Consider the following 461,373-nt stretch of genomic DNA (forward strand, 5'->3'; position numbering starts at 1 on the left):
GTTTAAATTCCTCATTGTACCTTTGCCGTTGTTCACCCATTGTGAACACCTCCTCGTTATTTCTATTATCTTATTCTGTTAACGAGGTGTCCACATATTATACTAGCTGCAGGCGTAACGCTAAAGTGTTCAATTCCTGAGGAACCATCCATTTATGGAGTTAATAGCGTTATGGCTGACCTTAATTTGCAGCTGTGGCGGCTTTAGAGCGGAATAGCGTTGTACGATAACGTTATATGTAGTGCTGCATGGCCTTGTCGCCTAAACGGTAGGTACGAATGCGATTGGAGCCTGATGCAGGAAGCAGCAACTCAGATTGGACCAATTCGTGAAGCAATTTCCGAGCATGCTGTTCCCTAATGGCAAGGAGCTCGCATACCTCTTGAGGCATGAAAGGTCTCTGTATTTGTGTGGCGAAACGAAGAATTTCCCGCTGTTTTAATGAAAGATTCACATTGGTAGTCGCACCACCACCATATAACTTGCCTAACACTTGCTGGATGAGTTGCTGACAGCGTCGCGGCTTTTCTTTGATGGTGTCCAGTGGTAAACGATATATCTGCCAACCATCTAGCATCAATTGATTTTGTCTTTCGCGCTCGTATTCAAAGCTTCGACGAGTCACCTGTTTGCCATGCGAGCTGAAATCGTCCACTTCCCAATTGATTAAATAGGGAGGTCTGATATAGGCGAAGTCTAAATAGAAGAATCCGTCCCGAAAATTTGGTAACCTCATACTCTGCATGCAAAAAGTCTAAGTTGCCTACGGCAGGCAGCCATAAATCATGTACAAATAACGCATGTCCTTCATTTAATCGACGGAGAGCTTCACCAGTAAGACTTTTCCTCTGTTTGTCCAACCATGCCTCGTATATGTCCATGAACATTCCCCCCAGATAAGAGCAAAAAACACCGCGCCTTCCCGTTAGGGAGGGAGCGGTGTGCTTCACGCGCGTTGATATGTAACTCCTACTATAGATGGAAAGCAGCACGTTGTCACTAACTTTGAACAAAAATGTTGTTTCACTCTATGAAAATGGTATAACCACTCATCCCCTTAAATTTGTAAGGGGTGAACCCCACATGTTTCTTAAAGAGTTGGCAGAAGTACGAGAAGTTACCTAATCCGACGGACTCCCCGATATCTTGAACGGACATATCCGTCGTGCGCAGCAGCCAACAGGCTTGTCGGATCCGGCGGGCCGTCAAGTACTCGGTTATCGTGCTGCCAATAGATTGATGAAAGGTGGCAGATACATGGTTTGGTGTCAGGTGAACCGCTGAGGCTAGCTCATCGAGTTTGAAAGGCTCCATGTAATGGGCCTCGATCCACGCAAGCATTCGCTCGGCGGTTGAAGAGTTTTTGGGCGTAGGCAGGGGAACAGAATCAGACTGTGAGAAAGCAGCTTTATCTGAGTCCGTGCGCAGCTGATGCACGAAAGCTGTTAGGAACAGCAACTGTTCTTCCAACAGTCGCTCTGGACCTCGATCTTTGGCTGCATCAAGCCGTGGCATATAGCTGCGAAACATCGCTTCAAGCGCCGAAAGATCATCGCTTCGGAACGCTTGCGGCACGAGGGGCTCCTTCCAAAGCTTTCGGAGAAAATCGCGAAGAGCTGGGAAGGCAGAGAGTGCTGCCTCAAGCACAACAGGTTCAAGTACGAATAGCGATCGGATGTAGCTATCCTGAGGCAAATTATGAATTCGAATGCGATGCAGCTGAAACGGTCTGAAGCAGAAAATCGTGCCAGGCTGCAGCTCGACAATTTGTTGTTCTATTACGACAAACCCAGTGCCTTCGTGGACGACGAGAAGCTCCATACCCTGATGGGCATGAAACACTTCCTCGAATGAGTTTGTCCGATCTTTAAAAAACGATAATTGCACAGGATGCACATTTAAGTTTAAGTAATTCATCAGCTTCAAGGGGGAATCACCTCATCGTATTCTAACAACATTTTATCATAAGAGGGCTAAACTTTTTCAGCCATTTTTTTGATACGATGAAGACAAGTGAAAGCGCAACTAGGAGGAGTCATTTTACATGTTGAAGCAACGTTTAATAGAGCAATGGGAGCACTATCGCGGATCTTTAGGCGGGGTTTGGGAGGTATGGCGTTCAGACAAGCTGCAAAATCATTATAATGTGCCGTGGGAATCGGTTACGCTTCCACACACGTATAACGGATATGATGTGATGGATCCCGATCATAAATATTATCAAGGACAAGGTTGGTACCGGAACAAGCTGGAGGTAAATAATCCTTATCCGAAGGGCAGAACACTGCTGCATTTTGAAGGGGCAGGGCAGCGCACAGATGTGTATGTCTACACGGAAAAGGTGGATTCCCATCTAGGCGGGTATGACGAGTTTACGGTTGATATTTCTGAAGCGGTTGAGCGAGCCCAAGGCATAGAACGTTATGCAGGACTTGTGCCTGTCGCAATCGGTTGTGATAACAGCCGTGAGTTGGAGACGATTCCTTCGGATGCGAGTGATTTTAATCTATATGGCGGTGTGTATCGTTATCTGAATCTCGTCTATGTACCGCAGATTTCCTTGGCTCAAGTGCATGTGGAATCACAACTAGAAGACGTTTCTGAGCAAACTTCAAGAAGTGGGAAAGTCAGTGTACGTGCGAAGTTGTACAATCCGGATCAGCTGGCTGAGACGATCAAACTCTCCATTGTGCTGAAGCAGCAGGATGGGACGATTGTTGGGCAAACAGAGCTATCGTTGCCAACTTGGCAGGATGAGCAGGAGATCGCGGTCTTCTATGTGCAGGATCCACATTTGTGGTCAGTTTCAGATCCTTATTTATTCGACTGCTCCGTCGTCCTCCAATGTGAGGATGGCGAAACGACAAGTCAAGAACGGTTCGGCTTCCGGACATTTGAATTTGTGAAACAAGGTCCGTTTAAGCTCAACGGCGAGCGTCTCTTGCTGCGCGGTACACACCGTCATGAAGATCATGCAGCAGTTGGGGCAGCCATGACGGAAGCGATGATTCGTGAAGAAATGCAGCTCATTAAAGCCATGGGGGCTAATTTCATTCGCCTTGGACATTATCAGCAGTCGCGTATTGTCCTAGACCTGTGTGACGAGTTAGGGATTCTCGTTTGGGAAGAAATCCCTTGGTGCCGTGGCGGTCTAGGCGGCCCAGAGTACCGCGAGCAATGTATAGATATGCTTACGGACATGATTGCACAGCATTATAACCATCCATCCGTTATTTTATGGGGATTGGGCAATGAGAACGACTGGGAGTGCGATTTTGATCATTTCGATCAGCAAGAAATTCGCACTTTTATGAAAGCGTTGCATGATCTGTCGCATCAACTGGACCCAAGTCGCTTAACGGCGATTCGTCGATGTGAATTTTGTAAGGATATTATCGATGTGTACTCCCCTTCTATTTGGGCAGGATGGTATCGTGGCGTCTATACCGACTATGAATCAAGCTGTCAGACCGCGTTTGAGAATGTAGACTCATTCTTCCATATGGAGTGGGGCGCGGACAATTTGCCAACTCGGCATGTGGAGAAACCGTTCACGGGCTTTGCTTTTATGACAAATTCGGATGGCGTCACGGATGAGCGTGATGGGGATTACTTGTTGACGGGTGGCGAACCTCGCGTATCACGTGATGGCGATTGGTCGGAAACGTATTTCTGTGACATGATCGATTGGTACTTGAAATCACAGGAGAAGATGGATTGGCTGACAGGTGCAGCGCAGTGGTCATTCAAAGATTTCGCAACACCAGTTCGGCCGGATTCCCCAATTCCCTATTTGAATATGAAAGGGATCGTCGAGCGCGATCTGACACCGAAAGAAGCCTTCTATGTGTTCCAATCCTATTGGTCTGACAAGCCGATGGTTCGTATCTACGGGCATACAATGCCGACTCGCTGGGGCATAGAGGGCGAACGTAAGCTTATCAAGGTGTACTCGAACGCGTCAGAGGTTGAGCTTTTCCTAAACGGAGTGAGCTTGGGCGTGAAGAAGCGTGATTCACAAGACTTCCCTTGCGCAGGTCTTCGTTGGGAAACAGCGTTGACCGCTGGTGTATATCATCTGCGTGCTGAGGCCATCGTGGAAGGCGAGGGCCTCAGCGACGAGCTGCAATTCACCTATCAATCGGACGCATGGGGTGAGCCTACCGAGATCCAACTAACGACGGAAACCTTAGCGGATGGACGTGTGTATGCAGAAGTCCGGGCTTATGATGCGAAAGGCATCTTCTGCCCCGATTCAGCTTTATTTGTTCGATTTGGATTAGCTGGAGATGGGAAACTCCTTGATAATCTTGGTACAATTCGTGGTTCAAGACAGGTTCAGCTCGCCAGTGGTCGTGCAGGAATTTTCTTAGACCCTACGGGAGGCTTACCTGCTGGCATAACGGTCACGGATTTCGTGAGTGCAGGTGGCCCAGCATCCTCTTTGGCCACCAAATCCAAAGGTGATCGTGTAGCACAGCGGAGTTACACATCTGTTATTAGTGCTGCATGCGAAGGGATGTCTACAGTAACAGCAATCATAGAAGTTGTGAAGTAAACCCACTTAGAGGAGGATGTTAAGATGAGTGAACTTAAACACGCCGTAAACTGGCAGAACGCACAGAAGCTTGGGGATATTTTGCCTGATGTATGGAAAGAGCTTCAAGTGAAGGTTGATCGCATGATCGAACAAATTGGGGACAAATCCCCCCACGTAGCCAAAGAAGACGGTATCTATGATGATATGCGGGTCGATTGGTGGACTTCAGGCTTCTGGCCAGGAATTCTATGGATTATGCATGAGATGACAGGCAAAGACCACTACAAAGAAGCAGCTTGGGAGTGGGATGGTAAGTTCGAGCAAAAAAGTATTCAAGATCATAATTTCCATCATGACGTGGGTTTCCAATACTTGCCGACAGCGGTGATTAAACATAAGCTGACTGGGGATACAGATGGCTTGCGTCGCGGCCTTCAAGCAGCTAATTTCCTGGCAGGTCGTTTCAATATGGCAGGTAACTTCCTTCGCGCTTGGAACCAAGATAAGCATGGGTGGGCGATTGTTGATTCCACGATGAATTTGTCTATTTTATTTTGGGCAGCAGAAACGATAGGAGATCCGCGCTTTGAACATATTGGAAGAGCACATGCCGATACGGTTGTGGAGAAGTTCATCCGGGAAGACGGCTCCGTTAATCATATCCTAAGTTTCGATCCGCAGACTGGTGAGCTTATCGAATCGCTTGGCGGACAAGGATTCGGGCCACAATCGGCTTGGAGCCGAGGAGCATCGTGGGCTCTGCATGGCTTAGCCAATGTATACCGCTTTACAGGAGACGCTAAGTATTTAAAAGCTGCACAGCGCGTAGCGAACTACTTCTTGGCTTGTCTGCCAGAGGATGGCGTAGCACATTGGGACTTCCGCGCAGACGAGTCGCTGGATAACGAGCCAAGAGATACCTCTGCCGCTACCTGTGCTGCTTCCGGATTAATTGAATTAGCTGCCTTCCTGCCGCCATCCGAAGGTGCCGTCTACCGTAATGCGGCTGAACGTACGCTATTGTCACTTACGCAGAAGTATGCGACATGGGATAAGCCAGAGCATCAAGCTATTCTACTAGAGGGTACAGGGCATAAGCCGGCTGGTCAGAACGTAAACGTTTCGCTCATCTATGGAGATTACTATTATGTTGAGGCTTTAGCTAAATTACAGGGCTGGAAGCATCGGATATTCTAATTGAGCAGTAAGTTAGTACAACACCACTTTTCTTTTTCAATAAGGGAAAGCGGTGTTTCTTTTTGCTTTTCGTGTATAATGAATTGAAATCAATTCCATGCGAACACGGGGGACTAGCTGTGACAATGAAAAACTTACGATTTAGCAAACGGAGTGTCATGGTGAATTGGCTCATTTCCTACATGTCTGTACTGCTCGTTCCAATCCTGATCAGCGGGATTATTTATACGGCAACTTGGCATGTGATTGAATCGGAAGTTAATCGCGCCAATGAATCGCTGCTCAAACAGATTGAGCAAGCGATTGACAGTAATTTGGCTGGTATCGAACGCTTAAGTGTTGAGATGGCGCTAAGCAAACGCCTTGCAGGATTCATTACGGTATCCAAACCGTTGAAAGATGAGCAATATTATGACGTCGTTGAAATCGTTGACGATCTGCGCAAATACAAAGTGGCCAATGATTATATCGATCAAATTTATGTGTATTACAAAAATAGTGATACGGTCGTCTCCACACGCGATCATATTAACAGCCGCCAATTATATGAAAGAGTTCGGACTCGCGAAGACATGAGCTATGAGGAATGGCAAGCTACTTTTGATAAAAGATATATTCAAGAGTACTCACCAGTGACGATTCGCGAAGATGGACAGGCGGTGAAAGCCGTGATGTATGCCAAATCAATTATTCTCGATACACCAGAACAGCCTGGTGCAATTATCTTATTTACGATTAAAGATTCGAAACTGCTTGAGAATATCATGCCAGCGAATCATTCGTCTATCGCGGTACTCGACCGCCAGAATCGCTTAATTGCTTCAACAGGATTAGATAAAGATCCAGATTTTCTATCTCTCGATAAGCTCACAAGTGAGAACGGTTTCTTTTATGATAAATTGATAGACAAACAGTATGCGGTTTCGTATACAACTTCCAATAGAGCTGGCTGGAAATACATTTCGATGATGCCTGCGGACCTTTTTGATGAAAAAATGAAGTATGTCAAAAACCTGATCTCGATCAGTATCGCGCTCAGTCTCCTGATTGGTGGTATTGTCACATTTTTGATGCTCAAACGTAATTATGATCCGATAAGCAAGCTGATTAGAAGTTTATCTACGCGATCTAGCATTTCTTTCAAGGAAGGCTCTAATGAGTATGGTTATCTGCAAGCAGCGCTGAATGATACCTTCACGGAGAAGGAGCAAATCGGTCAACGTCTGGAGCAGCATCGGGACACGATTCGTTCCCATTTCCTCCAAGGCTTACTAAAAGGCTCACTAGAGCGTAATGTACCTGTGCATGAATCACTTGCGGTTCATAATATGGAGCTGGCGACTTCCCATTTTGCTGTATTACTGTTTCAAGTTGATCATTATGGCAAATTGGAGTCCACCGAGTTTGCTTTCGCCGAGAAGATCAAGCATGTTCAGTTTATTATTATGAATGTCGCAGAGGAAGTTGTTGGCATTCAGCACCAAGCCTTTTCAACGGAGTTAGACAATTTACAAGCGTGTATCATTAATTTTAAAAAGAACCCTGAATCGGATGAGGTACAAGATATCGCTGAGCAAGTGAAAGCGTTCATGTTGGAGCATTTTCATGTGCATTTGACCATCGCTATTAGCCGCATTCATCAAGAATTGGCTGGCATCCCAGTTGCTTATCAAGAAGCACTTTCGGCACTTGAATATCGAATGGTGATGGGAAGCGGCGAAATCATTCGTTATAATGATTTGCCGGATGCGGAAACGGAACGGGAATCGAGCTATTATTATCCCTTGCATGTGGAACAGCAGCTCATCAATTTTGTGAAAACGGGTGACTACGATCAGTCGAAAGCGATGATTGATGAGATTATCGAAATCAACGTATCCAGTGCATCCTTATCGGTACCTCTGGCGAAATGCTTGATGTTCGATCTTATTTCTACCATGCTCAAAACCATTGATGAAATCGGCGCAAGCAATAAGCGGGAATTCATGAATCAGGTTAACCCCATTGACCGTTTAACGGCGTGTACAACAATTAAAGATATGAGAGTACAGATCAGCGATGTGTTGAAGCAAGTATGTCAATCTATTCAAGAAGAACGCAAGCAGGATCATAATCAACTCAGTCAACAAATCATTGCCTATGTGAAAGAGAACTTCAGTTCTACGGATTTAAATATTACGATGATCGGGGATGTGTTCAACTTAACCCCTTCCTATTTATCAAAGCAATTTAAAGCTCAGACAGGTGAAGCCTTGCTCGAACACATCAACAAGACGCGGATTGAAGAAGCGAAAAAGCTTTTAGCCGTACAATCCACCTCCATCGTGGACATTGCTAGACGAGTGGGCTATGAGGATATCAATACGTTCAATCGTATTTTCAAGAAATATGAAGGAATTACACCTGGGAAATACAAAGACTTTGTATAGCCTAGCTGGGGAAGTTGCCACCATTTGTGTGGCTTTTTCTCTTTTTACACGTGAGTTCCAATTTTAATGATGTGAAAATACAGATTTTGATGATGGTTTTCTGTTTTTGATGATACCCAAACAGCGCTTTACTTCGCATAATAACGTTATCGGTGCACCACACCAGACAGTGTGAGCTGCATGAGCAAGTAGGAATACGCATTCACGAGGGGGATATCTATGAAAAAGCAGATGAAGACAATTGGAACGACACTCTCCATTATCTTGGCAACAACAAGCTTATTAGCCGCATGTTCGAAAGAAGAAGCGAGCAGCACACCGAAAGCATCGTCGTCATCCGCACCAGCGGTTCAAGCAGCGAAGTATCCAATTGCAAGCGCAGGAACGATCAGCTCGTGGGAAGAAATTAATCCGAACATCACCTCCATTGTTCCTAATTTAGGAGAATCAGCCTTTGGGAAACAACTAGAAAAGGATACAGGTGTTAAGGTTAAATATACGCATCCTGCCGACGGTCAGAAGAAGGAGCAATTCAATCTTTTAGTCGCTTCCAACAATTTAACCGATGTTATTGAATATGATTGGAGCAAAGAATATCCAGGCGGTCCTGAGAAGGCAATCGCGGATAAGATGATCATTCCTTTGAACGATCTGATTGATAAGTTCGCACCGAATTTGAAAAAGCTCTTACAAACAGATAAAGAGTTGGACAAAATGCTGAAGACGGACAGCGGCAAATACTACGTATTCCCGATGATTCGTCCGGATAACGGCCTCGTATTCCGTGGTCCGATTCTTCGAAAAGACTGGTTGGATGAACTCAGCTTGCCTGTACCAACTACGATTGATGAATGGTACACCGTGTTGAAAGCGTTTAAAGAAAAGAAAGGCGCAATCGCTCCTTTCACTGCGCAATACAACACAGGCGACCAGATCAATATTCAGGATGCCTTCATTGGTGCGTTCAAAACAGCGAATCGTTACTACATTGACGATCAAGGCAAAGTGAAGTATGGTCCGATTGATCCACAGTTCAAGGAAGTTCTGACTCTTTTCCGCAAATGGTATGCAGAGGGTCTAATTGATAAAGATTTTGCTTTGAATACGGACTCCAAATCGCTGGATAACAGAATGCTTAGCAACCAATCAGGTGCGACTGTAGGTCTGCTTAGTGTAATCGGCCGCTGGATGGATACGGCGAAGAAGAAAGAGGCGAGCTACCATCTCGTCGCAGCACCTTATCCAACGTTGAAGAAAGGTGAGCGTGCTTTTATCGGACAACGTGATTTCAAATACAATCCATTAGCGAGTAAAGCTGTAACGACAGCTGCTAAGGATCCGGAACTCGCAGTGAAGTGGATGGATTATGCTTATAGTGAGAAAGGGGCTTCGCTGTTTAACTTCGGTATCGAAGGCGAAAGCTTCAACCTCGTGAGTGGCGTGCCGACGTGGTCTGACAAAATTACAAAGGATCCTAAGTTGAACCTACAGCAAATGGTTTCGCAATATACAAAGCCAAATGGGCCGTTCTTGGGTGATTCCAGAAAGAATTTCAACACGTATCCTGAGCAAAACGATGCTATGAAAGTTTGGGCTGAAACAGATGCCGTTAAGCACGTGATGCCGACTTTCATTACGCCAACGGTTGAGGAAAGTAAGGAAATTGCTAAGCTGAACACCGCGATCAGCTCCTATAAAGAAGAAATGTTTATTAAGTTTGTCATGGGCAAGGAGCCAATTGAAAAATTCGACGAGTATGTGAAGCGCATTCAAGAGATGGGCAGTGACAAAGTGCTCAAAATTTATCAAGACGCTTTCGATCGTTACAACAAACGCTAAGTATTGGACAGAGGACGTGTCGGCCAGTGGCTGGCACGTTTATCTTTAAGAAGACTGTTGAAGGGTGGACTATGATATGGAAGCTATCAAACATGAATCGACACCTGTTTTCTTAGCCAATAAGGGGAAGAAAGCGGGCACCAAACTCGGTCTGATTCTCGATATACGTAAAAATAAATACTTGTATGTGATGCTGTTGCCTGTTTTGCTGTATTACTGTGTGTTTCATTATGCACCGATGTACGGGGCTATCATCGCGTTTAAAGATTTCTCGCCAAGACTTGGCATCCTCGGGAGCGAGTGGGTGGGCTTTGACAATTTTCAAACGTTTTTTTCCGGACCTTATTTTTGGCGAACGATTAAAAATACGCTGCTTATCTCCTTAAATGAGCTTATTTTCGGCTTTCCAGCTCCGATTATTTTAGCGCTGCTGCTCAATGAAGTGAAGAATGCTTTGTTTAAACGCAGCGTTCAAACATTGACTTATATGCCTCACTTTATTTCACTCGTTGTTATTTGCGGCATTTTGAAAGATTTTACGTCCAGCGAAGGCGTTATCAATGATTTGATCGCTTGGATGGGTGGAGAACGTACAACGTTTTTGCTTGAAGCAGATATGTTTCGTCCGATCTATGTATCTTCCGGTGTCTGGCAGCATATCGGTTGGGGCACGATTATTTACCTAGCGGCTTTAACGGGCATTGATCAAGAACAGTATGAAGCAGCACGCATTGACGGCGCAGGTCGCTGGAAGCAGGCGATTCACGTGACGATCCCGGGCATTATGCCGACGATTATTATTTTGCTCATCCTTGAAATGGGGAAAATGATGAACGTAGGCTTTGAAAAAATTATTTTACTGTACAATCCAGGCACGTATGAAACAGCGGATGTCATATCCTCTTATGTATACAGAGTAGGGTTGCAAGAGTTCAATTACAGCTTCAGCTCCGCCGTTGGTTTATTTAATTCCGTCATCAATTTCACGCTGCTTATTTGTTCCAATTGGATAAGTCGGAAATTAAATAATACGAGTCTATGGTAGACAGGGAGGAGGATGGACATGGAAATTAATATGAAAGCTAAAATAAAAAAGAACAGACCTTCGTTGGGTGAACGAAGTTTTGATTGGAGTAATACGCTGTTTTTGACCATTCTCATGATCGTGACGATTTATCCAATTATTTATGTTGCGCTGGCTTCGATTAGTGATCCTAGTGAGCTCATGGCGTACAGTGGCATGCTTTGGAAACCGCTTGGCTTCTCACTGGAAGCGTATAAGAGTGTTTTTGAGAATCCGATGATTTTAAAAGGTTATGGCAATACGTTTTTTGTTGTTATCGTAGGGCTTGTATTCAACATCTTGCTGACTTCATTAGGGGCCTATGCCCTTTCACGCAAAAGTTTGCAATATCGCAAGCAAATCATGCTGTTTATCGTGTTTACGATGTTTTTCAGCGGTGGACTGATCCCTTTTTATTTGACGGTAAAAGGGGTTGGGCTGAATAACTCATTATGGGCAATTATTATTCCGCATGCGATTAATACATTTAATTTGATCCTGATGAAAACCGCGTTTGAAGCGATCCCAGATGCCTTAGAGGAATCCGCAAAGATTGACGGTGCGAACGACTTTGTTATTTTGTTCCGCATTATTTTACCGCTATCGATGCCTGTCATTGCGGTTATGCTGCTCTATTATGGTGTAAGCCATTGGAACTCCTGGTTCCATGCGATGATCTTTTTGCAGGACCGCAGCTTGTACCCGCTCCAGCTCATATTACGAGAAATATTGTTGAAGGGTGAAGCTAGCTCGATGACAGGTGGGGCTTCAGCAGACGATGTAGCGATGCTCTCTGCGACTTTGAAATATGCGACGATCATTGTTGCTACCGTGCCAATTCTTCTGGTGTATCCGTTCCTGCAGAAATATTTTGTCAAAGGTGCACTGATCGGAGCTATTAAGGGATAGGAGGTACGCTGGCATGGCAAGCAGTCAGATTAACGAGATTGAATTAGATGTAGATTGGCAAAAGTTTCTGGCACCGAACGACATGGAATGGGTTGTCAAGCCGGTTAGCTGGGATGAAGGTGCGTTCATCGGGAATGGGCTTATCGGTGCCATGATTTACGGTGAAGAGCATGCGAAGAAACGAAATGTGCTTCGTTTCGTGACGGGACGCACAGATGTCATCGCGACGCGGACGGATCGTCCAGGATTTCCACCTCGTGTACCGATCGGTGAGCTGGACTTGGAGCTGGAAGGGATGATCTATCATCCGACGCAGCTGCGGTTGAATTTGTGGAACGCGGAAGTCAGTGGCCGGATCACAACAACGAAAGGCGAAGTGAAGCTTCGTGCTTTTGTTCATAGTGAAGAACCTGTCCTCTGTGTGGAGATTGAAACGCTGCGTGGAGAGACAGGGGTAGAATTACAGTGGTATCCGCATGCGGAGGTTGACCCTATATTGGTGAATGCGGATGGCATCAACTTAAACCAGTTCATTCCTGATGTTCAAGTTGAGAAGACGTTCCAGAATGAGGCAGCTGTCACTGTTCAAACGTATACGACGAATGAAGGCTGTGTAACGGCGCTCAAAGAAGTGCGATTGTCCGAGACGCGAAGAGTGTGGTATTTGTCAGTCGCCAAGGGCTGTGATGATCAAGCACGGGAAGAGGCTGTTCATGCGGTTATGAAAGCAGCCTCTACGACGTATGAGGAATGGATGGCTTCTCATCGTGCTTGGTGGCATCAGTATTATCAGCTAAGCTTTATCTCCATTCCGGATGGCCAACTAGAAAGTTTCTATTGGATTCAAATGTACAAACTGGCATCGGCAACAAGGGCTGATAAGCCGTTAATCGATAATCAAGGGCCATGGCTTGCGCCGACCCCTTGGGCAGGCGTCTGGTTTAACATGAATGTGCAAATGAGTTATTCACCTGTCTACACGTCTGGACGTTTAGCCATCGGAGAATCGCTTGTGCGCGCGTTTGAGGATCATTTTGAGCAATTAATACGCAATGTGCCTGAAGAGTTCCAACATGATTCCGCTGGACTTGGACGCAGCTGCAGTTTTGATCTAGATAGTCCCGTCGATGACGAAGTCGGGAATTTGACTTGGATATGCCATAGCTTGTGGAGGCACTATCGTTATACGATGGATGAACGCTTGCTCAAGGATACTCTTTATCCAATCCTGCGTAGAAGTATCAATTACTATATTCATCTGCTTGAGGAAGGAGAAGATGGGCGATTACATCTGCCTCCGACGATTTCTCCGGAATATGGTTCTTTTATGAAAACGAAAGTGAGTGATTGCCATTACGATTTGGCTCTCCTGCGTTGGGGCTGCGAAACGCTGTTGAGCATTTGTGATCGCGTGCAGACGGAAGATTGTAGTGATAATGACAATGACAATGACAATGACAATCCGCTTCGAGAAAAATGGCGCAACGTATTGGAGAGATTAACACCGCTGCCAGTAGATGAGACGGGCTTTATGGTGGGGAAAGATACGCCGCTTGCGTACGGTCATAGACATTTTAGTCATTTACTAGCTGTATTCCCGCTTCATTTAATTGGATGTGATCGTGAAGAGGATCGAGAGCTCATTGCCAAGTCGCTGCATCATTGGATTCAAAAGGAAGGCGATCTCCGTGGGTTCAGCTTAACAGGCGCTGCCTCCATAGCAGCAACCTTAGGCAGAGGAAGCGAGGCCCTGCGGTATTTGAAAGCGCTGATGCCGATCTTGAAGCCGAACACGATGTATAAAGAAGCTGGTCCCGTCATAGAGACGCCGCTAGCAGGAGCAGAAGCGATTCAAGACATGCTGCTCCAAAGCTGGGGTGGAACCTTACGCGTGTTCCCGGCAGTGCCGGAGGAATGGCGCGAAGCTGCTTTTCATGACTTACGTGCAGAGGGCTCGTTCTTGGTAAGCGCTGTGCGGAAGGAAGGACGTACCACATGGATTCGCGTGAAAAGCTTGGCAGGTGAGCCCTGCCTGATTAAGACGGGATGGCATGGTATCATTCGATGTCAAATCACTGGCAGCGAGGATGCTTACGTTACGGTATTAGATGATACCGAGGAGCTCATTGAAATTCATTTGGCGATGGGGGAAGAAGTTATTCTCTACCCAAGTGTTGAAAGACCGGAGCTAACGATTCAAGAGGTCCGTGAGGTTGGAAGAGCGATCCGCCCGTTTGGCGGATTGAAGCCTTGGCGATTGTTTGGGTTTCCGGCGATAGATGATGGTGACGGCGAGGGTATGGTGAGATGAAGCGCGACGTCTAGGGCAAGGCGAGATAAAGCGCGACGCCAAGGATATGGTGCTGTCAGCTGCCTGCTTGCGCACAAGAATTGTGCTCAAGGGTGTCGTAGCAGCTGTCAGCTGCCTGCTTGCGCACAAAAATTGTGCTCAAGAGCGTCGCCGCAGCTGTCAGCTGCCTGCTTGCGCACAAAAATTGTGCTCAAGGGCCCCGTAGCAGCTGTCAGCTACTTGCTTGCGCACAAAAATTGTGCTCAAGAGCGTCGACGGAGCTGTCAGCTGCCTGCTAGCGCACAAAAATTGTGCTCAAGAGCGTCGACGCAGCTGTCAGCTGCTTGCTAGAGCACAAAAATTGTACTCAAGGACGCCGTAGCAGCTGTCAGCTGCCTGCTTGCGCACAAAAATTGTGCTCAAGGGCCCCGTAGCAGCTGCCAGCTACGTGCTTGCGCACAAGAATTGTGCTCAAGAGCGTCGTAGCAGCTGTCAGCTGCCTGCTTGCGCACAAGAATTGTGCTCAAGAGCGTCGTAGCAGCTGTCAGCTACTTGCTTGCGCACAAAAATTGTGCTCAAGAGCGTCGACGCAGCTGTCAGCTGCCTGCTTGCGCACAAAAATTGTGCTCAAGGACGCCGTAGCAGCTGTCAGCTGCTTGCTAGCGCACAAAAATTGTGCTCAAGAGCGTCGACGCAGCTGTCAGCTGCTTGCTTGCGCACAATAATAGTGCTCAAGCACGTCAACGTGGATTAATCCGGTGTTCACATGAATGTCCCACGCATCGTACACCAAAAAAGATCCACCCTGCCACTTACCGCAGAGGTGGATCTTTCATTTCCGACTTGTGAAATTTACGCCATGCTTTTTCGCGAGCACATAGAATCCATATACCCCAGAAACAGCGATGAAGTAACTGAGCAAGGTCCAACCGATCGTCCAGCCGTGACCATATTCAACTTTACCGAGGAGATAAGCGATATATTCAAGGAAAGTCAATAGGATAGAAAGTGAAAGTAGGATCATGAACGGATGCTTTTTTTTGAAATCTATCCAGTAGATCCCGACACAGGCAGCCAAGGGATAGAGACCAATGTCAAAAGGGAGCGCAGAAATCGTTTCATCATCCTCAATTTTAGGTGTGAAATCCCAAAATTCAACGTGATAGCCAAAAGCGTTAATCAGGGAAGAAATGATGGCAGAGACCGGAAAAATAACTATCGCAATGGTCGGTGCTTTCTTGTACCACGCGAGAGCAAATAACCACGGAATAATAAAACCTATAAGGATATTTACAAGTATACGTCCCACTCCTCTTGATCGTAGTTACTATCAAGTATGACCCGTACTTTTCAACTTAAACCCTTATAGCTTATACTTCTAATAGACGCTTGGCTTTGTTTCACCTTGTTGTGAGCACCCTAGTCCTGAATAACGGAGATCGTTTTTTCCCCTCCGACATAAATATGATTCGTACGCGGGTTCAAAAGCAAAGACCCTGAGCCTTTGCCGACACGGAGTTGTGTAAGCGGATTCAGACTGCTGCCATTATACACCTTTAACGGAACTGTTCCTGTCTCTGTAGATGCTGAAACGAACAAATGGTTCGTCCTCGGATTAATCAGCACATCCGAAAAAGTTGGCACCGTTAACGTGTTAATGATCTTGTTGGTCTTGCTGCAAAGGACAAAGAGTCGGCCTTTTATAGAAATTTGTGCGCTTGAGATATAGATTCGGTTTGTAAGGGGATTTATCGTGATATCCCTTTGAAGTCGGCCAAGTTGAATTCTACGAACTTTCATCGTGCGAAGGTCTACAACTGAACAGTACCGGCTTAAGTTATTTGCCACATATAGTTGTTGGGTTTTCCTATCCAGCACGGGTGTGATGACGGGGTTTCTTCCGACTTTTACGGTACTAACAATTTTATTAGTAAATCCATTAATGACGGACAAAGAATCCGTAGTTGTATTTGTTACATAGATGCGGTTGGCCCATTCATTGACAAGAAGCTGAGAGGGACGTCCGATAAATGAAATGCGTCTGTAGACTCCATTGGTCTGTCCATTTATGACGACGACATCGGCCTTCTTTGAGCTTAAAGAGATCGTCGATACATAAACAAGATTCGTATGTGTGTTAACTGCGATATGGTCACAGCGTTCACCAACTTTGATTGTGGATATAACACGATTGGTCCGACCGTTAATGACAGATACGGTACCATCGAAGAAGTTGGATGTATAGATGCGATTCGTCCGCGTATTAACAACCAAATGAGAAGCCATCTCACCTATTGGGATAGTGGTTATGATTTTATTAGTAATCGTGTTCAGAACAGCTAGCTGATTGTCACCTTGAATAAAATAGACCCGATTCGTGATGGGATTGATTGCGAAGTGAACAGCAGGGCTGCTGACAGGAATCGTTGCAATCAGGCGTGGCAAGGATGCTTTGATTTTTTGCGTAGTTACACGGACTGCTTTACGGATAAGCATGCTGAATCCCCTCCCCCAAGACATGTGGTTCCTAAATCATATTCATGACCTTGCGGAAGGGGAACTGTTGATACAGAAGGAAGTTACCATCTTGCACAACTTTCATTGCATTGGCGCGTCAAAAAAGCAGGAAGATAACCAGCTACGAACAATATAGGAGGCGTTCATATGGAGCAGCAGTATACAGAATTAGCATTGATCTGGGATGGGAAGGCACAGCTAGGCGAAGGTCCTGTTTGGGATCACCGTACAGGTCAAATCATATGGGTTGATATCAATGGACAGTCCGTTCACTTGCTAACCCCTGCTACCGAAGCCCATCGGACCATTCAGTTGGATCAAAAGGTTGGAGCAGCTGTACCACGTAAACAAGGTGGCTTGGTACTTGCCATGGAGCGAGGCTTCCATTTGCTTGATTTGGCCTCAGAAGCATTGACCCCACTGTACGATCCAGAGAGCCATTTACCTAACAATCGATTTAATGATGGTAAATGCGACCGGGCAGGGCGCTTCTGGGCGGGAACGATGGCTCAAAGTGAGTCGGGCGTAACAGGTTCACTATATTGTTTGGACGTTGACGGTACTGTCCGTACCATCGAGGATGGCTGTATTACCGTATCTAATGGGTTAGGCTGGAGCCCGGATAACAAGACGATGTATTACATAGATTCCCCGACGCGAAAGGTAGTGGCTTATGCGTATGATGGGGAATCAGGGCATGTCTCAGATCCTCGCACCGTTATATCGATACCCGAGGGAGAAGGTTTTCCAGATGGAATGGCTGTGGATAACCGAGGGATGCTATGGATCGCGCAGTGGGGAGGATGGCAAGTAGGTTGCTACAACCCTCTAAATGGTGAAAAAATAGGTTCAATTCCTGTCCCCGTGGAGCGAACAAGCTCTTGTGCATTTGGCGGAGAACATATGGATGAATTGTATATCACAACGGCCAGTGTTGGTGTCAGCGATGAGGATAGAGAGAAGCAACCCCATGCGGGAGGACTGTTTCGAATAAAGCTAGATGTAACGGGAGCACATGCGAATTTCTATGGTGGCTAACAGCGAATATAAGGAGTCTTCCAAATGGGAGGCTTCTTTTTCCGTGTGGCAAACAGCTAGTGTGCTGGCCTAAGCAAGCTAAGGCGAATACTGCTTACGGAACCGGAGTGGGGACATCCCGATGGCTGCTTTAAAGCAATTTGAGAAGTAAGGCGCGTTGAGGAACCCAATATGCTCAGCAATTCGCGCAATGGACCATTCCGTTTTGATTAGCAGCAGCTTCGCTTGTTCAATTCGGTATTCGTGCAGATAGGCCATCGGCGTGCAGTCATAGATTTCTTTCATGCATCGGACGATATAGTTGGGATGAAAATGAAACTCTTCGGCGAGTGAGGTATTCGTCACATCGGATTGATAATGTTGGCGCAAGTATGCTTCGATCTTATCGGCGAGCTTCAAGGCAGGTGACGCATCGGTTCGGACTTGTTCAGCGTCAAGCAGTCGAAGCAATTCTATGAAAAGCTGCTGCTCGCTCCAATACGTTTCTAAGCGCTGGGAAGCGGAATCGGTCAACAGTTTGCGGAGATGCCGCTCTGCAAGGGCGAACTCCGGTGGAGAGCTATATTGTGGGATGCGAATCCGATATGGATTTTCCCATGACTTGCGAACTTGTGGGTAAACCATGCTTAGATCTTGCTCCGACGTTTGCTCCCACACACCATGGAAGTCAAAGTGAATCCAATAGAAAATCGTCTCTGTGTCACAAGCTTTGACAGGATAATGGTAGCGGTCAGGGAGCAATAACAATGTCTGGCCTTCCTTTACTTCCCACTCATGCTCATCTTCACCCATATACAGAGCCCCTTTGGTCACCCAAAGAAGATCAAACATGCCTAAATTACGACGGCTTGGATGCATTTCACCTGGATGGTAGGTGGACAAGCCAATCATGAGGTAATAAGGCAATGGAGGCAGTTCCATCCAGATATGGCCACTTTCACTCATCGTTTCTCCTCGCAGTTTCTGTGTTAAATTTTATATAAAATAGGTTGGTATTGTTCATAGTTTCTCTTTATTTATAAGGATAAACTGTAAGTAGTTGATAATCAAATGTTATATAAAAGTAACTGACAAGAGGAGAATCGACATATGGTGAATTCGACAAGAACACAGGCTGTTAGTAATAGGGTACGCATCCAAGATTCTTTTTGGGATCCGTTTATGGAACTTGTAAGAGGGACAGTTATTCCCTATCAATGGGATGCTTTAAATGATGCGATTGCTGATGCGGAGCCTAGTTATGCGATTCGAAATTTCCGTATCGCAGCAGGGCTGGAAGAAGGCGAGTTTGGCGGTTTCGTGTTTCAAGATAGTGACCTTGCCAAGTGGCTCGAAGCGGTCGGTTATTCGCTCGCGATTACGGCGGATCCTCATTTAGAACAACTTGCAGATGATCTCATTGATGTAATTGGCAAAGCACAGCAAGAGAATGGGTACATAAATACCTACTTTACGATCAAAGAGCCTGGTCAAGCTTGGACGAATTTGTATGAAGCGCATGAATTGTACTGTGCTGGTCATATGATGGAAGCGGCTGTTGCTTATTATGAAGCGACGGGTAAACGAAAACTGTTAGATATCATGTGCAAATTTGCGGACTATATCGAAACGGTGTTTGGCCGTGAGCCAGGTCAATTACGCGGTTATGATGGACATCAAGAAATCGAGCTGGCACTCGTTAAGCTTTCCATGGCAACAGGGGAAGAACGCTATGTGAAGTTAGCTCAGTATTTTATTGATGAGCGGGGCGCAGAGCCGAACTTTTTCGTGGAAGAGTGTAAACAAAGAGATGGGATTAGCCATTGGACGAAAAAGAAGCAACCGATACCGACAACAGCACAAGTGGCATACAATCAGGCACATAAGCCGGTTCGCGAGCAGGAAGTGGCCATCGGGCATTCAGTGCGTGCTGTTTACATGTATACGGCTATGGCCGATCTTGCCAGATTGACGGGAGATCAAGAACTGCTCGCTGCTTGCCGCCGTTTGTGGGACAACACGACCAAGAAACAAATGTACATCACGGGTGGTATCGGTTCAACGCATCATGGCGAAGCATTCACATTCGATTATGAGTTGCCCAACGATACGGTTTATGCAGAAACTTGTGCGTCAATTGGCCTCATCTTCTTTGCGCAGCGCATGCTTCAGCTAGAAGCAAAGAGTGACTATGCGGACGCCATGGAGCGGGCGTTGTATAACAATGTCATTGGCAGCATGTCACAGGATGGCAAGCATTATTTCTATGTGAATCCGCTAGAAGTTTGGCCGAAAGCCTCTGAATTGAATCCAGGTCGCTATCATGTCAAAGCAGAACGGCAGAAATGGTTTGGCTGCTCTTGCTGCCCACCGAATGTGGCACGACTGCTTAGTTCTTTAAATAGATACATTTATACATCTTCTTCTGAGAAAAATACGGTCTACACGCATCTATTCATCGGCAGCAAGGCGCGCTTTGAACTCGCTGTTGGGGAAGTTGAATTTATTCAACAATCGAAACTTCCTTGGGAAGGTTATGTGCATATAGAGCTGATAGAAGCTCCACAGGATAAGTGGACACTTGCGCTGCGTATCCCGGCGTGGAGTCAAGGGCGAGCGGTGTTGAAGATTAACGGCACGCTGACAACGTATGACACGATAAATGGTTATGCTTCGATTGAGCGGCAATGGGCAGTTGGAGACATTGTGGAGTGGGAGCCTGCGCTGGAAGCGCAGTTGACCTCCGCGCACCCACAGATTCGGGCGAACGCGGGCAAGGTTGCCATCGAACGTGGCCCCCTCGTGTATTGCTTGGAAGAAGTAGATAACAAGGCACAATTAGCCTCGGTTTCGCTAGTAACAGCAGAGAAGCTGAAAGCTGCTTACGAGGGTGGATTATTAGGTGGAGCCGTCAGTGTTGAGGCAGAAGGCCTCGTCGATGAGGCGGCATCTTGGTCGGATGACACCCCGTATCGTCCGATGGGATTGCAAAAAGCTGCCGAGCGAGTGAAACTCAAGGCGGTGCCGTATTATCTTTGGGGCAATCGAGGCGTAGGCGAGATGACCGTTTGGATTCGCAAGGGAAGCGTGTAAATGCTGGCATACAAAAACAAGCTAAAGCGAGCGCTTTAGCTTGTTTTTTGTACGTCCATTTATCACAATTCTGTGTGCTCAGGCCTATCTGCAAGCCAATCTTCTAGTGTAGCAACACGCGCGGGGAATTGATGACTCCTAGCTAGAAATCCTATACCGTGTTTCAACATGGGATCTTGATCTGTCGGCTGATAACGCAGGTCCACGCTCCAGCGAACTTCATTGGACATGTTCGGAGTGGACATATGGAGGCAGCGATCATTGAAAAGAATGGCACTTCCAGCAGGTACCGGGAGGGCGACGGTTTCTGTTTTGCCGAGCTGACTATCCTTCAACGCGGTGTAACCTGTTCCTGTGTGGGTTTCCCGATGCCACTTGAGCACACGTTTCCGATGGGTCTGTGGTTTAATGTGGAGGCACCCATTCACCTCATTGGCATCGACCAAAGGGATCCATACGGTTATGACGGGATTGGCATTCGCATCGGGCCAGTATGATTTATCTTGATGCCAAGGGACGGCGCCAGCAGCAACTTTGGGGACCTTTGGACGCACATTGTACACGGGATTCGCGAAAAGCTCTCCACCGATTAACGATTCGACAGCGTCCAAAATTTTGGGATTGCTCATCAGCGTGAAATAACCTGGGATGCGATCTCGCCAGCTGCGACCGTATTTCAGGAAATTTTCAGCGGATAGATTTTGAAATAACTCAGCTAAGCGATATTGAAAGGGGCGGTGCTCAAGTTTATCGGGTATAAGACCATCTGCGAACAGCTCATCAGCAATCATCGAAACCTTCTGTGTCATCGCTTCTCGAGCAGAGGCTAAATCTACTTCTGACAATAAATGGGGGATGATAAGATATCCTTGTTCCTCGTAAAATTGTGTTTGTTCGGTAGTTAAACTTCCGCTTGAATGTGATTTGATCACGCTACTCACCCTCCAACAAGTGTTGTAATATAGAAAATAATAACATTGGCTGCGGCTGTTGTATTTGCTCGTATGTTCATCTATTGATCAATTCTTCCGATCATTATTTTCTAAATTCAATAGGATAGTGAGGTTTAATTATGTCAACCTTATCTGCCATTAATCCAAATGTAAGAGTGGGCCACTATTACAAATTTCCAGTTGAACGTAATCAGGCTGAGGTCGGCAGGATTGGATACTGCTATGCCTTTCATTATGTTATCGGAGGGAAAGGAACGGTTTCCGTAGATGGGAAAACGTATCCTGTGAAGAAAGGCGACCTCATTTATTTTCCGCCGGAGGTGAAGCACTCTTTTTATGCGAATCCAGAGCAACCGTTAACTACGTACAACCTCTATTGTGATCTTTGGGATTATAAAATGGCAAGCAGTCAGCATCTCGTATGGCTCGAGAATGACTTCAATCGCGACTTCCTTACAAAGATAGTTCCTTGTTCAGAGCTGGATTTGCTGCCGATCGTTACGCCAATCCAGCATGAGGCCTCACTCGGGCAACTTTTTATGCATGCTGTTACTCAAGTTCGGAAAAATGACCGCTACTCGGAATTCATTGTAAGCAATCTAGTTAAAGCCTTACTGCTTGAGCTCGTTCAAATTGCGTCTACAACCTCATTTATCGATTACCGCATCGTGACTATTATCGAACGAATGGATCGGGAGGCGACGGCGAGCCGAGGATATGACGTATGGATGAAGCAATGTGGGCTTCGCAAAACCCAATTTCATGCGTTATTCAAGCAAGCTACTGGCTTTTCGCCAAAAGCATATTGGACCAAAGCCATTATGAGGCAAGTGGAAGCCGCTCTGTGGGAGAGCAACCGTTCAATTACGGCCATAGCCGAGGATTTTGGGTATTCGTCAGTGCACCATTTTACCAAACAATTCACGCAATTTCATGGCGTATCGCCAACTGAGTTTCGCAGAAGAAAAAGTTGATTGAAAGCAGACTCTTGCCTGCAGGGTCAAGTTGTCATAGAAATTATTTTAGAGAAGTAAATTTATATAGAACGGAAGGTGGTGGAAAGATGCGTTGGCATTTAGGTGAAAAAGCCGGCATCGTTTGGGATATTCAACTCAGTGACCTTGCTCACCAAGATCATGTAGAAATGAGTGGTAAAGCGGTTTCTCTCATTGTGACGTACGGTGTAGATACTAGTGGCGGTGTAATACTCACTCGCAAAGTGGTATGGCCTGGTCTGCGAACAATTCCAAATGATACGCATGCCAGCTTAATGGAGGAGTTCGGCCAGGAGCAATTACCTGCTATGCGCGTAGAAGGGCAGCTCGTCCAAGAGAAACTATACCGAGTTACTTTCGATGGCATGCTGCAGTTAGCATCGGTCTCGGATCAAGGCGTACTCGTACGCAGAACCCTATTTCCTGCGCTAAATTTACCTCATGCGTTAGAACGTGTAGAAGTTCAGAATATGACCGAAAGCGCGTTGCGGCTTGAGATTGCAGGGGTCGCATCGACAACGTATCGTAGAGGGACCAAGGGGATTTATGCTGTGGAAGCGGGTCATGATGCGCCAGAAGATGTGGTTCTGGAAGCAGGAGAATCGTTGGTTTACAAGGGTTGGATTTGTGCGGCTACGTTACATAACCCAAAGCAAATCGTGGACATTGCAGGTGAAGAAGGCGAACGGCGGCACTTCTTGGAGGAACTCGATGCATCTCTGAGGCTTGAAACACCTGAGCCGCACCTCAATCGTATGTTTGATTTGGCCAAAATTCGCGCTGCGGAAAGTGTTTTTCGCACCAATGGCGGTTTAATGCACTGTCCAGGTGGCGGCTCTTACTACGCGGCGGTATGGACCAACGATCAGGCGGAATATGCTGGGCCCTTTTTCCCTTTCCTCGGAGAGGCAGACGCGATGGAAGCTTCGTTGAACGCCTATCGATTATATAGGCCGTTCATGGGTCCTGGGTTCCAACCGATTCCTTCTTCGATCATTGCGGAAGGCATCGACATCTGGGAAGGAGCGGGTGATCGTGGCGACGCGGCTATGTATGCCTATGGTGCAGCACGATTCGCGCTGGCGAGCGGCGTACTAGGAATAGCCGAGGAGCTGTGGCCGGCGATCGAATGGTGTTTGGCTTTTTGCAGGCAAAAGCTCACCAAGAATGGTGTAATTGCATCGGATTCGGATGAACTCGAGAATCGGTTTCCAAGCGGTGATGCCAATCTATTCACCTCATCTCTCGCTTATGGCGCCTTGATTTCCTCGGCACAGCTTGCTCGGGAATTAGCCAAAGAGGATACTGCTTCTCGATATGAGGAGGAAGCGGCTGCACTTCGGCAAGCAATTGAATCCCATTTTGGTGCGACCATTGAGGGGTATGAGACATATCGGTACTATGAAGGGAACGACGTTCTGCGATCTTGGATCTGCGTGCCGCTGACAATGAATATCTTGGAACGCAAGGAGCAAACCATCGCGGCATTATTGTCATCTCGGTTGTGGGTAAATGGCGGACTGGTCACCCAGGCAGGCGAAATGACGTATTGGGATCGTTCAACCTTGTATGCGCTGCGAGGCATTCTCTACTCCGGTGAAACCGAGCTAGGCATCACGCGATTACTCGAATATTCTCGTAACAGACTGCTTGGTGAACACGTTCCATATGCGGTTGAAGCTTATCCAGAGGGGAATCAACGCCATCTATCTGCGGAGAGTGCTCTTTACGCGCGAGTCATTATAGAAGGATTATTTGGCATCGTACCCACGGGACTTCGCTCATTTACTTGTGCTCCTCGGCTGCCTGAAGCCTGGAACTCCATGGCGCTTCGTTCGATTCGCGCGTTCGACATTTGTTTCGATCTTGTCGTTACTCGTTGTGACGAAGGGGTGTTTGTGGCTTGTTTAACGGAAGATACGCATGAAACCTATCTCTGGAATTTAGAAGGCTCGCTGGCCATTCATCTTGGTGTATGCCAATAAATCCTCAAAATATCCTTAAAAAATACTCCCCACGTCGCTAGAAGTTTGATATTATCTATTATGATGAAATCTACAAGACCTGTGGAAACATTTTAATTTCGTGTGAAAATAGGTTATGATAGGTAAAGAAATCATAATAGAAAGTGGGATCCATAGTGGGACGTAAGTGGAATAACATAAAAGAGAAGAAAGCTTCTAATGATGCAAGTACGAGTCGAGTTTATGCGAAATTCGGACTTGAGATTTATGTAGCAGCACGTAAAGGCGAGCCGGACCCTGAATCGAATCGCGCGTTGAAAGTCGTTCTTGAACGTGCCAAAACGTATAATGTACCGAAAGCGATCATTGATCGTGCCATCAATAAAGCCAAAGGCAGCTCCGATGAAATTTATGAAGAGCTTCGTTATGAAGGCTTCGGACCGAACGGTTCCATGGTTATTGTGGACACGCTAACGAATAATGTAAACCGTACCGCGTCAAGCGTGCGTGCCGCTTTTAGTAAAAATGGCGGTAACATGGGTGTAACAGGTTCTGTTGCGTACATGTTCGATGCAACAGCAGCGATCGGTATTGAAGATAAGAGTATCGACGAGGTTATGGAGATTCTAATGGAAGCAGACGTAAATGTGCGTGATCTTCTTGAAGAAGAAGACATGGTCATGGTGTATGCAGAGCCCGAGGAATTCCACGCGGTTCAAGAGGCGCTCAAGAAGGCTGGTATCACGGAGTTTGCCGTTGCTGAGTTGACGATGATTGCTCAAAACAACGTCACGCTTTCCGATGATGCACAAGCTCAATTCGATAAAATGATTGATGCTTTAGAAGATTTGGAAGATGTTCAACAAGTGTATCATAACGTGGAATAGGTATAACGTAATGAATAGAGGACGCAGCGAAGATCGGATGATCGTAGCTGCGTCTTTTTCTCATTTTCAGCTGGTCACAAGTGATATATAATAAAATGTAAGCGAATTCATAGATGAGACAGGGGATGCATATGAGGCTAAAAGGGAACCGAATTATTATGAAATTTCTGGTGCCTTATTTGTTTATCCTACTCATTCCTATCCTGATTGGGCTGTTGACTTATCAGAAAACGATCCGTGTGATCGAGAATGAATTGGCGAACTCCAATATGATTCTGCTTAATCAAAGTAAAGAGATTATTGATCGCAGGTTGGCAGAAGTAGATGTTATCACACAACAAATTATGCTGGATCCCAATCTCATATCTTTCCAATATATTGAGAATCCGTTTGACGGGGCTAACACCTATCGCACGATAGAAATGAAGAAGAGTTTAATTAATTATAAGGTGCTGAACACCTTCATCTCCCAGTTTTATGTGTTCTTTAATAGCAGTAAATTGGTTGTTAACCCTACTTTTGTCTATGATTTTCCGACGTTTTATCAAAATGTGCTGCAACGTGAAAATTTGAACGAAACGCAGTGGTATAAGCATATTATGGGCACCTATCACGCCAAAAAGGTCGAGTCTGCCAGCATCTATACCCTAGATGGAAAGCCTTCACGCATGGTGACCTATATTCAATCCTTGGGTTTTGCTTTAAATTCGTATGCAACGATCGTCGTACTTATTGATAACCAAGAGTTTGTCAACTTGTTGAATGGACTTGATATGTCTGACGGTGGATTTGCGTACATTTTGGATCGAAACGGTCAGATCATTAGTTACGCATCAGGTGGCGCTGGGCCCATACAACCTGAGCCAATTACCTTCCAATCTGCTAGCGGAACGATTTTCCCCTCAGCTGCTTCCCATAACCAAATGATTACTTATACGACCTCACAATCCAATGGCTGGACGTATGTCGTTTCACAGCCTGCCCATATTGCACTTGAAAAAGCGACTTATATCAAAAATATCATGCTCACTATATTCATACTTTCTTTAGTTGTGGGCATTGTTGTTGCGCTATTCATGGCCTATCGCAGTTCTAAGCCGATTCAATTCCTTGTGAATGCGATTGATCCACTCGGGGAGGATTCAAGTAAGCATGGTAAATCACGAGATGCCTTTCAGATGATTCAAGCGGGGATTTTTCGATTGAAGAATAACAACGCGGATCTAAGGCAAGAAATGGAGCGGCAGCGACCGATGCTGCGTATTGCTTTTTTTGAACGGCTTCTGAAGGGCGAATTCTCCGTTTCTGCAGACATCCCCATGATGATGGAACGGCTTCATATTCACATGAACGGTCAAACGTTCGCCGTTGCCATCCTTTCCTTACATGACCATGCTCCCATTCTGGAGCAGGAGATTTTTCAGGATTTGGATAGGAAAAGCCTCTTTATGAAGGAACTGATTTTACGAATGAATGAGCACGTCTATGTGCATGAATTGAATGGTAATAAAATGGCACTTATTTTTTCTTGCGAATCTCCTCAGGCGGACGATTGTAAGACGATGCTTGAACATTTTGTACACCAACTGAATCATGAAATGCTGGATGTTCCTTTTCATCCGTCCATTGGAGCAGGACATATTTATGCGAGTTATGAGGAGATTTCACGTTCTTATCAGGAAGCGGAGCAAGCGTTAGATTATAAAATGTGGAAAAGATTACACGGTCTGGTGTGGTTCAGTGAACTGCCCCAAATGAGCGGGAGTTATTACTATCCTTCAGATCTGGAAGGGAAGCTGATGAATTTCGTCAAAGCAGGCATTCATACGGAAGTACGGAAATTATTCCAAGAGTTAGACAGTGAAAACTTTGATAAACGAGAACTCTCTTCCTCGATGATGAAGCTACTTATGTCTGATTTGAAAGGAAGTGTGGCTAAACTGGCCGAGCAGATCCCGATGGATGAGGATGGACGTAAAGCAAAGCCAATCCAGGCTTTGTTCACACTTGCTGAACATTCCGAAGATGTGCAGGACACCTTTCGTGCTATTGAGGCTGCCTGTTTGCATCTGTGCGATATCGTGAATAGTCGTAAGAAAAGCCATAATGATCACTTAATCGAAGGGATCTTGGCGATGATTCAGTCCCACTTCAGCTCTTCGAGCTTCACGTTGCTCGCGATAGCGGAACAATTTCACATTTCGGAAGTGTATCTTTCTTATTTTATCAAAGAGCAGACAGGGGTTACGTTTAGTGAATATTTGGAGGAACTGCGTATGAAGCAGGCCAAAGTTTACCTGCAAGACGATCATTTTACGGTTAAAGATGTTGCTGAAATGGTTGGATATAATTCTTCGAATACCTTTTGCCGCGCATTCAAACGAATGAATGGCATAAGTACGACGGAGTACAAGAAAATAGTTAATATTATTTCAGACTAAAGTTGTCGGAATAATGTTGACAACTTTAGTCGGAATTGATATGATCTGCTCATAAGAGCATACGGAAATCGACTGGACAGCCAGAGATTTAATGCAAGGAGGGACACCTACGGGATTCCTTGCGTTGGATCTCTTTTTTCATCCCATCCACTAATATCTGGCATCATTGTCAATTGCACACGTGATTCTTGTGTGGTGTATATGAAGCTTGAAAGTGTGTATAGCGATTTATTGTCTGATGCATATGTGATCACGCATTTCATATTGCTCCCATGAACAGTGAAATCTATACTTGCCATTGAGGAGGTGTACTTACATGAAAGCGCTTAACACAAAGGTGGAAGCAGGAATTTATCACAGGACGAAAGTGGTAAAGAAGAAAACTTGGAAGCAGATCTGGAAAGGTCGCCAGCTGTTTCTGATGATGCTATTGCCTACCTTGTATATTGTTATTTTCAAGTACATTCCCATGGTTGAAGCGCAGATCGCCTTCCGTGATTATGTATTTACGAAAGGAATATGGGGGAGTGATTGGGTCGGACTAGAGAATTTTACACGTTTTTTTCGTTCCAATGAATTCTGGCGAGTACTGAAAAACACGCTTAGTCTTAGTGCATACCAGCTTATTGCAGGGTTTCCATTCCCGATCATCCTTGCGATTTGTTTGAATTACGTACGAAATCAAACGTTTAAGAAGTGGGTACAAATGGTTTCCTACGCTCCTCACTTTATTTCGATCGTAGTTATCGTAGGTATCATTTCCCAATTGCTGGATCCGCGAACAGGGCTAGTGAATGGCTTCCTGCAATTACTTGGATTTGATCCAATTAACTTTATGGGGAAAGCGGATTACTTTCAATCCATCGTTGTCTGGTCAGGACTTTGGCAGAACCTGGGTTTCTCTTGCATCATTTATATCGCGGCGCTTGCCAGTATTGATCCCATGCTGCACGAAGCGGCAGTTGTCGATGGTGCATCGAAGTTGCGTAGAGCTTGGCATATCGATTTACCTGGTATTATGCCGCTTGCGATTATTTTACTCATTTTGAACACAGGAAATATCTTAGATACGGGATTTGAAAAAGTGCTATTGATGCAAAATTCACTGAACATTCGTTCTTCTGAAGTTATTGATACGTTCGTTTATAAAGTGGGGCTTGCGTCGCCAGCGGCAGATTTCTCGTATTCAGCGGCAATTGGGTTGTTCAAGTCTGTTGTCGGATTGATTTTACTTGTTTCGGTGAATCAACTGGCAAAGAAATTAAAACAGGAGAGTTTATGGTAGCAGGTAAGGAGATGAAGCATGAGGCAGAAAGCGATCAAAGAAACCGATACGGACCGGATCTTTACGATCTTTAATTATGTAATACTTACCCTTTTCACACTTACCGTACTCTACCCGCTTCTCGTTGTGTTGAGTAATTCGATTAGCTCTCCCGTGGCTGTTGGAGCTGGAAAAGTATGGTTATGGCCGGTGGAACCTAGTTTTGCCGGATACAGACAGGTTTTTAGCTACAGTAAGGTTTGGGTGGGCTTCGGGAATGTTCTCTTCTATACAATCGTTGGGACGGCCGTAAACATAATACTTACGATTTTAGCGGGCTATCCGCTTTCGAGGACAGATTTTGTAGGCAGACATATCTTTATGGGATTATTCGTGTTCACGATGATTTTCCATGGGGGATTAATCCCCACTTACATGGTTGTGAAAGGGCTTGGCATGGTCAATACGCGATGGGCAATGATTATTCCTGGCGCACTCGCGGTGTGGAATGTGATTATAACGAGAACATACTTTAAGACTACACTTCCACAAGAAATGCTGGAATCCGCACAAATGGATGGGTGTAGTGACTTCCGTTTTCTATGGCGGATGGTGATACCGCTCTCGATGCCGATCATTGCTGTGAACGCATTATTCTATGCGATCCATCATTGGAATGCGTATTTCAGTGCTTTGATTTACCTATCCAAGCCGAGTCTTTTTCCATTACAGCTGATCTTACGTGAAATTTTAATTCTCAGCCATGTCACACCCGATATGTTAGATCAAGTTTCAGAAGCAGCTAGGCTGGAAGGGATGACCGATGTTCTGAAATATGCACTTATCGTTGTTTCCTCATTACCGTTGTTGATTTTGTATCCATTTGTTCAAAAGCATTTCGTTAAAGGTTTGATGATTGGTTCTTTAAAAGGGTAGTTCCGGTAGAGACAAAATGGGAGGTTATGTAGATGAAAAGAATGATTTATAGCGGCTTGGCGATATCGATGCTGACAGCGACGGTGCTTAGTGCATGTTCTACATCAGACACAGCAACATCAACAGCGACGGCAGAGGCGACGAAAGCAGCAGACAAGGTAGTCCCATCCGTCGTTACGCCAGCGGGGACATTGCCCATTACGAAAGAAAAATCGACACTGAAAGTCCTTGTAGCGGGACGCCCGAACATTGATTTTCCAACGAGCTCCGCGACCAAATGGTTGGAAGAGCAAACGAATGTACACATCGAATGGCAAGTGGCTCCTGAAGGAAAAGAAGCGCAGACGAAGCTGAATGTTGTGCTGGCGAGCGGCGATTATCCGGATGTCATCATGAATTTTGACGTAACGAGTACACAGCAATTGAACTATGGGAAACAGGGGATATTCATCCCACTGAACAAATTGATTGAGCAGTATGGCGTTGAAACGAAGCGAGTATTTCAGCAATTCCCGACAGTCAAAGATGATATTACTGCAACCGATGGCAATATTTATTCCTTACCGGTCGTTTCGGAGTGCTACCAATGTGCTTTAGGGCAAAAACTATGGCTCTATAAGCCATGGCTAGATAAATTACAGCTCAAAGTTCCGACGACGACTGAGGAGTATTATCAAGTTCTGAAAGCTTTTAAAGAGAAAGATCCGAATGGCAATGGCAAAGCCGATGAAATACCACTGTCCGGCTCGATTGAGGGCGATCACACGGGAATTGATGAGTTCCTGATGAACGCTTTCGTTCTGAATAGTGCCAAAAACATTGCCTCTGGCTCAGGCTTCTCCATTGATGATGGACGGCATATGTACCTCAATCAAGGCAAGATTGAAGCTGCTTTTACACAGCAGGGGTGGAAAGACGGTTTGAAATATCTGCACAAACTCTATGCGGAGAAACTGCTGGATCCACAGGCTCTAACGCAGAATAAGAAGCAACTCAAAGCCATCGGCGAGAACAAAGATGCCATTCTAGGATCAACCTCTGCACTGGCGATGGGAACATTTACGCAATACGGCGGACCTAGCGGCAGATGGGCTGAGTATGTAGCAGTTCCTCCATTAAAAGGGCCGACAGGCCTACAAGTTGCACCTTACAATCCTGATGTAACCATGACAGGTGAGTTTATTATTACAAGTGCGGCCAAACATCCAGAAATTGCGCTGCGATTAGCAGATTATTTGTACAACGAAGATGTCACGTGGAAGCTGCAAAAAGGGACTGAAGGACTGAATTGGCGTAAAGCAACGCCAGGGGAATTAGGAGCGAATGGAAAGCAAGCTGTGTTCGCACAATTAAGCCCTATCTCGGATGAAAAGAGCAATAACAACTGGTATCAAAGAGGTTTATTTGCAACAGGGGATGCTCAGCGTTACACCCAAACAGTAGATCCGAAAGCACCGAAGGCACAAGCGATCGTACTCTTTGAAGCAACTAAGAATCTGTATGAGCCTTACCAACAAAAAGCAGACACCATGATTCCAACCTTGTTCTTCGATGTCGCTCAAAGCAAGCAAGTCGTTGACTATTCCAAAACGATTGGCACCTATGTGGAAGAGATGATGGCTCGTTTCATCACGGGAGATCTGAATATCGATAAAGATTGGGATTCCTATATCAGCCAATTGAAATCGATGAATTTGCCGAAGTTACTCGAGATTTATCAAGCTGCTTATGATTCGAAAAAGAAAAAATAAGATTGATTTTACCGAGACCCATGCAAATCATTCAGAGCCATAACAGGAGGTCTACGCAAATGACGCGACCGAATATCATTTTTATTTTGGCAGATGACCTTGGCTTTGGGGAATTAGGCTGTTACGGGCAGACGCTTATTCAAACACCTCATCTGGATCGCATGGCAGAAGAAGGTTTGCGATTCACCAGACATTACTCGGGAGGCCCGGTATGCGGGCCTTCCCGGGCGTGTTTGATGACAGGACAGCATCAGGGGAATGGGTATATCAAAGGGAATCCGCCGCAGGGCAATGATGTGGCCTTACGTCCAGAAGATCGAATTATTGCTGAAGTCTTGCAGGATGCAGGCTATGAAACGGCTTGTATCGGTAAGTGGGGATTGGGAAAAAGTGGCAGCACGGGATTCCCGAACCGGAAAGGCTTCGATCTGTTCTATGGCTACGATTCCCATCGGGCAGCGCACGAGTATTATCCCGACTATTTGTGGCGCAATGAAGAGAAAGAGGCATTGCAAGCTGGCACGTATAGCCATGATGCGTTTACGGAGGAAGCTGTGAGCTGGATCCAGCAAAAGCGAGAGCAGCCATTTTTTCTTTATTTAGCCTATACATTGCCACATTCACCCTACAACCCTCCGGATCAAGGGCCCTATGGCGAGAAGGAATGGCCAGAATCGTATCGCAATTATGCGGCTATGATTACGCGGATGGATCGCGATGTGGGACGAATTATGCACTTACTGCAAGAGATGGGAATTGACGAACAGACACTGGTTATTTTTACGAGTGACAACGGCCCTGGCAGTGAATATAAACGTGAAATCTTAGATATGGTACGGTTCTTTCGAAGTGCGGGTCCGTATCGCGGGATGAAGCGGGATGTGTACGATGGCGGCATTCATGTACCGCTGGTCGTTAGATGGCCTGGAACCATTCAATCTGGGGTGAGCGACCATGTATGTGCCTTTCAGGATTTCATGCCGACGTTCGCTGAACTAGCGGAGACGACTGCGCCCGAAGGGATTGATGGATTGACGCTTGTGCCTACACTCATGGGTAAGTCGGGGCAACTGGCTCACGATACCTTGTATTGGGAGTTTATTTTCATGGGACCAGAGCGCAAGGGGCGGCAGTCGGTGTTGGATGTGAAAGAGAATTTGAAGGGTGTACGTTATGGCAGCCTTGGAAAGCTGGAACTGTACCGCATCGATGAAGATGAATCGGAAGCGAATAATATCGCCGATTCGCATCCTGACATTGCCGCTCGGATCGAGCAACGAATGAATGACATGCGCGGGCATAGTGACATCTGGCCCATGCCTGAGATGGGTGAACCGCCTTTAGCATAACTCTTATTCGGCAGCATTGTGCAGAAGAAAGGAAGGATCGGAGTGGCTCAACGACCGAATGTTCTGTATATCATGGCGGATCAGTTTCACGCCGATTGTCTTGGCATCATGGGGAGACAGGTGAGGACGCCAAATCTCGATCAACTTGCTAGAGAAGGCGTCAGGTTTGACAAAGCGTACTGCAATAATCCGATTTGTGCGCCATCTCGAGTTACGTTTATAACAGGGCAATATCCACATACACATGGCATTGTGGGGAACGACATTCATGAAATGAATGATCGCAACGGGGATACGTTATCTGCCGTATTTCGTCGCACAGGTTATCAAACGGCACTAATCGGCAAATCGCATATGATCGGCGAGTGGGATCGGGAAGGGTTTGAGCATCTTCGATACTGTGACTTATGTGATTGCGATCGGAATGATCCGCTTCAAAATCATTATTACAACTATTTGATTGAGCAAGGTTTAGCCGATGCTTATGATTTGGGGAAATTGAAACCGAATCATCCAGGCAGCTCCATTCGGGGCTTCGATTCGTTGATTCCGGAGGCCCATTCCTTGGAAACGTGGACCGGTGATGAGACGCTGCATTTTTTGAAAAATAGGGATGAACGTCGGCCATTTTTGGTCCATATGAGCTTCCAAAGACCTCATGAACCCTATACCGTACCGTTCGATACGGGACTGCTTTATGAACCTGATGAGATTGTTCTTCCCTCGGGGATCAAGGATTTGTTTGAGAATCAATTTGCGGGGAAGCCGGAGCAGATGCGCAAATTGGTCGATACGGTTGGGGGTATGCCCTATATTCCTGAGAATCAGGCTGATTTACAACGGCAGCTTGCCTTCTATTACAGTCTGATCACGCGGATCGATGAGCAAATTGGCAGAGTGCTGCACTATTTGGAAGAAACAGGTCAAGCAGATAATACCGTTGTCATTTTCACCTCGGACCATGGTGACTTTGCCGGTGATCATGGCATGATGAACAAAAATATTGGCATCTATGAATCCATTCATCGGATTCCATTTCTCATGAAATATCCTGGCGTTGAGGCAGGCGTCGTACTGGATGGCATCATAGAGAGTGTGGATATGTTCCCAACACTTTGTGAGCTATGTGAGGTTGAGTTGCCCAAAGGGGTGGAAGGTAGAAGTTTACTGCCCGTCATCACGGAGAAAATGGCAGGCAAACCGTTCACGGTATGTGAATGGTCGTTCCCGGCCTATCGGTCCATGGTCAATGCGATCCGTACCGACCGATATCGGCTTGTTTATTTCGGCCAAGGAGAAGGCGAACTCTACGATCATGAGAATGATCACGACGAGTTGCATAATCGCTGGAAGGATCCAGCGTATACTTCCGTGAGATTACTGCTGTTGGAGCAGCTAATCGATCATATTAACAACTATCGGGTGAAATCGTCATCTGCGATTTCGAAGGAAACGAGTCATCGCACTCGGAATACCCTGACGCGATTAATTCATACGGGACAGAAGAGTTGGGCAGATGTAGAACCGTTTTATCGTCGATGACGGTGGGAACGATGAACGCGGATTGGAGGAAGAGGAATGGCACTTCGCATCAAACAGGATGGGGAAGCGCATTGTTCAGCGCATCGGCAGTTTGCTTATGAGTTGACATGGCTTCCTGAGAAAAACTATATTCCCGGCACGGAAGTCGAAATTCGTGCTGGTTTATTTCGCCAGTATTATGAGTGGACCGTGCACCGGATAGATATGGAGGGAGCTGAAATATTGTTTAGCCCCCATATCACGAAATCGGGACCTGATGTGTTTCAGAATAAGAAGCTGCGGCTGCTGATGAAAGCCAAGCTGCTCAGAATGATTCGCAAAGGCGAGCCCATCAGCATCAAGCTGCTAACGACACCATCCATGTTCGCTGGGATGGATTTGGAGTTGTTCGTTTGGGTACGCGAACCTGTTGGTGCTGCTTTGATCGACAAAGACACGGAGCCAAAGCCGAGTGTACGTGAGTCAGAAGAGGGCTGTTGCTTACATGTGAAAGCTGGCCCCGTGGAGAGATTCTCCGTCTACGCGCATCCGATGCAGGGCGTGGATGGGAAAATCCGGACGTGTCTCGTCCCAGAGGACCGTTATGGTAATCCGTCCTCGTTCGCGAAACAAGTCCCCCTCATTTACGCTTGGAACGATAGCGAAGCGACAATACCCATGCAAGATGCTCAAATACTTGCACTAGCCGCATCAGAGCACACGGATGTCGTCACCGTACGCATTCCCATGGATGCCTTATCCCTGCATGAGAATATCATGAACGGCCTCGTTGATGGGGAATACCTCGTCGTGAGAGGTAATCCAATCCTTGCAGGGCTGAAGCAAGGCCTGCAGCCTGCCTTCGGCGATATTCATTGGCATACGCAGGAAGCGAGTGGAGCTGATGGCGGCCGTTCCATGCAAGAGGCTTATAGCAGCGCACGGGATGCGTTGAATATGAATTTTGCAGCGCCAAGTGATCATGATCCAGCAGGCGTGGAGTGGGAGCGAACCGTGCAGTTGACGGATTCTTTTAATGAATCCGATGCGTTCGCTACCCTCTATGGCTGGGAGAACTCAACCAATCGCGGACATGAGAATTACTACTTTTTGGAACCTGATCATGCAGCCGTATGCAGGGGAAAAGCGGATTTCCAGCCCAAGGATCTGGCATTAGCAACAAGCCGTTTAGATACGTTCCAGGATTTCATCGCTGTACCTCATCATACGAATAGTACGGCTACGCTCAAAAAGGACGGAATACCAGCCTGGCATCAATATGACTGGATGGCGCCACGTGACTATCGACGATTGGTGGAAATTGTACAAAATCGCGGCAATCAAGAAAAAAATGACTACGCCGACGCTTGGCGGGGGTTGGTTCAGAACCATTACGCTTCTGCGCAAGATGCCTTACAGGATGGCCACAAACTAGGTTTTACCGGAGGAACCGATAACCATGTAGGTTGGCCAGGGCGAGTGATCTATGAGAATCGCAAAAGCGTCATTCTCACAGGCGTCTGGACGGATCGAGTAGAACGGCGCAGCTTGTTTCAAGCACTGTGGAACCGTCACACATGGGCAGTCTGTGATACCAGGGCCATTGTCTGGTACACGATCAATGATGTGCTGATGGGAGGCGAACTTCAACTTGCGGCAGGCTCAGAACTGAACGCTCATCTCCAAATCGAAGCAGAGGCTCCTTTACAATCCATTGAAATCGTTTCAGAAGGGGAAGTCGTGTGGTCATCCTCTTCGACTACAACACACCTTGATATTCAAGTCTCGCTGGAGCGAGTTAGCAGGTCAACCTATTTCTATCTCCGGGCACTGCAGCGTGACGGTGGATTTATGTATGGGAGTCCGATCTTTGTGGAAGTTAAGGCGGAATCAAGTCTGACGAGTGGGTGAGTGCAATGAGCAATATGATCATTGTTATGTCCGATCAGCATAATCCGTTCTATTCATCGGTGTATGGTCATCCCCTAGTTCAAACACCGAATGTGGAACGCCTTGCACGAAAAGGTGTCTTATATACGAACGCGTACTGTCCTTCGCCCTTATGTATGCCGAGCCGCTCAGCGTTTATGTCAGGACAACGTGTACATCAGTTGCAAGCATACTCCAATTGTACGGTGAATGTGCCATCGCATGCAGCCACATACGGGGCGGTACTCCGAGAGCAAGGCATTCATACAACTTACATTGGCAAAACCGATGTTTACGACAAAGGTGAAAATCTAGGCTTTTCTGAGATGCTTTTGTGCAAGGACAGAAAACCGATCGGAGATACTCATTTCCAGCGCAAACCGCTCGCCATCCGACATGGTGCAGCAGAGAAGGCTGATGCCTATGGTGTCAAAGACACGGCGTTCGACCAAGATTCGCAAGTCGTACATGCGGGGATTACGTGGTTACAGGAGAATGCGACTAAGCTAGATCAACCGTGGTGCTTGACCATCAACATCATTAATCCACATCCACCGCACTGGAACACTAGCGAGTTCTGGGAGCTGTATCCAGATGGTGCGGGTCTACCTAAGTTTGATCGTATGCATCAGTCCGAATCTGCGCAGCACCCTTATTCTCGGGATTTACGCGATCATTTTGAGTTTGCTCATTATCGCGAAGATCAAATAAAAGGCTTGCGTAGAGGATATCTCGCTAATATTAGCTTCGTTGATCAGCAACTAGGACTTATCTTGGATGTTCTTCATGCATTGAACCTAGAGGAGTCGACAAACCTTGTCTATACATCAGATCATGGCGAGATGATGGGGAAGTTTGGAATCTGGGGGAAATGTGCGTTGTTTGAGGATTCGGTGAGGGTGCCGTGTTTGGCAGCAGGTCCTGACTTTCCTATGGACACCATTGTGCATACACCTGTAGATCTTCATGATGTGCAGGCAACGATTTTCGCGTCTGTGGGTGCCAAGCGCCCTTCGAATTGGATCGGTACTCCTCTTCAACTAATGGCTAAAGATGACACCAATCGGGTGATTTTCTCCGAATATCACGGTCATGGTACACGTTCTGGCTCCTATCTGATTCGCAAAGGTGATTGGAAGCTCATTTATTGCATGGAGGCGCCGCATCTTATGTTTAATCTGGCTGCTGATCCTCAGGAATTGCTCAATCTGTATACGCATTTTCCAGGAAAAGCGCATGAGCTAGAAGGGGAGTTATTTGGCATTTGCTCACCAGCCCTTGAGAATGAGAAAGCACACCAATTTCAAGAAGCACAGTCTTTCTATTTAGACAACCGTACATAGGGAGGGAATTAAAGTGAAAAAAATCGCAATTATGATGGTTATCACGTTTATCGTTACGTTGATTTTATCTTTGGAGGTATCTGCAACAACGCCAGGCAGGCCAATTATTCAAAACAATACGTTAAAAACGAGCACGGGTGATTTGTTGCGCATCGGTGTCGCTTATTACGGCAAAAGCTATACGAAACCTACTGGTGAGGTCGAGGACCCCAAATATTGGCGTCGCGCAAGTGCTGCTGGCTTGAATGCCATTCGCGTGACCAACTGGGATGAGATGGCTTACTTGGAAGCGGGTCTTGAAACGTGGACGATTGCAGAGAATATGACGCATCTAGACACCATAGTTCAGAATGCCAAGGATGCTGGTATCTATGTGGTCCTAACACCTGGTGATGACCCCGGTTCCTTCAGCAAGCCCTATTTAACCGACTTTTGGAGTGTGGCTGCTGATCGATATAAAGATGACACGAATGTGATTTATGAAATTACCAATGAGCCTGTGGCATGGTCGCCGAATGATTATTCAAATGCGAAAATGGACAATTTGGCAGATATTTATCAAATCATGCGAGCGGCAGCGCCGAATACACCGATTCTGAGTCTTGCTTTTTCTCATGCGAATGAAGATATGACGAGTAAGGTTAATTATTTTGCCAACAAAGCAGGTATTGTTTGGGCGAATAATGTGGACGTCATCTCCTATCACACTTATGGCACGTCGAATATGACAAAGATTAACCAGCTGCGCAATCAACATCCTGTCATTAATACGGAATGGAATTATCCAAAATTCAACGATGGTGCTGTCTCTTTGGAAGGTAATAAATATCAAGGGCAAGCGCATGAAGAAGCCGGTATTAGCTCTATGAATTTCCGTGCGGGTCGAAGTGACGGTCGATTCACCGAGTATTATGACTATGTGAATGATGCCAAATATAAAGGGTATTATTGGATTCCTGGGACGGTTACGACGGATACGTTGGATGATTGGAGCAAGGTGTATGCGTATTCCGCTAATCTTCAGTTTGCATCAGGCAATCCTTCGTATTTCAACGGGGACACGTCACGAGTATCTCGTACAGATACCAATGCGGGGTATATCGTGTACAAAGCGCCGGATATTGGTAAATTCAAAGCCCACATCTATTCCAATGATAGTTTTGCAGGAATCAAATTTTATGTATCCAACAATGGATCAGATTGGGAGAAGCTGACGAGTAAAAAATCGACACCAGTGGGCACCTCGAATGGCTGGCAAGGGGCTAACTTCAGCAGTGATGAGCCCATTCCAAGCGGAACGCAGTATCTGAAAATCGAGATTTCCTCGAATACAGCGAGTCATATCACGCAGATTGCTGACCTGGAATTTACCAATTGGTCTGAAGGATTGAGCGTACAAGATAATTTGAATGCTTGGTCTGTCGCTTATTCTCATACGGCTAATATGCAATTCAATTCAGCCAACGCAGCGTACTTTAATGGCGATGTTTCCCGTGCAGGACGCTCGGACACGAATCCGGGGAATATCGTGTATAAACTTGATAATCTCGGTGGTTTCTACGCGCATATATACTACAAGGATGCATTAAGCGGTCTGAATTTTTATACCTCTGTTGATGGTACGAATTGGACCACTGCGACGACATTGAGTTATGATCCCGAACCGACGGATAATGGCTGGAAATCTATTTATTTTGAAAATGATGGCTCACTCCCAAGCGGTACGAAGTATGTAAAAGTCGAATTGAACTCTACCGTAGGTGCGAATGTGACGCAGCTCGCGGATATGCGCTTCTATGTGAATTATTAGAGAGGACGAAGCGGGATGAGCGAATCATTTATTCATAAGCTGTTGCCAGCCCCGGTAGGTGGTGGCTTCGCAATGGAAGGGTACTGGATTTGGTGCGGCTCAGTCATCCAAGGTGAGGATGGCAGGTATCATATGTTTGCTTCAAGATGGTCGAAGGAAGTGAGCTTTTGGCCCTACTGGGTAACGAACTCAGAAATTGTTAGAGCCGTATCCGATACACCGGAAGGTCCGTTTCACTTCGAAGAAGTTGTGCTCCCTGCGAGGGGAGCCTCCTTCTGGGACGGCATGATGACGCATAATCCAACGATCCATGCCTACAACGGTAAGTTCCTCCTGTACTACACAGGAACGACGTATGAAGGGGAGCGGCCCAATAGCTCTCACCATGAGGTATGGGGAAACACGAAGACCGCAGAAGCTAGACGCAATCAGCGTATCGGATTGGCTGTTGCGTCAAGTGTGTATGGGCCATGGGAGCGACCTGATGCGCCTATTCTTCAACCACGACCTGGGTGCTGGGATGGGTTGATGACGACGAACCCAGCTGCTTGCATACTGCCTAACGGGCAAGTTCAGCTGGCTTATAAATCAACAGCGAATCAGACCGATCGACTGCGGCTGGGGATTGCAAAAGCGGAACGCTACGATCAGCCTTATGAACGCTTGCGGGAAGAACCGATTTTTACGTTTAATGGCCATGAGGATCATATTGAAGACCCGTATTTGTGGTTTCATGACAATGCGTATGAGTTGATTATGAAAGACATGGAAGGCGGCATCTGCGGAGAAAAGCATGCTGGGATTCACGCGACCTCGCAGGATGGTACTCATTGGTCCGTTTCTCGCACACCGCTGGCGTATTCACGAACGATACGCTGGAACGATGGGACGATTACGGAGTTAGGCTCCTTAGAAAGACCCCAGCTGCTGATTCAAAATGGTGTGCCTACGCATTTTTATGCAGCGGCTGCAAATCGTGGAGGTGTCTATGATACCGCCAATCCTGCTGATCACACATGGACAATCGCCATACCGTTGAAGTAGTACTTTGTATTGGTTTTGGCTAAGGAGGAGTTAAATGAGAGCAATACTTGTCATGATGGATACCTTAAATCGCCATTCCCTGACCGCGTACAATCGAGAGACGTGGGTGAAGACGCCGAATATCGAACGTTTTGCCGAGAAAAGTGCTGTATTTACCAATCATTGGTCGGGGTCACTTCCTTGTATGCCTGCAAGACGCGATTTGTTTACAGGCAGATTGAGTTTTCTGGAACGAGGCTGGGGAGGTCTAGAGCCTTTCGATGTGACGTTACAGGAGCAATTTGCTCAGAACGGGATCTTCTCACATATGGTGACAGATCATTATCATTATTTCGCGACTGGCGGGGAGAACTATTGTCAACAGTTTACGACTTGGGACTTCCATCGGGGGCAGGAGTTCGATCCGTGGGTCTCGCGAGTAGAACCACCTGAATATCCAGAGTCGTATCTCGGACGTGTTCATCCACAATTCGAGCGCAATCGTGAGAAGCTGACTAGTGAAGAAGCGTATTCAACGCCGAGAACCATGCAAGCAGCTTGTGAGTGGTTGGATCATAACCATGCAGGGGATGACTTTTTTCTCATGGTAGAACCGTTTGATCCACATGAGCCCTTTGATTGTCCCGATGAATATCTCGCGCTTTACGACGATACGTATGAGGGTCCCCGATATAATTGGCCATATTATGGCATGAATCCCGAGTCTCCTGAAGCTAGTGAGCACTTGCGAAAGCGGTATGCGGCTTCCTTAACGATGGTGGATCATTGGTTCGGCAAGTTGCTGGATAAAATAGATGCCTATGGGATGTGGGAAGACACCTTGATCATCTTGACGACGGATCATGGTTTTCTGCTAGGAGAGCACAACCATCTAGGCAAAAATGTCATGAGCGTCTATAACGAATTGGCTCATTTGCCATTGATGATCCATCTGCCTGGCGGTGCGAGGGCTGGAGAGCGAATCGATGCGCTAACGCAAAATATCGATATGATGCCTACGCTGCTAGAGCATTTCGACATAGCAATTCCTCCCGAGGTTCGCGGTCAATCCCTGTTGACGTTGTTAGATTATCGAACCGAACAGATTCGGGAAGCTGCCTTGTACGGCTATTTTGGCATGGACGTCAATGTGACGGACGGCACTTACACGTATATGCGGACTGCAGCGAGTAAGGAGAATCAACCTTGCCATCTGTATACAGCGATGCCCACGGCATTCCGCAGTTTTGTCAGGCGAACGGACATGAGTGAGGTCGAAGTGGGCAGGTTCCTCGCTCACACGAACTATCCTGTGTTCAAGTTCAGGGTGAAGGGCAGCGGGCCGGAGTTAGGTCATGCACCGCTTACACGGGAAACCCTTCTCTTTGATATTGAGCACGATTATCATCAGCAGAATCCCATTCGTGATCCCGAGCTCGAAGAGAAGATGATGCACTTGATGGTGAAGGCCATGAAGGAAATACAAGCGCCAGAGGAGCAATTCGAACGACTTGGCTTACCAAATGAAGAGGATATTTAGGAGGGCTGGCTATGACGAAGCCGAATTTGCTTGTGATTCAAACCGATCAGCAAAGCTGTTGGACGTTAGGCATTTATGGCGGGCGTGAAATTGAGACACCTTATACGGATTCCATTGGAAAGGACGGGGCTGTGTTTCACCAATTTTTCACCAATTCTGCGTTATGTACACCTTCGAGGGGATGTTTTGTAACAGGACGGTACCCGCATGCAAATGGTGCTTATGCGAATGATTTGCGTCTCGGGCGGGACGAAATCACGTTAGCGCAGCTTTTGACAGAGGAAGGGTATGACACAGGCTATGTTGGGAAATGGCATTTGGACGGTACACCTCGTCCTGGTTGGATGGAGCCGGAGGATGCGATGGGCTTTGCAGATACTCGTTATATGTTTAATCGAGGACATTGGAAGAGCTTGATTGATGTACCTGGGGGAAAGCCGCTTCATAGTATCGATATTGGCGATGCGAAGACGTATACGACCGATTGGCTGACGGATAAAGCGATTGCTTTTATTGAAGAGGAGAGAGAGCGTCCCTTCTATCTCATGCTCAGCATACCAGATCCGCATACCCCATATTCGGTGAGAGCCCCGTATGACACGATGTATGATTTGAATGCGATGGAAGTGCCGGAGACGTTCCATAACAGTGTTCGCCCTGCTGGCATTGGCGGTGGCAAGGTGGATGTGAGAGGCAATTGGAACGAGGGCATGCTAAGAGCGGCGAAAGTGCAATATTGCGGTGAAGTGAAGTGCATCGACGACAATGTTGGGAAGCTACTGCATACGTTAGCTGAACGCGGACTAACTGAGAACACGATTGTGGTGTTTACGTCAGACCATGGAGAATATATGGGTGAGCATGGACTTGTCCATAAAAATAACCTCTACGAGACCGCTTATCGTGTGCCAATGCTGATGCGTTGGCCGGCAAGTATTCCACAAGGGGTGCATGTGGATAAGTTGGTAAGTGTCGTCGATTTCCAGCAAACGATGGCTGGATTAATGGGAGTTGCAGCGAGCGGTCAAGAGCAAGGAAGAGATGCGTCTCCGTTCTTGCGTGGAGAGCATCCAGCATGGAAGGATGAAGTGTTCATTTATCATAATACGCAAGAGAAAATCGGTATTTTTACGAATCTATATGAGCTTGTTTACGTTAAAGAAGGCGATCATATTTTGTTCGATCGTGTGAATGATCCGCTGCAGAAGAACAATGTATTCGGTCAAGAGGCGTATCGTGAGCAGGTGGAGGAGTTGACAGCCGCCATCATTGGTCATTGTGAAGAAGTGGCGAGTCCGGAGCTTGCGTGGTTGCGGGAGCGGTTGATAAACAGATGGATTTTGTCCAGTTAAACTGGGGGATTAAGGTTGCGGTCATCAAAGATTCCAAATAAGGTTCTGCCATAACGTTATTTACTCTACATTCATGTTCTATGAAAAATTAGCGTTACGGAATATCGCTATTTCGATTAAAATGAGCGGAATTCGCCCGTTTATTGAAAATAACGCTGTGTGATAACGTTATTCTCCTGAATTCTCTGCCAATCTAGCAAATAAGATGTTTTCATAACGCTATTTTTACGAACTAGCCTCTGCTCCCAGTCATGTTAATCAAAAAAGCCCTCAACCTGAAGCAAACGCTTCATGCTGGGGGCTTTATGCTAGACTAACTAAACCACCAATACACCGGAATGAACAAAATCGATGTCATGATCCCAGCAGCGCCCATGGCGAAGCCGCTCATACTGCCTTCCTCCTCGGAATCCTTGAGGAGCCGTGCGGTACCAATGCCGTGTGCCGCAGTTCCGACGGCGATGCCGATTGATAGCGCGTCTCGGATACCGAGCCATGACAGCAGCTTGCGGCCAATCATGCTCCCGAACAATCCGGTGAGCACGGTCAGCACAGCTGTTAACTCCGGCAAGCCGCCGAGATGTCGCGATATTTCCAAGGCGATCGGTGAGCTCACCGACTTCGGCAGCATGCTGAGGAGAATTTCGCGGCTTCCGCCGAGCAGTCCTACCAGCATAGCGGCACCAAGGATGCCGGTTAGCGAACCAATGGTCACCGCGATCAAGATGCTGGTGATATGCTTTTTGATCAATCCCGCATGCTTATACAGCGGTACACCTAGCGCAACAGTTGCTGGGCCAAGCAGCACGGTAATCATGTCGGCGCCGACCTTGTAGGCAGCATAGGGGATATGGAAACTAAGCAGGATGCAAATGATGAAGCCTGAACATACAAAAAGCGGATGCAGCCAACGCCACCGCTGATGAATGTACTGAGCGGCCGTGTAGGCTGCGATACTGAGTGCAATGCCGAAGATCGGGTTCATGAGCCAAGCGGAAGTTGTCATTTCATCCCGCCTTCGATGGTCTTTTGCCCGCTGGAACCGATTGGCATGCGTTGACCTTGATCTTCACGCCGTTGCCATTTAGACGTAATAAATCCAGTAACAAGTAGGACAGCTATCGAACTCCCAATGACGCCAACCCCGATGGATAGCCAATTTTGGCCGATCAGAGGGAAGAACGCCATTGTCCCCACAACAAAAGGCAGAAAAAACAGCATCATATGTCCAGTTAGCCAATTGGCCGTCGTTTCCACCCACTCCAGCTTAATGAGCTTCGTAAAGAGTGCGATTGTAAAGAGAATAAGTCCAATAACGTTCCCCGGAAGCGGGACGTGAAAGCTGGTTTGAAGCCAAATACCTATCATGTTAAAAGCAAGTAATATTGCGAGTCCTCGCATAAGGTCCCCCTGTCTGTTAGTCGCAAGTTGTCGATGATGAGCCATCCCCCTACCGTGCAGGAATTCGTATGCTTACCATTGTACCTTCGCCAGGCCGACTTTCCAACTCAATTCCGTAAGAATCACCGAAGTAGAAAACGATGCGATCATGCACATTTTTGATGCCAATATGTGTTTCATCGAGTGTGTCTGATGGTTGAGCTAGTCGATTTCGCAGTTGTAGCAGTTTCATTTCATCCATGCCAACTCCATTATCCTTCACCTGAATGAGTAAGTCATCCCCCGAAATGTGGGAAGATACCTCGAGCAGTCCTGCTTGACTACTCCGTTCCAGTCCATGTACGAAAGCATTTTCGATCAGCGGCTGTAACGAAAAGTGCAGCACTTGCAACGTCTCGCTATTCGCTTCCAGTTGTTCACGATACTGAATTTTTTCCCCGAAACGCAGCTGTTGGATTTTCACATACAGTCGAATGTGGATCAATTCCTCCTGCAGGGTAACCGTTTCCTTGCCAGTTTGAATATGGATGCGGAACAGGCGCCCAAGAATGCCAACCATTTCACCGACATCGCGCTGTCCGCTCATAATGGCCTTCATTTGAATCGTTTCCAAGACATTGGCAAGAAAATGCGGATTAATTTGGCTTTTCAAAGCGCCATATTGCGCGACTTTTTGTTGGGCTTTGGCCATGGAGGAAAATTCAATATAGTTTTGCAGATCTTCTAACATTTTGCGAATCCCTTGGTACAGCACGCCGAACTCGTCTTGCCGATCTGAGCGAATATCGACATCGAAATTACCTAAGCCCACCATTTTTACCTTGCGGCTCAAGAGAATAATCGGTTTCGTCACGCGCGCGGATAGAATGAACATGAAGAGCACGGCAGTTCCTAGGGATAAGAAGGCTAACGCCAAAATAATTTTGATCAAAACCGTCGCTTGCTTCGTCATCTCTTTCTCATCGATGGATTGAATGACCTTCCACCCCGAATAGGGCGAGGTCACGAAGTTAATGAACGAATTGGCACCGGCGAAATAAGCGTAAAAACTGCCATTTTCATCGTGAAGAACCGTTTGAAGTTTCTGAGGATCTAACGTAATGGGAACATTTGCAGTCGCCGGCGTACTTTCGGAGTTGTAAATGCTAGCTCCTTGGCTATCGATAATTGAGAAGTTACGTTTACTGGTCTCCGACAGTGTCAAAATTTCACGTAACGAATCCAAGCGAATATCAATGAGCATAACCCCTAGCGGCTGCTTACTTCCGACCTTATTAATAACCCTCGCAATGGAAATAACAGGATCCTTGGCATTGACACGATGAAAGGGAAAGTGGGTCCCGAACAGTACGATACCGCCTTTACTTTGCTGTGTCTGTAAGTACCAGGCCTCCTTCGTGAAGTCCTTCACATCATAATCCGAACGATTAAAGTTGGCCGAGTAGAAGACACGAGAACCTGCATAAATTTGCACGCTATCCACGTTTTTAATCGTCATTTCAATAGAACTGACAAAGTTCTCGATCGTGTTGCCGTATTGAATAAGTTGATCATTGTTGTTCTCATCCCCGTCCGCGATCCAATGCGCTAATGCGTTCTGCAGCTGTCCATCCATTTGTGCGTTGAGCGTGCCCTTTTCAATACTTTGCAAATATTGGTCAATATTGAAGGACAGGTTGGTGAGAATCAGGTTTGAGGAGCTTTGGTACTCATTTTTAACAGCTTGGATCGAAAAGAAATAAATAATGACCGAGATGATCAATAAGGGGACCGTGATAATCCCAATCATGAGTACGAAAATCTGGTGATTCACATGTTTCATTCGATAGGTTTGCAAGAGCCGCCGCCATGCGTTCAAAGGTTACCACCCCCACTTTTTTCGATAGTCGGTAGGGGTCATATGCGTGATACTGCGGAAGGTTTTGACGAAATGTTTGTAGCTTTTGTACCCGCACATCGTGCATACATCCGTAACCAAGTATTCGGGCTTCTTCAAGCATTCTTGTGCATAATGGATGCGAATTTCGGTCACAAACCGCATGTAATTCTTATCTAGCTTTCTTTTAAAAATACGACTTAAATACGATGGGTTATAGAAGAAACGATCAGCAACCATTTGCAACGTAATATCTTGGTCAATATGCTCTTTAATGTAAGCTTCAATATGTTCAAAAATAAGCACATCCGGGTGATTAGATAGCGTGGACTCATTCCGATATACTTCGCTGACTTGCACCATCCATGCAGCAAGCCAGCTGAAGAGCGCTTCAAGCGTTCGGAAATCATCTACACATGTCAGTTTAAGCAGTTTCTCGCTGTAAACGCCTTCCACCGGAATTCCGTTTCGATGAGCGAATCGAAGGGTGATAGCGATGATTTCTTGGATAAAAGCGAATCCGCGGTCCATCGATGTGTGGGGCAAATGAGTGATTAAATCTTGGGCAAATCGGTGCATGAGCTGCTCAATATCAGTTTTATTTCCAACTTCAAGACTAGAGATCACACGGTTCTTATCCCCTTCATCCAGAAGCAATCGTACATCTTTGGCACGCGCAGGTACCTCACTCACTTCCAACGGAAAGAGGACCTGTTGATTCACTTGAAAATAGCGTTGGTACAGTGCTTGATCCGTTAGTCGGAGCCGTTGCGTTAATTGGGAACTGTCCGTTGTTGATCTGCCAATGGCCATAAATAAGCTGGAGTCATTGGTTGAAAGAGAGAGATTATGAATCTCCTGTAGGTTCTTTTGATCTTCCATGACGGCGATTGCATAGCATTTTGCTCGATCTATATATACGAATAGGTGCATGGGAATACTTGAGCCATACATGGTTTCTAGAGCTGTCTGAATGTTAAGCTCAGCTTTTAGGCGAAACGCTTTTCTTTCATAAGTTGGAGTCGTAGCCATAGGTAGCCAAGTTACAACAAAGGGTTGATACGTAAACGCCATGCTTCCGAAGTCACGCAGATGAAGAGAAATACCTTCCTCCCAAGCGGCATGCTCATCTTCCAAAAGGAATTTAACCAATTGATTGTTCTTAAAGCTAGTGGTTTCTCTGGCCTGTTGTTCCAACTCTGTACGCAGAATCTTGTCGTTACGTCTTTGTTTAAGTGTTGCCATACAGCTTTGAATGGTTGACAAGCTTTCCTCGTATTCCATAGGCTTAAGTAGGAAGGCATGCACGCCGCCAAGACGAATTGCTTTTTGAGCATATTCAAAGTCATTGAATCCAGTCAATATGATAAAGAGGGTATCCGGGAGTGCCGCTCGAATGTGTTCAATCATCTGAAGACCGTCCATCTCTGGCATACGAATATCGGTAATGATTAGGTCGGGTTCCTCGCGTAGCGCAGTGAGCATGCCCTCCCTGCCATTATCAGCTTCAACAATCGTAGTGACACCAAGCTCTGACCAGTCAAAATAGTGCTGTAAACCAGCTCGGATCAGAGGTTCATCCTCGACAATTAGCAGTTTATACATGAAGTTCCCCCAGATTGTTAGGACTTGAAACCGTTCTATTTATAAAGTATACCATTAAAATTATTGAAAAAGAGGCTGTCCTTTGCTAGAAACCGAACAAGTCAGAATACGACCATGAATGTAAAGATACAGGGATTCTTCTTGTTTTCAATATGATTTATGCTTAGCGCAAGGAATGAAACGAAAGCGATTTTATTCCACAAATGATAACGGGGGTGCTCAAATGAGGGCTATGAAAAAAGGGCTTATGACACTGATCGGCGTTGCTCTTGTCGGGTCACAGTTAGTTGCATGTACGAACACATCGACGAATACACCAGCGAACACAGCCACGAGTACGGAGGTCGGTAAGACGACTTCACCAAGTCCGGTGACTGCGAAGCCCGTCGAGATTACGTGGTGGAATTTCCCGAACTTTCAACCGCTTGATGGGGAAGTTGGGAAATATGAGAAGGGGATCATTGCTGCTTTTAACAAGAAACATCCAGAGATTAAAGTTAACCTAGAGATGATTACCTTTGAAGGTGGTCCGCAAAAGCTGAACGTTGCCATTGCTTCGAACTCGGCGCCAGATGTGATCTACGATGCTCCGGGACGTATCATTGACTGGGGGAAGAAGAAGCTTCTCGCTCCGCTGAATGACATCGTGACAGAGGATGTGAAGAAAGATATTACGCCAGCTCTATGGAAGCAATCCATGGTTGGCGATCAGATCTACATGTATCCGATCAACACAGCGCCGTTCATGATGGCTGTAAATAAGAGCGTTTTCGAGAAAATCGGTGCCCTTGATTTGCTTCCGCTAAGCCGTCCTGATCGCACTTGGACAGTGGCTGAATATGAGAAAGCGCTGCAAGCCGTGAAGGATAAAGCGCCGGAAATTATCCCAACTGGCTTCTTTGCTAAAAGCACCGCAGGTGACCAAGGAACACGCGCATACATTGCCAACTTAGGTGTTTCAAGATTTCTAAGCGAGGATAATTCCAAAGTAGCCATCAACACCGACAATGCTGCTAAGGCGCTGGATTGGGTAGTCAAAGCGACGAAGGATAAGCTCAGTGTCGCTGGCTCAGCTTCGCTTGCAGCTGCAGATGTAAATGATTTATTCCTACAGGGGAAATTAGCTTTTACACTCAACTACTCCGCTGTGCTAAAAGCGCAAAACGTACCGAACAAAAAGGTACAATTCGAAGATATTCTCCTGCCGTTCCCTACGATGGACGGATCCAAGCCAAAGCTTGAGCCGTATTTGGGTGGTATGGCGGTGTTCAATAATGGGAATGCCGACAAGATTGCAGCTTCCAAAAAACTTATCGACTTCATTGCAAACGATCCTGAATACGCCAAGAAGAACTTGATTCAAACAGGTGGACTCTCTGTTCGTACGTCCATTACTGGTCTCTATAACGATCCCGAATACAAATACGCAGAAATCGCGCGTGAATTCATTACCGATGCACCAACAATCGCTGATGGTTATGCAGAAATTCGTACTTTCTGGTTCCCAGAGCTGCAACGTGCACTAACTGGCGGAGCAACAGGGAAAGAAGCGCTCGACGCCTTTGCTGTGAAAGCGAACGAGGCCATTGCCAAAGCTAAAAAAGATCAAGCAGCTACCAAATAAACGAGAGGCATGTCCTCTGGGAGTAGAGTGCGTGAGTGCTCTACTCTTTTTAAACTCACATGAGAAGGGGAGGGAAGCATCATGGAGGTAACGGTTCGTAAACCGAAGGGATACATACGTCGAGACTGGCTTATGAGCTATCTATTCTTACTGCCTGCACTAGGATTCTTTCTACTATTTGTTGCATATCCGATGTTAAAAGGGATATATATTAGCTTTTTTGATTACTCCTTGCGTACATTTTCTTTTATTGGATTCGATAATTATGTGTCACTCATTCATAACGAAACTTTTCTAAAATCGATGCGAAACACCTTGCTGCTTGTTGTCATTACGGTTCCTATCGTCATCATTTTTTCGCTTTTCGTAGCCGTATCCATCTATAAGAAAAAGGAATTTGCACGCTCTTTCTTCAGAGGTGTCTTCTATTTACCAGCTGTATCTTCCGTTGTAAGTATCACGGTTGTTTGGGGCTGGATTTACCATCCGAATTACGGGATTCTCAATTATTTGGGCAGTTTAATCGGTCTTGATCCGGTTTCTTGGCTGGGTGACCAGCGAACAGCATTACTAGCGATTATCGCTGTGCTTATCACAACTTCTGTCGGCCAGCCGATCATCTTGTATGTAGCATCCCTAGGTAACATCCCAACTTCGTATATTGAAGCAGCAGAGATTGACCGAGCGACGCCTTGGCAAATTTTTATCAAAATTATCTGGCCCATGCTCATGCCAACCAATCTGTATATTATCGTCATCACGACGATTAATACGTTCCAGTGTTTTGCTTTAATCCAGTTACTTACATCGGGTGGACCTGTTTATAGTACGTCAACGGTGATGTACGGTGTGTACGAGCAAGCTTTCGTACTTGGTCATTTCGGCAGCGCATCAGCTATGGGTGTCTTTTTGGCAATCATTATCGGCATTATTTCACTCATTCAATTCAAATTTTTTGGCAGCGATGTTGAGTACTAGGAGGGGACATCATGAGTTCATACGCTAGTCAAAGGGTATTTAAAGGCTTTTCTACCTTGTTATTGATCCTTTCTACGTTGTTTTTTATTTTTCCATTTTACTGGATTGTGACCGGTGCTTTTAAAATACAAACCGTTGCCACTCAGATTCCGCCTGAATGGTTTCCACTAAAGCCAACCTTGCAGAATTGGACGGATTTGTTCAAAAACCCCGTGTGGCGCTGGACATTTAACAGCTTTGTCATCGCTTTGCTCGAAATGTTCGCGATATGTCTCGTCTCTGCTTCTGCAGGTTATGTGTTGGCGAAAAAGGTATTCCCTGGCCGTGTATTCATCTTTACGATGTTCATAGCTGCCATGGCGTTGCCTAAACAAGTGATTCTAGTCCCGCTGTTCACGATGTTAGCTGACTTTGGTTGGGTCAATACGTATCATGGCCTCATACTCCCGGCAATCGGTTGGCCATTCGGCGTCTTCCTGATGAAACAATTTTCACAGACGATCCCCGGTGAATTAATTGAAGCTGCTAAGATCGACGGTTGCTCGGAGTTTCGACTATTCGGAACGATCATCCTGCCGCTCTTGAAACCTGCTTTAGGAGCGTTAGCTATCTTTACCTTTATCGCATCTTGGAATGACTATTTCAGTCAGCTAATTATGACGAGATCCACGTCAATGATGACTTTGCCACTTGGTGTGGCGACGATGCAGGGCGAATTTACAACCAATTACGGAATTATGATGGCAGGAGCGGCACTCGCGTCTGTTCCCATGATTGCGATCTTTCTCGTGTTCCAAAAAGCCTTTACACAGGGCATTACGATGGGCGCTGTAAAAGGATAACGAGACTAATCATCAGGAAATTAAACACTCGGAGGCTATCTACCTATGAAAACTTATGACTTAGACGCATTTCGGGGCATCATCATTGCCCTCTATTCCAGTTATGACGAACACGGCGAAATCAACACGAAAGCGGTGCGCGAAATCGCCCGTCTCTATGCAAGCGTTGGTGTAAAAGGGTTATACGTTGGCGGCAGTTCAGGCGAAGGGATGCTGCAGTCTGTGGAAGAACGCAAGCTTGTTCTTGCTGCAGTTATGGCAGAAGTCGGCGATGAGTTGACGATCATTGCTCATGTTGGTGCGCCAGCTACACGAGATAGTGTTGAGCTTGCAAAGCATGCTGCGGAAGTTGGCGCACACGCCGTATCGGCGGTGCCAGCCATTTATTATCGCTTATCCCCGCAAAGCGTGGAAAGCCATTGGCAAGCGATTATTGATAGCACATCATTGCCTTTTATTATTTATCATATTCCGCAAACGACCGGCTTCAACTTATCTAAGCAGCTGTTGACCACGATGGCGGCACAAGACAAAGTCATTGGCGTGAAAATATCCGCAGAAAGTACGTTTGAACTGCAACAATTTAAAGCAGCTGGAGGCCGTGATTTTCTTGTTCTCAATGGTCCTGATGAGCAGTATTTGGCAGGGAGAAGCATTGGCGCAGATGGCGGAATTGGTGGAACGTATGGCGTGATGCCGGAGCTTTTTCTGAAAATAGAGCGATGCTATGTGCAAGGGGATCTGGCTGAAGCACAGCGTTGGCAGTTCATCGTCAATGAACTGATTGTTGAATTGTTATCGTTCCCATCCCTATACGGGGCATGCAAAGCGATTTTGAAATTGCGAGGCTTTGATCTAGGGGAGCCGAGAATGCCGTTGTTGCCAGTGGTGACGGAGGCAGATCATGCGCGAATTGAGCAATTGAATGCGAGAATACTGTCTTATATCGAGCAGGCGAACGCCTGAAGAGAGGGGGGATTCGGATGAAGCGCAGTGATATTTTTCCTGTGAGTGGTCTGATCGTTTCCTGCCAGGCGCTGGAAGATGAACCTCTGTATGGTGGAGACACGATGGCGAAGATGGCGAGAGCCGCTGTTCAATCCGGGGCTATTGGCATTCGGACGAATGGGATTTCGGATATTTTGATGATAAAAAATGAAGTGAATGTCCCTGTGATTGGTCTTATAAAGAGAGTGATTCAAGGCTCGGAGGTGTTTATTACACCGACTTTGGAGGAAGTAAAAGCGATTGTGATGGCGGGGGCTGACGTCGTGGCGTTGGATGTCACGGACCGGGAGGGGCGATTGGAAGCGGTGAAGCCGCTTATTGCTTGGGCGCAGGCGATGGGCACTGCGGTTATGGCGGATATTTCTACCTTCGAAGAAGGGTTGGCAGCTGAAGCGCTTGGCGTTGATTTCATCGGGACGACACTTTCGGGGTATACGTCTTACAGCACACAGCAGGAAGGGCCTGACTTCGCGCTACTTCGTGCGCTGAGTGATAGCGTTAAGGTACCCGTCATTGCGGAAGGTCGGATCTGGACACCCGAGGAAGCTGTGAAAGCCATGGCATGCGGAGTGTCGCATGTGGTGGTAGGGAGTGCGATCACACGACCGCAGTTGATTACGGAGCGGTATGTCAAAGCGTTGCGTCAGCCAGTCTAGGGGGATTGTTATGAAAACGTATGTAGGAAATCCCTCTGCGTCTTATGCCATCGGCGTTGATATTGGCGGCACCAAAATCAATGCTGGCCTCGTGAGTGCGCAAGGTGAAGTGATCCATTCCGTCAGCGTAACGACATTGGCTGGGGAAGCGGATACGGTAGATCGTATTTTACTTGCAATTGGAAAAATTATGGAAGAAATACCTTCCGCTCAGCGTGAGCTCAGTTTGAGGGGGATTGGCGTAGGGAGTGCAGGCCAAATCGAGTGGGATACGGGCACGGTTCGTTCTGCATCCGAGCTGATTCCTGGCTATGCAGGTACGCCGCTCAAAAGCATCCTGCAAGCTCATTATGGGCTGCCTGTTATCGTCGATAACGATGTGAATGTGCTAGCCCTAACGGAGAAATATGTGGGAGCTGGGCAAGGTGTAGATCATTTTCTATGCCTTGCATTAGGCACAGGCGTAGGTGGCGCACTCGTCGTGGAGGGGCGACTTGTTCACGGTGCATGGGGCGGAGGAGGAGAACTCGGCCACATGTCCGTTGATTTTGGCGGTATCCCCTGCGTGTGCGGCGGAATCGGCTGCTTGGAGCAGTACGCGTCAGGAACTTCCATTGCGAAGCGAATGCGCGACAAGCTTGCCACTCTTGGCTTAGCGGAGGAAATGGTAGACTCCCGTGAAGTATTTGCCCGCTGGCAGCTCGGTGATCCTGTGGCGACAGAGCTGATGAATGAAACCTTGGCGGCGCTTAGCGCAGCCATTGCTTCTTTGATTCATATGTGTAATCCTTCGTTGATCGTTATTGGCGGCGGTGTTTCGGAAGCGGGAGAGCGATTGTTTGTGGAGTTAAGGCAAGAGGTATCGCGTAGAGTAATGCCTGCGATGTGGGAAGGTGTTCGGATTGTGCCGGCCTACCAGGGCAATTCGAGCGGTATGATCGGGGCTGCGTTGCAGTTGTGGGAATGATGGTAGGGCAGGAAAGAGTCTCGCTGGTGAAGCGAGGCTTTTTTGTTGTTCTGAAGCGATACAGATGGCATATTGTGTTAGTTAAAATAATAATTGATGTTATATATCTTGACATTAACTATAGTGGTGCTTAATATAAGGACTTAAATAAGTTCGGAATAGGGAGAGGTGAGGAGATGATGAATACTTTTGAGAAGGAATCGACCCAAAGTTATATCCCTTTGCAGCCAGAAATGGCGTGGTGTAACGCAGGTTATCAAGAATATAAAGCACCTGGCGACGCTCATCATACCCCTGCACTTTTTTATCAATTTCGCTCCAAAGATATCGATTCGCCAGAGTTTGTAGCCATTCCTGACGGTCATGTGGACATGTTATTTTGCTGTGACGCTAGTCAGCCTGACATCCAAGTATATGGATCTGTGCTCTTCAGACACACGATTTTACTGAAAAGAAATACCGACTACTTTGGTGTTCGGTTCCTTTCTCTTCATATGACTGGTAAATCAAACATTGAGATGAAAGACTTGATAAGTCACTCTTGTAGCTTATTAGACTTTATCAAAATGAGTCCAAGAAGCATCGAACCTATTTATACAGCGGCAACGTTTACTGAAAAGATACGCTTCTTTCAGGAAATACTCGGTGAAGTGCTAACTATTCAGCAGGATTCACGACTCATACGTTTTGCTTTAAATCAAATGATCATATCCAAAGGGAATATGAGTGTAAAGGATCTGGCGAGCGAAACTGCTTATTCAGAGCGTTATCTTCGTAAGCAATTTGAGCATTTTGTCGGCTTATCCCCAAAAGTGTTTGGCCAAATTACTAGATTCCAGCACGCATTGAATGGGTTAATGACTGTGCCACAAGCCTCTGCGATTTGGGAAACCATTTCGGAACATGCTGATTATTATGATCAAGCTCATTTTATTAATGAGTTCAAGAAGTTCTATCAAGAAACGCCACATGCATGGATGAAGCTTCACTCCTCTCATATTAGTAACTTTTCCAATATAGATGTCACATAAACTAACATAAGGACCGTTTTTTCCAATATTTCCACAATCCCTTCTAGTATACTAACGTCATCAAGATGAACTAAACGCTAGAACAGAAGGGGACTACACGGATGAAAATGATGAACTCTTTGAAAAAGACGGTAATTCTGGGCACGATGTTAACAATGGCAATCACGCCATTGGCGCCATTTGGTTCGCATCAAGCTTATGCACATGGCGGCAGCTTTGAAGATGAATACATGGCATTACGACCAACACTTGAGGAATTTGGAGCTGCGGTGTACTGGGATGAAACATCAAAGACAATTCAAGTCGTGAAGGATGGTAAAGTTGCTCAACTTCATCTAGATAGTGCCAGTGTCAACGTGAACGGTACGCTTCGAACACTTGCAGGGCCTGTTGTGATGAGGAATGGTATCACGTATGTATATCATGATTTTATCAATGAGATCTTCCAATCTGATGTAGTCTCAAGTGTCCAAATTTCAAAAGATACGAACCCACTTAATCCGTTAAGCGCTGGAGAGATTGAGAAGGCTGTCAGCATTGTCAAAGAATCTGAAAACTATAAAGAGACGATTCTTTTTACAGAAATCTCTCTGAAACCCCCTGCGAAAAGCGATGTGTGGAACTATGTCCTAACTGGAGAAAGGAGTAAAGTTCTTCCTAGAGTGGCTGAATTCGTAGCATTAGAAGGTAAACATGTTATTGAAGGTGAAGTAAATCTCGCCGATGGCAAGCTGACCAAATGGGAAACAAAGGAAGGCGCTCATGGCATGGTTACACTGGACGATATGATAACAGTTCAAAGTGTGATTGAAGGGGATGCTGCGTATGCCAAGGCTATTGCGAAGCGTGGTATTTCGGATAGTAAGAAAGTTGTAACGACACCTTTGACGGTTGGTTATTTTGGGGGCGAGGATGATCTGATTGAAGATGCCCGTCTATTGAAAGTAGTGTCTTATCTGGATACAGGAGATGGGAACTTCTGGGCACACCCGATTGAAAATCTTGTTGCCGTTGTCGATTTGGAAAAGAAACAAATTATTAAAATCGAGGATAACGGGGTCATTCCTGTTCCGATGCAAGCGAATCCCTATGATGGTCGTAATTTTGCGGATAAACTAGCACAGAAGCCTCTTTCAATTGAAGAAACAGCGGGTGAAAATTACAATTTAACAGGTAATATGATTTCTTGGGGGAACTGGGATTTCCATTTGCGATTGGATAGTCGTGTGGGACCTATTCTTTCGACAATGACGTATAACGATCAGGGAGAGAAGCGGAAGATTATGTACGAAGGCTCGCTCGGCGGTATGGTCGTACCTTATGGGGATCCGGATATTGGTTGGTACTTTAAAACGTATTTTGATTCTGGAGAGTATGGTATGGGGACGCTGACTTCTTCTCTGGTCAAAGGGAAAGATGTTCCGGACAACGCGGTGTTGCTAGATGCTGTTACGGCCGATACACAAGGGAATCCTCGTACGATACCGAATGCGATGGCTATTTTCGAACAATATGCAGGTCCTGAATATCGGCATGATACGATGTCCCCGCAAGGTACTGATAGTAAAGAGCGTAGAGAATTAGTCGTGCGCTGGATCTCTACCGTGGGTAATTATGATTATATTTTTGACTGGGTGCTGCAACCAAATGGTACGATCAAAATCGATGTAGGGGCCTCTGGGATTGAAGCGGTAAAAGGTGTCGTAACCAGCAATATGCACGATGCAACGGCAGTAGAGGATACGAAATATGGCACATTGATTGATAAAAATATTGTTGGCACCACACATCAGCATATTTATAATTTTAGACTCGATATGGATGTGGATGGAGAGGGCAATTCTTTTACGGAGATTGATCCGAAAGTCGCTGAGAATATGGATGGCGGGCCGCGTAAAAGTGTAATCATTACAGAGCATAAATCGATAAAAACGGAACAAGAAGCTACACAGAAATTCGATCCATCTACAATCCGAATTCTAAGTAACCCGAATAAAGAAAATAAAGTAGGTAATCCGGTCTCTTATCAAATCATTCCTTTTGCTGGTGGTACGCATCCAATTGCCAAGGGAGCACTATTCAGTGCGGATGATTGGCTGTTCCAACGTGCGGGCTTTATGGATAAGCAAATTTGGGTAACGACTTACCATCCGGATGAACGTTATCCTGAAGGCAAATATCCAAATCGCACTGCGAAGGATACAGGTTTAGGACAATTTACAGCTGACAATGCCTCGATTGAGAACACGGATAACGTGGTGTGGATCACGACAGGTGCTACACACGTGGCTCGTGCGGAAGAGTGGCCAATAATGCCAACGGAGTGGGTACACGCGATGTTGAAACCGTGGAACTTCTTCGATAATACACCAACGTTGAATCTGCCATAAAATAGTTTATTTAGGTAATCAATCATTAGGCAGGTTATAGCAAGACAAGAAGCTGTTCGCGCGTAGGAGTTAGTTACGCTGAGAACAGCTTCTTTGTTATTCTCCTCGCCAGTTGCCATGCCGATAGTCGGATGGTGTGGTGCCGGTTGAAGATTTGAACAAGCGAGCAAAGTGAAATGAGTTTTTGAAGCCGCAGCGCAAAGCGATTTCGCCAATGGATAAGCCTGTTTGTGTTAATAATTCGTTGGCACGCAGAATGCGATAGTTCCATACGAATTTGATCGGAGTGATCTCTTCGTGCTTACGGAATAACCGAACGAGATGTTCAGGAGAAAGTCCGACTGCATCGGCAATGCCTTCCAGCGAAAGATGGTCATGGAAATGCTGTTCGATATATTTCTTCGCGTGTAGTACCGAAGGATGTGTAAGTTGCATATGGTTGCTAGTTGTTTCAGCAATAAATAACTGAAGGGCTGCTAATCCTAAGCTGCATAGCGTATCTGAGCCTGCGTCATAGCGTAATCGTAAGGATATCAGAATATCAGTTAAACGATTCATTTCCTCACTTATGGATTGTGTAGCTGGTAATTGCTCCAACTGCTGACGCTGATGGACCGAGAGCTCATCTACATGGACGGCAATCCAGCGATGCCAGGTTTCATGTTCCTTAGAGAAAGTGAAGTGTTCATGGTGGCCTGGCGTTAAAAGGATGACTTGACCAGGCTGGACGACATGAGGAACTTCATCAATGTACACCGTCATTGAGCCAGTATGCAGCAAGACGAGCTGAAGATCCGTTTGTATACGGGGGCCAAAGCGGCTCCCTGGCGGGTACACGACAGTTCCGCCAAACGCAGACTTGACTTTAGGTATAAGAATAACGGGTTCTGAAATCATAGAAGGGTCCTTTTCAATTCATATCGATATCAATTACAGATATATTTCAATCAATCACAGCCATGTTCGAAATGCGAGTTCGTCTGTATGCTAAGTATATAGCTGGAGCTTACAATTTGAAAGGGGAAATGGATGTGCAAAGTCAGGTTAAGGAACGATTGACACCTATCGGTGAAGAGGAATTAGCATTTTTTCATGAGCATGGGTATTATTTGTTGAAAAAAGGTTGCAGTGCAGATCTAGTTGATGCCTTTAATGGACATATTCACACGATCCGATCAGCGGATGAGATTGCCGAGTGGGCGCTCCCCAAAAAAGGCGGTCAAGAAATCTCAGAAAAGGACCGCTTTTCTGTGCGATTATTTAATCCACATAAGCAAGACGGCTTCTCACAGCAAATTATGAAGCTCCCGGTTATACGAGGTGCTCTCGCTCAAATGATGGGTGAAGAGGCTGTATGTGTGCAAAGTATGTACTTCTACAAGGAACCAGGTTCACCGGGACAAGCGCCTCATCAGGACTATTACTATATTAAAGATGACCCGAAGTCCATGATCGCGGCTTGGATCGCTTTGGAGGATGTCGTGGATGAAGAAAACGGCTGTTTGTGGGTCATTCCAGGCACGCACAAGCTGGGTTTACTGCCACATGGGAAAGTAACGAATCTGGAGGAGCATGAGAGCTGGACAGATGAAACCGAAGGTGTTGATTTGAATCAAGAGATTCCAGTTGTCATGGAAAAAGGGGACATTCTATTTTTCCATGAGCTGCTCATTCATTCGTCCTACAAAAATCGCAGCAAAGACCGCTGGCGCCGTTCGTATGTGTGTCATTATATTCGTAATGATTCCGTTGTTCTGTTCCGGGAAGAGCTCCGCGTTAAATATCCGCTATACTAAATGAAAAAGCAGTATCTTCAAGAGGTTAGCCCTCATGGAGATGCTGCTTTTTTTCAACGCTTCGTTCTATGATTCGCAATGAACAGTAACCCGAAGGAGATTAATATTATGGCTCCTGCCCAGTACCAGGCAAGTGTTTGATTTCCAGATTCCACAGCGATGTAAATAGCCGTTGGCAAGGTCTGTGTCTTATGCGGGATGTTCCCCGCGATCATGAGCGTTGCTCCGAATTCGCCAAGCCCTCTGGCGAAGCCAAGGATGTACGCGGCGATGATGGAGCGCCATGCTAAAGGCAACGTAATATACCAAAGGACCTGCCACTCGCCAGCTCCGATGGATCTTGCTGCGTCCTCTAGGTCTTTGCTGACCATGGAGAAGCCAGTTTTCATCGATTGGTACACGAGAGGGAAGGCCACCACGACCGAAGCGATCACAGCGGCGCCCCATGTGAAAATGATGGATTGATGGAACAGATAGTCCATTAGGTGCCCGATCCAACTCCTTTTGCCTAGAAGCATGAGCAAAATGAAGCCGACGACGGTCGGAGGCAGCACCAAAGGCAAGAGAAAAGTAGTCTCGACGACGATTTTCCCGGGGAAGTTCCGACGTGTCATTTTCCAAGCAGCTAAACCACCGAAGATAAGAACGAACACGCTGGATACAATGGCAACTTTTAACGATAAAAGGATCGGATCAAGAAATTCAGTCCAGTTGATCTGTTCCATGCTTATTTAGGAACCGAGAAACCGAATTTAACGAATACATCTTGTGCTTCTTTGCTTTGCAGATAGGTGAAAAAGTCGGACGTTTCTTTGCTATGTTTGGTTGCTTTTACGATGCCGGCAGGGTATTCAATCGGTGTGTATGTTTTTGGATCCACGCAGAAAGCAACTTTTACACTTTTGGAAGTGAGTGCATCCGTTTTATATACAAAACCAGCTTCTGCATTGCCTGATTCTACGTATGTAAGGACTTGGCGTACATCTTTGCCTTGCACGATTTTTGCTTGCAGGGAGTCCCAAAGCTTCACATTCGTTAACGCTTCTTTCGCATAGCTGCCAGCTGGGACAGTTGCAGGCTCACCAACCGCTAAATGTTTGATGCTATCGCTGGAGAGATCCTCTGATTTCGTAACGACTACTTTGCCATCCGCAGGAACGACAGCAACGAGTTCATTGATTAACAAGTTTTTTTGCTGTGCAGTATCGATCAATTGTTTGTCTACCAGAGTCTTCATATTTTTAGTTGCTGCCGAGAAGAATAGATCCGCAGGAGCACCTTGTTCGATTTGTTGTTGCAAGGCGCCTGAAGCACCGAAGTTGAAGTTAAGTTTGATTTGTTTGTTTTTGGTTTCGTAGTTCGTTTGAATTTCTTTCAATGCATCGGTTAAGCTGGCTGCGGCAGAAATCGTTAATTCTACTTTCTCCGTAGGTACTGGCGTTGCAGTTGGTGCTGTGCTCACTGCTGGTTGCGCTTTTTCACTTGAGCATCCCGTGATGATCATCGTTGCAATTGCGAAACATGATAAAACCACACTAAACTTCTTTGAAATTAACATAATTCACCCTCCGATAACGATTAATCTATCTATTTAGATATAAATGACGATATCTAATTATGTTTAATTATATATAACCATATTTAATACGTCTATATCAGGATTGAAATACACCTTATATCCGCTTATGATAGGAAAGAATGGTTTCGAAAGATACCTAATGGAGGTTCCTATGACAACAGACGTTTCCTATACAACGGAAGAAATAGCTAAACTTTTGAAAATCTCCAAATTAACCGTCTACGATCTGATTAAAAAAGGGGATCTAGCCGCCTACCGTGTCGGTAAGCAGATGCGTGTAGATGCAGCGGATCTTGAAGCCTATAAAACGCGTGCCAAAGGTGGCAAGGCTCCCGTTGTTTACCACGAAGCATCTGAGTCTAATGCTCAGCAAGCGGTGTATGCCGGGCAGTCGCCCAAACAGTCCATTGTCATTACTGGACAAGATGTAAGCTTGGACATTCTGGCCAAACATATTGAAAGACAAATCGTCCCCTACAGACCGCTTCGTGCCTATGTCGGAAGTCTGGACAGTCTGATCGCCATGTACAAGGGCGAATCGGATATTGTGAGTACGCATCTGCTCGATGGGGATACAGGAGAATATAATTTGCCCTATATACGGAAATTGCTGATTGGTTCTTCCTATGTGGTTGTGAATCTGGTCTCGCGTTCGGCGGGGTTATTCGTTCAAGAAGGCAATCCGAAGCAACTCCATGGCTGGGCAGATCTTAAAAGAACCGATCTTCGCATGGTGAACCGTGAAAAAGGATCTGGAGCACGCGTTCTTCTTGATGAGCAGCTCCGTCTTCAAGGTATCTCACCGCAGTTGCTCCGCGGTTATGAGCACGAAGAATCGAATCATATGGGCGTTGCAGGTAAGGTTGCGATCGGCGAGGTGGACTTCGGTATTGGTATCGAAAAAGCTGCATCGATGGTTGGCGGCGTTGATTTCATCCCGCTTATTCAGGAACGTTATGATCTTGTGATGTTAAAAAAGCCAGAAAACCTCGCTTGGATCGATCGGGTTCTGCGCATTTTACAATCGGAAGCTTTTCAGAATGAATTACGTCCTATCCGCGGCTATGACCTATCATTGACAGGACGAGTGTTATACGAGACGTAGGATTGTAAACGTATATAGAACGTTAATCATGGCTGTCCTTTCGTAGAAGAATCTACATAGGGACAGTCTCTTTGTATTTATTTACAAATAGTTGCGAAAAAGGAGTATCAACCCATTGGAAAACCTTGGTATAATGGATGGGATTCTTTTCAGACAATCGTAAAACAGAAGGAGAGAGTGCTTTGTCGTTAATTGAGGTTAAACATTTACGTAAAACGTTCGAAACCGACGTGAGACGTACGGGGCGATTTGCAACGATAAGGAGCTTAATCAAGCCCGAGAAGCGCGAGATGGTCGCGGTGGAGGATATTTCTTTTTCTATTGAAAAGGGGGAAAGCGTTGCCTACTTAGGGCCGAATGGCGCGGGCAAATCGACCACGATCAAAATGCTGACAGGTATCCTCGAGCCAAGTGGAGGCACCATTGAGGTAGCGGGGTTGGTCCCGCACAAAAGTCGCAAGCAAAGTTCCTATCAGATTGGTGTCGTATTCGGACAACGGAGTCAGTTACTATTCGATCTTCCTGTAAAGGATTCCTTTGATCTGCTCCGCTATATGTACAGTATCTCCTGGGACAATTATCACAGGAATTTACGTGAGTTTGCTGAGGTTTTGGAAGTGGAACATTTATTAAATCGTCCAGTGAGAACGCTTTCACTTGGGCAGCGGATGCGATGTGAAATCCTCGCTTCTTTATTGCACGAGCCGGATATTCTCTTCTTGGATGAGCCAACGATCGGGCTTGATGTTGTCGCGAAGGAGCGCATTCGTGCTTTTATTCAGAAGATTAATCAAGAAAAAGGAGTAACGCTGCTGCTCACGACACATGACATGCATGATATCGAGCGGTTATGTCATCGGACGATGATTATTGATAAAGGCCGCTTAATCTATGATGGCACCCTGCAACATATTCGTGATCATTATGCGACGGAGCGGCAAATCAAAGCAACGTTCGAAGAGACATGGCTCGCTGAAGCAGCAGCCTTGTTGTTCAAGGGCTATGAGGTCATCACTCAAGTGGAAGAACGGATGCTCAAAATCTCTTATGATCAGCATCAAATCGATACGTCTACTTTGCTTAAACATTTATTAGAGAAGACACAACCGCGGGACCTTACGATGCAAGATGAGAACATCGATGCCTTAATATCTCGGATTTATCGCGAGGGAATTTCCGGTCCATCACTTGGGTCTCATCCTAAGTCGGAAGGTGTGGTCATTCGCTAATGGATACCTTGAGACGGCTTGGCGGCATGTCCCGCATTGCGGTTCGACAACGGATGCAGTTTCGATTTGATTTTATCATGACACTGGTGTCAACGCTGATGTTCTGCGTCCTTTATTACATGCTTTGGAAAGCGATTTATACCTACGGTACAGGGCAAGTGTTACCTTGGGAGCAATTGATTACTTATATTATGGTTGGGCAGACGATTAACTTCGCACGGTGGTCACCCGCGGAGCGAGCTCCTACGTATGCGATGGCATTACGCGTTCGTTCGGGGGACATCGCACTTGATCTTATTCGACCGGTGGATTTCCAAGTTCAGCGATTTGTAGAAGCTGCAGGCTTTTTTATCGTTGAAATGGTGTGGGTCAATATACCTGCTTTACTCTTATTAATCTTCGGTCTTGGGATATTATCACCACCGAGCTTGGGGGCAGGGGTTGGCTTTGTGCTAAGTCTTTTCATAGGCTTCTTAGTGGCATTTAGTATTAATTCCATTATTATGATGATTTCGTTTATGACCACGAATACGTTCGGCGTACAGCTGGCGAAGCGGGCCATTATGGATATTTTCGCAGGTACGTTGATCCCATTCGATTTCTTTCCAAGTGGTCTGCAGACGGTCCTTACCTATTTACCTTTTCAAGCTATGGCCTATATTCCACTTTCGATTTATACAGGCAGATTGACGGGGATACATATTGGCTATGCACTGTTGGAGCAGCTTGCGTGGGCACTAGTAATGATTGTGATTAGTCGATTATTGTGGATGAAAGCGGCGAAACGACTCGCAATAAACGGGGGGTGAAAGGATGCTTGCACCGAAGAGAAGCTGGATACAGCAAGTAGTGTATCTCATTGGCATGTATGGTCAATTTTTAAAAGTGTACGTCAAAACGTTGGTTGAATATAGGGCGGATACACTCATCGCGGTCATTGCGGGGATTGTTGCACAGGGGAGCACATTGATTTTTTTGACGGTGATATTCCATCGAATTCCGACGCTGGCAGGGTGGGACTTTCATGAATTAGTCTTTATGTTCGGACTTGCCGCAACGGGGCGAGCGCTGAATCAGACCTTCTTTAACGCGCCATTCCTGTTAACAGGATACATTCGGAACGGACGCATGGATATGATGATGGTGAGGCCAGTAGGCGTGCTTTTTCAAGCGATAGGGTATTCGCAAGAGTTGAATGGCGTCGGTCAACTAATCACAGGGTTTGCGATAATGGGATATGCGGCTTCGCACCTGGATATGGCGTGGACATTCTGGAGCGTTCTTTACGTATGGATTGCTTTGCTATGCAGCGCGTTCATACAATTCTCAATCTTGCTGACCATCAGTGTACTTACCTTCTGGATTCAAGAGGTACGCTCACTGATCTATCCAATCACATGGCTTTATGATTTTACAAGATATCCTTTGCAAATTTTTCATCCGCTGCTTCGTGGACTGTTAACTTACATCATTCCGTATTCATTAGCCAGCTTTTATCCGGCCGCTTACTTATTGCGACCAGAGCAATACGGCTGGGCCGTTTGGGGCGTTCCAGCCGCTGCTATGGGGATCGTGATGATGGCCTATTTTATATGGTCACAGGGGTTAAAGCGTTATTCGAGTGTTGCGGGATAAATTGTTCGTTGCGACTACAGTCAATATACATCGGATACACGGTTTCCTGAGTGGGAAGGGCTACCTTGGTGAGCACTTTTGGAACCGTTGGGGTCAGGGGTTCTTGTAGGTTCGCAGCAGTCTGTCTGAGGCGTTTACTCTTCTCGAAAACATCGATGACGAGATAATACATAATACATAGCACGATAAAACCCAATCCGCAGATTTGTAAGTTTTGCATCCTAGTACGCCTCCTATGAATCATTTTTCATAGATTAACGCACTTTGATTGCAATGTCGCTCGAAAATCGGTGTCGTTTTGTGACATTTTGTCAAGGAGCTTCTAAATGTGCTCGTTTTTCTTGACAATATAAGTGAGAACCATTATCATTCGATGTAGTAAGTAAATGAAAATGATTATCAATCGCTGACGAGAATGAACGACATCATGAGGGGGCTAGTCGAGATGAATCATAGCGAGAACGGTATTGGCGTCGGGACCTTGCAGGTCATAGCAGATTATCAATTAGAGCGCTGGCTGCATACCCTCACTCATGAGGATCGTGGTACGGATTCCGAAGATCTGAATTGGCAGCAGCTAACGCAATACGCGGCTTATCATGCCATTAACGCCTGGTACACCATGCCCGTAGCAGCTCGAACGCATCGTGTGCTAACGCAGGAGTTCGAAAAGAAATGGACGAATAAAGTCCAAAAATTCGGCTCAGATACCTTTTATAGCACAGTTAAGCATAATGTCATTGAGCAGTTGTATGGCATTCTGTCAGGTGAGGGCCGGATGGAATGGCCGATCCTTTTATTTGAAAGCATGGATGTGTGGGTTGATGAGCTTGATATGGGCTTATCGATGATCGTGCAAGCGATGGACTCGTCGCAGCAATCCATTGTCATACATAAATTTATCATGGAAGACAGCGCGGCATCGCTTGCCCTGTTTACACATATGTCGGTTGTTTTTTGCAATAAAGCTTTCGGAGGGATTCCTGTGCAGCTGCAACTTGTCAATTTGATGAGCGGCAAGCAGCATCGTATAGAGACGAACCATTTCACTATGGAACAATCGTTGGATTATCTCAGACTTGTGAAAGATGTGTATTTGGAAAGTCGCAGATGTACGTGCTGCAGAGAGGATGAACTTCATGGAAACAAATTCGACATGGCAATCCACCAATGATTTGCTATCCTTACGATTTACGACATTGACTGCCTCCCCAGACGGAGTTTTATATGCGGGGACTGAAGGGCACGGTGTGGTTCAGTTCTCGCCATTACGATCATGGGAAAGCGCCTCAGAAGGCTTGCCGGCGCAGGTTCATGTCTATCGCTTAGATTGGGTGGAGACGCAATTATTCGCTTCCACAAGCCACGGATTATATCACCTAGAGGAAGAGGTATGGCAGCAAACAACGGTTACGGATCCCTGTTATCGGGCAGTTGGCTGGGGTGATCGATTCGTGCTCACGGAAAATGGTCTGCTTTGCGGGAATCAGGAGGAATGGCTGCCACTTGCCTTTCGAGGGAAGAAAACCTACGATTTGATGGTGACTCCTCATTTCATATTCTTAGGCTATGAAGATGGCATCACCTATTACGATTTATTTACGGGGGATTGGTGCAGCATGCCGCTCACGCAAGCGGTGACTAGTTTAGCTGTGTTCAACACGCTGCTTGTAGGAACAACGGAGCGCGGAGGCTTAGTCGTAGGCAATAAGCAAGGCGGTTTGCATCAGCACCGGTTTGAGGGCATGTTCTTGAACCGATTGGTCGCGCATCGCGGTGACGTCTATGTATGTGCCGATACGGGGCTGTATAAACTGATCGAGTTCAGAGGCAACATCATGCTTCATGCATTGAATGCGCAAGCCGAGGTGACGGATCTGCTGATTTGGCGAGATATGATGGTCATCTCAACACGTGGTTCAGGTATTAAATATAAACATGCCGATAAGACAGGCTTTCAAACGGTTCTATAAAAAGAAAGAAGCTCCCTGAGATGGGAGCTTTTTTGATGTATATTCAGCATCTTGATAGGAGCTGAGAACTGCAAAAATACATCCTTTTTAAGGAGAATAGACCGTTTATCGAGGAATTGCTGCGAAAATACATCTTTTTTTAGCGATATTCCTTAAAAAGGATAAATGTGGTGGAAAAAGATGCAGATTCGCATCTTTTCTATAAATCACGACTTCTCCAGTAGAAAAGGATGTATATTCGCATCTTTTTTTGATTCTGATTTGCCAAGGACGTAGGCAGCCGTGGTTTTTCTTGACGTATATACCTTTTGCCTAGGCGCCCCAAATTCGCGGCATCGCCACCGGCTCTTTCCCCAACTCCGCCCAAATATAAGCCAACAACAGATCGGCTTTCAATTCTTTGAACGCAGGCTCATCCCATAAATTTCTGATCTCACCGGGATCCTCTTGGAGATCAAAAAGCTCGCCATACGTTTGATTATAGTAGACGGTTAGTTTATAGCGATCATTTACATATGTCTTCTGATGAATGGTCGTCTTCTCGTGCCGGAATTCACAGATGGCATGATCGCGTACACGCTCTGCCTGACCTGTCCATACGCTGCTTTGATCTACGCCCGTCATGAAGCATGGAATTGGCAGTCCTGCCATGGAAAGAAAGGTAGGAGCCAAGTCGACGAGGGACTGGATGGCATTCGAAGTTGTGCCAGCAGGCACATGACCTGGATATCGGACAATAAAGGGGAGCTTAATCAAATCCTCATAATGGAAGCCACCTTTATACTGCAGACCATGCTGCCCAAAGAAGTGACCATGATCCGTTGTAAAAACGACAATAGTATTCTCGGCAAGTCCTAGCTCTTCTAATCGGTCTAGAATACGGCCGATATGTGCGTCCATACAGCTAATCATCCCATAATAAGTCGCAACGAGCTGTTTGCGCTCGCTTTCCGGCAGGCGGGAATGCGATTGATAACCATGGATGCCAAAGCCGCTTTCTTTTAAATGGGAAAAATCGGGATTCTCTTCTTGTGTTAAACGGAAATGAGGTGGGTTCTTGTCATGCTCACCAGGTGTGACCGTCGGGATCGTTAGCTTCTCCGGATCATACATGGTATCCCATGGCGAAGGGACTAAATAGTCAGGATGCGGATCAAAGAAGCTCGACCACAGGAAGAAGCCTTCATCGGATTGTTGGTATTGTTCCAGCAGGGCATTCGTTCTTTCAGCTATCCAGGTATTATAGTGAAACTCTTCGGGAATGTCCCAATGATGCAGCTGATTAGGGTCCATCGTTCCTGTTGGAGCTAAGAAATAATCGCGCCAGTTGGTGAGCCCTTTCTCTTCCATCCATAGGGCATAATGTTGTCCTACGTGTGCTTCATTCGTATGATTGCGGGCTAGTTCAACATGGTCAAAACCATAGAATGGCTGATCAAAGGTTTTCCAGAAGTCGAGGTCCTGAAGAATCGGATACGATTCAAGAGAAGGGTATTCTTCTGTGCCTTTAAGCGGTTGGAAATGTGCTTTCCCGACTAAGGCGGTTCGATAATCCGCTTTCTTGAAATCTTCACCAACCGTATGTCGATCTTCCAGCAGCTTGGTACCTAGTGTCCATGCGCCGTGCTGACTCGGATATTGTCCTGTAATGATGGAAGATCTAGTCGGGGTACAGGTAGGGTTTGGGCAATAGGCTCTGGTAAAGGTCGTACCTTCGTTGACAAGGCGATCTAAGTTAGGGGTGGATAGCTCAGGGTTAAAAGCTCCAATCGTATTCCAATGCTGTTGATCACTTGTGATGAGTAGAATATTAGGTTTCTTCATAAGGCTGCTGCCACCTTTCATCTGCATGTTATTTCCTATGATTAGTATAAAAATAGGAGGAACATATCAACATGATCGAATGTTAGAAGTTGTCATTATGTTGGGTTTTAATTATGCTAGGTAGATCAGGCATATAAGAGGAGCTGTGTCCCCATGCAAGAGTTAGAGATGGAATATGCAAATGTTTGGCTGGCGATTCCCCGTCCTTTTCAGAGTGCAAGCGGATGTTGGGTTGTACGTGCGGGTCAGAATCTGGCTAAGCCTAGCTACCACATTGGTCCCAGAGTGATTGAACAAACAAGCTTTCATTGGGTCATGCAAGGCAAAGTGAGAGTGACTTCGCTTGATCTTACTGTTGAATTAAGTGAGGGAGATTTATTCTGCTTATTTCCCGGACGTTCCTATGTGTATGAAACCATGCAATCAGATGACGGCATACCGCCTTTGAAAATGATTTGGCTCGCGATGGAAGGGGAGCAATTGCCACTATTAATAGCGGAGTTCGGTCTTAGAGCAAGTAAGTATTGGTTGCATGACATTGTGAGCAATGAAGTCGGCGAATCGCTGCGAAGTGTGATAGGGGCAATTTCGGGGGCAAAGAAAGACATGTTTCTCGAACAACGAGCACTCAGTGATCTTTTTTATAAAATGAATCTGCAAATCAACCGTTCTTCCTCGAAAGAGAAAGAAAACTGGTTGGCCCAAGTCAAAGATTTCTTCGATCTACACTTTACCGAGCATATTCGCGTTGAGGATGCAGCTCAGCATTTTGGCTATCATCGATCCCATTTATATACCGCATTTTTGAATAAATATGGGATCTCACCACAGCGTTATTTGGCCCGAAAACGGTTGGAAAAAGGGGCAGAGCTCCTCAAGACAACGACGCTGTCTGTGACAGAAATCGCCTACTCATTAGGCTATTCTGAGCTGTACGCCTTCACACGTGCATTCACGTCGTATATGGGGGTCTCGCCGCGGGCCTATCGGGGGTAATCTGACTACGACACAGAGGGCTTGCCAGTATCAGACCGTTGACCATTGGCCTTATGGATGCCATAATCGATAACAAAACGAAATAGGGAGTCGGCCAGCCATGGGTTTACGTTCCGTCCTAGATACTTACCGGCACATGAAGATCAAGAACAAATTATCCATTTTGATAACGATGATTATCGCTGTTTCGTTGACGTTTACTATTTTGATACAGCAATATGTCTTCTCAATCTACGATGGGCAAATCTATGAGAAGTCCTCTCGCGTGCTTAATTTATCGTCGACCGCCATTGAAACTGAGCTCAAGCGATTGCAGCAGCTTTCTTATCGGATTTTGGCAGAGGAGCAAGTGCAGGAATGGTTGACATCACTTAAAAGGAATCCTTCGGATTATGACCGTCTGATCATTAGTCAATACTTGGTCGATCGGCTGATCAGTTATTCGGGTGAAGAGCCCTATCTCTATTCGATTCAAATTATGGATGCCAAAGGAAACGAGCATGAGGGCGGTAATATCATGCGAATGGATGCGGAGCGGAAAAAGCATATCCTGGATATGGCCGCTGAAGGCATGGGGGAGAACCGTTGGCTGTATCCCGACAGTAAAGATTCGGCGTTGATTGCGACGCGTGAAATTCGCTCGTTTCATAAAACAAACTTTGATTTGGACTATTTAGGTACGCTAGTCATTCGGATTAATATTGATAAAATTGTCCGTGATATTGCACCCGAAGAGGGGGATGTGATGATCGTTTCAAATGGAAACGTTATCTTCCCAAGTAATCCCTCTTTTGATTGGACGCGGATCGCCGCTCCGATGAACAATGGGAAGGGCTATGAAATCCAGAAAATTGATGGTGAAGAGTATTTCATTGCCCAAATACAGTCATTGAATACAGGTTGGACATATTTGAATATTACGCCGTTTAATCAGATTTTTGATCGGATTATTTTTATTAAAGAAATGGTTGTTTTCGTGTTTATTACCATCTTTGTGGTTGTCATTCTTATAGGCATCCGATTCTCGTACAGCTTAACGCGGCCGATCGACGAATTGATGGTACGCATGAAGCTTGCAGAGAAAGGAAACTTCGAGGAAGCGAATTTATTCCCCCCTGGCGGACAGGTCGCCATGAATGAAATTGGCCTCTTGCAGCGAAGCTTCCGATTCATGATCGAGCGTATTAACACCTTAATTCAAGAAAATTATGCCAATCGTCTGTTGATTAAAGAAACGGAATTTAAAGCGTTGCAGTCTCAAATCAATCCTCATTTTCTCTATAACACGCTGGAGTCGATCAACTGGATGGCAAAGGTGAATCGCCAAGCGAAAATTTCGGAGATGGTGGAAGCGCTAGCGTATTTGCTGAGGCACTCCGTCGATTTGAAGGAACCAATTATTACACTCGGGGAAGAAATCGATATTGTCCGAAGTTATGTGACCATTCAGAAAATTCGCTTCGAGGAGCGACTGGTATTCAAGCTGGACGTACCTGAACACTTAATGAATCGCCCCATTCCCAAGCTGACACTCCAACCTTTGATGGAGAACGCGATTCATTATGCGCTAGAGTCAACGATTGAACCTTGTGAAATCTCGATTCGAGGCTGGAGCACCGAAGAGGGGATCTTCCTTGCCGTTGAGGATACGGGACCAGGCATCCCGAAAGGGATGATTGACAGATTACGTAGTGGTGAAGTGACGACGAAAGGCAAGGGGATTGGACTTTTGAATATCGATGATCGGATAAAGCTTGCCTTCGGGGAAGATTACGGGATTCGTGTAGATGAGGCAGTGAAGCATGGGGCTTCGATCATACTTAGTTTACCAAATGGTCAGGAGGAATAAGAGATGTACAAAGTATTATTAGTTGACGATGAGAGAATCATTCTAGATGGCATTTCACGTATGATGGATTGGTCCTCCTTACAAACAGAGCTAATCGGGACTGCGCGGAACGGGGTGGAAGCCTTCGATTTCATCCAGGTGCAGATGCCGGATATTATTATCAGTGATATTCGCATGCCTGGCATGGACGGACTCGAGCTTGTGGCTCGGGTACATGAGGCTTATCCTCAGATTCGCTTCGTTTTGCTGTCAGGCTTCGGTGAGTTTGATTATGCGAGTAGAGCCATGCAGTACGGGGTTAAGCATTATTTGTTAAAGCCAACGAACGAAGGTAAAATTGGCGAAGCGCTGCAGGAAATTGTAGCTGAGCTTGAACAAGAGACGAATAAAGAGTCGTTCGTTCTGAACATGAAAGCTGAACTTGAGAAAGTGATGCCGCATGTGAAGGAACAATTCTTAAAGGAATTCGTGACGAATAAAACGTATGGCCATTGGGATTGGGACTATTTCCGCAGTTTATTCAAACTTGATTTTGACTATCAAATCCGTCTTCTTTTGTTTCAGTTGGAAGGCAGCTTTGAGTTCGAGCATCTGTTTGCGATCAAGAATATTGCCCAGGAAATCCTTGAGAGCCCATTGCTCAGTACGACAATCGGAAATCATGTCTTAATTCTCCTGGAAGAATCCGACCATATCGATCAGCTCCATGAGCGGATCTATCATATACGAGATACGTTTCAGACGTATTACAAAATGGACACAACGATTGCGCTTAGTGAACCTAGCCATATTACCAAAGCTAGACATTTGTATAAGCAATGCTTGCATCTGTTGAATTATCGCTTTTATTTGGGAGAGGGCAGCTTAATTACCCGCAAAGATACCGAAGTCTCGCAAGAAGCATCACCGAGAGAGCTAGGCTGGGATGAGGAGCGGCTTAATATGTCCGTGAGATCCGGTCACCGTGAGGAAGCGGAGGCAGCTCTGCACGCCTTTATTGCAGGATTGAAGGAAGCGCAGCTGGACATTGATGTAACGAAGTCTTATGTCATTCAACAATTCGTTTCCCTAGTTCGACAATGCGCACCTGAAGAAATGAATCATTATTTTACGCAAATCCCCTTGATTGTGGACATGCATACGCTTCAGAATATTCAGACTTTCATGGAAAATGTGGTACTCAGCATGACGGAACGCTTCTATGGCCTTAACAAAGTGAAGCATAGTGCGATTGTTCAGAAGGTGATGGATGTGATTAACTCCCAGCTTGGGAATACGGAGCTCAGCTTGAATTGGGTTGCACATGACATGTTGTATATGAATGCGGATTATCTCGGAAAACTATTCAAGAAGGAAACGGGAGAGAAGTTTTCCAATTATGTCATGAAAGCAAGAATTAATCGTGCGACGGAAATGATTGCGGCAGACACGGATATCAAAATTTTTGAACTTGCGGAGCGACTTGGCTTCGGAGACAATCCTCAATATTTTAGTCAAGTTTTCAAAAAATACCGGGGTTCGACACCTTCTGAGTATATGAAATCGACAGACACCTCTGCATTTTAAACAAATAGGTCTGTATTTTGGATTAACCTTTCCTCCTTCCAGCGCGATAATACGAATAGAAAGAAAACGATTACAACTTTGGGGAGGAAATTACAGATGAAAAAAGTCATGTTTACGGTTATCTCGGCGGCGCTATTACTTGCAGGTTGTGGGACGAGCGGTTCAAGTAGTTCAACAAGCACACCAAACACAGGCGCTAGTCCAGCTGCAAGTAAAGCGCCTACGACAACTGCTAAAGCAGATCCAGTTACATTGCGTGTTTCTTGGTGGGGCGGTCAAGCGCGTCATGACTATACGCTGAAAGTGATTGAATTGTATCAACAGAAGCATCCGAACGTGAAAATCGAGTCTGAGTACGCCGCGTTCGACGATTATTGGAAGAAGCTTGCTCCACAAGCTGCTGCTAACGGATTGCCGGACGTATTCCAAATGGACGTTTCCTACCTCACACAATATGGAACTAGAGGGCAATTGGAAGATTTGACACCATTTACAACTAGCGGTGTGCTGAACGTGAAAGATATTGCTGAGAACAGTCTTTCCGGCGGTAAAATTGAAGGTAAACTGGTTGCGATGAACGCAGGATCCAATGCACTTGGTGGCACGATCGATCCGCAAATGTTGAAAGATAATGGCATTACTTTGAAAGATGATTGGTCATTTGGAGACTTAGATGCTGTCGGCGCGACACTGAAAGCCAAAGGCAAATTGCTTGCCGGCGATCTTCGTCATGACGTGTACTTCCCGTTCTATCTGAGAAGCGTTGGACAAAAGCTATACGCGGCTGATGGCGCTGGACTTGGCTATGCGGATGACAAAGCGTTCGTAGACTACTACACGATGTACAAAAAATGGTATGATTCCGGTTACTTGCTGCCGCTAGATAAATTAGCACAGAAAAAGGGAACAGCGGAAGACGATGAAATGGTACTAGGCAATGCAGCTGCTACATTCGCTTGGTCTAACCAGTTCATTGGGTTCAATACAGCTGCGAAACGTTCACTTGACATCATGAAGACACCGAGCTGGAGTCAAAACAAAGCGCTATTCTTGAAACCTAGTATGTTCTGGTCTGTTTCCAAAAACTCCAAGAACAAAGAAGAAGCAGCGAAATTCGTCGACTTCTTGATCAATGATATCGACGCGAACAAAATTATTATGGGTGAGCGCGGTGTACCGGTTTCCTCTAAAGTGAAAGAAGCTTTAATGCCGCTCTTGACGCCTGAACAAAAGAAAGTATTTGAGTACGTAGCTTGGGCAGAGAAAAATGCTTCCCCGATGGATCCGCCAAGTCCGATTGGTTCTGTTGAAGTAGAGAAACTGCTGAAAGATACCGCTGAACAAATCATGTACAAAAAGTTGACAGTTGAAGAGGGCGCTGCGAAATTCCGTAAGGATGCGACAGCAATCTTGGCTAAAAACAAAAAATAAGCTCGGCAAGAAAGCCTCCGCATGTTCCTTATGCGGAGGCTTTCTTCGTGTTCGAAAAGCGTGTTGTTAGAACCGTGTAAACGCTATTATCACTCTGTTATTTATACAAACAGAACGGTTTTTTGCCTTCTGGCAGTGAATCAACTCTTTTATAATAAAGGTAGAGAAGAGAGGAAGCGAGGCTTCCACTTCATAAATCAAGGTTAGGGGTTGATCACCAATGAACAAGCTGCGTTATAACGATAACCTGGTGGGGTACATATTTGCTTCCCCTTTCATTCTGGGGTTTCTCATTTTTACGCTGTATCCGATTATTTCTTCACTCTTTTATTCATTTACGGATTACAATTTGTTTGATGCACCGAATTTTATCGGCTTTGACAACTATGAAAAAATGTTTACAGCGGACGACAAGTATTGGAAATCAGTCAGTGTAACCTTTACGTATGTATTCGCCAGCGTGCCATTGCGACTTGCCTTCGCCTTAATGGTGGCGGTGATACTGAATAAAGCAGTCTCAGGTATCGGCATTTATCGCTCCTCGTTTTACTTGCCTTCGTTGATCGGCGGAAGCGTGGCGGTTTCCATCATGTGGACGCAAGTGTTCGGGGATAAAGGCTTGGTGAACTCCGCTTTAGGCGTTATCGGAATTCATACAGATACGTCATGGATCGGAAATCCATCGACGGCCTTATGGACACTGATTGCGTTGTCCGTGTGGCAGTTCGGGTCTTCCATGCTCATCTTCTTAGCAGGTCTCAAAAACATTCCAGCTTCTTATTATGAAGCGGCTAGCGTCGACGGCGCGAATAAAGTACGCCAATTTTTCAAAATCACGCTTCCGTTGCTCAGCCCAATTATCTTGTTCAACCTGATTATGCAGACCATCTCTGCGTTTATGACCTTTACGCCAGCCTACATTATTTCCCGCGGCGAAGGCGGACCGCTAGACAATACATTGCTTTACTCGTTGTACTTATACCGCCGAGCGTTCCAATTCTACGAAATGGGTTATGCTTCCGCAATGGCGTGGGTGATGCTCATTCTTGTCGGTATCATTGCACTCGTTATTTTCCAAACTTCGAAATACTGGGTTTACTACGAAAACAAAGGAGAGAAATAACATGGCATATTCCAACAACTACAAACGCTTTGGCTATCATCTCCTTCTAGTGCTATTGTCACTCATGATGATGTATCCTATCATTTGGTTGCTTGCAAGCTCGTTGAAGCCCAATAGTGAAATATTTTCAACCGCGTACAGCTTAATTCCGAGCAAGATTGCTTGGGAGAATTTTCAGACGGGCTGGAGAGGTTTCGCAGGCAATTCATTCGGTCGCTTTTTCATGAATTCGTTCTATATCGTAATCCTGTCGACGATTGGCGCGGTAGTCAGCTCAGCCCTCGTTGCTTATGCTTTTGGCCGCATCCCATTCTTCGGGAGAAACTTCTGGTTCGGTTGCATGATGCTAACGATGATGCTTCCGCATGACGTTACAATCATTCCCCAATATGTTCTTTTTGCGAAGTTAGCGTGGATTGGTTCCTTTAAACCAATTATCGTGCCGCAATTCTTTGCGATTCCATTCTTTATTTTCCTGATTATGCAGTTCATTCGGACCATTCCGATCGAGCTCGATGAAGCTGCTAAGATGGATGGCTGTAGTAAATACAGCATCTTTTTCCGGATTTTGGTGCCACTTATCGTTCCAGCGCTTATTACATCAACGATCTTCTCCTTTTACTGGCGCTGGGAAGATTTCATTAACCCGCTGCTTTACTTGAACAAACCGAGTATGTACCCCGTGTCTCTAGCCTTGAAGCTTTTCTTGGACGGAGAATCCGTGAATAACTGGGGAGGCATGTTCGCCATGGCATCCGCGTCACTTGTACCGATTGTTGTTGTATTCTTCATTTTCCAACGGTACATTGTTGAAGGGATTAGTACGAGTGGTTTGAAAGGATAGAGGATGAGAGGAGAACTTGAAGATATGCCTAAATTAGTATTTGACGAAAATGAAATCAGATCAGCAATTGACCGCGTGGTAGATCGTACATTTCGAATGGATTTCGGCTGGGATTGGCCCGGAGGTGTCGCATTCTATGGTGTTAGTGAGGCCTATGCAGCGACAGGGAATGAAAGCTATCTAACCCGTTTGAAAGCTTGGGTGGATGAAAATATGGAAGATGGCTTGCCGAAGCTTTCGGTTAATGCGGTGTCCATCGGACATTCCTTACTCACCTTGTATGACGTGACGAAAGAAGAGAAATATTTGGACACGGTAAAGGAAATGGCGAATTTCCTAACGACAGAAGCGGAGCGCTTTGGGGATGATATTCTCCAGCACACCGTTAATTCCGAAACGTATAATTTCCCCGAACAGGCTTGGGTAGATACCATGTTTATGGCTGGTTACTTCCTGCTGCGTGTAGGTAAATTGCTGAATAACGATGATTATTTCGAGTTAGGTTTGAAACAGTATCATGGACATGAAAATGTCCTGCAGGATGCGAGAACGAACTTGTACTATCATGGATGGGACAATATTGCTCAAAATAATATGTCCGCCATGTTCTGGGCACGCGGTAACTCATGGGCAGCGCTCACGATGGCACGCGCACTCCATCTCGTAGAAGTCACTCATCCTTCATTTATGATTATTGATGGCTCCTTGCGAGATCAACTAAGTGCACTTGTTCGACTGCAGGATGAGTCAGGCTTGTGGCACACCATTCTGGATGATGTAACAGCTCCGCTGGAAACGTCCGGATCATCAGGGATTGCGACAGCTTTACTCACGCGAGGAAGACTGTACAATAAGTATTCACAGAAGTCGATCGACGGTATCTTGGCACGAATTACCGAGGATGGCACAGTAACAGGCGTATCGGCTGGTACAGCTGTCATGAAAAATGCGGAAGGCTACAAAGGCGTACCTGACAAGCGCATCCAAGGCTGGGGACAAGGATTAACGTTGACTTTCTTAGCTGAGGTGTTGAATTCTAAGAAAAACAGTTTTGGGAACGGGTGTTAGTGGTAGCAGCAAACCCACGGCAACTTGAAAATTTGGTTTAAATGGAAAACCTCCAGTTAAAAATGGTCATTCTCTGCGAAACGCACAGAAACGCCAAACTTAACTGGAGGTTTTTCTTTGAGTCATGAATCTAGCTATTTACTTCTTCCGCCCATACTGCTTACCTGTGTTCACCATTCGCTGATACAACTTGCGATTAGACATGTTCTTCAGCGGATAAAACTGTGGGCGTGTATTCACTTCCAAGATCCATGGATTACCCTTGGAATCGATTGCGACATCGAGACCTAGTTCACGGAAACCTCGCTTGTGATAATCAAAGGTATTGCCGACAGTTACACCCATCTGTTTCAAATGCGTTTCCCGCTCTTGGATATCGGCCTTCGAATAGCCTGCACCTTGCATCGTCGGTTTGAAATACCCAATCGTTCCGCCTTGATTATAATTGGTGGCTACTTTGCCTGGTCTTCCAATTTTGGTGAAGAGTCCCGTGGTGATCCAATTTCCTTGATTCGTTTTTTGCACCATAACACGGATGTCGAAAGGTCTTCCTTTTGTTTTTGCAAGTGAAATCCCTTTCTGCAGTAAATAGGACCGCTTACCAGCGTGATTGGACAGTCTGATATGCAGTTTCTTCTGCGTTGAATAGAAATTTTTCTTGCGATTCAATTGGGTCTGGAAGCCTTTCGTTCTCCGCTTGATACGGATAATATTTGAACCGCCTGAGCCGCCTGTAGGCTTAAAGAAGACAGTTTTATACGAATCAATCATAGTATCCAAATTCGTCTTCGTAAAAAGCAAGGTCCGAGGGACATATTGGCGTAATTCATGATGTTGAAGCAGCCATTTCGTTTTAACCCACTTACTCTTTATCGAACTGCTTTTATAAGCTGCCATAAGGTGTGCACCTCTTTTTAGACAGCGTATGTGAGGCGAATGCTGCTTGTCAGTGCGTTTACCCAGTGGATAGCTTCAAAAAGGTACATTCGTTGATAAAATGGAACGGTTTCTACAAGAGGCCGGCAAATTGAATGACCTTATGCTCGTATCGACCTAACGTTAGTTTCCCTTCACGGTATTTCATACCTGTGACAGGGTCGATGCCATCTTGTGGGAGTGTCACACTGCCGCCATTACCGTCCATGTTAACGACGATCCACACATCATACCCATCTCCTCGTCTCGGAGCGACAATTGTACCTGCGGTCACATTAGTGCGGAGGGTAACGCCAGCATCATCCGCATAATGCGTAATGAGTTTGTTCAATAGTCTCTCGCCTTCCTCGCCAGTTGGCATGGAGCCCAGCATGACGATTTTACCTTGGCCATAGGTCCGTTCGGTAAGGAAAGCTAATCCAGGTGTTAATCCTGCTTCCACGGTTCCGATAGCAACGGCTTCCTTTAGTTCGAAGACTGCACTCCACAGCGATAATGGAGCCGCGATATCAAAGGCACTGCCGATCGATCCACTGCCGTCCATAGGGAACGTGTAGATCGTCTCTACACCAGCGAGCTGCTCCAAATTTCCTAAGGCTGCATGCGTATGCAAGGTGTGTTCCTCCGTTCGTCCACCAGTGAGTGGGCCAACAACCCATACTCCGCCTTCGGCAACGAATGCTGTAGCACGCTCCATGAAATCCGATGAAATATAAGGGAGGAAGGGTGTGAATAGCAGCTTGTAACCCGCTAGTTCCGAACCTTCCGGCACGATATCTCGGTGAAGCCCTAGGTGTAGTATCCGCTCATAGAACGAGGTTACAAGCCCGCGATGATTCAGCTTCTGATGCGGTTCAGTTTTCAAGAACGCTTTGGAGCGATCCGAATAGGTCATGGCAACCTCAGCTTGTGTAGGACGAGTAGCTAAGATCGTAGCTTCAATCTCTTTTCGAGCCTGCTCAACCTCTAACACATTCGGGAAACCAATCGTAGGCTTGCCCCAAGTGCTGATTACAGAACCATGAGGCTGCTCACAGCCTGCACGCTGCTGTCTCCACAGCCAATAACAGAAAGCTTCTGCGCCCAAAGCATAGGCAGCGACAGCTTCGACTTTGAGATACCCATTCGGATGTGGCTTCGCATAACTCGCCAATGAAGCAGCATGGGAGGGGCTTGTCTCCATGATCCAATAATCCCGTCCGCGCTTAAAGTTCCGCCACAGATCATTATTTAATAAATAGTTGGCAGGGTGATCATAGGTCGCGTACGTATCGAAAGAGGCGAAATCCAGCTCGCGGAATAAACGTTCATTATCCACACTGAATGCAACGCTGCTGTTATGCGTGATGGGCGCGTCAGAGAATTGGCGGATGATAGCCGCTTGTTCATCGGAGAACTGGGCTATTTTTTCCATGGAGAATTGTTGATACATCGTACTCAGGGAGGAGTTGTGCAAGAACGGTACAGGACCAGGCTGCGGCACTTGCTCAAAGCTGTGGTAGTATTCACTCCAAATTTGCGTGCCCCATGCTTCATTCAGCTTTTCAACGGTTTCATAACGTTCTTCCAGCCAGTCATGCCACTGCGTAAGGCAAGTTCCACACATACATTCCGAGACATGTGCTTTAAATTCATTGTCGATCTGCCAACCGATAAGACCTGGTAAGCGTCCAATGGCCTGAGCAATGTGCTTGGTGATGGTGGCAGCCTTTTCCCGGAAGTAAGGATGATTTGTACAGGCATGCTGACGGGAGCCATGGCCCATGACTTGCAGCTGCTCATTCACATACATCCGCTCAGGATGTCCGTGCGTGAACCAAATTGGCGGTGTAGGCGTCGGCGTGCACATCACGGTATCAATGCCATTTTCATGCAAGAGATTGACCATGCGCACAAAAAAAGTAAGATCAATATTTCCTTCTGTTGGTTCCATATTGGACCAGGCGAACTCGCCAATTCTTACGACATTCATGCCTGCTTGCTTCATAAGTTCAATATCTTGGGCAATGACTGTTTCATTCCAAAGCTCTGGATACCAGGCAGCGCCGTGGTACAATTTGTTTCCCATGTCCATCAACCATCCTCTACATCTAAAAGTTAGTTTCTACTATAAGTGCTACCATGCCCAAGGGCAATAACACATTCTTGCTGGAAATATTAGGGTGTTTCAACTGTTTTGAACGGTTTGCACTTTCTTGATAGAGGTTGAAAAAACGTGTGTGGAAGGGCTTACAAAAATGTCTGATAGGCGGTAAATGTCACGTGTTGCATAATAGGGCTACAAACGCTCACAAGGCGATCATGACATGGAGGTGAAAAGGATGAAGCAGGCAACTGCTCCTAATAACAGAGAGCTGGTACAAGTGAGCGAGGCGAAAGGGCTTCGCAGATCGCAGGTGTGGGCAAGGTTGCGCAAGGATAAATGGATCTACGCGTTGCTGACACCGGGATTGTTATATTTCCTTATTTTTAAATATGTGCCCATGTGGGGTGTGCTGCTTGCCTTTAAGAATTATCAGCCTTTTCTTGGCTTTTGGAAGAGTGAATGGGTTGGCTTGGAACATTTTCGTGTCTTTTTTCAAAATCCAGAGTTCTTCATGCTCCTCCGTAATACACTGTTGCTTTCCTTATATAACTTGCTGTTCTATTTCCCGGCACCGATTATACTGGCACTCTTATTGAATGAAATCAAGGTCAGTATGTATAAACGTACCATTCAAACGCTAATTTATGTGCCGCACTTTATCTCCTTAGTCATCGTGGCCAGCTTAACTTATGTTTTTCTTACGACGCAAGGCGGACTGGTTAATGAGCTTTTGCAGCAACATTTCGGTTATAAAATTGACTTCTTAGCTAGTCCTGAATGGTTCCGGCCGATGATCATTATGCAAACGATGTGGAAGGAATGCGGGTTTGGCACGATTATCTTCCTTGCAGCGCTTGCTGGGGTTGATGTGGAACAATATGAAGCATCTATTGTAGATGGAGCCAATCGCTTGAGACAGTTATGGCACATTACACTGCCATCCATACGGAGCACAATCGTTATTCTACTAATCCTGCGTATGGGCGATGTGTTGGATAACGGCTTTGAGCAAATTTTCCTCATGCTGAATCCACTGAACAGGGAAGTAGCCGAAGTATTTGATACCTATGTCTATATGATGGGGATCACGCAGGGGGCATTTAGTTACAGTACAGCAGTTGGTTTATTTAAAGCAGTTATCGGTGTCATTTTGGTACTTGGTGCGAACTGGACAGCGAAGAGATTTGGACAATCTGGCATTTATTAATACGAAACTTATAGGTAAAGGAGGAGAGCGGTTTTGGCAAAGCAATATAAGAGCGTTCCCGGAACCATCTTCGATATAAGTAATTATCTTGTACTAGGTATTATTGGTATCGTTTCTATACTGCCATTTCTGTATGTTATCGCAGGGTCGTTCGCATCTGATGCCGAATTGACACAACGTGCGGTGTTCCTTATTCCGGAGACGTTTACTTTAGCGGCTTATCGCTTTATTTTCTCAACAAGCACGATTATCAAAAGTATTGGGGTATCCCTCTATGTCATGGTTGTTGGGACTTTCGTGAACTTGTTCTTCACCGTTACGATGGCCTATGCCTTGTCGAAGCGAGGACTTATGGGAAGGAATACTGTTCTGAATCTCATTATTTTCTCGATGTTGTTTGGCGGCGGTTTAATTCCGACATTTTTAGTTGTACGTGAACTTCACATGTTGGACACCTACTGGGCATTAATGATTCCAGGTGCGATTAGCGCTTTTAACTTGATTATTGTCAAAAATTTCTTCCAAGAGATTCCTCCCGAGTTAGAGGAAGCTGCGAAAATCGACGGTTGTACAGAGATCGGTCTTCTCTGGCGAATCGTACTCCCGTTATCCATGCCGGTATTGGCTACTTTTACACTATTTTATGCCGTCGGTCATTGGAACAACTTTTTCTCAGCTTTGCTATATATCAACGATCCTGCCAAATGGCCGCTGCAAGTCATGCTGAGACAGATTGTTTTATTGTCCCAGGCTGCTGCGGGGGATATCAACTCCATGGATCCGAATTTCGTCAAACCACCCGAGCAATCCATTAAAATGGCCGTGATCGTCGTGGGCACCATACCGATTTTGCTTGTCTATCCGTTCCTGCAAAAACATTTTGCCAAAGGGGTCTTGATCGGCTCGGTCAAGGGGTAACGGAATACGATAGAGGCAAGTCCATAACCTAGAGGAGGCATGTTTAGATGAAGAAAAATGCGAAAAAATGGGTTACCGTAGCAACCGTAGGCACAGCCGTCATGACAACAGTCGTTGGTTGCAGTAGTGACAAAGAGAGTACGGCAACACCAGCAGCATCCGCTTCCGCCACACAAGCAGCAACACAGACCAAAGCACCAGAGAATCTGGCACCACTTGATCTGAGCATCATGCTTCCGATTTTCAAAACAAATTTTCCGAAAGATGATGGGCCGGTTACAACTGAAATTGAGAAGAAAACGAACACGAATATTCATCTGGAGTGGGTGCCGAATGCCTCCTACACTGATAAATTTAATATCACGCTGGCCTCAGGCAAGCTGCCTCAAATCATCTATGTGGGTGATGTGAAGAACCCAAGCTTCGTTAACGCGGCGAAATCGGGCGCTTTCTGGGAAATTGGGAAATACCTGAAAGATTACCCGAACCTGAGTAAAGCCAACCAAGTCATTATGAACAACTCGTCCATCGAGGGGAAAAACTATGGCATTTATCGTGGTCGTGCATTAGGCCGTAACGGGATCAACTACCGCAAAGACTGGCTGGAAGCTGTCGGTTTGCAGCAGCCCAAAACGATTGATGATTTCTACGCGATGCTGAAAGCATTCAAAGAGAAAGATCCTGATAAGAACGGTAAAGACGACACGTATGGCATGGTTTTGGTCAAATGGACAGGACAATGGGCAAGCGGGTTTGATACGATGAAGCTTTGGTTCGGAGCACCGAACAAATGGGGCGTTGTAGATGGGAAGCTTGTGCCTGAGCATCAAACAGCGGAGTATATGGAAGCGCTTAAATTCATGAAAAAGCTCTACGATGAGAAGCTGATTAATCAAGACTTTGCCGTCTTTGATTCAGCGAAGTGGAACGATCCGGTTGTTAACAATCAAGCAGGTGTTATTGTTGACGTGACCGATACAGCTGCACGTATCGATGATCGTATTCATGCGGCATTAGCGAAGGATGGTAAAGATAATCCAAACATTCACTATGTGGATAATATGATTGGAGTCACTGGTAAAAATGGCTTAAAAGCACTGCCTACTTCCGGATTTGCCGGGATCTTGGCGGTTTCCAAATCAGGTGTGAAGACGGAAGAGGAACTGAAACGCGTTCTGAAATTCTTGGATCAAATGAACGAACCTGATCTTCAAACCCTAGCTGGCTATGGCATTGAAGGGAAGCATTACACGAAAGACGGCGATGCACTAGTGCCAAGCAAGGAAACAGCGCTGTTGGAATCCGAAGTAGAAGGCTTGAACCAAATGCTGCCGTTTATTCCGGAAGATCGCGGTTTGAAAGTGAAGCAAACACCGCTTCGTCTACAAACGGCTAAGATTCAAAAAGAAGCAGAAGCCAACATCGTTGCCAACCCTGCAGAGCCGTTTATCTCAACGGTTTACTCACAAAAAGGTCAACAATTGGATAACATTATCAATGATGCACGTATTAAATTCATCGTCGGTCAAAGTGACGAAGCAGCGTTGAAAACAGCGTTCGAAACTTGGAAGAAATCAGGCGGAGATGACTTGGTGAAGGAAATGAACGATCTTTATACAGCTGCAAAGAAATAAGATGGAAAAGCACCCGTGAGGGTGCTTTTTTAACATAGTAAGCATCTCGTTATGAGCAGAGAACTGCAAAAATACATCTTTTTTAAGGAGAATAGACCCTTTATCGAAGAATTGCTGCGAAAATACATCCTTTTTTACCGATATTTCACAAAAAGGATAAATCTGGTGGGGAAAGATGTATATTTGCATCTTTCCTAATAGATCGTGACTTCTCTAGTAGAAAAGGATGCGTATTCGCATCTTTCTTACGTGATGACTTCCCTATATGCCTCTAACATTATTCCGCGCTATCCCACTGTGGATTCCAGACAACTTCCCAAACATGACCATCCGGGTCTTGGAAATATCCTGAATAACCTCCCCAAAAAGTGTCATGAGCGGAGACGGTTATGGTTGCGCCAGCTATTCTCGCCTGTTCCATGACCTGATCTACTTCTTCTTTGCTAGTGACATTGTGTCCAAGTGTGAATTCAGTTGCACTAGGTTTTGTCTGTGTTAACTTCGTATCATAAGCGATACTGGCACGATGCCATATTGCGAGTTTCAAACCAGCTTGTAAGTCGAAAAAAGCAACAGCACCATGTTCAAATTCTTTTCCAATAATGCCATCTGTGGACCAACCTAATCCATCTCGATAGAAATGTAATGATTTTTCTAGATCATCTACACCTAATGTTAACACCGTAATTCTTGGTTTCACAATACAACCTCCCCTGAAGACACGTAATTAACTTACTTGTCTTATTCGGCGTTGCAATCGCAAGTTCCTCGCTGTGTTTAAGAAAACGCTGAAGGCAATAAAGCTTGAGAGACGAATAATATTGTTCTTAAAGCGCAATCCATTCTTGTCTGCTCAACATAAGATAGCAAGACTAAGTATGTCTACTAAAGGATGCGTGAGCAGCATGAAGACCCAATATCAGAGCAAAAGGCAACAAAGACGTGGTTATCACGGGCAAAAATCGGCCTATGACGCGACAGTCAAAATTGCTGCACAAGCCAAAGCTAATTTAGGAACTCCTGTCTGTGTCGTGCTTAAAGATGGATCCTATTACTATGGCGTGTTGAAAGACATTCAAGCCAATCAAGTTATCCTGCAAGGTTTTAAAGGAAAGCAGAAACTCCCTCGCAAAAAAGGGAATTCGAAAGCACGGATTTCCAGTTTAGGCAGTTTAGGTGGTTTGGGTAACATGTTAGGGATGTTTGGCGGCGGTGGACTCGGCGGATTGCTTGGTGGCGGAGGATCCGGCGGAGGTCTTGGTGGGCTACTTGGCGGCGGAGGTTCTGCCGGCGGATTGTTAGGTGGACTCGGTCAAGGTGCAGCTGGTAAAGCAGCGGGCGCAGGAGCTGGTGCAGGTGCAGGGGGCCTCTTTGGCAACATCGGCAGTTTTATGAAGCTGGGTATGGGCGTTATTTCCTTCATTATGCCACTGATGAAAAATTTCTCGATATAAGCAATAGGCAGCAGCTCCTTGATTTTGGGGGCTGCTTTTTTTATGGCGTGCATCCTGCTGTGGGACGCAGAGTTGGTTACCACTGCATTTTAAACACAAAAAGTCGGAAAAGTCATGTATTTCCTCTGGAAATTAACTTCCATGCCAGCGCCAATCGTTATACGCTCTAAGTTGAAGTCTTCGCTCCAAACAAAACTTTCGAACGGTTGGTGAGGGCATGTTACGAGCCATTAAAGAAGGACTAGCAAAAAATTTAAATAAGGTGATCGGCGGTCAAGGACGCTTTTACAAAAAGAGCCTGATCACGATATTCATTGTCTCCGGCATACCAGGGCTATTAATGGGGGTGCTCGTGTATTGGATGGCAGGCGGGCGCGTGGAAAGCGAGTTGCTGCAACTGCATTACAGACAAATTGAACAACGTTCGCAAAATATCGATGACCAATTAGCCAATTTAGAGCTGCTGCTATCCCATTGGGCGTTCGATAATAAATTTGACTATAGCTTAAATGGGTATGATTTTGTGCGGAATTTTGAACGGACACAGGATATTACTAGAACGCTAGTTGCGATGCAAGGCTCGAATGCCATGGTGAAGCATGCCGAACTTTACGTTGGTGGAACAAGCTCGGTGCTGTTCAATCCCGAGTACATGAAGATTGATGATCGTACAGCAGCGACCGCAACCAGATATGAACCGCTCATCCATGGTCAAAATACAACCTACTGGACGCAGTGGTCGTTTGATGCGAATCGTCCCGATAACAAGGATTTAACGCTCGTTCATCAAATTCCCGGTGGCAGTCTGAATCCGTTCGGGGTATTGGTTTTCCGTTTTGACAGCCAGAAGATGGCCAATATGCTCAATACGTTGACGCCTTATGATGGCGGGGAGACGTTTCTGATTCAAAATGCTGGAGAGTTGTTCGTATCAGCTAACGGAAATACGTCCACATCGCCTTTTGTAAGCGCTCTTCGTGAGAAAGTTGGCGCACTGGCAGGTAAAAAGGGTTCCTTCTTTATGGATTGGAAAGGCTCTACGTACACCGTTTCATACGGCAGCTTAGCCAGAATAGCAGAGGATTGGACCTATGTATCCGCGTCACCGATTTCGAGTATCACTTCACCGGTCGTTTTTATTTCCAAGTTGATTATTACAGTAAGTCTCGCGGTATTGCTGCTTGCGGCTTTGCTGGCCTGGCTGGCATCTAGACGTATTTATGTGCCTGTCAAAAGGCTTGTTACAATGCTGGGGGGCAGCTCATCGAACCCACCGCAGTGTGAGTTCACCTTGCTCGAAACCCAATGGATGCAACTGCATAATGAGAGCTTGGCACTGAATACGAAGCTGACAGAACAGCTTCCCCACCTGCAGGACAGTTTTATGCACCAGTTGCTTCAAGGTTATTTGAATGCGTATTCAGAGGACGATCTGCGCCATCGAATGGAGCGGTTTAAGTGGGATGTGAAGAATAAGCAGTTCGTTGTTCTCTACGTCCAATTAATTGGGATGTCCAGCGTGGAAGGAAACTTCCGGCTTGGGGAAGAGGGTCTTGTGACCTTCGCGGCCGTGAATATGATCGAAGAGCTGGCTGCACCTTATTTTGATCAAAGTCATACACTCAATTTTCATGATCTAACAGCGGGTATTCTACTTATCTTGCCAGAGGATCAATCCTATACAGATGCTTGCCAAGCCTTTAGTGATGAATTGAAGCAGTCGATTAATCGTATTTTGAAAATGCGCATGACCTTGGCCATTAGTCGGCCTGTCCCGTTAATTTCGGATGTCCCTATCGCATTTGAACGAGCCAAGCAAGCGGTAAGCTATCGATACTTCGAGAATGTGAACCAGATTATCGATATGGAGCAAGACAATGATGCAGGAGATGAAGACATGGAATTGCAATATCCATTTACACAAGAGCGGGAGCTCATACAAGCCTTACGGACAGGAAAAGAAGGGGAAGCTAGCGAATTGCTGGTCTCCTTCCTGGACGTTTTAACCTGCAAAGGGGCCAAGGAAATTGAGGTTCAGCAAGGGATGCTGCATCTGCTTGGGAATGTTCAGCATGCGATTATGGTCTCTGGGATTAATCCGAATCGTCTCTTCAAGGGTGCGAACTTGTATGAACAACTTTCACAGATTCGGGAGTCCACGCGTATTCTTGCGTGGTTTCAAGAAAAAGTGCTTAAACCTTTTATGAAGGAGATGTCGGGTCGTTCAGATGCCCAAGTGAAACGTATTATTGAACAGGCGATGATTTATTTGCAAAATAATTATAGACAGGATATTTCGCTGGATAATTGTGCGGAGCATACGGGGACAAATCCTTTTTTCCTTAGCAGATCGTTTAAGCAAGTGACTGGCAAAAACTTTATTGATTACTTGACAGAGCTGCGTATGGACAAAGCCAAAGAGTTGCTGCGGGAATCAGAAATGCGGATTAACGATGTTGCCGATCAAGTGGGCTACCAGCATACGTATTTCAATCGGATTTTCAAAAAGCTGGAAGGCATGACGCCCACACGCTATCGCGAGCTCAGTCGAACTTCCTAAGCAACAATGTATTAGTTCGGTAAAAAAGTGCAAACACCGGGATCACCTCCTAGCAATAATGTCCGCTTGTTCGCAAGATCTTCACTTTTTACAATGAGGTTACATGTGAAAAGGAGATGATCGCTTGGCTTCGGATCTAGCAATTAAGCTGCGTTGGTTAAACAAAGAAGCATCTAACCCTGTAGGGTTAACATGGGGAATTCCTTGGCGCGAAGGTGAGCTGGGGCGTGAGGAGTCATTGCGGTTGGAAACTGCCGACGGTCAAGGAGCTGTACCGGTGCAAAGCTGGCCTACGGCTTATTGGCCGGATGGCAGTGTGAAATGGTCCGCGCATTCGGCAACCGTACTCCCAGAATCAACAAATGACTTAACAATTCGTAAAGGGAAAGGTCCCGATTCCGATCATCGTATTCTCGTAACGGAAACGGATGAGACCATTACGTTGGATACAGGCGTTATGCAATGCACGATAGGTAAGCTGGGAAAACAGTGGCTTCGCCGTATTGTTCGTGAGGGCAACGTGATTTGCAGCGGTGGCGAGCTCATTGGCCTGACTGAAAGTGTGAGCGAAGCATCCGGTGTTCGCATTCGTCGTGAGGAGACTTTTGAAAGCCGAGTCGTACGCACGGTTATTGAACAAGACGGACCCATTCGGGCAGTCGTTAAGCTAGACGGCAGACTCCGCTCGACGACGGGAACCAGAGAGTGGCTGCCTTTTACACTGCGCATGTATGTGTATGCGGGGCAGGAAACGATTAAACTTGTGCATACGTTTCATTATGATGGGAATCCGCACGAGGATTTCATCCAAGGCTTAGGTATTCGCTTCACGGTGCCGATGAGAGGTGCCCAATACAATCGGCATATCCGTTTGGCGGGAGATCGTGGGTATTTTAGCGAATCGCCCAAAACCTTACATACCCGTCGAACGAAAGGGAAGTACAGGGAGTTATTTGAGCGTCAAACAGCAGGTGAGCTGACCTCTTTTGACCCTGCAGAAGATGCTTATTTTCTTGGACTGCTGGATGATTCAGCCACTTGGGATAGCTTTAAGCTCGTGCAAGATTCGTCGGAGCATTATCGTATTTGGAAGCGAACCCAAGCAGGCTGTAGTTGGGTTAAAGTAACTGACGGCGCGCGAGCTGGTGGTCTGGGCTATGTCGGTGGTGAAGGCGGTGGCTTAGCGGTGGGGCTGCGTCATTTTTGGGAGAAGCATCCTTCAAGCTTAGAGGTACAAGGTTCAGCCGGGGCGGAGGCTGCGTTTACGATCTGGTTGTGGTCACCAGACGGGGCAGCGATGGACCTTCGTCATTATGATACAGAAACGCATGTAGAATCCTCGTACGAAGGAGCGGAAGAGCTCCGTGCTACACCATATGGTATAGCGAATACGAGTGAGTTGATGCTGTGGTGTACCAAGGAAACGCCGGATGAGGAGCTTCTTGTGCATATGCAGGAGGAGACGCAGAATCCTTCGCTTCTTGTGTGCGAACCAGCGTACTATCACGCTTCAGGGGCTTTTGGCTATTGGAGTTTACCAGACCGCAATCATCCTGTGAAAGTACAGTTGGAGAATCGGCTGGATGGGATTATTTCTTTTTATCAAAATGAAGTTGAGCAGCGAAAGTGGTATGGTTTCTGGGATTATGGCGATTACATGCATAGTTATGATCCTGTTAGACATGTTTGGAATTATGATTTAGGCGGCTGTGCATGGCAAAATACAGAGCTCGCGCCTAACATGTGGCTGTGGGTGATGTTCCTCCGCACGGGTCAAGCGGATATTTTTCGAATGGCAGAAGCCATGACTCGTCACACCAGTGAAGTGGATTTGTATCATTTTGGTGAATATGCAGGACTTGGTTCCAGGCATAATGTGGTTCACTGGGGCTGCGGTTGCAAGGAAGCTCGCATTGGGATGGCGGGCTTGCATCGGTATTTTTATTATTTAACCGCTGATGAGCGAATCGGGGATATCATGGATGAAGTGCGTGATTCGGATTTCACGACAGTGAATTTGGATCCGATGCGAGCTTATTTTCCGAAGGATGAACATCCCACGCATATCCGAGTAGGTCCAGATTGGGCGGCTTTCAGCTCGAACTGGATGACGCGTTGGGAGCGCTATGAGGATACTTCCTATCGGGACAAAATCTTAGTAGGCATCAATTGTATTAAAAACGCTAACTATGGGCTCATTTCGGGCCCCACCTATGGGTATGATCCTAAGACTGGCGTGCTCTCGCCGCTTGGTGATGATAATTGGGGCAGGCATTTGGCCATTTGTATGGGAGGACCGCAAGTGTGGTTCGAGCTGGCTGGTATGTTAAAGGACCCTGAGTGGGAAAACATGATGGCAGAGCTCGGCGTGTATTATAACCAAACACAGGAGCAAAAGGATAAGCTGACGCATGGTCAGATCTCGACGAAACATTTTGAGCATCCTGTGCTCAGTGCAGCGATTACTGCGTATGGCGCATTTTATAAGCGGGACGATGAGACTGCGGAGAAGTGTTGGTCCATTTTGCTGGGGAACGAGTTTGCCAAAGTAGACCTTCAGAAGGACGCCACCATCGTTACTCACGTGGACACCTTGCATGAGATCGATTGGATGAACACGAATGAAGCTGCTCAATGGTCATTAAATACGATTATCGCGCTTGAGCTTATCTCGGAATGGCTGCCCCAATAATGGAATGTGAGGAGAGATGTGCTGTGGAAGTTAGAACGAAAGAAGCTTATTTGGTTGGCAAAATAGATATCCGTGCCGCTGGTCCGCGCTGCAAAATGCTCCTAGGCGACCTGAACGGTGACGGTCGCATGGAGATGCTGCTTGTGCATCCCGACAACCGGCAGGATGTTCGATATATTCCCCATCAGGTGCAATGCCTGACGGCAATTGATCTGGAGGGCAATGTGCTATGGCAAACAGGCAAGCCAGATGCAGGAGCTGGCAGTGCGGGATCGGACTATCCCGCACAGATCGCTGACATCGATGGCGATGGTCAGTTAGAGGTTCTATGCGTGATGGATGGGCGTTTTCTCATCCTGAACGGGGGGACTGGTGAGGTGAAAGCTTCGTACGAGCTGCCGAGTGAGCATGCGCATGATTGCATTATCGTGGCGAACTTGACGGGCGGGGCTTATGCCAGTGATATTATTTTGAAGGATCGTTATCACACAATGTGGGCGTTCGATCTTCATTTTAATCTACTATGGACACACGAAGGTAATCCAGGGCATTTCCCATGGGTGTATGATTTGGATGGCGATGGCAAAGACGAGGTCATGGCTGGTTATGATTTGCTGGACCATGACGGTCAGAAGCTGTGGAGCTGTCGGGATCTTGATGATCATGCAGACTGTATATGGGTCGGAGATGTGAATGGGGATGGACATCCGGAGCTTGTAATTGGCGGAAGTGTTACAGTGATGTATGATCGTTTTGGCAAAGAACTCTGGCGTTACGAAGGTTCTATTGAATCGCAGCATATCGCTCTGGGCAGATTCTGCAGTGATAAACCAGGGTTACAGATTGCTGGACTGGATCGTCTCGTTCGTGAGGATGATGGGAAAGGTTTTAAAGGGAAAGATGCGCTGTTTCTTCTCGACAGCGAAGGTGTTGAGATATGGAAGGAAGACCGTCAAACGGACGGTTGGTTAACCATTATCGAGCCACTCCGCGGATGGGAAGCGGGTTCTGCCGATCTGATACTTGCCTACCGTAGAGGAGGCGGGGTTTGGCCATCTTTGTATGATGGTGAGATGAACGTTGTTGTTGAATTTCCGCTAAATGGATATGCCGTACATGCCGATGTATGTGGTAGTGGGACGGAGCAAGTCATTATTTATAATGATGACACGGCAGCTATTTATGCAAGTGGACCGCTTGCATTGGTTGAAGGACTATCCGGCACACAACTGCCGCAGCCCAAACGCTTGTCCAGCTCAACCTTATATCCAGGCGGTGAAATTCCGTTGTAACGTTAGAAGAGGAAGGGAATCTACGATGACACACGCATTAAAGTTCGATTTCGGGGTGGGGAACCCGGAGGCGGGCTACACCAAGATTACGCCGTATAGCGAGTATGGAGTATCGACTGGCTATGGTTTTAGCAATGTGAAGAATGTTCATGCCAAGGATCGAGACGAGCCTGGTGCATTGCGTAGAGATTTCTGTATTCCGTTGGATACGTCGTTTCTGGTAGATGTTCCTGACGGGACGTATCGCGTTTCGATCCTGTTAGGCGATGAAATCGCTGAAACAGAAACGACGGTCACCACGGGCGAAGGAAGGATGTTGCTTCATAAGCAGCGTACATCTGCGGGACATTTTGCGCGTGCGAGCTTCTCGATTTGGGTCACGGATTCGCAACTGAAGTTCACATTCACAGGTAGAGCACCGCGCATCAATGCGTTGGAAATTGAGCCGATGCCTACAGCTTGTACGTTGTTTCTAGCAGGAGATTCAACCGTGACCGATCAGCCGTCAGATGGCTATCCGTATGCGGGCTGGGGTCAAATGCTGCCACTGTTCATCAAAGCCGATGCAGCGGTAGCTAATTATGCTTTGTCGGGTCGGAGCTCATTGAGTTTTATCGGTGAAGGTGTATTGGATACGATTTGGAGCAAAATTAAACCCCATGATTACCTGCTTATCCAATTCGGTCATAATGACCAGAAGCCGGACGAAGCGCGATATACGGAGCCATTTTCCTCTTACAAGGAAACGCTGAAAATCTACATCGACGGTGCCCGGGCGCGTGGCGCATACCCGATTCTGGTCACATCCGTGCAGCGTCGGTTCTTCGAAGAAGATGGCACATTGCGTGATACACATGGTGACTATCTGATTGCGATGCGCGAGTTGGCAGCGGCGGAAGAAGTACCTTTGATCGATCTGGCTGCAAGCAGCAAGGCATTGTTTGAAGCGCTAGGACCCGAAGGAACGAAACGGCTATTCATGTGGCTTGCGCCAGGTGAGTTCATGAATTTCCCGGATGGCGTAGAAGACAACACGCATTTTCAGCAGTTGGGCGGGATTGAAGTTGCGAAGCTGGTTCATGCTGGCTTGAAGGACTTGAAGCTGCAGCCGCTGAGCTTGTATTTGCGGTGAGGCTGTGCCGTAAGAGCGGGGAAGGCTAAGGCAGAGTGAGAGCGAAAAAGGAGCTAAGCGCGTATGCGCTTGGCTCCTTTTTTGGTAGTGTCGCGGCCACCAAGCAGCGCCAGAATCTTCGCGGCCACCAAGCAGCGCCAGAATCTTCGCGGCCACCAAGCAGCGCCAGAATCTTCGCGGCCACCAAGCAGCGTCCGATTCATTGCTGCCACCAAGCAGCGCCAGAATCTTCGCGGCCACCAAGCAGCGTCCGATTCATTGCTGCCACCAAGCAGCGCTAGATTCATCGCGGCCACCAAGCAGCGTCCGATTCTTCGCTGCCACCAAGCAGCACCAGAATCTTCGCCGCCTAGCTGCGCTCGAACACCTCCTCCACCCCCGCGCCTCTCGCACTGAAATCCAGCGTCAAAGATGCAAAAATACATCTATTTTAAGCGAAAAAGCTTAAATTTGGTGAATTAATGCAAATGTGCAGGCTTTTGCACCAAAAAGAGCCAAAAAGATCTAGAACCCCAGAAATACCTGCATATTCGCAGGCATTTCAAATAGAAAGGATACATACATCCCAAAAGGATGTACTTTTGCATCTTTGATGCTTCCACAGCGACACGACCTACACGAACACGAACATGAGCACAGCAATCTGTTTGTAATTTGAGTGGCAGGTACACGTGCCAATTCAAAAAAGAAGGCCTCCCGCCAAATTATGGCTTATGGGAGACCTTCTTTTGATTATTGAATGTTGATTTTCGTAATTGTGGCTCCTGTGCCTTGTAGGGTAATAGGACGGTTTTGTACCAAATTTGAAATGTTGCCTGTAATCGTTACACTGGATGATACGTTGTAGGTCGTCGTCACGTTGCTGCCGTTCGTACCGGTTTGATTGATTGTGATGGTTGCCATTTTGCCTTGATTCGTAAAGGTTACACTGTTAAATGTCCCAGAAACACTGAAGTTCTGATTGTTGCCATTGGTAAGCTGTGTGACCTCGGCATAAATGGCTGAGTTATTGTAGGAGCGGAGTTTGACGACATCGCCGGACTGAAGTGCTGAACCACTTACCTGAACGCCGCTTCGATAGACGAAAGCTTTGTCATTCAAGGGAATCGCTTGAGCTTGATTGCCACTTACAACAACTAGGAGGCTGTTTGTCGCCGAAATGATGGTCCCGGTGAGTTGGTTAATAGTAGGCTGTGTAACAGCTGTGCCATCTGCGCGATTTAGTACTTCGGCATGCAGGATAACGCCGTTATAGTAATGCGCTTTGATGACTTGGCCTGGCTGTAATACGCCGCTCGTTGTTTGCGTGCCATCCAAGTAAATGGAGGTGTTCGCATGAAGTTGCAGGCTGTAAGATTGGCCGCCGCTCGTTAGTGTAATGGCATTATTGTTGAGCGTCCCCGTAACAGTTCCAGTCAACTCGCCTGTCGTCGTCAATGGTGACACACTCTTGGTAACTTCAATGACGGCTGCCGCACTATTGTAGGCATAGGTTGTCAGGACATCGCCAACCTGCAGTGCGGATACGGTCGTAAATGCACCGTTTTTGTATACAATCGTCTGACTGCCAAGTGGAATGCCTTGAAGTTGAGTAGAAGTAGTTACCAGCATGGTGTTATCGCTAATCGGATAAGACAACGTACCTGTAATCGTCGAAGCATAATTGGTTGGCGTGCCGCTGGTGCCCACTGGCTGTGTTACTTCCACATAGCTGACGCCATAGTTATAGGAACGCGTGCTCACGATGTCACCGACTTGTATGCCAGAGGCTGTGGTTTGCGATCCGTTCCGGAAGTAAAGCACGTTGCTGTTCACGGGTAGTGAAATGGTTTGCCCATTCGTTAACAGGGTAAGTGTATTCCCTGTAATCGCGCTGGTCACCATGCCAGTCTTCACGCCAATGGCCTGTGTAGGCGTTGAGGGATTACTACCGCTTGGCTGTGTGACTTCAATATAAATGATGTAGCCATCATTGGATCGAATCTTCAGGACATCACCTGTTTGCAAAGCAGATGGGCTGACTTTAGCGCCGTTCCGATAAATAAACACATTAGGATCCAAGGTCAGATTAAGGTTCTGGCCGTTCGTACGTACGGTCAAAATATTGCTATTGACTGGTGCTAAGACGGTTCCTGTTACAAGACCGTCAATATTATTTGGTAATTGATTACCTGCCCGATCCAGCAAAGCAGCAATTTGTGCGCGAGTTACAAGCTGTTTGGGACGGAATGTGTTATCTTCGAAACCATTCACAAGCCCTTTGTCGACAGCAACTTTGACATAGCCAACGGATCCAGCAGGAACGCTCGCTGCGTCCGAGAATGAAAGCCTTGCATTCATATTAGCTTCAGCTTCGTCCTGAAGTTTCAATGCTTTGACTAGGAGCGTCGTGGCCCACAACCGATCTGCTGGCTGATTTGGATTGACATTCGTATCGGACTCGGCGAATAGGTCATTCTCTAGCGCTACCGCAACATATCCGACAGCCCAGGAAGGCACACTCGCTGCGTCGTTGAAATTCAACTTGGTTGCTTTCTCTTCGGCTGATTCAGCTTGATCGCGAAGCCCCATTAGTCGAACCGCTGCCGTAATTGCTTCTATGCGAGAGACCGTTTCTTGCGGTTTAAAGGTACCGTCAGGATACCCATCGAAAATGCGTCTAGAGACTAGACTCATGATGTAGTTTAAAGCCCATTCGAATTCTTTACCTTTGATATCTTTGAAGTCGAACTTGATTGCCGCAGAAGGGCGTTTGTCAAAGGATTGGCGTGAGTTGTTGGAACGATCATCGTCTTTGTGGTCGCGACCATTCTGTGCGAAGGCCGTAGTTCCCGTAGCCATCACAAGTGTAAGGGCTAACGTGGGTACAAGCAGTTTTTTCATGCGCGAATGCTTCATCTTTTTCTTCTCTCCTTAATAAAATAAATGAGTAGAAAATTGCGAATATGCTGATCTTGCTTACGATGTTAAGCTAGTTACAGTATACGGAAATTGTTGGGTTTTTCTGGGTGTAGATTTGTAAATAAAGGAAATTAATTTTCGTCGCTTCATATCATTAGCTTGGTTGCGCTTACGTGATCTACCGGCTATATAGAAGTGGATTTTCAAAGATTCTGACGATAACCTCGGTCTTATTTTCAAAAATAAGTAATATATTTTTCTTAAAACCTCATTGAACGAGAAGGAAAATAAAGCTAAATGAAGTAAGTATTAAATTGGGAAACATTTTGGTCTCAACAGGTAGTGCCCACGCCTTTCTCACCTGACACTATTCCTAGCATAGTATGTAGGAAGGTGGTGATGAAAAGTGACTAATACACTGGATGGGTGGATAATTTACACATTTTGGGGCATTTTTGGGTTTATGCTGATTGATTTTATTATCGCGTTCTTCAAATCCTTCTGGGAAGGCTCCTTTGGTCCTACACTCGTGTTAGGTTATTTGAAAGATGTCCTCTACTACGTGCTGCCACTGACTGTACTATTGTCTATGACTGCCTTTGATCCTACAGGTTGGATTATCGTGATTTTTTACTTCCTATGCGGTCTCGCTGTGATGATCAAGTACGTGCTAGATATCGTTAAAAGATTCCAATAGTGTCTTTGCTGAGGTCCTGCTTAAGCAGGGCCTAGATATGAGTTTTTCATAGGGATATTCAAACTTTATCATATGAAGGAAGTGTAGCCATGAGGAGATATCAATGGATTAGATGGCGAAAGTTAATCCTCTGGCTTATAGCCATTGCCATGCTTTTTGGTGTGTTATGGGCAGGTGGGCCAACCGCTTGGGGGATTGCGATTAGTATTGCGACATTATTAATGCAACTGGTTTTCGCAATGGCCTTTATGATTATTCAGTTTGTTGCACTCTTCTGGTTCCTAGCGAGAGGGCGAACGTACTGGATTCTGCCTGGAGAGACGGGATCGACATGGGATGATTATCGTGGAAATCCCGAGATTGTGGAGAATGCGAAACGAATCGTTACCTTGTTAAAAGGAGTCAAGGAGTTCAAGGAGATGGGCGGCGAAGCAATTCGCGGATTGCTGCTCTGCGGACCGCCGGGGACCGGTAAATCCTACTTGGCTCAGGTTATTGCGAATGAGGCACAAGTGCCGTTTGCCTATGCTTCAGCGCCAAGTTTCCAAAACATGTTCTTCGGTGTTGGTAACTTAAAGGTTATGGGTATTTACAAAAAAGCACGCAAGCTCGCTCGCGTCTACGGGGCATGTATCATCTTTATTGACGAGATTGATGCCATTGGGATGAGTCGTCAAGGCGGTGCTGGCGGTGGAATGATGGGCATGATGGGGATGGGCGGCGGTTCAGGCTTACTGAACGAGCTGCTCCTTCAGATGGACCCTCCTAACATTGACACGTCCAAGATTGTAAAGATGCTTCGTTCACTCGGTCTACGCCGTAAAAAAGCAGAAAGACCTCCCGTACTAACCGTAGCAGCAACCAACCTGCCTGATGTACTGGATTCAGCTTTATTGCGACCAGGTCGGTTCGATCGGCAACTGTGGGTAGATGTTCCTGACTATGACGGTCGGGTTGATATTTTCCAATACTATTTGAAAAAAGTCAAGCTTGATGAAACCTTAACCGCAGAGAAAGCTGGTCTTGATTCCATTGGATACAGCCCTGCGCAAATTAAACATATCGTCAACGAAGCTGTCGTTATTGCCCATCAACGTGGGGCGCAAGCTGCCAGTTATGAGGATTTCCGTGCCGCTATGGAAACGTATGAGTGGGGGCTCAAACAACCACTCCGCTCGATGCGTGATGATGAGAAGCGGAATGTCGCGTATCACGAAGCAGGTCATGCCGTGGCACAGTTCCTGCTTAAGCCTCACGAACGTGTTTGGAAAGTGACCATCGTTCGGCGTGGCGGCGCTCTTGGACTTTCGGCTACGAAGGAGACGCATGAGCGTTATAATCGAAGTGATTCTGAGATGCTGGCAGAGATTCAGGTTTGTCTAGCAGCTCGTGCGGTAGAAGATGAATTTTTGCACAAGAAATTAAATGGGGTCACTTCTGACCTTCAACATGCAACTCAAATTGCAGGTGCATATCTCGGAATGCTCGGGATGGGCGATGAGCTGTTCAGCTTCTTGGCGGTCGGTTCGCGAACGGATGGACTCAAAGCGCTGCGCCCACAAATCAATGAGCTTCTCAAAGAACAAATGCTCGAAGTGAAAAAACTCGTACTCGATTATACGGATTTCGTTCATAAGATTGCGGAAGAGCTGTTGAAACGGGAAGATTTGACCGGTGATGAAATTGAAGAGATTTTCACGGAACTGTATGGGGATTCGCGTCCTAGAGCAATTGAAGTGAAACCTGTGGCATTGAAAAAGCTAGCCATGGAGAAATCGTTAGTTGTCATCGATGACATGGAAGAGGATCTCAAGGATTCTTAATTTTCTAATTGATATGGAAAAAACTTGGCGTTGCCTCCTTTTTGGCTATTGTGGTCGGAAGGGGGCAATTTGCCATTGGTAGGGTAAGAGATCGATAGCAGCTATCTAGAGACGAGAACAAAGGAGAATTCGATCATGGATTATGATGCAATTGTAGTTGGAGCGGGACTTGCGGGCTTAGTGGCGACAGTGGAAATCGCGGATGCGGGCAAAAAGGTGCTGCTGCTGGATCAGGAACCAGAAGCTTCCTTTGGCGGACAAGCCTGGTGGTCATTTGGCGGTTTATTTTTAGTGAATTCCCCCGAACAGCGTCGGCTTGGAATTAAGGACTCTTTGGATCTAGCTTGGCAAGATTGGCAGGGTGCTGCTGGCTTTGATCGTGTAGACGACGAGGACTATTGGGGCCGCAAATGGGCGGAGGCCTATGTCGAGTTCGCTGCTGGGGAAAAACGGGAATGGCTGAATGCCATGGGGATCCGTTTCTTCCCAGTTGTCGGATGGGCGGAACGTGGCGGCTACTTAGCGGAGGGGCATGGCAACTCGGTACCTCGTTTCCACATTGTGTGGGGGACAGGCCCTGGCATCATTGCCCCTTTTGAACAACGGATAAGGGAACATAGGAAGCAGGGGCGCGTCGACTATATGCCCCGGCATCGTGTGAACGAGCTTATTCAAAGCGGCGGGGCCATTACTGGTGTTCGCGGTTCCGTACTTGTGGCTAGTACAGCCGCACGCGGGGAAGCGAGTTCGCGTGAGGTGCTGGGGGAATTCGAATACCATTCGCATGCGGTGATTGTCAGCAGTGGAGGTATTGGCGCTAATCACGAATTAGTCCGCCAATATTGGCCGAGTCGGCTGGGTGAAGCTCCCAAGCGGATGCTCTCAGGCGTGCCAGCCCATGTCGATGGTCGCATGCTCGCCATTACAGAGCAATCCGGAGGTCGAATTGTGAATCGGGACCGGATGTGGCATTACACGGAAGGAATCAAGAATTGGAATCCCGTGTGGCATAAGCATGGCATTCGTATTCTCCCAGGTCCGTCGTCATTATGGTTGGATGCGCGAGGTCAGCGCTTTCCTGCACCTAACTTTCCGGGGTTTGATACTTTAGGCACGTTAGAGACGATCCAGAAGTCTGGTTACGACTATTCGTGGTTTATTTTGACGCAAAAAATAATTGAAAAAGAATTCGCCTTGTCAGGCTCCGAACAGAATCCCGATTTAACGGGAAAAAGCATACGCAAAGTGTTGTCCAGAGCACTGCCAGGAGCAATGGCTCCGGTGCAAGCTTTTATGGATAAGGGAGAGGATTTTGTCGTTGCTCCGACATTGGCAGAGCTAGTCGCTGGTATGAATGCAGTGACAGGGGAGACATTGCTTGATTTTGAGCATATTGAACGGCAAATGAAGGCAAGGGATCGCGAAATCGCGAACACCTTCACGAAGGATCTGCAAATCACTGCCATTCGAGGCGCGCGTAACTATATTGGTGATAAATTAATTCGTGTTGCGAAGCCGCATCGTATGCTGGACCCTGCGAATGGACCGCTTATCGCGGTGCGATTGAATATTGTTAGTCGCAAAACCTTGGGAGGCTTACAAACGGACTTATCCGGTCGTGTTCTGAATCAGGCGGGTGAGGCGATTCCTGGCCTGTATGCTGCTGGAGAGGCAAGCGGCTTCGGTGGCGGCGGGCTACACGGGTATCGTGCGTTGGAGGGGACGTTTCTCGGAGGCTGCTTGTTTACGGGGCGCGTTGCTGGGAGAGCTGTTGTGAAGGAGCTGGAGTAAGGAGCTGTGAATGTAGGTTTATAAAAATATCTAAATGAAGTCCGCGTAAATCGCGGACTTTTTTGACTTATAAGAATTTAAATGTTTTGGGTTTTGGGTTCCCATTCAGCATCTCGCTATGAGCAGAGAACTGCAAAAATACATCTTTTTTAAGGAAAATAGACCGTTTATCGAGGAATTGCTGCGAAAATACATCCTTTTTTACCGATATTATATAAAATGGGTAAATATGGTGGAAAAAGATGCATAATTGCATCTTTGCTATTAGAATACGACTATTCTAGTGGAAAAAGATGTATATTCGCATCCTTTTTTCAATTGGATACTGCGGTTAGCCAGTTAAATACAGCGGTGCAAGTCTTTCACGCCGCTGTTATCCAAGCTGGCATCCCGACTGCACTGGGCGCGGCAATCACTGCGGCGCAGCAGATACTTGATAATGCGAGCAATTACACGCAGGATCAATTGGATAATGCAATACGTGCATTTATCGGATGAATAAAAACAGCGGTAGAGGAAGACTTTATTTTCAAGTCTTGGTCTGCCGCTGTTTCTTTTACTAGTTAGCGTTCATTGCACTCACACGCAACTTACTCAAATCAACGCGGTTCCCAGTCGGGTCACTAATATACACCGTCACTTGCTCGCCCGCGCGTAGATCGAAGAAGTTGTCGCTGAAGCGGAGATTACCCTGAGGGAGATCCAGCTTCACCATTCGCGCATGTGCACCAATAGCTGTGATTTGCACAGCTTGCGTATCGGCATCAACTTTTACGCTGAGTGAAGTCGTAGGGAATTGCAGGTCCTTCTGATCGCGCAGGTAGTGGAGATTAGTAGGCGCAGCCCAGTCGGTCGTATGCACACGGACAACAACTTGCTCGGGAAGTGCCCCGTTTAAGATGGCAGCTTCTGGCAAACGTCCTAATTGGATCGCCGTGTTTGCCCCGACAGCAGCTTCGAACGCGTGCGTGAACAATTGCTCACCGGAGAAGTTATACACAGTTACGTGCACCTGTCCTTTTAGGGCTAACAATGTATCGTTGACGGCCCAAATCGCTAAGTCCTGCCCAGGCTCATGATCGATCGAGAGCAGCAGCGGGTGATAGAACTTGGTCGCATAGTAGAAGGAAGCCTTCGGCAACAATTCATAATCAATGAGCGACCAGCTTGTACCTGGCCAGCTATCATTTAATTGCCAGATGAGTGACCCGCTCGTACGATGCTTGTTCCGACGGTAATGCTCAATGCCATACTTCAGGCCTTCCGCTTGTGTCAGCATGGAGAAGTTCATATACTCCTCAATGTTGGTCGGAATACCGGTATATCCTTCCATCAGGAGAATACCCTTTTGATGATTCGTGTCTTTATTGCGATAAGCCATTTCCACACTGTTCCAGTAGAATTGGCCATTTGGTATGTTTTTCTCTAACGTGTACCGATTAGCTGAGGCATGCATACCGAATTCGCTGCTGAAAAGCGTGAAGTCTTTTTTGTAGTTTTTAAAAGTGACACCTTGAATACTGTAATCAAGCAAAGGCACATCACCAAATTGACGCGGATAAACGGAACCATGCCATACCTGCCAGTTGTGGCGGTCGCCTACCTCAGGATCGTTGGCATCATTGCCCCCAAATGGGGAAGATGGCCAGTAAGCGCGACTGTCATCAAGCAGCTCAAGTGCATCAGGAATTAGCTCATGGTAAATGATTTCCCCGTAGAACGGACAGTTGATGTCACCGCCAGCGGATTTCATATCGTAGAGCCAGTCAATTTCATTATTCCCGCACCACAGTGCAAGGGAGGTATAATTGCGCAAGCGCTTGATGTTGTAGATGACCTCACTGCGGACATTCTCCATGAAATCACGGTTAAAATCAGGGAATAACGCATTCGCGAAGGCAAAATCCTGCCAAACCAGAACACCACGCTTGTCGCACTCCTCATAGAAGACATCCTTCTCATAAATGCCGCCAGCCCACACGCGCAGCATATTTTGATTGGAAGTAACAGATAGATCGATGAGATCTCTGTAGCGTTGATCTGGAATGCTTCCGATGAAGTGATCCGCTGGGATCCAATTCGTGCCCTTCGCGAATAGTTTGACACCATTTAGCACAAAAGCAAAGGCATTCTGGCCCTTATTATCAAGTAATTGCAGTTCGATTGTCCGGATACCAAACGGTTTGCGATACGAATCTACTTGTTCGCCGCCGGCATACAGAATCACTTCAAGCTCGTACAAATATGGATTGCCAAGGTCATGTGTCCACCAAAGTTGTGGATCAGTGACCTGTAAAGTAAATGAGCCAGATGTCTGCACATTCCCTTGCGCAGCAGCAACCACTTGACCAGCTGCGTCAAGTAAACGAATGTCACACGACTTCTGTACACCTTTGCGAAGTGTCGTCACATCGACATCGACTTGAACTTCCGCCCCAGTCCCACTAATCGTGCGCGTTCTTGCAAAAACGCTGTCCAACTTAGCGCGGCGGTAACGTTCAATAAATACTTTGCCCCAGATCCCCACTGTGACCATGCGCGGTCCCCAGTCCCAGCCGAAATTCATCGCTGCTTTGCGCAACCAAGGGCGCTCTTTCGTATAAGAGGACCATTGGAACAATTCTTTGTCCTTATTATGCAGATGTAAAGGATCAAATTTAACAGCAATTGAATTCTTACCATCCTGAATGACGCGTGTAACATCAAAGGTATGGGCCATGAGCATGTTGCTGGTTGTCCCGATTTCCTTCCCATTTACATAGATCGTGGCAAACGTATCAAGACCCTCAAAGGTGAGTTCATGCTTCTCTTTCTCGTCTTTCGCATCCCCTAAGGAATAATGGAAAGAGTGTCGGTACCACCACTCTTTTTGCTCGATCCATCGGCTTTTCGCATCATTATGACCGAAGTACGGATTCTCAATAAGCTCTCGTTCAATTAGTGCCGAATGAACATCCCCTGGTACTTTAGCTGTAATCCAAAAACGATCGTCTAACCATGCTGCCGCGACATCAAGTGGTCTAGCTTGACCTACTTCGAACTGTTGCAAACGCCATAAGCCTGATAATTCCATCTGTCATTTCTCCTCTTACACCATGTTTGTTTTAAAATTTAGGAGGCGGAGCAGCAGGATGAAGAACTGCTTCCTCTCTGAACTCACTTGGCGTTTTGCCAGTAAATTTTTTGAATACTTGACTGAAATATTTAATATCTTCGAATCCCACTGAGCTTGCGACATCAGCTATTTTGGCAGGAGAGACGGTCAGGATTTCCATGGCACGATTAATCTTTTGCCGTGTCACATAGTCACCAAACGTAATCCCAGCTTCCTTTTTAAAAACTTCGCTCAAATGATTCGGATGCAGATGCACATGCTTAGCAACTTGCTGTAAACCAACATCCCTCCCCAAATTCTCATGGATGAAGGCCATTGCTTTCTGCGTATGTGTGACTTGTCCCTCACCTAACCGATGATGGTACAACTCCATAATGGTCAATAGATACTGAAACAACGCATCTTTCAGCACGATATCCCGCTTAACGACGAAGCCGGTATTTATATTATCGAGCGCTCGGAGACGACCCGTTGCTGTTAAGACACGTTCTAACCAACGATGTGCGGAGAGGGCAGCAGAGCGAACCAAGGATTCAAGGGATTCAATGGTCATGTGCGGGTCGCTCAGTTCCGATTGCAAATAGCGCCCAACCCAGCTCTTCAATGCGACGGAATCATCTTCCAGCAAAATCGAAGAGAGCTCTAGCTCTTCCTCGTGGGTACAGACCGTTTTACCGCCTTTACGCCCAACGATGTCCGAATAAATAAGAATAGATTCATCAAGGTGATGTTTGTAGCTAAATGCATAGTCTGCCGTGAGATAGGATTTATATAAATCTGACTGCTGATGGACGACCTCGCCGACAGATATACTAACTTTGCATTTGAGCAGGCGTTCGATCTTTTGTTTGGCCGAATCGGGATGATCGAAGAAGTCGGAAGCACTTGTTTTCGGAAGCGCCACGACAATTCTCTGCCTGTAGATCAAGGTTTCACATTGCAAGATATCGTGCAGCATATTATCTACAGCGAACAGGAGCAAGGAGGTTTCGGAGGAGGTTTCTCCCCAGCCTTCCGCAGTGACCACGTAAGTTTGAAATTTAGATTGAACATGGTCATGTGTGAGGAACAAAAGGGGGAGATAAGCGGTCAGCATCTCTTCATCGACAGCCGCGGATTCCCCTTCAATGATCCAACGCTCAAACAAACGATTACGAACTTCTTTGTTCTTATACAGATCTTGGTTGAGATGCTTCCATTTATCCTCAATGCGCTGTTTGACTTGGAGGACAGTTTTCATAATCTCTTCCGGTCGACTGGATTTCAAGAGATAGTCACTGACACCTTGTCGAATCGCTTGCTGTGTATACATAAAATCATCGTAGCCAGATAAAATAATCGTCTCGATGTCCGGCAGGAATTCTTTCGCCTTTTGCGCTAGTTCTAAACCAGTCATTTGCTTCATTCGGATATCGGTCAAAAGAATATGAGGACGCTCCTCTGGTATACGGCGAATTGCCTCTTCAGCAGATACAGCTGGTTTCAGCAGTTCAATTCCAATTTCCTTCCAATTAATGACTTTCGCCAAGCCCGTTCGGATGATGACTTCATCATCAACGATCAAGATTTTCATGGTTATCCTCCAAAACTGGAATCGAAAATGACACACAGGTTCCTTCATGCAATCGACTCTCGATTTTAATCCCCGAATCAAGCCCATAATGCAGCTGTAAGCGCTCATGCACATTTCGCAATCCGTAACTGGCATCGCTTCCCATCGTTCCCTCAGCAGGGTATAAACTGTTCAAAACCTCATTCAACCGCTCTGCTGTCATCCCCATGCCATCATCCATCACTTTGACATACATCATTTGACCCTTCTGTTCGACGTAGATGGAGATGGTGCCAGGCTGTTCTTTCATTTGTATGCCGTGTATCATCGCATTTTCAACTAAGGGTTGAAGCAGCAATTTTAACATGAAAGAATCATTCAAACGGGTATCAACGACATAATCGACCGTAAACTCATCGGGAAAACGGATGGATTGCACTTGAACATAATTACGAATATGAGCTAGCTCCTGCGAGACTTTGCAATATTCTTTGCCTTTATTCAAGCTGAAGCGTAAAAAGTCGCTTAATGCGCCTACCATCTCAGCAATGCGGTTTTCTTCATTGAGCAATGCGATCCAATGGATCGAAGACAGGGTGTTATATAGAAAATGCGGATTAATTTGTGCTTGCAGTGCACGCATATCGGCTTCTTTTTTACGCGTTTCATTATGGATGAGCTGCTTTTTTAAGACTTCGATATGGGTGCTTAACAGATTGTAACTGCCAGCGAGGCGACCAATTTCATCGGTTGAATAGACGGGATAGTACGGCAAAGGTTCATTTGGATTGACGGTCGAAAGTAAGCGAGTCAAGGATCCAAGAGGCGTCGTGACCTTGCGAATAACGAAAATCGTAAGTAAGACATTCGTAATGACCGAAAGTGCAACAGCTACGGCTGTTAATTGCAAAATATACCGATTCTGAGCGCTATACAGCTTCGATGGAATAATCCCAACGATTGTCCAGCTAAGCATAGGTTCTCGATAAAATAAAATACTCTGTTGGGATGTGCCCATCCCTGAAGTCCAAACGCCGGATGTAGGACCTTGAATCCGCTCATTTAAGCCAGGAAACAAGGTGTCTGCCGCTTGCGAGAGCCAGCCTTTGGAAGTCGAAGAGATGATTTCATTGTGTTCATTCAGCAAAGCGACTTGACCATAACCATCTGCCAGCTGGGGTGTGGACCAAATGCGCGACAAGACTTGTTCATCCACACTGATCGATAGCCACCCGAGCGTTTCGTAGGTATTCAAAGCACGGATGGGACGTACGAAGGAGAATACTTGTCGATCCCCCAAATAATTTTCGATGTGATATAAGCCCGTCCACAGTTTGTCCGTAACCTGTTTCATCGTGATCTCTTGATTCAAACTCGATTTGTAAATCGTGGTTGTAGAAAGAGGCGTCGTGGTCTTGTTGGGATATAGGGTGATATTGGAAATATAATCTTTGGTGTACACCAGATTCGTCATTAGGCCTAGGATTTGTGCTTGTGCATCCAAGTTCTCATCCGTGCGCTTCAAATACGATTGAATATCACGCTGGCCGATGAGGAAAATGGATATGTTCTCAACATCCTTCAAGATGAACTTAAATTTGGCGTCCATTTGCGCGAGCGAATTCAAGCCTGTTTGTTGTGTTTTATCCTGGGTAATATCCGATGACGTTGTGAAAGCAAAGGTGCCCAGAAACAAGAGAGGGATTAATGTTGTTACAAGCATAATGAAGGATAGCTTACGCTGTAAGGAATAGCCAAACCACTTGCGTAACATAGGTCATCTCCTTACTCGTTGTCTGGCGGCTAGAAGCCAATTAACCTTTTACTGCTCCCGCGGTCATCCCTTTCATAACCTGCTCTTGGAAAGCCAAGTACACAGCGATTGTAGGAACAACAGCGATTGTCATAGCGGCGAGTGTTAAGCCGTAATCCGTTTGGTAGCCGTCTGCGAAATTTGCAATACTTAATGGTAACGTTTTGAGGCTGCTTTTGCTAATAAAAACAAGTGCGAACGAGAAGTCATTCCAGAAATGCAGGAAACTTAAGATGACAACTGTCGATAGTGCTGGTAAGGAGATAGGCAGCATGATACGCCAAAATACGCCCCAGAGTTTTGTACCATCGATATAGGCTGCTTCTTCGATTTCTTTGGGTACCGAAGCCAGATAAGCGGTAAGTACGAAGATAGCTGTTGGCAATGCGAAAGCGGTGTAAGGCAGTATGAGTGCCCAATACGTATTTAGCAGTCCAATTTGCTTCATGAGAATAAACAAAGGAACTAGCGTACTATGAATAGGAATCAGCATCCCTACAACGAAGAACGCAAGGATAATGCCTTTGAAACGAAATTTGAGACGAGCGAGAACATAGGCAGCTAGAGAACTCAAAAACAGCGTAAGTGCAAGTGATACTAGCGATATAATGACGGAATTGACAAAAGCGGTGCTCATTTTGGACGCTTGCCATGCCGTTACATAGTTAGAAAACTTCCACGCTTGGGGCAAGCCAAACGGATGGTTAAAGAATTCGCTATTCGTTTTAAATGAGGAAATAACGAGCCAAAACAAGGGATATAACGTGAGGACCGCATAGAGGGTCAGGAACGTCCAGAGTGCACCTTGTTTCCATAAACGAAACGAGAACTTACGGGTTGTCGCGGTTGAATTTACTTGAATTGGAACAGAAGACATTGTCAGCTTCCTCCTTTCACTATACTTTGGATTTACGACTTGTTGCCCATTGGCTAATACCAATGAAAATAAGGCTGATTAAGACAATTGTTGTCGAAATGGCACTACCAAACCCATAACGGTACGAGGAAAATGTTGAATTATACATATACGTAGCGAGAAGTTCGGTCGCATGCGCAGGTCCACCCTTCGTCATCACATACACGAGATCAAAGGATTTCAAGCTCCCAGAAATACATAGGATAATAGCAATTTGTACAGTACTCCACATCATTGGCAGGGTAACTGAAAATAATTTGCGAGCGCCTTCTGCGCCATCGATCTGCGTAGCATCATGGATTTCACCAGGAATATTTTGAAAAGCGGAGATGAAAATAATGAGATAGAGACCGACAAAACTCCAAATGAGAGGAGGGGCTAATGCAAAAATGGCGATCTTAGAATCGGATAACCATTGCAGCTTCCAGGATGCTAAACCTAGCTTATCAAGCAGCAGATTCAAAATACCGATTTGTGGATGATAAATATATTGCCAAATCATACCGATGACGACGGAAGACATAACCATCGGAACGAAGACGGCAGAACGAATGAATCGTTGCAGCGCGTTGCTTTTGTGAAGCAGAATGGCAAGGATAAGTGCTACTGGAAGCTGGCCGAAGACAGCAACAACTAGAAAAATAAGGTTGTTCTTTAAGGATGTCCAAAAAATAGGATCATGAATAATTTCTACATAGTTTTTCAAACCGATAAACTTGGCCGCACCAATTCCTTTCCAGTCGAAAAAGCTATAGTATCCTGACCAGAGGACGGGGACAAACACAAATAAGGCATAAACTAAAATCGCAGGGGCAAGGCTCATAATGACAAACCTGCGTACGTAAGCTGCATTCATCAATCTCACTTCCTTCATGTATGAAATTAGCCAGCCCTGCCACAGATGTGGAGGGCTGGTTGTACGATAACCTATTATTTACCTAGTGAAGCAGCTTGTGAATCTTGAATTTTCTTAGCGATTGCTTCGGCGTTTCCACCCATTAGCAATTCTTGTAGTCCGTTGTTGATAACTTCAACTGCAGCAGAGCTTAATTTAGCATCGTAGACCGGCGTGATTTTGGTCTTTTTCATCAAATCGTTAAGTTCTACGAATAACGGATTTGCTTTGGAAGGATCAAGCTCGATTTTGTAACTAACAAGAGTGGAGCTGTTCAATGTTGCTTGCTGTCCATCAGGACCAGACAGTGCGTAGAATAATTTCTGAGCTGCTTCTTTTTTAGCGCCAGTTAATTTTTTGCTCACACCTAGACCCGTACCAACAACACCGGAAGTGGCTTGCGCTTCACCTTTACCACCTGCAACAGTAGGCATTAGTGCGATGTGCGTGTTAGCAAGCAAATCTTTAGGTGCGTTCTGAACGACGTCAGCCATTGCCCAACCACCATCAATGAACATTGCTGCTTTACCTTGGTAGTACAGCTGTCTCATTTGATTTTGATCGATACTGTTGAAGCCATCTTGGAACGCTTTCGCATTGCTTAGCTCTTGCAATTTTTTCAACGCTTGAACAAATTCTGGATCTGTAAACTTGACGCCTTCTTGCTTAGCAGCTTTAAGGAACCAATCGGAACCCGTCATACGGTCAGCAAGTCCGCTGAAGATCGTCGATTGTACAGCCCAGTTCGCTTTGTTACCCAGTGCGATTGGAATGATTTTGTTATCGTTGAACGTTTTCACAGCAGCCATAAGCTCATCCCATGTTTTCGGAACAGCGACTTTGTACTGATCTAACAACGCTTTGTTGTAGTAGATAAAAGAAGTTGGGGACAAGTTCATCGGCACGGAGTAGATTTTGTTATCTACCGTATAGCCATCTAGCGCACCTGGAATGAAATTGTTTTTCCATTCTGGTTTGCTATCCAAGAACTCGTTGATCGGTTGAAGCAGGTTACCACTTACGAATTCTTTCGTCATAGCGTCTGGCCACATCACGAACAAGTCTGGCATTTCATTCGCTGCTGCAACGGTTTTCAAACGAGTTTTCAAACCGTCTGTAGGCAGACCTTCGATTTCCAATTCAATATCTTTGTTTTGAGCTTGGAAATCATCAAGAATTTTACGCATAGCAACAGCTTTCGCATCTTGACCAGACCAGTTGTGCCAAATGGTCAGCTTTACTTTTCCACCGGATGTACCTTTATCTGTAGTAGCAGCTTCTTCCCCGTTTCCGCATGCGGATACAAGCACTGTTGTCGCAAGTAAAGCTGTAGAGATTAGAGTTAGTTTTTTCATGTTCGACCTCCTGATTGATTGACTCTACCTCATTCTAAAGATTTTCTTTGGATTCGTAAGGTGAACAGGATAAGGACCAGGGTAGAAAATGATCGGATGTGATCATCTATTTATAAGCATATCCATAAGTAGGGTAGAATAAGGCAAGGTGGCAGCTCTAAGTAAAAATATCCCAATACCTTAAATAACTCTCCTAATCTCCTTAAGTTTACCGCTTTCATTGAATGCGGTATTTTTCTATGATTAAGGTATCAACTACGAGACAGCATCCTACTTTGCAAGATGAGAGGGTGATCGGAGAAATTATGTAATCGCTTACCAAATGCATTTGAATCAGGGTTGATCGGTTCTAATCCAAGGGAGGTATACAATGCGTAGTTTCAAGAAAATGGTTTCATCCGTATCCATGATGGCAATCGTTCTTAGTTTGTGGAGTCCTAGCGTTTCGAATGCAGCAACACCAATTGCTGATGCCAATTCATCCATTTTTGGTCCCAATGTGTACGTATTCGACCCCGATATGCCTGCAGCTGACATTCAGAGTGCTGTAAATGCGGTATTCACAAGACAAGAGTCCAATGAATTTGGGACGGAAAGAGATGCCTTTCTTTTTAAACCAGGAACGTATAATGGGAATTACTTTATTGGGTTTAACACACAAGCGTCAGGATTGGGACGGAATCCAGATGATGTGTTGATCAATGGTGGATTGAATGTGAATGCGGATTGGGATAATGGCAATGCCACACGTAACTTTTGGCGAGGTATTGAAAATTTGAGCATTAATCCAACCTTTAATTACACACCACCTGCGCCGGCTCATTTCTCAGCAGGTACAACGCAAATCGCTGTTTCACAAGCGGCACCACTCCGGCGATTACATATCAAAGGGAAATTAAATTTGTTCGATTTTGATGCGGGTTGGGGTGCTGGATGGGCAAGTGGCGGATTCCTCGCGGATTCCATCGTAGATGGTCAAGTAACACCGGCTTCACAGCAACAATGGTTTTCGCGAAATAGTCAGTGGTCCAGTTGGTCGAATGGGGTTTGGAACATGGTCTTTGTCGGTGACAAGAATACGCCGACAGGCAACTTCCCGGATCCGCCTTATACGGTTGTGGAGAACACACCAGTCATTAGAGAGAAGCCGTATCTCTACATCAACAACGCAAATGAGTATCAGGTATTCGTTCCTTCGCTGACTCAGAATACCCAAGGTGCAAGCTGGGCCAATGGTCCAACACCCGGAGATTCCATTGGGATCGATCAATTCTATATTGTTCGCGCCGACGTTCCTGCAACAACAAGTGCTGCGAATATCAATGCTGCTTTGGCGGATGGCAAGAATTTGCTATTCACGCCGGGAATTTATCACATTGATGATACGATTCGTATCAATCGTGCAAATACAGTTGTGCTGGGCATCGGGATGCCAACACTTATTCCAACAACAGATAAGCCAGCGATGACCATTGCCGATGTCGATGGCGTGAAGGTTGCTGGGCTGTTGTATGAAGCGGGGCCCAATGCAACCTCATCCTTATTAGAAGTTGGGCCAGCTGGCAGTTCAACGGATCACTCGGCAAATCCAACTTCGTTGCACGATTTATTTTTCCGCACAGGTGGAGCAGTCGTTGGTGAAAATAAAGCGCAGATGACCATTAACAGTGATGATATTATTGGTGATCATTTCTGGATGTGGCGTGCAGACCATGGTGCTGGTGCAGGCTGGACGGAGAACGTTTCAACTAATGGACTTATCGTAAATGGCGATGATGTTACCCTCTACGGCTTATTCAATGAGCATCACAATGAGTATCAAACTCTATGGAACGGGAACGGCGGTCGCGTTTACTTTTATCAGTCTGAGATTCCGTATGATGTTCCGAATCAAGCCGCATGGATGGACGGAAGCAAGAATGGTTATGCCTCGTATAAAGTCGCTGACACCGTCACGACACATGAAGCTTGGGGCTTAGGTGTGTACTCCTATTTCCGAGATGCAGCGGTGAAGCTGGACAATGCCATTGAGGTACCAGATGCACCAGGGGTGAAAATCCATCATGCAACAACCATTTGGTTGAATGGTACGGCAGGAAGCGAAATTACACACATTATTAATGGTATTGGCGGTCGCGTGTATGGTACATCGGGCAGTTCTCAAAGGCAAACGCTTAACTTCTATGGTACGGATGCTGGTGATACAGTTGCGCCAAGTGTGCCTACGAATCTGGTTCTTAAAGAAACAGCAGCGTATGATCGTGTCAAAATAGGATGGACTGCATCGACAGATAATCTCAATGTGACGGGCTATGAGGTGTATCGAGATGGTACGCGCATTGGTCAAACTACAACGACGGAATATTTGGATACGACGGTAAAACCACTAACGACTTACAGCTACACAGTGAAAGCCAAAGACGGCGGAAACAACTTCTCCGCACTCAGTTCAGCGTTAAGTGTAACTACGCCAAAAAGAGCCCTGGACCGCTCGACATGGACAGTGACATCAACATCTGCAGATCCAGCTGCCCATCTCATTGATGGTGATTTGGGAACGCGTTGGAGCGCAGGCAAGCCGATGTCGCCTTCGCCTGAGCAATCATTCACCATTGATATGAAGGTGGCAACAACGATTAATAGTATTGAGATGGACTCCTCGGGCAGCAATAATGATTTTGCGCGCGGATATGCGATTTACGTATCCAATGATGGTGTCACATGGGGAAGTCCAATTGCAACGGGAGCTGGTACGAATAAACTTGTGACGGCTGACTTTGCACCACAGCGTGTTCGTTATTTCAAAGTTGTGCAGACGGCTGCGAATGCTAGCTGGTGGTCTGTCCATGAAGTGAGAGTGTATGGCGCTATTCCACCTTCAGCAGTCATTGAAGGCCCACCTACGGTTACAAGCGGGCAATCCTTTGATACGACAATAAGTTTGACTGATGTGGTTTCCAGCGTGTATGCACAAGATATTCAATTGACTTATGACGCCAGTCTGCTTGTTTTTGACTCGGTAGAATCTTTAAACCCTGCAATTACGATTATTGGGCAAAAGAATGAAGGTGGACATTTGCGCATTCTGACTGCGAATTTGTTGAATGGGGATGTCAACGGACCTTTGATGACCCTGCATTGGCGAGCATTAGCACCAGCAGACAATGTGAGCACAACCATCTCGTTGGACAGTTTAGCCCTAGCAGATCTTCAAACAGCAACGAATCTTGCCCCAGATTCTCAATTGATTCTGGTCAAAGCGATCATTGATCTGACGATTCTGAACAGTAAGATCGCAACCGCTCAAGCCATCTATGATGGCGCTGTGGAAGGATCAGCGAGTGGTCAGTATGCGGTAGGGTCGAAAGCCGTCTTGTTAACGGCGATTGATGCTGCACGAAGTGTGGCGGCGAATCCAAGTGTGACGAAGGCGCAAGTCACACAAGCTATAGCTAATCTTCAACAGGCATTGGATGACTTTGACGATAAGAAATTCAGTGGTATGGAAGGCGATCTAAATAATGATGGCATCTTCGATATCATTGATTTGGCAAATGTAGCTGCAGCTTACGGTAAGACATCTGCAGACACGGATTGGGCACAGTTTAAGAAAGCGGACTTTAACAAAGATGGCAAAGTGGATCTGGTTGATTTGGCAGCAGTAGCACAACGTATTTTGCAATAAAAGTCGTTAATCAAGCTTAAACACGCCCGTTATGATACGTTTCGTATAGTTTCATGGCGGGCGTTGCTTTCTTTTATAAGATTGAATTGCTCGGAATGCTGAAAGGGGAAATCAAACATGGCTTTGCGAAAATGGATGACCTGCAGCTTCGTTCTCATACTTGGAATAAGTCTTATTCTCCCCACATGGATTTGGGCCTCTGAGGCCGAACAGTCAGGCACATTTACAATGAAGATTTCTTCACAGATGCCAAATCAAGGTGACACCATTGAGGTTGTCATTGATGCACATGAATTAATAGATGTGTATGCTTTTGAAATTAATATGGCGTATGATCCTACAAGGTTAACATTTATAGATGCGAAGTCTGATGTCCCTGGCTTCTCGGTTCCACCGCTTATCAAAGGGACAAACATCCAAATCGCGCATACAAAGATCGGTCAAGGGAAAGGATTAGAAGGAGAGCAGTCCTTATTTAAGATGCATTTTAAAGCGATTAAAAACGGGGAAAGCGATCTCACACTAAGTAGTGTGAAACTTGTACACTCCAAATTGATCAGTACCACGAAGCTTACGCATAATCAAACAACACTGACGATTCACGATCCATACCATTTTGATGATCTAGATTCCTTCGATTGGGCTGTGGAGGCGATTGAAGCGCTGGCAGTAGCAGGAATTGTCAATGGCACTGGGGATAGACAGTTTAGTCCGGGAGCTGACGTAACTCGAGCCGATTATCTTGTGCTGTTAATGAGGGCGCTTGGCCTTCAAGGCACAGATCTTGGTGAACCCTTCGACGATATAGAGGAGGGAGTCTACTACGCGCAGCCTGTATCTATGGCAAGGGCTTTGGGTATTGTGCAAGGTGATGAATCGAATCGCTTCCATCCGAAAGCTTCAATTACAAGAGAAGATATGATGGTACTTACGGATCGGGCGTTGCGCGTTTCAAAACATCTGACTGTTGAGGGGGATCAAGGAGATCTCACAGCTTTCGAAGATAACGCCATGATTTCAGCGTATGCTCAGAAGCCTGTTGCTACTTTAGTAAAAATAGGACTGGTGCATGGCTATGAGAATGGTATGTTCCCACAGGAGACGACGAATCGCGCTCAGGCTGCTGTTCTCATCTATAATCTCCAAACTTTTATTAAGGTGAAAAACTGAGGTAACCCATTAAATGTTGTGAAATGGCTTGTTGAAAGAGCCTTGAGACGCGTTGTCTCGAGGTTTTTTAATCTGATGAACAGTCCCATGCACAGTTGCTTGTCGCTATATTGCAATAATTGTAAGCAACTTGAGACAAGAACTTGTGTTAAAATGGGAAAATCGGCTTGAAATCAACAGGTATGAGGTGAAACGTTTTTGCTGCAATTATCATCCTATAAAAGAAGGGGCATCCGCTCCACGCTTCAAAGTTTTTCGCGCATCCTCGTCAGCAACGACAAGCTGTCGCTGTATACGTTCATTGCTATTCTGTGGAAGTCTCAACTTCTACTAGCAGCATTGCATGCACCAGATAATACGGGAATCAATATTGGGGATATGTATTTTACAATTCCACCTGTACTTTCACATTTAATGTTTATTTTGTTTGTGGTTAGTATAGGGCTTTTCTTTAAAAAGAAAGGTCGTCGCTATTATTTGGTAGGGATTCAAGTCCTGTTTAGTCTACTTTTGATCTGCGATCTCGTTTATTACAGAGCCTATGGTGCGTTCTTATCACTTCGCTTCATCGTTCACCCGAATGGATTTAACCCGCTTGATTATAATCTTTGGACATTTCTGCGTCCATTTGATTTGTGGTTTGTCTTTGATCTCGTCGTTATTGGTGGCATTGCACTTTTTCGATATAACAATACACCAATCATGTCGCGTCGATCAGAACGAAAAAGACAGCCAGTCATAGCCATTACGCTGATGCTGCTAGCTGCTGGAGTTGTGTCATATGAGCATTACCGAATTGATGTTAAGGATACGACAGATGGGCAAATGATGTTTTTTAATCTGAGTTGGGCACCTTTTCAATCTATGTCAGATATGTCACCTATTGGTTATCATTTGTATGACGGATTACGGTTATTCGGTGGTGCCAAAAACATCAAGCTTGCCGATCAAGAACGTACACAAGTACAAAACTGGCTTGCAAGTAATGCAGAGGGTTTACCTGATAATAGCTATAAAGGGATGTTTCAAGGGAAGAATCTTATTGTTATTCAGGTAGAATCACTTGAAAACTTCGTTATTGGTGAGAAGGTGAACGGGCAAGAAATTACGCCGAACATAAACCGCTTGCTAGGTAACAGTTTGTATTTTAACCATTTTTATGAACAGGTTAACAATGGGACGAGCTCGGATAGTGATTTGTTGACGACGACATCCGTATTTCCAGTGCGATCTGGAGCGAATTTTTTCCGTTATCCAACGAACACTTACAATTCCTTACCTAAGCTGATGGAGGGGATGGGGTATCAAACCATTTCCACCCATTCAGAACCTGCGGGCAGCTGGAACTGGGTCGAGGCGCATCATAATATCGGGTACCAAACGAGCTGGGATCTTCGTAGGTATAAGGTAGATGATATCGTTGGACTGGGATTGTCCGATGAATCCTATCTTAGACAATTAGGCGATAAATTGACGGATGTTCAGTCTCCTTTTATGCTCCACGTCATTACGTTGTCTAGTCATGGTCCTTTCGATTTACCGGAGAAAACGAGGAAGCTCCAGTTGGATCCAAGTTTGGACAAAACGATTATGGGTGCCTACTTCCAATCCATCAACTATACCGACAAACAGATCGGTGCCTTCCTAGACAAATTGGATCAGATAGGCCTGTTAGACCAATCGGTAGTTGCCATTTATGGCGATCATACGGGCGTGCATAAGTACTATCAAGATCAAGTAGACGCGATTCCATCCTTGGAAAATGAATCCTGGAGAACGCATTCGCTGCAGCTACCTTTTATCATTTATAGTAAAGGCACACAAGGGGAGCAGATCCCAACGATAGGTGGTCAAATCGACACCTTACCTACGCTTGCTTACCTTATGGGCGTTGATAAAGCGAAATTTGAACCAACGGCAATGGGGAAAATCCTCGTGAACACGAATCGTAATTTCACGATTCTAAATAATGGGACTCTGGTTGGCGAGCCGCGGGATGCGGAAAGAGAGCATATCATGCAATCGTTCCAGATCGCGGATTGGCTGCATGAGAGTAATTATTTTGCGGAGTGAGCGATATGTGGGAGAGAGTTAGGGGAGAGAGCTGAGGGGAAGAGATAAGGGGAAGAGCTAAGCGGATGCTTAGCTCTTTTTCATCCCGTAACTCGATTTTATCGAGTTAGAGCAGCAACATCGCCTCATTCTGTTGCTGTAACTCGAATTTTTCGACTTCCAGCAGCAACATCGCCTCATTCTGTTGCTGTAACTCGAATTTTTCGAGTTACAGCAGCTAACTCGGCTCTTTCTGTCTCCGTAACTCGAATTTTTCGACTTACAGCAGTTACATCGCCTCATTCTCATTCCGGAACTCGAATTTTTCGAGTTACAGCAGCAACTTGGCCTCATTCTGTTTCCGGAACTCGAATTTTTCGAGTTACAGCAGCAACTTGGCCTCATTCTGTTGCTGTAACTCGAATTTTTCGAGTTACAGCAGCAACTTGGCCTCATTCTGTTTCCGTAAGTCGAATTTTTCGAGTTACAGCAGCAACTTGGCCTCATTCTGTTTCCGTAACTCGAATTTTTCGAGTTACTGCAGCTTCTTGGCCTCATTCTGTTGCTGTAACTCGAATTTTTCGAGTTAGAGCAGCAACTTGGCCTTATTCTGTCTCCGGAACTCGAATTTATCGAGTTACAGCAAACCAGCGTCGACTTACATCCCTCATCCAGTTCCCGCTCCCCAAAGCTAGCCTGCGGGGATCGCAACGCGAAAAAGGCTGTTTACAAGTAGTCAAACTACGTGTAAACAGCCTTTTCATCTAATACCTATTTCACTTCTGCAAGAAGGAATTTATCGTTCACTTTTTTCGTTGTATACGTTGCGCCATCTTTTGTCGTGAATTTCACGAGATCAGCGGTGTTGGCTGCGTCAAACGTAATGTCTCCTTTTTGGGTCGACAAGATATTGGAAGTGAAGTACGACTTCGTGTTCGTAAGGAATGCTGCACCAGCTTTTGCATCTGTTACATAATGATTCACTAACGTATCGAGCATAGCGGCATCGACGTAGCTAGATAGAAATTTCTTTGCTGTCTCTTTATCTGTCGCAGCAATTGGATTTACAACGAAAGCGCCATCTGCTGATTTGGCTTCAGCGAACAAGTAATCAACTTTCTCGCGAGCAATTCTAGCTGCGATATAGCCTTTCATATTCGTTGTATCTTGCGATACGGCTGCCGTAGCTTGTGGCGTTGCTGTTGCTGTAGCAGCAGGGCTTGGAGAAGTTGTAGAATCTTTGGAAGAACAAGCAGCACCCGTGATTGCCATAGTAAGTATAAGAAGCCCTGCAGCTGTTTTTTTCAATGTCATTTCGGTACACCTCATCATGATTTATCTACTGACTGAAATTGTTAAATTATCCGAATTCTATGTGAATAGGATAGCCAGCAAGATAAAAATATAAACGATGATGTTCAGAATTGCAAACCAATGCGACCGATTTTGGCTTTATAAATGACAAAACATCTGCATGTTAGCTATGGAAACGCTTGTAATTGTGACGGTTTGTCTGAGACCAAACGGTAATGTTTTCATTTTACGGAATAACAAGGTGTGAAAACGGCACTTTCCAGCTATAAATTACAAGATAATGGATAATATATGGTTAAATGGGTCAATTCTTTGTCTAAATTACGAATATATTCCGAACGTAAGTTTCAATTGGAGTTAAAATCAGTTTTTCGTCCTATGTAGCCCCTCTATAAATAGGGGGTCTGTGATAAATCTAAGATTTCTGCTTGAAGTCCAGTGCGCAAATCAGTTTTGGGCTGATAGCCAAGCAAGGTTTGTGCTTTCTGAATATCTGCCCATGTATGGCGAGGCTCTCCAGATGCTTTCCCCAGTAATTGCATGTCTACTTTCTTACCAAAAAGATCTTCAAGAATAGCTATGCAATCCAGTACGGATGCACGTTCTTTGCCTCCGATATTAATGGTCTCACCTATGATATTGGCTGCGTACGCCGTTGCGGCGATGGCTTCTACGCAATCACCGACATACGTAAAGTCACGCGTTTGTAGACCATCACCGTTGATGGGGATTGGTTTGTTTTGTCGGATGTGTTGGATAAACCGATGAAAGGCCATATCCGGACGCTGTCTAGGACCGTACACAGTGAAGAATCGTAAGATAACAAGAGGTAACTCATCTGTTGTCGCGTAAACCTTACAGAGCTGCTCTCCAGTCAGTTTGGTGACACCGTAGGGCGAGAGAGGCTCTGTCTTAGCATCTTCATTCACTTGATTCGTTTTTTCGCCGTAAACCGAGGAGGTCGATGCATATACAAATTTGCTAACGGGATACTTCCGACACCCTTCGAGTAGTCGTTGCGTAGCTTCGATGTTATTCGTGACATAGGTTTTGAAATCTTCGCCCCAACTTGAACGCACGCCAGGCATCCCAGCCAAGTGGTAGATGATATCGACACCTGGAAGAATCTCTGACAACGGAACCTGCAATAGATCTTGGTTAATAAAAGTAAATCGATCGTGCGCTAGCAAATACCGAAGGTTATATTCCCTAACATGAATAGGCGTTGGTGATTTAAAAACTAACGCATCCAATCCAATGACTTCGTGGTTTGGGTTTTGAAGAAGCTTTTCACACAGATGTGAGCCTATAAAACCTGCTGCTCCTGTTACGAGTATTTTCATTCCAAGTAACTTCCTTTCTTTCAGCTTAGTTATCTATTTCCGATGCCGAAATAGGAATAGCCTAGCTTGGTCATTTCTTTGCCGTCGAGCATGTTTCGTCCATCGAAAATCACTTGTTTGTTCATAACCGTTCGTAATTGCTGCCAATTGGCCTGGCGATAGTCTTTCCATTCCGAACATAAGATGACGGCATCGCATTGCTGCAAGGTGATTTCGATGGCATCAAACTGTTGAACCGATGCAGAACGCAGATGTTCTGGCAGCTTAGCAATGGGATCATGCACACGGAGGTTCGCTTGCTTATCGATTAATTGTTGAATGATGGCTAGTGCAGGAGCTTCTCTTAAATCATCGGTATTGGGTTTGAAGGAGATTCCGAGTATCCCAATGGTTTTATCTCTGAATCCGCACAACTGCTGCTCCCACAGGTTCAAGAAATGGGTAGTTTGTGAGTTGTTGACCGCAACTACTTTATCAAGAATACTTAGATCTACTTGGTTTTCTTTTGCTGTATATAAAAGCGCCATGCTGTCTTTTGGGAAGCATGATCCGCCATAACCGATTCCTGCTTTTAAAAACTGAGGGCCTATCCGTTGATCCATCCCCATGCCTGTCGTGACTTCGGAGATATTAACGCCTAAAGCTTCACAAAGTCTTGATAGTTCATTGACATATGAAATTTTCGTAGCTAAGAACGCATTGGAGGCATATTTAATCATTTCCGCAGTTCGAGGTGTCGTAACAAAAATGGGGGCTTTGATTTGATCATATAAGGATTGAATGACTGTTGATGCATGCTCAGAAGTACTTCCAATTACAATTCGATCGGGATGAAAGGAATCATATAAAGCACTGCCTTCCCGTAGGAACTCAGGGTTTGAAACAACATCAAAAGAGTGGGGATAGCTTTGTGATTCTTGAACCCATTGCACCAATTTACGGTTTGTGTCTATAGGAACTGTGCTTTTCACAGTAATGATTTTATATTCGTTCATGAATGCACCAATACTTTGGGCAACCCCTCGTACAGCCTGGAGATCGGCGCTTCCATCTTTATCAGAAGGAGTGCCAACACAGATAAAAATAATGGCGTTTTCACGAATACCTTTCTCCGGAGAAGAAATAAAGTTAATATTCCCGGATTCAATGTGTTTTTTTAATAAAAGATCTAGCCCTGGTTCATAAAAGGAGAGTTTTCCCTCAGATAAAGCCTGTATTTTTGTCGTATCCGTATCTAACCCCGTAACTTGCCAGCCAAGCTCAGCAAATAACAAACCCGTTGTCACGCCTACATATCCCATACCCATAATTAAAATGTTCATTTGCCTGTCCCTCCATCTTTTTGAACAAAAACTGACTGTGGACTGATAATGGAGTTCGTCATTGGATAGTGGTTAGGATTCAAAATGGCGTACTCTAACAAAATACTGTTCTCTAATGTACAGCTTTCGAGTCTAACATTGGGGCCGATCGTAACATAAGGTCCGATAACACAGTTGATTAATTCCGCACTAGGATCAATACATACTGGCGGGATAAACGTGTTCCCCGGATGGTGTTCAATCGGACTTGGAAGTAAACCCTCATCATCCATGAGCTGTAGCATCCACCTGTTCGCTTCGAGCCAACCTTCCATCGTTCCGACATCGGAAAAATTCTTTGCCGTCATTTGATAGGTGACTGAATATTGTTGATGAATGAGCCACTGAATGGCATCTGTGATCTCATATTCGCCTCTGGCCGAGGGTTGGATGGCATGTACGGCTTTGAAAATGCTTGATGTAAACGCATAACTCCCCAGAACCGCAAGATCTGACTTGGGCTCTGAAGGTTTTTCTTCTAGACCAATGATTCTATCTTTATTCACTTCAGCAATTCCAAAAGCTTTGGGATTCGCTACTTTTCTTAATAGAATAGCAGCATCGTGATTGTCTTGGGTGATGGCATGACATAATTCATGGAGATCTTGTGTAATCAAATTATCCCCCAGAAGTAGAATGAAGGGCTCATTATCTATGAAAGATTCAGAGAATTTCACAGCGTCAGAGATGCCTAGCGGATTCACTTGGAAAATATATGTGATATTTACATCCCACCTTTCTCCATTACCTACTTCTTCCATAAACATGGTGTAGAGATTGGGCCGGATGACGATACCGATCTCGTTGATGCCTAATTCAACTAGTTTTTCGATTCCATAAAAAATTAAGGGTTTATTCGCCACAGGAAGCAGGCCTTTAGGTTTAATATTTGAAAATGGTTGGAGTCTAGTACCCTTGCCTGCACAGAGAATTAATCCTTTCATAAGCTTTACCTCCCTGTCTATATGAAGACATTATTAATTTATGATGAAACTTATGAAAGGTAAGGGCTTTTAACAGGGAAAATACGCTGATATGTAGAGTTTTAGTATAATTTGAGTGAATCGGACAAACATAATCCGCGAATCTACTCTATCAACAGCCTAAGCAGGCGATACAGAATATCATAGTATACAGGGGGAGACAATAAAGTTTCTAATTTAGGCTGAGAGGAATGGTTATTTTGCAAAATCTAGACAAATTAATCAGCTATTTGAAAAGCCATCCAGAAATCACAGAAATTTCTTTGGAGTACGTTGATGGGGGCAAAGCTGACGTGGAATTGGCGGAAATCAAAGATTTAATGAAAGACATTGATTGGGATACTGTTGATGAAGCTGAGGTGGAATTAGCTGACGGATCCAAAATGGAGTTTGGTGAAGATGATGATGATGATGAAGATGAAGACGAATCAGGCGACGAAGAATCAGATAACGAAGATGAAGAAGACGAAGAAGAATCTGATGATGAAGAATCAGACGATGAGGATGAAGATTCAGACGAAGACGATGACGAAGAAGAAGTAAGAGTATCAGCTGCTGATGAAGACGAAGACGAAGATGAAGACGAAGACGAAGACGAAGACGAAGATGAAGATGAAGACGAAGACGAAGACGAAGACGAAGATGAAGATGAAGATGAAGATGAAGATGAAGACGAAGACGAAGATGAAGACGAAGACGAAGATGAAGATGAAGACGAAGATGAAGATGAAGACGAAGACGAAGATGAAGATGAAGATGAAGATGAAAACGAAGACGAAGACGGCGATGATGACAACGAAGCCGAAGAGATAGTTGCTGCTCCTGTCGATGAAGACGACGAAGATGATGAAGACGAAGACGAAGACGAAGACAATGATGATGACAACGACAACGATGATGAAGCATAAGTTGTAGTCGATATATATTCTATTGAATTTTATATATAAAATAAATGTTACTGCTCGTATTCGTTACGGAAAACCTCTAACTCTTGTAAGGACTTCTGCATGTGTTTGCAGAGGTTACCTACTCGTAGTTAGGGGTTTTTCATTTATATAGGGATGAAAAATAGGCTGACCTCAAGTAGAGTTAACTACTTATTGGACAGCCTTGATATGAAATCTCTGTTTGAAAAGATACTAAACCTACTTATCTTTGTTCCCAGACGGCAAGGATTTCCTGAGCAACACGTTCCCAAGGATAATTTTGTTCGGCCAATCGTCGACCGTTAAGTCCCATATGACGCGCATGGTTCATATCAGATAATAACGAGTTTAGTTTTTGTGCATATTCACTCGGGTTTTCAGGATTATCGATGAGTAATCCGTTGTTATTTTTTACAATTTCCGGATTACCGCCTCGAGCTGTTGTGAGGAAAGGTAAACCAGCGGCCATGGCTTCATAATGCACACGTGCTAACGGCTCCTGCCAAATCGATGTACAAACAAAGACATCTCCTGCGCAGAACCAGCGGTGAACATCTTGAGCTTGAACATAGCCTGTCGTAATGACAGGAAGAGGCGAGCGTACGGCAAGTGCTCTAACGTATGCGATATAGTCACTGATGGAGTTATCACTGAACCAGGCACCGCCAACGACAACGAGAACAGCATCTGAATGTTTAATTTCAGACATCGCACGCACTAAGACGTGTGGCCCCTTATTACGGGTCAGCCTTCCGACAAATAGGATGACTTTCTTATCAGTCAGATTGTTTTCAGCTCTCAGGCTATCTCGAACGCTTCTTGCCTGTTCGGACTCTTGCCATGGCGCAAAGCGATTCAAGTCAACGCCTGAATAAATCGGTCTTATTTTGCCTGCTGCTTGGGGATAGTAGTCACAAATGGCCGTTCCAATATATTGACTAATGGTGATAATACGCTCCGTGTGTTCGATAACGTTAGTCGCCTCGGTACGCTCGATCTTATAAGGATTGAACATATCATTATGCATACTTAGAATAATCCTGGAAGTAGGCGCAACGTTCTTAACAGGTAGAACAAGTAAAGGGCGGTTGTAGATTTGAATAATATCATAGTGTTCCGACGAATTTTGTAGAAATTGGACAACTCCTGAAGCATATGCGTCAAGTAACCCATAGGATTCCACACGAACATAGCGGATACCATTGCTGACTTCATCGTTTGGCAAAGCAGGGTCCGTTCTTCCTAAAATGGTAATTCTGTGGTGTCTGCTTAGCAGTGTAGCTACACCATCAATATAAGTTTGGATAGCTCCTCCTCGAATGTTAGGGACAGGCAGCTTTTCCGTACAAATCATCAGAATGTTCACAAGTTAACAGCTTCCTTTCTCAAGCAGTCCGTCTTTTGGGTTGAATCTGCCGTTTTTTAAGCGGTGGTGCGGCTTTTTGGTTTCTTAACGGTTTTATCGCCTTTTTCAGATATGGCCTAATTACTTGTTTTAAAGGCTTCTTAGCTTTAATATTTCGTTTCATTAGTTTCTTCTTCGGCTTTAGAAGAGGCTTAACTTTTCTCTTAAGACGCCATTTTTTGCTGCCTCTGATAACCTTTGCCCCAGAAGCGTACTTCCATTTTGCAAGCCGCTTGCGTTTTCTGCGATATAAATAGCGTGTTTTCTTGATGAATCTCGTTTTTCCCCGTGCACGTCTCTTTCTCGGAACACGAAGCGTAAATCTGTTCTGTCCTTGCGTCGGTAATGGAATCGGTGCAAGACCAGGGTCTGTCAAGAAAGGGATAACGGCTGGCATCTGAGGAATATCATGAGCAGATTGAAGTGGTTGATCACCTGTAGGCTCATCTGAATAGATAGGGTATTGGATCGATGAATCCTCAATCGGAATTTGCTCAACAGGCATATCGGAATAAATCGGCTCCATGACCGGATCGCTGGCAACCACATCTGGCATATCGGAATAAATGGGTTCCATGATTGGCGTGGCAGCAACTAAATCTGGCATATCGGAGTAAATTGGCGTCAGCAACTCGCCTGGAACAACAACCGGACGTTGGACAATTGGTTTGACGTAATCGGATGAGTACTCGCCAGCAGGGTAGTTGGCTTTATCCTTTTCAAGCTCGCTTAATGCTTGCCATTTGCTGGCTTCTGTTGTCATCACTCGTTGAAGAATTGGTGCGAGCTCTGTATCAAGAAATACTTGAGGATTGAACACGATTTCTTTGACATGCTTATAGAATTCATTAGGGAATGCCATATCGATCCATAAAATTTCGAACGTTTCTTGGTCGATTGGATTAGCCTGATGGTAAGCTTCAATCATGCCGCGAATCCAGGTTATATCCCACACACCCATATCATCCATGGTGCTGGTAATTAATTTCCGTAGATCTCGAATCGGCAGATCGTAAGAAACGCCGTCTAAGTCGATAACCCAGATCCCGCCGGGTCCCATTTGGCCATTTGACCACCCGAAATCTTGATGGGCAAGCCCCCAGTGAGGTTCACCTTTGGCTAACATCTGGTTGTATGGGGAGTTTTGAAAACGGAGATACATCTCGTTAGCTTGCCGCTTGAATTCCTCAATGACAGCTAATAAATCTGCGCTTGCGGGAGAATCCGAATAGGCATTCGCAATATCCTGGAACCAGTTGATTTTGGCAATGATTTTCTCGTAGTATTTGCCCCAACCGAAGATACGAGATGACTTTTCGGATCCGCTTGGAGGAACATAACCTTTGGAGTTTTTGTGGAACTCGCCGAGACCGAAGCACAGCTGAGAAGCGCCTTCCAGGTCGACTTTTGATACAGGCACCAGAGGTTCGATCCAGTCTGTAACGATCCACAGCTTACCGCCAGCTTCGACATACATATGTCCTTCCTTGGTAGGAATGAAAGAAGGAACCCGGTAACCTAATCCGGACATGTAAGCTTGAGCGCCCACACTGAACAGACTTCTTCTTGGCCGTCTATGCAAACATTTGATACTCAGGTTGCCCTTGCTTGTGCCGATTTTCCAAATTGCGCCGCCCTTATCCGGTTTAGAGGTAATCAACAGCATATCGTGCAGCTGCAGGTCATAATGACCAAGGACTTCTCGCGCCAGATTTTCTAAGCCAGGAGGAACATACATGTTTGCTACGATTCCTGGATCTAAGACGTCATTGATCCACGGAACGACTTGATAATTGTCCACCACCATCACTCCATCACGTATTTTAAAGTGAATTGTACGTTCTAATACTTTACAAATGCTGCGGTACTACGCTTGTTCTTTCTGTTGCACGACAACGCACTTCATGCAAAACAAATAATCACCTCACATAAACCAAATTAGGTTTATCTAATTCTATGCATATGTCATTAGGTGAAAGGTTGATATGTACAAGAGTGGAACTTCATGAAAAACGAATAGACTTTTGCATACGTAAGGACTGAAACCATGCATTGACGTGAAACCAAAAGGTTGTATATAATATAAAACGAAACCAAATGGTTTCGTAAAATTAGAGGACAAGAATAGGGGAATTGCAATGTTGTTGAGTTCGATTAATTATTGGGCAGTTTTGGTTACAGGGATACTATCGTTAGTGTTAGGCTTTCTGTGGATGGCAGTCATATGGGCGAAACCTTATCAGCGACGCATGTATGGCAACATGAATCAAACAGATTCAACTGTGAGTACTTCTGTCAAAATCCAATCTTTTGTCCTGTACATTCTGGTATCCTTCGTCACCTCAATCGCATTTGCTGTCTGTTTAGAGCTGTGGAAAGCAGGTGGGCAAGCATTTGCGTACGATGGAGAGCGATTGTCGAATGCGTTCTGGTTTACTATGTTACTAGCAGCAGGCTACACACTTCCATTTACAATTGGCAAAAAAGTATGGCAGTTTAAAAGCTGGATCGTGGTAGCCGTAGACACTTCCTATGAGGTTGTTCGTTTCACGATGCTCCTGCTTATTTTCTGGTACTGGGTGTAATACGATAAACGTGTTATCACCAACTAATCTGAAGATAAGCTAACTTCTTCTAAGCTTACGATAAGCCTTCTAATCCTCCAGCAGGGTATAGTTAGTGTGTAGATAAGATCACACTTTCGGGAGGAATTACGATGAGTAAATTAACACAAGAAGAAGTCGCATTTTACAAGAAAAATGGGTATTTTCTGTATGATAAGCAGTTATTCTCCGCTGAGAAATTAGCCGAGTTAACGGACGTATTCGAAGATCAGTTGAAGCAAAAAGGCAGCAAACTGTCTGATGAGTTAGACACGCCGCATTTCCGTGAGGATCGCTTGTTGAACTTCTTATTATCCGATGATGTGTTGGATCTCGTAGAGCCCATTATCGGGCCAAACATTGGTCTGTGGTCATCCCATTTTATTTGCAAGGATCCGTTTGTTGGCAGAGCAACGCCTTGGCACGAAGATTCCGCTTATTGGAAAGGCCGTGTCAGCAGCTTCGATAACATTATTACGGTATGGTTAGCTATTGATAATAGCACGAAGGAAAACGGCTGTATGCAAGTCATTCCTGGCACGCACAACAATGGGTTCTCGGAATATGAGAATGTAGATGGCGCCAAGAATCTCTTCAGTACACAAATTAAAAATATGGATACCTCCACAGCTGTTCATTTTGAACTGCAAAGAGGTCAATGCTCTCTACATGATTCACGTATCATTCACGGTGCTGACCCCAACAAGAGTGAATTCCGTCGCTGCGGTTATACCATGCGTTATTTCTCAACAGACACCAAAGTCTTTCTAGATAAAAATCCCAATCACAAAGTATGGCTCGCTCGCGGCAAAGATCTAGCTGGAAATAAATATGCGAATGTAGAGTAGAAGGGATTTTTACTGTCATTAGCGAAATCTTATGATATACAAAATGAGAGATGAGGAGGAAGCGGATGAAGAAGCAACCGGTGAGACTAACGAATGAACAATTTATTCAACCTGCATCCTCCTTTCAAATTTACTTTCAATATATCAATGAGCGTCATGAACTTCATTGGCATGAATTCTATGAGCTTTGCTTTGTAGTTCGAGGCAGAGGTATGAATATAGTGAATGGAACAGAGCATGAGCTGCGCAGTGGCAGCTTATTTCTGTTGACTCCTGCTGATTTCCACGAAATCTATTCGTATCCGAATGAGCCCATGGAGCTGTATAATCTAGTGTTCGATGAGGATTTGCTGGACCAAGAACTACGAGAGTTCATGTTTGGGCAAGTGGCGGAATATATGGTAAATCTGAACGAAACACATCATGAGATTATAGAGTCTGAGTTTCAACTAATTCGTGATGAGGTTCAAATGAAGAAGCCAGGACATGCTATTTTGATCAAAGGAGCTTTTGAGCGAATCCTTTTGTATTTATTTCGCAATTACCATGATCAGAAAGAACAGCTAGAGTTACCGGTCACCTCGTCTCCGTCCTCGACGCTTCAGCGAGCGCTTGTCTATATGCATCATCATTTTCGGGAAGAACTCCGATTGGAGGATGCTGCCAAGCAAGCTGGATTGGCGCCGAATTATTTCAGCCTTGTTTTTCATAAGATGACAGGGATTTCGTTCCAAATCTACTTGCAAGGGTTACGGTTGCAATTTGCCAAATCACTGCTGCAAGCCTCGGATATTCCGATTACGGAAATTTGTTTCGCTTCAGGGTTTAATACATTAACGCATTTTGAACGAGCATTTAAGATGAAGTATGGAAGTTCTCCGCGAACCTTCCGTTCGCATTAAGGTGTGAGCGGCTCTCCAAATGTGTATAATAGAAGTATCTTATGTATACAAAGGGGACAACTTCTCATGATTACTTGCAAATCGTGTTCCAAACCAACAGAACTCCAGATGCAACGTTGTTCACACTGCGGAGCAATGCTATCGTACACGGTTGCTGAGAAATTCGATTTGATGGCTGAGATGGTGGAACAGGCGTTGAAGCAGGAGCTCGAAGCGAGAAGAAGATTGAAGCATTAATCGAGATTGCAAAGCATAGAAGAGACTGGGGCTACCCAGTGCGAGACACCTGACGTGGTCTGGTGTTTTTTTGTCATTCATAGATTCCAGTTTAAGGTCAAGTTTTTGATGCTGAGTCCAATTCAATCTGGGATTGAACCGCGTATACTTATTTTGTAGGCGCTTACAGTGTCTTCAAAATATGGTGACTGGGGTGATAGTGATGGACACAGGTTTAAGAAGCTTCAGGAGCAGGATGAAAATCTTAGCATGGATTATGCCACTCTTGCTGCTGTGGGGAATTATGTATACACCGCCAGCGGCAGAAGCGGCCGTGACGGGCTATGTAACGCGATCAGGCAATCAGCTGCAGTTGGATGGACAGCCGTTTCGGTTTAGCTCGGCCAATATTTATTGGCTAGGCTTGGATGAGAATGTACCGACCAATGGTACGATCGATTTCCCAACAAACTTCCGAGTAGATGATGCACTCGCAACGGCCAAAGAAATGGGAGCAACCGTTGTGCGGTCACACTTGGTAAACTCATTTGGTTGTGCCAAATGTATTATGCCAACACTCGGCAATTACAACGAAGCCGCTTGGCAGAAGGTAGATTATGCCATTAAAGCCGCAGGAGATCAAGGCATCCGTCTCATTTTACCAGTTATTGATATGTATAATTACTACCATGGCGGCAAGAAAACGTGGACCAAATGGTACGGGTATCCGGATGATGGCGTTATTTACACCGGCTACGAGTTTTTCAGTGATGCGAATATTATTACAGCGTTCAAACAACATCTGAGTGTCATGTTAAATCGGGTGAACACCTATACGGGAGTTGCCTACAAGAATGACCCGACAATTCTGGCATGGGAGACAGGAAACGAGCTAGGCTGGTTCGACAATCCGACGCAATTGAAGAATTGGACGCAGCAAATTGCCGATTACTTGAAACAGCAGGACGCTAATCACTTAGTAGCTGATGGGAATTACGGGATTGCCGATGCCCATTTGACGATTTCAAGTATTGATATGTATTCGGATCATTTCTATACATGGGGGAATAAAGGATTATCCGTCCCAGTTCTCCAGACCCAAGCCAATAAAGTTAGAAATGCTGGCAAAGTCATGTTCGTCGGCGAGTATGATTGGAAAAGCGAGCAATTCGGCACTTTGGCCGCTTTCCATACGGCTATCGAGAATGACAGTGTAATCGCAGGTGACATGTACTGGGCATTATTTGGCCATAACGACAATTATGGCTATGTACAGCATCCAGATGGCTATACGGTCCACTATCCAGGTGATACCACTTTCATGCGCACACAAGCACAGCAAATGAGGAATCATGCTTACAAAATGCGAGGCATCACAACGCCTCCTGCACATGGCATTCCTGGTGCACCTACCATTACAGGTTCCACAACCTCTGGTGGTAAATATGTGCTGAGCTGGCGCGGTTCTGTGCCTTCTGATAAATATACCGTCGAACGCTCCACAGCAGGCAGCAGTGGCCCTTGGACTGTCGCATGCAATCAGTGCGTCACCGATAATCAAACACCTTGGACCGATACAGGTTCAACGGCAGGTGCAGCAACCTGGTATAGAGTCAAAGGACACAACTTATCTGGCACAGCTGGCGCTTATTCAACCGTGTATGCCATATCGGGTACACAGCTCCAAGCACCTGGAAGCTTTACGCAATCTGCTCCAGCCAGCGGAGCAACAAGTGTGAATGTGACACCATCGTTTACATGGGGCACCGCCACTAATGCGGCTACCTATACACTTGTTGTTGCCGATAATACGTCGTATTCAAATCCGGTTATCAATGTGAGCGGGCTTACGAACACAAGCTACACGCCTTCCAATGTGCTAACGAACAACAAAACGTACTATTGGAAGGTAACCGCTGTGAATAGTACCGGCTCAACGAATGCCTCCAACTCGGGCATTGCGTTCACAACAGTGGCACTTCCAGCGCCAACATCGACGGTTGATAATTTCGATGGCTATGCCTCCGATGCAGCATTGCAGGCCGCCTATGTGAAAAACGCTAGTGGCAACACCTTCACGATGACCCGTGAAGCAACGACGAAGGATGCAGGCGCGTATGGCGCCAAAATCGTCTACACCGTCAATGCAACGACTAGTTATGCAGGTGCTGTACACACGCTCAGCAATGCCAATTGGACGGGTAACACAAGCTTCAATCTATGGGTGAAACCAGATGGATCCAATCGTACGTTAACCATCCAGTTCAAGGAATCCAATGGTGAATTATGGGAAACCTATTATACCCTTGCCGGTACGACGGCAACGACGTTGTCCATTCCATTCACGAGCTTCCAGCATCCAGGTTGGTATAGTGGAGGCAATGGTGTCATTGATTTGGGCTCCATCGCAGAAAGCAATCTCTATATCAATAAAGGTTCAGGTGCAGATGGCAGCGGCACCATCTATGTAGATTCCATTAGCCTAGGCAATGGTTCAACACCTCCACCGCCAACGACAGTTATCATCGATAACTATGAAGGCTACGGTGGTTCTAATCCGAGCGTGCTTGCGGCTTATGTGCGTAACACGGATGGAAATGCGATTACGCCAACTTTAGACGGAACGAATAAATCGCAGGGCTCCTATGGCTTGAAGTTAGCGTACACCATGGGGACTCCTAATTTTGCAGGCGTTGTGCATAGCATTAGTCAGAACTGGTCAGGTAAAACAGGTATTCAGTTGTGGTTGAAGCCAGATGGGTCAAACCGTACCTTAACCATTCAGTTCAAAGAACCGAACGGCGAGCCGTGGGAAACCACGTATACGCTATCTAGTACAACAAGCGGAACAATTCAATTCCCGTTCACAGCTTTCCAACATCCACCTTGGTACTCGGGAGGCAATGGGACGAAAGATTTGGGTTCCATATCTGAATTTAACTTATATGTGAATCAAGGCTCAGGTGGAACAGGCAGCTCCACGATTTATGTGGATGATATCCAAGCTTATTAAGCAGGAGTAATCGTGATCACAACTGAAGCCGTCATACGGAAAATCCGTATGATGGCTTTTGCCTATATGATAGAATGAAGGGGACCAGAGTTGTATGCTGGAATGCCCTCAAGGGTGGGATGAACATGATCCGCATCGTGGTTGTTGAAGATGAGAAGGCAATTCGATTGGGTATCGTAAGCATGATTGAGCATATGGAGCTTCATGTTAGCGTGATGGGTTCGTTCGCAAATGGCTTAGAGGCGGTTCAATTTCTGAGCAAACAAGCCGTAGATGTCATCCTTACAGATATCTCAATGCCAAGGATGAATGGGTTCGAACTTGCAGAGCATGTCCGACTCATGTATCCGGAAACCAACATCATTATCTTGAGTGGTTACAATCAATTTGATGATGTACGTCATGCGCTGCGTTCAGGAGTCAGTGATTATTTAGTTAAACCCGTGAATAAGAAGGAGCTTCACCAAGTACTACAGAAGCTGATAATTCAAAGACAGCAAGAGAGAATACGCAAGGGGCAAACGACAGATTTGTTGTTAAAAAGCTATTTAGCAGGCGAGATGAAGATCGATCAACTAGAAGTGCTCTGGGAATCGTTCTCGACCTTTAGCGGATGTGCCATACCTTGTGTATTTGTCGTGTGCAAAGCGAAGCAAACCATACCCTCAACCCATTCACAGAGGTCACTTATGGGCACATCCCTGCCTGACATGATGGCATGCACACTAACACCTAATCTGCATCTGTACATCGTATTTGGCGTAGGAGATATCCAGGCGTTAGCACAAAATATCGGAGGAGATGAAACGGATGTACGAGGCGTATCCTCCGTCATTTCGCGCTTCGAAGACTGGCCAAGAGGATACTCGGAAGCGATTTCGGCTTATTGCTTGCAGTGGCATAACGGAGATAAACTTCGTATCATTCCTTATTTAGAAGCTAATTACCATCGCTCTGAAATTACCATAATGGTATCTCAGATCGATTCTTTATTGCAGAATTCCACGAAGTGGATGGACCGACAGGAACTGAATAAATTAAAAGACCAGCTTTATCTAAGAGCGAGACGCATTCAGATTCATTGGTCTGATTTGTGTCGTGTACTCGGCTACTTATTGTATCAGCTGCGAATGCGTATTTCGGATGCGACCCATCGGTCTCTTCATCCTCAACCCGATGTGAACGAGCTTGAACTGCAGTTATGCGAGCATACGGTTTTGCAGGATATCTTTCATGATATTTTTGACAGGATGGATCGGATGTTAGGGGACATGGAACTGGAGCCCGGCGCCTATGAACGTAAAGTGGTGAGCACAGTCAAAAAGATCATTGAACAAACCTACAATCGTGAGATTGAATTGTCAGAATTGGCGAGTCAAGTGTATTTAACAGCTAACTATGTTAGTTTTCTTTTCCGCAAAGAAACAGGAATGACGATTACCGAATACATGATTGATCTTCGAGTTACGAAAGCCAAGGAGCTGCTCCTTAACCAGTTGGAAATGAAAACCTATGAAGTGGGGCAAGCCGTTGGCTATCCCGATGCTGCTTACTTCAATCGTCTATTCAAAAAGGTTGTAGGAACCACGCCTCGCATGTACAGGGAACAAACGCAGATTACACCAATACCCAATTAACCATAATGGACGGGAGGACAATAGAGTCCAATAAAATGCCAAGCCAGTACATTTCAACTGCCCAATATCCCTCCTATAATTAAAATGATACAACATGTAGGATGCGAGGGGGATAACGTTATGCAGTTGAAAAGCATGTGTGCGAAGCTTGTAGTTGCCATGCTGGTGGTGTCCATGCTCATGAGCGGATTTGTAGGCACGCCAGAAATGAAAGCGGAAACAAACTCCGTGCTGAACCACTTTATTACCCGATCTGGTGATAAATTGATGGATGGCGCCAATGATTTTCGCTTTATAGGGGCGAATGTACCCACATTGACGATGGTTGAAGATGGCTATTGGCAAGTACCCACAGAATGGGAGCAGCGAGATGCGTTTGAGGCTTTGAAGCAAATGGGAGCGACTGCAACGAGAACGTATGTTCTTTCGGTTAAAAAGGATACCGATTACCCAGGCATGATACGCCATGTGATGGGGCCAGGACAATTCAATGAGGAGGCCTTCGTTGCGTTAGACCGTGCCCTTGCCCTTGCCAACGAGTATGGGATACGTCTTATCATCCCATTTGTTGATCAATATGAGTGGTGGGGTGGAATCGGCGAGTATGCGAGGTTCAACGACAAGAACAAGAACAAGGAAGCATTCTGGACGGATCCGACGATTAAACAAGATTTTAAAGACACAATCTCGTATGTATTGAATCGTAGAAATACGATAACAAACGTACTGTACAAGGATGATCCTGCCATCCTCGCTTGGGAAACAGGTAATGAATTAACACCGCCAACTTCGGCATGGACGACAGAAATGGGGAATCACATTAAGGGTATTGATTCGAATCACCTGCTCATTGATGGCAAATATGGGATTGACCCTGCCTCATTAGAAGAAAGTTCGCCGATTGATATTGTAAGTAATCACTATTATCCAAACCATTATGCCAGCTTTGCTGATCAAGTCAATATCGATAAGAATTTGTCCAGAGGGAAAAAACCATTCTATGTAGGAGAATTTGGTTTCATTCCAAAATCAGAATTAACCCAATTCTTGAACAATGTGATTGAAAAGGGTACAAGTGGTGCTTTGATATGGAGTCTACGGTATCACAGTGAGGATGGCGGCTTCTTCCGACATACGGAAGGCACGTATGGCGGGACATTTTATGAAGCCTACAAGTGGCCAGGATTTCCGGCAGGAGAGCAAGGCTTTGAAGAAATGTCAGTGCTAAATATTCTTCGGGATAAAGCGTATGAAATTCGCGGAATTGCAACGAAGCCAACGCTACCAGTGCCGAATGCACCTGAAATGCTTCCGATTGATACCGTTTCTCGTATCGGTTGGAAAGGCTCAACAGGGGCAACATCTTATACGGTTCAGCGGTCTGTGTACGAGAATGGACCTTGGGACATTGTCGGCGCTCAAGTCTACGACGCTTACAGAACTGATTTATTTGACGATATGACCTCTGTGACAGGTGCGACCTACTTCTATCGAACGAAAGCTCGAAATACCGTGGGTGAATCCACGTACTCACCAGTCGTAGGTCCAGTCATTGCCAAACATGCCATTCAGGATGAACTCATCGATTATAGCAAAATGTATCAATTCTCAACCGATTTGAAATTTACGACAGATGATCTGGATCCAGCTTTATTCGGTGGAGATCATTATCGACTAAAATTGCAACCGAATGCGGCTGATCAATTCGTAGCGTACGCGCTTCCTTCGACACCAACGAATTCGAGTGAATTGCGAGCTTTATCATTTAAGACGACTGCATTCCGGAAGTCGAATCATCCGAATACTGAATTCAAGTTCTGGATTTCTGCGGATGGTACTAATTACACGGAGTTTCAGGTAGAGAAATCGGATGTTGGCGGTGGTGAGTGGCGTCGAATTGTGTATAGCACGAATGCGCTGCCAGTGTCGGCGAAGTATTTTAAAGTAACCTTCCCGCAAGGGGATGGAGAGTCTCAGCTAGGCGATATTGAAATCGTATACAATCACACAAGTGGCGAAGAGCTCCTCTATAAAGAAGCAATTTCTAGCGTTGCAATCACGAATGGCGTTCTGGCAGACGAAATGAATAATATGCTGAAAATGGCAGATCACTCGCCTAATCTAGGCTTCGAGTCTGGTGGCGCGTATTTTGGCAACGATTTGAAACGACTCGTACGAACAGCTAATACGGCAGAATCATTCGTGTACAAAACGGCAGGGGATATGAATTATTTCGTCATGACGAGCTTTGCTAGACAAGAACCAAGTAAGTACCGACTTCCCAATTTCACCTTTTTAACATCGCCAGATGGTGAGCACTACACGAATGTTAGCCAAGTTCAAGTAGATGAAGTGCCAGGCGAGGGTTGGTGGAGCCGTATGGTATACACCGCATACACGTTGCCAACTGGAACGAAATATTTGAAAATCGTGTTCCCTGTTATTCCAGCGAACTTCGCTTCCGAGTATTGGAGTCCACAAGTAGGGCGTATTCAAATTGGTGTAGGTTCAGAAAAGTTAGAGCCGCCTTCGAATGTGAAAAGTGATAGTATTGAAAACTTTGAAAGCTATACAGGCTCGGATACTATGCTCAAAACTGCTTATGCCGTGAATACATCCGGTTCACCACTCCAATTAAGTTTGGATAACGTTCATAAATCCGAAGGGAATTACGGTTTGAACTTGACCTCATCGCTCAATAAAGGCTGGGGGGGCATGGAAAAGCAAATTACCAATTCGGATTGGTCGGGCAGCAGCGGTATCTCTTTCTGGGTACAGCCTGCAGAAGTCTACACTGGCATATCTATTCAGTTCAATGAAGGAAGCGCTACGAAAGGTGAGGTTTGGAAAAAAGATATTGGGGTATCTGGCAGTGAACCGCAGCTCATTCAGTTACCTTTTAACCAATTTTATGTGCCTGACTGGTGGAAAAACTCGCATCAAGGTGTAGGGAATAATGTGGTAGATCTTTCGTCTATTACGACATTTAGTATTAATATCGATGGAGTAGCCGATGTTCCACGCTCCATCTACTTGGATGATTTCCGGTTGTATAAATCACCTGTTGTAGACAATTACGAGGACTATGGTTCGGATCATACGAAGCTGCAAGCTCAATATCAACGCAATACGAGTGGAGATCCGATAACGGCAACTCTCGATGCGGAGACGAAGCAATCAGGGGCATATGGGCTGAAGCTTGCCTTTGATTTGACTGCTGCGAAAGGATACGCGGGTGTAACCAAAACCATCGGAGGAGCGGATTGGTCGGCCAACAACGGTGTCCAGCTATGGTTGAAAGCAGGGGAGGCCGGGCGCGGTGTTACGATTCAATTGAAAGACGCCAGTGGCGAGTATTGGGAAGCCAAATTGTTTCTAGAAAATACGGTAGGATCCCTTATTCAAATACCATTAAGCGCTTTTCATTTGGCTGGTTATCAGAATGTACCCATGAATGGCATACTTGAACTTGCATCCATGAAGGAGTTCTCCATTTATGTAGACAAAGGTTCGAATGGCAATGGGGCTGGTACGCTGTACGTAGATGATATTCAAGCTGTTTCACTACGTGAGATTGATAACTTTGACTTCTATTCAAGTGATGCACAGGTATTGAAAGATTATGTGAAAGATCCGTGGGGAGACGAAATTACGGCTTCACTCGAGGATGGAACGAAGCAAGCGGGGAAACATGCGCTGAAACTTGCCTATACGTTGACAGATGAGAAAGGCTATGCGGGAGTCAAGCGCACACTCGGTGATCTCAACATATCCAACGGTGGTAATGCTCTTTCCTTTTGGCTGCAATCAAATAAAGCAGGGCATGGTCTGACGTTCCAACTGACCGAAAATGATGGCGACATTTGGGAAGCGCAAACGACGATGACTTCTAAGAGTGGAAGTGTTGTCCAAATTCCTTTTGGTGGATTTGCTCGAAATAAACAATGGTCAAAAGGTGATGGCAAACTCAATCGTGCAGCAATTGCATCCTATGCCATTTTTGTTAATAAAGGAGCAGGGCAAGCCGGAGCGAATACCATTTACATCGATTCAATTGCCGTTGATCAAGTCCCAACGATTGATGATTTTGATTATTATGGCGGCGGTGAACTCGTTTCAGGCGGTACTTACACGACGAACCCTTGGGGGGGAGACGTCAAGTTGACACCCGTTAGTGATTATAAGGAAGGGGGTCCAGCTGGAGGTAAGTATGTCTATGACTTCAAATCGTCTAATTTTGCCGGCGTAAACAAACAACTAGGTAGTTTGGATTGGCGCGAGTACGAAGGTATATCGCTATGGTTGAAGAAGGATGCCTCCAATAACCGATTGGTTATTCAATTCTTAGAGTCAGATGGTACTGGATGGGAATCCAATATTATGTTAGATAATAATAATTCAGGTGTATGGAAGTTGCCATTTAATCTGTTTACGAAAGCATCTTGGAGTAGTGGTGATGATGTTATTGATCTTGACGCGGTAAAAGAGTTTTCGATTTATGTGAATCAAGAAACAAAAAGCACGCCTACACAAGGTACACTGTACTTCGATTCCATTAAGGTTTATAAGGCAGGGGAGGAACCGAATCCTGTAGATCCAGTTGACCCAGTAGATCAACCATCATCCGGTGGTTCTATGCCTGCACCAAGTATAGTTGAGAAGGAAGATCAAGTGGAATTTACGAATGAGGCATTCAAACGCCAAACAATTACAAGCTCCGAAGGTAAAGATGTGCGTCAAGCCATCATCCAAGAAGAGGATATGAAGAAGGCCTTGGAGCTTCTATTGAAGAAAGACAAAGGGACCCCATTAGTCTTCACTTACAGCGCTGCGGACATTGATGAAGTCGTGATCCCAAGTGCAGTTTTGTCGAAGGCATTCGCAGCAAATCCAGAGTCGTTAAATAACACAGTATTCATTTTGAAAAGTGATATAGGCTCGTATGAAATTCCTTTACGCATCCTTTTGAATCCAGCAGTGCTTAAAGCTTTGGGTACAGACACGGAGGGAGCTCTGCACATTGCCATCACACCTGTGTCCCCAGAGCAAACTGAGGAAGTTCGCAAAGATGCTGAGAAGCAGGGAGTAACCCTTATCGGTACGCCAGTTTCTTTCCGCCTTCAGGTGTCTAATGGAGGCAAACAAATTGAGATTGATGATTTTGGCTCTTTGTTCGTCAATCGAAGCATCATCCTGGATGGCACTGTCGATCAGCGTACAGCTACAGTTGTTGTCTACGACGAAGGAACGGGCACGCTGATGTTTGTTCCAGCGTCATTCCAAACACAGGATGGTGTTCAAGAAGCAAACATCCGTCGAAATGGCAATAGCGTGTACGCAATTGTCTCCCATCAAGCTCATTTCTCAGATGTTCCGCTTACACATTGGGCTCAGTCTGCGATTGAAACCTTAGCATCCAAGCTGCTGTTGACTGGCGTGACGGATACGACGTTCGCACCAGACCGAGCGGTCACACGTGCCGAGTTTACCACGATGCTAGTAAAAGCCTTGGGCATCGTACCGTCAAAAGCCGCACAAGCTAAATTCAGTGATGTAACCGCACAAGACTGGTATGCCTCCGTGATCCATGCTGCAAGTGAGTTAGGTCTCGTAGATGGCTTCGAAGACCATAGCTTCAAGCCGAATGCGACCATCACAAGAGAGCAGATGGCTGTCATGCTTAACCGAGCGCTGGCCTTAACGAAGCTGTCTCAAACGGTGAAACCAACTGCAACACTTTCGTTCACAGATGCTGCAACGATATCCTCTTGGGCAGAGGAATCCATTCGTCTAGCAGCAGCCGCAGGCTTGTTAAGCGGTAATCCAGACGGATCCTACCGACCTCAAGCTGTTGCAACGCGTGCGGAATCTGCCATTGTCTTTTATAACTTGCTGCATAAGCTCGAGATTGTAAAATGAGTGAAATGGGGGCTTCGGCCCCCATATTTTACCTCTAATCCACTGAAAAGTGGAAATACAGTACAAGGAAAAACAAATGCGTGCCATTTTACTCGAGACAAGGACGTTTTATAATTTAAATGTAAGCGCTACACAAACTAGTTCATTGGGGGAAATAGGATGAAGAAGACATTAGTAGCCACAACATCGATTTGTTTACTTGCCACTTTACTCGCAGCATGTGGATCTGAATCAACAACGACAACAGCTAGCCCATCACCTGAAGCTAAAGCTACGACGGCAGCGGCTACTCCAGCTGCAGCGACAGAAGCTCCCAAAGCAGCAAATCCGAATGATGATATTAAAGGTAAAATCGTGTTCGCAACGAACCGTACAGACTTAATTGATACGAAGCTGAAAGAATATAAAGCAGCGTTCAAGAAGAAATACCCGAATGCTGACGTGGAATTTGAAGCGCTGAAGGATTATGAAGCCGCTATCAAACTACGCTTAGCTACGGCGGAAGTTCCTGATGTTGTCATGATTCCGAACATTCCGAATACACAGCTCCCTGATTATTTTGCCCCGCTGGATGATCTTGGTCTGAATGATAAAATTCGGTTTAAAGACTACAAGACAGCTAACGGCGGTACCTATGGTCTCGTAACGGGCGGTTCCACAACAGGGATTGTTTATAATAAAAAAGCATTCGCTGACGCTGGTATTACAGCGCTTCCGAAGACATTGGATGAATTCTATGCGGCCTCTGAGAAGTTGAAAGCGAAGGGAATTGTTCCGCTTGCAACTAACTACAAGGACAAATGGCCACTCTACACATGGCAGCACGTAGCAGTAGCGATGTCTGGTAATCCGAACTTCTGGAATGATCGCATCAAGCAAGAGAATGCTTTTGACCCGAATGGTGCTTTCGCCAAGTCCTTAGGCATCCTCAAAACGATGATCAGCAAGGGCTACGTTGAGAAAGATATCAACTCCTCTAACTGGGAGCAGTCCAAGAAAGATGTAGCCTCTGGTAAAATGGCGATGTACCTGCTGCCGAACTGGGTTATCCCGCAAGTTATTGAAAATGGCACAGAAAGCGCGAACGTAGGCTTCTTCCCGATGCCATTCGATAACTCTGGTAAGTTGACTACACTAATGACACCTGATTATTTCTATGCCGTAAGCAAAAATAGCAAAAATCTGAAAACAGCAAAAGCCTTCGTTAAATGGCTCATTGAGGAATCCGGCTATGATGATTTCGCTGGCTTCATTCCAGCTTTAAAGGATAAGAAGTCCTCTGTGACACAATTGTCAGACTTCCTAGCAACAAAAGATTTGAATTTCGTTGAAATCGCAGCGGATAACAGTGACGCAATGGCGATTCAAAACAAAGCCCAAATCGATCTGAACGATATTGCACAAGAGGTTGCAGTAACGGATGTGGCCAAAGTATTTGATAAATACAATAAGAAATGGGTAGAAGCGAAGAAAGCGCTAGGCAAATAGGCGAAAACATAGGAGGGCTGAATGGGACTTGGGAAGCATTCGGCCTTTCTTTTCAAATTAACAAGCAATGAGGTATGGAGATGAGCTACCAACAACAAAAAATCACATTGATCGTATCCTTCCTAATCGTGCCACTCGTGCTGTTGCTGACTTTTACCTACTATCCGGCCTTGAGGCTCATTTATTTAAGTTTTACGTCATGGGATGGGTTAACTCCGGTCAAAACATGGGTTGGATTCCGTAATTATCAAGAAATCATGGGGAATATGGAGGTTTTCTATATTTTCCTCCATAATGTTGCTTACTTCGTAGGCGGCATTTTGCAGAATGTAGTTGCCTTTTTCTTCGCGGTTCTGTTAAACAGTAAGCTCAAAGGACGTAACGTGTTTCGGACCGTGTTATTCCTGCCCTACATTATGAATGGGGTCGCTGTAGCGTTCATGTTTGGCTATGTTTTTGATACCAACACGGGTTCCTTAAATTATTTCTTAAGTTTGTTTGGTATGGAACCTATTTCTTGGTTAGGTAAGCCCGGTCTAGTCAATATTTCTCTGGCTTCGATCAGTGCATGGAAGTTTATGGGGTTTAATATGGTAGTCTACTTAGGGGCTCTGCAGTCATTGCCTGAAGATCTCTATGAAGCAGCTAAAATAGACGGTGCACGAAGATGGCAAGTACTTCGCTACATTACATTACCTGGTATGAGGAAAATTATCGAGCTTAATCTGTTTCTGACTGTGATTGGGGCTTTGGAGGTATTTGACCTTCCTTTCGTCCTAACCAAAGGTGGCCCGTTGGCCGCAAGCAAAACGTATGTTCAGCAAACAGTGGAGACCGCGTTCCAATATAACAACTTTGGACTCGCTTCAGCGATGAGTGTCCTGTTGATGATCGTTGTCATCGTCGTAGTATCTGCACAACGGAGAATTGTTGGAGGAAAGGAGGAGTGACAGCATGAAAGCCAGACCGATGACAACGACATTGAAATATACGCTTTTGTCGTTCGCAAGCTTAATTATCTTTTTCCCATTGTATATATTGTGTGTCAATGCGTTTAAAGGAAGTAAGGAATACGGCTTGTCCAGCGCGTTTTCACTGCCGAACTCCTTTCTTTATTTCGAGAATTTCCGCATCGTATTTGAACGAGGGAATCTAGAGCAAGCATTTTTGAATACGAGCATTGTAATTAGCTTATCCTTGATCGGGAATATCGTCATGGGGACGATGGTTGCCTACGTGCTCGGGCGATTCAAATTTCCAGGCCGATTTCTTATTCTTGGACTTTATACCGGAGCAGCGATTATTCCTGTCATTACGACACAGGTAGCGATTTTCTCAATTATCAAATGGTTGGGTTTATTCAATACACATTTCGCCCCTGTGCTCCTGTACATTGGTGCGGACGTCGTTCAAATTTATATTCTTCTTCAGTTTATTCGGAATATCCCGTATGAACTTGATGAGAATGCCATGATTGAAGGATTATCCTTGTACGGCATCTTCTATCGAATCATCATTCCGCTGCTAACACCGGCAATTTCAACGGTCATTATTTTAAAAACGATCTCTATTTACAACGATATGTATACGCCATATTTGTATATGCCTTCGCAAAAATTAGGCGTAGTTTCCACGACTTTGATGAAATTCACAGGAACGAATAGCGCGGAGTGGCAATTAATATGTGCGGCAATTCTGATCATTTTACTCCCAACCGTCGTTCTGTATTTATTCTTACAACGGTATATCTTCTCGGGGATTACGAACGGTTCTGTGAAATAATACGTTTGCAGGACACGGTAACATGTAAGTCGAAATAGTAACCCAAGGCCCTTGCTAAGGAGCCATGGGTTTTCTTGGCTTTACAAAAGAAAGGGCTTACATTTCTGTTAGATAGCTGGGGGGAACCTGTTGTGTTAAGCGATATATGGCATTGGATTATCAGGCTATCACTTACTCAAAAGCTGATTACGGTTTTTGTTATTTTGATCACGGTGCCGATTGTTGCGATCTCGATGATCTCCTATTCTAGTTATTCTAAGTCTATAGAGACGAACACGGCTCTCTACGTGAACCAAATATCACAGAAAATTTTGGAGCGGGTTGACCAGTACGTATCTGATATTAAGCGTGTGACGGGTAGTCAAATTTATATGCAGGATATTCAGGAGTCGCTCGCCAATCCCAATAAAACGGTCGAAGAGAATAACCGCCTCCAGAACTTCGTCAAAGGTTTAAATAGTTTAAAGAATGATACGGAGTCCGTTTACATCTTTGATAATTATGGCAACATGTACGACAGTACCAAAAATGATACGATTCGGGCCGATATTCGGCAGCAGGCCGTAGATTTACGGCAGCAGGTGCGTAATGCCCAAGGGTCCTCTATTGTGATCTCTACCCAAAAAATGAGGATGGGTCAAACCGATAAATATTACTTTTCGATCGCGCGAGAATTGAAGAATACGAATTCCCTGGAAGGAATTGGAATGATTATCTTTGATTCTAGAATTCAGGTTATTGCAGATGCCGTGCGTGAACTAGATGCGGTAACCAAAGGCCGAACGATGGTAATCGATGATCAGAATACAGTCATTTACGATAGTGAGCAGAAATGGATTTCAACGAACGTAGCAGGCAATGATCTCGTACAGAAAGCTGTTGGTGCACAAGGAAGTTTTAAGGTAACGATCGAAGGGAAGACGTATTTGACCTCTTATACGACTTCTGAAGTGACGGGCTGGAAACAAATCGTTCTTATTCCTGTGGATCATCTAACAGAGGAAACAAGGGTGACACGGGATTTCACGATGATTCTCGTGTTACTCTCGATCACCGTCGCCTTAGTGACATCCGCCATTATTGCAATTGCGTTGACGCGGCCGCTAAGGACGCTGATGAGGACGATGAAGCAGGTGAATAAGGAAAATTTGGATGTCCAAATCTCCGTGAAGTACTCGGACGAATTTGGCATACTAGCGAAGCATTTTAATAATATGATTAGAAGAATTAATGAGTTGGTGGAAGAAGTCTATCAGACACAGAATCGCAAACGTGAGGCAGAACTGAGGTCGCTGCAACATCAAATTAATCCTCATTTCATCTATAATACGCTGGAAGTCATACGCATGACGGCGGAAGTAAAGCGAGATTATGAGATCTCAGAAATGACCTACAATTTAGGCGAATTGCTGCGATATGGCATATTGCGAGGAACGGATCAGGTGACGATAAAAAAGGAGCTTGATCATTTAGATCAATATCTTGCGCTCCAAAACTTTCGTTTCTCAAAGGACATACAGCTTGCTATGAACATCAGTCAGGCGCATCTCAATTACCCCGTTATTAAGCTCTTATTTCAGCCGATTGTGGAAAATGCGATTTTGCATGGGTTTGAAATGAAAGAAGAGGATTGCCTCATCACGATTAGTTCCTACGAAGATAAACAGGCGATCTATTTCACGGTTAGGGATAATGGGTGCGGAATGGAAGAGGGGCAACTGCGAATTATTCGAAACGCAATGCTAGGTGTGCAGCAAGAAAATCGTTCAAACATCGGGATTGCCAACGTGAATGAGCGTATCATTTTGCAATATGGTGCCCCTTTCGGTTTACGCGTGGACAGTGAAATCGAAGTTGGCACAACGGTGACGATTGTCTTGCCCATACTAGAGGCATGGAAGGAGAGTGCATGAGATGACGATGAAAATGTTGATTGTCGATGACGAACAGCGGATTCGCCTTGGTCTGCAGGCCATGATTGAAGGAATGGGTTTACCAATAGAAATCATTGGATTATGTGCACATGGCATTCAAGCTTTAGATAAAATGAGCGCCTGGGAAGCGGGGGATTGCAAGGTTCTCCTCACCGATATCAAAATGCCCATGATGGACGGGATGAAGCTGATTGAGAAAACGAGAGCGGAGTATCCGGATGCGCATATTATTCTATTAAGTGGTTTTAATGAGTTTGAGTATGCCCGTCAAGCGATTCGGTTCGGTGTGGAAGAATATTTGTCGAAGCCAGTGAACAAGAAGGAATTATTTCAAGTGTTGAAAAGGGTTGGGGAGCGCTTGAGTGTGCCTGTTCAGGATGAACAGGAAAGCACTAATCACATGCCTGCTGAGCCTAAGGTGCACAAGAAGCAAATAATTGCGGATGTCATTCGCATGCTGGAGTCAGATCTCAATCAGGCTTTTGAGTTGAATGAGCTCTCTGCGAAAGTAGGGCTGAATCCTAGTTATTTGTGTAAATTGTTTAAAAGAGAAACGAACAAGACGATCACGGACTATGTCACGGACTTGCGAATGGTGAAAGCGAAGCATATTTTAGAGGATCACCCAGATGTGAAAATGTATGAAGTCGGCTCCCTTGTGGGCTATTCGGATCCAGTTTATTTTACGAAGTTGTTTAAAAAGTCAGTCGGCATGACACCAAAGGAATATCAAAGTGGACAGTGTGCTTTTGGCAACCATAATGCCTGTTTAGACTAAAGATTTTCTCTGATTCTTGCAGTAAAGTAAAGGTATGAAAGATTTCTGAGGAGGTTGTATAAATGAGCCAACAAGAGATTCAAATACCGGAAGCTGATGCTTTATTGCAAGAGGAGATCACGAGTGAACAAGCCCAATTTTTCCTGGATAATGGCTTTCTTGTCATTCGTAATGTAGTGGTTGGAGAAGAGCTTCGACGTTTACAGGAACAAACGATGGAGGCTGTAGAGATTGGGATGGCTGGAAGCGGTGATGAGGATTATTACTACCGTGTGAGGAAAAATGGTGAACGCAAATATTGGCGGACCGAGTATATTATCGACAAGCAAGAGGCGAATAAGGTGTTGCTTGCACATCCATTCATCTTGCGTTCTGTCGCGAAAATTCAAGGGATTAACTTCATTCCTACTTGGGATTCTTTAGTTGTCAAAATCCCGAATCAAGCGGCCAGCGTGCCTTGGCATCGCGATGCTTCAGTACCTGTGGGCTGTTCAGATCCACGACCGATTTTCAATGTTGATTTTTATATGGATGAAGCTGATCTGAAGTCCTGTTTGTGGGTAATACCTGGTTCGAATCATTGGGTGGCTGAGGTTGCCGAGGAGCGTATTGGGCGCCCGGGCTTCGATGTCAGCGATGCGGTACCCGTACCGATGAATCCAGGGGATGTGATTTTCCACAATATTCAATTGCTCCATGGTTCACCTGAAGGAGATGGCAATGCGCTTCGCCGTACAGTCTATTACGAGTTCCGTCCAGGTGAGATTGAAGCGGACTTTGGGCCGCATACGCTAGAGTATCTATCGTTGAAGCAGCATATGCTCGTTGATTGCATCGAAAAGCGCAAAGCAGCGCCCTATACGTCCGGAGAAACACCATATGACTATCAGCCAACAGGCGCATTTGCGATAGGGAAGAAGCAAGCGCCGAAGACTTACCGATATGCACATTCAGATTATTGGCGTGCTTAAATAAAGATGAGGCCGTTCCTCCGAACTAGTTAAGAATAGATCAAATTCGAACAAAACTGGGTTAAACTTTGCCCCGTTTTTTTCTTAAACATACGGCCGAATGTATGGACATCCGAATAGCCGACACGATCGGCGATTTCACTGAAGGATAAGCTGCTGTGTATAGCCAACTCCTTCGCCTTGTTGATGCGAATCCATGTCAGGTACTGCATGGGTGACATGCCGACATGTTGGCGGAATAAGGTCAAAATATAGTTTTTGCTCAGACCAGAAACGTCTTCCAATTCTTTAATTTGGATTTCTCGGCTGTAGTGCTCGGTGAGATAGTTCTTGATTAAGACGAGTTTGGGCATGGTGAGGGAGTCAGTCTTGGTGCGAGTCGTGTTGGATTCGATGGCTTGAGCGGCTTCAGCAAGAATCCGCATGAGTAAGCTTTGGCAATGCATCTGATGCAGGAGTCCTGGCTGGCGATAATGCGAAACAAGCTGAGACAACATCGTTTCCACCGGATGGTCCGCGAAATTCCCGAGCAGATGCTTATGTTTGAATAATTCCTCGTAGGGGAAAGATGACGTCCCAAAATGAAACACCAGTGAAATACACACATAAGGACTATGGTCCTCTTTAATAATCGAGTGGCGTTCATTCGGACGATGAAATAAGAGATCACCGCGGCGCGTCTCATAGGGAATATCGTTAACGGGATAGTGAGCAAAACCATCGACGACATATTGGAGAATGAACTGCGACATCTCTCGATTGCGTATCGCCCATCCCTGCGGGGCATGGAACATATGCGCTAACGTTATGTAGGGTGGAAAATGATAATCGGCAAGCATACCGATCGTTTCTGCCGGCTGCATGGTTGTCAGGTTGGGAGCCATGGGATCAGCACCTTTCTCAATGCTTATTATAGCATGTGAGGTTGAGTTTGCGGAGTGCCTTTGGCAACAGGAGGTGGGTGAGGGGAGAAAAATAAGGCCCTTCTGGGGCGTTAAAGCGTCCGAAGCGGCCGAAAAGCGAGCGCGGCGAACGGAATAGCGCCCTTTTAGGGCGCTAAAGTGAGTTAGCAGCTGCCGCGTGAAGAAATAAGGCCCTTCTGGGGCGCTAAAGCGCCTGAAGCGGCCGAAAAGCGAGCGCGGCGAAGGGAATAGCGCCCTTTTGGGGCGCTAAAGTGAGTTAGCAGCTGCCGCGTGAAGAAATAAGGCCCTTCTGGGGCGTTAAAGTGCTCGAAGCGGCTGAAAAGCGAGCGCGGCGAAGGGAATAGCGCCCTTTTAGGGCGCTAAAGTGAGTTAGCAGCCGCCGCGTGAAGAAATAAGGCCCTTCTGGGGCGTTAAAGCGCCCGAAGCGGCTGAAAAGCGAGCGCAGCGAAGGGAATAGCGCCATCGTGCTAGCCGCGCAGTCCGCCATGCAAACCAAAAAGCTTCAGCCCCCTTGGAGGCTGAAGCTCAAATTACTCCGCTACCTTCTGCATCTTCCCCGGATTGTTGATCTTATACGGCACGGGATGCTTGCTTAGTTTCTTAGCAACGATTTTGCACTCGAAGGTAACGGTGTCACCGACGGCGAGTTCAAGCTTTTTCAGCGTTGCGCTGTGGCTCGACCAAGCAGTGCCGATGTCCAAAGCTGGGTCTAAGATGGATACCGCTTCGTAGATAATCACTTCATCATCGGTATCCGAAAAATTGTTCGGTACAGTCGTAAACTCCGTAACCGTTGCTTTCATTTTCACTTTCTCTTCAGGAAGCTCCAGTTTAGGTGCTTTCTCTTTTTTTGTTTTTTCCTTAGCGGGTGCTTTTTCTACAGGAGCTGCTTGTCCGTCTTCGGAACTTACTTCAGCTTTAGCAGCTTTTGTTGCTTTGGCCGGTTTGGCTTCCGGCTCAGCAGCTTCAAGCTCGTCCGTGGCGGAAGCGTCTTCTGCTAACGCTGCTCCACGCTGGCTGTAATTCGCAGCCTGCATTTCCTTCAAATAAGAGGGGTGAATACAATGCAGCTGCTTTGTATCCAATTCAATGACTGCCGTCATGGGATCTACGAGACCCACAATATGGCATGCCACATTAAGGCTATTCCCTTTATAAAAGAAGGCTTTCGCTTTTGTTGCTTTTTCAGAAACTAATCCCCATTCTTTGCATTGTTCGATCAGCTCGGACTCTTCGTCAAAACGAGTAAACGCAGCTGGTTGAATCGCGAACGCATAATCCATATGTAATCAACCTTTCTATGTCAGCTAGAGGGAAGGCCTACTTCACTTCTTCTTCCGTATTTTCATCTTCCTCTTCCGATTCTTCGTCCTCGTCTTCTTCTAAGCGAAAATCATCGGTTTTTTCCCCATCTTCCCAGATTTCCACGAATAGTGCATCGCAATTTTCAAAATCGGCAGGCTTGAACGCAAGCGCTTTTTCCTCATCGGGACCGACATAAACATTCTCAAGTGTTTCCCCATCAAAAGAGAGGATGACATAAATTTTCATAATAAGGATGCCTCCAATAAGGTGATAAGCATTATTATAACATACCGAGTGAATTGTTCGCATGAAGAGCGATTGATCTTTCATATACATCTATATAGCCTGTATGTCTCGAGCGATCACAGGGATCGTTCAGGATTCGTCGACACTGGGATGTGAAGGAGGAGTTCGAAGGATGGCATTTCTAATCTTATGTGTCATAGGATGTCTGTCTGGTTTCTTGATTTTTAGAAGACATGTGATACCTCGCAAAACCGATCAAGCTCTCCATAAGGTTAAGCTATCTATTATTATTCCGGCTAGGAATGAAGCGGACAATCTACCCCACCTTCTTCACGCCTTGAAGATTCAAACTTTAGTGCCCTATGAAATTATTGTCGTAGACGATTTTTCGGATGATCATACGAAGGAAATTGCTGAACAATATGGTGTTACTGTAATCTCCAATCCGAGGCTGCCAGACGGGTGGACGGGCAAAAACTGGGCAGTCTGGAATGGTTATTCCCACGCGACGGGTGATCTCATTGCTTTTTTAGATGCGGATATCCGATTTGCACCTCGAGCGTTAGAATGTCTGGTTCATGCGCGAAATCAATTAGGCGGCGTGCTGTCCGTCGTTCCCTACCATTATACGGAGAATATTAGAGAGAGGCTGGCGCTCATTTTCAATGTGCTCGGCGTATTCGCATTTACTTCACCTTTTGAGAAAAAGAATACACAGAAGGGCCTCTATGGGTCCTGTATTTTGACGACTAGGGAAGATTATGAATCGATCAAAGGCCATGAAGGCATTAAGGCGGAAATGTTGGATGATCTGAATCTCGGCGCAACATATGCAAGTGCAGGTATCCCGGTCAATAATTTTATTGGCTATGGACTCGTTTCATTTCGGATGTACCCTCAAGGGATGAAAAGCCAGATCCAAGGCTTCGGCAAAGGCGCCGTTTTAGGAACGTCTAAGCTCAAAGCAGGCACACTTACACTAACGGCCATTTGGGCCGTCGGGCTGATTGTCTCTTCAGCATTTCCCTTTTTCCTAGCAACTTCATGGGGCATTCCGCTGTTGATTGGCTACTTCATGTACATGGTACAGCTCTTTTATTTTGTAAAATACGTTGGTATTTTTGGCGTTGTCACACCTGTTTTGCACGTTGTATCGACGTTGTTTTTCATTGTAGTCATGCTGTATTCGATGTATCAGGTCGTGTTTCTCGGGCATGTAGCCTGGAAAGGGCGGCAAGTTAAAGTAGGAAGCAGGCGAGAGCAATGATCATCTTGTGGACGCTTTGTGCTTTTGTATCAGGTGCGTTGATGTTTAGCTATTGGCTGGGTCGCTTGGCTCGGAAAAACCTCCAAACCGTTGGAGACGGCAACCCCGGAGCGCTCAATTTGTGGAAAGCAGCAGGGTATAGGCTGGGGATTGTCGGGATCTTACTCGATTTTGCAAAGGGATATGTAGTCATCTTACTGGCCGTTGAGGCTGGCGGGATGTCTGGGTACGGATTGATCCCCATCGCGCTTGCGCCGATTTTTGGGCATGCGTTTTCTCCATTCTTACGTGGAAAAGGGGGCAAAGCCATCGCTGTCACCTTCGGCGTCTGGAGTGGGTTGACACAGTTTGAGGTGTCCCTTGCATTGGCTGTTATTTTGGCAGTCATGCTGGGTGGAATGAAGGTCATCAACAAATGGAAACCCATTTCCTCGGAAGTGGATGGTCAGCAGGTTGTGATCGGGATGCTGCTCTTAGGCGTGTATCTTTATGTGAGGGATGCAGCGGCTGATCTGTTATGGGTTTGGGGCGGGAATACGCTTCTGATTATGTTGAAGCATCATAAGGAATTAAGGGCTTTGCTTCGTCGAAAGCGTAAGCAGGGGGAAGGGACTGGAGATTGACGTTTCACAGAATATCAACCTTTTGATAGGATTGCTTTGCTAATTATCAAGGAATTTGATATGTTGAAGATATCAATCGTGTAAAGCGTGAAGCACACGCCGTTAGCTCCCTTTGTTGGAGCTGGCGGCGTTTTTATTTTCGGAGGAGGTGGTTAGTATGTTTGAGAACGTGTATGAAGACTTTTGGTTGGAGCAAATTCGGCATGCAGAAGGTCAGAGACTGGAGATGCTGCGACGAGATTTAACGGGAACGAAAAAGCTGTTGGAGGCGGTGCTGCTACCTGTTCTCAAGACATTCGAAAGTTTGGAACTTGAATTTGAGATGTTAAGTTTGTCTGGCGTGAAGATATATGGGGGACGTGTGCCATCCCAAGCTGCGAATCGTGTTCGAGGAGGAAAATTTCATTACCCATGCCGAGAAAATCACGAGAGAGCGGTTCTCATTCGAAAGGGCGCGAGCACGTTCCGTTGCAATGCTGGGGTACACATACTTCCCGTACAGCCGAGATGAATTAGAGAAAAGACCAGAATTCTGCCAGCGGAATTTGTTCGAATGGATTGGCCGATTCGGCAGTATGGAGGGTGGCGTGTTGCACCAGTTGCCGGTGTACGAGCGGGAAGTGTTGAGACTTTCTTTGTTTAGCAATAAACCATTTGGATTAGCAGAAGTATGTGGCTGGCTCCAGCTAACGAAAGAGTCGTGCAGGAAAGTATTACGTGATCTGGAATCAAAACAGTTCATTTGCTCAGTTGGCGGGAGTGCGAGTAGATGCCATAAATTTATGATCACGGAAAAGGCGGTGGCACTTTTGCATCAACAAATGTGAGATACACGAAAAATTCGAGTAGCTCGGCCGTGCCAGCGCGAAAAGCAGCGAGATACACGAAAAATTCGAGTAACTCGGCCGTGCCAGCGCGAAAAGCACTGAGATACACGAAAAATTCGAGTATCTCTGCCGTGCCAGCGCGAAAAGCACTGAGATACACGAAAAATTCGAGTAGCTCAGCCCCGCTAGCATAGCGCCTACACGAAATGAAACAATCATACATACGCGCTCCCCCCCTTGGGAAAAACTAGGACATACATGTGAAAGGGGTGTCCCGGCTCATGGAGGATCCAATTGTACGCAGAGAAGAACGCTTAAACACGGTCAGTCATGGGATTGGCGTGTGTTTGAGCGTCTACGGGCTGATACTGTTGCTGCAGAGGTCTGCGCTTTTTGAAAATGGGTTGTACACAGCAAGCAACGTGGTTTTCGGTGCTTCCTTTTGTCTACTCTATGTCGCCTCGACACTGCTGCATGGCGTTCGCTCGCCCAAGTGGGCTAGACGCTTCGAAAAGCTGGACCACGCCGCGATTTTCATCGCTATGGCAGGCTCCTATACGCCATTCCTGCTGATCACCATCCAAAGCCGACTAGCGATAGAACTGCTCATCGTCATTTGGGCGCTAGCCTTCGGCGGTGTACGATATGTACATGTCATTATTTCAAAATTTATGCCATGGGGGCTGCTGGTCTATATGGTTATGGCCGCATTCATGGTACTGGTCATCATACCTTTATATGTGCGACTGCCTCACTTGGCCTTCACCTGGCTTGCACTCGGATTGGTGAGCTATATGGCAGGATTACCTTTTTTTCTTTGGCACAAATTACGCTATCACCATACGATCTGGCATCTCTTTGTCCTGGCTGGAAGTGCTAGCCACTTCATAGCTGTATATAGTTACGTTATGCCCGCACTTCTATAAGAGGATAATAATACCTTAATTTTGTGCTAGCACGGATTAAGATTGTTTATTTAATGTCCGATTCAACATTCATATAATAAAAGCATGATCCACTTATTCCTTACATGCCAAGGAGGCAGCGACCATGCAAAGCCATACACCATTATTACTTACCGATGAGCAAATGAGAACATTTATTACGAACGGTTGTCTAATTCTCAAAACAGATTTCCCTCGTGAATTCCATGAAAGTCTAGTGGAGCAATTGAACACCGTGTATACCGAAGAAGGCAATCCAGGTAACAACCTTTTACCTCGTATACGTGAATTGGGAAAAGTATTTGATCATCCCGTTGTAACAGGTGCGTTAACGAGTGTGCTTGGACCTAACTATATGATGCATGCACATCGCCATGGACATTTCAATGCATCTAGCGTAGCTGGTGGTTGGCATAAAGATAGTTATTGGGGGTATAAAAGGATGCGCAACCATCACCCGCAATGGGCGATGATTATGTATTTCCCACAAGATACACCTGTGGAATTAGGACCGACTGGCATCCTGCCAGGCACACAAAACTATGAATCTCGTACTTTTGAAGGCAATGAACAAGAGGCTGAGGTGTTGGCTAATGGGGAAGCGGGGACTTTCGCGTTGATCCATTATGATATATGGCACCGCTCCACGCCAAACGTGTTAGGCCAACCTCGCTATATGCTGAAGTTCGAATTCATGCGCACGGAGCTGCCACTTTCCCCTAGCTGGAACAATCAAGAGCGTGAATGGCGCAATCCGGAAGGCTTGCAACTGCCGATTGCAGAGCATGATCTAATGTGGGAAGAGACGTGGAATTGGTTGTCCGGACAAGTCGGCAGTATCGCCAATACAATTGATTCTACTCCAGATCGGATCAAAGAATTGGCAGCGGCGTTGCGTAACTTTGAGCCAGATGCAATTAATGCTGCCTATGAGCTTGCGGCAAGCGGTCAGCAAGGTGTAGATGCATTGCTTCAAGCACTTCGTAGCGACGATAAAAATGTATCTCGCATTGCCGCATATGGTTTATCCGTTGCGGGAAGCGAAGCTGTGAGCGGCTTGGTTGCAGCTTTAACGGAAGCGAGTTCTGAAGAGATCATCGCGCACGCCGTGTTCGCTCTCGGTGAGCTGAGAGGATTTGCTAGCGAGGCTGTATCTGCACTTGTTAACTTAATGCAGCACCCTTCAGAGACGATTCGCTGCGCAGTTGTGGATGCTCTTGGACTAATGGAAGAAGGACACGCTCAAGTCGTGGACTGTTTAGCTAACTCGCTGCAAGATGAAAGCGCGCAGGTACGATTTATGTCCAGCTTAGCTTTGTCCCGTCTAGGAGCTCATGCAGAGGCAGCCATTCCTCAATTGGCAGTCGCGCTGGATGACGAAAACCGCTATGTTCGTGCACATGCCGCGGAATCCTTGCGCTACGTTGGAACGGAGCGAGCGAAGGATACACTCATTAAGTTCTTGCTAGACGCGCGTTGGTGCCCGACAACGACAGCAAAGAATGCTTTTTATCCTTAAGCTAACCGTCTATTAATAAAAAGAGACCCATTCGCCGATCGCTGCGCTTGGATCTCTTTTTGCTATTACGGGGCCGTGCTAACGAACCCGAACATTATCGCGGCCGCAAATCGCGGAACGCCGTTGGCTTAAACCCCGTTTGTTCCTTAAACATACGGGAAAAATAAGATAATTCCATGCCGAATGAATCGGCAATTTGGGAGACATTCAGCTCCGTCGTGAGGAGCAGATCTTTTGCTTTTTCCGAGCGAAGGTGGTTCATATATTGAATTGGAGAGTACCCTGTAAATTGTTTGAACGCGTTAATAAAATAATTCGGATGATAGTGAGCGAGTTGGGCCAACGTTTCGATTGAAACCTGATCTGCCATATGCTGCTCCATGTAACGCAGAACGCCATTCATTTTCTCATGCGTAGGTGTCGTTGCTAGATTCAACTTTACGGAAGTGTTGCTCTCGATAAATTCAGCGATCAGCTCATGGATGATGCCGGTGACTCGGAATTCGGCTGATAAAGCATCACTTCGCCGATACGCGATCAGCTTCTCGAACGTTTGTTGGAGCGCTGCTGGATCCTTGACGACGATGAAGGGGTTCGTATGCACGATCTGAAAAAGATCCAAATCCCCAATTTTCGCTGTGAAATGGAACCAATACTTGCCGAACGTATGATCACTAATCGTCCCATAGGCTTGGTCGCTGCCAGCAGGAAGGATGTAAAGCTCACCGGGCCGCGGGTAGTAGGTTTGATCACCTATTTTAAGAAACCCTTCACCTTCCATAATAAAATATAGCCGATTGACCGGACATGCAGGGATCTCATCATTCCAACTGCGTGATACTTTCGTGTAAGAAGGGTAATCGACATCGATTCTAGCTTTCGCAATATATTTGTTCCAAAAGGTGCGCTGGCTAGCATTCATATCTGATTTCATAAATTTATATTCCCTTTACAAAGAGTCGACATATGCCATCCGTAAATTCCTCTTTCGTATAGCCAAGAACGTCTTTATGGTACAAATATTGTTCTGGAAAAAGTGAAATGAGGATCGTATTGACAGTCAGAGTGACATCAATTGCTTCGATCTCACCTTGCTGAACCGCATGGTGTAGGAGTGGAGCTAGGATATTGTTGAGCCTGATAAAGAATGGCTTTTTGTGAATGCTGACGCTTCGTTTGTCCGCATGCATGGATGAGATGACGGACAGAAGCGTGACGTTCTCATCGACGAAATCGATGGCATCATGAATACAGGCGGACACTTGAGCCATGCCAGATTCGGTGGATTCTGTCAGTGTATACTTCGCCTCAAGCGAGTCGATAAATCGTGTGGTTGTGGACTTTATAAGGTCACTACATACATCGCCAATATGCGTATAACGACGGTACAACGTGCCTTGACCCACGCCGGATTCCTTCGCAATTTGATGCATCGTTACATGATCTATATCATTCGTTTCCAGAAGTGAACGAGCGGCAGAAAGGATGCGGCGACGGTATTCCGTATCTCGTTCTCCACGTCGGGTGATAGGAGGTGTGGCTTCCTTATCGGGTTCACAAATTTCGGGATGATGCTCATCTGGATGTTTCATTGTTTCGTTCCTCCTGGTCGAGAGATCGTCCATGAAAAATTAATTTGACTTTGCGGACAATTGTCCGTAATATGAGATAGCGGACAATTGTCCCGTAACTATTGTAACACGTGAAGAGAGAGATTGTCTAAGGAGGAGTTAGGAATGAGTCAAAGCGCTGTATCCGGTGGAACAGAGCCGGAGTTTAAGATTACGAGCATTCTCGTGCCGCTAATCGCAATTATTTCAGGCATATTCATGGTTATCCTCGACACGACAGCAATGAACGTTGCTTTGTCGAAGTTGGTCATTGACTTTAAAACAGATTTACCTACGATTCAATGGGCGGTTACAGGCTACATGCTGGCATCCGCTGCGGTAATTCCCTTAGCAGGTTGGTTATCAGATAGGTTCGGAGCCAAAAATGTCTTTTTGACATCCGTACTGCTGTTCACAATTGCTTCCCTTTTATGTGCGACGCCAAACACAGCCGAAATGCTAATCTTTTTCCGCATCTTGCAAGGTTTAGGCGGAGGATTTGTTATGCCTGTCGCAATGGCTTACGTATATAGACTTAGTCCTCCTAGCAAAATCGGGCAAGTCATGGGTATGCTAGGCGTACCTATTCTATTAGCTCCAGCAGTGGGGCCGATCTTGGCAGGCTGGTTAGTTGAATACCACTCCTGGCACTGGATTTTCCTTATTAACTTACCCGTTGGTATTTTTAGTTTGATATTCGGTTATTGGAAATTGCCTGTTGTTGCTCGTAAAAAGGTAGCTGGCTTCGATCTGCCAGGGATGATCTTGGGTCCGATTGCATTCGCATCGCTATCTTACGGCATCTCACAAGGCGCTTCAGGCTGGACGTCCGATAAAGCGCTTGGTGGTATCATCGTTGGGGCACTTGCCCTGATTGCCTTCGTTATTGTTGAGCTCAAAACGAAAATTCCATTGCTTGAGCTTCGCGTGTTCAAATCATTTGATTTTTCATTTAGTATCTTCATTCAATGGGTGATCCAATTCTGTATGTTCGGGGCGATCTTCCTTCTGCCACAATTCCTACAGCAAGCCCGTGGTTACGGTGCGTTTGATACAGGTTTGACGCTGTTCCCACAAGCCATCGCTTCTGGACTTATGATGCCAATTGGCGGTTATTTATTTGATAAAATCGGCGTGCGTTGGTTAGTTGTCATCGGTCTTACCTTGGTTTCAGGGGCGATTTTCCAATATTCACTGATGGATTTGAGCGTCCAAAGAACGGATCTCATTCTACCGCTAGCTATGGCAGGTGCGGGAATGGGACTCATGATGATGCCAATTAACTCTCATTTGATCAAAAAAGCACCGCAAGACCTTGTCAGCCGGGTAACTTCGTTGACAAGTGCGATGCAGCAAGTTATTAGCTCGTTCGGTGTTGCGATCGTGGTGACGATTCTGACTTCACGTGTTACAACGTTGATTACAGAGCAGAAACTACCTATGGGATCGCCAGCAGACATGCAAAAGTCGATGCTAACAGTAGCTCCGGATGCCTTCGGATATACCTTCAAATGTATGATGGTTATCGCACTGTGCGGGGTTGTCCTTGGTTTCTTCTTACGTCGAGGCAAAACAGAAGCACATCAAGAAACGCGTACAGATGTAGCGTTAGAGGGACTGCACTAAGGTTCCTATAGAAAAGACAGCTCGTAAGTAGTGGATTCCGCTACTTACGAGCTGTCTTTTTGTATTAAGGCAAGCGAACGGAGGCGCGGTACAGCTTGCTATTCCATTCGACCGTGCTTTTGAGCGATTCGGCAACTAAGCGAAGCGGGACATACATCCGGCTGTCACTCATGATTTGCAAAGGGACAGGGACTGAGACGGACTTTCCATTTACCGTAGCGACGGAGCTTCCATCTTTCAGCTTCAAAGTGACACCCGCATTGGTAATGGTCGCCGTTCTAGTTGCTGTATCCCAGGCAAAAGTAGCATTCATCGCTGTTATAAAAGGACGAATCGGCACAACCGTCGTTTCCTTGTCGATGAAACCCGTAAAATCCGAAATGTATTGACCGTTAATATCGATTTGAACTTTAGGCTTGTCTAGCTTGCGAACAACGAGCACGTTACTAAGCTTTCGACCCGGATAAGACATCATCGTGCCATTCGCATAAAGACCTGAGCTGGAGCCGCCATCCATATTCATGGCTTCTTTTAACCCTAGTGCGATCGCAATTGAAGCAAGTTCGGACAAGCTTGCACTCGGAACGGTCCCCATCACAAGACGATTCGAGCTATCAATGCCAACGAAGCTTCTGGCAGCGGAAGATTGTGTAACTTTAGGGTCTGTGAATCCATCTCGTTTCACATTAATATCGGAGGCGCCGTTCGTAACGAGCTTAGGCCCAACACCAATGGCGGACAGCCATGTTTTGGCATCGAGATTGCTTCCGCCTTCACCCTTAGCGATAATATCTTTCGTGATTCTGTCGCCGACATCTAATTTGGTTAGGACATTTTGCTTATTGTTGGCGCTGTTACCGACAAATAGCACATATCCGCCATTCGGTACCGATACAGAATCTTGTGTAATCTGAGTCACAAGTCCATCGCTGATCACGACTTTAGTCCCATTGGGAAAACCGATCCAACGACCAAAATCTTGCGTATACCAGACAATCTGGTCCGTACTCGTGTCTCCGTAATATTTGTTAATCCCCCAAGGATTAATTGTGTAAGTGCCGCCACCTTCGCTAGTGCGAATCGCAATGTCGAGATTGACGAACTGAATGTCGGGCACCTTATCCTTGTTCAGAAACAGCGTCTGATTCTCCCCAGAATGCATGGGTTCCCCTGACTTTAGCAATGTCCCGTTCGGGTAACGGATATAAGGATTGGACTCATAGGCGTTGAAAAAAGTACCATTAATCGCGGCGACTCCGTTCTCTCGCTCTACGATGGCTTGCATCGCTTCATCATGACCGATCCCGCCATCCGCTAGGGCAGGAACGAGCTCCAACGTTGGATCTGTGAGATCAACCGTAACGACTGGAACATTGAAGTTTTTGCCTGCGGCATAAACTAATTTCGTAACTGCATTCACAGATGGGGAATAGGCCGCAGATGCAGGCGCAGGTGCACCACCGGCAACAAGTGCTGCAGTTAATAGTAGGGAAGTGGCTGGAATAAATAATTTCCTATACAACATAAATGGGTCTCCTTTAGTCAATTGAATAGCATGTCGAAACATGCTGAAATATAGACAGCTTAACATACCATTCGGATGAGACATGGCGTTTATGACGCAGTGTGTGGGGGAAGGTAGGCATGGAGAACCAACTGGGGGAGATAAGGCCCATTTGGGGCCTTAAAGTGCCCGGAGTTGCCGAGAAGCCGGCGAACGGAGGACTTTAACGCCCTTTTCGGGCGCTAAAGTCCAGTTCGTCCGGTTGGCGCGGGGAATAAGGCCCATTTGGGGCCTTAAAGTGCCCGGAGCTGCCGAGAAGCCGGCGAACAGAGGACTTTAACGCCCTTTACGGGCGCTAAAGTCAGGTTCGTCCGGCTGGCGCGGGGGAATAAGGCCCATTTGGGGCCTTAAGTCCTTGCTTCGCTAGCGCTCACGCGCAACCTTCACAACACTTGTAGGCCCGTTGGCCTCCCCCACATGCACAAAAAAGCAATCCCCACGCAGATAAATCCACGCTGAGATTGCTCATCTTACACTACCATGTCTTCCGCAGGGTGAATAAATCCTGCAGTTCATCATTCGAAAGCTCGGTAATCCAGCCTTCGGAAGAGGAGATGACATTGTCGCTTAGACTCATCTTACTTTCGAGCATCTCGTCAATCCGTTCCTCGAGTGTGCCGAGTGAAATGAACTTATGGACCTGCACGTTGCGTGTTTGGCCCATCCGATAGGCGCGGTCGGTCGCTTGGTTCTCGACCGCGGGATTCCACCAGCGGTCGAAGTGGAACACGTGGTTCGCCGCGGTCAAGTTCAACCCAACGCCGCCGGCTTTCAGCGACAGCACGAAAATATTCGGTCCATCGCTTTCGGCGGCTTGGAACCGATCAATCATGCGGTCGCGCTCCTGCTTCGGCGTGCTCCCGTTGAGGTAGAACACGTGCTCTCCGCGCTGCTTGGAGAGCACATCCGCCAGCATGCGGCCCATGCCCACATACTGCGTGAAAATCAAGCACGAATCGCCCTCGTCCCGCAGCTCATCGACCATCGCAACAAGCCGCTCCAGCTTCGCGGAGCGCTGCACGAGCGCTTCGCGCCCATCCTCACTTTGCAGCATCTCCTCAGCCAGCTCTGCTTCCTTCGTGAGCAGCATCGGATGATCACACAGCTGTTTCAGCTGTGTCAGAGCGCCGAGGATCGCGCCTTTGCGCTCTATACCCTCGAGCTTCTTCATGCGCTCCATCAGGTCCTTAACGGTCTGTTCGTACATCGCGCCTTGTTCGGCGGTTAAGTTGATGTAGACCTTCATTTCCAGCTTATCCGGCAAGTCGAGTTGGATAGCAGGATCTTTCTTTTTGCGGCGCAGCATAAAAGGTTTAACCAACTGCTGAAGCTGCGCGGTTCGTTCCGCATCCTGATGTTTCTCGATGGGGTTCGCGAAGCGAACTTGAAAGCCGCGCTGATTCCCAAGGTAGCCCGGATTCAGGAAATCGTAAATCGACCAAAGCTCTGATAATCGATTCTCAATTGGCGTCCCCGTGAGGGCGATGCGATGAACGGCGTTCAACGAACGTATGGCGGCGGACTGTTTGTTTTGCGCGTTTTTAATATTCTGTGCCTCATCCAAACAGAGAGAGCTCCATGTGTAGGGCTGAAGCGTTTCTTGATCCATGAGGGCTGTCGTATACGAAGTGAGGACGATATCCATGCCTTGTAAAGCATCATCCAAAGCGCCGCCACTCAATCGGCCTTTCCCATAATGCAGCATAACGTTAAGCTCTGGAGCAAAGCGTGCCAGTTCCTTCTGCCAGTTACCAAGTACAGAGGTAGGGCAAATGAGAAGTGCAGGCTGCTCAGAAACGGGTTTGTGCTGCAATAAATAGGTGATGAATTGAACGGTTTTACCAAGTCCCATATCATCAGCTAAGCAAGCGCCGAGCCCGAATTTACGCAGATAACTCAGCCAAGTAAACCCTTGGTGCTGATAGCTTCGCAGCTCAGCGCGCAGTCCTTGCGGTACAGGGAGCAGCTCAAGATCGGAAGGCTGTGCTAGCTGCCTTAAGATCTTTAAGAGATGCTCATTTAGTTCCACCTCTAGCTGCAGACGGGCTTCTTCTTCCGGGTCGATATCGTCGGGAGGTATGCCATCACCATCCCATGAGGATTTGGCCTTATCTCGTTCCAACTCACTTAATAAATGAAGCTGGAAAATATCTTGCAGGGACAAGCCCTCAGCCGGATCAATGCTATCCATCAATCTGCGAATCTGATCTAAGAAGGCAGGATCCAAATAGATCCACTGTCCGCGGAAACGAATCAGTCGTTCATTACGACTGAGCAGATTATTGAATTCTGCTTCGCTTAATTCGGAATCTCCGATAGCAATCCGCCAATCAAAGTTGACGAGTGAGTTCATTCCGAACAAGGACTCGGTTTTACCGCCACCGCCACCAGCTCCTCCGCCGGCGTCAGCAGCGACCTTAGCGCTCAGTCTAGGCTTTCTTTTGGCAGCGGCTTCCCACCAAGCAGGGAGCATAACGTTCCAGCCATCTTCCAGCAAGATGCGACTGTCCTTGGTCAGGAACGTCCAAGCCGAATCATCGCTCATGGGATGAGCGAGCAGTTCGCCGTCGTCGGCCATGCGAGGCAGCGCTTCTAGCAAACGCGTAACCCAACCAGGGGCGCGCTCCATCACGAACGGGCTCCATTCGGATGCCCATGCACCTGAAGCTGTTCCATCCACATGCAAACGAATTGGTGTGAGCAATGTGCTGTCATGTTTGTCCTGCAGAACGAGTCGTAGTCGCCACTCGTCTTCCAGTTCATCGGGCTCAAGCAATTGCAACGCTGGGCGGAACGGGGCTAGATCCGGACGCCATCCCATAGTGGAGAGCCATTCATTTTCTGTAAAAGCTGCAGGTGAATCGTCAGCTACGTTCGACTTGCGATTAGCCGAGAATAATGCTGGATAGTCACGGCGCAAATCCGCCATAGCGGCGTCATCCCCATAATGAGATTTAAAGACTGCCGCTGAGAAGGCCGCGCGCAATCCTTTTAAACCCTGGCCAAGGTCATCCATGTTATCTAACATAGCCCAATCTATAGCCGCGAGTTCTTCAGCACTGCGATCCCACGTCCAAACTAACTGACCATTGCGGAAGTCTTCGTAGCTCGGAATATACTGACCTTTTGAAGCAGCTTCATAGAGGAGAGGAGCTACTTGCAGCATACATTGTGCGGAATCGGTGCCCATTTCCCAACTCGCAATGTCGATGAAGTTCGGAGCTGCAAAGAAAGGGAGCACTTGCTCCACAGGGAGAATTGTTATAGTCAGCTCACCAGCTTGCTGGGTCTCAAGCAGGGTGCCATAGAGGGAAGGTTCGTGCCAGGTGAACAGCAACTTCCGGAAGTGATCGCCGGAGACGTCTCTTCCATCTTTGAAGCCCCAAAGCAAGGCATCGCCGCCATCCGTTAGGGACATACATAGTGACATTTCATGCAATTTGGTACTCATTCTAGCAGCTTCCCTTTCTTCAATTCTTCCTGCAAGGCGCGCAGCCTGCTAAATCGACTGACGAATTGGGTGAAGAATGCTTCCCAACGTTCGGGTTGCTTCAATTTTTTATAAACTTTCTCTAAGCGTTTCAAAAGCCTTACGGCTGATTTGTAATCATGTCGGTTTTTAAGTCGAATATAGTGTTCGATCGCTTGGTGATAATAAGGGAGGAGTAGCTCAGGCGACTCCTTCTCAATAGGCTGCAGAACATTCACGCGATGTGTGAACGGGTCATACCCTTGCGCTATCTGCATTTCGATCCATGATTTCCATTTGCGTTGTTCATAATAGAACGCTTCGATGATGCGATAGGAGGCAGGCAGCAGTTCCACTAACGACTCCCACATCAAGTCATCTGCATCAGGAACGTGAGCAATCGCGACTTTCCAATAAGCGGCATAGGATTCGATGTCATGGTGCCTTTTGCCGCTATAGAACGAACTTAATCTGCGCAGCCAATGTACAATTTCTTGCCACTTTTGAACAAATTCCAAGTACGCAAGAAATGGTGTGAAAAGAAGCGATGGCGCATCTTTGAAAGATGCATGGGATGTAATGGTGCTCCAAGCTTCATCAGACTTTGATTGGCGGAGATACAGGAAAGCTCGTCCTGCAATCAACGAAAGAGAGAGCTCAGCAGCTTCCATCGCTTCGAAAGCAGCCACTTCCGCGGCTAGTAAGCCTTCATTCTCTGGGGCTTTAAAAGCCCATAACGTCGAAAATATCCGGAAGTGATGCAGTTTTTTCGGCGATTCAATGGCCATTTGTGCACGAAGATAGGTGAAGGTCTGGGTTAATCTTTGCGTGTGTTGACTAGCATCCAACGTAACGCTGACAGATTCTTTCAACCAATCATCAAGCTCATCACTTAAGTGATAAATGGTAGCGGCTGTGTAGAACGTGACACCAGCTTGTGCGTTCTGTTCTACAATTTTGCGTAAGATAAATAGCCTTTGATGCAAATCGAAGTAAAACAGATCCGTCTCGGAGAATGGAATTGCTGTTCGTTTGAGATTGGCGAATTGTCCTCGCAGTAATTCAACATAGTTCCATTGATCGTAGGAGGGCTTGAGATGATAGGTGTAATGCTCCATGAATTTGTGCCAGCCATCTACAGTCATCCCTGGTAATTGTTCTAATGAGGATACCGAAGAGGATTGAGCGGCCACCCGTTTCAAAGCCATCTTGGCATTCATTATTTGAGAAGCGGGATAGCCTTGTCGATCTGCCAGCTCCATTAAAGCTGCGGCTACATGCTTACAAGCTGTCTTAACAGGGCAAGTACAAGAGCTGGCTTTAAGCTGGTTGAGATCAATCCCGACCCTACATTTTTCCCCAAACTCTTCCACGACAGCATTAACCTTCTTGAGCTCGGTTGTAATAAGTAAAGATGTGACCATCTGCTGTTTATAAAAATGAAAGCCTCGACTTAGCGTAACTTCATTATACGTTTCAGCTACATATTCAAGTAATTTCGACCATTGGTCATCGTTCAAAACAGGTGTAGAAGACATGAATAAACTCCTTCGGCTGCTTACAATAGGAACACATGTCTCTATTATAAAATGTTGAGATCAACTTGTAAATTTTACAAAGGTAATTTATAATTGCCCAACTACAAAGTTCAGACCTATCCCTCTTAAGGAGAGGGGCGTTTCTTCAACGTGTAACGATCACTTGACTTTATATACTGTAATAATTATAATTACAGTATGCAGTAACATTTCTAGTGAAGGTGGCGAGGCGTATGTTGAACGTAGCAATTAGTGATTGGGTTGTCGCAACAACAAGTGAAGATGAAATGGTTCATGGGTATGTAGAAGCGATTGCTTGGCAGCATGGAATCGCGTTCGTACATGTCATCGCGTCCGATCAAGACGAAATCATTGGGCATCTTATTGAAGTGAAGCTTTCTAGTGTGAAGGCATTGCCAACAAGTGGTTTGGATACAGAAGCTAGTGTTCGCAGTATGATCGATATCGCCCTTGAAATCAAGGATGAGCAATGGTTTATGGAGTTAACGGATAGCTTGATTTCTCTACAATCCAACGATACGAAGACGACTACAGACAAAGTGATTCATGGATCCTATTCGAACCGATTAGGTGTGGATCAGCTGTAAACGTGCTATGCGTAAATGTATAACGATAGAACTCATAGATGTGCGACCGCCAATATACACGATAACTTGCGCAGCAAGCTTATTCGGTAGATTGGCTTTTTGTTTTGTAGATTCAACATGTAAAAAGGGATCTTCGATCCGCGGAGAAGCAATTATGAAACAATTGCTTCTTCATGTGGAACGACGATCCCTTTATGGATTAGTTCGTTGTTGCAGAATTCCCTGCTGGCTTCGAGGCAGGCACGCCTTTGGCGACTTCCGCCGCGAACAACGTCTGCATTTCGGCGATCTTCTTGGCATCGGCAGCCTCGATTTTATCTGCGAAATATTTTTCAACAAATAGCTCCCAGGTAGGAACGACTTTCTGTGTTGTAATGGTCTTTACGGCTGTTTTGATCAGCCGCCGTTCTTTCGCATTTGTAAACATATCCACGTATTGTTGCTTACGATCAAAGTCGAGATCTGTGAAGATTGCGCGGAACACTTCCGCTGTCATGCGGGCATCATCCAAAGCACGGTGCGCAGATCCTTCTGCTTCGATATTAAGATCAAGAAGTGCGGCTTCTACACTGACGTCATTGGTTACTTTTTTGAAACGAGTGAAGCCTTTGAGTAAATCAAAATAACCTACAGCCATCCAATAGGCATCGTCCAGCTTGTGCATGCGCGTATCAAAGACGATTCGTTTGACATCTTCGCCGCCCCACGTGACCAGCAACAGTTCCTCACTCCGATTCAGCCACTCCAAGAAATCAGTAATAACTTTGCGAAAACCAGCTGCTTCATCAATATCTTCCTGGGGAATTCCCGTTTTCTTTTTAATAAAAGCATTTAGTTTGGAAAAATAGACTGGTTTGATCAATGCTGAGAATTCATCGACTTGCTGAAGGGAAGCGTCTAGGCGAACAGCGCCTATCTCGATTACCTCCATCGGTAAATCACTAGCGAACTTACGGCCGTTAAATTCAATATCTAATATAATGTAATCCATGCTGTGGGCCCCCGTTTCATCTCTATCCTATCATTTTATCAGAAAATGCTTAGGTTGCCAGCTTCTGTTTCCGATACACGGCACGTAATGCTAGGCTGAACAAGAAACCGGAGAATGACATAACCGATACCCAGATAAATAATGTGTGTCCTCCGAACTGTTGATAGAACCATCCGCCTAAGTAAGAAGCGACAATACCCGAAATACCGAAGAAGATAATAGCAAGCACGGTTTGTCCTGTAGCACGCCACTCTTCAGGGACAATCTGATATAAATACTGAATCGCAGCCGAATAGAAAATAGGGAATGTGAACGTTTGGAGAAGCTGGATCGCAACGAGTACATGGGGATCGGTCACCCAAGCGCTGACGAGGAATCGCAAAAAATAGAAGAAAGCAGCGAAAGAGATTAATGCTAATTCTTTACCTTTACGAAGCCACCAGAAGCTTAAAGCAAATACTAGAATTTCACTGCCAGCTGCTAGGAAGAAAGCAATACCCACGAGATGATTGCTGCCGCCTAATTCTCGAATATAAACCCCTAGAAATGTATCGTTAATCCGTTGTGGAACGGCACAAATGAAAATGAGGACCATGAACCATATCGTTTCTTTATTTCCAAGAAAATTGCGAAGACTACGAAGTGAAATCGGTTTACCCGTTACTGGTGCATCCGGTAAAGCCAAACAAATGATGAGGGAGATAATACCAATACCGCCAAATAGGTAAGCTAAGCTATGAATTCCGAAGTACTGTGCGGCATAACCGACGATTAGCGACATGACGGCATAGCCGACTGCACCAAAGGTACGGATGGAGCCATAGCTAGTGCCAAGACGTTCGGCTGTCTGGAAATTAAGACTTTCCGTTAATGGATCTAAGGGCATTAAGAAAAAGTAGAGAAGCATTGTAAATAGAAGCAGAATAATAAAGCTCTTGGAGTCATACAGCAGGTAGCCGATGATCGTTGAACAAAATAGAAGAAGTAACATAATTTTCTTAATGGTTTTCGTACGATCGCTAATCATCCCCCATAACGGCTGGGAAAAAATCGCGATGAAGCCACCAGTTCCGATAATGAGCCCAATTCGAGAGGTGGAAAGTCCTTGTGCGTCTAAGTAAACAGGCAAAAATGAAACGAATAGTGCAAGTAAAGCAAAGTACATAAAGTTAAATGATCTTAATAAGTTGGATGAATGCATGATAACCTAACCTTCCTTGATGAACTAGCGCATGTTGTTGTAAAGGTACATTCTATCATGTTGTGTAAAAGATGCAAAAATATTTTATCAAGATCGTATCCCAGAAGGCGGAATCCCGGTAACCTGTTTAAATTGGCGGCTAAAGAAATAAATGCTGCGATAGCCAAGCGCTTCTGCGACTTCACTTACATTCATTCCAAGCTTTAGCAAATAAGTTGCACGCTCAATTCTTTTGTGAATGAGATATGATTCAATGGTTTGTCCCATAATTTCTTTAAACTTAAGAGAGAAGTAGCGCGGGGAGAGATGGGCTTCCTTGGCTAAATCTTGAATGCGATGTTGTCGCCCGGGATCCTGCCGAATGTGAGCCGCGATATCCATGATCACCTTGTTCAGTGATCGTTTGGCTGGGTCACCTAAAGTTTGATGAGCGGGTGCTTGACGTTCAAACAGCAAGAGAATCAGCCGGAGCAACCCCTTCGCTTCTTCCTCATGACCAAATGCTTGAGTCAGACAAACATGAACGAATCGATCTAGATAGGTTTCATGGAATTCTGCAGGATCGAAGTGCACAAATGACGGCAAAGACGCAAGTAGAGAAGAATCTCCAGTGGCAGTGAAGTGGATGTAAGTCACGGTCAATGGGCGTTCAGGATTATGCTTTGCTCGAGTAAGGTCACCTGGCTTGAAGAGGAAGCAATCCCCGGATCGTACAGGGTAAACCTTACTATTTAAAGTGACCTCACCTTCACCATCCCATACATACCAGAAATCATAGTCGGTGAAGGGGTCATTCTCGCGACTCCATTTCCAATTGACTTCACAATGTACTTTTCCATAGTAAGTCGTGAGTTCTAGGGTGTGCGATGTGAAAATAGACATAAATTTCACTGCCTTTCTATGTAAAATAGTGCAAATAGTTATGTGCATGAATGCATTTATTTTACTACCTTTCGATTCTATAATAAAGCTATTAATAGTCGAATTATTTAAACGGAGGGTTATCGCTATGGCTATATTCGAACAAAGCAATCCAACACCTGAAGAAATTTCGGCACAATTGTATCGGTATGATCGTATTGCAGAGAAAATTAATGGGTTTACGAACTGGAATGAGACTCATCTGGTCAATTACTGGCGTGAGGGCTATGCTGCTGTTGAGCATATTTTAAATGAAAAAGAGATTCAGATTTCGAAAGAAGCTTTGTATGATCTTATTTATAAAGATGATAAAGGAGCTCATATTCAGTTCACGAAACCGAAGAGTGAGTTGAAAACGGATGAAGAGAAGGAACTCGCGATAAGAAAAGTGAATGATTTTGTTCAAGTAGAGGAGCGCTTACAAAGGATTGCGGAGCATCCTGCGATTCTAGCCATGGTTCAAGATATTTTGGGGGAGACACCGCGGCTCGTTCAGAACATGGCTCTACTCAAACCTCCACATGGTGGAGGGGAGAAGCCTTGGCATCAAGATATGGCTTATGGGAATTTGGCTTATGAGAAACCCGTGGTTGGTGTGTGGATCGCACTCGATGAAGCGGCATTAGACAATGGCTGTATGCATGTCATCCCTGGCTCACATGCCGATGGGGCAACGCCTCATTACGCTATTCGAGACTGGCAGCTTTGCGATGCTCATGTGCAAGTGGAGAGGGATGTAGCGGTGCCTTTATTGCCTGGTGGCATTCTTTTGTTCCACGGATTACTCAAGCACGGAACACCCTATAATCTATCGATTAAGAAGCGTCGTGCCTTGCAATTTCATTATGTAGGAGAATCAGCAACGAAACTTACACCGAAAGAGTATAAACGGTTTTTTACGAATGAGATGAGTGGCGCGGAATGTTAATTTAATCATTTATTTAATAGATAATCCTCCTTCCGAGAGTTTGGGCAGGAGGATTATTTGTTATGTATACGCGGTGTTGAAGGAGAGGAATGATGTCATCTTGGTTAAAAAAGATAGACTAATTTTAAATAGTTTAGTGTCTAGTAAATGTTCTAGTAGTCAAAGGCATATTTTACCAATCTTAAAGTCTATTGCCGTATTGTACAAGCGATAATAGTAAATTGTTCATATGATGCAGTATTAATTAGGAGGTGTAACTTATGAGTGATGGAGTAACAGGACCAACGGGTCCTATTGGGCCAACTGGCTCGACGGGTCCAAGAGGTTCAACTGGAGTACCGGGAGCAACAGGGCCAACAGGTGCACAGGGAGCGACAGGTGCAACTGGGGCTACTGGTACAACAGGAGCAAAAGGTTCAACGGGTGCCATTGGAGCAACGGGGCCAACTGGAGCACATGGTGCCACAGGAGCAACAGGAGCAACGGGGACAACAGGAGCAAAAGGCTCAACAGGAGCCATTGGAGCAACAGGACCTACAGGAGCGCATGGTGCAACAGGAGCGACAGGGGCAGCAGGAGCAACAGGAGACGAAGGCGATACTGGAGCAACAGGTGCGACAGGACCAACTGGTGCACATGGTATTACGGGTGCAACAGGTCCAGCTGGGGCAGCAGGCGCTGAAGGAGATACTGGAGCAACTGGGGCAACAGGTCCAACTGGTGCAACAGGAGGAACTGGTGCAACGGGACCAACCGGAACGACCGGATCTACAGGAATTGGTGCAACCGGAGCTACAGGTGCAACAGGAGCAACGGGAGCAACAGGTGCTACTGGTCCTGGCGTAGGGGAAACAGGAGCGACAGGTGCAACAGGAGCGACAGGTTCGACAGGAGACACAGGGCCAACAGGACCGACAGGTGAAATGGGATTACCAGGTGAAGCTGGAGCAACCGGAGCAACTGGGGCTACAGGAGCAACAGGAGCAACAGGTGCAACAGGAACAGCGGGATTGACAGGAACTACTGGAGCTACAGGTGCAACAGGTGCAACAGGTTCGACAGGCGCAACCGGAACAGCAGGATTGCCAGGAGTTACTGGACTTCCTGGAGCTACAGGCTCGACAGGTCCAACTGGTCCAACTGGACCAACGGGAGATGCAGGACTTGCTGGTCCAACCGGAGCAACAGGAGTAACAGGTCCGACAGGTCCAACGGGAGCAACCGGAGCAACGGGAGATGCAGGATTAGCTGGTCCAACCGGAGCAACAGGAGTAACAGGTCCGACAGGTCCAACGGGAGCAACCGGAGCAACGGGAGATGCAGGATTGGCTGGTCCAACCGGAGCAACAGGAGCAACAGGAGCGACAGGTCCGACAGGTCCAACGGGAGCAACCGGAGCAACGGGAGATGCAGGATTGGCTGGACCAACCGGAGCAACAGGTGTAACAGGTCCGACAGGTCCAACGGGAGCAACCGGAGTAACGGGTGATGCGGGATTGGCTGGTCCGACCGGAGCAACAGGTGTAACAGGTCCGACAGGTCCAACGGGAGCAACCGGAGTAACAGGTGATGCGGGATTGGCTGGTCCAACCGGAGCAACAGGTGTAACAGGTCCGACAGGTCCAACGGGAGCAACCGGAGCAACGGGAGATGCAGGATTGGCTGGTCCAACCGGAGCAACAGGAGCGACAGGAGTAACGGGTGATGCAGGACTTGCTGGTCCAACCGGTGCAACAGGAGCGACAGGAGTAACGGGTGATGCAGGTTTGGCTGGTCCAACCGGAGCAACAGGAGCGACAGGAGTAACGGGAGATGCAGGACTTGCTGGTCCAACCGGTGCAACAGGAGCGACAGGAGTAACGGGTGACGCAGGACTTGCTGGTCCAACCGGAGCAACAGGAGCGACAGGAGTAACGGGAGATGCAGGATTGGCTGGTCCAACCGGAGCAACAGGAGCGACAGGAGCAACGGGAGATGCAGGATTGGCTGGTCCAACCGGAGCCACAGGAGCCACAGGAGCAACCGGCGCTACAGGTGCAACAGGTCCGAATGTACTTGCAGATTCGTTCTCAGCTTCTAAAGCTTCGTTAACTACAGCTGCTTCAACGCAAATCACAACGTGGTCTGTCGCAAGCCCTTATTATAATGGAACAACGTTTGATCCTACTACTGGAAACTTCACGGTTCCAACAACAGGCAGATATCAATTTGAAGCGACAATTAGCTACACCACAACCGCAGCAATAACCGTAAGCCTTGGCGCTGGAATAACGCCATCGTTGGTAATCCGTAGAACATCACCAACGACTACAGATTTATTATCTGCATTGTTCCCTGTATTAAATGTTAACGTCGCTTTAATTTTAACATTAAGAGCGATTTTAGGAGATGGGACGGTTACAATGTCAGGTACAGTTCAATTGACAGCAGGAGATGTAGTTGGTCTCTTCTACGAAGCTGATGGTTTAACAATTTCCCTTGATTTAGGAGCAGGAGACACGACTGGAATCGTATGGTCAGCGTTCCGCATATTATAAAAAAGTAAAACTTATGCAACAATTTAAGTTGTCCTGGCAAGTTAGTAAGAGCTGACCTCGTGGTCAGCTCTTATCCTATACATATATTAATGCATGTCATATGGACATATAGTCATATGCATATTTTGTGTTGGACAACCATCTATTGCCAAATAGTACAGACAAACCTTGTGCGTAATTCGTATGATGAATCATCACAGGAGGTGTTGTAGTTGAGTCTCTTAGTTGGCAAGAAGAAAAGTGTACTACCGTTGAAAAAACGTGTAACCATTAAAAAAAGTGGCGTTAAGCTCCACAAAGTAGGTGGCTGTGGCTGCCACAAAAAAAGAAAAACTGGAAAAAAAGGTTGTCACAAAGTTGTTGTAGTCAAACTTCGTCGCAGATGTTGTAAGAAAGGCCCGAAAGGAGATCGTGGTCCACGCGGTTTCAGAGGCTTTCGTGGTGAAATGGGTGCGACAGGAGCACAAGGTTTACATGGAGTAACCGGAGCAACGGGAGCAACAGGTGCAGCAGGTACAGGTTCTACAGGAGCAACGGGTGCGACAGGAGCAACAGGTGCAAAGGGTGCAACCGGAGCAACTGGCCCAACAGGTCCGACAGGACCAAAAGGGAAACACGGTGAAGATGGAGAACGTGGGCCTAGAGGTGCAACAGGTGCAACGGGTCCATACGGGGTAGGTCCGATGGGACCAATGGGGCCTGCGGGGCCAACAGGAGCTACTGGGATACAGGGGCTAGCGGGAGCGACAGGTGGAACTGGGGCAACTGGAGGAACAGGAGCAACGGGTGCAGGAGAAATGGGACCAATGGGTCCAATGGGTCCGATGGGACCAACAGGACCAGGAGTAGGTGATACTGGAGCTACTGGTGCAACGGGATCAACAGGAGCGACAGGTGCAACAGGATCCACGGGCGCTACAGGAGCAACTGGGGATTTAGGAGATACAGGAGCAACAGGTTCAACGGGGTCAACAGGAGCAACAGGTGCAACAGGAAGTACAGGTGCAACAGGAGCAACTGGCGATGTTGGTGAAACAGGAGCAACAGGTGCCACGGGCTCAACAGGAGATACAGGAGCAACAGGTACAACTGGCGCGACAGGAGCAACCGGAGACGTTGGTGAAACAGGAGCAACCGGAGCAACAGGATCAACAGGTGATACAGGTGCAACTGGAACAACGGGAGCAACAGGAGCAACAGGTGATGAAGGTGTAACGGGAGCAACGGGTTCAACGGGATCCACAGGTGCAACCGGAGCAACTGGAACAACGGGAGCGACCGGAGCAACAGGTGATGAAGGTGCAACGGGAGCAACAGGAGCAACGGGCTTAGATGGATCAGGTTCTATTATTCCTTTCGCATCGGGGCTTCCAGCTACTTTAACTACGATACTTGGTGGTCTAGTCGGAACATCGACACTTGTAGGCTTTGGTAGCAGTGCTCCAGGCGTAAGTATTGTTGGTGGAACAATTGATCTTACAGGTGCTGCTGGAGGCTTGCTAAACTTTGCTTTCTCAGTTCCACGTGCAGGAACAATTAATTCACTTGCTGCTTATTTCAGTAATGTTGTAGCACTTACGCTTGTAGGTTCAACGGTTACAATTACGGCACAATTGTATAGCTCAACTACGCCGGACAATATTTTCACAGCAATACCTGGCGCAGTAGTTACATTGGCACCTCCGTTGACTGGTCTTATCTCACTTGGAGATAATTCAAACGGAGTAGTAACAGGGTTGGGCATTCCAGTTACATCAGAAACACGCTTACTGCTAGTTTTCTCAGCTACGGCTACTGGTGTTACATTGATCAACACAGTTGTAGGATATGCAAGCGCTGGGCTTGAAATCGTTTAATTGTAAGCCAAAGAGAGCTAACCCATAGGGGTTAGCTCTTTCTCTTTTTCAACTTTCATTACTCAATGTCGAATTCTTTCATTTTATTATAGAGTGTTCCACGCGAAATGCCTAGGAGCTTAGCTGCTGCGCTTTTATTTCCTGCCGTTTTGGCTAGTGCCTCTTCGATTAATGTAATGTCATCACTTATACTCCCTTTTTCCTTTAAAATCATCGTCACTGACTCATCGTCCTGAACCAAGCGCGATTGCTGCTCTTGGAGAGCTGGAGGGAGTTGGTCTAAAGTCAACATTTCATCTTCATTTAAAATAATGCTGCGCTCGATGACATTTTTCAATTCTTGTATATTGCCTGGCCACTCGTATTGTGTTAATGCCAATATGACTTCTGGTGCTAACGATGGAGCAGGTTTCTGATAGTGCATCGAAAATTGTTTGAGATACATATGAACCATCGCTGGAATATCCTCGATACGCTCACGTAGAGGCGGAATTCGGATGGACACAACATTTAGGGCGTAGTACAGATCTGTCCGGAATTCATGCGCAGCAAGCTTGCTGGCAAGATCCTGTGTCGTAGCAATAATAATGCGTGTCCTCACATTGATAGGTTGGTTCCCACCAGATCGGACAAGTGTCTGCTGTGTGATATAGCGATATAGCTTGGCCTGGAGATCCAGTGACATTTTCTCAATATCGTTAATAAATAGTGTACCCTCTTTGGCCTGTTCTAATTTACCGGGTTGTCCACTTTCGCTTCCGCTGAAGGCGCCGCCTTGATAACCGAAAAGTTCGGTTTCCAATATCCCAGCAGGTACGACACCGCAATGAATGGTTAAGAAAGGCTGTGCTGAGCGCGAACTAGATTGGTGAATGATCTGCGCCAATTGCTCTTTTCCTACCCCGGATTCGCCTATTAGAAGGACAGGGGTTTCGGTAGCGGCGACTTTTTTGGCCCATTGGATGACCTTGCCGATGGCAGGCCCTTTTCCTTTGATTAGAGCAAATGGGTCATCATGTGATGCTTCCAAAGGGAGTCCGACAGACTCGACAGTTGTTAATTGTTCATTCAATCGCACCAATTGTGTAATATCTTGTTCGGTTGCAATTCCGCCAATAATGGTGCCCGCGGCATCTTTGATCGGTGAGGCATTGATAAGGACATGCGTTTCAGGTCGTGGGCGGTGATACGTATTACGGATGAGCCTGCCTTCATCTAACATTTTAAGAACCATCAAATTTTCGATGTCAAAATGCTCTCCAATCCGCTTGCCCACAATATCTGCTCGCGGCAGCCCGTAAAGATCTTCTGCGACAGGGTTCCAGCAAATGACGGCACCTTCCCGATCAACAACGGTTACGGCATCGGTCACGGTGTCTGCTAGCGCAGCAAAGTAGGCGTACCACTTCTGTGCTTCTTTCATTGCATAGTCCGCATACCCAACGGAAGTGAGATAACCAACAATCGTACCTTCTTCATCTAGGCATAGCATGTTGCGTTTCATTCGATTTTGAAGTTCGTGCTTATTTGCTTGTGTGGTTAAATGCGCCAGAGCATACAACGGAGTAGTGAAAAACGATGTCATTTGCAGTAATTCAGCCACATGCACAGCCGAAAAAACATGCAAAAGCCCCATATCCTCAGGAGTGAATAATGCCACGGTTTGATCGGAATGAACAAGTACGGCCATGCCTTTAAGAAGCAAAGCAGTAACCTCCGAAAGCTCTGTCTCAATAGGAAGTGTTTGAAACTGTGTGTTCAATGGAAAGTGTTCAGGAATGAACATGTTGCCCCTCTTTTATCCGCCTTATTTGGTATTAATTTACCATGAAAAGGTAGGTGATTCAACACATCTTGGACCTCGTATGAATATTGTACAGATATGAAACGATTTTAATGGTTTTGTGTACAAGTTTAAATTATTTTGAACAAATAGTGTTCAAAAACAAAAATAAAGTGTATAATCCAATTATAAATTAAACATAAGTGTTCAATTACTTCTTGGAGGCAACCATAGATGGAACTCATGATGCGTAATATGTTTCAATCCCTAGGTAAAAGTCGCGCAGCCAATCGCTTAGCGAAAAAATATGGACTCCGCTTTGGCGCTGCACGTTTTGTGGCTGGAGAAACGATCCAACAATCCATTAACGCGGTGCGTGGCTTGAATCAAGATGGCCGCGTAGCAACGTTGGATCATTTGGGTGAGTTTGTTTTTAGCGTGGAAGAAGCATTAGAATCGGCTGCCATGTGCATCCAAACGTTGGACGCAATTGCTGAGTCGGGTGTTCGCTCCAATTTATCCTTGAAAATGACTTCCTTAGGATTGGATATTAGCAGAGATCTATGTGTAAGCAGCATGAAACGGATACTAGATCGGGCTCGTCTCCATGGGAATTTTGTCCGTATTGATATGGAGGATTATGCGCATTGTCAAGTATCGCTTGATATTTACCGTGAGCTTCGCCAGGAATATGACAATGTTGGGATTGTGATTCAAGCGTACCTGTTCCGTACCCTGCAGGATATGGACGATCTGAATCAGCTTGGTGCCAATTTGCGTTTGGTAAAAGGCGCTTACAAAGAGTCTCCAGAGGTTGCTTTTCCAGAGAAAAGTGCCGTCGATGAGAATTACAAAGTTATTATTCAGAAGCATCTATTGAATGGACATTATACAGCTGTCGCCAGCCATGATGAGGCGATTATTCATTTTACGAAACAATTTGTACGTGAGAATAATATTGGAAAAGACCAATTCGAGTTCCAAATGCTTTATGGCATCTGTGAAGATTTGCAAAAGCAGTTAGTGAAAGAGGGCTACCGCGTTCGCATTTATGTGCCATATGGTGTGGATTGGTTCGGTTATTTCATGAGAAGGTTAGCGGAACGTCCAGCTAATGTCTGGTTTGTTCTTAAAAATATGTTCAAATAAATAAGCTTTCTATTCGGAGAGGAGCCATTATACATGACTACATTAACAACGAAGGTAACGCCATACACGAATGAACCGTTTACGAATTTTGCACTAGAGGACAATGTGAAGGCAATGCAAGCGGCGATCGCGAAGGTGAAAGGTGAACTCGGACTTGAGTACCCCCTCTACATTGGTGCAGAGAAAGTCATGACTGAAGCGAAAATTACTTCGATTAACCCAGGGAATGTGGATGAAGTTATTGGTTATGTGAGTAAGGCGGACCAGGCTTTGGCTGAAAAAGCAATGAACGTCGCACTCGAAACTTTCGAGTCCTGGAAAAAGGTTCCCGCTAGAGAGCGCGCGGAATATTTGTTCAAAGCCGCTAAGCTTATGCGTGAGAGAAAGCATGAGTTTTCAGCACTGATGATTCTGGAATCCGGCAAAAACTACGTTGAGGCCGATGTCGATACGGCGGAAGCGATTGATTTTATCGAATTTTACGCGCGTGAGATGATTCGTTTGAGCCAAATCAATGAAGTACAACCATTGGTACGAATTCCTGGTGAGAACAATCAGATTTCTTATATTCCGCTAGGTGTTGGTGTTGTGATTCCACCATGGAATTTCCCGTTGGCGATTTGTGTAGGGATGACAGTATCTGCTGTTGTTTCAGGTAATACGGTATTACTGAAGCCAGCGTCTACGACGCCTGTGATCGCGCACAAATTTGTAGCTTTGATGGAAGAAGTAGGTATACCAGCTGGTGTCATTAACTTCATTCCGGGTAGTGGTGCTGAAGTTGGCGACTATTTGACGACACATCCGAAAACACGATTCATTTCCTTCACAGGGTCCAAAGAGATTGGCTTACGTATCAACAGACTTGCAGCAGACGTTGCCCCAGGTCAAATTTGGATTAAGCGTGTAATTGCTGAAATGGGTGGCAAAGACGGTATCGTCGTTGACGAAACAGCAGATCTGGATGCAGCAGCGGCTGCAATAGTAGCTTCCGCTTTTGGCTTCCAAGGTCAAAAATGTTCCGCTGGTTCCCGCGCCATTATCGTAGAATCGGTCTATGATGAAGTGGTTGAAAAGGTTGTAGCCTATACCAACAGAATACAAAGCGGTTTGCCTGAAATGAACTTCGCGGCAGGTCCAGTTATTGATAAGACGTCGTATGAACGGATTTTGGACTATATCGAAGTTGGTAAAAGCGAAGGAACACTGCTAGTTGGCGGCGGCAAAGCGGAAGGTAATGGTTATTACATTCAGCCAACCGTGTTCGGTAATGTTAGCGGCAAGGCCCGCTTGATGCAGGAAGAGATCTTTGGACCGGTACTCGCGATTGCGAAAGCAGCGAATTGGCAAGAAGCTATCGCGATGTACAATGATACGGAGTTCGGATTGACGGGTTCGTACTTCTCCACAGATGAAGATCGCATCGCAGAAGCGTTGGAAACCGTGCATTGTGGTAACTTGTACATTAACCGCAAATGTACGGGAGCACTTGTCGGCGTGCACCCATTCGGCGGATTCAACATGTCCGGTACGGACTCCAAAGCTGGCGGCTACGACTACTTGATGCTGTTGACACAAGCGAAGATGACTTCGCGCAAAGTGTAAGAGATTAACACCCATATCCGATGTAAGATAGAGTCTGTCCCAGGAGCTTAGCGGTTTGATACATTAAACCTGCTAAGTTCCTTTTTTCGTTTCTACTTCTCAGAAGACCACGCAAGATAAGGTGATGGCATCATCTTATCTTGAATGTTTTCTCATTTCTACTGGAAATAAAGTGATCGTATAACGCTAAAGCGTTGAAATACGCAGGAAACTTCGATTTTGGAGCTTTTAGCGTTATCGCGTAACGTTATTGTTCACCTGGTCGTCCATTAGCACGGATTAGCGTTTTCCCATAACGTTATTTAAAGTAGTTGCATCCTCAAAATTGAACTGGCACATACCCCTCCATCTATAAAAAGTTGCCCCATAGTCAAGGATTTGAGATAATGCACATAGTGAAAATAGATGAATGGGAGTGACATCCGTGAACAAGCAGCAACCGACACAACAAACACTAGCTTTTATTGGTTCTTACGCCGATGCGAAGAATCCAGGGGTATATACGGCACAATATGATGCAGAAACAGGGAGTCTGACATTAAAACACAACGTCTCGGGGTTGCAAAATCCAACTTTTCTTGCTGTCGATGCAGACAATGCAAGACTTTACGCACTTGGTGAAGGTGTTGGCACAGAGGGGCAGAAATGTGGAGCAGCTAGCGCCTATACAATTAATCTGGACACTGGTGAATTAGATCTACTCAATCATGAAAACACCTTGCCAGCTACAACTTGTCACATTCAGTTAGACAACATGAACCAAGTGGTGATGGTAACTAGTTATCATGGTGGTATGGTGGGGCTATCGCCGATTCTAGCGGATGGACAAATTGGGATTTCTGCTGATATTCGGCAGCATGAGGGTTCAAGTTTACTTCCCGTACAGGATCGACCGCGTGCGCATTCTGTTTTCGTAGATCGTGCGAATCGCTTTATCGGTGCTTGTGATTTAGGACTTGATAAAATTTTTCTATATAAATTAGATCTCGTAGCGAAACGTCTCATCCTACATGATGAAGTCTCAGTCCAACCTGGGTCTGGACCACGACATTTTGCATTTCACCCATCCTTCGAGTTTGGATATGTGATTAATGAGCTTGGGTCTACAGTGACGGCGTTTGGCTATGACGAAGAACGAGGACAACTTTCTGAATTTCAAAATATAACAACGTTGCCAGTCTCCTATGATGGTGAAAATGCTTGCGCCGACATCCATATCTCACCTGACGGTCGTTTCCTGTATGGTTCCAATCGTGGACACGATAGCATTGTTGTCTATGCCATTGATGAACTAACAGGCCATCTCACGCTAGTTGAACATGCGCCTACGCTAGGTAAGCATCCCCGTAACTTCGGGATTTCACCAGATGGTAAATTTGTATTAGTCGCGAATAAAGACTCTGACAATATCGTAAGTTTTTCACGTGATGAGGCTACTGGGAAGCTGGTTCCGACAGGGAGTGTGCTCGAGATGTCACAACCAGTGTGCATTAAGTTTCTCGAGGTATAATGACTCCTTTTACAGAGCGAGTAATCCACGTCATTGGATCCATTCCCGAAGGCAAAGTAATGACATATGGTCAGGTTGCGCGGCAAGCAGGGAGTGCTAGAGCGGCGCGGCAAGTTGTACGCATTATGCATACGATGAGTAAGAAGCACCGACTCCCTTGGCATAGAGTAATTAATATTCGAGGTGAAATTGCTATCCAAGATGATGAAGGTGCGCAGTTGCAAAGGTTTTTGTTAGAGTCGGAAGGTGTTCAGGTTTCGGATGAGCTAACAGTTTCTCTTGAGAAATATCAAGTTCGATCGGAAATGGAATAATAAACAAATAATATGACATTGGTTGTGAAGCATTCGCCGTTTTTATCATGGTTACTGAGGATTAAGTCCTTTCAGTGATTGTGGTGAGAGCGGCGTTTTGTTTTGCATTCATAGGAGGAGAGAATGGAAGAGCCCCTCTAAGTCGATGGACATGAAGATCCAGTAGTTAGTTAAACGCCCAAAAATCTGAAAACAACACATAAAGAGTTACAAAGTTTCAAAGTGGCGAATAGACTACTGTAATACAAGGCCATACGGACAGGAGGCATGTTATGAGTGACAGAACCCTTTATCTATTCGATGGCATCAATAAGACCTCAGTGAAACTAATTGTCGAGCAAATTATGAAGATTAATCAAAGTGATGATGACAAAGACAAGAAGGAAAAGGACTTTAAACGCGTGCCCATCGATCTGATCATCAATAGTAACGGAGGCAGCGTATACGATGGCTTTGGTCTGATTAATGTGATCGAAAACAGTAAAACACCCGTTCACACCTATGTGTACGGACTCGCCGCCAGTATGAGTCTGTTGATCGCGGTTAGCGGTCACAAGAGACACGCAGGCAGGCTAAGCACCTTCATGTATCATTCCGTGTCAACACATATTGATGGGCATTTGGAGCATTTGAAGAATCGGGTAGATGAAACACAGAGGCTGCAGAATATCTACGATGAATGTATCTTGTCCAAAACGAATCTGCAAGCCGAAGAACTGGCTCGCGTGAAAGAGCATCAACGAAACTGGTATATGAGTCCTGAAGAGGCGTTAACCTATGGTATCATTGATAGCATCGTTTAGGCATAGCTGGAGAGAAGCCCAAGGGATTCTCTTTTTTCTTTGTTTTTTTCGAGCATTTGGTGTTTAATTGAGAGAAAGAGACATGGAGCGGCAACGACTGCTTCCGACTGCAAAGGAGACTTACTGTGTACAAAATTGTATTTTTTGATATTGATGGCACGTTAATTAATGAAGACAAGCAGGTGCCTGAAAGCACCGTTAAGGCGATTCACGAATTGAAAGCAAGCGGAATTGAACCCGTTATTGCAACAGGACGAGCTCCTTATTTCATCAAGCCACTGGCCGAGCTGCTTGGCATTGATTCCTATGTATGTTTAAATGGCGGATATGCCGTGTATAAAGGCGAGCCACTTTACCACCGTGTAATCGCCAAGAGTGCAATTGAAGCTCTAGTTGCAATAGCTGCTAAGCATCAGCATTCACTTGTATTTGAGGGCCAGCATGCATTTGCGACGGATGCGCAGGATCATCCATTTGTACATAGCTCAGTTTCCTCATTAAAAGTTGATTTACCAAGCTATGATCCGCATTTTTGGAAATCGAACGATATTTATCAAATTTTCCTCCATATTGAAGCGAAGGATGAACATCTGTACGAAGAGCTGCTATCGGAGTTTAAGCTCATCCGTTGGCACGAGCATGCGATGGATGTATTGCCAGCAGGTGGTTCTAAGGCGCAAGGTATCGCCGCGATGCTGGAGCTGGTCGGCTTGAAGCCGGAAGACGCCGTTGCTTTCGGTGATGGTTTGAATGATATGGAGATGCTCTCTTATGTCGGTTTCGGTATCGCAATGGGCAATTCCCACAAAGATTTATTGCCATACGCAGATCACGTTACGACGCATGTGGATGAAGAAGGCGTACGTAACGGCCTTGTCACAGCAGGACTACTATAAGATAGAACGCTAATAAATAGGGTGATTAGGATGAAAATTGCTTTTTTTGATTCAGGTCTAGGTGGAATCACGGTGTTGAACGAAGCCATGAAGAGAATGCCGCATGAAGATTATATTTATTTTGCAGATACGGCGCATGTTCCCTATGGTGTTAAATCGAAAGATGAGGTTCTAGCCTTCGTCAAGCAATCCGTTGATACGATTATTCAGGAGGACATCAAGGCGCTAGTCATTGCATGTAATACTGCGACGAGCATTGCGATAGCTGAGCTGCGCAAGATATATTCGATCCCCATCATTGGGATGGAGCCTGCCGTGAAGCCAGCCCTAGAGATGAATCGCTCATCAGGCAAAAGAGTGCTTGTATTCGCAACGCAGCTTACGTTACAGCAAGCGAAATATAGAGAGCTCGTTTCACGAATCGATGATATGGGAATGGTAGATTCAGTGCCGCTGCCTGAGCTTGTAGAGTTTTGTGAAAATCTCTTGATGGATGGACCGCAGATTATGGATTATTTTAATCAAAAATTGGCGCCTTTCGATCTGACAGCCTACGGTACCGTCGTGCTGGGCTGCACACATTATCCCTTTTATAGCAGGATTTTAAGTCGGATTCTACCGAGTCACATTCACATTGTAGACGGAAGCAAAGGGACTGTGAATCACTTAATGCAGGTGTTACAGGACAGTGACCAGCTGCAGGGCTCAGGGAACGCACAAGTGAAATGGATGTGCTCTAGCTCGGATACCGCTTACATAGCGAAAATGAGAAAGGCGCTAGCCGTTCTGCAAGCTGCACAATAACAAAAAGCAGTCTAAACCTAGAATAAACTAGGTGTAGACTGCTTTTTTGTGATGAATTAGATACGAATCTCGAGAAGCTCGTAACTAATGATGCCCATAGGTGCGTTCACACTTATGATATCTCCTACTGACTTATTCATGAGAGAAATGCCAAGTGGGCTTTCGTAAGAAATTTTATTTTCGTTGACATCGGCTTCGGAGCTGCCGACGATTTTGTATTCGATCTTTTCGGCAAATTCCACATCATTCAATACGACCGTAGAACCAACTTGCACTTTGGATGTGGAGGTATTCGTTACTACCTTTGCCTTTTTAAGCATTCGTTCAATCGTTAATACGCGTGTTTCCATAAAAGACTGGTCATTCTTCGCAGAATGATACTCACTATTTTCCTTGAGATCACCGTAGGAGATAGCCAATTTAATACGTTCTGCTAATTCCCTGCGTTTCACTGTTTTCAGATCTTCAAGCTCTAGCTCTAAACTGCGTAAACCCTCTGGGGTTAAAATGATTTCATCATTAGACACAAGCCAAGCACCTCGTTTCATTCGATATTAGCTATACTACTAAAGTCTATGAGACAAGTAAAGCAATCGCCATAAGGAATTATTTGTGGAGATGGCACTAGACGGGATGTTCACACGGTTATGTTGATATTCTTCCTAAAATATTCCTACACAATCTAGACAATTGTGAATTTTTAAGTAATTTTAACAGATAAAGGCGGTAAATACTTTTAATTGATAGACAACCTTTTGTTCAGCTACTATACTAACATAGCATGAGAAGTTTCTGCGTGTTTACAAAAACTTAATATGAAAAAAATTTCGACAAAATTGTAATTTTTAGCATACAAAATAAGGAAAGTGTGACAACCTACATGAGAATTAATACTAGAATTATTTATATCACTTTTATTATTGTTATTTTGTTGTTAGTTACGAACAATACATCCTACTATTGGTACACCAAATCACTGTTAACCAAGTCGCTATCTGAGCAGATGGCATCCGCAGCGAACCAAATTCGAACCTCGATTGAGCAGTCGGAGGCAGGGGCCTTTTACGTCGAGGATTTAATTGGCGAACAATTGCGTTCCGCAGCCATCATTGCTAAGAGTAAGCTTAACCCAGATATTGATAAAGTAACGAATGAGCAATTAGTTGCTCTTGCCGCTGAAGCAAATGTAGATGGATTTTCACTCATGAAGCGAAGTGGTGTTGGGGATGACATTATGGTTAGTAAATCATCTGAACCTAAAGAGCTTTCTATCACAAGTACAATCTCATTTGGCTATTGGTTCACGGCTTTTGATCAACTGCTAAAATTCAAAAACGTCACCATCTCGGAGGGTTACAAGCTGCCGAATTTCTGGACGGGTATTTATGAAGTGCCAGCTTCTGGATCTAGTGATATTAGTAAATTCGGCTATTATTACGACGGAACGACGAATTATCTCATTTGTGCGTTTGTGAATGCGAATAAGATTCAGAAGTTCAAGGACATCGTTGGTTCAGATACGATTGTGAAAAAAACACTGGCTTCAAACCCAGAGATCTTGGAGATTGCTGGACTTAATGGGAAGACATTTGGAACCCAACCGAAGGAATTTAGAAAGGCTAATGGTGAAAGTTTCGTCTCTGTCTATGATCGCCCCTTGCTCTTCGGTACGTATAATATGAGAAATGCGAATGATTATAACAATTTTAAGCTTGCCATAGCGAACGGTGAACCTGTAAGTGTAGTAGAAAGTTATCATGGAAAGCCGATTCTAAAGACATTTGTGTATGTCCCGATTAAAGCGAAAATAACGGAAGTTCAACGTGAAATTCCTTATGTTATTACGATCGTTTCCGACTATCAGACCATTCAAAAGGCGTTATCCAGCCAGCTTGTTCGTGTATTAATAATCATCGTACTCTTTACCGTGTTTAGCTGTATTCTTGTGATTCTGATATTTGGCTTCTTTTCGAAATCACGTGAAACAGCTGTTCAGACCACACAGGAAATGTACATTCAAAATGTGGATCTCATGTTTGCAACGATTCGCAGTCAACGTCATGATTTCCTTAATCACGTGCAAACACTTTATGCTTTATTGACCAATGGAAAGAAAGAAGATCAAATGAAGTACATGGAAGAATTAATTGAGGAAATTAATGAGGTCAATGACATTATTCGAATTGGTCAGCCTGCTATCGCCGCTTTAATTCAATCGAAAATTACTCTCGCCATGAGAACCAAAGTTGCCTTTAGCTATGAATTCAAGGGTCTGGATGGGTTATCACTCGGAGTGAAATCGGTGGATCTCGTGAAAATTATCGGCAATTTAATTGATAATGCTTTTGACGAGGCAAGTAAATTTCCAGTTGAAGAGCGTGAAGTGTCTGTTACCGGTTGGAAGGAAGCGAATGATGTCAAGATTTCCGTGAAGAATCGGGTAAGTTCTGCGTTTAATCTCGAGGAAGAGACGGATTTATTCACAATTGGTTATAGTACGAAGTCAGAAGGTGGGCATCAAGGGCTCGGCCTGCCGGTAGTAAAAGAACGTGTTGAGTATTATAGGGGTACAATCGAGGTTAAGGTAGAAGATGGCTTCATATGCTTCGAGCTATCGATTCCTATGCAATAAATTAAAAAATCGCTATTTGGTCAGCCAAATAAGCGATTTTTTGTTCATTATGTGAGGGAATAAGGCAAATAGGGCAAGACATAGTTCCAGAAAGGAAGTAGTAGGCAAATGATTAGGAGCAGCCAACGAAATACCGTTTCACTCGCTGAGCCCGTATCGATGGCAATCCATTTGGGAACCAAACGTATTTTGAGCGGAATTGGCCAGAACAGCTGGACACCTCGATCATTCAACAGGTCAATTAATGGATGTGAGGCATAAGCAAGGATGAATACCCAGAAATACAAAGGGGTTAGTGGTAGGCTGATCACCGCTAGCAATGCCATAAAGAGCAAGGAGTGTGTTAATGTTCGATGCTTAATTTTCAAAACATGTAGCAAAGCAGATAACGGGAACAGAACCTTGGCCATCGTGGACCCTGGTTTATCAACGTCGGCTAAGGTGCCTGCCAAGCAACCAAGTAATATGGAGCCTGCGGCATCCCAAGTGAAGAAGCTGATGTCGCCATGAATGAGTACAATTTCGGCAGCAATCATTCCAGCAACACTATGTGTCTTTTGCAGCATAACAAAACGCCTTCCTATCTTATCAATGAGTTCGATATAACTTTATACTATTCGATATATACATGGAAATTAAGGGGATCGCAAGATAAAAGTAATATTGTCGCATCTCACCTATATAGATGTCTGGATACACCTTAATTTCAACGAGTATGATCCATTACAATAGAACATATAGGTGCCCAAAATGGCACGGACATCGCATACGATCGTTCGTCGAACTAGGAGGAATAGTCCATGAGTTTCATACGCATTTCTACTTTGTATTGTGAGTACCGCGTCAATCCACTCGGATTGAATACCGCTCAGCCACGCTTCACATGGCAAATTGAAACGGATATCAACGCAACGCTTCAAGCTGCTTATCATTTTCAGGTTAGCACACATGAAAGTAGCTTCGATCCCGCATATGTGGTGTGGGATACGGATCGAATTGCGTCAGAGCAATCTGTTCTTATTGTCTATGAGGGACCAGAATTACAATCGCGAACGCGTTATTTCTACCGAGTCAAAGTATGGAATCAGTCCGGTGTAGAATCGCCTTGGAGTGAAACCGCTTACTGGGAAATGGGTCAGCTGCAGGCATCAGAATGGCAAGCGGAGTGGATTACACCGGACTCAAACCAAGTCGATCCAGATGCAGAAGAAGCCTACTATCTCCGCAAAACCTTTGCTGTGCGTGAGTCAGTTAGCAAAGCGACCATTTATGCCACAAGTCACGGTGTCTATGAGCTGGAGCTGAATGGATCGCGCGTTGGCGATTGGGAAATGACCCCAGGCTGGACCAGTTACAAGCATCGCTTGCAGGTTCAGAGTTACGATGTAACGCACGCACTGACGGTTGGCACCCAGCACACCATTGGTGCGGTTCTGGCAAATGGCTGGTACAAAGGCAATCTAGCATGGTCACATCAGCGAAATATTTATGGAAGCGTAAGAGCGCTGCTTTTGCAAATTCATATTGTCTATGAAGATGGAACAGAAGAAGTGATACTCAGCGATTCTTCCTGGCGAGCATCACTCGGTCCTGTTCGGATGTCTGAACTGTATCATGGTGAGACCTATGATGCGGGCTTAGAGCTTACAGGTTGGAGTCTCCCTAGTTATACGGATACATCCTGGGTTTCAGTTACTGTACTTAACGAGAGTAAAGAAACACTGGTCATGCAGGAGAATGAGCCATCTCGCATAACGGAGCAGGTGCAGCCAATCGCTGTGCTAGAAACCCCATTAGGAGAAACTGTGCTTGATTTTGGGCAAAATATGGTTGGGAAAGTGCAGCTGCGGGTGAGTTTACCTGCGGGTACTCGCATTGAATTGCTTCATGCGGAAGTGCTGGATGCACAAGGTAATTTCTATATTGGCAATCTGCGGGCGGCAAAGCAACAGGTGATCTATGTGTGCAGTGGACGTGGGGAGGAAACGTATGCGCCGCATTTCTCCTTTCAAGGCTTCCGTTATGTCAAAGTTGTTGGATGGCCGCAGGATGTGGCTTTCGATGCCGCTGCCTTCACAGGGCTGGTTATCCATACGGATATGACAGCGAAGGGCTCCTTTGAATGCTCCAATACCCTCTTAAATCAGCTGCAGCGGAATATCGTGTGGGGACAACGCGGCAATTTCCTCGATGTGCCGACCGACTGTCCACAGCGTGATGAAAGGTTGGGCTGGACGGGGGACGCGCAAGTGTTCATAAGAACAGCAGCCTTTAATTATGAGGTGGCGCTATTCTTCAGTAAATGGCTGCGAGACTTGAAGGCCGACCAGCGAGAAGACGGCGGTGTACCTTTCGTTATTCCGCACGTTCTGAATGAAAAGGATCATTCTTCTGCTGCTTGGGGAGATGCAGCTGTGATTTGTCCATGGACGCTCTACCAAGTTTATGGAGATAAGCGAGTTTTGGAAGAGCAATATGAGAGTATGAAAGGGTGGATAAACTACATCCGCCAGCAGGGCGAGAACGAATTTTTATGGCAAACGGGCTTCCATTTCGGGGATTGGTTAGGGCTTGATGCCAAAGAGGGCAGCTATATTGGGGCTACGCCAAAAGATTTAATTGCGACTTGCTTCTACGCCTATTCAACTTCGCTCTTTGTCAAAACGGCTGAAGTACTTGGACACATAGCCGATGTGGCAGCATACTCAGCACTCTATGAGCGCATTGTAGATGCTTTTACGGCGGAGTTTGTGACGCCAAGCGGCAGGTTGGCTGGACACACGCAGACTGCGCATGTGCTGCCGCTCATGTTCGGCTTAGTGCAAGGGCCAACAAAAGAACGATTAGCAGCTACTTTAGCAGCGTATGTGAAGGAACAAAATTATCACCTGACAACAGGCTTCGTCGGTACACCATATTTGTGCCACGTACTATCGGAGAATGGCTATCATGATGTGGCTGTTAAACTTGTGCTGCAAGAAGATTATCCTTCCTGGCTGTATCCAATCCATCAAGGCGCGACTACGATTTGGGAGCATTGGGATGGCATCAAACCGGATGGTACGTTCTGGAGCGATGATATGAATTCCTATAATCATTATGCGTACGGTTCCATTGGCGATTGGTTGTATCGGAAAGTAGCGGGTCTAGACTCAGATGATCAGCAGCCAGGGTACAAAAGAGTTCTTTTCCGGCCACGATCAGACTCTAGTCTCACCTATGCCAAGGCTTCCCTGGTCACAAATTATGGGGAGGTTCGGAGTGAATGGCAGATCGAAGAGGATGGTGCTGTCAATTATACGTTCCAACTGCCACCGAATACTAGCGGGGAAGTGCTCCTCCGGGGAACTACGCTTACAGGTGTGACCTGTCATGGGCAAAAGGTAACAGGTATATCGGCACTTCATGGAGCCCAAGAAGTAGAAGGTCATGTATGCATTGAGCTAGGATCCGGTGTCTATCAATTCCGTGTAGAATCTACGACTTCCAAATCTTTGTCATTCTAAGTTTATCGAGTATAATAGACGTAATGAATGTTCAAAGAGGAGAGTTGCTAGATGGCTATCGTCAATGCAATGGAAACCGTGGTCACGCAGTTGTTCGAAGAATTCCGGAAGAACTATGAGTTGAAGTGTGTTTGTTTAACGTGCCAACAAGATATATTGGCCATAGCGCTGAACCGACTTCCGCCACGTTATACATCCAGTGAGAAGGGGCATCTATACGTAAAAGGTGAATTTACGAATCAACAATTGCAATCAGATGTTATGCGTGAATTAATGGAAGCATCGACTTTTGTTGAGCATCATCTACATCATCGTGAGTAGTGGCAAGGAGTTTGGCATCAAATAGCAGATAGGCATGAGGCTGTCCCATAAGTGAACTGCACCTTAATTGTTAGTTATGTCTAACAATTGGGGTGCAGTTCACTTTTTTATACAGCCTCTTTTGTTACCACATACCCCAGAATGCAAACGAAATTACATAATATAGAAAAAAAAGATGTAAGAGATGCAAAAATAAATGCGCTGTTTTTTTGCGCACTACAAGCTAAGATAGAAGAAGGAATTTCCAAATTAATGAAAATTAGGAGGGGTTCATGTGAAATCAGAGCAATTTAATGGCATTTTTGATTCTGTGTTAACGGATGTTGTACAACAATCTTATGGCAATATATGCTTGCCCTCCGATGAACAAATTCAACAATCGATGAAGAAAATGATGTCTATGCTAGAAGAAAACCCGAAATGGTTGTTGCACAATGAATGATCGCGATAATTTGAAAGCAATCTCCAATGACACGCTGGTTGATGCCTATATAAATGCAAGCCGAATGAAGTTAAGTAAGGAATTTCTTCTGTTTTTGCTATTAGAAATTCAAGCAAGGCAGATTAGCTTATTTCAAGAGAACAGTCTAGAAAGCACAAGTTAATATACACGCTATGAAAGTTCAGTTTTAAAAATGGTATGAATCCTTTACAATGTAACGGACAGGGAGCTCCTGACGTTGCACGGTAGGGGATTTTTTTTGTTTTCGCAAAAGGGGGACCAAACAAACATGAGCATCATTCAGAAGCTGATTCCGACACATTGGTTTCGAAACCAACGCATTCGATATAAAATCATTCTCATTTATTTCCCATTGATCTTCGTACCCTTGTTTGTGCTAGGTTTTGTTTCGAACCAAGTTTATACGAACGCCATTGTAAAGAAAACGATCAAAAACGTCTCTGACAACTCCTCGCTTATTATTACCCGCATCACGGGTATGTTAACGAATGTAGAGAGCTGCGCGAATATGTTGACGATTAATCTTAACAAGGTCATCGTCGAGGATCCTCTTTCCATGAGTGCGTCGGAAACGAGCTTGCAGATGTACACGCAGATTACGAATCAACTAAGCTTTGCCTTGCTTGTTTTTCCTGATGTCCAGTCTGCGGCATTCATCGATACGAATAATCGGATTTATGGTTCGAATGTTCTCATGGAGCGAAATCGGGATTGGATCCCAACCAGCCCCATGCTGAAACAAATCGATACGTCGAGCGGGAACAACATTTGGTTTCCTATGCAGCGCCGGGATTATTTAACCCATAGTTCGAATGAGACCGTAATGACACTGGGGAAACGGATCGTGAATATTTATACAGGTCAGAAGCTTGGTTTGCTTGTGCTTAATATCAAGGAGAGCTCGTTATCGGCGATTTATCAGAAAATCGGGTCCATTCAAGATGGGAGCTATTTTATCGTGGATGATGAAGGTATCGTAATTTCATCCCAGCATCCTGCGGATGTGCTCCAAGAAGTTGCGATTCCTGAGATGAAGCGTTGGATCACTTCAAGTAAGCATTCCTCTGAGCCCACCTCTTTTGAATATGAGAAAACGCTCGTGGTCAGCTCCGATGTACCTAGCTTTGGATGGAAATTAATATCAATGGCACCACTGGCCTCGTTAACGGCGGATACGCGCAAAATTACGTTGCTTATTGTGCTGCTGGGTATCGTTTGCCTCTTTTTTGCCCTTCTTGGCGCAGGTATGCTCTCGCAATTGATTGCCAAGCCCATTATGGGGCTCACGAAATACATGAAGAAGGTCAAGGAAGGCAGCTTAGACATGGAATTTCAAGTGAATTCGGAAGATGAGATTGGCATGCTGTCCTCTGGCTTTAATGCAATGATTCGGCGAATTCAAGAGCTTTTGACCAATATTAATTGGGAGCAAAAGAAGAAACGGGAATACGAGCTGGCGCTCATTCAAGCGCAGATTAAGCCGCATTTCCTCTATAATACGTTGGATGTCATCTATACCTTGTCTGAAATGGGACGCACCCGTGATGTGCAGCGGACGACGAAAGCGTTGGCCGATTTCTACCGCGCAGCGCTTAGTAAAGGCCGTGAAACAATCACAATTGAAGAAGAGATTCGTAATGTGAAAGACTATTTATCCATACAGCGAATTCGCTATTCTGATGTATTTACATATGAGTTTGAGATTCATAACGATGTGCTCCAAGGTCAAATTCCGAAGCTCACTATTCAGCCGCTAGTTGAGAATGCCATTTATCACGGGCTCAAAACAAAAGGAAGCCTTGGGCTTCTCAAAGTAACCGGTGAAATTGTCGATTCCAAAATAAAAATCATTGTCGCAGATGATGGCGTGGGCATGGAGGCTGATCGTCTCACGGCTATCGTAAAAAAGACGGAGACACCTCAGGAGGCCGTAGGATATGGTTTCAAAAATGTGAATGACCGCATTCAGCTGTATTATGGGGACGAATATGGTTTGCAAATTACAAGTGAACTGGGAAAGGGCACGGAAGTGACACTATGGTTGCCTTTTGGGTGTGAGGAGAAGGAGTAGAGCATGCAGAAAATATTAATCGTGGATGATGAATCCATTTTTCGAGAATATTTGCGTTCAGCGTTAGATTGGGAGGCTTATGGGTTTGAGCTTTGTGCGGAAGCGAAGAATGGGATCGAAGCCCTTGAACAAGTTCAATTGCATCAGCCCGATATCGCGCTTGTAGATATTACAATGCCTTTTATGGATGGTTTGACCCTAACAGAAAAATTAAAGGAGCATTATCCAGCAACGAGTGTGGTGCTCATTACAGGTCACAATGAATTTGATTATGCGCGTAAGGCGCTTAAATTAGGTGTAGAGGATTATATTCTAAAACCCTTCTCCAAGGATGAACTTGTGTTAACGCTATTAAAGTTGCAGAAGGAGCACGAAAAAGCACGCGAAGAAAGATCCACGCTGAAAGAAAATCAACAATTGATGAAGGAAAGTTACTTCAATCATTTACTCAGCAGTGAGTATCACCATTCTCCAGAGGAAACGTCGCTGAAGCTCCAGCAACTAGGAGAGTCGTTCGCTTCATCCTTGTTTGTCGTGGCGTGTATCGAGATTGACCATATGGATGTCAAATGGAATCAAGTGAGCGAACGCTTGCTGTGGAAATATGCGGTTACGAATATTTTGAATGAAGCGCTGGAGGAAACGGGTCATCATCTCATCTTCAACGGGCCAGAGGGGCGGATTATTTGTCTGGTCGAGCACCAAGGGGCAAAGGATCTTGACGTTCCGGCGTTAGAGGGATATGAGAAGCTTATTTTTCTAATCAAAAAATACTTGAAATTCACGATCACCATTGGTGTTGGTCGCAGTCAGTCTGGCTACGGCGGCATTCGAACTTCGTATATAGAGGCACTAGAAGCACTTCAGAACAAATTCGTATTAGGTAATGATCGTGTGATCGCTTACGGTTCCAATGTGCTTGATTCTGGCAAGCAGGCTCTCTACCCGACGGAAGTCAACGAGGAACTGCTTGTGCTGTTACGCATGCATAATGCGGATAAGCTAGAAGAAAAATTGGAAGAAATTTTCCAATCCATTCGTGAGCAACGATTGTCATTAGAATACACCTATGTGATTTCAATGGGGTTAATCTCCGTTTGCCTGTCATACGTAACGGAGATGGGGCATCCCATTGCAGATTGTTTTGGCGAAAACTTTTACCCGTATAGTGAAATCAAGCGATTGGGTTCAATTGAGAGCACGTCAGCTTGGATTAAGGAAATTTTCGCGAAGGCGATACAATATACGAATAAGCATAAGAAGACGAGATCCTCGAAGATCGCGCAATCAGCCAAAGAATACATCGAGGGGCAATATATGAATTCTGAGCTTCAATTAGATCAGATTGCCCAGCAGGTGTTTATTAACCCCAGCTATTTGCGAGCCTTATTTAAGAAAGAGATCGGCATGACGGTAACGGATTACGTGACGCACGTTCGCATGCACAAAGCGAAGGAATTACTGGGCAAGGGAAACATTCGCTTGGCGGATATTGCGGAGCAGATTGGGGTTAATGATCCTAGTTATTTTAGCAAAAGTTTCAAGAAGTTCTTTGGCTACTCCCCTAGTGAGTATGAGAATAATCGCTTATAACGGCTGCACACGAATGTGCGGATTTTACAAGAAGCCCTCAGTTATTCCATTATCACTGGGGGTTTTTCCTTCTATACTGAGGATGTAAAGAGGAGAAACGCACAAGAATTCCTGGGAGGTCTTCACATGAAAAAGATGGCAGTTACTCTCGTAAGCTTACTCGCGGCAACTAGCTTAGCAGCTTGCGGTTCCACAGAAACACCGAAGGAAACAACCAGCGCAGCACCGGCAGCAACAGCTGCAGCAACGACGGCACCAGCTAAGACGGATGCAAAACCAGTTAAACTAAGAATTTATGCTCAGTATGCAGATGAAGATACGAAAACACCTTATGACTATGCGGTAGCTGAGTTGAAAAAGGAAATGCCGAATGTTGAGCTAGAACTGGATATTCAAGCACAAGATGATGGACAGAAATTGAAGACATATGCAGCGACTGGTAATTTGCCTGATATTTTCCAAGCGGGTCTAGACATCATTGATACGTTCAAAAAGTCCAATAACATCTTGATGTTGGATGAGTATGTCACGAAGTTTGGCTTCAAGGATAAAATGCAGCCAAGCGCCATGAACACATTGGTGACGGATGATGGGCACACGTACGCATTCCCGTATGCAGGTAATGAAGTAGCGCTCCTGTACTACAACAAAGATTTGTTCCAACAAAATGGCGTAAAAGTACCAACAACCTACGATGAAATGATGACAGCAGTTAAGACGTTCAGCGGCAAAGGTATCACACCGCTTTCCATTTTTGCCAAAGAAAAATGGCCTTGCGTAGCGCTGTATGACATGTTCGTTACACGTGCAGAACCAGGCGGTATCAACAAGCTGGATAAAGGTACAGCGAAAGCAGAAGACGCAGCCTACAAAACAGCAGCGGATAAAATTATTGAGCTTGTAAAAGCAGGCATGCTGCCAAAAGGCGCAACGAATTTGAACTATGACCAAGCCGCGGCACTTTACCATGAAGGTAAAGCAGCGATGTTCATCAATGGTCAATGGGAAATTGAAGCTGCAACCAAAGCACTTGGCGACAAAGCCGGCTACATGTACTTGCCAGCGGCGGATGCAGCTGCGTATGAAAAAGGCAAAACAGCGTTCAGTGGCAGCGGTGGTCCTGGTGGATACGCAGTATCCGCAAACACCAAAGATAAAGAGCTAGCAGCGAAAGTTGCTTCATTCATCTCCTTGAAATATGCCGAGTACAAGTATACGAACCGCAGCAACCCGATCGTAGCAACGAAAGTAGATAAACCGATTGTGAAGCAGTTCCCTCCAATGATGGATCAGCTTTCCAAGGATATTCCGAAAATCACAAGCACAACAGCGTTCTCATGGGGCTTGTCCAATCCGAAGTTCAAAGCAGCACTTGAAGATGCTACACAAAACCTAATGACAGGTAACTACACGTCCGATCAATTCGTGAAAGATCTGAATAAAGCAGCTGTACCAGCGAAATAAATGTGATTCTATGACATGGAAGACTCACCGTGGAGCGTTAGTCCTTAGGTGAGTCTTCTACTCTACAAGGGAAGTGATGACATGCGCAAATTCTTGGGAAATAAAGCGGCCATTATGCTGTTTACGCTGCCGGCTCTCCTTTTGTATACAGTGATCGTGTTTTATCCGATTTTACAGACCTTTTACCGCAGTACTTTCGAATGGGATGGCCTCAGTGAGGGCACGTTCATCTTCTTGGATAACTACACGCGATTGTTTCAAGATAGCATTTTCTATACGTCCCTCTATAATGGTCTGGTCTTTGCAGGTATCCTAGCCGTTGTACAAATTGGGATTGGCTCGGTGCTCGCTTTTGCCGTAGCAGAGGGCTTCAAAGGGAGTAAGGTTTTACGCATATCGTACTTCATTCCGGTTGTACTATCGATTACAGTCGTCTGTCAGCTCTGGTTGGCGATGTATAACAGTGAATATGGGCTGATCAACAAGGTGTTTGAAGCGCTGGGGATCTCCTATCGTCAAGATTGGCTGACGAACAGTAAAACTGCGATTTTCGCGATTGCTTTCGTAAATGCATGGCAGTATATGGGCTACCAGTTCGCTCTGCTTCTTGCGGCTGTGAAGTCCGTGCCAGAACAATACTTAGAGGCTGCCCGTATCGACGGCGCATCCAAATTCAAAGCACATATGAAAATTACGATTCCGATGCTGGCTGAGACGTACAAATTTTGCTTAGTTCTCGCGATTACAGGTGGGTTAAACGCTTTTGCTAACATGTTTATCATGACAGGCGGCGGGCCAGGTAACTCCACTTACACATTGACGTACTTGATGTACCGTTCTGCTTTCCGTGTAGGCGAGTTCGGCTATGGAAGCGCAGCAGCAGCATTCCTGGTTATTGAATGTTTGATTGTAACGTTAGCGATTAATAAACTAATTGCACGTGAACGTATTACCTTTTAAAGGAGGATGTTAGAGATGAACGGTCTAATCAAATTGCGCAAAAAAAATCCGCTCCTTGGCATCCTTCTATGGGTGTATGCGGGGTTGTCCGTGTATCCGTTATTGTGGATGATCTTCTATTCACTGAAAAATAATAATGAAATTTTCGTAACGAATCCTTTCGGGATTCCCACCCATTTTCGCTTTGAAAATTATGTGGATGCATGGTCCAAGTTTAATGTACCGCAGTACTTTAGCAACAGCTTGTTAGTCGCAGCATGTACGGTTGTAGGGACGATAATTCTCTCTGTAACTTTTTCCTATGCGGTAGCTCGCATGCACTGGCGCTTCAAAGAGGTGGCCAGAATCTATGTGGTCATCGGGATGTTCATTCCCGTCCAAGTCATCATGATCCCATTGGCTATTCTTGTTCGTGATTTCCACTTAGCTAACACGTACGGTGCACTCATCGTTCCTTATATTGCCTTTAATATTTCATTCTCCAGCATGGTGTTCTATGGCTTCTTCCGTTCCATTCCTGTTGAACTAGAAGAATCTGCGTGTATGGATGGAGCGAGCATATATCGGACGTTTTATACCATTATTTTACCCATTATTAAACCGGCAATGGCGACGATGGTCATTTTCGTATTCTTATCCTCATGGAATGAATTCACGATGGCACTCATTTTAATTACGAAAGAATCGCTGAAAACCTTGCCGCTGGGATTACTGTTCTTCCAAGGTCAGTTTACAACGAATTGGGGGGCAATGGGGGCAGCGATGACAATTGCCAGCTTGCCAACGGTGCTCGTTTATATCCTCTTTAGTGAGCAAGTGGAGAAGGCGATGACCGTAGGGTCTGCTGTGAAAGGATAATAATGGATATAAATGTTGGAATGACCCCATTTTGGGGTCATTTTTTGCATGAAAAGTGCGCATTTCACCATATATCAATTCCCCTTATAAGTCTCATAAGATGATTCTAATTGACCTATGGTGCGCACGTATGATAGGTTTCAATGGAGAGTAAAAATAGTGCGAAAAATAGCAAAGCTTATCAATACATGCTGATGAGGTGGATTTTGTTGGAACTTCAAGTCTTAAACAGTCCTTTTAACCAAGAGCAAGTTGAATTGCTCAACCGTGTCCTACCAACGTTAACGGATACTCAACGTATTTGGCTGAGTGGCTACTTAACAGCTCAACAAGGTTCGACAAATTCCGCGGCAGTGCCGGCAACTTCCGTTCCAACGGCTGTGGCTAGTCAACCCGTCATTTCCAAAGAAGTAACCGTCCTTTTCGGATCACAAACGGGTAATTCCCATGGCTTAGCGAAAAAGCTAGCTAAAAAACTAGAAGAGCAGTCGTTCCAAGTAACGCTCTCCTCGATGAGCGACTTCAAACCGAACAACTTGAAAAAGGTTCAAAACCTTTTGATGATCGTTAGTACGCATGGCGAAGGCGATCCACCGGATAATGCGATCTCATTCTACGAATTCCTTCATAGCAAAAGAGCGCCTCAATTAGAAGAACTTCGATATTCCGTTCTTTCCTTGGGTGATACATCGTATGAATTCTTCTGTCAAACAGGTAAAGATTTTGATAAGCGTTTGCAAGAGCTTGGCGCTAAATCATTAACGGAACGTGTCGATTGTGATGTTGACTTTGATGAGCCAGCTGCAGCTTGGGTTTCCGGTGTATTGGCAGCGCTGAATGCTTCATCGGCTAGTGCTGCTGTTGGTGGTTCTGCTGCAACGGCTGGAAGTGCCCCTTCCACGGAGTCGGAATACTCCAGAACGAACCCGTTCCAAGCGGAAGTGCTTGAGAACTTGAACTTGAATGGCCGCGGATCCGATCGTGAAACGCGCCATGTGGAAATCTCCTTAGAGGGTTCCAATCTCCAATATGAACCAGGCGACAGCTTGGGTGTATACCCAGAGAATCATCCGCGTCTAGTTACTGAACTGATTCAAGCCATGGACTGGAATGCCAGCACACCAGTTGCTGTCAACAAAAATGGAGAAGAGCGTCCGTTACAAGAAGCGCTTACTCGTAACTTCGAAATTACGGTATTGACGAAACCTTTGCTCGAGCAAGTGGCAAAGTTAACGTCTAACGAGAAGCTTCATGCACTTGTTGCCGCTGGCAATGAAGCTGAGTTGAAATCGTACATCGCTGGCCGCGATCTATTGGATCTCGTGCAAGACTTCTCCTTACAAGGTGTGTCTGCTAGTCAATTCGTAGCTGTGCTTCGCAAATTACCTGCTCGTTTGTATTCGATCGCAAGTTCATCCAAAGCTTCACCGGATGAAGTGCACATCACTGTACGTTCGGTTCGCTATGAAGCGAATGGTCGCAACCGTTATGGCGTCGCTTCCGTTCACTTGGCTGAGCGCGCACTATCAGGTGCAGCATTACCGGTTTACATTCAGAGTAATCCGAATTTCAAACTGCCTGAGAACCCAGAAACGCCAATCATCATGATTGGACCTGGTACTGGGGTAGCGCCATTCCGTTCTTTCCTCGCAGAGAGAGAAGAGACGGGTGCAGATGGCAAAACGTGGTTATTCTATGGAGATCAACACTTCGCTACAGACTTCTTGTACCAAGTTGAATGGCAGCGTTGGTTGAAAGATGACGTACTAACGAAGTTAGACGTAGCTTTCTCCCGTGATACGGATCAAAAAGTATACGTGCAGAACCGCATGTTAGAAAAAAGTCGCGAGGTTTATCAATGGCTGCAAGAAGGCGCTGTTGTCTATATTTGCGGTGACGAGAAGAAAATGGCACACGATGTGAATGCTGCGCTGCTCACGATTATTGAGCAAGAGGGCGGTTTAAATAACGAAGAAGCCGTGCAATATTTGGCTAATATGCAACAGCAAAAACGTTATCAACGGGATGTTTATTAAAACGGGATCCCCGCGATCGGTAGAGGAGAAAGCTCAAGATGTCAGAAAATAATTTACTATCGAAGAATAGTGCGCCGCATAGTGATGTTGAAGAAATTAAAATCCGCAGTAATTATTTGCGCGGAAGTTTAGAAGAAACGCTTGAAAATCGCATCACCGGTTCCATCCCTGAGGATGACAACCGCTTGATGAAATTCCACGGCAGCTACATGCAAGACGATCGTGACTTGCGTAACGAACGTGCGAAGCAGAAGCTTGAGCCTGCCTACCAGTTCATGCTGCGCGTACGTGCTGCTGGCGGTATCGTAACCTCTGACCAATGGTTGATGATGGATCGTGTTGCTCAGAAGTATGCAAATGGCACGATCCGTCTTACGACTCGTCAATCTTTTCAGTTACATGGTGTAATCAAATGGAACATGAAGAAGACGATTCAAGAAGTTAACGCGTCCATGCTAAGTACACTTGCGGCATGTGGTGACGTGAATCGTAACGTGATGTGCAACCCGAACCCTTACCAATCCGAAGTTCATGGTGAGGTGTATGAGTGGGCGAATCGCATCTCCAACCACTTGGACCCACGTACGAGAGCGTATCATGAGATTTGGTTAGACGGCGAGAAAATTGTGGATAGCCGCGACGGGGAAGAGCAAGAACCCATTTACGGGCCTGTGTACCTGCCGCGTAAGTTCAAAATCGGTATCGCAATTCCGCCATCTAACGATGTAGACGTGTACTCGCAGGATCTTGGCTATATTGCGGTCATTGAAAATGGCCGTTTGGTGGGCTTTAACGTATCCGTCGGTGGCGGTATGGGGATGTCTCACGGAGATGTCAAAACGTATCCGCAAGTTGGTCAAGTGATCGGCTTCATTAAACCGGAGCAAGCTGTTGATCTAGCTGAGAAAACGGTCATGATCCAACGCGATTACGGTGATCGTTCCGTTCGTAAACACGCTCGTTTCAAATATACAATCGACGATCGCGGTATTGAGTGGTTCGTGAATGAACTGCAAACGCGTCTTGGTTGGAACCTGGAACCAACTCGCTCATTCCATTTTGAATCAAATGGAGATCGTTACGGTTGGGTGAAGGGCAGTAATGGGAAATGGCATTTCACGATGTTCATTCAAAATGGCCGCGTCATGGATGATGGGGACTACCGTTTGATGACAGGTCTTCGCGAAATTGCGAAGATCCACACAGGTGACTTCCGTCTCACGTCGAATCAAAACTTGATCATCGGCAACGTAAGCGCTCAGAAAAAGAAGAAAATCGAAGAATTAATCAAAGAGCACGGCATTACGGATGGTCTTCACTTCTCCGCATTGCGTAGAAACTCGATGGCTTGCGTAGCGTTCCCAACTTGCGGACTCGCAATGGCAGAATCGGAACGTTACTTGCCTTCTTTGATTACCAAAGTCGAGGCTATTCTTGAAGGTGTAGGCCTTCGTGAGCAAGAAATTACAATCCGGATGACGGGTTGCCCGAATGGCTGCGCACGACCAATGCTAGCTGAGCTTGCATTCATCGGTAAAGCGGCAGGGAAGTACAACATGTATCTAGGTGGCGGATTCGCAGGAAACCGTTTGAATAAATTGTACAAAGAAAACATTGGCGAATCCGAGATTCTCGATTCTTTGCAATCGATTATCCCTCACTACGCCAAAGAGCGTCAGGGTGATGAGCACTTCGGTGACTTCGTCATTCGCGCTGGCTATGTAAAGGAAGTTCGTTCCGGTCAAGATTTCCACGCATAATAGAGGAAAGAGCAGATTAAGTAGGTTACTACTTGAGCTGCTCTTTTTTTGTTCGGTGAGGGTGGAGGCGGAGATGCAAGGAGAATGGGGGATTGAAGTAAGATAATTGAATGACGTGAGTTGAAGTGCGGTGAGTTGAACTAAGGTGATGTGAGAGTAGTTTAGACAAGTGAAGATAAGTGTTGCGTCGTGAGATTACATGCAGCGAGTGAACTGATGAGAATGGATCTCACATGGAATTTCATAATAACTGGAAAAAATCCAGTTAATTTCAGGAAAATACTGTGAGATCCGCAAAAAACTGAAATTTAACTGTAGTTTTTCCATCTAAATGCCAAAAAGAGCGAATATGAGAAAAATTAACTACTCCAACGCGTATCCTATCACTGTGCCCCCTTGCTCACCCAAAACGTTACATTATCCTCTTTTAAGCTTTCTGTTCCAGCTTTTGGCTCCTGCCTTGTGACGATACCTTTGGCTTGTGTGCTAGTTTCGATGAGAAAATTATAGTGGAGTCCGGCGGCTAGGGCCATTTGCTCCGCAGCCTCTTGCGTTTGGCCGACCAGATTCGGTACGACGGTTTTCTCGGAGGGTTCCTTAGTGTTCGTCAACCTCGCAGTCACGGTGGCGCTTGGACTTACGCTCACGTCAGGCGTACTCGTAGGTGTAGGCGAGATGATGACGACGGTTTGGACGACTTTAGGCTCCGGCCAAAGATACCATACGGCAAAGCCGCCAACAACTAGTGCTGAAACGGCACCTAGCGCAATTCGTTTAGCTGAACGCGTTGAACGCGTAAGGCTCTCAGTGTCCAAGCGCGAACGCTGTGAATCAGGCTGAGTATCAACGGCCTCTTCCACTGCTCCGAGCTGGAAAGGAGCCGTTATCTGCTCGCTGATACTGCTTGGTGCGGCAGGAGGTAAGCTCCGAAGTCCGAATACGAGCGAAGAAAGGGATGATTGCCCATGGCAGATAAATTTGATGAGGCGAATAAGCGCAAGTTTCTGCTCTGTCGTTGCACTTGGAATGGAGGCCCGCTCCAGACTCGTATGCATAACCTCGAACCTATCGGAGATGATTTCATTCCCGGTAAGTAACTGAATCATTAAGCGACAAAGCCCAATGGCACTCTGCTCTTCGTGTTCATCAGCTTCCCAGTAGTTGATGATGGAAAGTTTATTCTGATCCGTAATCCATAGGTTATTTGGACGGACGGAAAAGCCTGTAATCTTTTCCTCCATCGCATCCAACAAAGAAACACCCAGGTCGCTAATAATAGCGACAACGGCTGCGTAAGACCATTTATGTTTGTACATCGTATCGGAAAAGAGGGAACCACTTTTGGCTTGCAAGATAATGGTGACAGCATCTTCAGCGATAGATGTATCCAACATGTGATGGAATCCGTCGTGAATAAACGCAGCTTTATCCTGGAGTGAGCTTATGTAATCGACACCGAGTTGATTGTGACGAAGCACGTTACGATACAGTAATACTTTGCGGGTCAGAAATACATCATCACCATAATGGAGAGTTCCATGAGGGAAAGAGACGATTTGTGTACTTGGCACGTATCGTGTACCTATTCGATCGGGCATGGAATAACCATCCTCTCTGGCGTGTGTGATTGGTTTGCACTTACACTTATTATAAAGGATTCGAAGGCGGATAGGAATTTAGGAGTACTCGTTACAAAAAAATACATGGGCAAGTGAAAAATTTGTGGAATTTTATCAAAATAGTTCGAAATACCTGTATGGCGATGGCATGGATGATAAAGCGAGTCCAATAGCGAGTAATGTGCCAAAATGGCTGCACAATAGTAAGGCTTCAGAAAGGAGATATACCCCCATTCCCGTATTTGGACGGCGTTTGTGGACTATGGACCATGTATAAGAGCTCCTTATACTTTACTGTACAACTTTTTCCTGCATTTTGGAATAATCTTGTGAAAATTGTGTGAAAAGATGGGAAGTGCTATCCGTGTGGTACTAGAAAGGTTTTGTTTTACTAGGATTCTTCTATGCTTCAAATGTCCTAAATGATATGATAAGAGAATCAGAATAATTTACATAAAACGCCAATCGAGGGGGAAATGTGTTGAAAAAGGTTGCAATTTTGGGTGGCGGAGTCGCTGGTTTAAGTGCTGCTCACGAATTAATCGAAAGAGGTTATGAAGTATCTGTTTATGAATTTAAGCAAATACCCGGTGGGAAGGCTAGAAGTATGCCTTATGTCGGCAGTGGGACTGGCGGACGAAAGGATTTGCCGGGCGAACATGGTTTTCGATTATTTCCACGGTTCTATCGTCACGTCATTGATACTTTGAAGCGAATTCCCTACGAGAATGGAACAGTTTACGATAATTTAACTGAAGTCACTCGGCTCGATATCGCTACCTATACCGCGCCGTTATTGCCTTTATTAGCCAAAATAGAATTTAGCTTAGACAATTTATTGGTTCTGATCAAAGATCTTTTTGATAATAATTTGGGACTTTCAATAGACGATATGGAACAGTATGGCCGTAAGCTGTGGCAAATCATGACGAGTTGCGACGAACGTATTCGTGAAGAATACAATTTAATAGATTGGTGGGAATTTATCGAGGCAGAGCAGCAATCCCCTGCATTTCAGAAAATTTTTGCTGGTTTTACGAAAACGCTTGTCGCTTGTCAATCTAAAATTGCAAATACACAAACAGTTGGACCAGTCGCTGTTCAAATGACATTAGATATAACGACCCCTGGCACGAGTTTTGTAAGACTGTTGAATGGTCCAACAAACGACAAGTGGATTTATCCATGGTTAACTTTTCTTCAGGATCAAGGGCTGCACTATCATTTAGGTGCAAATGTAGAACGAATTAATTGTCAAGATGGCCAAGTTCGTAGTGCGACTATAACCTTGAATGGCGAGACTTTCGATATTGAAGCCGATTACTTTATCGCTGCCTTCCCTGTTGAGGTGATGGGTAAAATGATAACCGATGAAATGCTGGAAATAGACCCTTCACTTCAAGGTGTGCAGAAGCTGGTTGATTCCGTTGCGTGGATGAACGGGATTCAATATTACTTGCGTGAAGATGTTCCCATTACGCATGGACATGTGATTTACTTGGATGCTCCGTGGTCGCTCACTTCGGTTTCACAGAAACAATTTTGGCCTGATGTTAATTTGAGTGAGTATGGCGATGGCACGGTGAAAGGTATTTTGTCCGTGGATATCTCAGATTGGGATACACCAGGCATCCTTTTTGGTAAAACAGCGAAGCTTTGTACGGCAGAAGAAATTAAAGCTGAGGTATGGGCTCAAATGAAGCTGAGTTTAAATGTTGACGGAGCTGTCATCTTGGAAGATTCTGTACTCCACTCGTGGTTCTTAGATACAGATATTCAATTCGTAAATCCAGAACATGCCTGCACGAACATGGAACCTTTGCTCATTAATCGTGTAGGGACTTGGGAAGATCGTCCAGAAGCGCTAACGGGCATTCCGAATCTATTCTTAGCGTCCGACTATGTGCGTACCAACACAAATTTAGCGACAATGGAAGGCGCAAATGAAGCGGCGCGCAGGGCTGTTAATGCGATTTTGCTATGTGATGAGTCAGAAGAGGAGCCTTGTAAAATTTGGGAGATGTACACCTTCGAATTGGGTCATATCGATGTGTTGAAGATGTATCATATCCATGATAAAAAACGCTTGGACAAGGGTCTGCCTTGGGATGGAAAGATGCTCTAATTCTTATTACTAGCAGCGAGACTTACTAGGGGGATATCATGATCATTTTACCGGAATATGAGATTATTAGGCAAATCTATCATGGCGAGCGGCATTTATTATACCGTGCGGTTCACAAGTCAACTGGCGAGAAAGTCATCATTAAAACAATGAGCTCTGACTTCCCGGTTGCAGCCGATATCGCTAGGTTGAAGCGTGAGTATGAAATTGGGCATATGTTGGACATCCCCGGCATTGTTAAGCCGCTATCGTTGCCTAAGTATCACAATAGTGTGGCATTAGTGATGGAGGACTTCGAAGGGGAAACCTTGTCAACGTATTTTTCTTTGTTTCAACAATCGTTTCAAGCGTTTCTACAGGCAGCTATCCAATTAGCCAAAATCGTTGGCGAAGTTCATCAACGTTATATCATACATAAGGATATTAAACCTAGCAATATTATTATGAATCGGGCGAAACAAATTATGAAGCTTGGCGATTTCAGTATTTCGTCGTTTATGCGAGAACGTCAAGAAATGCTGGACCCGTTAATGTTGGAAGGGACGCTTAGTTACATGTCCCCCGAGCAGACGGGGCGAATGAATCGGATCATTGACTATCGCACTGATTATTACTCGCTTGGCGTGACATTCTACGAAATGATCACTGGACGACTTCCCTTTCAATCGGAAGATCCGTTGGAACTGTTACATGGACACTTTGCTGTGACTCCTATTCCTCCTGATAGTGTTAGAAAAGGCATCCCTAAGCCAGTATCCGATATTATTATGAAGTTGCTATCTAAGGATGCGGAGGATCGCTATCAAAGTGCCTATGGCATCATACAAGATCTAGAACAAGTGATGCTATATAGTAACTCTGGTGAAGATATGTCCGATTTCAAAGTAGGCCGCTATGATATGACGGATATGTTTCAAATTCCTCAGGGCTTGTATGGGCGATCTGCAGAAATAAATAAGTTGCTGAATGTCTATACAAATGCCGTACATGGCTCATTGGAAACGGTATGGGTGACTGGGGAGTCTGGGTATGGCAAATCTTTTCTCATCGCCGAAACGATGAAGACGATCATGAAGGATGAAGGCTGGTTCTTATCGGGTCGCTTCGAACCGAATAAACATCATGTCTCGTACCATGCGATTGCCAAAGCGTTGAGGGCGCTCGTCAGGCAGCTTTTGACAAGCAAGGATGAACAACTCGCAGAATATCGCTTGCGCTTGCTGAGAGTGCTAGGAACAAACGGCAAGGTATTAATTGATCTCGTGCCTGAGCTTGAGCTGCTGATAGGCGATCAACCTGCTGTAAAGCCGTTGCCTCCGCAGGAAACGCAAAATCGTCTACACTTTTTATTGCAGCAGTTTTTGTTAATTTTCTGTGCGAAAGATCGACCTATTGTTTTGTTCTTGGATGATCTGCAATGGGCGGATGCAGCGTCCTTACAGGTGTTGGATCTACTTTTGAATGATTCACAATTGAAATATTTTTTGTTTATTGGCTCCTATCGCAGTGAATATGAGAAGAACAGTCTTTCTTCTATGTATGTTCAACTCCTTGACAGATTGCCAGCGCGTCTGGTCGAAGAACGCATTGTGTTGAAAGCCCTTGGTTTGCAAGATGTTGAGCAATTAATTGCCGAATCGTTAAAATCGGAGTTGGGTCAAGTTGGCGACTTGGCGAAACTCGTCTTACTCAAAACCGGTGGCAATCCATTTTTCGTTAAACAATTCTTAAGTGCGTTGCATGAGCAAGAGTTGCTTCAATTTAATTATGAGATGAATCGCTGGCAATGGGATATGAACGAGATTCAGAAGCTTCGCATCACCGATAATTTAATGTTTCTTCTAGCTGAGAAGCTAGAACGTATGCCTGCCAAAACACAACATGTACTGCGATTGGCTTCTTGTCTAGGCGCTTCTTTTGACCTGGAGGCTTTAGGGATCATTATGCAACTCCCCTTTGCTGATGCCTTGCACGAACTTGAAGGGGCTATTCAGAATGGATTAATTATCCCGGTTGGGATGGATTATAAATTTTATCATGAGGCCATGGGTAAATTAGTCGCTCGTGAAATTCGGTTTATTTTTGTACACGACTCTATTCAAGAAGCTATTTATGGATCTGTGGATGAGTCTAAACTTAAGGAAATGCATCGCGGTATCGGTCGGATGCTTCTCAGTGAATTGTCGGAAGAAGACATTGAGCTGCGTTTATTTGAAATTGTCAATCATTTAAATATAGGTTCACAACTGATTACGGAGCATTCATCTTATTTACAGCTTCTAGATTATAATGTGAGTGCAGGTCGTAAAGCCAAAGCCTCCAATGCGTACCGTTCTGCGCTTCAATATTACAATAAAGCTTTGGATGTATTGAAGCAGATTAAGGGTATGGAACTTGATGAGCTAAGTTATGCAATTCGTTTGGAGAAATCTGAGGTCCTCTATTTGAATGGTCAAGCTGACGAAGCGGAAGCTTCCTATGAACAGCTATTGTTAGAGGCGAAAACGATGGAACAAAAGCTTGAGTTGTATAACTTGCAGGTCATCTTATACACCAATGTTGGCAAGCAGCATCAGAGTGTTAAACTGGGTTTGAAAGTGCTGGCGGAACAAGGGATTCGGATACCTGAAGCACCTTTAAGTGCAAGTATTTTCATGGCGTATCTGGATGTGAAACGGAAAATAGGTTTGAGAAATACGTTGCAGCTCTATGATTTACCGATTATGGAAGATAACTATCGCACGAAATTAATGAATCTTATGATGAGTGTTGCTATATCGGCTTATTTCGTGAATACGAATTTATACGTGCTGTTTATGCTTAATATGACCAAGCTAGCGCTGAAATTTGGTAATTCACCGGCTATGGCGTATGTGTATGGCTCGTATGGCTTGATATTGGGCTCGGGATTCGGCGATTATCAACGCGGTTATCTATATGGACAACTAGGCAACCGGATGAACGAGCGATTTCAGTCACATGAATTCCAGAGTAAAAGTTATTTTTCGTTCGGTTTGTTTGTCACCCCGTGGGTGAAGCCGCTTCCTAATAGTCTGGAGCTCCTGAAGGATTCTTTTCGAAGTGGAATTGAAGACGGTGACTTGGTATTTGCGGGCTATGCACTTACGTACCAAGTTTTGGTCAAAGATTTGCAAGGTGTTGTTCTCTCTGATGTGTATGAAGATTTAGTGAAAAATTACCGGATTCTGGAACAAACGAATCATCATGATACTTTACTTATGATGGAAATGCTGCGTATGGTCATATTGAATTTGGAAGGAAAGACGCTGAATCCGTTACTTATAGGGAACGATGAGGTAGAGGAGCAAGAATTTGTTCAGAAATTAGAAGTGCATTCCAATCAAGTTATCATTCACGTATATAGCGTTAAGAAAATGATGCTTTCGTTCTTGTTTGGACACTATGAAGATGCGGTAGAAATGGGCAGAACAGCAGAGTCACGTCAGTCCGCCTCTTTCGGATTATTTCATATGCCAGAAAATTATTTCTATTTTGTTCTTTCGATTGCCGCTCAGTACCCGGAAGCTTCGCTCTCTGATCGCAAATGGTTCGCTAAACAAGTGAAGAAAATGCTTCGGAAAATGGATAAATGGGCTTCACATTGTCCGGAGAATTTCTTGCACCTCAGTCTGCTGATGCGAGCGGAATGGGATCGTGTGACAGGATATGGTCAGCAGGCAGAGCAAGGGTATGAGAATGCCATTCGGCAGGCAAGGGAACAAGGATTTATCCAACATGAGGCCATTGCATCAGAATTAGCGGGGAAATACTATAAGCAAGCTGGACGCGAGAAAATCGCCAAAACCTATCTCATAGATGCCTATTATGGTTATGTGAGTTGGGGGGCTAGAGCGAAAGCGGACCATCTCGTGCTGAAATATCCTACCTATTTCTCCAACTTGAGTGGATCTCCAGATTGGGCCACGACCAAAATTAGTGATTATTCCTTACAAGCGATAGATTTTCAAACCATTATGAATACATCTCGTTCACTTTCTAGCGAAGTCAATTTGGAGCAGCTAATCAAACGCTTGATGGAAATCGTTACGTATTCTTCTGGTGCAGAGAGAAGTATTCTCGTCCTTAAAGACAAGGAAAGTCTGTACGTTGAAGCAGAGATGCTTGCAAGTGCTGGGAAAGACTCTTGCATCGTTAGCTCAGTCTTGTTGGAGTCACGCGACAATGTTCCGCAAGCCGTGATCCAATATGTTGCACGCATGAAAGAAGGCATTGTTCTGGATGATGCGGAGAATTCGACTCTTTTCGCGAACGATCTTTATATTAAACAATCGGAAAGTAAGTCGATCTTCTGTGAACCGATTCTACATCAGGGTAATTTAGTCGGTGTCTTTTATTTGGAAAATAATTTGATTCGTAATGCGTTCACTTCAGAGCGTTTGGATGTGATTAAGTTATTATCCGCGCAAGCCGCGATTTCGATTGAAAATGCGCGATTATACAATGATCTCGAATCGAAGGTGAAAGAACGAACGAATGAGTTAATCTTGATGGAGACTTCGCGGCGCGATTTGTTATCGAATATTTCGCATGATTTAGGGACGCCGCTGACGTCGATTCAAGGTTATGTAGAAGCTATTTTGGATGGTGTGATTCATGAACCAGAGGAGCAGAAGAAATACTTGTCCGTGGTTCATATGCGCATCGTCGGGATTCAGCGATTAATTATGGATTTATATCAACTGAGTCGATTAGAAACGAAGCAGTTTCATTTTAGGCTGGCGTCAACATCTTGCGCGAGCGCGGTTCGTCAACTTTTTGCCAAATATGAATTAGATGCAACGAATGCGGGGATCACCTACACACTGAACATGGCTCTGATGAATGGACAGGAAATGCTGACAGTAGATATGGATCGGATTGAACAGGTGTATGCCAATATTATTTACAATGCGATTAAATTCTCATCAAGTGGCTGTGCCATCGATGTTCACGTTGAGATTAGGGAAGAGCCTTACGAGCTCGTCATTCGGGTGTGTGATACAGGTGTTGGAATTAGCGAGGAGGATCTTCCTCATATATTTGAGCGGTTCTATAAGGTATCCAAATCGCGCAGTAACTCTGGTGGAAGCGGGTTGGGTCTAGCGATAGCCAAGGAAATTGTGCAGTATCACGGTGGGCAAATATGGGCGGAAAGCCGCTTGGGCCATGGCTGCACCATCTCATTCTCCCTGCCTTTACACCGCATATAAGTGCAAGAAAACGTACACCTTACTAAGAGGTGTACGTTTTTTTGTTATGGAAAGGATGTGTTGTCAACGTAGGGGTTACCAATGCTATTGATTTCGACTTGTGATATACTTCTGTAGATATTAGTCATCGAAGGAGTTTACACACACATGCAATCATTTATTCAGTACAATCCAACCCGATTATGGTTTGGTGAAGGTCAGATCAAGCAATTGCACCAGGAGCTAGGAAGTGACGGGAAACGTGTACTTCTTGTTTATGGTGGAGGTAGCATTCGGCAAAATGGCGTATACGATGCTGTGATGGAGCAGCTTCACAATAGGCAAGCGACAGTTGTTGAAATGTCAGGCGTGGAACCTAATCCCAGGCTGACAACCGTGAAGAAAGGGATTGAGCTATGCCGTAGCGAACAAATCGATCTCATCTTAGCTGTCGGTGGAGGAAGTGTGATTGATTGCGCCAAGGCCATCGCAATAGGCGTATATTACGAAGGCGATGTCTGGGACATCATCACAAGGAAGGCTGAGCCCGCGCAAGCTCTTCCCTTTGGAACGGTTTTAACCCTTGCCGCGACAGGTTCGGAGATGAATAACATTTCGGTTATTACGAATTGGGATCGCAATGAGAAGCGCGGCTGGAGCAGCACGTTCGCTTATCCGACTTTTTCTATCTTGGATCCAGCCTATACGAAATCAGTTCCCTTGGACCAGACGGTATATGGCATTGTAGATATGATGTCACATGTGCTTGAACAATATTTTCATCGCACCGAACATGCTCCGATGATGGATCGCTTTATGGAATCCGTCTTGCTGACTGTGATGGAGGCGGCGCCAAAGTTATTGGCCAATTTGGATGATATTGAGCATCGGGCGACGATTATGTATGCGGGAACTACGGCTTTTAATGGTTTGTTGTCGAGCGGGACAGATGGAGGAGATTGGGCGTCTCATCAAATTGAGCACGGATTATCCGCTGTCTATGATATCCCTCACGGAGGCGGACTAGCCATTGTGTTCCCGAACTGGATGTCTCATTGTGCGGAAGACGATCCTTCGCGTATGAAGAAACTTGCCATGGCTGTGTTCGGCATTGATGCCACTGGTAAAACAGATCATGAAGTTGCGACGGAAGGTATTCTAGCCTTACGTCAATTCTGGAATTCCCTTGGAGCGCCAAGTCAACTAGGGTATTACGGCATTGATGATCAGAGGATCGAGGAGTTAGTTCATAAATCTTTTATGAAGCCTTCGATTGGGCAGTATAAAATCATGACAAGAGACACCGTCAGAGACATTCTGATGAGGTCGTTAGCATGAAATACTACATTTACGTACTCATAGGTGCCTGCAGTTTCGGACTGTTGTCGACCTTTGTGAAGAAGGCTTATGAATCAGGCTTTCATGTGGGTGAGGTAGTGGGTGCACAAATCTTCTTTGGTCTGATCATGCTGTGGATGATGGCGTTCGTGACAGCTAAATCAGCTAAGATGGGTTCACCTGAAGCCAAAACGTTTCGTGTCTCTCCTCGCCAAGCGCTTGTGCTTATGCTGGTGGGTACGAGTTCAGGATTAACGGGTATCTTTTATTATGCGGCATTACAATATGTATCTGCATCCTTTGCCATTCTTTTATTGTTCCAATTCACATGGATAGGTATCGTCTTAGAAGCGATTATAGATCGGAAGCGTCCTAGTAAAGATAAGCTTATTGCACTTATTTTCTTATTTATCGGAATCATTATGGCAAGTGGTTATTTAAAAGGAAACCTAGAAGCGCCCTCATGGCTCGGTGTTGGTTTAGGATTACTTTCCGCTTTGACGTATGCGTTATTTATCGCGATGAGCGGCAGGGTAGCGAAGCAAATTGCCCCTATAACCCGAGGTGCAGTGATGCAAACAGGTTCATTTATTATTGTGATGCTCATCTTTCCGCCTCATTTCCTATGGAATGGATCCTTGCATGAATCGTTATTGCCATGGGCATTGCTGTTAGCTTTGTTCGGGGTGGTTATCCCGCCATTATTTTTCGCCATTGGTGTACCTCGAATCGGTGGTGGCATGGCGACGATTATGAGTGCAGCCGAGCTGCCCACTGCGGTAATCATGTCGTTTATTGTTCTTCACGAGTCCGTGAGTGGGATTCAATGGATAGGTGTACTCATAACCATGTTAGGTATTGCGCTGCCGGAATTATTGAAACGAAGACAACGTGTACAACGACTTCAAACGGAATGAAACAGGTGGATCTCCGCTCAGCTGAGGGGGATCTACTTTTTTTGTGCGCAAAAAAAGGCCGATTGGCCTTTGGAGAGATGATATATGCAATTAATCATATCAAAATTATACAAGAGCAAGTTCCTTCAGTTCCAATCGCACGGTTGTAAGATGGGTAAGCTCTGGAAGAGAGAAGTGCTCAGCTAGACGACGAAGCCGCATGTAAATCGTTCGTAGAATGACAGAGTCGAGCTCAGTAATCATCGCTCTGTTAGCGACATAGTCAGACATGCTCATTCGAATTAAATAAGGGCTTGATCTTAAATTGGTCAGTACGGTAGGTTGAAGAGGTTTTCCTGAGTTCGTTACATATTTCGATTGCTTCAAAGCGGCTTGAAACCGTTCGACACAAGTTTTGGATACGTGTATGTACCTTTTGCCCCCCATGGCATCAGACACAGTAAGTATTTGTTTTTTTTCATCTAAGGAATTCGCTTTTAAATACACGATTTCGTGAGCAGCGACGCCCTCGATTAACAAACGAATAATAATGGCATCTTGCGGATTGATACATTGTGTCTCGATACTTTGGATTTTCTCTAGAGTAAGAATACGAAATCAGCATCCCTTCAAGTTTGAACTTAGTTTTCTGCAAAAATTACATTTTGGTTTTCAGAAATAAGTAACTATACATGATATGAGATGGGTGGGGTGATTATGCCAAAACGTTTGTTATGAGGTAACTATAGCTGAAAGAAGTGGAAGGGACAATGAGGGAAAAGCCCTAAATAATGTTAGTCTAATTTCGACAAATTCAGGGTGTGAACCAAAAATAAGTTGCGAAAAAAGGGAATCTTTGGTTTGCGCAGAAATGGAAAGAAGCATAGTGAGGGAGGTTGGTGTGGGGATGGGGAATGAAATAGAGAAACTGAAGCAAGTTTTGGGGCTTCGGGATGCGATTGGCATTGCCATAGGACAAATGGTCGGAGCGGGTATACTTTCCATTACGGGCTTGGCGATTGCCTTAACGGGGACAGGGGTTCCGCTTGCTTTTCTGCTTTCATCGGTATTTATGCTGATCATAACGATTCCGCTCGCGATACTTGGATCTGTGATCCCGACGACAGGAGGAATGTACGCGTATACGGCTAAATTGCTTTCACCCCAAGCGGGTTTTGTGTATCTGAGCTTGTTTACATTTGGTCATCTAACGATAGCGGTGTATGCCATCTCGTTTGCGCAGTATTTTCAGGGGATCGTAGCCAGTATTCCGATTATGCCAGTAGCTTTTGTAGTATTGACATTTTTCTATCTCATCAACTTGTTCGGTATTAAATTCATGTCAACATTGGGGAAAGTGCTTATTCTAATCAAATTGTTATCGTTGATGATATTCGTTGCGTGGGGAATGTCTGAGGTGGATTATTCGGTATTTCAACCGAGTTCCTATTTCCCCCAAGGCATCAGTGGCTTTCTGATGGCCGTTGGCATGACCTCCTTTGCTTCTGGCGGGGCCTATGCAGTGGTTGAACTCGGTGGCGAAATGAAACGGCCGAAACGAGATATCCCCTTGGCGATTCTCATTAGTTCCGGGATTGTAGGCGTTCTTTATATTGGTATGGGGATTGTTGCGACAGGGGTACTTCCGATCTCGGAGGTTGCAGGGGAGTCGTTGATTGACGTTGCTACATCGATACTGCCGAAGCCTTTGTTCTTATTTTTTGTAATAGGTGGCGCGATGTTCGCATTGGCATCTACATTAAATGTGACGTTCTCGTGGGTAACTAGGGGAATGCTGGTTGCCTGTCGAGATGGCTGGCTGCCAGCTGGGTTTGGAAAGGTGAATCGGCGATTCGGAACTCCGCACTGGTTACTCACCTTTTACTATATACTTGGGATCATCCCCATTGTGACAGGCGTTTCTCTGGCAACCATTTCTCAACTAGGTGTAGGCATCTTGCTCATCGCCAGTGTTTTCCCCGTCCTATCCGCTGCCAAACTTCCACGTAAATACCCAGACTTATATCGGAGTGCGCCTTTCACGATGAGGCCTGTCCTACTTTACACGATAGTGGTGATAGCTGTGGGATTGCTCGTATTTCAAGGGTACCTATTGTTAAGTCGGTTATCGCTGCCCTTGTTGCTTGGAAATGTATTGATCGTAGGGATTGCTGCCAGTTATGCCTTGATCAAGGGGAGAACGCGAGAACTTAGCACGGTGAAGCAAGCTAACATGCGTGATATTGCTTAACTCACATAGCAGCAATAATGGTTTTGAGTTCTTTGGTGAATTCTTTATAAGGTAAGGATAAGTGACGGCTTTTTAATCGGATGGAACGGAAGGAAACTTCTAAATCAACACCGGTGACTTCCAGTGCAACTATGCTTCCCGTTTCCAAATAAGGATCATATCGCATGCCTGTCTCGGTGTAAAAGCCGATCGCGATGCCTTCAGCAATAATTCGTTTTGCTGCCTCTGAGTTCCCTAACTTAAATAACAGGTTAGGCTCTCCATGCTGTTTGAATAAATTGATCAGGAAATCGGAAGAAATCAGTAGTGGTTCTTGTATAAGTTCATCAATCGAAATGCTCTTGCGATGGGATAAAGGAGATTTTTTACCCACGTAGGCCATAATTCGGCAATCCATCAGATGCTCCGAGATTAGTTGAGCGTGTGGATTGTGATAATTTCGTGAAACAGCGATGAGTCCCAAATCAACTTGTCCACTTAGAACCTCTTGGATAATCTGTGGATAATTCAATTCCATCATGACGAGTTCGACATCTTTATGTTTATTTTTGAAAATAGCTAACGTTGGGGGAAGTACACTTAAACAAAGACTTGGTACAGAGGCGATGGAAAGAGAGCCTGAAAGTTGATTGAATTGATGTCCTGCTGTTTCACGAAGTTCTTCCACTTTATTCATAATTTCGATGGCTTTGCTAATAATTAGTTTGCCGTCTTCTGTAGGTACGGCGCCGATACGTGAACGGTTAAAAAGCTTCACGCCAAGCTCTTCCTCTAAGCTGACGATGGCTTGAGAGATGTTAGGCTGGGAGACGTGAAGCTTTTCGGCTGCTAAAGAAATAGAACCTGTTTGACTAATTTCGATAATATAGATTAACTGTTCAATTCGCATAGTTCACCTTTTCTGCAGGTCATATATGAAGTAACTATATCCGAATTGGTGAAAATCGACAATATGTTAGTAGCACTATTTTAAGAGACGCCGTATTCGACTTGTCTAAGACCTTCTTCCCGAAGTTGACCGTTATAAACGAAGCGAGACAATACTATGCTGATCTCATAAAGTGCGAACAAAGGAATGGCTACCATCAGATGAGAGATAAGATCGGGAGGTGAAATCAAGCTGGCCGTAATAATTAAAATCAGATAGGCATAGCGACGGATTTTATTCAGTAATTTAGGGTTGAGCAGCTTTAGTTTCGTAAGAAACATCACGACAATCGGGAGTTCAAAGGCGAGTGAAAGTGGAATGATAATGTTTAACATAAAACTAAAGTATTGAGCAACGCCATAGGTCTGTGTTAAACCTAAATTTTCAGTTATGCCTATTGTAAACCTCATACACATCGGGAAGACAACGAAATAACCAAAAGCTAAACCAATTAGAAAGCACATGAACGTGTAAGGAATGTAACGCAAAGTGGCGACTTGTTCTTCTTTGGTGAGCCCTTTTTTCACGAAGGCCCATACTTGATAGAGAATGAAAGGGAGAGTTAAAGTGAGTGAAACGGCGAATGCGAGAAGCATATAAATGCGAATGGCATCCATCGGTGAAAATACATGCCATGTCATGCCGGAAGCAACAGGGGATTGTTTGAGATATTGTAAAATGTGCTCTGCGAAAATAAATCCAAGAATTAAGGTGAGGATAACGGCGATAAGGACCCGAATAATACGTGTGCGCAGTTCAGTCAAATGTTCGACCAAAGACATCATTTCTTTGATTTGCATAGTAGTCCTCCTATCTAGTTGGTAATCGTGTGCTAGGAGCCAGCCAGCATTCGTCTTAATTCTACGGTGTGAAAGCCGTCAGAAAGCTTCGTGTGTATATCAATAATGGTTTGAATATCCTCGAAGGAATACTTCCGGACGCCTCCCTTGCTTCGATCTGGAAAAATAAGCTTACGATCCTCGTAATAACGAATTTGCCTTTCGGTTAATCCTGTCAGTTCACTTACGATTCCAATTTGAATGACTTTCTTCTTTGTCATCATCAGCCTATCCCTCCAGTTTTAATGTAAGGTAAATTAACTTTAATGTGACACCAATTAATGAGACTCTATCATTTTATGGAGAATCGATCAAATAAACGGTGGTTATCTTGATATAAGTAATATTTATGTCACGTAACCTTACACAAAATAATGACTATTCATCTTCTCGCTGTTACGTTTAAGTAGCGGATAGCCAAACTTATACACGAGGAGATGGAAGTATGGAGAAGACACCGATCCAAGAAGATCAAATTACACGTAGACAATTTTTGACAACCGTCGGCAAATTAGGAGGGTCAGCCGCAATATTCAGTGTGATGGGTACTTTAGGACTACTCTCCCCGGAAACGATGAAGGCCGCAGATTATACACCGCCATCCGGAAGGGATCTTACCTCGACAAACCGTAATGGAAAGAAAGTCATCATTCTTGGCGGAGGGATTGCCGGGATGACAGCGGCATATGAACTTGGAAATGCAGGTTATCAGTGCACCATTCTAGAAGCGAGAGCACGGTCTGGTGGACGAGCATGGACAGTTCGTAGAGGAACGACAGTTACGGAGGTGGGTGGCGCTAAACAGGTCGCACGCTTTGATAATGGTATGTATTTTAACGCAGGGCCGATGCGCATTCCCCAATTTCATGTAACATTGGATTATGCACGCAAATTTGGTGTTGCGATTGAACCATTTAACAACGTGAACGATAGCGGTTATTACTATAATGAAAATGTTGGCGAGTTATCAGGGGTGAAAGTTCCGAAGAGACATGCAAAAGCTGATGTGCGCGGTTATGTCGCAGAGATGCTGGCTAAGGCTGTTAATCAGAAAGCATTAGATCTACCTTTGACAACAGAAGAGAAAACGAAGCTTGTTGCATATTTGAAAAGCGAAGGAGATTTGAATGCGGATCTGTTCTATAAAGGATCGAGTAGGGCGGGGTATGTAGAAGAGCCAGGTGGTAAATTTGATTCTGGTGTTCGCAAGGATCCATTTAGCTTAAAGGCAATTATTAATTCCGGTTTTGGTCAATTTTTTAGCAGCGAATATGGTTACGATCAGCAAATGATGATGTTCCACCCCGTAGGTGGGATGGATATGATTGCTAAAGCGTTCGAGAAACGCGTAGGCGACAAAATTCAGTTCAATTCGGAAGTTCACGAAATTAAACAATCTTCGGATGGCGTTCGTATTTTGTATAAAGATTTGAACACGGGTGCAAACAAAGAAGTTTCTGGTGATTTCTGTATTTGTACGATCCCGTTACCTGTTCTCAAGGACATTAAAGCGGACTTTTCCCCTGAGATGTCGACGGCTATTGCGAAAATTAGCTACGCTTCCGCAGGCAAAATTGGTCTCCAATTCAAACGTCGCTTCTGGGAAGAAGATGAGATGATTTATGGCGGTAACTCCTTGACGAATATGGATATTGCTAACATCTATTACCCGCCGAATGATTATTTCTCCAAAAAAGGTATTTTACTTGGGTATTATTCGTTTGGAGGCAATGCCGATAAAATTGGTAATATGTCACTTGCTGCTCGTGAAGATTATGCCTTGAGCCAAGGGGCGAAGATTCATCCGCAATATCACAAAGAATTTGAAGCTTCTTTCTCGGTGGATTGGAAAAAGGTGAAATATAATCTCGGAGGCTGGGCTTCCTATACAGCGGACGATCGTAAAAACTACTATCCAACCCTATGTAAGCCAGATGGCCGTATTTATTTGGCAGGGGAGCACATCAGCTACATTACCGCTTGGCAGGCTGGAGCTATTGAGTCTGCGCGGAAAGTTGTTACCGAAATTCATGAGCGAGTAATGAAAGAGTAGAGGAGAAGGAGTGAATCATGATGAACATAACGAAAAAGTGGAAAACGATCATGGCCGTTACGGTTGGTTCATGCCTGATTTGTGTAAGTGCATATGCGGCAGGTGCTGAGAAATCGAGTAAATACAATGCAGAGCCTATCAATGAAGTCGAATTCTATGGCAATCCTGCTTCATCTATTGCTGCGGGTGTGTCAGTCCCTGCGGGTTCCTCTTATTTATTCACAAGTGGAACAGTGCCGCCTGTTATAAACAAAGATGGCAAGACCGTCTATGAGCGATATGGGGATACGAAAACGCAAGGAATCGGCATTCTAAAAGCCATCGAAACACAATTGAAAGATAAAGGGCTCACGCTAGCAGATGTCGCTTATCTAAGGGTCTATGTGACACCGGATGCAGCTAAAGAGGGTAAATTTGATTATCAAGGTTGGTTTGACGCTTATGCGCAATTTTTCGGTACAAAAGAAAATCCTGTGAAGCCTGCGCGCTCTACGGTAGGCATTGCCGGCCTCGTAAGCTCGGATTGGTTGATCGAGATTGAAGCTGTAGCTGTGTATCCTAAGCACCATAACCAAGACTAAGGAAATGGAGTTGATGTTCGTATGCTGCAAAATATTGGATTACCTGGACTCATGTTAATATTAGTTGTGGTGTTGGTTTTGTTTGGACCGTCTAAACTGCCGGAGCTTGGTCGAGCTGTAGGTCGTACGTTGCATGAATTTAAAAATTCAGCCAGGGAACTCGTTGGTGAGGGGAAAGAATCACCTGAGCATTTGGAAGCGCCGGACAAACGGGTAGAAAAGGTTAACGTATAAGTAATTTAGGAAAAACGGATCCTGTCCATTTTCTCGAAAAGGGGAAAATGGCGGGGTCTGTTTTTTTTTGATCAAATGAAGGCATGCAACATCTAAACAAAACACAGGAATTCCTAGTTTTTGTACAATTCATTGATACGAAATTGTGATAGAGTGTGCTCACGCGCGAAGCGTCCAACTATTTCCAATCTCGGGAGGAATGGCTGTTGAAACTTAGCACAAGTGTTGATGTCACCAGAGAACCCTTTCATTTGAATCACGAGAAATCGAGTCGAAAGCTGAATTGGGAGGTCTATCACGCACATTCCTGTATGGAATTTCTTTATGTGTATGAAGGCGTTGGTCGTGTCGAGGTGAACAAACGTTGGTATTCCGTCGAACCGGGAAGCCTGCTCATTTTTCAGCCATTTCAATTGCATCGCATTCAAATTCAAGGTCCGTTTGTCCGTTCTGTGCTCATGTTCGATCCCTACAGATTGGATGCTGCGCTTCATGCATTTAATGGCATTCGTAGTTGGTTTCACCTGCTTTGGAAGGAGTCATTAACTTGTCAGGTGATTCCTAATCAACAACATCTTGCTAAGTTTTATGAACATCTACATTGCAAAATGAGTCGCGTATCCCCTTTTAAGCAACAGGAAGAATTCGTCCTATGTTTACTTGCTTTGCTGCAACAGCTTGAGTCCTGTGAAAGTGAGATTTGTCTGGTTCAAAAGGAAAAGCCGAAACTGAGAATCCATCATACAGCTGGGCAGATAACAGAATGGATTGAAAGACATTATAAGGAGAAATTCAATCTGCAACGGATGTCAGAGGATTTACATCTTTCCACCTTTTATCTATCTCATATCTTTCGTCAGTCAACAGGGCGAACGATTACGGAATTTATTATCTCGCGCAGATTGAAGGAAGCCTGTCTCATGCTGGAAACGACATCCAAGTCAGCCAGCTTTATCGCGCAGGAGGTAGGCTTTCAAAGTGGATCTTACTTTTCTCGCGTGTTTAAAACCGTTCTTGGCATTACGCCGAAGTCCTATCGGATGCAGGTGTGAGAGATAGTTAGACATACGAGATAAGCTAAATATCGACATTCTGACGTAAGTGTGGGATTATGAGGAGAAGAGTTTTGGTAACTATTACGCAGGGAGTGAAAGGCATGTCACGCAAGTGGGAAAGAATGGTAAGTAAAAATACGAAAAAGGCAAACCTAACTCGTACGAAGCAGGGGAAGGCGCCAATTTCAACAGATCCGGATCGTCCGGTCGTATTTAAAGGAAGAAGCATTTTGTTAGCTGCGTTTTTCATCGTAGTTTCGCTCTTCTTGTTGTTTACGTTGACGAAAACCGAAGGGGACAAGATGTACTGGTATACGACGCTTAGCTATCTGGTCGTCGGCGCGCTCATTTATTTTGTGCGCAGACCCTATTTGCGAGTTACGAAAACGAGTCTTTCGAAGCGAGGTCTAGCCCGTGAATTAGTACTTGGAGCGGAAAATATCAAAGAGATTGTACACGCGCCTGGTCAAATCATTATTGAGCTTACCGGCAAGTCTCCGCGTTGGGTTTATAACAAAACATTGAATCGCTTTGATATCGCGGCGATGTCCGCCAAACTGAAGAAATTTGCTGAGCATAACAAAATTTCTTTTGTAGATAAAACGGTGTAGATAGTGAAGCCTCAATTCCACTTCTAGTGGAGTTGGGGCTTTTTTTCTGCGGGGGAGTAACTCGAATTTTTCGAGTTACAGCACCCGAGATGCCCCGAACTGCTGCCGTAACTCGAATTTTTCGAGTTGCAGCATCGAAGAGGCCCCAAGCTGCTGCCGTAACTCGAATTTTTCGAGTTGCAGCATCGAAGAGGCCCCAAGCTGCTGCCGTAACTCGAATTTTTCGAGTTACAGCACACGAGAGGCCATGAACTGCTGCCGTAACTCGAATTTTTCGAGTTACAGCATCCGAGAGGCCCCAAGCTGCTGCCGTAACTCGAATTTTTCGAGTTACAGCATCGAAGAGGCCCCAAGCTGCTGCCGTAACTCGAAGTTTTCGAGTTGCAGCATCCGAGAGGCCTCGAGCTGCTGCCGTAACTCGAATTTTTCGAGTTACAGCACCCGAGAGGCCCCAAGCTGCTGCCGTAACTCGAATTTTTCGAGTTGCAGCAGCAGCACCGCCATTAAAGCAATCCTGAACGCTGGATCGCAGCGTAAAACTGATTGAACTCCTCAATGGTCAGCTGCTGCTGTGCGTCGGATAGGGCTGTCGGTGGATTCGGGTGGACTTCCACCATAATCCCATCCGCGCCTGCGGCTAGAGCAGCCTTGGCGCAAGGTGCGAAAATGTCCTTGCGGCCGGTGGAATGGGTCACATCGACGAGGACAGGCAAGTGGCTCTCTTGCTTGAGAATCGGAACAGCGGAGATGTCGAGGGTATTCCGCGTTGCCCGTTCATAGGTGCGGATGCCTCGCTCAATCAACATAACCTGGGTGTTGCCTCGAGAGAGGATATACTCAGCAGCATGAAGGAATTCATCGATCGTTGCCGATAAGCCGCGCTTCAAAAGAATCGGTATACGAACCTCGCCGGCCGCTTTCAGAAGTTCAAAATTGTGCATGTTTCTTGCACCAATTTGTATCACATCAATGTACTGACCTGCAGTTTCTATGTGTGCGGGATCCACGATTTCGCTGATGGTCTGGAGTCCGAATTCATCGGCAACTTCTTTGAGAATTTGTAATCCTTCTAAGCCAAGTCCCTGGAAGTCGTAGGGAGATGTACGAGGTTTGAAGGCGCCTCCGCGCATAACCGTGACGCCAGCGTTTTTCAAGGCGGCAGCGACCGCGCGTACTTGCTCGTAGCTTTCGACAGAGCAGGGACCTGCGATCATGATGGGCTTACTTCCTCCGATAGCAGCGGGTCCAAGTTGAATGATGGTATCGGCTTGCTGTCTTTTTCGACTAACGAGCAGCTGTTTCTTATGTTCCGTTTGTTGCAAGGATAGCGAAGCTTGGAAAATTTGTTTGAACAGGTGACGAATGGTATCGTCCTCGAACGGGCCTGTATTTCGAGTGACTAATGCATCAAGCATGCTTTTCTCACGCATGGGATCGAATTTTGGCACGCCTTGTTTTTCTTTCTCGAATCCAATTTCTTGGACAATTTGCGCTCTTTCGGAGAGTAGATCCAAGAGTCCTTGATTGATTTCATCGATTCGTCCCCTGAGTGTATCTAACTTCGTATCTTCCATCCGCTGTCCTCCTTTCAATTGCGTGGATCTAACAGCAAAAAGCCCACCGTCACTAAGGACGAGGAGCATGGTATTACCTCTAAGAAGCAGGTTCATTTTAACCAGTGTATGCAAAAAGTATGTAAATCGTTTATGAGATGCCAGCTTTTTTTCAAGTGAGCCGTGTTGTAGTCATTATTGTGCTAGATTTGGAATAATAGTTTAAGAGGGAGAAGAAGGGGGTATGCGCGATGCTCACATTAAAATCATGGACGGGCTTATTTCAGAGGGGAGAGACGGACATCTACCATACGGTTAAAGTACGAGCACCTCGCGACTATTTTGATCGAGCAGATGCTTTCTTGGAGGATATCGTCTACACATCGCAAGATGAGCTGAATGGCATCAACAAAACGTTTCTCGTTAAGCTTTTATTCGATAATTTTATGGATCACGTCCGCAAAGGTAAAGATCTATATACATACATTTTGCAATTGAGGAGTAAATTTGGCGGTGTTGTTGCGAGTACTAACGCGGCTGATCGACCAAATCCCGGAAGTGTTCCCGGTTTTCAGTGGGGGCTCTCCTTTCAGAGTAGCCAAGCAGAGAGGGCTGCTTTTCTAACGTTAAATGTCCGATTACACCCCGCTGAGGTTAATCGGATGCGTGTTTTCTTCGATGATATGAATTGGAAGCATCACCAACGATTGAATATGGAGATGAATGAGCTCTTATCGCTGTTATTTATTGAGTTTATAACGGAGCTTCGGAATGGGTTGACGGAGGAGACGAAAGAAGAGATCATTGCGGCTATTGTTCATAAATGGGAAGAGCAATAGCCTCTAATTCTCTATGTTGTGAGCGGTAAAAGTTGTTGCGTCGATGAACGAATGATTAACTCGGATGGCAGCATAATTCTGCGAGATTCTACGCGTGAGTTGCCTTCGATACGTTCTATAAGGAGTTGCATGCCAAGCTGGCCGAATTGATATGCCGGTTGAGCGGCTACAGTGAGAAACGGGTTAATCGCGCCAGTCGGTCCGAAGTCATCAAAGCAAACGACAGAAATGTCCCCTGGTACCTGTAAACCACGCTGACGCAGCGATTGAATAACACCCACGGCCAACATATTATTAGCTGCAAAAATAGCGGTAGGCGGGTCATTAAGCTGGAACAGCTCATCGAGGGCGGAATCATCTTGGAAATCTCGAAAACCAAGATGTACAACAAGCGACTCATCCAAAGCAAGACCATTAAGGAGATGGGCCTCTTTGTATCCGGTATATCGCAGTCGAGCCGTTGACACGTCTTGTTTACCATTCACTAACGCAATGCGGTGATGACCTAGCGCGATTAAATGCGCCACAAGATTGCGGGCACCTTCTTTACTATCCCCAAGGACGACATCTGCATCAATCCCAGGAATTTCACGATCTAATACGACGAATGGAATCTGATGCTTTTGCAGCTGCAGCAAGTTGTCATGGGAGTGATCGCCAGCTGGTGCGAATAAAACGCCATCGACACGCGTAGAGAGAATCATATCTACGTAATCCTTCTCTTTCACATAATCCTCATCACTATTGGCAAAAAGTAACCGATATCCCGCCTTTTTCGCTGCATCTTCAGCGCCTCGGGCTAAGGTTGTATAAAACGGATTCGTAATATCCGTAATAAGTAAAGAAATAAGGTTGGTCTTCTGGGATACGAGACTTCGAGCTAGAGCATTCGGAATATAGTGGAGCTCCTCCATGACTTTCCGCACGCGCTTGCGCGTCTCTTCGCTGATGCGCCCTGTGTTATTGATCACTCGGGAAACCGTCATCGCGGAAACTCCGGCCTTTTCGGCGATGTCATAGATTGTTATCACTGGGTACTCTCCTTTGCTAGGCCGTTTATGTTTATTTCATATTGTATAGAAATAAAGGATTGACAGCAAGCTATAAAGTTGTTAATTTTGAGTTATCGGTAACACACATTTAACTAGGAGATGTTGATGATGTTAAAAGGGATACCTTCCATACTTTCGCCTGAGCTACTCAAAGTGCTAATGGAGATGGGACACGGGGATGAAATCATCTTGGCAGATGGGAATTTCCCGGCTGCTAGTCATACAAACCGGCTTTTGCGTTGTGATGGTCATGGCGTACCGGAACTATTGAAAGCGGTGTTATCGCTGTATCCACTAGATACATACGGCGAACAACCTGTTGCGCTCATGGCTGTCGTTCCTGGTGATCCTGTCGAAACACCGATTTGGAGTGAATACGAGGGGATCATTCGAGAACATGCGACTCCGGCCATTGCGTACGTGGAACGGTTTACTTTTTATGAGCGCGCTAAGAAAGCTTATGCGATTGTGGCGACAAGTGAAAAGGCGCTGTATGCCAATATTATTTTAAGAAAAGGCGTAATTAGCCAGTAAATGAATTATCGATAACTCTAATTTACGAAGCGTGAGATTAGCGAGTAGTAGCTTTTACATATCGAGGAGGATGATTGGTTATGACAAATAGTGATTTCAGATGGAAACAAGAGTTTCCGAAAATTGGTATTCGCCCAACGATTGATGGCAGAAGAAAAGGTATTCGTGAGTCGCTTGAAGAGCTAACGATGAATATGGCTAAGGGAGTTGCGGCTTTATTAAGCGAAACCTTGAAATACCCAAATGGTCAACCTGTCGAATGTGTCATTGCTGATACGTGTATCGGCGGAGTAGCTGAAGCTGCGGCTTGTGCTGATAAGTTCACGAAAGCTGGCGTAGGCGTTTCTATCACAGTCACACCTTGCTGGTGCTATGGAACAGAAACGATGGATATGGATCCTTCTACACCGAAAGCCATTTGGGGTTTCAATGGAACTGAGCGCCCAGGCGCGGTTTATTTGGCAGCCGTTTTATCTGGTCATGCACAAAAAGGCATACCAGCTTTCGGAATTTATGGGAAAGACGTGCAGGATGCCGGTTCGACAACGATTCCACAAGATGTTCAAGAGAAATTGATTCGATTTGCGAAGGCAGGGCTTGCTGCAGCGTATATGAAAGGGAAATCGTACCTCGCTATCGGTTCCGTTTCCATGGGCATCGCCGGCTCGATCGTGAACGAGGACCTGTTCCAAAACTATTTGGGCATGCGCAACGAGTATGTCGATATGTCCGAATTGGTGCGCCGAATGGAGGAAGATATTTTTGATCCCGAAGAATATCAATTAGCTTTGAATTGGGTGAAAGAGAACTGCGTGGAAGGCCCTGATAAGAATCCAATTGCGATTCAAACGACCCGTGAGAAGAAAGATCAGGATTGGGAAACCGTTGTCAAAATGACGATGATCGTACGCGACCTGATGGTCGGCAATCCGCGCTTGGAAGATATCGAATTCGGTGAAGAGGCACTTGGGCATAATGCCATTCTTTCCGGTTTTCAGGGCCAACGTCATTGGACGGATCACTTCCCGAATGGCGACTTTATGGAAGCTATGTTAAACACATCTTTTGACTGGAATGGCAAGCGAGCTCCTTACTTGGTTGCGACTGAAAATGATAGTTTGAATGGCGTCGTGATGTTGTTCGGGAACTTGTTGACGAATACAGCTCAAATTTTTGCTGATGTGCGAACGTATTGGAGTCCAGAAGCGGTAAAACGAGTAACAGGGCATACCCTTACTGGTGCTGCGAAAGATGGGATTCTGCACTTAATTAACTCAGGACCTGCTGCATTGGACGGCACAGGTCAACAATCGCGCGATGGTAAACCTGCAATGAAGCCATTCTGGGAGATTTCTGATCAAGAAGTAACGGATTGCTTAGCGGCGACTTCATGGCGTCCAGCATCCCTTGAGTATTTCCGTGGGGGCGGCTATTCCACAGATTTCTTAACGCGAGGCGGAATGCCAGTTACGATGTCACGCATTAATTTGGTTAAAGGGTTAGGGCCTGTGCTGCAGTTGGCGGAGGGTTACTCCGTCGACCTTCCAGAAGATGTGCATCAGACACTAGACGACCGTACAGATTCGACATGGCCTACAACGTGGTTTGCACCTATTTTGACTGGTGAAGGATCGTTCACTGATGTGTACTCCGTCATGGATAACTGGGGATCTAACCACGGTTCTATCTCCTACGGCCATATTGGGGCAGATTTGATCACGCTTGCTGCTATTCTTCGCATCCCTGTCTCGATGCATAACGTTGCCAAAGAGCAGATTTTCCGTCCTCGCGTTTGGAGCAACTTCGGGACTTCCGATCCTGAAGGCGCAGATTTCAGAGCGTGTAGCAGCTTTGGTCCTTTATACAAGTAGCACAAATGGAGAAAATAGGGAAAGAGCCACTCTCAACTTTGGTTGGGAATGGCTCTTTTTTTCAATTGTCCAAGTAAGATTCTTCGATCCACTGGATTCGTCTTGATATCAGACCGGAAAGCGTCGCCTCTGCGGAAGAATGCTCTTTTTGCAGCTGCGCAACGAGGGGGCGAATTTTATTTAAGCTTGAAAGCGTTTGGCTCTGCGAGTTTTGGATACGACCTTGCACGATCCAATCAGCAATGAGTCCATCAAACCAATAGTCAGCCATTTTTAGCGTGTCACTGATATCAATTGAAATGTGAAAGCTACGGTTCAAGTCAGTTAGCTCATCACGAAAATTCAGAAGTTGGTGATTCGCTTGATGAATGAACCGTTTGGCATCATCCACATGGCTATGTTTGGCATGGGTACTTATCATGCCGCCGCCGCCCCATAGATCCCATTTCCCCCAATTTTCTGCTTTCTCCAAGCTGTTGGAAGCATCTGATAAGGAAGCGAGTACAAGTTTTCCAGCTGTCAACGCTTCTTGAAGTTCCTTTACCAACAGCTTTTGATCATCGATTCCATCATCCATTATTTCTAATTCTCTTGATAATGAAGGTGTGTTTAAAAGGGTGGATTCTTTTGCGGCCATTAGTCGCTTGTAATCGTCTTCTGCGCGTTGGTAGTTGGCGAGGTCATCGCCTATTTGGATTAATGCTTGCTGCGCATCCTGAAGCTCCTGCTTCGCAGCTTCCAATTGGAGCGCTGCCGCTAGGGCTTCTTGTCGCTCTAATTCGAGTTGTTCGGACTTACTACGAAGAATGGTGTGGAATAGATTCGCAAGTGATAATCGCGTTAATTGCTCGACATCCTTTTGCTCAGACTCAAGCTGTAATTCTAATCGTAAAATGAGACGTTCTTGCTCATATACTCTTGTCAGAAGATCAGTTCTTTTGCGTTCTGCTTTGTGCAGATGAAACATCCGATCTTTCGCTTCACGTAATTGAAGGTTCGTGTTGTTTGACATCTTCATCCCTCGTTTCCCAGCATTTGTTAGATATAATACTTTTTCAATACGTGGTTTAAGCCAGGGGGTTTCGGGAATTTTTTTTCATTCAAAATGTGACTTCTCTATGGTATAATTCATACCTTGTTAGTTTAGAGAGAAATAGGAGAAATCATATGCTTACCCAACAACTTTCACCACTTGTTCAAACTTTGGATTTAAAACCGCACCCTGAAGGCGGATGGTACAAAGAGCTTTGGAAGGCTTCCTTTGAAATTCCAAAAGAAGTGCTGCATGAAGCTTACTCAGGCTCGCGGTACGCGGCAACATCGATTTATTTTTTGCTTCATCCCGATGAATTTTCAGAATGGCACACCGTTTTGTCTGACGAGTTATGGTTATGGCACTCTGGCAGCCCAATCGAGCTTACATTAGGAGGAACGAGTGAGCAGCCAAAAGCGACACAGAAAATTATTCTAGGTCCTGATGTGCTGAACGGTCAGCATCCACAAGCGCTTGTTCCAGCTCATGTATGGCAAATGGCGCGACCATTAGGTGATGAGCCTGTTCTTGTTTCTTGTGTAGTAGCTCCGGGCTTTCATTATGATGATTTTAGATTGATTAAGAGATAAGAGACAAGAGATAAGAGATAAGAGACAAATTTCTTTTGCTAAGTGCCCACAATTTTGGTATCGTGAAGATAACATTAATTTTAAGCGTGAAGCACACGCCGTTAGCTCCTTATTGGGGCTGGCGGCGTTTTATTTTTTTAGGAGATGATTCGATGGTTAGATCGTTCGAAAAGCAGTACGCAAGCTTTTGGGAAGAACAAGTTAGGCATGCAAGTGGTCAAAGGTTAGAGATGCTGCAAAGGGACCTGACAGGTACGAAGAAACTTTTGGAAGAACTGCTTCTGCCTGTCTTGGGGACTTTAGATGGTTTGGTGCTTGAATTTGAAATGATGAGCTTGTCAGGAATGAAGATTTACGGGGATGTAGGTCACCCTCAAATACGGACTGTATTCGAAGAGGACAGCTTTGTCACTCATGCTGAAAAAATCTCGCGGGACCGTTTCTCATTCGAGCGTGCACGTGCGCGTTCAGTTGCGATACTCGGTTACACTTACTTTCCGTATAGCCGGGATGAACTAGAGAAAAAGCCGACTTTTTGCCAAAGAAATCTATATGAATTAATTGGTCGAATGGGGAACGTGGAAGGTATCGGGTTGATTCAACTGCCTGTTTATGAGCGGGAAGTTTTGAGGTTCGCGTTGCTAGGTAATAAGCCTTTTCGTTTGACGGACGTATGCACGTGGCTTCAACTTTCAAGTGAGACTTGCCGCAAAGTATTGCGAGACATGGAAGCAAAAGGCTTGGTTAATCCAATCGGTCGGGGATCGATTAGAAGTCATAAATTTATGATTACTGAGAAAGCGGTTGCCTTGTTGTATCGTGTCAAGTAGTGGGAGTAGCAAAAACGAGTTATACGTGGCTACTGAGGCGAAAGAAACGCCGTAACTCGAAAAATTCGAGTTACGGATGTCGTTTCCGGCCAAAACAGCCCCGTAACTCGAAAAATTCGAGTTACAGATGCCTGTCCCGGCGAAAGCAGCTCCGTAACTCGAAAAAATTCGAGTTACAGATGTCTGTCCCGGCGAAAACAGCCCCGTAACTCGAAAAATTCGAGTTACAGATGTCTGGCTCGGCCGAAAGCAGCCCCGTAACTCGAAAAATTCGAGTTACAGATGTCTGTCCCGGCGAAAGCAGCTCCGTAACTCGAAAAATTCGAGTTACACGTGTCAGGCGCGCCGAAAGCAGCCCCGTAACTCGAAAAATTCGAGTTACGGATGTTTGGCTCGGCTGAAGCCGCCCCGTAACTCGAAAAATTCGAGTTACAGATGCCTATCACGGCGAAAGCAGCCCCGTAACTCGAAAAATTCGAGTTACAGATGTCTGTCCCGGCGGAAGCAACCCCGTAACTCGAAAAATTCGAGTTACAGATGCCTGGCCCGCCAAAAGCAGCCCCCTAACTCGATAAAATCGACTTACCCCCACCCCACAGCATCATCCACACATCCCACACGATAAGCGTAATATAACACCTATTCACATCGATTGTTGTACAATAAAATGGAATTGTGGCAAGTAAACGAATGAGGTGGCAGTATGGTTAATATTTTAGTTGTTGACGATGAACCGATGATTTGCAAAGGTGTTGCGACGATTTTGAAGCAGTCTAAATTGGACATTAACGAGGTCTTCATCGCGTATAACGGGTTTGAGGCGCTTGATTTTATACATTTGGAGAAAATTGACTTGGTGTTTACAGACATACAGATGGAGAAGATGAATGGCATTGAATTGATTGAAAACATATTCTTGGAGGATCCATCGATTCCGATCGTCATTTTGTCAGCGCATGGTGAGTTTGAGTATGCTCAGAAAGCGATCCGTTTTGGAGCGAAGGAGTATCTAGTTAAGCCGATAACGCCGCCGCATCTCATTTCGGTTGTGACCAAGCTGTTGAAGGAAAAGGAAGAGAAGGGTCAACGCTTCGCAAACTGGGAAGGCTCACGTACTCTGCCTGGCCACATGACGCATGAGACGAATTACTTTTTAAATGAATTGATGACAGGAACGATCCATGAGTCAGAGGTCCCTGCAATAAGAGAGACACTAGATCATCGAATGAATGGCACATATTTTAGCATGCTGACCGTCAAATTATCCTTAGAACGCGGTGGTATTCATGATCAGGAAATTTCCACGTTGAAGGATCGCAATTTGCTAAAATACGCAGCTTTGAACATTATGGAGGAAACCGCGAGTCAGTGGAGCCATCTTGTTTTCAATAATCACAACTCCATCTTCACCTTGCTGCTGCAAATTACAGAAGAGGAGAGCAGGGGCTCGATGCGCGTGAACCAGCTGTTGATGGTGGCCCAGATGATTCATACGAATCTGCTGAAATATTTGAATGTGAAGAGTCAGATTGGCATCAGTCGTATCCGTGAAGGCATTACGCAGTGGCCGGTGATGTACAAGGAAGCGCTCGAGAGTTTAACTTGCTGTGAAACCAATAAGGGGCACTACATGTTCTATATTGAGGATAAAGACAGCATCAATCCCAATCCCGACTTAACCATAGTAGGGGTAGATGAGGCGAATAACCGGATCGTGTATGAGACGAAAGTGTATATAGAGGGTCATTTTTGTGATAAAGGGTTGAAGCTGCAGGATATCGCAGATGCGGTACATTTGAGCCCGAATTATTTGAGTTATTTGTTCAAAAAGGTGATGGGGACGAACATCTGGGACTATGTTACGAAGCTGAGGATGGAAGAAGGGAAGCGTCTTATTCTCACGACGGATAAACGACGCTATGAGATTTCGGAAGAAATCGGTTATGAATCACCGGAGCATTTTAGCAAAATATTCAAAAAGCATTTCGGGATTAATATCTCTGAATTGAAACAATCCCATACGTAACATACGACATACTTAGCGTAATACGACACATCGCTCATGGTAGAATCTCCCTTTATAATCAAAAATGTAGCAACCAAGTGAGAAGCGATTCGAAAGGGGAACCAAACATGAAAGTTAAGAAAGCGTCTACAATGAGTGCGATTGCGTTAACGGTTTTGATAGCGGGATGTAGTTCAAGCAATGGAACAACGAGCACAGCGACACCTGCTCCAGCGGCGAAAGAATCCACACCAGCAGCTGCTACAGCCACGCCTGCTCCTAAGAAAGTGACAATTACAGCTCAAAGCTTTAAAGCCGACCAAAAGGAAAAAAATGATCAGTTAGATCAACGTATTGCGCGATTTAAAACGAAATTCCCTAATGCTGATTTCAAAAAAGACGACTGGCAGTACAATCCGCTCGAGATTGGAATCAAAATGGCTTCGAACAGTGCGCCAACCGAGTATACAACGTATGCTACGGAAGGCAAAGTGCTTGTAGATAAGAAATGGGTTGCAGATATTACCGATTCCATGAGCACTTGGGCGCATGCTAAGGATATGAATGATCTGCTTTCCAAGCCGTTTGTTGTGAATGGCAAAACCTACGGTGTGCCGATCGATGGTTACGTCATGACAATTACGTTGAATAAAAAGTTGTTCAAAGAGAAAGGTGTAGACCTTCCTCCAATGGATTGGACGTGGGAGGATCTGCTGGTTGCCGCTCGTAAAATCAATGATCCCGCGAAAGGGATTGCAGGCTTTATTCCAATGGGTAAAGGACCGGAAGCGGGATGGAACTGGACGAATTTCCTTTATGCCGCTGGTGGCGATGTTCAAAAGCTAGAAAACGGCAAAGTCGTTGGCGTATTCAATTCAGAAGCTGGTTTGCAAGCGCTTGAATTTTACAAAAAGCTGAAGGATGAGAACTTGATCCCGCAGAACTGGGCACTTGGCTATGGCGATGCATTAAATGCATTTGCACAAGGTCGTGGCGCGATGGTTATGTGTGGCAGCGGTAACGCAGCTGATACAGCGATTAATGAAGGCGGAATTAGCAAGGATGATCTCGTTGTGTATCCAATGCCTTCCTTTACAAAAGGTGGAAAACACACTGGTGTACTTGGCGGAAACTACCGTGTTATCAATCCGAAGAGCGATAAAGATCAACAAGAAATGGCATTCAAATGGATTACAGATGAGTACTTCACAGACGATTTCTTGAACTCCACGAAGAAAGAAATCGAAGATCGTAAAGGCAAAAACCGTGTGTATATTCCACAACCGATCAACTACTGGAAAGATTCCTCTGATTTCGGCAAAAAGTATACGGATCTCTTGACGAAGTATGATAACGTGTTCAAATACGATCCGCAATTGCTTGCTCTATGGGATGGCAAACCAGAAGCTCAATACGAAGCTCAAAAATACTACACAGAAATGGCAAATGTCATTCAAAAAGTGTTTACGACGAAAGATGTGGATTTGAAAAAAGCACTGTCTGAAGCCGCGACCAAAGTGCAAACGGAAACGTTTGACAAAGTGAAGGTCGAATAGGTAAGCCTAACTTACTTCTACCTGCGGCCGCTTAATCTGGAGTGGCTGCGGGTAGAGGTTTTCTCACTATAAGGAGTGTTTAGGATGGATGCAGAGCTAAGTTCACAGCCTATCGTAGCAACAAATCGGGTATCGAAGAAGAAAATGAACTGGTATTTATGGGGTACACTGTTTATTTTACCGGAAGTCGTGTTATTCATCATTTTTCTCTGGGTGCCTATTTTTAAAGGAATTTTCTATAGCTTCTACAACGTTGATTTCGTAGATGGCAATCATTTTACTGGCTTTGCAAATTATGTGAGTATTCTGAAGGATGATCTGCTTTGGATTTCAATTAAGAATACCTTGATCTATATGGTTTTAGGCATCATTCTTGGCTTCTGGATCCCGCCGCTGGTGGCCATTGCGGTTTCTGAACTTCGTCGGTTTCAAGGGGCGGCCCGCATTATCAGCTATTTGCCAAGTGCGGTGCCTGCGATCGTTTTATACGGGATGTGGATGTGGTTCTTTGATGCCGTGGGTCCTATCAACAGTCTGCTAGCAAAAATAGGGATTGATCAGGTTTCCTTTTTCAGTCCCAAATTAGCCATGGCTTCCATTGTTGTGCTAGAAACCTGGCAAAGCTTCGGGGCGGCTACTTTAATCTATATTGCGGCAATCGTCGGAATACCAAAAGATTTGTATGAAGCCGCTGAGATCGATGGCGCTAGTGTGTGGCAGCGGGTTCGCTATATCATTTTGCCTAGTATAAAGACGCTCATGGGACTCCTGCTCGTGCTCCAGCTAATCACAACCTCTCAAGGCTTCCAAGCGCAATTATCGATGACGGACGGCGGACCTAATAACGCAACGCTTACGTACTTACTATGGCTAAACCACACGGCGTTCCGCGACCTCGAATTTGGTAAAGCGAGTGCTATGGGCAGCTTGATGTTCTTTGTACTCATTGGAATGACTATCCTTTACAACGTCATGCAGCGTAGGAGTGAGAAAGCATGAAGCCAGGCGAAAGAGGATTAATTTCCCAGCATGATTTTAAAAAGGGTTCCGTCAAATTCGGCTACACGCTAATGGTTCTACTTATCCTCGGGATTGCGGTTACGACCATTTATCCGTTTTTGAATACGTTTTTTGGCTCACTGAAAACGCGGGAAGAGTTTTTCACCTTTCCACCAACCTTTTTCCCCAAGCATTGGATCTGGAAAAATTACGACGATGCTTTCAATAGCTTCGACCTTCCTTTATTGACGTTTTTGAAAAATACGATATTCATTTATATAGGAAATGTCGTGTGTTCCTTGTTATTTATCGGGTTAGCTGCCTATGCATTATCCCATTTGAAAGTCCCGTTCAAACGATGGGTAACCCTTTTCTTTTTCTCCACATTGTTGATTCCACCAGCAACGTACATCGTACCTAACTTTTTGAATTTGAAAAGCTTAGGTATGATCAACACCTATTGGGCATTCTGGTTGCCAGCGGCGGCTAATGCATACTTCATGCTGTTGCTCAAAAATTTCTTCGATGGCATTCACAAAGAGGTTCTGGAAGCTGCGCGTATTGACGGGGCAAGTGAATTCAAATCCTTCACTCGGATTGCAATTCCGCTATCTATGCCTATCATTGGTACGTTGCTTATGCTGTCGTTCTCGACGACGTGGAATGATTTCTACTGGCCGAGCATTGTGATGACGGATAAAAGCATGTACCCACTGGCCACAGGTATATATCGTTACGTGGTGTACTCGAATTCGGTTATCCCATGGAGTGTGCGCTTCGCGGTGTTGACTATGGCTATGCTGCCGCCGGTGCTCTTCTTCCTGATTTTCCAGAAATTTATGATTCGGGGTTTATCGGTGTCCAGTGTAAAAGGTTGAGGGGAAAACGCCCGTCAGAATGCGAATTCTGAAGGCGTTTTCTTGTTGCTTAAAGGAGAATCCTTCAAGCTTAGCGAACGTACTGATAGCCTGCATGTAGGGGGCTGATCATGTCAGCCTGGCGGAAAGCTTTTGGAAAGGATGATGGGCACGTTATGCGCAAAATGCTGCAAAATATGAAGTTGATGAAAAAACTAATTTTACTGTTGATCGTCTTCGTTGTGATTCCAACGCTCGTCTTGGATTTGGTTGTCGCTAAGAAGCTGGAATCCATTACAGAGGAGCAAGTAGGGACTGCCCTTCTTCAATTAGTACGAGGAAGCCATTTGACATTGGATCGGGAAAGCAGCGATTTTGAAGAAAAAACAGAAAAAATTATGATATCCCAAGAAATTCAACAATTAGTCAGTGTTCCCTCATCTTCGGAATATGAGCGTTTTGAAATCTTCAAAGCGTTAGATAAATATTTGAACAACTACTCTATGAATGCTGTGCGATACTCGTTGTTTTTCTCAGACAAGGATAAATTGTATTCGTTCGTCCCCAATTCAGACTTGTTGAATAACGGGGTGTTTTACTCGACGGATATGACGGATCTTTCGTGGTATAAAGCGGTCAGTCAAGCGAAAGGAAAGGGAATTATTCGCGTAATTGATAAATTCGGGTACAATCCGAACAACACGCAAACCGTTGCCTACTTGAGGCAATTAAACAGTATTTATAACGGTGAAACCGTGATTGGCTACTTAGTGGTATCGGGTATCGAGACGCCGCTACAAATGGATTTTGTTCCGTTTGATAAATATAAAGATGCGCAAATCCTATTGCTAGACCCGGATAATACCGTATTGGCGACGAACACGGAAGCTTTTGGCATCGGCTCGAAGATTGGTATACCCGAGGGGAAAGAGGAAGGGGTTTATAAGCAATTAGAAAATGGTGTGGAGATGATGTCGGTCATTCACACGAGCGAGATTACGGCTACCAAGCTGCTCATGCGAGTGCCCGTGGAGTCGATTATTATTGATCATATCTCGGTCCAGCGACTTGTGGATTGGATTATGTTGATTTATTTCTTGATACTGATTTTGGCGAGTATGTACTTTATTCAATCGATTTTGAAGCCGATCTCTCGACTTGCGCGCATCACGAATTCGTATCACCCCGGCAAACCTCTGGCCATTGCCATGCATGCGGAGAGTAAAAATGAGATCGTGCTGCTTAGCAATCATTTCATTCGCATGACGAATCGTTTGAATCAGACGATTTATGACCAATATGAACTAGAACTGAAGCATAAAGAAGTTGAATTGTCGATATTGCATACACAAATTAATCCACATCTCCTATATAACACGTTGGAGTCGGTTTATTGGCATACGTTAATGGAAGGAGCGGCCGAATCAGCCGAAATGATTAAGGATTTGTCTCTCATCATGCGAATAGGGTTGAGTAAAGGCAAGCTGCTCATCCCTGTGATGGAAGAAATCAATCACGCGGAAGCTTATATACGGCTCCAACTATTCCGTTATGAGTATGCGTTCAAAGCGCATTGGGAAATTGATGAAGAAGCCAAACGCTTCCTTATGCCGAAGGTAATTTTGCAGCCGATTATTGAAAATGCCATCCTTCATGGTATCAAGAATATGAGCCAAGACGGGGAACTTTGGATCAAGGTGAAGCATACGAATGGTAAAATTATGATCAATGTTGAGGATAATGGCTATCGTTCAGCGGATATTGCCATGCTGAATGCGATTTTGCAAGGGAAAGAAAGCAATAAAGGATTCGGTATTATTAATGTTCAAAAGCGGATCCAGCTGCATTTCGGTGAAGGCTTTGGCCTGCAGTATGCGTCGCGGGAGGATCAGGGTGTGCGGGCTTGGATTGAGATTCCGGCTGTGAGTGATGAGACGGATTGGAAGTAGGTAGCCCCCTTAACGGGGGCGCTGCCATTTCTTGCGATAGACCAACGGCGTGTCGCCAGTGCGATCTTTGAACAGATTAATGAAGTGGCTGACGTTGTCGATGCCCACTGCGGCTGCAATTGCGGAGACAGGGATGTCGGAATATTTCAATAGCTCCTTCGCATGCGTCATACGGATGCCGATCAGGTATTCATGCGGCGAGAAGCCGGTATACTGCTTAAACCGTTTGGCCATATGATACTTGCTGACAGCGTATTCCTGTGCTAGCTCGTCTAGGGAAATAGACTCTATGAATCTGAACTGGAGTGTTTGGCATATCGCATCGATGTAATCAGGCTTGTCTGATTTGGACAGGCTTATTTGTTGCGCGGAAAGGACAATCTCAGTTAGCAGCTCAACGAGCAGCTTGGAAGTAAGAAGTTCCGTTGCAGCGCTTCTTTGTTGTTGGATTTGTAGTGACTGACGTATCAAGGATGATATCGGTGAATCGTTGGATAATTGCAGAACGGGCTCATGTGCGGCAGCATACTGCTCATAATAGGCAGCTGTAGAGCTGCCGTGCAGATGGACCCAAAGCAGCTCGAGTGGCTCCTGTGGATTGGCGGCGTAGTGATGATAGTGATCACAATGGATGAAAAATAACTGATTAGTGCCTAAAGGATAGCTTTTATTTTGAAAAGTTAATTCACCAGTGCCTTTTAGAATGTAGGCGATTAGATAGGAATCCAGCCCTTCTCGTTCTGTGAAATAGCCAGGCAGTGTATGGAAATGTCCGATTTCTTGAATGTAAAAAAGGTTCGTCTTCGCAAATGAGGAGGGGCTGGCAATGAATCGAATCGAGTCGTCCGACCATGCGGTTGTGTAATTTTCTTTCATCAAGGCGTACCTTTCTTGAATAGCAAGATTCTATTATTTTATAACAAGATCCTTGGATGTTATCTATATTGTAAGCCATTACAATAGTTATATAAAGTTATTATTTATAAGTGAATGGAGATGCATATATGTCAATTTATCCTTTGATAAAAGCAAGCCCCAAGCCGCGAATTGGCTTGTACTCCGTTGGACTTCGTGCGTATTGGGAGCAGTTCCCGGGCTTAAAAGAGCGATTAGAAGAGTACGGGCGATTCATAGAGAACCGAATGTCCGACTGGGCAGATGTGTATTACTATGGTCTTGTCGATACGGAAGGGGAAGGACGGAAGGCAGGGGAATGGCTGAATGAGCGTCAGGTAGATCTTGTATTTTGCCATGCAGCAACCTATTCTACGAGCTCAACCGTGTTGCCGGTCCACCAAATTTGTCAAGCGCCTGTCGTTTTTCTCAACTTGCAGCCAACAGCGAGACTGAATTATGAACAATCGACAACTGGTGAATGGTTAGCACATTGTGGCGCATGCCCTGTACCTGAGTTTGCCAATGTGTTCAACCGAGCGGGCATCCCATTCCGGGTTGTGAATGGCTTGCTGGGACTGGTTTATACGCCAGCGATCTCGCTAACCGATGAAGTGACGCATGAACGTAGTGAAGCGCTTCGTGCGTGGAAGGAAATTGAAGGGTGGGTTCGGGCGGCTGGTGTACCGCGAGCATTACAGCATAGCCGCTTTGGTTTTTTAGGTAACACCTATAGCGGGATGCTTGATATGTATAGTGATTTTACGATGCTTTCCGCACAAACAGGTCTTCATGTGGAAGTGCTTGAAATGTGTGATCTTGACCGTATGCTGCGTGAAGTGACCGCTCAGGATGTGAAGCAGAAGCTGGATGAACTGCATGAGATGTTCCAGATTAGCGGCGACTCACCTTCGGATCCGATTGCAAAAAAACCAACCGAAGAGCAGTTGGAATGGTCGTGTCGCGTGGCTGCGGCGCAAGAGAAACTGGTGCGCGCCTATGATTTAGACGCCTTGTCGTACTATTACCACGGCGCGCCTGGTGGTGAATACGAGAAGCTGCAAGGCGGCTTTATTGTGGGGCACTCGCTGCTAACAGCGCGTGGCATCCCTTGCTCCGGCGAAGGAGACCTGAAGACGGCTGTCGCGATGAAAATCAGCGATATTCTAGGCATCGGCGGCTCCTTCTCGGAAATCGTCGTCGTGGATTATATCGACGATACGATTTTGCTTGGCCATGACGGGCCGTTCCACATCGCGATTTCCGAAGGAAAGCCGATACTGCGCGGCATGGGGCTATATCACGGCAAGCAGGGCACGGGCGTGTCCGTCGAAGCGAAAGTGAAGACGGGCGCGATCACGACGCTGAACGTGACGCAGACCGGCGATGGCAAGCTGAAGCTGATATCCAGCGAAGGCGAATCCACGAACGGGCCGATTATGAAAATCGGCAACACGCAGACCCCGGTGAAGTTCCGTGAGCACCCAGATTCGTACATGTCACGTTGGTTTGCGGAAGCGCCGACGCATCACTGTGCTTTGTCAATTGGGCACAATGCGTCCCAATTTCAAAAGGTCGCAGAGCTGATGAAGCTGAAGCATGTGATTCTGTAGCTGCTACGGTTGGTAGTTAGTCGGTGAAACCGACCAACTCTTAGACAACAGTGGCCGAGAAAGTGAAGTTAGTCGAGAAAACCGACTAACTCCCACCCAACAGAGCAAAGAGAGTGAAGTTAGTCGAGAAAACCGACTAACTCCCACCCAACAGTAGCCAAGAGAGTGGAGTTAGTCGATAAAACCGACTAACTCCCACCCAACAGAGCAAAGAAAGTGAAGTTAGTCGAGAAAACCGACTAACTCCCACCCAACAGAGGCCGAGAGAGTGAAGTTAGTCAGCGAAACCGACTAACTCCCACACCAAACAAAAAACGCAACCGTCCCAATAGGACAGTTGCGTTTTTTGCATCCGCGTTCTTATCGCCATAGCGGTAACATCTAGCATGCCTTGTCAAACTAGAGGAGTGCTAGCGTTATTGTTGCCGTAATAAGTCCAATTTGTTCGTATATCCACATGCGTGGAAACGCGTCAAAAGTTAATTTTGCGGAAAAGAGGTCAGATCTTCGGATGAATCAGTCGTTTCCTGCAAATCGATATAATGATCGATCGAATCAAGAATTTGACTAAGCGGCGACTGAGCAAAAATAATGCGATCCGCGTGAATGGCGTTATATGTGCTGTCATCTTTGTTAATTTTGAATCCTCTATAATTCTCGTAAATGGTTTTCATAGCAATCTCTCCCTCACTAGGATGTATATAATAAAATAACATCAAATGGATAAGTTTGGTAGAGGTGTAAAATAAGAGATTCTGTCATTTTGTGACTATTAATAATAAATTTTTATGTCGTACTCTTGTGATTGATGCGATAAAGGGTTGGTGCAAGGCCGAGCTGTTTTTTGAATGCTTTCGAAAAGCTAAATAAATCAGGATAACCTACCGAATTAGCAATTTCCGTCAGTGTATATCCGGTTTGCGTCAAGAGATGCTTGGCTTCCTTCATTTTCAAATCCTGAATGTACTGCATGGGAGGAACGCCAAAAGCTTTGCTGAACTGCTTCGTAAAATGAGTTCGTTCCACACCGACATAGGTCGAGACGCTCTCCACGGTAATGCCTTCCGCATAATGAATTTGAATGTAATCTAGACCTTGCTGAAGCCATGAGAGCATTCGCTGATCATAAACTGAAGCGGGCTTAAACGTTGCGCAAACCGCATCGAATATGCGAAATAAGTGCATTAAACGTAGCAAATCACTGACGTGACGATCGCCTTCACGAACAAGATTCATAAAATCCCACATTAGCTTTTTCGTTTCTTCCGTAAGTACATTGTTTCGATAAGGTGTTTGTGGGCCAAGCCCTATGCGCTCTAGGAGTTGAAGTGCTTGTTTACCGTCAAATGCAACGAATATCTTTTGAAGCAGATGATCTTCTTCCGTGAAATATTCATGAGTTACGCCTGGTAAAAGACAAAACACATCATTTTTGCCTAAACGATAGGTGACATTATTTTGCGTGAACGTCCCCGTGCCCTCAAGCACAAATATCAAATAATAATAGGGAGTTGTTCGTGGGCCGATATGATAATTCGTCTTAGCCATATTTGCACCAAGTCGAATAGGCCACACATTTCCTGATTTCTCGAAGTCGGAAGGAGTGAAATAATGAATTTCCAAGAATTCGTGATGGTCTTCACGCATATCTTTCATCAAACGGAACAACTCATTTTCACATCCTTTTTTCTTCATCATAATGCGGAATAGGGATAATAACAATTATTTATTCCTTGTATCACCCACAAAATGACAAATGAAAAATAACACGAAATGACATTGACCCTAGGCAGTAACCGCTGATATGATACTAATACATTCTATTCCTACCTATTTTGTTGGATATAGATCCTATCTACCGGATAACTGGAGAAAGCAATGAGCGCTCATTGCACATAAATAAGCGTACATGTAAACAAGCCAAGCAATGGCACAAACACATCAAGTCGACAGGAGAGCCTGAGATGACACAACATAATGAAATAGAATTTGGTTGGTTTCTACCAACCTCTGGAGATGGCAAGTATGTAGGGGTTGCGCCAGAGAGAGAGGCGACTTTACCGTATCTGGTGCAAGTGGCACAAACAGCGGAGCGTGCAGGGTTTGAATTTGTTCTCATACCTACCGGAGGTGCCTGCTTGGATGCCTGGGTCGTAGGATCTGCCATCATGAGTCATACGACAACCTTACGTCCGCTAGTTGCGGTTCGACCAGGCCTCGTAGCTCCCGTATTAGCAGCCCGAATGGGGGCAGCATTGGATGTGTTATCCGGAGGCCGCGCGATGATCAACGTCGTAACCGGCAGCTCCGTGCAGGATTTAGAAGAGCTAGGGGATCCGCTGGCACATGCGCATGATGCGCGATATGAGCGAGCAAGAGAGTATGTCGAGGTTATGCAGCAGGCATGGACAGAGACCGATGTGTTATCGGCGTCCGAATTTACTGACAAGGCGCAAGTTGCTGAGTCAGCTAAAGAGCAGAAGCTCTATCAAGGAAAGTACTATCAATTCAATCGACCGGTAAGCTCGCCACTGACAGTTCAGAAACCACATCCACCCTTTTATCTTGGCGGAAGTTCCCCTGTTGCGAAACGTTTGGCTGTCGAATGTGCGGACACGTATCTCATGTGGGGCGAACCTCATGATTGGATTCGTGAGCAAATGGTCGAAATCGAAACAATCCGCGGCGAGTACCGCGAAGAAACAGGGATTGACCGGCCGCTGCGTTACGGTTTACGGGCTCAAGTGCTAATTCGAGATACCGAAGAAGAAGCTTGGGCAGCGGCATGGGAGAGCATTTCAAAAGTTTCCCCAGAAGCGATTGAGCAGGCGCAGCGGGCGTTTGCCAAAACGGATGCTACCAATCAGCAGCGTCAGAATGATCTTCGCGAGCAGTCCAAGAATAAACAATTTGTTGTAGGTCCGAATTTGTGGACAGGATTATCCCTTGTTCGCTCAGGTGGAGCTATTCTAATTGTCGGTACAGCTGATCAAGTTTCAGATCGTTTGATCGAATATGCCGAGTTAGGCATTTCATCTTTCATTTTGTCGGGTTACCCCCATCTGGAAGAAGCAGAGAACTTCGGCCAAGCGGCACTACCTCTTTTCAGAGCGAAATGGCAGCAAAAGCTTGACTTACAAGAAGTGCAAACTACCACTAATTTCTAAATTTTCAGGAGGTCTTTATTGATGCGTAAATCTAAATTAAGATACAGTTTCCTCGTTGCTTCACTTTCTATTCTGTCATTTTTAACTGCTTGCGGATCATCCTCAAGCACGGGGGCGAGCCCTGCCGCTTCAGCGGCCTCAACAGCTGCAGCAACGGCTTCCTCAAAGCCTGTTACGATCTCGTTTCTACACTGGCGCGGGGAGGACGTGAACTCGCTTAACGGCATCATTACGAAATTCCAAGCAGAGAATCCGAACATCAAAGTAGAGATGCAAACCATGCCATCCGAGCAATATCAATCGACTGCCCAAGCGAAGTTAGGCGATGGCTCTGTAGGTGATGTATTCACTTCATTCCCTGGTGCTCAGTTTGAGGCATTGGCTAAAGCGGGCATATTCTCAGATCTATCCGGTGAAAAGTTTCTGAGCAATTTCAATGACACACTCATTCAAGTTGGCAAAAAAGACGGCAAACAGGTAGCTGTTCCTTACCAGCTTGTGTACAACGATCCGATTTATAACGTGAAACTGTTTCAAAAGTATAATCTAACGCCACCCAAAGATTGGGCGGGCTTCTTGGCTCTCTGCGAAACGTTGAAAAAGAATGGTGTCATCCCAATTGCTTTTGCTGGAGCGGATATTGGTCCAGGTCAATTCATGAACACGATGGTGATGAATAATCAACCGAGTGCTGATATTTTCACGAAAGTGGAAGCGGGCCAAGCGAAATTAACCGATGAATTCTGGGTGAAAACCTTGTCACAATTCAAAGAGTTGAATGACAAAGGCTACTTGCAACAAGATGCGCTTGGTACAAAGGATGCAGCTGCCGGTGCGTTGTTCATTCAAGAAAAAGCTGCGATTCTTGCCAGCGGATCCTATCAACTAGCACAAAATAAAAAGCAGAATCCAAACCTTGAGCAAAAGCTATTAGCTCCGATTACCGTCGCAGCTGATCAAGCGAAATTCGAAGGCGTACACACGAGTACATTTATGTTAGCGGTGAACAGCAAGTCTAAGCATCCTGCAGAGGCGAAGAAATTTATTGAATTTTTGAGCAAAAAAGAGATTGCAGCAACCTACGCTAACGAAACAGGGCAGAACGTCACTGTGAAAGATGTTCAGTACACGACGCCTGAATTACAGGTCGCAACAGAATGGTCAACTAAGAAAACATTGTTCCAACCGCGTTTCAGCATTACCAATGCGGATAATCAAAAAGCGGTCACAAACTCCATTCAAGCCGTGCTGAGCGGTAAATCGCCGCAAGATGCAGCGAAAGAAGCGCAAGCGATTATCGATCAGCATCTCGTGAAATAAGATGAGTCATAATCGATCCGTCTTATGGTTGTTCCTTCTGCCGGGTACGCTGCTTTATCTAGCCCTGTTCATGGCACCGACACTATACGGATTGTTTTATTCCTTCACTGACTGGGACGGCATCTCGCCGTCCTATCAGCTTGTTGGTCTGAACAATTACGCCAAAACTTTGCATAATATCGTGTTCCAAAAAGCGTTATGGAATAACACGAAATTCATGCTTGCGGTTGTGATTGCACAGACTGTGCTTTCACTTGGGCTTGCACTGCTATTAGTGAAAAATACGAAAATTCACGTGTTCCTGCGCGCGCTTTACTTTTTCCCGACGATCCTGTCCTCTGTAGCGGTAGGGTTGATCTGGTCGTTTATGTATGATCCATCACTTGGACTTATCAATTCCTTATTGAAGGAAGTGGGTCTGGGCGCTTACGGTCAGAATTGGATAGGCGGGGTGAAAATTGCGCTATTTTCCATCGCTGGGGTGCAAGTTTGGGCCCATGCTGGGCAAATGATGATTGTGTTTGTAGCGGGACTCCATGCCATCCCAGAAGAATTGTACGAAGCTGCGAAAATAGATGGCGGCAACAAATTCCAGGTGTTTCGCAAGGTGACATGGCCGCTTCTAGCGCCTTCAGCAACCATAGTTATTGCCTATACAACGATTCAATCGTTCAAAGCATTTGATCTCATCTTTACAATGACAGACGGTGGACCTAATTATGCAACGGAAATTTTGACCACTTATATTTATCACACCGCTTTTGCAAACTATTCGTTCGGAATGGCTTCTGCGGGTTCTGTTTTATTTCTTATCTTGTTATCTGTGTTAACGATTCTGCAGTTTAAGGCGCTGCGAGCGGATCGTGTTTCCTACTAAATCCAATGAGGTACTAGCAATTATGGGGATGAAATGGTTCGGTCGCGTAATCTTACTGCTATATGCAGTGTTGATCACAGCACCTTTATATTTTGTAGTCGTCTCTTCTTTCAAAACGACACAGCGCTTCTTCGCCTCGCCACTCGGCTGGCCGAAGCCCTTCACGTTCGGAAACTTTAGCGGCATTTTCAAAGGGCAAACGATGTGGAAATATTTCCTGAATAGTGTAGAAGTGACCCTTAGTACGGTTGTTCTCGAACTCGCACTTGGAAGTTTGATTGCGTACGCTCTTCTTCGCTTTGGGGGGAACCTTGCTAAAATTATCTTTGGCTTGTTTATTGCGGGGCTCATCGTTCCTTCTCAAGTCAATATGCTGCCGATATACTCCCTGACGCATAAGCTGGGCTGGTCCGATCACTTACACGGATTAGTACTTGTATCTGTTGCCTTGCTCATGCCATTGACCGTTTTCATGCTGAAGGGCTTTATGCGGGTGTTGAACAAAGAAATTTTGGAAGCAGGGAGTATAGATGGGGCTAGTGAGTGGAAACTATATTCACGTATCGCTTTGCCCTTATCTGCACCTTCCTTAGCGGCAACGGCAACGTTTCTCTTCGTGATGGTATGGAATGATTTGTTGATCCCGATGCTGCTTATCAATAGCAAGTCCAAATTAACGCTCCCTCTAGCTATGCTTCAGTTCCGAGGAGAATATGTGACCGACTATCCTATGCTGCTTACAGGAGTTGTCATTACGGCCGTACCGATGGTTATGATGTTCTTATTCTTACAGCGTTATTTCGTAGCAGGTGTTATGGCGGGATCTTTGAAGGGTTAAAAGGCAGTCGTTGATGACAGTCGTGAAAGGTCACGGCTGTTTTTGGCATTCTGTTCTTTTTTGTGTTACAGTTAGGAGGAGGTGATTACTTGTGTTGAAATTAAGTATTTTGGATCAATCACAAATTGGTGAAGGTCGCAATGCAGCACAAACGTTAGCTGAAACGACCGAACTTGCTCAGGAAGCAGATCGTATAGGTTACAGCCGTTTCTGGGTATCTGAACATCACGCATCACAAGCGCTAGCGCATTCAAGTCCTGAGGTGTTGATCGCGCATTTGGCTGCCAAAACAGAGCGAATTCGACTAGGCTCCGGCGGCATTATGATGCCACATTATAGCGCATATAAAGTTGCTGAAAATTTCCGATTGCTAGAAGCGCTTCATCCTGGACGTATCGATGTTGGGTTAGGCCGTGCACCAGGGGGCATGCCCATATCCACGCGAGCATTGCAAGAGGGTAAATATACAGGAGTTGACCAATACCCACAGCAAATCGCTGATTTGACGGGTTATTTATATGATTCACTACCAGCGGGGCATAGGTTCGCCGCGCTGCATGCGTCCCCGATCATTCCAACGGCGCCGGAAATTTGGCTGCTTGGCTCCTCCTATGACAGCGCAAGAATTGCGGCTGATCAGGGGGCTGCTTTTGGCTTCGCGCAATTTTTTGGGAATGCGGATTGTGAGCAAGCGCTGCGTATTTATCGCGAGCATTTCACGCCATCGATCTTGAATGAAAAGCCTCACTCCTTAGCAGCGGTGCTAGTCATCTGCGCGGATACAGAGGAAGAAGCGAATCAACTGGCGCTGAGCACGGACTTATTCTTCTTGTCCTTAGGACGCGGAATGTTGCTGCCATCGTTCCCGTCAGTGAATACGGCGCTCAATTACCCGTATACGGAGAATGACTATGCTATGATTCGCAATGGTCGCCACAGACGAATTGTAGGTACACCGAGCCAAGTGAAAGATCAGATTTTGAAGTTGAACGAAGCTTACCAAGCGGATGAAATCATGGTCGTGTCGCCGATTCATAACATCGAAGCGCGATTACATTCGTATCGTTTGCTGGCGAAGGCTTTTGAACTGTAGCGGTAACCACGAGTCGTACTGACAACCATTTACTCACTCGCTACATGATTAACTGTAAAAAGTACAGCTAATTTCGCTCGATTGACTTGAAAATGCGGAATAACTGGATTTCATGTAACTAATTTTAACGATTTAGTTGGATTGTAGCTAGAATGTGGGAATTACCTGTATAATTTCCATCTATTTGCTGAAACTCGAGGATTTGCGCGAAATTAACAGCGTATTTTCCAGTTATTTTGCTAGGAGTCATGGAAGGTAGGATGTATTGGAATTATTTCTTGAAGAATGGAGAAAGGTAGCTTATTTACGCTATTCTGAAACCGGCATTTGCGTTTTTTGGCAACTGCCATTACACTTAAACAAAAAACGGTGGAGTGGTGGCATGAGCAAGAATCGCGTATGGAACAAGGGAAAACGGAATGGTGGAGGCGGTCCAGCGCCTGGCACAGGGTATAAAGAGAAGCTTGCAGCAGAGCAACCTTTTCAAGCGGAAGTCATTGATCTTTCCAATCCTATTAATCAAGTGAAGCGCATGAGCCGCGAGAACTGGGTAGAACGTCCAACTCGACCAGCTCGCGCGCAACAGCCGAATAAGTAACAATGAGCACCAAGCCTAAACATCTCTCTTCATGGGATTGTCTAGGCTTTTTTTTACGCCAAAATTCTCGTTAGCTAGTCACTCATGCGACTTTTTTCGCCTTATACGCCATATACATGAAAAAAAGTGCCGAGGTTTAGGGTTATGTACGAAGCGGATAAGATTAGACAAGGGAGGCCATGCATCATGAGATCCGTTTTAAAGTTAGAAATCGAGGAAGCGAAGGTGATGATTGCTGCTGGTATTGGAGCCGCGGAGGAAGCTCAGTCAGCAGAAACGATCTGTATCGTCGACGACGGCGGTTATTTGTTAGCCTTAGAGCGAATGAATGGGGCGCGCAACACGAGTCCTGAGCTGGCAATGGCAAAAGCATTTACGGCAAGCGGGCATCGGCGTTCGACGCATCTGTTTAATCAGCCTGGCGGGCCAGCAACGATCCATGGGGAAGCATTTGGGATCCACGCCATGATGCCGGGGAAGTTTGCCATTTTTGTAGGTGGATTCCCCATCGTAGTTAACGGGCAAGTCATTGGCGGGGTGGGCGTAAGCGGAGGGGCCGGTGAGGAGGATATTGCCGTTGGCGTAGCGACCTTGAAGGCGCTTCAGCAATACTTAGGTAATCAATACGAGGTGCTAACCAATCCAGATATTAAGAAATGAGAAAAACATAAGAAAACCCCGACACCTCTCCATAGAGAAATCGGGGTTCTTTATCAAAGCAAGCTTCTAACGTACGAGAACGCTTCTTCAATGGTATGATCTTGGAGTCGCTCTAACGAAATATCGACACCAGGCTTATGTGAGTGAAGCTTTGCTAAGAAGGACGCTGTCTCGAAAATGCCTTTACCAGACTCAATTTCATTCTTTTGACCATTGTTCACGACATAATCTTTCAAATGAGTCAGCACAATTCGGTTGCCAAACGTAGCGAAGGCATGATCCAAGAAAGCTTCTTGATCCCGTGGCTCAACCACCGTTGGTGGAATGAGATTAACTGGATCGAATACGACACCTAACGTGCTGGAAGGCACTTCTTCCAGGATGCGGGCCATTTTCTCAGTGCTAGACAATGTATGAGTGAAAACCGGCTCTAATCCGATATGAACGCCCCATCGCTCAGCTTCTTCAGCTAACTCCTCGACGGTCTGTCTAAGAATACCCCATCCTTTGACCTCATAGCCGTTAGCATCTTCCGCAAGATACGTAGTTAGATCACCAGTTTCCGTTGCCACAATGGACGTTCCGAAATCTCGGGCGTACCGCAAATGCTCCTTGAATCGATCAATTTCATAACGACGCTGCTGCGGATCAGGATGAATCGGATTAATGTAGCATCCGAGCACGCCAATTCGCACGCCTGCGCGATGAAATTGCTCGCCAATATGATTGGCAAGTGCCGGGCTTAATTTGCCGAGGCTTAAATCATAGTCGCTAATCGCTTTGCTGAGAGCTAATTGAACAAAGTCGATGCCTCGTCCGCTTAACTTCGCGGTCAATTCCTTCAATGGCAGATGCCCGACGGTATGAGCGAGTGTCCCGATGCCCATCTATCTAGCCATCCATCCGCCGTCCACGCACAGAACGTGTCCGTTCATATAATCAGAAGCGCTTGAGGATAAGAAGACAACCGGTCCTTTCAAATCTTCAGGTGAACCCCAACGTCCTGCTGGGATACGCTCAGTAATGGAAGCTGTACGTTTCTCATCTTTGAGAATTGGTGCTGTGTTATTCGTCGTCATATAGCCAGGGGCGATGGCATTGATTTGGATGCCTTTTCCAGCCCACTCGTTCGCTAATGCTTTCGTCACACCAGCAATCGCATGCTTACTTGCCGTGTATCCTGGCACGTTGATGCCACCTTGATACGTCAACATGGAAGCAATATTTACGATTTTACCGCTGCCGCGCTCGATCATATGACGACCAATTAGCTGGCAAAGGAAGAAAGCCGAGTTCAAGTTCAGGTCAATTACATCGTGCCAATCTTGACGCGCGTGATCAACCGCTGGTGTACGGCGGATAATACCCGCATTATTAACGAGAATATCGACACCGCCATAAATACCAATCGCTCTAGTAACGACATCTTCAAGAATATCTTCATTGCTTAAATCAGCCGCGATAAGCTCTGCTTTACCACCTAATGCGCGAATCGTTTCAACAGTTTGAACGCTTTCAGAAGAAGATACCGCGATTACGTTCGCGCCAGCCTCAGCAAGTCCGATCGCCATAGCTTGGCCTAGGCCGCCTGAAGCACCTGTAACGAATGCTGTTTTGCCTGATAGATTAAAAAGTGTCATGACGTACTCCTTTTCCATAATAGAAAGTATAGGTTTCTTCTGTGTAACTTGCTCCTAAAGCGTTTCGATCTGTATGCCTGTTTCGCGGAACTGCGACGCCGTTTCCTCCGATAAGCCGCTATCAGTCAAGATCATAGCCACTTCAGATAGAGAAGCGAAGGTTCGCAAAGCACATTGTCCGAATTTGAAGTGATCAATCACCCCATAAACAGTCGCACTGGAGCTGATGAGAGCACGCTTATATTCAACAAGATCATTCGTGTAAATGGTAAAGCCGTGCTGTAAATGCACACCCGTCGCAGAAATGAACGATTTTTGAATGTTAAGACCACGCACATACTCTACAGCTTCTGGGCCAGCAAGCATATTGCGCAGACGATAGCCGCCTGGAACGACTAGCCGAATTTCATCCTTATGGACAAGTTCGGAGATAATATATAAATCGTTAGTTACAACCGTAAGCGGCTGATTATCCAGCCGCCTAGCGATTTCAAGCGTTGTAGATCCGCCATCCAGTGCGATGATATCGCGTGGCTGGATGTATCGGAGAGCGAGGGACGCAATCTCCGATTTTTTATCTGCATGCTTGATATTCGGTTCTTTCGCAGAGAGAATGCCTAACTGATCGCTTTGAGCTAGCATGGCACCGCCATGAATGCGGATTAGCAGCCCTTTTTCCTCCAGCTTGGCCAAATCTTCACGAATGGTCTTTCCAGTTACTTCTAGACGTTCACTCAACTCATTCACAGTGACTTCTTTCTGAGCGAGTAAAACTTCCATAATCGTTTCATATCTACGTAAAGGATTCATCGGGATTCATCCGTTCTTATCATGGGATTACCGATTATTTTAGATCTTGCATTGCAACAGCGTCCATATCGTTAAACATTTGATTCTCGCCAGCCATACCCCAAATGAATGTGTAGTTGTTCGTACCCACACCACTGTGAATGGACCAGCTCGGTGAGATGACAGCTTGCTCATTGCGCATAACAACGTGACGTGTTTGTTGCGGCTCACCCATCATGTGGAAGACAACAGCATCTTCTGGCATGTCAAAATAGAAATAAACCTCGGAACGACGGTTGTGCGTATGCGTTGGCATCGTATTCCACATGTTGCCTGGTTTCAATAATGTCATACCCATAACAAGTTGACAGCTTTGAATGCCATCCAAGTGGATGTATTTATAAATCGTACGCTCATTGGAAGTATTGATGCTGCCTAGGTGAGCAGGCGTTGCTTCGCTAATCGCTACTTTCACAGTTGGGTATGTTGTATGAGCTGGTGTTGAGTTAAAGTAGAACTTCGCTGGGTTCGAAGCATCATCACTTGAGAAGGAAATTTCTTTGGAACCAAGACCGATGTAGATGCAATCTTTGGAATCCATTGTGTACGCTGTGCCATCAACAGTGATTGTGCCTCTAGCTCCTACGTTGATGATACCGATTTCGCGGCGCTCTAAGAAGTAGTCAGCAGCCATTTCTTTCGTGTCAGCTTCTAGTTTAAGTGTTTCAGTCGTTGGCAAAACGCCGCCAATAATAAAACGATCAACGTGTGAGTAAACTAATGTCACTTGGTTTTCTGTAAATAAGGATTGAATTTGAAATTCTGCTTGTAAGCGTTCTGTGTCGAATTGTTTAACTTCGTTCGGGTGTGAAGCGTAGCGGATATCCATGGGTTCATTCTCCTTAGAATTGGTTTATTTGTGTTGATATACGTTCATATAGGTTTAATTTACTTCATATCTACGATTTAGGCAAGGAGATCTTCTGCGCATTTTCGGAAATTTGGAAAGATGTGAATAAAGTAAGCGAGATGTGTACAAAACAAGCAAACGAGCGATGTTAATCATGAGAATAGGAAATAAGGAGGTGCATGTGAATGGACAAAAGTCATTATTTTGATCGTGTATGTAATGATACAATTCCAACCCTGCCAGAGGAAGAAGACACAACTCCGACAGACATGTTAAGTGACGCAGTTGAAGAAATTATGGATAATTTAAGTCACCCATTTTCAAACGATGATTACACCGATCGTGACTAAGTAATAAATGATTAACTACTATAGGAATAGCAGTAGTGGAATCCCTTCAGCATGAAGGGATTTTCTTTTTGTAGAGAGGGGAGTAGAATGTCCTTAAGAAAGGTTGGAAAGGAGCTCTCCATGATGCAAACGGCACGTCTATTTCCAGTTTTATTGACGGATTTTCCCTGCCATCCGCAGGTGCTGGCCTACTATTTTAAACAATGGCAAGGCTTTCATATGCCCTTTCATCGACATGATGCAACCGAGATTATGTATACGATACATGGCTTTTGTGATGTCGAGATTCAGCTCTCAGCTGCACGGACTGACAGGGTAAGATTGAAAAAGGGAGAATTCATTTTACTGGACGCCAATGTCGCTCACCGACTAATTGTAGAGGACGAAGAGCCGTGTCGCATGCTGAATGTGGAGTTTCGTTTTACCCGTCATCAAGGAGTGACGCCTTCACTTCAAGAGCTTGCCGCCGAAGAAAAGCAACTATCCTCCTTATTGGAGGTTCAGACGGCTTACTTAGTGCTTCGTGATCCGGATGAAGTCTACCATGTGATGAAAAGCTTGGTACTAGAGTTAGATAAGCCGGCTGGCAAAAGTGAGACCATGATTCAATTATTAATTGCGCAGCTCTTGATACGCATTGCTCGGTTAAGCCGCGAAACGGTGAGTAGCTCTTTGGTTCAAAGCGAGTGGTATGTCAAGCAAAGCATGGATTATATGCACCAGAATTATGATCGCGAGATTCAAGTGAAAGATATTGCAGGTGCTGTGAATCTACACCCGGGCTATTTACAGCGAATATTCAAAGCAGTGACAGACCAAACGCTCATGGCCTATTTAACGGAAATTCGCATGGAAAAAGCACAAATGCTGCTGCTTGAAACCGACATCCCCATTGCGGATATCTCAGACTATATCGGAGTGGGCAGCAGGCAGTATTTTCATTTGTTATTTAAAGCACATACGAAGATGACACCGACCGAATATCGGAGATCGATGAACAAACATACAATCGCCTATCCGGAAGGAAGTTAGAATTTTTGACAATTGGGAAGCGAGGAAGTTAGGAATTTGATAACGTTTTCTCTCATCTGCTTGGTACAATGTGAAACATAGACGAAGTGATAGAGAGGGCGATTCATATGGCATTTAAGGTAGCATTCATAGGCGCAGGCAGTATTGGATTCACACGTGGACTTCTGAGGGATTTACTATCCGTACCTGAATTTCATGATATTCAAGTGGCTTTTACAGACATAAATCCACACAATTTGGAGATGGTGACAGAGCTCTGTCAACGTGACATCCATGAGAATGGTTTATCCATTCAGATTCAAGCGACGACGGATCGTAAGGAAGCATTAGAAGGTGCGAAATATGTACTATGCACGATTCGTGTGGGGGGGCTGGAGGCTTTTGCCACGGATGTCGATATTCCTTTGAAATATGGGGTGGATCAATGTGTAGGTGATACCCTGTGTGCAGGTGGAATCATGTACGGACAACGCGGTATCTCAGAAATGCTTCGCATTTGCCAAGATATTCGTGAGGTGGCAGCACCAGATGTCACACTATTGAATTATGCGAATCCGATGGCGATGCTGACTTGGGCTTGCAATAAGTATGGCGGTGTTCGCACGATCGGTCTCTGTCATGGTGTACAGCATGGTCATCATCAAATTGCCGAAGTTTACGGGTTGAAGAAGAAAGACGTGGATATTATTTGTGCAGGCATTAATCATCAAACTTGGTATATTCAAGCGACCCATGAGGGCAAGGATTTGACTGCAGGATTATTAGAAGCTTTTGAGAACCATCCCGAGTATGCCCGCACGGAGAAGGTGCGGATCGATATGCTGCGCCGGTTTGGCTACTATAGCACGGAGTCAAATGGACACTTGAGTGAATATGTTCCTTGGTATCGCAAGCGAGCTAGTGAAATTCAAGATTGGATTGACATGGGATCTTGGATCAATGGTGAAACGGGCGGCTACTTACGTGTCTGTACGGAGGGACGTCGTTGGTTTGAAACGGATTTCCCGAATTGGATGAAGGATCCGGCAATCGTGTATGCGCAAGAGAAGCGCAGTGAAGAGCATGGCTCCTATATTATCGAAGGCCTAGAGACAGGCCGCGTGTATCGGGGACATTTTAACATGGTCAATCAAGGGGTTATTTCTAATTTACCTGATGATGCGATTATCGAAGCTCCGGGTTATGTGGATCGCAACGGTATCTCGATGCCGCTTGTCGGTGAGCTGCCGTTGGGGCCAGCAGCGGTATGCAATGTCAGTATCTCAGTTCAGCGCTTGGCCGTAGAAGCAGCTGTTCGCGGTGATGATAAGTTGCTGCGTCAAGCCTTCATGATGGATCCGCTTGTTGGAGCTGTCTGCAATCCGAAGGAAATTTGGCAAATGGTTGATGAGATGTTGGTTGCCCAGGAGGCATGGTTACCACAGTATGGTGCCGCGATTGCGGAGGCCAAACAACGACTCGCCGCCGGTAACCTCATTCCAACTAAGGAGTATGAAGGGGCTGCTCGTCTGAAAGTGAAGACGGTTGCTGATATGCAGCAGGATAGGGTTTCAGCTAACAAGAATGCTGGAGAAGCCGATAAAGGGAAAGACCGTGCAGCAACAACGACTTAAGGTTCATTTATTTTCAAGTATGTTCATTTGGGTTTCTTTCAGGTATAATTAGTGAGTAAGTGAAGGGCCGCTTGCGGTCCTTCTTTTTTTATTCAGACTGAAAGCGTTTTATAACGAAAGGGGAAAGTCCGATGTCTAATATTGGCGTATGGGAAGCAGCAGAACCAGGTGTGACACGTTGTATTTTGAAAGCTGAAGTTGGGTTAATGATGATGGAGGTTCATTTTGAACCTGGAGCTATCGGGTATCAGCACAGTCATGTGCATGAGCAAATGTCCTATTGTTTGAAAGGTAAAATCGAATTTACAATCGATGGCGTTGTTACCGTTATTGAACAAGGCCAAACGGTTTATATACCTAGTGGAGCTAAACATGGGGTTACTGCATTGGAAGACTCTGCACTATTAGATGTATTTACACCGATTCGCGAAGATTTGGTGAAAAGATAACCAGTTGCTCCTGCAACTGGTTTTACTTTACCCATCCTGATAGGTAATAACTGGAAGATTTGAATGCGTTTACATATAGTAGATGGGGGCTTAGTATGCAAAAAAGGGGCCGAAGAGCGTGGATTTGGTTTCATCGCAGCTTATTTTTACGTGATCGTCCACTGACAGTCAAATTACTCGTATATTCGGCCATGTTGGTTGTGATTCCGCTCTGTGTAGTTGGATTCATCTCGTATCAGAAATCGTCAGAGGTGCTGCGGGAAGAAGCGAATTTGAGTAATGAGCAAATTATTGAACAGGTAAAGCTTCATATCGAGTATTACATCCGTGATTTCGAAATTGACTCCATTCGCATGCAGAACCATCCCGCGATGGGGCAGTTTCTACGAATGACGAGTGAACAAGAAGTAAAGGAATCGGGTATCCGTGAACCATTAATGCAGCTATTTCATGATACCGCGTACTCTCGCTCGGATATCTCTCGCATTATGCTCGTCATGGAAGATAAGGCCGTCCTGGATACAAGTTTCAACAAAAACGTAACGCCTGCTGTTGAGTTAATTCAAGAACCATGGTTTTCTAGCGTTCCATCTAATAGTGATATTCGACTCATCATTCGTCCGCCTTCGCCTCGCTATGAGCTCGAATACGTGCCTGTGCTCTCCATCGTGAAGAGGCTCGTGAGTCCGAATACTTTGGAACCTGTCGCAACTTTGATCATGGAAGTGAATTTCAAACGCATTCAAGAAATTGCTGATCGTGTGACGATTGGTCGTACAGGGTATCTATCGATTATTGATCCATCGGGTCATTACATGTATTCGCCAGAGAACGAGGAAATTGGTCACTTGGCGCAGCTTGAACAATTACCGATCATTCTCACACAAGAAAGTGGCTCCTATCAATCGTCGACAGGCGATAAACCTTTCTATACATGGAGCAAGTCGTCTTATCTGAATTGGCGGCTTGTGACGATGATTCCAGAGTCTGAAATAACGCATGGCACGCAGTATATCAGACAAACCATTTGGTGGACGGTTGTCTTTACGCTGCTCATCGCTTATATCATCGGCATTGGCTTTGCGACAAGTATTGTTCGACCAATCAGGTCACTTCAATATTTCATGAAAAGAGTGAAAGAAGGGGATTTCCAGTCCCGTGTAGATATTGAGTCCAAGGACGAAATCGGTCAGTTAACGAATGATTTTAATAAAATGGTCGAAAAGCTGCAAGTGCTCATGGATGAAATTTACTATTCGGAGATTCGGGAGAAGGATCTTCAACTTCGTCAGAAAGAGACAGAACTGAAAGTATTGCAATCCCAAGTGAACCCCCACTTTTTGATGAATGCGTTAGAAACGGTTAGAGGGATGGCCTTGGAGCGGGATATGACAGATATTTCCGTATTGGTTGCCTCACTGGCGCGACTTCTTCGCTATAATTTGAATCATGCCGGTGCTACAATTTCAGTCCAACAGGAAGTGCATATTTGCGATATGTACTTGCGGATTCAACAATATCGGTTTCAAGAGAGACTGACATATGCGTTTCAGATTCCTGGATGGGCGGAAACACAGATGATTGCTAAGTTCGCACTTCAGCCGCTGGTGGAGAATTGTGTTATTCATGGCTTAGAGACAAGCGCAAGTCCTGTGCATATTGAGATTTCTGCTAAACGTTATGATGAGAAGCATTTCATAATAGAAATAAAAGATACGGGAACCGGCATTCCTATCGATAGGCTGAGATCCCTGCAGCTCGATTTGCGCCAAAAAGATATGGTCACAGCAGTCTCACAGATTGGCATAGTGAATGTTCATCGTCGTATTTCATACTTATTTGAGGAAGATGCGGGCCTTGAACTGGAAAGTAGCGTTGGTGCTGGAACCACAGTTAGGATTAAGCTGCCATTGAAGCTGCTTGGAGAGAGAGGGGCATGAGATGTACAGAGTCATTCTAGTGGATGATGAGAAGTGGGTCCGTGTTGTGTTGCGCAAAGCTGTTGAACAGACCAAGTTGCCCGTTGCTATTATGCAGGAATGTGGGAACGGGTTAGAGGCACTCGACGCGCTTCAGCTCCACCAAGCAGATCTCGTGATTTCTGATATTAAGATGCCCGTTATGGACGGGATTGGTTTGGCAGAGCAATTAGCGCAGAAGTCTGTGAACTTAATATTAGTGAGCGGGTATGATGATTTTCATTTAGCTCAGAAAGCAATCCGGTATGGGGTAAAAGATTTTTTATTGAAGCCTGTGGAGACGGAAGCCATGGAGGAGTGCTTGCGCAGATGGATTCAAGTGCGGGAGACGAGGGAAGAAGCCAATCTGGCGGATGCCCCGATTTTAGAACCAGAAGAACTATCTGCCATAGCACGTGTTCAGCAATTCGTTGCTGCGAATGTGCACAAAGAGATTTCTTTGACGGATGCGGCAACGTTGGTTCATCTCAACCCAAGTTATTTGAGTCAACTTTTTAAACAGCAAACTGGAGGGAAATTCGTTGATTATGTCATTGAAATGAGGATGGAGGAGGCCAAACGGCTGTTAATCAAAACATCTTTGCGTGTTTCTGAAATTGCCGAAAGACTAGGGTATTCCGATATCTCATACTTCAGCACCACGTTCAAGAAGCTAACCGCAAGCTCGCCATTAGAATATCGCAAAAACAGCGGAATGTCTAAAGAAAAAGGACACATCTGAGGGTATTTCACCTCCATGTATCCTTTTTTAGTATAGGGTCTATTTTTTAGCTTTCTCAATCGCTTCCAGCGTTTCTTTATACTCACTGCGATATTTCTCAATTACCGGTTTAACGGCATCTTGCCAAGGTTTAAGATCGGAAACATCCGTAATGGTAACGCCGGCGGCTTTAACTTTGGCCTCCGAATCTTTCTCGAATTTATCCCATTCCGCTTTTTGCGTTTTGACGGATTCCTGTGCGGCTTTCTTAATTAAATCTTTGTCTCCATTGGAGAGTTTATCCCATGCTACTTTGGAAATCAGCAAAACCTCAGGTACGCGTTGATGCTGATCTAGAATGAGATTTTTCGCTTGCTGAAAGTGATTGGAAGAGAAATAACTTGGATAATTGTTCTCAGCGGCATCAATAACCCCAGTTTGCAGCGCGTTGAATACATCTCCATATGGCATAGGCGTTGCATTGGCGCCAAGGGCAGCCATGAGATCAATGTTTACTTTATTTTGAATAACACGGATTTTGAGTCCTTTGAGATCTGCCAATGTCTTAATTGGCTTCTTGGAGTAGAAGTGACGCGCCCCAGAGCTATAGTAAGCGAGTCCTTTCATCCGGGATGTCTCCAAGCTATCCAACAGCTTCGTTCCTTGCTCGCTCTCTAGGAATTTCCATTGATGAGCGTCATTGTCGAAAATATAGGGTAAGCTGAACACTTCATATTGCTTGTTAAAACCGCCTAGCGCTCCTGTGCTGACGCGTGTAAACTCGATGGCTCCCAGTTGGACTTGCTCGATAACCGCTTTCTCTTCACCGAGTTGGGAAGCTGGGAATACATCGATTTTGATGCGGCCATTTGATGCTTGATTAACTAGCTCGGCGAATTTCTTATCGCCTATGGTTGTTGGGTAATCGGCTGGATGCGTTTCAGCTAAACGGAAATTTAATTTAGGTCCATCGCTTTTGTTCGGTGCTGAAGTTGTACTACTGGTAGGCGTGCTGCCACAAGCTGTTAGAAGTAGACTTGTACCAATTACTGTACTGAGGATAGTAAGAACTTTTCTTTTCATATGCATGTCGATCATCACCCTTTGTCGGAAAGTTTGGTTAGTCATTCAAGCTATTTGAGAAGATTAGGCAGCCACATAACGAGCCCAGGGATATAAGTCAGGATCATAAGTACAACGCACATGACATAGAAGAAAGGCATCATGGCCTTCGTACCTTCAGAAATCGAAATGTTGCCTATGGCCGATCCGACGAATAGGACGGTGCCGACAGGCGGGGTCAGTAGTCCAATGCCTAAGTTTAACATCATAATGATGCCGAAGTGAACCGGATCCATGCCAAGTGCCGTAACGACTGGAAGTAAAATTGGCGTCATAATTAAGATCAATGGTGCCATATCCATCGGAGCACCTAGTACTAACAAAAGGATATTGATAATTAACAAGATGATGATGGGATTATCGGTTATGCCAAGCAGTACATCTGTTAACATGCCAGGAACCTTAAGAAAAGCAAGTACCCAACTGAATGTAGCCGAAGCAGCAATCAAAAAAAGTACCATGGAAACCGTGCGAAAGGTACGCTTTAGAATAATCCACATACGGCTAATTGGAATGTCACGATAGACCAGGAAGGTAAGGATGAAAGCGTACAAGCATGCAAGTGCGCCGCTTTCAGTTGCTGTAAACCAGCCTGTAAATATGCCTCCCAAGATGATGACCGCCGTCAAAAGCGATAGTAGACCATCACGGACGATTTTTGGAATATCGCGTAACGGTACGGATTCACTTTTCGTATAGCCACGTTTGATTGCGATGATATAGCTTGTTACCATAAGTGACACACAGAGAATGAGGCCAGGGACGATTCCTGCGAGAAACAGTGAAGCGATGGAGATGCCGCCGCCTGCAGCTAAGGAGTACAGGACAAGGTTATGACTCGGTGGGACAACAACACCTTGAATAGCAGCCGATACGGTCACACCTACGGCATAGTCCGTATCATATCCTTTCTTTTTCATCATGGGGATCATGACGGAGCCTATGGAGGAGACATCGGCTATCGCAGAGCCTGAAATATTACCAAAGAACATACATGCGACGCAGTTTACCATCGCAAGGCCTCCGCGGATGCCCCCGACGAGAACTTGTGCGAGATTGATGAGCCGAAGGGCCATTTGTCCTTCACTCATAATCTGACCGGCGAGAATGAAGAAGGGGATCGTGAGCAGTGAGTAGGAGTTCATGCCTTGAATCATGGTTTGGCCCACAGTGGCAAGTGGAACCTTTAAATAAACAAGGGTAAGTAGTGATGAACCAGCCAAAGCTAAAGATATTGGGAATCGTAGGACGATCAGACCAACGAAGGTGACACATAAGATGAGAATGGCAATGGTCGTGTCCATTAGTGAATGCCTCCTTCCTGCATATTGTCATGCCGTTTTGTTTCAATGCCGAATAATTGTAAAAGAGCATAAGCGATAGTCATGAGGCCGGTAATTGGCATAATGACATACAAGGTACTGTTAGGCAGACCCGTTGCTGGCAGTTCGGATTCATGCATGAGGACGGTGAAATCCCATCCATATAGCAGGAGATAGAGACCAAATGCGAGAATAGTGAGTTCAATAACTTTATCTAGCACTTTGTTAATAGGGGCTGGAAGTTTATGTGTGAAAGAATCAATGCCAAGATGAAGCTTTTCTCGAAAACCGATCGCGATACCCATGAATGAGAACCAAATGAGCAACAGCATGGTGACTTCTTCCGACCAGAAGAAAACGAAATTGAATAGCTTGCGCGTCATGACTTGTGTGGTGACAATGAGGATCATACTCAGTAAACCGATTAGAGACGCAGACTCGATGAAAGAATCGATGCCAAGTGCTATTTTTCGTAACAATCGCATAGTGAAACGGACCTCCTTTCTCTATTTGTAAGTGCTTTCAACTTGCGATGTCTTAAGTATAGCGGTCGATTTGATTGGCAGGTACGCCATAGTTTTTAGTTTTTTTTGTAATTTTTTTAGGATTGACTGGCAATAAGCGGCAAAGTAAAGTGAAGTTATGAATCTAACATTTGTGAAAAAGGAAGGTAGAGCCTAATGCAAAACAGCGGTAAATTTGCTTGGACATGGACGATACGCGAGGAAGTTCTTGAGGAGTATGTTCAAATGCACTTGGCTCCTTGGCCAGAGATTATGGAAGAACACAGTAAAGCAGGAATCAGAGATTATTCCATTTTTCAAAATGGTACACAGTTTTTCTATGTCTTTTTATGCGATGATTTAGATGCAGCTTTCGCTTACCTTGCGGAGAGTGACGCATGTAATCGTTGGAATGCCATTACCTCCAAAATGGTCGTAGGTTCCTTCGACTTCCGTGAAGCTGTTCCGATCACGCCAATGCGCGAAGTTTTTTATTTGAAGTAAAAAATTTGAAGTAAAAATGATAGATGATAAGGATGACTAGAGTAAATCTAGCATCCTTTTTATTTTTTCAACAATTTACCAGAGTAGGCAGGGCGTGGGTTTAGGGGAATAGAAACCTACTTGAACTACTAATAGGTTTGGGATAGTATGAGTTTCAGAGTGTTTTTTGAAAGGAACGTGAGTATGAATAACCTAAACTTAACTCTATTGATGAAAGCCTCGCGATTTAGGGTTATTCCCGTTATGATCATTCCAGTCCTATTAGGTGGATTGGGCGCAATTGTGTGGAACGATACCTTTCATCCGTTGCTATTTGTGCTAACCTTCATTGGGTCCATTGCAGCACATTTATTCTCAAATATGATTAATGACTTATGGGATTTCCGAAATGGTATCGATACGGCAGCCAAAGAAACGGCTTCTACCATTTCAACGAATTCGGGTTTCCTAGCAAATGGTATCATAGCAGAACGGACATTTAGTATAATCACATGGTCTTTATTTGCCGTTGCCCTTATCTGTGGACTTATCCTAAGTATAAGCAGTGGTTGGCTTGTCCTTGTATTCGGAGGCTTAGGTGCCTTGATTGCGTATTTCTATGTGGCTCCGCCTATTAAATTTGGATACCGCGGCAAAGGGTACAGCGAGATTGCTATATTGCTTTCCTTCGGTGTGTTGCCTACGTTGGGCAGCTACTATGTTCAAACAATGCAAGTTGATTATCGACCGATTCTACTGTCATTACCCATCGGTTTATTGACGACTTTAATTTTATTTAACCATCATTTTCTTCATTGGCAAGCCGATCAAAGCGCGGGTAAGCGTACATTAGTTGTTGTATGGGGCGAGAAGCGTGCCTTGGTATTCTCCAAATGCTTATTTGTATTATCTTACGTTTCCTTAATTGCTTGTGTCATTAGTGGCGTCTTCCCATACTATGCCCTACTTGCCTTACTAACAGCCATTCCTTTCTATCGTGTCTATAAGAATTTGAAGTCAGAGAATCCTTCTCCTGCCTATTTGCCACTCATGGGTGCTTCGTTAAAGGCGACGATCAGAGGCGGAATGATCATGATGTTAGCCTTACTCGTACAAGCTATCTTGCAATAACGAACGAAACTTCACAACAAAGCGAGGTCATAATGATGAGCAAACAATTTACGATTGGTGATTTTCACACGATTTTGTCCGAAGGCGAAGTTTGGAAAATAGGCGGTTTCCCGATGCCAGACGGTTCTTTCTGGGAATTTAGAGAACCGAATGCGACGATTATCGTTCGAAATGGTATTCTCTATGCGCGAGCGCCGCTTAGTCGTAAGAATGATTATGTACAATTTTTAGATAATGCCAAGCATATGTACTATTCGGCTCAAGACGTGGTAGTTCCTGAAGATGGCGAGATTTCGTTTGAGCTGCAAATTCGTGCGCGCACCCAAAACACAGAACCTAACGACCTCTATGATGGTTTTGTTTCATTGAATTTGCTTGATTTCACGACAGGTGCAGCGCTGGATTTCTTCGCAGGTAATGATAAATATGCAAGTGTGTATGCGGTACTTCCATTCCCTGGTGTGCAAGTGCCTGAAACAGATAAAACGCGCTTCTTCTGTATCTTCAAAGAAGAGACGAATTTCCAAGCCCGGGAATTCAATACGTACAAAATTACGTACCACCGCGGTAACGATGAAGTCATTTTTTATGTAAATGGTGAAGAAGTGCGTCGTGAGAAAAACGTACCCATCAAATTCAATCGTTTTACAGTCGCACTTGGTATGATGACCGAGAAAGATTTGACGCCACAAGGAAGTGTCTCGCTACACGGACAAACGATAATAGGCGAGTGGTCCCCAGTCACAGTTACAATAACAGAGTAAAAAATACATGACCGTAAGAGCTCGGACTTCATTCAGAAGTCGAGCTCTTTTTTTGCACGCTCCTGCCTATGGGTGAATACACTGGATTACTCATCGATTCGGTTTTCTTAGGGAGGTACACATGCGGAAATATACAGTCAAAAGAGATCCGCGAGATTTCCGTGATTTCACATACAGGAGTGTCAATTATATCCGGGAATCTCAATTACCGCGCCAAATCGATTTACGCAGCAAACTCTCTCCTATAGTCAACCAAGGTTCACTTGGTTCGTGTACATCTAATGCAATCGTAAGTGGACTTCGTGAGTTTTGGCTGCGAAACGAAGAAGATAATTCGACGCGGTTATCTCGGCTTTTTCACTATTGGCATGAACGCGAGTTAGAAAATACGATTAATCAAGATGCAGGGGCTACGATCCGTGATGGGTTTAAAGTCCTGCATAAAACTGGCGTGTGTCCAGAGGCCGCGTGGCCCTACAAAATTGCGAATTTTCGCAATACGCCTAATCATGAAGCGGAATCCCTGGCTAGGTATTATCGAATTGACGGCTATCATCGTCTCCATGATCTAGCTAGCTTGAAGGCAGCTTTAGCTGACGGTTCTCCTGTTGTTTTTGGGATATGGCTGTATGCATCTTTTGAGAGTAAAAAGGCGTCCCTGACGGGTAAGATTCCTTACCCCGATCGAAAAAAGGAACAACTTTTAGGTGGTCATGCCTTGCTAGCAGTGGGCTACAAGGATGATAAGAAAGCAGGACAGGGTGTCATTATTGCTCGAAATTCATGGGGAACCGCATGGGGGGACGGAGGATATTGCTACCTGCCGTACTCTTTTTTCAAAAATAAAAAGTTAACTTTTGATTACTGGACTGGCAAATAAATGGAAAATAAAGGAGGCCTAAAGCGATGATAAGTGTAGAAGATGCGAATAAGATTATTGCCTTCTTATCAGCCGCCTATTTCGCAACCACAGATGCAGAAGCAAGGAAAGAATTTAATCGCTTAGCGAACGAAGTGAGGAAGGCATCAGGTCAGCCGTTAGAATGAGGACACGAGAAGGAATTTCAACGAAACGAGGGGCGGCATTCATGCCAAAGGAACAATTTATTATGCTCATTCTCATTTTGTTTGTATTGCTAATCTTGTTTCTAAGTTTGTTCTTTTGAAAAGGAAAACGAGAAGCCGCTGCGGTTCATCGCAGCGGCTCTTTGTTGTTCAGAATCCTTTGTATTGCGGCTCTTCATTCTCTAATTGTTGAACTCGAGAGGAGACCTGATCCACGATTTGCTGGGTTGATTGCGCAGCTGTCTCATATAATTGCTTGGCTTCTTGATTTTGTGTGCTAAGGGCGAAGGTTTCAAGACTGGCTTGGGCACTCTTTAAGGATGCTAAGGTGGTTTTAACTTGTGCTGCAACTGTCATTGTCGTAAACACTCCTCAATTGTAATCATGGGTAACGTAAGAACTCCATGTGCGATTGTTAATATACCCGGTGAGTAATCCGCTCATGTTAACAAATAAATCCAATTTAGAGCAATAATAGTTAGTGCGTGATTGGCACATAATGTAGGTATTGAAAGCTGGAGAAGGGGGAGGAATGATGTGCCTGAGTGGATACTTATTGCTATTAGAGCATTAGGTACCTTGATGTTTTTGTTTGTATTGACGCGTATTCTTGGTAAAAAGCAAATTTCTCAGCTCACTTTTTTTGAATATGTCATCGGAATAACGCTGGGGGATCTGGCGGGGACTATATCCACAGATGTTGAGGCTAATTATTTTCATGGTGTAATTGCGATATTAGTATGGGTGCTCGTGCCCTTAGTATTAGAATTATTGACGTTGAAGAGCAAAACCTTGCGTGGCTGGTTCGAGGGAAATGGCCGAGTCCTTATCAAGGACGGTAAAGTTTTAGAAGGTAATTTGAGAAAAGAACGTTATACAGGTGATGAGTTGCTTGAGCAATTACGCACCAAAGGAGTATTTCGAGTTGCGGATGTCGAATTCGCGATGCTGGAGTCCAGCGGCGATTTAAGTATCCTCTTGAAGAGCGAGAGTCAACCTCTAACACCTAAACATTTAGGTATGAAGCTGGCTATTGAAAAGCCGACACAAGCTGTCATGATGGATGGTGTCATTCAAGATGAGCCTTTGGCCGCGGCAGGTAAGAGTAGAGGATGGTTGCATACCGAGCTGGATAAGCTGGGGATTGCGAAGGAAAATGTTTTTCTTGGACAGGTCAACACAGATGGGGAATTAACGGTTGATCTTTTTGATGACAAAATACAAGTTCCTGCACCAACGGAACGACCTGCTTTGCTGGCATGCTTAAAAAAATGTGAAGCAGATTTAGAGCTCTACTCCTTAACGACGGACAATAAGGAAGCCAAACACATGTATGAAGCTTGTTCTATTCAGTTAACCCAAGTTATACAGCAGGTACATACGATTCTCAGAGCGTAGGTTTTGAGAGAATAGGAGGAAGTCATGCCTAACAACAAGAAGAAAAACTTAACCATGACACAGCAGGAGTATCAACAATTAGCCAAGCAGCAAGAGCCAAAACGACCTGTTCTTAAAAACTGCGGCAGAGCCTTTCTAGTTGGCGGGACAATCTGTCTAATTGGTGAATGTTTTATGCATATGTTCATTAATTATTTTGGCTTTACGGAGAAAACAGCGGGCAATCCGACGGTTGCCGTCATGATTATTATCTCGGTTATCCTAACGAGCTTCGGTATTTACGACAAAATAGCCCAGTGGGCTGGTGGGGGGAGTTCTGTCCCTGTTACAGGTTTTGCGAACTCACTTTGTTCCGCTGCGATTGAGCATCGGGCTGAAGGTTTAGTGCTGGGTGTCGGTGGTAACATGTTCAAATTAGCGGGTTCCGTTATCGTGTTTGGAACTGTTGCGGCCTTCTTTGTAGGAATTGCACATCTGATCTTCACGGGGGGCTGACGATATGTTGAAGGGGCACCAAAGTTGGGTTTTTGAAAATCGACCCGTGATACTTTCAACAGGTACGGTTGTAGGTCCGGATGAAGGAAAAGGTCCGCTCAATGAGGATTTCGATGTTGTGCATGGTGATTTGACACTTGGTCAAAAAACATGGGAAAAAGCAGAAAAAGCGTTGCTGGAAGAGGCCGCGCATCGCGCCCTGGCCAAAGCCGGCTTAACCGACGGCCAGATTCAATTCTATGTTGGAGGCGATTTGATGAATCAAATTATCTCCAACACTTTTGCTGCGCGGACGTTGAATATCCCCTATCTAGGGATATTCGGCGCTTGCTCCACTTCCATGGAAGGGCTGGCGCTAGCGGCGCAGCTGGTGGATTCAGGCGCCGCCAACTATGTGATGGCAGGCACCTGCAGCCATAACTGCACGGCGGAGAAACAATTCCGTTATCCAACGGAATACGGTTCGCAGAAGCCGCCGACGGCGCAGTACACGGTCACCGGCGCAGGGGTCGCCGTGCTTGGGAAGAGCGGAGACGGCCCTGTCGTCACCGCTGCCACGATCGGAAGGATCGTGGATATGGGAATCACGGATCCGTTCAATATGGGCGCAGCGATGGCGCCAGCCGCTGTGGATACGATCCAAACCCATTGTCGCGAGTTGAATCGCGACCCTTCCTATTACGATCTTATCGTTACGGGAGATCTAGCCTCGGTAGGGATTAACATAGCACGCGAGCTCTTCCGCAAGCATCAGTTTCCAATCGAGCAAACAACGTATGATGATTGCGGGTTAATGATCTTCGATCGGGAAACGCAAACCGTTCAGGCGGGAGGCAGCGGCTGCGGTTGCTCTGCTACAGTTACGTATGGTCACTTGTTGAAGCGGATGGCGAAGGGGGAACTGAAAAGAATCCTCGTTGTCGCGACAGGAGCCTTACTTTCACCGCTTTCATTCCAACAAGGTGAGAGCATTCCGTGCATTGCACATGCTGTTTCCATAGAGTCTGGAGGTTTATACGTATGAGTTTTTTTTGGGCATTTGTCGTTGGGGGCGCCATCTGTGTGCTCGGTCAACTCATGATGGACGTTGGCAAATTAACGCCAGCGCATACCATGAGCACATTAGTCGTCCTTGGTGCCATTGCAGATGGCTGTAACTTATATGAACCGCTGATTGCCTTTGCCGGCGCAGGCGCTACGGTGCCGATTACGAGCTTCGGGAATGCCCTTGTGCATGGGGCGTTAGAGGAGCTTCATAAGGAAGGTTATATAGGCATCATTACAGGGATTTTTAAGGTGACCAGCGCTGGGATATCGGCTGCGATCATTTTCGCTTTTTTAGCGGCGTTGTTTGTGAAGCCCAAAGGGTGAGGTTTGAATCGAAGGGGGCTTATCGGGAAGCGATACGTACCCCCTATTTAGTTTCTAGTAAGCATCTCGATATGAGATGAGAACTGCAAAAATACATCTTTTTAAGCAGAATAGACCAATTATTGAAGAATTGCTGCGAAAATACATCCTTTTTTACCGATATTCCATAAAAAGATTAAATGTGATGGAAAAAGATGCATATTCGCATCTTTCCTAGTAGGTCACGACTTCTCTAGTGGGAAAAGATGCGTATTTCGCATCTTTTTTTTAGTTCTGACTTTCGAGGACGTAGCAGGTCAATCTCAACTCCCCAAATCACCTGCCAATCAGCCCAATCAACCCCCAAAATCTCTCTACCTCGCATCCATAAATTCATTTTGTGACTATCTTCAGCTCCAAATCATCTTGCCCTAAAATACGTGGGTAATTTTAACAAATAAGTTTAGAGGATTTACAAGTATACGGAAGAAAAACTTTCCTGTACACTAGATTTACGTACATTTTGTTTATTTTCTGAGCCATACAGAAGATGAGGCAGGTTCGTACAAAATAGCCATGTTTACGCATACAATTTTTCGAGGAATACCCCTGTAATTAGCTAGTTTGCAAACGAAGTTAACTTGACAAGCAAAACTCTAAGGAGGATCAACACATGGAAACTGCCACCCAGCATCATGTAGAAGTACTAGCTAATCTGAAAGCAAATTTAGAATCATGTATTCTTGGCAAAAGCGCTGAAATTGAATTGTTGCTTACTGCGATGTTGGCAGGTGGTCATGTTCTGCTTGAAGATGTCCCAGGAACAGGTAAAACAGTGCTGATTAAAGCATTGGCGAAATCCATAAGCGGGCAATTCCGCCGTATTCAATGTAACCCGGACTTATTGCCAACAGATATAACTGGCGTATCTATATATCACCCCAAAGAAGAGAAATTCCTTTTCCGTTCGGGGCCGATCATGACCAATATTTTGCTTGTGGATGAGATCAACCGTGCCACGACCAAGACGCAATCAGCCCTGCTGGAAGCGATGGAAGAGCAGCATATTACGGTAGATGGTGATTTACATGAACTTCCGTCTCCGTTCCTGATGCTTGCGACTCAGAATCCAATCGACTTCGAAGGCACTTACACATTGCCAGAGGCGCAATTAGATCGTTTTATGATTAAATTAAGCTTAGGTTACCCGAGTGAAGCAGCAGAGAAAATGATGATTGCTTCCCAAAGCAAGGTACACCCGATGGAGGCACTGCATGCCATAGTGGATACCAAGCAAGTCCTTGACATGCAAGAGCAGGTTCGTCTGGTACATTTGGATGAAGCTGTAGCTGATTACTTAGTTACGATTTCGAGAAAAACACGTGAGCATCACGCTGTCTTCCTTGGTGCGAGTCCGAGGGCTACACTTTCACTTGTGTTAGCTTCCAAAGCTTATGCCTTCATACATGGTCGTGATTATGTCATCCCGGATGATATTAAATATTTAGCTCCGTTTGTACTCGGTCACCGTATGATCCTTCAAATGGAAGCACGCATGGATGGTATTACCATTGCCTCTGTGCTTGCTACGATTTTTGAGCAAGTACGGGTCCCGGTCAGATTGGAGAAGTGAGCCTATGAAACGACCGGTATTCAAACGATTCGGGGAATTTCCCCGGCTTCCGGCAGCTTTTTGGCTACTTGTAACTTGCTTGGCGGCTAGCTTGTTATTCATGTTGTATCAAGGTGGAAAGCTAGCCTCCATGTTATTCATTACGATGTCGTTTTTGACGGTGTATTTACTCTCGGGGAATTGGAGCGGGATTAAGCGAGTTCAAGGAACTCGAAAGCTCACGAACACAGGTCTAGAGGCCAAACTTGAGGCAGGACAATCCTTACAGATTCAGATTGGACTGCAATTGCCAGGCTACTGGCCCGTTCCTTATGTGATGATTAAAGATCAGCTCATCCGTCAGAATGGCGACGAAGCCATATTTGAAGGGTCGATCGTTCCCGATTGGAAACGTCGAGGTGAATTCACTTATAGTACTCCGCCACTGCGGAGAGGCTACTACCGTTTCGGAGAGACAGAGTGTTTAACCGAAGATATATTTGGTTTTTTTCAACACAAAGGCCGCTTAGACTTGCAACAGCCAATTACTGTTTATCCACAAACGGTTGCCATTCGTGAATGGGCGCAATTTCATCAGATGCTCAAAGGTATGCAGCATCACTCCACGGCGACTAGCGCGCATCGGGAAACGACGCAAATCAATGGTGTTCGTGAATACATTTATGGCGATCGTCTTTCACGCATTCATTGGAATGCGACGGCCAAGACAGGAACTTGGAAGTCGAAGGAGTTCGAGCGGGAATCATTGCCGAAAACGATTATTTTACTAGATCGGACTGCACGTGCTTACCGGGATAACGCCGAATTTGAATTGGCTGTGTCGGTTGCTGCTTCCTTATTCCGATACGGAACCGGACGTGAAATGTCGCTGGGACTACTGTCGATTGGCAAAGAATTTACTTATTTTGAACCGAAGCACAGTCAGCATCACTACAAAGAGATTGTTAAACATCTCGTTGGTGTTGATGCGGATGGTTATCAATCTTTGGGTCAGATTCTAAAAGAACGCTCGCAGGAGTGGCCAGCAGGCAGTTTAATCGTGCTTATTTCTCCGCAAAAAGGCAGTGCGATGCTGCAGATGTTTCAGCAAATGGCACTTCTCCAAATGAAACCTTGTCATATTTGGATTCATGCGCAGGATAACCATGGCTTTGGAACTCCGGGCGTAGAACACCTTGCAACGCATGAAGATTACATTAAAGCCATTCGCTCACAGGGCTATATGGGGTATGAGGTAAGTCAATTAACAGACTTGCCTAACCTACTGGGAGGGGCGAAACGGTATGCCTAACACATGGTGGAGCAGAATTCTTCTCAAGGATTGGGCGATGCGCGTCTCGGCGATCTTCGTCGGTGTCTTCCTTTATCAATTTCTGATTTGGATTATGAAAGAAGATGGCTTGTGGCTTCCAGAGACGGTTTCTTTCGTAACATGGACGCTAGTCCTTACTACGGCAACCTACTTTATTCCCAAAATGAAGGATGGTTGGCGCGCATTTCTTCAATTTGTTCTCATGGTCTGGTTCCATGGATTGAGCATGGGCTATCATTGGGTATCTGTACAAATTACGAGCTGGAAAGAAGCACTGCGCTGGATTGGGCTCAACGCGGGTCAGCTTGAACCGTATATTTGGTTTAGTTTAAGTGCTTGGATCATTTATTTATTCGCAATGTGGTCTGTGAAATCGAGATTTCGGATTGTCGTCCTTATTTTTGTAAGTATTTTGTTTTTTGCTGTTCGTGATTCGTTTAGTATGATTTTCCTATGGCCTCAAGTGGCCATGATTTTGGTTTGTGGCTTCTTGCTTCTTATCGTGAGACATTTCTCACAGTTAAAGAAGAAAGCGCCAGATGTGTGGGAAACCATTTCGGATTACCCGTCCTCATTCGCTGTTCCTATCTTTATTTTAATTGTCATTATTGCTTTAGCAGGCATATTTGCTCCAACGGTAAATCCAATACTAACGGATCCTTATACAGCCTGGAAAGTGAGTCGCGGTGAACCAGTGCCATTGCTTGGCAAAGGGGTTAGTATTGCGTCCTCAACGGCGGATGCTTCATCAGGTTATAGCCGAGATGATAGCCGACTCGGCGGCGGCTTTCGGTTTGATTACACACCTGTGATGACCGTTGAATCCAGCAAACGAACTTATTTCCGTGGTGAAACGCGCTCGATGTACAACGGGAAAGGTTGGGAGCTTGGACCAACCGAGAAGAGATTGCCTATGTTTCGGGTAAATTTAAATCCGTTACCCCTAGATGCACGCTTTAACGTATCGCAATTGAAAACAACCGAAGTGACGCAAAGCGTTGTGATGGATCGAGAAGAGGTATTTCCTGTCTTATTCGGTGGCTATGCCATTCAGAAAATTGTAGGAATTAACCAAGGTGAGAACCAATTCCAGCGCATTATCTGGTCTCCTCGTCAATCAGAGCTTCGTTTCACGGGACGAACCAATTATCCCAAAGATTATTCAATTGTTACCCAAGAGCCGATTCTAGAGGAGGATCTTTTACGCAAAACAGAGCAAGACTTCGTTAACAAGCCAGATTGGGCAGAGTATTTGCAAGTTCCTGCTGATTTGCCTGAGCGAGTGAAGCAGCTAGCACTTGATATTACAAAAAATGCAACGAATCCTTACGATAAAGCAAAATCGATTGAGAAGTATTTGTCGGAGAATTTCCCTTATACGAATACACCGGACGAAACGAAGGGGAAAAGCAAGGACTTTGTGGATCGTTTCCTTTTCGAAGTGAAGCAAGGGTACTGTGATTATTACTCCACGGCTATGGCCGTACTCACTCGATCAATTGGTTTGCCTACACGGTGGGTGAAAGGTTATTCCTCCGGAGCTTCATCCATAACAGATGAGATTCGTGAGCAGGGAATCTTGAGTCTACTAGGTACAACGATTGATACAGATGGTGCGGGCACCTATACGATTCGCAACTCGGATGCGCACTCCTGGGTCGAAGTTTACTTTGAAGGATTTGGTTGGATATCGTTCGAGCCGACCTCTGGCTTTGCATTGCCGAATGTATTTCCAGAAGCGACACCAGTACCTGAAGATGTAACAACGGACACAGAAACGACGACAACGCCAGAAGAAACGACGACAACACCTAGCTTCACATGGCTTTGGATAACACTAAGCAGTGTAGTGGTTGTAGGACTTCTAGCTGTTGCAGTATTTTTCTTACTTCGAAGTGAAGCATGGCATAACTGGCGCGCGCGTAGGAAACAACTGCAAGTCGTCAACTTCAATCAGAAAATTGTTGTTGAGTTTGAAAAAATGCTTCGTTCTTCACGTCGCAAAGGCTATACGCGATATGAGTATGAAACAGTGCGTGAAGCAACCACCAGGTGGTCATCGCAGAGTAAATGGTTAAAGAAAGAGCTTGATGCCTTGATTGAACTATTTGAACGTGCGAAATACAGCCAATTAGCTGTAACGGAAGGTGAGTATCAACAAGCGAATCAATTAATTTTACGTGTAAAAGAACAAATGAAATAGTTAAATGACGCCACTCTCCATCCATGGAGGGTGGCTTCCTATGAGAGGAGCTTTATTCAAATGGCGTTTATCGATTGTCATTTTCATTCAGAATCCCTTGGTGTTGCAGCTTCCATGCATGTTATATTACCTCAAGTCGCCAAAAGTCAAATCGGATTGACGTCACGTGCTTACGGTGGGAAGCATCCGACACTGCTTTTGCTGCACGGCTTGTCTGATGACCATACGATTTGGATGCGGAGAACCTCCATTGAGCGTTATGCATCACAGCTCGGAATTGCCGTCATTATGCCGGCTGTGAATCGCAGTTTTTATGCGGACATGGTGTCAGGACCAAAGTATTGGGAATTTATTAGTGAGGAATTACCCGTACTTGCAAGATCATTCTTTCCACTAGCCGAAGAACGAGAGTTGAACTTCGTGGCAGGTCTATCTATGGGCGGTTACGGTGCTATGAAGCTAGCTCTCTCGCATCCGAATCGATATGCAGCTGCGGCAAGCTTGTCGGGTGCAGTTGATATCGTAGAGAGAGCGGCTGCATTTCCAGCCGATTCTCAACTCATTTTTGGCGAGCTGTCTACAATTAAAAATAGTCCCAATGATTTGTTTTATCTAGCAGACCAACTCGTTGCAAGTAAACAGGATAGACCGCAACTCTATCAATGTTGTGGTACAGAAGACTTTCTGTATGCGGATAATATTCGTTTTAGAGATTATTGCCGTGCTCAGGGCTTACAAATCACCTATGAAGAAGAGTCTGCTACGCATGACTGGGGCTACTGGGATCGCAAAATTCAAAGCGTTTTAGACTGGTTGCCGTTGCCAACAAGGTCCTAGTGAGAAAAACTTCTAATGAAGTCTTTCGAGTGAAGTCTTTCGAGGATGATCGAGCGGAGGGAAAATATGTTCTTTTCTTTTTGCAACAAACGAGGCACTATGGTATAGTTTCACGTATATGTCAAGGAAGCAGTTGGAGGGAATTTGTTTGCTGAAAAAGCTTGTACCCAGACAGTCTGTTCATACGATTTACGATATTGATGCGAATCACCTGTGGGATTTCGGGATTCGCGGAATTATAACGGATCTTGATAATACACTTGTTGGTGCACGTGATCCACATGCGACGCCAGAGTTAATAGAATGGCTGAATCATTTGCAGCAGATTGGCTTCAAAGTGGTCATTGTGTCGAATAATCATCATAACCGGGTGTCGACCTTTGCAAAGCCATTGGACATTCCGTTTATTCACCGTGCCAAAAAGCCGACGAATGCTTCCTTCCATAAGGCGATGAAGCTGCTTGGGACGAATGCGCGGCAGACGACTGTTATCGGGGATCAAATGCTGACAGACGTGCTTGGCGGTAATCGAATGGGGCTATATACGATCCTCGTTCAACCTATCTCAAGAAAAGATGAAGGCTTCTTCACGAAAGTGAACCGCCAGATTGAGAAATGGGCTCTAGCAAGGATGAAGAATTAGGAGGTTTCATGAGTACAGAAACATTACAACATTGTGCGGGTTGCGGCATTGGGCTGCAAACAGAAGACAAAACGAAACTGGGCTATATTCCAGAGGCTGCCTTGGAGAAGGAGCCTTTGATTTGCCAGCGTTGCTATCGAATTAAGCATTACAATGAATCTTCAAGCATTACGCTGGAGCAGGACGACTTCCTGAAATTATTAGGACATGTTGGCCAAACGAAGGCGCTTGTCGTGAAAATCGTGGATATTTTTGATTTTGAAGGCAGCATGATTAGCTCGCTTGCTCGATTTATTGGGAATAACCCGGTTTTGCTCGTAGTTAACAAGATCGATTTATTACCTAAAGTGACGAATGCGAACAAGATCATCAACTGGGTACAGCGCAGAGTAAAGGAAGAAAACCTGAAGGTTGTTGATATCGTGCTTTGCAGCGCGAAGAAAAACATGGGTTTCGACCGCGTTATCTCAGCTGTGCAAGAATACCGCGGTAATATGGACGTATACGTGGTTGGGGCTACGAACGTAGGGAAATCGACATTAATCAACCGCTTGATCAGTGATTATAGTGATCTGGAAGCTGAATTGACGACGTCGCAATATCCAGGAACTACGCTTGATTTGGTCAAAATTCCACTTGATGATGGCAAGTTCATTATCGATACACCTGGAATTGTGTACAAGCATCGATTGACTGAGGTTGTGAAGAAGCGTGATTTAACGCCGCTAATGCCAGATAAACCTCTTAAACCGATGGTATTTCAACTAAATGAGGCGCAGACCTTATTTTTTGGTGCGTTAGTTCGGTTTGATTTTATTCAAGGTGAACATCAATCTTTCACTTGTTACACGTCGAATGCGATTCAGATTCATCGTACGAAGCTGGAGCGGGCAGATAGCTTGTATGAAGAACATAAAGGTGTCATGCTGACGCCTCCGGCGCAGGCTGATCTTGAAGAGCTTCCGAAGTTGGTTAAGCATCCGCTGCACATTCCGAAGGGGAAACAAATGGATGTGTTGATCTCTGGTTTAGGCTGGATTAAAGTGAATAGCTTAGCAGGTGCGACGCTTGCGGTTCATGCACCGAAGGGGATTAAAGTCATTACGCGGGAGTCGTTGATTTAGGGGGCATAGGGGAGATCATGGAGAAACTTGTGACGGGGATCGATAGTCATACGGTATTATATGGGGTATTCGGGGATCCGATTCGGCATTCCCGTTCTCCGATCATGTTGAATCGCGCTTTTCAGGAAGCGGGAATCAATGGCGTTTATGCAGCTTTTCACGTAAAGCCAGAGGGTCTTGGCGACGCAGTTCGGGGAATTAGAGCTCTAGGCTATCGCGGTGTGAATGTAACTATTCCGCATAAAGTGGATGTGATGAATTACCTCGATGAGATCGATGAGGGCGCTATGATCGTTGGTGCTGTTAATACCATTGTGAATGAGAATGGTAAACTCAAAGGTTTTAATACGGATGGGATTGGCTATGTGAGATCCTTGAAGGAAGAAACAGGCATTGAGCTCACAGGTAAACGTGTTCTTCTACTTGGTGCAGGCGGGGCGGCGAGAGGTGTTGCCTATGCTTTGGCTAAGGAAGGCGCGAGCTGTATATATATTGCGAATCGGACCAAAGAGCGAGCTGTCGAACTAGCAGCTACGATTGGTGCATTTACGGAAACCGTGGGATTAGGGTTGGATGAGCTTGAGAACGTTGTGGACCAAGTTGAATTCGTGTTGAATACGACGTCAGCTGGTATGCATCCTCATGTAGATGATCTCCCTTTACCGCTTCATCTGCTTCGACCGCATCATCTAGTAAGTGATCTCATTTATAATCCGCGTATCACGAGATTTCTTCGTGAAGCGGAAGCTATTGGCGCTCGCATTCATGGCGGGTTAGGCATGTTTATTTATCAAGGCGCATACGCCTTCGAGTATTGGACGGGAACCCCTGCGCCGGTTGCGGCAATGAGACAGGTGGTAGAACAGTCATTAACTGAATAAGAATGAATAGAGGGACATCCATGTTATCAGGCAAACAGAAAAGATTTTTGCGTTCTTTAGCGCACCATGTAGATCCAATTTTTCAAGTAGGTAAAGGTGGCGTGAATGACCATTTGATTCGTCACATCCAAGAAGCCATTGAAGTTCGTGAATTGATCAAAATTACGGTACTCAACAACAGTGGTGAAGATCGTCAAGAAGTTGGAGCCGAATTATCTGAAAAATCCGGTGCAGAGCTAGTTCAAGTAATTGGAAAGATTGTCGTGCTTTACAAAGAATCACGTGACAATAAGAAAATTGAACTGCCGCGCTAATGAGGTGGACGTATGCTTGTCGGAATTATGGGAGGCACGTTCGATCCCATTCATACCGGTCATTTAATCGCAGCTGAACGTGCGAGGGTGGAAGGGGGCTTGGACGAGGTGTGGCTGATGCCAGCCAACGTCCCGCCGCATAAACCGAATGCCCCGAAGGGAACAAGCCAGCAGCGTTGGGAGATGGTTTGCCTTGCTGCAGAAGGCAATCCTTTTTTTCGTCCTATCGATATCGAAATTAACAAAGGCGGCGTATCATATAGTATCGATACGATCGAGCTGTTGAAATCGCAATATCCGGACATCGCGTTCACTTATATTATTGGCGCGGATATGGTTCAGTATTTGCCGCAGTGGCATCGTATCGATGACATCGTGCGGCATATTCATTTTATTGGATTAGCCAGACCTGGTTATGAGCTGGACTTGTCACAGCTGCCCGAGCATATTCGACCCCGAGTTAAGCTGGTTCCGATGCCCCTCGTTGAAATTTCGTCGACAGCTATTCGGGCGTTGAGACAGAAACAGGATCCTGTCAGGTATCTTGTGCCAGATAAGGTTGGGCAATTCATGGAGGTGAATCACTTATATGAAACGTGAAGACCTAATGGCAGCAGTGAAAGAGCAGATGCCTGAGCGGCGTTGGCAGCACACGCTTGGTGTGATGGAGACGAGTGTCATGTTGGCAGAACGTTTTGGCGGTGATGCGGTCAAAGCGGATATTGCAGCGATTTTGCACGACTACTGCAAGTATTGGCCGATCGGGGAGCAAGCTAAGATTATTCGTGAGAACGATTTACCCCAAGATTTATTAGCTTTCGATAAAGAGTTGTGGCATTCGCATGCAGGTGCTTTTATCGCGAAGACGCAATTTGGCATCGCTGACGAGGAGATTTTGGATGCGATTAGGTATCATACCTCGGGCCGCGAACAGATGACACAGCTCGATAAAATTGTTTGCTTGGCGGATTATATGGAGCCAGGTCGTGATTTCCCTGGTGTGGATTCGATTCGTGAGCTGGCGAAGACAAGTCTCGAACGTGCCTTGATTGCTGGATTTGATTCCACGATCAGCTTCTTGATAGCCAAAGGAAAACGCATTTATCCACTAACAATTCTAACTCGGAACGATTTATTGGAACAAATTCAAACACACACCTAATGACATGGAGGATGATTGCATGAGTAAAAACCCAGAAGAAATATTAGCATTCGTTGTTGAGGCAGCGGAAGACAAAAAAGCAGCAGATATCGTTAGTCTAAACTTGAAAGGTGTTTCCTTAATTGCTGATTATTTCGTGATTTGTCACGGGAATTCGGAAACACAAGTCCAAGCTATCGCAGGTGAGGCTCGTAAAAAAGCACACGAGCATGGTGTTCATATCAGAGGCTTTGAAGGGATCGATACAGCAAGATGGGTACTGCTTGATTTAGGAGACGTTGTACTCCACGTTTTCCATCGTGATGACCGCGAATACTATAATATCGAAAGACTTTGGTCCGATGCTAAAGTTGTGGAGCGCGTATGAGAATGGAAGCAGGATCCCTTGTTACCCTCGAGGTAGCAAGGGAAGTTCCGCCTAACGGCTTTTTCCTCACGGATGGCTACCAAGATTTCCTTCTGCCGTACGCAGAAATCGTAGGCAATCGAATCAGCCCGGGAGATAAAGTGGAAGTATTCTTGTTCCACGATACCCAGGATCGAATCATGGCGACCATGAAGCGTCCTTTGCTTATCATGGGTGAGGTTGGACTCTTGGAAGTCGTAGATATCCACCCGCGATTTGGCTATTTCTTAGAAATGGGGTTAGGGCGTCATCTACTTCTTCCCTATCGACATGTTCCGGAACTTGAAGAACTTCGTCCCCAAGTAGGTGACAAAGTGTTTGCAACGCTTGCACACGATCGCCAAGGGCGATTAATTGCAAAGCTAGCGCTTGAAGAAGACTTAGCTCCGCTATGCGTAAGAGCACCGTCGAGTTGGACGAACCAATGGGTGAAAGCTCGCGTCTATCGGCCTTTGCAGATGGGTACTTTCGTCATTTGTGAAGCAGGTGTCTTAGGCTATGGTGTAATCGGACTCATCATTCCACAAGAACGGACACGCTTACTTCGCGTTGGTGAGCAAGTCGATGTTAGGATTGCTTTTGTTCGCGAAGAAGATGGACGAGTTAACCTATCGATGAGACTTCCTAAGGAAAAAGGACGCGATGAGGATGCGGAACGCATTCTAGAAGTGCTCCGGGAACGTCCTGGGAACGCCATGCCATTTTCAGATAAAACGCAGGCAGATATTATTAAAGATAAATTCGGCCTGAGTAAAGCGGCATTTAAACGTGCTCTAGGCAAGCTTATGAAAGATGGGCTTATCTATCAGGAAGAGGATTGGACTTATCTGAAACAAGAGGAGACGCAAGTCTGAGATGAGTTACGAGAAATTTGCCTATACGTACGATCGCTTGATGAACAGTATGCCGTATGAAGACTGGCTGCGGTTTGTGAAGGAAAGCTTTGAACGCTTTGAAGTTAAACCAACAACGCTTGTTGATCTAGGTTGCGGGACAGGCAATATATCCATTCCGTTAGCTGCTGAAGGATTGCTGGTGACGGGAATCGATCTTTCCGAGGATATGTTAGCTGTTGCCGAGCAGAAGTACAGTGAACAGCCTAGTCAGCTTCGCGGGGGTGGCATTCGCTGGATTCAGCAGGATATACGGGAATGGGAGCTTGGCGAGGAAGTCGATGTAGCCATTTCATTTTGTGATAGTGTTAATTATTTATTAGAGGAAGAGGACATCGTGGATGCTTTCCGTCAGACATGGGCGGGACTTAAGCCAGGCGGTTTGTTTCTCTTCGACGTACATACTCCCCAGCAATTGTTTGCGTATGCGGAGTCTCAGCCTTTTTTTCTGAATGAGGACGATGTTGCTTACATTTGGACAAGCGAGTTAGATGAGGATCGTGTTCAGATTGAACATGATTTAACTATTTTCGTCAGAGACAGTGGTACAAGTGACAACTTCCGACGTATTGATGAAACGCATGAACAAAGAGCGTACCCCTTACAATGGCTGGAACAGATGCTGATCGAAGTAGGTTTTCGTGAGGTACATCAAGCGGCAGACTTTACGTGGGAACAACCAACGGAGACAACGGAGCGAGCTTTCTTTATTGCAAAAAAATAATACGGATGACGGGATTCGCCCGCGGCTTGACAGTTCGGCATTATTTTACATATAATCAAAGCTAATCAGTTGTATGGAAAGCTTAGATGAGGAATAGTACCTTGTACAGCATCTTTCAGAGAGTCGGAGCTTGGGTGTGAGCCGGCAGATGTTAGTCTTGAGAACTCGCCTCGGAGCTAGAAGGTGAACCGCCTGATCCTGGATCAGTGCGCTAGCTGGATCGTCTCACCCGCGTTAAGGGGCAGAGTGAACACAGGTGAAGAACGCCTTGTGTTAACTAGGGTGGTACCACGGGAATTATACCTCTCGTCCCTAGCGATATCCGCTAGCGATGTGAGGTTTTTTTGTGCGTATTTGCATACATGAGCAATAGAGCATTTTAAGGAGGCATGGAAGGTATGACACAGGAATTGAAAGAAACGAAAGAGCAACAAGGCTACAATCCGCAATCGATTGAACCCAAATGGCAGGCATACTGGGATGCGAAGAAAACATTTAAAGTACTAGAAAATTCGGATAAACCGAAATTTTATGCCTTGGATATGTTCCCATACCCATCAGGTGCGGGGCTACACGTAGGGCATCCAGAAGGTTATACAGCGACAGATATCGTTTCCCGTTTCAAGCGGATGAGAGGCTTTAACGTGCTTCACCCAATGGGCTGGGATGCGTTCGGACTTCCTGCGGAGCAGTATGCCCTAGATACAGGGAATGACCCGCGTGAGTTCACGAAGAAAAATATTGATACGTTCCGTCGTCAAATTAAGTCTCTTGGTTTCTCCTACGATTGGGATCGTGAGATTAGTACGACTGATCCGGAGTATTACAAATGGACACAATGGATTTTCATCCAGTTGTACAATAAAGGGCTTGCTTATGTCGACGAAGTGCCTGTTAACTGGTGTCCAGCTCTAGGTACGGTGCTTGCGAATGAGGAAGTTATTGACGGATTAAGCGAACGTGGTAACCATCCGGTTATTCGGAAGCCGATGCGTCAGTGGATTTTGAGAATTACAGAGTATGCAGAGCGTTTGCTTGAGGATCTTGAGGAGCTTGATTGGTCTGAAAGTATCAAGGATATGCAGCGTAACTGGATTGGAAAGTCAACAGGAGCTGAGGTTCAGTTCGCTTTTGAAGGGCATGCGGATAAAAGCCTAACGGTTTTCACAACGCGTCCAGATACATTGTTCGGTGCAACTTATTGTGTATTGGCGCCTGAGCATGAGCTTGTAGCGCAGATTACAACAGAAGGTCAAACGGCTGCGATTAAAGAATATCAAGAGAAAGCTTCCCGCAAAAGCGATCTAGAGCGTACAGATTTGGCGAAAGACAAATCAGGCGTGTTCACAGGTGCTTATGCCATCAATCCAGTGAATGACACGAAAGTGCCAATCTGGATCGCAGATTATGTGCTTGGTGGCTACGGTACAGGGGCGATCATGGCGGTTCCAGGGCACGATCAACGTGACTGGGAATTTGCGAAGCAATTTGAATTGCCAATTATCGAAGTTGTGCAAGGCGGAGATGTGGAGAAAGAAGCTTACGCTGGCGATGGCAAACATGTGAACTCAGGTCCAATCGATGGATTGAACATTGAGCAAGGAATCAGCCATATGATCGCTTGGTTAGAGCAAAATGGCAAAGGCCGCGGCAAAGTAACGTATCGTTTGAGAGACTGGCTGTTCAGCCGTCAACGTTACTGGGGTGAGCCGATTCCAATTCTTCACCTTGAAGATGGCACGATGAAGCCAGTTCCAGTGGATCAATTGCCATTATTGCTTCCAGAAGTAGATGAAATTAAGCCATCCGGTACAGGTGAGTCACCGCTTGCTAACGTATCTGAGTGGGTCAATACAATTGATCCAGAAACGGGTATGAAAGCTCGCCGTGAAACGAATACGATGCCACAATGGGCGGGAAGCTGCTGGTATTACCTGCGTTTCATCGATCCGAAGAATGATCAAGCGTTCTGCTCGGATGAGCTGCAAAAGCAATGGCTGCCAGTTGATCTGTACATTGGCGGAGCGGAGCACGCGGTTCTTCACTTGCTGTATGCGCGTTTCTGGCATAAAGTACTTTACGATCTTGGCTTTGTACACACGAAAGAGCCGTTCCATAAGCTTGTGAACCAAGGGATGATTCTTGGCGAGAACATGGAGAAAATGAGTAAATCTCGCGGCAATGTTGTGAATCCAGACGATATCGTGAGCGATCAAGGTGCGGATACACTTCGTATTTATGAAATGTTCATGGGGCCGTTGGAAGCGACAAAACCGTGGAATACAACAGGTGTAGACGGGATCTACCGTTTCTTGAATCGCGTCTGGAGACTGTTCGTTGATGACAATGGTCAAGTGCATGCCAAAATTAGCGCGGATGAGACGCTAGGCAGCGATACATTCAAACGTACGTGGCACCGTTCGATCAAGAAAATTACGGAAGACTTCGATGCGCTTCGCTTTAATACAGCGATTAGCCAAATGATGATTTTCGTTAATGAAGCGTACAAAACAGAACGCTTACCATTAGAAGCAATGAAAAACTTTGTACAGATGCTTTCGCCACTAGCACCTCACTTGGCTGAAGAGCTATGGGAGAAATTAGGCGGCGTAGAATCGATTACTTACGAAGCATGGCCAGCTTATGATGAAGCATTGACTGTTGATAATGAAGTTGAAATCGTCGTGCAGATCAACGGGAAAATCGTTGAACGAGTTATGATTTCCAAAGATACAGATGAAGCTGCAATGGAGAAAATGGCTTTTGAACTCGACAAAGTCAAAGAAGCGACCGCCGGAAAGGCCGTTCGCAAATTGATTGTTGTTAAAGGTAAATTAGTCAATATCGTTGTAGGTTAAGAACGGAAAGATGCAAGCATTGGGAAGGCTACTGCTTTTGCTTTATGGTAAAAAGCTGTTCAGCCTTCTCAATGTCTTCTTCATATTTGGCATGTGTAGCACTAATCACTTGAGAGAAAACCCCGCGAAGTTCCTTTTCCAAAATACGTAAACCTTCCGCAGTTATGCCTCCAGGAACCGATACCCTTTTTTGTAAACTGATGGGGTTGAAGCCTCCCGTTGTCAGCAATTTCCCAGTACCTAAAGTCATTTCACTTGCAAGCAGTGTGGCCTCTTCAGCTGAAATACCCGTTTCTTCCACCGCAGCATCAATAAAAGCTTGAATATAGCTAGCTAGAAAAGCAGGGCCGCAACTTGATAAATCCGATGAAATTCTAGTGTAATTCTCAGATACACGAATAGGTGTCGAGATATGTGTGAAAATATTTTCAAGCCATTCTTTATCTTCAGGCTGCATACGATTTCCATGAATACATAACGTAGCACCACTTAAAACGTAGTTCGTGATACTCGGTATGATTTTACTTATTTTAGCCGGGAGAAGACCTTCCAAATGCTTAATCAGAATAGGACTCGTGATGGATATTATAAATTGAGAGGAAAGCACGTCCTCTTTGATTTCATCAATAACCTTTTTAAATTCAGAAGGTTTCACACATAGGAAAATCAAATCACATCCGCGCACGACTTCACGATTGCTTTCTGCCACTTGCAAACCAGGATAGTTCTCCGCAAGAAGTTCAACTTTCCGCAATGTTCGATTGCTAGCGATAATTTGCTCGGGATTGAATGCCCCGGAATGAATGAATGCTTCAATCAGTATACTTCCCATACTCCCAGTACCGATGAATCCAGCTTTCATCAAGTAATCCCTCCCGATATAATCAGTCTTTATACGAAACTACAACCGATAAACTTAGGTTAGCTTCATCTAATTAGCACAACAATTCGTCATGTGGTCATTAGGACGCTTTTTCATGTATATGGTTGCCCATACGCAAATATGCTAAGAAAGAAGGTCGTTTGTGGATTTTATTGGAAATAAAATGAAGAGAATCCTGCTGCTGCTTGGTGTGATCTCGCTTTTTGTCTGGGTTGTTTGGCCATTTCTCCGTGGAGGGCAATCCACTATTCAAACAGCGTTTATGCCGATCAATACGCAGATGGAAGCCTTACTCGGGCAAGCCGCTAGCGAGAAACAAGAAAAGGCAGCGCAAGCGACTGCAGTTGCTGCAATAAAAGCCACCACAACACCGAAGGCGAGTCTGGCACCCCCGAAAGAAAGTCCAGCATCGACGGCAATTTCTGAAAAACCGATAACTTCTACAGAGAGTGAAAAAACAACTACGGATACGAGAGATGGACTGCTAAATTTGAACACGGCTACATTAGAACAATTAGATAAGTTGCCGGGGATCGGTGAAAGTAAGGCCAACGCGATTATTGCGCATCGTTCGAAGATTGGAAGCTTCAAGAGAGTCGAAGAACTAATGGATGTGAAAGGTATCGGTGAGAAAATGTTCGAGAAGCTTAGGGGCTTGTTATTTGTGGTGCCAAGTTAGCTCATCTTTTCATTTCTAGCGAAATGTGAGAAAATACTAGAAATAGTTTTGCTTTCGAATAGAGTAACTAAACAAACCGAGTCACCAGGAGGGAGTCCAGCATCATGAGCATCCGAAAAGATTGGGATACGTATTTCCTAGATATTGCATATATGGCTTCCACACGCTCTAGGTGTAATCGTCGTCATGTTGGAGCAGTGCTTGTACAGGGTAAAAAGCTTCTTGGTACAGCTTATAACGGAGCTCCCATGGGCGTGGCGGATTGCACGGAAGCGGGTTGCATGCTTGTGGAAGAGATCGAACTGAAGGTCGTAGCCGATGTCGAAGAGGTCGTACGTAAGCACCGTTGCATACGCACCATCCATGCTGAGCAGAACTTATTGTTGTTTACCGATCGTGAGGATCGCGAAGGCTCTACCGTTTATGTGACGGATCAACCTTGCTGGACCTGTGCAAACATGTTGGCTAACAGCGGTGTAACTGAAATTGTGTTTCATCGTGGTTATCCGAAGGATCATGAGAAAGTTAGTCAATTGATGGAAGCTAGAGGAATTTCATTCCGACAGATGACTACGTATGAACCGCCTGCAGGAACCGTATCCGAGGTTGTGAACTGAATAACGCGTTATGAGGGGAAGAACCTCTCTCTAGAAGCAGCCGTTGGGGTGCGCTAGGGGGAGGTTTTTTTGTTGGGGATCGTGTAGTGGATAGGCATGCAGACTATGGCAAATGCGGTAACTATGGCAAACATGGAAAATGAGGAAAACAGGGCAACCACGATAAACATGACAAAACGCAATATTTAAGGCAATTTACGCTACGTGGTGCGTACGAGGGGAACGAGAGTGCGCTATCCAAGCCATAACAGCTGTTTTCCTTGCTTGAAGGGAACCTGAGTGCGCTATTTAGGGGAAATTGCCTGCAATTACCTGCTTTTTTTAAAATAAGGTCTCCTCGTTCCCTTTGGTGTTTGGATATAGCGATTTATTTAGAAATAGAGCATCTACGTTCCCTCTGGAGGAAAAAACAAGCTAATTCTAAAAAACGTGATGTCGCGTAAATGTGTGAGGAATATAGAAATCGGATATGGAAAAAGAAAGTGAGGGTCTTACCGTGAAAAGACCAGTTGTTCAAGGATGCTGTCTGTGGATAAGTGGCTATGTGCTCGCTATTTACACCGAGCTTCCGTGGTTGTCCTGGACGACGAGCGCGCTGCTGGTAGCCGCGCTCGCCGCCATCTACGTGCTGCGCCTGCCTGGCCGGCAGCCGCTGGGTGCACTGCTGCTGGTCGTCATAGCCTACGGCTATTATCAAGGGACCGACCAGCGCAACATCACCGCCCTGCCGCTGGCGCAGCAGCAGCAGGTAGGCGAGGCCGGCAGCGAGGTCACGCTGCTCGGCCGGTTCGCTAGCCCTGTCACCATCGACGGTGACAGGGCTAGCTTTACCATTGAAGCGGAGTCCGTCCGCTTCAATGAAACCACCGCTTTCCCGCTTGGCGGGGAAAGCGTGCAGGTCTCGCTGCGCCTGATGGAGCAGGCGCAGCAGGCTGTGGCGTCGGGCTGGCGCCGCGGCGACGCCCTGACGCTAACGGGGACGCTGCGCAGCCCGTCCCCGGCACGCAACTTCGGCGGCTTCGACTACCGCCGATATTTGCGCCTTCACCACACGCATTGGCTGCTCTCAGCCAAAGGGGTGGATCAGGCGCAAGTGCAGCCTGCGGCTTCGCACTTCAGCGTCGTCCAGCTTCTGCGCTGGAACGACGAGCTGCGCGCTGCTCTCAGCAGGCGCATGGACGTGATCTTCCCCGCGTCGCAAGCGGGGTTTATGAAAAGCATGCTGATCGGGCTTACGGACGATCTGGATCCGGACCGCTTCCAGCAATTTTCGGAGCTGGGATTAACGCATATTTTAGCCATCTCAGGATTAAATATTGCCGTATTTCTAGGTGTATGCATCTGGATCTTACGTCGTTTCCGAATGGCCAAAGAAACCTATCTGCTCATCTGTATGTGTTTACTCCCGTTCTACGTCCTCGTTACAGGAGCATCACCCTCAATTGTCAGAGCAGGCCTCATGTCGATGATTGCCCTGTACGCAGCTCGGCGTGGAGGAATGAAAGAAGTATTGCACATTCTAGCTGTTGCTGCATGGGCGATGCTGGTGTGGGAGCCCTATTTTTTACTCGATGTCAGCTTCCAGCTATCATTCTTAGTAACACTTGGACTTATCCTAGGTGTGCAAAGAGTGACCCACTTACTCTCACCTTTCCTAACTTCCCCGACACTTCGAAACACGTTAGCAATTACACTAGTCTCTCAAGCTGTTTCCTTCCCGGTTTCAATTTATTATTTCAATCAATTTTCTTTGTTATCTTGGTTAGCAAATGCTGTTTTAGTTCCTGTCATCAGTATGATCGTGTTTCCGGCTGGTTTGGTTGCACTTGCTCTCGGTTTGATCTATACACCGCTTGGTCAAAGATTGGGTCTACTGATTTCATGGCTGAATGAAGCCATATTTTGGATAACGGATCAACTCCAACAGATACCTTATCTCAAAATGATTTGGCCATCTCCAAGTATTCCATGGATCTACTTTTATTACGGTTTTTTGATACTTATTTATGTTCTATGGCATCGTATCCACGTAAGTGCGACAGATGAACTTCCTATCATGCTTGACCGCAGCAGCGGCAAGAATGCAAAAAAGCGAAATGTACAGCTAAGCTTGCTCCTGGCAATCGGCAGTTTTCTTATACTTTTATGGATTGGGTATACACCAAATCGCTTTCAACGCACAGGCGTTGTGCAGTTTATTGATGTAGGACAAGGAGACGCGATACTCATTCGAACGCCGTATGGCAAGCATCTATTAATTGACGGCGGTGGCACACTGAGTTTCCGCAAAGCAGGGGAGGAGTGGAAAAATCGTAAAGATCCATTTGAAGTGGGCCAAAAGACACTGGTGCCACTCTTGAAGAAGCGAGGGATCCATCGTCTGGAGATGGTCGTGCTTACTCACGAGGATGCTGACCACAGCGGTGGGCTGCAGGCGGTGATCGAGCAAATTCCGGTGAAACAATTTTTATTTAATGGGACGTTTAAAGAAAGTACTAGCGTGACAACCTTATTCTCAACTCTTGTGCAAAAGGAAGTTCCTTTATTGCCCGCACAAGTGGCGGATTGGATTCATATCGACCCGCTAACGAGATTACAGGTGATTTATCCGCTTGAAACGAATCAGACTGAGGTTGAAATAGTCAAAGAACAAAATGCGAGATCGGTGGTTTTCTTGCTTGAAATGCAAGGCACTCGGTGGTTGTTTACGGGGGATATGGAAAAAGAATCTGAAGCCGCTGTTCTTTCATATTTACAAGATCACCCAGGACTAATAGCCAGCGATAGAAATTCTTGGTACACAGCTAGAGATGCAGCAGCAACGAAAGATACTTCTTCTAATCCGTATATTGATGTTCTTAAAGTTGCTCATCATGGGAGTAAAACATCGACAACTCCAGAATGGTTAGCCTATTGGAATCCAGCTGTAGCTGTCATTTCTGTTGGTGCAATGAATACATATGGACATCCGTCTCCAGAGATTATTGATCATTTAATGAACGCTAAGGCGGGTATTTTTCGTACAGAACGAATGGGCGAAGTGCAGATGGAAGTTCGAAAAGAGGGCATTTTTACGAGAATGAAGTTAGAGTACTAGACTTTATAGTCATGGGTTGATTCTATAGAGGCCTTAGCTGCAATTTTCTCCTGAGGGGGAGGCGTAGATAAGGCTTATTCTTTGTAATTTTCGGAATCTTAATCAATATTGAAACAAATTTTTGTTTTTTACGTCTAAAAGGTGTTATATCGCTCATTTTTTGTTATTCTGATAGATGCAACTACCAATATATTTATTCTAAAAAGATTGCAACCTTATGCGAGGCGATTGCGTTTATAAGATTGCAAGGGGGAGGGATCCCAGTGATAGCACCCGAACTGGTAAGATCAGCACAAGCCGGTGACCGTGATGCGCTCATTACCCTATTGCGAGAGATTGAGTCTCACGTGTATCGGACGGCTTTTTATATTCTGAATAATGAACAGGATGCGCTGGATGCTTCCCAAGAAGCACTGATCCGCATTTATACCAAAATTAATTCATATGAAGAAAAAGCCTTGTTTAAAACGTGGGTACAGCGGATTGTTACGAACATCTGCATCGATAAATTTCGCAGAGCGAAGCCAACGGTCTCTATGGATGAGCATGAGATGACGTTTACAGCTGATAATGATGTAGAGCAGGAAATATTGACGGGCTATCTAGCTCAGGATATTAGAGAGGCTATTGAAAAGCTTCCCGAACACCATCGCACTGTGGTTGTTCTTCGTTATTTGCAGGACTTTTCGTATCATGAAATTGCAGAATCGCTCGGCTTACCACTCAATACGGTGAAGTCTTACTTATTCCGAGCTAGACACACCTTACAGGCGTTACTCCAAGATTATCAGAAAGGAGGTGTTCGGGGATGAAATGTCAAGAGGTGATGATGTACATGCAAAGACAGCTAGATGGAGATTTAGCTCCAGAAGAGGAAGATGAGCTGCATGCTCACCTAATGCATTGTTTGGATTGTGCCCAGATGTTTGAACGTCTGAAGGCCCTTTCGAGCGAATTGTCCCAGCTTCCTAAAGTGATGCCACCTTTCAGTTTGGTTGATTCTATATTGCCGCAACTGCTTGAATTGGATAAACAAAAAGAAACGCCACAGTTGGATAATGTCGTTACATTCCCAACACTGGTTGCAAGGGCAGAAGTAGAAGGTGAGCCAAAACGCTCAGGTTTGAATCGTTTTAAAGAACAATTCTCATGGAAGTTCGCAAGCGGCGTTGTTGCCGCGGGATTGATTATTGGATTCTTTGCATTTAATATGCAAAATCCCGCTACGCAGAACGCAGATGAATTGATGTCTCGTTTTACCTCTGATTCTAAGAGTGCCAAAGATGATGCTCCTAGAGCGGCGACAGAGATGAATCGCATGCAAGCGCAAGATCCCATCGCTAAGAATCAAGCGGATGCCACAGCTAGTAGCGGGGCACTTAACACGCCAACGACGGATCCGTTAGTCCAAGGGACTGATGATGCGGAGTCATCAGCAGGCAGTGGGAATACGCCTCAGGCTACCTCTGACGCGCAACTAGAGAAACCGGGCGTATTTACCTCACCAGCAAGCGGTAGCGAGATGCAAGGTGCGCAGGTTTCACCTTCCACTACGCCGCCAGAGCGCTTGAAGGAAGTGGACGGATCCAATAAGGTTGATAAAACGGATCCCAATGCAGATGTGTATACGCCTCCGGCAGGCTTATCTGTACCGAAATCAACATTGGAACCTAAGTCAACGGAGTCGCCAACAAAGAAAACAACGCAAGAGCCCTCTGTGGATTCTTCAAGTACAGAGCGTATAAGTGGCGGTCAAGGGATGTCCTCTTTAGCTATGCCTCAAGTTGAAGGCGTACTGAAGTCTACAACGGGGATATATGAGGCAAAGATTGAAGATGCGCATGTTGTCATTCGAAATAGCCGCACGCTTGAAATTGTATTTGTTTCCAAACATGTGTGGCAGGAACAAGATCAGATCAAGCTGTTGGAATGGTCGAAGGATGATAAGTTGTTTTATGAAGTGACAAGCAAAGGAACGCTCCAAACTTTTCTTATCAACCTGAATGACAAAACAGAAGTCAATAAATAAAAATAAGAATTGATGCACCAAAAGGTTAGCACATGCGTAAACTATCTTAGAAGAATAGAGAACAGTTCATTCATCCACACGAGCTAAGGTTTCTAGAGCCTTAAATCGGTGTTTAAATAGACTGGCGAAGGGATTGCTGCAAGGTCTTCGGACTTTGACGTAATCCCTTTGTTGTTGGTAAAATAAGCGGGAGGGGTGAATGCCAGCGATGGACGCGAAGAGAGCATTGAAAGATATACAAGCAGGCCGGCCAGCTCCCGTTTATTTGTGCTACGGACCTGAGAAATATAAAATGCGCGAATTCATTCAAGTTCTAACAGATTCCTTAATGGGTCCAGAAGATCGTGAATTCGCAGTGAGCAAATTCGACTTGAGTGAAATGCCGCTTTCTTCTGCCTTAGATGACGCTGAGACGTTACCTTTTATGGTGCCGAAGAAATTGGTTATCGCGAAAAATGCGCTATTTTTTACAGGTGCGAAGGAAAATACGAAGCTTGAGCACAACATGGATCGCTTGGCGGCTTATTTGAAATCCCCCGCGGAGCATACAGTTGTGGTGTTTACCGTGGATGCTGATAAATTGGACGAGCGTAAAAAGATTGTAAAAGCACTTAAGGACATGGAAGCCGCCGTGCCTTTCCTATCCTTGAGCCCAGAGGAACTTACGCATTGGGTTGCTAAGCAAGCTAGTCTGCTTGGCTTTACATTCTCTGGTGGGGCTGCTGATCAATTGATTCTGTATACAGGTGGAAACTTGCAATCGTTATCGGCCGAGCTAGAAAAAATTTCGTTGTATGTAGGTGCACAAGGTGAAGCAACGCCGGACGTCGTTGATCAGTTGGTTGCTAGGAGCACGGAGCAGAACGTATTTATTCTTATCGAAGATATTGTGAATGTACGATTGGAACGAGCTTTCGTCATCTTGGAGGAGCTTCTGAAGCAGCGTGAGGAGCCCATCAAGATCGCTTCACTTATCGCCAGACAATTCCGCATCATGCTGCAGGTCAAGGAATTGGGAAAACAAGGCTATTCGCAGCAACAGATGGCATCCCAGATAGGCTTGCATCCTTTTGCGGTAAAAGTAGCTGAGGGGCAGGCGCGGAAATACGATGGGGACAAGCTGAGCCGTATTATGGGTGAGTTAGCCGATCTTGATTTGCAGATGAAAACAGGAAAAATAGACAAAGTTTTGGGTCTTGAATTATTTCTTCTTAGGCTAGCAGCCTAAGAAGTGAGGTAAATGGAAAAAAGACTAATTCTCCTAGGAGAATTAGTCTTTTGCTTTATGTCCGTGTATTACGCTTGAGCCGAAAGAGCGTTTAGCTTTTTAGCTAGACGGGACTTCTTGCGGTTAGCGGCATTTTTATGGATTAAACCTTTAGAAGCAGCTTTGTCTAATTTCTTGGAAGCAGAAACTAGAGCTTCAGGGGTTAAAGCTGTTTCGAAAGCTTTCACAGCAGTACGCAAAGCGGACTTGTGGGAAGCGTTGCGAAGACGGCGCTTTTCGCTAACTTTTACTCGTTTAATAGCGGATTTAATGTTTGGCATGAAATTCACCTCCTACTTACAAAACACGTTCAACGTTACATTTGTATGTTTGCTGACAACTTTAAGTATTCTACCACGCAATATTTCAAAATGCAAGAGCTGTCAATAGGTTTTCAGTGGTCTTTATTAGGTATTGATGTTTACTGTGGCGTCAGAATTGCTCCATCATCGCCGCGAACCGTTATTCCCACCGAAAACAGAAGTAGTCCGATATCTCCGAACTAAATTGTAGCTTCCACTCTAAAAAAAGTCCATTAGTCAGATTCTGCCTGCTTAATTAGCCACTTTCTTTGTCTGACAACAGATTTTGACGATTTAGTTAGGCGATTTAGGACTAATCAAGGATGATTGCCGCGGACAACTAGTTTAGTTCGAGAAATTCGGACTAAATGAATGTGGGAAGGGTGGGAAACAGTGAAAGGTTACAATAAGGGCGGTTTCCGAGTCGTATCTACAAGCCAAGCGTGCACTCTAGCAACACCTTTGGTTTCAGGGCGAAGCCATTTTTTATCTTCTAGGAGTCGTATTTGATTTCTTGCTGTATCATATCCACATTGTAACACTTCTTTGACGTCCGCGAGTTTAATCGGGCGACCCAGTCTTAAGGCTAGTCGTAGAATATCTCGTTCCCGACTGTTCAATTGACTTTCAAGAGAGTCTTGTTCCCCAAATAAGCTTCCGATGAGTTGTTGAAGCAACGCTTGCCAAAGACGAGGACGTTCTCGAATATCATCCAAGCTAATACGCACGATGATCCAACCATCATTCACCAAATGCATGTGTCGCACGAATTGATTTGAGTATTGTCTACGATCGAGCTTTTCATAGTGAGTTCCGTAAGGATCGATCTCAAAGGTGATACGGATGCCAGAACGGATATAAGCAAAGTCCAGATATCTTTTGCCGTCAGCATAATCAATGATCTCATACTCGGGATGCAAGTAAGTAAAGTGTCCAAAAGCTTGCCACCACAGTGAACGGAGAAATTCTTTCTCAGCAAACGCATGACCAGTCTGTAATTTTCGTAATGCCTCACCTTTCCTTTTGCTTAAATGACCATTCAGCCATTCTTGGTGAGCACTGTCAAACGAATTCAAAGTCATCACATCACGCTCCATCCCAAAATAAAATAGCGCCGTCCCGTAACTCCTAAGAGTTATGGAAACGGCGCATGCTTTGCGTCTGAAAATCTATTCGATTAGGTTATTTTCAGAATAACATCACTATGCAATTCTTACAAGTATTTACAAGTGTCTGAGATTCGAAATGATCAGTTTACAGTGGTCTTCAACTTTGCATAACACTGTAGCATCTGTCACACAATAAACAATACAGCGCAAGCATGAAAGGGGATCTCCAATGGACTTAGGCATATTCAACACACAGACCGACCTTGCACTTGATGCAAGGGATATGGCCCATGCAGCCAATCAGGGGCAGCCGATTCCTGGTATTGAACAAGAGTTCACACGGGAAAACGGGATACGCGTTACCAAAATCAACGTCCTGAATGAAGAAGGGTCCAAAGCGCTTGGTAAGCTTCTGGGCCATTATATAACGATTGAAGTGCCTGCGCTCCGGGAGAAAGACAGCCAGCTGCAGGATCGCGTGGCAACCAAGCTAGCTCAAGAGTTTGAGCAGTTTTTGCGGCAAATCGGCATTCCCAAGAATGCGAAGGCACTTATTATTGGCTTGGGCAATGGCAATGTAACCCCGGATGCCTTGGGGCCACTCGTTGTCGAGAATGTTATGGTGACGAGGCATTACTTTGAACTAGTTCCCGAAGATGTGAGCCCAGGCTATCGAGCGGTAAGTGCTGTTGCCCCAGGGGTACTAGGCACAACAGGGATTGAAAGCAGCGACATCGTGCAAGGGATTGTAGATAAATCTAAACCTGATTTCATCATTGCCATAGATGCGCTTGCCTCTAGATCCTTGGATCGTGTCAACACGACCATACAGATTGCGGATACGGGCATTCATCCAGGCTCAGGCATCGGAAATAAACGCAAAGGCTTGACCAAGGAGAATCTAGGAATTCCTGTTATTGCGATCGGAGTACCGACGGTTGTGTATGCCTCAACGATTGTCAACAATGCTTTTGATCTCATGCAGAAGCACTTTAGCGATCAGACGAGTAACACGGGGCATATTTTTGGACTTCTAGATAATATCAATGAAGACGAGCGGCTGCAGCTTGTCAAAGAGGTGCTAAACCCCGTAGGGCACGATTTGCTCGTTACGCCGAAGGAGATTGATCAATTTATTGAGGATATCGCCAATATTATCGCTAGCGGCCTGAATGCGGCGTTGCATGACGCTGTAGATGTCGATAACGTGGCAGCCTACACCCATTAATTCAAGCAAAGAACTGAACCCACTGGCGTGGTGGCAGTTCTTTTTTGCCGTTCTATTATGGACCTCATAGTGCCTTATCATTCCCTCTTAATCCTTCTCTATCAAAAAAATCTAGCGAAACTAGTTCTATCGTTCGGGCTCGTTTCATAGATTGAATTAAGATAGTTTAGGAGGCATGGAAACTATGAAATGGACATCAGCCACATGGAATTTCAGCCAAGTTCGCAAAACCTTTCAGAGCGCCAGTTCCGTCGGGAAAACGTTCATGGTACTCAGCACCTCGACCTTAGCTCTATTCGTACTCATTGGTCTAGGTGGCGTCCTGCAAAGTAGATTAATGTCGACAACGTCGCCGGTTTCTTCCATGAAAGGTCTCGCTGCATCTGTCACGAATCAGTTTTTTATCGATATGTTGGGTATGGAAGTCCCTCATTTAAATAAGGATCAGAAGAAGTTTACCTTTTCCCAACACAATGTATTTCACTTCGCTTTTCAAATGATGACCAATATTAATCCAAGTGATCCCAAAAGCCTTGTTGCAAGTGAAGTGCCTGGTATGGATTTGACGAAATCGACCGTCTTGGTGAAAGGGAGCGAAAATAATCCCAGTGCGCCATATGATTTCAATCCAGGCTCGAATAATTTGGAGGCAGAAGCCAAAAATCCACCACTTCCGACTCCATCCATAGAACCAACGCCGATTAGCAGCGTGTCCCCATCTCCGAATGCAGTTGGTCAGCCACCGAAAACAGCAGGCGATAATATTGCTTTTATCTATCAAACACATAGCAATGAGTCATTTCTCCCCGAGCTCAAAGGTGTGACAGATCCAGACAAAGCATATAGCGATAAAGTGAATATCATCTCCGTAGGGCAACGGTTAGCTCAGAACCTTGAGAGAGATGGCATTGGAGCTGTGCATTCTTCAACCGTTTATCCGAGCACGGTCAAAGGTTTTGAATACCCGTACTCCTACAAATATTCCGCCAAAACGCTCCAAGAAGCGGTCGCTTCGCATAAGGATTTGGATTATTTCTTTGATATTCATCGCGACTCAGGAGCACGCAACAAAACAACGGCTACGATCGATGGCAAGGAAGTTGCGCAGGTTTATTTTATCATTGGCGGGAAAAATCCAAATTGGAAAAAGAACGAGGAATTTGCAAGCAAAATTCATCAAGTACTGGAAGCGAAGCACCCAGGTGTCTCCAAAGGGATTCATGCCAAAGAGGCCAGTGAGGGGAATGGTTTGTATAATCAAAACATCTCACCTAACAGTATTTTGATCGAAGTAGGCGGCCCCTACAACACCCTCGAGGAATGTTACCGGGCAACGGATTGGTTGGCCGAAGCGATATCGGAAGTTATTTTGAACGCGAAGAAAGTTGATTCACCGGCGGATACGGCAAAAAAATTGTAAACCGGCTTACCAATAAAGGAGGAAATGTGATGAGGCTGAGGCACTTTTATATCAAGGTTGGATTGTTTGGACTCTTGCTGCTGTTTTGTATCTTGTTCGGCGTCAGTCTAGCATCCAGCGGGATGGAACGTATTGAAGGTCCTCAGCCTTCCTCCAAAGCGTCGGCACAAGTTACTCCAACAAAAGCACCAGGTAAAGTAGTAACAACAGTTGCTAATGCTACGCCAACACCACCTGCTCAAAATGCAACAGTGAAAGGGAAACAAAACGATGAGCCGAAGACTGAACCCGTTGTCATTCATGATAATTCACTGAACCGTGTAGGGAATAAATTAGGTGACCTTTTACAGATAACGGCACATCATGGAATTAAATTGTTCATTTCTTTGTTTGATGCTGTTTTAGGCAAAGGCTAGCTGTGCATTGCTCCGACTTCCCACAACTGCTATAATGAAAATTATTTGCATGTAGTGGGGGTTAGTCTTTAGCATGACGGACATTCGAGAAAGACAACAAAGAATTCGCAACTTTTCAATTATCGCTCATATCGATCACGGCAAATCAACACTAGCTGATCGTATTCTGGAATATACAGGTGCATTGTCTTCACGTGAGATGCAAGAGCAAGTTCTCGACCAGATGGATCTGGAGCGCGAACGGGGAATTACAATCAAACTACAGGCGGTGAGATTGGCTTACCGCGCGGATGATGGTGTCGATTACATCCTTAACCTGATTGATACACCAGGACACGTAGACTTTACCTATGAGGTATCACGAAGTCTTGCTGCTTGTGAAGGGGCATTGTTGGTTGTTGATGCGGCGCAAGGTATTGAGGCTCAAACACTAGCGAACGTATATCTTGCTCTGGAAAATAATTTAGAAATATTACCTGTTATTAATAAAATTGATTTACCAAGCGCAGACCCCGAGAAAGTAAAACAAGAGGTCGAAGACGTCATCGGTCTTGACGCTAGTGATGCTGTTCTTGCTTCAGCTAAAGCGGGTATCGGTATTAAAGAAATTATTGAACAAATTTGTCTGAAGGTACCAGCTCCACAAGGTGATCCGGATGCTCCTTTGAAGGCCTTGATATTTGACTCCCATTACGATAGCTACAAAGGCGTAATCGTGTATGTGCGAGTTGTGGATGGTTCGATCAAAGCAGGTTCCAAAATTAAAATGATGGCGACGAACAAAGTGTTCGAAGTTATTGAAGTCGGTGCGTTCAAACCAAGAATGTCATCGGTACCTTCCCTTGAGGTTGGAGATGTTGGGTTCATCGTTGCTGGTATTAAAAATGTCGGAGACACCCGAGTCGGGGACACGGTAACGGATGCAAATCGCCCGTCACTTGAACCGCTGCCAGGCTATCGTCGCATTAATCCGATGGTATTCTGTGGTTTATATCCAATTGAAACGACCGATTACAACGATTTGCGTGAAGCGTTGCAAAAGCTTGAACTTAATGATGCTTCCTTGCGCTTTGAGCCTGAAACATCAACGGCGCTGGGCTTCGGCTTCCGTTGCGGATTCTTGGGGCTCCTGCATATGGATGTTATTCAAGAACGTATCGAGCGTGAGTTTAACATCCCGTTAATCACGACGGCACCGAGCGTTATCTATCGGGTTACATTAACAAATGGCGATATCATGGAAATTGATAATCCATCGAACTATCCAGATCCGCAACGTATTGATTTCGTAGAAGAGCCTTATGTAAAAGCTTCCGTTATCGTGCCGAATGATTACGTAGGTACCATTATGGAGCTTTGCCAAGGTAAGCGCGGCGAATACTTGAATATGGAATACTTGGATACGAATCGCGTAACATTGACGTATGAGATCCCATTATCCGAGATTGTCTACGATTTCTTCGATATGTTGAAGTCTCGGACAAAAGGCTATGCCTCTTTTGACTATGAAATCAGCGGGTACAAGAAATCTAATCTGGTTAAAATGGACATCTTGCTCAATTCGGAGCAGGTGGATGCCCTGTCCTTCATCGTTCACCGTGATACCGCTTATCACCGTGGCAAAATCATTTGTGATAAACTGAAAGAGCTTATCCCGCGGCAAATGTTTGAGGTGCCGATTCAAGCAGCAATTGGACAGAAAATCGTGGCACGTGAGACCGTAAAAGCGATGCGTAAAAACGTACTTGCCAAGTGTTACGGCGGTGACATTTCTCGTAAACGTAAATTGTTAGACAAGCAAAAAGAAGGTAAAAAACGCATGAAGCAAGTGGGTAGTGTAGAAGTGCCACAAGAAGCATTCATGGCCGTTTTGAAAATCGACGAATAGAGGCATGGAATGAAAAGCTGGGGTGGCAGCAGACGCTGTCCCTTGGCTTTTTCTCAATGGAGAGATAGCTAGTTTGAAAGATAGAAAGGAATACCCCTATGTTAGTTAACTATACAACGCCAACAGCGGTGTACATTCATATTCCCTTTTGCACAAACAAATGTCATTATTGTGATTTCAACTCTTATGTCCTCAAAGGGCAGCCTGTGATGGAATATTTAGATGCACTTGAGCGTGAAATGGAGCTTACTGTACGAAACAATCCGCCACAGAAGGTGGAGACGATCTTTGTTGGTGGCGGAACGCCAACCGTTCTATTGCCAGACCAAATGGAGCGATTTCTTAAGATTGTTCGAACTTATTTCCCAGCGGATAGCGCGGAAGTAGAATTCTCCATGGAAGCTAACCCAGGAACGACGGACGAAGATAAGCTAGCTGTGATGAAAGCTGGCGGTGTGAATCGTATTAGCTTCGGTGTGCAATCTTTTAACAATGACATTCTTGCGGCGATCGGCCGTATTCATAATACAGATGATGTGCACAGAAGCATTGCCAATGCGAAGAAATTAGGTTTTGATAACTTATCAATTGACCTGATGTTCGGACTTCCGAAGCAAACAGTGGAAATCATGCAAGCAACATTGGATGAGGCGTTGTCACTTGATTTACAGCATTATTCAATTTACAGCTTGAAGGTAGAAGAAAACACGTTGTTCCACACCTTATTTAACAAAAATCAACTGCCTCTTCCAAGTGAAGATGAGGAAGTCGATATGTACGAACTCATCATGCGCCGATTGGAGAGTGCGGGCTATAAGCAATATGAGATCAGCAACTTTGCCAAGCCTGGCCGCGAGAGCAGACATAATACGATGTACTGGCGCAATCGCTCCTATTACGGATTAGGCGCAGGTGCACATGGGTATATGAATGGTAAGCGTCATGTGAATGTGAAGGGTATCCAACCTTACATTGATGCAACGAAGCTGGGATTACCGATCATGGAGCAATTCGACGTTACGCCGCAAGAAGCGATGGAAGACTTTATGATGGTTGGACTGCGACTGCTAGAAGGTGTGCGCAGCACGGACTTCATGGATCAATTCGGAGAGACGATCGAAGCCCACTTCGGAACTACGCTGCAAAGCTGGATCAACAAGAAGCTGATTGAGCAAACGTCGGAAGGATATCGTTTATCCAAGCACGGTATTTTGCTAGGAAATGAAGTCTTCGCCTCGTTCTTAAGCTAAACCAATTTCATGCAAAAAACGCTTGTGCATTTATACGTTTCGTTGTATATTTATACATGAATCCACAAGCGAAACAGCGGAAAGCCGCAGGGCGCTAGCGTGGCTTTTATGCATTTTTGTGCGAATGGTGGGTGGGGAAGCGTGAATACATCAACTACGGTGTCCGTAAGAAAAGCTTCGGTGGATGATATCGATAAGCTTTTTGAAATCATACAGGGGTATGCCAAGCAAGGCATCATGCTGCCGCGGAGCAAGGAAATGCTCCAAGATCAAATTGATACGTTTGTTGTCGCTGAATTCGATGGCCTATTAATAGGGTGCGGTTCACTGACGAGGTTGGGGCCAGATCTGGTTGAGATTCGCTCACTTGGGATGACGCCTGGCTACAAGGGTCAAGGAATCGGTGGCAAACTTGTTGACTTCTTAGTCGAAGAGGCAAGAAGCCAAGGAATTATTAAAGTGATGGCACTTACTTATGAAGTGGCTTTCTTTCAAAAAAACGGCTTTACACTCGTTCCGAAGGAGATTTTTCCTGAGAAGGTTTGGAGAGACTGCATGCATTGCAAAAAACAGTATTGTTGCGATGAAATCGCCGTACTTAAACGTTTGGATTGACTTGACAACAGACCTTAGGGTCTGTTATTTTTGTATTAGGATTTAGCACTCACTAAATACGAGTGCTAACGAAGGTGGCAAATAGTGAAAAGTGAGGAGGAGGGGTACTCATGTTGACAGAGCGCCAACGCATGATTTTAAGTGCAATCATTGATGATTACGTTCGTTCAGCGGAGCCAATTGGTTCGCGAAGTATTTCGAAGCGTGGGAATGTTGGGTTTAGTCCAGCAACCATACGTAATGAAATGTCTGATCTCGAAGAAATGGGCTATCTTGAGCAGCCTCATACGTCCGCAGGTCGTATACCTTCACACAAGGGTTATCGCTATTATGTCGATCATTTGCTCCAGCACGGCTCCTTGCATAGTCATGATTTGGATTCTATGAAGGGCGCTTTCGCAGAGCGTATTCAAGAGATGGAAGGTGTTATTCAGCACGTTGCTGGCATGCTCTCCAGTCTCACGAACTACACGTCGATCGTGCTCGGTCCTGAAGTCTTTAGTACAACTTTAAAGCATATTCAAATTATCCCGATCTCGGATACTACAGCAGTAGCAATCTTAGTGATGAATACGGGACATGTTGAAAATAAAACCGTGACGATACCTGAAGGCATGCCAATGTCGGAAATCGAGAAGGTCGTCAATATTCTGAATACAAGGCTGAAGAATGTGCCGTTGGTTCAGTTTAAATCAAAGCTTTACAACGAAATTTCAAATGAATTAAGCAAATATGTGACTGGCTATCAAGAGCTTCTTGGTATGGTTGAGAGTGTACTGCAAAGCGATGAGAAGGACCGTGTTTTCCTCAGTGGAATGACGAATATGCTCACACAACCTGAATTCAAGGATGTGGAGAAAGTGAAGAGCATTTTTGATCTGCTTGAAGAAGCGCCGACTCTCATCAAGTTATTTACTCCGTCAAATGAAGGCATCGAGATAAAAATTGGTGCTGAGAATAGTATTGAAGCCATATCGAATTGCAGCTTAATCACAGCTTCATACTCCATTGCCGGTACGCCGCTTGGCACGATTGGTATTTTAGGACCTACTCGGATGGAATACGGTAGAGTCATTGGTTTAATGGAACATCTATCGAAGCATATGGAACTGGTCTTAGGACGTTGGTATGGCAAATGACAGGAGTCAAACCCATGCATGGTGAAAGTGAAGAACGGTACTCTACGTTAGTCAATAATGCCGCGGCAGTTCGGGCGATTTGTTCGGCCGTCGAAGGAACCCTGGGGCCTAAGGGGCTAGACACAATGCTAGTCGGCGGCCAAGGTGAGGTCATTATTACTAACGATGGTGTGACGATATTGGAAAAAATGGATGTTACGCATCCAGCAGCGAGATTGATGATTCAAGTTGCTCGCAGTCAACAACGGCAGATTGGCGATGGAACGACAACAGCTACTGTGCTAGCTGGCGCGATGGTGCAAGAAGGTGTTGCCCAAGTTACGCGAGGTGTTCCAGTAGCCAAAGTTGTCACGGGTATGCTGCAAGGAATTGAATTAGCCGTAGCTAGTCTAGAGGGGCGCAGTCGAAAAATCACTGGTCTCACAGATCGAGCGCTTCAGCGTATTGCTTACACGGCAGGGCGAGAGCAGACGGATATCGCTAAACTCGTTATTCAAGCGGCCGAAGCGGTCGGTGATGCAAAGCTGCGCGAAGAGGGTTATCGCTTCGCAGACAGCGTGCTCGCCCACGAAGTAGCGAGCAGTGAGGTCTGGACCGGCATTCTGCTGAATGGGAAGCCGATGAACCTGCATCTCGAGCAGGAGCGCCGAGATGCCCGCATCCTCGTGCTGCATGATGCTCTGGAGCCTGAGACGGTCAGCGAGGAATCGCTGGTCACCGAGGCAGGCTTCCAGCGCTACATGCAGCTCCGAGAGCTCTTCCGCAGCTCCCTAGGCTTGCTGCTGGAGCTTGGCGTCGGTCTGATTGCATCAGACCGCGGGGTTGACCCTGAGGCGGAGCAGTTTTGCTCCGACCATGGCATTCTCGTGCTGCAGCGGTTGTCCCGCAGGGACTTGCAGCTGCTGAGCGAGCACACCGGCGCTAGGCCGGTGCGGCGCACGGCGCTGCGCAAGAGCGCGCCGGAGCTCAGCACGGCGCTCGGTCACGCGGGCTATGCCGCGTATGACGAGCGGCTGGAGCGCGTGCGCGTCGCGCAGGGTCACGGCGAGCAGCACGTGACCGTGATCGTTGGCGCCGCGACGCGCGAAGCGGCGCATGAGCGCTCGCGCATCGCGAAGGATGCTGCGTCAGCCGTCCAAGCCGCCGTGCGCGGCGGGTACTTGCCCGGCGGCGGCGCAGCTGAGATGGCCGTCGCGCATGATCTAGAGCGTGTGCGCGAGACGATGAGGGGCATGGAGGGCTTTGGTGTGGCCGCTGTCGCGGGAGCACTGCGCAAGCCATTGTCTCAGATCGTAGTGAACGCAGGCTACAATCCGCTCGAGAAGGTTGAAGAGCTGAAAGCGGCCCAGCTTGCACAGGATACGGACAGCCTAGGGATCGATTGCGATACGGGGCTGATCACGGATTTTGTGGAAGCTGGAATTATGGATCCGACAGATGTGAAAATTCACGCGCTGCAAGCGGCTGGTGAAGTAGCTGCCGCGGTACTGCGTATCCATACAGTGATCAAGATGAAGCAACCTTTTGAAGAGAATTAAATGTGGGCAAACTAATCCCAAATATGTCGTGTATTATGTTTAGGAGGTGAAGGACAATTGAGTACTGGAGATAACAAAACAGTGGAACAAGACATTAACCCTACATACGCAGCCGAGAATGAATCAGCGACAGAGCAAGAAGTTGTTGTTGAGGAAGTCGGTTCCGAGGAAGCTAATAGCGAATTGGAACAGGCGCGTGTGCAAGCCGAAGAAAACTATCAGCGTTTATTACGCGTTCAAGCGGACTTCGACAACTTCCGTCGCCGTGCAAGAGCGGAGAAGGAAGATTTCGCAAAATACGCTTCGGTTAAATTAATTGAGCAGCTATTACCGATTGTGGATAACTTTGATCGCGCGCTGTCTTCAAGCAAAGAGACGAAGGATTTTGACGCATTGGTAAAAGGCTTGGATATGACATACCGCGGTTTGGATCAAGTATTATCTGCTGAAGGGCTTAAGCCTATTGAAGCTGTTGGTCAACCTTTCAATCCTGAATTCCATCAAGCCGTGATGCAAGTGGAATCTGAGGAGTTTGAAGAAGGTATCGTCGTTGAAGAATTGCAAAAAGGCTATATCCTCAAAGACAAGGTCATCCGACCAGCAATGGTTAAAGTTAGCGTATAAGTCTAATTTTGATCACGAGACTAAAGGATCTTATCTTTTCTAAATAAACTAATGACGTTCCTAGAGGAACATAAGGAGGCATCTTTACATGAGTAAAGTAATTGGTATTGACTTAGGTACTACAAATTCTTGCGTTGCCGTTATGGAAGGCGGAGAAGCCGTCGTAATTCCAAATCCAGAAGGTAACCGCACAACGCCATCCGTTGTAGGTTTCAAGAAAGATGGCGAGCGCGTTGTTGGTGAAACAGCAAAGCGTCAAGCGATCACAAACCCAGACAAAACAATCTCTTCCATCAAGCGTCACATTGGTACGAACCACAAAGAGAACATTGATGGCAAAGACTACACGCCACAAGAGATCTCTGCAATTATCCTGCAAAAGCTAAAAGCAGATGCAGAAGCGTACCTTGGCCAAACGGTTACACAAGCGGTAATCACGGTTCCTGCTTACTTTAACGACAGCCAACGTCAAGCGACGAAGGATGCTGGTAAAATTGCTGGTCTTGAAGTTCTTCGTATTGTTAATGAGCCAACAGCAGCAGCACTTGCTTACGGTTTGGAAAAAACAGAAGATCAAACAATTCTCGTTTATGACCTAGGTGGCGGTACATTCGACGTATCCATCCTTGAGCTAGGCGATGGTTTCTTCGAAGTTAAAGCAACAAGCGGCGACAACAAATTGGGCGGAGATGACTTTGACCAAGTTGTTATGGATTACCTCGTTGCTGAATTCAAAAAAGAGCAAGGCATTGACCTTTCCAAAGACAAAGCGGCAGTTCAACGTTTGAAAGATGCAGCTGAAAAAGCGAAAAAAGAACTTTCCGGTGTTTTGACAACGACTGTTTCCCTTCCGTTCATCACGGTAGCAGACGGCGTTCCTCAGCATTTGGAGTTGAATATTTCACGTGCGAAGTTCGATGAGCTTACTTCTGGACTTGTTGAAAGAACACTAGGACCAACTCGTCAAGCGCTTCAAGATTCCGGTTTGTCCACAAGCCAAATCGATAAAGTTGTTCTTGTTGGTGGATCCACTCGTATTCCTGCAGTTGTAGAAGCAATCAAGAAATTGATTGGTAAAGAGCCACATAAAGGTGTTAACCCGGATGAAGTTGTTGCCCTTGGTGCAGCTGTTCAAGCTGGTGTTTTGACTGGTGAAGTAAAAGACGTTGTTCTTCTAGACGTAACACCACTTTCCCTTGGTATCGAAACAGCAGGCGGCGTATTCACGAAAATGATCGACCGCAACACAACGATTCCTACAACGAAATCACAAGTGTACTCCACTTATGCAGATAACCAAACTAGCGTAGAGATTCACGTGCTTCAAGGTGAGCGCTCCATGGCTAGCGGTAACAAAACACTTGGCCGCTTCATGCTAGGTGATATTCCTCCAGCTCCGCGCGGCGTTCCGCAAATCGAAGTTAGCTTCGATATCGATGCGAACGGTATCGTAAACGTGTCTGCTTTGGATAAAGGAACAGGTAAAAGCCAAAAAATCACGATCACTTCTTCCAGCGGTTTGAGCGATGCAGAAGTTGAACAAATGGTGAAAGACGCGGAAGCGCATGCTGAAGAAGACCGTGCACGTAAAGAGCTTGTAGAAGCTCGCAACGAAGCGGATCAATTGGTATACTCCGTTGACAAAACGATCAAAGATCTTGGCGACAAAGTTGACCAAGGCGAGATCGACAAAGCGAATGCAGCAAAAGAGAAAGTAACAACTGCACTTGCAGGCAACGATCTTGAAACGATCAAAAAAGCTACAGAAGAATTGACGGAAGTTATTCAACAACTTTCTGTTAAATTATATGAGCAAGCTTCCCAAGATCAAGGCCAAGGTCCTGATGCTGGTGCAGGCGAAGCTCCTAAAGGCAGAGAAAATGTTGTAGACGCTGACTACGAAGTAGTTGACGAACCTAAAAAATAAACATATTCTAACTAAATAGAAGTTTAAAGAGGTTCTTTAAACACTGTTTGTTATCAATTAACGTAAGAGTCAAAGCCAAGGGGAGTTTCTCCGTGGCTTTGACTTTCCGTTTGTAGTCTTGAACATGGGAGTGGAACAAGTGAGTAAACGTGATTATTACGAAGTATTAGGTCTCGGCAAGGATGCTTCGCAGGATGAGATCAAGAAGGCTTACCGCAAAATGGCACGTCAATATCACCCTGACGTCAATAAAGCGGCGGATGCTGAAGATAAGTTCAAAGAAGCTAAGGATGCATACGATGTGCTGAGTGATGATCAGAAGAAAGCGCAATACGATCAGTTCGGTCACGTCGATCCGAATCAAGGATTTGGCGGCGGTCAAGACTTCGGCGGCGGCTTCGGGGATATTTTTGATATGTTCTTCGGTGGCGGCGGTGGTGGTAATCGTCGTAATCCGAATGCTCCGCAACGCGGTAATGATTTGCAATATACGATGACCGTGGAATTTAAAGAAGCCATTTTTGGTAAAGAAATGGATATTAACATTCCTCGTACAGAGAATTGCGATACGTGTCATGGTTCAGGTGCCAAAGCTGGAACGAAGCCTGAAACTTGTGGCGGCTGTCACGGCAGCGGACAACAAGAAGTGGTTCAGAATACAGCATTTGGCCGTATTGTGAACCGCCGCGTGTGTACGTCCTGTAATGGTTCCGGTAAAATCATCAAAGAAAAATGCGGAACGTGTCATGGCGCTGGTAAAGTGAAGAAGACACGCACCATTCACATTAAGATTCCAGCAGGTGTGGATGATGGTGCTCAACTTCGCGTGTCTGGTGAAGGTGAAAGCGGAACTCGCGGAGGCCCATCTGGTGACCTTTATGTCGTGATTCGTGTCAAAAATCACGAGTTCTTCCAACGTGAAGGCAATGACGTATATTGTGAAGTGCCTTTGACTTTCATGCAGGCAGCTCTTGGTGACGAAATTGAAATCCCAACGCTGACGGAAAAAGTAAAGCTCAAGATTCCAGCTGGTACCCAGACGGATACGTATTTCCGTCTCAAAGGCAAAGGCGTTCCGCATCTTCGTGGCTTTGGTCAAGGGGATCAACACGTGAAGGTTATCGTGATGACACCGACGAATTTGTCAGAAGATCAAAAGGATTTGCTTCGTCAGTTTGGAAAGCAAAGCGGCGAGCATACGCATGAGCAAAGTCAGTCTATTTTTGAACGTATGAAAAGAGCCTTCTTAGGCGACTAGTTAACTATGGCACCTCGCGTGTGGATGACAGATGTATTCTGTGATTCACACGTTTGGGGTGCTTTTTGTTTTGGAAAATAGGCGAGGGGTGAAAAGAGATCATCCGTTGGATAAATCCATTGTAATCGTAGAAATGAAGGGGGGAAAATGCATTCTATTGGATATTTCCGCCCCTATTAATCATCCCTTTACATATCCCATCAAATTTACAAAACCTACATATGAACTTGACGTTCTCCAAATCTATGAGCCTTATGCTAGTAAGGTGAAATACTATTTTTGGAGGGAAAACATTTGAAAAAAGCGTTAAAACAAATCATGAGTTCTGGAATGGCAGTTTCCTTATTAACTCTAAGTCTAGCAGGGACAGTTTCTGCTGCAGATTCAGCGGCACCGTCAACTTCAGTTGCTCCACCTTCTAAAAATTTGATTGTTCTTATCGGCGATGGAATGGGACCAGCTGAAGTAACAGCTGCTCGTTATTACGCGAAAAAGTTCCTAGGTAAAGATCGTCTGGAGTTAGATGGCGGTTATTATGTTGGGAAAGCGACTACATACTCACAAGCAAGTCCTTACACAACGGAGTCTGGTGCAATTACGGATTCTGCAGCAGCGGCGACAGCATTTTCAACAGGGAATAAGACATACAACAATGCAATCAGTGTCTCTAACGGTGAAGTAGCTTCACCTTATGCTTCTGTGATTGAAGCGGCTATGAAGCAAGGCAAAGCAACGGGTCTAGTATCAACAGATAATATTACTGGAGCTACGCCTGCTGTATGGGCATCACATGTACGTCAACGCAGCAATCAAAATGCGATTGCTTCGCAATATTTGAACAGTGGTGTCGACGTTATTTTCGGTGGAGGTAAGGTCAACTTCACGACGAAAGAAGATAAAGGAAAACGTACGGACAAAAACATCATTCCTGACTTTCAAGCTAAAGGGTACCAAACGGCTTTTGATAAAAAAGGCTTGGATGCCATCCCTGTAACTGCAGGTAAAGCGCTTGGTCTTTTCGCAGATGCGGAAATTCCTTACGTACTGGACCGTACAGAGACTGTGCCTAGCTTACCGCAATTGTCGCAAAAGGCATTGGATATTTTATCCCAAAACAAAAATGGTTTCGTCTTATTGGTAGAGCAAGGCCGTATCGATCACGCTGGTCATGCCAACGATCTTCCTGCAAACATTCAAGAAATGCTAGAGCTGGATGCTACGTTCAAGACATTAGTTGATTTTGCTAAAAAAGATGGCAATACCTCTGTTGTTGTTTCAGCGGATCATGAGACAGGCGGTCTTTCCCTTGCGAGAGACAATGTCTATGAAATCAATGTAGATTTGTTTAACAAACAGAAGCATTCCTATGAGTATATCGATGGTATTTTGAAAAAAGCGCAAACAGCCGAAGATATCCGCAAAATCGTTGCAGACAATATTGGCTTCACGGATCTGTCTGATGAAGAGGTTCAATTGATTTTGAATGGCGATGGCTCCTCCTACGGACGTGGCGGCGGTTATAATGCAGTCGTGTCGAAACGCCTTGCAGTTGGCTGGACAGGACATGGTCATACTGGGGTTGATGTTGGTGTGTGGGCATATGGTCCAATAGCTTCTCTAGTTAAAGGCGACATCGATAATACGGACATTGCGAAAAATGGTGCAAAAGTGATTGGTGCTGATTTGGCAGCGGCCACAAAAGAGCTTCAAGACAAATATCTGTACCCAATGTTCAAAGTGACGCGTGATTCCAAAACTTTGTTTACGGCAAGATCACTAGCAGAATCTCTTGGCATTCAAGTAGGTTGGGACGAAGCTTCACATACCGTAACTTTTACAAAAGATAGTCAAAAGATCTCTGTTCTTGTCTCAACAGGAGAGATTACTGTAAATGGTACGGCAAGTGCATGGGTTGGCAATGTGGATAACGGTAAGTTGTATTTGCCGCTTGAAGCTTTTAATCAACTGACTGGAAAAACATTCACATGGGATTCCTTTAATGAGCGCATTGTAAAAAATTAATTATAGGAGCAGACGGACATGGGGGGCTCCTTCCCTGTGTCCTCTTTTCTTTTTGTAGTCATATTGAAGTGAGGAGGGTTTGCATGATTAGCATGCAGGGAATATCGAAATCGTTCCGACTCCATGGTCAAAACTTGCCAATCTTGCAAATAGCGAAGTGGCACATTCAAAAAGGTGAAAGAATAGCGCTAATGGGACCGAGTGGCTGTGGGAAAAGCACCCTTTTACATCTGCTAAGCGGTGTCATCACGCCAGAGCAGGGAGAGATCTGGGTAGCTGACCAACCGGTTCATCTTCTCTCCGAAAGTAAAAGAGATCGCTTTAGAGCGGAGAAGATCGGCTATATTTTTCAAGATTTTCATCTCATTTCTTCACTTACCTTAAGAAAAAACGTTGAGTTAATTCTGCCGCGCACTTGGTCGAAAAAGGAGCGAACGGAGAAGCTTGACGATTGGTTTGAACGTGTAGGCTTGAAAGATCGTAGGGACCATCTACCGTCGCAACTCTCGCGGGGGCAACAGCAAAGAGCCGCAATTGTGAGGGCTTTAATTACAAAGCCCCCACTACTTTTAGCGGATGAGCCGACTGGCAGCTTGGATTGGGAGACAGGGAGTGAGTTGATGGCCTTGTTGCTTGAGATTTGTAAAGCGGAGCAATTGACTTTGGTCTCAGTCACGCATGATCGACATATCGCTGAGATGTTTCCGACAAGAGTAGATATGCGAGAACTGAATGAGCTGCTTAGGAGTGTATCGGTATGAGTGTCATCTCTTTACTTTGGAGCCAACTCTGGCATCGTAAAACCTTGTCACTATTAACGATTTGCTCTGTAGCTATTACAGCAGCCCTGGTTGTATTCCTTCTAATATGCAGTCAAGGCGTTGAGCGAGGCGCTGAAAATGGTTATGGACCTTTCGATGTGACCATTGGAGCCAAAGGCAGCGCTACGCAGCTTGCACTGAATACCTACTACCACATCGGTGCGCCCACGGGGAATATTCCAATCACGGTTTTAGATGATGTGCGCAAAAATGATTTCGTGGATTCGGCTTATGCCATGACGACTGGTGATAATTATCAAGGGTTCCCAATTATCGGCATGGAGCCTGGTTATTTCCTGACACGCTATGGCGCTGGCAAACAAATGGCACAAGGCAATCTTTACGGAAAACAAGGCGAGACCATTGTTGGTTCTTATGTGGCAAGTTCGCTTGGTCTATCGGTGGGAGACACGTTTGTTGGTGCCCATGGACTTATACAGGAAGTAGGCGTGCATGAAGAGGAGGAAGAAGACGAAGAAGAGGGACACCATGCCTTTACATATACGGTAGTAGGCATATTGCCGCCATTGCACACATCAGATGATCGAGCTGTATTTACAACGTTGGATTATGCGTGGGCTGTTCACGAAAGTCAGCAAAGTGGCAAGCAAGATATTACAGCGATTCTTGTCAAACCGAAATCACTACTTGGTGCCCAGACCATCAAAACAGAGTTCGCAAAATATAATAATGTGCAGTCAGTCTTTACGAGCAAGGCGGTAGCCGATGTTGTTAACGTTGTTGATCAAGGAACACAAGCAGTGAAATTCGTAACGGTCATATGTATTTTACTCGCAGCAGGATCGATTTTATTATCGTTGGTTGCTGCCGTTCATGAACGCAAAAGGGATGTTGCTTTACTGCGATTAATAGGAAAATCGAAGCAATTCATCTGGTTTTCCCTAATCGGAGAAGGTGTTCTATTAACTATTATGGGGTTAATTGTCGGGATTGCTCTCGGACATATCGGCGCATATCTAAGCAGTGATGTTGTTTTCGCGCAAACAGGTTTACAAATACAAGCGGGTTCTTACTTACCAGGGGAGTTTTTACTGGTTGTAGTTACTTTACTGATTGCGATAGCTGCTTCAATTGGCCCAGCAATTCAAGCTTATCGCGTTGATCCTTTGCAATTATTCCGGTCTTGAGGTGACAATAGGATGAGAAATAGATATTGCAGTATTGGACTGATTTTAGTCTTATGCGTTGTGGTTTCAGGTTGTGGTCAAAAGAAGACGGAATCGCCAGGACAATCCTTCGGTAGTATTGTTTCACCAACCGTCGCTTCTGCAGCGCCAACTAGTCATGTGTCCTCCAATGAGACACTTGCACCTGTTGCGACACCTGTAAGTCCAGCGACTATGGGTCCGGAAGCATCCCCAGCTCCAACTACGAAGCCTTCAGTGCCACCATCGCCTTCCCCACAGGCACAGGTTAGTGAGACACAGCCCGTTGTAACGTCGCCGAAGTCTGCCGAGCCTGGAGGAAGTGCGGCTCCGAAGACAGAAACCAAACCGGTGGAGACCAAACCAGAAGCCAAACCGACAGAGCCTGTCAGTACGCCAAAATCGACAAAAAACCAATTGACCAACGAGATCAAATGGGGGGAGTTTTTCGATACGGCTAAGCAAGATACGCCCTCTAATAAGTTTTGGGATATGAACGGGAAGACCGTCCAGATCAAAGGATTTATGGGCGAAGTTTTGTCCTTTGAAAAGCACTGGTTTCTTCTGATTCCTCAACCTGGAGCTGAATGTCCCTTCGATAATGGTGATGAGACGTACTGGAATCAAATCATGATTGTGTATGTCCCCGATGCAGTGAAACTGAGATATACTTCGGGTCCTCTTTTGATCACCGGGAAGCTCGATGTCGGCATTAAGCTTGATGAATCGGGCTACAAAACGATGTTTCGGTTGTATAATGCTTCTTTTGAAAAGATAAAGGAGTAATCGTGCTGTTAGGATTTGCATAAAAAGGTTCTGGTTCGCAAACGATATATGGGGCTTTCAATTAAGGGATTAGGAATATAGGAGGCATGCGTATATGAACCAGAAGCACAATAACCAAGCACAAAGCAACTTGCCAGTTGCTAAACAAGAGGATGTTGAATTCTCGTCAGAAGTAGCGGATAAGGATGATTTTGAAGCAGCCGCACGAGCGCAAGCAGCGGATGACCGTCAGGAAGATCAGTAATGGCTGAGCGAGCAATTCTTGCCTATTTTTACTCACCAGAGCAAGCAGAAGGTGTCGCTTCAAAATTAAAGGCCTTGCGAGCTGTGGATGTGCAGGTTGACCGCTTTTCGAATGATATTGGCAGCGGGTTTGAGTCATCCATGGCGGATAGTATGATTAATCGTGATCATGAGACGGATACGGCACGACTTGATATTGTTTTAGCTGCTGTGATTGATGAAAAATGTTATGAACAAGCGATCCGTGTGATTGAAACAGCGGGCGGGTCGGTATAAACAAGAAGCACCTATTCCATTGAACCTCATCTGTTGAGGTTGAAGGAGCAGGTGCTTTTTTTACATGTACAACATTTATTCAACGCTCATCAAATTGACAAGCTTATCGGGATAATTCGTAATAATGCTGGACACACCTAGAGCGAGCATGCGTCTCATCATTCTAGTGTCATTGACTGTCCAAACATAAACTTCTTTATGGTGATTCTCGGCCAGTCTCATGAAAGACTCATTCACAAGCGGATATGCCGCAGAAATAACTTCATAATCAGAGCTTTTCATTAGCTCATCGAGATTTTCGGTGTTTTGACCTACAATGAGGCCAGTCTTAATGGCGGAGTTCAGAGACTTCACTTTATGCAAAAGCTCCGCATCAAAAGAGGTCACGGTACATTCTTTTACAAAATCATGGGACTGGATAATATCTACCGTTTTTTTGGCAAGATCCACCACATGACCGTTATTTTTTAACTCGATATTCAACTTCAAATGACCTTTGGCGAGTGTAATAACTTCATCCAAGGTAGGGACATGCTCATCTTTGAAATCCTTATGATACCAACTTCCAGCACTGGCTTGTTGGAGCTCAGACGAGGTGACTTCCCACATATTTTTGTTGATACCAGTCGTTCTATCCGCACTATTATCATGCATAAGCATGACGACGCCATCAGCTGTTTCTTGGACATCTAACTCTGCATATCCAGCATGATCGGTGATGGCTTGTTGAAACGCAGCTAGCGTATTCTCTGGCGTATGCCCTGAGCTTCCACGATGAGCAGTAACTTGACTGTAATTATCGGCACTCAAGGTTTTGGTTGTCAGGGGGGCGATAAGGGCCATTACAAGGAAAACAGGAAGTACCATGAGTGTTTTTCGCATAAGCTGTCTCCGTTCTTACAATAGATAATAATGATGACTTATTCAATGTAACACCAGATTGTTAGAACAGTGTTAAGAAAAATAAAAAAGCGCTTACATTGATGACTCCATTTTACCCCAGAAGCGAAGTGTAGTACAATGTTCTTTGTGAAAATAGCCTAATCGGGTGACATTTTCATATAGGAGTAACCGACAGGAGGAGCAATACCGATGCTTTGGCAAGAATTAACTGTACATACGACTGAAGAAGCGATTGAAATGATAACCAACTTTGTTCATGAATTGGGTGCCGGAGGTGTTTCCATCGAAGAATCCGGAACTTTAAATAAAGAGCGAGATACGTCATTCGGTCAATTATACGAAACACCGTTTAACGATATCCCGGAAGGAAGAGCTGTGATCAAAGGCTATTTCTACCATGGCACAGACATGGAACCTGTTCTCGCGAATCTGAAGGCATCTGTTGAACAATTGGCGGATTTTGATATCGATACGGGAAATCCGACGTTTGAAGTTGTCGAAGTTGATGATGAAGACTGGGCACATGCGTGGAAAACGTATTTCAAACCGATCCGTGTTTCCGATCGATTGACGATTAAACCAACTTGGGAAGAGTATACGGCATCGCCAGATGAATTAATCTTAGAGCTTGACCCAGGTATGGCGTTCGGTACAGGTACACATGCAACGACATCACTTTGCTTGAAAACGCTAGAGAAAGTGATGCAGCCTGGTGACGACGTGATTGATGTGGGAACGGGCTCAGGTATTCTTTCCATTGCAGCAGCTAAACTTGGAGCTAAACATGTCCTTGCGGTGGATCTAGATCCCGTAGCTGTTACTAGTGCGTTGGATAATACGAAGCAGAATCAACTCGAAGATAAAATTACGGTGAAACTTAGCGATCTTCTTGGCGTACTTAAAGAAAGCGAGTCCGAAGGGGATGCAGGGTTAGGTGTGTCAATTCCTGTTCAACTCGTCGTTGCGAACATTTTGGCAGAGGTCATTGTGATGTTCGTTGATGATGTATACGAGGTGCTGCAACAAGGCGGATATTACATTACTTCAGGCATCATAACGAATAAAGAAGCGGATGTAGAAAAAGCACTGATTGCAGCTAAATTCACGATCGTAGAGAAAAACTATGATTCGAATTGGGTTGTGATCGTAGCTAGAAAGCTGTAGGTGTTGGTTCATGGGAGGCTTATTATTTTACGATTGGAATACGTTGCCGTTTGTCATCTTGGTGCTCGTACTTTCGTTTACGATTCATGAATGGGCGCATGCGTATAGCGCCTATAAATTAGGAGATGATACGGCGTATAAATTTGGCCGAGTCTCCTTGAATCCGATGGTCCATTTGGACCTTTTCGGAACGATCATGCTGCTGATTGCAGGCTTTGGTTGGGCGAAGCCGGTGCCCGTAAACCGTGGTAATTTCAAGAGACCTCGCTTGTTTGGCATTATTGTAACCGCGGCGGGGCCGATTAGTAACTTGATTATGGCCTTTATTACGTTATTTATTTTCGCTCTGTTCCAGAAGTATGGTTGGTTAGATGGGATGTCCAAAGGTAGCGGAGATGCGATTGTCTTGTTCTTGAAGCTGATGTTGAACATCAACATTACACTATTCCTGTTTAACTTAATACCAATTCCGCCTCTGGACGGGTATCGCATTATTCAAGATTTGGTTAACCTTAGATACACGGAAACTCTTCAAAAGTTTGAACAATGGGCGTCTGTGATTTTCCTTTTAGTCGTTTTTATCAGACCATTACGTCAGGTAACGTTAGATCCTTATCTACGCTTAGGCGATAGCATTATCAACCAGTTTGCCATTGTGATTACGAGCATACTGGGCATGTAACCTCTGACCAAACAGTTCCATATGGATTTTCAGGCTCAAACGAGGTATGATGGTGTGTGGTAGTTTCACTGGATCTTGATGTCCAATAAAGTTCAAAAGAACGAAGATAGAGAGGCTTTGACTATGCAACGTTATTTTCTCCCGCCTCAGCAGTTCCATGCTTCTACACAAACCGTCACCATTGAGGGTGATGATGCACATCATCTAGGTCGTGTCATGCGGGCAGAAGTAGGAGACAAAGTGATCTGCAGCAATGGCGTGGATCGTGAAGTGCTCGTTCGTATCACTCACTTGGATAAGGGAGCTGTAACCGCGGAAATCGTGGAAGAGCTTGCGATGGATGCAGAAGCAGCAGTTGACGTGTGGATTGCACAGAGCTTGCCTAAAGGCGATAAGATGGAGCTTATTATTCAAAAAGGGACCGAGATCGGGGCAGCCCGGTTTCTTCCTTTTTTATCGGAACGAACCATTGTACAGTATGATGCGAAGAAAGAAGCTAAGCGTACAGAGCGCTGGCAGAAAATCGCAAAAGAAGCAGCCGAACAAGCGCACCGTAACCGCGTGCCGCAGATTGAGTCGGTTTACTCGTGGAAGCAATTATTGCAGCGAGCTAAGGAAGCGGATGTCGCTTGGATTTGTTATGAGAAGGAAGACGGTCAGCAGTTAAAGCCAGCTATTCAGGCAGCTCTAGCAGCAGGCCAGCTAGGATCAGGAAAACAAGTTTTGATTGCGGTTGGCCCCGAGGGTGGATTCACAGAGCAAGAAATTAAGCAAGCTGAAGATGCTGGCTTTCGCTCGGTTTCGCTGGGGAATCGCATTTTGCGGACAGAGACGGCTGCCATGGTGGGTCTAACGTGTCTGTTCTATGAAACCGGAGAAATGGGAGGATAAGCGAAATGGCAACGGTAGCGTTTCATACACTAGGATGTAAAGTAAACTTTTATGATACAGAAGCAATTTGGCAGCTTTTCAAAAATGAGGGCTATGAACAAGTTGATTTCGAAAATACGGCAGATGTCTATGTGATTAACACTTGCACAGTTACGAATACAGGGGACAAGAAAAGCCGCCAAATGATTCGACGCGCAATTCGTCGTAATCCTGAAGCGATTGTTGCTGTAACAGGCTGTTATGCACAAACGTCTCCAGCTGAAATTATGGCGATTCCAGGTGTAGACATGGTGATTGGGACGCAGGATCGTGAGAAGATTATTCCAATCGTGAAGCAATTTGAATTGGATCGTCAACCGATTAATGCAGTTCGCAACATTATGAAAACACGCACTTTCGAAGAATTGGACGTGCCTGATTTTGCTGATCGTACACGGGCGTTTCTGAAAATTCAAGAAGGTTGCAACAACTTCTGCACATTCTGCATTATTCCGTGGTCACGCGGGTTAATGCGTAGTCGTGAACCGCAAAGCGTTATCGCACAAGCTGAGCAACTCGTTGCTGCTGGCTATCAGGAAATCGTCCTGACAGGTATTCATACGGGAGGCTATGGTGAAGATATTGAAGATTACAGTTTGGCAAAGCTGTTGAAGGATTTAGATAAAGTTGAAGGTCTGAAGCGAATTCGGATCTCCTCTATTGAAGCCAGCCAAATTACAGATGAAGTGATTGAGGTTTTGAAATCTTCGGACAAAATGTGCCGTCACCTTCATATCCCGCTGCAAGCAGGCGATGATCAAGTATTAGCGCGGATGCGCCGCAAATATACAACGGCTGAATTTGCTCGTAAGATTGAGCGTCTGCATGAGATTATGCCGGATGTTGCAATCACGACGGATGTTATCGTTGGTTTCCCTGGCGAGACAGAAGAGATGTTCCGTGATGGTTACAAGTTCATGGAGCAAATGAAATTCTCAGAAATGCACGTATTCCCTTACTCCAAACGGACAGGAACTCCTGCAGCACGGATGGAAGATCAAGTGGATGAAGAAATCAAAAATGCGCGTGTGCATGAACTCATTGATCTGTCGGAGAAAATGCAGTTAGCTTATGCGCAGAAGTTCGTTGGTCAAGTTCTGGAAGTTATTCCAGAGCGTACCTACAAAGGTGCACCGGATAGCGGTCTATACAGCGGTTATTCCGATAACTATGTGCAATTGGTTTTTGAAGGGTCAGAAGAGATGATCGGTCAAGTGTGCCGTGTTAAGGTTACGGAAGCTGGCGTGAATGAAAGCAAAGGACATCTTGTGCGCATTCTTGAAGGCGTAGTGAATCTGTAAGTGAAGCTTTAGGCAAGTACCTACCTCTACTCGTGGTCGTTCCTATTAAAGGACTGCGATAGAGGTTTTCTCGATTGCACGAGAGCATAGCAGGTAAGGATGAAATAACAATATTAGATGAGGTGCTTTTCGATGACGTTAAACGCGAAAGAAATTGCTAGCTATATTGACCATACACTTTTGAAAGCAGATGCAAGTACAGCTGCGATTCACAAATTGTGCGAGGAAGCGGCACAACATCAATTTTTCAGCGTGTGTGTAAATTCACAATTTGTTGCTACTGCTGCTAAAGCATTGGAAGGAACAGGCGTTAAGGTTGCTGCAGTAGTTGGCTTCCCGCTTGGCGCGAGTTTGAGTGAAGTGAAAGCATTTGAAGCGGCAAAAGCTGTTGAAAACGGCGCAGCTGAAATCGATACGGTTTTGCCAATCGGATTGCTATTGGAAGGGCAACTTGATGCTGTTCGTTCTGATATTAAACAAGTTGTAGATGCTGTTAAAGGCAAAGCCATCGTCAAAGTAATCATGGAAACAGGTTTCTTGAATGATGAGCAGAAAGCAACGGCATGCCGTCTTTCGGAAGAAGCGGGTGCTCATTTTGTCAAAACTTCGACTGGCTTTGGTCCAGGTGGAGCTACGGTTGAAGATGTTCGCTTGATGCGTCAAAATGTGTCCAGTACGATTGGTGTGAAAGCATCAGGTGGAGTACGTGATGTTGAGACAGCGATTGCGATGATCGAAGCGGGTGCCACAAGACTAGGTACTAGTTCTGGTGTAGCTATTGTGAACGGAACTCAAGGCGCTTCCACATACTAAGATAGCACAAAGGTAAGGCAACTAAGGAACCTACGATGTTGAAAATGGTTTGGGACCTTGCGATTTGCGAGGCGGCATCACTTGCTAATAGAGCGGATAAACTGACGAGCCCATGGATAAATGGGTAAAAGAGGATTGCGCCGCCAACATTGAGCAGGACATGCGACCATGCGACGTATCGGCCGGCGCGTGAACTGCTCATGCCGGCGATCAGCGCGGTGACACAGGTGCCGACATTGGCTCCTATGGTTATGGCAACGCCAAGCTCGACAGGCAGTGCCTGAGAAGCGGCAAGGCTCATCGCCATGGCGATGACGGCTGCGCTGCTATGCACGAGCGCGGTCACTGCTGCGCCAGCGAGGATGCCCCAGAGCAGACTGGTTTGCGCCTGCTGCACAAACCAGGTGAAGAGACCGCGGGACTGCAGCGCAGGCCCGATGGTTTGCATGATCTCGATGCCGAGCAGCACGAGCGAGAAGCCAGCTACCGCGAGCGAGCCGTAGCGGACGCTGCGCAGCCAAGGGCGCCCACCGTCGTGCGCAGCGACGGTCTGCGGGGCGCTGGTCGCGCGTGGTCCGCTTGCCTGAGGCAGCGGACCGGCAAGCCAGCTCGCCAGCCAGACGCAGGCGCTGGCGATCAGGATCGGCACGCCGATGCCACTGATGCTGAGCCCGATCAGCTCAGTGGTGAGGCACGTGCCGATGTTCGTTCCGAGAATCACGCCAAGTGTTCTCGGAAAGGACAGGACGCCAGCGCCGACGAGGCCGATGGCGATGACTGTGATGGCGGTGCTGCTCTGCAGCGCCGCGGTTAGTACGGTGCCGGTGATGAGGCCGCGCACCGGTGTGCGGGTGAACCGCTCCAGCCATAGCTGGAGGCGGGGGCCAGCCCAGGTCTGAAGCGAGGATTCCATCAGCTTCATTCCGAGCAGGAATAAAATAAAGCCTGTGAGTACAGGCAAAATAATAGCATGAATCATGAGAAGTTCTCCTTTTCGTGAGGTACGACGTTTTCGTTTTCAACCAATATATGTGACCGTACAGACAAGCATGACAAGCCAGATGATGTAGGTGAACGGTTTCACGCAAAGGACGGCTATACAATATGGCAGCAGTATTTTTAAATAAGAAACGCAAACCCCGCTTGGAGCAAGGACATCCATGGGTTTATAAGAGTGAAATCGAGCGGACGGATGGAGATATCGTACCTGGACAACTTGTATCTGTTCAGAACCACCTAGGCAAATATCTTGCAACTGGCTATTACAACGAAAATTCACAGCTAACGGTACGTATTGTATCGTATAGCCCGATTGAGGCGATGACGACGGAGTTTTTCGTCGAACGTTTTACACATTGTTTCCTTCATCGTCAGCGTTTTGTGAAAGGAGCGCAGTCCTATCGCTTGGTTTATGGAGAAGCCGACTTCCTGCCAGGACTCATCGTAGATAAATTCGAGAACACGCTAGTTGTTCAGCTTTTGACCTTGGGAATGGACCTCTGCCGGGAGAACATCGTGGAAGCGTTGGTGCAAGTCATGAAGCCTGCAGGGATTTATGAGCGAAGTGACGTTTCCATTCGTGAGTTAGAAGGTCTTAAACAAACGAAAGGGCTTCTGTTCGGAGATTGTGCGAAGCATGTTGATATTCTTGAGAACGGCCTTCGGATTCGCGTGGATATTGAGGAAGGTCAGAAGACAGGCTATTTCTTCGATCAACGAGAGAATCGTGCGGCTATCGCGCCATTGATGACAGGTTGGGGTCACCGCAGTGGTATTCAATTGTCTGAGGTGGAAGAGAATGGCGTTACACAAATGCTGCCTGTGAATGCGAATGGCAAAGTAGTGACGTTCCCGCTTTGGGACGGAGCTTCTGTGTTGGAATGCTTCTCACATACGGGGAGCTTTACGCTAAATGCTTGTCAATTTGGTGCGAAAAAAGTAACCTGTCTCGATATTTCCGAGCATGCCATTGAGAGTGCACGTACAAACGTTGCATTGAATGGCTTCGAGGATCGCGTTGAATTCGTTGTTGCGGATGCTTTTGAGTACTTACGCACGCAAGTTAAAGGTCTGGATGAGCGAAAGCTTCGCTCTGCTGCTGCGACAGGACAAGCCAAGGTCGACACTTCTAAGCCAGTAGGTACCGGCGGTCGAACATGGGATGTTGTTATTCTTGATCCACCTGCTTTTGCCAAGACGAAAAGCGCTGTTGAAGGAGCTTGCCGAGGCTATAAAGATATTAACTTACACGGGATGAAGCTTGTGAATGAAGGTGGATATCTGGTCACAGCTAGCTGCTCTTATCACATGCATCCGGAATTGTTTCTTGAAACAATCCATGCCGCGGCAACAGATGCCGGGAAGTTGCTGCGCTTGATTGAGTTCCGTGGAGCAGGCATGGATCATCCGCGCATTCTTGGCGTAGATGAAGGGCATTATTTGAAATTTGCTATTTTTGAAGTGCGCAGCAAATAAATTGTTATGCAGTGGGCAAAGCCGGTTTAATCTGGCTTTGTCTTTTTTTGTTGTGTTTCCGGCGGTGTTAGTGGGAGAGAAATGGAGTGCTTCCAGTTCTGCAACTCGAAAAAATCGAGTTACAGGAGAGAAACGCAGTGATTCTAGTACTGCAACTCGAAAAAATCGAGTTACGGGAGAGAAACGAAGTGATTCCAGTTCTGCAACTCGAAAAAATCGAGTTGCGGGAGAGAAACGAAGTGATTCCAGTTCTGCAACTCGAAAAAATCGAGTTGCGGGAGAGAAACGAAGTGTTTTCAGTTCAGCAACTCGAAAAAATCGAGTTACGTGAGAGAAACGAAGTGATTCCAGTACTGCAACTCGAAAAAATCGAGTTGCGGGAGTGAAACGTCGTGCTTCCAGTTCTGCAACTCGAAAAAATCGAGTTACAGGAGAGAAACGCAGTGATTCTAGTACTGCAACTCAAAAAAATCGAGTTACGGGAGAGAAACGAAGTGATTCCAGTACTGCAACTCGAAAAAATCGAGTTGCGGGAGAGAAACGAAGTGATTCCAGTTCTGCAACTCGAAAAAATCGAGTTGCGGGAGAGAAACGAAGTGATTCCAGTTCTGCAACTCGAAAAAATCGAGTTGCGGGAGTGAAGCGTCGTGATTCCAGTTCTGCAACTCGAAAAAATCGACTGCTAATTAATTTCTGTTTTTCTATTTCTATGCTATACTAATAGAATGTACGTTCGCATTCCGTGTTCGAAATGTATCCCCATGATCCCCCTCCATGATCTACCACGCCGACTCATCCATTGAAATATGCTAGAATAGAAAGATAGATTACGAGAATTGCTTACGAAGCAAGCTTTCCGACGGAAAGTGTTAGGAGGCCCTGAATGTCCATTCGATTCGTGCTTGGTAGAGCCGGTAGCGGCAAGAGCGAGCGCTGTTTGACAGAAATAAAGCAGCAGCTAGCATCGGCACCGGAAGGTGACCCGTTGATTCTGCTTGTCCCAGAACAAGCCACATTTCAAGCAGAGCATGCACTAGTATCAGATCCAAGTATTCGCGGGATGATCCGTGCACAAGTACTGAGTTTTCACCGTTTAGCGTGGCGTGTGATGCAAGAAGAAGGCGGCACAGCGAGGCTGCCTATTGATGATACAGGAAAGAAACTGCTGTTAACGAGCATTTTACATAAATACAAAGATAAGCTTCGCCTCTTCGGTCATTCTGCTGAGCAAATGGGCTTCGTTGACCGTTTGAACCAGCTTTTCACAGAAATGAAGCGGTATTGTGTGACGGCAGAACAGCTGGAGACACATGAGAATAAACGAGTGACTAACCTTGGTGAGCATGGCTTGCTGCGAGATAAAATGCACGATATCCAACTCGTCTATCGGCACTTTGAGTCAGAGCTTGCCAAGCAGTATTTGGACGGTGAAGATTACTTGACACTGCTTGCTGAACAAGTGACTAACTCTAGTTATTTGCGTTCATCTTCGGTGTGGATAGATGGGTTTCACGGGTTTACTCCTCAAGAATTCAAGGTGCTTGGTGCTTTATTTGCTGCGTGCAAACAAGTGACAATTACGTTATGTCTGGATCGAGAGGTGCAGGCAGGTGATACGCCGGATGAGTTGGATTTATTTCATCCTACGGCTACGACGATGGTACGTTTGCAGGAGATGATTTGGCAATTAGGCCTTAATTCGGCAGAGGTTATTCAACTTGCCCCATCCCGTTCGCCGCGCTACGAAGATAGTCCTGCGCTTGCGTATTTAGAGCAAAATTTTGATCGACGAATTGGTGGGGGAGCTCCCAAGTATCAGACTTCTCCTGGGGAAAAGATAGCTGATCAGCTTGTTATTAGAGAAGCGGTTCATCGCCGTGCTGAGGTTGAAGGTGCCGTGCGTGACATGCTGCAATTAGTTCGCGAGCAGGGCGTACGGTGGCGTGAAATGGCCATCATGGTGCGGAATATGGAAGGTTATCAGGATTTATTAAATATGGTGCTTACGGATTATGAGATTCCTCACTTTTTTGATCAGAAGCGTTCGGTGCTTCATCATCCACTCGTGGAATTTATACGTTCTGCACTCGAAGTTGTTCAACATAACTGGCATTACGATGCCGTATTTCGTTGTATCAAAACAGATTTACTGCTGCCTCCAGGTGCGACGTCACAGAGGACTGAGCTGGATAAACTAGAGAATTACGTGCTCGCCTTCGGGATTCAAGGTTATCGATGGACAGATGGTAAACCTTGGACCTATCAATTCCGTGCCAACTTGGAACAAGATGGGGATCAGCTGCAAGAACAATCGGCCGAGCTTCAAGCATTAAATACGAGCAAATCGTGGGTTGTGCGCCCGTTACTTGCCTTATCTAATCGCCTTGCTCAAGCGCGCACAGTTAAGGCGCAGGTTGAAGCTGTTTATGAGCTCTTACTATCTGTTCAAGCACCAGAGAAGTTGGAAGCATGGACACAGCAAGCAACATTGGATGGAAAGCCAGAAAAAGCCCGCGAACATGGACAAATGTGGAACAGTGTGATGGATATGTTGGATCAATTGGTAGAAACCATGGGCGAAGATGAGCTTTCTTTAGAGCTGTTTAACGGTCTTATTGAAACAGGGATGGAAAGCATGAAGCTGGGGTTAGTTCCGCCTTCAATGGATCAATTACTGATCGGAAGCATGGATCGGACACGGTCAAGCGGGATTCGGTATGCTTATATTTTAGGTGTAAATGATGGGGTAATTCCTGCACAAATGGCTGAAAAAGGTGTCCTTACAGAAGCAGAACGAAGCGTTCTGATGGACTCTGGTTTGCCTATGGCTGATGGAAGTCGCCGGAAGCTGTTGGATGAGCAATTTATCGTTTATACATCGTTGACTGTTCCAGGAAAACGGCTTTGGATCAGTTACCCGCTAGCCGATGAAGAAGGGAAATCGTTATTGCCTTCAGAGCTAATTAGACAAATGCGACAGCTATTTCCGGGGACAGAAGGGTCACTACTTCTTGCTGAACCGTCTGTGGAATCGCCAGAAAATGAGCAAGCAGCTTATTTAGCTCATCCGACACAGGCGATCTCCTATTTGGCTGTTCGTATGAAGCATTGGATGCTGGGAGGGCGCATGTCAGAGCTTTGGTGGGACGCGTACAATTGGTATGTGGATCAACCCGACTGGCAATTAAAACTGCAATCTCTTGTACAGGCATTGCAATATACGAACAAAGAGAAGGGGCTTAGCTCCACAACCAGTAAACAGTTATATGGTCAGCATTTACGTGCCAGTGTTTCACGGATGGAGAAGTTTGTAGCATGTCCGTTCTCTCATTTCATTTCGCATGGATTACGACTGCAGGAGCGTCGCGTATATCGTTTGGATGCACCGGATATCGGTCAATTGTTCCACGCAGCCTTAAATCAATTCGTCCAAAAGTTACAGCAAGACCAGCTAGATTGGGGATCATTATCTGCCCAGCAGTGTATGGAAAGGTCTGCACAAGTGGTAGATGAGCTAGCACCAAGACTTCAAGGTGAAATTCTATTGAGTTCAAGTCGTTATGCTTATATTGCTAGGAAACTAAAGCAAGTGGTTGGACGAGCAGCCGTTATACTTGGTGAACACGCCAAGCATGGGCAATTTCAACCTCTAGGTCTTGAAATAGATTTTGGTCCAGGAAAGGATTTGCCTTCCCTGACATTTGAATTAGAAAACGGTTGTACGATGGAGATTATCGGCCGGATCGACCGAGTAGATCGAGCGGATGGTGAGCAAGGTGTTCTTTTGCGCGTGATTGACTACAAATCTAGTCAAACTGCCTTGCAGCTTTCAGAGGTGTATTACGGACTTTCGCTACAGATGCTTACGTACCTGGATGTTATTCTTACACATGCAGAAACGTGGCTAGGTGTTGAAGCGAAGCCTGCGGGCGTACTGTATTTCCATGTACATAACCCTATGCTTCAACAGAAAAATGCCCTAGATCCTGCTTCCGTCGAGAAGGAGCTGCGCAAAAGATTCAAAATGAAGGGCTTGGTTACAGCAGATGCTGAAGTAGCTGGCTTAATGGATGATGAGCTAATAAACAGCTCAGGGCATTCACAACTCATTCCTGTTGCCTTGAAGAAGGATGGAAGCTTTTACTCGACTTCGTCGGTGGCAACGGATGAACAATGGGATACACTGAGAACATATGTTCGAAAACAGGTAAAACAAATTGGAACGAACATTACAGATGGTCATGTCGATATTGCTCCTTATCGTTTAGGGAAAAAGTCTGCCTGCCAGCATTGTTCGTATACGGCAATTTGTCAAATAGATCCCTTATTTGAGGGGAATGACATTCAAGTTTTCCGACCGCGTGCAAAGGATCAGGTATGGACGGAACTGGCTGCACACGTCAGCCAATCGTGAAGGTAGAAAGGAGCGTACAAGGTGACACAACAGCAAGAACCTAAACCCCTAGGCAGTACATGGACGGATGATCAATGGGATGCCATTACCCTCAAAGGGCAAAACATGCTCGTTGCCGCTGCAGCGGGCTCTGGTAAAACGGCCGTACTCGTGGAACGTATCATTCGACGGATTTCCAATGAGTGGGAACCAATTGACGTAGATCGATTACTCGTCGCAACCTTTACGAAGGCAGCAGCTTCCGAAATGAAGCATCGGATTCGTGAGGCACTTGAAAAAGAATTGATGAAACAGCCGCATTCGCAGCATTTGCGCAAGCAATTAGCTTTGATGGGTAAGGCTTCAATTACAACTTTGCATTCTTTTTGTTTAGAAGTTGTTCAACGTTATTTCAGTCTGATCAAATTGGATCCTGGCTTTCGCATAGCGAATGAAACAGAGGCTGATTTACTTCGCCAGGATTTGCTAGGTGAGATGCTGGAAGAATATTATGCGGCGAGTGATGAGAACAGCGCTTTCTGGCGCTTAGTTGACTCTTTTAGCGGTGAGCGAAATGATAGCGCGATTATGCTGCTGATCCAGAAGCTTTACGACGTATCTCGTAGTCATCCTTGGCCAGAGCATTGGTTAAGAGGGACTGCGTCTATGTTTGGACCTCCAGAGCAACATACGGACCGAGAAGCGGTAAACGAAGAAAGAACAGTAGTTGAAGAAGCATTGCCCTATGTAGCCGCGGCATCAGCGACTGTAGATTATTCGTTATGGGAGCAGAGTCTAGTTCGTGATCTTTCTCTGGAATTAGAAGGTGCAGCGGATTTACTAGGACAAGCGATTAACATCGCAGAATCCCCAGGAGGACCTGCCCCTTATATTGAAAATCTACGTGATGATTTAGAGCTTGTTCATAATTTATTAGAAACAACCACATATCCCTGGTCCGTCTTGTATCGTGGTTTTCAAACCGTAGAGTTCGGTAAACTCAAAGCTTGTAAAGGCGACGATTACGATAAAGCATTGCAAGAAGAAGTCAAAGAACTGCGCAATAAGGCAAAGGAACAAATTAATAAATTAAAAGATGAGCTTTTCGGTCGTACACCAGAACAATTCCATCAAGAAATTGCAGAAATGGCGCCGTTGCTTCATGTTCTCGTTGATCTCATTGTTGATTTTGGACATCGGTATCAATCGGCAAAAGCAGCGAAAGGGCTGATTGACTTTGCTGATTTGGAGCATTACTGTTTGCAAATTTTAAGTGCGCCAGGTTCCATGCCTGGTGAATTGTACCCTTCTGAAGCAGCCCAATCCTATCGGAAACAATTTGCTGAAGTCTTGCTAGATGAATATCAAGATACGAATCGTGTCCAAGAAGCGATTGTGGAGTTGATTTCAACGTCAAAGCCAGGAAATCGTTTTATGGTTGGTGATGTGAAACAAAGTATTTATCGGTTTCGATTGGCAGAACCTGGTCTATTCTTAGAAAAGTACAAAGCGTATCGTTCCAATAAGGAAGCTGATACCGATCATGAATTGAACGGTGGACGCATTGATTTAGCGAGAAATTTTCGAAGTCGTATTCAAGTGGTCGATGCTGTTAACTTTATTTTTAAACAAATGATGAATGAAACCGTGGGCGAAATTGCCTACGATGAGCGAGCAGAATTGGTATATGGAGCGGGTTACCCGCCTTCTGCCTCGGATTGTTCTGTGGAGATGTTGTTGATTGATCGTGGCAAAGATGGCACGGATAAGAGCGAAGTATTCAATGAAGAATCCGATGAAACTGGGGATGACATGAATGCTGATGGTCCTGAAAATGGGGTGGATCCAGCGCTAGAAGCGGAAGAGCTGGAAACGGCACAGCTTGAAGCTCGTACTATCGCTCTTCAAATCAGAGGGCTGTTGGGCTCAGGGGGTCAAGAATCATTTCAAGTTTTTGATAAAAGATCAGGCGGTGATCGCCCTGCAACCTACAGGGATATCGTGATATTACTGCGAGCAACCCAAGCCTGGTCACCGATTTTAATTGACGAGCTAAAGAAACAAGGCATTCCTGCTTATGCAGAGTTGAGTACAGGATACTTCTCCGCAACGGAAGTCGAGACTATGCTTTCACTGTTAAAAGTTATCGACAACCCTTATCAGGACGTTCCATTGGCTGCTGTATTACGTTCTCCGATGGTAGGACTGACAGCTGAAGACTTGGCGCAGATTCGAGTTGCGGATAAATCTGTAGCTTTCTATGAGTCTGTGTTACGTACAGTTCAACATAGCTCAACTACACAAAAAGACGAACTATCAATTAAATTGGAGCAGTTTCTTGTGCAATTGGAACAATGGCGTAATGACGCTAGACAAGGCTCTCTGGCTGACCTGATATGGCACATTTTTAGACAAACGGGCTATTACGATTTTGCTGGCGGTTTACCTGGCGGCATGCAAAGACAAGCTAATTTACGAGCGCTATATGATAGAGCGAGACAATACGAGAGTACATCGCTTCGTGGATTGTTCCGTTTTTTACGCTTTATCGAGCGGATGAAAGAAAGTGGCGGCGATTTAGGGACCGCGCGTGCACTCGGTGAACAGGAAGATGTCGTACGCATCATGTCCATTCATAAGAGTAAAGGATTGGAGTTTCCTGTTGTTTTTGTGGCTGGCATGGCCAAGATGTTTAATCAGCGTGATTTGAATGAGGCGTTCTTACTGCATAAAGAGTTAGGATTTGGACCGCGGTTCGTTGATACCACACTGCGTGTTAGTTACCCAACGCTACCTTCACTTGCCATTAAGAAGAGGTTAAAGCTTGAACTTCTAGCCGAAGAAATGCGTGTCCTATATGTTGCACTCACGAGAGCACGGGAGAAATTGTATTTGCTTGGCACGGTGAAATCTCTCGATAAACTCTTAAAAGGTTGGGGGCGCCACTTATCACGAGATACTTGGTATTTGCCTGATTTTGAGTTGGCTAAAGCGAAGAGTTATTTGGATTGGGTTGGACCTGCTCTGCTGCGTCATCCCGATGCGACTTTGTGGCGTGAGCGGCTTGGAATCAGTGAAGGTTCATCCCATGTTCGATTGCTGCGTGATCCATCTCAGTGGAAGTTGACTGTGATAACGCCAGATAGCCTGCAGACACTGGATGTATTTAATGATGAGGTAGTTGTGCCAGATCATGATCGTTTCATAGCGATTCAACAACGAGAAGCAGTCGATACCTCTGGGAAGTGGAAAGAGACATTAGGGGCACGACTATCTTGGGAATATGACTTTCCGGATGCGCCAAAGCACTTTGCCAAAACGACGGTTTCGGAAATGAAACGGTTATCTGAATTGAATCGCATTGTAGATGAATTTGAGTCGCCTGTTCATGGTGCCTCCTTATTCAACCAGGGATCCGTGCCAGGGGTCAGTCAACCAACATCTTCAATTTGGCGTAGACCGAGATTTATGGAAGAGAAGAAGTTAACGGCAGCGGAGAAAGGGACTGTTGTTCATGCCGTTATGCAAAACATGTCTTTGGCCGATACCCCTACCGAGGCAAGTATTCAAACAACGCTCCAAGAGATGTTGAATAAACAAACGATGACGCAGGATCAGCGTGATGTGGTAGATATTCCTGTTATTTTGAAATTTTTTGAGACATCGGTGGGCAAACGAATGATCCAGTCGCGCAATGTGCAGCGAGAGGTTCCATTTAGTTATGGATTGCCAGCAGCCGAGGTGTATTCTGAGACAGATCCATCCACATTAGGCGAGACTGTGCTTATTCAAGGGGTTATTGATTGTCTATTTGAAGATGAGCTGGGTCTAGTTCTCGTGGATTATAAGACAGATGCCGTAAGGGGCAGCTCCGAATCAGAGCTTCAAACTCGCTATGAAAAGCAAATTACGTTATATGCACGAGCAGTGGAACATATTTGGAAACGTCCTGTTCAGGGCAAGTTTCTCTATTTCTTTGACGGAGCTAAACTAGTAGAAATGTAGGGGAATTAGTAGATAGAAATAGATATCGTGGAACAGTCAGAAAGGAGATGAGACATGCGAATTTTACACACGGCGGATTGGCATTTTGGACGAGCCTTGGAAGGGCGCAGCCGCATGGAAGAGCAGGTCGCTTTCATGGATGAGCTCGTCTCTATTGTAGAAGATCAGGCAATTGATTTGGTATTAATTGCTGGTGATATTTATGACAGCGTGAACCCTCCTGCGGCAGCGGAACAGTTATTTTATGAAGGCATTGCGAGACTTGCGAATGGCGGTAAAAGGCAAGTCGCGATTATTTCTGGCAATCACGATCATCCATATCGGCTTGCTGCCTCGGGTCCATTGGCAGCAGCACAAGGAATCACGTTGATCGGTCTACCGATTCCAGATATTCAATCTATTGGCATAGCGCGAACGGGTGAGCTTGCTCGCTTAATCGCTTTACCTTATCCGTCGGAATCTCGTCTAAAGGAATTGCTATCTGATATTGCGGAGGAGGAAGTGCTGCGCAGTAAATACTCAGAGCGGGTTGGCGCACTAATTCGTAAGCAAGCAGCGTCGTTCGAGAGCGGTACTGTAAATTTAATCATGAGTCATCTCTACGTATTAGGCGGTCATGAAACGGAATCAGAACGTCCTATTCAAGTTGGTGGTGCTTATACGGTTGATACAACCGCTTTGACAGCAGGGGCGCAATATGTCGCACTAGGTCATTTGCATCGTCCGCAAAATGTAAAGGCTGAATCTCCTATTCGATATAGTGGATCGCCTATCGCCTATAGCTTCTCAGAAGCAGGTCAAGCCAAATCTGTGACGATTCTTGATCTTGCGCCAGGGCAGGTGGCGGAGCCGCAGGAGATTTTCTTGACATCAGGACGTCCATTGGTGAGTTGGAAGGCAAAGGAAGGAATTGGACAGGTGCATCAATGGCTGGATGAACAAAGAGATAGCACAGCATGGATTGATCTGGAGATCACAATGACATCTGCCATGTCCATTGAACAAATACAAGCGTTACGCAAAGCTTATGATGGATTCGTCCATATTCGTCCCATCTATCCAGAAATGGAAGCGGTGCGATCAACGATGCCGAAGGCGGCTTTTTCGATGGAAGAGCATTTTACACGCTTCTATGCCCGCCAAACGGGAGGAGCACAGCCAGAGCCTGCGTTAATTCAATTGTTTTTGGAGCTGTTGGAAGAGAAAGATTTAGGGGATGCGTCAGGTTGAGTAAACGTGAGGCAAGAGAGAGAAGAAAATTGAACTTTTCCCCAATTAGTGCTTGTGGATAACTTGAAGGAATGATGAAAGGAGGATAGCACGATGCGTCCAATACAGCTACAGATGTCTGGTTTGCAAAGCTATCGGGAGCTGCAGACGATTGATTTTAGCCAACTCGTAGATGCGGGTGTTTTTGGTATATTTGGGCCAACGGGAAGTGGGAAATCCTCGATTCTTGATGCGATTACTCTTTCATTATATGGCAAAGTAGAAAGAGCAAGCGGGGGTACGCAAGCGATAATGAATCATGCGGAGCAAACGCTGTTCGTTTCTTTTACATTTGAACTGACGAATGCGACGAGTACAGAACGTTACCGGGTTGAGCGGCAATTCAAGCGTGGGGCAGAGATGTCCATTAATGGAACCATTTCACGTCTTTTACATATACGCGATAGTGAAACGATTGTGCTCGCAGATAAGGCAGGTGAGGTCAATCAACAGGTCCAGAGTATTCTAGGGCTGTCGATGCAAGACTTTACAAGAGCTGTTGTACTCCCACAAGGGAAGTTTGCTGAGTTTCTGACCTTGACAGGGAAAGATCGTAGACAAATGCTGCAGCGACTTTTCCATCTTGAAACCTATGGTGACCATTTAAGTGCTAAGGTTAGCTCTAAAGTAAAGGAAACGGACAGCGCAGTTAAACAACTTGCTGCAGAACAGCAAGGTTTAGGTGATGCGACCACCTCCGCATTGGAGGAAGCAAATAGCAAATTGGTTGAAACAGAACAAGAAGCGGTTCGCAGTCGACTCCATTTGGAACAGCAGGAGAAGGCTTATGAGGAAAACAAGCAAGTCTATCAGTGGATTCAGGAATCGGAATTTCTAGCCGTTGAGCAACAGAAACATCAAGAACATGATGGGTTCATTGCTGAAAAGGAACATCTGTTGAAACTCGCAGAACAAGCGGAGCGGGTAGTTCCTTACTTAGATCAGCATAAGTTGGCAGTAAAAGAAGTTCTGTCAAACAAAGGGCTGCTAGAAACAGCTACATCTTCACAGGTGATTGCCGAAACGGTTTATAAACAAGCAACGCTTGCTTTTGACAAAGCGCAACATGATTTAGAGGTGCAGGAAGGACCGCTAGTACTCCGTTTGGATCAATTGGAACAAGCGCTAGTTATTCAAAAGGAACTTGAACAGGTTCAACAACACATTCAACTTACACAAATACAAGAGGCTGAGGTCAAGTCGGCGCTTTCTAGTTTACAAGCAGAGATTACTAAATCCAATGAGACGAAACAAAAAGCAGTGGCGAAACAAAACGAACTAAAAGCACAATTGAAGCTAGTAGAGACGGATGCTGCCAAGAGACAACAGCTGCAAAGCGCTGTTGTTCAGAAAAAAGCCATATTACAGCTTCAGACACAACAATTGGAAGCGAAGCGACATACAGAAGATAAAAAGTCTGCGAGTTTGGCAGTGAAACATGCCAGAGGCGCGGTTGTGGACAAGCAAACGGATCTTTATGCGAAGCTAATCGGATGGTTTTCTACCTTTGCTGATTGGGAGGAGCAAATACAGAGACAAGACGGCTTCTACACAACGTTTGTTACTAGATTACAAGACTGGCTGGAAGCGCAACGTAAGCTACAGAAGGATATAGAACGACACAATTTGGCTGCTTTGCTAGCTGCTGAACTGGAAGCGGGTCAACCCTGTCCGGTCTGTGGAGGATTCGATCATCCGGCTCTTCGTTTGAGCACAGGAACCTCTGTAACTACAAGTGAAACTGCCCGTTCTGAAGGTTTGTTGGATCAAGTAGAGCAACTGCTGCGTCTGGCGAAAGAAAGACAATTTGAAAGTGCTCAAATTTCTCGGAAAATGGCTAAGTTGAAACAGCAGGCTACAACGCTGTCTTTCCCAAACGAAGTGGTAGAGAAGCAAAGAGAAGATGCGGTTAGCCCTCTTGCTTTACAAGAAGCGGCAGCAGGCAAAGAAGCGCTTGAACTTATGGATGTGCGCAGTTCATATGCGGACAAGAGTGTGACAGATTGGCACAATGAATGGGATAGTATGGAATTATTTTTCCGAGCAACTGCTTCGCAGGTAGAAGAATGTGAGAACATGTATCAAGCTTTACACATGGAACATACCCAGCTTGCCAATCAGGAACTCGTTCTCAGTACGCAGGAGCAAGCCGCTGCTAGCTTGTTGGTCGAAGCAGAAAGTAGGCTCAACGGGTTAAAGGAAGGTATTCGTGAGCAAAGAGATCAATGGGATGCACATTATGCAGGTTTATTATGGGATAAAGTTGATGATCAACTTCAGCAACTTCTTGATAACGAGCGACTAGCCGACGAATTGCGTGGACGCCTCGAGAAGAGCATTCCTTTTCTAGAGGAGCTCATCGCCAACATCGAGCGTCTTCACCTTGCTGCACAGGAGCGTGACCGTACAGCCTTGCAGCTCCATGAGCGGCTGCAAGGGCTCGCGCAGCTCGCCGCCGACAAGTCGCGGCAGCTCGCTCTGCGCGCGCCTGGCGCGGCGGTGCCGCAGCTCATCGCGGAGGCGACCTCCGCGCTTGCCCAGCTGCGGCAGCTCGCGCAGCAGACCAAGCTCGCGCACGCTGCTGCGCAGCGCGAGCAGTCCCTGGCGGCGCAGCGCTACAGCGCCGCCGCCGAAGCCGCCGCCGCCGCCGTGCGGCAGCAGGCGCAAACCGAGCGCGCGCTAGCCGGCGCGCTCGAGAAGAGCGGCTTCGCGTCGCGCGAAGCCGCAGAGGCCGCGGCGCTGGCGCCTGAGCAGCGCCGCGATTGGGCGCAGCTCGCGGCGGAGCACCGCGAGCGGGAGCAGGCGCTGCGCGCCCAGCTGGCGCAGCTGGCAGCGAAGCTGCAGGGCCGCGTGCTGAGCGCGGCCGATTGGGCGCAGTCGCAGGCGCAGCTGAGCGACGCGAAGGCTGGCGCCGAGGCCGCGCTGGAGGCGCGGGCCAAGGCGGCGCAGGGCGCAAGCGAGCTCGCTGCGCGGCACTTGCGCTGGTGCGAGCTCGAGGCGCAGCGGGTGGAGCAAGCGACGCAGCTGGAGCGGCTTGGGAAGCTGCAAGCCGTGCTCAAGGCCAACGCCTTCGTCGAGTATCTCGCCGAAGAGCAGTTGATGCAAGTAAGTCGTGCCGCATCGGAGCGACTTGGGGAATTGACGCGTCGACGATATGGCATTGAAGTCGACTCTGGCGGTGGCTTCGTCATTCGTGACGATGCGAATGGCGGGGTGAAACGTCCGGTGGGTACATTATCCGGCGGAGAAACGTTCCTTACCTCTTTAGCATTGGCCTTAGCCTTGTCCGCACAGATTCAACTAAAAGGCGAATATCCGTTGGAGTTTTTCTTCCTTGATGAAGGCTTTGGTACGCTTGACCAAGAGTTGCTAGATATGGTAATTGGTGCACTAGAAAAGCTGCATACAGACCGATTAGCCGTAGGTGTTATCTCGCACGTGCCTGAACTGCGAGCGAGACTTGTTCGCAAACTAATCGTTCATCCCGCAGAACCTTCAGGTCGTGGAAGTCGTATTTCACTCGAAGAGCTTTGAGAATACTTGTCTTTGTGTGCCGAAGTTGGAGCACGGATATACAGAAATAATCTACCTAATAACCAAAAGGCTAATGACGCAAAGTGTCATTAGCCTTTTTTAATTTCTAACGAAAGCACTAGGTAAAGGTATCAAGCCGAAACGTACAAGTTGGCATACACTGCACCAACATGACGAAAAGGGGAATGGGCATGGCAACATTTCATGAAGCGCTGAAACATAAGAATCGACTATCGCCTATGCTATTGAAAAGGGCAGAGGTTATCGGAGTTGGGGTCGGGTATGCAGATCCCAAAAAACCATCCGCAGGTGCAGGTGTTATCGTATATACCCATCAAAAAATAGTACCATCTGGACTAAATAACCTCAAAAGCGTTGCCTCCAAATTAGGTTCATCCGTGCCGGTTCGCTTTCTCTCCTCCAACTCGTTTAAATCGCATGTGTACAAGGCTGCAAAACCGAAGGCCTACAAAGCAGTGAGCTTTCAAAATCGCAATCGTCCGGTACCGGGCGGTGTGAGCATTGGGAAAACAAGTCCCTCCTCGACAGGAACGGCTGGATTAATTGTTATTAAGAATAATCAACTCTATATCCTCAGTAATAACCATGTATTGATTAGAGATAATTCTTCCGCATTTTCAGAAACCGTACAACCAGGACCAGCAGATGGAGGTGTATCCGGAACTGATCGCGTAGGTAGAGCCTTCCAGTTCGTGCCGCTACGCCCAAGCGAAGTTAACTTTCAAGACTCGTGCATCTCGCTTCCGACTTCAAACAGTGTATTGAATCCACGGTATTTACGTAGTTCATCAGGTCAATTAATCACAGTACCTGGTCATCTATTAAGTTATCCTGTCGGACTTCAGGTATTTAAATCTGGACGAACCACAGGCGCTGTTCGCGGTACTGTGGAGTCTAACAATGTAGATGTGCGTGTATCCTACGGGGGAAGTTTAGGTACATTGTTATTTAGAAATCAGTCTGTCATCGTTGGTACATCAGGACCAGTTTCACTTCCTGGTGATTCGGGTTCCGTCTGGCTTCGCGCTAGCGATCGCTATGCGGTAGCTCTTAACTTCGCTGGCCCAGCAGATGGCTTACGTTCCATTTGTAATCCGATTGGTGTCGTGATGTCCACCTATAATGTGCGTACGGCCATTCCTGCAGCAGGTGGAACCTTTAAAGCTGGTCGTGTGAAAGGAGCAGCGCCGCTTGGCGATGCATCCTATGTGCAGCCTTTGACAGAGCAGCAAAGGAAGCGTACGAGAGCTGTCTTGGTCAGGTCGCATAAGTAAAAGATATCGGTAATCCCACGCTGAATGTTCAACAGCTCGATGATCTGAGGGAATTACATGCTTTGCGTTCTGAAAAGAGCGCGAATGACATGGTAATTCCTGTACATAGCAGCCTCAGCCAAGTTTGTAATCCGATGAAAGTCCATTATCGTCTGGCTAATTCCGTATGTGGTCGAATATGTTGGCCTTCGAGATCCACACCATAAGAAATAGATTGCAGATAAGCTAATTGCTTTTCAATATAGGGTGTGCCTTTGGAGACGATTTGATTTTTTTCGATATACAAAGGTTGAAAAGACATTTGAATTTGATCCTCTGCTAGTTTCAAATGAAGTAAACCAGTATCTGCTTTGGGGCCAGTTACGTAGTCAGGAAAGAGAAAATTACCAATCGAATAGGCAATGGGTTTGCCTTTGTAATACTCAAAACCTTGCAAGACATGTACATGACTGCCGATGATCGCATCTGCGCCAGCATCTATGATTTGTTTAGCGAACTCACGCTGCCAAAGCTCGGGACGATTATTCATCTCGACGCCCCAGTGAAGGTAAACCAGGACATAGTCCGCATCTGCACGCTCGCGCGCAATGGCATCGAGTACAGGTTTACGATCATAAGCTTGAGCTATTCCAGGCTTGTTCGGGCCTGCGAACCAATCCCCGGTTGGAATAAAGCGAGAGAATGCTAGGAATTTCACTTTTTTTCCTTTCAGGATAACACTCTTTGCTTGGTAAGCTTCACGGGCATTCAGACCACCCCCGACATAGAGCAAACCAGCTTTATCTAGATGGGCCAGTGTATCAAGAAACCCTTTTTGTAAGAAATCCATTGAATGATTATTTGCTACGGAAACCATATCGAAACCGGCATCTTTCAGTCCTGTAAGTGATTCTGGATTCGATTTGAAATTATAAATCTGATTGGTATCCTTCGCATCTTCAAGCGTAACGGCTGTTTCGAGATTGACGAAAGAGAAATCGGCCTGCGCGATATCGGATTGAATATGTCGAAATGGATAATCAGGTCCGTTTCGGCTGATCGCATCTTTTACCGACCAATCGAACATGGCATCTCCAGCATAAATAATATGCAGGGGTTCTTGATCTTCTTGTTTGGATGGGGATGGTTGTACATATACGACACCAGGGTTAGTGTCATTCTTATTTACCCCAATAAGATCGGTCGACAAAGATTCTCGAATGTTATCTGTCATTTTTGATGTTGGTGTTGAATTTGAATTTGAATTTGAATTTGAATTTGATGTTGACGTTGAACTTGAACTAGGTATTTCCATTTGCATGGTTGCCGGTGTTGCAGTTACTGAACTTATTCTTGTCCCATTGTCCGTCACATTCTCCAATGACAAAGGATGGAGTGCAGTCTCACAACCAACAATCCCTATGCTCAAACAAGCCGCAAATAGAAGACTTACTCTATATATTTTCATGAGTCACAGACCCTTTCGAGCAACTTTTTCTATATTTTAACAATTGGTAGTTGCGGATGACATCGAATGGTCGTGTTGAAACGCATTAAATTACGCTTAAAACGGGCTTTTAAAAGCGGTAATTTGTAATTTTTTTGATTATTGTGCTACTTTTTGATATCCCGTACGTATCTAGTACAAGCGATTAACTAGAACAGCATGAAAGGGAGCCTGTTACTCTTGAGGATGAATAAACGAATTGGGATATTATCGCTCGCTGTAGGCATTCTTACTGCGGGTATTGCGCAATCACCTGCACCTGTGCGTGCGGATGTCGTTTGGGATCATTGGAAGCAAGCGGAGTCACTTGTCGCGTCGGGAAATACAGGTGCCGCTGTGCCCCATTGGAAATATCTGACCGATTACTATGCGGGAGCAGGGGAATGGGAGAATGCTGCGTTATTTAGTGGGAAATTAGATGCGTATTATGACGCTATCGGTGATTATGACCAAGCGATTCATTACTATGAGCAAGAAAATCAATATTGGGTGAATGCGGGGAAAGATTGGGGAGCAGAAAAATTACAACGTGCAGATCAAATTCGGACGACGGTTGAGTTGTACCGGGAGGAAAGTAACGAGCAAATTGTCCAGCAACGGACACAGCCTCAGGGGATTAAGCTTGCTAAATTTGAACCAGCCTATGGGGCGTATCTAGGTGTTTATTCGGAACTAGACCCGAAGGTCGGCAATATTTTTACGAAAATGCAAACTGTGTATGGCAAAAAGCATGCGATTTACCTTGCCTACTCCCCTTGGGGAAAAAGCTTTCCGTCCGCCTATGCCAAACGTGCCAAAGAGGCAGGAGGCGCTTTGCAAATTGCTTGGGAACCTCATTCAGGGTTAGATCCAGTCACAGACGGCGCTTATTTGCGCAGTTGGGCTAAAGAAGCGAAAGCTTCGGGAATACCAATTTTCTTGCGTTTTGCTGGGGAAATGAATGGTGCTTGGGTAGAATGGAATGGGAATCCATCACAGTATATTGCAAAATTTAGAATGCTGCATGATGTGTTTGCAGAGGAAGCGCCGAACGTAGCGATGGTGTGGAGCCCAGGCGATGTGCCTGCAAATGATATTGATCCTTACTATCCAGGTGATGCCTATGTAGATTGGGTCGGTGTAAGCTTGTATATCGAGCCTTACTCCAATGGAGATCCCACACAGCCATCCATGTTAGCGACTAGCAATGTAGAGAGATTGACGAGATTATACAACACCTATGCAGATCGGAAACCATTGATGTTAAGTGAGACAGGCGTTCCTCACTATTCCCATTCTGCGGGTGAAGATTATACGGAATGGGCAAAGCTGAATTTGCAGCGATTGTACGAAATTATGCCATACAAGTATCCGAGACTGAAAGCAATAACCTACTTCAATGTGGATCAACAAATGGATAATGCCAAGAACGATTATTCGCTTTCGACTTCATCAGAGATTCAGAATTATTACAGTCAATTAATAGAAAACCCGTATCTTCTCTCCGAGGTAAAGGAAGCTGCTAAGCCCGCAGATCGGGTTGGTTATGTGCCAATTGATGCAGATCACCAATCATTTACGAAGCAAACAAGAGTCATTCCTTTTGTTAAAATACCTGAGGTATACATCGGAAAAGTGGAGTACCTCTTGAATGGACGGGTAATCGCAACTCAAACGAGCTTGCCTTACGGGTTAGATCTAAAAGCGGGAGAAGTACCTGAGGGCTCGGTATTGCAACTTCGTGTCTGGAATAAATCCGGAAAGCAAGTTGCGTTTCGAACGTATGGTATTTCCTCACAGGTTTCAGTCAATATCAATGGGAAGGTCCAATCATTTGAACAAGCTCCTGCCATTGTGAATGGATCGACATTCACGCCGCTCCGTGCTATTTTTGAAGCGATGGGCGCTAAGGTTGATTATGATGCGGCAACAAGATCTGTCACAGCAACCAAAGGGAGTACAATCGTTAAGCTGACGCTTGACCAACGAACAGTCTATGTGAATGGCAAGCCAATGGAGTTGGAAGAGCCTGCTAGACTCGTGAATGGCTACACGCTTGCGCCTGCTAGATTCGTAGGGGAGACGTTCGGAGGTACCGTCAATTGGGACGGGGCAACAAGAACGGTATCGATTACAACCAAATAAAGGTTGAATAAAAAAGCTGCATCAATGTCTGACGACAAGTCAGAGATTGAGCAGCTTTTGTTTGTCTGGTTTCTTAGTTTAAACGTTCTGTAAAGCTTGTTCCACCTCTTGCACGATAGATAGTGCCGCGCTGCGTGCACTTGAGAATGCGCGTTCTGCAAGCTCACCTTTGCCAGCGCAGCCATCTCCGCAGAAATAGAACGGAATATTTTCAACGCGAGTTGGTAAGAGTCGGTTGGATGCAATGTTTTTAACACTGGATACCATGGCTTTCTTCGATACGCGTTTTACCGCCGTGACATCGCGCCAGCCTGGATAATGTTGATCGAACAGAGCTTCCATTTGCGATGTTTTATTTTCCAAATAAGCTTTACGTTCTTCATCACTGTCGAAGTTATCACTTAAGTAGGCGATACCTTGGAGCAGTTGCCCGCCTTCTGGTACTAACGTGTGGTCTGTCGCAGAAACATCACTAATGAACAATTTGTTATCCATATCGCTGATGTAACTGAATGGTCTTGCGACTACGCGGCTTAACCCAATGTCGTATACCATAACCTCTGTTGCTGTGTTGGACTCGTATGGAGCGAGGAAAGGTTCCCATGCCGTTCCTTTGAGCAGTTTAACAACTTGTTGAACCGGCATTGCGAAAATGACTTTATCAAACGCCATTTCACGTGTTTTCGTTTTTAACACAAATTTACGATCTTCATAACGAAGTCCATCCACACCTTCTTGAAGGGCGAGTTCCCATTTGCCAGAAGTCGTCATTTTCTGCTTCAGTTGATTGGTAATAACAGCCCAACTGCCCAAAACGTAGTTGACAGGTTTACTGGAGAGGAACAAGTTATGATAATACTCACTAATGACTGCGCCAGATACATTACGAGCATCCTCAGGAGTAATGAAGAAATTGGAACAAACAAGATGCTCCCAAAGCTCTTTCACATCTTCATCCGCATTAGACTCAGCAAGGTAATCCGCTAAGGTAGCGTAGTTTTTGATATTATGAATATTTGCGATAATAGCGGCGATTTCCCCGACAAAACGAACTTTTTGGATCGTGTTGAGCAGATCTGTTTTGAGAAGATTAATGGCATCGAGCGGCGCGGTTGTAAGTTGATTATGCTTCGCATAAACGACTTTCCGCTTATCCACCTGCTTGGAAGAGAAGGATAGTCCAAGCTCACGCTCCATTGTAGTCAATGTATGACGATCGATCCCATAGATCGCATGTGCGCCGTAGTTGAGTGTGAAACCGGCTTTCTCATACGTAAATGCGCGACCTCCGAGCTGTGGACTGCGTTCAAATAAAATACCTTCTACGTGTGGGTTTTCAGATAAATAGGCAGCTGCGGTTAGTCCAGCAAGTCCTCCACCGATAATGGCTACTTTCATAAGCTTTTCCTCCTTGGGGGCTGGTTCTACCTGTAGCGATGCGTAAGGTTCTTCGGAACGAAGGCCTACCCATAGCCAGGCTAAGTTGTTTTTCATCATGGAGAGTAAATCAGCGTCTTCTTGCGTACACCAAGTACGGATGGTACCGGCATACATACAGACGAGAAGTTCAATCTTTTTGGGCTCCGGGAGCCAGTGCATCAAGCTTTCTTTCAATACGTTCAATTGCTGCAGCTCTTCCAATTTGACCGTATCATTCTGCAAAGAAAGGGCTTGTAAACTGCGAATAAGACGCGGTGAGAGTTGCATATTCGACGCTAAGTCTAAAAATAGGCGATTAATGTGTCCCTCTAGTGATTGTACCTTTGAAGGAGGTTGTTTCACCCAGTCCTGAATCAGTTGAATTTGTTTGTTATACAGCGCCGAAATAATGGCATCCTTACTTTTAAAATAATGATAAAAAGTGCCTTTGGATGTGCTGGTAGCTGCGATAATATCATCGACAGAGACGTTCTCATAACCTTTATCCATAAACATGGTTAAAGCGACTTCCATCATGACATCACGCTTTTTGCGGGTCGATGCTCTCATGAATTGACTCATCCGCTCACTCCATTCAAACAATCGGTTTACACCTATTATATGCATAATTAGACTGTTAGTCTACAAATGAATTGACCGGTGCCAAATTCAGGCTGCGGGATTAAATAATCTAGCTGCAGGATTAAACAATCTAAATGATTCTTTCCCGTGTGGGGGGCATAACATAGGTATATACTTCATGTTAGAACACCTTGAGAGGATGAATTATTGACTTGGATAAAGCGAATTTAGGATGGCATGTATTTTTCGAAAAAGCATTTGAAACGTACCTTGACCAAGAAGGATTTGTCGCTGGCCGCGTCTCCTTAGAACATAAACATATGTACCGCGTTCAGACGGAAGTTGGCGAAGTGCTGGCTGAAGTTTCTGGCAAAATGCGTCACCAAGCTCTACGTCGCGAGGATTACCCTGCTGTAGGGGATTGGGTTGTCATTTCACTGAGAGATGGAGAAGGGCGTGCTGTGATTCATGCGGTGCTTCCTCGTCGAAGTAAGTTTTCCCGTAAAGTGGCCGGACAAGTCACGGAAGAACAAATCGTTGCAACAAATGTCGATACTGTTTTTCTGGTAAATGCTTTGAATCAGGATTTTAATATCCGCCGAATTGAGCGCTATTTGGTTTTGGCATGGGAGAGCGGGGCTAATCCCGTTATCGTATTGAGTAAGGCAGATTTATGCGAGAATCCAGACGAACTCGCGGCGGAAGTTGCGAGCGTTGCTATAGGTGTGCCTATTCATATTATTAGCTCAACTGAGAATCGCGGGTTAACTGAACTTGCAAGTTACATGGCGCCTGGCCAAACAGTCGCGCTTTTAGGTTCCTCAGGTGTTGGGAAATCCACATTGGTGAATCGTATATATGGCCGAGATATATTAAACACAGGTGATATTCGATCTGGGGATGACAAAGGAAAGCATACAACAACGCATCGTGAGCTTATTCTGCTGCCGGATGGCGGCATTTTGATTGATACCCCAGGGATGAGAGAGTTGCAGCTTTGGAGCGCCTCAGAAGGGCTCAGCACGTCGTTTCAGGATATCGAAGAATTTGCAGAGCAATGTTTCTTCCAAGATTGTAAGCATGAGAATGAGCCGAAATGTGCTGTGAAAGCAGCGTTGGATTCGGGTGCATTATCCGCAGAGCGATTCCAGAATTATGTGAAATTACAGAAGGAGCTAGCGTATCTGGCTCGTAAAGAAGATAAAGGTCTACAGGCTGCGGAGAAAGCGAAATGGAAGAAGATCCATCAATCGCTCAAAAGTCAACCTCATCGCTAATTGCGAGAAGAATTGGATTGGATTTTTTGATGGCTTTCCGATAAACTTATAACTAAGTTAAGACAACAATGTCGGGAGGACGAATGGATCAATGAGTGATTGTATTTTTTGTAAAATCATTGCAGGGGAGCTTCCCTCGAAGAAAGTCTATGAAGATGATGAGATTCTAGCTTTTCATGATATTCAACCTGCAGCACCAATTCATGTCCTTATTATTCCGAAAAAGCACTTTGCCTCACTTGCTGCTGGACAACCGGAAGATTGGGCTGTTGTCGGGCAAATGCAGCGTGTTGCTGCGCAAATTGCTAGAGAACTAGAGGTAGAAGAATCCGGGTATCGTGTAATAACGAACATTGGAGCAAACGCAGGGCAAATCGTTCATCATTTGCATTATCATTTGATGGCAGGCGCCAGATTGGCACCGCTTGGGGTGCATAACTAATCTTTCTAGTAGGAAAGATCAGTTTTGCGATTGACACCCTAATTACTATCACCTATAATGAGATTTGATGAACCGTTTTGTCTTAGATGGTCTGTTCGGAGGGAGGGAAAACTGTTGTCAGAAACTCGAGTTCGTAAGAACGAAACTATAGATGCTGCACTTCGTCGCTTTAAGCGTTCCATCGCTAAGGATGGCGTTCTTGCAGAAGTTAAGAAACGTAAGCATTATGACAAGCCTAGCGTTAAGCGTAAGCTTAAATCTGAGGCTGCTCGTAAAAGAAAGTTCTAGGAGGCAACATGAGCTTAAGCGATCGATTGAACGAAGATATGAAACAAGCGATGAAGAGTCAGGACAAGTTTAAGCTCTCTGTAATTCGAATGGTACGATCTACGATTAAGAATTCTGAGATTGATCTGAAAAGACCCTTAGACGACAATGAAGTGCTTGATGTTCTAACTCGTGAGATCAAACAGCGTAAGGATTCCCTCCAAGAATTTACCAAGGCAGGTCGAGATGACCTAGCCGACAACCTGAGCGCGGAACTTGTTATTCTAGCTGAGTACATGCCGCAACAGCTTTCTGAGGAAGAAGTGAAAGCCATTGTACAGCAGACCATCCAGCAAATTGGTGCTTCTTCCAAAGCGGATATGGGCAAAGTGATGACGGCATTGATGCCTCAGGTTAAAGGACGCGCTGATGGTAAACTTATCAATCAGTTAGTTCAACAACTATTAGGTTAATACCAAATATGTTTTGTGAAGATCGAGTGGATTTTTCTGCTCGGTCTTTTTTCCATTTTATGGAGCATTATTAATTATTCTAATGAAATACCGAAACAGTTCATAAACTAATACGTACATATCTATAGATAAGAAAGTTTAGGGGAAGGAGTGAACGACGATGTTTCTTGATAACTTATCTGAGTTTCTGACCCACCCTGTAACCGCAACCGTTTTATTGGTGGTTGGCATTATTGGTATTGCGCTTGAACTGCTATTTTTCAGTAGCGGCTTGTTGGCCTTAGCCGGTGTTGCTGGTTTTGGTTTATATTTCTTGGGCTTCTATTTAGCAGGTTTTGCAAGCTTTGGTGATTTAACCGTATTGGCCATAGGTTTAGTCCTTTTAATTTTGGAATTAGTGGTTCCCAGCTTCGGCATTCTCAGCGTGTTAGGTGCGATCTGCCTATTCGGCGGGGTCATGATGGCGTCCTCGGATCCGAAGGAAGCAGCCTACATGCTGGTCATCGCGTTGCTTATCGCTATCGTGGTCGTGATTGCTGCGATTCGGACATTCAAGCACCGCGGTGTTTGGAATCGCTTTATTCTGAGAGAGCAATTAACGACAAGCAAGGGCTACACATCAAATCCAGATCGATCCAACTTGATCGGGTTGACGGGTGAGGCGTTAACGCCTCTGCGACCAGCTGGTACGGCCCTCATTCAGGGCGAACGCGTAGATGTCGTTACGAATGGGAATTTTATTTCTGCAAGCAGGGCCATTGTTGTTGTAGAAGTAGAAGGGGTACGTGTTGTAGTTAAAGAAGTGGATAACCAACATAACAATTAGGAGGAAACATACAATGACGATTGAACCAGGCTTATACTTGGTACTGCTCGCAGCCATCATTATTATCGTGTTATCGATTTTACTAAGTGTTGTTCCAGTTATGCTTTGGATATCTGCACTAGCTTCCGGAGTAAGAATTAGTATTATTACCTTGATTGCCATGAGACTCCGTCGAGTTACACCTAGTCGTATCGTAAATCCAATGATTAAAGCAACGAAAGCGGGTATTGACCTTAGTGTTAACCAATTGGAAAGTCACTATCTAGCAGGTGGTAATGTTGATCGTGTTGTAAATGCATTAATTGCTGCACATCGTGCCAAAATTCACTTAGAGTTCGAGCGCGCGGCGGCCATTGATTTGGCGGGTCGTGATGTGTTGTTAGCCGTTCAAATGAGTGTAAATCCACGCGTAATCGAAACGCCTAACGTCTCAGCAGTTGCGAAGAACGGCATTGAAGTAAAAGTTATTGCAAGGGTTACGGTTCGTGCGAATATTGATCGACTCGTCGGTGGTGCGGGGGAGGAGACCATTATTGCCCGCGTCGGTGAAGGGATTGTTACAACGGTAGGGTCAAGCGAATCACATAAGGATGTATTAGAAAATCCAGACATGATCTCACGTACCGTGTTAGGTAAAGGTCTAGATGCGGGGACAGCCTTTGAAATTCTGTCCATTGATATTGCGGATGTAGATGTAGGCAAAAATATTGGCGCCCATTTGCAAACGGAGCAAGCCGAAGCGGACAAACGTATTGCGCAAGCGAAGGCAGAGGAACGCCGGGCGATGGCTGTAGCAGCTGAGCAAGAAATGAAGGCGCGAGTCGTTGAGATGCGAGCTAAGGTTGTTGAGTCCGAGTCACAGGTACCGCTTGCAATGGCTGAGGCACTTCGCAATGGCCAATTAGGCGTAATGGATTATTTGAATCTCAAAAATATTGAATCCGATACACAAATGCGCTCCTCACTAGGCAAAATAAACGACGGAAAACCTGAGAAGGAATAAGGTTACGAGGTGATGGAATGGAAGCGCTAATCGTATTCTTATTTAAGAATTGGTATTTGGTCATTATTGCATTAACCTTTTATTATCAAATTCAAAGCAGGCGCAAACGTGCTGCGGGTGGAGCAACTAGAACCAGAACGGGTATGCCAACCTTTGGTAATGGCCCAGGAGACGCTGGAAGGCCTGTAGAAGCGAAGACAGTACAAGCGGGACATAATGCTCCACGGAGTCGACCTGAACGCACGAGAGACGAATTTAGTCAGTCTGGACTTGGAAAGTCAGCGGCGGCTCCAAAGCTGAAAACATCACCTTTCACGCCTCAGGTTACGAATAGTAGTGCAGCGGTGAGTTCTCCTATTTATTCGGATGACATTTCCTCTTCGCGTATTTTTCCGGATCAGCCTAATCGTGAACAGGTGCTCCAAGGTGTCGTGTGGGCCGAGATCCTAGGTCCGCCGCGTGCCAAAAAGCCTTATCGCAGATAATCATTGATATGAAGCCCCTTTGCAGAAGAGCAAGGGGGCTTTTTGTATTTAGCTGAAACAAAATGCATGCACCCGAGAAGGACAGCGCAGCCGTTTAGTCAGCATAAAAGCGGATTCTTCCGCATAATTTGGTAGAAAGTCTATGCGCGTTTACTGCATTCTTGATCTTCTAGTTAGAGGGGGTACTGCCCAGCTATGCGTCGCTTGACCCGCAAATGGAACCAGTTCACGGCCAAGATCCTTGATCTTCCCCAAGATGTTGTACAGGATTTGCCGCGAATCACGATGATCGGCAACGTACAGCTATATGTTGAGAATCACCGGGGCGTACTGCATTTTTCTAGTGAAATACTGAAGTTGGAGTTAGCGAAAGGGACGTTGGAGGTTTGTGGCCAGCGGTTGGTTATTAGAGCGATTCTTTCCGAAGAGGTATTCATCGAGGGTGTTATCGATCACGTGAAATATATGCCATAGAAAAGTTATTGGTAGTGTGAATGAGAACTGGAGGCTGAGTCATGAAACAATCCCTATTCATTGCCCGTTTGCGTGGCTATGTACGCATACAAATTAGAGGCAAGGACTGCGAAAGGTTGATACATCCCATGGTGGAGGGCGGCTTCTCCATTTGGGATATTCAAGCTGGCAAAGACGGGAAGCTGGAGCTGTATATCCTCATTAAGGATTTCTTTCGACTTCGGCCGCTCTTGAAACGGACAGGCTGTAGAGTACACGTGTTAGAGAGATTTGGACTGCCCTTTTTTATGGATAAAATCGGTAAGAGAAAAGTGTTGTTTGGGGGATTTGCTGCTTTCATCATCAGCCTTTACGTGCTGACCTCTTTGGTGTGGCAAGTGACGGTGGATGGCAATGATCGTATTGATGCTAAGGACATTTTGCAAGCAGCATCTAAACAAGGTATTCATAAGTTTCAGTGGAAATTTAAGCTGGATAAGACAGAGGATTTATCTCGTGCGATTCAGCAGGAACTGCCAGATGCGGCGTGGGTCGGTGTTGAAATTCGCGGAACACATATTACCATAAAAGTGGTTGAAGCGACCATTCCGCGCAAAGAACCGTTAAAAAATCCTCGCAATATCGTAGCTTCCAAAAGTGCGTTGGTTACCGAAATTCAATCTGTGAAGGGAAAGCCGATGGTTAAGCCGAATACCTATGTTCGCAAAGGGGCTGTTTTAATCTCAGGTACCATTGGTGATGAGCAGAATAGTCAAGTCGTCGTTGCAGATGGTAAGATAAGAGGGGTGGTCTGGTATACCTCCCGAATTGAGGCGCCACTTACGAAACAGTATAAAGTCTATACAGGTGAAACTGTGCATCGCAGCTATCTTGTTTTTGGGACAAGGGCTCTCCAGCTTACTGGTTATGGGAAGACCCAATTTGAACATTTTGAAACGATACCTGAACGAAAAACACTGGCTTGGCGCTCATTTTCACTTGGACTTGGATGGCTGCATGAGAAGGTGATGGAGGTGAATTTGGTCGAAGAGCCGATGGAAGCGGCGAATGCCAAAAAGGTTGGCATCGAGCAGGCTAGAGCCAAATTACTAGCGGCAGCAGGCGAGGATGCAAGGATCGTCGGAGAAAAAATTTTGCATGAAAAAACAGAGAATGGTAAAATTTATATAGACGTTCATTTTGAGGTCGAAGAGAATATCGCTGAAGAACAACCAATTGTGACACAAGGAGAATGAGGCCTGTTGATAGAAAATGCGCAATCTGTAAAAATTACTTTGAAAAATCCGGCTGAGGGACTAGCTTTATTTGGGCCGCAGGATAAATTCTTGCATGTCATCGAACGGGAAATTGATGCTCAAATCTTTACGCGCGAAGCCGAAATAACGATTCAAGGCAGGGCTGCGGAAGTGAACTCACTTCAGCAGCTCTTTGAAGTTCTTTTGCAGCTAATCCGCAATAATTACACAGTAACAGAGCGAGATGTACTCTATGCCGTTGAATTAGCGAAGCAAATGAAGGCAGAGCAATTATTGGATCTGTTTAAAGGTGAAATTACTACCACGCACAAAGGGAAGCCGATTCGTGTCAAAACGATTGGACAGAAAAAGTATGTAGAAACGATTAAGAAGAAAGATATTGTCTTTGGAATTGGCCCAGCGGGAACAGGCAAAACCTATTTAGCTGTTGTTCTAGCGGTGACTCGTCTGAAGGAAGGTGCTGTTAAACGCATTGTTCTTACGCGTCCAGCCGTAGAAGCAGGGGAAAGTCTCGGGTTTCTACCAGGGGACTTGCAGGAAAAAGTTGACCCTTATTTACGCCCATTGTATGATGCTCTTAATGATGTCTTAGGGCCTGAGCAAGTAGCGAAGTCACTAGAACGCGGACTCATAGAAATTGCCCCTTTAGCCTATATGAGAGGGCGTACATTGGACGATTCATTTATCATCCTGGATGAGGCACAGAACACAACTCCTGAGCAAATGAAGATGTTTCTGACAAGGCTTGGTTTTGGTTCGAAAATGGTTATCACCGGCGATGTGACACAGATTGATTTACCTCGAGGTAAGTCCTCTGGATTGGTTGAAGCGTCTCGCATTCTAAGTGGTATTGAAGAATTGGGCTTTATTCATTTTGATGAGGGTGACGTTGTACGTCATTCACTCGTTCAGAAGATCATTGTTGCCTATAATGCTGAATCGACTAAGTAAAGATGCTAGTTTGGCTAGATAGAGAGGAATGACCTCCGTAATGAAAAATGAAGTGCAAATGAAAGGCAAATTTCATTACCGGCTGAGCGGATGGAAATACAATACGGGCTTAAGAATACTTTTATTTCTCATTTTAGGATTGATATTCTACGCCACTCTATATGAGAAGCTTGTTCCACAAGTTTATGATATTACCCTGGGTATGAAGAGTGAGAAGACGATCTATGCACCTGAGCAGATTGAGAACGCTGTCGCGACGGAGCAAGCCAAGGAAGATGCTGCGAAGCGCGTCCAGCCTGTATATAAGATCGTTAACCTCAAGAATGAAGTCATCAGTGATGCCATTTTTGATAAATTATCTCAGATCAATGCAGATGAAGAAGTGAAGTTCGATGATAAGGTGAGTATTTACCGTCGTGTCATTCCACAATTGATTAGTGACTTGACGAATGATGCCATCAAAACCCTGCGGAATAGTGGGCAATATAACGATTTGTTACTTGAACAAATTCAACTTGGCTTGTCGGATCAGAAATATCCGCTTCCTGAGGAAATTTATTTTAAACTGCCGCGGTTGACCAAGGAAGATCTCGCGGATATGCGTACTGTGACGAAAGATATTGTCACCAAGCTGATGATTGACGAAATCCTGGATGCAAAAACAGCCAGGGCTAAGGTTGCAGAAATGGTGAATACGTCTACGCTAGCGAAGAACACTTCCCGTGAAATGGTAACCGAGATTGCCAGAGCATTAATTACGCCGAATAAATTTTTTGATCAAAAAGGGACTGATGATGCCAAAGGGCAAGCCAGAGGCAATATGAAGACTGTTTATATTAATAAGAATGATGTGCTGGTCAAAGCCGGCGATGTCATTACAGAAGAAATATATACACGGTTGGAAAAGCTTAAACTGCTCAAGGATAAGGCGAATCATTTGCCGCAGTTGGGCCTTGTTATTCTGTGCGCGCTGTTATCATTTGTCATCTTTATGTTCGTTAGACAGAGTAACATGCAGGTCAAATACAATAATTCGCAGCTGGTTATGCTTGTTTTGATATTTTTAATGAATATCGCTGGCATGAAAATCATTTCACTCCTGCAAAATTTCGACTATCCATTTATTGGGTATTTGGCTCCAACTGCTCTTGGAAGTATCTTGATCGCGATCTTGTTGGATGCACCGCTTGCATTTATTTCATCGGTTTTATTCTCCATAATTGCGAGCATTATTTTTAATGCTGAGCACGATGCGCTATTCGATTTCCGATTTGGCTTAGTCAGCTTAGTTATTTGCTTTAGCGGCGTGTTTACGATTCAACGTGCTAGTCAACGTGCCACCATTTTAAAAGCGGGCCTCATGATCGCTTTCTTCTCCATGTTAACCATAACGGCGATGCTGTTGATGGAAGATCATTTTCAACAAAGAGAAGCATTGATGTCCCTGTCTTTTGCTACAGCTGGCGGACTAGTTACGGTCGTATTCGTCATTGGATTGCTTCCGTTTTTTGAAGCTTCCTTCGGGATTCTTTCTCCGCTTAAGCTTGTCGAGCTTTCAAATCCCAATCATCCCTTACTGCGTAAGCTGCTCACGGAGACACCGGGTACGTATCATCACAGTGTGATGGTAGGCAACTTGTCCGAAGCGGCGGCCGAATCCATAGGTGCAGACGGGTTGCTGTGCCGTGTAGGATCGTACTATCATGATATCGGTAAAACAAAGCGACCAAGTTACTTTATCGAAAATCAAACGAATATTGAAAATCCGCATGATCGGATTGATCCGAATTTAAGCAAGTCCATTATTATCGCGCACCCGCGTGATGGTGTTGATATGTTAAAGGATTTCAAAATGCCGAAACCGATTCGCGATATCGCCGAGCAGCATCATGGAACAACGCTCCTGCACTATTTCTATCATAAAGCGAAGAAACTAGCTGAAGAAGAGAACAGTGAGAAAGGGATACGTGAAGAAGATTTTCGATATCCAGGTCCTAAAGCGCAATCGAAAGAAGCGGCTATTGTGGGAATTGCAGACAGCGTAGAAGCGGCTGTACGTTCATTACGTAACCCTACGTTGGAACAGATTGATTCCATGGTAACCAAGATTATCAAATCACGTTTAGATGATGGTCAGTTCAACGAATGTGACCTCACGCTGAAAGAGCTTGATAAGATTGCGAAAACATTGAATGAAACCTTGCTAGGGATTTTTCATTCGCGTATAGAGTATCCAGGTGAAATCACGGCTAAGAAGCCAGGAGATAAGAAGGAGGGCAATTCCTAATGGCAAGTGTGGATTTAACGTTAGCATGGAGCAGTGAACAAGAAGAGAAGGAAATCACACCTGCGTTCATTGAGAAGCTTGAAGAACTTCTTAAACTTGCAGGTGAGATTGAAGGTATTACTGAAGGTGAGGTTGCTCTTACGTTTGTTGACGATGAGACGATCCAAGATCTGAATAAACAATACCGTAACTTAGACAAACCGACGGATGTTCTTTCTTTTGCAATGAGTGAATTTGGGGATGACGAGATTCAGATCAATTATGAAGATGACAGCGATGATTCCGAAGGTGAACTCCAAGAAGGTGAAACCGTATCGGAAGCGTTCATTGAGCCGCTTGGCGATATTATTATTTCCGTACCGCGTGCCATCGCGCAAGCGGAAGATTATGGTCACTCGGTAGAACGCGAGTTAGGTTTTTTGTTTGTACATGGCTTCCTACATCTTATTGGGTACGATCACCAGAATGAAGAGGAAGAAAAAGTGATGTTCGCTAAACAGGAGGACATTTTGCAGAGGGCAGGCTTGACGCGATAATGTCGAGCGGCTTCCGTAAATGGCGCAGAAGTTTTCGGTATGCCTATGAGGGAATTAAGTACGCACTAGATACGCAACGTAATATGAAATTCCATTTTTCCGTTGCGTTTCTTGTTTTACTAGCAGCGCTGTTCATCCATTTGTCCAAAACAGATATTTTATTTATCTTATTAGCGGTAACTCTCATGATTGTTACGGAATTAATTAATACGGCTGTGGAGAAAACGGTGGATCTGGCGATGCCAGACCGACATCCATTAGCCAAAATTGCGAAGGACGTCGCCGCGGCGTCCGTATTGGTGTCTGCCATGTTTGCAGTCGTTGTTGGGTTGGTTGTTTTCTATGAGCCCATCGATCAGCTGCTGCGACACGCGAGACTCCAAGAAACACCGTTATCTGCAGGTGCGATATGGATCTTAATTGCTCTTGTCATGCTGACGGTGATCGTTATTGAGACTCGCTTTTCAGATAAAGGGAAATTAGTGCGGCCTAGTTTATTAACAGCTATTGCATTTGCAATTGCTACAGTCATTTTGGTCATTGTGACCGAAACGATAGCTGCATTACTTGCTTATACGCTGTCTATTATTATCCTAATTGTGTTGTATGATAAAAAAACAAGGCCATTCCCAGCACTCTTTTTGGGGGCAATGATTGGTATTGTGGTGACGCTCCTCGCTTTTACCTGCTTAAACATGCTATAACTTAACTATTACTTACTATTTCTTATAAAAGGGTGGATGGCTATGAATCCGCAAGAACTCATTGATTTCGCTAAAGAAGCGATGAAACGAGCCTATACGCCTTATTCCAACTTTCAGGTCGGTGCCGCGTTATTGGACGCGAATGGAAACGTGCACCTAGGGTGCAACGTCGAGAATGCTGCCTATGGACCGACAAACTGTGCCGAGCGAACTGCGTTATTCCGCGCAATTGCCGATGGACATCCAAGAGGATCCTTCCAAGCAATCGCGGTAACTGGAGATACGGAAGGACCGATTTCGCCATGTGGCGTATGTCGACAAGTATTAATTGAACTGTGCGAACCGGAAATGCCTGTTTATTTGAGTAATCTCAAAGGAGCTTTCGTTGAGACGACGGTAGCTGCTTTATTGCCAGGCGCTTTTACAACAAAGGATTTGCACACAAATGGAGGATAAGTAGAAGTGGCCAAAAAAGAATTTAAGTCAGGGTTTGTCGCGATTATCGGACGGCCGAATGTCGGGAAATCAACACTAATGAACCAAATTATCGGACAAAAGATTGCGATTATGTCGGATAAGCCTCAAACGACTAGAAATAAGATCCATGGTGTGTATACCTCAGACAATGGACAGATTGTATTTCTAGATACACCAGGGATCCATAAACCTACGTCTAAACTTGGTGATTACATGAGTAAAGTTGCTCATGGCACACTTGGGGAAGTCGACGCAGTGTTATTCTTGGTCGATGTAGCAGACGGTATTGGTGGCGGAGACCGTTATATTATCGAGCAGTTGAAGCATATTGAAACTCCGGTTATTCTCGTGTTGAACAAAATTGACCTGGTACAGCCGGAAGCGCTGCTTGCGATTATTACAAATTACAAAGATTTGTATAATTTTGCTGAAATCGTACCTGTATCCGCGTTAAAAGGGAACAATGTGACAACACTTCTGGAGCAAATTATTCGCTATTTACCAGAAGGGCCTCAATATTACCCGGCGGATCAAATTACGGATCATCCGGAACAATTCGTATGCGCGGAGCTCGTTCGTGAGAAAATTTTGCATATGACACGGGAAGAAATTCCTCACTCCATTGCCGTGCAGATTGAAGATATGCGTGTTGAGCCAAACGGTGTCGTTCATATCTCGGCTGTCATATTCGTAGAGCGTGAGTCTCAAAAAGGTATCGTGATCGGGAAGCAAGGTGCGTTGTTGAAGGAAATCGGGAGACAAGCCCGTCGTGATATTGAAACACTTCTAGGTTCCAAAACGTTCTTAGAGTTATGGGTGAAAGTCAAGAAAGACTGGAGAAATCAAGACAGAGTTCTTCGTGATCTTGGTTTCCGTCACGAGTAAACAGAATTTCCTGAGAGTACCAGTTTTTACATCGCATAGTGAGGCGGTCAATGCACATCCTATGAACATCACGTTCGATGGGGAGGATGCTGAACATGAAAGATTTTTCGTGGACGTATTTTTCAAAGACCGGTGATGTGGACGCCTATCTGCTGTACAAACAAGTAACGGGAGAACCTGGCATGGATTCTGAAGTGGAAGATGAAGATTTAAGTAACGAAGAGCCGCTCGATGGTCTGAATAGGTGACAGCAAGGATTTGATTGCTTAGAGCGGCATTCATGGGGGAAGCTACTTGCTGCATAGCGTTCAAGGTATTGTCATTCGTAGCATGGACTACGGTGAAGGCAACAAGATCATTCGTTTATTCACCCCCGAGCTGGGGAAGGTTGGCGTAATGGCTCGTGGTGCGAAGAAACTGAAGAGCAAACATGGCGCCGTTACGCAGCTGTTTACGTACGGCGATTTTGTTTTTTTTAAACAAAGGGGTCAGATGGGATCTCTTAACGGTGCTGAAATCATTGAAGCCCATCATGCTCTGCGTGAAGACTTGCATAAGTCGGCTTATGCCTCTTATCTGGCCGAGATGACGGATCGCATGCTGGGTGATGAAGAAGGCAACAATTACTTGTTTGAGCAGCTGAAGGCTGGCTTAATGGCGATTGAAGACAATAAAGACATGCAGATCGTCACGCATCTCTATGAGATGAAGATGTTCGATTTAGCAGGTTACCTTCCTGTAACGGATGCTTGTGTGGCTTGCGGTGAAACGGATGGTATCACCGCATTCAGTCCGAATCTCGGCGGCACCATATGCCGGCGTTGTCGCTTCAAGGATGTCTCGGCGATTGCAATTGGTGAGGGGACTTATAAGCTGCTGAGACTTTTTCCGAGGATGGATATGAGAAGGTTAGGCGCGGTTCAAGTTAAGGCAGAGACGAAAGAGCAACTGAAGCAGTGTATGCGTGCCTACATGGATGTACATATTGGCGTACAATGGAAATCAAGAGGATTTATTGAGCAGATGGAGAAATACAATATTTAAGAGGCGCTGGTTCATTTGACATGCAATTCCTCCTTTGATATGATGTGGTGGAAAACACCTCGCCCTTGTGCTGACCGCATATCGGTGAGGTTTTTCTCATGCTGTCGTTCTGATCTGTTGTTCTTTACATACAAATGCTAGTGTAGGGTCTTGTCCCTGCTGAAAGGGGTTAGGAATATGGAACATCCACAACCTACTCGTGTTTACGTCGTTTCGGATTCTGTTGGTGAAACAGGAGAATCTGTCGTCCGGGCAGCTGCCATGCAATTTCATCCTGTGCCTGTGGAAATAGTGAGAGCCCCGTTTATTCATGATTTTGAAGGGATAGATAAAGTCATCAATGGGATTAGAACGCATGGCGGGATTGTTGTATTTACCCTGGTCATTCCAGAGCTCCGAGATGATTTGATTGCCAAAGCGAAGCAGTACGATATTCCTTTTATTGATTTGCTAGGCCCTGTAGTAACAACACTCGGAAACGCACTTCGCCAAGAGCCGCGCAGACAACCAGGTATGATTCATCCTTTGGATGAGGATTATTTCAAGAAAGTCGAGGCCGTCGAGTTTGCGGTCAAATATGATGATGGGCGCGATTTTAGCGGCATTCAAAAAGCGGATATTATTCTTCTAGGCGTATCCCGTACATCCAAAACACCGTTGTCCATGTATTTGGCACATAAAAGATTGAAAGTGGCCAACGTACCTTTGGTACCGGAAATGCAACCTCCAGCAGCTATTTATACCGTGCCCAAAGACAAGATAATTGGCTTGCGCATTGACCCTAATAAATTAAATGTCATTCGACAAGAACGGCTTCGAACACTTGGTCTTGCAGAAAATGCAACCTATGCGAATGTAGAACGTATTAAAATAGAACTGGATTTTGCTGATAAAATTATGAGTAAAATCGGTTGTGTGATCTTTGATGTATCCAACCGTGCTGTTGAAGAAACAGCCAGTCTAATCATGGATCACATCGAACATCGATCATAAGCTTTTATGTTCTGGCTTGCAGGATTTTTTGTAAGTCCATCGTATATAATAGTACGGTGAGATTTCTTAATAAAGGCAGGGGCTGACACTTGCACGCAAGAAATATTATTGTTGATGCCGATGCTTGTCCAGTAAAGTCGGAAATCGAGCAGGCGGGTAGACAGTTTGGTGTACAAGTTATACTCGTTGCTTCTTTCGATCATAAGATGAAGCAAAACCCCGGTGTAAAGGTAGTTCAAGTAGATCGGTCCGATCAATCTGTCGATTTATATATTGCCAATCAGATTCGGTCAGGTGATATTTTGGTAACACAAGACTTCGGACTCGCGGCATTAGGTCTCGCGAAGGGTTCGATTTGTTTGACGAATCGGGGGCAGGAATACACCGATAGTTCGATCGATTATCTGTTGGAACGCCGTCATGCTTCCGCCAAAATGCGAAGAAATGGCAAGCATACGAAAGGGCCAAAACCTTTTACAGAGATGGATCGTAAAAATTTTCTACATGGTTTGACAAATCTTTTAGAAAAATTGCAGGAAATCGAAAATAAGTAGCGAATAGTAATTAGTCGGAAAAGCGACCTGAATTGTAGGTGGATTAAAATGAAGTACGGACGCATACCTGAAGAGGTTATTGAGGCTGTACTGAAGCGCCATGATATCGTAGATGTCATCGGCAGGCACGTACATTTGAGCAAACAAGGGCATTATATGAAGGGGCTTTGTCCTTTCCACTCGGAGAAAAGTCCTTCGTTCACAGTCACGCCAGAGAAACAAATTTATCGTTGCTTTGGGTGTCAGGCAGGCGGGAACTTAATTCGATTCATTATGGAAATAGAGGGCCTGAGTTTTGCCGAAGCGATCACGAAGCTTGCAGAAGATGCGGATATCCCTATTACTTGGGAAGAAGTATCAGAGGAGCAGAATGAACAGCAGCAAGAAAAAGCGACCTTAATTAAAGCTTATGAGTTTGCCGCAAAGTTCTACCATTATGTTGTAGGAAATACCGAACAGGGCAAAGCAGCTAAAGGATATCTAACCTCCAGAGGCATCTCTGATAAGCTGATTGACACGTTCCAAATTGGTTATGCACCTGTCATGTGGGACACGCTCGTGCAGCAGTTACAGAAACGAGGGTTTGATTTAGCCCTTATGGAAAAAGGCGGATTGATTTCTGCCAAACATGAAGGTCATGGCTACGTGGACAAATTCCGCGAAAGGATCATGTTCCCTATTTGCGACTCTACAGGCAAAGTCATTGCATTTGCCGGAAGAGCGATGGGCGATGCACAGCCCAAATATTTAAATAGTCCCGAATCTGTGCTTTTTAATAAAAGCAGAACTTTGTATAATCTGCACCTCTCAAGGCCGAATATGAGAAAGCTTCAACAAGCCGTTATCTTTGAAGGGTATGTGGATTTGATCAAAGCTTGGGAAGCGGGCATCACGAATGGTGTTGCGACGATGGGAACAGCATTAACGAAAGAGCATGCTGCCTTATTGAACCGCAACGCGGATGAAATCGTCATTTGCTATGATGGAGATAATGCTGGACAATCCGCTGCTTATAAGAGCATCCCTTTGTTGGAAGAAGCGGGAAGCAGGGTCACGGTTGCGATGCTGCCAGATGGCAAAGATCCAGACGATTACGTTCGTCAATATGGGGTTGACCGATTCGCTCGGGAGATTATTGGAGCTTCCGTGCCATCGATGAAATATAAGCTCTTATATATTCGCAAAAATTTTAAATTGCACGAGGACGGTGACCGATTACGTTATCTGCAATCCGCTGTAAAGTTAATTAGTCAACTGCAATCTCCGATGGAACGCGAACATTATCTCAAACAGTTGGCTTCAGAGTTTCCGGATTCATCCTATGAAGCCATGAAGTTAGATCTCCATGAAATCTTATTGCAATCGGAAAAAAACCGACCAGATGGGGATAATAAACCAATTCTGTGGAATAATGTTATGAATAATGGGAGACCAGCGGAACGAACAAAGAAAAAATCGCCTACCTTACTGCCTGCCTATCATAATGCAGAACGTTTGATTTTGGCCGTAATGATGCATGATCGTGATGTATGTGCGCATGTTGAAGCGCAATTAGGCGACCAGTTTAATGTTGAAGCTCACGCAGTCTTAGCTGCTTATTTATATGCTTACTACGCTCAGTATTTAGAGCCCGATGCAAGCCGATACATTGCCATGCTGCAAGACGAACAGCTGGAGAGCTTGGCAAGCTCCATCGTTATGATGGGAGCAGGCCATGGAATGAACGAACAAGTGATTGACGACTATATTCGCCAAATTCGCAAAGTTCCAATGCAAGAAGAAGTTGAACGTAAGAAAGAAGAACAAGCTCGCGCAGTACGCGAGGGAGACCATCTTAAAGCTGCGCAAATTGCAATTGAAATTATTGCCCTAGAAAAACGGTTGAAGTCATCTTAGCTAAACTGGCATGACTAGGGAGGAGGGAGTCCGTACCATGGCGAATGATCAGCGTACAGAATTAGAGACAGAATTGACCCTGGACCAGGTGAAAGACCAACTTATAGAGCAGGGGAAAAAACGGTCCTCACTAACTTACAAGGATATCATGGAGAAATTAGCTCCCTTCGATCAGGATCCTGAACAAATCGATGAGTTCTTTGAACAACTTTCCGAGCAAGGTATTGACGTGGGGAACGAGTCGGATGAAGATTCGATGAATCCTGAAGAAAACGAGCGCGATGAATTTAACTTCGATGATGATCTGGCTTTGCCGCCGGGGATTAAAATTAATGATCCAGTTCGGATGTATTTGAAAGAAATTGGTCGCGTACCGCTTCTTTCTGCGGAAGACGAAGTGGGATTGGCCAAACGTATTGAAAATGGGGATGAAGAAGCGAAGCGTCGTCTTGCTGAAGCAAACCTTCGACTCGTTGTGAGTATTGCCAAACGCTATGTAGGTCGCGGCATGCTTTTCCTGGATTTGATTCAAGAAGGTAATATGGGTCTTATTAAGGCTGTTGAAAAGTTTGACCATACGAAGGGTTACAAATTCAGTACCTATGCGACTTGGTGGATTCGTCAAGCGATTACTCGCGCGATTGCAGATCAAGCGAGAACGATTCGGATTCCGGTACATATGGTCGAAACAATTAACAAATTAATTCGTGTTTCCCGTCAATTGCTGCAAGAATTGGGGCGCGAACCTACGCCAGAAGAAATTGCGAAAGAGATGGATTTAAGCACGGATAAAGTTCGTGAAATCATGAAAATTGCTCAAGAGCCTGTTTCCTTAGAAACGCCGATTGGTGAAGAAGATGATTCGCATTTAGGGGATTTTATCGAGGATCAAGAGGCACTAGCGCCAGCTGATGCAGCTGCGTACGAGCTTCTGAAGGAACAGCTTGAAGATGTTCTGGATACGTTAACTGAAAGAGAAGAGAATGTGCTTCGGTTGCGTTTCGGACTTGATGATGGACGTACAAGAACATTAGAAGAAGTAGGAAAAGTATTCGGAGTTACAAGGGAACGGATTCGTCAGATTGAAGCAAAAGCATTGCGGAAGTTAAGACATCCAAGCCGTAGTAAACGTTTGAAGGACTTTTTGGAATAAAATCGCTAGGAGTGGGCCCTGCCAAATTCGGCGGGGTCTTTTTTTGTGGTTTTCCACAGAATTGACTAAAATCTGAGCATTAAATCACCGATAAAGAAGCTAGGATGGTGAGCAAATAGATGGATGCTGAGAGAAGAAAAATTATTGTTAGAGAAATCGATCATTGGCGACGGAGCAAATTGCTTCCTGAGCATTATTGCGATTTTCTTATGAATTTGTATGTAGATGATATGACGCCTAAACCGAACTCACTTCTAGGTGTTTCGGCAACTGCAGTAACAAACAGTAATTGGAAAATATGGTTGTTGGGTTTAGCGGTTATTGCCGCTCTTTCCTTATCTGCTCTTAATTTTAACTCTTTTGGATTGCCAATGCAAATTGGTATTTCCGCACTTTTTGTCATGATTTGTTATGCTGGAGCCTACAGACAGTTTAGTCGTACGCCTGTTGTTTCATATGTCTTATGTGGTGTAGCATCTGTTGCCATATTATTATTAGGGCTACATATTATGGACCTGTCGGATGTTCAAAATTCGATTACGTATATTGGTTATTTAGCTTTTTGCAGTTGTATTTGGTTATTAAATGGTTTAGTTGCTCGCATGGCTATTTTTCAAATTTGTGGTTGGTTCGGGTTAGTTGGGACGTACAGTTGGTTGTTAATGCAAAAGCTGGAGCATCCATCTTGGTTTTCGCTTGAATTAAGTTGGATTCCATTGAGTGTAGTACTCATATGGATGGCGTGGCTTGCACATCATACGAATAAACAAGCGGCTAGCGTGCTCATGCTAGTAGGAGGCTTAGCTTGGTTTCTACCAGAAGCCATGACGTTTATTGTTGATAATGAACTGAGCGCACGCCTCATTCAAATTTCCTTTACAGCAAAATTAGTTTCAGTAGGCGCAGCATTATTTCTGCTGCGAAAAAAATGGGTAGAGTGGGTAATGTAGCATATGGTTAAATTATCGAAACGACTTCAAATGATCGCGGATCGAGTCCCAGTGGGTTCCAAGGTAGCTGACATTGGTTCTGATCATGCGTTATTGCCAACTTATTTGGCACAACAGGGAATTATTGTTGCTGCAGTGGCTGGGGAAGTGAATCCAGGTCCCTTCGAGGCTGCACAGAGACAAGTACTCGAAAGCGGACTATCTAAGATCATTCAAGTAAGATCTGGCGATGGACTTGCAGTTATTGAACCTGGCGAAGTGAATGTCATTACGATCGCTGGCATGGGTGGAAGCTTAATGGCGAGCATCCTGGAAGCAGGCAAATCTAAGCTTGCTGGTGTTGGGCAATTGATTTTGCAACCGAATGTCGGTGAGGAACATGTTCGTCGTTGGCTACTGCATAACGGTTGGAAGCTTGATTCCGAGACGATTCTTGAAGAAGATGGAAAGATCTATGAAATTTTGACAGCGTCACTTGCTGGCAGCGAAGAAATAGGCGCTTTAGACTTGCTGTATAAAGAGCGTTCTCTTCCTGACGGTGTTAATGTTTCAAGTGAGCGTTTGCAACAAATGGGGCCCTTTTTGATCAATGAAGCTCCAGAAGTTTGGTTTATCAAATGGGAAAGTGAACTGAAAAAGCTTGCCATGATTGTAGATCAACTGAAGTTATCAACTGCTGAAGCTTCCATAGCAAAGGCAGAGCAGGTCAGCCAAGAAATACGTGAAATAAAGGAGGTACTCGCTTGCTTGCAAAAGGTCAAACGGTAATTCAGCTATTCGAACAGCTGGCTCCAAAGCATTATGCGATGGCAGATGACAAAATTGGCTTGCAATTAGGCTCCCTTCAAAAAGACATTACCAAAGTACTTGTTGCACTAGATGTCACAGATGCAGTGGTTGATGAGGCAATTGAAGCGGGTGCCAACCTGATTATTGCGCATCATGCCATTATTTTCAGACCTCTCGCGCATCTTCAGACGGAAACGCCAGCAGGCCGTTTATATGAGAAATTAATCAAAAATGATATCGCTGTTTATATTGCCCATACGAACCTGGATGTGGCTGAAGGCGGTGTTAATGATTTACTGTCGGAGCAGCTTGGGTTAACAGATTTGACTCATCTAGAAGATGTGCATACGGAGAAGTTGCAGAAGCTTGTCGTCTTCGTGCCTGAGACTCATCATCAGGTCGTGCTGGATGCCCTTTTTAAGGCTGGAGCAGGGGGGATTGGCCAATACAGCTCCTGCAGCTTCAATATCCCCGGGACGGGGACGTTCCTGCCGCAGGAAGGGGCGAACCCGTTTATCGGGGAAGTTGGTAAGCTGGAACGCGTACAAGAGGTACGCGTAGAAACCATCGTAACCGCGAGCGTTCAGCGCAGAGCGGTTCAAGCGATGTTGAAGGCCCACCCCTACGAGGAGGTGGCCTATGACCTCTACCCGATGGATCTTAAGGGTAGAGTGTTCGGTCTGGGCCGCGTGGGCAAGCTGCCCGCGGCGATGACACTTCGCGAGCTCACGGAGCATGCGAAGGTTGTGTTCGACGTGCCGACGGTCCGCGTCGTCGGCGATCTAGCACGGCCCATCCGCAAGGTGGCCGTGCTGGGGGGCTCTGGCGGCCGCTACATGCGGCACGCTATGTTTGCTGGCGCCGATGTGCTCGTCACCGGCGACATTGACTACCACACCGCACACGATGCGCTTGCGGCGGGGCTGGCTCTGCTCGACGTTGGGCACAACGTCGAGAAAATCATGAAGCGAGGTGTCGCAGATTACCTCGCTGCGCAGCTGGCTAAGACGGATACGCAAGTGATCGCATCCGCCATCAATACCGAACCTTTCCAATTCATCTAGGGCATGGTTTCTAAGGCCTCTGGAAAAGAAGGAAATGTTCAAGTGTTGTAATTCGAAGTCATACCTAGTATACTAGCCTATGCAATGGAAAGTTTGACAGACAATCGCTGGTTATGGGTAAGCCATAGCGAGAGGAAAGTCCGGGCTCCATAAGGCAGGGTGCTGGATAACGTCCAGTCAACGCGAGTTGAAGGATAGGGCCACAGAAATGGACCGCCGATGGCTTGAAATATAGCACAGGCAAGGGTGGAACCGTGGTGTAAGAGACCACGAGGTTCTATGGTGACATAGATCCTGGTAAACCCCACTTGGAGCAAGACCTAATGGAACGCTAGTTGCTTTCGAGGCAGCAGTCTTCGCCTGAGACGCGTTCGGGTTGGTCGCTTGAGCTGTGTAGCAATGCACGGCCTAGATAGATGATTGTCGCTTCAATAGTGGCAGGGGAGCAGACGCCCGTTATGACCACTGGAAGTACAGAACCCGGCTTACGGCAAACTTTCCAAACAGTCGGTTACCCGCACAGCTTCGGCTTTGCGGGTATTTTATTTTAAGTAATGCAGAATGAAAAACCCTCCATTCCCACATATGGGATTGAAGGGTTTTTATATTTTTACTTCTCAAGCCCCAAGCTACCCGCATACTTTTTTGGAACCAAATGCAATTGTCGTGCTAAATCCTGTGGCCAGTAAGACATCGGAGCCGTCTCCTGCTTCGCCATTTGAATTGCTTTGACAACATCAATTAATCCATAACCAAAATATTTATCGTGGCCTTCATCACCTAAATCCATTGCTGACTGTCGCATGATTTCGTAAACGTCCGTATTTTTCAAGTTAGGGTTAGCGGAACGAATCAACGCGGCCAGTGCAGTTACATGCGGACTAGCCATAGAAGTGCCGGATAAAGCCGCATATTGGTTGTTGGGATACGTACTAGCAATTGTAACCCCAGGCGCAGTGACATCAATATAGTCGCCGTAATTGGAGAAGGGGGCTTTCTCATTATGTGAATCGCTGGCAGCCACCGCGAATACTTCAGGGTATGCAGCAGGGTATCCAGGCTGTTCTGTATTATCGTTCCCGCTTGCCGCAATTAGCGCAACGTCTCGATCATAAGCATACTGTATCGCATCATGAAGAAAGCCTGAATCTGCATAATTACCAAGGCTGAGATTCATAACTTTAGCCCCGTGATCCGTAGCCCAGATGATTCCTTGAGCAACCGAATACGTGCTGCCTGCTCCGGTCTGATCAAGCACTTTAACAGGCAAAACTTTATTAAACCAAGTCATTCCAGCAACACCAAGATTATTGTTTACTAAGGCGGCGATTACGCCAGTTACATGTGTACCATGTCCAACATCATCCTGTGGATTATCATTTCCGCTGATGACATTGTAGCCAGGAAGGAGTTGACCTTGCAGATCAGGATGTTTCAAATCAACGCCTGTATCTACAACGGCTACAATCACGTCATTGGCGCCGCGGTTTAATTGCCAGCCTTGAATGGTTTCGATCAAAGGCAGGTTCCATTGATAACGTTGATACAAATTATCATTTGGCATAAAACTCGAGGAGACAGGTGATTGATTCGTATCAGATTCGCTGTGACTCGTGTTTGAATCCGTCTCATCATGATCCCCAAAGTAATCATTGGTCATATAGAGAAAATGAGGCTCAACATAAGCGACATTCCATTTACTAAAATAGGTAATCAAAGACTTGGCATCCATACTATTTGTCCGGAATACATACGTATACCCGAGCTTTTGCGCGGAGATGGCATTAATTTCATTCTTAATTTGTTTGAGTTGAGCTTCGGATGGATCCGATTTGAAGCGTACCACCACTTCATTTTGTTGATAATGACTAGTTCCTTGGTTATCTTCGGGATGATCGACGACCTTTTCTTTTAGCGTATTGGTCTCGACTGCTTTAGTTTTCCAACGATTCTCATTGGGATATGGCTCAAGTCTTAAATTTTTCATTTGATGATCGGTCACATGCGCAAGCACGTCTTGATGAATGACCCCAATTAGCGAATCTTGGCCATTTGTTGATGGTGTTCCTTGAACGAAATAAACTTGCTGTCCAGCTCCAAATTTAGGCGACTGGTAATGCTTGCCGCCATCTACGGCAGATTTAGCTTCTTTCAAATAGGTTGCCGCTTGGTCTTTGTGCTCGGCAGGCAGTTCACCTGACTTGATGCCTTGTTCCCATGTTTGGCCACGTTTGGACCATACGAGTACCTCCATTTTCTCATGGTGATTCCGCATGTTTTTCAGTACATTGGTGACAGGCTCACCACTATCGATCTGACCGAGCATCGTCGTATAATCGATGGCACATTGACTTCTGCATAGTTCGTCTGTGAGTTTCACATCCTGTTCTAGCAGTGCAAGCTTAGACGATGTTTCATACTTGGCACTATAAACCTCAGGTCCTGGTTTAGTGCGTTGTGGAGTCTGTGAAGGGTACAGAAGAACCCCTAATCCAAGTACAACCGCAATGGTGGAGAGATAACGCCACATAATCATGCCCTCCTTTTATTTGTAGAAAAAGGCCAACTCGTAAATGAAAAACAAATCAACTACAAGTAGGTTTAGGCGAGCGGTAATCTTTTATACATGGTATCAGTTGTTTTACATATACCACTTCGCGATAATTTATGGTAGGATAGAAGTAGCGCAATTATAGGAGGTCTTCTTACATGGCTGTTTTTAATGTGAAAAATGTTTGTGATTCCACGCGTACTAAGCTCAAAGAAACGACGGCCAAAATGGAACTGTTTCTTAATCAACATTCGCTCTCACTGTTAAATGTGGAAAATGATCCAGCAATGGACGAGTTTTACCGCGGGTATTTACAGGACACTCGTCATCTTCTCGTATTTTGTGAAGTGGCTTATGAGAAATTGGGCGTTAGCTTAAGACGTCCTACTTTCAATGTTGATTTTTCCGAAAAAGTGCTCTATGAGGTATATCATACATGTGTTAATACCTTCTTCTATCCTAAGAATGAGTGCTATTCCGAAGACGGTCGCTACGCTTACACTGGACAAGATGCGATTCGTTTCCGCAAAAAACCTTCACGCGAAGTACGTGACTTAACTATCGAATTGTCTAAGGTATTTGAAGAGCTTAGGGAAGACCTGGCATACTATGAAACAGATTACATCACACAGCGCCGTATGCAAGGCGAAAAAGTGTAACACCAACTTAACAATGAAACCTACAAAGGGATGCGATCACCGCATCCCTTTTCATTTAGAGGGGGATAAACTTGTATGAAGCTAGAACAATTAGTCAACGTTAGCAAAGAAATCATTAAATTGAATCAACATCCTAGCGGAGGCTATGTGGCTTCTCCTCTTTTTCCTCCCTATTCCTATAGTTGGCTCCGAGATGGCACGTTTATTGCCAATGCAATGGATCGTGTGGGAGAAACGAAAAGCGCGGAGCAATTCTATCGCTGGGTACATCATGTTCTGAAGGATAAGCGTCCGCGGGTATCAGAGCTCCTACGCAAGCATGAGAATAGAGAATGGATTGACCGATCAGAGTTTCTAGGGACGAGATATCAGTTGGATGGTAGAGATGATCATTCGGAGTGGGGTCATTTTCAACTGGATGGATATGGCGCTTGGATCTGGGGACTTGCCGAACATATTCGCATAACGGGGGATTACTCGCTTCTAGAAGAGTTCAGAGAGAGTATAGAGCTGACGGTAGACTATATTATGGCGTTCTGGCATTATCCGAATTTCGATTGTTGGGAGGAATATCCGGATTATGTCCATCCAGCAACGTTGGCTTGCTTGTATGGCGGTCTGAAGGCGCTAGGTGAGCTGGAAGCACGTCCAGACTTAATAGAGCGAGCAGAGCTCATCCAACATTTTATACATACTCATGCCGTCCATGAAGGGCGCTTCGTAAAGTCTATTCATTGCATTAACGAAATCTGGCAACCTGCTCATTATGGGGTTGATGCAAGTTTAATGTGGCTAGCATTACCATTTGGGGTTTGTGAACCCAATGACCCGCGCATGCTAAGAACGGTTCAAACGATAGAAGAGGAGCTCAAGCACGGCGGGATTCAACGCTATTTGGAGGATACATACTATGGGGGCGGTGAGTGGTTACTACTGACTGCCTGGTATGGATGGATGCAGGCTGAGCTTGGGAATCAAGCAGAAGCAGAGCGTTCTTTGGCGTGGATTGCAAGCAAGGCTGATGACCTTGGACGCTTCCCTGAGCAAGTAGACGATCATCTCCGTGAGCCTGACGTTTATGCGGAATGGATCGCCAGACATGGTCAACCAGCACACCCCTTGCTATGGTCACATGCCATGTTCTTGGTCTTATCTGACAGGCTTGGCTGAGCATAGATCACTCCTGCCGCGGGCAAATTGTTAAGGGGGTGATAATGATGCCAGCAGTCAAGTGTGCAGTAGCCAATTGTGAATATTGGACACAAGGAAACAACTGTCATGCAGACACGATCATGATTGAAATTGATCAGCACGCGAATGCGGATTACAATGTCGAATTTGCTTCAGAGGAATCGTTTGATACTACGCATCATGATTCTGCGACAAAAGCGGCTAATACGTGTTGCCACACGTTTAAGCCTGCGACCAAACATTAGGTATGTGTAACGCGGAGGTAGCATGAATAAAGAGGACAGTTCTTTAGACAATGCCACCAAGGAGCGATTCCAGAAGAGTCAGCTTCATATTGAGAGCGGACTCCATGCCCAAGAAGAATATGCAGCTGAGATTGCTGTACCTCATAACAGAGGAAGCAGGCGGAATGAACCTGCCTCGACCGTTTCTGATGAGGAAGTCGCTGAGCTTGTAGAAGCTGTAACACGCAACAAAGCGGTGGGATATGTCGCCCTGTTTGTTGCTCTGGCCTCGTTATTCGTTTGGCCGGTTTTACTTGGGATTTCGGGTATTATTCTCGGTGTGATCGCTTTTGTAATGGGAAATAAGAGCATGGGCTCTTGGTCCGTTGCACTTGGTATTATTGCCGTAGCCGCTTATTTTTTATTGATTCCCTATTATTCATAAGTTCACGAAGCAAGCTGAGTAATCAGCTTGCTTTTATTTTTTTTAATGAAAAAAAGCTGAAAAATAGCTCAAGATGGCCATTATTCATGTGTAATAGCGCAATAAGGGCTCATTTTAATGTGTTTACGCCCATTTGCTCGTACTATTTGGCTTCAAGTGTCATATTCGCACCTTTGAATGATTACAGTATTATTATATAATGAGTAGTGATATTTAATCTAATTAAAATCGAAAATTAAGGGAGGTGTACCTACTCTCCTAGGTGCAGCATTTGCACTTGTTAGGGGATAGGTAAGGTATTGGAAGATCCTTTGCCCGAAACGTTAATCAGTTTTCTGTTAATGTTTGGACTAGTGTTGTTAAACGGTTTTTTTGTTGCTGCTGAATTTGCAATGGTGAAAGTGCGTGGAAGTCGGATTGAATCGCTTGTCGGTGAAGGCCGGCGTAATGCGAAGTTTGCGCAAGGCATTATGAATAATCTAGATGCTTACTTAGGTGCTTGTCAGTTAGGAATCACACTTACTTCATTAGGACTCGGTTACGTAGGTGAACCGACGTTCGCCAAGATTTTGGAGCCCTTATTTGCCCCATTGGGATTGCCTGATTCGGTGTTCCACACCATTACTTTTATTATTGCATTTTCATTAATGACGACACTTCATATTACATTAGGTGAACAGTTTCCTAAGACGTATGCGATTCGTAAAGCAGAGCAAGTTACCTTGCTTTCTGCAGGACCCATGGTATTATTCTACAAAATGATGTACCCGTTTATTTGGACGCTGAATGGCATTTCCAACTGGATGCTTCGCCGAGCAGGGATTGAACCTACAACGGAGCATGAATCTGCACATACGGAGGATGAAATTCGAGTCCTTATGCAGGAGAGTCACAAAAACGGACTAATTGATAACACAGAGCTCACGCTTGTTGATAATATATTCGGATTCGCAGAGACGACGGCTCGAGAAATTATGATTCCCCGCACAGAAATGGAATGCTTATATGCAGGACTTTCTTATGCAGAGAACTTAGCTATCGCCATCAAAGAGATGCGGACGCGATATCCTGTGTGTGATCCAGATAAGGATAATATTATCGGTTTCGTTCACATTAAGGATTTGCTGAAGCCAGATGCCAACCTCAAGGGCATTAAGAAAATTATTCGGCCGATTACGACCGTACCGGATTCCATTCATATCAGTGACTTGCTCAAAATGATGCAAAAGCGCAAAAGTCAAATGGCTTTGCTTATTGATGAATATGGCGGTACGTCAGGCTTAGTAACGCTTGAAGACATTATGGAAGAGATTGTTGGGGAAATCCAAGATGAGTTTGACGAGGAGCGCCCAACAATTGAAATGAAAGATGACCATACCTTCTCCATTGATGGACTCTTGTTAATTGACGAAGTGAATGAATACTTCGGACTTGAAATTGAGTCGGATGATTACGATACAATCGGAGGGTGGATTTATTCCCAAACCGAAATTCCTCCTAGTCGTAATCAGCAGGTGAGCTACAATGATGAATTTATGTTTATCGTGGAAGAAACCGATCACTTGCGCATATCACGTGTTACCGTGAGAAGAGCAATAAATGATAATGAAATGCTTCAACAAAATATTTCTTGAAAGGCTAGAGGGGCGGTCGAGTGACTGCCCTTTTTTCCTGCCTTTGGAAGAAAAGACTAGTCGTCAGGGCTCAAAACGTGTACAATGAAAACAATGAAAAAGTAAAAGCGAGGTCTGAGCGATGAACAGCATCACGAATACGCAAGCCATTGATCCTAGAGTGTTGAAGGAGCTCCTGCAGCTTCAGACCATGAGTAAAATTAGTCTTTTCTCAGATGAAACATCATCAGCGAATTCTGATGGTACTAGTGACTTTAGTGAACTATTGAATACATTGATGGGACAAGGTATTGGTACTGGAACTGATGTTCTAGATGCAACTGAACTGAATCCATCGTTAAGTAAACTGCCAAGCGCACTAGGCGCTTTGAATAAATCCTTTACACCATTACAATCTACATTGCAAACAACTTCTGTTGATCAGTTTGAAGGACTAATTGTACAAGCTAGTCAGAAATTTGGCGTTGATTCTTCTTTGGTTAAAGCTGTTATTCAACAAGAGTCATCTTTCAATCATACAGCGGTTTCATCAGCAGGTGCGAAGGGATTAATGCAGCTTATGGATGGAACAAGCAGTGGTTATGGGGTAACGAATCCGTTTGATCCTAAACAGAACGTTGAAGCCGGAACGCAATTCCTAGGCAGCTTGCTTAAGAAATATAATGGCAATGAAGGCGTTGCACTTGCCGCTTATAATGCGGGTCCAGGTCGTGTTGATCGTTTGGGGATTAAGACGGATCAGGATCTGGCGAGTAAGCTTCAGTTCTTGCCGAAAGAGACACAAGCATACGTCTCAAAAGTTCTCAATCATCGTAGCCATATTGCTCTGTAATTGGTGAAACATAGGGCTGATTTTCGCATGAATTATGCGGAGATCGGCTTTTCGCATTTTAGCTGACTTACTTGAGTTCTTAGTCGTTATAGGCTTTAATAGTGAAAGGCGTCTTAGCATGTATAGATGAAGTAGTTTATAGGTATGAAGGGGAATCTGCAGAACATGCTTTATATGGATTACGCGGCAACGTCGCCGCTTTATGATGAAGTGATAGATACGATCGCTGAAGTGATGAAGTCTCATTATGGCAATCCATCCTCGATCCATCGATTAGGTGTGGAAGCTGAAAAGCTTCTGCAGAGTGCGAAGGGGGTCATTGCCTCTGCAATTGATGTTGCTGCAAGTGATATTATTTGTACGTCTGGCGGTACGGAAAGTAATAACTTAGCGATTAAAGGTGTAGCCTACAACTATCAACAACGTGGCAAACATCTGATTACGACACAAATCGAGCATGCTTCAGTGAAGGAAGTTTTTGCCGAATTAGAGCGGGAGGGTTTTCGTGTTACCTATTTACCCGTATCGAAGACAGGAAGAGTTCGGTTAGAGGAGCTTCAAGCTGCGATTTGTGAAGATACCATTCTAGTTAGTAGCATGTATGTAAATAACGAAGTCGGCACCATTCAACCGATTCAAGAAATAGGTCGTCTTCTTGCTGGGTATCCCAAGATCATGTTTCATGTGGATGCCGTACAAGGTATTGCGAAACTCCCTCTGCTTCCAAAAGTCTGGGGAATCGATCTCTGCAGTGCATCAGCACATAAATTCCGAGGGCCGAAGGGCGCGGGTTTCTTGTATCGGAGGGCTGGTGTACAGCTCAAACCATTGCTTGCTGGTGGGGGACAAGAATACGGCGTACGCTCTGGTACGGAGAATGTCCCTTTAATTGTGGGTATGGCGAAGGCGCTGCGCATGAGTATGGATAATCAAGCAGCGAAAATGACGCATAAATACAAGCTTAGTGAGCAATTGCGAGCGGGTATTGTGGCAATTCCAGAACTTGAACTGACGGTTCCTGATGTGGAACAAGAGCTGTCGCCTCATATAGTTCATTTTGCTTTTGCGGGGATGAAGGCTGAGGTTGTCGTACATGCGTTAGAGCAGAAGGGGATCTTCATATCAACTAGATCTGCGTGCACATCCGGGGAATCAGAACCGAGTGAGGTCATGCTTGCCATGGGCATAAGTCGAGATTTAGCCGCCAGCGGTTTACGAGTAAGTATTTCTGATGAACATCGGATGCAAGATATTGAGCTGTTTTTACGTTTGTTACAAGAGGTGGTACAGGAGCTTGCTCCCATGAGAAACCCATCCGTTATCCAAAGGGGGAAGCGAAGATGAAACCGGATTGTCTAATCCTACGGTTTGGCGAAATGATGCTGAAAGGTAAAAATCGCAGCCGTTTTGAACGAAGTGTCATGATTCAAATTCGTAAAGTTTTGAGTTCTTTTCCGGATGTTAGGTATATTCCTGAATTTGGACGCGTATATGTGGAGCTAGGGGGTGCCGCTTATGAACAGGCTTCTGCTGCTTTACAGCGTGTTTTCGGACTTGCATCCTTCAGTCCAGCTTACCATGCTCCACTAGACTTGCAAGTGATTCAAGAAACAGCGCTGAGGATGATGCAGTCACTGCCTAAACAACCAGCGACCTTTAAGGTAACTGTGCGCAGAGTGAATAAAGCATTTCCGCATGATTCTCAGCAAATGAATTATTTAGTAGGCGGATATGTGCTTCAAGCTATTTCGGGGCTACAGGTAGATGTTCGAAAGCCTGAAGTAGAGCTGCGAGTAGAAATCCGAGAGGAAAAGGTGCTTTTATACGTAGAAGTAATAGAAGGGGCTGGGGGATTCCCATCAGGAACTAGTGGTAAAGCACTGCTCATGCTGTCTGGAGGTATTGATAGCCCTGTAGCGGGTTGGTTAGCGATGCGGAAGGGTTTGACGATGGAGGCGATTCATTTCCATAGCTACCCCTATACCAGTGAGCGTGCCAAGGATAAAGTTATTGAGCTTGCGCATCAGTTAGCAGGCTACACAGATGCTATTAAGCTTCACATGGTGTCCTTCACAGAGGTTCAAACCTCTATTCACAGTGCCTATCAAGATAATCTGCTTGTCACTCTCATAAGGAGAGCAATGTACCGAATTGCAGAGCGAATTGCCGAAAGAGAAGGGCTAGGAGCACTAGTTACAGGGGAGAGCTTGGGCCAAGTTGCTAGTCAAACTCTGCCAAGTCTACATGCGATTGGAAGTGTGGTGACAATACCGCTTCTACAACCGTTGATGATGATGGACAAGCAAGAAATTATTGGCCTTGCGGAATCGATCGGAACTTTCCCGATATCTATTCTACCTTATGAAGATTGTTGTTCCTTATTTCTGCCACCGTCACCAAGTACGAATCCTAACCTCAGTCTGGTGGAGAAGCTAGAGAACAGCATGGGTTTTCTAAATGAGCTTATAGACAAAGCAGTTTTAGAAACAGAAACTATTGAAATCGTTCATGGACAATTGAAAAAGGAATCCAATGCCCATTTATTCTAACTCTTCTCTGCAGCTGTGATCTCAACTATTCCAATCACTTGCTCTCCATGTTCGACAGGAGGACGTGAAGCATGATTGATGCGCTCTTATTATTCTTGCAAATAATGTTAATTAATATTGTATTGAGTGGCGACAATGCGGTTGTTATTGCTTTAGCAAGCAAAAATCTGCCGCTTGAACAGCGAAAGCTTGCGATCTGGTGGGGGGCGTTTGGAGCTATCGCCCTACGGTTAGTTTTGACGCTTGTTGCAGTAAGTCTGCTTTCCATTCCGTTTATCCAAGCTGGCGGTTCTATCTTGCTCTTGTGGATTGCCATTAAGCTTCTTACGGATGAAGAGGGGCATTCCAATGTTAAGGAAGCTTCAACGCTTGGTAAAGCGATTTGGACCATCATTGTCGCGGATTTCATCATGAGTCTGGACAATGTTCTAGCGATTGCAGCCAAAGGAAATGGCAATAATACCGTCATTATTTTAGGAATCGGGTTGAGTATTCCGATCATTATTTGGGGAAGTACGCTCGTCATGAATTTATTGCAGAAATATCCGATTCTTGTTTTTATCGGAGCAGGAATTCTAGGTTACACCGCTGGGGAAATGTTTGTTAAAGATGAGAAAATGATTGATTGGCTACTGCATGATTATGAGTTTTTACATGTTTGGATCCCTATCATGGCAACCATTGTTGTCATCGCGGCAGGTGGTATTGCCAAAGGTTTACGCGTGTTTCAATTTAAGACAAGGAATGAATGAGTGTTAAGCACACTGACCATAGGTCAGTGTGCTGTTTTTTTTGAACATACCAAAGACCAGAATGACCAGCCATAGATGACTAGGAATAGCACGATTAAGATGGTTGAGTATCGATACATCATGGCATAGCTGCCACTCCAATTGGCAAGTGCTCCAAGTGCTAAAGCACCTAAACCAATACCCAGATCGTTGGCGGAGAAGAAAGTTCCGTTGGCGGCGCCACGCCGCTCAGGGGAAGATCGCTGAATCGTCCAAGCTTGCAGGGCGGGTTGTATTGAACCAAATCCTACGCCATAGCAGAATGCTGCAATAGCCAAGCTTGCATTGGAATGTGCATACGAAAGCAGCAAAAGTCCACTAATCGTAAATGCTGCGCCTGGCAGCAGTACCCACGCAGGACCTTTGCGATCAAATAGAACACCCGTGATGGGGCGAACGAGCAGGACCATGCTGGCGTTGCAAAGGAAGAACAAGCCCACATTCGGGATATGGGCTTCTATGCCGTATAAGGTGATGAAGGTAACAATGCCGCCGTAACAAATAGCAGTACAGAGGAGCAACGCAGATGGGAGGAGTGCGGTCTGTTCCCAAAGGCGATCTATTAATCGAATGCGGTTGAAAGCTTTTAATGGTGGAAGGGGCTTCGGATATGTAATGAAAAGGGAACTGAATATGGATAACAGGGCGAGTAGGGTTGAGCATAATAAAACATAGGAAAACCCTAAGGATTGCATAACCCATAGTCCCGTAAGTGGGCCGACCGCCATAGCTAAGGTATTCGATAACCCGTAATACCCCATGCCTTCACCTCGCCGCTCTGGAGGGATAATATCGGCGATCACAGTTCCCAGAGAAGTCGTCGATAGCCCCCAGCCGATCCCATGAACAAAACGTGCTGCTAGAATTAATGTGACTGCAGCGATATAGGAGTATCCGGCAATGGTAAGTGCACATATGGTTAAACCTACCAGAAGGACATGTTTTCGACCTAATCGGTCTAGCGCTCTTCCAGCAAAGGGGCGTGTAAGGAGAGAGGAGACAGTGAAAATGCCAATGACGAGGCCTACCTGCACGTTGTCCCCACCTAACTGTGAAAGATGTGTAGGGATCGTTGGGATAAGCATTTGAAAGCTGAAGAAAAGAAGTAAATTAGCAAGCGAAGTAATCAAAAATGCTTTCGTCCATAGTGGTTTCCGTTGTATTTTGTTGCTAGTAAAAGTGTGCGCCATGATTCCTCCCCAATTGAACAGCTGACACACGTTGACCGCTATGCAGGAGGCCTTCGTGCGTGCCTTAGTATACCCAGTCAATTGGAATTGAACGCACGGAGAGGTTACGATAAACACCTAGCAATTTCGGGAGAGGTGAGATAAAATAATTGTTGAAAGGTGTCGAGTGTGGGTTATCATAACAAGTTTGAGCCTTCACCAGCCTACATTTAAAGGAGGGATTCCCATCGCTAGAAATAGCTACTCCATTGGTATATTATTTATTGGCTTGGCCGTCTTATTGCTGTTAGGTAAGTTGGGATTTTTCCAAGTATTAGTTTCCTTCTTTTGGCCGCTTGTACTTCTCGTACCTGGCTTGTTGTTTCACTTCTTGTATTTCAATCGTAGATTACCAGCAGGCGTCCTTGTCCCTGGCGGCATCTTGACTACTTATGCACTTTTATTTTTCTTTTGCAATATATTTGGATGGAGTTCAATGAGTTATTTATGGCCAGGCTTTATCTTAGGACCAGCGATCGGTTTATACGAACTTCATTTATTTGAAAGAGGCAGTGATCGCGGCATTTGGATCGCAGCAATGGTATTAGGAGGCGTTTCAGTAGCCCTGTTTGCTTTGACCATCCTAGTGAAATTAGGGATTTATGTAATCGCTTTGATCCTTGTCATTGCTGGACTTTCCATGATTTTCCGAAAGCGGAGATTGTGGTGATCTCGCCTCTTTCCAGTGAAAAGTTTCGAATCCTGTGCCTTTTATCTTGCATAATGTCGAGAAACTGCGTATACTAAGGGTAAATGTCAAGCGTCGGCGCTTATGTCCGACGCTTGTTTTATGAACAGAGACGAAAATTATAGGGTAGAGAGGGTTTGACATTCATGCATGCAAGAGACAAGATTCGCAATATTGCCATCATCGCGCACGTTGACCACGGTAAAACAACACTCGTAGATAAATTGCTTCAACAGTCCGGAACATTCCGCGATAACGAGGCTATTCAAGAAAGAGCAATGGATTCTAATGATCTAGAGAGAGAACGCGGTATTACCATCCTTGCCAAAAATACGGCGATTAACTATAAAGACTATTTGATTAACATTGTAGACACACCAGGACATGCTGACTTCGGTGGAGAAGTTGAACGTATCATGAAAATGGTAGACGGCGTATTGTTGGTTGTTGATGCTTTCGAAGGTACAATGCCACAAACAAAGTTCGTTTTGCGTAAAGCACTTGAAAGCAATCTTTCCCCAGTTGTCGTTGTTAACAAGATTGACCGTCCGAACGCGCGTCCGCAAGAAGTTGTTGACGAAGTTCTTGATTTGTTCATCGAGCTTGGTGCAACTGACGAGCAACTTGATTTCCACGTTGTATATGCATCCGCATTGCAAGGGACTTCAAGCCTTGATCCAGAGAAACAAGATGCGAACATGGAAGCTATTTATGAAACAGTTGTTAACCACATTCCATCTCCAACGGAAGATGTTGAACAACCGCTTCAATTCCTTGTTACATTGATGGATTATAATGAGTACTTGGGTCGTATTGGTGTAGGCCGTGTGAACCGTGGTAAAATCCGTCAAGGTCAAACCGTTGCGGTTATGACACGTGAAGGCGGACAAAAACAAGCTAGAATCGAAAAACTTTTCGGATTCAGCGGTTTGAAACGTATTGAAATTGAAGAAGCAGCTGCGGGGGACATCATTGCCATTGCAGGTATCAAAGATATTAACATTGGTGAAACAGTAGCAGATCCTACGAACCCAGAAGCTTTGCCAGTCTTGAAAATCGATGAGCCAACCCTTCAAATGACATTTATCGTGAACAACTCGCCATTCGCGGGTCGTGAAGGTAAATGGGTTACTTCCCGTAAAATCCGTGAGCGTCTATATAAAGAGCTTGAAACAGACGTTTCCCTTCGTGTTGAAGATACAGACAGCCCGGATGCATTTATCGTATCTGGCCGCGGTGAGCTTCACTTAGGTATTTTGATCGAGAACATGCGCCGTGAAGGCTTTGAATTACAAGTTTCCAAACCAGAAGTCATCATTCGTCAAATCGACGGTCAAAAAATGGAGCCGATTGAGCATTTAATCATCGACGTTCCAGAAGACAGCATGGGTTCCGTTATGGAGAGCTTAGGTTCACGTAAAGCTGAAATGGTCAACATGATTAACAACGGCAGCGGTAACGTTCGTCTAGAGTTCAAGATCCCAGCACGCGGTTTGATCGGTTACAGAACGAACTTCTTGACACTAACGCGTGGTTACGGAATTATGAACCATGCATTCGACAGCTACGGCCCTTACCAAGGAGCTGGCGTTGGCGGACGTCATGAAGGCGTACTTGTATCCAGCGAATCTGGTGTATCCACACTTTACGGAATTCTTTCTGTCGAAGATCGCGGTATCTTGTTCGTACATCCACAAACAGAAGTTTACGAAGGCATGGTTGTTGGTGAGCATACACGTGATAATGATATCATCGTTAACATCTGTAAAGAAAAAGCGGTCAACAACATTCGTTCCGCGAACAAAGAAGAAACAGTGAAAATGAAAACACCTCGTTCGTATTCTTTGGAGCAAGCACTTGAGTATTTGAACGATGATGAGTATTGTGAAATAACACCGAAATCTGTTCGTATCCGTAAAAAGATCTTGAACAAGAGCGAGCGCGAGCGTGCTGAGAAGAACCGCAAAATGGCTGAAGCTAACGCATAATTCACAAAGTATTCGAATAAAGGGAAATGTCGGCTTTCCAGCCGCATTTCCCTTTATTTTATTGCGGTTTTAAGGGATAATGAAGAATGACTCATCTTAGGTGACTTAACTTAATTAATGAAATGGAGTGTATATTCGTTGACTGCCTTGAATGAATGGTTTGCCAATCACCTCTTTATCACGTATCTATTAATCTTTGTGTTCATGTCCTATGTGTACAATAAAGTATTTCGTACGCGCAAATTGCCTGTCCTCAAAACTGCGCTTATTTATGTGCTGCTAGCGATTGGATCTGTCATGCTGCTCGTATTTCAAATTGTAGGACTGCCTATCGTTCTTTGTTTGGCTGTGGCTATTTCACTCATGTTTATGGTGAGAATTCGCTATTTTATCGAAAAAAGAACGGGTAAACGACCTACATCATAGTTAGGAGCTATAGCTTATGACCCTATACTGGATTACGCCTATTCTCAGTTATTCGCCGCTTGTCCTAGGCGCAGAGCGAATCATGTGTCAGCCAGATGCCGAATTTGAAGCATTTCGTCAGCTTGCTGGCCGGCAACACCCCAGATTACTTGCGATGTTCAAATCCAGTTTGCTGCTGAGCGATGAGGAAGAAATGTGTGGGTCAGAGCTCGTAGAATTAGATTTAACGCATGAAGGAGATATTGTGTTTGATGGCGAACCTTTTCATCTTTCACATTGCGCAGAAGCCTTTCTGGACCGTTTATTGAATAAGACAGAGACTAAGGCTTTGGTCAAGACGATGGATGAACAAAAGGAAGTTTGCTATGAAATGCACGAAGGTTGGATAAGGCAGTGGCTGACATGGATGGATGCAGGGTATGATATCGTTCTACTAAGAGAGGATGGACGCTTTCGATGAAACTAGGGGATGCTTTTTTCAATTGGTTGCAAATGCATATTGTGTCGGAGGCTCGTCCTTCAGATGAAGCGGCGAAAGAAACGTTGGATTTTTTCGCACTTATTTTAGTTGAAGATCATGGGATTAGTAAGCTAGAAGTACTGTCAATTGAGGATTCGATGAAAGTTTGGATTGGCTACGAACAAGAAGGGGAATATCATAAACATTGTTTCGATCGCGAGAGTGTGGAAAAGCTGTTAGCTGATATTAACTCGAATCCGATTTACAATCAGTAGTAATTTAACGCTGTGAATGACAAAATGATTTACGGACATATCTTTAATAAATCAACGTACACTAAAGTATATCTGGGCAATAAAGGAGTGCCCGCTTAATTGAAAATAGATACATAATGGTGGAACGCTTGGCACTCGCTATGCTATACTGTAAGTGTAAGGAGCGTTTTCAACCACCTAGTAGGAGGCGCAAACGATATGGCTGAACTTCAAACAGCTGCACCGATGCAATGGATAGATAGCGCCCACATGATCATTCAAGCTGAATATGCGAAAGCTTGTGAGAGCCGAGATGCCGTTTTCCCCCTCGGTCAAGTTTTTGATGCGATAAAAAAAGCCTAGATCTGCGTATGCAGTCAGGCTTTTTGTCATCTTCAGTGATTTAACGGGTTGGAACCTGTGGGCTATTCCCATTAGGGCCTGCATTATCGATATCCGGATCATTGCGAATATCACGGGGCAGTTGAGGCATTACACGACCAACAATATCAGCCATTTGTTCTGCAAAGCCTGTGATCGGTCTTCCTGCTTGAATGTTATCCCTGATGTTGCGCAAGCGTTGATCTAGATCCATATCCGCAGTGACGATCGCATTCACGCCGTAAGGATCCTTCTTCAGAGCCTCCGCAACCGAGTATTTCACGGTTCCGACTTTGGCGCGATCAAGCTCCTTCTTAATGTTAATGCCGACGACTGCTGTATTGCCAAAGACCACGCAATGAGCGCTTTCGACTTGAGGGATACCCAATGCTAGGTTTTCCAAATGCGCTGCAACTGCCTTAGAATCTTTGATTTCAAGCTTTTGCGGCGCAATTTGTTGAACTTTTACTTGTCTTTGATTCGTATCTTGAGAGGGGGCACCACTTTTCGGCGCTTGACTGCAGCCTACCGCGAGGATCAATATCAGTCCGTATACGTATATTAGTCTCACCAGAATCGTTCCCTTCTTTCCTTGAATCTCGCGTTTAGTTTGTCCTGTACGGTTAGGTTGTATGTACGAATATAACCAATGATCTAACGCCAAATCTGGGAGGGGACACACCAATGAAAAAAATTTACGTGTTAGATACCAATGTACTGCTTCAGGACCCTAATGCTTTATTCGCATTTGAAGATAATGAAGTGGTCATACCCGCCGTGGTGTTGGAAGAAATCGATTCTAAGAAACGAAATGCGGATGAAATCGGTCGCAATGCTAGACATGTTTCGAGGTTGCTAGACGGATTAAGAGCCAAAGGTAATTTATCCGATGGCATCACACTTGGACATGGCGGCAGCATTAAAGTGGAACTCAATCATCGCAGCTTTGCGAAGCTGCAAGATACATTTGCTGAATTAACCAACGATAATCGCATTCTAGCGGTTGCCTTGAACTACCATCTGGAAGAGCAAGAGAATGACGAGGCTCGACCCGTTGTTATCGTTAGTAAGGATACATTGGTCCGAATTAAGGCGGATGTACTTGGTATTCCGGCACAGGATTACTTAACAGATCGGATTGTAGCTCAAACCGACATGTACACCGGCTATATCACACTTTTTGTACATCCTTCCATCATTGATGAATTTTATTCGTATCGCTTCTTGACCGTTACTTCACTCAATCTAAGCTATATGCTGCATCCTCACGAATTTGTGATTCTGCGTGATGAGCTCGGTTCTTCCAAGTCTGCATTGCTCAAAGTTACGCCAGATGCCAAAAAGCTTGAGCCGCTTTATATGAGTAATGATCCCATCTGGGGAATTGCCGCGCGGAATGCGCAGCAGCGAATGGCTCTTGAGCTTCTGCTCAATGACGATATCCCGCTCGTCACCCTAACTGGGAAAGCGGGTACAGGTAAAACGCTGCTTACGTTAGCTGCGGGGCTCATGAAAATTGAGGATGATCGTAAGTACAAGAAGTTGCTGATTGCTCGTCCGGTCGTCCCGATGGGCAAGGATATTGGTTACCTGCCTGGTGAAAAAGATGAAAAGCTGCGCCCTTGGATGCAGCCGATCTATGATAATTTGGAATACTTGTTTGATACCAAAAAACCAGGTGATATTGAGAAAATACTAGCTGGTCTAGGCAGTATTCAAGTAGAGGCGTTAACTTATATCCGTGGCCGGTCTATTCCTGGGCAATTTATTATCATTGATGAAGCACAGAATCTTTCTAAGCACGAAGTGAAAACCATCGTATCACGCGTTGGAGAGGGCAGTAAAATCGTTCTCCTGGGGGATCCGGATCAAATTGATCATCCTTACCTAGACGCTTCGAGTAATGGGCTTACGTATGTGGTAGAACGCTTTAAACAGGAAGGGATTAGTGGACATATCACGCTTGAGCGCGGCGAACGCTCGCATCTGGCCCAATTGGCTGCTGATCTGCTATAAAATAAGAAAAGCCCACATCTGCTGATGTGGGCTTTTTGCTGTGTTAGCGCAATATTTCTATGCTGCAGCGATAAGCTTTGGCAATACCATGCATGAGCTCTTCGAGCTGTCGATCAACCACGTAGACATCGTGATCTCCGTCCTTATACTGCGCGATGAGGTGCTCTTCAACCTGGCGTGCAGCTTGATCCACTTCCGCAGACGGGCTGTTGGCAGTGAGCCGAAAAGGGATCACGATTTTATCATACAAATAGTTGCGCTCAGCGCGGCTTGTAAAACCGTAGTCACTAAATAGATCTGTCAATTCTGCTTCATCATGAAGCAAACGCAAGTCCATTAGCGTTGTTTCAATGTTGAATTGTGCCATTACCGCAAGAACGGCGCGTTGTTGCTCTTCGTTACTAACAATCAGTAATTCTTTATCGCGATCGAATAATTCGACCTTACCCGCGAGTGCTTTTACGATTTGGGCATAGAAGCCAGGTATTTTTCCGTCAGGCAGATCCATCATCAGACCTATTTTGAAATCCATTTTGTTATTCCTCACTTTTCCATGCATTATCTCCACTAGTCTACAGAGATAATTTAAGTTTCACAACTGCCACGCCTTTTTTGGTCTCGACACTAAGGACGTCGAGGAAGCTGGCCACTTTTTTCGGAATAAAGCCCAGTTGGAATTCTTTCGTAAAGTCTTCGATGGTGGTGTCTGGTAGCTTGAATTCATTGAATTCTAAATCATCGACGACGAATCGAACTTCATTCATTCCATCTGCGGTGGTAAGCAGAGTGAAGTTGCCGGAGATCGCAATCTGCAATCCGCCTTTTTTGCCTGTTGCCACCATAGATCCATCGTTGAATTCAAAATTCAGCGATTGCAGCAGCTCGCTTTTAGAGTGAAGATAGGCATTGAAATCTGCATCCGTCAGGCTGATGATAGGTGTTTTGGAAGTGAAATTAATATATTTGGTGTCTTTCATTAGGAATTGCGGCAAATCATGGAACGCCATAGATAAATGGTCCAAGTAGTCCCTCGCCAAAGGCAAGCCTTCTTGCTTCCATTGATCATTTAAACTCTTAATTTGGCTCGCTATGACCTGAGCTTGCGCACTGACAGCTAATTGTTTGTCCAACTCTTCTTGAAGCTTAACGAGTCTTTCACGCTGCTGTAGAAATTTCTCTTTGGTAACTTGCAGCTCTGTCCGAGAATTGGCTAGTTCCGTTTGCAGCTTAGTGAGCTGCTCAAATGAGTCCGTGAACTTCGCGAGTGAGCGATGGTCATTCGTAATAATCATTTGTAAATATTCGAACATGCGCAAGACATCAGTGAAAGAATTGGCCGCGAAGAGCAGCATCCAGATCGAATCACGATCGCCTGTATAGTAAGCTCTTAATACTTTACCTGCATGCTTACGAGTCGACTCAACGTTACCGCTCTGTTTCACGATATCTTGTTCGTTCTGTTTGATTTGATCACCAATTTTGGCATCCTGATCGTTAAGCCGAGCAACTTCTTTATCAATCTCAAAAATAGTTAGACCTTTCTGGAGCAACTCTTTGGCTTCGTCTTGTGGAGACTTCGTTTCTTCAGCCAAAGCGGCTCTGTAAGGCAATGTGAGTAGTGTAAGCAAAACAATGGATAACAGCAGCGCTGTGAGTTTCTTAGCATTCATTGATGGTATTCTCCCCCTATGAATAGATTATCATATTTCTATTAAATGAAGCACAAAAAAATACTTACCTTTGGGGAAAGGTAAGTATTAGACCTTATTCCTATTTTTTAGATGAAGGTGTTAACAGCTTGAGAATATCATCAAAACTCTTTACTTTAGAAGGAATTTCTTTGGTTAGAGGTGCATTTTGATTGATCGCATCAAAGGTTTGATGAAGTTCAATATGATTATCGAGGGCTTTACCGTCTAACGTCACAGTGAATGTAATATCCAGTGCCTGATCACGAATAAAACCTTGATCATCAATCGCAATCTTCATGCTGCTTGGCGCTTTGAGTGCAAGGGAGGCTGCGCCATTTTTCTTGAGTGCATCTGCTTTATCCCCTGAAATGAGGCCATTCGTTTGTAAAGTGCCTATGAAATCCGGTAGTTTGGCTTGAAATTGTGTGTTGATATCTTTGACATTTTTCGTCGTCAGCTCAACTTGAATTGATTTTGCTGAAGTGCCGTCAGCTAGTTTGATGGGATCTTTAGCTTGCTTGAACCATTTGGCATCCATACCTTCAAAGATTAATTTTGTAAGTGCCGTTGTAACTTGAGGCGTATTTTTTAAAGTGTCCGCTTTAAGTGGACTGGCTGTTGTTCCGTTCATTTTTTGCAAATCAATCGCGTAAAACTCATCTGCGGTCTTATTTAAGGCTGGCATATTAAAATACAATTTGCTATCTTTAATGAGAATTGGCAAATCGATAGGGGATGTAGAGCCCTTTGGTGTTATACGTAAGTCTGTTTGATATTGGAGTGGATCTAGCTGGCTGATGCCCTTCCACGTAATCGTGCTCTCTCTGATCAAAGATAGCAAACCGTTAGTAAGCGGGTTAGCTGATTTCATTAAACCATCAGAAATAGCGAGAGTTGTACTTCCCTCAAACGTATAAGATTTCATTTCTGATTGTTTGTTAACGGATTGTTGAAACGCTTCTTTAACTTGTGTGTTATCCGTACATGCAGTCAACGAGACTAGGCTAATTGCTGTTATTGCTGTTAAGGTCATCCATTTCTTAGTCATGCTGGGCTGTCTCTCCTTCCATAATCCTTTATCATTATAAGGGTTTCCTATTCATTTGTCTGTAAGTAAAGAACTGGGGGGTTAGTCATTGTGAATCAACTAGGTCACACAGGTGTTATAGCAGCTTTAAAAGAGCGAATTAATTCAACGATGAATCAACGAATTACTTTTCGAGACTATATGGAAATATGCTTATATCAGGATCCTGGCGGTTATTACCGTAAAGAACAAATAAAAATAGGGAAGCAAGGGGATTTCTATACGAGCTCTTCCATTGGCACTATCATGGGGGAAATGGTTGCTGCCTTCCTATTAAAACAACTTCATGGTGAGTCTGGTCAGTCATCATGTATTGAAGTGGTGGAATGGGGCGGCGGAAATGGACGTATGGCCCTCCATGTCCTGAATGAATTACGAAAATCTAACCCTGATATCTATAACCGAGTCACGTATACCCTAATTGAATCGAGCGCTTTCCACCGCCATTTGCAAAGAGAAATGCTGATCGAACATGTGGAACGAATTCGTTTTATGGAAGAAGCGGCATGGTTAAGTGAGGGTCCGGCAGAAACGGTCTATGTTTTAGCCAATGAACTGCTGGATGCATTTCCGATTCACCGTATTCAATACAAGGACCAAGCATTTCTAGAATCCTACGTTCGCTGGCAGGAGGAAGAACCGAATTTTCAAGAAATCTGGTTGCCTCTTGAGTCAGGACGCATATTAGACTACTTGAACACGTTAGAAGTTCAATGGCAAGAAGGGCAGATTAGTGAAATAAATCTAGAGGCCGTAGATTGGTATGATCGACTTGCAGGACGAATCGTAAGCGGCTGCGTTATTGCTATTGATTATGGAGACGTAGCAGAGGAGTTATATGCCTCTCATCGGCATCAGGGGACATTGATGTGCTATCGTAACCATGAAGCGCATGGTAACCCCTTCATCAACCAAGGTGAGCAGGATATCACAGCTCATGTCAATTTTAGTTTATGTCAAGCTGCCGCGGTTTCCAGTGGATTTGAACCCTACCTGCTGCAGACGCAGCGTCAGTTCTTAGTGGAACAGGGCATTTTGGAACAGCTGCAAAATCATTTCGATCCGAATCCCTTTAGCGAAGTATCGAAAAGGAATCGTTCGATTCGACAATTGCTGCTTAGCGACGGAATGAGTGAATTGTTTAAAGTGTTTATCGCAATTAAAAAAGGTGAATCGGCATAAATGCCGATTCACCTTTTCGTTTGTCGTTTGTCTTAGATGGACATTTTGAAAAATGACCAATACGTAAAACCGCTGAAAGAGATAATCATATATCCCCAGAACAACAATATGTAGGTACGTTCTGACAAGCGCATATAGCCTAGAATGACGAATACGGCAGTTTGAAAAAAGAAAATCAGAGACATAGGTATCATATCGCCAGCTAAGCTCATTAGTGCGATAACAAGTGTCCAAAAACCTAGAACCCGAAACATGCGATCCATTCTCGTTACATCCCCCTCTCGTACCACGTTGCACTTTAACTACAACACATTATACCGTTTGATCCAAGTGGTGTAAACCGTCAAACGGTGACGAAATTCAAAACATTTCATCATATAGTCGTAGTATTCCTTTTTATACGAATCCCATGTATGAGTGTCAAAAAATTTGGCAATACCATTTAGTATCAAATAGATTCTATGAACTCTAGTACGGGCATAGAAATAGTAATAATGGCAACGAATCAATTAATACCTGTCTGACTAATTGATTCTTCTTTATGATGTATCCGCGGGTAGGAGAGAATTTGATCAGGGAATCGAAGCTCCCAAAAAGGAGAGACTTTGCTCTCCGACCAAAGATCCCTATAATTTGTTAGGAGGTTTGGCCTTATGTCGGCAATAAGACAAGATGCATGGAGCGATGAAGACGACTTAATTTTAGCGGAGTTGACATTACGTCATATCCGAGAAGGAAGTACACAATTATCTGCGTTTGAAGAAGTTGGGGAGCGCATTGGACGTACTGCGGCTGCATGTGGGTTTCGTTGGAACAGCTTTGTTAGAAAGAAGTATGAAGCAGCAATTCAAATTGCAAAAGCGCAACGTCAGAAGCGTACGCAAATGAAAAAGCACGCACCTGTTTCCATTTCAGGATCATCTTCAATTGGTTTACTTGATAGTCCAGAAGTATCCACGGGTAAAAATGAAGTATTTACAGAAGAAACGCTCTCTATAGATGCGGTAATTCGTTTCTTGCGGCAATGGCGCAGCACCTATCAGGATATGAATCGTCATATTAAAACGTTAGAAAAAGAACTGCAGGATAAAGAGGACGAACTCGATAGACTTGGCAGAGAAAATAATAAGTTAAATAAACAAGTAAATGAAGTTGAAACCGATTATCGCGTTGTGAATGATGATTATAAAGCGCTTATTCAAATTATGGATCGTGCTCGGAAAATGGCCTTTTTAGTTGAAGAAGAGGAAGAAGAGAAGCCGCGATTCAAAATGGATGCCAACGGTAATTTGGAAAGAGTAGAGTAAGTGAAGCAAAGCCGCCGATCAAGGGGAACCTTGGTATGTGGCTTTTTTGCTGTATAATAAGGATACATGAAACAAAGGGTGGTTATGGCATGCATATAATGGTTGTTGGAGCGGGCTCGCTAGGGCTTCTTTTTGCCGCTAAACTTGCGCCTCAATGTTCGCAGTTAACGCTGGTAACTAGGACTACGGAACAAGCCAGGGAATTGGCTGAACAAGGGATTAAGTTAGAGGGGGAAGCGTCGCAAACAGCGAATTCCACGAAATCAATCGTATGTAGCAGCTATCTCGAGGAAACAAGGGAGGACATCATCCCGAATGAGCGGCAAGTCGATTATATATTTCTGATGGTGAAACAAACTGCGATTACAGATGAACTTGTCACCTATCTTCGTCATCAAATGACGGAACAGACCTATCTCGTTTGTTTTCAAAATGGGATTGGACATGAACAAAAACTAAGCCAAGCTATCGCCTACGATAAGCTATTATTTGCCGTTACAACTGAGGGGGCCAAACGAAGTGGGCTTAATTCGGTCCGTCATACAGGGCGGGGAATCACCTATTTTGGAGTTATAGAATCAAATAAGCAGCTTACTCCAAATAACCAACATATTTTTTTCGTGCAGATGTTGAAGTCAGCAGGATTTCGCGCAGAATTGTCGAACAACATGGAAGTCAGAATTTGGAGCAAATTGGTCATCAATGTTGTCATCAACCCGCTAACTGCCATTCTACGTGTACCTAATGGTGATTTGCTTCGTTCTGAATGGAGTCGTTCCCTCATGCTAGATCTATATGATGAAGCGCTCAAATTGACGAATCTCAAGAGGATTGCGCTGCCAGATAAGCTCTGGGACACAATTCTAACGGTGTGTGAAGAGACGAAGACGAATCATTCTTCCATGTTGCAGGATATTGAAGCTGCGCGACAGACGGAAATTGATTATTTAAATGGTAGATTTGTAAAGATGGCTGAAGAATGGGGTCTGGTGCTCCCCGCGCATGACATGGTGTATAGAATGATTAAAGCGATAGAAAATTAAGAGGTGACTCTTCTTGCTGAATGGATTCGTTAGTCTATTATCTACCTTATATGCAGTGCTGGCTGTGGCGCCATATCTAACATTCGCTCTATTCTGGTTTATCATCTTTCTAATTCTCAAGGATAAGAAGATGACCACGAGGTTTACTATGGATATTACAACCTTGTTTCTATTAGGATCTGTGTCCTTAATGTGGAACAAGCTTTTTCATACGCAATTTGGCTTCTGGTTAATTGTTCTTATCTTGTTAATTGCCTTTGGTATTATTGGAGGTTATCAAAATCACTTGAAAGGGGAGACTAATTTAATCAAAGTAGGCAGGCTTGTATGGCGCCTTAGCTTTGTAGGATTATCGGCCCTTTACATTCTGCTGTTTATTGTGCATATCGGCAAAAACTACCTTTTTTCGACATAGTTCATATAGAATGGAATTGGATTTACCTATCATTGGATGTTTTGGGGAATAAATTAGTGTTTCTTTGTAATATTTCTTTGAGATTTGTAGAAAATAACAAACAAAATCGTCTAGATTTTATTGACCGATGGTTGTATAATTAAAAACCGTGAGAGTAAATTTTTTTACTAGTTATTTAGTCGCAGGTAAATTAATTGTGGACAAACTCATTGTATATGTTATAATTCCTTGCGTAGACTCTAGTAATTTTTTTTACCAGAGGTCTAAGTGATGTAACATAACATTAAAGAAGCGGTTTCATTGGTCTCCGGGTTAAAGGTGTAAGGTTTATGTGAATAAAGCTGACAAAACACCTAACCATAGATGTCTAGACATACATATTTTAAAGGAGGAGTTTATATGAAAGCGACAAAATGGGTTACTACAGCAGTGGCATTAACGCTTATGGGTAGCGTAGCAGTAGGTTGTGGCAAAAGTGAAGAAACACCAGCGGTATCTCCAACAGATGGTACTAAAGGTACAACTGCTCCAGCTTCTAACAAACCTCAAGAAATTAAAATCAATTTCTCTGCTGAGCCTCCGATTATGGACAGCTCCAAAGCAACTGCAAATGCTGCTTTTACTTTTATTAGCGCATTTAACGAAGGTCTATACCGTACAGATAAAGACGGTAAAGCAGTAGCAGGTCTTGCAAAAGATATGCCTAAAATCTCTCCTGATGGTCTTACGTACACGATCGACATTCGCGATAACGCGAACTGGTCTGATGGACAACCAGTAAAAGCGCAAGATTTCATTTATTCTTTCAAACGTACATTAGATCCTGCTACAAAAGGGCAATATAGCTTCGTAGTAGCTTGGATTAAAGGTGGAGAAGCTGTTACTAAAGCGAAAACTCCTGAAGATGTTAAAAAAGCACAAGATGCACTTGGCGTTAAAGCAATCAGCGACAAGCAAATTGAGATTAAACTAGAAAAACCAGTTGCCTTCTTTACGCAAATGCTTGCGTTCGGTACTTTCTTGCCACAACGTGAAGATTTCGTAACTAAAGCTGGCGACAAATATGGCGCAGAAGCTGACAAAGTTATTGGTGCTGGTCCGTTCATTTTGAGCAAATGGGATCATGGCCAAACACTTGAGCTTGTGAAAAACGAAAAATATTGGGATGCTGCTAATGTGAAATTAACAAAAGCAACGATCAATATTGTTAAAGACACAAATACAGGACTTAACCTATATGAAACAGACGCGGCTGATTTGACTGAAATCAACCGTGACCAATTAACTTTGTACAAAGGTAAACCAGACAACCTGCCTAAACCAGAGTTGACGAACTCATACCTTATGTATCAAGTGAAAAAACAACCAGCTCTTGCTAACAAAAAGATCCGTCAAGCGCTTGGTATGGCAATCGATCGTCAAGCTTATGTAGATACAGTACTTGCTAATGGTTCCGTAGCTTCCACTGGTCTAGTACCAGGTGGTACTTCTGACGGTGCTGGCGGCGAATTCCGTAAAACAGCTGGCGACACACAACCGAAGTTTGATGCTGCCAAAGCAAAAACTTTGCTTGCTGAAGGTTTGGCTGAGCTTGGTCTAAAAGAACTTCCGAAAATGAAAGTGAACGCGGATGATACGGAAACTGCGAAAAAATCACTTGAGTTTATCCTTGCACAATGGAAACAAAACCTTAACTACGTAGCTGAAGCGAACCCAGTTCCTCACGCATTGCGTATCGAGCTTTCCTCCAAAAAAGATTTCGACATCGTTCTTTCCCTATGGGGCGCAGATTACAACGATCCAATGACGTTCTTGGATATGTGGGTAACTGGCGGCGAGTTTGACGAAGGCGACTACAGCAACCCTGAGTACGATAAACTTGTAAAAGGTGCTCAAACAGAAACAGACGTTACAAAACGTGCTAAAGCTTTGGTAGATGCTGAGAAAATCCTTATGGATGATCAAGGTGTAGCGCCATTGTACTTCCGTACACGTGCTTACTTGAAAAAACCAACAATTAACGGTTTGATTCTTCCTTCGTTTGGACAAGAGTGGGAATTGAAATGGGCATCCGTTGGTAAGTAATCTTCATGTAGTTTAAGCAGAAGGGGCCGTTCGCACCTCGTGGGAGCGGCCCCTTCTAAGTTTCTTGTTTTATATTTTAATAAAGGAGGAGCAATATGATTAAGTTCATTCTTCGCCGTTTCCTATATGCGCTTATTACATTATGGCTAATTGCAACATTCACGTTCGTCTTGATGAAAAATTTGCCAGGTAATCCTTTAGGAGAAGGCGCTGAGAAGATCCCGAAAGCTACGAGAGATATGTTGTTGAAGCAATATGGTCTTGATAAGCCGTTGTGGCAACAGTACCTAACATTCATGAACAATATCATTCATGGCGATCTAGGAGCTTCCTTTCAATTCCCAGCTCACAAAGTAACAGATATTATCAAACAAGCTTTCCCTTCATCCTTAGAACTTGGATTAATTTCAATTGCAATCGCAATTGTTGTTGGTTTGACTTTAGGGATTATTGCGGCCTTGAAACATAACAAAGCCGGCGATTACACAGCGATGTTCATTGCGATTTTGGGTGTTTCCATTCCATCTTTCGTGCTTGGACCGATGCTTTCTTATTATGTTGGTGTTAAGTGGGGAATTCTTCCTGCAGGTCTTTGGAAAGGTCCAGAGTACAAGGTTTTACCAGCGATTGCGTTGTCATTCGGTACAATTGCGATTTTGGCTCGTTTAATGAGAACGTCTATGTTAGATGTTTTGAATCAAGACTATATTAAAACTGCGAAATCAAAAGGTTTATCAACGATAACAGTTGTAGTTAAGCATACAATTCGTAACGCGATATTACCGGTTATTACGATAATTGGCCCAATATTTGTAAACGTCATCACAGGTACGTTAGTTGTTGAACAAATTTTTAGTGTGCCAGGTTTAGGGAAACACTTTGTATCATCGGTATACTCGAATGATTATACGATGATTTCTGGATTAACTATCTTTTACTCAGCAATTTTGATTGTCGTTATCTTTATTACTGACGTTGTATATGGCTTAGTAGACCCTAGAATTCGTCTTGGGAAAGGCGGGAAATAGTTCATGCAAACTCCAAATGAATCAACAGAGACTAACTTCAAGTTTGCTCCCGTTTCAAATAAATCTCTAACTAGTGAAGTTATTGTACGACCTTCACTTAATTATTGGCAGGACGCATGGAGACGACTTAGGAAAAATAGACTGGCTATGGCTGGCTTAATTATATTGGTAACTTTAATCGTACTTTCGATTATCGTTCCATTTGTTTCGAGCTACGATTATCAGACTCAAAATTTGAAGCTTAAAAATGCGGTGCCGAGCGGTTCGCACTTCTTTGGAACAGATGACTTCGGTCGTGATGTTTGGACACGTGTATGGTGGGGTACTCGTATCTCCCTATTTATTGGTATTACAGCTGCATTAATTGATTTAGTCGTTGGTGTTATTTACGGAGGTATCTCTGCTTATTACGGCGGAAAAGTCGATGAAGTTATGCAACGCTCCATTGAGATTGTTTATGCGATTCCGTTCTTGTTGATTGCCATTCTATTGATCATGGTTATCGGCTCTGGGGTTTCGTCGATTATTATCGCCTACAGTATTACGGGGTGGGTACCGATGGCCCGACTAGTTCGTGGACAAATGTTGACGCTCAAGGAGCAAGAATTCGTACTTGCTTCACGTACATTGGGAGCTTCTCCCATGAGAATTATTATGCGTAGCTTGATCCCGAATGCACTTGGTATAATTATCGTACAGATCACATTCGTTGTGCCATCTGCGATCTTTACTGAAGCATTCTTGAGTTTCATCGGTCTAGGAGTAAAGCCACCTCTGGCATCGCTAGGTAACTTACTGTCAGATGGTGCTAACTATATTCGGTTATATCCGCATCGCCTTATTTTCCCGACGATTATCTTCAGCTTGATCTTGTTGAGCTTCAATCTTCTCGGCGATGGGCTTCGTGATGCGCTAGATCCAAAAATGCGCAAGTAAGAAGGGGTGAATAATGATGAGCACCAAAGACAATTTACTAGAAGTGAAAGATTTGCGAGTTTCATTCCAGACTTATGCGGGTGAAGTTCAAGCTGTTCGCGGCGTATCTTTTTCTTTGAAAAAAGGTGAAGTGTTGGCGATTGTAGGTGAATCCGGCTGCGGTAAATCCGTAACGGCACAAACGCTCATGCGTTTAATTCCTACTCCGCCTAGTTATATAAAAAGCGGTTCTATCATGTTTGACGGAAAAGTGGACATTACCAAACTATCCAACAGACAGATGGAGAAAATTCGTGGCTCCGAAATGGGTATGATTTTCCAGGATCCAATGACTTCATTGAATCCGACGATGAAAATCGGCGATCAAATCACGGAAGGTTTGATCAAGCACGAAGGTTTGAGTAAAAGCGCAGCTAGAGAAAAAGCGATTGAAATTCTCAAGCTCGTTGGTATCAACTCGCCTGAAGGGCGTATTCATCAATATCCACATGAACTTTCTGGTGGTATGCGTCAACGTATTATGATCGCGATTGCTCTTGCTTGTTCGCCTAAGCTTCTTATTGCTGATGAGCCTACAACGGCGCTAGACGTTACGATCCAAGCGCAAATTATTGATCTAATGAAGACGATCTCGGAAAAAACGGACTCTTCTATTATATTAATTACGCATGACCTAGGTGTTGTTGCCGATATGGCAGACCGCGTTGTGGTTATGTATGCAGGCAAAATTATTGAACAGGGCACCGTAGATGAAATTTTCTACGAGCCACAGCATCCGTATACGTGGGGTTTACTTCGTTCAGTGCCGCGGTTGGATACGAACACGAATGAAGAGCTTGTACCGATTCCTGGTACACCGCCAGATTTGTTCGCTCCGCCTAAAGGGTGTGCATTCGCAGCGAGATGTCCATATGCGATGAATCACTGTCTGGAAGAAGATCCAGCTCATTCTGTGTTGTCTGATACGCATTCAGCAGCTTGCTGGTTGCTTCACCCTGACGCACCGAAGGTTGAACGTCCTGTAGGAGTGGGAGGTAGCAGTCATGTCTAAGTCAGCGGCTAAGTCTGATCAACCGATATTGCAAATTCGCAATATGAAGAAGCACTTTAATCTTGGAAACGGCAAGATTTTGAAAGCCGTAGACAATTTTTCAATAGAAATTAAACGCGGTGAAACATTTGGTTTAGTAGGGGAGTCCGGTTGTGGGAAATCCACAGCAGGAAGAACGATTATTAAACTTTATGACGCAACAGACGGCGAAGTCATTTTCGATGGTGAAGATGTTCATAAGCTGACTGGGAAAAAGCTGAAGGAATTTAATCGGAATATGCAAATGGTATTCCAAGATCCTTACGCATCCTTGAACCCGCGTATGACCGTTGGGAATATCATTGCTGAAGGTATTGATATTCACGGTTTATATAAAGGCGCGAAACGTAAAGAACGCGTGATGGAATTGCTTCGAGCAGTCGGCTTGAACGATGAGCATGCTAGTCGTTTCCCGCATGAGTTCTCCGGTGGTCAACGTCAACGTATTGGGATTGCCCGTGCGCTTGCGATTGAACCGAAGTTCATTATTGCCGATGAGCCAATCTCCGCATTGGACGTTTCCGTACAAGCACAAGTCGTTAACCTTTTCAAAAGATTGCAAAAAGAAATGGGCTTAACTTACCTATTTATCGCACATGATTTGGCGATGGTTAAGCATATCTCTGATCGAATTGGAGTTATGTATTTGGGAAGCCTTGTAGAGGTGACAACGTCTGACGCACTCTATGCGAAGCCGTTACATCCGTATACACAATCACTGCTTTCGGCGATTCCGATCCCGGATCCAGAAATTGAACGTACGCGCGAGCGTATTATTCTTCAAGGCGATGTACCGAGTCCGCTCAACCCGCCAAGTGGTTGTCCGTTCCGTACACGTTGTCCGCAAGCGATGGCGAAGTGTGCAGATTCCATGCCGCCTAGTAAAGAAGTGGAACCAAACCACTTTGTTGCTTGTCATTTATACTAATTCGCTTAGCCGTCCCGATTGGGGCGGCTTTTCATCATGCAATTCACCTTTCATAAATGTAATTATAAAAAATACAGTTTTGACGATTTCAGGGCTACCGTGTACAATCAAAAGATAGTTGTTTTATTTGTTCTGAAGAGGAGACACTAGTCGCATATGCAAATGGAAACTTTTCATTGGAAGAAAAATCAAATACTGGCGGAAGATTATATAACGGGAAAAGGCAATGCGAAAGCGTTGTTTCCGTATCATTTTGGAAATGAAGAAGATTGGCAAGCTCGTGTCACTTGGTTGGATGAAGCTCAGGATGCACCGCATGTTCATCGTGAGCGTCTTGTAGAGGTGCTAGAGGCCTACAATAGACGTGTAGGGAATACAGAGGCGGCTTTCGCCCATATAGCGGCTCTAGGCGACAAGCAAGCGCTAGCTGTAGTGGGTGGTCAGCAAGCAGGGCTGTTTGGCGGCCAACTCATGATCTTGTATAAGGCAATCACCCTTATTCAATCCGCTCGTGAATGGAGTGCCAAGTTAGAGCGTCCCGTTGTGCCTATTTTCTGGATAGCTGGCGAGGACCACGATTTCGACGAAGTCAATCATGTTCATGTTCTTTCTAACGCGCAGCAAATCGAAAAGTTGAAGGTAGATCATCCTACAGGAGGAAGGACTTCTGTGAGCCGCCTGCCATTAGCCTCTGACGCGTGGGAAGAGGCTTTGAATAAGTTAGATCGGTCTTTGATGGATACGGAATTCAAAGCTTCTTTGTTAGACAAAATGCGTTCGGCTTCAGAAGGCGAAGCAACACTTTCAGAGGCATTCGCTCGTTGGATGGCCATGCTGTTTGGCGAGTATGGTCTTGTATTGATTGATTCCGATGATCCTGCACTCCGCGCGCTGGAATCTTCGATGTTCGAAGCCATTATTAGGCAGAATGCGGCTTTAGCTGGCGCCTTGATGCAAAGTAAAGCTGAGGTTAGTCAAGCTGGCTACGGGATTCAAGCAGAGGTTCATGAGCAAGCTGCGAATTTGTTTGTTTTTGCAGAAGGAGCGCGATTGCTGCTTCAGCGCGAGGGTGATCAATTTTTGGATAAGAAACATATCGTCAACTACTCGAAAGATGAGCTTCTGGATAAAGCGATAACCACGCCTGAACAGTTAAGTAATAATGTAATGACGCGGCCGCTTATGCAAGAGTTTTTATTCCCGGTTTTAGCGACCGTTTTGGGTCCTGGTGAAATTGCTTACTGGGCACTTACGAAGCAAGCGTTTGAACATTTTCACATGCGGATGCCGATTGTCCTGCCGCGTATGGAATTTACACTGATTGAAGGTACGATTAAGAAACAGATGGACAAATATGAGCTCGCATTGACAGACGTTATTGAACGTTTTGACGAGAAAAAGCAAGCTTGGTTGGATGCGCAAGACACGCTTCAGCTTAATGAGCGATTTGAGGATGTAAAAGCGTCCTTCTTGAGTGCGTATGCTCCTCTAGTAGAGTCACTTAGTGTCATTAACCCTGGAGTGAAGAAACTGGGAGATACGAATCTGGCTAAAATCGTGGAGCAAATCGAATATTTGCAACATAAAGCTAGCGAAGCGTCTCACACGCAATTCGATGCGGCGATACGTCAGTTAGACCGTGTTCGACTCACGATATTTCCGTTAGCCAAGCCCCAAGAAAGAGTGTATAATGGGTGTGCTTATCTGAATCGTTATGGGAATGTTTGGCTACATACATTAATACAAACGCCGATACCCGTAGATGGCTTGCACCGTATCTATTATTTGTAGGAGGAACGAACATGACAACGGCAACAAACAGTATTGTAACAGACATGGCGTTAGCGCCAGATGGTCATTTGAAAATTGATTGGGTTCAAGCGCATATGCCGGTTTTGAATCGGATTCGTGAGCAATTTGAGAAAGAGCAGCCTTTTAAAGGCTTGAAAGTTACGATTTCTTTGCACTTGGAAGCCAAAACAGCTTACTTGGCAAAAGTCGTTCAAGCTGGTGGTGCGGAAGTAACGATTACGGGAAGTAACCCGCTTTCCACACAAGATGATGTTTGCGCGGCGCTTGTGGAAGATGGGATTACTGTATTTGCGAAATACAACCCAAGTCCTGAAGAATACAAAGAACTTCTTATTAAATCATTGGAATCCAAGCCTGATCTAATCATTGATGATGGTGGTGATCTCGTTTCACTCTTGCACTCTGAGCGCAAAGACTTGGCCGTTAATGTTCGTGGTGGAGCAGAAGAAACTACAACAGGTATCCTTCGTTTGAAAGCGATGGAAAAAGACGGGAAGCTTGGTTTCCCGATGGTTGCTGTTAATGATGCTTACTGCAAATACTTGTTCGACAACCGTTACGGAACAGGTCAATCCGTTTGGGATGGTATTAACCGTACAACGAACTTGGTTGTTGCAGGTAAAACGGTTGTTGTTGTAGGTTACGGCTGGTGTGGTAAAGGTGTGGCTATGCGTGCAAAAGGCTTAGGCGCTAATGTTATCGTTACTGAAATCGATGCGATCAAAGGCGTAGAGGCTTACATGGATGGTTTCGCAGTCATGCCGATGATTGAAGCAGCTAAACTAGGTGACTTCTTCGTAACCGTAACAGGCAACCGTGATGTTATTCGTGGTGAACACTACAAAGTGATGAAGGATGGCGCCATTCTTTCTAACGCAGGACACTTTGATGTTGAAGTGAACAAACCAGAATTAGAAGCATTGTCATCTTCCAAACGTACCGTTCGTCGCAACATTGAGGAATATCAACTGACAGATGGTCGTAAAATTTACGTGCTTGCTGAAGGTCGCTTAGTTAACCTTGCAGCTGGTGATGGTCACCCGGCAGAAATCATGGACATGACATTTGCGCTTCAAGCGATGTCCTTGAAACATGTGAATGATGCCTACCAATCGCTTGGTAATACAGTCGTTAACGTTCCTTATGTACTAGATGAGCAAGTAGCTCGCTTCAAGTTGGAATCACTAGGTACTAGCGTTGATGCGCTATCTGATGAGCAAAAAGCTTACCTAGACAGCTGGGATGAGCACTAGAATTTGATAGGAAACCCCTTTAGTCCACTTGTGGATTGAAGGGGTTTTATTTGTTGAGGATGAAGATGTAGTTTTCCAGTTAGATTGTGGAAAGGTTTGTACGGTTTGCTGATCCTCTGTTCAACCATCAGCCTCTTAACGTAGTTAACTACTTTATTTTCTTCGTCAGTCGGATCCCATGCAACTTTCGTCAATCACATTCCGTTAAGAGGGTGGATAACCTAAAAATGGAAATGGGGGGCTTGGTAAAATGGGGGGTAAGACCAGAACAAGTTTAGCTTTGATGATCGTGCTGTGTCTGTTGACCGTGGGGGCGCTTGCTGGATGTAGTGCGTCCTCAGAGAGCAAACAGGACACGTCTGCATCGTCTGCAAAAAGCGAAATGAACAGCGTGAAATCGTCGACAGCGACTACGGATCAATTAGCAGTCGCCAAAGATGCTGCTCCTGCAGCTGATGCGAAGGTAGCGCCTGTGGCAGGTGCAGCATCCGTCGGTAAGGCGGCTGCGCCCAACGTGGTCATGTCAGCGAGCGGGAACGATCAAGAGGCAGGCTTTAACCGTAAGCTCATTTATCGAGCGAATCTAGTCATGCCTGTTGAGGATTACGCGAAAGCACAAACTCAGCTGCGCGATCTCGTTGCCTTAAGCGGCGCTTACATTTTGCAATTTTCGGAAAATGCGAATACGGGGGAAAAGGGCGGAACCTACACCATTAAAGTAGCAGCGAACGGTTTTGTATCCATGCTGGACGGTCTAGAGAAGATCAGCCCCGCACTACAAAGAAATGTGCAAGGACAAGACGTGACGGAAGAGTACGTGGATCTTAGCTCTCGTTTGACAGCCAAACAGCTCGTTGAAACGAGGCTGCTTAGTTTCATGGAAAAGGCTTCGAAAACAGACGATCTCCTGGCATTTTCGAACGAGTTAGCTAAGGTGCAAGAGGCGATAGAGCAAATCAAAGGCAGAATGCGCTACTTGGACCAAAATGTTTCGTATTCAACAATCGAACTGCGCATGTATCAACAAACAGGCAAAAAGCCGCTTCTTTCTGACCCGAATGAACTAACTTTAGCGGAACGCGTTGAGAAGGCATGGGGCTCAAGTCTGAATGTATTGGTCGCTGTCTTACAAGGAGTCCTCGTATTTCTGGCTGCCGCGGTGCCAGTTTTGGTGATTTTAGTCTTGATTGGCATCCCGATTTGGGTATACAGACGCAAGCGGAACAGGCATTTGAAGGAATTACGTTTGCAGCTAAAAGAACAAAATGATACTGAACGAGCACTTGATGTGACCGAACAAGGAACAAAAGGCACAGAATAGACCTAAAAAATGAAAAAAATTAATTAATCCTGCTAACTAAGCAGGATTTCTTTTATTTTTAGCGAATATTGATTCAAATGTGGTGGAAAGTGGTACAAAGTGGAGGGAAAGGGGGCGAGATGCTATGTTTATGGGTGAATATCAACATAGCATTGACGAGAAGGGCCGAATGATTATCCCGGCTAAATTTCGTGAAGCCCTTGGCGAAGCTTTTGTCATCACCCGTGGATTAGATCAATGTTTATTCGTTTACCCACAATCCGAATGGTTAATTCTCGAACAGAAGCTGAAAGCATTGCCATTAATGAAGTCAGATGCACGTGCCTTTACCCGTTTTTTCTTCTCAGGTGCAACCGAATGTGAGCTAGATAAACAAGGACGAGCCAACATTCCAAGCAATCTCGTCGACCATGCCAAATTAGAGAAAGATTGTGTCGTGATCGGTGTTTCTAATCGTGTGGAGATTTGGAGTAAGCAAGTTTGGGAAAGCTATGCCAATGAGTCTGAACAATCATTCAATGAAATAGCAGAGAAGCTGGTCGATTTTAATTTTGATTTATAGAAGTATCGTGTTTAAAAATAGGCTTATGAAGTCAGTTTTGCTAAGGCAAAACTTTTAGGAGGACAACTAGTGTTTCATCATGTGACTGTACTAAAAGAAGAATCTGTAGAAGGTTTACATATAAAACCTGATGGTGTTTACGTGGATTGTACAATGGGAGGCGCTGGGCATAGCTCACTAATCGCATCCCAATTAGGTCCCGATGGGTTGCTGATTGCCCTTGATCAAGATGATATCGCTCTGGCCAACGCGCAAACCGTGCTGGCTCCTTATCTGGATCGTGTAGCGATTATCAAAAGTAACTTTAGAGACATTGAATTAGTCTTACGTGGAGTTCCCAAGGCGATGCGGGATGGAAAGCCGCAGGTGGATGGCATTTTGTTCGATCTAGGCGTATCCTCTCCACAACTGGATGATGGTGATCGTGGCTTTAGCTACAACCAGGATGCTGAGCTGGACATGAGAATGGATCGCGACACATCCTTAACAGCCAAAATAATCGTTAATGAATGGCCAGCTGAACAAATAGCACGAATTCTATTTGAATATGGCGAAGAGAAGTTCTCAAGACGTATCGCTGGTGTGATTGTGGAAGCGCGAGCGAAGAAACCGATCGAAACGACTGGGGAACTCGTTGAGTTGATCAAAGAGGGGATCCCAGCGGCCGCTAGACGGACTGGTGGTCACCCAGCGAAACGAAGCTTCCAAGCGTTGCGAATCGCCGTGAATGATGAGCTTGGAGCGTTTGAAGAGGCGCTGCAGCAGTCGCTTAACTGTCTAGCTCCTCAAGGTCGTATTGCGGTGATAACCTTCCACTCGCTAGAAGACCGAATTTGCAAGCAATTTTTCGTTAAAAATGTGGAGAAATGTACCTGCCCGCCTGCTTTTCCAATGTGTGTGTGCGAAAAAGCTGGGGAGCTAAAACTAGTAACCCGCAAACCCATTTTACCTAGTGAACATGAACTGGAAGTGAATCAGCGAGCCAGATCGGCTAAGCTGCGTATAGCAGAAAAGCTTTAAACCAAGGGAGGAATAAGCAATGTCATCCTATATCCAAGGCAATTTGGCACTTGATCCTAAACGCAAACCGAACCCGCAACAGCGTGTAAAGATAAAAGAAACAACCAAAGTTGTTTATCGCAACTCCTCATTGCCTGCACAAGAAAAAATGCTTTATTTATTCACTGTCGTCCTTTGTGTCATTGTTGCCGGTGTCATCATTTGGCGGTTTGCAGCCATCTATCAGATGAACGCGAACATTCTCAAAATGCAAGGTGAGATTCGTGAAATTCAGGCGCAGAACAGCGCCCTTAAGCAAGTAGTAGAGAAACTTCAAAGTCCTGATCGTTTAAAAGAGGAAGCTGTACGCCTCGGGTTTAATGTACAAGAGCAGAAGCAAGGTAATGTCGTAGCACAATCGACGACAACTACGAAATCGAAAACGAGTTCATCAACGGCTTCGACGAGTGGCAAAAATACGAAATCAGCTTCTAAACCGTAACAGGCAGGTACTCATATGACTAAAAAAATTAAGTTGCGTTCATTGCTAATCGGAGGGTTTTTTACCCTTCTTTTTGTTGTCCTCATGGTTAAAGTCTATTGGATTCAAGTAGTAGAGGCCTCTTGGTTGCTAGAGAAAGCCGAGAAGAGATGGGAAACAGATAAGGTGTTAGCGCCAGTTCGCGGGTCCATTTTGGACCGTAATGATAAGGTGCTTGCCGTAGAAGCGACTGCCTATACGATCGCCTTAAATCCTAAGGTAATCGATGCGTTACACATTGCAGAAGATGTCACCCAGGGGTTAGCGGATATTTTGAAGGAATCTGAGGCGAAGCGCGCCGAACTCGTCAATAAGATCCGGGAAAGAGCAACGAAAAAAAATCTTGATGGTACAGATTTCGCTGCAAACGTAGAAGTGAGAAACGAAGGTTGGAAGATAGACAAAGAGAAAGCGGATCAAGTCCGTGTACTCATCACTGATCTTCAAACGAAGCTAAAATTGGGTTCTAGAGCATTGGTGGGAATTTCCATTTTGGAGGATAAGAAGCGCTACTATCCAGGTGAAACCTTAGCCTCGCATATCCTTGGATATACGAACAAAGAAGGCGAAGCAGCACAAGGGATGGAGCTGAAGTTAAACGATACACTCAAGGGTGTTCCAGGAATGCTGAGCTATGAGAAAGATGGGAAAGGCGTGGAGCTTCCTGATGCCAAGGTAAACTTTAAGCCTGCTGAAGACGGCAATAATGTGAGGCTTACCATTGATAAAAACATTCAATTTTACTTAGAGAGTGCATTAGCTAAAGTAAATGACAAGTGGCACCCGAAAAGCTTAACGGCCATTGCAGTGGATCCCAAAACGATGGAAATTCTAGGAATGGCCAATACTCCTACCTTTAATCCAAATACATATTGGAATTATGATCCACAGAAAGATTTTAGAAATGGCGCTATTTCTTCCAGGTATGAGCCCGGTTCTACCTTTAAGTTAGTTACCCTTGCAGGTGCTGTAGAAGAAGGGGTATTCAATCCGACGGAAACTTATCAATCGGGTGCAATTAAAGTGTCTGACCGTATTCTCCATGACCATAATCTTGTTGGGTGGGGGAAGATTACTTTTTTAGAAGGACTCAAACGGTCTAGTAACGTTGCCTTTGTAAAGCTGGGGATTGAGAAACTGACTCAGACAAAACTTAGTAAATACATTGAAAAGTTTGGCTTCGAACAGAAAACAAACATTGACATGCCAGGTGAAGTTTCGGGCCTTATTGATATGAATTATCCATCGGAGTTTGCAACAGCAACCTATGGACAAGGGAAAGTCGTTGTAACGGCCATTCAACAAACGGCAGCTTACGCAGCCATCGCCAATGGCGGTAAATTGATGTGGCCACACATTGTCAAGGATATTGTCGATCCGAAAACTGGCAAAGTGGTAACTGCTTTTGAGCCGCAAGTGATTAGACAAGTGGTGAGCCCTCAGACAGCTGCGACGGTAAGTGGCTATCTAGAGCAAGTTGTTTCGGACCAAGAAGTCGGGACAGGTAAACTTGCTTATATGGAGGATTATCGGATAGCGGGGAAAACAGGGACGGCGAACATCGTACTTCCTGGCGAAAAAACGTACTCATCTGATACGTGGGTGATCTCGTTTATTGGCTATGCGCCAGTAGAGGATCCTCGCATTTTAATTACATTGATCGCAGATCAACCTGATCTTGGCGGAAACTATCATTTAGGTGGACAGGTTCTAGCACCTGCCTTCAAAGAAATCGTAGGCGAGTCTCTGCAATATATGGGTGTGCCGTCAAGTAAAAAACCGAAAACTGTTACCAAAGAAGCGAATCGTCTGAATGTACCGAATTTATTGGATGTTTCTTCTGCGAATGCCAAAGGAACGGCCAAGGATATCGGTCTGTCTCTTGAAGTATTTGGTAAAGGGGAGAAGGTAGTTGATCAATTCCCGAAGGCGGGTACTCAAATTTTGTCTACACAGCAAATCTATGTTGCTATGCAACCCGTTGAGGAGATGCCGCTGCCGAATCTAGTAGGCAGATCGCTGCGTGATGCTGTAGAGACGTGCTCCTTCTTCAAGATTGATTGTCAAACCTCTGGAGAAGGCTATGTATCTGAGCAATCTGCAGCTGATGACAATCGAGCAGTTACCCTGCAACTTAAGCCGCTTGGAGATAAATCAGCAGCGACAGGGTCTACATCTAATGCTACGCCTGCAGGCTCACCTACGCCTTCACCATCACCGAATGCCAAAACTGAAACGCAAAGATCAACCGCAAATAAGCCGTGATCGTGAACAGCTTGTTCTAACCCCTGGTTGTCCCGAATAGTCATGTTAGGAATGAACATGACAATAGTGGGAAGGGAGACTGAACGTTCATGCGGGCTTCTAACGTTACCGTTCGTCGCAGATTATTTACGGCGTTAATCATTGGAACAGTTATCTTTACAGCACTTATCATTCGTTTAGCCTATGTTCAACTTTGGATTGGACAAGAACTCGCGATTAAGGCGGAGGAAAGCTGGCGAAGAGAGATCGCTTTTGCGCCTAAACGGGGTGAAATTCAAGACCGCAACGGGTTAACCTTGACGTATAGCATGAGTACACCTACGATTGTGGCTATTCCCGTGCAAATTAAAGATCCCCGTGCCACTGCAGCTAAGCTGGCAGAAGTGCTCGAAGGCAATGAAGAAGATATTTTCAAACAAATAACTAAAAAAACCTCGCAAAACAATATAAGACCTTCTGGTCGTAAAATTTCGATTGAAAAAGCGCAAGAGGTTAGAAAGTTGGAATTGCCAGGTATCGTTGTAGCAGAAGATAATAAGCGTTATTATCCCTATGGATCTCTTGCAGCCCATATCCTTGGATTTGCGGGGATAGATAAAGGTCTAACTGGTATAGAATCCAAATATAATTCACAGTTAACAGGCCTAGCAGGAAGTATTTCCTATATGACAGATGCTGCAGGTCGCAAATTATTAGGAACGACAGATGTGTATACACCGCCTAAAGATGGACTGAATGTGAAGTTAACCATCGACAGTCATTTACAATCGGTTATGGAACGCTCGCTAGATCAAGCCATGGTCCAATATCAAGCGCAAAACGTCATTGCGATTATGATGGATCCGAATACCGGTGAAATCTTATCGATGGGTAGTCGTCCGACCTATGATCCTAGCAAATATATGGAGTCACCAGCAGAAACGTATAATCGAAATTTACCTATTTGGAAAACGTACGAGCCCGGTTCTACGTTCAAAATTATTACCCTTGCCGCAGCGCTTGAAGAAAAGAAAGTAGATCTGAAGAATGAACAATTCTTTGATCCAGGTGCCATTGAAGTTGGGGGCGCTAGGTTGCGTTGTTGGAAACGTGGTGGACATGGCAGTGAAACGATGCTGCAGGTTGTTCAGAACTCATGTAACCCGGGTTTCGTCGTGATGGGACAACGTTTAGGAAAAGAGAAATTGTTTGATTATATTTCCCGGTTTGGTTTTGGTAAAAAGACAGGGATTGACCTCGGCGGAGAAGAGAACGGAATCATGTTCAAACCGTCCCAGGTAGGTCCTGTTGAGTTGGCAACGACGGCTTTCGGTCAAGGGGTTTCCGTTACACCGATACAACAAATTACAGCTGTTTCAGCTGCGATCAATGGCGGCAAGCTGTTTAAACCTTATGTGGCCAAATCCTTTTCCAATCCAGATACGGGAGAAGTGGTCGATGTCGTAGAGCCAGAGCTAGTACGCAATGTCATCTCTGAGGATACGTCTCGACAAGTGCGAGAAGCGCTGGAGAGCGTTGTAGCGAAAGGGACGGGTCGCAACGCATTTATAGACGGGTACCGTGTCGGCGGGAAAACAGGAACCGCACAGAAAGTTATCAACGGACGCTATTCGCCAGATGAGCATATCGTGTCATTCATCGGCTTCGCGCCAGCGGATAATCCCAAAATTGTTGTGTATGCGGCAGTGGATGATCCGAAAGGGATTCAATTCGGAGGTCTGATTGCAGCACCTTTAGTAAGGGATATTATGGCAGACGCTTTACGCTATATGAAGGTAGAACCTGACAAAAATCAACTTGACAAAGAGTATCGATATGGAGAAATTCCAGTTGTTGAAGTTCCGGACTTGGTTGGAGCGTCAGTTGATGATATATTAGAAGACCTGAACATGAATTTCAAGCTAGCTAAGTCAGGAAATGGGAAGTACGTCATCTCTCAAGCGCCTAAAGCAGGTTCAAGAGTAGATCAAGGCTCAACGATCCGTATTTTCTTATCCGATGTGGATCCTGAGAAGTAGGAATTTTAATAGAAATAAAAAAAAGATTTGCGAAGAAGACATGTTTGGCTTTTCTACACGCATAAAATTGTCCATAATAGATAGGGAATTCAAGGAAGAGAGGGTTGCTTATGAAACTGCAGGAGCTTGCTTCCGCACTGCTCATTACCCATATACATGGCGATAACAATACGGAGATTACGGGAATTGAGGCAGACTCTCGTAAAATAAAGCCTGGGGATTTGTTTTTCTGTATTCCCGGATTACTAGTAGACGGTCACGACTACGCCCCTAAAGCGATTGCGCTAGGGGCTTCTGCGCTTGTAACGGAACGCGTATTGGACGTTACTGTCCCGCAGCTTGTTGTGAAAGATGCCCGTTATGCGATGGCAGCTCTTTCTGCTCACTTTTTCGGGTATCCGAGCAAAGAGATCAAAATTATCGGTATTACTGGAACGAATGGGAAGACAACGTCCACGTACATCCTTGAGAAGATCATCGCGGATCAAGGCTATGTGACAGGGCTAATGGGCAATATCCATATCAAAATTGGTGATAACTACATTGTAAATAAAGCGACGAATACACAGGAATCGATTGAGCTTCAGCGTATACTGCGAAATATGGCCGATCAAGGCGTGCAATACTGTGTGATGGAGGTTACGTCAAACGGCTTAGATATGGGAAGGGTGAAAGGGGTCCATTTCCGTTCGAGCATTTTTACGAATCTAACGCAAGACCATTTGAATGAACACAAAACGATGGAAGCCTACGCTGCAGCTAAAGGTTTGTTGTTTGGAAGACTTGGGAATGGTTTTTCCGCTGATCCAGATGCCAGACAATACGCCATTCTCAATGTAGATGATGAAGCGTCGCACATGTTGCACAAATTAACAGCTGCACAAGTCATTACATACGGGATCGAAAAGGAATGCGATGTGCGGGCTACGAACATTCGTATCTCGGCCAAAGGAACTGAATTTCAATTGAAATCTTTTGCTGGTGATGCGTTCTTGCGCATGCAGTTAGTAGGCAAATTTAATGTATACAATGCGCTGGGAGCCATTGCTACTGCGTTAGCAGAGGGGTTCGCACTAGAAGCCATTCGAGATAGTCTAGAAGGCATCGCATTTGTGGAAGGCCGGATGGAAGTTGTGAATGAGGGGCAGGATTTCCTGGTTCTAGTTGACTACGCACACACGCCAGACGGTTTGGAGAATGCCCTTTCTACAGTACGTGAGTTTGCTGAAGGCAGGATTATTACCGTTTTTGGGTGTGGCGGTGATCGGGACAGAACGAAGCGTCCTATCATGGGAGAAGTCGTTGCCAAGTATAGTGACTTTATATATGTGACGTCAGATAACCCGCGTACAGAAGATCCGGAAGCGATTCTTGCGGATATTGTACCAGGTTTAATAGGTATGCATTACCCAGAGAATCAGTATTTGTTACTGGCAGATCGCAAAAAAGCGATACAAAAGGCTATTGAAGGGGCAGGCCCTAAAGATGTAATATTGATAGCGGGAAAAGGCCACGAAACGTATCAGGATATCATGGGTGTTAAGCATGATTTCGACGATCGTTTGGTGGCTAAGGCTGCGATAAGGGAGAGAACACAATGATTCAGCGTACATTAGGTCAAATTGCAACGATGCTCCGCAGCGAAGTGCCCGGTGTTCTTGGTGAGATTGCGATAACAGGTGTTTCAACAGATACGCGTTCCATTCAGGCTGGCAGTCTGTTTATCCCGCTAATCGGTGATAATTTCGATGGCCATGATTATGTAGGAGATGCTTATCAAAAAGGAGCCGCAGCTATTCTTTGGCAAGCGGATCACGGCGCGGTGCCAGCTGGTATTCCCTGTATCCTCGTTGAGGATACGCTTAAGGCTCTCCAAGACTTGGCCAAAGCCTATCGCAAAGAGCTTTCTGTACGTATCATCGGGATTACGGGAAGCAACGGAAAGACGACTACTAAAGATTTGGTAGCCGCCGTGCTGGGCAGCACTTATCAAGTTCATAAAACGAAGGGCAACCTGAATAATCATATTGGTTTACCCCTAACGCTTCTGCTTCTTGAAGAATCGACGCAATTTGCTGTCGTAGAAATGGGAATGAGTGGACGTGGGGAGATTGCACTGCTGTCTGAACTGGCGGAGCCAGAAGCTGCCATTATTACAATGATCGGCGAATCGCATATGCTGCAACTAGGCTCACGAGATGAGATTGCACGCGCCAAGGCTGAAATCGTGACAGGCATGCCACAGGATAGCTTAATCATTTATAATGGCGATGAGCCATTAATTGAACAAGCACTGGGCGAACTTGATCTACCGACAGGTTTGCGCCGCACTCGCTTCGGCCAAGAAGAAGGCAATGATCGCTTTCCAAAGGATATCCGTATGGATGCGGAAGGGGCATATTTCTCCATTAACTCACCGGATTACCCGGAATTGTTCATTCCGTTGCTCGGTACGCATAACGTCGTGAATGCGTTAGCGGCTATCGCCGTAGGCGAGACCTTCGGCGTCTCGCCAAGTGCGATTGCAGCGGGGCTTCGCGCGCTGCAGATGACAAGCATGCGCATCGAGAAGCTCACGGCAGCCTCTGGGCTGACTGTGCTTAACGATGCGTACAATGCCAGCCCCGCCTCGATGCGGGCGGCGATTGCCTTGACCGAGCAGCTGAGCGGCTTCGGTCGGAAGTTCCTCGTGCTCGGCGACATGCTGGAGCTTGGCGAGCACGAAGAGCAGTTCCATCGCGGCATAGGCGCGATGTTGTCTCCGGAACGTGTAGACTACGTCTTCACGTTCGGGCGTCTCGGCCGCTTCATCGCAGACGAAGCGGCTCTGCACTTCCCGGCGGCGCAGGTGCGCGCCTACGACGACAAGGCGCAGCTCGCGGAGGAGCTAGCAGCGCTCGCTCGCGCCGAGGATCTCGTGCTCGTGAAGGGCTCGCGCGGCATGCGGCTTGAGCAGGTTGTCCATAGCTTATTAGCCTAAAAGTACTACCCTCAAATTGGCTGTGCCAATTTCGAGGCTTCCATAACGCTGTCCCCTTAGAAGGACATCGTTATTACAGGAGAAATGAGCAGGGGGAACCAACGTGGAAAACGCAGTATTATTAACAATGGGTGTGGCATTTGTGCTCGCGCTGATCATGGGGCCATTATGTATACCTATTTTACGACGAATGAAATTTGGGCAACAAATCCGTGAGGATGGCCCGCAAGGACATCTCAAAAAACAAGGTACGCCAACAATGGGCGGCGTCATCATTTTGCTTGCGCTTTCCTTGGCAACGCTTCGGTTTGCGGACAGAAATATAGATTTGCTAATCCTTTTAATAGCCTCGCTGGGGTACGGTTTAGTTGGATTCTTAGATGACTATATCAAAATTATTTTTAAACGCTCTCTGGGACTTACGGCAAAACAAAAGCTTTTCGGTCAGTTATTGATTTCTGCCATTGTCTGTTATTTACTTATTATGCAAGGACACAGCACTGATATTTATATTCCATTTGTTTCTTATCATATGAATGCAGGTTGGTTGTATTTCCCGCTTATGGCAATCCTAATGCTAGGGGCTTCGAATGCGGTTAATTTCACAGACGGCTTGGACGGCTTGTTAGCAGGGACAAGTGCAATTGCATTTGGTGCCTATACGGTCATCGCAATGAATAACACACAGCCAGAAGCAGCCATTTTCTCAGCAGCCATGGTTGGTGCCGTACTTGGATTTCTTGTTTTCAATGCTCACCCAGCTAAGGTGTTCATGGGAGACACGGGTTCACTAGGAATCGGCGGTGGACTTGTCGCAGTAGCGATCTTAACGAAAGCAGAACTGCTTCTTGCGATTATTGGCGGTGTATTTTTGATCGAGATCCTATCCGTTGTAATCCAAGTCGTATCGTTCAAAACAAGAAAGAAACGTGTATTCAAAATGAGTCCGATTCATCATCACTTTGAATTGGTTGGTTGGTCCGAGTGGCGAGTTGTTATTACGTTCTGGGTTGTGGGTCTCGTACTTGCTGTGCTCGGATTATATATGAATGAGGTGTTGTAGAACATGAAGCATCCGCGGGATTATCGTGGACTTGAAGTGGTTGTACTTGGCTTGGCTCGCAGCGGTGTCGCTGCAGCTAAGCTTTTTCATCAAAAGGGAGCAATCGTCACTGTCAATGACAAAAAGGATCGAAGTGCATGCCCTGAAGCCGACGAACTGGAGGCTCTGGGTATTTCTGTTGTATGTGGGTTTCATCCGGAGTCCCTCGTGCATGATGGGGTTGCGCTCGTTGTGAAAAACCCTGGCATCCCCTATTCCGTAGATCCGATTCGGAAAGCGGAAGCGCTCGGCATTGAGGTCGTGACAGAGGTTGAGGTCGCCTATCAATTCTGTGAAGCTCCCATCATTGGGATTACAGGCTCAAATGGGAAAACCACGACTACTACGCTTATCGGCTTGATGTTGGATAAGGCTGGTTTGAAACCGGTAGTGGCAGGGAATATTGGCCGCGCGTTAACCGAGGCTGCGCCTGAAGTCACAGCGGAGAATTGGATGGTAGTGGAATTAAGCAGCTTCCAGCTGAAAGGGACAACAGCGTTTCGTCCAAACATTGCGCTATTTCTAAATCTCTATGAAACTCATTTGGACTACCATGGTAATATTGAAGACTATATTGCGTCCAAGGCCAAAATATTCGAGAATCAAACAGAATCGGATACTGCGATTCTGAACTGGGACGACGAGGTATGTCGTCGATTGGTACCAACAATTAAGGCGAAGCAGCTTCATTTTTCATTGCAAGAAAAGCTGGCCTTAGGTGCTTATTTGGATGCGGAAACGAACTGCCTGGTTTATGCGAATGGCCAAGGGGATGTTCAAACGATATTACCTGCGGACGAGATGGGCATACCAGGTAGCTTTAACGTAGGGAATGCATTAGCAGCGGCTTTAGCGGCGATTACAGCAGGTGTAGAACTGACTACGATTGCTGAGGTGTTAAGGAACTTTGAAGGCGTAGAACATCGTCTAGAGCTTGTTAGAGAACTTGATGGTGTTACCTTTTATAATAACTCTAAATCAACGAATGCTAGCGCGACGATTAAAACGATAGAGGTCTTTAAACAACCTGTTGTTCTCATTGCAGGTGGCTTGGATCGCGGATCGGATTACATGGAATTGCTGCCGATTTTACGCGAACAGGTTAAAGGCGTGGTCTCCCTGGGGCAAACCAAAGAAAAAATCAAGCATATTGCCGAACTGGCAGGGATTAGCAAGGTCCAAACCGTCGATACTGCTAAGGATGCAGCGGACGCGGTTGCACAAGCCGTGCAGCTTGCCTGGCAAATGAGTGAGCAAGGGGACATCGTTCTTCTCTCTCCTGCTTGTGCGAGTTGGGATATGTTTCCATCCTATGAGGACAGGGGACGCATGTTTAAGGAGTCCGTGCATAACCTTTAAGTAGGGCTTATCCACACGAAAGGACTAGTTTTCGATGACGAACCGTTGTCTATTAACTTGTCTTAGTAGGGGGAGCCCACAACTGACAAAGAGGTGTCTGCAATGGGTAAAGCACGCTCCGCTCCTGACATTTGGATTATTATTCCAACCTTGCTGCTTTTGACAATCGGCGTTATTATGGTCTACAGCGCAAGCAGTGTACTTGCATTTCGTGAGTTTGGTGATTCTTTTTATTATTTAAAAAGACAACTCATCTTCGCGGTTCTAGGAATCGTCGCGATGTTCTTCACCATGAATGTTGATTATTTGGTATGGAAACGTTTTGCCAAATTGGCACTGATTATTTGTTTTGGCATGCTCGTTATTGTATTGATTCCCGGTATCGGGGTCATTCGTGGTGGAGCCAGAAGCTGGTTAGGGATTGGTGCATTCGGGATTCAACCATCTGAATTTATGAAAATCGGGATGATTCTTTTTCTTTCTAAAATGTTGTCCGAAAATCAATCCAAAATCACAACATTAACCAAAGGGTTAATGCCGCCGCTAGGAATTATGGGATTAGCATTCGGTCTCATCATGCTTCAACCTGATTTAGGAACAGGGGTTGTCCTTGTCGGTGCTTCCCTATTAATTATCTACACAGCTGGTGCAAGATTGCTTCATCTCTCATATCTAGGTATGATAGGGGTTGCGGGTTTTGTTGGGCTAGTCATCGCCGCCCCGTATCGCCTGAAACGGATCACAGCCTTTCTTGACCCTTGGCAGGATCCGCTTGGCGCAGGCTATCAATCTATTCAATCCCTGTATGCGATAGGACCAGGAGGTCTTGTAGGCCTTGGACTTGGCATGAGTCGGCAGAAGTATAGTTACTTACCAGAACCGCAGACTGATTTTATTTTTTCTATCATTGGCGAAGAACTCGGTTTTATTGGCGGCAGCTTAGTCCTGTTGCTTTTCACCATCTTAGTATGGCGGGGAATGCGTGCAGCGATTACGGCGCCGGATACGTTTGCCAGTTTAATTGCAGTAGGAATTATCGGCATGATTGCCGTTCAAGTTATTATTAACATCGGTGTTGTTATTGGGATGTTTCCAGTAACGGGAATTACACTGCCTTTCATAAGTGCAGGGGGGTCTTCATTGACACTCATGCTGACATCTGTCGGTATCCTGCTTAATATATCCCGCTATTCGAGGTGACAGGGGAATGAAGACGATCGTATTTACCGGAGGAGGCTCCGCTGGGCATGTAACCCCTAACTTAGCTCTGATGCATAAGCTGAAGCAGTTAGGTTGGGATGTGAAGTACATTGGTTCTGCTACAGGTATTGAAAAAGACATCATAGATCGAGAAGGGGTTCCTTTTTATCCAATCTCATCAGGGAAATTGCGTCGGTATTTTGATCTCAAAAATATGAAAGACCCGTTCAAAGTCATAAAAGGTGTCTATGAATCCTATCGGTTGATCAAACGTTTGAAGCCCGCCATTGTCTTCTCAAAAGGCGGGTTCGTTTCCGTTCCCGTCGTTCTTGGGAGTCGAATGAACAATATTCCAGTCATTATTCATGAATCCGACATGACGCCAGGATTGGCGAATAAAATTTCAATTCCATTTGCAACGAAGGTCTGTGTAACGTTTCCAGAATCCCTTTCGCATATTAAGGGCGGAAAGTCAGTTCTTACTGGCTTGCCGATCCGTGAACATATCAGCAGTGGTAAAGCATCGCGAGCACTTCAGTTATGCGATTTCCATACACAGAAGCCCGTGATCTTAGTCATGGGTGGAAGTTTAGGCTCGCAGGTACTTAATCAGGCTGTACGTGCTAACTTAAGTCGTTTGCTCCAACAATTCCAAATCGTGCATTTGTGCGGCAAAGGGAATGTAGCTTCAGAGCTGCTTACGACTCGTGGTTATAAGCAATTTGAGTATTTGAACGAGGAACTCCCAGATGTGTTAGCGATGACAGACCTTGTTATTTCTCGTGCAGGGGCAACGTCTATTTTTGAATTTCTGGGCTTGGAAAAGCCGATGCTCCTCATACCGCTTTCCCGCCAGGCAAGTCGTGGTGACCAAATTTTGAATGCTGCATCTTTTCAGAAGGCAGGATATGCCGATGTGATTCAAGAGGAGGACTTAACCGCCGACGGACTTGCCTCGCACGTTGAGGAGCTTTACAAGAACCGAGAGGCTTATAAAGCAGCGATGCAATCACGCAATGAGAGTGATGCCGTTGCAACCATCGTGAAATTAATTGAAGCGCACAGCAAATCGTTTTGAATTTGTTAAAGCGTATAGGCGATTGTCACACTCTATCCGATTTTACATAAACTACACTATAACCGTGACAGACACCTAAGGCTTCCTAAGTGAGCAAGATCGAAGACCGGCCAACTTCGTAAAGTTCCTTATGAATGAAATGTTGGAATTCCTAGTTGAAGATCATACATTTCGCCCTATGTTCTGTGAAGGAGGTTTTCCCATGCAGAAGTTAATAGCCGACTTAAAGGCATCAAATATTGGCGAGATAAGAACGAATGAACGACTGGCTCCATATACCACTTGGAAAATCGGCGGTCCGGCTGATTGCTTGATTATTCCCCATTCCAAAGAGCAGGTTGCTGCTGCCATCAAGTTTCTTCATGAGCGTGGCGAACCTTGGACAATAATTGGGCGGGGCTCCAATTTGCTAGTTCGAGATAAAGGGATTCGTGGCGTTGTAATTAAACTAGGTCAGGCGTTGGATACTCTACGCTTTGACGGAGCGATGGTTTACGCAGGAGGTTCCTATTCGTTCATTAAATTGTCTGTACTCGCAGCCAGAGAAGGTTTAACCGGTCTGGAGTTTGCTTCAGGGATTCCCGGTTCTGTGGGAGGCGCCGTCTACATGAATGCAGGGGCTCACGGGTCCGATGTGTCACGCATACTCAAGCAGGCTGAAGTCATCCTGGACACAGGGGAATTGGTCGTCATGCAGGCAGAAGATTTACAATATGCTTATCGACATTCTATTTTGCACACATTGCCTGGCATTGTAACCGAAGCTGTCTTTGAATTACAGGTTGGAGACCGCAACGAAATCGCCGGTGCCATGGCTGCTTACCGAGATCGACGTCTTCGCACGCAACCCCTGCAATTGGCTTGCGCAGGAAGCGTGTTTCGCAACCCCGTAGGGGGCTTCGCAGCCAAACTCATCGAAGAAGCAGGCCTTAAAGGCAAACGTGTCGGTGGAGCAGAGATCTCTATGCTTCACGCCAATTTCATTGTTAATACAGGAGAAGCTACAGCCGAGGACGTTCTCACGCTTATCAGTGAGGTGCAGCAGATCGTAGAGCAAGTTTACGGGATTAAGCTGGTACCTGAGGTTCTGGTAATGGGTGAGAGGTAAATCGGAGGTGGAATTTTGGAGAAGCTCGTTATCGAAGGTGGAAGACCCCTTACGGGTGCCATCCAGATACACGGCGCTAAAAACGCCGCATTACCCATATTAGCTGCGTGCTTACTCGCTAGTGGCACACATACTTTACACAATGTTCCTAATCTGCTCGATATCGACACCATGCTGCGTATTCTACGCTCACTTGGTTGTCGAGCTGAGCAGCAAGGAGATACGGTAACCATTACAACGTCCACAGTTCATTCCTCCCACATCCCCGAAGAATTGATGGGGCAGATGCGCTCTTCCATCTTTCTTATGGGTCCACTACTCGCTAGATTCGGCAGTGTCACTGTGTATCAACCTGGTGGCTGTGCGATCGGCGAACGTAAAATCGATTTGCACCTCAAAGGATTGCAAGCTCTCGGAGCTGAAATTGAAGAATTTTCCAATAGAATCGTTTGCACGGCAGAAACTCTCTTAGGTAATGAAATCTTTTTGGACTTCCCAAGTGTTGGGGCGACCGAGAATATTATGATGGCCGCCGTAAAAGCGGAAGGCACAACAACGATTTATAATGCTGCGCGAGAGCCAGAGATTCAAGATTTACAGAATTTTTTGAATGCGATGGGTGCTGACATTATCGGTGCCGGATCGGATACGATCACGATTCGCGGTGTTACTACGCTTTCGCCTTGCACGTATCGGATTATTCCTGATCGAATTGTTGCAGGTACCTTTCTAGTCGCTGCAGCGGCAACCAGAGGGAACATTACCCTAGAAAGAGTAAATCCTGCTCATTTGACCTCGGTCATCCATGTGCTTAAGCGTGCAGGTGTTCAAATCATTGCTGACGGTGATATAATACATGTAAGCTGCAAGGCAAGGCCCAAGGCAGTTGAACGTATCGTGACTTCGCCGCATCCTTCTTTCCCGACGGATTTACAATCACAGGTCATGGTGCTGTTATCTCTAGCAGATGGACTTAGTGTGATGAAAGAAACGATATTTGAAGGTAGATTTAAGCACGTGGATGAATTGTCTCGAATGGGAGCGGATATTCGCGTAGACATGAGTTCAGCCTTCATCCGTGGTGTTCCAAGGTTGTATGGAGCAACGGTTGAAGCCACTGATTTACGGGCTGGTGCTGCTCTTGTAATCGCCGGTCTGGCTGCGCATGGCACAACGATCGTTGAACAAATTCATCACATTGATAGAGGTTATGATAGGATTGAACATATGCTAGTCAGACTTGGGGCATCTGTGCTTCGACAAGCGCCGGTTCCAAGTGAGTAATATCTTGTGTCTAATCGCGTATCCCTTCCTGTTATCAGGAGGGGATTCACGATTTCCCATTACGTCGTCATTCATATAACTAGGTGGTGCCCCTCTTGTCCGAAGATAACAAAGTACCAACGCTGCCGGTACCTAAGCCGCGAACGCGTACGAATCGGAAACTGCTTTCATTTTTAATTATTTTCTTTCTTACAGTGTTGATAATTTTGTTTTTCCAATCCTCACTTAGCCGGATTAGTCGTATTGAAGTAGAGGGGAATGTCTTATTAGGGTCTGACGTAATTGGACAAGCCAGCCATGTTGCTATTGGGGACCGGTTCTTCGCAGTGAGTTCAGCAACAATAGGTCAACGCATCTCTACAGTGCCTATGATTAAGAAGGCCACCGTGAAGAAAGTATTTCCTGGCGTGATTCACATTCAAGTTGAAGAATTCCCTAAGGTGGCTTTTCAGATTGATCCTGATGGGAAGAAGCAAGCCGTTCTTGCTGATGGCAGCGTCATTACACTGCCGGCTGGCAGTGGTGTTCCACTCGATATGCCAATTTTAACGGGATGGGCGGACAATGATCCGAATAAAGCAGCGCTTTGTAAAGTACTTGGAGAAATCCCGCAGAGTGCTTTATCCGATGTTTCCGAAATTAAGCCAGATCCTTCGGAATCTTACCCGGATAAGATTAAGATATACACACGCTCCCAGTTCGAAGTTCATACGACGATTGCCTATTTGCCAGATAAAATTGATAACTTACCAGGTTATGTAGCTAGCTTAGTAGAGGATCATATTACAAATGGAATCATTACGATGCTTGAAGCTGAGTACCATTCACCATTCGCAACTACTAGTGAAGGCAAGACCGATTCCAAAACAGATACCAAGACGACACCGAAGCCAACGCCAAAACCATAACAACTGTAACTGTGCGGGTTTTCTTACAAAAAATCGCAGTAGAGACTACTCAATCTCTGAAAAAAATGTTAAAATTAGTTTTATGGTTAAATAGGCTCTATCTGCTTACTCTATTTTTTCTTATGATTACTAGACAAGTTCACATGCATTTCACAACAATTAGATGAGAAATTAAAGCCGGTTTTTAAATGCAAAAAAAATGTAGAAAAAAGAGGGAATATGGCGGTTGTGTGGAATACGTATAGGAGTATTTGTGAAGATTTTGCAATCTTACCTAAGTTACAGGAGGTGCCAGGGGCTTGAGCAACAATGATATCATTGTTAGTTTAGACATCGGTACATCCAAAGTTCGAGCTATTATTGGGGAAGTTGTTAACGGAACCATTAATATAATAGGAGTGGGATCTGCCGAGTCAGAGGGTATTCGTAAAGGCGCAATCGTTGATATTGATCAAACTGTGTATTCCATTCGCAGTGCGATTGATCATGCAGAACGAATGGTCGGTATACAAATTTCCGAGGTTTACGTTGGAATTTCAGGAAATCATATTTCTCTTCAATCGAGTCACGGCGTTGTTGCAGTCTCAAATGAAGACCGCGAAATCGGAGAAGAAGATATTGATCGTGTCATTCAAGCGGCAAGGGTCATCGCATTACCTCCCGAACGTGAAATAGTTGGAGTTGTACCTAAGCAATATTTGGTTGATGGTCAAGAAGGCATTAATGATCCACGCGGTATGATTGGAGTTCGTCTGGAAGTAGAAGCGACGATTATTACTGGCGCGAAGACAGGCATACATAATTTAATCCGAGTTGTGGAAAAATCCGAACTGAAGGTTGCAGGGCTTATATTAATGTCTCTCGCATCTGGTAATTTGGCACTTTCCAAAGATGAGAAGGCTGTGGGAACTGTATTAGTGGATATCGGTGCTGGAGCTACAACAATTGCTGTCTTTGACGAAGGTAATTTAGTTGCAACGTCAACGATTCAAATTGGTGGAGAATTTGTCAGCAATGATATTTCAATTGGTTTGCATACACAGTTAGAAATTGCTGAGAAGATCAAGCTAAAGTATGGCTGTGCATGCGTTGATGATGCCGCGCCCGATCAAGTGTTTAAAGTGACGAGAATGGGCAGCAATGTTGAAAAAGAGTTCTCTCAAGTTGACCTTGCTAATATCGTTGAGCCTCGTGTCGAAGAGATTTTTCAATTGATTCGTGCCGAAGTTCATCGTTTGGGATATGGTAATCTTGCAGGTGGCTATGTACTCACTGGCGGCACGGTTTGTATGCCAGGCATGCTGGCGATTGCACAATCCGAACTGTCTACATCGGTTCGTATTGCAGTGCCTGATTTCATTGGGGTGCGTGATCCTTCCTATACAAGTGGTGTTGGTATTATTCAATTCGTCTCCAAATACATGAAGAATCGTAATTCAGGTTCAACCAAAAAACCGGTGACCAAGACTACCAAAAAATCCTCCGATAGTCAAAAGCCTGGTTTGGTAGAACGAGTTAAAAATTTCTTCAGTGAATTCATTTAGTGAACGTTAAGTTAGGGGGATATGGCTCATATGTTTGAATTTGATATGGATTTAGACCAATTGGCTCAAATTAAAGTCATCGGTGTTGGTGGCGGCGGTAGTAATGCAGTTAATCGCATGATCGAAAATGGTGTTAAAGGTGTTGAATTTATCACCGTTAATACGGATGCACAGGCGCTTCACTTGGCCAAGTCCGTACATAAATTGCAAATTGGCGATAAATTAACCCGCGGTTTGGGTGCAGGAGCGAATCCTGAAGTCGGGAAGAAAGCAGCAGAAGAGTCAAGGGAGACGATTCTGAATACACTTCGCGGCGCAGACATGGTTTTCGTAACAGCTGGGATGGGCGGCGGTACAGGTACTGGCGCAGCACCGGTTATTGCGGAAATCGCAAAAGAGGTTGGGGCACTTACCGTTGGTGTTGTAACACGACCGTTTACTTTCGAAGGACGCAAGCGTTCCTTACAAGCGGAGCAAGGGATTGCAGCTTTGAAAGAGAAAGTAGATACGCTTATCATTATCCCGAACGATCGTCTACTTGAGATTGTTGACAAAAAGACGCCGATGCTTGAAGCATTCCGCGAGGCGGATAATGTACTTCGTCAAGGTGTTCAAGGGATCTCAGATTTGATCGCTGTACCTGGACTTATCAATTTGGACTTTGCAGATGTCAAAACGATTATGACGGAACGCGGTTCTGCCCTTATGGGGATTGGTGTCGCGACAGGTGAGAATCGTGCAGCAGAAGCAGCGAAAAAAGCGATTTCAAGTCCATTGCTAGAAACTTCAATCGAAGGGGCACGTGGTGTTTTGATGAACATCACAGGCGGTATGAACCTTAGCTTGTACGAAGTTAACGAGGCTGCTGATATCGTAGCATCTGCTTCTGACATTGAGGTTAATATGATCTTCGGTGCTGTAATTGACGATAAGCTAAAAGATGAGATTCTAGTTACGGTTATCGCAACGGGTTTCGAACATAAAGCGGCTCCAATCCATCAGTCTATCAAACGTCCGGTTTCACCTGGTCAGCCTGAGCCAACATCAGCTCCTGATAATCGTTTGAATAATCTCAAACCATTTGGTGCTCAGCCTTCCAATGATCAATTAGATATTCCGACTTTCTTACGCAATCGCGGACGGAATACTGACAAATAATAACATAATAATTGTCTAGAGACCGAAGCCCTACTTGATGTAGAAGCTTCGGTTTTTTGTTGTTCCATAAGCTTTTTTCCTGTGGACGAGACCGCGTCAACTGACAAAAAAAGTAGATTCCTACTAGCATGTTTAGACAGACTTTGAACTTGGAATCCAATATACTGATTTAGAAGCGGAAAGTTTTGTCAGGAAATTGCTAGATAGTGTCCTTCGTGGAGGTGAGCATGGCATGGTCGTCTATGCGGATCTCATCTTCCTACTGAACTTTGTGGTGGATGCGGCCTTACTAGTCGTGACGGCAAAAACGCGAAAAATAGCGTTCACATGGTGGAGGATTGCACTTTCTGCAACATTAGGAGCATCCTATGTCGTCATGATGTTCTTACCAGTGCCAACCTTGCTTTTTACATTTTCTGTGAAATGTATGTTTTGTATAGGCATGATTATGACCGCTTTTGGTTACGGTTCCTTACAAAATTTATTGCGGAATATGGGGACATTTTTGCTCATCAACTTTGCTGTTGCTGGAGGTATGTTCGGCATCCATTATGTACTCGCTTCTTCTTCCGATGTGATGAAGGGAATCGTATTTACCCAATCAGGCGTGGCGGTCTTTCAATTTCAAATTGGCAGCATCCTGTTTGTGATTCTTTTGTTACTTCCGCTTGTGTGGTGGTTTCGAACGGTGTTCCAAAGTAGTAAACAACGCGAGGTTATGACGACGTATTTGGCAGAGGTCACCATTCATATAGGTGATTTCCAGGCTACGTGTAAAGGTTTAATCGATACCGGTAACCAACTGTACGACCCACTGACGCGTACGCCTGTTATGGTCATGGAGGTTTCAGAATGGGGAGATGTGCTGCCAGACCAATGGTTGCAACGAATACGCTCATCCGATGTAGATCAGATAATTAGCGGTCTAGGTGTTGAGGAGTTTATCTGGCAGGATCGGTTGCGACTCGTACCTTACCGTGGCGTCAATCGAAATACCCAATTCATGCTGGCTATTAAACCTGATAAGGTGGTGATCATTCATAATGATTCGCATTTGGAGGCGACGAAGGTGCTGATTGGGCTAGATGGAGGAAAGCTGTGCAGCGATGGTACCTATCAAGCCATTATTCACCCTGCTTTGATTCAAGCTGGTTAATAGACCAACATTTAATGACCCAAGAGAGCTTCGACGGCAAAACACAGTTCATTTTTACAAAGTCAGTTTTCCAATGGAAAACGCAGCTTAGCTTACGATGAAAGTTTTGCCATGGCAAAACTCTTAGGAGGAAACTAACATGTTCTTGAAGTGGAAACTGCTATTTCAGCTAATGTACTATCGTATTTTGATGATGCTAGGACTCAAAGGTGAGGAAATCTATTACATAGGTGGTAGTGAAGCCTTGCCACCACCGCTTACGCGAGAAGAAGAAGAATACTTATTGGAAAAATTACCATCCGGGGATGCGGCTATTCGAGCTATGTTAATTGAGCGTAACCTGAGATTGGTTGTCTATATAGCGAGGAAATTCGAAAACACAGGGATTAACATCGAAGATCTAGTTTCGATTGGCGCTATTGGTTTGATTAAAGCTGTCAACACATTCGATCCAGAGAAGAAAATTAAATTGGCTACCTACGCTTCACGGTGTATTGAGAATGAAATTCTGATGTATTTGCGCCGGAATAGCAAAATTCGAACAGAAGTTTCATTTGACGAACCTCTGAATATTGATTGGGATGGCAATGAATTGCTGCTGTCCGATGTACTTGGTACCGAGAATGATACCATTTATCGTAACATTGAAGAACAAGTGGATCGGAAGCTTCTGCATAAAGCACTTGATAAACTAAGTGAACGTGAGCGAATAATCATGGAGCTGCGCTTCGGATTACAGGATGGGGAAGAAAAGACTCAAAAAGATGTTGCGGATCTACTCGGTATTTCGCAATCTTATATCTCTAGATTGGAAAAACGCATTATTAAGAGGCTTCGCAAAGAGTTTAACAAGATGGTCTGAAAATTTTTTTTGGCGGTAAATGTCGAAATTGTTCAGCAGTCACGGGAGGGAGCGAGTCAGTACCCTTTTGTCAAGTGGCTGAGCAGGGGATAGGGCAGGAATAAATCAACCGCTCACGGGGATAATTAACAGTAATGTTTCTCCTTGGGAGGTAATCACGGTGACCCGAAATAAAGTTGAGATATGTGGAGTTGACACCGCCAAACTGCCTGTGCTGACCAATGCAGAGATGCGTGAGTTGTTCACTGACCTGCAAACGAAAAATGAGCGAACAGCAAGAGAAAAATTGGTCAATGGCAATTTAAGGTTGGTATTGAGTGTAATCCAGCGGTTCAACAATCGTGGAGAGTATGTGGACGATCTCTTCCAAGTTGGCTGTATTGGTTTGATGAAAGCCATTGATAACTTTGATTTAAGTCAAAATGTCAAATTCTCGACCTATGCTGTTCCGATGATTATAGGTGAGATACGCCGCTACTTACGAGATAATAACCCGATTCGCGTTTCTCGTTCCTTGAGAGATATTGCTTACAAAGCATTACAAGTTAGAGACAGTCTAACCAATCAAAACTCACGCGAGCCATCTATTTATGAAATCTCTGAAGCTTTGAATGTACCGAAAGAAGACGTTGTGTTCGCGCTTGATGCAATTCAAGATCCCGTTTCCTTGTTTGAGCCGATCTACCATGATGGGGGCGATCCTATTTATGTTATGGATCAAATCAGTGATGAGCGGAATAAGGATATGTCTTGGATCGAAGGTATTGCCTTGCGTGAAGCGATGCATAAGTTAAACGCCAGAGAGAAGATGATCCTTTCCATGCGATTCTTCGAAGGCAAGACACAGATGGAAGTGGCTGATGAGATTGGTATATCTCAAGCACAGGTGTCCCGGTTGGAGAAATCAGCGATTTGTCAAATGCAGAAACATGTAAAATCCTAAAAGCAATTAACAAAGACTGGAACGGCCTTGGTAGACAAGCCGTGAAGGTCTTTTTTCATATTACAGGACATTTTGCCCATAAGACACATATACTAATAAAAAATCAGTACAAATTCTAATGAGATATGTGGTGATAGGCCTCATGAAAATATCTGATTTCCAAACGAAGGACGTAATTAACATTGTCGATGGTAAAAAGCTTGGTCAAATCAGTGATTTGGAGCTTGACCTCCGCCAGGGGCGCATTGAATCCATCGTTGTTCCCAATCAGAGTCGATTTTTTGGACTGTTTGGAACAGGAACCGATGTCATCATTCCTTGGAAGCATATCGTAAAAATTGGTGCTGACGTTGTGCTCGTGAAGCTAGAAGACGTTCGGCCCTATCGTCAAACGGACGACACAGAAGGGGTATATGAGTTTAATCGTCAGTTCCGCAATTGACGGTAGGCACACGGGGTGAGGCTGCTTAGCAAGAACGGCAGCTAACGCAGCCATCGTGTGTCTTTTCATTTTGTGTGCTAAAGTAGAGAGAGATAAGACCGAATGGAGGAGAATGGAATTGGAACCATTTGTCGTTCAGCCCACCTTACAGCCTACTGAGGATCTCCCTGTCCTTTTACCTATAGCCCCTTGGATGTCATCATTTCCAGAGATTACTGCGGGGTTCAGTTCTCGCCTAGGAGGAGTAAGTCAGGCCCCATTTTCAACGTTGAATCTCGGCTTGCATGTGAATGATAATGACCTGGATGTTATACATAATCGTGAACGCGTTGCAGCGGCCTTAGGGCAGTCATTTACGTCATTTACGTATGCAGAGCAGGTACATGGGAAAGACATCGCTATCGTCACACTAGAAGAGCAAGGAATGGGGCGAGAAAGCCGAGCAACCGCCTTACAAGCGAAGGATGGTTTTATAACGAAGGAGAACGGAATTGTGCTTTGTGCGCAATTTGCCGATTGTGTGCCCTTGTATTTCTATGATCCTGTACAACGTGTAGTGGGTCTTGCGCATGCCGGATGGAAAGGGACTGTGTTAAACATTTCCATGGCTACAATATCCTTAATGACACATACTTTTGGTAGTCAACCCTCAGATATTTATGCAGCGATTGGTCCTTCGATTGGCGCCTGCTGTTACGAGGTTGACGCAACAGTTGCAACACGCGTATGGCTTGCTTTTGAAGAAGCACAGATCCCGCAAGAGGAACAAGAAGCTATTATTACTGATAAGGGTAATGGTAAGTATATGTTGAATTTGCAACAATTGAATCGAAATTTGATCGAGCAAGCAGGAATTTTGTCGTCCCATATCGAAGTAACTCAGTTATGTACGAGTTGCCGAACCGATCTTTTCTTTTCTCATCGAAAAGAAGGGGGTTCCACTGGCCGAATGATCGCTTGGATTGGTCTTCGTTAAGTAGAACTGGCAAGGTTGTGCCTGAATTGAGGTGTAGAGATCATGAGCGTTTTGGAACGCAAACTAGAAGTTGAAGCTAGAATTGCAGATGTATGTCGGCAGTCAGGCCGTCAAGAAGATGAAGTTAACATCATTGCAGTAACCAAATATGTCTCTTTAGAAACGACAGAACAAGTGTTGAACACGGGGCTGCTGCATATTGGCGAGAACCGTTGGCAAGATGTGAAGCCGAAGTGGGAAGCCCTTCATGAGCGAGGTACTTGGCATTTTCTAGGTCATCTCCAAACGAATAAGGTGAAAGATGTTATCGGTAAATTTGCCTATATTCATTCCTTGGATCGGATGTCGCTTGCCAAAGAGCTGGACAAGCAAGCTGCTGCATTAGGGATCGAAGTCAATTGTTTCTTGCAAGTAAATATTTCTGGTGAAGCAACGAAGTATGGTGTATCACCCGAAGATTTCTTTCCATTTGCAGAGGAAGTAAGTAAGCTTACGCATATTCGTGTTTGTGGCCTGATGACCATGGCCCCTTATGAGTTAGAAGCTGAAGAAACAAGGCCTGTTTTTCGAGGCTTACGTACGTTAAGGGATCAATTGAATGAACGGCATACTTTCCCCTATGAAGTGACAGAGTTATCGATGGGTATGTCAGGTGACTTTGATGTGGCAGTTGAAGAAGGCGCGACCTGGGTGCGGTTAGGAACAGTGTTGGTCGGCAAAGAGAACTGATTAATGAATCGTTAGGAGGGAACAACGATGGGTGTGTATAACCGATTTATGAATTTTCTGGGACTCCAAGAAGAGGAAGAAATTGTAGAGCGTGAACGGATTGTTGAAGCAACAGAAGAACCTGAAACCAATCCATATGAATTACGTAATAAAAATAAGGCGAATGTCGTTAGTATACATTCACAGAAGAATTCACGCGTTGTCTTGAGTGAACCTCGTACATATGAGGAAACACAGGACATTGCGGACCATCTACGTGCACGTAGAGCCGTTGTCGTTAATTTGCAACGTGTTCGTGGCGATCAAGCCATCCGAATCGTAGATTTCTTGAGTGGTACGGTTTACGCATTGAATGGGTCTATCTCTAAGCTTGGACCGAATATCTTTCTCTGTACACCAGATTCCGTAGATATTCATGGCCACATCTCTGAGATGATGGGCGAGGAATAGACGCATATCCCAAACACATAGACAGAGGTGGAAAACAAGGTGGATACCGTTTACTCTTTATTAAGCGTTTTGACAGAAATTTATTATTTTATGATTATTGGTTATTTGATCTTATCTTGGTTTCCAAACGCACGTGGCAGTTTTGTCGGTGGACTGCTCTCGAAGCTGGTTGAACCGTATTTGAGCCCATTCCGCAAAATCATTCCAAGCATTGGTTTCATTGACCTCTCGCCAATCGTGGCGTTGATTGCATTGAAATTCGTCGTAATGGGTATTTTTGCAGTTCTTGATTTCATCGTGGGGATTTTCTAGTCTTGGCGAAAGATATCTATGGCCATTTTCATCCCGACGAACATCATTTTGTTGATAAGGCCTGGGATTGGGTGGAGCGAGCTGCCGAACAGCATGCCGTGAAGTTAACCGATTTCCTCGATCCCAGACAAGCTTTCATCTTGCATTCACTCGTCAACCGACATCCGGATGTACATTGCCGACTGGATGGCGGCTATGAAGCAGCTGAACGTAGACGAGCTATGATTGCTCCTGACTATCGCAGTTTAGATGGTGAAGACATGGCTATGGCGGTGTTGGCGGTATCCTCAGGTGATGGTAAATTTCTAACTTTAGAACACGGAGATTACATGGGCGCCATTCTTGGACTCGGCATGAAGCGAGACAAGGTTGGCGATATTCATGTTATAGAGGGTGGCTGCCATTGCTTAGTAACCCAAGATGCAGCCGACTATTTGCATTTGAATTTATCACAAGTACATAGAGTGCATGTTCAAACCGAATTGCTCTCTTTAGATAAGTTAGAGCTAGCCCAAGTACAATTAGAGGAGCTGCATCTGTCTGTTGCTTCCATGCGAATGGACGGGATTGTAAGCGATGTATTCCGGCTAAGTCGAGCGAAAGTGCTGGTACCAATCCAAGCAGGGCGTTGCCGCGTGAATTGGAAGCTGGAAGAAGATCCAAGTAAGCCTCTGAAAGAGGGGGATATGATCTCCTTGCAGGGTTTTGGTAGATTTAAAGTGCTTGAAGTGGAAGGCGTATCGAAAAAAGGTCGTATTCGTGTGAAGATAGGCAAGTTTATTTGATCGTGGATAATTTATCCACGAACTTTGCAGGAATTGCTAATTTTCTGTCGAACTGAACTGTATAGACATGGGTGTAGGCTAAGCTTTCAGATAAGCTCAGCTTATACTTACGAAGTCAGTTTTGCTGCGCAAAACGCTAAGGAGGGGCACTGATGCCATTAACACCGCTAGATATACATAATAAGGAGTTTTCACGCTCGTTTCGTGGATATGATGAAGATCAAGTGAATGAATTCCTAGATCAAGTCATCAAGGATTATGAAGCGCTCATTCGTGAAAATAAGGATCTTCAGAATCAGTCAATGGCCTTACAAGAACGTTTGGATCATTTCACACATATTGAAGAATCTCTGAGCAAGACAATTATCGTAGCCCAAGAAGCTGCTGATGAAGTCAGAAGCAATTCGAAGAAAGAAGCTCAGTTAATTCTGAAAGAAGCGGAGAAAAATGCGGATCGGATTATCAATGAATCTTTGACGCGCTCGCGTAAAGTGGCCCTTGAGATTGAAGAACTCAAAAAACAAGCTTCCATTTATCGTACACGCTTCCGGACGTTACTTGAAGCTCAACTTGAATTATTGAACACAGAAGGCTGGCAAAGTATGCAGTTTGAAACTAAGGAAGAGTAACCGATAGGGTATAGGCAGTTCTCATATTGACTATGCTTGCCAGATTGGTTATACTCCATTTAAATGTATCGCAATAAAGCTATGACTGGAACGAGTAGGGCGTTTGAGCAGTGTCAGCGAATTAGGGTTTTGGTGTGAGCCTAATCTCTGCAGCGTACCGAATATCCCCCAGGAGCGTCTCTTGAATGAAGTAGGGAGAAACGGGTCATGCCGTTACACATGATCGAGTGAAGAAGCACTGTTCGACTACCAATGGGTGGTTGTTTCATATTGCTTTTTAACGAGGGTGGTACCGCGAGTTTGAGTTTCTCGTCCCTTTTTGGGGATGAGAGGCTTTTTTTGTTTGGACAGATTGAAGTAGGGATGGAGTGGTTAGGATGGATTATGGCAAAACATTAAATCTATTACAAACAGAGTTTCCGATGAGAGGAAATTTACCGCAAGCGGAACCGAAAATGCAAGAGCATTGGGAATCCGAAGACATTTATGCCAAAGTACAAGAAAGCCGTAAGGGCAGAACGAAGTTCATTTTACATGATGGGCCTCCCTATGCGAATGGAGATATTCATATCGGTCACGCACTTAACAAAGTGCTGAAGGATATTATCGTACGTTTCAAAACATTGCAAGGCTTCGACGCACCGTACGTACCTGGTTGGGATACGCATGGTTTACCGATCGAGCAAGTGATTACGAACAGCGGTAAAGTCGATCGCAAGAAGATGACTGTCCCTGAGTTCCGTGAATATTGCAGGGAGTATGCACTGCAATCGGTTGAGAAGCAGAAGAGTCAATTCCAACGCCTAGGTATTCGCGGAGACTGGAAAAACCCGTATATCACGCTACAACCTGGTTATGAAGCACAACAAATTCGTGTTTTCGGAACGATGGTGCAAAAAGGCTTTGTTTACAAAGGGTTGAAGCCTGTTTACTGGTCCCCGTCCTCTGAGAGCGCATTGGCTGAAGCCGAAATTGAGTACAAAGAGAAAACGTCAACGTCCATCTACGTAGCGTTTCCTGTGAAAGATGGCAAAGGCAAGCTTCCAGCAGATGCAGCTATCGTGATTTGGACAACGACAGCTTGGACATTACCTGCGAACTTGGGGATTTCCTTACATCCTGAATTTGAGTATGCGGTTGTTCAAGCAAATGGGAAGAAGTACGTGCTAGCACAAGGACTTCTTGCAACAGCAGCGAAAGAAATTGGCTGGAGTGAATACGAAGTCTTGTCGACTATCAAAGGCAGTGAGTTGGAGTATGTGACATGCCAACATCCTTTCTACGATCGTGAATCCCTCGTTATGGTTGGCGAGCACGTGACATTAGAAGCGGGTACAGGTTGTGTTCACACGGCCCCAGGACACGGGGAAGATGACTTCGCGATCGGACAACGTTACAACATTGGCGTGTTGTGTCCAGTAGACGATCAAGGTCATTTTACAGCTGAAGCACCTGGCTTTGAAGGGTTGTTTTATGAAAAAGGCGGCAAGCTGATCATTGAGAAGCTGCAAGAGTCAGGTCTCCTGCTGAAAGCGGCTGATATTCAGCATCAATACGCGCACGATTGGCGTACGAAGAAGCCTGTTATTTATCGGGCTACGGAGCAATGGTTCGCATCGATCGATAAGTTCAGAGCTGAAATGCTGGAAGAAATTAAGCAAGTAAAATGGACGCCAGAGTGGGGCGAAGTTCGCTTGCACAACATGATCGCAGATCGTGGAGACTGGTGTATCTCTAGACAGCGGGCATGGGGTGTACCGATTCCGATTTTCTACTGCCGCAGCTGTAACGAGCCGCTTGTCAATGAGCAAACGATCGAGCATGTTGCCCAGTTGTTTGAGCAAGAAGGCTCTCAGGCTTGGTTTACCAAGGAAGAGAAGGAATTGCTTCCACATGGGACTACATGTTCTAAGTGTGGTCACGGCGAGTTCCGTAAAGAAACAGACATCATGGACGTATGGTTTGATTCCGGTTCCAGTCATGTCGCGGTACTTGAGTCCCGCCCAGAGCTTCAATGGCCTGCGGATCTCTATCTTGAAGGTTCTGACCAATATCGTGGCTGGTTCAACTCTTCCCTCATCACTGGTGTGGCTACGAGAGAGAAATCACCGTATAAAGGCATTCTGAGCCATGGATTTACACTAGATGGTGAAGGCCGCAAGATGTCCAAATCCATCGGTAACACGATTGACCCCAATGTGGTTTGCGGTAAGCTAGGCGCGGATATTCTTCGACTTTGGGTATCTTCGGTTGATTATCAATCGGATCACCGGATTTCGGATAATATTTTGAATCAAACGACGGAGGTTTATCGCAAAATCCGTAATACGATGCGCTTCTTACTTGGGAATTTGAGTCAGTTCAATCCCGCTACTGATCGCGTTGCGCTTGCGAGTTTATCCGAGCTTGATCGCTATGCATTGATTCGTTTGAATCGCATGGTCGAGAAGGTTATCAAGGCATACGAAGCGTATGAGTTCCATGTCGTGTACCAAACGATTCACCACTTCTGTGCGGTGGAGATGAGCTCCTTCTATTTGGATATCATCAAAGATCGTCTCTATGCGAACGCAGCCGAAGATCCAGCACGCAAAGCTTCACAAACCGTGCTATACGCAGCATTAACTGCCATTACAAAACTAATCTCACCTATTCTTCCACATACAGCAGATGAGGTTTGGAAGTACATCCCTGGTGTTGAGCTAAGTAGTGTTCAACTTGCGGAGTTGCCAGAAGTAGATGCGAATGTGTATAACGAGGAATTGGAAAATAAATGGAATTCCTTCTTGGAAGTACGTGATGATGTACTTAAAGCGCTAGAAGAAGCGCGTAAAGAGAAAGTCATCGGTAATTCTTTAGGAGCAGCAGTGAATTTGTATCCGAATGAAGCGATGTTTGCTTTGCTAACACAATTTGAGCAATTGGATCAATTGTTCATCGTGTCCGCTGTTAACTTGCACCCAGCAGGCACAGCAGCTCCAGAAGGTGCTCTTCAGTCCAAAGATGTTGCCATTGCTATCGCTGTTGCTGATGGTGAGAAATGTGAACGTTGTTGGATAGTGACGCCAGAGGTTGGGCACAGTAAAGAGCATCCAACACTTTGTGTCAGATGTAATGATGTTGTGACTGCTCATTATCACGAGTAGAGGAACCAAACGAGCTTACGCGAAATGCGAAGCTCGTTTGTCCTGTTTTTAATCAGGGTAGTATCCGTTCCGTTACTCTTCGTCTAAATTAGTAGCTCTGTCGGGTTCAAGAAATGGATCACCTTCATCACTGTGCATATATTCGTTGTAAGCTTTACTTCTTACAATGGTAACATGCTCACCATATAGATCTGTCGCCACAAAGCTTTCGAAAGATTCTACATAGCCAACCAGCTCATCCGACTCGACGTACATGTCGTTGTAGTCTTCCACTTGATTGCTTTCAGCGAAAGCCGGCGTGTTTGAGGTTCCCCAGCTTTCAACGATTTGCCAAGCGTCTTCGCCATCGAATTCCGTTTCGTTGTTCTTTTCGTCGAAGCTTGTACGACCGAATGGTGGGTACAGTATCTGTTCTTCAACAGGCCGACGGAAAGATAGATCTGGATCGGGCACATGTTCGATGCTGTATAATGTAGTAGGGATGGCTTGCAGACGCTCATAGGGAATGGGTTGGTGGCTAAATATACAAATGCCATATTGGCCGCTTTCCATACGTGCTAAAGCTTCATTGACTTGCTGTAAATGCATCTCGGCATGCTCATTAAGAGAAATATCTTTCGCGCGTTCGAATACTTCAGAACCGATATCACCGGGATGATTATCATACATGGATAGTTCGCCTATAGAATCTGAGAAAGAATTAGCGAGTCCGAATTGATCATTACTTGCAAAATGCTTTTCAAGTGCAACCTTTTCCTCCAATAGTTGTACATATAATGTGTTTAATTGCTCTTCGGTTAAATGGCTCATAGGTCATATAGCTCCCTTCTAACAGCTCATTCATACCGTTTAGGATGCCGATAGACCGCTTTTTTTAGTGAGGTAATTCCTTGAAAATAAGGAATGGACAAGCTTTTCACCCTGTAGGAGGTACAATTAGATGAAATATTTAAAATATTACTTGTACGCGCTTCTCGCATTTATTCTTGATCAAGTTACGAAATGGATTATTGTTAAAAAGGTTCCACTCGGCGAAGAACGCCCCGTCATTGGAGATTTTTTCATGATAACATCCCATCGTAATCGTGGTGCGGCCTTCGGCATTTTGCAAGACCAGCGCTGGTTCTTTATTAGTATTACGATTGTCGTTCTTTGCGGGATTATTTGGTACATGCAGCGGACAATTCGTGAAGACAAAGTGCTGCTACCATTCGCATTATGTTTGCTTCTAGGAGGAGCTTTTGGTAATTTCGTGGATCGTGCTTTATTCGGAGAAGTTGTTGATTTCTTTCAATTTACATTTGATTTCAACTTCTTCGGTAAAGAAGTCGACTATATCTTCCCGATTTTTAATGTAGCGGATTCCTGTATCGTTGTAGGGGTTATCCTCATCTTTATTGAGTCGCTGCTGGCATCACGAAAAGAGAAAAAAGGAGCAACACATGAACACAAACCAGACCTCACCTGAGACCGTGTCGCAAGACGCGATTGAATGGACAGTGGAAACTCAATTTGGCGGCGAACGGATCGATAAATTTATTACAGAGGCGTTGGAAGAAGATATTTCAAGAACGCTTGTCCAACAATGGGTGAAAGACGGTCACGTGAAGGTAAACGGGAAAGTCGTGAAGCCGAATTATAAATTATCGGTGCAAGATGTGATAGCTCTACTCATTCCTGAGCCCCAAGGAGTTGAACTGGCTGCAGAGGATATCCCGCTGAACGTCGTTTACGAGGATAGTGATGTCATTGTGATAAACAAGCAGCGAGGTCTCGTCGTTCATCCAGCGCCTGGTCATTATTCGGGCACATTGGTGAATGCATTAATGTATCACTGCAAAGATTTATCAGGGATTAATGGCGAACTGCGGCCAGGTATCGTGCATCGCATTGATAAAGATACGTCAGGTCTCATTATGTCAGCAAAAAATGATAAAGCTCACGCAAGTCTTGCTGAGCAATTAAAGGCCCATACCGTAAACCGTAAGTATATTGCTTTAGTACACGGCTATATTCAACATGATCAAGGAACGATTGATGCACCTATTGGTCGTGATTCTCATGATCGTAAGATGTACACCGTTACGGACAAAAACAGTAAGACCGCGGTAACGCATTTCGTCGTTATCGAACGGTTTGGCGACTTTACATTAGTTGAGTTAAAGCTAGAAACAGGCCGCACACATCAGATTCGTGTGCACATGAAGTTCATCGGGCATCCGCTGGTTGGAGATCCAATGTATGGTAAAAGTAAAGGCATGCTCATGGATGGCCAGGCATTACATGCCGCAATTCTAGGGTTTAAGCATCCGAGAACGGGTGAATGGATGCAGTTTGAGGCGCCAATTCCACCTGATATGGAAAATCTAATACAAACGATACGGACAACATAGTTCTTGTTCATGGAGGGGAGAGCTACTTATGTTGGAGCATTTGGTAAACCCGCAAGTTAAAGATATTCAAATTTCTGGTATTCGCAAAATTTCCAATCTGGTCAGCACGATTCCTGGTGCATTGACGTTAACGATTGGTCAGCCTGACTTCCCGACGCCGCGGCATATTATTGAAGCGGGTCAAAGGGCTTTGGATCAGAACAAAACCGTCTACACGCAAAACCCTGGGTTAATTGAGCTTAGAGAAGCTGTCTCCAATTTCGTCAAGGTCAAATATGGCCAAGATTATCGTGCAGCAGATGAGATTATCGTGACGGCCGGTGCTAGTCAAGCTGTGGATATTACGCTGCGAACGATCCTAACGCCAGGTGCTGAGGTCATCATTCCAGCTCCAATCTATCCTGGTTATGAGCCGTTAATTCAGCTAGCAGGTGGAGTACCTGTGTATGTGGATACACGTGAGAATGGCTTGAAACTAACAGCGGACCTGTTGAAGCCTTATCTTACAGAGAAGACACGTTGTGTCATTCTATGTTATCCATCGAATCCGACAGGTCAAGTACTTACGGAACAGGAAATCGCTGATTTGGCTGCCTTATTGGCCGATCGAGAGCTCTTTATTTTATCTGATGAAATCTATAGTGAGTTGGTTTATGGTGTTCGTCACCACTCTATTGCTACAGTTGGCAATTTGCGTGAGAAGACAATTGTGATTAACGGCTTGTCCAAATCACATGCCATGACAGGCTGGCGTATCGGTTTTACCATGGCTCCTGCGTACCTCACTGCGCACATGGTGAAGGTTCACCAGTACAATGTCACCTGTGCGAGTTCTGTGAGCCAATATGCGGCATTGGAAGCATTGACAGTAGGCATTGATGACGCGCTTCCGATGCGTGAAGCTTATGCAGCACGTAGGGATTATGTCTACGATCGCTTGATTGCAATGGGATTCGAGCTGGAAAAGCCGGATGGCGCCTTCTATTTGTTCCCTTCCATCACGAAGTTCGGTTTATCCTCACAAGAGTTCGCGATGCGACTATTGCAGGAGGAACATGTCGCCGTCGTGCCGGGGGATGCCTTCACTTCCTATGGCGAAGGGTATATTCGTATTTCATACGCTTATGCACAGGAAGTGCTGGAGCAATCGTTGGATCGGTTGCAGCGGTTCGTGAGCAAGCTTTAATAAATAAAAAACGCACCTAATCGGGGATCGATAGGTGCGTTTTTTATTTATTTTACAACCAGCTTGAAAAAGGAAGGTAAAGAGTTCGATCATGTCGAAAAGTGTATGCGAAGCTCGAATAATGTCGATTAATAGTGGGATCTTCTAAGAAGAGGGAAGGGGAGATATAAACATGAAAATTCGCATAAAGCTATTTTTATCTTTTACGGTTATCGTGATCTTGTTAATTGCGCTATCTCTGTTCACGACAAACTACTTGACTAGAACATCATCTTCTTACGAGGAAATGTTGCAGGACGGTGATTTTCATTACGATTTACGAACGATACAGTTTAGTCTTACAGGCAGGTCTAATGATGAGCGTGCTTATTTGTTGAATAAGGACGAACAATTTCCAATAGCAATGGCAGATAAAGATAAGCAGATAAGGGAGCTATTTACTAAAATAAAATCATATCCGACACTTGACTCTGATGATATCGACCAAGTAAATTCGATTATTAAGCTCTATGAAGATTACTTTGGCTTAAGCCAGCAAGTCCTTACAGCTGTAAAGTCAGGGAAAGCAGATAGTGCTATGAAGCTTCATTTCAATGAAGAAAGAGGCGTCCGTAATCAGCTTGATACGCTAACGATAGAGGTCCTTCAGAAGTTGGAAAATGAAATACATAGTGACAAGGTTGACCGCAAAGCTGAAGCTGAGCGTCAAAATACGCTTATGCTTATGATCGTCATAGCTGCGGTCATTATTGCAGTGGTGATTGGGCTGGTGCTCATTCGTTCCATTACTCGTCCACTTCGTGCTATTCATCAACAGATGCAGGAGATTGCCAAAGGTGACGGTGATTTGAGCCGCGAAATTGTTATTACTTCTCGAGATGAAATAGCTGAGGTAGCCACTTCGTTTAACCAAATGGTAAGCAAGCTGCGCCAGATTCTTTCACAGTCGATGGATACGGCGGTTCAAGTGGCTGCATCTTCGGAACAGCTCAGCGCAAGCAGCGAACAAACGACGAAGGCGACAGAGCAAATTGTTGAGGCCACATTAGTTATTTCGGCAAGCGCAGAAAAAGAACAACAGCATATGGAAGAAGCGATTGAGGCTATCCAGCAGATGACGGCTGGCATCGAGCAAGTAACAGTAGGCAATGTGGAAGTGTCTAGACTCACGCAATCGGCTGCTGATGCATCAAAACAAGGTGCTATCGCGGTAAGTTCCGTTCTGAGTGAGATGAAGGAAATCAACGAAACGGTACAGCACGCGTCTGCGAACATTCAATCGCTTGGTGAACAGTCCCAGCAAATCAGCGGGATTATTAATATGATCAAAGATTTGGCGAGTCGCACGAACATGCTTGCGCTTAACGCTTCCATTGAAGCAGCGCGGGCAGGTGAACATGGCAGAGGATTCGCTGTCGTTGCGCAGGAAGTACGTAAACTTGCGGAACAATCGGGGCAATCTGCGCTTCAAATTGCTGAATTAATTGAAGAGATTGTATTAAGAACGAACAATGCTGTAGTTTCAATGGATACAGTATCCAATAAAGTGAGTACAGGTCTGGTGAAAACAACACAGGTGGACGAAGTCTTCCACACGATCGAAGCTACGGTTTCTGCTGTCTTCTCCCAAGTGAAGCAAACGACAATTACCACCGAGGAGCTTGCTGCTTCCAGTAAACAAGTGGTTGCACTAGCAGAAACGGTATCCGTTGCTAGTGATCAAGTTGTGGCATTCTGTCAGAACAATGCAGCTTCGACTGAAGAGCAACTGGCGACAATGGAAGAGATAACTTCATCTTCCGTTGCATTGTCTAGATTAGCTGATGATCTGCATGGCGTGTTGAGTCGCTTTAAATTGAATTAGATGTTTTGCGTAAGAGCTAGAACCCCGCAGCGCGTTGCTGCGGGGTTCTTCTGTATCTGACATGAAAAAAACCTCATCTCCAGCTACAAATAAGTAGTGGATAAGAGGTTCTTTTCATTAATTGGATTTATATCGCAGATAAGCCGTGATCGTATCAATGGCTACATCAATGGCACGCTCATCTGGATCAAGTTTGGCATTATGCAAGCCATGAGGTGTATCTACCCCTAACCAGAACATGAAGCCAGGTATTTTCTCTAAAAAGTATCCAAAGTCTTCGCCAGTCATGGCTTCTGTACATTCGAACAACGTAATGTTATCACGTCCACGAAGCCATTCCATGAATTCTACGGTCAAAGCAGGATCGTTATACACTTGGCGATAATTCGAGCCCCAGTCAATGGTGACTTGGCATTCGAAGGAAGCTTCGATGCCCGCGGCGACCGCTTCAATACGACCTTTGATCTTGTTCATAGATGCAGCAGATAAAGTGCGAATCGTACCCTCTAAGCGAGCCTTCTCCGCGATAATATTCTGCTTCGTTCCAGCTTCCATTTTGCCAATTGTAATCACGGCGGAATCCAATGGATTCACGTTACGAGATACGATGGTTTGAAGCTGCCCAACCATCTGCGTTGCCGCGATGATCATATCATTGGCTTGATGTGGGTAGGCCGCATGGCCACCTTTACCAAGCAGATCAATGAACAACTCTGACGTGTTGGCGAACAAGATTTCAGGTCTGACCGCGATCGTACCGACAGGATACTCAGGCGCAATATGGAGCGCGACCATTTGGTCAGGCATCCAATCTTGCAACTCCTCTGCAGCCAACATCGGTAACGCGCCGCCAGGACCTTCTTCCGCCGGTTGGAAAAGCACGACAAGATCATCCTGCATCGGATTTTCTGTGAAATGCGTGACAACCCCTATGCCAATGGACATGTGAAAATCATGCCCGCATGCGTGCATATAGCCCGGATGCTGAGAAGGGAAGGGGAGAGTAGTCTCCTCCGTAATCGGAAGTCCATCCATATCTGCGCGATAACCAAATCGTTTAGATGGATTTAAGCCTTTGATATAGACCAGAATACCTGTACGCCATATGCGGATCGTGAGACGATCTTGCGGCAGCTTGGCCAATTGCTCGAGCAAGAGTTGTTGCGTTTTGAATTCTTGGAATCCCGGCTCCGGGATTTGATGAAGCTGACGTCGCAGCTCTACGAAAGGGCTAAGCATAAGGATTCCTCCAGATGGGATCTAGATTACCTTATAGGGTACGTAGGTCTGCTAGAATTTCGGTTTTGGATTTCGTTTTGTCGTCTACTTTTTTGATAACACGAGCAGGTGCACCAGCAACAACTGTGTACTCTTCAACATCTTGCGTTACGATAGCTCCCGCTGCAACAACAGAACCTTTACCGATGCGTACGCCTTCTAGGATAACCGCGTTAGCGCCTACGAGAACGTCATCTTCGATCACACATGGTTGTGCAGAAGGTGGCTCGATAACGCCAGCTACAACGGCACCAGCACCGATGTGACACATTTTACCTACTTGAGCACGACCGCCTAGTACTGCGTTCATGTCGATCATTGTGCCATCACCTACGGAAGCGCCAATGTTGATTAGTGCACCCATCATGATAATCGCGTTATCGCCGATATGTACTTTATCGCGAATAACTGCGCCTGGCTCGATACGAGCATTGATGTGTTTCAAATCTAGCATTGGAATAGCAGAGTTACGACGGTCGTTTTCAACAACGAAGTCAACAACTTTATCTTTATTCGCTTCTAGAATCGGTTGAAGAACACTCCACTCTCCGAAAACGACGCCGCTACCACCAGTAATGAAAGATTGGCTGCCTTCTCCGAACTCAAGGCCTTCAAGATTTCCTTTTACATATACTTTCACCGGAGTTTTCTTTTTGCTTTCTTTAATAAACTGGATAATTTCTAGGGTATTCATTTCTGACATGGTGACATCTCCTTCAAATTTATGATTGACTCTCCTATATTAGCAGAAAGAAGGCGATTGAGCCAATCTGTTTTAGACAGCTTTTTGTGCAAATTGACTCTGATAGAGATCCGCATAGAAGCCTTGCAGTTCAAGCAACTCGCTATGTGTACCTTGTTCAATGACACGACCTTGATTCATAACAAGAATTAAATCAGCTTCTCGGATCGTGGATAACCGATGAGCAATGACGAAACTTGTACGATTCGCCATCAAATTATTCATTGCACGTTGGATAGAGACTTCTGTCCGCGTATCCACGCTGCTCGTCGCTTCGTCCAGAATCAAGATAGCTGGGTCTGCTAGAATCGCACGCGCAATAGTAAGCAATTGTTTTTGACCATGGGACAGATTGGAGGCTTCTTCATTCAAAATCGTATCATACCCATCCGGGAGTGTTCGTATGAAATGATCTGCGTATGCCGCACGCGCTGCCTCAACAATTTCATCTTCCGTGACACCATGGCGTCCGTAGGCAATATTGTCGCGAATCGTACCATTAAAGAGCCAAGTATCCTGCAGCACCATACCGAATAATCCACGAAGATGACTTCGCGACATCTCACGTGAATCCACGCCATCAATCGAGATTCGGCCGTTTTTTAATTCGTAAAAGCGCATGAGCAAGTTGACGATGGTTGTTTTGCCTGCACCCGTTGGCCCTACGATAGCTACGGTCTGTCCTGGCTTTACATCGATATTCATATGCTCAATAAGAGTAGTATCTGATTTGTAAGCGAAAGAGACATCTTCAAATTGAACGTGCCCATGCACCTTTGGTACGAATTGTGACTCTTTTTTCTCCAAAACTTCTTCTGTTTCATCCAATAATTCGAAAATACGCTCAGCCGCTGCGATTGTAGATTGAATGACATTCGCGATATTTGCCACTTGTGTAATCGGCATGCCGAATTGTCCAGAGTATTGAATAAACGCGAGGATATCCCCAATTTTAATAGCGTTATGTGTAACCATGATGCCACCGATGACACTAACGAGAACATAACCAATATTCCCGATAAAAGACATCAGAGGAAAGATAAGCCCCGAGATAAACTGTGCTTTCCAACCCGAATGATACAAACGATCATTAATCTCATTGAACTTCTCGACTGAATGTCGTTCCCGGCCAAAAGCTTTCACGATCGCATGACCTGTATACATTTCTTCAACGTGTCCATTGAGCTCGCCTAATGTGCGTTGCTGCCCTTTGAAATATTTTTGGGAGCGGGAAGCGATCATTTTCGTTCCCCAAATACTGAGCGGCAGCGTGATAATGGTAGCGAGCGTCAACAAAGGTGAGATCGTCAGCATCATAATAATGATACCGAGTAATGTAACAACGGAAGTAATGAGCTGTGTTAAGCTTTGCTGCATTGTGGAACTAATCGTATCCACATCATTCGTTGCTCGGCTCATCGTGTCGCCATGGCTTCTTGCATCAAAGAAGGAGAGCGGAACACGCGTGAGTTTCTCACTGATATCTCTTCGTAAGTTGAAGACGATACGTTGCGTTACGCCAACCATGATCTTTTGCTGAATATACAAAAGAACGGAACTGAAGATGTAGAGTAAAGCTAATGTAAGTACAATTTTTAAAATAGCATCAAAATCAATGGCGGCACCTGCGACGCCTTTTAGCTTAGCCATAGAGCCTTCGAAGAGAATCGTTGTCGCATTTCCCATCAGTTTGGGACTAACAATACTAAACACTGTGCTTAATATAGAAGCTAGCAGTACGCCAAAGATTCGAACACGAAATGGCTGCATATACGCAAGTAGTCGCTTTAATGTGCCTTTAAAATCCTTGGCTTTCTGAACAGGCATTCCCATGCCAGCCATACCGCCACGGCCAAAATGTCCTGGATTAATACCAGCTGCGGGACGCTGTGGTTCTTTGGGTTTCTCACTCATGCACTTTCCTCCTCTGATAGCTGAGAAGCAACAATTTCTTGATAGACTTCGCACGTTCTCATAAGTTCAGTATGCGTACCGATTCCAGCGATTCTGCCTTCGTCCAAAACGATAATTTGGTTCGCGTCCATAATTGTGCTCACACGCTGTGCGACGATGATCATGGTTGCTCGTGCGGTTTCTGATTGGAGAGCGGCGCGAAGCTTGGCATCTGTTTTGAAATCAAGTGCGGAGAAACTGTCATCGAACACATAAATACTTGGCTTACGTGCGAGTGCCCGCCCAATGGCAAGCCGTTGCTTCTGACCACCGGATAGGTTGGTGCCGCCTTGTGCAAGTGAGGCTTGGAAGTTATCTTTCATGCCGCTGATAAAGTCAGTAGCTTGGGCTGTAGAAGCAGCTGAGTTCAGTTCCTCATCGGTTGCCTGATCGTTGCCGAATCGCAGGTTATCTGCAACTGTACCCGAGAAGAGGACAGCTTTCTGTGGAACATAGCCGATGCGATTCCGCACGCTTTCCAATGAAAGAGAAGGTAACGCCAGACCATTCAACGTAATCGAACCGGAATCCACATCATAGAAACGCAGTAACAAGTTGATGAGTGTCGTTTTGCCTGAACCAGTGCCTCCAATAATCGCAGTAACTTCGCCAGGTTTAGCACGGAAGGAGATATCTTGAATGGCAGGCTGTTCGGCCCCTGGATAACTGAAAGTCACCTGATTAAAGGCAACAATAGTTTGATCATCTTGATAAGTTTGGGCGTTAGCTGCGTTATGAATGTTGGACTGAATGTGAAATACTTCATTAATACGCACGGCAGAAGCGGATGCACGAGGAATCATCATAAAGATCATGGTCATCATGAACATGCTGAACATAATTTGCATCGCATATTGTATGAAAGCCATCAAATCACCAATTTGCATTTGGTTGCTGTCAATCCGAATCCCGCCATACCAAAGGATGACGACGATCCCCAGATTGAAGACGAGCATCATGATGGGCATCATTGTCGCCATAATCGTATTGACTTTGATCGCAGTTTGCGTAAAATCACTGTTTGCACTCTCGAATTTCAGTTTCTCATGGTTCGAGCGGTTAAAAGCACGGATTACGCGAATCCCCGTCAAATTCTCACGCAAAACAAGATTAATACCATCGATTTTCAATTGTAAGGTTTTAAAGAGAGGGAGACTTTTGCGCATAATTACGGCAATGACAAGTACGAGGATAGGAATGACGGCATATAACACAGTTGCGAGATGAGTATCCTTGTAAGAGGCCATAATGACGCCGCCAACGAGCATCGTTGGAACCCCGATGAACATGCGCATCATGACAATTAATTGTTGAACTTGTGCAATATCATTCGTCGTTCTAGTAATGAGGGAAGAAGTTCCGAGTTTATCAAATTCATGCAACGAAAAGCTTTCAACATGCGTAAAGAGGTTGCGCCGTAAATCGCGCCCGAAGCCAGTAGCTGTCTTAGCGAGCAAATAACTCGCTACCATGACACAAGCCATCGCTCCCATGGCTACGATAAGCATATAAGCGCCGTATCGGATAATGTAACCAACGTCCCCCTTCACAACGCCGACATCCACAATGTCGGAGAGAAGAGTTGGCAAATACAGTTGAGCTAGTGATTGCAGAAGCATCAACGTAATGATGACAACCACTGATGCTCGGTAGGGTTTCAAAAACCTAAACAATTTGAACATAGTTTCCTCCTTAACCTTTTGGCGACAACGATACTAAATAGTTGGAAATAAAGATAGTTTTATATGTAAATTATAACACATGGTCCGAATCTTGCCCAAAGAATGATGTAGGTGATCTGCCAAAAAAACATTGACATATCATGTCGAAAGTGGCATAATTCTTTTAATTACATATGTGCCTTTAAAAACAGTCCAGAGAGGCTGGCAAGGTAAAACGATAAGAAAAGTCGGGATATACTGAATCGAGTATTCAGTAAGCTTACGGATGTGCGCATCCAACAGCCCCGCTCTATCTCTTTATGCACTCGTAAACTCCTTGCCAAGAATTGGGCAAGGAGTTTTTTGGTTTTACCGCCAGAAAACGTATGTGAATGCTGACGAAGATAGTTTTGCCAGGAGGCGAAATCGATGAATGAGACCACCGAACACACCATTATTGATGAAATGGGAATTCGCAGAGCACTTACGCGGATTGCACACGAGATACTGGAAAAGAATAAAGGTGTAGAGAATTGTACCTTGATTGGTATTCGGACCCGAGGCATTTACTTAGCGAAGCGAGTAGCAGAACGGATTTTAGAAATTGAAGGCGTACCGATTCCAGTAGGAGAGATTGACATCACGTCGTATCGCGATGATCGCGTGAAAGTCAGGTCGGTGGAGAATGTGCAAGAAGGCGGCAAAATGCAAATCCAAGATCGCAAAATCATCCTTTTCGATGATGTGCTCTATACCGGAAGAACGGTAAGGGCAGCGATGGATGCGCTCATTGATTTAGGCAGGCCGCAAATGATTCAACTGGCTGTACTTGTGGATAGAGGGCATCGAGAGCTTCCGATTCGGCCTGATTATGTAGGAAAGAATGTACCGACGTCCAAAAGTGAGAGCATTGAAGTGATGTTAACGGAAATTGATGATAAGGATGAAGTTATTATCCAAAGGGGGAAACAGGAGTGAGTAGCGTGAGTACATATACAACTAGACATTTCTTGGGACTGAAAGGCGTAAGTGCAGAGGAGATCACAAGCATTCTTGATCGTGCAGCCTATTGGGAACAAAGCCCTAACAAAGTAAATAACCAATTCAATGGGAAATTCGTGTCCAACTTATTTTTTGAAAATAGTACAAGAACCCGGTTCTCCTTCGAGCTAGCGCAAAAACGTTTAGGTGCAGATGTGCTGAACTTCTCGTCAGCTGAATCCAGTGTGCAAAAAGGTGAGTCCATCTACGATACCGTCCGCACGCTTGAATCCATGGGGATTGACGCAGGTGTGATTCGACTAAAGCCGAATGGCGTGCTGCAAGAGCTCGCTGAGAAAATCAAAATCCCGCTCATCAACGCAGGGGATGGCAACAACGAGCATCCAACGCAAGCGCTGCTTGATTTCTATACAATGCGCAAGCAGTTCGGCGCGATCAAAGGTTTGACCGTCTCCATCATCGGAGACATCCTGCACAGCCGCGTAGCACGCTCAAACCTCTGGGGCTTGATCGCCTTAGGGGCCAAAGTACAGTTCTGTGCTCCTGCTAGTATGCAGGCTCCCGAGCTGGCAGAGTTCGCGCCATATGTCAGCTTTGAAGAAGCTTTGAAAGCAGACGTCGTTATGATGCTTCGTGTGCAGTTAGAACGCCATGACACAGGATTGTTGAACTCAGCCGAAGAATATCGCGCACAATATGGGTTAACTGTAGAACGTGCCAGCCGTATGGCGCCACATGCAATTATCATGCATCCTGCACCTGTTAATCGCAATGTTGAATTGGATGACGAGCTTGTTGAACATGAGAAGTCTAAAATCTTCACCCAAATTGCTCACGGCGTGCCGATTCGCATGGCCGTTATCGAACGAGCATTATCATAAAACCTGAGGAGGATTTTCACAACATGGGAATTTGGATTCTGAACGGACTTACCGTTGATGTTAATAATGTAGAGACGAAGAAACACATTTTAGTAGAGAATGATAAAATCGCACAGGTTATAGATGCTACGACAGGTGAGACCCCACAAACAGCTCATCATGAAGTCATTGATGCTGGAGGTAAGCTTGTATCACCGGGATTCATTGATATGCACGTACATTTGAGAGAGCCTGGCTTTGAACATAAAGAAAACATTGCTACGGGTACTCGTTCTGCTGCAAGAGGTGGTTTTACAACAATCGCTTGTATGCCGAATACACGCCCGGTTATTGATACGGTAGACACCGTTAACTACATATTGGACAAAGCGGCTACAGAAGGCGTCGTTCGTGTCATTCCTTACGGAACGATCACGAAAAACGAGCTAGGCCGTGAACTAACTGACTTCGCAGCATTGAAAGAAGCAGGCGTTATCGGTTATACCGATGATGGCGTAGGCGTTCAAAGCGCCCAAATGATGAAAGATGCGATGGCATTAGCTGCATCACTTGGCATGCCGATTATCGCTCACTGCGAAGATGACACTTTGGTTGTGGGAGCGCCGGTAAACGAAGGGACATTCGCAACTAAGCATGGCCTGAAAGGGATTCCGAACGAATCCGAAGCGATTCATGTTGGCCGCGATGTGTTGCTAGCTGAAGCAACTGGGGTACACTACCACGTATGTCACGTCAGCACAGAGCAATCCGTTCGATTGATCCGTCACGCGAAACAGTTCGGCATCAAGGTTACTGCAGAGGTGTGCCCGCATCATCTGCTTCTTTCCGAAGAAGACATTCCAGGGATGGACGCGAACTGGAAAATGAACCCGCCGCTTCGTACACCACGTGATGTACAGGCTGTTATCGAAGCGTTAGAAGATGGCACGATCGACATTATCGTAACAGACCATGCGCCGCATACCGAAGAAGAGAAGGCGAAAGGCATGTTGTTGGCACCATTCGGAATCTTAGGTTTCGAAACAGCATTCTCCTTGCTTTATACAAAATTCGTGCTTACAGGCAAATGGACACTTGGGTTCCTTGTAGATCGTATGACGAAAAAACCTGCTGATGTATTCGGAATTCCGTACGGAACTTTGGAAGTGGGCAGCGCGGCTGACATTACGATCGTTGATTTGGATACAACACGCGCGGTTGCCAAGGAAGAAATCGTTTCCCGCAGCAAGAACACCCCATTCATCGGTTGGGAGCTGCAAGGTTGGCCGGTTGTCACGATTGCTTCCGGTAAAGTTGTTTACTCCTAAGTTCAAGAAATAGCCTTAAATTTAAAGCCCAAATCATGAGAAGCATCTATACGATGAATGAAAAATCGTGTATATTTATACAAGAAGATTTATGTTTATGCAAGTCCGTGACATGTATTATCGTAAGCATGACATCTGCGGTTCGTGAGAACCGCCTGACAATAGCGAAGGAGTTGAAAGAACATGCAGGCAAGATTGTTGCTGGAAGACGGCACTCTTTTTACAGGAAAATCGTTCGGTAGTGAAGGTGAATCCGTCGGCGAGGTTGTATTCAATACAGGGATGACAGGTTATCAAGAGGTACTTTCGGATCCTTCATACTGTGGACAAATCGTAACGATGACCTATCCATTACAAGGGAACTACGGTGTAATTCGCGATGACTTCGAATCCGTGCGTCCATTCATCCATGGTTTCGTTGTGCGTGAGCATGAAGAAATCCCAAGTAACTGGAGAGCTCAGTACACACTTGGCAGCCTGTTGAAAGAATACGGCATCGTAGGGATCAGCGGCATCGACACACGCATGTTGACTCGTAAAATTCGTCACTATGGCGTTATGAAAAGCATCATCACTACGTCCAATAAATCCGTTGAGGAATTAATGGTAACGTTGAAAAACACGCCGCTTATGACGGATCAAGTTTCCCGTGTTTCTACGAAAAGCGTGTTCGGTGCGCCTGGCCACAAAGAGCGTATTGTACTTGTTGACTTCGGAGCAAAAAGCGGCATTATCCGCGATCTAAGCAAGCGCGATTGTGATGTTGTGGTTGTTCCACAAAACGCAACAGCTGAACAAATTCGTCGCTTAGCACCTGACGGCGTATTGCTTTCTAACGGCCCTGGGGATCCCAAAGATGTTCCACACGCAGTTGAAATGATTAAAGGCTTGCTTGGCGACATTCCACTATTCGGAATTTGCTTAGGCCATCAATTGTTCGCACTAGCTTGCGGCGCTGATACAGATAAATTGAAATTCGGTCACCGCGGCGGTAACCATCCGGTTAAAGATTTGATCTCCGGACGTTGTTACATTACATCGCAAAACCATGGCTACACAGTGAAGGAAGATTCCGTTCAAGGAACGAACCTTGAAGTGACGCACATTAACAATAACGATCGCACGATCGAAGGCTTACGCCATAAACAGTACCCAGCATTCTCAGTTCAATATCACCCAGAGGCAGCTCCTGGTCCATTCGACTCCAGCTACCTGTTCGATGATTTCATCTCGCTGATTCGTCAGCACAAACTAGATAACCCACAGCAGCCGCGCCAAGCGCAAATGCTTGCTCAGTGGAATGCTTCCACGGCATCGACATCTGTGAAGGAGGAACTGCAAAATGCCTAAAAACAATACACTCAAAAAGATTCTCGTGATCGGTTCCGGTCCGATCGTTATCGGTCAAGCGGCAGAGTTCGACTACGCGGGTACGCAAGCTTGTCAAGCATTGAAAGAAGAAGGCATGGAAGTTATCCTGATCAACAGCAATCCAGCTACGATCATGACAGATACGAACATGGCTGATAAAGTATACATCGAGCCGATCACGTTGGAGTTCGTGACACAAATTATTCGCCAAGAGCGTCCAGATGGTTTGCTACCAACATTAGGTGGTCAAACGGGTCTGAACATGGCAGTTGAACTAGCTCGTGCAGGCGTTCTTGAGAGCGAGAACGTGAAGCTTCTAGGAACACAGCTGACAGCGATTGAAAAAGCGGAAGATCGTGATCTTTTCAGAGACTTGATGAGAGAACTAGAGCAACCGGTACCAGATAGCGTTATCGTAACGACAGTGGCTCAAGCGGTTGATTTTGCAAATGAAATCGGCTTCCCGATCATTATCCGTCCTGCCTACACACTAGGTGGAACAGGCGGCGGTATCTGTAACACGATGGAAGAACTTACGGAAATCGTTGCTTCCGGGATTCGTTACAGCCCAATCGGTCAGTGTCTTGTAGAGCGCAGTATCGCGGGTATGAAAGAAGTCGAGTATGAAGTAATGCGTGATGCGAACGATAACTGTATCGTTGTGTGTAACATGGAGAACTTTGATCCAGTTGGCGTACATACAGGCGATAGTATCGTAGTAGCACCTAGCCAAACGTTGTCGGACCGTGAGTACCAAATGCTGCGTTCCGCATCCTTGAAAATTATTCGTGCCTTGAACATTGAAGGCGGCTGTAACGTACAGTACGCGCTTGATCCACATAGCTTCCAATACTACGTCATCGAAGTTAACCCGCGTGTTAGCCGTTCATCGGCGCTTGCTTCCAAAGCAACGGGCTATCCGATTGCGAAAATGGCAGCAAAAATTGCAATTGGTTACACGCTTGATGAGCTTGTTAACCCAGTTACTGGGCAAACGTATGCTTGCTTCGAACCAGCACTCGATTACATCGTATCCAAAATCCCACGCTGGCCGTTCGATAAATTTACTGCGGCTAACCGTAAACTAGGTACACAAATGAAAGCGACTGGGGAAGTTATGGCGATTGGTCGTACTTTCGAAGAGTCCATTCAAAAAGCTGTCCGCTCCCTTGAAATCGGCGTTCACCGCTTATTCTTGAAAGAAACGGATTTGCTGGATAAAGAAACATTAGAACTTCGTCTTCAAAAACCAGATGATGAGCGTCTGTTCTTACTAGCAGAAGCGTTCCGCAGAGGATATACCGTGGAGCAACTGCAAAATTTGACGAAAATTGACTGGTGGTTCTTGAATAAAGTAGGCGCTTTGATCGCTTTTGAAGCTGAAATTTCAGGTAGTGATCTGACGGCTGAACTTATTTTCGACATTAAGCGTAAAGGCTTTACAGACCGTGCTGTTGCGGAAATTCGTACATTGGCTGGTTGCTCGACTTTCACGAAAGAAGCAGATGTAAGAGCATTCCGTTTGCAACATAACATCAAGCCTGTATACAAAATGGTAGATACGTGCGCAGCTGAGTTTGAAGCTTCAACGCCTTACTACTACTCCACATATGAGCAAGAAGATGAAGTGACTGAAACGACGAAGCAAAAAGTTGTTGTTCTAGGATCGGGTCCAATTCGTATCGGTCAAGGGATCGAGTTCGATTACTCCACGGTTCACGCTGTGTGGGCGATTCAAGCAGCTGGTTACGAAGCGGTTATTATCAACAACAACCCAGAAACAGTTTCAACGGACTTCAACACATCCGATCGCTTGTACTTCGAGCCATTGTTCTTCGAAGATGTGATGAACGTTATCGAGCGTGAGCAACCTATCGGTGTTATCGTACAATTCGGTGGACAAACTGCGATTAACTTGGCAGCACCACTACACAAAGCTGGCGTACGCATCTTAGGTTCTGATCTTGAAAGTATCGATACAGCGGAAGATCGTAAGAAATTCGAAGCACTTTTAAGCAAAATTTCAGTTGCACAGCCTCCAGGAGGTACAGTAACTTCTGTTGATCAAGCGGTAGGTACAGCAGCGAAATTTGGTTATCCGGTTATCGTTCGTCCTTCTTACGTACTTGGTGGACGTGCTATGGAAATCGTCTACTCGGATGAAGAGCTTTTGAGCTACATGGAGTATGCGGTGAAAATTAACCCAGAACATCCGGTTCTCATTGACCGCTACATGCTTGGTAAAGAGGTAGAGGTTGACGCGATTTGCGATAGAGAAACGGTTCTAATCCCAGGGATCATGGAACACGTGGAACGCGCAGGGGTTCACTCTGGTGACTCCATTGCGGTATATCCACCACAATCCATCTCGGATGAGATTAAGCAACAAATCATTGATATCACGACGAAAATCGGTCTTGAGCTGAATGTCGTTGGTCTTGTGAACATCCAGTTCGTTATTCATAACGATCAAGTGTATGTGATCGAGGTTAACCCACGTTCATCCAGAACAGTACCTTTCTTGAGCAAAGTAACGAACATCCCGATGGCGAACGTGGCAACACGCGTAATCATGGGCCAATCGCTTGCTGATATGGGTTACCAAAGTGGTCTATGGCCAGAAGATAAATACGTTTCTGTCAAAGTGCCTGTATTCTCCTTCGCGAAGCTTCGCCGTGTAGATACAACACTCGGGCCTGAAATGAAGTCCACTGGTGAGGTTATGGGTCGTGATGTTAATTTTGCCAAAGCCCTATACAAAGGCCTTATCGGTGCTGGTATGAAGATTCCTGCTGCGGGTTCCGTCGTGGTAACTGTAGCGGATAAAGATAAAGAAGAAGCGATTGAAATCTTGAAAGGTTTCTACCGTCTTGGCTACAAAATCATTGCAACAGGCGGAACTGCAGAAGCCATTGCACAAGCAGGACTTCCAGTAACGACTGTTAACAAGCTTAGCGAAGGTTCACCGAACATTCTTGACCTCATCCGCAGCGGTGATGCTCAGTTCGTGGTGAATACGTTGACTAAGGGCAAAACGCCTGAGCGTGACGGCTTCCGTATTCGTCGTGAAGCAGTAGAGAACGGTGTTGTGTGTATGACATCCCTTGATACTGTTAGAGCGCTAGTGAATATGCTTGAAGCAATTAACTTCTCCTCACGTGCAATGCCAATACATGTCTAAAGGACGGTGCCAAAGATGAGTACGTTAACTCGCAACGATGTTACCGGACGCATTATGGTCGCCTTGGACTACGCGAACGCGGAAAGTGCTGAAGGGCTGCTTAAGCAGCTCGAAGGCATTCCGTGTTATGTAAAGGTAGGAATGCAGCTGTTTTATGCTGCAGGTCCTACCTTTGTCGCGAGTCTGAAGGATCGCGGCTATAAGGTGTTCCTCGACGTGAAGATGCACGACATTCCGAACACGGTCAAGGGCGGCGCGGAGAGCGTGACGCGCCTAGGAGTTGATGTGTTCAATGTGCATGCAGCCGGAGGCAAGTACATGATGGAGGCCGCCTTGGAGGGGGTCGACAAGGCGGTGGTTTCGGGACAAGCACGCCCGATCGTGATCGGCGTGACGCAATTGACCAGCACCTCGCAACAGGTGCTGAATGACGAAATCGGCCTTGCCGGTACAACCGAGCAGGCCGTCATTCGGTATGCCCGCTTGGCGCAAGCCGCGGGGCTCCAAGGGGTCGTCGCGTCACCGCTTGAGGTGACGGCGATTAAGGCGGCGTGCGGTGACGGCTTCGTCACCGTGACGCCAGGCATCCGCCCGGCGGGGGCTGACGTAGGCGACCAGTCGCGCATCATGACGCCGGCTGAGGCGTTTGCGCAGGGGACGGACTACGTCGTGATCGGGCGTCCGATCACAGGCGCAGCGGATCCGAGAGCAGCGATTGAAGCGATTATTGAATCAATCGTGTAGGCATTTGCTTTGTAACCTTGAAAGGAACGGTGAACGTGTATGAGCAAGCTAGAAACCATCGCGCAGCATATTGCAGCGTCGTTATTAGATATTGAAGCAGTAGCGCTTCGTCCGCAACAACCTTTTACGTGGACATCGGGATTGAAATCACCGATTTATTGTGATAACCGTTTGACGATGTCCCACCCAGGAATTCGCGAAGCGATTGCTGATGGCTTCGCCCAGTTGATCAAAGAGAAGTTCCCAGAGACTGAGGTTGTTGCAGGAACAGCTACGGCTGGTATCCCTCACGCTGCTTGGGTAGCTCAAAAGCTAGGTCTGCCAATGATCTACATTCGCGATAAAGCGAAAGGGCATGGCAAAGAGAACTTGATCGAAGGTTCTGTGAAACCAGGTCAAAAGGTCATCGTGATCGAAGATCTGATCTCCACAGGTGGAAGCTCATTGAAAGCAGCTGTTGCCGTGAAAGATGCAGGAGCTGAGGCACTCGGTGTGCTTGCGATTTTCTCCTATCAGCTGGATAAAGCGACAGATGCGTTCGCGGCGGCTGAAATGCCTCTTCATACGCTTTCAAACTACTCAACCTTGCTTGAGGTCGCTTTGGAAAAAGGGAAAATCCAGTCCGAAGATATGGAACTCTTGCGTTCATGGAGAGTTAATCCATCCGCTTACGGCGTATAATTGAAGCTTCCGTGAAGAGATTTGACGAATGGTGTAGGATTCCTCTATACTATAGTGGTCTTGTAACAGACGACAAGATTTGGCGAAACCATGCAGGTTACCGTACATTCGGCACCACATTGGGGTGCAAATCTTATAATTAGAAGAAGCTCTACCTTTTCGCAAAGGAGAGCTTCTTTTTTTTGCGTTTATTGCGATAGTTGTGTTTTTGTTAGCAATTGAAGGAATGTGTGCAGGGGCTGTGACATCCATTTTTTCGGATGAAGGATGACCTGTAAGTCCACAGAAAGCTGTGTATGGGTAAAAGGGAGCTTTACGAGTGTGCCGCTAGCTAGTTCACTCGCAACGGTGATATGGGGTAATAACGCGAGCCCTAAACCGCTCATAACACAGTGTTTGATTGTTTCGATATTGCCTAACTCAAAGCCGATCTGTAAAGCGACGGCGTTGTCCTTCAGCAACCGTTCGAACTTTCCACGATAGATACAACCATGTTCCGTAACGATAAATTCTGTATGACCAAGATCCGCAAGATCGATCTGTGGTTGTTTCACCAAAGGGTGATCCAGAGGCGCAATAATCACGAGTTGTTCTTCTCGGATACGTGTACACGCGAGTGCAGGGTCTGCCGGATATTGATCCAACAGAAGTCCAATATCATAGTCTCCTTCTTTAACCTTGGTGAGGATAGAGGATTCACTGTCAGGGAAAAGTTGGATATTCAGTCCAGGGTAGAGTTGTTTCAGCTCATGTAAAAAAGGAGGCAAATAATACGCAGCTAACGAGTTAATCGTCCCGATTGTCAACGTTCCACTGACTTGATTGGCTATCATTTCTTTGGATTGATCATAGAGCTCCAGCATTTGTTGTGTTAGCACAAGTAAGCTTTCACCGGGAGGAGTAAGGCGCAATTGTCGGCCATACCTTTCGAATAAAGGGACACCATATTCACGTTCCAGCTTTTGAATTTGCATCGTAATGCTTGATTGCGCATAGCCCAATTCCTCAGCAGCACGTGTAAAGCTTCTCCGGCGGGCAACTTCCCGGAAGGTGCGGAAATAGGTCAGATCCATGATTTTCCTCCCTTTATTATCAATATTTTTGATGAGTTCTATCATTTATTATAGCTAACTGTGATGTTAAGTTCCATGCTAAAGTAAATGTACAAACAAACGATGCAGGGAGATGGTTATTTTGCTACAAGAAAAAAACCTACAGGGGATTTATGTACCCATCATTACCCCCTTTGATGAAGAATTTGAAGTGGATGCCGCATCCTTTTATAATCAGTCGTATAACTTGTTTCAAGATGAAATAGATGGGTTGGTCGTCAACGGGACAACAGGAGAATCACCGACCATTTCGCAAGACGAGTTGGGTGTTTTATTTGCTGCCGCACAAGCCGCTCGTGAAGCAGCACATGCTGATGTGCCTATCATTGTAGGAACAGGAACGAATGATACGCGTTCAACTGTTCGAAAAACAGAGGAAGCAGGCAAACTAGGTGCGGAAGCCGTATTAGTTGTGGTTCCTTATTATAACAAGCCAAGTCAGCAGGGGATTATAGAACATTTTCGCCGGGTAGCGGAGGTTGGTGTACCTGTGATTTTGTATGAAGTGCCGCATCGCACAGGTGTGACACTTGAGCTTGATACCGTGCGATCTATCCTGGATATCAATGGTGTCATTGGGATGAAGGATAGCACACCGAACATTGGACTTGTCACGGAGTTGACTAGACTAGGTTCAAAACCAGTTCTGTGCGGCGAAGACACCTTGCTATATGCTGCGTTACAGGCTGGAGCCAAGGGTGTCATGAGTGCGTCAGCGAATGTGGAGACCGAGAAGTTCGTATCTTTTATCCGCAGCTTTGTTGAGGGGGCACATGCCCAGAGTCATCGGGAATTTGCGGAGTTGTTACCGCTGATTCGTCTGCTATTTCAAGAGCCGAATCCAGCTCCAATCAAATGGTTGCTTCAACAACAAGGCGTCATCGCGTCTGGCGCGTTACGGTTACCTCTTTTGCCAGTGACAGAGGGGTTACAAGCGAAATTAGCAGCTTACTTATAATGTAGGGGGCGTCACAAGAGATGAATCGAACTAGAGTGTTTACGGGCTCGCCTTGGGAACCTGTGGTCGGTTATTGCCGAGCCATTCGTGTAGGTGACCGAATTGAAGTGGCAGGCACAACGGCGATGAAGGATGGCGAGGTGGTCGGTGTAGGCAACCCCTATGAGCAAACGCGATTCATTCTTCAAACGATTGAACAAGCGTTGCAGGAGTTAGGTGGTCAGCTTTCCGATGTGGTGCGAACCCGGATGTTCGTAACGGATATTTCGTTATGGGAAGAGTTCGGCAAGGCGCATGGGGAATATTTCCGCGATGTGCAGCCAGTGGCCACGATGGTCGAAGTGAAGGCGCTGATTGACCCACAATTGTTGATTGAGATCGAGGTAGAGGCGATTGTGACGAAGGGATAGATGGAAAAACGATCAGCAATAAAGCGCCACAACTCCATATCACCGAAATGATTTCGCATTTCGCAGGTAGGGAGGAGTAGCGCTTCTAATCATAAACGCTCCCTTCCCCGAAAGGACGGTGTAGGCGTTTATTTTGTTTACAGAATTTATAAGTTTTGGGTTTTGGGTTCCCATTCAGCTTCTCGCTATGTGCAGAGAACTGCAAAAATACATCTTTATTAAGGAGAATAGACCGTTTATCGAGGAATTACTGCAAAAATACATCCTTTTTTACCTATATTCCATAAAAAGGTAAATATGGTGGAGGAAGATGCATATTTGCATCTTTGCTATAAGACTACGACTTTTCTAGTGGAAAAAGATGTATATTCGCATCCTTTTTAGATTCTGACTTTCCGAGGACGGAGCAGTCGTGTTTCTTATTCTAGTCGCCGACTATCCTACGCGTTTACCCAAAATAATCAGATCCCGCTCAACGCCATCTAACTCAGCGACACCAGGCAAATGCGCCCAATTGGTGAAGCCGAATTTGCGGAATAGTTGGAGGCTTGGCTCATTGTGCCCGAAAATAAAGCCTAGCAAGGATTTGAGCCCAAGCCTTGGACTAGCTTCAAGTGCTTGTTCCATCAAGTATCGTCCGATCCCTTGACCACGCGAGGCTTCATCTACGTAAATGCTCACTTCCGCTGTTGCGTTATAAGCAGGGCGCCCATAGAAGGACTGAAAACTCAGCCAGCCACAGATGCCTTTCTCATTTTCAAGCACCCATAGCGGGCGGAAGTCAGCAGAGTGTTCATGAAACCAGTGCTCACGTGAAGCTGTTGTTACAGGCTCTGTATCTGCGGTAACCATACGTCCCGCAATCGTAGAATTGTAGATACGTACGATTTCTTCTAAATCATCTAATTGTGCATCACGCAAGTGTAATGGCTTCCCCATAGCGTTACTCCTTTGTCCCTGGCTTTATCAGTGTTAGTTAGATTCTGTTGTAGTTGCAGCCAAACCCGCAAGCTTCAACCAGTAACGACTAATTGTCTCTGTCCCATTGTCCCAATTCATGAGGTGGAAATGCTCATTCGGAGCGTGCAGATTTTCGCCTGGCAGCCCAAACCCCATAAGTACCACAGGTGCATGTAATACACGTCCTAACACTTCGACAATTGGAATTGATCCTCCGCTGCGTGTATATACGGGCCATTCACCAAACGTCTCTTGATAAGCTTCCGCTGCGGCTACCATCACAGGCTCATCGATAGGTGTAATGAAAGGATTTCCTCGCAATTGGCGATCTAATGTGAGGGTCACACCTGGAAGCGTTTGGGCATGAATATGGGTTTCGACCAAATCCATAATTTCCTCTGGCACCTGTGCAGCGACTAAGCGACAGGCAATCTTGGCTGTTGCACGATTAGGGATGATAGGTTTGATTCCCTCGCCCTGAAAGCCGCCGCTCACGGATGTGATTTCAAGCGTAGGTCGGGAGGTCGTTTGTTCGTAAAAAGAGAAGCCTTGCTCCCCATAGAGTTCTGTAACGCTCAAATTCGACTTAACCTTGTTCTCATCAGGTTCAACTAGCTTGAACGCTTCTCGCTCTTTATCCGAAAGCGCAATGACTCGGTCATAAAAACCTTTTACAGCCACACGGCCATGCTCATCATGAAAAGAACTGAGAAGCTTGGACAAAGCGTGAATTGGGTTTTGTACCGCACCGCCGAAAAGTCCGGAATGTAAATCACTGTTGGCACCATCCAATGTGATTTCGAATCCTGCTAAGCCGCGAAGCCCATACATCAGAGCTGGTTTGCCAGGGCCATGCATTTGTGTATCCGAAAGTACAATGGAATCGGCTTGTAATTTGGCGGCATGTTCTTCAACGAAGGCTGGAAGATTCTTACTTGCAATTTCCTCTTCACCTTCGATGCAGAATTTCACGTTAACCGGAAGAGAGCCTTGTGTTTGTAGAAAGGCTTCAACAACTTTTACATAGAGGAGGAGTTGGCCTTTGTCGTCTGTACTTCCGCGACCGAACAACTTATTATCACGGATAATCGGTTCAAAAGGAGGTGTTTCCCACAACTCTAATGGCTCAGCGGGCTGTACATCATAATGTCCATAGATCAAAACGGTCGGTTTACCGGGCGCATTTAGCCAATCGGCATAAACCACAGGGTGACCTTTTGTAGGAATGATTTCAATGTTCTGGAGTCCAGCTTTTTGTAAAGATTGTGCAGTCCACTCCGCGCATTTCTGAATATCCGGTTGGTGCTCGGCAACTGCACTTACACTTGGAATCCGCAAAAATGCCATGAGTTCCTCTATGTGTTGATCCCTATGCATTTGTAAGTAACTTTTGATTGATTCTATCATGGGTGTTTTCTCCTTTTTCTTTTGCCAAAATAGTCTACATCACTTAACTTCCCCAAAAGCAGGGAAATTCCTGCAATTCCTGTAAACCGTCACATTTTATTTATCACATGGTCAAATAGTTGTTTTTATAAATCCCAAAGTAGGTCTGCACATTACATGCTAATAAGAGAACCTTTTTATGGATAAGCTACATGTAACGATCTAACAGCCATGGAGGGATACGCATGAACTGGATATACTGGGCGAAATTATACGATTCGAAGTTTCAAGCAGGCGTTTTGGCAAAACGAATGGAAGAAGATTGGTGGATCTATGGGTACGAATGCCCGCAAGAAGTAGAAGTGTATAAGTCGAAAAAAGGACGCTTTGGCGTCAGATACAATACGTAAACCAATTCCATCTGCATAAAATTAACGCTTGACTAAGACATCTCCGTTAGTGTATATTTATTTTTGTCGCTGTTGAGCGGCATACATGACGCGGGGTGGAGCAGCTCGGTAGCTCGTCGGGCTCATAACCCGAAGGCCGCAGGTTCAAATCCTGCCCCCGCAACCAAATTTCATTAGGGCCTATAGCTCAGTTGGTTAGAGCGGTCGGCTCATAACCGATTGGTCGGGGGTTCGAGTCCCTCTGGGCCCATAGTACGGAAACCCTTGGTAGATAAGGGTTTTTATTTATTTTAGAGACAATTACAAGCCTCTCGTTCTCATCAATGTTGATGGGAATGAGGGGCTTGTTTTTGCTTACTCAGTAGCATCATCCAGATTCGCAGACCTGTCGCCCAGAGCGTTACAGAGGAGCCGAAGCCGATAAAAATAGACCGGGGCACTATAGAAACATGGCCAAACGTACCGTCGATTGGTATATTTAAAGAAATGATACCTAGTAAACAGAGTACTGCACCTGTACCATAATAAAATTTTTCTCGAAATAAGGAAGCTAAAGGAAAGAAATGAATGCCAACAATCATCGCCATGATAGGGAAAAAGACTTCAAAATGATCGAGTGTATTACAAATGACACTTGCAAGAAAGATCGCAACGCCTTCCAACCCAAAAACCAAACCAAATTTTTGGTTCAATCGTTTCGTATCTTCCTTTTCTTCCTGTGTTACAGCATGACGTATACTACGCGATTTGACAAAAAGTGAAATGGCTCCACTAAGTAAGATAAGGGTTACGATAGCTGAAAGCATAAGTGGCCATGGAGCTCCAAGTTGATGGGAACCAACAATACCAATAGATGACCAGAGCGCACCAAAGAACGTCATAAACATGACACCATTGGCAGCACCCAAGACATTCGCTTTCGATAGTTTTACAAGTTGACTCATCATTCACCATACTCCTGACATGTTTAATTTGGCAGCTACGCCATGACATAAAAAGAGTTAATACTTTGTTAATAATCCATTTAGATGGATTCAATAAGCGTATTATAAAATAACTAATAAGGAAACGTTTCCCGCAAATTATTTCTATATAAAGGAGAAAAGAGATGAAACTTAGTAAAAAATCAATTACCGTACTTTCTTTTACCGTTGGAGCATGTTTATTTGTATCTACGGCATTTGCTGATGCGCTGCTTGGATCTGGATATGACCGATTGAAGGATTCAGTGAAAAATACGGCTTCTGTGATGGAAAAGGGTCTTAATAACTACACGGTTGAGACGATGTATACGTTGAAAGATAATGATCAAATTTTACTCCAATCTTCAAATTTCCAGAAGATGGATACGGCGAACCAAGTCAAAGAGAATAAAGAGGTAACGAAAAACGCCAAAGGTGAAACGACCTCCAGATATATGTATTCCGACAAGAAGCAAACGATAGACAAGAACGAATTGGAGAATACATATTATGTATTTGATCATTCGGGAGATGTGAACCAAAACCGTAGAGGACCTGCCGATTTCGAGAACCCTTTTAATCAAAAAGGTGCAAGTGAGGTAGAGAAAATCGTCGATGCCGTAGTTGGTTCCTTGAAAGATTATGTACAAGTTGAAGAAGGAGCAGACGGCGGTAAAGTGTTTTCTGGAAGTTTGTCCGAGGCACAAGTGCCGGCACTCGTGAATGCCGTATCCTCCTTCGGTATTAAACAAATGCTGGATAATGAAAGAGATTTACCAGCTATAGAGAGCGATATTTTCGTGAAAAAGGTTATCGGTACGGCAAATGAAAGTAAGAATGGCTATCTAGAAAATCTAACGGGTGAGATCACGCTGTCAGGTAAAGATAAAAATGGGGTTCAGCATGACTTAAACCTCAATGTGATGCTAAAGCTGTCTGAGATTGGCAGTACGAAGATTAACAAGCCTGATCTTAGCACGGCTAAGGTTGAGAAGGTTAGTCAGAATAGTGGGTTCAGCACTAAATATGTGGGAACCTATCAAAACGATATTATTATGGACAAAGACGGTAAATTCACGAAAATTGGTGAGAGAACAGTTAAAATCACAAGCGTAGAGGGCGATAAAATTTCTGGATCGTATTCCGAAACTGTCATTCCTGGTTTTGAGGGCGAGTATCCAAACAAGGATGCATTTAATTTTGAATACAACCTAGCGACGTCTCCTATGTTTACTTACACGGATTCAAAAGGTGAACAGAAACAAGGAATGGTACATCCTAACCAGCCAGGTAAGATTTATTTTGATATGAATCTTGCAATTAGAGATAAAAATGATTACAAACAAAGCAACAGCATGAAGCCATTCTATGATGGAGAATTTAGACGCGTATTTGAATAGGAATGATTCTCAGGAGGCTGCTTATGCGGCTTCCTGAGCATTTTTAGGGAGATGAGATGAATTGACAGTCAAGGCGATTGAAATAACGGGCTTAACCAAGTCATTTACGAATGGCCGGGGCATTAGCGATTTGAACTTAGATGTCGATCAAGGGGATATCTTCGGTTTTCTGGGACCTAACGGCGCAGGGAAAACCACTGCTATGAAGATGATAACAGGTCTTATGAAGCCTGACAGAGGCGATGTGAAAATTTTCGGAGCGAGTGTAGCAGAAGATTATGTCAATGCCATGAAATATGTAGGCTGTATTATTGAAACAGCGGAGTCATACCCCTATTTGACAGCGAATGAAAATTTAAAGTTGTTTGCAAGATTTTATCCAGGTGTTGATCAGCGAAGAATAGATGAATGTCTTGAAATCACGGGAATGTTGAAATATAAAAATGAGAAATCCCAAAAGTTTTCGCTCGGAATGAAACAAAGACTCGGTATAGCGGCGGCGATTCTGTCCAGACCGAAACTGTTAATTTTGGACGAGCCACTAAATGGGTTGGATGTAGAAGGCATGCTAGAGATGAGGAAGTTGATTAAACAACTCTCGCAGGAAGGTACGACTTTCTTTATTTCAAGTCACTTGATTCACGATGTGGAATTAACATGTACGAGAATTGGTATTATTTATGGCGGCAAGCTGGTGAATGTCGAATATACCCAAAATATTCTGTCGTTCTATTCATCGCTTGAGAATTATTTTGTTAGTGAGGTGGACAGGAATGGAAGGGTTTAAGGCTGCATTTATCAATGAAACCGTGAAGTTGCTCAAAAAGAAAAAAATAATGGCAGCCGCGATATTGTCCATTCTTGCCGTACTGATCGGTCAAATTGCTGTCACGACGATTAAGCATGGCTTTGGATTACGAGTAGTAGGGAGTGTAGAATTTCCTATTGCTGTGCTCACGTTTATTTCTTACACGTTATTACCACTATTTGCTGTTTTTGTGGCAATCGATATGTTTAATGGTGAATCTTCATCGAATACGATGAAAATAACCCTATTGAGACCCGTTTCCAGGTTCGGTGTGTTTAGCGCTAAGGTATTGAATTTAGCCTTATTTATTGCTGGTAACTTATTGTTTATTATGGTGCTTTCGCTTCTAGCTGGGTTTATTTTTAACCCTTCGTCTGCCAGTTTGGTTGGGATTTTTAAAGTGATGGTGTCCTATGGTTTAACTTTTTTTCCTGTATTTGTGTTTGCGCTGATCGTCGTACTGTTATCCAACCTCATTCAGGGTGGACTGGCTGTATTTTTCCTCGCTATCCTTGTGTTTATTGGATTTAATTTTCTTGGCATTGTATTCTCATCGTATTCGAGCTTTTTTATTACGTCGATGTTTGATTGGTATACACTCTGGATCTCTGAATCGATCAATTTCTTCAAAATCATCCGTCAGATTCTAATCATGTCCGGTTGTGGTATCATGTTATTTACGACGGGCTATTATTTGTTTGACAAGAAGGATATATAGGAAGGACGTCTAGAAAGGAAACTACATGCACTTAACGAAACGTTTTTTCACGATGAATACATTGGCCGTGCTGCTCTCCATTGGATTGACGATTCTGGCTGTCATCATTTTTGTTGCAGCGTATGCGAAAGTTTTTGGGCGCGAAGCCAGTATAAAAGAATTTCAACATACGTTCGAGGTCCGGGCAGCCATCAGTGAAATCAAAAGAGAAGCGCAGACCTTTAAGTTCGAGGAACTTTTGGATAAGAAATACCAACAAGAGTTGTCTGAACGTGTGAACGTTTTGGATGCGAGTGCAATCATTATTCTGAATCGAGAGGTTTTGTTTACCACTCATAATTTTAACAAGATTGAAATAGAGAAAAGCTTGATGCTGACCAGTGAGTCTAATCGTGATGAGTTAGAGCTTGATGGCAGCATGTATATGTTTAATCGAACGGACTACAAACTCCCGTCTGGCGACAGAGGTGTTCTATTGTTGCTTGCGCCAATCAAGATTAAGACCAATTTATATTGGTCGCTTGGTATCTTTACGGTCAGCTTTTTCACGGTTGTTTTTATGCTCATGAATTTTTGGATTTCCTATAAGTTCTCCCGCGGGATAATTATTCCGATTTCCAGGTTAAAGGATGCTGCGATCAAAATTAGGGAAGGCGATCTAAGCAGCGAGATTGCGGAAGATGGCGAAGGCGAGATTCGGGAATTGGGCCAAACTTTGGAGTTAATGCGGATTAAGTTGAAGGAGTCTGTTCATTTACAACAAAAATATGATGATAACCGGAAGTTTCTTGTTTCAAGTATTTCTCATGACTTAAAGACGCCAGTAACTTCCATTAAAGGATATATTGAAGGTATTATTGATGGGGTAGCCAAGACGCCTGAGAAAATGGAGGAGTATCTCGAAACAGCGCGTTCCAAGGCAATTTTGGTCAATGCGATGATTGATGATCTCCTTTTATACTCTAAGCTCGACTTAAACCAGCTTCCGTATCATTTTGAAAAGAGTGATCTGGCCAGTTATTTCGAGGATTGCGTGGCAGACCATAAATATGAATGTGAAAAAGCAAATGTGTCGATTGCCTTAATGAATGAACTCAAGGAGCCTGTCAAAGTATTAATTGATGGTGAACGATTAAAGAGGGTCGTGCAAAACATTATTGACAATGCCATGACCTATGCTGGAAAAGAAAATGGCAAGATTGACATTATCCTTAGGGAAACTAGAACTTCTGCTATTATTGAAATCAAGGATAATGGAAACGGGATACCGGAGGATAAGCTTCCCTTCATTTTTGAAAGATTTTATCAAGTGGATCCATCAAGAAAGAGCGGTAGTGGTTTGGGTCTTGCGATCGCCAAGCAAATCGTTGAAGGACACGATGGAAAAATATGGGCTAAAAGCACGGTGGGTGAGGGTACCGGGATTATGATATCACTGAAAAAGTTCTAAATAGGTTTGGAGGTTATGATGAACAGAATTTTAATTGTTGAAGATGATCAAAGTATTGCTAATCTACAAAGGGACTACCTTGAACTGAGTGGTTACTCGGTTAAGATGGTGAATAACGGGGCAGCTGGTTTGAGAGCGCTCAAAGAGGAAGAGTTTAAGCTTGTTATCTTAGATATCATGCTGCCTGATATGGATGGGTTTGAAGTGCTGAGAACGATCCGTGAGCAGGATGATATTCCGGTGCTGTTGGTATCTGCGAGAGCAGAGGAAATTTACAAGGTTAACGGCTTAGGTCTAGGTGCGGACGATTATATCACAAAGCCTTTCAGCTCAGGTGAGCTGGTTGCACGTGTAGGTGCCCATCTTAAGAAGTTTGAGCGTATGAAAGAGCGATTTGGCAAAGGGAATGAAGGGACAACGATCCAAATTCGGGGACTTGAACTTCAAAAGGATGCCCGGAGAGTTTTTGTGAACGGTGATGAAGTGGTTCTTGCTCAAAAAGAGTTTGACCTGCTTCTATTTTTAGTACAATACCCGAATCGAGTATTTGGCAAAGAAGAGCTATTCGAGCGGATATGGAGAATGGATGCGATGAGTGACGCTTCTACGGTAACGGTTCATATTGCCAGAATTAGAGAAAAGATTGAGGAAATCCCATCGAAACCTCAATACATAGGTACGGTTTGGGGATCGGGATATCGGTTTATGGTTTAAAATATAAAAAGCCTGTGGATGCGTATCCCCAGGCTTTGTTGTTATTCAACAGTCAACGGCAGTCTGACTTCAATTAAGGTTCCTTCATTTATCTTGCTTTGATACGTAATATGGCCATGGTGTTGCTTAATTATCTTATGACTGATCATGAGACCGAGCCCCGTACCTTTTTCTTTCAAACTATAAAAGGGCTGACCTAAACGGGGAAGCATGTCCTCGGCTATACCACTGCCCTGATCTTTAAACATGATAACGCACTCATTCTCCGAATCTTTGTGCAAGCTAATGTGAATTTCACCGCCATTAGGCATGGATTCGATAGCGTTCTTTAAAATATTCAGAAAGACTTGTTTGATTTGATTTTTTTCACAGGTAAGCAGAAGAGTGGATTCTTCGCAAAAAAGCTTGATTTCAATATTACGCAAAAGAGCCTGTGGAGAGAAAAACTCGATCGTAAAGACAATCAATTCTTTTATATCCGTTGAAATAAGTTGAATAGCTTGGGGTTTGGCCATGGAGAGCAGCTCACTCGTGATGGTTTCAATACGCTCTAGCTCACTAAGGAGCAAATCATTATACCTAATCGATGGATTTTCCTTTTTGTACATTTGAATAAAACCTTTGATGGTTGTAAGGGGATTGCGAATTTCATGTGCCACACCTGCGGCCAATTCCCCAACGATGGATAGCTTCTCAGACTGCAAAAGGAACTCTTCCGCTTTCTTGCGTTCGGAGATATCTCGGCTAATAATTACGATATGGGCAATGTTGCCACAATCTGCTTTGACTGGCATGCAGCGCGATTCAAATTCGATCCAATGACCTTCATTGTGTTTAAACCGAAATTCCATGGAGTGCGACTCGAATTGTTCGAACATGTTTTTTATTCTAGTCAGGAACATCAACACATCATCAGGGTGTACGAACTTACATAATTCTGTACCTTCCAATACAAATTCCTTATAGCCCAGTACAGTCTCATGGGAAGGTGAAAAGTAACTGATGGAGAGATCTTTATCCATAATCATGATCAGGTCCGATGTATTCTCAGCGATGAGTCGATACTTAGATTCACTAGCTTCTAGGGTTTGCTCGATGTGTTTTTTCTCTGTGAACATTCTTCGGACTCTCTCATTAGATTCAATGAGTAGGCTTCCTAGGATGACACCTAACATTACAAACAAGAGATATTGCCCATGAAACAGTGGTTGCTCTGTTAAAATATGGAAAGTGAATACAGTGAATATATAGAGTGCAATATAGGCACCGAATAGCGTAATGCTTTTTTTTAGTGGTGAAAGATGAGAGATATAGGCATGTATGAGCGAGAAAGCAACCATGATGATTGCCCAGCCTACGATGGCTGGCGTCCAATTTCCGCCCGTATACAGCCTTACAAGTAACGAGAAGAAGCCAGTAATTAACCCTGGGACTGGCCCCAGATAAGCAAAAACAAGAATGACAGGGGCATATCGGATGTCGTAAGTAAATCCTTCTTGCTTGACCGCTAGGATTACGAGAACAATCGAAACAAGTCCCCCATAAATGCCTACCCAAAGGCGAAGCAGCTTTAGCGGCCGATGGTTAATGTAGGAACGTATCACTAATGGCGTGCTGACAAAGAGCGAAAAAATAGATAGATTAACAATGTAGTCATAAAGAAACAATATACTCACCCGTATCTAGTTATTATGAATACTCCTATCTATCATAAACCCGTATGGCTATGATTTCCATATAATTCTTCTTGTGCGCAATCTTGTAAAAATACATAGCATCTATTATATTGGATGAAAAGCCTTGAAGGAGTCAGTTATGTGCCGAAATATTAAGCCACTTTTCAATTATGAACCAGCAGTAACGGAGGATGAAATTCGTGCTGCATCTTTGCAATTTATACGCAAAATTTCAGGATTCACAGAACCTTCCAAAGCGAATGAGGCAGCATTCCAGTTGGCCATTCATGAAGTAGCGCAAGCTGCACAGAAATTAATGGACTCTCTGGTGACGCATGCAGAGCCCCGTAATCGTGAAGTGGAAGCGCAGCGCGCGAAAGAACGAAATGCAATCCGATTTGGTACGAAAGAGGACTAACGGATAGAAGCGTACAAAGAGGGTGCCAGATAGAAATAAACAGATTGAAGCAAGGGCTTTTCTCCATGGAGAGGAGCCTTTTTTCGTGCCCGAAAATGGGACGTTAGTTGCATGTAAGTGTCGGGAGTCGCTCTTTTGGCATATGCTAAGAATACCAATTGGAAAGTAGGTGATTGCAAGTGACGAAAGGGTTTGATTGTTCAACACCGCTTACGGCACAAAGAGCGGCTGCTTTCGTCGGACAAGGATTCAAATTTGTCGCCAGGTATTTGGTGCCAAGTGGAGCGAAGGCATTAAAAAAAGCAGAGGCTGATGCCGTTAGCGCAGCCGGTTTACAGTTGGTTTCCGTGTATGAGACGACTGCAAATCGTGCGTTAGGCGGGAGAAGTGCTGGTTTGGCAGACGGAGCAACCGCGTTACAAGTTGCGGCACAAGTGGGCCAACCGGCGGGGAGTTGTATTTATTTTGCCGTTGATTTTGACGTATCTGCAGCCCAAATGCCAACGGTCATTGCTTATATTAAAGCAGCGAGTGAGGCGACACCCGCTTACACGACAGGTGTTTATGGTTCTTATGCCGTGATGGAGGCTGTCTATGCTGCGGGTGCTTGCTCACGATTCTGGCAGACCTATGCTTGGAGTGCAGGGAAGAAATCGACGTTTATTCATATTTATCAATATCTCAATGATGTCATGGCCAATGGTATTGCGATTGATTATGATGAATCTTACGGGAATGAAGGCTGGTGGAATACACGCATTACGCCCGAACCTCCTAGCTATCCGATGAGTGCGAAAGATGCTAATGCGATCATTCCATTCCTTTCAGCAGGGTATGGGGCTACATCCTCAGTCCCTGCACAGAATGAATTCCATCGACTTGCGAATGAATTACGGAAGGCTTCGGGTCAAAGTTTGGAATAGAATCGAAGGCGAAAGAAAAAGAAATATTAAAACTAAAGAATAGAAAGAAAAGCCCGGCTGTTTTGGAACTTCCAAATTGGCCGGGCTTTCGTCATTGGATGACTGCACTGCGTATGTACCATCGATCTTGCACGGAGGCACGTTCAAGATGAAAGAGAACGCGGCGACTCGACACCGCGGAAGCTCGAGCCGCGGTCATCGTCACGTCGACCGCGGTGTCTAGTTGCAGGAGCTGGGATACATCCTGCTCCGTGAACTTGGACAGGCGTCGCATGCTTCGCACATGCATGGCCTGTTCTTGCCCTGTGGTGACCTGTAGCAGCTGCAGGTCACCTTGATGTGCTGCGCTGATCCATACGTCGATCAGCGCCCAGGGCGAGAGCTTGCTGACGTAGTCCAGCAGTAAGCCTGCGGCTCGGTGCACCATGACCTGGTGCGCCGGGTCAACGGAGCGGGAGCCGTGAGTCACGCTCCCGAGGAAGTGAATGCAGAAATGACCGTTGAAGTCATTTCCCGGTATACCATCACCGCCATGCGGCATGCCATGCATGGAGGCGGCAAGCGTGCGGCCGTTCAGCTTCACTAGGACCGCGCGGCGGTCCCAGCTCCATTGGCCGCCATAAATGCTTTTGAGCGTCGCGGAGTCGGTTTTCGTGAGCGGCTGCACATCCGCATGGTGGGAGCCCGCGCGACGCTGTCCGTCGAAGCTAAGGCCGCTTTCCACGTCGAGGATGGAAAAAGAGCTGAATTTGGGAAGCACGAGACTTGCTTCCTCCCATGTGAGCAGTTCGCCATAGTGCTTGGCGCGAAGCGTTTGTACATGTGCTTGGAGAGTTTCCTGTACTTTACTAGGCAGCTTGATGATTTGCCTTGCCGCCAAGTCGATAACCTCACCAGAAGGGGTTACACCCAACTGTACAGTTTGATTCTTCGTGTTGTAGCGCAGCGTTGTATCTGGAAGTATGGGTTCCGTATAGGGATCTCCGCTGAGGCTGGCTTCAAGTGCACGTTTTAACGATTTATCTTCAATCGTTACCTCCGTCTGATAAGCAGCTCGGGGTGATGATGCAACAAGTAATACTATCGAGTCGGAATCAGCAGCGGGTTCGTTTTTTAATGGTGCGCTATCATTTGCTAAGGCGCTATGACCAACCGATTGCGTCAATAGGAGCGCAAGAAGGAAGGTGATAAGTAAGGTTCGATGCCGGTGTGTAGAGCGGACTGAAGACATGTGAGAGCTTCCTCCTTAATCGTATAGGATTGCCATAGTTAAGTGTTTACTTTTTAGTATGATTTTATAAAAACGAATCCTAGACGAAACATGTTCCTTGATCGAATTCATGTATGATAAAATTACAATAGTAAACGGTTAAACGAGTAACTAGAAGGATTTAATTGAAAGGAAGGAGATTTGTATGGAAGTAACTAAAAGCGTACCATTTGAATTACATATGGCAGATGAGCGGGTCGTGCGAGGCGATATTTATAGAGCTAAAAGTGAATCAAGTAAGGGGACATTACTCCTGTGCCACGGTTATAAAGGATTTAAAAACTGGGGGATGTTCCCACATGTGGCGAATGAACTAGCAGAAACAGTTGATGTGGTTGCGTTGAATTTTTCCCATAATGGTGTGGGTGAACAGTTAATGGAATTTACTGAGCTTGAGAAATTCGCAGGTGATACCTACTCTAAAGATCTTGAAGACATCCAAGCCGTCATTGCTGAAATACATAAGCGTGCAGGGACAATGAAACCGATCCTATTGCTAGGGCATAGCAGAGGAGCTGCAGTGAGCCTGATCTACGCTTTAGATCATCCAGAGGAAATTGATGGTGTGATTAGCTGGAATGGTACTTCGAATGTTGATTTACTCACGCCAGAGAATAAGGCAGAGATGAGAGCCACAGGACGATCCTACACCATGAATGGGCGAACCAAGCAGATGATGCCGCTTGATCTGGTGATTTTAGAAGATATGGAGCTCAATCAAGAGAGGTTT

At 45.3% G+C, this 461,373-nt stretch carries 389 protein-coding genes, 2 tRNA genes, 1 other RNA gene, 2 pseudogenes and 2 other annotated features (1 of these 396 only partly in view); of the genes and pseudogenes, 303 read left to right on the forward strand and 91 right to left on the reverse strand.

Annotation, left to right across the window (positions count from 1 at the left end; genetic code table 11):
* Positions 1 to 232: 232 nt before the first annotated feature.
* The 3 genes from AC58QT_RS00005 to AC58QT_RS00015 all read right to left on the reverse strand — a co-directional run bounded on the left by AC58QT_RS00005 (position 233) and on the right by AC58QT_RS00015 (position 1,917).
* Entirely contained in the window at positions 233 to 625 is a 393-nt protein-coding gene (locus tag AC58QT_RS00005) for a hypothetical protein (RefSeq protein ID WP_497407196.1), read from the reverse strand.
* The gene (locus AC58QT_RS00010) at positions 606 to 881 is read right to left on the reverse strand and encodes a hypothetical protein (RefSeq protein WP_497407197.1); all 276 of its coding nucleotides are present in this window, start codon (positions 879 to 881) and stop codon (positions 606 to 608) included. Before AC58QT_RS00010 ends, AC58QT_RS00005 begins: the two co-directional genes overlap by 20 nt.
* Before the next feature lie 142 nt (positions 882 to 1,023).
* A complete protein-coding gene (locus AC58QT_RS00015) occupies positions 1,024 to 1,917 on the reverse strand; it encodes a helix-turn-helix domain-containing protein (RefSeq protein WP_497408063.1) in 894 nt (297 codons plus the stop codon).
* A 127-nt stretch (positions 1,918 to 2,044) separates the two neighbouring features.
* On the opposite strand from AC58QT_RS00015, the gene AC58QT_RS00020 reads away from it, so the two are divergent.
* The 7 genes from AC58QT_RS00020 (at position 2,045) to AC58QT_RS00050 (ending at position 14,288) form a co-directional block, all read left to right on the forward strand.
* Complete coding sequence (locus tag AC58QT_RS00020) at positions 2,045 to 4,558, forward strand: glycoside hydrolase family 2 TIM barrel-domain containing protein (RefSeq protein ID WP_497407198.1); 2,514 nt, start codon at positions 2,045 to 2,047, stop codon at positions 4,556 to 4,558.
* A gap of 24 nt (positions 4,559 to 4,582) precedes the next feature.
* The gene (locus tag AC58QT_RS00025) at positions 4,583 to 5,737 is read left to right on the forward strand and encodes a glycoside hydrolase family 88 protein (RefSeq protein WP_497407199.1); all 1,155 of its coding nucleotides are present in this window, start codon (positions 4,583 to 4,585) and stop codon (positions 5,735 to 5,737) included.
* 125 nt (positions 5,738 to 5,862) lie between these two features.
* A complete protein-coding gene (locus tag AC58QT_RS00030) occupies positions 5,863 to 8,166 on the forward strand; it encodes a helix-turn-helix domain-containing protein (protein WP_497408064.1) in 2,304 nt (767 codons plus the stop codon).
* Between the two features lie 219 nt (positions 8,167 to 8,385).
* Entirely contained in the window at positions 8,386 to 10,005 is a 1,620-nt protein-coding gene (locus tag AC58QT_RS00035) for a type 2 periplasmic-binding domain-containing protein (protein WP_497407200.1), read from the forward strand.
* Positions 10,006 to 10,081: 76 nt separating this feature from the next.
* Positions 10,082 to 11,050: an ABC transporter permease gene (locus tag AC58QT_RS00040; protein WP_497407201.1), complete on the forward strand. Its 969-nt coding sequence runs from the start codon at positions 10,082 to 10,084 to the stop codon at positions 11,048 to 11,050.
* Between the two features lie 18 nt (positions 11,051 to 11,068).
* Positions 11,069 to 11,977, forward strand: a complete 909-nt coding sequence (locus tag AC58QT_RS00045) for a carbohydrate ABC transporter permease (protein ID WP_497407202.1) — start codon at positions 11,069 to 11,071, stop codon at positions 11,975 to 11,977.
* Between the two features lie 13 nt (positions 11,978 to 11,990).
* Positions 11,991 to 14,288 (forward strand): glycosyl hydrolase family 95 catalytic domain-containing protein, encoded by a 2,298-nt coding sequence (locus AC58QT_RS00050; protein ID WP_497407203.1) that lies wholly within the window; start codon positions 11,991 to 11,993, stop codon positions 14,286 to 14,288.
* Positions 14,289 to 15,099: 811 nt separating this feature from the next.
* Here the strand turns inward: AC58QT_RS00050 and AC58QT_RS00055 are convergent.
* Both AC58QT_RS00055 and AC58QT_RS00060 read right to left on the reverse strand, forming a co-directional pair.
* Positions 15,100 to 15,576 carry a CBO0543 family protein gene (locus AC58QT_RS00055; protein WP_497407204.1) on the reverse strand — a complete coding sequence of 159 codons (477 nt, stop codon included), beginning with the start codon at positions 15,574 to 15,576 and terminating at the stop codon, positions 15,100 to 15,102.
* Positions 15,577 to 15,686: 110 nt separating this feature from the next.
* A complete protein-coding gene (locus AC58QT_RS00060) occupies positions 15,687 to 16,763 on the reverse strand; it encodes a YncE family protein (RefSeq protein ID WP_497407205.1) in 1,077 nt (358 codons plus the stop codon).
* A 168-nt stretch (positions 16,764 to 16,931) separates the two neighbouring features.
* Here AC58QT_RS00060 and AC58QT_RS00065 point away from each other — a divergent pair, with 168 nt between their 5' ends.
* Positions 16,932 to 17,822, forward strand: coding sequence for an SMP-30/gluconolactonase/LRE family protein (locus tag AC58QT_RS00065; RefSeq protein ID WP_497407206.1), 891 nt, complete (start codon positions 16,932 to 16,934; stop codon positions 17,820 to 17,822).
* Between the two features lie 78 nt (positions 17,823 to 17,900).
* On the opposite strand, the gene AC58QT_RS00070 is transcribed toward AC58QT_RS00065, so the two are convergent.
* Positions 17,901 to 18,767, reverse strand: a complete 867-nt coding sequence (locus AC58QT_RS00070) for an AraC family transcriptional regulator (protein ID WP_497407207.1) — start codon at positions 18,765 to 18,767, stop codon at positions 17,901 to 17,903.
* Positions 18,768 to 18,911: 144 nt separating this feature from the next.
* Between AC58QT_RS00070 and AC58QT_RS00075 the strand changes: the two genes are divergently transcribed.
* Positions 18,912 to 20,894, forward strand: coding sequence for a glycoside hydrolase family 127 protein (locus tag AC58QT_RS00075; protein ID WP_497407208.1), 1,983 nt, complete (start codon positions 18,912 to 18,914; stop codon positions 20,892 to 20,894).
* A 62-nt stretch (positions 20,895 to 20,956) separates the two neighbouring features.
* On the opposite strand, the gene AC58QT_RS00080 is transcribed toward AC58QT_RS00075, so the two are convergent.
* Positions 20,957 to 21,826: a phytanoyl-CoA dioxygenase family protein gene (locus AC58QT_RS00080; RefSeq protein WP_497407209.1), complete on the reverse strand. Its 870-nt coding sequence runs from the start codon at positions 21,824 to 21,826 to the stop codon at positions 20,957 to 20,959.
* Between the two features lie 140 nt (positions 21,827 to 21,966).
* On the opposite strand from AC58QT_RS00080, the gene AC58QT_RS00085 reads away from it, so the two are divergent.
* The 15 genes from AC58QT_RS00085 to AC58QT_RS00155 all read left to right on the forward strand — a co-directional run bounded on the left by AC58QT_RS00085 (position 21,967) and on the right by AC58QT_RS00155 (position 43,952).
* Entirely contained in the window at positions 21,967 to 22,821 is an 855-nt protein-coding gene (locus AC58QT_RS00085) for an AraC family transcriptional regulator (protein WP_497407210.1), read from the forward strand.
* 89 nt (positions 22,822 to 22,910) lie between these two features.
* A complete protein-coding gene (locus tag AC58QT_RS00090; protein ID WP_497407211.1) occupies positions 22,911 to 24,827 on the forward strand; it encodes a glucosidase family protein in 1,917 nt (638 codons plus the stop codon).
* A gap of 155 nt (positions 24,828 to 24,982) precedes the next feature.
* On the forward strand, positions 24,983 to 25,693 hold the full coding sequence (locus AC58QT_RS00095; RefSeq protein ID WP_310226487.1) for a YebC/PmpR family DNA-binding transcriptional regulator: 711 nt from the start codon (positions 24,983 to 24,985) through the stop codon (positions 25,691 to 25,693).
* Positions 25,694 to 25,824: 131 nt separating this feature from the next.
* Positions 25,825 to 28,134 (forward strand): helix-turn-helix domain-containing protein, encoded by a 2,310-nt coding sequence (locus tag AC58QT_RS00100; protein ID WP_497407212.1) that lies wholly within the window; start codon positions 25,825 to 25,827, stop codon positions 28,132 to 28,134.
* A 316-nt stretch (positions 28,135 to 28,450) separates the two neighbouring features.
* On the forward strand, positions 28,451 to 29,419 hold the full coding sequence (locus AC58QT_RS00105) for an ABC transporter permease (protein ID WP_497407213.1): 969 nt from the start codon (positions 28,451 to 28,453) through the stop codon (positions 29,417 to 29,419).
* Positions 29,420 to 29,437: 18 nt separating this feature from the next.
* On the forward strand, positions 29,438 to 30,334 hold the full coding sequence (locus AC58QT_RS00110) for a carbohydrate ABC transporter permease (RefSeq protein ID WP_497407214.1): 897 nt from the start codon (positions 29,438 to 29,440) through the stop codon (positions 30,332 to 30,334).
* Between the two features lie 32 nt (positions 30,335 to 30,366).
* A complete protein-coding gene (locus tag AC58QT_RS00115; protein WP_497407215.1) occupies positions 30,367 to 32,085 on the forward strand; it encodes a type 2 periplasmic-binding domain-containing protein in 1,719 nt (572 codons plus the stop codon).
* Between the two features lie 59 nt (positions 32,086 to 32,144).
* Positions 32,145 to 33,434, forward strand: coding sequence for an arylsulfatase (locus AC58QT_RS00120; protein WP_497407216.1), 1,290 nt, complete (start codon positions 32,145 to 32,147; stop codon positions 33,432 to 33,434).
* Positions 33,435 to 33,476: 42 nt separating this feature from the next.
* Positions 33,477 to 34,976 carry a sulfatase family protein gene (locus AC58QT_RS00125; RefSeq protein WP_497407217.1) on the forward strand — a complete coding sequence of 500 codons (1,500 nt, stop codon included), beginning with the start codon at positions 33,477 to 33,479 and terminating at the stop codon, positions 34,974 to 34,976.
* A 36-nt stretch (positions 34,977 to 35,012) separates the two neighbouring features.
* Complete coding sequence (locus AC58QT_RS00130) at positions 35,013 to 36,866, forward strand: CehA/McbA family metallohydrolase domain-containing protein (protein WP_497407218.1); 1,854 nt, start codon at positions 35,013 to 35,015, stop codon at positions 36,864 to 36,866.
* Between the two features lie 5 nt (positions 36,867 to 36,871).
* A complete protein-coding gene (locus AC58QT_RS00135) occupies positions 36,872 to 38,227 on the forward strand; it encodes a sulfatase family protein (protein WP_497407219.1) in 1,356 nt (451 codons plus the stop codon).
* Between the two features lie 13 nt (positions 38,228 to 38,240).
* Entirely contained in the window at positions 38,241 to 40,037 is a 1,797-nt protein-coding gene (locus AC58QT_RS00140; protein ID WP_497407220.1) for a cellulase family glycosylhydrolase, read from the forward strand.
* Between the two features lie 15 nt (positions 40,038 to 40,052).
* Positions 40,053 to 41,081, forward strand: coding sequence for a glycoside hydrolase family protein (locus AC58QT_RS00145; RefSeq protein ID WP_497407221.1), 1,029 nt, complete (start codon positions 40,053 to 40,055; stop codon positions 41,079 to 41,081).
* A 34-nt stretch (positions 41,082 to 41,115) separates the two neighbouring features.
* Positions 41,116 to 42,600, forward strand: coding sequence for a sulfatase (locus AC58QT_RS00150; protein ID WP_497407222.1), 1,485 nt, complete (start codon positions 41,116 to 41,118; stop codon positions 42,598 to 42,600).
* 11 nt (positions 42,601 to 42,611) lie between these two features.
* Positions 42,612 to 43,952: a sulfatase-like hydrolase/transferase gene (locus AC58QT_RS00155; RefSeq protein WP_497407223.1), complete on the forward strand. Its 1,341-nt coding sequence runs from the start codon at positions 42,612 to 42,614 to the stop codon at positions 43,950 to 43,952.
* Positions 43,953 to 44,265: 313 nt separating this feature from the next.
* On the opposite strand, the gene AC58QT_RS00160 is transcribed toward AC58QT_RS00155, so the two are convergent.
* Genes AC58QT_RS00160 through AC58QT_RS00175 form a run of 4 tightly spaced genes read right to left on the reverse strand, consistent with a single transcriptional unit; the run spans position 44,266 to position 48,834 of the window.
* Positions 44,266 to 44,958, reverse strand: coding sequence for an LrgB family protein (locus AC58QT_RS00160; RefSeq protein ID WP_497407224.1), 693 nt, complete (start codon positions 44,956 to 44,958; stop codon positions 44,266 to 44,268).
* The gene (locus AC58QT_RS00165) at positions 44,955 to 45,353 is read right to left on the reverse strand and encodes a CidA/LrgA family protein (RefSeq protein WP_497407225.1); all 399 of its coding nucleotides are present in this window, start codon (positions 45,351 to 45,353) and stop codon (positions 44,955 to 44,957) included. The genes AC58QT_RS00160 and AC58QT_RS00165 overlap by 4 nt, the downstream gene beginning before the upstream one ends.
* 49 nt (positions 45,354 to 45,402) lie before the next feature.
* Entirely contained in the window at positions 45,403 to 47,211 is a 1,809-nt protein-coding gene (locus tag AC58QT_RS00170) for a cache domain-containing sensor histidine kinase (protein ID WP_497407226.1), read from the reverse strand.
* Positions 47,212 to 47,214: 3 nt separating this feature from the next.
* Positions 47,215 to 48,834, reverse strand: a complete 1,620-nt coding sequence (locus AC58QT_RS00175) for a response regulator (protein ID WP_497407227.1) — start codon at positions 48,832 to 48,834, stop codon at positions 47,215 to 47,217.
* A 223-nt stretch (positions 48,835 to 49,057) separates the two neighbouring features.
* On the opposite strand from AC58QT_RS00175, the gene AC58QT_RS00180 reads away from it, so the two are divergent.
* The 8 genes from AC58QT_RS00180 (at position 49,058) to AC58QT_RS00215 (ending at position 58,330) form a co-directional block, all read left to right on the forward strand.
* Positions 49,058 to 50,458: an ABC transporter substrate-binding protein gene (locus tag AC58QT_RS00180; protein WP_497407228.1), complete on the forward strand. Its 1,401-nt coding sequence runs from the start codon at positions 49,058 to 49,060 to the stop codon at positions 50,456 to 50,458.
* An 81-nt stretch (positions 50,459 to 50,539) separates the two neighbouring features.
* Positions 50,540 to 51,436 carry a carbohydrate ABC transporter permease gene (locus AC58QT_RS00185; RefSeq protein WP_497284383.1) on the forward strand — a complete coding sequence of 299 codons (897 nt, stop codon included), beginning with the start codon at positions 50,540 to 50,542 and terminating at the stop codon, positions 51,434 to 51,436.
* Between the two features lie 11 nt (positions 51,437 to 51,447).
* Positions 51,448 to 52,278, forward strand: coding sequence for a carbohydrate ABC transporter permease (locus AC58QT_RS00190; RefSeq protein WP_310226504.1), 831 nt, complete (start codon positions 51,448 to 51,450; stop codon positions 52,276 to 52,278).
* A gap of 45 nt (positions 52,279 to 52,323) precedes the next feature.
* On the forward strand, positions 52,324 to 53,244 hold the full coding sequence (locus AC58QT_RS00195; protein ID WP_497407229.1) for a dihydrodipicolinate synthase family protein: 921 nt from the start codon (positions 52,324 to 52,326) through the stop codon (positions 53,242 to 53,244).
* Positions 53,245 to 53,261: 17 nt separating this feature from the next.
* On the forward strand, positions 53,262 to 53,942 hold the full coding sequence (locus AC58QT_RS00200) for an N-acetylmannosamine-6-phosphate 2-epimerase (protein WP_497407230.1): 681 nt from the start codon (positions 53,262 to 53,264) through the stop codon (positions 53,940 to 53,942).
* A 10-nt stretch (positions 53,943 to 53,952) separates the two neighbouring features.
* Positions 53,953 to 54,909 (forward strand): ROK family protein, encoded by a 957-nt coding sequence (locus tag AC58QT_RS00205; protein WP_497407231.1) that lies wholly within the window; start codon positions 53,953 to 53,955, stop codon positions 54,907 to 54,909.
* A 176-nt stretch (positions 54,910 to 55,085) separates the two neighbouring features.
* Complete coding sequence (locus tag AC58QT_RS00210; protein WP_497407232.1) at positions 55,086 to 55,940, forward strand: helix-turn-helix domain-containing protein; 855 nt, start codon at positions 55,086 to 55,088, stop codon at positions 55,938 to 55,940.
* 101 nt (positions 55,941 to 56,041) lie between these two features.
* Positions 56,042 to 58,330, forward strand: coding sequence for a copper amine oxidase (locus AC58QT_RS00215; RefSeq protein ID WP_497407233.1), 2,289 nt, complete (start codon positions 56,042 to 56,044; stop codon positions 58,328 to 58,330).
* 96 nt (positions 58,331 to 58,426) lie between these two features.
* Here AC58QT_RS00215 and AC58QT_RS00220 read toward each other — a convergent pair whose 3' ends face one another.
* Positions 58,427 to 59,227: a helix-turn-helix domain-containing protein gene (locus AC58QT_RS00220; protein ID WP_497407234.1), complete on the reverse strand. Its 801-nt coding sequence runs from the start codon at positions 59,225 to 59,227 to the stop codon at positions 58,427 to 58,429.
* Between the two features lie 128 nt (positions 59,228 to 59,355).
* Here AC58QT_RS00220 and AC58QT_RS00225 point away from each other — a divergent pair, with 128 nt between their 5' ends.
* A complete protein-coding gene (locus AC58QT_RS00225; RefSeq protein ID WP_497408065.1) occupies positions 59,356 to 60,126 on the forward strand; it encodes a phytanoyl-CoA dioxygenase family protein in 771 nt (256 codons plus the stop codon).
* A gap of 53 nt (positions 60,127 to 60,179) precedes the next feature.
* Here AC58QT_RS00225 and modB read toward each other — a convergent pair whose 3' ends face one another.
* Positions 60,180 to 60,851 carry a molybdate ABC transporter permease subunit gene (gene modB / locus AC58QT_RS00230; RefSeq protein ID WP_497407235.1) on the reverse strand — a complete coding sequence of 224 codons (672 nt, stop codon included), beginning with the start codon at positions 60,849 to 60,851 and terminating at the stop codon, positions 60,180 to 60,182.
* A gap of 2 nt (positions 60,852 to 60,853) precedes the next feature.
* Positions 60,854 to 61,684: a molybdate ABC transporter substrate-binding protein gene (gene modA / locus AC58QT_RS00235; RefSeq protein ID WP_497407236.1), complete on the reverse strand. Its 831-nt coding sequence runs from the start codon at positions 61,682 to 61,684 to the stop codon at positions 60,854 to 60,856.
* Between the two features lie 172 nt (positions 61,685 to 61,856).
* Between modA and AC58QT_RS00240 the strand changes: the two genes are divergently transcribed.
* The 6 genes from AC58QT_RS00240 to AC58QT_RS00265 all read left to right on the forward strand — a co-directional run bounded on the left by AC58QT_RS00240 (position 61,857) and on the right by AC58QT_RS00265 (position 67,647).
* Positions 61,857 to 62,810, forward strand: a complete 954-nt coding sequence (locus AC58QT_RS00240; protein WP_497407237.1) for a substrate-binding domain-containing protein — start codon at positions 61,857 to 61,859, stop codon at positions 62,808 to 62,810.
* 182 nt (positions 62,811 to 62,992) lie between these two features.
* The gene (locus AC58QT_RS00245) at positions 62,993 to 64,039 is read left to right on the forward strand and encodes an ABC transporter ATP-binding protein (RefSeq protein WP_497407238.1); all 1,047 of its coding nucleotides are present in this window, start codon (positions 62,993 to 62,995) and stop codon (positions 64,037 to 64,039) included.
* Positions 64,039 to 64,848 carry an ABC transporter permease gene (locus AC58QT_RS00250; RefSeq protein WP_310226532.1) on the forward strand — a complete coding sequence of 270 codons (810 nt, stop codon included), beginning with the start codon at positions 64,039 to 64,041 and terminating at the stop codon, positions 64,846 to 64,848. The genes AC58QT_RS00245 and AC58QT_RS00250 overlap by 1 nt, the downstream gene beginning before the upstream one ends.
* Before the next feature lie 4 nt (positions 64,849 to 64,852).
* Entirely contained in the window at positions 64,853 to 65,674 is an 822-nt protein-coding gene (locus AC58QT_RS00255; RefSeq protein ID WP_497407239.1) for an ABC transporter permease, read from the forward strand.
* Positions 65,675 to 66,119: 445 nt separating this feature from the next.
* A complete protein-coding gene (locus AC58QT_RS00260) occupies positions 66,120 to 66,848 on the forward strand; it encodes a hypothetical protein (protein ID WP_497407240.1) in 729 nt (242 codons plus the stop codon).
* Positions 66,814 to 67,647, forward strand: a complete 834-nt coding sequence (locus AC58QT_RS00265) for a hypothetical protein (RefSeq protein WP_497407241.1) — start codon at positions 66,814 to 66,816, stop codon at positions 67,645 to 67,647. Before AC58QT_RS00260 ends, AC58QT_RS00265 begins: the two co-directional genes overlap by 35 nt.
* A gap of 312 nt (positions 67,648 to 67,959) precedes the next feature.
* Here the strand turns inward: AC58QT_RS00265 and AC58QT_RS00270 are convergent, their stop codons facing one another.
* Complete coding sequence (locus tag AC58QT_RS00270; protein WP_497407242.1) at positions 67,960 to 69,471, reverse strand: sulfatase family protein; 1,512 nt, start codon at positions 69,469 to 69,471, stop codon at positions 67,960 to 67,962.
* A gap of 153 nt (positions 69,472 to 69,624) precedes the next feature.
* Between AC58QT_RS00270 and AC58QT_RS00275 the strand changes: the two genes are divergently transcribed.
* The 7 genes from AC58QT_RS00275 (at position 69,625) to AC58QT_RS00305 (ending at position 78,348) form a co-directional block, all read left to right on the forward strand.
* A complete protein-coding gene (locus tag AC58QT_RS00275; RefSeq protein ID WP_497407243.1) occupies positions 69,625 to 70,467 on the forward strand; it encodes an AraC family transcriptional regulator in 843 nt (280 codons plus the stop codon).
* A 100-nt stretch (positions 70,468 to 70,567) separates the two neighbouring features.
* Positions 70,568 to 72,316 (forward strand): cache domain-containing sensor histidine kinase, encoded by a 1,749-nt coding sequence (locus tag AC58QT_RS00280; RefSeq protein ID WP_497407244.1) that lies wholly within the window; start codon positions 70,568 to 70,570, stop codon positions 72,314 to 72,316.
* A gap of 3 nt (positions 72,317 to 72,319) precedes the next feature.
* Positions 72,320 to 73,882 carry a response regulator transcription factor gene (locus tag AC58QT_RS00285; RefSeq protein ID WP_497407245.1) on the forward strand — a complete coding sequence of 521 codons (1,563 nt, stop codon included), beginning with the start codon at positions 72,320 to 72,322 and terminating at the stop codon, positions 73,880 to 73,882.
* Between the two features lie 96 nt (positions 73,883 to 73,978).
* Positions 73,979 to 75,313, forward strand: a complete 1,335-nt coding sequence (locus AC58QT_RS00290; protein ID WP_497407246.1) for an ABC transporter substrate-binding protein — start codon at positions 73,979 to 73,981, stop codon at positions 75,311 to 75,313.
* 220 nt (positions 75,314 to 75,533) lie between these two features.
* Positions 75,534 to 76,436 (forward strand): carbohydrate ABC transporter permease, encoded by a 903-nt coding sequence (locus AC58QT_RS00295; RefSeq protein ID WP_310226550.1) that lies wholly within the window; start codon positions 75,534 to 75,536, stop codon positions 76,434 to 76,436.
* Positions 76,437 to 76,500: 64 nt separating this feature from the next.
* Complete coding sequence (locus AC58QT_RS00300; RefSeq protein WP_497284481.1) at positions 76,501 to 77,280, forward strand: carbohydrate ABC transporter permease; 780 nt, start codon at positions 76,501 to 76,503, stop codon at positions 77,278 to 77,280.
* 24 nt (positions 77,281 to 77,304) lie between these two features.
* Positions 77,305 to 78,348 (forward strand): glycoside hydrolase family 88/105 protein, encoded by a 1,044-nt coding sequence (locus tag AC58QT_RS00305; protein ID WP_497407247.1) that lies wholly within the window; start codon positions 77,305 to 77,307, stop codon positions 78,346 to 78,348.
* Positions 78,349 to 78,486: 138 nt separating this feature from the next.
* On the opposite strand, the gene AC58QT_RS00310 is transcribed toward AC58QT_RS00305, so the two are convergent.
* Together AC58QT_RS00310 and AC58QT_RS00315 are read right to left on the reverse strand one after the other, a co-directional pair.
* A complete protein-coding gene (locus AC58QT_RS00310; RefSeq protein WP_497407248.1) occupies positions 78,487 to 79,245 on the reverse strand; it encodes a YheC/YheD family protein in 759 nt (252 codons plus the stop codon).
* Between the two features lie 112 nt (positions 79,246 to 79,357).
* On the reverse strand, positions 79,358 to 81,352 hold the full coding sequence (locus AC58QT_RS00315; RefSeq protein WP_497407249.1) for a beta-galactosidase: 1,995 nt from the start codon (positions 81,350 to 81,352) through the stop codon (positions 79,358 to 79,360).
* Between the two features lie 253 nt (positions 81,353 to 81,605).
* On the opposite strand from AC58QT_RS00315, the gene AC58QT_RS00320 reads away from it, so the two are divergent.
* Genes AC58QT_RS00320 through AC58QT_RS00330 form a run of 3 tightly spaced genes read left to right on the forward strand, consistent with a single transcriptional unit; the run spans position 81,606 to position 85,129 of the window.
* The gene (locus AC58QT_RS00320; protein WP_497407250.1) at positions 81,606 to 82,577 is read left to right on the forward strand and encodes an ABC transporter permease; all 972 of its coding nucleotides are present in this window, start codon (positions 81,606 to 81,608) and stop codon (positions 82,575 to 82,577) included.
* A 33-nt stretch (positions 82,578 to 82,610) separates the two neighbouring features.
* Positions 82,611 to 83,495, forward strand: coding sequence for a carbohydrate ABC transporter permease (locus AC58QT_RS00325; protein WP_310226561.1), 885 nt, complete (start codon positions 82,611 to 82,613; stop codon positions 83,493 to 83,495).
* Between the two features lie 47 nt (positions 83,496 to 83,542).
* A complete protein-coding gene (locus tag AC58QT_RS00330) occupies positions 83,543 to 85,129 on the forward strand; it encodes an extracellular solute-binding protein (protein WP_497407251.1) in 1,587 nt (528 codons plus the stop codon).
* Between the two features lie 277 nt (positions 85,130 to 85,406).
* Here the strand turns inward: AC58QT_RS00330 and AC58QT_RS00335 are convergent, their stop codons facing one another.
* A complete protein-coding gene (locus tag AC58QT_RS00335) occupies positions 85,407 to 85,829 on the reverse strand; it encodes a VOC family protein (RefSeq protein WP_497407252.1) in 423 nt (140 codons plus the stop codon).
* 205 nt (positions 85,830 to 86,034) lie between these two features.
* Here AC58QT_RS00335 and AC58QT_RS00340 point away from each other — a divergent pair, with 205 nt between their 5' ends.
* The 5 genes from AC58QT_RS00340 (at position 86,035) to AC58QT_RS00360 (ending at position 94,259) form a co-directional block, all read left to right on the forward strand.
* Entirely contained in the window at positions 86,035 to 86,583 is a 549-nt protein-coding gene (locus tag AC58QT_RS00340; protein WP_497407253.1) for a hypothetical protein, read from the forward strand.
* A gap of 217 nt (positions 86,584 to 86,800) precedes the next feature.
* Positions 86,801 to 89,143 (forward strand): helix-turn-helix domain-containing protein, encoded by a 2,343-nt coding sequence (locus AC58QT_RS00345; protein ID WP_497407254.1) that lies wholly within the window; start codon positions 86,801 to 86,803, stop codon positions 89,141 to 89,143.
* 124 nt (positions 89,144 to 89,267) lie between these two features.
* Complete coding sequence (locus AC58QT_RS00350) at positions 89,268 to 91,835, forward strand: exo-rhamnogalacturonan lyase family protein (protein ID WP_497407255.1); 2,568 nt, start codon at positions 89,268 to 89,270, stop codon at positions 91,833 to 91,835.
* Positions 91,836 to 91,930: 95 nt separating this feature from the next.
* Positions 91,931 to 93,127, forward strand: coding sequence for a hypothetical protein (locus tag AC58QT_RS00355; protein ID WP_497408066.1), 1,197 nt, complete (start codon positions 91,931 to 91,933; stop codon positions 93,125 to 93,127).
* Between the two features lie 25 nt (positions 93,128 to 93,152).
* Positions 93,153 to 94,259, forward strand: coding sequence for a rhamnogalacturonan acetylesterase (locus AC58QT_RS00360; RefSeq protein ID WP_497407256.1), 1,107 nt, complete (start codon positions 93,153 to 93,155; stop codon positions 94,257 to 94,259).
* A 53-nt stretch (positions 94,260 to 94,312) separates the two neighbouring features.
* Here AC58QT_RS00360 and AC58QT_RS00365 read toward each other — a convergent pair whose 3' ends face one another.
* Together AC58QT_RS00365 and AC58QT_RS00370 are read right to left on the reverse strand one after the other, a co-directional pair.
* Positions 94,313 to 94,684: a hypothetical protein gene (locus tag AC58QT_RS00365; protein ID WP_497407257.1), complete on the reverse strand. Its 372-nt coding sequence runs from the start codon at positions 94,682 to 94,684 to the stop codon at positions 94,313 to 94,315.
* A 307-nt stretch (positions 94,685 to 94,991) separates the two neighbouring features.
* Complete coding sequence (locus AC58QT_RS00370) at positions 94,992 to 97,157, reverse strand: S-layer homology domain-containing protein (RefSeq protein WP_497407258.1); 2,166 nt, start codon at positions 97,155 to 97,157, stop codon at positions 94,992 to 94,994.
* A gap of 409 nt (positions 97,158 to 97,566) precedes the next feature.
* Here AC58QT_RS00370 and AC58QT_RS00375 point away from each other — a divergent pair, with 409 nt between their 5' ends.
* From AC58QT_RS00375 to AC58QT_RS00390, 4 genes are all read left to right on the forward strand, one after another.
* Positions 97,567 to 97,857: a hypothetical protein gene (locus tag AC58QT_RS00375; RefSeq protein WP_497407259.1), complete on the forward strand. Its 291-nt coding sequence runs from the start codon at positions 97,567 to 97,569 to the stop codon at positions 97,855 to 97,857.
* 89 nt (positions 97,858 to 97,946) lie between these two features.
* A complete protein-coding gene (locus AC58QT_RS00380; RefSeq protein WP_497407260.1) occupies positions 97,947 to 99,680 on the forward strand; it encodes an AAA family ATPase in 1,734 nt (577 codons plus the stop codon).
* A gap of 135 nt (positions 99,681 to 99,815) precedes the next feature.
* Entirely contained in the window at positions 99,816 to 101,471 is a 1,656-nt protein-coding gene (locus tag AC58QT_RS00385) for an FAD-binding dehydrogenase (protein ID WP_497407261.1), read from the forward strand.
* 258 nt (positions 101,472 to 101,729) lie between these two features.
* Positions 101,730 to 101,969 carry a hypothetical protein gene (locus tag AC58QT_RS00390; protein ID WP_497407262.1) on the forward strand — a complete coding sequence of 80 codons (240 nt, stop codon included), beginning with the start codon at positions 101,730 to 101,732 and terminating at the stop codon, positions 101,967 to 101,969.
* A 61-nt stretch (positions 101,970 to 102,030) separates the two neighbouring features.
* On the opposite strand, the gene AC58QT_RS00395 is transcribed toward AC58QT_RS00390, so the two are convergent.
* The 6 genes from AC58QT_RS00395 to AC58QT_RS00420 all read right to left on the reverse strand — a co-directional run bounded on the left by AC58QT_RS00395 (position 102,031) and on the right by AC58QT_RS00420 (position 111,117).
* Complete coding sequence (locus AC58QT_RS00395) at positions 102,031 to 104,544, reverse strand: beta-mannosidase (RefSeq protein WP_497407263.1); 2,514 nt, start codon at positions 104,542 to 104,544, stop codon at positions 102,031 to 102,033.
* A gap of 31 nt (positions 104,545 to 104,575) precedes the next feature.
* Positions 104,576 to 106,159 (reverse strand): response regulator transcription factor, encoded by a 1,584-nt coding sequence (locus AC58QT_RS00400; RefSeq protein ID WP_497407264.1) that lies wholly within the window; start codon positions 106,157 to 106,159, stop codon positions 104,576 to 104,578.
* A complete protein-coding gene (locus tag AC58QT_RS00405; protein ID WP_497407265.1) occupies positions 106,140 to 107,912 on the reverse strand; it encodes a sensor histidine kinase in 1,773 nt (590 codons plus the stop codon). Before AC58QT_RS00405 ends, AC58QT_RS00400 begins: the two co-directional genes overlap by 20 nt.
* A 40-nt stretch (positions 107,913 to 107,952) precedes the next feature.
* Positions 107,953 to 108,828 (reverse strand): carbohydrate ABC transporter permease, encoded by an 876-nt coding sequence (locus AC58QT_RS00410; protein WP_497407266.1) that lies wholly within the window; start codon positions 108,826 to 108,828, stop codon positions 107,953 to 107,955.
* A 19-nt stretch (positions 108,829 to 108,847) separates the two neighbouring features.
* A complete protein-coding gene (locus AC58QT_RS00415; RefSeq protein ID WP_497289326.1) occupies positions 108,848 to 109,723 on the reverse strand; it encodes a carbohydrate ABC transporter permease in 876 nt (291 codons plus the stop codon).
* A 74-nt stretch (positions 109,724 to 109,797) separates the two neighbouring features.
* Positions 109,798 to 111,117: an extracellular solute-binding protein gene (locus AC58QT_RS00420; RefSeq protein ID WP_497407267.1), complete on the reverse strand. Its 1,320-nt coding sequence runs from the start codon at positions 111,115 to 111,117 to the stop codon at positions 109,798 to 109,800.
* Between the two features lie 370 nt (positions 111,118 to 111,487).
* Here AC58QT_RS00420 and AC58QT_RS00425 point away from each other — a divergent pair, with 370 nt between their 5' ends.
* From AC58QT_RS00425 to AC58QT_RS00435, 3 genes are all read left to right on the forward strand, one after another.
* A complete protein-coding gene (locus AC58QT_RS00425) occupies positions 111,488 to 114,802 on the forward strand; it encodes a pectate lyase-like domain-containing protein (RefSeq protein ID WP_497407268.1) in 3,315 nt (1,104 codons plus the stop codon).
* Between the two features lie 117 nt (positions 114,803 to 114,919).
* Complete coding sequence (locus AC58QT_RS00430) at positions 114,920 to 115,972, forward strand: S-layer homology domain-containing protein (RefSeq protein WP_497407269.1); 1,053 nt, start codon at positions 114,920 to 114,922, stop codon at positions 115,970 to 115,972.
* Between the two features lie 198 nt (positions 115,973 to 116,170).
* Complete coding sequence (locus AC58QT_RS00435) at positions 116,171 to 118,045, forward strand: LTA synthase family protein (protein WP_497407270.1); 1,875 nt, start codon at positions 116,171 to 116,173, stop codon at positions 118,043 to 118,045.
* A gap of 750 nt (positions 118,046 to 118,795) precedes the next feature.
* On the opposite strand, the gene AC58QT_RS00440 is transcribed toward AC58QT_RS00435, so the two are convergent.
* The 4 genes from AC58QT_RS00440 to AC58QT_RS00455 all read right to left on the reverse strand — a co-directional run bounded on the left by AC58QT_RS00440 (position 118,796) and on the right by AC58QT_RS00455 (position 122,986).
* Positions 118,796 to 119,338 carry a hypothetical protein gene (locus AC58QT_RS00440; protein WP_497407271.1) on the reverse strand — a complete coding sequence of 181 codons (543 nt, stop codon included), beginning with the start codon at positions 119,336 to 119,338 and terminating at the stop codon, positions 118,796 to 118,798.
* A 389-nt stretch (positions 119,339 to 119,727) separates the two neighbouring features.
* Positions 119,728 to 120,681, reverse strand: a complete 954-nt coding sequence (locus AC58QT_RS00445; RefSeq protein ID WP_497407272.1) for an NAD-dependent epimerase/dehydratase family protein — start codon at positions 120,679 to 120,681, stop codon at positions 119,728 to 119,730.
* A gap of 29 nt (positions 120,682 to 120,710) precedes the next feature.
* Complete coding sequence (locus tag AC58QT_RS00450; protein ID WP_497407273.1) at positions 120,711 to 122,003, reverse strand: UDP-glucose dehydrogenase family protein; 1,293 nt, start codon at positions 122,001 to 122,003, stop codon at positions 120,711 to 120,713.
* A complete protein-coding gene (locus tag AC58QT_RS00455) occupies positions 122,000 to 122,986 on the reverse strand; it encodes a sugar phosphate nucleotidyltransferase (protein WP_497407274.1) in 987 nt (328 codons plus the stop codon). The genes AC58QT_RS00450 and AC58QT_RS00455 overlap by 4 nt, the downstream gene beginning before the upstream one ends.
* A gap of 230 nt (positions 122,987 to 123,216) precedes the next feature.
* Between AC58QT_RS00455 and AC58QT_RS00460 the strand changes: the two genes are divergently transcribed.
* Positions 123,217 to 123,933 (forward strand): hypothetical protein, encoded by a 717-nt coding sequence (locus AC58QT_RS00460; RefSeq protein ID WP_497407275.1) that lies wholly within the window; start codon positions 123,217 to 123,219, stop codon positions 123,931 to 123,933.
* Between the two features lie 241 nt (positions 123,934 to 124,174).
* Here the strand turns inward: AC58QT_RS00460 and AC58QT_RS00465 are convergent, their stop codons facing one another.
* Both AC58QT_RS00465 and AC58QT_RS00470 read right to left on the reverse strand, forming a co-directional pair.
* Entirely contained in the window at positions 124,175 to 125,317 is a 1,143-nt protein-coding gene (locus AC58QT_RS00465; protein WP_497407276.1) for a glycosyltransferase family 4 protein, read from the reverse strand.
* A 19-nt stretch (positions 125,318 to 125,336) separates the two neighbouring features.
* Positions 125,337 to 127,157 carry a CotS family spore coat protein gene (locus AC58QT_RS00470; RefSeq protein ID WP_497407277.1) on the reverse strand — a complete coding sequence of 607 codons (1,821 nt, stop codon included), beginning with the start codon at positions 127,155 to 127,157 and terminating at the stop codon, positions 125,337 to 125,339.
* Positions 127,158 to 127,494: 337 nt separating this feature from the next.
* Between AC58QT_RS00470 and AC58QT_RS00475 the strand changes: the two genes are divergently transcribed.
* The 13 genes from AC58QT_RS00475 to AC58QT_RS00535 all read left to right on the forward strand — a co-directional run bounded on the left by AC58QT_RS00475 (position 127,495) and on the right by AC58QT_RS00535 (position 147,447).
* Positions 127,495 to 127,941, forward strand: a complete 447-nt coding sequence (locus tag AC58QT_RS00475; protein ID WP_497407278.1) for a DUF1761 domain-containing protein — start codon at positions 127,495 to 127,497, stop codon at positions 127,939 to 127,941.
* Between the two features lie 131 nt (positions 127,942 to 128,072).
* The gene (locus AC58QT_RS00480) at positions 128,073 to 128,807 is read left to right on the forward strand and encodes a phytanoyl-CoA dioxygenase family protein (protein WP_497407279.1); all 735 of its coding nucleotides are present in this window, start codon (positions 128,073 to 128,075) and stop codon (positions 128,805 to 128,807) included.
* A 65-nt stretch (positions 128,808 to 128,872) separates the two neighbouring features.
* Entirely contained in the window at positions 128,873 to 129,709 is an 837-nt protein-coding gene (locus AC58QT_RS00485; RefSeq protein ID WP_497407280.1) for a helix-turn-helix domain-containing protein, read from the forward strand.
* Between the two features lie 66 nt (positions 129,710 to 129,775).
* On the forward strand, positions 129,776 to 129,946 hold the full coding sequence (locus tag AC58QT_RS00490) for a hypothetical protein (RefSeq protein WP_497407281.1): 171 nt from the start codon (positions 129,776 to 129,778) through the stop codon (positions 129,944 to 129,946).
* A gap of 235 nt (positions 129,947 to 130,181) precedes the next feature.
* Positions 130,182 to 132,938, forward strand: a complete 2,757-nt coding sequence (locus tag AC58QT_RS00495; protein WP_497407282.1) for a carbohydrate binding domain-containing protein — start codon at positions 130,182 to 130,184, stop codon at positions 132,936 to 132,938.
* 125 nt (positions 132,939 to 133,063) lie between these two features.
* Positions 133,064 to 134,575 carry a response regulator transcription factor gene (locus tag AC58QT_RS00500; RefSeq protein WP_497407283.1) on the forward strand — a complete coding sequence of 504 codons (1,512 nt, stop codon included), beginning with the start codon at positions 133,064 to 133,066 and terminating at the stop codon, positions 134,573 to 134,575.
* 120 nt (positions 134,576 to 134,695) lie between these two features.
* Positions 134,696 to 140,494 (forward strand): S-layer homology domain-containing protein, encoded by a 5,799-nt coding sequence (locus tag AC58QT_RS00505; protein WP_497407284.1) that lies wholly within the window; start codon positions 134,696 to 134,698, stop codon positions 140,492 to 140,494.
* A gap of 159 nt (positions 140,495 to 140,653) precedes the next feature.
* Positions 140,654 to 141,982 (forward strand): ABC transporter substrate-binding protein, encoded by a 1,329-nt coding sequence (locus tag AC58QT_RS00510; protein WP_497407285.1) that lies wholly within the window; start codon positions 140,654 to 140,656, stop codon positions 141,980 to 141,982.
* An 80-nt stretch (positions 141,983 to 142,062) separates the two neighbouring features.
* Positions 142,063 to 142,932 carry a carbohydrate ABC transporter permease gene (locus AC58QT_RS00515; RefSeq protein ID WP_497407286.1) on the forward strand — a complete coding sequence of 290 codons (870 nt, stop codon included), beginning with the start codon at positions 142,063 to 142,065 and terminating at the stop codon, positions 142,930 to 142,932.
* A gap of 4 nt (positions 142,933 to 142,936) precedes the next feature.
* Positions 142,937 to 143,764 carry a carbohydrate ABC transporter permease gene (locus AC58QT_RS00520; protein ID WP_497407287.1) on the forward strand — a complete coding sequence of 276 codons (828 nt, stop codon included), beginning with the start codon at positions 142,937 to 142,939 and terminating at the stop codon, positions 143,762 to 143,764.
* Positions 143,765 to 143,838: 74 nt separating this feature from the next.
* Positions 143,839 to 145,677, forward strand: coding sequence for a sensor histidine kinase (locus tag AC58QT_RS00525; RefSeq protein WP_497407288.1), 1,839 nt, complete (start codon positions 143,839 to 143,841; stop codon positions 145,675 to 145,677).
* 1 nt (position 145,678) lies between these two features.
* Positions 145,679 to 146,476 (forward strand): response regulator transcription factor, encoded by a 798-nt coding sequence (locus AC58QT_RS00530; RefSeq protein ID WP_497407289.1) that lies wholly within the window; start codon positions 145,679 to 145,681, stop codon positions 146,474 to 146,476.
* A gap of 62 nt (positions 146,477 to 146,538) precedes the next feature.
* A complete protein-coding gene (locus AC58QT_RS00535) occupies positions 146,539 to 147,447 on the forward strand; it encodes a phytanoyl-CoA dioxygenase family protein (protein ID WP_497407290.1) in 909 nt (302 codons plus the stop codon).
* A 29-nt stretch (positions 147,448 to 147,476) separates the two neighbouring features.
* Here AC58QT_RS00535 and AC58QT_RS00540 read toward each other — a convergent pair whose 3' ends face one another.
* The 3 genes from AC58QT_RS00540 to AC58QT_RS00550 form a co-directional block, all read right to left on the reverse strand.
* The gene (locus tag AC58QT_RS00540; RefSeq protein ID WP_497407291.1) at positions 147,477 to 148,331 is read right to left on the reverse strand and encodes a helix-turn-helix transcriptional regulator; all 855 of its coding nucleotides are present in this window, start codon (positions 148,329 to 148,331) and stop codon (positions 147,477 to 147,479) included.
* 569 nt (positions 148,332 to 148,900) lie between these two features.
* Positions 148,901 to 149,653, reverse strand: coding sequence for a hypothetical protein (locus AC58QT_RS00545; RefSeq protein WP_310226607.1), 753 nt, complete (start codon positions 149,651 to 149,653; stop codon positions 148,901 to 148,903).
* Between the two features lie 37 nt (positions 149,654 to 149,690).
* Positions 149,691 to 149,921: a hypothetical protein gene (locus AC58QT_RS00550; protein ID WP_497407292.1), complete on the reverse strand. Its 231-nt coding sequence runs from the start codon at positions 149,919 to 149,921 to the stop codon at positions 149,691 to 149,693.
* Between the two features lie 172 nt (positions 149,922 to 150,093).
* On the opposite strand from AC58QT_RS00550, the gene AC58QT_RS00555 reads away from it, so the two are divergent.
* From AC58QT_RS00555 to AC58QT_RS00565, 3 genes are all read left to right on the forward strand, one after another.
* Positions 150,094 to 151,188 carry a glycosyltransferase gene (locus tag AC58QT_RS00555; RefSeq protein WP_497407293.1) on the forward strand — a complete coding sequence of 365 codons (1,095 nt, stop codon included), beginning with the start codon at positions 150,094 to 150,096 and terminating at the stop codon, positions 151,186 to 151,188.
* Positions 151,185 to 151,811 (forward strand): glycerol-3-phosphate acyltransferase, encoded by a 627-nt coding sequence (locus AC58QT_RS00560; protein WP_497407294.1) that lies wholly within the window; start codon positions 151,185 to 151,187, stop codon positions 151,809 to 151,811. The genes AC58QT_RS00555 and AC58QT_RS00560 overlap by 4 nt, the downstream gene beginning before the upstream one ends.
* A gap of 157 nt (positions 151,812 to 151,968) precedes the next feature.
* Positions 151,969 to 152,322 carry a hypothetical protein gene (locus tag AC58QT_RS00565; RefSeq protein ID WP_497407295.1) on the forward strand — a complete coding sequence of 118 codons (354 nt, stop codon included), beginning with the start codon at positions 151,969 to 151,971 and terminating at the stop codon, positions 152,320 to 152,322.
* Positions 152,323 to 152,597: 275 nt separating this feature from the next.
* Here AC58QT_RS00565 and AC58QT_RS00570 read toward each other — a convergent pair whose 3' ends face one another.
* A complete protein-coding gene (locus AC58QT_RS00570) occupies positions 152,598 to 152,861 on the reverse strand; it encodes a hypothetical protein (protein ID WP_497407296.1) in 264 nt (87 codons plus the stop codon).
* A gap of 58 nt (positions 152,862 to 152,919) precedes the next feature.
* Between AC58QT_RS00570 and trhA the strand changes: the two genes are divergently transcribed.
* Positions 152,920 to 153,564: a PAQR family membrane homeostasis protein TrhA gene (gene trhA / locus AC58QT_RS00575; RefSeq protein ID WP_497407297.1), complete on the forward strand. Its 645-nt coding sequence runs from the start codon at positions 152,920 to 152,922 to the stop codon at positions 153,562 to 153,564.
* A gap of 124 nt (positions 153,565 to 153,688) precedes the next feature.
* Complete coding sequence (locus AC58QT_RS00580; protein ID WP_497407298.1) at positions 153,689 to 155,101, forward strand: HEAT repeat domain-containing protein; 1,413 nt, start codon at positions 153,689 to 153,691, stop codon at positions 155,099 to 155,101.
* Between the two features lie 94 nt (positions 155,102 to 155,195).
* Here the strand turns inward: AC58QT_RS00580 and AC58QT_RS00585 are convergent, their stop codons facing one another.
* Positions 155,196 to 156,035: a helix-turn-helix domain-containing protein gene (locus tag AC58QT_RS00585; protein WP_497407299.1), complete on the reverse strand. Its 840-nt coding sequence runs from the start codon at positions 156,033 to 156,035 to the stop codon at positions 155,196 to 155,198.
* 4 nt (positions 156,036 to 156,039) lie between these two features.
* Positions 156,040 to 156,693 (reverse strand): TetR/AcrR family transcriptional regulator, encoded by a 654-nt coding sequence (locus tag AC58QT_RS00590; protein ID WP_497407300.1) that lies wholly within the window; start codon positions 156,691 to 156,693, stop codon positions 156,040 to 156,042.
* 144 nt (positions 156,694 to 156,837) lie between these two features.
* Here AC58QT_RS00590 and AC58QT_RS00595 point away from each other — a divergent pair, with 144 nt between their 5' ends.
* Complete coding sequence (locus AC58QT_RS00595; protein WP_497407301.1) at positions 156,838 to 158,337, forward strand: DHA2 family efflux MFS transporter permease subunit; 1,500 nt, start codon at positions 156,838 to 156,840, stop codon at positions 158,335 to 158,337.
* Between the two features lie 64 nt (positions 158,338 to 158,401).
* On the opposite strand, the gene AC58QT_RS00600 is transcribed toward AC58QT_RS00595, so the two are convergent.
* The 3 genes from AC58QT_RS00600 to AC58QT_RS00610 all read right to left on the reverse strand — a co-directional run bounded on the left by AC58QT_RS00600 (position 158,402) and on the right by AC58QT_RS00610 (position 164,908).
* Entirely contained in the window at positions 158,402 to 159,862 is a 1,461-nt protein-coding gene (locus AC58QT_RS00600; RefSeq protein ID WP_497407302.1) for a stalk domain-containing protein, read from the reverse strand.
* A 514-nt stretch (positions 159,863 to 160,376) separates the two neighbouring features.
* Positions 160,377 to 163,352, reverse strand: coding sequence for a DEAD/DEAH box helicase (locus tag AC58QT_RS00605; RefSeq protein WP_497407303.1), 2,976 nt, complete (start codon positions 163,350 to 163,352; stop codon positions 160,377 to 160,379).
* On the reverse strand, positions 163,349 to 164,908 hold the full coding sequence (locus AC58QT_RS00610; protein WP_497407304.1) for an SWIM zinc finger family protein: 1,560 nt from the start codon (positions 164,906 to 164,908) through the stop codon (positions 163,349 to 163,351). The genes AC58QT_RS00605 and AC58QT_RS00610 overlap by 4 nt, the downstream gene beginning before the upstream one ends.
* 233 nt (positions 164,909 to 165,141) lie before the next feature.
* On the opposite strand from AC58QT_RS00610, the gene AC58QT_RS00615 reads away from it, so the two are divergent.
* On the forward strand, positions 165,142 to 165,516 hold the full coding sequence (locus AC58QT_RS00615; protein ID WP_497407305.1) for a hypothetical protein: 375 nt from the start codon (positions 165,142 to 165,144) through the stop codon (positions 165,514 to 165,516).
* A gap of 199 nt (positions 165,517 to 165,715) precedes the next feature.
* On the opposite strand, the gene AC58QT_RS00620 is transcribed toward AC58QT_RS00615, so the two are convergent.
* From AC58QT_RS00620 to AC58QT_RS00630, 3 genes are all read right to left on the reverse strand, one after another.
* On the reverse strand, positions 165,716 to 166,507 hold the full coding sequence (locus AC58QT_RS00620; protein WP_310226643.1) for a 3'-5' exonuclease: 792 nt from the start codon (positions 166,505 to 166,507) through the stop codon (positions 165,716 to 165,718).
* Between the two features lie 49 nt (positions 166,508 to 166,556).
* A complete protein-coding gene (locus tag AC58QT_RS00625) occupies positions 166,557 to 167,708 on the reverse strand; it encodes an MFS transporter (RefSeq protein ID WP_310226646.1) in 1,152 nt (383 codons plus the stop codon).
* 87 nt (positions 167,709 to 167,795) lie between these two features.
* A complete protein-coding gene (locus AC58QT_RS00630) occupies positions 167,796 to 168,590 on the reverse strand; it encodes an AraC family transcriptional regulator (protein WP_497407306.1) in 795 nt (264 codons plus the stop codon).
* Between the two features lie 127 nt (positions 168,591 to 168,717).
* Here AC58QT_RS00630 and AC58QT_RS00635 point away from each other — a divergent pair, with 127 nt between their 5' ends.
* From AC58QT_RS00635 to AC58QT_RS00645, 3 genes are all read left to right on the forward strand, one after another.
* A complete protein-coding gene (locus AC58QT_RS00635) occupies positions 168,718 to 169,557 on the forward strand; it encodes a phytanoyl-CoA dioxygenase family protein (RefSeq protein WP_497407307.1) in 840 nt (279 codons plus the stop codon).
* Between the two features lie 260 nt (positions 169,558 to 169,817).
* Complete coding sequence (locus AC58QT_RS00640) at positions 169,818 to 172,094, forward strand: collagen-like protein (RefSeq protein WP_497407308.1); 2,277 nt, start codon at positions 169,818 to 169,820, stop codon at positions 172,092 to 172,094.
* A gap of 212 nt (positions 172,095 to 172,306) precedes the next feature.
* A complete protein-coding gene (locus AC58QT_RS00645; protein WP_497407309.1) occupies positions 172,307 to 173,950 on the forward strand; it encodes an exosporium glycoprotein BclB-related protein in 1,644 nt (547 codons plus the stop codon).
* A gap of 58 nt (positions 173,951 to 174,008) precedes the next feature.
* Here AC58QT_RS00645 and AC58QT_RS00650 read toward each other — a convergent pair whose 3' ends face one another.
* The gene (locus AC58QT_RS00650) at positions 174,009 to 175,736 is read right to left on the reverse strand and encodes a sigma-54 interaction domain-containing protein (protein WP_497407310.1); all 1,728 of its coding nucleotides are present in this window, start codon (positions 175,734 to 175,736) and stop codon (positions 174,009 to 174,011) included.
* Between the two features lie 231 nt (positions 175,737 to 175,967).
* Here AC58QT_RS00650 and AC58QT_RS00655 point away from each other — a divergent pair, with 231 nt between their 5' ends.
* The 7 genes from AC58QT_RS00655 (at position 175,968) to murI (ending at position 182,814) form a co-directional block, all read left to right on the forward strand.
* Positions 175,968 to 176,882, forward strand: a complete 915-nt coding sequence (locus tag AC58QT_RS00655) for a proline dehydrogenase family protein (RefSeq protein ID WP_497407311.1) — start codon at positions 175,968 to 175,970, stop codon at positions 176,880 to 176,882.
* Between the two features lie 33 nt (positions 176,883 to 176,915).
* Positions 176,916 to 178,487, forward strand: a complete 1,572-nt coding sequence (pruA, locus tag AC58QT_RS00660; protein ID WP_497407312.1) for an L-glutamate gamma-semialdehyde dehydrogenase — start codon at positions 176,916 to 176,918, stop codon at positions 178,485 to 178,487.
* A 424-nt stretch (positions 178,488 to 178,911) separates the two neighbouring features.
* Positions 178,912 to 179,997 (forward strand): lactonase family protein, encoded by a 1,086-nt coding sequence (locus tag AC58QT_RS00665; protein ID WP_497407313.1) that lies wholly within the window; start codon positions 178,912 to 178,914, stop codon positions 179,995 to 179,997.
* Positions 179,997 to 180,311, forward strand: coding sequence for an MGMT family protein (locus AC58QT_RS00670; protein WP_497407314.1), 315 nt, complete (start codon positions 179,997 to 179,999; stop codon positions 180,309 to 180,311). Before AC58QT_RS00665 ends, AC58QT_RS00670 begins: the two co-directional genes overlap by 1 nt.
* A gap of 272 nt (positions 180,312 to 180,583) precedes the next feature.
* On the forward strand, positions 180,584 to 181,114 hold the full coding sequence (locus tag AC58QT_RS00675; protein ID WP_310226673.1) for an ATP-dependent Clp protease proteolytic subunit: 531 nt from the start codon (positions 180,584 to 180,586) through the stop codon (positions 181,112 to 181,114).
* Positions 181,115 to 181,239: 125 nt separating this feature from the next.
* Complete coding sequence (locus AC58QT_RS00680; RefSeq protein WP_497407315.1) at positions 181,240 to 182,010, forward strand: Cof-type HAD-IIB family hydrolase; 771 nt, start codon at positions 181,240 to 181,242, stop codon at positions 182,008 to 182,010.
* A 30-nt stretch (positions 182,011 to 182,040) separates the two neighbouring features.
* On the forward strand, positions 182,041 to 182,814 hold the full coding sequence (murI, locus tag AC58QT_RS00685; protein WP_497407316.1) for a glutamate racemase: 774 nt from the start codon (positions 182,041 to 182,043) through the stop codon (positions 182,812 to 182,814).
* Positions 182,815 to 182,870: 56 nt separating this feature from the next.
* On the opposite strand, the gene greA is transcribed toward murI, so the two are convergent.
* On the reverse strand, positions 182,871 to 183,341 hold the full coding sequence (gene greA, locus AC58QT_RS00690) for a transcription elongation factor GreA (protein ID WP_497407317.1): 471 nt from the start codon (positions 183,339 to 183,341) through the stop codon (positions 182,871 to 182,873).
* 353 nt (positions 183,342 to 183,694) lie between these two features.
* Between greA and AC58QT_RS00695 the strand changes: the two genes are divergently transcribed.
* Entirely contained in the window at positions 183,695 to 185,446 is a 1,752-nt protein-coding gene (locus AC58QT_RS00695) for a sensor histidine kinase (RefSeq protein ID WP_497407318.1), read from the forward strand.
* Between the two features lie 47 nt (positions 185,447 to 185,493).
* Here the strand turns inward: AC58QT_RS00695 and AC58QT_RS00700 are convergent, their stop codons facing one another.
* Positions 185,494 to 186,012 carry a metal-dependent hydrolase gene (locus tag AC58QT_RS00700; protein ID WP_497407319.1) on the reverse strand — a complete coding sequence of 173 codons (519 nt, stop codon included), beginning with the start codon at positions 186,010 to 186,012 and terminating at the stop codon, positions 185,494 to 185,496.
* A gap of 234 nt (positions 186,013 to 186,246) precedes the next feature.
* On the opposite strand from AC58QT_RS00700, the gene AC58QT_RS00705 reads away from it, so the two are divergent.
* From AC58QT_RS00705 to cysI, 11 genes are all read left to right on the forward strand, one after another.
* The gene (locus AC58QT_RS00705) at positions 186,247 to 188,952 is read left to right on the forward strand and encodes an alpha-L-rhamnosidase (protein ID WP_497407320.1); all 2,706 of its coding nucleotides are present in this window, start codon (positions 186,247 to 186,249) and stop codon (positions 188,950 to 188,952) included.
* A gap of 51 nt (positions 188,953 to 189,003) precedes the next feature.
* The gene (locus AC58QT_RS00710) at positions 189,004 to 189,273 is read left to right on the forward strand and encodes a late competence development ComFB family protein (protein ID WP_497407321.1); all 270 of its coding nucleotides are present in this window, start codon (positions 189,004 to 189,006) and stop codon (positions 189,271 to 189,273) included.
* A 274-nt stretch (positions 189,274 to 189,547) separates the two neighbouring features.
* Positions 189,548 to 189,715, forward strand: coding sequence for a hypothetical protein (locus AC58QT_RS00715; protein ID WP_157256816.1), 168 nt, complete (start codon positions 189,548 to 189,550; stop codon positions 189,713 to 189,715).
* Positions 189,708 to 189,878, forward strand: coding sequence for a sporulation histidine kinase inhibitor Sda (gene sda, locus AC58QT_RS00720; protein ID WP_497287901.1), 171 nt, complete (start codon positions 189,708 to 189,710; stop codon positions 189,876 to 189,878). The genes AC58QT_RS00715 and sda overlap by 8 nt, the downstream gene beginning before the upstream one ends.
* Positions 189,879 to 190,004: 126 nt before the next feature.
* Complete coding sequence (locus AC58QT_RS00725) at positions 190,005 to 191,807, forward strand: sensor histidine kinase (protein ID WP_497407322.1); 1,803 nt, start codon at positions 190,005 to 190,007, stop codon at positions 191,805 to 191,807.
* A 3-nt stretch (positions 191,808 to 191,810) separates the two neighbouring features.
* Positions 191,811 to 193,400 carry a response regulator gene (locus AC58QT_RS00730; protein WP_497407323.1) on the forward strand — a complete coding sequence of 530 codons (1,590 nt, stop codon included), beginning with the start codon at positions 191,811 to 191,813 and terminating at the stop codon, positions 193,398 to 193,400.
* A 126-nt stretch (positions 193,401 to 193,526) separates the two neighbouring features.
* Entirely contained in the window at positions 193,527 to 194,864 is a 1,338-nt protein-coding gene (locus AC58QT_RS00735; RefSeq protein ID WP_497407324.1) for an ABC transporter substrate-binding protein, read from the forward strand.
* A gap of 81 nt (positions 194,865 to 194,945) precedes the next feature.
* Positions 194,946 to 195,824, forward strand: a complete 879-nt coding sequence (locus tag AC58QT_RS00740) for a carbohydrate ABC transporter permease (protein WP_497407325.1) — start codon at positions 194,946 to 194,948, stop codon at positions 195,822 to 195,824.
* Between the two features lie 15 nt (positions 195,825 to 195,839).
* A complete protein-coding gene (locus tag AC58QT_RS00745) occupies positions 195,840 to 196,682 on the forward strand; it encodes a carbohydrate ABC transporter permease (protein WP_497407326.1) in 843 nt (280 codons plus the stop codon).
* A 209-nt stretch (positions 196,683 to 196,891) separates the two neighbouring features.
* Positions 196,892 to 198,718, forward strand: a complete 1,827-nt coding sequence (locus AC58QT_RS00750) for an assimilatory sulfite reductase (NADPH) flavoprotein subunit (RefSeq protein WP_497407327.1) — start codon at positions 196,892 to 196,894, stop codon at positions 198,716 to 198,718.
* 38 nt (positions 198,719 to 198,756) lie between these two features.
* Positions 198,757 to 200,478, forward strand: coding sequence for an assimilatory sulfite reductase (NADPH) hemoprotein subunit (gene cysI / locus AC58QT_RS00755; protein ID WP_497287890.1), 1,722 nt, complete (start codon positions 198,757 to 198,759; stop codon positions 200,476 to 200,478).
* 383 nt (positions 200,479 to 200,861) lie between these two features.
* Here cysI and AC58QT_RS00760 read toward each other — a convergent pair whose 3' ends face one another.
* Positions 200,862 to 202,076, reverse strand: coding sequence for a PASTA domain-containing protein (locus AC58QT_RS00760; protein WP_497407328.1), 1,215 nt, complete (start codon positions 202,074 to 202,076; stop codon positions 200,862 to 200,864).
* 499 nt (positions 202,077 to 202,575) lie between these two features.
* Between AC58QT_RS00760 and AC58QT_RS00765 the strand changes: the two genes are divergently transcribed.
* The 5 genes and pseudogenes from AC58QT_RS00765 (at position 202,576) to AC58QT_RS00785 (ending at position 211,687) form a co-directional block, all read left to right on the forward strand.
* On the forward strand, positions 202,576 to 204,222 hold the full coding sequence (locus AC58QT_RS00765) for a hydroxysqualene dehydroxylase (protein WP_497407329.1): 1,647 nt from the start codon (positions 202,576 to 202,578) through the stop codon (positions 204,220 to 204,222).
* Positions 204,223 to 204,260: 38 nt separating this feature from the next.
* Positions 204,261 to 208,949, forward strand: a pseudogene (locus tag AC58QT_RS00770) (ATP-binding protein); the annotation flags it as partial.
* A complete protein-coding gene (locus AC58QT_RS00775; protein WP_497408067.1) occupies positions 208,929 to 209,453 on the forward strand; it encodes a sensor histidine kinase in 525 nt (174 codons plus the stop codon). The pseudogene AC58QT_RS00770 and the gene AC58QT_RS00775, both read left to right, overlap by 21 nt.
* Positions 209,454 to 209,600: 147 nt before the next feature.
* Positions 209,601 to 210,770 (forward strand): iron-containing alcohol dehydrogenase, encoded by a 1,170-nt coding sequence (locus tag AC58QT_RS00780; protein WP_497407330.1) that lies wholly within the window; start codon positions 209,601 to 209,603, stop codon positions 210,768 to 210,770.
* Complete coding sequence (locus tag AC58QT_RS00785) at positions 210,767 to 211,687, forward strand: EamA family transporter (protein WP_497407331.1); 921 nt, start codon at positions 210,767 to 210,769, stop codon at positions 211,685 to 211,687. The genes AC58QT_RS00780 and AC58QT_RS00785 overlap by 4 nt, the downstream gene beginning before the upstream one ends.
* A gap of 105 nt (positions 211,688 to 211,792) precedes the next feature.
* On the opposite strand, the gene AC58QT_RS00790 is transcribed toward AC58QT_RS00785, so the two are convergent.
* Positions 211,793 to 212,278 carry a phage lytic cycle repressor MrpR family protein gene (locus tag AC58QT_RS00790; protein WP_497408068.1) on the reverse strand — a complete coding sequence of 162 codons (486 nt, stop codon included), beginning with the start codon at positions 212,276 to 212,278 and terminating at the stop codon, positions 211,793 to 211,795.
* 295 nt (positions 212,279 to 212,573) lie between these two features.
* Here AC58QT_RS00790 and AC58QT_RS00795 point away from each other — a divergent pair, with 295 nt between their 5' ends.
* A complete protein-coding gene (locus AC58QT_RS00795) occupies positions 212,574 to 213,917 on the forward strand; it encodes an APC family permease (protein ID WP_497407332.1) in 1,344 nt (447 codons plus the stop codon).
* Position 213,918: 1 nt separating this feature from the next.
* On the opposite strand, the gene AC58QT_RS00800 is transcribed toward AC58QT_RS00795, so the two are convergent.
* The 3 genes from AC58QT_RS00800 to AC58QT_RS00810 form a co-directional block, all read right to left on the reverse strand.
* Positions 213,919 to 214,806, reverse strand: coding sequence for a LysR family transcriptional regulator (locus AC58QT_RS00800; protein WP_497407333.1), 888 nt, complete (start codon positions 214,804 to 214,806; stop codon positions 213,919 to 213,921).
* An 80-nt stretch (positions 214,807 to 214,886) separates the two neighbouring features.
* The gene (gene tatC, locus AC58QT_RS00805) at positions 214,887 to 215,645 is read right to left on the reverse strand and encodes a twin-arginine translocase subunit TatC (protein WP_497407334.1); all 759 of its coding nucleotides are present in this window, start codon (positions 215,643 to 215,645) and stop codon (positions 214,887 to 214,889) included.
* A gap of 32 nt (positions 215,646 to 215,677) precedes the next feature.
* Complete coding sequence (locus tag AC58QT_RS00810; RefSeq protein ID WP_497287882.1) at positions 215,678 to 215,908, reverse strand: MerR family transcriptional regulator; 231 nt, start codon at positions 215,906 to 215,908, stop codon at positions 215,678 to 215,680.
* A 221-nt stretch (positions 215,909 to 216,129) separates the two neighbouring features.
* Here AC58QT_RS00810 and AC58QT_RS00815 point away from each other — a divergent pair, with 221 nt between their 5' ends.
* The 5 genes from AC58QT_RS00815 to AC58QT_RS00835 all read left to right on the forward strand — a co-directional run bounded on the left by AC58QT_RS00815 (position 216,130) and on the right by AC58QT_RS00835 (position 220,218).
* Positions 216,130 to 217,737, forward strand: coding sequence for a flavin monoamine oxidase family protein (locus AC58QT_RS00815; protein WP_497407335.1), 1,608 nt, complete (start codon positions 216,130 to 216,132; stop codon positions 217,735 to 217,737).
* A 17-nt stretch (positions 217,738 to 217,754) separates the two neighbouring features.
* Positions 217,755 to 218,318: a RidA family protein gene (locus tag AC58QT_RS00820; protein ID WP_310226733.1), complete on the forward strand. Its 564-nt coding sequence runs from the start codon at positions 217,755 to 217,757 to the stop codon at positions 218,316 to 218,318.
* A gap of 21 nt (positions 218,319 to 218,339) precedes the next feature.
* Complete coding sequence (gene tatA / locus AC58QT_RS00825) at positions 218,340 to 218,552, forward strand: twin-arginine translocase TatA/TatE family subunit (RefSeq protein ID WP_056609959.1); 213 nt, start codon at positions 218,340 to 218,342, stop codon at positions 218,550 to 218,552.
* Between the two features lie 206 nt (positions 218,553 to 218,758).
* A complete protein-coding gene (locus AC58QT_RS00830; protein WP_497407336.1) occupies positions 218,759 to 219,604 on the forward strand; it encodes a helix-turn-helix domain-containing protein in 846 nt (281 codons plus the stop codon).
* Between the two features lie 104 nt (positions 219,605 to 219,708).
* Positions 219,709 to 220,218, forward strand: a complete 510-nt coding sequence (locus tag AC58QT_RS00835) for a hypothetical protein (protein ID WP_310226739.1) — start codon at positions 219,709 to 219,711, stop codon at positions 220,216 to 220,218.
* Positions 220,219 to 220,721: 503 nt separating this feature from the next.
* Here the strand turns inward: AC58QT_RS00835 and AC58QT_RS00840 are convergent.
* The gene (locus AC58QT_RS00840) at positions 220,722 to 221,792 is read right to left on the reverse strand and encodes a bifunctional 3-deoxy-7-phosphoheptulonate synthase/chorismate mutase (RefSeq protein WP_497407337.1); all 1,071 of its coding nucleotides are present in this window, start codon (positions 221,790 to 221,792) and stop codon (positions 220,722 to 220,724) included.
* 230 nt (positions 221,793 to 222,022) lie between these two features.
* Between AC58QT_RS00840 and AC58QT_RS00845 the strand changes: the two genes are divergently transcribed.
* Entirely contained in the window at positions 222,023 to 222,610 is a 588-nt protein-coding gene (locus AC58QT_RS00845; RefSeq protein ID WP_497407338.1) for a hypothetical protein, read from the forward strand.
* Between the two features lie 11 nt (positions 222,611 to 222,621).
* On the opposite strand, the gene AC58QT_RS00850 is transcribed toward AC58QT_RS00845, so the two are convergent.
* On the reverse strand, positions 222,622 to 223,641 hold the full coding sequence (locus tag AC58QT_RS00850; protein WP_497407339.1) for a LacI family DNA-binding transcriptional regulator: 1,020 nt from the start codon (positions 223,639 to 223,641) through the stop codon (positions 222,622 to 222,624).
* A 129-nt stretch (positions 223,642 to 223,770) separates the two neighbouring features.
* Here AC58QT_RS00850 and fucU point away from each other — a divergent pair, with 129 nt between their 5' ends.
* Together fucU and AC58QT_RS00860 are read left to right on the forward strand one after the other, a co-directional pair.
* Positions 223,771 to 224,196, forward strand: coding sequence for an L-fucose mutarotase (gene fucU, locus AC58QT_RS00855; RefSeq protein WP_497408069.1), 426 nt, complete (start codon positions 223,771 to 223,773; stop codon positions 224,194 to 224,196).
* 80 nt (positions 224,197 to 224,276) lie between these two features.
* Complete coding sequence (locus AC58QT_RS00860; RefSeq protein ID WP_497407340.1) at positions 224,277 to 226,067, forward strand: L-fucose isomerase; 1,791 nt, start codon at positions 224,277 to 224,279, stop codon at positions 226,065 to 226,067.
* Positions 226,068 to 226,128: 61 nt separating this feature from the next.
* Here the strand turns inward: AC58QT_RS00860 and AC58QT_RS00865 are convergent, their stop codons facing one another.
* Positions 226,129 to 227,079 (reverse strand): hypothetical protein, encoded by a 951-nt coding sequence (locus AC58QT_RS00865; RefSeq protein ID WP_497407341.1) that lies wholly within the window; start codon positions 227,077 to 227,079, stop codon positions 226,129 to 226,131.
* A 155-nt stretch (positions 227,080 to 227,234) separates the two neighbouring features.
* Here AC58QT_RS00865 and AC58QT_RS00870 point away from each other — a divergent pair, with 155 nt between their 5' ends.
* The 7 genes from AC58QT_RS00870 (at position 227,235) to AC58QT_RS00900 (ending at position 235,886) form a co-directional block, all read left to right on the forward strand.
* Positions 227,235 to 227,690 (forward strand): cupin domain-containing protein, encoded by a 456-nt coding sequence (locus AC58QT_RS00870; protein WP_497407342.1) that lies wholly within the window; start codon positions 227,235 to 227,237, stop codon positions 227,688 to 227,690.
* Positions 227,691 to 227,842: 152 nt separating this feature from the next.
* Positions 227,843 to 228,520, forward strand: a complete 678-nt coding sequence (locus AC58QT_RS00875; protein ID WP_497407343.1) for a hypothetical protein — start codon at positions 227,843 to 227,845, stop codon at positions 228,518 to 228,520.
* A gap of 703 nt (positions 228,521 to 229,223) precedes the next feature.
* Positions 229,224 to 230,546 (forward strand): response regulator, encoded by a 1,323-nt coding sequence (locus AC58QT_RS00880; RefSeq protein WP_497407344.1) that lies wholly within the window; start codon positions 229,224 to 229,226, stop codon positions 230,544 to 230,546.
* A gap of 107 nt (positions 230,547 to 230,653) precedes the next feature.
* On the forward strand, positions 230,654 to 232,081 hold the full coding sequence (locus tag AC58QT_RS00885; protein ID WP_497287869.1) for an ABC transporter substrate-binding protein: 1,428 nt from the start codon (positions 230,654 to 230,656) through the stop codon (positions 232,079 to 232,081).
* An 84-nt stretch (positions 232,082 to 232,165) separates the two neighbouring features.
* Positions 232,166 to 233,080 (forward strand): carbohydrate ABC transporter permease, encoded by a 915-nt coding sequence (locus AC58QT_RS00890; protein ID WP_497407345.1) that lies wholly within the window; start codon positions 232,166 to 232,168, stop codon positions 233,078 to 233,080.
* Positions 233,077 to 233,958, forward strand: a complete 882-nt coding sequence (locus tag AC58QT_RS00895) for a carbohydrate ABC transporter permease (RefSeq protein WP_497407346.1) — start codon at positions 233,077 to 233,079, stop codon at positions 233,956 to 233,958. The genes AC58QT_RS00890 and AC58QT_RS00895 overlap by 4 nt, the downstream gene beginning before the upstream one ends.
* A gap of 110 nt (positions 233,959 to 234,068) precedes the next feature.
* Positions 234,069 to 235,886, forward strand: coding sequence for a sensor histidine kinase (locus AC58QT_RS00900; protein WP_497407347.1), 1,818 nt, complete (start codon positions 234,069 to 234,071; stop codon positions 235,884 to 235,886).
* Between the two features lie 9 nt (positions 235,887 to 235,895).
* On the opposite strand, the gene AC58QT_RS00905 is transcribed toward AC58QT_RS00900, so the two are convergent.
* Entirely contained in the window at positions 235,896 to 236,762 is an 867-nt protein-coding gene (locus AC58QT_RS00905) for an AraC family transcriptional regulator (protein WP_497407348.1), read from the reverse strand.
* 128 nt (positions 236,763 to 236,890) lie between these two features.
* Here AC58QT_RS00905 and AC58QT_RS00910 point away from each other — a divergent pair, with 128 nt between their 5' ends.
* Positions 236,891 to 238,393: an L-fucose/L-arabinose isomerase family protein gene (locus AC58QT_RS00910; protein ID WP_497407349.1), complete on the forward strand. Its 1,503-nt coding sequence runs from the start codon at positions 236,891 to 236,893 to the stop codon at positions 238,391 to 238,393.
* A 479-nt stretch (positions 238,394 to 238,872) separates the two neighbouring features.
* On the opposite strand, the gene AC58QT_RS00915 is transcribed toward AC58QT_RS00910, so the two are convergent.
* Positions 238,873 to 239,067 carry a hypothetical protein gene (locus AC58QT_RS00915; RefSeq protein ID WP_497407350.1) on the reverse strand — a complete coding sequence of 65 codons (195 nt, stop codon included), beginning with the start codon at positions 239,065 to 239,067 and terminating at the stop codon, positions 238,873 to 238,875.
* Positions 239,068 to 239,179: 112 nt separating this feature from the next.
* The gene (locus AC58QT_RS00920) at positions 239,180 to 240,049 is read right to left on the reverse strand and encodes an AraC family transcriptional regulator (RefSeq protein ID WP_497408070.1); all 870 of its coding nucleotides are present in this window, start codon (positions 240,047 to 240,049) and stop codon (positions 239,180 to 239,182) included.
* 308 nt (positions 240,050 to 240,357) lie between these two features.
* On the opposite strand from AC58QT_RS00920, the gene AC58QT_RS00925 reads away from it, so the two are divergent.
* The 7 genes from AC58QT_RS00925 (at position 240,358) to AC58QT_RS00955 (ending at position 246,946) form a co-directional block, all read left to right on the forward strand.
* Positions 240,358 to 241,560 carry an LLM class flavin-dependent oxidoreductase gene (locus tag AC58QT_RS00925; protein ID WP_497407351.1) on the forward strand — a complete coding sequence of 401 codons (1,203 nt, stop codon included), beginning with the start codon at positions 240,358 to 240,360 and terminating at the stop codon, positions 241,558 to 241,560.
* Between the two features lie 21 nt (positions 241,561 to 241,581).
* A complete protein-coding gene (locus AC58QT_RS00930) occupies positions 241,582 to 242,880 on the forward strand; it encodes an ABC transporter substrate-binding protein (protein ID WP_497407352.1) in 1,299 nt (432 codons plus the stop codon).
* 1 nt (position 242,881) lies between these two features.
* Positions 242,882 to 243,757, forward strand: coding sequence for a carbohydrate ABC transporter permease (locus AC58QT_RS00935; RefSeq protein WP_497407353.1), 876 nt, complete (start codon positions 242,882 to 242,884; stop codon positions 243,755 to 243,757).
* Between the two features lie 22 nt (positions 243,758 to 243,779).
* Entirely contained in the window at positions 243,780 to 244,595 is an 816-nt protein-coding gene (locus AC58QT_RS00940; protein ID WP_497407354.1) for a carbohydrate ABC transporter permease, read from the forward strand.
* Positions 244,596 to 244,686: 91 nt separating this feature from the next.
* On the forward strand, positions 244,687 to 245,688 hold the full coding sequence (locus AC58QT_RS00945) for an LLM class flavin-dependent oxidoreductase (RefSeq protein ID WP_497407355.1): 1,002 nt from the start codon (positions 244,687 to 244,689) through the stop codon (positions 245,686 to 245,688).
* A gap of 382 nt (positions 245,689 to 246,070) precedes the next feature.
* Complete coding sequence (locus AC58QT_RS00950; RefSeq protein ID WP_068670960.1) at positions 246,071 to 246,286, forward strand: hypothetical protein; 216 nt, start codon at positions 246,071 to 246,073, stop codon at positions 246,284 to 246,286.
* A 186-nt stretch (positions 246,287 to 246,472) separates the two neighbouring features.
* On the forward strand, positions 246,473 to 246,946 hold the full coding sequence (locus AC58QT_RS00955) for a GlcG/HbpS family heme-binding protein (RefSeq protein WP_497407356.1): 474 nt from the start codon (positions 246,473 to 246,475) through the stop codon (positions 246,944 to 246,946).
* Between the two features lie 53 nt (positions 246,947 to 246,999).
* On the opposite strand, the gene AC58QT_RS00960 is transcribed toward AC58QT_RS00955, so the two are convergent.
* The 4 genes from AC58QT_RS00960 to kduI are packed head-to-tail and all read right to left on the reverse strand — an operon-like array spanning position 247,000 to position 250,264.
* Positions 247,000 to 247,833 carry a sugar phosphate isomerase/epimerase family protein gene (locus AC58QT_RS00960; protein ID WP_497407357.1) on the reverse strand — a complete coding sequence of 278 codons (834 nt, stop codon included), beginning with the start codon at positions 247,831 to 247,833 and terminating at the stop codon, positions 247,000 to 247,002.
* Positions 247,834 to 248,586, reverse strand: coding sequence for a 2-dehydro-3-deoxy-D-gluconate 5-dehydrogenase KduD (gene kduD / locus AC58QT_RS00965; RefSeq protein WP_497407358.1), 753 nt, complete (start codon positions 248,584 to 248,586; stop codon positions 247,834 to 247,836).
* 54 nt (positions 248,587 to 248,640) lie between these two features.
* Positions 248,641 to 249,396: a DeoR/GlpR family DNA-binding transcription regulator gene (locus tag AC58QT_RS00970; protein ID WP_310226784.1), complete on the reverse strand. Its 756-nt coding sequence runs from the start codon at positions 249,394 to 249,396 to the stop codon at positions 248,641 to 248,643.
* A gap of 34 nt (positions 249,397 to 249,430) precedes the next feature.
* The gene (kduI, locus tag AC58QT_RS00975; RefSeq protein ID WP_497407359.1) at positions 249,431 to 250,264 is read right to left on the reverse strand and encodes a 5-dehydro-4-deoxy-D-glucuronate isomerase; all 834 of its coding nucleotides are present in this window, start codon (positions 250,262 to 250,264) and stop codon (positions 249,431 to 249,433) included.
* Between the two features lie 206 nt (positions 250,265 to 250,470).
* Between kduI and AC58QT_RS00980 the strand changes: the two genes are divergently transcribed.
* From AC58QT_RS00980 to AC58QT_RS01005, 6 genes are all read left to right on the forward strand, one after another.
* Entirely contained in the window at positions 250,471 to 250,635 is a 165-nt protein-coding gene (locus AC58QT_RS00980; protein WP_497407360.1) for a hypothetical protein, read from the forward strand.
* Between the two features lie 123 nt (positions 250,636 to 250,758).
* Positions 250,759 to 251,667, forward strand: coding sequence for an AraC family transcriptional regulator (locus AC58QT_RS00985; protein WP_497408071.1), 909 nt, complete (start codon positions 250,759 to 250,761; stop codon positions 251,665 to 251,667).
* A gap of 107 nt (positions 251,668 to 251,774) precedes the next feature.
* Complete coding sequence (locus tag AC58QT_RS00990) at positions 251,775 to 253,280, forward strand: alpha-glucosidase/alpha-galactosidase (protein ID WP_497407361.1); 1,506 nt, start codon at positions 251,775 to 251,777, stop codon at positions 253,278 to 253,280.
* Between the two features lie 131 nt (positions 253,281 to 253,411).
* Positions 253,412 to 253,729 (forward strand): cupin domain-containing protein, encoded by a 318-nt coding sequence (locus tag AC58QT_RS00995; RefSeq protein ID WP_056609861.1) that lies wholly within the window; start codon positions 253,412 to 253,414, stop codon positions 253,727 to 253,729.
* A gap of 95 nt (positions 253,730 to 253,824) precedes the next feature.
* Positions 253,825 to 255,669 carry a sensor histidine kinase gene (locus tag AC58QT_RS01000; protein ID WP_497407362.1) on the forward strand — a complete coding sequence of 615 codons (1,845 nt, stop codon included), beginning with the start codon at positions 253,825 to 253,827 and terminating at the stop codon, positions 255,667 to 255,669.
* 1 nt (position 255,670) lies between these two features.
* On the forward strand, positions 255,671 to 256,429 hold the full coding sequence (locus tag AC58QT_RS01005; protein WP_497407363.1) for a response regulator transcription factor: 759 nt from the start codon (positions 255,671 to 255,673) through the stop codon (positions 256,427 to 256,429).
* Between the two features lie 39 nt (positions 256,430 to 256,468).
* On the opposite strand, the gene AC58QT_RS01010 is transcribed toward AC58QT_RS01005, so the two are convergent.
* Genes AC58QT_RS01010 through AC58QT_RS01020 form a run of 3 tightly spaced genes read right to left on the reverse strand, consistent with a single transcriptional unit; the run spans position 256,469 to position 259,337 of the window.
* Entirely contained in the window at positions 256,469 to 257,497 is a 1,029-nt protein-coding gene (locus AC58QT_RS01010) for a TRAP transporter substrate-binding protein (protein WP_497287848.1), read from the reverse strand.
* Positions 257,498 to 257,541: 44 nt separating this feature from the next.
* Entirely contained in the window at positions 257,542 to 258,834 is a 1,293-nt protein-coding gene (locus AC58QT_RS01015) for a TRAP transporter large permease (RefSeq protein WP_497407364.1), read from the reverse strand.
* Positions 258,834 to 259,337: a TRAP transporter small permease gene (locus AC58QT_RS01020; RefSeq protein WP_497407365.1), complete on the reverse strand. Its 504-nt coding sequence runs from the start codon at positions 259,335 to 259,337 to the stop codon at positions 258,834 to 258,836. Before AC58QT_RS01020 ends, AC58QT_RS01015 begins: the two co-directional genes overlap by 1 nt.
* 195 nt (positions 259,338 to 259,532) lie before the next feature.
* Between AC58QT_RS01020 and AC58QT_RS01025 the strand changes: the two genes are divergently transcribed.
* From AC58QT_RS01025 to AC58QT_RS01045, 5 genes are all read left to right on the forward strand, one after another.
* Positions 259,533 to 259,859 (forward strand): L-rhamnose mutarotase, encoded by a 327-nt coding sequence (locus AC58QT_RS01025; RefSeq protein WP_497407366.1) that lies wholly within the window; start codon positions 259,533 to 259,535, stop codon positions 259,857 to 259,859.
* 243 nt (positions 259,860 to 260,102) lie between these two features.
* A complete protein-coding gene (locus AC58QT_RS01030) occupies positions 260,103 to 260,969 on the forward strand; it encodes a prenyltransferase (RefSeq protein WP_497407367.1) in 867 nt (288 codons plus the stop codon).
* 35 nt (positions 260,970 to 261,004) lie between these two features.
* The gene (locus tag AC58QT_RS01035; protein ID WP_497407368.1) at positions 261,005 to 261,733 is read left to right on the forward strand and encodes a DUF6081 family protein; all 729 of its coding nucleotides are present in this window, start codon (positions 261,005 to 261,007) and stop codon (positions 261,731 to 261,733) included.
* 121 nt (positions 261,734 to 261,854) lie between these two features.
* Positions 261,855 to 262,613 carry a C1 family peptidase gene (locus tag AC58QT_RS01040; protein WP_310226796.1) on the forward strand — a complete coding sequence of 253 codons (759 nt, stop codon included), beginning with the start codon at positions 261,855 to 261,857 and terminating at the stop codon, positions 262,611 to 262,613.
* Positions 262,614 to 262,639: 26 nt separating this feature from the next.
* Entirely contained in the window at positions 262,640 to 262,780 is a 141-nt protein-coding gene (locus tag AC58QT_RS01045) for an N-acetylmuramoyl-L-alanine amidase (protein WP_310226798.1), read from the forward strand.
* 168 nt (positions 262,781 to 262,948) lie between these two features.
* On the opposite strand, the gene AC58QT_RS01050 is transcribed toward AC58QT_RS01045, so the two are convergent.
* The gene (locus AC58QT_RS01050; protein WP_310226800.1) at positions 262,949 to 263,155 is read right to left on the reverse strand and encodes a DUF1657 domain-containing protein; all 207 of its coding nucleotides are present in this window, start codon (positions 263,153 to 263,155) and stop codon (positions 262,949 to 262,951) included.
* Positions 263,156 to 263,335: 180 nt separating this feature from the next.
* Between AC58QT_RS01050 and AC58QT_RS01055 the strand changes: the two genes are divergently transcribed.
* From AC58QT_RS01055 to leuS, 18 genes are all read left to right on the forward strand, one after another.
* Positions 263,336 to 264,196, forward strand: a complete 861-nt coding sequence (locus tag AC58QT_RS01055) for a DUF421 domain-containing protein (protein ID WP_497407369.1) — start codon at positions 263,336 to 263,338, stop codon at positions 264,194 to 264,196.
* A gap of 24 nt (positions 264,197 to 264,220) precedes the next feature.
* The gene (spoVAC, locus tag AC58QT_RS01060; protein ID WP_310226801.1) at positions 264,221 to 264,691 is read left to right on the forward strand and encodes a stage V sporulation protein AC; all 471 of its coding nucleotides are present in this window, start codon (positions 264,221 to 264,223) and stop codon (positions 264,689 to 264,691) included.
* A gap of 4 nt (positions 264,692 to 264,695) precedes the next feature.
* Complete coding sequence (gene spoVAD / locus AC58QT_RS01065; RefSeq protein WP_497407370.1) at positions 264,696 to 265,715, forward strand: stage V sporulation protein AD; 1,020 nt, start codon at positions 264,696 to 264,698, stop codon at positions 265,713 to 265,715.
* The gene (gene spoVAE, locus AC58QT_RS01070) at positions 265,712 to 266,062 is read left to right on the forward strand and encodes a stage V sporulation protein AE (protein WP_310226805.1); all 351 of its coding nucleotides are present in this window, start codon (positions 265,712 to 265,714) and stop codon (positions 266,060 to 266,062) included. The genes spoVAD and spoVAE overlap by 4 nt, the downstream gene beginning before the upstream one ends.
* A 652-nt stretch (positions 266,063 to 266,714) precedes the next feature.
* Positions 266,715 to 267,674 carry an AAA family ATPase gene (locus AC58QT_RS01075; RefSeq protein WP_310226807.1) on the forward strand — a complete coding sequence of 320 codons (960 nt, stop codon included), beginning with the start codon at positions 266,715 to 266,717 and terminating at the stop codon, positions 267,672 to 267,674.
* A 4-nt stretch (positions 267,675 to 267,678) separates the two neighbouring features.
* Positions 267,679 to 268,965: a DUF58 domain-containing protein gene (locus tag AC58QT_RS01080; protein WP_497407371.1), complete on the forward strand. Its 1,287-nt coding sequence runs from the start codon at positions 267,679 to 267,681 to the stop codon at positions 268,963 to 268,965.
* Positions 268,958 to 271,189: a transglutaminase TgpA family protein gene (locus tag AC58QT_RS01085; protein WP_497407372.1), complete on the forward strand. Its 2,232-nt coding sequence runs from the start codon at positions 268,958 to 268,960 to the stop codon at positions 271,187 to 271,189. The genes AC58QT_RS01080 and AC58QT_RS01085 overlap by 8 nt, the downstream gene beginning before the upstream one ends.
* A gap of 60 nt (positions 271,190 to 271,249) precedes the next feature.
* Positions 271,250 to 272,026, forward strand: coding sequence for an alpha/beta hydrolase (locus AC58QT_RS01090; RefSeq protein WP_497407373.1), 777 nt, complete (start codon positions 271,250 to 271,252; stop codon positions 272,024 to 272,026).
* 148 nt (positions 272,027 to 272,174) lie between these two features.
* On the forward strand, positions 272,175 to 272,669 hold the full coding sequence (locus AC58QT_RS01095; RefSeq protein WP_310226816.1) for a YqeG family HAD IIIA-type phosphatase: 495 nt from the start codon (positions 272,175 to 272,177) through the stop codon (positions 272,667 to 272,669).
* Between the two features lie 8 nt (positions 272,670 to 272,677).
* Positions 272,678 to 273,793 carry a ribosome biogenesis GTPase YqeH gene (gene yqeH, locus AC58QT_RS01100; protein ID WP_497407374.1) on the forward strand — a complete coding sequence of 372 codons (1,116 nt, stop codon included), beginning with the start codon at positions 272,678 to 272,680 and terminating at the stop codon, positions 273,791 to 273,793.
* A gap of 17 nt (positions 273,794 to 273,810) precedes the next feature.
* Positions 273,811 to 274,674: a shikimate dehydrogenase gene (locus AC58QT_RS01105; protein ID WP_310226820.1), complete on the forward strand. Its 864-nt coding sequence runs from the start codon at positions 273,811 to 273,813 to the stop codon at positions 274,672 to 274,674.
* Positions 274,675 to 274,694: 20 nt separating this feature from the next.
* Complete coding sequence (gene yhbY / locus AC58QT_RS01110) at positions 274,695 to 274,988, forward strand: ribosome assembly RNA-binding protein YhbY (RefSeq protein WP_310499104.1); 294 nt, start codon at positions 274,695 to 274,697, stop codon at positions 274,986 to 274,988.
* Between the two features lie 12 nt (positions 274,989 to 275,000).
* On the forward strand, positions 275,001 to 275,588 hold the full coding sequence (gene nadD, locus AC58QT_RS01115) for a nicotinate-nucleotide adenylyltransferase (protein ID WP_497287829.1): 588 nt from the start codon (positions 275,001 to 275,003) through the stop codon (positions 275,586 to 275,588).
* Positions 275,578 to 276,150, forward strand: a complete 573-nt coding sequence (yqeK, locus tag AC58QT_RS01120) for a bis(5'-nucleosyl)-tetraphosphatase (symmetrical) YqeK (RefSeq protein ID WP_497407375.1) — start codon at positions 275,578 to 275,580, stop codon at positions 276,148 to 276,150. Before nadD ends, yqeK begins: the two co-directional genes overlap by 11 nt.
* A 19-nt stretch (positions 276,151 to 276,169) precedes the next feature.
* On the forward strand, positions 276,170 to 276,517 hold the full coding sequence (gene rsfS / locus AC58QT_RS01125; RefSeq protein WP_497287827.1) for a ribosome silencing factor: 348 nt from the start codon (positions 276,170 to 276,172) through the stop codon (positions 276,515 to 276,517).
* Entirely contained in the window at positions 276,514 to 277,410 is an 897-nt protein-coding gene (locus AC58QT_RS01130; RefSeq protein ID WP_497407376.1) for a CvfB family protein, read from the forward strand. The genes rsfS and AC58QT_RS01130 overlap by 4 nt, the downstream gene beginning before the upstream one ends.
* Position 277,411: 1 nt before the next feature.
* The gene (locus AC58QT_RS01135; RefSeq protein WP_497407377.1) at positions 277,412 to 278,173 is read left to right on the forward strand and encodes a class I SAM-dependent DNA methyltransferase; all 762 of its coding nucleotides are present in this window, start codon (positions 277,412 to 277,414) and stop codon (positions 278,171 to 278,173) included.
* A gap of 74 nt (positions 278,174 to 278,247) precedes the next feature.
* Positions 278,248 to 278,490: a binding site (T-box leader), on the forward strand.
* Positions 278,491 to 278,571: 81 nt separating this feature from the next.
* Positions 278,572 to 281,031, forward strand: a complete 2,460-nt coding sequence (gene leuS / locus AC58QT_RS01140) for a leucine--tRNA ligase (protein WP_497407378.1) — start codon at positions 278,572 to 278,574, stop codon at positions 281,029 to 281,031.
* A gap of 28 nt (positions 281,032 to 281,059) precedes the next feature.
* Here leuS and comER read toward each other — a convergent pair whose 3' ends face one another.
* Positions 281,060 to 281,893, reverse strand: coding sequence for a late competence protein ComER (gene comER, locus AC58QT_RS01145; protein ID WP_497407379.1), 834 nt, complete (start codon positions 281,891 to 281,893; stop codon positions 281,060 to 281,062).
* Between the two features lie 163 nt (positions 281,894 to 282,056).
* Between comER and AC58QT_RS01150 the strand changes: the two genes are divergently transcribed.
* From AC58QT_RS01150 to holA, 6 genes are all read left to right on the forward strand, one after another.
* Positions 282,057 to 282,593 (forward strand): ComEA family DNA-binding protein, encoded by a 537-nt coding sequence (locus AC58QT_RS01150; protein ID WP_497407380.1) that lies wholly within the window; start codon positions 282,057 to 282,059, stop codon positions 282,591 to 282,593.
* Between the two features lie 104 nt (positions 282,594 to 282,697).
* Positions 282,698 to 283,210, forward strand: coding sequence for a deoxycytidylate deaminase (locus tag AC58QT_RS01155; RefSeq protein ID WP_310226839.1), 513 nt, complete (start codon positions 282,698 to 282,700; stop codon positions 283,208 to 283,210).
* Positions 283,211 to 283,706: 496 nt separating this feature from the next.
* Positions 283,707 to 286,307, forward strand: coding sequence for a DNA internalization-related competence protein ComEC/Rec2 (locus AC58QT_RS01160; protein WP_497407381.1), 2,601 nt, complete (start codon positions 283,707 to 283,709; stop codon positions 286,305 to 286,307).
* A gap of 263 nt (positions 286,308 to 286,570) precedes the next feature.
* Positions 286,571 to 287,119 (forward strand): RNA polymerase sigma factor, encoded by a 549-nt coding sequence (locus tag AC58QT_RS01165; protein ID WP_310226843.1) that lies wholly within the window; start codon positions 286,571 to 286,573, stop codon positions 287,117 to 287,119.
* Positions 287,116 to 288,336 carry an anti-sigma factor gene (locus AC58QT_RS01170; RefSeq protein WP_497407382.1) on the forward strand — a complete coding sequence of 407 codons (1,221 nt, stop codon included), beginning with the start codon at positions 287,116 to 287,118 and terminating at the stop codon, positions 288,334 to 288,336. The genes AC58QT_RS01165 and AC58QT_RS01170 overlap by 4 nt, the downstream gene beginning before the upstream one ends.
* Before the next feature lie 208 nt (positions 288,337 to 288,544).
* Complete coding sequence (gene holA / locus AC58QT_RS01175; RefSeq protein ID WP_497408072.1) at positions 288,545 to 289,564, forward strand: DNA polymerase III subunit delta; 1,020 nt, start codon at positions 288,545 to 288,547, stop codon at positions 289,562 to 289,564.
* A gap of 68 nt (positions 289,565 to 289,632) precedes the next feature.
* Here holA and rpsT read toward each other — a convergent pair whose 3' ends face one another.
* Positions 289,633 to 289,884 carry a 30S ribosomal protein S20 gene (gene rpsT / locus AC58QT_RS01180; RefSeq protein ID WP_056609803.1) on the reverse strand — a complete coding sequence of 84 codons (252 nt, stop codon included), beginning with the start codon at positions 289,882 to 289,884 and terminating at the stop codon, positions 289,633 to 289,635.
* A gap of 422 nt (positions 289,885 to 290,306) precedes the next feature.
* Entirely contained in the window at positions 290,307 to 290,987 is a 681-nt protein-coding gene (locus AC58QT_RS01185; protein WP_497407383.1) for a DNA-binding response regulator, read from the reverse strand.
* Positions 290,988 to 291,243: 256 nt separating this feature from the next.
* Here AC58QT_RS01185 and gpr point away from each other — a divergent pair, with 256 nt between their 5' ends.
* From gpr to AC58QT_RS01270, 17 genes and pseudogenes are all read left to right on the forward strand, one after another.
* Entirely contained in the window at positions 291,244 to 292,242 is a 999-nt protein-coding gene (gene gpr / locus AC58QT_RS01190; RefSeq protein ID WP_497407384.1) for a GPR endopeptidase, read from the forward strand.
* A 184-nt stretch (positions 292,243 to 292,426) separates the two neighbouring features.
* Complete coding sequence (gene spoIIP / locus AC58QT_RS01195) at positions 292,427 to 293,662, forward strand: stage II sporulation protein P (protein WP_497407385.1); 1,236 nt, start codon at positions 292,427 to 292,429, stop codon at positions 293,660 to 293,662.
* A 29-nt stretch (positions 293,663 to 293,691) separates the two neighbouring features.
* Positions 293,692 to 294,078, forward strand: a complete 387-nt coding sequence (locus AC58QT_RS01200; protein WP_497407386.1) for a DUF3679 domain-containing protein — start codon at positions 293,692 to 293,694, stop codon at positions 294,076 to 294,078.
* Positions 294,079 to 294,151: 73 nt separating this feature from the next.
* A complete protein-coding gene (gene lepA / locus AC58QT_RS01205; RefSeq protein ID WP_497407387.1) occupies positions 294,152 to 295,966 on the forward strand; it encodes a translation elongation factor 4 in 1,815 nt (604 codons plus the stop codon).
* 98 nt (positions 295,967 to 296,064) lie between these two features.
* The gene (hemW, locus tag AC58QT_RS01210; protein WP_497407388.1) at positions 296,065 to 297,216 is read left to right on the forward strand and encodes a radical SAM family heme chaperone HemW; all 1,152 of its coding nucleotides are present in this window, start codon (positions 296,065 to 296,067) and stop codon (positions 297,214 to 297,216) included.
* Positions 297,217 to 297,357: 141 nt separating this feature from the next.
* Positions 297,358 to 297,831, forward strand: a complete 474-nt coding sequence (locus tag AC58QT_RS01215; RefSeq protein WP_310226859.1) for an N-acetyltransferase — start codon at positions 297,358 to 297,360, stop codon at positions 297,829 to 297,831.
* Positions 297,832 to 297,941: 110 nt separating this feature from the next.
* Positions 297,942 to 298,970, forward strand: a complete 1,029-nt coding sequence (hrcA, locus tag AC58QT_RS01220; protein ID WP_310226861.1) for a heat-inducible transcriptional repressor HrcA — start codon at positions 297,942 to 297,944, stop codon at positions 298,968 to 298,970.
* Positions 298,967 to 300,508 (forward strand): TCP-1/cpn60 chaperonin family protein, encoded by a 1,542-nt coding sequence (locus tag AC58QT_RS01225; RefSeq protein ID WP_497407389.1) that lies wholly within the window; start codon positions 298,967 to 298,969, stop codon positions 300,506 to 300,508. Before hrcA ends, AC58QT_RS01225 begins: the two co-directional genes overlap by 4 nt.
* Positions 300,509 to 300,565: 57 nt before the next feature.
* Positions 300,566 to 301,132 carry a nucleotide exchange factor GrpE gene (gene grpE, locus AC58QT_RS01230; protein WP_497407390.1) on the forward strand — a complete coding sequence of 189 codons (567 nt, stop codon included), beginning with the start codon at positions 300,566 to 300,568 and terminating at the stop codon, positions 301,130 to 301,132.
* Between the two features lie 88 nt (positions 301,133 to 301,220).
* A complete protein-coding gene (dnaK, locus tag AC58QT_RS01235) occupies positions 301,221 to 303,059 on the forward strand; it encodes a molecular chaperone DnaK (protein WP_497407391.1) in 1,839 nt (612 codons plus the stop codon).
* 124 nt (positions 303,060 to 303,183) lie between these two features.
* A complete protein-coding gene (gene dnaJ / locus AC58QT_RS01240; protein ID WP_310499106.1) occupies positions 303,184 to 304,317 on the forward strand; it encodes a molecular chaperone DnaJ in 1,134 nt (377 codons plus the stop codon).
* A 294-nt stretch (positions 304,318 to 304,611) separates the two neighbouring features.
* Positions 304,612 to 306,339: an alkaline phosphatase gene (locus AC58QT_RS01245; protein ID WP_497407392.1), complete on the forward strand. Its 1,728-nt coding sequence runs from the start codon at positions 304,612 to 304,614 to the stop codon at positions 306,337 to 306,339.
* Between the two features lie 83 nt (positions 306,340 to 306,422).
* Positions 306,423 to 307,100, forward strand: a complete 678-nt coding sequence (locus tag AC58QT_RS01250; RefSeq protein ID WP_497407393.1) for an ABC transporter ATP-binding protein — start codon at positions 306,423 to 306,425, stop codon at positions 307,098 to 307,100.
* A complete protein-coding gene (locus AC58QT_RS01255) occupies positions 307,097 to 308,308 on the forward strand; it encodes an ABC transporter permease (RefSeq protein ID WP_497407394.1) in 1,212 nt (403 codons plus the stop codon). Before AC58QT_RS01250 ends, AC58QT_RS01255 begins: the two co-directional genes overlap by 4 nt.
* A 12-nt stretch (positions 308,309 to 308,320) precedes the next feature.
* A complete protein-coding gene (locus AC58QT_RS01260) occupies positions 308,321 to 309,112 on the forward strand; it encodes a hypothetical protein (RefSeq protein WP_497407395.1) in 792 nt (263 codons plus the stop codon).
* Between the two features lie 91 nt (positions 309,113 to 309,203).
* Positions 309,204 to 309,356: pseudogene (locus tag AC58QT_RS01265) on the forward strand (YfhD family protein); the annotation flags it as partial.
* A complete protein-coding gene (locus AC58QT_RS01270; RefSeq protein WP_497407396.1) occupies positions 309,356 to 309,631 on the forward strand; it encodes a hypothetical protein in 276 nt (91 codons plus the stop codon). The pseudogene AC58QT_RS01265 and the gene AC58QT_RS01270, both read left to right, overlap by 1 nt.
* A gap of 75 nt (positions 309,632 to 309,706) precedes the next feature.
* On the opposite strand, the gene AC58QT_RS01275 is transcribed toward AC58QT_RS01270, so the two are convergent.
* Positions 309,707 to 310,513, reverse strand: coding sequence for a glycerophosphodiester phosphodiesterase (locus AC58QT_RS01275; RefSeq protein ID WP_497407397.1), 807 nt, complete (start codon positions 310,511 to 310,513; stop codon positions 309,707 to 309,709).
* Between the two features lie 210 nt (positions 310,514 to 310,723).
* On the opposite strand from AC58QT_RS01275, the gene prmA reads away from it, so the two are divergent.
* From prmA to deoC, 5 genes are all read left to right on the forward strand, one after another.
* Positions 310,724 to 311,698 carry a 50S ribosomal protein L11 methyltransferase gene (gene prmA / locus AC58QT_RS01280; protein WP_497407398.1) on the forward strand — a complete coding sequence of 325 codons (975 nt, stop codon included), beginning with the start codon at positions 310,724 to 310,726 and terminating at the stop codon, positions 311,696 to 311,698.
* A gap of 10 nt (positions 311,699 to 311,708) precedes the next feature.
* Positions 311,709 to 312,380, forward strand: coding sequence for a site-2 protease family protein (locus tag AC58QT_RS01285; protein ID WP_497407399.1), 672 nt, complete (start codon positions 311,709 to 311,711; stop codon positions 312,378 to 312,380).
* Between the two features lie 123 nt (positions 312,381 to 312,503).
* Positions 312,504 to 313,271 (forward strand): 16S rRNA (uracil(1498)-N(3))-methyltransferase, encoded by a 768-nt coding sequence (locus tag AC58QT_RS01290; RefSeq protein WP_497287799.1) that lies wholly within the window; start codon positions 312,504 to 312,506, stop codon positions 313,269 to 313,271.
* A gap of 5 nt (positions 313,272 to 313,276) precedes the next feature.
* Positions 313,277 to 314,611: a tRNA (N(6)-L-threonylcarbamoyladenosine(37)-C(2))-methylthiotransferase MtaB gene (gene mtaB, locus AC58QT_RS01295; RefSeq protein ID WP_497407400.1), complete on the forward strand. Its 1,335-nt coding sequence runs from the start codon at positions 313,277 to 313,279 to the stop codon at positions 314,609 to 314,611.
* Between the two features lie 132 nt (positions 314,612 to 314,743).
* The gene (gene deoC, locus AC58QT_RS01300) at positions 314,744 to 315,424 is read left to right on the forward strand and encodes a deoxyribose-phosphate aldolase (protein ID WP_236287448.1); all 681 of its coding nucleotides are present in this window, start codon (positions 314,744 to 314,746) and stop codon (positions 315,422 to 315,424) included.
* On the opposite strand, the gene AC58QT_RS01305 is transcribed toward deoC, so the two are convergent.
* Positions 315,387 to 316,403: a Na/Pi cotransporter family protein gene (locus tag AC58QT_RS01305; protein WP_497407401.1), complete on the reverse strand. Its 1,017-nt coding sequence runs from the start codon at positions 316,401 to 316,403 to the stop codon at positions 315,387 to 315,389. The two genes, deoC and AC58QT_RS01305, sit on opposite strands and share 38 nt — an antisense overlap.
* Positions 316,404 to 316,528: 125 nt before the next feature.
* Here AC58QT_RS01305 and AC58QT_RS01310 point away from each other — a divergent pair, with 125 nt between their 5' ends.
* From AC58QT_RS01310 to AC58QT_RS01345, 8 genes are all read left to right on the forward strand, one after another.
* Complete coding sequence (locus AC58QT_RS01310; protein WP_497407402.1) at positions 316,529 to 317,899, forward strand: class I SAM-dependent rRNA methyltransferase; 1,371 nt, start codon at positions 316,529 to 316,531, stop codon at positions 317,897 to 317,899.
* Positions 317,900 to 317,985: 86 nt separating this feature from the next.
* On the forward strand, positions 317,986 to 318,285 hold the full coding sequence (locus AC58QT_RS01315; protein WP_497407403.1) for a hypothetical protein: 300 nt from the start codon (positions 317,986 to 317,988) through the stop codon (positions 318,283 to 318,285).
* 6 nt (positions 318,286 to 318,291) lie between these two features.
* On the forward strand, positions 318,292 to 318,540 hold the full coding sequence (locus tag AC58QT_RS01320) for a hypothetical protein (RefSeq protein WP_497407404.1): 249 nt from the start codon (positions 318,292 to 318,294) through the stop codon (positions 318,538 to 318,540).
* 242 nt (positions 318,541 to 318,782) lie between these two features.
* The gene (gene addB, locus AC58QT_RS01325; RefSeq protein ID WP_497407405.1) at positions 318,783 to 322,313 is read left to right on the forward strand and encodes a helicase-exonuclease AddAB subunit AddB; all 3,531 of its coding nucleotides are present in this window, start codon (positions 318,783 to 318,785) and stop codon (positions 322,311 to 322,313) included.
* Between the two features lie 21 nt (positions 322,314 to 322,334).
* Complete coding sequence (gene addA, locus AC58QT_RS01330) at positions 322,335 to 326,297, forward strand: helicase-exonuclease AddAB subunit AddA (protein WP_497407406.1); 3,963 nt, start codon at positions 322,335 to 322,337, stop codon at positions 326,295 to 326,297.
* 54 nt (positions 326,298 to 326,351) lie between these two features.
* On the forward strand, positions 326,352 to 327,527 hold the full coding sequence (locus tag AC58QT_RS01335) for an exonuclease SbcCD subunit D (protein ID WP_497407407.1): 1,176 nt from the start codon (positions 326,352 to 326,354) through the stop codon (positions 327,525 to 327,527).
* 93 nt (positions 327,528 to 327,620) lie between these two features.
* The gene (locus tag AC58QT_RS01340) at positions 327,621 to 331,100 is read left to right on the forward strand and encodes an SbcC/MukB-like Walker B domain-containing protein (RefSeq protein WP_497407408.1); all 3,480 of its coding nucleotides are present in this window, start codon (positions 327,621 to 327,623) and stop codon (positions 331,098 to 331,100) included.
* A 191-nt stretch (positions 331,101 to 331,291) separates the two neighbouring features.
* A complete protein-coding gene (locus AC58QT_RS01345) occupies positions 331,292 to 332,395 on the forward strand; it encodes a chymotrypsin family serine protease (protein ID WP_497407409.1) in 1,104 nt (367 codons plus the stop codon).
* 145 nt (positions 332,396 to 332,540) lie between these two features.
* Here AC58QT_RS01345 and AC58QT_RS01350 read toward each other — a convergent pair whose 3' ends face one another.
* Positions 332,541 to 333,842 (reverse strand): CapA family protein, encoded by a 1,302-nt coding sequence (locus AC58QT_RS01350; RefSeq protein ID WP_497407410.1) that lies wholly within the window; start codon positions 333,840 to 333,842, stop codon positions 332,541 to 332,543.
* 225 nt (positions 333,843 to 334,067) lie between these two features.
* Between AC58QT_RS01350 and AC58QT_RS01355 the strand changes: the two genes are divergently transcribed.
* Positions 334,068 to 336,005, forward strand: a complete 1,938-nt coding sequence (locus AC58QT_RS01355; protein WP_497408073.1) for a stalk domain-containing protein — start codon at positions 334,068 to 334,070, stop codon at positions 336,003 to 336,005.
* Between the two features lie 78 nt (positions 336,006 to 336,083).
* Here the strand turns inward: AC58QT_RS01355 and AC58QT_RS01360 are convergent, their stop codons facing one another.
* On the reverse strand, positions 336,084 to 338,006 hold the full coding sequence (locus AC58QT_RS01360; protein WP_497407411.1) for an FAD-dependent oxidoreductase: 1,923 nt from the start codon (positions 338,004 to 338,006) through the stop codon (positions 336,084 to 336,086).
* Between the two features lie 212 nt (positions 338,007 to 338,218).
* Between AC58QT_RS01360 and rsgA the strand changes: the two genes are divergently transcribed.
* The 25 genes from rsgA to rnpB all read left to right on the forward strand — a co-directional run bounded on the left by rsgA (position 338,219) and on the right by rnpB (position 359,295).
* The gene (rsgA, locus tag AC58QT_RS01365; protein ID WP_497407412.1) at positions 338,219 to 339,283 is read left to right on the forward strand and encodes a ribosome small subunit-dependent GTPase A; all 1,065 of its coding nucleotides are present in this window, start codon (positions 338,219 to 338,221) and stop codon (positions 339,281 to 339,283) included.
* A 91-nt stretch (positions 339,284 to 339,374) separates the two neighbouring features.
* Complete coding sequence (locus AC58QT_RS01370; protein WP_310226912.1) at positions 339,375 to 339,725, forward strand: histidine triad nucleotide-binding protein; 351 nt, start codon at positions 339,375 to 339,377, stop codon at positions 339,723 to 339,725.
* A 114-nt stretch (positions 339,726 to 339,839) separates the two neighbouring features.
* On the forward strand, positions 339,840 to 340,013 hold the full coding sequence (gene rpsU, locus AC58QT_RS01375) for a 30S ribosomal protein S21 (RefSeq protein ID WP_028558020.1): 174 nt from the start codon (positions 339,840 to 339,842) through the stop codon (positions 340,011 to 340,013).
* Positions 340,014 to 340,021: 8 nt separating this feature from the next.
* Positions 340,022 to 340,465 (forward strand): GatB/YqeY domain-containing protein, encoded by a 444-nt coding sequence (locus AC58QT_RS01380; protein ID WP_057314579.1) that lies wholly within the window; start codon positions 340,022 to 340,024, stop codon positions 340,463 to 340,465.
* A gap of 160 nt (positions 340,466 to 340,625) precedes the next feature.
* The gene (locus AC58QT_RS01385; RefSeq protein ID WP_497407413.1) at positions 340,626 to 341,291 is read left to right on the forward strand and encodes an NfeD family protein; all 666 of its coding nucleotides are present in this window, start codon (positions 340,626 to 340,628) and stop codon (positions 341,289 to 341,291) included.
* Positions 341,292 to 341,304: 13 nt separating this feature from the next.
* On the forward strand, positions 341,305 to 342,294 hold the full coding sequence (floA, locus tag AC58QT_RS01390; protein ID WP_497407414.1) for a flotillin-like protein FloA: 990 nt from the start codon (positions 341,305 to 341,307) through the stop codon (positions 342,292 to 342,294).
* A gap of 17 nt (positions 342,295 to 342,311) precedes the next feature.
* On the forward strand, positions 342,312 to 342,779 hold the full coding sequence (locus AC58QT_RS01395; protein ID WP_497407415.1) for a YqfB family membrane protein: 468 nt from the start codon (positions 342,312 to 342,314) through the stop codon (positions 342,777 to 342,779).
* Positions 342,780 to 342,974: 195 nt separating this feature from the next.
* The gene (yqfC, locus tag AC58QT_RS01400; RefSeq protein WP_310226920.1) at positions 342,975 to 343,253 is read left to right on the forward strand and encodes a sporulation protein YqfC; all 279 of its coding nucleotides are present in this window, start codon (positions 342,975 to 342,977) and stop codon (positions 343,251 to 343,253) included.
* A 41-nt stretch (positions 343,254 to 343,294) separates the two neighbouring features.
* A complete protein-coding gene (gene yqfD, locus AC58QT_RS01405; protein WP_497407416.1) occupies positions 343,295 to 344,488 on the forward strand; it encodes a sporulation protein YqfD in 1,194 nt (397 codons plus the stop codon).
* 6 nt (positions 344,489 to 344,494) lie between these two features.
* Positions 344,495 to 345,460: a PhoH family protein gene (locus AC58QT_RS01410; protein WP_310226923.1), complete on the forward strand. Its 966-nt coding sequence runs from the start codon at positions 344,495 to 344,497 to the stop codon at positions 345,458 to 345,460.
* A 40-nt stretch (positions 345,461 to 345,500) separates the two neighbouring features.
* A complete protein-coding gene (locus AC58QT_RS01415; protein WP_497407417.1) occupies positions 345,501 to 347,747 on the forward strand; it encodes an HD family phosphohydrolase in 2,247 nt (748 codons plus the stop codon).
* Positions 347,748 to 347,755: 8 nt separating this feature from the next.
* The gene (gene ybeY, locus AC58QT_RS01420) at positions 347,756 to 348,283 is read left to right on the forward strand and encodes an rRNA maturation RNase YbeY (protein ID WP_497408074.1); all 528 of its coding nucleotides are present in this window, start codon (positions 347,756 to 347,758) and stop codon (positions 348,281 to 348,283) included.
* Positions 348,283 to 348,987, forward strand: coding sequence for a diacylglycerol kinase (locus AC58QT_RS01425; RefSeq protein WP_310226927.1), 705 nt, complete (start codon positions 348,283 to 348,285; stop codon positions 348,985 to 348,987). The genes ybeY and AC58QT_RS01425 overlap by 1 nt, the downstream gene beginning before the upstream one ends.
* Positions 348,988 to 349,029: 42 nt before the next feature.
* Positions 349,030 to 349,443: a cytidine deaminase gene (gene cdd, locus AC58QT_RS01430; RefSeq protein WP_497287779.1), complete on the forward strand. Its 414-nt coding sequence runs from the start codon at positions 349,030 to 349,032 to the stop codon at positions 349,441 to 349,443.
* 6 nt (positions 349,444 to 349,449) lie between these two features.
* Positions 349,450 to 350,349 carry a GTPase Era gene (era, locus tag AC58QT_RS01435; RefSeq protein ID WP_497263897.1) on the forward strand — a complete coding sequence of 300 codons (900 nt, stop codon included), beginning with the start codon at positions 349,450 to 349,452 and terminating at the stop codon, positions 350,347 to 350,349.
* Between the two features lie 95 nt (positions 350,350 to 350,444).
* Positions 350,445 to 350,597 carry a YqzL family protein gene (locus AC58QT_RS01440; RefSeq protein ID WP_497407418.1) on the forward strand — a complete coding sequence of 51 codons (153 nt, stop codon included), beginning with the start codon at positions 350,445 to 350,447 and terminating at the stop codon, positions 350,595 to 350,597.
* A 46-nt stretch (positions 350,598 to 350,643) separates the two neighbouring features.
* A complete protein-coding gene (gene recO, locus AC58QT_RS01445; protein ID WP_497407419.1) occupies positions 350,644 to 351,393 on the forward strand; it encodes a DNA repair protein RecO in 750 nt (249 codons plus the stop codon).
* Between the two features lie 177 nt (positions 351,394 to 351,570).
* A complete protein-coding gene (locus AC58QT_RS01450; RefSeq protein ID WP_497287776.1) occupies positions 351,571 to 352,386 on the forward strand; it encodes a pyruvate, water dikinase regulatory protein in 816 nt (271 codons plus the stop codon).
* Positions 352,387 to 352,475: 89 nt separating this feature from the next.
* Positions 352,476 to 352,940, forward strand: coding sequence for a YaiI/YqxD family protein (locus AC58QT_RS01455; RefSeq protein WP_310226938.1), 465 nt, complete (start codon positions 352,476 to 352,478; stop codon positions 352,938 to 352,940).
* Positions 352,941 to 352,988: 48 nt separating this feature from the next.
* Positions 352,989 to 354,836 carry a DNA primase gene (gene dnaG / locus AC58QT_RS01460; protein WP_497407420.1) on the forward strand — a complete coding sequence of 616 codons (1,848 nt, stop codon included), beginning with the start codon at positions 352,989 to 352,991 and terminating at the stop codon, positions 354,834 to 354,836.
* A 37-nt stretch (positions 354,837 to 354,873) separates the two neighbouring features.
* Positions 354,874 to 355,989, forward strand: coding sequence for an RNA polymerase sigma factor RpoD (gene rpoD, locus AC58QT_RS01465; RefSeq protein ID WP_028558036.1), 1,116 nt, complete (start codon positions 354,874 to 354,876; stop codon positions 355,987 to 355,989).
* A gap of 119 nt (positions 355,990 to 356,108) precedes the next feature.
* Positions 356,109 to 356,939, forward strand: a complete 831-nt coding sequence (locus AC58QT_RS01470) for a hypothetical protein (RefSeq protein WP_497407421.1) — start codon at positions 356,109 to 356,111, stop codon at positions 356,937 to 356,939.
* A gap of 3 nt (positions 356,940 to 356,942) precedes the next feature.
* Positions 356,943 to 357,707 (forward strand): tRNA (adenine(22)-N(1))-methyltransferase, encoded by a 765-nt coding sequence (locus AC58QT_RS01475; RefSeq protein ID WP_497407422.1) that lies wholly within the window; start codon positions 356,943 to 356,945, stop codon positions 357,705 to 357,707.
* Positions 357,683 to 358,792, forward strand: coding sequence for a Nif3-like dinuclear metal center hexameric protein (locus AC58QT_RS01480; protein ID WP_497407423.1), 1,110 nt, complete (start codon positions 357,683 to 357,685; stop codon positions 358,790 to 358,792). Before AC58QT_RS01475 ends, AC58QT_RS01480 begins: the two co-directional genes overlap by 25 nt.
* Before the next feature lie 88 nt (positions 358,793 to 358,880).
* An RNA gene (rnpB, locus tag AC58QT_RS01485) (RNase P RNA component class A) lies at positions 358,881 to 359,295 on the forward strand.
* A 107-nt stretch (positions 359,296 to 359,402) separates the two neighbouring features.
* On the opposite strand, the gene AC58QT_RS01490 is transcribed toward rnpB, so the two are convergent.
* Positions 359,403 to 361,322 (reverse strand): S8 family peptidase, encoded by a 1,920-nt coding sequence (locus tag AC58QT_RS01490; protein ID WP_497407424.1) that lies wholly within the window; start codon positions 361,320 to 361,322, stop codon positions 359,403 to 359,405.
* A gap of 179 nt (positions 361,323 to 361,501) precedes the next feature.
* On the opposite strand from AC58QT_RS01490, the gene AC58QT_RS01495 reads away from it, so the two are divergent.
* From AC58QT_RS01495 to AC58QT_RS01535, 9 genes are all read left to right on the forward strand, one after another.
* Positions 361,502 to 362,002 carry a YpuI family protein gene (locus tag AC58QT_RS01495; protein ID WP_028558040.1) on the forward strand — a complete coding sequence of 167 codons (501 nt, stop codon included), beginning with the start codon at positions 361,502 to 361,504 and terminating at the stop codon, positions 362,000 to 362,002.
* A 75-nt stretch (positions 362,003 to 362,077) separates the two neighbouring features.
* Positions 362,078 to 363,172, forward strand: coding sequence for a glycoside hydrolase family 15 protein (locus AC58QT_RS01500; protein ID WP_497407425.1), 1,095 nt, complete (start codon positions 362,078 to 362,080; stop codon positions 363,170 to 363,172).
* A 47-nt stretch (positions 363,173 to 363,219) separates the two neighbouring features.
* Positions 363,220 to 363,438 (forward strand): DUF1540 domain-containing protein, encoded by a 219-nt coding sequence (locus AC58QT_RS01505; protein ID WP_310499110.1) that lies wholly within the window; start codon positions 363,220 to 363,222, stop codon positions 363,436 to 363,438.
* A 22-nt stretch (positions 363,439 to 363,460) separates the two neighbouring features.
* Positions 363,461 to 363,862 (forward strand): hypothetical protein, encoded by a 402-nt coding sequence (locus AC58QT_RS01510; RefSeq protein ID WP_310226954.1) that lies wholly within the window; start codon positions 363,461 to 363,463, stop codon positions 363,860 to 363,862.
* Positions 363,863 to 364,203: 341 nt separating this feature from the next.
* Entirely contained in the window at positions 364,204 to 365,496 is a 1,293-nt protein-coding gene (locus tag AC58QT_RS01515) for a hemolysin family protein (protein WP_310499111.1), read from the forward strand.
* Between the two features lie 121 nt (positions 365,497 to 365,617).
* The gene (locus AC58QT_RS01520) at positions 365,618 to 366,328 is read left to right on the forward strand and encodes a lytic transglycosylase domain-containing protein (RefSeq protein WP_497407426.1); all 711 of its coding nucleotides are present in this window, start codon (positions 365,618 to 365,620) and stop codon (positions 366,326 to 366,328) included.
* A 165-nt stretch (positions 366,329 to 366,493) separates the two neighbouring features.
* Positions 366,494 to 367,672 carry a cysteine desulfurase family protein gene (locus AC58QT_RS01525; protein WP_497407427.1) on the forward strand — a complete coding sequence of 393 codons (1,179 nt, stop codon included), beginning with the start codon at positions 366,494 to 366,496 and terminating at the stop codon, positions 367,670 to 367,672.
* A complete protein-coding gene (gene thiI / locus AC58QT_RS01530) occupies positions 367,669 to 368,877 on the forward strand; it encodes a tRNA uracil 4-sulfurtransferase ThiI (protein ID WP_497407428.1) in 1,209 nt (402 codons plus the stop codon). Before AC58QT_RS01525 ends, thiI begins: the two co-directional genes overlap by 4 nt.
* A gap of 71 nt (positions 368,878 to 368,948) precedes the next feature.
* Positions 368,949 to 369,629, forward strand: coding sequence for a TerC family protein (locus AC58QT_RS01535; RefSeq protein ID WP_497287764.1), 681 nt, complete (start codon positions 368,949 to 368,951; stop codon positions 369,627 to 369,629).
* A gap of 23 nt (positions 369,630 to 369,652) precedes the next feature.
* Here AC58QT_RS01535 and AC58QT_RS01540 read toward each other — a convergent pair whose 3' ends face one another.
* Positions 369,653 to 370,858 carry an MFS transporter gene (locus AC58QT_RS01540; protein ID WP_497407429.1) on the reverse strand — a complete coding sequence of 402 codons (1,206 nt, stop codon included), beginning with the start codon at positions 370,856 to 370,858 and terminating at the stop codon, positions 369,653 to 369,655.
* Positions 370,859 to 371,024: 166 nt separating this feature from the next.
* Here AC58QT_RS01540 and AC58QT_RS01545 point away from each other — a divergent pair, with 166 nt between their 5' ends.
* The 6 genes from AC58QT_RS01545 to AC58QT_RS01570 all read left to right on the forward strand — a co-directional run bounded on the left by AC58QT_RS01545 (position 371,025) and on the right by AC58QT_RS01570 (position 375,076).
* Complete coding sequence (locus tag AC58QT_RS01545; protein WP_310226965.1) at positions 371,025 to 371,567, forward strand: hypothetical protein; 543 nt, start codon at positions 371,025 to 371,027, stop codon at positions 371,565 to 371,567.
* A 164-nt stretch (positions 371,568 to 371,731) separates the two neighbouring features.
* Positions 371,732 to 373,573 carry a translational GTPase TypA gene (typA, locus tag AC58QT_RS01550; protein WP_497407430.1) on the forward strand — a complete coding sequence of 614 codons (1,842 nt, stop codon included), beginning with the start codon at positions 371,732 to 371,734 and terminating at the stop codon, positions 373,571 to 373,573.
* A gap of 147 nt (positions 373,574 to 373,720) precedes the next feature.
* A complete protein-coding gene (locus AC58QT_RS01555; protein WP_310499112.1) occupies positions 373,721 to 373,999 on the forward strand; it encodes a YlaH-like family protein in 279 nt (92 codons plus the stop codon).
* Positions 374,000 to 374,015: 16 nt separating this feature from the next.
* Entirely contained in the window at positions 374,016 to 374,459 is a 444-nt protein-coding gene (locus AC58QT_RS01560; protein WP_497407431.1) for a hypothetical protein, read from the forward strand.
* A complete protein-coding gene (locus AC58QT_RS01565; RefSeq protein WP_497407432.1) occupies positions 374,456 to 374,734 on the forward strand; it encodes a hypothetical protein in 279 nt (92 codons plus the stop codon). Before AC58QT_RS01560 ends, AC58QT_RS01565 begins: the two co-directional genes overlap by 4 nt.
* A gap of 198 nt (positions 374,735 to 374,932) precedes the next feature.
* Entirely contained in the window at positions 374,933 to 375,076 is a 144-nt protein-coding gene (locus tag AC58QT_RS01570) for a hypothetical protein (RefSeq protein ID WP_497407433.1), read from the forward strand.
* 40 nt (positions 375,077 to 375,116) lie between these two features.
* Here the strand turns inward: AC58QT_RS01570 and AC58QT_RS01575 are convergent, their stop codons facing one another.
* Positions 375,117 to 375,665 (reverse strand): YhcN/YlaJ family sporulation lipoprotein, encoded by a 549-nt coding sequence (locus AC58QT_RS01575; RefSeq protein WP_497407434.1) that lies wholly within the window; start codon positions 375,663 to 375,665, stop codon positions 375,117 to 375,119.
* 113 nt (positions 375,666 to 375,778) lie between these two features.
* Here AC58QT_RS01575 and AC58QT_RS01580 point away from each other — a divergent pair, with 113 nt between their 5' ends.
* Positions 375,779 to 377,110 carry a PhoH family protein gene (locus AC58QT_RS01580; protein ID WP_310226975.1) on the forward strand — a complete coding sequence of 444 codons (1,332 nt, stop codon included), beginning with the start codon at positions 375,779 to 375,781 and terminating at the stop codon, positions 377,108 to 377,110.
* A gap of 43 nt (positions 377,111 to 377,153) precedes the next feature.
* On the opposite strand, the gene AC58QT_RS01585 is transcribed toward AC58QT_RS01580, so the two are convergent.
* The 3 genes from AC58QT_RS01585 to AC58QT_RS01595 all read right to left on the reverse strand — a co-directional run bounded on the left by AC58QT_RS01585 (position 377,154) and on the right by AC58QT_RS01595 (position 379,849).
* Complete coding sequence (locus tag AC58QT_RS01585; protein ID WP_497407435.1) at positions 377,154 to 377,642, reverse strand: hypothetical protein; 489 nt, start codon at positions 377,640 to 377,642, stop codon at positions 377,154 to 377,156.
* 40 nt (positions 377,643 to 377,682) lie between these two features.
* Complete coding sequence (locus AC58QT_RS01590; RefSeq protein WP_497407436.1) at positions 377,683 to 378,780, reverse strand: hypothetical protein; 1,098 nt, start codon at positions 378,778 to 378,780, stop codon at positions 377,683 to 377,685.
* A gap of 100 nt (positions 378,781 to 378,880) precedes the next feature.
* On the reverse strand, positions 378,881 to 379,849 hold the full coding sequence (locus AC58QT_RS01595) for a hypothetical protein (RefSeq protein ID WP_497407437.1): 969 nt from the start codon (positions 379,847 to 379,849) through the stop codon (positions 378,881 to 378,883).
* Positions 379,850 to 379,939: 90 nt separating this feature from the next.
* Between AC58QT_RS01595 and AC58QT_RS01600 the strand changes: the two genes are divergently transcribed.
* Positions 379,940 to 381,070, forward strand: a complete 1,131-nt coding sequence (locus AC58QT_RS01600; protein WP_497407438.1) for a class I SAM-dependent methyltransferase — start codon at positions 379,940 to 379,942, stop codon at positions 381,068 to 381,070.
* Positions 381,071 to 381,102: 32 nt separating this feature from the next.
* On the opposite strand, the gene AC58QT_RS01605 is transcribed toward AC58QT_RS01600, so the two are convergent.
* On the reverse strand, positions 381,103 to 381,333 hold the full coding sequence (locus tag AC58QT_RS01605; RefSeq protein WP_028558057.1) for a DUF2626 domain-containing protein: 231 nt from the start codon (positions 381,331 to 381,333) through the stop codon (positions 381,103 to 381,105).
* Positions 381,334 to 381,723: 390 nt separating this feature from the next.
* Between AC58QT_RS01605 and AC58QT_RS01610 the strand changes: the two genes are divergently transcribed.
* The 38 genes from AC58QT_RS01610 (at position 381,724) to ileS (ending at position 424,824) form a co-directional block, all read left to right on the forward strand.
* Positions 381,724 to 382,377, forward strand: coding sequence for an RsfA family transcriptional regulator (locus tag AC58QT_RS01610; protein WP_310226983.1), 654 nt, complete (start codon positions 381,724 to 381,726; stop codon positions 382,375 to 382,377).
* Between the two features lie 89 nt (positions 382,378 to 382,466).
* Positions 382,467 to 383,420 (forward strand): ketopantoate reductase family protein, encoded by a 954-nt coding sequence (locus AC58QT_RS01615; protein WP_497407439.1) that lies wholly within the window; start codon positions 382,467 to 382,469, stop codon positions 383,418 to 383,420.
* Between the two features lie 13 nt (positions 383,421 to 383,433).
* Complete coding sequence (locus AC58QT_RS01620) at positions 383,434 to 383,835, forward strand: DUF3397 family protein (protein ID WP_497407440.1); 402 nt, start codon at positions 383,434 to 383,436, stop codon at positions 383,833 to 383,835.
* A gap of 399 nt (positions 383,836 to 384,234) precedes the next feature.
* The gene (locus tag AC58QT_RS01625) at positions 384,235 to 385,920 is read left to right on the forward strand and encodes a peptide ABC transporter substrate-binding protein (RefSeq protein ID WP_497407441.1); all 1,686 of its coding nucleotides are present in this window, start codon (positions 384,235 to 384,237) and stop codon (positions 385,918 to 385,920) included.
* Positions 385,921 to 386,015: 95 nt separating this feature from the next.
* The gene (locus AC58QT_RS01630; RefSeq protein ID WP_310226990.1) at positions 386,016 to 386,948 is read left to right on the forward strand and encodes an ABC transporter permease; all 933 of its coding nucleotides are present in this window, start codon (positions 386,016 to 386,018) and stop codon (positions 386,946 to 386,948) included.
* A gap of 3 nt (positions 386,949 to 386,951) precedes the next feature.
* Positions 386,952 to 387,884 (forward strand): ABC transporter permease, encoded by a 933-nt coding sequence (locus tag AC58QT_RS01635; protein ID WP_497407442.1) that lies wholly within the window; start codon positions 386,952 to 386,954, stop codon positions 387,882 to 387,884.
* 13 nt (positions 387,885 to 387,897) lie between these two features.
* Positions 387,898 to 388,935 carry an ABC transporter ATP-binding protein gene (locus tag AC58QT_RS01640; RefSeq protein WP_497287746.1) on the forward strand — a complete coding sequence of 346 codons (1,038 nt, stop codon included), beginning with the start codon at positions 387,898 to 387,900 and terminating at the stop codon, positions 388,933 to 388,935.
* A complete protein-coding gene (locus AC58QT_RS01645) occupies positions 388,928 to 389,902 on the forward strand; it encodes an ABC transporter ATP-binding protein (RefSeq protein WP_310226995.1) in 975 nt (324 codons plus the stop codon). Before AC58QT_RS01640 ends, AC58QT_RS01645 begins: the two co-directional genes overlap by 8 nt.
* Before the next feature lie 156 nt (positions 389,903 to 390,058).
* Entirely contained in the window at positions 390,059 to 391,693 is a 1,635-nt protein-coding gene (gene bshC, locus AC58QT_RS01650) for a bacillithiol biosynthesis cysteine-adding enzyme BshC (RefSeq protein ID WP_497407443.1), read from the forward strand.
* Positions 391,694 to 391,704: 11 nt separating this feature from the next.
* Positions 391,705 to 392,967, forward strand: coding sequence for an adenosylhomocysteinase (locus AC58QT_RS01655; protein WP_497407444.1), 1,263 nt, complete (start codon positions 391,705 to 391,707; stop codon positions 392,965 to 392,967).
* 250 nt (positions 392,968 to 393,217) lie between these two features.
* On the forward strand, positions 393,218 to 394,288 hold the full coding sequence (locus AC58QT_RS01660) for a DUF4349 domain-containing protein (RefSeq protein ID WP_497407445.1): 1,071 nt from the start codon (positions 393,218 to 393,220) through the stop codon (positions 394,286 to 394,288).
* Positions 394,289 to 394,412: 124 nt separating this feature from the next.
* A complete protein-coding gene (mraZ, locus tag AC58QT_RS01665) occupies positions 394,413 to 394,850 on the forward strand; it encodes a division/cell wall cluster transcriptional repressor MraZ (RefSeq protein WP_056612672.1) in 438 nt (145 codons plus the stop codon).
* A 69-nt stretch (positions 394,851 to 394,919) separates the two neighbouring features.
* Positions 394,920 to 395,870: a 16S rRNA (cytosine(1402)-N(4))-methyltransferase RsmH gene (gene rsmH / locus AC58QT_RS01670; RefSeq protein ID WP_497407446.1), complete on the forward strand. Its 951-nt coding sequence runs from the start codon at positions 394,920 to 394,922 to the stop codon at positions 395,868 to 395,870.
* A 19-nt stretch (positions 395,871 to 395,889) separates the two neighbouring features.
* Positions 395,890 to 396,351, forward strand: coding sequence for a septum formation initiator family protein (locus tag AC58QT_RS01675; protein ID WP_310227007.1), 462 nt, complete (start codon positions 395,890 to 395,892; stop codon positions 396,349 to 396,351).
* Between the two features lie 15 nt (positions 396,352 to 396,366).
* Positions 396,367 to 398,655 (forward strand): penicillin-binding transpeptidase domain-containing protein, encoded by a 2,289-nt coding sequence (locus AC58QT_RS01680; RefSeq protein WP_497407447.1) that lies wholly within the window; start codon positions 396,367 to 396,369, stop codon positions 398,653 to 398,655.
* 89 nt (positions 398,656 to 398,744) lie between these two features.
* Positions 398,745 to 400,673, forward strand: a complete 1,929-nt coding sequence (locus tag AC58QT_RS01685; RefSeq protein ID WP_497407448.1) for a stage V sporulation protein D — start codon at positions 398,745 to 398,747, stop codon at positions 400,671 to 400,673.
* Between the two features lie 110 nt (positions 400,674 to 400,783).
* Complete coding sequence (locus AC58QT_RS01690) at positions 400,784 to 402,274, forward strand: UDP-N-acetylmuramoyl-L-alanyl-D-glutamate--2,6-diaminopimelate ligase (RefSeq protein ID WP_497407449.1); 1,491 nt, start codon at positions 400,784 to 400,786, stop codon at positions 402,272 to 402,274.
* Positions 402,271 to 403,653 carry a UDP-N-acetylmuramoyl-tripeptide--D-alanyl-D-alanine ligase gene (locus AC58QT_RS01695; protein WP_497407450.1) on the forward strand — a complete coding sequence of 461 codons (1,383 nt, stop codon included), beginning with the start codon at positions 402,271 to 402,273 and terminating at the stop codon, positions 403,651 to 403,653. The genes AC58QT_RS01690 and AC58QT_RS01695 overlap by 4 nt, the downstream gene beginning before the upstream one ends.
* Positions 403,654 to 403,780: 127 nt before the next feature.
* Entirely contained in the window at positions 403,781 to 404,716 is a 936-nt protein-coding gene (gene mraY, locus AC58QT_RS01700) for a phospho-N-acetylmuramoyl-pentapeptide-transferase (RefSeq protein WP_497286620.1), read from the forward strand.
* A 3-nt stretch (positions 404,717 to 404,719) separates the two neighbouring features.
* Complete coding sequence (gene murD / locus AC58QT_RS01705) at positions 404,720 to 406,114, forward strand: UDP-N-acetylmuramoyl-L-alanine--D-glutamate ligase (protein ID WP_497407451.1); 1,395 nt, start codon at positions 404,720 to 404,722, stop codon at positions 406,112 to 406,114.
* Positions 406,115 to 406,216: 102 nt separating this feature from the next.
* Complete coding sequence (spoVE, locus tag AC58QT_RS01710; RefSeq protein ID WP_310227017.1) at positions 406,217 to 407,314, forward strand: stage V sporulation protein E; 1,098 nt, start codon at positions 406,217 to 406,219, stop codon at positions 407,312 to 407,314.
* Positions 407,315 to 407,321: 7 nt separating this feature from the next.
* Positions 407,322 to 408,392: an undecaprenyldiphospho-muramoylpentapeptide beta-N-acetylglucosaminyltransferase gene (gene murG, locus AC58QT_RS01715; protein ID WP_497407452.1), complete on the forward strand. Its 1,071-nt coding sequence runs from the start codon at positions 407,322 to 407,324 to the stop codon at positions 408,390 to 408,392.
* 202 nt (positions 408,393 to 408,594) lie between these two features.
* A complete protein-coding gene (gene murB, locus AC58QT_RS01720) occupies positions 408,595 to 409,500 on the forward strand; it encodes a UDP-N-acetylmuramate dehydrogenase (RefSeq protein WP_310227021.1) in 906 nt (301 codons plus the stop codon).
* A 15-nt stretch (positions 409,501 to 409,515) separates the two neighbouring features.
* Positions 409,516 to 410,784, forward strand: a complete 1,269-nt coding sequence (gene murA / locus AC58QT_RS01725; protein WP_310227023.1) for a UDP-N-acetylglucosamine 1-carboxyvinyltransferase — start codon at positions 409,516 to 409,518, stop codon at positions 410,782 to 410,784.
* 95 nt (positions 410,785 to 410,879) lie between these two features.
* Complete coding sequence (locus AC58QT_RS01730; protein WP_497407453.1) at positions 410,880 to 411,692, forward strand: cell division protein FtsQ/DivIB; 813 nt, start codon at positions 410,880 to 410,882, stop codon at positions 411,690 to 411,692.
* A gap of 299 nt (positions 411,693 to 411,991) precedes the next feature.
* Positions 411,992 to 413,236, forward strand: coding sequence for a cell division protein FtsA (gene ftsA / locus AC58QT_RS01735; protein ID WP_497407454.1), 1,245 nt, complete (start codon positions 411,992 to 411,994; stop codon positions 413,234 to 413,236).
* 30 nt (positions 413,237 to 413,266) lie between these two features.
* On the forward strand, positions 413,267 to 414,394 hold the full coding sequence (gene ftsZ / locus AC58QT_RS01740; protein WP_310227030.1) for a cell division protein FtsZ: 1,128 nt from the start codon (positions 413,267 to 413,269) through the stop codon (positions 414,392 to 414,394).
* Between the two features lie 232 nt (positions 414,395 to 414,626).
* A complete protein-coding gene (gene spoIIGA / locus AC58QT_RS01745; RefSeq protein ID WP_497407455.1) occupies positions 414,627 to 415,550 on the forward strand; it encodes a sigma-E processing peptidase SpoIIGA in 924 nt (307 codons plus the stop codon).
* Positions 415,551 to 415,689: 139 nt separating this feature from the next.
* Positions 415,690 to 416,412, forward strand: coding sequence for an RNA polymerase sporulation sigma factor SigE (sigE, locus tag AC58QT_RS01750; protein ID WP_310227034.1), 723 nt, complete (start codon positions 415,690 to 415,692; stop codon positions 416,410 to 416,412).
* Positions 416,413 to 416,572: 160 nt separating this feature from the next.
* Positions 416,573 to 417,355, forward strand: a complete 783-nt coding sequence (sigG, locus tag AC58QT_RS01755; protein ID WP_310227037.1) for an RNA polymerase sporulation sigma factor SigG — start codon at positions 416,573 to 416,575, stop codon at positions 417,353 to 417,355.
* A 142-nt stretch (positions 417,356 to 417,497) separates the two neighbouring features.
* Positions 417,498 to 417,797: a YlmC/YmxH family sporulation protein gene (locus AC58QT_RS01760; RefSeq protein ID WP_310227040.1), complete on the forward strand. Its 300-nt coding sequence runs from the start codon at positions 417,498 to 417,500 to the stop codon at positions 417,795 to 417,797.
* Between the two features lie 118 nt (positions 417,798 to 417,915).
* Positions 417,916 to 418,773, forward strand: a complete 858-nt coding sequence (pgeF, locus tag AC58QT_RS01765) for a peptidoglycan editing factor PgeF (protein WP_497407456.1) — start codon at positions 417,916 to 417,918, stop codon at positions 418,771 to 418,773.
* 42 nt (positions 418,774 to 418,815) lie between these two features.
* Positions 418,816 to 419,502 (forward strand): YggS family pyridoxal phosphate-dependent enzyme, encoded by a 687-nt coding sequence (locus tag AC58QT_RS01770; RefSeq protein ID WP_497407457.1) that lies wholly within the window; start codon positions 418,816 to 418,818, stop codon positions 419,500 to 419,502.
* Positions 419,503 to 419,529: 27 nt separating this feature from the next.
* Positions 419,530 to 419,952 (forward strand): cell division protein SepF, encoded by a 423-nt coding sequence (locus AC58QT_RS01775; RefSeq protein ID WP_056612633.1) that lies wholly within the window; start codon positions 419,530 to 419,532, stop codon positions 419,950 to 419,952.
* Between the two features lie 39 nt (positions 419,953 to 419,991).
* Entirely contained in the window at positions 419,992 to 420,264 is a 273-nt protein-coding gene (locus tag AC58QT_RS01780; RefSeq protein ID WP_310227047.1) for a YggT family protein, read from the forward strand.
* A 2-nt stretch (positions 420,265 to 420,266) separates the two neighbouring features.
* A complete protein-coding gene (locus AC58QT_RS01785) occupies positions 420,267 to 421,049 on the forward strand; it encodes a YlmH family RNA-binding protein (RefSeq protein ID WP_497407458.1) in 783 nt (260 codons plus the stop codon).
* Between the two features lie 152 nt (positions 421,050 to 421,201).
* Positions 421,202 to 421,678, forward strand: coding sequence for a DivIVA domain-containing protein (locus AC58QT_RS01790; protein ID WP_497286587.1), 477 nt, complete (start codon positions 421,202 to 421,204; stop codon positions 421,676 to 421,678).
* A 72-nt stretch (positions 421,679 to 421,750) separates the two neighbouring features.
* Positions 421,751 to 421,998: a binding site (T-box leader), on the forward strand.
* A gap of 57 nt (positions 421,999 to 422,055) precedes the next feature.
* Entirely contained in the window at positions 422,056 to 424,824 is a 2,769-nt protein-coding gene (ileS, locus tag AC58QT_RS01795; RefSeq protein ID WP_497407459.1) for an isoleucine--tRNA ligase, read from the forward strand.
* 72 nt (positions 424,825 to 424,896) lie between these two features.
* Here ileS and AC58QT_RS01800 read toward each other — a convergent pair whose 3' ends face one another.
* Positions 424,897 to 425,634: a TraR/DksA C4-type zinc finger protein gene (locus AC58QT_RS01800; protein WP_497407460.1), complete on the reverse strand. Its 738-nt coding sequence runs from the start codon at positions 425,632 to 425,634 to the stop codon at positions 424,897 to 424,899.
* A gap of 130 nt (positions 425,635 to 425,764) precedes the next feature.
* On the opposite strand from AC58QT_RS01800, the gene lspA reads away from it, so the two are divergent.
* From lspA to AC58QT_RS01820, 4 genes are all read left to right on the forward strand, one after another.
* On the forward strand, positions 425,765 to 426,292 hold the full coding sequence (lspA, locus tag AC58QT_RS01805; protein WP_497407461.1) for a signal peptidase II: 528 nt from the start codon (positions 425,765 to 425,767) through the stop codon (positions 426,290 to 426,292).
* Complete coding sequence (locus AC58QT_RS01810; protein ID WP_497407462.1) at positions 426,267 to 427,217, forward strand: RluA family pseudouridine synthase; 951 nt, start codon at positions 426,267 to 426,269, stop codon at positions 427,215 to 427,217. The genes lspA and AC58QT_RS01810 overlap by 26 nt, the downstream gene beginning before the upstream one ends.
* A gap of 31 nt (positions 427,218 to 427,248) precedes the next feature.
* On the forward strand, positions 427,249 to 428,403 hold the full coding sequence (locus AC58QT_RS01815; RefSeq protein WP_497408075.1) for an aminotransferase A: 1,155 nt from the start codon (positions 427,249 to 427,251) through the stop codon (positions 428,401 to 428,403).
* Positions 428,404 to 428,575: 172 nt separating this feature from the next.
* Entirely contained in the window at positions 428,576 to 430,267 is a 1,692-nt protein-coding gene (locus tag AC58QT_RS01820; RefSeq protein ID WP_497407463.1) for a methyl-accepting chemotaxis protein, read from the forward strand.
* A 117-nt stretch (positions 430,268 to 430,384) separates the two neighbouring features.
* Here AC58QT_RS01820 and AC58QT_RS01825 read toward each other — a convergent pair whose 3' ends face one another.
* From AC58QT_RS01825 to AC58QT_RS01840, 4 genes are all read right to left on the reverse strand, one after another.
* Complete coding sequence (locus tag AC58QT_RS01825) at positions 430,385 to 431,506, reverse strand: N-acetyldiaminopimelate deacetylase (RefSeq protein ID WP_497407464.1); 1,122 nt, start codon at positions 431,504 to 431,506, stop codon at positions 430,385 to 430,387.
* A 31-nt stretch (positions 431,507 to 431,537) separates the two neighbouring features.
* The gene (dapD, locus tag AC58QT_RS01830) at positions 431,538 to 432,248 is read right to left on the reverse strand and encodes a 2,3,4,5-tetrahydropyridine-2,6-dicarboxylate N-acetyltransferase (RefSeq protein ID WP_310227073.1); all 711 of its coding nucleotides are present in this window, start codon (positions 432,246 to 432,248) and stop codon (positions 431,538 to 431,540) included.
* A gap of 72 nt (positions 432,249 to 432,320) precedes the next feature.
* Positions 432,321 to 434,201: an ABC transporter ATP-binding protein gene (locus AC58QT_RS01835; protein WP_497407465.1), complete on the reverse strand. Its 1,881-nt coding sequence runs from the start codon at positions 434,199 to 434,201 to the stop codon at positions 432,321 to 432,323.
* Positions 434,198 to 435,922, reverse strand: coding sequence for an ABC transporter ATP-binding protein (locus tag AC58QT_RS01840; RefSeq protein WP_497407466.1), 1,725 nt, complete (start codon positions 435,920 to 435,922; stop codon positions 434,198 to 434,200). Before AC58QT_RS01840 ends, AC58QT_RS01835 begins: the two co-directional genes overlap by 4 nt.
* Before the next feature lie 408 nt (positions 435,923 to 436,330).
* Between AC58QT_RS01840 and pyrR the strand changes: the two genes are divergently transcribed.
* The 7 genes from pyrR (at position 436,331) to pyrE (ending at position 445,068) form a co-directional block, all read left to right on the forward strand.
* A complete protein-coding gene (gene pyrR / locus AC58QT_RS01845) occupies positions 436,331 to 436,879 on the forward strand; it encodes a bifunctional pyr operon transcriptional regulator/uracil phosphoribosyltransferase PyrR (RefSeq protein WP_056612614.1) in 549 nt (182 codons plus the stop codon).
* A complete protein-coding gene (locus tag AC58QT_RS01850; RefSeq protein ID WP_310227082.1) occupies positions 436,876 to 437,784 on the forward strand; it encodes an aspartate carbamoyltransferase catalytic subunit in 909 nt (302 codons plus the stop codon). Before pyrR ends, AC58QT_RS01850 begins: the two co-directional genes overlap by 4 nt.
* 23 nt (positions 437,785 to 437,807) lie before the next feature.
* Positions 437,808 to 439,091: a dihydroorotase gene (gene pyrC, locus AC58QT_RS01855; protein WP_497407467.1), complete on the forward strand. Its 1,284-nt coding sequence runs from the start codon at positions 437,808 to 437,810 to the stop codon at positions 439,089 to 439,091.
* A gap of 183 nt (positions 439,092 to 439,274) precedes the next feature.
* Positions 439,275 to 440,441: a glutamine-hydrolyzing carbamoyl-phosphate synthase small subunit gene (gene carA, locus AC58QT_RS01860; protein WP_497407468.1), complete on the forward strand. Its 1,167-nt coding sequence runs from the start codon at positions 439,275 to 439,277 to the stop codon at positions 440,439 to 440,441.
* Positions 440,434 to 443,643 (forward strand): carbamoyl-phosphate synthase large subunit, encoded by a 3,210-nt coding sequence (gene carB / locus AC58QT_RS01865; RefSeq protein WP_497407469.1) that lies wholly within the window; start codon positions 440,434 to 440,436, stop codon positions 443,641 to 443,643. Before carA ends, carB begins: the two co-directional genes overlap by 8 nt.
* Before the next feature lie 15 nt (positions 443,644 to 443,658).
* A complete protein-coding gene (pyrF, locus tag AC58QT_RS01870) occupies positions 443,659 to 444,387 on the forward strand; it encodes an orotidine-5'-phosphate decarboxylase (protein ID WP_497407470.1) in 729 nt (242 codons plus the stop codon).
* Between the two features lie 39 nt (positions 444,388 to 444,426).
* Complete coding sequence (pyrE, locus tag AC58QT_RS01875; RefSeq protein WP_497407471.1) at positions 444,427 to 445,068, forward strand: orotate phosphoribosyltransferase; 642 nt, start codon at positions 444,427 to 444,429, stop codon at positions 445,066 to 445,068.
* A 188-nt stretch (positions 445,069 to 445,256) separates the two neighbouring features.
* On the opposite strand, the gene AC58QT_RS01880 is transcribed toward pyrE, so the two are convergent.
* Entirely contained in the window at positions 445,257 to 446,141 is an 885-nt protein-coding gene (locus tag AC58QT_RS01880) for a LysR family transcriptional regulator (RefSeq protein WP_497407472.1), read from the reverse strand.
* A 112-nt stretch (positions 446,142 to 446,253) separates the two neighbouring features.
* On the opposite strand from AC58QT_RS01880, the gene dapA reads away from it, so the two are divergent.
* Both dapA and AC58QT_RS01890 read left to right on the forward strand, forming a co-directional pair.
* Positions 446,254 to 447,138, forward strand: a complete 885-nt coding sequence (gene dapA / locus AC58QT_RS01885) for a 4-hydroxy-tetrahydrodipicolinate synthase (RefSeq protein WP_497407473.1) — start codon at positions 446,254 to 446,256, stop codon at positions 447,136 to 447,138.
* 20 nt (positions 447,139 to 447,158) lie between these two features.
* Positions 447,159 to 447,548, forward strand: a complete 390-nt coding sequence (locus AC58QT_RS01890; protein WP_497407474.1) for a RidA family protein — start codon at positions 447,159 to 447,161, stop codon at positions 447,546 to 447,548.
* Between the two features lie 435 nt (positions 447,549 to 447,983).
* Here the strand turns inward: AC58QT_RS01890 and AC58QT_RS01895 are convergent, their stop codons facing one another.
* Positions 447,984 to 448,487 (reverse strand): GNAT family N-acetyltransferase, encoded by a 504-nt coding sequence (locus AC58QT_RS01895; RefSeq protein ID WP_497407475.1) that lies wholly within the window; start codon positions 448,485 to 448,487, stop codon positions 447,984 to 447,986.
* Between the two features lie 33 nt (positions 448,488 to 448,520).
* A complete protein-coding gene (locus tag AC58QT_RS01900) occupies positions 448,521 to 449,915 on the reverse strand; it encodes a dipeptidase (protein WP_497407476.1) in 1,395 nt (464 codons plus the stop codon).
* Between the two features lie 224 nt (positions 449,916 to 450,139).
* Here AC58QT_RS01900 and AC58QT_RS01905 point away from each other — a divergent pair, with 224 nt between their 5' ends.
* From AC58QT_RS01905 to AC58QT_RS01915, 3 genes are all read left to right on the forward strand, one after another.
* Positions 450,140 to 450,304: a hypothetical protein gene (locus AC58QT_RS01905; RefSeq protein ID WP_164483565.1), complete on the forward strand. Its 165-nt coding sequence runs from the start codon at positions 450,140 to 450,142 to the stop codon at positions 450,302 to 450,304.
* An 89-nt stretch (positions 450,305 to 450,393) separates the two neighbouring features.
* A tRNA-Met gene (locus tag AC58QT_RS01910) sits at positions 450,394 to 450,470 on the forward strand.
* Between the two features lie 10 nt (positions 450,471 to 450,480).
* Positions 450,481 to 450,554, forward strand: a tRNA-Ile gene (locus tag AC58QT_RS01915).
* A gap of 70 nt (positions 450,555 to 450,624) precedes the next feature.
* Here AC58QT_RS01915 and AC58QT_RS01920 read toward each other — a convergent pair.
* Entirely contained in the window at positions 450,625 to 451,251 is a 627-nt protein-coding gene (locus tag AC58QT_RS01920) for a DUF7010 family protein (RefSeq protein ID WP_497407477.1), read from the reverse strand.
* A 161-nt stretch (positions 451,252 to 451,412) separates the two neighbouring features.
* On the opposite strand from AC58QT_RS01920, the gene AC58QT_RS01925 reads away from it, so the two are divergent.
* The 5 genes from AC58QT_RS01925 to AC58QT_RS01945 all read left to right on the forward strand — a co-directional run bounded on the left by AC58QT_RS01925 (position 451,413) and on the right by AC58QT_RS01945 (position 456,356).
* Positions 451,413 to 452,666: a hypothetical protein gene (locus tag AC58QT_RS01925; protein WP_497407478.1), complete on the forward strand. Its 1,254-nt coding sequence runs from the start codon at positions 451,413 to 451,415 to the stop codon at positions 452,664 to 452,666.
* 61 nt (positions 452,667 to 452,727) lie between these two features.
* Complete coding sequence (locus tag AC58QT_RS01930) at positions 452,728 to 453,453, forward strand: ABC transporter ATP-binding protein (protein WP_310227107.1); 726 nt, start codon at positions 452,728 to 452,730, stop codon at positions 453,451 to 453,453.
* Positions 453,440 to 454,192: an ABC transporter permease gene (locus tag AC58QT_RS01935; RefSeq protein ID WP_310227109.1), complete on the forward strand. Its 753-nt coding sequence runs from the start codon at positions 453,440 to 453,442 to the stop codon at positions 454,190 to 454,192. Before AC58QT_RS01930 ends, AC58QT_RS01935 begins: the two co-directional genes overlap by 14 nt.
* A 25-nt stretch (positions 454,193 to 454,217) precedes the next feature.
* Positions 454,218 to 455,642, forward strand: a complete 1,425-nt coding sequence (locus tag AC58QT_RS01940; RefSeq protein ID WP_497407479.1) for a sensor histidine kinase — start codon at positions 454,218 to 454,220, stop codon at positions 455,640 to 455,642.
* Positions 455,643 to 455,660: 18 nt separating this feature from the next.
* The gene (locus tag AC58QT_RS01945; RefSeq protein WP_497407480.1) at positions 455,661 to 456,356 is read left to right on the forward strand and encodes a response regulator transcription factor; all 696 of its coding nucleotides are present in this window, start codon (positions 455,661 to 455,663) and stop codon (positions 456,354 to 456,356) included.
* Positions 456,357 to 456,397: 41 nt separating this feature from the next.
* Here AC58QT_RS01945 and AC58QT_RS01950 read toward each other — a convergent pair whose 3' ends face one another.
* A complete protein-coding gene (locus AC58QT_RS01950; protein ID WP_497407481.1) occupies positions 456,398 to 458,023 on the reverse strand; it encodes an ATP-binding protein in 1,626 nt (541 codons plus the stop codon).
* Positions 458,024 to 458,171: 148 nt separating this feature from the next.
* Here AC58QT_RS01950 and AC58QT_RS01955 point away from each other — a divergent pair, with 148 nt between their 5' ends.
* Positions 458,172 to 458,450, forward strand: a complete 279-nt coding sequence (locus AC58QT_RS01955) for a DUF2277 domain-containing protein (protein ID WP_497407482.1) — start codon at positions 458,172 to 458,174, stop codon at positions 458,448 to 458,450.
* A gap of 179 nt (positions 458,451 to 458,629) precedes the next feature.
* The gene (locus AC58QT_RS01960) at positions 458,630 to 459,373 is read left to right on the forward strand and encodes a DUF1906 domain-containing protein (protein ID WP_310227115.1); all 744 of its coding nucleotides are present in this window, start codon (positions 458,630 to 458,632) and stop codon (positions 459,371 to 459,373) included.
* Positions 459,374 to 459,464: 91 nt separating this feature from the next.
* Here the strand turns inward: AC58QT_RS01960 and AC58QT_RS01965 are convergent, their stop codons facing one another.
* A complete protein-coding gene (locus AC58QT_RS01965) occupies positions 459,465 to 460,604 on the reverse strand; it encodes a hypothetical protein (protein ID WP_497407483.1) in 1,140 nt (379 codons plus the stop codon).
* Between the two features lie 184 nt (positions 460,605 to 460,788).
* Between AC58QT_RS01965 and AC58QT_RS01970 the strand changes: the two genes are divergently transcribed.
* On the forward strand, positions 460,789 to 461,373 hold the 5' portion of the coding sequence (locus tag AC58QT_RS01970; protein WP_497407484.1) for an alpha/beta hydrolase family protein. 246 nt of this gene lie beyond the right edge of the window; 585 of the gene's 831 nt are visible here — the first part of the coding sequence; the start codon lies at positions 460,789 to 460,791; its stop codon lies beyond the right edge, outside the window.

The sequence above is a fragment of the Paenibacillus sp. J31R109 genome, from assembly GCF_059692055.1.

What these genes read in the sequence shown, in the direction of transcription:
- AC58QT_RS01475 (WP_497407422.1), top strand. Translation starts at nt 356,943, where the DNA reads ATGGTTAAATTATCGAAACGACTTCAAATGATCGCGGATCGAGTCCCA.
- AC58QT_RS01945 (WP_497407480.1), top strand. Translation starts at nt 455,661, where the DNA reads ATGAACAGAATTTTAATTGTTGAAGATGATCAAAGTATTGCTAATCTA.
- AC58QT_RS01415 (WP_497407417.1), top strand. Translation starts at nt 345,501, where the DNA reads ATGAAAAATGAAGTGCAAATGAAAGGCAAATTTCATTACCGGCTGAGC.
- AC58QT_RS01185 (WP_497407383.1), bottom strand. Translation starts at nt 290,987, where the DNA reads ATGACTTTGAATTCGTTTGACAGTGCTCACCAAGAATGGCTGAATGGT.
- AC58QT_RS00780 (WP_497407330.1), top strand. Translation starts at nt 209,601, where the DNA reads ATGCAATCATTTATTCAGTACAATCCAACCCGATTATGGTTTGGTGAA.
- AC58QT_RS00120 (WP_497407216.1), top strand. Translation starts at nt 32,145, where the DNA reads ATGACGCGACCGAATATCATTTTTATTTTGGCAGATGACCTTGGCTTT.
- yqfD (WP_497407416.1), top strand. Translation starts at nt 343,295, where the DNA reads ATGAAACAATCCCTATTCATTGCCCGTTTGCGTGGCTATGTACGCATA.
- trhA (WP_497407297.1), top strand. Translation starts at nt 152,920, where the DNA reads ATGGAGGATCCAATTGTACGCAGAGAAGAACGCTTAAACACGGTCAGT.
- AC58QT_RS00995 (WP_056609861.1), top strand. Translation starts at nt 253,412, where the DNA reads ATGTCTAATATTGGCGTATGGGAAGCAGCAGAACCAGGTGTGACACGT.
- AC58QT_RS00215 (WP_497407233.1), top strand. Translation starts at nt 56,042, where the DNA reads ATGAAAATGATGAACTCTTTGAAAAAGACGGTAATTCTGGGCACGATG.
- AC58QT_RS01890 (WP_497407474.1), top strand. Translation starts at nt 447,159, where the DNA reads ATGAATCGAACTAGAGTGTTTACGGGCTCGCCTTGGGAACCTGTGGTC.
- AC58QT_RS00565 (WP_497407295.1), top strand. Translation starts at nt 151,969, where the DNA reads ATGTTTGAGAACGTGTATGAAGACTTTTGGTTGGAGCAAATTCGGCAT.
- AC58QT_RS00400 (WP_497407264.1), bottom strand. Translation starts at nt 106,159, where the DNA reads ATGAAAATCTTGATCGTTGATGATGAAGTCATCATCCGAACGGGCTTG.
- AC58QT_RS01015 (WP_497407364.1), bottom strand. Translation starts at nt 258,834, where the DNA reads ATGGACACGACCATTGCCATTCTCATCTTATGTGTCACCTTCGTTGGT.
- AC58QT_RS01350 (WP_497407410.1), bottom strand. Translation starts at nt 333,842, where the DNA reads ATGAAAATATATAGAGTAAGTCTTCTATTTGCGGCTTGTTTGAGCATA.
- AC58QT_RS00730 (WP_497407323.1), top strand. Translation starts at nt 191,811, where the DNA reads ATGCAGAAAATATTAATCGTGGATGATGAATCCATTTTTCGAGAATAT.
- AC58QT_RS00795 (WP_497407332.1), top strand. Translation starts at nt 212,574, where the DNA reads ATGGGGAATGAAATAGAGAAACTGAAGCAAGTTTTGGGGCTTCGGGAT.
- AC58QT_RS01610 (WP_310226983.1), top strand. Translation starts at nt 381,724, where the DNA reads ATGTCGGCAATAAGACAAGATGCATGGAGCGATGAAGACGACTTAATT.
- AC58QT_RS00155 (WP_497407223.1), top strand. Translation starts at nt 42,612, where the DNA reads ATGACGAAGCCGAATTTGCTTGTGATTCAAACCGATCAGCAAAGCTGT.
- AC58QT_RS00845 (WP_497407338.1), top strand. Translation starts at nt 222,023, where the DNA reads ATGCTCACATTAAAATCATGGACGGGCTTATTTCAGAGGGGAGAGACG.
- AC58QT_RS00960 (WP_497407357.1), bottom strand. Translation starts at nt 247,833, where the DNA reads ATGGGCATCGGGACACTCGCTCATACCGTCGGGCATCTGCCATTGAAG.
- AC58QT_RS00835 (WP_310226739.1), top strand. Translation starts at nt 219,709, where the DNA reads ATGTCACGCAAGTGGGAAAGAATGGTAAGTAAAAATACGAAAAAGGCA.
- AC58QT_RS01565 (WP_497407432.1), top strand. Translation starts at nt 374,456, where the DNA reads ATGAAACTAGGGGATGCTTTTTTCAATTGGTTGCAAATGCATATTGTG.
- AC58QT_RS00150 (WP_497407222.1), top strand. Translation starts at nt 41,116, where the DNA reads ATGAGAGCAATACTTGTCATGATGGATACCTTAAATCGCCATTCCCTG.
- thiI (WP_497407428.1), top strand. Translation starts at nt 367,669, where the DNA reads ATGAAACCGGATTGTCTAATCCTACGGTTTGGCGAAATGATGCTGAAA.
- yqeK (WP_497407375.1), top strand. Translation starts at nt 275,578, where the DNA reads ATGAAACGTGAAGACCTAATGGCAGCAGTGAAAGAGCAGATGCCTGAG.
- AC58QT_RS00455 (WP_497407274.1), bottom strand. Translation starts at nt 122,986, where the DNA reads ATGAAAGGATTAATTCTCTGTGCAGGCAAGGGTACTAGACTCCAACCA.
- AC58QT_RS00020 (WP_497407198.1), top strand. Translation starts at nt 2,045, where the DNA reads ATGTTGAAGCAACGTTTAATAGAGCAATGGGAGCACTATCGCGGATCT.
- AC58QT_RS00110 (WP_497407214.1), top strand. Translation starts at nt 29,438, where the DNA reads ATGAGGCAGAAAGCGATCAAAGAAACCGATACGGACCGGATCTTTACG.
- AC58QT_RS01225 (WP_497407389.1), top strand. Translation starts at nt 298,967, where the DNA reads ATGACAGGAGTCAAACCCATGCATGGTGAAAGTGAAGAACGGTACTCT.
- AC58QT_RS00130 (WP_497407218.1), top strand. Translation starts at nt 35,013, where the DNA reads ATGGCACTTCGCATCAAACAGGATGGGGAAGCGCATTGTTCAGCGCAT.
- AC58QT_RS00650 (WP_497407310.1), bottom strand. Translation starts at nt 175,736, where the DNA reads ATGTTCATTCCTGAACACTTTCCATTGAACACACAGTTTCAAACACTT.
- AC58QT_RS00360 (WP_497407256.1), top strand. Translation starts at nt 93,153, where the DNA reads ATGACACACGCATTAAAGTTCGATTTCGGGGTGGGGAACCCGGAGGCG.
- AC58QT_RS01385 (WP_497407413.1), top strand. Translation starts at nt 340,626, where the DNA reads ATGTTTCTTGATAACTTATCTGAGTTTCTGACCCACCCTGTAACCGCA.
- AC58QT_RS01790 (WP_497286587.1), top strand. Translation starts at nt 421,202, where the DNA reads ATGCCATTAACACCGCTAGATATACATAATAAGGAGTTTTCACGCTCG.
- AC58QT_RS01170 (WP_497407382.1), top strand. Translation starts at nt 287,116, where the DNA reads ATGAAATGTCAAGAGGTGATGATGTACATGCAAAGACAGCTAGATGGA.
- AC58QT_RS01965 (WP_497407483.1), bottom strand. Translation starts at nt 460,604, where the DNA reads ATGTCTTCAGTCCGCTCTACACACCGGCATCGAACCTTACTTATCACC.
- AC58QT_RS00490 (WP_497407281.1), top strand. Translation starts at nt 129,776, where the DNA reads ATGATTACTTGCAAATCGTGTTCCAAACCAACAGAACTCCAGATGCAA.
- AC58QT_RS01510 (WP_310226954.1), top strand. Translation starts at nt 363,461, where the DNA reads ATGAATAAAGAGGACAGTTCTTTAGACAATGCCACCAAGGAGCGATTC.
- AC58QT_RS01580 (WP_310226975.1), top strand. Translation starts at nt 375,779, where the DNA reads ATGAAAAAAATTTACGTGTTAGATACCAATGTACTGCTTCAGGACCCT.
- AC58QT_RS01685 (WP_497407448.1), top strand. Translation starts at nt 398,745, where the DNA reads ATGCGGGCTTCTAACGTTACCGTTCGTCGCAGATTATTTACGGCGTTA.
- AC58QT_RS01925 (WP_497407478.1), top strand. Translation starts at nt 451,413, where the DNA reads ATGAAACTTAGTAAAAAATCAATTACCGTACTTTCTTTTACCGTTGGA.
- AC58QT_RS00305 (WP_497407247.1), top strand. Translation starts at nt 77,305, where the DNA reads ATGCCTAAATTAGTATTTGACGAAAATGAAATCAGATCAGCAATTGAC.
- deoC (WP_236287448.1), top strand. Translation starts at nt 314,744, where the DNA reads ATGACGTTAAACGCGAAAGAAATTGCTAGCTATATTGACCATACACTT.
- AC58QT_RS01045 (WP_310226798.1), top strand. Translation starts at nt 262,640, where the DNA reads ATGATAAGTGTAGAAGATGCGAATAAGATTATTGCCTTCTTATCAGCC.
- AC58QT_RS00450 (WP_497407273.1), bottom strand. Translation starts at nt 122,003, where the DNA reads ATGAACATTTTAATTATGGGTATGGGATATGTAGGCGTGACAACGGGT.
- cysI (WP_497287890.1), top strand. Translation starts at nt 198,757, where the DNA reads ATGTCAGAAAATAATTTACTATCGAAGAATAGTGCGCCGCATAGTGAT.
- lepA (WP_497407387.1), top strand. Translation starts at nt 294,152, where the DNA reads ATGACGGACATTCGAGAAAGACAACAAAGAATTCGCAACTTTTCAATT.
- AC58QT_RS01655 (WP_497407444.1), top strand. Translation starts at nt 391,705, where the DNA reads ATGACAACGGCAACAAACAGTATTGTAACAGACATGGCGTTAGCGCCA.
- AC58QT_RS00890 (WP_497407345.1), top strand. Translation starts at nt 232,166, where the DNA reads ATGGATGCAGAGCTAAGTTCACAGCCTATCGTAGCAACAAATCGGGTA.
- AC58QT_RS00515 (WP_497407286.1), top strand. Translation starts at nt 142,063, where the DNA reads ATGAGCTACCAACAACAAAAAATCACATTGATCGTATCCTTCCTAATC.
- AC58QT_RS00395 (WP_497407263.1), bottom strand. Translation starts at nt 104,544, where the DNA reads ATGGAATTATCAGGCTTATGGCGTTTGCAACAGTTCGAAGTAGGTCAA.
- AC58QT_RS01440 (WP_497407418.1), top strand. Translation starts at nt 350,445, where the DNA reads ATGAAAGATTTTTCGTGGACGTATTTTTCAAAGACCGGTGATGTGGAC.
- AC58QT_RS00585 (WP_497407299.1), bottom strand. Translation starts at nt 156,035, where the DNA reads ATGAAATCAGATATGAATGCTAGCCAGCGCACCTTTTGGAACAAATAT.
- dnaJ (WP_310499106.1), top strand. Translation starts at nt 303,184, where the DNA reads ATGGGAGTGGAACAAGTGAGTAAACGTGATTATTACGAAGTATTAGGT.
- AC58QT_RS01290 (WP_497287799.1), top strand. Translation starts at nt 312,504, where the DNA reads ATGCAACGTTATTTTCTCCCGCCTCAGCAGTTCCATGCTTCTACACAA.
- AC58QT_RS00105 (WP_497407213.1), top strand. Translation starts at nt 28,451, where the DNA reads ATGAAAGCGCTTAACACAAAGGTGGAAGCAGGAATTTATCACAGGACG.
- AC58QT_RS01270 (WP_497407396.1), top strand. Translation starts at nt 309,356, where the DNA reads ATGGCTGAGCGAGCAATTCTTGCCTATTTTTACTCACCAGAGCAAGCA.
- AC58QT_RS00205 (WP_497407231.1), top strand. Translation starts at nt 53,953, where the DNA reads ATGAAAACGTATGTAGGAAATCCCTCTGCGTCTTATGCCATCGGCGTT.
- AC58QT_RS00270 (WP_497407242.1), bottom strand. Translation starts at nt 69,471, where the DNA reads ATGAAGAAACCTAATATTCTACTCATCACAAGTGATCAACAGCATTGG.
- AC58QT_RS01005 (WP_497407363.1), top strand. Translation starts at nt 255,671, where the DNA reads ATGTACAGAGTCATTCTAGTGGATGATGAGAAGTGGGTCCGTGTTGTG.
- AC58QT_RS01525 (WP_497407427.1), top strand. Translation starts at nt 366,494, where the DNA reads ATGCTTTATATGGATTACGCGGCAACGTCGCCGCTTTATGATGAAGTG.
- AC58QT_RS00165 (WP_497407225.1), bottom strand. Translation starts at nt 45,353, where the DNA reads ATGCGAGGACTCGCAATATTACTTGCTTTTAACATGATAGGTATTTGG.
- AC58QT_RS00220 (WP_497407234.1), bottom strand. Translation starts at nt 59,227, where the DNA reads ATGATTTCAGAACCCGTTATTCTTATACCTAAAGTCAAGTCTGCGTTT.
- AC58QT_RS00500 (WP_497407283.1), top strand. Translation starts at nt 133,064, where the DNA reads ATGATCCGCATCGTGGTTGTTGAAGATGAGAAGGCAATTCGATTGGGT.
- AC58QT_RS00705 (WP_497407320.1), top strand. Translation starts at nt 186,247, where the DNA reads ATGAGTTTCATACGCATTTCTACTTTGTATTGTGAGTACCGCGTCAAT.
- bshC (WP_497407443.1), top strand. Translation starts at nt 390,059, where the DNA reads ATGCAAATGGAAACTTTTCATTGGAAGAAAAATCAAATACTGGCGGAA.
- AC58QT_RS01275 (WP_497407397.1), bottom strand. Translation starts at nt 310,513, where the DNA reads ATGCGAAAAACACTCATGGTACTTCCTGTTTTCCTTGTAATGGCCCTT.
- AC58QT_RS01355 (WP_497408073.1), top strand. Translation starts at nt 334,068, where the DNA reads ATGAATAAACGAATTGGGATATTATCGCTCGCTGTAGGCATTCTTACT.
- AC58QT_RS00505 (WP_497407284.1), top strand. Translation starts at nt 134,696, where the DNA reads ATGCAGTTGAAAAGCATGTGTGCGAAGCTTGTAGTTGCCATGCTGGTG.
- AC58QT_RS00700 (WP_497407319.1), bottom strand. Translation starts at nt 186,012, where the DNA reads ATGCTGCAAAAGACACATAGTGTTGCTGGAATGATTGCTGCCGAAATT.
- tatA (WP_056609959.1), top strand. Translation starts at nt 218,340, where the DNA reads ATGCTGCAAAATATTGGATTACCTGGACTCATGTTAATATTAGTTGTG.
- AC58QT_RS01535 (WP_497287764.1), top strand. Translation starts at nt 368,949, where the DNA reads ATGATTGATGCGCTCTTATTATTCTTGCAAATAATGTTAATTAATATT.
- hemW (WP_497407388.1), top strand. Translation starts at nt 296,065, where the DNA reads ATGTTAGTTAACTATACAACGCCAACAGCGGTGTACATTCATATTCCC.
- AC58QT_RS00160 (WP_497407224.1), bottom strand. Translation starts at nt 44,958, where the DNA reads ATGACAACTTCCGCTTGGCTCATGAACCCGATCTTCGGCATTGCACTC.
- AC58QT_RS00560 (WP_497407294.1), top strand. Translation starts at nt 151,185, where the DNA reads ATGATCATCTTGTGGACGCTTTGTGCTTTTGTATCAGGTGCGTTGATG.
- prmA (WP_497407398.1), top strand. Translation starts at nt 310,724, where the DNA reads ATGCTTTGGCAAGAATTAACTGTACATACGACTGAAGAAGCGATTGAA.
- AC58QT_RS00880 (WP_497407344.1), top strand. Translation starts at nt 229,224, where the DNA reads ATGGTTAATATTTTAGTTGTTGACGATGAACCGATGATTTGCAAAGGT.
- AC58QT_RS00315 (WP_497407249.1), bottom strand. Translation starts at nt 81,352, where the DNA reads ATGGGAAACAAATTGTACCACGGCGCTGCCTGGTATCCAGAGCTTTGG.
- AC58QT_RS01450 (WP_497287776.1), top strand. Translation starts at nt 351,571, where the DNA reads ATGGAACATCCACAACCTACTCGTGTTTACGTCGTTTCGGATTCTGTT.
- mraZ (WP_056612672.1), top strand. Translation starts at nt 394,413, where the DNA reads ATGTTTATGGGTGAATATCAACATAGCATTGACGAGAAGGGCCGAATG.
- AC58QT_RS00870 (WP_497407342.1), top strand. Translation starts at nt 227,235, where the DNA reads ATGCTTACCCAACAACTTTCACCACTTGTTCAAACTTTGGATTTAAAA.
- AC58QT_RS00430 (WP_497407269.1), top strand. Translation starts at nt 114,920, where the DNA reads ATGGCTTTGCGAAAATGGATGACCTGCAGCTTCGTTCTCATACTTGGA.
- AC58QT_RS00740 (WP_497407325.1), top strand. Translation starts at nt 194,946, where the DNA reads ATGCGCAAATTCTTGGGAAATAAAGCGGCCATTATGCTGTTTACGCTG.
- AC58QT_RS01645 (WP_310226995.1), top strand. Translation starts at nt 388,928, where the DNA reads ATGTCTAAGTCAGCGGCTAAGTCTGATCAACCGATATTGCAAATTCGC.
- AC58QT_RS01635 (WP_497407442.1), top strand. Translation starts at nt 386,952, where the DNA reads ATGCAAACTCCAAATGAATCAACAGAGACTAACTTCAAGTTTGCTCCC.
- AC58QT_RS00940 (WP_497407354.1), top strand. Translation starts at nt 243,780, where the DNA reads ATGGGGATGAAATGGTTCGGTCGCGTAATCTTACTGCTATATGCAGTG.
- ftsZ (WP_310227030.1), top strand. Translation starts at nt 413,267, where the DNA reads ATGTTTGAATTTGATATGGATTTAGACCAATTGGCTCAAATTAAAGTC.
- AC58QT_RS01085 (WP_497407372.1), top strand. Translation starts at nt 268,958, where the DNA reads ATGCCTAACACATGGTGGAGCAGAATTCTTCTCAAGGATTGGGCGATG.
- AC58QT_RS00595 (WP_497407301.1), top strand. Translation starts at nt 156,838, where the DNA reads ATGAGTCAAAGCGCTGTATCCGGTGGAACAGAGCCGGAGTTTAAGATT.
- AC58QT_RS01900 (WP_497407476.1), bottom strand. Translation starts at nt 449,915, where the DNA reads ATGATAGAATCAATCAAAAGTTACTTACAAATGCATAGGGATCAACAC.
- nadD (WP_497287829.1), top strand. Translation starts at nt 275,001, where the DNA reads ATGCTTGTCGGAATTATGGGAGGCACGTTCGATCCCATTCATACCGGT.
- AC58QT_RS00445 (WP_497407272.1), bottom strand. Translation starts at nt 120,681, where the DNA reads ATGAAAATACTCGTAACAGGAGCAGCAGGTTTTATAGGCTCACATCTG.
- AC58QT_RS01335 (WP_497407407.1), top strand. Translation starts at nt 326,352, where the DNA reads ATGCGAATTTTACACACGGCGGATTGGCATTTTGGACGAGCCTTGGAA.
- AC58QT_RS00735 (WP_497407324.1), top strand. Translation starts at nt 193,527, where the DNA reads ATGAAAAAGATGGCAGTTACTCTCGTAAGCTTACTCGCGGCAACTAGC.
- AC58QT_RS00630 (WP_497407306.1), bottom strand. Translation starts at nt 168,590, where the DNA reads ATGTCTATTTTCACATCGCACACCCTAGAACTCACGACTTACTATGGA.
- AC58QT_RS00025 (WP_497407199.1), top strand. Translation starts at nt 4,583, where the DNA reads ATGAGTGAACTTAAACACGCCGTAAACTGGCAGAACGCACAGAAGCTT.
- AC58QT_RS00815 (WP_497407335.1), top strand. Translation starts at nt 216,130, where the DNA reads ATGGAGAAGACACCGATCCAAGAAGATCAAATTACACGTAGACAATTT.
- AC58QT_RS00085 (WP_497407210.1), top strand. Translation starts at nt 21,967, where the DNA reads ATGTCAACCTTATCTGCCATTAATCCAAATGTAAGAGTGGGCCACTAT.
- AC58QT_RS01030 (WP_497407367.1), top strand. Translation starts at nt 260,103, where the DNA reads ATGATCATTCCAGTCCTATTAGGTGGATTGGGCGCAATTGTGTGGAAC.
- AC58QT_RS00910 (WP_497407349.1), top strand. Translation starts at nt 236,891, where the DNA reads ATGTCAATTTATCCTTTGATAAAAGCAAGCCCCAAGCCGCGAATTGGC.
- AC58QT_RS00015 (WP_497408063.1), bottom strand. Translation starts at nt 1,917, where the DNA reads ATGAATTACTTAAACTTAAATGTGCATCCTGTGCAATTATCGTTTTTT.
- AC58QT_RS00330 (WP_497407251.1), top strand. Translation starts at nt 83,543, where the DNA reads ATGAAGAAAAATGCGAAAAAATGGGTTACCGTAGCAACCGTAGGCACA.
- AC58QT_RS00860 (WP_497407340.1), top strand. Translation starts at nt 224,277, where the DNA reads ATGACAAATAGTGATTTCAGATGGAAACAAGAGTTTCCGAAAATTGGT.
- AC58QT_RS00090 (WP_497407211.1), top strand. Translation starts at nt 22,911, where the DNA reads ATGCGTTGGCATTTAGGTGAAAAAGCCGGCATCGTTTGGGATATTCAA.
- AC58QT_RS00510 (WP_497407285.1), top strand. Translation starts at nt 140,654, where the DNA reads ATGAAGAAGACATTAGTAGCCACAACATCGATTTGTTTACTTGCCACT.
- AC58QT_RS01770 (WP_497407457.1), top strand. Translation starts at nt 418,816, where the DNA reads ATGAGCGTTTTGGAACGCAAACTAGAAGTTGAAGCTAGAATTGCAGAT.
- AC58QT_RS01605 (WP_028558057.1), bottom strand. Translation starts at nt 381,333, where the DNA reads ATGGATCGCATGTTTCGGGTTCTAGGTTTTTGGACACTTGTTATCGCA.
- AC58QT_RS00185 (WP_497284383.1), top strand. Translation starts at nt 50,540, where the DNA reads ATGGAGGTAACGGTTCGTAAACCGAAGGGATACATACGTCGAGACTGG.
- AC58QT_RS00570 (WP_497407296.1), bottom strand. Translation starts at nt 152,861, where the DNA reads ATGTATGATTGTTTCATTTCGTGTAGGCGCTATGCTAGCGGGGCTGAG.
- AC58QT_RS00980 (WP_497407360.1), top strand. Translation starts at nt 250,471, where the DNA reads ATGGACAAAAGTCATTATTTTGATCGTGTATGTAATGATACAATTCCA.
- AC58QT_RS00920 (WP_497408070.1), bottom strand. Translation starts at nt 240,049, where the DNA reads ATGAAAGATATGCGTGAAGACCATCACGAATTCTTGGAAATTCATTAT.
- AC58QT_RS00535 (WP_497407290.1), top strand. Translation starts at nt 146,539, where the DNA reads ATGAGCCAACAAGAGATTCAAATACCGGAAGCTGATGCTTTATTGCAA.
- AC58QT_RS00275 (WP_497407243.1), top strand. Translation starts at nt 69,625, where the DNA reads ATGCAAGAGTTAGAGATGGAATATGCAAATGTTTGGCTGGCGATTCCC.
- AC58QT_RS01080 (WP_497407371.1), top strand. Translation starts at nt 267,679, where the DNA reads ATGAAACGACCGGTATTCAAACGATTCGGGGAATTTCCCCGGCTTCCG.
- AC58QT_RS01200 (WP_497407386.1), top strand. Translation starts at nt 293,692, where the DNA reads ATGAGGCTGAGGCACTTTTATATCAAGGTTGGATTGTTTGGACTCTTG.
- AC58QT_RS01640 (WP_497287746.1), top strand. Translation starts at nt 387,898, where the DNA reads ATGATGAGCACCAAAGACAATTTACTAGAAGTGAAAGATTTGCGAGTT.
- AC58QT_RS00040 (WP_497407201.1), top strand. Translation starts at nt 10,082, where the DNA reads ATGGAAGCTATCAAACATGAATCGACACCTGTTTTCTTAGCCAATAAG.
- AC58QT_RS01800 (WP_497407460.1), bottom strand. Translation starts at nt 425,634, where the DNA reads ATGAGCCATTTAACCGAAGAGCAATTAAACACATTATATGTACAACTA.
- AC58QT_RS01490 (WP_497407424.1), bottom strand. Translation starts at nt 361,322, where the DNA reads ATGTGGCGTTATCTCTCCACCATTGCGGTTGTACTTGGATTAGGGGTT.
- AC58QT_RS00785 (WP_497407331.1), top strand. Translation starts at nt 210,767, where the DNA reads ATGAAATACTACATTTACGTACTCATAGGTGCCTGCAGTTTCGGACTG.
- AC58QT_RS00045 (WP_497407202.1), top strand. Translation starts at nt 11,069, where the DNA reads ATGGAAATTAATATGAAAGCTAAAATAAAAAAGAACAGACCTTCGTTG.
- AC58QT_RS01500 (WP_497407425.1), top strand. Translation starts at nt 362,078, where the DNA reads ATGAAGCTAGAACAATTAGTCAACGTTAGCAAAGAAATCATTAAATTG.
- AC58QT_RS00620 (WP_310226643.1), bottom strand. Translation starts at nt 166,507, where the DNA reads ATGGATTACATTATATTAGATATTGAATTTAACGGCCGTAAGTTCGCT.
- AC58QT_RS00225 (WP_497408065.1), top strand. Translation starts at nt 59,356, where the DNA reads ATGGATGTGCAAAGTCAGGTTAAGGAACGATTGACACCTATCGGTGAA.
- AC58QT_RS00545 (WP_310226607.1), bottom strand. Translation starts at nt 149,653, where the DNA reads ATGGATTATGCGTTCGCGATTCAACCAGCTGCGTTTACTCGTTTTGAC.
- AC58QT_RS00875 (WP_497407343.1), top strand. Translation starts at nt 227,843, where the DNA reads ATGGTTAGATCGTTCGAAAAGCAGTACGCAAGCTTTTGGGAAGAACAA.
- spoVE (WP_310227017.1), top strand. Translation starts at nt 406,217, where the DNA reads ATGGGTAAAGCACGCTCCGCTCCTGACATTTGGATTATTATTCCAACC.
- yqeH (WP_497407374.1), top strand. Translation starts at nt 272,678, where the DNA reads ATGAGTACAGAAACATTACAACATTGTGCGGGTTGCGGCATTGGGCTG.
- AC58QT_RS00905 (WP_497407348.1), bottom strand. Translation starts at nt 236,762, where the DNA reads ATGAAAGAAAATTACACAACCGCATGGTCGGACGACTCGATTCGATTC.
- AC58QT_RS01360 (WP_497407411.1), bottom strand. Translation starts at nt 338,006, where the DNA reads ATGAGTCAATTCATGAGAGCATCGACCCGCAAAAAGCGTGATGTCATG.
- AC58QT_RS01895 (WP_497407475.1), bottom strand. Translation starts at nt 448,487, where the DNA reads ATGGGGAAGCCATTACACTTGCGTGATGCACAATTAGATGATTTAGAA.
- AC58QT_RS00655 (WP_497407311.1), top strand. Translation starts at nt 175,968, where the DNA reads ATGGAACTCATGATGCGTAATATGTTTCAATCCCTAGGTAAAAGTCGC.
- AC58QT_RS00175 (WP_497407227.1), bottom strand. Translation starts at nt 48,834, where the DNA reads ATGTATAAACTGCTAATTGTCGAGGATGAACCTCTGATCCGAGCTGGT.
- cdd (WP_497287779.1), top strand. Translation starts at nt 349,030, where the DNA reads ATGAATCCGCAAGAACTCATTGATTTCGCTAAAGAAGCGATGAAACGA.
- AC58QT_RS01075 (WP_310226807.1), top strand. Translation starts at nt 266,715, where the DNA reads ATGGAAACTGCCACCCAGCATCATGTAGAAGTACTAGCTAATCTGAAA.
- AC58QT_RS01020 (WP_497407365.1), bottom strand. Translation starts at nt 259,337, where the DNA reads ATGCGATTGTTACGAAAAATAGCACTTGGCATCGATTCTTTCATCGAG.
- AC58QT_RS00355 (WP_497408066.1), top strand. Translation starts at nt 91,931, where the DNA reads ATGCTCCTAGGCGACCTGAACGGTGACGGTCGCATGGAGATGCTGCTT.
- AC58QT_RS00365 (WP_497407257.1), bottom strand. Translation starts at nt 94,684, where the DNA reads ATGTATTTTTGCATCTTTGACGCTGGATTTCAGTGCGAGAGGCGCGGG.
- AC58QT_RS00295 (WP_310226550.1), top strand. Translation starts at nt 75,534, where the DNA reads ATGAACAAGCTGCGTTATAACGATAACCTGGTGGGGTACATATTTGCT.
- AC58QT_RS00190 (WP_310226504.1), top strand. Translation starts at nt 51,448, where the DNA reads ATGAGTTCATACGCTAGTCAAAGGGTATTTAAAGGCTTTTCTACCTTG.
- spoVAE (WP_310226805.1), top strand. Translation starts at nt 265,712, where the DNA reads ATGAGTTTTTTTTGGGCATTTGTCGTTGGGGGCGCCATCTGTGTGCTC.
- AC58QT_RS00050 (WP_497407203.1), top strand. Translation starts at nt 11,991, where the DNA reads ATGGCAAGCAGTCAGATTAACGAGATTGAATTAGATGTAGATTGGCAA.
- AC58QT_RS01340 (WP_497407408.1), top strand. Translation starts at nt 327,621, where the DNA reads ATGCGTCCAATACAGCTACAGATGTCTGGTTTGCAAAGCTATCGGGAG.
- AC58QT_RS00310 (WP_497407248.1), bottom strand. Translation starts at nt 79,245, where the DNA reads ATGGCAGCTTATAAAAGCAGTTCGATAAAGAGTAAGTGGGTTAAAACG.
- sda (WP_497287901.1), top strand. Translation starts at nt 189,708, where the DNA reads ATGAATGATCGCGATAATTTGAAAGCAATCTCCAATGACACGCTGGTT.
- kduI (WP_497407359.1), bottom strand. Translation starts at nt 250,264, where the DNA reads ATGGATATCCGCTACGCTTCACACCCGAACGAAGTTAAACAATTCGAC.
- AC58QT_RS00250 (WP_310226532.1), top strand. Translation starts at nt 64,039, where the DNA reads ATGGATACCTTGAGACGGCTTGGCGGCATGTCCCGCATTGCGGTTCGA.
- AC58QT_RS00615 (WP_497407305.1), top strand. Translation starts at nt 165,142, where the DNA reads ATGTTGAACGTAGCAATTAGTGATTGGGTTGTCGCAACAACAAGTGAA.
- dnaG (WP_497407420.1), top strand. Translation starts at nt 352,989, where the DNA reads ATGAAGTACGGACGCATACCTGAAGAGGTTATTGAGGCTGTACTGAAG.
- AC58QT_RS01255 (WP_497407394.1), top strand. Translation starts at nt 307,097, where the DNA reads ATGAGTGTCATCTCTTTACTTTGGAGCCAACTCTGGCATCGTAAAACC.
- AC58QT_RS01825 (WP_497407464.1), bottom strand. Translation starts at nt 431,506, where the DNA reads ATGCTTAGCCCTTTCGTAGAGCTGCGACGTCAGCTTCATCAAATCCCG.
- rpsT (WP_056609803.1), bottom strand. Translation starts at nt 289,884, where the DNA reads ATGCCAAACATTAAATCCGCTATTAAACGAGTAAAAGTTAGCGAAAAG.
- AC58QT_RS01285 (WP_497407399.1), top strand. Translation starts at nt 311,709, where the DNA reads ATGGGAGGCTTATTATTTTACGATTGGAATACGTTGCCGTTTGTCATC.
- AC58QT_RS00075 (WP_497407208.1), top strand. Translation starts at nt 18,912, where the DNA reads ATGGTGAATTCGACAAGAACACAGGCTGTTAGTAATAGGGTACGCATC.
- AC58QT_RS00775 (WP_497408067.1), top strand. Translation starts at nt 208,929, where the DNA reads ATGGATTTATATCAACTGAGTCGATTAGAAACGAAGCAGTTTCATTTT.
- lspA (WP_497407461.1), top strand. Translation starts at nt 425,765, where the DNA reads ATGAAATATTTAAAATATTACTTGTACGCGCTTCTCGCATTTATTCTT.
- AC58QT_RS01660 (WP_497407445.1), top strand. Translation starts at nt 393,218, where the DNA reads ATGGGGGGTAAGACCAGAACAAGTTTAGCTTTGATGATCGTGCTGTGT.
- AC58QT_RS00425 (WP_497407268.1), top strand. Translation starts at nt 111,488, where the DNA reads ATGCGTAGTTTCAAGAAAATGGTTTCATCCGTATCCATGATGGCAATC.
- AC58QT_RS01590 (WP_497407436.1), bottom strand. Translation starts at nt 378,780, where the DNA reads ATGAATGCTAAGAAACTCACAGCGCTGCTGTTATCCATTGTTTTGCTT.
- AC58QT_RS00100 (WP_497407212.1), top strand. Translation starts at nt 25,825, where the DNA reads ATGAGGCTAAAAGGGAACCGAATTATTATGAAATTTCTGGTGCCTTAT.
- AC58QT_RS00610 (WP_497407304.1), bottom strand. Translation starts at nt 164,908, where the DNA reads ATGTCTTCTACACCTGTTTTGAACGATGACCAATGGTCGAAATTACTT.
- AC58QT_RS00200 (WP_497407230.1), top strand. Translation starts at nt 53,262, where the DNA reads ATGAAGCGCAGTGATATTTTTCCTGTGAGTGGTCTGATCGTTTCCTGC.
- AC58QT_RS01630 (WP_310226990.1), top strand. Translation starts at nt 386,016, where the DNA reads ATGATTAAGTTCATTCTTCGCCGTTTCCTATATGCGCTTATTACATTA.
- AC58QT_RS00030 (WP_497408064.1), top strand. Translation starts at nt 5,863, where the DNA reads ATGAAAAACTTACGATTTAGCAAACGGAGTGTCATGGTGAATTGGCTC.
- spoIIP (WP_497407385.1), top strand. Translation starts at nt 292,427, where the DNA reads ATGAAATGGACATCAGCCACATGGAATTTCAGCCAAGTTCGCAAAACC.
- mtaB (WP_497407400.1), top strand. Translation starts at nt 313,277, where the DNA reads ATGGCAACGGTAGCGTTTCATACACTAGGATGTAAAGTAAACTTTTAT.
- AC58QT_RS01105 (WP_310226820.1), top strand. Translation starts at nt 273,811, where the DNA reads ATGGAGAAACTTGTGACGGGGATCGATAGTCATACGGTATTATATGGG.
- AC58QT_RS00990 (WP_497407361.1), top strand. Translation starts at nt 251,775, where the DNA reads ATGGCATTTAAGGTAGCATTCATAGGCGCAGGCAGTATTGGATTCACA.
- AC58QT_RS00065 (WP_497407206.1), top strand. Translation starts at nt 16,932, where the DNA reads ATGGAGCAGCAGTATACAGAATTAGCATTGATCTGGGATGGGAAGGCA.
- sigE (WP_310227034.1), top strand. Translation starts at nt 415,690, where the DNA reads ATGTTCTTGAAGTGGAAACTGCTATTTCAGCTAATGTACTATCGTATT.
- AC58QT_RS01035 (WP_497407368.1), top strand. Translation starts at nt 261,005, where the DNA reads ATGAGCAAACAATTTACGATTGGTGATTTTCACACGATTTTGTCCGAA.
- carA (WP_497407468.1), top strand. Translation starts at nt 439,275, where the DNA reads ATGCAGGCAAGATTGTTGCTGGAAGACGGCACTCTTTTTACAGGAAAA.
- AC58QT_RS01695 (WP_497407450.1), top strand. Translation starts at nt 402,271, where the DNA reads ATGATTCAGCGTACATTAGGTCAAATTGCAACGATGCTCCGCAGCGAA.
- kduD (WP_497407358.1), bottom strand. Translation starts at nt 248,586, where the DNA reads ATGACACTTTTTAATCTATCAGGCAAAACAGCATTCGTTACAGGTGCT.
- AC58QT_RS00410 (WP_497407266.1), bottom strand. Translation starts at nt 108,828, where the DNA reads ATGTCTTCTGTTCCAATTCAAGTAAATTCAACCGCGACAACCCGTAAG.
- AC58QT_RS00550 (WP_497407292.1), bottom strand. Translation starts at nt 149,921, where the DNA reads ATGAAAATTTATGTCATCCTCTCTTTTGATGGGGAAACACTTGAGAAT.
- AC58QT_RS01690 (WP_497407449.1), top strand. Translation starts at nt 400,784, where the DNA reads ATGAAACTGCAGGAGCTTGCTTCCGCACTGCTCATTACCCATATACAT.
- AC58QT_RS00745 (WP_497407326.1), top strand. Translation starts at nt 195,840, where the DNA reads ATGAACGGTCTAATCAAATTGCGCAAAAAAAATCCGCTCCTTGGCATC.
- AC58QT_RS00640 (WP_497407308.1), top strand. Translation starts at nt 169,818, where the DNA reads ATGAGTGATGGAGTAACAGGACCAACGGGTCCTATTGGGCCAACTGGC.
- AC58QT_RS00475 (WP_497407278.1), top strand. Translation starts at nt 127,495, where the DNA reads ATGTTGTTGAGTTCGATTAATTATTGGGCAGTTTTGGTTACAGGGATA.
- AC58QT_RS01615 (WP_497407439.1), top strand. Translation starts at nt 382,467, where the DNA reads ATGCATATAATGGTTGTTGGAGCGGGCTCGCTAGGGCTTCTTTTTGCC.
- AC58QT_RS01305 (WP_497407401.1), bottom strand. Translation starts at nt 316,403, where the DNA reads ATGATTCATGCTATTATTTTGCCTGTACTCACAGGCTTTATTTTATTC.
- AC58QT_RS00520 (WP_497407287.1), top strand. Translation starts at nt 142,937, where the DNA reads ATGAAAGCCAGACCGATGACAACGACATTGAAATATACGCTTTTGTCG.
- AC58QT_RS00710 (WP_497407321.1), top strand. Translation starts at nt 189,004, where the DNA reads ATGGCTATCGTCAATGCAATGGAAACCGTGGTCACGCAGTTGTTCGAA.
- AC58QT_RS00415 (WP_497289326.1), bottom strand. Translation starts at nt 109,723, where the DNA reads ATGAATGCAGCTTACGTACGCAGGTTTGTCATTATGAGCCTTGCCCCT.
- pyrE (WP_497407471.1), top strand. Translation starts at nt 444,427, where the DNA reads ATGAGCAAGCTAGAAACCATCGCGCAGCATATTGCAGCGTCGTTATTA.
- AC58QT_RS01130 (WP_497407376.1), top strand. Translation starts at nt 276,514, where the DNA reads ATGAGAATGGAAGCAGGATCCCTTGTTACCCTCGAGGTAGCAAGGGAA.
- AC58QT_RS00900 (WP_497407347.1), top strand. Translation starts at nt 234,069, where the DNA reads ATGTCAGCCTGGCGGAAAGCTTTTGGAAAGGATGATGGGCACGTTATG.
- AC58QT_RS00195 (WP_497407229.1), top strand. Translation starts at nt 52,324, where the DNA reads ATGAAAACTTATGACTTAGACGCATTTCGGGGCATCATCATTGCCCTC.
- AC58QT_RS01260 (WP_497407395.1), top strand. Translation starts at nt 308,321, where the DNA reads ATGAGAAATAGATATTGCAGTATTGGACTGATTTTAGTCTTATGCGTT.
- AC58QT_RS00810 (WP_497287882.1), bottom strand. Translation starts at nt 215,908, where the DNA reads ATGATGACAAAGAAGAAAGTCATTCAAATTGGAATCGTAAGTGAACTG.
- AC58QT_RS00935 (WP_497407353.1), top strand. Translation starts at nt 242,882, where the DNA reads ATGAGTCATAATCGATCCGTCTTATGGTTGTTCCTTCTGCCGGGTACG.
- AC58QT_RS00955 (WP_497407356.1), top strand. Translation starts at nt 246,473, where the DNA reads ATGAGATCCGTTTTAAAGTTAGAAATCGAGGAAGCGAAGGTGATGATT.
- AC58QT_RS00280 (WP_497407244.1), top strand. Translation starts at nt 70,568, where the DNA reads ATGGGTTTACGTTCCGTCCTAGATACTTACCGGCACATGAAGATCAAG.
- AC58QT_RS01625 (WP_497407441.1), top strand. Translation starts at nt 384,235, where the DNA reads ATGAAAGCGACAAAATGGGTTACTACAGCAGTGGCATTAACGCTTATG.
- AC58QT_RS00540 (WP_497407291.1), bottom strand. Translation starts at nt 148,331, where the DNA reads ATGGCTCCCAACCTGACAACCATGCAGCCGGCAGAAACGATCGGTATG.
- AC58QT_RS00300 (WP_497284481.1), top strand. Translation starts at nt 76,501, where the DNA reads ATGATGATGTATCCTATCATTTGGTTGCTTGCAAGCTCGTTGAAGCCC.
- AC58QT_RS00145 (WP_497407221.1), top strand. Translation starts at nt 40,053, where the DNA reads ATGAGCGAATCATTTATTCATAAGCTGTTGCCAGCCCCGGTAGGTGGT.
- AC58QT_RS00635 (WP_497407307.1), top strand. Translation starts at nt 168,718, where the DNA reads ATGGCTATATTCGAACAAAGCAATCCAACACCTGAAGAAATTTCGGCA.
- AC58QT_RS01050 (WP_310226800.1), bottom strand. Translation starts at nt 263,155, where the DNA reads ATGACAGTTGCAGCACAAGTTAAAACCACCTTAGCATCCTTAAAGAGT.
- addB (WP_497407405.1), top strand. Translation starts at nt 318,783, where the DNA reads ATGTCCATTCGATTCGTGCTTGGTAGAGCCGGTAGCGGCAAGAGCGAG.
- AC58QT_RS00605 (WP_497407303.1), bottom strand. Translation starts at nt 163,352, where the DNA reads ATGAGTACCAAATTGCATGAAATGTCACTATGTATGTCCCTAACGGAT.
- modA (WP_497407236.1), bottom strand. Translation starts at nt 61,684, where the DNA reads ATGTTAATTTCAAAGAAGTTTAGTGTGGTTTTATCATGTTTCGCAATT.
- AC58QT_RS00885 (WP_497287869.1), top strand. Translation starts at nt 230,654, where the DNA reads ATGAAAGTTAAGAAAGCGTCTACAATGAGTGCGATTGCGTTAACGGTT.
- carB (WP_497407469.1), top strand. Translation starts at nt 440,434, where the DNA reads ATGCCTAAAAACAATACACTCAAAAAGATTCTCGTGATCGGTTCCGGT.
- AC58QT_RS01345 (WP_497407409.1), top strand. Translation starts at nt 331,292, where the DNA reads ATGGCAACATTTCATGAAGCGCTGAAACATAAGAATCGACTATCGCCT.
- AC58QT_RS00460 (WP_497407275.1), top strand. Translation starts at nt 123,217, where the DNA reads ATGGTTATTTTGCAAAATCTAGACAAATTAATCAGCTATTTGAAAAGC.
- AC58QT_RS00380 (WP_497407260.1), top strand. Translation starts at nt 97,947, where the DNA reads ATGAGGAGATATCAATGGATTAGATGGCGAAAGTTAATCCTCTGGCTT.
- AC58QT_RS00370 (WP_497407258.1), bottom strand. Translation starts at nt 97,157, where the DNA reads ATGAAGCATTCGCGCATGAAAAAACTGCTTGTACCCACGTTAGCCCTT.
- pyrR (WP_056612614.1), top strand. Translation starts at nt 436,331, where the DNA reads ATGAATGAGACCACCGAACACACCATTATTGATGAAATGGGAATTCGC.
- murB (WP_310227021.1), top strand. Translation starts at nt 408,595, where the DNA reads ATGCAGAAGTTAATAGCCGACTTAAAGGCATCAAATATTGGCGAGATA.
- AC58QT_RS01090 (WP_497407373.1), top strand. Translation starts at nt 271,250, where the DNA reads ATGGCGTTTATCGATTGTCATTTTCATTCAGAATCCCTTGGTGTTGCA.
- AC58QT_RS00985 (WP_497408071.1), top strand. Translation starts at nt 250,759, where the DNA reads ATGCAAACGGCACGTCTATTTCCAGTTTTATTGACGGATTTTCCCTGC.
- AC58QT_RS00405 (WP_497407265.1), bottom strand. Translation starts at nt 107,912, where the DNA reads ATGTTACGCAAGTGGTTTGGCTATTCCTTACAGCGTAAGCTATCCTTC.
- AC58QT_RS00695 (WP_497407318.1), top strand. Translation starts at nt 183,695, where the DNA reads ATGAGAATTAATACTAGAATTATTTATATCACTTTTATTATTGTTATT.
- AC58QT_RS01505 (WP_310499110.1), top strand. Translation starts at nt 363,220, where the DNA reads ATGCCAGCAGTCAAGTGTGCAGTAGCCAATTGTGAATATTGGACACAA.
- AC58QT_RS00340 (WP_497407253.1), top strand. Translation starts at nt 86,035, where the DNA reads ATGAAGACCCAATATCAGAGCAAAAGGCAACAAAGACGTGGTTATCAC.
- AC58QT_RS00420 (WP_497407267.1), bottom strand. Translation starts at nt 111,117, where the DNA reads ATGAAAAAACTAACTCTAATCTCTACAGCTTTACTTGCGACAACAGTG.
- AC58QT_RS01025 (WP_497407366.1), top strand. Translation starts at nt 259,533, where the DNA reads ATGCAAAACAGCGGTAAATTTGCTTGGACATGGACGATACGCGAGGAA.
- AC58QT_RS01310 (WP_497407402.1), top strand. Translation starts at nt 316,529, where the DNA reads ATGGCAGCAGTATTTTTAAATAAGAAACGCAAACCCCGCTTGGAGCAA.
- AC58QT_RS01570 (WP_497407433.1), top strand. Translation starts at nt 374,933, where the DNA reads ATGGCTGAACTTCAAACAGCTGCACCGATGCAATGGATAGATAGCGCC.
- ileS (WP_497407459.1), top strand. Translation starts at nt 422,056, where the DNA reads ATGGATTATGGCAAAACATTAAATCTATTACAAACAGAGTTTCCGATG.
- AC58QT_RS01585 (WP_497407435.1), bottom strand. Translation starts at nt 377,642, where the DNA reads ATGGATTTCAAAATAGGTCTGATGATGGATCTGCCTGACGGAAAAATA.
- AC58QT_RS00600 (WP_497407302.1), bottom strand. Translation starts at nt 159,862, where the DNA reads ATGTTGTATAGGAAATTATTTATTCCAGCCACTTCCCTACTATTAACT.
- murI (WP_497407316.1), top strand. Translation starts at nt 182,041, where the DNA reads ATGAAAATTGCTTTTTTTGATTCAGGTCTAGGTGGAATCACGGTGTTG.
- AC58QT_RS00265 (WP_497407241.1), top strand. Translation starts at nt 66,814, where the DNA reads ATGGAAACAAATTCGACATGGCAATCCACCAATGATTTGCTATCCTTA.
- AC58QT_RS00010 (WP_497407197.1), bottom strand. Translation starts at nt 881, where the DNA reads ATGGACATATACGAGGCATGGTTGGACAAACAGAGGAAAAGTCTTACT.
- AC58QT_RS01135 (WP_497407377.1), top strand. Translation starts at nt 277,412, where the DNA reads ATGAGTTACGAGAAATTTGCCTATACGTACGATCGCTTGATGAACAGT.
- AC58QT_RS00555 (WP_497407293.1), top strand. Translation starts at nt 150,094, where the DNA reads ATGGCATTTCTAATCTTATGTGTCATAGGATGTCTGTCTGGTTTCTTG.
- AC58QT_RS01495 (WP_028558040.1), top strand. Translation starts at nt 361,502, where the DNA reads ATGGCTGTTTTTAATGTGAAAAATGTTTGTGATTCCACGCGTACTAAG.
- yhbY (WP_310499104.1), top strand. Translation starts at nt 274,695, where the DNA reads ATGTTATCAGGCAAACAGAAAAGATTTTTGCGTTCTTTAGCGCACCAT.
- modB (WP_497407235.1), bottom strand. Translation starts at nt 60,851, where the DNA reads ATGGAACAGATCAACTGGACTGAATTTCTTGATCCGATCCTTTTATCG.
- spoVAC (WP_310226801.1), top strand. Translation starts at nt 264,221, where the DNA reads ATGCCTAACAACAAGAAGAAAAACTTAACCATGACACAGCAGGAGTAT.
- AC58QT_RS00440 (WP_497407271.1), bottom strand. Translation starts at nt 119,338, where the DNA reads ATGACATTGAAAAAAACAGCTGCAGGGCTTCTTATACTTACTATGGCA.
- AC58QT_RS01675 (WP_310227007.1), top strand. Translation starts at nt 395,890, where the DNA reads ATGTCATCCTATATCCAAGGCAATTTGGCACTTGATCCTAAACGCAAA.
- AC58QT_RS00970 (WP_310226784.1), bottom strand. Translation starts at nt 249,396, where the DNA reads ATGAATCCTTTACGTAGATATGAAACGATTATGGAAGTTTTACTCGCT.
- AC58QT_RS01540 (WP_497407429.1), bottom strand. Translation starts at nt 370,858, where the DNA reads ATGGCGCACACTTTTACTAGCAACAAAATACAACGGAAACCACTATGG.
- AC58QT_RS00255 (WP_497407239.1), top strand. Translation starts at nt 64,853, where the DNA reads ATGCTTGCACCGAAGAGAAGCTGGATACAGCAAGTAGTGTATCTCATT.
- yqfC (WP_310226920.1), top strand. Translation starts at nt 342,975, where the DNA reads ATGCGTCGCTTGACCCGCAAATGGAACCAGTTCACGGCCAAGATCCTT.
- AC58QT_RS01810 (WP_497407462.1), top strand. Translation starts at nt 426,267, where the DNA reads ATGAACACAAACCAGACCTCACCTGAGACCGTGTCGCAAGACGCGATT.
- AC58QT_RS01370 (WP_310226912.1), top strand. Translation starts at nt 339,375, where the DNA reads ATGAGTGATTGTATTTTTTGTAAAATCATTGCAGGGGAGCTTCCCTCG.
- AC58QT_RS00950 (WP_068670960.1), top strand. Translation starts at nt 246,071, where the DNA reads ATGAGCAAGAATCGCGTATGGAACAAGGGAAAACGGAATGGTGGAGGC.
- spoIIGA (WP_497407455.1), top strand. Translation starts at nt 414,627, where the DNA reads ATGGTCGTCTATGCGGATCTCATCTTCCTACTGAACTTTGTGGTGGAT.
- AC58QT_RS01595 (WP_497407437.1), bottom strand. Translation starts at nt 379,849, where the DNA reads ATGACTAAGAAATGGATGACCTTAACAGCAATAACAGCAATTAGCCTA.
- AC58QT_RS00480 (WP_497407279.1), top strand. Translation starts at nt 128,073, where the DNA reads ATGAGTAAATTAACACAAGAAGAAGTCGCATTTTACAAGAAAAATGGG.
- AC58QT_RS00625 (WP_310226646.1), bottom strand. Translation starts at nt 167,708, where the DNA reads ATGCATTCATCCAACTTATTAAGATCATTTAACTTTATGTACTTTGCT.
- AC58QT_RS00725 (WP_497407322.1), top strand. Translation starts at nt 190,005, where the DNA reads ATGAGCATCATTCAGAAGCTGATTCCGACACATTGGTTTCGAAACCAA.
- AC58QT_RS00820 (WP_310226733.1), top strand. Translation starts at nt 217,755, where the DNA reads ATGATGAACATAACGAAAAAGTGGAAAACGATCATGGCCGTTACGGTT.
- comER (WP_497407379.1), bottom strand. Translation starts at nt 281,893, where the DNA reads ATGAAAGCTGGATTCATCGGTACTGGGAGTATGGGAAGTATACTGATT.
- mraY (WP_497286620.1), top strand. Translation starts at nt 403,781, where the DNA reads ATGGGTGTGGCATTTGTGCTCGCGCTGATCATGGGGCCATTATGTATA.
- AC58QT_RS01250 (WP_497407393.1), top strand. Translation starts at nt 306,423, where the DNA reads ATGATTAGCATGCAGGGAATATCGAAATCGTTCCGACTCCATGGTCAA.
- AC58QT_RS01820 (WP_497407463.1), top strand. Translation starts at nt 428,576, where the DNA reads ATGAAAATTCGCATAAAGCTATTTTTATCTTTTACGGTTATCGTGATC.
- AC58QT_RS01155 (WP_310226839.1), top strand. Translation starts at nt 282,698, where the DNA reads ATGAGCATCCGAAAAGATTGGGATACGTATTTCCTAGATATTGCATAT.
- AC58QT_RS01905 (WP_164483565.1), top strand. Translation starts at nt 450,140, where the DNA reads ATGAACTGGATATACTGGGCGAAATTATACGATTCGAAGTTTCAAGCA.
- AC58QT_RS00590 (WP_497407300.1), bottom strand. Translation starts at nt 156,693, where the DNA reads ATGAAACATCCAGATGAGCATCATCCCGAAATTTGTGAACCCGATAAG.
- AC58QT_RS01010 (WP_497287848.1), bottom strand. Translation starts at nt 257,497, where the DNA reads ATGCATATGAAAAGAAAAGTTCTTACTATCCTCAGTACAGTAATTGGT.
- AC58QT_RS00925 (WP_497407351.1), top strand. Translation starts at nt 240,358, where the DNA reads ATGACACAACATAATGAAATAGAATTTGGTTGGTTTCTACCAACCTCT.
- fucU (WP_497408069.1), top strand. Translation starts at nt 223,771, where the DNA reads ATGTTAAAAGGGATACCTTCCATACTTTCGCCTGAGCTACTCAAAGTG.
- AC58QT_RS01880 (WP_497407472.1), bottom strand. Translation starts at nt 446,141, where the DNA reads ATGGATCTGACCTATTTCCGCACCTTCCGGGAAGTTGCCCGCCGGAGA.
- AC58QT_RS00285 (WP_497407245.1), top strand. Translation starts at nt 72,320, where the DNA reads ATGTACAAAGTATTATTAGTTGACGATGAGAGAATCATTCTAGATGGC.
- AC58QT_RS01920 (WP_497407477.1), bottom strand. Translation starts at nt 451,251, where the DNA reads ATGATGAGTCAACTTGTAAAACTATCGAAAGCGAATGTCTTGGGTGCT.
- pyrC (WP_497407467.1), top strand. Translation starts at nt 437,808, where the DNA reads ATGGGAATTTGGATTCTGAACGGACTTACCGTTGATGTTAATAATGTA.
- hrcA (WP_310226861.1), top strand. Translation starts at nt 297,942, where the DNA reads ATGTTGACAGAGCGCCAACGCATGATTTTAAGTGCAATCATTGATGAT.
- holA (WP_497408072.1), top strand. Translation starts at nt 288,545, where the DNA reads ATGGACGCGAAGAGAGCATTGAAAGATATACAAGCAGGCCGGCCAGCT.
- AC58QT_RS00530 (WP_497407289.1), top strand. Translation starts at nt 145,679, where the DNA reads ATGACGATGAAAATGTTGATTGTCGATGACGAACAGCGGATTCGCCTT.
- typA (WP_497407430.1), top strand. Translation starts at nt 371,732, where the DNA reads ATGCATGCAAGAGACAAGATTCGCAATATTGCCATCATCGCGCACGTT.
- dapD (WP_310227073.1), bottom strand. Translation starts at nt 432,248, where the DNA reads ATGTCAGAAATGAATACCCTAGAAATTATCCAGTTTATTAAAGAAAGC.
- AC58QT_RS01840 (WP_497407466.1), bottom strand. Translation starts at nt 435,922, where the DNA reads ATGTTCAAATTGTTTAGGTTTTTGAAACCCTACCGAGCATCAGTGGTT.
- murD (WP_497407451.1), top strand. Translation starts at nt 404,720, where the DNA reads ATGAAGCATCCGCGGGATTATCGTGGACTTGAAGTGGTTGTACTTGGC.
- AC58QT_RS00240 (WP_497407237.1), top strand. Translation starts at nt 61,857, where the DNA reads ATGACAACAGACGTTTCCTATACAACGGAAGAAATAGCTAAACTTTTG.
- pruA (WP_497407312.1), top strand. Translation starts at nt 176,916, where the DNA reads ATGACTACATTAACAACGAAGGTAACGCCATACACGAATGAACCGTTT.
- AC58QT_RS00290 (WP_497407246.1), top strand. Translation starts at nt 73,979, where the DNA reads ATGAAAAAAGTCATGTTTACGGTTATCTCGGCGGCGCTATTACTTGCA.
- AC58QT_RS00385 (WP_497407261.1), top strand. Translation starts at nt 99,816, where the DNA reads ATGGATTATGATGCAATTGTAGTTGGAGCGGGACTTGCGGGCTTAGTG.
- AC58QT_RS01040 (WP_310226796.1), top strand. Translation starts at nt 261,855, where the DNA reads ATGCGGAAATATACAGTCAAAAGAGATCCGCGAGATTTCCGTGATTTC.
- AC58QT_RS00760 (WP_497407328.1), bottom strand. Translation starts at nt 202,076, where the DNA reads ATGCCCGATCGAATAGGTACACGATACGTGCCAAGTACACAAATCGTC.
- AC58QT_RS00930 (WP_497407352.1), top strand. Translation starts at nt 241,582, where the DNA reads ATGCGTAAATCTAAATTAAGATACAGTTTCCTCGTTGCTTCACTTTCT.
- AC58QT_RS01380 (WP_057314579.1), top strand. Translation starts at nt 340,022, where the DNA reads ATGAGCTTAAGCGATCGATTGAACGAAGATATGAAACAAGCGATGAAG.
- AC58QT_RS01760 (WP_310227040.1), top strand. Translation starts at nt 417,498, where the DNA reads ATGAAAATATCTGATTTCCAAACGAAGGACGTAATTAACATTGTCGAT.
- AC58QT_RS01940 (WP_497407479.1), top strand. Translation starts at nt 454,218, where the DNA reads ATGCACTTAACGAAACGTTTTTTCACGATGAATACATTGGCCGTGCTG.
- AC58QT_RS00320 (WP_497407250.1), top strand. Translation starts at nt 81,606, where the DNA reads ATGAAGCAGGCAACTGCTCCTAATAACAGAGAGCTGGTACAAGTGAGC.
- tatC (WP_497407334.1), bottom strand. Translation starts at nt 215,645, where the DNA reads ATGCAAATCAAAGAAATGATGTCTTTGGTCGAACATTTGACTGAACTG.
- dapA (WP_497407473.1), top strand. Translation starts at nt 446,254, where the DNA reads ATGGTTATTTTGCTACAAGAAAAAAACCTACAGGGGATTTATGTACCC.
- AC58QT_RS00915 (WP_497407350.1), bottom strand. Translation starts at nt 239,067, where the DNA reads ATGAAAACCATTTACGAGAATTATAGAGGATTCAAAATTAACAAAGAT.
- AC58QT_RS01680 (WP_497407447.1), top strand. Translation starts at nt 396,367, where the DNA reads ATGACTAAAAAAATTAAGTTGCGTTCATTGCTAATCGGAGGGTTTTTT.
- AC58QT_RS00060 (WP_497407205.1), bottom strand. Translation starts at nt 16,763, where the DNA reads ATGCTTATCCGTAAAGCAGTCCGTGTAACTACGCAAAAAATCAAAGCA.
- AC58QT_RS01395 (WP_497407415.1), top strand. Translation starts at nt 342,312, where the DNA reads ATGGAAGCGCTAATCGTATTCTTATTTAAGAATTGGTATTTGGTCATT.
- AC58QT_RS00800 (WP_497407333.1), bottom strand. Translation starts at nt 214,806, where the DNA reads ATGCGAATTGAACAGTTAATCTATATTATCGAAATTAGTCAAACAGGT.
- dnaK (WP_497407391.1), top strand. Translation starts at nt 301,221, where the DNA reads ATGAGTAAAGTAATTGGTATTGACTTAGGTACTACAAATTCTTGCGTT.
- AC58QT_RS01955 (WP_497407482.1), top strand. Translation starts at nt 458,172, where the DNA reads ATGTGCCGAAATATTAAGCCACTTTTCAATTATGAACCAGCAGTAACG.
- AC58QT_RS00485 (WP_497407280.1), top strand. Translation starts at nt 128,873, where the DNA reads ATGAAGAAGCAACCGGTGAGACTAACGAATGAACAATTTATTCAACCT.
- rpoD (WP_028558036.1), top strand. Translation starts at nt 354,874, where the DNA reads ATGGCGAATGATCAGCGTACAGAATTAGAGACAGAATTGACCCTGGAC.
- AC58QT_RS00135 (WP_497407219.1), top strand. Translation starts at nt 36,872, where the DNA reads ATGAGCAATATGATCATTGTTATGTCCGATCAGCATAATCCGTTCTAT.
- AC58QT_RS01425 (WP_310226927.1), top strand. Translation starts at nt 348,283, where the DNA reads ATGTCGAGCGGCTTCCGTAAATGGCGCAGAAGTTTTCGGTATGCCTAT.
- AC58QT_RS00495 (WP_497407282.1), top strand. Translation starts at nt 130,182, where the DNA reads ATGAAAATCTTAGCATGGATTATGCCACTCTTGCTGCTGTGGGGAATT.
- AC58QT_RS00115 (WP_497407215.1), top strand. Translation starts at nt 30,367, where the DNA reads ATGAAAAGAATGATTTATAGCGGCTTGGCGATATCGATGCTGACAGCG.
- leuS (WP_497407378.1), top strand. Translation starts at nt 278,572, where the DNA reads ATGACACAGGAATTGAAAGAAACGAAAGAGCAACAAGGCTACAATCCG.
- AC58QT_RS01835 (WP_497407465.1), bottom strand. Translation starts at nt 434,201, where the DNA reads ATGAGTGAGAAACCCAAAGAACCACAGCGTCCCGCAGCTGGTATTAAT.
- gpr (WP_497407384.1), top strand. Translation starts at nt 291,244, where the DNA reads ATGGACTTAGGCATATTCAACACACAGACCGACCTTGCACTTGATGCA.
- floA (WP_497407414.1), top strand. Translation starts at nt 341,305, where the DNA reads ATGACGATTGAACCAGGCTTATACTTGGTACTGCTCGCAGCCATCATT.
- rsfS (WP_497287827.1), top strand. Translation starts at nt 276,170, where the DNA reads ATGAGTAAAAACCCAGAAGAAATATTAGCATTCGTTGTTGAGGCAGCG.
- AC58QT_RS01775 (WP_056612633.1), top strand. Translation starts at nt 419,530, where the DNA reads ATGGGTGTGTATAACCGATTTATGAATTTTCTGGGACTCCAAGAAGAG.
- AC58QT_RS00180 (WP_497407228.1), top strand. Translation starts at nt 49,058, where the DNA reads ATGAGGGCTATGAAAAAAGGGCTTATGACACTGATCGGCGTTGCTCTT.
- AC58QT_RS00345 (WP_497407254.1), top strand. Translation starts at nt 86,801, where the DNA reads ATGTTACGAGCCATTAAAGAAGGACTAGCAAAAAATTTAAATAAGGTG.
- AC58QT_RS00210 (WP_497407232.1), top strand. Translation starts at nt 55,086, where the DNA reads ATGATGAATACTTTTGAGAAGGAATCGACCCAAAGTTATATCCCTTTG.
- AC58QT_RS01560 (WP_497407431.1), top strand. Translation starts at nt 374,016, where the DNA reads ATGACCCTATACTGGATTACGCCTATTCTCAGTTATTCGCCGCTTGTC.
- AC58QT_RS00865 (WP_497407341.1), bottom strand. Translation starts at nt 227,079, where the DNA reads ATGTCAAACAACACGAACCTTCAATTACGTGAAGCGAAAGATCGGATG.
- murG (WP_497407452.1), top strand. Translation starts at nt 407,322, where the DNA reads ATGAAGACGATCGTATTTACCGGAGGAGGCTCCGCTGGGCATGTAACC.
- pyrF (WP_497407470.1), top strand. Translation starts at nt 443,659, where the DNA reads ATGAGTACGTTAACTCGCAACGATGTTACCGGACGCATTATGGTCGCC.
- AC58QT_RS00675 (WP_310226673.1), top strand. Translation starts at nt 180,584, where the DNA reads ATGAGTGACAGAACCCTTTATCTATTCGATGGCATCAATAAGACCTCA.
- AC58QT_RS01470 (WP_497407421.1), top strand. Translation starts at nt 356,109, where the DNA reads ATGGATGCTGAGAGAAGAAAAATTATTGTTAGAGAAATCGATCATTGG.
- AC58QT_RS00070 (WP_497407207.1), bottom strand. Translation starts at nt 18,767, where the DNA reads ATGAGTGAAAGTGGCCATATCTGGATGGAACTGCCTCCATTGCCTTAT.
- AC58QT_RS00035 (WP_497407200.1), top strand. Translation starts at nt 8,386, where the DNA reads ATGAAAAAGCAGATGAAGACAATTGGAACGACACTCTCCATTATCTTG.
- AC58QT_RS00670 (WP_497407314.1), top strand. Translation starts at nt 179,997, where the DNA reads ATGACTCCTTTTACAGAGCGAGTAATCCACGTCATTGGATCCATTCCC.
- AC58QT_RS01515 (WP_310499111.1), top strand. Translation starts at nt 364,204, where the DNA reads ATGTTTGGACTAGTGTTGTTAAACGGTTTTTTTGTTGCTGCTGAATTT.
- AC58QT_RS00260 (WP_497407240.1), top strand. Translation starts at nt 66,120, where the DNA reads ATGAATCATAGCGAGAACGGTATTGGCGTCGGGACCTTGCAGGTCATA.
- spoVAD (WP_497407370.1), top strand. Translation starts at nt 264,696, where the DNA reads ATGTTGAAGGGGCACCAAAGTTGGGTTTTTGAAAATCGACCCGTGATA.
- AC58QT_RS00895 (WP_497407346.1), top strand. Translation starts at nt 233,077, where the DNA reads ATGAAGCCAGGCGAAAGAGGATTAATTTCCCAGCATGATTTTAAAAAG.
- AC58QT_RS01935 (WP_310227109.1), top strand. Translation starts at nt 453,440, where the DNA reads ATGGAAGGGTTTAAGGCTGCATTTATCAATGAAACCGTGAAGTTGCTC.
- AC58QT_RS01000 (WP_497407362.1), top strand. Translation starts at nt 253,825, where the DNA reads ATGCAAAAAAGGGGCCGAAGAGCGTGGATTTGGTTTCATCGCAGCTTA.
- AC58QT_RS00580 (WP_497407298.1), top strand. Translation starts at nt 153,689, where the DNA reads ATGCAAAGCCATACACCATTATTACTTACCGATGAGCAAATGAGAACA.
- AC58QT_RS01520 (WP_497407426.1), top strand. Translation starts at nt 365,618, where the DNA reads ATGAACAGCATCACGAATACGCAAGCCATTGATCCTAGAGTGTTGAAG.
- AC58QT_RS00840 (WP_497407337.1), bottom strand. Translation starts at nt 221,792, where the DNA reads ATGGAAGATACGAAGTTAGATACACTCAGGGGACGAATCGATGAAATC.